General features: G+C 58.7%; 389 protein-coding genes, 11 tRNA genes, 3 rRNA genes, 1 other RNA gene and 7 riboswitches (2 of these 411 running past the window's edge). Of the genes, 172 read left to right on the forward strand and 232 right to left on the reverse strand.

The features are described 5' to 3' along the window. The 3 genes in view from BKA12_RS06785 to BKA12_RS12400 are tightly spaced (each overlapping or abutting the next) and all read right to left on the reverse strand, a layout consistent with a single transcriptional unit that may run on beyond the window. Positions 1–609, reverse strand: the beginning of a protein-coding gene (locus BKA12_RS06785; RefSeq protein ID WP_183641731.1) for a DUF5719 family protein. 1,032 nt of this gene lie to the left of the window's left edge; only the first 609 of its 1,641 coding nucleotides appear in the window; the start codon lies at positions 607–609; the stop codon falls past the left edge of the window. After that, on the reverse strand, positions 599–4,054 hold the full coding sequence (locus tag BKA12_RS06790) for a glycosyltransferase (protein WP_183644712.1): 3,456 nt from the start codon (positions 4,052–4,054) through the stop codon (positions 599–601). Before BKA12_RS06790 ends, BKA12_RS06785 begins: the two co-directional genes overlap by 11 nt. Continuing rightward, positions 4,033–4,647, reverse strand: a complete 615-nt coding sequence (locus tag BKA12_RS12400) for a WhiB family transcriptional regulator (RefSeq protein WP_246361616.1) — start codon at positions 4,645–4,647, stop codon at positions 4,033–4,035. The genes BKA12_RS06790 and BKA12_RS12400 overlap by 22 nt, the downstream gene beginning before the upstream one ends. A gap of 327 nt (positions 4,648–4,974) precedes the next feature. Here BKA12_RS12400 and BKA12_RS06800 point away from each other — a divergent pair, with 327 nt between their 5' ends. Beyond that, a complete protein-coding gene (locus BKA12_RS06800; protein WP_183641733.1) occupies positions 4,975–5,733 on the forward strand; it encodes a TIGR03089 family protein in 759 nt (252 codons plus the stop codon). 29 nt (positions 5,734–5,762) lie between these two features. Here BKA12_RS06800 and BKA12_RS06805 read toward each other — a convergent pair whose 3' ends face one another. Next, positions 5,763–6,356 (reverse strand): GtrA family protein, encoded by a 594-nt coding sequence (locus BKA12_RS06805; protein WP_416375655.1) that lies wholly within the window; start codon positions 6,354–6,356, stop codon positions 5,763–5,765. 127 nt (positions 6,357–6,483) lie between these two features. Here BKA12_RS06805 and BKA12_RS06810 point away from each other — a divergent pair, with 127 nt between their 5' ends. The 4 genes from BKA12_RS06810 to manA all read left to right on the forward strand — a co-directional run bounded on the left by BKA12_RS06810 (position 6,484) and on the right by manA (position 11,335). Next, positions 6,484–7,632 carry a 5-(carboxyamino)imidazole ribonucleotide synthase gene (locus BKA12_RS06810; RefSeq protein ID WP_183641736.1) on the forward strand — a complete coding sequence of 383 codons (1,149 nt, stop codon included), beginning with the start codon at positions 6,484–6,486 and terminating at the stop codon, positions 7,630–7,632. Between the two features lie 81 nt (positions 7,633–7,713). Further along, positions 7,714–8,259, forward strand: coding sequence for a 5-(carboxyamino)imidazole ribonucleotide mutase (gene purE / locus BKA12_RS06815; protein ID WP_183644721.1), 546 nt, complete (start codon positions 7,714–7,716; stop codon positions 8,257–8,259). Beyond that, positions 8,256–9,998 carry an LCP family protein gene (locus BKA12_RS06820; RefSeq protein WP_338087457.1) on the forward strand — a complete coding sequence of 581 codons (1,743 nt, stop codon included), beginning with the start codon at positions 8,256–8,258 and terminating at the stop codon, positions 9,996–9,998. Before purE ends, BKA12_RS06820 begins: the two co-directional genes overlap by 4 nt. 2 nt (positions 9,999–10,000) lie before the next feature. Continuing rightward, complete coding sequence (gene manA, locus BKA12_RS06825; protein WP_183641739.1) at positions 10,001–11,335, forward strand: mannose-6-phosphate isomerase, class I; 1,335 nt, start codon at positions 10,001–10,003, stop codon at positions 11,333–11,335. A 299-nt stretch (positions 11,336–11,634) separates the two neighbouring features. Here manA and glpX read toward each other — a convergent pair whose 3' ends face one another. Beyond that, entirely contained in the window at positions 11,635–12,684 is a 1,050-nt protein-coding gene (glpX, locus tag BKA12_RS06830; protein ID WP_183641742.1) for a class II fructose-bisphosphatase, read from the reverse strand. 191 nt (positions 12,685–12,875) lie between these two features. Between glpX and BKA12_RS06835 the strand changes: the two genes are divergently transcribed. Genes BKA12_RS06835 through BKA12_RS06845 form a run of 3 tightly spaced genes read left to right on the forward strand, consistent with a single transcriptional unit; the run spans position 12,876 to position 15,608 of the window. Next, complete coding sequence (locus BKA12_RS06835) at positions 12,876–13,511, forward strand: DUF4245 domain-containing protein (protein ID WP_183641745.1); 636 nt, start codon at positions 12,876–12,878, stop codon at positions 13,509–13,511. Between the two features lie 2 nt (positions 13,512–13,513). Further along, positions 13,514–14,131 (forward strand): carbonic anhydrase, encoded by a 618-nt coding sequence (locus BKA12_RS06840; protein WP_338087530.1) that lies wholly within the window; start codon positions 13,514–13,516, stop codon positions 14,129–14,131. 58 nt (positions 14,132–14,189) lie between these two features. Continuing rightward, positions 14,190–15,608: a class II fumarate hydratase gene (locus tag BKA12_RS06845; protein WP_183641751.1), complete on the forward strand. Its 1,419-nt coding sequence runs from the start codon at positions 14,190–14,192 to the stop codon at positions 15,606–15,608. A gap of 3 nt (positions 15,609–15,611) precedes the next feature. On the opposite strand, the gene BKA12_RS06850 is transcribed toward BKA12_RS06845, so the two are convergent. The 4 genes from BKA12_RS06850 to BKA12_RS06865 form a co-directional block, all read right to left on the reverse strand. Next, the gene (locus tag BKA12_RS06850) at positions 15,612–16,112 is read right to left on the reverse strand and encodes an NUDIX hydrolase (RefSeq protein WP_183641754.1); all 501 of its coding nucleotides are present in this window, start codon (positions 16,110–16,112) and stop codon (positions 15,612–15,614) included. A gap of 61 nt (positions 16,113–16,173) precedes the next feature. Next, positions 16,174–16,695, reverse strand: coding sequence for a prepilin peptidase (locus BKA12_RS06855; RefSeq protein ID WP_183641757.1), 522 nt, complete (start codon positions 16,693–16,695; stop codon positions 16,174–16,176). 213 nt (positions 16,696–16,908) lie between these two features. Beyond that, positions 16,909–18,201 carry a PhoH family protein gene (locus tag BKA12_RS06860; protein WP_271394988.1) on the reverse strand — a complete coding sequence of 431 codons (1,293 nt, stop codon included), beginning with the start codon at positions 18,199–18,201 and terminating at the stop codon, positions 16,909–16,911. A 449-nt stretch (positions 18,202–18,650) separates the two neighbouring features. Then, entirely contained in the window at positions 18,651–19,412 is a 762-nt protein-coding gene (locus tag BKA12_RS06865; protein WP_183641760.1) for an isoprenyl transferase, read from the reverse strand. 141 nt (positions 19,413–19,553) lie between these two features. On the opposite strand from BKA12_RS06865, the gene trhA reads away from it, so the two are divergent. Next, on the forward strand, positions 19,554–20,231 hold the full coding sequence (gene trhA, locus BKA12_RS06870; protein WP_183641763.1) for a PAQR family membrane homeostasis protein TrhA: 678 nt from the start codon (positions 19,554–19,556) through the stop codon (positions 20,229–20,231). A gap of 6 nt (positions 20,232–20,237) precedes the next feature. Here trhA and BKA12_RS06875 read toward each other — a convergent pair whose 3' ends face one another. From BKA12_RS06875 to mca, 4 genes are all read right to left on the reverse strand, one after another. Beyond that, positions 20,238–20,468, reverse strand: coding sequence for a hypothetical protein (locus tag BKA12_RS06875; protein WP_183641765.1), 231 nt, complete (start codon positions 20,466–20,468; stop codon positions 20,238–20,240). 32 nt (positions 20,469–20,500) lie between these two features. Then, complete coding sequence (locus tag BKA12_RS06880; RefSeq protein WP_183641768.1) at positions 20,501–22,639, reverse strand: thioredoxin domain-containing protein; 2,139 nt, start codon at positions 22,637–22,639, stop codon at positions 20,501–20,503. Positions 22,640–22,951: 312 nt separating this feature from the next. Then, positions 22,952–23,338 (reverse strand): hypothetical protein, encoded by a 387-nt coding sequence (locus BKA12_RS06885; protein ID WP_183641771.1) that lies wholly within the window; start codon positions 23,336–23,338, stop codon positions 22,952–22,954. A gap of 99 nt (positions 23,339–23,437) precedes the next feature. Beyond that, entirely contained in the window at positions 23,438–24,352 is a 915-nt protein-coding gene (mca, locus tag BKA12_RS06890) for a mycothiol conjugate amidase Mca (protein WP_338087458.1), read from the reverse strand. 30 nt (positions 24,353–24,382) lie between these two features. On the opposite strand from mca, the gene BKA12_RS06895 reads away from it, so the two are divergent. Together BKA12_RS06895 and greA are read left to right on the forward strand one after the other, a co-directional pair. Continuing rightward, complete coding sequence (locus BKA12_RS06895) at positions 24,383–24,883, forward strand: DUF4307 domain-containing protein (protein WP_183641777.1); 501 nt, start codon at positions 24,383–24,385, stop codon at positions 24,881–24,883. A gap of 264 nt (positions 24,884–25,147) precedes the next feature. Next, positions 25,148–25,645, forward strand: coding sequence for a transcription elongation factor GreA (gene greA, locus BKA12_RS06900; RefSeq protein ID WP_183644731.1), 498 nt, complete (start codon positions 25,148–25,150; stop codon positions 25,643–25,645). A 112-nt stretch (positions 25,646–25,757) separates the two neighbouring features. On the opposite strand, the gene ilvA is transcribed toward greA, so the two are convergent. From ilvA to BKA12_RS06915, 3 genes are all read right to left on the reverse strand, one after another. Further along, positions 25,758–27,092, reverse strand: coding sequence for a threonine ammonia-lyase (ilvA, locus tag BKA12_RS06905; protein WP_183641781.1), 1,335 nt, complete (start codon positions 27,090–27,092; stop codon positions 25,758–25,760). Positions 27,093–27,151: 59 nt separating this feature from the next. Next, a complete protein-coding gene (locus BKA12_RS06910) occupies positions 27,152–28,072 on the reverse strand; it encodes an aldose 1-epimerase family protein (protein ID WP_183641785.1) in 921 nt (306 codons plus the stop codon). 118 nt (positions 28,073–28,190) lie between these two features. After that, positions 28,191–29,027, reverse strand: a complete 837-nt coding sequence (locus BKA12_RS06915) for a Bax inhibitor-1/YccA family protein (protein WP_246361617.1) — start codon at positions 29,025–29,027, stop codon at positions 28,191–28,193. 138 nt (positions 29,028–29,165) lie between these two features. Between BKA12_RS06915 and BKA12_RS06920 the strand changes: the two genes are divergently transcribed. Continuing rightward, positions 29,166–30,110 (forward strand): cation diffusion facilitator family transporter, encoded by a 945-nt coding sequence (locus BKA12_RS06920; protein ID WP_183641787.1) that lies wholly within the window; start codon positions 29,166–29,168, stop codon positions 30,108–30,110. Positions 30,111–30,136: 26 nt separating this feature from the next. Here BKA12_RS06920 and BKA12_RS06925 read toward each other — a convergent pair whose 3' ends face one another. Continuing rightward, positions 30,137–30,634: a glutathione peroxidase gene (locus BKA12_RS06925; protein ID WP_183641790.1), complete on the reverse strand. Its 498-nt coding sequence runs from the start codon at positions 30,632–30,634 to the stop codon at positions 30,137–30,139. Between the two features lie 151 nt (positions 30,635–30,785). Between BKA12_RS06925 and BKA12_RS06930 the strand changes: the two genes are divergently transcribed. Continuing rightward, complete coding sequence (locus BKA12_RS06930; RefSeq protein WP_183641793.1) at positions 30,786–31,634, forward strand: nucleotidyltransferase family protein; 849 nt, start codon at positions 30,786–30,788, stop codon at positions 31,632–31,634. A gap of 286 nt (positions 31,635–31,920) precedes the next feature. On the opposite strand, the gene BKA12_RS06935 is transcribed toward BKA12_RS06930, so the two are convergent. The 3 genes from BKA12_RS06935 to BKA12_RS06945 are packed head-to-tail and all read right to left on the reverse strand — an operon-like array spanning position 31,921 to position 37,735. Further along, positions 31,921–35,025 carry a type I restriction endonuclease subunit R gene (locus BKA12_RS06935; RefSeq protein WP_183641796.1) on the reverse strand — a complete coding sequence of 1,035 codons (3,105 nt, stop codon included), beginning with the start codon at positions 35,023–35,025 and terminating at the stop codon, positions 31,921–31,923. After that, positions 35,022–36,173 (reverse strand): restriction endonuclease subunit S, encoded by a 1,152-nt coding sequence (locus BKA12_RS06940; RefSeq protein WP_183641799.1) that lies wholly within the window; start codon positions 36,171–36,173, stop codon positions 35,022–35,024. Before BKA12_RS06940 ends, BKA12_RS06935 begins: the two co-directional genes overlap by 4 nt. After that, positions 36,170–37,735: a type I restriction-modification system subunit M gene (locus tag BKA12_RS06945; protein ID WP_183641803.1), complete on the reverse strand. Its 1,566-nt coding sequence runs from the start codon at positions 37,733–37,735 to the stop codon at positions 36,170–36,172. The genes BKA12_RS06940 and BKA12_RS06945 overlap by 4 nt, the downstream gene beginning before the upstream one ends. A 428-nt stretch (positions 37,736–38,163) precedes the next feature. On the opposite strand from BKA12_RS06945, the gene BKA12_RS06950 reads away from it, so the two are divergent. Beyond that, entirely contained in the window at positions 38,164–39,546 is a 1,383-nt protein-coding gene (locus tag BKA12_RS06950; RefSeq protein WP_183644737.1) for an amino acid permease, read from the forward strand. Between the two features lie 245 nt (positions 39,547–39,791). On the opposite strand, the gene BKA12_RS06955 is transcribed toward BKA12_RS06950, so the two are convergent. Beyond that, on the reverse strand, positions 39,792–40,574 hold the full coding sequence (locus tag BKA12_RS06955) for an IclR family transcriptional regulator (RefSeq protein WP_183641805.1): 783 nt from the start codon (positions 40,572–40,574) through the stop codon (positions 39,792–39,794). 151 nt (positions 40,575–40,725) lie between these two features. Here BKA12_RS06955 and BKA12_RS06960 point away from each other — a divergent pair, with 151 nt between their 5' ends. The 3 genes from BKA12_RS06960 to BKA12_RS06970 are packed head-to-tail and all read left to right on the forward strand — an operon-like array spanning position 40,726 to position 43,252. Continuing rightward, complete coding sequence (locus tag BKA12_RS06960) at positions 40,726–41,430, forward strand: CoA transferase subunit A (RefSeq protein ID WP_183641807.1); 705 nt, start codon at positions 40,726–40,728, stop codon at positions 41,428–41,430. Positions 41,431–41,432: 2 nt separating this feature from the next. Next, the gene (locus tag BKA12_RS06965) at positions 41,433–42,086 is read left to right on the forward strand and encodes a CoA transferase subunit B (RefSeq protein ID WP_338087531.1); all 654 of its coding nucleotides are present in this window, start codon (positions 41,433–41,435) and stop codon (positions 42,084–42,086) included. Continuing rightward, positions 42,083–43,252 (forward strand): acetyl-CoA C-acyltransferase, encoded by a 1,170-nt coding sequence (locus BKA12_RS06970; RefSeq protein WP_183641813.1) that lies wholly within the window; start codon positions 42,083–42,085, stop codon positions 43,250–43,252. The genes BKA12_RS06965 and BKA12_RS06970 overlap by 4 nt, the downstream gene beginning before the upstream one ends. Positions 43,253–43,269: 17 nt before the next feature. On the opposite strand, the gene BKA12_RS06975 is transcribed toward BKA12_RS06970, so the two are convergent. Further along, complete coding sequence (locus BKA12_RS06975) at positions 43,270–43,923, reverse strand: zinc-binding dehydrogenase (protein WP_246361618.1); 654 nt, start codon at positions 43,921–43,923, stop codon at positions 43,270–43,272. After that, a complete protein-coding gene (locus BKA12_RS12405; RefSeq protein WP_246361619.1) occupies positions 43,868–44,140 on the reverse strand; it encodes an alcohol dehydrogenase catalytic domain-containing protein in 273 nt (90 codons plus the stop codon). The genes BKA12_RS06975 and BKA12_RS12405 overlap by 56 nt, the downstream gene beginning before the upstream one ends. A gap of 136 nt (positions 44,141–44,276) precedes the next feature. Between BKA12_RS12405 and BKA12_RS06980 the strand changes: the two genes are divergently transcribed. From BKA12_RS06980 to BKA12_RS06995, 4 genes are read left to right on the forward strand one after another with little or no spacing between them, the layout of a single operon-like run. Continuing rightward, complete coding sequence (locus BKA12_RS06980) at positions 44,277–45,089, forward strand: ATP-binding cassette domain-containing protein (RefSeq protein WP_183641816.1); 813 nt, start codon at positions 44,277–44,279, stop codon at positions 45,087–45,089. Further along, on the forward strand, positions 45,086–45,757 hold the full coding sequence (locus BKA12_RS06985) for an ABC transporter permease (RefSeq protein ID WP_183641819.1): 672 nt from the start codon (positions 45,086–45,088) through the stop codon (positions 45,755–45,757). Before BKA12_RS06980 ends, BKA12_RS06985 begins: the two co-directional genes overlap by 4 nt. Beyond that, positions 45,754–46,428, forward strand: a complete 675-nt coding sequence (locus tag BKA12_RS06990) for an ABC transporter permease (protein ID WP_183641821.1) — start codon at positions 45,754–45,756, stop codon at positions 46,426–46,428. The genes BKA12_RS06985 and BKA12_RS06990 overlap by 4 nt, the downstream gene beginning before the upstream one ends. Before the next feature lie 23 nt (positions 46,429–46,451). Then, positions 46,452–47,402 (forward strand): ABC transporter substrate-binding protein, encoded by a 951-nt coding sequence (locus tag BKA12_RS06995; RefSeq protein ID WP_221228063.1) that lies wholly within the window; start codon positions 46,452–46,454, stop codon positions 47,400–47,402. A gap of 187 nt (positions 47,403–47,589) precedes the next feature. Here the strand turns inward: BKA12_RS06995 and BKA12_RS07000 are convergent. The 18 genes from BKA12_RS07000 to BKA12_RS07085 all read right to left on the reverse strand — a co-directional run bounded on the left by BKA12_RS07000 (position 47,590) and on the right by BKA12_RS07085 (position 67,402). Continuing rightward, a tRNA-Leu gene (locus BKA12_RS07000) sits at positions 47,590–47,662 on the reverse strand. A 139-nt stretch (positions 47,663–47,801) separates the two neighbouring features. Next, a complete protein-coding gene (locus BKA12_RS07005) occupies positions 47,802–49,184 on the reverse strand; it encodes an NAD(P)/FAD-dependent oxidoreductase (RefSeq protein WP_183641824.1) in 1,383 nt (460 codons plus the stop codon). Positions 49,185–49,253: 69 nt separating this feature from the next. Then, entirely contained in the window at positions 49,254–50,507 is a 1,254-nt protein-coding gene (locus BKA12_RS07010) for a S8 family serine peptidase (protein WP_183641827.1), read from the reverse strand. A 107-nt stretch (positions 50,508–50,614) separates the two neighbouring features. Continuing rightward, positions 50,615–51,586, reverse strand: coding sequence for a Ppx/GppA phosphatase family protein (locus BKA12_RS07015; protein WP_183641830.1), 972 nt, complete (start codon positions 51,584–51,586; stop codon positions 50,615–50,617). Next, positions 51,586–52,284, reverse strand: a complete 699-nt coding sequence (locus BKA12_RS07020) for a DUF501 domain-containing protein (protein ID WP_183641833.1) — start codon at positions 52,282–52,284, stop codon at positions 51,586–51,588. Before BKA12_RS07020 ends, BKA12_RS07015 begins: the two co-directional genes overlap by 1 nt. An 89-nt stretch (positions 52,285–52,373) precedes the next feature. Then, entirely contained in the window at positions 52,374–53,243 is an 870-nt protein-coding gene (locus tag BKA12_RS07025; protein ID WP_183641836.1) for an FtsB family cell division protein, read from the reverse strand. Positions 53,244–53,365: 122 nt separating this feature from the next. After that, positions 53,366–54,646 (reverse strand): phosphopyruvate hydratase, encoded by a 1,281-nt coding sequence (eno, locus tag BKA12_RS07030; protein WP_183641839.1) that lies wholly within the window; start codon positions 54,644–54,646, stop codon positions 53,366–53,368. A gap of 161 nt (positions 54,647–54,807) precedes the next feature. Continuing rightward, the gene (locus BKA12_RS07035) at positions 54,808–55,464 is read right to left on the reverse strand and encodes a MazG nucleotide pyrophosphohydrolase domain-containing protein (protein WP_338087460.1); all 657 of its coding nucleotides are present in this window, start codon (positions 55,462–55,464) and stop codon (positions 54,808–54,810) included. Positions 55,465–55,479: 15 nt separating this feature from the next. Continuing rightward, complete coding sequence (locus tag BKA12_RS07040) at positions 55,480–56,754, reverse strand: adenosine deaminase (RefSeq protein ID WP_183641844.1); 1,275 nt, start codon at positions 56,752–56,754, stop codon at positions 55,480–55,482. Positions 56,755–56,821: 67 nt separating this feature from the next. After that, positions 56,822–57,526 (reverse strand): DedA family protein, encoded by a 705-nt coding sequence (locus BKA12_RS07045; RefSeq protein ID WP_183641847.1) that lies wholly within the window; start codon positions 57,524–57,526, stop codon positions 56,822–56,824. A 35-nt stretch (positions 57,527–57,561) separates the two neighbouring features. Further along, positions 57,562–58,875 (reverse strand): thymidine phosphorylase, encoded by a 1,314-nt coding sequence (locus BKA12_RS07050; protein WP_183641850.1) that lies wholly within the window; start codon positions 58,873–58,875, stop codon positions 57,562–57,564. Between the two features lie 73 nt (positions 58,876–58,948). After that, a complete protein-coding gene (locus BKA12_RS07055) occupies positions 58,949–59,356 on the reverse strand; it encodes a cytidine deaminase (protein ID WP_183641853.1) in 408 nt (135 codons plus the stop codon). A gap of 10 nt (positions 59,357–59,366) precedes the next feature. After that, positions 59,367–60,650: an ABC transporter permease gene (locus BKA12_RS07060; RefSeq protein ID WP_183641856.1), complete on the reverse strand. Its 1,284-nt coding sequence runs from the start codon at positions 60,648–60,650 to the stop codon at positions 59,367–59,369. Next, complete coding sequence (locus BKA12_RS07065; protein WP_183641859.1) at positions 60,647–61,963, reverse strand: ABC transporter permease; 1,317 nt, start codon at positions 61,961–61,963, stop codon at positions 60,647–60,649. Before BKA12_RS07065 ends, BKA12_RS07060 begins: the two co-directional genes overlap by 4 nt. Then, entirely contained in the window at positions 61,960–63,540 is a 1,581-nt protein-coding gene (locus BKA12_RS07070; protein WP_183641861.1) for an ABC transporter ATP-binding protein, read from the reverse strand. The genes BKA12_RS07065 and BKA12_RS07070 overlap by 4 nt, the downstream gene beginning before the upstream one ends. Before the next feature lie 131 nt (positions 63,541–63,671). Continuing rightward, positions 63,672–64,796 (reverse strand): BMP family lipoprotein, encoded by a 1,125-nt coding sequence (locus BKA12_RS07075; protein WP_183641864.1) that lies wholly within the window; start codon positions 64,794–64,796, stop codon positions 63,672–63,674. Between the two features lie 248 nt (positions 64,797–65,044). Continuing rightward, positions 65,045–66,283: an amidohydrolase gene (locus BKA12_RS07080; protein ID WP_183641867.1), complete on the reverse strand. Its 1,239-nt coding sequence runs from the start codon at positions 66,281–66,283 to the stop codon at positions 65,045–65,047. A gap of 6 nt (positions 66,284–66,289) precedes the next feature. Continuing rightward, entirely contained in the window at positions 66,290–67,402 is a 1,113-nt protein-coding gene (locus tag BKA12_RS07085; RefSeq protein ID WP_183641870.1) for a mannose-1-phosphate guanylyltransferase, read from the reverse strand. Between the two features lie 257 nt (positions 67,403–67,659). Here BKA12_RS07085 and sdhC point away from each other — a divergent pair, with 257 nt between their 5' ends. The 5 genes from sdhC to BKA12_RS07110 all read left to right on the forward strand — a co-directional run bounded on the left by sdhC (position 67,660) and on the right by BKA12_RS07110 (position 72,763). Continuing rightward, positions 67,660–68,052 (forward strand): succinate dehydrogenase, cytochrome b556 subunit, encoded by a 393-nt coding sequence (gene sdhC, locus BKA12_RS07090; protein ID WP_183641873.1) that lies wholly within the window; start codon positions 67,660–67,662, stop codon positions 68,050–68,052. A 6-nt stretch (positions 68,053–68,058) separates the two neighbouring features. Beyond that, positions 68,059–68,508, forward strand: coding sequence for a succinate dehydrogenase hydrophobic membrane anchor subunit (locus tag BKA12_RS07095; RefSeq protein ID WP_183641877.1), 450 nt, complete (start codon positions 68,059–68,061; stop codon positions 68,506–68,508). Positions 68,509–68,611: 103 nt separating this feature from the next. Beyond that, positions 68,612–70,399 (forward strand): succinate dehydrogenase flavoprotein subunit, encoded by a 1,788-nt coding sequence (gene sdhA, locus BKA12_RS07100; RefSeq protein ID WP_183641880.1) that lies wholly within the window; start codon positions 68,612–68,614, stop codon positions 70,397–70,399. Beyond that, a complete protein-coding gene (locus BKA12_RS07105) occupies positions 70,399–71,172 on the forward strand; it encodes a succinate dehydrogenase iron-sulfur subunit (protein WP_183641883.1) in 774 nt (257 codons plus the stop codon). Before sdhA ends, BKA12_RS07105 begins: the two co-directional genes overlap by 1 nt. Positions 71,173–71,353: 181 nt before the next feature. Continuing rightward, positions 71,354–71,444, forward strand: a riboswitch (SAM riboswitch). A gap of 89 nt (positions 71,445–71,533) precedes the next feature. Then, the gene (locus BKA12_RS07110; RefSeq protein ID WP_183641886.1) at positions 71,534–72,763 is read left to right on the forward strand and encodes an acyl-CoA dehydrogenase family protein; all 1,230 of its coding nucleotides are present in this window, start codon (positions 71,534–71,536) and stop codon (positions 72,761–72,763) included. A gap of 127 nt (positions 72,764–72,890) precedes the next feature. Here BKA12_RS07110 and trpS read toward each other — a convergent pair whose 3' ends face one another. From trpS to BKA12_RS07125, 3 genes are all read right to left on the reverse strand, one after another. Further along, on the reverse strand, positions 72,891–73,949 hold the full coding sequence (trpS, locus tag BKA12_RS07115) for a tryptophan--tRNA ligase (RefSeq protein ID WP_183641889.1): 1,059 nt from the start codon (positions 73,947–73,949) through the stop codon (positions 72,891–72,893). A gap of 17 nt (positions 73,950–73,966) precedes the next feature. Continuing rightward, positions 73,967–74,800 carry an exodeoxyribonuclease III gene (locus BKA12_RS07120; RefSeq protein ID WP_221228248.1) on the reverse strand — a complete coding sequence of 278 codons (834 nt, stop codon included), beginning with the start codon at positions 74,798–74,800 and terminating at the stop codon, positions 73,967–73,969. 121 nt (positions 74,801–74,921) lie between these two features. Next, a complete protein-coding gene (locus BKA12_RS07125) occupies positions 74,922–75,467 on the reverse strand; it encodes a hypothetical protein (RefSeq protein WP_183641892.1) in 546 nt (181 codons plus the stop codon). Between the two features lie 112 nt (positions 75,468–75,579). Here BKA12_RS07125 and BKA12_RS07130 point away from each other — a divergent pair, with 112 nt between their 5' ends. After that, positions 75,580–76,797, forward strand: a complete 1,218-nt coding sequence (locus BKA12_RS07130; protein WP_183641895.1) for an MFS transporter — start codon at positions 75,580–75,582, stop codon at positions 76,795–76,797. 42 nt (positions 76,798–76,839) lie between these two features. Here BKA12_RS07130 and BKA12_RS07135 read toward each other — a convergent pair whose 3' ends face one another. The 3 genes from BKA12_RS07135 to BKA12_RS07145 are packed head-to-tail and all read right to left on the reverse strand — an operon-like array spanning position 76,840 to position 79,509. Continuing rightward, a complete protein-coding gene (locus tag BKA12_RS07135; RefSeq protein ID WP_246361620.1) occupies positions 76,840–77,682 on the reverse strand; it encodes an ABC transporter permease in 843 nt (280 codons plus the stop codon). Next, positions 77,679–78,575 (reverse strand): ABC transporter permease, encoded by an 897-nt coding sequence (locus tag BKA12_RS07140; RefSeq protein ID WP_420826510.1) that lies wholly within the window; start codon positions 78,573–78,575, stop codon positions 77,679–77,681. The genes BKA12_RS07135 and BKA12_RS07140 overlap by 4 nt, the downstream gene beginning before the upstream one ends. Next, on the reverse strand, positions 78,568–79,509 hold the full coding sequence (locus BKA12_RS07145) for an ABC transporter ATP-binding protein (RefSeq protein ID WP_338087461.1): 942 nt from the start codon (positions 79,507–79,509) through the stop codon (positions 78,568–78,570). Before BKA12_RS07145 ends, BKA12_RS07140 begins: the two co-directional genes overlap by 8 nt. A 161-nt stretch (positions 79,510–79,670) precedes the next feature. Between BKA12_RS07145 and BKA12_RS07150 the strand changes: the two genes are divergently transcribed. The 3 genes from BKA12_RS07150 to BKA12_RS07160 all read left to right on the forward strand — a co-directional run bounded on the left by BKA12_RS07150 (position 79,671) and on the right by BKA12_RS07160 (position 83,135). After that, positions 79,671–80,951 carry an MFS transporter gene (locus BKA12_RS07150; RefSeq protein ID WP_183641900.1) on the forward strand — a complete coding sequence of 427 codons (1,281 nt, stop codon included), beginning with the start codon at positions 79,671–79,673 and terminating at the stop codon, positions 80,949–80,951. Between the two features lie 128 nt (positions 80,952–81,079). After that, positions 81,080–81,604 carry a Fur family transcriptional regulator gene (locus BKA12_RS07155; protein ID WP_183641903.1) on the forward strand — a complete coding sequence of 175 codons (525 nt, stop codon included), beginning with the start codon at positions 81,080–81,082 and terminating at the stop codon, positions 81,602–81,604. After that, complete coding sequence (locus BKA12_RS07160) at positions 81,594–83,135, forward strand: catalase (RefSeq protein WP_183641906.1); 1,542 nt, start codon at positions 81,594–81,596, stop codon at positions 83,133–83,135. The genes BKA12_RS07155 and BKA12_RS07160 overlap by 11 nt, the downstream gene beginning before the upstream one ends. Positions 83,136–83,258: 123 nt before the next feature. Here BKA12_RS07160 and BKA12_RS07165 read toward each other — a convergent pair whose 3' ends face one another. From BKA12_RS07165 to glyA, 3 genes are all read right to left on the reverse strand, one after another. Then, positions 83,259–85,055, reverse strand: coding sequence for a hypothetical protein (locus BKA12_RS07165; protein ID WP_183641908.1), 1,797 nt, complete (start codon positions 85,053–85,055; stop codon positions 83,259–83,261). Between the two features lie 185 nt (positions 85,056–85,240). Next, positions 85,241–86,131: a bifunctional methylenetetrahydrofolate dehydrogenase/methenyltetrahydrofolate cyclohydrolase gene (locus BKA12_RS07170; RefSeq protein ID WP_183641911.1), complete on the reverse strand. Its 891-nt coding sequence runs from the start codon at positions 86,129–86,131 to the stop codon at positions 85,241–85,243. Continuing rightward, a complete protein-coding gene (glyA, locus tag BKA12_RS07175) occupies positions 86,125–87,411 on the reverse strand; it encodes a serine hydroxymethyltransferase (protein WP_183641912.1) in 1,287 nt (428 codons plus the stop codon). Before glyA ends, BKA12_RS07170 begins: the two co-directional genes overlap by 7 nt. A 171-nt stretch (positions 87,412–87,582) precedes the next feature. Between glyA and BKA12_RS07180 the strand changes: the two genes are divergently transcribed. Together BKA12_RS07180 and BKA12_RS07185 are read left to right on the forward strand one after the other, a co-directional pair. Next, a complete protein-coding gene (locus BKA12_RS07180) occupies positions 87,583–88,104 on the forward strand; it encodes a gamma carbonic anhydrase family protein (RefSeq protein WP_183641915.1) in 522 nt (173 codons plus the stop codon). Between the two features lie 45 nt (positions 88,105–88,149). After that, positions 88,150–89,619 (forward strand): glutamate-cysteine ligase family protein, encoded by a 1,470-nt coding sequence (locus tag BKA12_RS07185; protein ID WP_183641917.1) that lies wholly within the window; start codon positions 88,150–88,152, stop codon positions 89,617–89,619. Between the two features lie 402 nt (positions 89,620–90,021). On the opposite strand, the gene BKA12_RS07190 is transcribed toward BKA12_RS07185, so the two are convergent. The 4 genes from BKA12_RS07190 to BKA12_RS07205 form a co-directional block, all read right to left on the reverse strand. Further along, positions 90,022–92,244: an NADP-dependent isocitrate dehydrogenase gene (locus tag BKA12_RS07190; RefSeq protein WP_183641920.1), complete on the reverse strand. Its 2,223-nt coding sequence runs from the start codon at positions 92,242–92,244 to the stop codon at positions 90,022–90,024. A gap of 134 nt (positions 92,245–92,378) precedes the next feature. Further along, entirely contained in the window at positions 92,379–94,007 is a 1,629-nt protein-coding gene (gene purH / locus BKA12_RS07195; RefSeq protein ID WP_183641922.1) for a bifunctional phosphoribosylaminoimidazolecarboxamide formyltransferase/IMP cyclohydrolase, read from the reverse strand. 78 nt (positions 94,008–94,085) lie between these two features. Then, positions 94,086–94,706 (reverse strand): DUF4303 domain-containing protein, encoded by a 621-nt coding sequence (locus BKA12_RS07200; RefSeq protein WP_183641925.1) that lies wholly within the window; start codon positions 94,704–94,706, stop codon positions 94,086–94,088. 156 nt (positions 94,707–94,862) lie between these two features. Next, a complete protein-coding gene (locus tag BKA12_RS07205) occupies positions 94,863–96,185 on the reverse strand; it encodes an Nramp family divalent metal transporter (RefSeq protein WP_183641927.1) in 1,323 nt (440 codons plus the stop codon). 172 nt (positions 96,186–96,357) lie between these two features. Here BKA12_RS07205 and BKA12_RS07210 point away from each other — a divergent pair, with 172 nt between their 5' ends. Then, complete coding sequence (locus tag BKA12_RS07210; protein WP_183641930.1) at positions 96,358–97,707, forward strand: MFS transporter; 1,350 nt, start codon at positions 96,358–96,360, stop codon at positions 97,705–97,707. Between the two features lie 9 nt (positions 97,708–97,716). Here BKA12_RS07210 and purN read toward each other — a convergent pair whose 3' ends face one another. Further along, positions 97,717–98,298 carry a phosphoribosylglycinamide formyltransferase gene (purN, locus tag BKA12_RS07215; RefSeq protein ID WP_183641933.1) on the reverse strand — a complete coding sequence of 194 codons (582 nt, stop codon included), beginning with the start codon at positions 98,296–98,298 and terminating at the stop codon, positions 97,717–97,719. 61 nt (positions 98,299–98,359) lie between these two features. Here purN and BKA12_RS07220 point away from each other — a divergent pair, with 61 nt between their 5' ends. Continuing rightward, a complete protein-coding gene (locus BKA12_RS07220) occupies positions 98,360–98,779 on the forward strand; it encodes a hypothetical protein (protein WP_183641935.1) in 420 nt (139 codons plus the stop codon). On the opposite strand, the gene BKA12_RS07225 is transcribed toward BKA12_RS07220, so the two are convergent. Next, positions 98,776–100,152 carry a cell division protein PerM gene (locus BKA12_RS07225; RefSeq protein ID WP_246361621.1) on the reverse strand — a complete coding sequence of 459 codons (1,377 nt, stop codon included), beginning with the start codon at positions 100,150–100,152 and terminating at the stop codon, positions 98,776–98,778. The two genes, BKA12_RS07220 and BKA12_RS07225, sit on opposite strands and share 4 nt — an antisense overlap. 14 nt (positions 100,153–100,166) lie before the next feature. Here BKA12_RS07225 and BKA12_RS07230 point away from each other — a divergent pair, with 14 nt between their 5' ends. The 3 genes from BKA12_RS07230 (at position 100,167) to BKA12_RS07240 (ending at position 102,758) form a co-directional block, all read left to right on the forward strand. After that, positions 100,167–101,141 carry an AEC family transporter gene (locus BKA12_RS07230; RefSeq protein ID WP_183641938.1) on the forward strand — a complete coding sequence of 325 codons (975 nt, stop codon included), beginning with the start codon at positions 100,167–100,169 and terminating at the stop codon, positions 101,139–101,141. Between the two features lie 122 nt (positions 101,142–101,263). Continuing rightward, entirely contained in the window at positions 101,264–102,442 is a 1,179-nt protein-coding gene (locus BKA12_RS07235; protein ID WP_183641941.1) for a glycosyltransferase, read from the forward strand. A gap of 121 nt (positions 102,443–102,563) precedes the next feature. Further along, positions 102,564–102,758, forward strand: a complete 195-nt coding sequence (locus tag BKA12_RS07240; RefSeq protein ID WP_183641945.1) for a CsbD family protein — start codon at positions 102,564–102,566, stop codon at positions 102,756–102,758. A 94-nt stretch (positions 102,759–102,852) separates the two neighbouring features. Here BKA12_RS07240 and BKA12_RS07245 read toward each other — a convergent pair whose 3' ends face one another. From BKA12_RS07245 to BKA12_RS07255, 3 genes are all read right to left on the reverse strand, one after another. Next, positions 102,853–103,464 (reverse strand): FMN reductase, encoded by a 612-nt coding sequence (locus tag BKA12_RS07245; RefSeq protein WP_246361622.1) that lies wholly within the window; start codon positions 103,462–103,464, stop codon positions 102,853–102,855. 204 nt (positions 103,465–103,668) lie between these two features. Next, positions 103,669–104,460: a resuscitation-promoting factor Rpf gene (gene rpf, locus BKA12_RS07250; RefSeq protein WP_183641950.1), complete on the reverse strand. Its 792-nt coding sequence runs from the start codon at positions 104,458–104,460 to the stop codon at positions 103,669–103,671. A gap of 571 nt (positions 104,461–105,031) precedes the next feature. Then, positions 105,032–105,817, reverse strand: a complete 786-nt coding sequence (locus tag BKA12_RS07255) for a TetR/AcrR family transcriptional regulator (RefSeq protein WP_338087462.1) — start codon at positions 105,815–105,817, stop codon at positions 105,032–105,034. Positions 105,818–105,961: 144 nt separating this feature from the next. Between BKA12_RS07255 and BKA12_RS07260 the strand changes: the two genes are divergently transcribed. The 3 genes from BKA12_RS07260 (at position 105,962) to aroQ (ending at position 108,685) form a co-directional block, all read left to right on the forward strand. Continuing rightward, a complete protein-coding gene (locus tag BKA12_RS07260; protein ID WP_246361624.1) occupies positions 105,962–106,939 on the forward strand; it encodes an NAD(P)-dependent oxidoreductase in 978 nt (325 codons plus the stop codon). Between the two features lie 61 nt (positions 106,940–107,000). Then, positions 107,001–108,212 carry a YihY/virulence factor BrkB family protein gene (locus BKA12_RS07265; protein ID WP_221228064.1) on the forward strand — a complete coding sequence of 404 codons (1,212 nt, stop codon included), beginning with the start codon at positions 107,001–107,003 and terminating at the stop codon, positions 108,210–108,212. Between the two features lie 29 nt (positions 108,213–108,241). After that, positions 108,242–108,685 carry a type II 3-dehydroquinate dehydratase gene (gene aroQ / locus BKA12_RS07270; RefSeq protein ID WP_183641960.1) on the forward strand — a complete coding sequence of 148 codons (444 nt, stop codon included), beginning with the start codon at positions 108,242–108,244 and terminating at the stop codon, positions 108,683–108,685. A gap of 84 nt (positions 108,686–108,769) precedes the next feature. On the opposite strand, the gene BKA12_RS07275 is transcribed toward aroQ, so the two are convergent. Genes BKA12_RS07275 through BKA12_RS07285 form a run of 3 tightly spaced genes read right to left on the reverse strand, consistent with a single transcriptional unit; the run spans position 108,770 to position 111,227 of the window. Continuing rightward, complete coding sequence (locus BKA12_RS07275) at positions 108,770–109,618, reverse strand: siderophore-interacting protein (protein ID WP_183641962.1); 849 nt, start codon at positions 109,616–109,618, stop codon at positions 108,770–108,772. Then, on the reverse strand, positions 109,615–110,088 hold the full coding sequence (locus tag BKA12_RS07280; protein WP_333907830.1) for an acyl-CoA thioesterase: 474 nt from the start codon (positions 110,086–110,088) through the stop codon (positions 109,615–109,617). The genes BKA12_RS07275 and BKA12_RS07280 overlap by 4 nt, the downstream gene beginning before the upstream one ends. Positions 110,089–110,129: 41 nt before the next feature. Then, the gene (locus BKA12_RS07285; RefSeq protein WP_183641965.1) at positions 110,130–111,227 is read right to left on the reverse strand and encodes an App1 family protein; all 1,098 of its coding nucleotides are present in this window, start codon (positions 111,225–111,227) and stop codon (positions 110,130–110,132) included. A 131-nt stretch (positions 111,228–111,358) separates the two neighbouring features. Between BKA12_RS07285 and BKA12_RS07290 the strand changes: the two genes are divergently transcribed. Next, a complete protein-coding gene (locus BKA12_RS07290) occupies positions 111,359–111,799 on the forward strand; it encodes a pyridoxamine 5'-phosphate oxidase family protein (protein ID WP_183641967.1) in 441 nt (146 codons plus the stop codon). 12 nt (positions 111,800–111,811) lie between these two features. Here the strand turns inward: BKA12_RS07290 and BKA12_RS07295 are convergent, their stop codons facing one another. Continuing rightward, complete coding sequence (locus tag BKA12_RS07295; RefSeq protein ID WP_183641972.1) at positions 111,812–113,563, reverse strand: MFS transporter; 1,752 nt, start codon at positions 113,561–113,563, stop codon at positions 111,812–111,814. On the opposite strand from BKA12_RS07295, the gene BKA12_RS07300 reads away from it, so the two are divergent. Continuing rightward, the gene (locus BKA12_RS07300; RefSeq protein ID WP_183641975.1) at positions 113,452–114,366 is read left to right on the forward strand and encodes an inositol monophosphatase family protein; all 915 of its coding nucleotides are present in this window, start codon (positions 113,452–113,454) and stop codon (positions 114,364–114,366) included. The genes BKA12_RS07295 and BKA12_RS07300 overlap by 112 nt on opposite strands. Here BKA12_RS07300 and BKA12_RS07305 read toward each other — a convergent pair. The 4 genes from BKA12_RS07305 to BKA12_RS07320 form a co-directional block, all read right to left on the reverse strand. Further along, positions 114,332–116,023: an FAD-binding dehydrogenase gene (locus BKA12_RS07305; RefSeq protein ID WP_183641978.1), complete on the reverse strand. Its 1,692-nt coding sequence runs from the start codon at positions 116,021–116,023 to the stop codon at positions 114,332–114,334. The genes BKA12_RS07300 and BKA12_RS07305 overlap by 35 nt on opposite strands. Positions 116,024–116,032: 9 nt before the next feature. Beyond that, positions 116,033–117,832: a thiamine pyrophosphate-binding protein gene (locus tag BKA12_RS07310; RefSeq protein ID WP_183641981.1), complete on the reverse strand. Its 1,800-nt coding sequence runs from the start codon at positions 117,830–117,832 to the stop codon at positions 116,033–116,035. Positions 117,833–117,857: 25 nt separating this feature from the next. Next, positions 117,858–118,859 carry an agmatinase gene (gene speB / locus BKA12_RS07315; protein WP_183641984.1) on the reverse strand — a complete coding sequence of 334 codons (1,002 nt, stop codon included), beginning with the start codon at positions 118,857–118,859 and terminating at the stop codon, positions 117,858–117,860. Positions 118,860–118,989: 130 nt separating this feature from the next. Next, positions 118,990–119,589, reverse strand: a complete 600-nt coding sequence (locus BKA12_RS07320; protein WP_183641987.1) for a helix-turn-helix domain-containing protein — start codon at positions 119,587–119,589, stop codon at positions 118,990–118,992. Positions 119,590–119,745: 156 nt separating this feature from the next. Here BKA12_RS07320 and BKA12_RS07325 point away from each other — a divergent pair, with 156 nt between their 5' ends. After that, positions 119,746–121,263, forward strand: coding sequence for a sodium:solute symporter family protein (locus tag BKA12_RS07325; protein ID WP_183641991.1), 1,518 nt, complete (start codon positions 119,746–119,748; stop codon positions 121,261–121,263). Positions 121,264–121,573: 310 nt separating this feature from the next. Next, positions 121,574–122,701 carry a VIT1/CCC1 transporter family protein gene (locus tag BKA12_RS07330; RefSeq protein WP_183641994.1) on the forward strand — a complete coding sequence of 376 codons (1,128 nt, stop codon included), beginning with the start codon at positions 121,574–121,576 and terminating at the stop codon, positions 122,699–122,701. Positions 122,702–122,716: 15 nt separating this feature from the next. On the opposite strand, the gene BKA12_RS07335 is transcribed toward BKA12_RS07330, so the two are convergent. After that, a complete protein-coding gene (locus BKA12_RS07335; RefSeq protein ID WP_183641997.1) occupies positions 122,717–123,919 on the reverse strand; it encodes an LOG family protein in 1,203 nt (400 codons plus the stop codon). Between the two features lie 104 nt (positions 123,920–124,023). Here BKA12_RS07335 and BKA12_RS07340 point away from each other — a divergent pair, with 104 nt between their 5' ends. Then, positions 124,024–127,311, forward strand: coding sequence for an SNF2-related protein (locus BKA12_RS07340; RefSeq protein ID WP_183642000.1), 3,288 nt, complete (start codon positions 124,024–124,026; stop codon positions 127,309–127,311). A gap of 169 nt (positions 127,312–127,480) precedes the next feature. Here the strand turns inward: BKA12_RS07340 and sucD are convergent, their stop codons facing one another. The 3 genes from sucD to BKA12_RS07355 form a co-directional block, all read right to left on the reverse strand. Next, positions 127,481–128,401: a succinate--CoA ligase subunit alpha gene (gene sucD, locus BKA12_RS07345; RefSeq protein ID WP_183642002.1), complete on the reverse strand. Its 921-nt coding sequence runs from the start codon at positions 128,399–128,401 to the stop codon at positions 127,481–127,483. An 18-nt stretch (positions 128,402–128,419) separates the two neighbouring features. After that, positions 128,420–129,583: an ADP-forming succinate--CoA ligase subunit beta gene (sucC, locus tag BKA12_RS07350; protein WP_183642005.1), complete on the reverse strand. Its 1,164-nt coding sequence runs from the start codon at positions 129,581–129,583 to the stop codon at positions 128,420–128,422. 241 nt (positions 129,584–129,824) lie between these two features. Then, positions 129,825–132,380 (reverse strand): UvrD-helicase domain-containing protein, encoded by a 2,556-nt coding sequence (locus BKA12_RS07355; protein WP_183642008.1) that lies wholly within the window; start codon positions 132,378–132,380, stop codon positions 129,825–129,827. 74 nt (positions 132,381–132,454) lie between these two features. On the opposite strand from BKA12_RS07355, the gene BKA12_RS07360 reads away from it, so the two are divergent. Both BKA12_RS07360 and BKA12_RS07365 read left to right on the forward strand, forming a co-directional pair. Then, entirely contained in the window at positions 132,455–133,108 is a 654-nt protein-coding gene (locus tag BKA12_RS07360) for a hypothetical protein (protein WP_246361626.1), read from the forward strand. A gap of 38 nt (positions 133,109–133,146) precedes the next feature. Next, positions 133,147–133,223, forward strand: a tRNA-Arg gene (locus BKA12_RS07365). 17 nt (positions 133,224–133,240) lie between these two features. Here the strand turns inward: BKA12_RS07365 and BKA12_RS07370 are convergent. From BKA12_RS07370 to idi, 6 genes are read right to left on the reverse strand one after another with little or no spacing between them, the layout of a single operon-like run. Next, a complete protein-coding gene (locus tag BKA12_RS07370) occupies positions 133,241–134,428 on the reverse strand; it encodes a prenyltransferase (protein ID WP_183642011.1) in 1,188 nt (395 codons plus the stop codon). Continuing rightward, positions 134,425–134,757, reverse strand: a complete 333-nt coding sequence (locus tag BKA12_RS07375) for a lycopene cyclase domain-containing protein (RefSeq protein ID WP_183642014.1) — start codon at positions 134,755–134,757, stop codon at positions 134,425–134,427. Before BKA12_RS07375 ends, BKA12_RS07370 begins: the two co-directional genes overlap by 4 nt. Beyond that, entirely contained in the window at positions 134,757–136,424 is a 1,668-nt protein-coding gene (gene crtI, locus BKA12_RS07380) for a phytoene desaturase family protein (RefSeq protein ID WP_183642018.1), read from the reverse strand. The genes BKA12_RS07375 and crtI overlap by 1 nt, the downstream gene beginning before the upstream one ends. Next, positions 136,421–137,353, reverse strand: coding sequence for a phytoene/squalene synthase family protein (locus tag BKA12_RS07385; protein ID WP_183642021.1), 933 nt, complete (start codon positions 137,351–137,353; stop codon positions 136,421–136,423). Before BKA12_RS07385 ends, crtI begins: the two co-directional genes overlap by 4 nt. Beyond that, positions 137,350–138,474 carry a polyprenyl synthetase family protein gene (locus tag BKA12_RS07390; RefSeq protein WP_183642025.1) on the reverse strand — a complete coding sequence of 375 codons (1,125 nt, stop codon included), beginning with the start codon at positions 138,472–138,474 and terminating at the stop codon, positions 137,350–137,352. Before BKA12_RS07390 ends, BKA12_RS07385 begins: the two co-directional genes overlap by 4 nt. Further along, positions 138,467–138,997: an isopentenyl-diphosphate Delta-isomerase gene (idi, locus tag BKA12_RS07395; RefSeq protein ID WP_183642028.1), complete on the reverse strand. Its 531-nt coding sequence runs from the start codon at positions 138,995–138,997 to the stop codon at positions 138,467–138,469. The genes BKA12_RS07390 and idi overlap by 8 nt, the downstream gene beginning before the upstream one ends. Before the next feature lie 106 nt (positions 138,998–139,103). Between idi and BKA12_RS07400 the strand changes: the two genes are divergently transcribed. Together BKA12_RS07400 and BKA12_RS07405 are read left to right on the forward strand one after the other, a co-directional pair. Next, a complete protein-coding gene (locus BKA12_RS07400; RefSeq protein ID WP_183642032.1) occupies positions 139,104–139,712 on the forward strand; it encodes a MarR family winged helix-turn-helix transcriptional regulator in 609 nt (202 codons plus the stop codon). A 42-nt stretch (positions 139,713–139,754) separates the two neighbouring features. Continuing rightward, positions 139,755–141,365: an SDR family oxidoreductase gene (locus BKA12_RS07405; protein ID WP_420826512.1), complete on the forward strand. Its 1,611-nt coding sequence runs from the start codon at positions 139,755–139,757 to the stop codon at positions 141,363–141,365. 423 nt (positions 141,366–141,788) lie between these two features. Here the strand turns inward: BKA12_RS07405 and BKA12_RS07410 are convergent, their stop codons facing one another. The 10 genes from BKA12_RS07410 to BKA12_RS07455 all read right to left on the reverse strand — a co-directional run bounded on the left by BKA12_RS07410 (position 141,789) and on the right by BKA12_RS07455 (position 153,710). Beyond that, the gene (locus BKA12_RS07410; RefSeq protein ID WP_183642035.1) at positions 141,789–143,015 is read right to left on the reverse strand and encodes an ROK family transcriptional regulator; all 1,227 of its coding nucleotides are present in this window, start codon (positions 143,013–143,015) and stop codon (positions 141,789–141,791) included. A 116-nt stretch (positions 143,016–143,131) separates the two neighbouring features. After that, the gene (locus BKA12_RS07415; protein ID WP_183642038.1) at positions 143,132–144,991 is read right to left on the reverse strand and encodes an ABC transporter transmembrane domain-containing protein; all 1,860 of its coding nucleotides are present in this window, start codon (positions 144,989–144,991) and stop codon (positions 143,132–143,134) included. Between the two features lie 144 nt (positions 144,992–145,135). Beyond that, positions 145,136–147,487, reverse strand: a complete 2,352-nt coding sequence (locus BKA12_RS07420; RefSeq protein WP_183642042.1) for an FdhF/YdeP family oxidoreductase — start codon at positions 147,485–147,487, stop codon at positions 145,136–145,138. 11 nt (positions 147,488–147,498) lie between these two features. Further along, positions 147,499–148,362, reverse strand: coding sequence for a formate dehydrogenase accessory sulfurtransferase FdhD (gene fdhD, locus BKA12_RS07425; RefSeq protein ID WP_183642045.1), 864 nt, complete (start codon positions 148,360–148,362; stop codon positions 147,499–147,501). A gap of 40 nt (positions 148,363–148,402) precedes the next feature. Next, positions 148,403–149,617, reverse strand: a complete 1,215-nt coding sequence (locus tag BKA12_RS07430; RefSeq protein WP_183642048.1) for a molybdopterin molybdotransferase MoeA — start codon at positions 149,615–149,617, stop codon at positions 148,403–148,405. Next, positions 149,614–149,916, reverse strand: a complete 303-nt coding sequence (locus BKA12_RS07435) for a DUF6457 domain-containing protein (protein WP_183642051.1) — start codon at positions 149,914–149,916, stop codon at positions 149,614–149,616. The genes BKA12_RS07430 and BKA12_RS07435 overlap by 4 nt, the downstream gene beginning before the upstream one ends. 93 nt (positions 149,917–150,009) lie before the next feature. Then, entirely contained in the window at positions 150,010–150,708 is a 699-nt protein-coding gene (gene mobA / locus BKA12_RS07440; RefSeq protein ID WP_183642054.1) for a molybdenum cofactor guanylyltransferase, read from the reverse strand. Continuing rightward, positions 150,692–151,192 carry an HNH endonuclease gene (locus BKA12_RS07445; RefSeq protein ID WP_183642057.1) on the reverse strand — a complete coding sequence of 167 codons (501 nt, stop codon included), beginning with the start codon at positions 151,190–151,192 and terminating at the stop codon, positions 150,692–150,694. The genes mobA and BKA12_RS07445 overlap by 17 nt, the downstream gene beginning before the upstream one ends. Before the next feature lie 229 nt (positions 151,193–151,421). Then, positions 151,422–152,543: a C40 family peptidase gene (locus tag BKA12_RS07450; RefSeq protein WP_246361627.1), complete on the reverse strand. Its 1,122-nt coding sequence runs from the start codon at positions 152,541–152,543 to the stop codon at positions 151,422–151,424. 4 nt (positions 152,544–152,547) lie between these two features. Then, a riboswitch (cyclic di-AMP (ydaO/yuaA leader) is annotated at positions 152,548–152,717 on the reverse strand. A gap of 294 nt (positions 152,718–153,011) precedes the next feature. Then, the gene (locus BKA12_RS07455) at positions 153,012–153,710 is read right to left on the reverse strand and encodes an iron-dependent transcriptional repressor DtxR (RefSeq protein ID WP_183642060.1); all 699 of its coding nucleotides are present in this window, start codon (positions 153,708–153,710) and stop codon (positions 153,012–153,014) included. 206 nt (positions 153,711–153,916) lie between these two features. Between BKA12_RS07455 and serC the strand changes: the two genes are divergently transcribed. Next, complete coding sequence (gene serC / locus BKA12_RS07460) at positions 153,917–155,035, forward strand: phosphoserine transaminase (protein WP_183642062.1); 1,119 nt, start codon at positions 153,917–153,919, stop codon at positions 155,033–155,035. 114 nt (positions 155,036–155,149) lie between these two features. Here the strand turns inward: serC and BKA12_RS07465 are convergent, their stop codons facing one another. Both BKA12_RS07465 and BKA12_RS07470 read right to left on the reverse strand, forming a co-directional pair. After that, positions 155,150–155,599, reverse strand: a complete 450-nt coding sequence (locus BKA12_RS07465) for a DUF3027 domain-containing protein (RefSeq protein WP_183642064.1) — start codon at positions 155,597–155,599, stop codon at positions 155,150–155,152. Next, entirely contained in the window at positions 155,599–155,982 is a 384-nt protein-coding gene (locus tag BKA12_RS07470; protein WP_183642066.1) for a cold-shock protein, read from the reverse strand. The genes BKA12_RS07465 and BKA12_RS07470 overlap by 1 nt, the downstream gene beginning before the upstream one ends. A 214-nt stretch (positions 155,983–156,196) precedes the next feature. On the opposite strand from BKA12_RS07470, the gene BKA12_RS07475 reads away from it, so the two are divergent. From BKA12_RS07475 to BKA12_RS07495, 5 genes are all read left to right on the forward strand, one after another. Continuing rightward, positions 156,197–156,457, forward strand: coding sequence for a hypothetical protein (locus BKA12_RS07475; RefSeq protein WP_183642068.1), 261 nt, complete (start codon positions 156,197–156,199; stop codon positions 156,455–156,457). Between the two features lie 60 nt (positions 156,458–156,517). Next, entirely contained in the window at positions 156,518–157,228 is a 711-nt protein-coding gene (locus BKA12_RS07480) for a response regulator transcription factor (RefSeq protein ID WP_183642069.1), read from the forward strand. Between the two features lie 61 nt (positions 157,229–157,289). Beyond that, on the forward strand, positions 157,290–158,915 hold the full coding sequence (locus BKA12_RS07485; protein ID WP_183642071.1) for a sensor histidine kinase: 1,626 nt from the start codon (positions 157,290–157,292) through the stop codon (positions 158,913–158,915). Between the two features lie 243 nt (positions 158,916–159,158). Further along, positions 159,159–159,452 (forward strand): WXG100 family type VII secretion target, encoded by a 294-nt coding sequence (locus BKA12_RS07490; protein ID WP_246361628.1) that lies wholly within the window; start codon positions 159,159–159,161, stop codon positions 159,450–159,452. Positions 159,453–159,571: 119 nt separating this feature from the next. Beyond that, complete coding sequence (locus tag BKA12_RS07495) at positions 159,572–160,465, forward strand: DUF4031 domain-containing protein (protein WP_183642074.1); 894 nt, start codon at positions 159,572–159,574, stop codon at positions 160,463–160,465. Between the two features lie 133 nt (positions 160,466–160,598). Here BKA12_RS07495 and groL read toward each other — a convergent pair whose 3' ends face one another. From groL to BKA12_RS07510, 3 genes are all read right to left on the reverse strand, one after another. Continuing rightward, the gene (groL, locus tag BKA12_RS07500) at positions 160,599–162,227 is read right to left on the reverse strand and encodes a chaperonin GroEL (protein WP_183642078.1); all 1,629 of its coding nucleotides are present in this window, start codon (positions 162,225–162,227) and stop codon (positions 160,599–160,601) included. 304 nt (positions 162,228–162,531) lie between these two features. Further along, entirely contained in the window at positions 162,532–163,335 is an 804-nt protein-coding gene (locus BKA12_RS07505) for a hypothetical protein (protein WP_183642081.1), read from the reverse strand. Positions 163,336–163,380: 45 nt separating this feature from the next. Continuing rightward, positions 163,381–163,686, reverse strand: a complete 306-nt coding sequence (locus tag BKA12_RS07510) for a DUF3263 domain-containing protein (protein ID WP_183642083.1) — start codon at positions 163,684–163,686, stop codon at positions 163,381–163,383. A 93-nt stretch (positions 163,687–163,779) separates the two neighbouring features. Here BKA12_RS07510 and BKA12_RS07515 point away from each other — a divergent pair, with 93 nt between their 5' ends. After that, positions 163,780–164,550: a uracil-DNA glycosylase gene (locus BKA12_RS07515; RefSeq protein WP_183642086.1), complete on the forward strand. Its 771-nt coding sequence runs from the start codon at positions 163,780–163,782 to the stop codon at positions 164,548–164,550. On the opposite strand, the gene BKA12_RS07520 is transcribed toward BKA12_RS07515, so the two are convergent. Then, the gene (locus BKA12_RS07520; RefSeq protein WP_183642089.1) at positions 164,547–166,109 is read right to left on the reverse strand and encodes a threonine/serine exporter family protein; all 1,563 of its coding nucleotides are present in this window, start codon (positions 166,107–166,109) and stop codon (positions 164,547–164,549) included. The two genes, BKA12_RS07515 and BKA12_RS07520, sit on opposite strands and share 4 nt — an antisense overlap. Before the next feature lie 143 nt (positions 166,110–166,252). Between BKA12_RS07520 and BKA12_RS07525 the strand changes: the two genes are divergently transcribed. Continuing rightward, the gene (locus tag BKA12_RS07525; RefSeq protein ID WP_183644776.1) at positions 166,253–167,293 is read left to right on the forward strand and encodes an LLM class flavin-dependent oxidoreductase; all 1,041 of its coding nucleotides are present in this window, start codon (positions 166,253–166,255) and stop codon (positions 167,291–167,293) included. A 254-nt stretch (positions 167,294–167,547) separates the two neighbouring features. Here the strand turns inward: BKA12_RS07525 and BKA12_RS07530 are convergent. The 5 genes from BKA12_RS07530 to BKA12_RS07550 all read right to left on the reverse strand — a co-directional run bounded on the left by BKA12_RS07530 (position 167,548) and on the right by BKA12_RS07550 (position 170,716). Further along, a tRNA-Val gene (locus BKA12_RS07530) sits at positions 167,548–167,621 on the reverse strand. A gap of 74 nt (positions 167,622–167,695) precedes the next feature. Next, complete coding sequence (locus tag BKA12_RS07535) at positions 167,696–168,355, reverse strand: NAD(P)-binding domain-containing protein (RefSeq protein WP_183642092.1); 660 nt, start codon at positions 168,353–168,355, stop codon at positions 167,696–167,698. 93 nt (positions 168,356–168,448) lie between these two features. Continuing rightward, entirely contained in the window at positions 168,449–169,318 is an 870-nt protein-coding gene (locus tag BKA12_RS07540; RefSeq protein WP_183642095.1) for a hypothetical protein, read from the reverse strand. A gap of 133 nt (positions 169,319–169,451) precedes the next feature. Continuing rightward, entirely contained in the window at positions 169,452–170,537 is a 1,086-nt protein-coding gene (locus tag BKA12_RS07545; RefSeq protein ID WP_183642098.1) for an NYN domain-containing protein, read from the reverse strand. A 102-nt stretch (positions 170,538–170,639) separates the two neighbouring features. Beyond that, a tRNA-Thr gene (locus BKA12_RS07550) sits at positions 170,640–170,716 on the reverse strand. Between the two features lie 194 nt (positions 170,717–170,910). On the opposite strand from BKA12_RS07550, the gene BKA12_RS07555 reads away from it, so the two are divergent. Beyond that, on the forward strand, positions 170,911–172,527 hold the full coding sequence (locus tag BKA12_RS07555) for an AMP-binding protein (protein ID WP_183642101.1): 1,617 nt from the start codon (positions 170,911–170,913) through the stop codon (positions 172,525–172,527). A 116-nt stretch (positions 172,528–172,643) separates the two neighbouring features. Here the strand turns inward: BKA12_RS07555 and BKA12_RS07560 are convergent, their stop codons facing one another. Continuing rightward, positions 172,644–173,507, reverse strand: coding sequence for a DsbA family protein (locus BKA12_RS07560; protein ID WP_183642104.1), 864 nt, complete (start codon positions 173,505–173,507; stop codon positions 172,644–172,646). A 182-nt stretch (positions 173,508–173,689) separates the two neighbouring features. Between BKA12_RS07560 and BKA12_RS07565 the strand changes: the two genes are divergently transcribed. From BKA12_RS07565 to BKA12_RS07580, 4 genes are read left to right on the forward strand one after another with little or no spacing between them, the layout of a single operon-like run. Continuing rightward, a complete protein-coding gene (locus tag BKA12_RS07565; protein WP_338087463.1) occupies positions 173,690–175,138 on the forward strand; it encodes an alpha,alpha-trehalose-phosphate synthase (UDP-forming) in 1,449 nt (482 codons plus the stop codon). Then, positions 175,135–175,944, forward strand: a complete 810-nt coding sequence (gene otsB, locus BKA12_RS07570; RefSeq protein WP_183642108.1) for a trehalose-phosphatase — start codon at positions 175,135–175,137, stop codon at positions 175,942–175,944. The genes BKA12_RS07565 and otsB overlap by 4 nt, the downstream gene beginning before the upstream one ends. Before the next feature lie 57 nt (positions 175,945–176,001). Further along, positions 176,002–177,159: an ABC transporter ATP-binding protein gene (locus BKA12_RS07575; protein ID WP_183642111.1), complete on the forward strand. Its 1,158-nt coding sequence runs from the start codon at positions 176,002–176,004 to the stop codon at positions 177,157–177,159. A 49-nt stretch (positions 177,160–177,208) separates the two neighbouring features. Further along, positions 177,209–178,444, forward strand: coding sequence for a DUF4032 domain-containing protein (locus tag BKA12_RS07580; RefSeq protein WP_183642114.1), 1,236 nt, complete (start codon positions 177,209–177,211; stop codon positions 178,442–178,444). Positions 178,445–178,458: 14 nt separating this feature from the next. On the opposite strand, the gene BKA12_RS07585 is transcribed toward BKA12_RS07580, so the two are convergent. The 4 genes from BKA12_RS07585 to BKA12_RS07600 all read right to left on the reverse strand — a co-directional run bounded on the left by BKA12_RS07585 (position 178,459) and on the right by BKA12_RS07600 (position 184,472). Continuing rightward, the gene (locus tag BKA12_RS07585; RefSeq protein ID WP_183642117.1) at positions 178,459–180,423 is read right to left on the reverse strand and encodes a glycoside hydrolase family 13 protein; all 1,965 of its coding nucleotides are present in this window, start codon (positions 180,421–180,423) and stop codon (positions 178,459–178,461) included. A 31-nt stretch (positions 180,424–180,454) separates the two neighbouring features. Continuing rightward, a complete protein-coding gene (locus BKA12_RS07590) occupies positions 180,455–181,366 on the reverse strand; it encodes a sugar ABC transporter permease (RefSeq protein WP_183642120.1) in 912 nt (303 codons plus the stop codon). Further along, positions 181,366–182,979 carry an ABC transporter permease subunit gene (locus BKA12_RS07595; protein ID WP_183642123.1) on the reverse strand — a complete coding sequence of 538 codons (1,614 nt, stop codon included), beginning with the start codon at positions 182,977–182,979 and terminating at the stop codon, positions 181,366–181,368. The genes BKA12_RS07590 and BKA12_RS07595 overlap by 1 nt, the downstream gene beginning before the upstream one ends. Before the next feature lie 164 nt (positions 182,980–183,143). Continuing rightward, positions 183,144–184,472: a sugar ABC transporter substrate-binding protein gene (locus tag BKA12_RS07600; protein ID WP_183642127.1), complete on the reverse strand. Its 1,329-nt coding sequence runs from the start codon at positions 184,470–184,472 to the stop codon at positions 183,144–183,146. Positions 184,473–184,758: 286 nt separating this feature from the next. Here BKA12_RS07600 and BKA12_RS07605 point away from each other — a divergent pair, with 286 nt between their 5' ends. Continuing rightward, the gene (locus BKA12_RS07605) at positions 184,759–185,775 is read left to right on the forward strand and encodes a LacI family DNA-binding transcriptional regulator (RefSeq protein ID WP_183642130.1); all 1,017 of its coding nucleotides are present in this window, start codon (positions 184,759–184,761) and stop codon (positions 185,773–185,775) included. A gap of 323 nt (positions 185,776–186,098) precedes the next feature. On the opposite strand, the gene BKA12_RS07610 is transcribed toward BKA12_RS07605, so the two are convergent. Continuing rightward, entirely contained in the window at positions 186,099–187,118 is a 1,020-nt protein-coding gene (locus BKA12_RS07610; protein ID WP_183642133.1) for an FUSC family protein, read from the reverse strand. Positions 187,119–187,245: 127 nt separating this feature from the next. Here BKA12_RS07610 and BKA12_RS07615 point away from each other — a divergent pair, with 127 nt between their 5' ends. Then, positions 187,246–187,842, forward strand: coding sequence for an IclR family transcriptional regulator (locus BKA12_RS07615; RefSeq protein WP_183642136.1), 597 nt, complete (start codon positions 187,246–187,248; stop codon positions 187,840–187,842). 54 nt (positions 187,843–187,896) lie between these two features. Here the strand turns inward: BKA12_RS07615 and BKA12_RS07620 are convergent. The 10 genes from BKA12_RS07620 to BKA12_RS07665 all read right to left on the reverse strand — a co-directional run bounded on the left by BKA12_RS07620 (position 187,897) and on the right by BKA12_RS07665 (position 204,765). Further along, a tRNA-Pro gene (locus BKA12_RS07620) sits at positions 187,897–187,973 on the reverse strand. Positions 187,974–188,107: 134 nt separating this feature from the next. After that, complete coding sequence (locus BKA12_RS07625) at positions 188,108–189,511, reverse strand: FAD-binding oxidoreductase (protein ID WP_183642139.1); 1,404 nt, start codon at positions 189,509–189,511, stop codon at positions 188,108–188,110. A 10-nt stretch (positions 189,512–189,521) separates the two neighbouring features. Continuing rightward, a complete protein-coding gene (locus tag BKA12_RS07630; protein WP_183642142.1) occupies positions 189,522–190,025 on the reverse strand; it encodes an SRPBCC family protein in 504 nt (167 codons plus the stop codon). Between the two features lie 182 nt (positions 190,026–190,207). Continuing rightward, positions 190,208–190,324: ribosomal RNA gene (gene rrf / locus BKA12_RS07635) — 5S ribosomal RNA — on the reverse strand. A 221-nt stretch (positions 190,325–190,545) separates the two neighbouring features. After that, positions 190,546–193,645 (reverse strand): 23S ribosomal RNA (locus tag BKA12_RS07640). A 538-nt stretch (positions 193,646–194,183) separates the two neighbouring features. Next, positions 194,184–195,707 (reverse strand): 16S ribosomal RNA (locus BKA12_RS07645). The 16S, 23S and 5S rRNA genes sit together here, the layout of an rRNA operon. A gap of 605 nt (positions 195,708–196,312) precedes the next feature. After that, positions 196,313–200,116 carry a 1,4-alpha-glucan branching protein GlgB gene (glgB, locus tag BKA12_RS07650; RefSeq protein ID WP_246361630.1) on the reverse strand — a complete coding sequence of 1,268 codons (3,804 nt, stop codon included), beginning with the start codon at positions 200,114–200,116 and terminating at the stop codon, positions 196,313–196,315. 4 nt (positions 200,117–200,120) lie between these two features. Beyond that, the gene (gene treS / locus BKA12_RS07655; RefSeq protein WP_183642146.1) at positions 200,121–201,914 is read right to left on the reverse strand and encodes a maltose alpha-D-glucosyltransferase; all 1,794 of its coding nucleotides are present in this window, start codon (positions 201,912–201,914) and stop codon (positions 200,121–200,123) included. Further along, on the reverse strand, positions 201,907–204,078 hold the full coding sequence (locus tag BKA12_RS07660; RefSeq protein ID WP_338087464.1) for an alpha-1,4-glucan--maltose-1-phosphate maltosyltransferase: 2,172 nt from the start codon (positions 204,076–204,078) through the stop codon (positions 201,907–201,909). The genes treS and BKA12_RS07660 overlap by 8 nt, the downstream gene beginning before the upstream one ends. A 120-nt stretch (positions 204,079–204,198) precedes the next feature. Then, a complete protein-coding gene (locus BKA12_RS07665) occupies positions 204,199–204,765 on the reverse strand; it encodes a DUF6328 family protein (RefSeq protein WP_183642149.1) in 567 nt (188 codons plus the stop codon). Between the two features lie 167 nt (positions 204,766–204,932). Here BKA12_RS07665 and glgP point away from each other — a divergent pair, with 167 nt between their 5' ends. Next, complete coding sequence (gene glgP / locus BKA12_RS07670; protein WP_183642152.1) at positions 204,933–207,542, forward strand: alpha-glucan family phosphorylase; 2,610 nt, start codon at positions 204,933–204,935, stop codon at positions 207,540–207,542. 94 nt (positions 207,543–207,636) lie between these two features. Here the strand turns inward: glgP and BKA12_RS07675 are convergent, their stop codons facing one another. The 7 genes from BKA12_RS07675 to BKA12_RS07705 form a co-directional block, all read right to left on the reverse strand. Then, the gene (locus BKA12_RS07675; protein ID WP_183642155.1) at positions 207,637–208,698 is read right to left on the reverse strand and encodes a 2,3-butanediol dehydrogenase; all 1,062 of its coding nucleotides are present in this window, start codon (positions 208,696–208,698) and stop codon (positions 207,637–207,639) included. An 88-nt stretch (positions 208,699–208,786) separates the two neighbouring features. Continuing rightward, a complete protein-coding gene (glgX, locus tag BKA12_RS07680; RefSeq protein ID WP_183642158.1) occupies positions 208,787–211,024 on the reverse strand; it encodes a glycogen debranching protein GlgX in 2,238 nt (745 codons plus the stop codon). A 2-nt stretch (positions 211,025–211,026) separates the two neighbouring features. Beyond that, positions 211,027–212,004 (reverse strand): 23S rRNA (guanosine(2251)-2'-O)-methyltransferase RlmB, encoded by a 978-nt coding sequence (gene rlmB, locus BKA12_RS07685; RefSeq protein ID WP_183642161.1) that lies wholly within the window; start codon positions 212,002–212,004, stop codon positions 211,027–211,029. A 93-nt stretch (positions 212,005–212,097) separates the two neighbouring features. Continuing rightward, complete coding sequence (gene cysS, locus BKA12_RS07690; protein WP_183642164.1) at positions 212,098–213,555, reverse strand: cysteine--tRNA ligase; 1,458 nt, start codon at positions 213,553–213,555, stop codon at positions 212,098–212,100. A 59-nt stretch (positions 213,556–213,614) separates the two neighbouring features. Then, positions 213,615–214,118 carry a 2-C-methyl-D-erythritol 2,4-cyclodiphosphate synthase gene (ispF, locus tag BKA12_RS07695; RefSeq protein WP_183642168.1) on the reverse strand — a complete coding sequence of 168 codons (504 nt, stop codon included), beginning with the start codon at positions 214,116–214,118 and terminating at the stop codon, positions 213,615–213,617. After that, positions 214,115–214,861 carry a 2-C-methyl-D-erythritol 4-phosphate cytidylyltransferase gene (ispD, locus tag BKA12_RS07700; protein WP_183642171.1) on the reverse strand — a complete coding sequence of 249 codons (747 nt, stop codon included), beginning with the start codon at positions 214,859–214,861 and terminating at the stop codon, positions 214,115–214,117. Before ispD ends, ispF begins: the two co-directional genes overlap by 4 nt. Before the next feature lie 155 nt (positions 214,862–215,016). Further along, positions 215,017–215,517 (reverse strand): CarD family transcriptional regulator, encoded by a 501-nt coding sequence (locus BKA12_RS07705; RefSeq protein WP_183642174.1) that lies wholly within the window; start codon positions 215,515–215,517, stop codon positions 215,017–215,019. Between the two features lie 231 nt (positions 215,518–215,748). Here BKA12_RS07705 and BKA12_RS07710 point away from each other — a divergent pair, with 231 nt between their 5' ends. Then, positions 215,749–216,285, forward strand: a complete 537-nt coding sequence (locus BKA12_RS07710; RefSeq protein ID WP_183642177.1) for a hypothetical protein — start codon at positions 215,749–215,751, stop codon at positions 216,283–216,285. 83 nt (positions 216,286–216,368) lie between these two features. Here the strand turns inward: BKA12_RS07710 and BKA12_RS07715 are convergent, their stop codons facing one another. The 4 genes from BKA12_RS07715 to BKA12_RS07730 form a co-directional block, all read right to left on the reverse strand. Then, positions 216,369–217,622: an IS30 family transposase gene (locus tag BKA12_RS07715; protein WP_338087527.1), complete on the reverse strand. Its 1,254-nt coding sequence runs from the start codon at positions 217,620–217,622 to the stop codon at positions 216,369–216,371. Positions 217,623–218,070: 448 nt separating this feature from the next. Next, complete coding sequence (locus BKA12_RS07720; protein ID WP_183642179.1) at positions 218,071–218,631, reverse strand: cysteine hydrolase family protein; 561 nt, start codon at positions 218,629–218,631, stop codon at positions 218,071–218,073. Between the two features lie 26 nt (positions 218,632–218,657). After that, a complete protein-coding gene (locus BKA12_RS07725; RefSeq protein ID WP_183642182.1) occupies positions 218,658–219,338 on the reverse strand; it encodes a response regulator transcription factor in 681 nt (226 codons plus the stop codon). Beyond that, entirely contained in the window at positions 219,316–220,533 is a 1,218-nt protein-coding gene (locus tag BKA12_RS07730; protein WP_338087465.1) for a sensor histidine kinase, read from the reverse strand. The genes BKA12_RS07725 and BKA12_RS07730 overlap by 23 nt, the downstream gene beginning before the upstream one ends. Positions 220,534–220,709: 176 nt before the next feature. Here BKA12_RS07730 and phoU point away from each other — a divergent pair, with 176 nt between their 5' ends. Next, a complete protein-coding gene (phoU, locus tag BKA12_RS07735) occupies positions 220,710–221,378 on the forward strand; it encodes a phosphate signaling complex protein PhoU (protein ID WP_183642185.1) in 669 nt (222 codons plus the stop codon). Positions 221,379–221,823: 445 nt separating this feature from the next. Here phoU and BKA12_RS07740 read toward each other — a convergent pair whose 3' ends face one another. Continuing rightward, the gene (locus tag BKA12_RS07740) at positions 221,824–222,567 is read right to left on the reverse strand and encodes a phosphoglyceromutase (RefSeq protein WP_183642188.1); all 744 of its coding nucleotides are present in this window, start codon (positions 222,565–222,567) and stop codon (positions 221,824–221,826) included. 14 nt (positions 222,568–222,581) lie between these two features. On the opposite strand from BKA12_RS07740, the gene BKA12_RS07745 reads away from it, so the two are divergent. Further along, a complete protein-coding gene (locus BKA12_RS07745; protein WP_183642191.1) occupies positions 222,582–223,424 on the forward strand; it encodes a class I SAM-dependent methyltransferase in 843 nt (280 codons plus the stop codon). Between the two features lie 36 nt (positions 223,425–223,460). Here the strand turns inward: BKA12_RS07745 and BKA12_RS07750 are convergent, their stop codons facing one another. Then, positions 223,461–223,760 carry a DUF2516 family protein gene (locus tag BKA12_RS07750; protein ID WP_183642194.1) on the reverse strand — a complete coding sequence of 100 codons (300 nt, stop codon included), beginning with the start codon at positions 223,758–223,760 and terminating at the stop codon, positions 223,461–223,463. Positions 223,761–223,788: 28 nt separating this feature from the next. Next, entirely contained in the window at positions 223,789–224,928 is a 1,140-nt protein-coding gene (locus tag BKA12_RS07755; RefSeq protein ID WP_246361632.1) for a trans-sulfuration enzyme family protein, read from the reverse strand. 78 nt (positions 224,929–225,006) lie between these two features. Here BKA12_RS07755 and tmk point away from each other — a divergent pair, with 78 nt between their 5' ends. From tmk to BKA12_RS07770, 3 genes are read left to right on the forward strand one after another with little or no spacing between them, the layout of a single operon-like run. Further along, positions 225,007–225,720, forward strand: coding sequence for a dTMP kinase (gene tmk, locus BKA12_RS07760; RefSeq protein ID WP_338087466.1), 714 nt, complete (start codon positions 225,007–225,009; stop codon positions 225,718–225,720). Beyond that, a complete protein-coding gene (locus BKA12_RS07765; protein ID WP_183642200.1) occupies positions 225,717–226,895 on the forward strand; it encodes a DNA polymerase III subunit delta' in 1,179 nt (392 codons plus the stop codon). Before tmk ends, BKA12_RS07765 begins: the two co-directional genes overlap by 4 nt. Beyond that, positions 226,892–228,445, forward strand: a complete 1,554-nt coding sequence (locus BKA12_RS07770) for an alpha/beta hydrolase (RefSeq protein WP_338087467.1) — start codon at positions 226,892–226,894, stop codon at positions 228,443–228,445. The genes BKA12_RS07765 and BKA12_RS07770 overlap by 4 nt, the downstream gene beginning before the upstream one ends. 28 nt (positions 228,446–228,473) lie before the next feature. Here BKA12_RS07770 and BKA12_RS07775 read toward each other — a convergent pair whose 3' ends face one another. Beyond that, entirely contained in the window at positions 228,474–229,412 is a 939-nt protein-coding gene (locus tag BKA12_RS07775) for an HNH endonuclease (protein WP_338087468.1), read from the reverse strand. 130 nt (positions 229,413–229,542) lie between these two features. On the opposite strand from BKA12_RS07775, the gene BKA12_RS07780 reads away from it, so the two are divergent. Then, a tRNA-Thr gene (locus tag BKA12_RS07780) sits at positions 229,543–229,618 on the forward strand. Positions 229,619–229,686: 68 nt separating this feature from the next. Here the strand turns inward: BKA12_RS07780 and BKA12_RS07785 are convergent. The 3 genes from BKA12_RS07785 to BKA12_RS07795 all read right to left on the reverse strand — a co-directional run bounded on the left by BKA12_RS07785 (position 229,687) and on the right by BKA12_RS07795 (position 231,924). Continuing rightward, positions 229,687–230,442: a PIG-L deacetylase family protein gene (locus tag BKA12_RS07785; RefSeq protein ID WP_183642203.1), complete on the reverse strand. Its 756-nt coding sequence runs from the start codon at positions 230,440–230,442 to the stop codon at positions 229,687–229,689. Positions 230,443–230,573: 131 nt separating this feature from the next. Further along, entirely contained in the window at positions 230,574–231,419 is an 846-nt protein-coding gene (locus BKA12_RS07790) for an aldo/keto reductase (RefSeq protein WP_183642206.1), read from the reverse strand. 4 nt (positions 231,420–231,423) lie between these two features. Continuing rightward, positions 231,424–231,924 carry a hypothetical protein gene (locus BKA12_RS07795; RefSeq protein WP_183642209.1) on the reverse strand — a complete coding sequence of 167 codons (501 nt, stop codon included), beginning with the start codon at positions 231,922–231,924 and terminating at the stop codon, positions 231,424–231,426. A 141-nt stretch (positions 231,925–232,065) separates the two neighbouring features. On the opposite strand from BKA12_RS07795, the gene BKA12_RS07800 reads away from it, so the two are divergent. Continuing rightward, positions 232,066–233,226 (forward strand): IS1249 family transposase, encoded by a 1,161-nt coding sequence (locus tag BKA12_RS07800; protein WP_183639812.1) that lies wholly within the window; start codon positions 232,066–232,068, stop codon positions 233,224–233,226. 152 nt (positions 233,227–233,378) lie between these two features. Here BKA12_RS07800 and BKA12_RS07805 read toward each other — a convergent pair whose 3' ends face one another. The 3 genes from BKA12_RS07805 to BKA12_RS07815 form a co-directional block, all read right to left on the reverse strand. Then, complete coding sequence (locus BKA12_RS07805) at positions 233,379–233,600, reverse strand: YbdD/YjiX family protein (RefSeq protein ID WP_183642212.1); 222 nt, start codon at positions 233,598–233,600, stop codon at positions 233,379–233,381. 26 nt (positions 233,601–233,626) lie between these two features. Continuing rightward, positions 233,627–235,870 (reverse strand): carbon starvation CstA family protein, encoded by a 2,244-nt coding sequence (locus BKA12_RS07810; protein WP_338087469.1) that lies wholly within the window; start codon positions 235,868–235,870, stop codon positions 233,627–233,629. A gap of 148 nt (positions 235,871–236,018) precedes the next feature. Next, on the reverse strand, positions 236,019–236,999 hold the full coding sequence (locus BKA12_RS07815) for an NAD(P)H-quinone oxidoreductase (RefSeq protein ID WP_183644804.1): 981 nt from the start codon (positions 236,997–236,999) through the stop codon (positions 236,019–236,021). A 112-nt stretch (positions 237,000–237,111) separates the two neighbouring features. On the opposite strand from BKA12_RS07815, the gene BKA12_RS07820 reads away from it, so the two are divergent. From BKA12_RS07820 to BKA12_RS07830, 3 genes are all read left to right on the forward strand, one after another. Beyond that, positions 237,112–237,199, forward strand: a tRNA-Ser gene (locus tag BKA12_RS07820). A 154-nt stretch (positions 237,200–237,353) separates the two neighbouring features. Beyond that, complete coding sequence (locus BKA12_RS12625) at positions 237,354–238,157, forward strand: VOC family protein (protein WP_183642215.1); 804 nt, start codon at positions 237,354–237,356, stop codon at positions 238,155–238,157. 206 nt (positions 238,158–238,363) lie between these two features. Then, positions 238,364–240,922, forward strand: coding sequence for an ExeM/NucH family extracellular endonuclease (locus BKA12_RS07830; protein ID WP_246361634.1), 2,559 nt, complete (start codon positions 238,364–238,366; stop codon positions 240,920–240,922). 221 nt (positions 240,923–241,143) lie between these two features. On the opposite strand, the gene BKA12_RS07835 is transcribed toward BKA12_RS07830, so the two are convergent. Next, entirely contained in the window at positions 241,144–243,129 is a 1,986-nt protein-coding gene (locus BKA12_RS07835; protein WP_183642218.1) for an FAD/NAD(P)-binding protein, read from the reverse strand. 26 nt (positions 243,130–243,155) lie between these two features. Between BKA12_RS07835 and BKA12_RS07840 the strand changes: the two genes are divergently transcribed. The 3 genes from BKA12_RS07840 to BKA12_RS07850 all read left to right on the forward strand — a co-directional run bounded on the left by BKA12_RS07840 (position 243,156) and on the right by BKA12_RS07850 (position 246,054). Beyond that, entirely contained in the window at positions 243,156–245,372 is a 2,217-nt protein-coding gene (locus BKA12_RS07840) for a prolyl oligopeptidase family serine peptidase (protein WP_183642221.1), read from the forward strand. 61 nt (positions 245,373–245,433) lie between these two features. After that, a tRNA-Ser gene (locus BKA12_RS07845) sits at positions 245,434–245,525 on the forward strand. A 130-nt stretch (positions 245,526–245,655) separates the two neighbouring features. After that, complete coding sequence (locus BKA12_RS07850; protein ID WP_183642224.1) at positions 245,656–246,054, forward strand: SRPBCC family protein; 399 nt, start codon at positions 245,656–245,658, stop codon at positions 246,052–246,054. Here the strand turns inward: BKA12_RS07850 and BKA12_RS07855 are convergent. Next, positions 246,051–247,790 carry an ABC transporter ATP-binding protein gene (locus BKA12_RS07855; protein ID WP_183642226.1) on the reverse strand — a complete coding sequence of 580 codons (1,740 nt, stop codon included), beginning with the start codon at positions 247,788–247,790 and terminating at the stop codon, positions 246,051–246,053. The genes BKA12_RS07850 and BKA12_RS07855 overlap by 4 nt on opposite strands. A gap of 11 nt (positions 247,791–247,801) precedes the next feature. Further along, entirely contained in the window at positions 247,802–248,950 is a 1,149-nt protein-coding gene (locus BKA12_RS07860; protein WP_183642228.1) for a DUF1611 domain-containing protein, read from the reverse strand. A gap of 154 nt (positions 248,951–249,104) precedes the next feature. Between BKA12_RS07860 and BKA12_RS07865 the strand changes: the two genes are divergently transcribed. Then, positions 249,105–249,407, forward strand: a complete 303-nt coding sequence (locus tag BKA12_RS07865; RefSeq protein ID WP_183642229.1) for a hypothetical protein — start codon at positions 249,105–249,107, stop codon at positions 249,405–249,407. Positions 249,408–249,434: 27 nt separating this feature from the next. Here BKA12_RS07865 and BKA12_RS07870 read toward each other — a convergent pair whose 3' ends face one another. After that, positions 249,435–249,875 (reverse strand): hypothetical protein, encoded by a 441-nt coding sequence (locus BKA12_RS07870; protein ID WP_183642231.1) that lies wholly within the window; start codon positions 249,873–249,875, stop codon positions 249,435–249,437. Between the two features lie 55 nt (positions 249,876–249,930). Between BKA12_RS07870 and BKA12_RS07875 the strand changes: the two genes are divergently transcribed. The 6 genes from BKA12_RS07875 (at position 249,931) to BKA12_RS12515 (ending at position 255,632) form a co-directional block, all read left to right on the forward strand. Then, a complete protein-coding gene (locus BKA12_RS07875; RefSeq protein WP_183642233.1) occupies positions 249,931–251,355 on the forward strand; it encodes a phosphomannomutase/phosphoglucomutase in 1,425 nt (474 codons plus the stop codon). An 18-nt stretch (positions 251,356–251,373) separates the two neighbouring features. Beyond that, positions 251,374–251,913: a hypothetical protein gene (locus BKA12_RS07880; RefSeq protein ID WP_183642235.1), complete on the forward strand. Its 540-nt coding sequence runs from the start codon at positions 251,374–251,376 to the stop codon at positions 251,911–251,913. A gap of 36 nt (positions 251,914–251,949) precedes the next feature. After that, positions 251,950–252,414 (forward strand): Rrf2 family transcriptional regulator, encoded by a 465-nt coding sequence (locus tag BKA12_RS07885; RefSeq protein ID WP_183642237.1) that lies wholly within the window; start codon positions 251,950–251,952, stop codon positions 252,412–252,414. Between the two features lie 110 nt (positions 252,415–252,524). Then, positions 252,525–253,709 carry a globin domain-containing protein gene (locus BKA12_RS07890; protein ID WP_183642240.1) on the forward strand — a complete coding sequence of 395 codons (1,185 nt, stop codon included), beginning with the start codon at positions 252,525–252,527 and terminating at the stop codon, positions 253,707–253,709. 1,335 nt (positions 253,710–255,044) lie between these two features. Beyond that, entirely contained in the window at positions 255,045–255,257 is a 213-nt protein-coding gene (locus tag BKA12_RS12510) for a globin family protein (protein ID WP_183642243.1), read from the forward strand. A 57-nt stretch (positions 255,258–255,314) separates the two neighbouring features. Beyond that, entirely contained in the window at positions 255,315–255,632 is a 318-nt protein-coding gene (locus BKA12_RS12515; RefSeq protein ID WP_183642246.1) for a hypothetical protein, read from the forward strand. On the opposite strand, the gene BKA12_RS07905 is transcribed toward BKA12_RS12515, so the two are convergent. Together BKA12_RS07905 and BKA12_RS07910 are read right to left on the reverse strand one after the other, a co-directional pair. Then, positions 255,613–256,158, reverse strand: a complete 546-nt coding sequence (locus tag BKA12_RS07905) for a helix-turn-helix transcriptional regulator (protein WP_183642249.1) — start codon at positions 256,156–256,158, stop codon at positions 255,613–255,615. The genes BKA12_RS12515 and BKA12_RS07905 overlap by 20 nt on opposite strands. 147 nt (positions 256,159–256,305) lie before the next feature. Next, positions 256,306–258,147 carry a phosphoenolpyruvate carboxykinase (GTP) gene (locus tag BKA12_RS07910; RefSeq protein WP_183642253.1) on the reverse strand — a complete coding sequence of 614 codons (1,842 nt, stop codon included), beginning with the start codon at positions 258,145–258,147 and terminating at the stop codon, positions 256,306–256,308. A 312-nt stretch (positions 258,148–258,459) separates the two neighbouring features. Here BKA12_RS07910 and BKA12_RS07915 point away from each other — a divergent pair. Continuing rightward, positions 258,460–258,533: transfer RNA gene (locus BKA12_RS07915), tRNA-Arg, on the forward strand. A gap of 99 nt (positions 258,534–258,632) precedes the next feature. On the opposite strand, the gene BKA12_RS12700 is transcribed toward BKA12_RS07915, so the two are convergent. Beyond that, on the reverse strand, positions 258,633–258,974 hold the full coding sequence (locus BKA12_RS12700; RefSeq protein WP_420826513.1) for a helix-turn-helix domain-containing protein: 342 nt from the start codon (positions 258,972–258,974) through the stop codon (positions 258,633–258,635). A gap of 66 nt (positions 258,975–259,040) precedes the next feature. Here BKA12_RS12700 and BKA12_RS07925 point away from each other — a divergent pair, with 66 nt between their 5' ends. Further along, positions 259,041–259,586 (forward strand): TetR/AcrR family transcriptional regulator, encoded by a 546-nt coding sequence (locus tag BKA12_RS07925; protein ID WP_183642260.1) that lies wholly within the window; start codon positions 259,041–259,043, stop codon positions 259,584–259,586. 21 nt (positions 259,587–259,607) lie between these two features. Here BKA12_RS07925 and BKA12_RS07930 read toward each other — a convergent pair whose 3' ends face one another. Together BKA12_RS07930 and BKA12_RS07935 are read right to left on the reverse strand one after the other, a co-directional pair. Then, a complete protein-coding gene (locus BKA12_RS07930; RefSeq protein WP_183642263.1) occupies positions 259,608–260,129 on the reverse strand; it encodes a SixA phosphatase family protein in 522 nt (173 codons plus the stop codon). A gap of 49 nt (positions 260,130–260,178) precedes the next feature. Continuing rightward, positions 260,179–260,982, reverse strand: coding sequence for a winged helix-turn-helix domain-containing protein (locus tag BKA12_RS07935; protein ID WP_183642266.1), 804 nt, complete (start codon positions 260,980–260,982; stop codon positions 260,179–260,181). 608 nt (positions 260,983–261,590) lie between these two features. Here BKA12_RS07935 and BKA12_RS07940 point away from each other — a divergent pair. After that, entirely contained in the window at positions 261,591–262,331 is a 741-nt protein-coding gene (locus BKA12_RS07940) for a response regulator transcription factor (RefSeq protein ID WP_183642269.1), read from the forward strand. A 17-nt stretch (positions 262,332–262,348) separates the two neighbouring features. After that, on the forward strand, positions 262,349–263,830 hold the full coding sequence (locus BKA12_RS07945; protein ID WP_183642272.1) for an ATP-binding protein: 1,482 nt from the start codon (positions 262,349–262,351) through the stop codon (positions 263,828–263,830). Between the two features lie 51 nt (positions 263,831–263,881). Here the strand turns inward: BKA12_RS07945 and upp are convergent, their stop codons facing one another. Then, the gene (upp, locus tag BKA12_RS07950) at positions 263,882–264,520 is read right to left on the reverse strand and encodes a uracil phosphoribosyltransferase (RefSeq protein ID WP_183642275.1); all 639 of its coding nucleotides are present in this window, start codon (positions 264,518–264,520) and stop codon (positions 263,882–263,884) included. 34 nt (positions 264,521–264,554) lie between these two features. Between upp and tadA the strand changes: the two genes are divergently transcribed. The 6 genes from tadA to BKA12_RS07980 all read left to right on the forward strand — a co-directional run bounded on the left by tadA (position 264,555) and on the right by BKA12_RS07980 (position 272,289). Beyond that, on the forward strand, positions 264,555–265,052 hold the full coding sequence (tadA, locus tag BKA12_RS07955; RefSeq protein ID WP_338087470.1) for a tRNA adenosine(34) deaminase TadA: 498 nt from the start codon (positions 264,555–264,557) through the stop codon (positions 265,050–265,052). A 19-nt stretch (positions 265,053–265,071) separates the two neighbouring features. Beyond that, positions 265,072–268,656, forward strand: coding sequence for a proline dehydrogenase family protein (locus tag BKA12_RS07960; RefSeq protein WP_183642281.1), 3,585 nt, complete (start codon positions 265,072–265,074; stop codon positions 268,654–268,656). 61 nt (positions 268,657–268,717) lie between these two features. Further along, positions 268,718–268,805: transfer RNA gene (locus tag BKA12_RS07965), tRNA-Ser, on the forward strand. Between the two features lie 198 nt (positions 268,806–269,003). Continuing rightward, entirely contained in the window at positions 269,004–269,486 is a 483-nt protein-coding gene (locus tag BKA12_RS07970) for a DUF3237 domain-containing protein (RefSeq protein WP_183642284.1), read from the forward strand. A gap of 151 nt (positions 269,487–269,637) precedes the next feature. Then, the gene (locus BKA12_RS07975) at positions 269,638–271,155 is read left to right on the forward strand and encodes an HNH endonuclease signature motif containing protein (protein WP_183642287.1); all 1,518 of its coding nucleotides are present in this window, start codon (positions 269,638–269,640) and stop codon (positions 271,153–271,155) included. Positions 271,156–271,377: 222 nt separating this feature from the next. After that, positions 271,378–272,289 carry an NADP-dependent oxidoreductase gene (locus BKA12_RS07980; protein WP_183642290.1) on the forward strand — a complete coding sequence of 304 codons (912 nt, stop codon included), beginning with the start codon at positions 271,378–271,380 and terminating at the stop codon, positions 272,287–272,289. Here the strand turns inward: BKA12_RS07980 and BKA12_RS12630 are convergent. Beyond that, positions 272,250–273,023: a phosphatase PAP2 family protein gene (locus BKA12_RS12630; protein WP_183642293.1), complete on the reverse strand. Its 774-nt coding sequence runs from the start codon at positions 273,021–273,023 to the stop codon at positions 272,250–272,252. The genes BKA12_RS07980 and BKA12_RS12630 overlap by 40 nt on opposite strands. A gap of 89 nt (positions 273,024–273,112) precedes the next feature. Between BKA12_RS12630 and rlmH the strand changes: the two genes are divergently transcribed. The 10 genes from rlmH (at position 273,113) to BKA12_RS08035 (ending at position 287,107) form a co-directional block, all read left to right on the forward strand. Next, complete coding sequence (gene rlmH, locus BKA12_RS07990) at positions 273,113–273,571, forward strand: 23S rRNA (pseudouridine(1915)-N(3))-methyltransferase RlmH (RefSeq protein WP_183642296.1); 459 nt, start codon at positions 273,113–273,115, stop codon at positions 273,569–273,571. Positions 273,572–273,648: 77 nt separating this feature from the next. Continuing rightward, the gene (locus tag BKA12_RS07995) at positions 273,649–278,604 is read left to right on the forward strand and encodes an ATP-dependent helicase (RefSeq protein WP_183642300.1); all 4,956 of its coding nucleotides are present in this window, start codon (positions 273,649–273,651) and stop codon (positions 278,602–278,604) included. A gap of 1 nt (position 278,605) precedes the next feature. After that, complete coding sequence (locus tag BKA12_RS08000; protein ID WP_183642303.1) at positions 278,606–279,445, forward strand: DNA-formamidopyrimidine glycosylase family protein; 840 nt, start codon at positions 278,606–278,608, stop codon at positions 279,443–279,445. A 12-nt stretch (positions 279,446–279,457) separates the two neighbouring features. Further along, positions 279,458–280,660 (forward strand): sugar phosphate nucleotidyltransferase, encoded by a 1,203-nt coding sequence (locus BKA12_RS08005; protein ID WP_183642305.1) that lies wholly within the window; start codon positions 279,458–279,460, stop codon positions 280,658–280,660. 40 nt (positions 280,661–280,700) lie between these two features. Then, positions 280,701–281,777: a GNAT family N-acetyltransferase gene (locus BKA12_RS12635; protein ID WP_183642308.1), complete on the forward strand. Its 1,077-nt coding sequence runs from the start codon at positions 280,701–280,703 to the stop codon at positions 281,775–281,777. A 9-nt stretch (positions 281,778–281,786) separates the two neighbouring features. Further along, positions 281,787–282,746, forward strand: coding sequence for a pseudouridine synthase (locus tag BKA12_RS08015; protein WP_183642311.1), 960 nt, complete (start codon positions 281,787–281,789; stop codon positions 282,744–282,746). A gap of 2 nt (positions 282,747–282,748) precedes the next feature. Next, entirely contained in the window at positions 282,749–283,348 is a 600-nt protein-coding gene (locus BKA12_RS08020; RefSeq protein ID WP_183642314.1) for a DedA family protein, read from the forward strand. Further along, positions 283,345–285,207 (forward strand): hypothetical protein, encoded by a 1,863-nt coding sequence (locus BKA12_RS08025; RefSeq protein WP_183642317.1) that lies wholly within the window; start codon positions 283,345–283,347, stop codon positions 285,205–285,207. Before BKA12_RS08020 ends, BKA12_RS08025 begins: the two co-directional genes overlap by 4 nt. A gap of 12 nt (positions 285,208–285,219) precedes the next feature. Next, on the forward strand, positions 285,220–285,963 hold the full coding sequence (locus tag BKA12_RS08030; protein ID WP_338087471.1) for a glutamine amidotransferase: 744 nt from the start codon (positions 285,220–285,222) through the stop codon (positions 285,961–285,963). 28 nt (positions 285,964–285,991) lie between these two features. Next, a complete protein-coding gene (locus tag BKA12_RS08035) occupies positions 285,992–287,107 on the forward strand; it encodes an oxidoreductase (RefSeq protein ID WP_183642320.1) in 1,116 nt (371 codons plus the stop codon). Between the two features lie 22 nt (positions 287,108–287,129). On the opposite strand, the gene BKA12_RS08040 is transcribed toward BKA12_RS08035, so the two are convergent. Continuing rightward, complete coding sequence (locus BKA12_RS08040; protein WP_183642323.1) at positions 287,130–288,602, reverse strand: MDR family MFS transporter; 1,473 nt, start codon at positions 288,600–288,602, stop codon at positions 287,130–287,132. A 141-nt stretch (positions 288,603–288,743) separates the two neighbouring features. On the opposite strand from BKA12_RS08040, the gene BKA12_RS08045 reads away from it, so the two are divergent. The 3 genes from BKA12_RS08045 (at position 288,744) to BKA12_RS08055 (ending at position 292,132) form a co-directional block, all read left to right on the forward strand. Then, positions 288,744–289,283, forward strand: a complete 540-nt coding sequence (locus BKA12_RS08045) for an NUDIX hydrolase family protein (protein ID WP_183642326.1) — start codon at positions 288,744–288,746, stop codon at positions 289,281–289,283. Between the two features lie 87 nt (positions 289,284–289,370). Then, positions 289,371–290,675, forward strand: a complete 1,305-nt coding sequence (gene tgt, locus BKA12_RS08050; protein ID WP_183644814.1) for a tRNA guanosine(34) transglycosylase Tgt — start codon at positions 289,371–289,373, stop codon at positions 290,673–290,675. A 251-nt stretch (positions 290,676–290,926) separates the two neighbouring features. Beyond that, positions 290,927–292,132, forward strand: coding sequence for a cytochrome P450 (locus BKA12_RS08055; protein ID WP_183642329.1), 1,206 nt, complete (start codon positions 290,927–290,929; stop codon positions 292,130–292,132). A gap of 73 nt (positions 292,133–292,205) precedes the next feature. Here BKA12_RS08055 and BKA12_RS08060 read toward each other — a convergent pair whose 3' ends face one another. Then, the gene (locus tag BKA12_RS08060; RefSeq protein WP_183642332.1) at positions 292,206–294,035 is read right to left on the reverse strand and encodes a dihydroxyacetone kinase family protein; all 1,830 of its coding nucleotides are present in this window, start codon (positions 294,033–294,035) and stop codon (positions 292,206–292,208) included. Between the two features lie 29 nt (positions 294,036–294,064). On the opposite strand from BKA12_RS08060, the gene BKA12_RS08065 reads away from it, so the two are divergent. Beyond that, positions 294,065–294,550: a MarR family winged helix-turn-helix transcriptional regulator gene (locus BKA12_RS08065; protein ID WP_183642335.1), complete on the forward strand. Its 486-nt coding sequence runs from the start codon at positions 294,065–294,067 to the stop codon at positions 294,548–294,550. A 2-nt stretch (positions 294,551–294,552) separates the two neighbouring features. On the opposite strand, the gene BKA12_RS08070 is transcribed toward BKA12_RS08065, so the two are convergent. After that, entirely contained in the window at positions 294,553–295,581 is a 1,029-nt protein-coding gene (locus BKA12_RS08070; protein WP_183642339.1) for an ABC transporter substrate-binding protein, read from the reverse strand. Between the two features lie 163 nt (positions 295,582–295,744). Between BKA12_RS08070 and BKA12_RS08075 the strand changes: the two genes are divergently transcribed. Next, entirely contained in the window at positions 295,745–296,911 is a 1,167-nt protein-coding gene (locus tag BKA12_RS08075; protein WP_183642342.1) for a glycoside hydrolase family 76 protein, read from the forward strand. Positions 296,912–296,939: 28 nt separating this feature from the next. On the opposite strand, the gene BKA12_RS08080 is transcribed toward BKA12_RS08075, so the two are convergent. Continuing rightward, positions 296,940–297,536 (reverse strand): DUF4126 domain-containing protein, encoded by a 597-nt coding sequence (locus BKA12_RS08080; RefSeq protein WP_221228068.1) that lies wholly within the window; start codon positions 297,534–297,536, stop codon positions 296,940–296,942. Between the two features lie 38 nt (positions 297,537–297,574). Next, on the reverse strand, positions 297,575–298,318 hold the full coding sequence (locus tag BKA12_RS08085; RefSeq protein ID WP_183642347.1) for a queuosine precursor transporter: 744 nt from the start codon (positions 298,316–298,318) through the stop codon (positions 297,575–297,577). 175 nt (positions 298,319–298,493) lie between these two features. Between BKA12_RS08085 and thiD the strand changes: the two genes are divergently transcribed. The 4 genes from thiD (at position 298,494) to BKA12_RS08105 (ending at position 303,951) form a co-directional block, all read left to right on the forward strand. Beyond that, entirely contained in the window at positions 298,494–299,345 is an 852-nt protein-coding gene (thiD, locus tag BKA12_RS08090; RefSeq protein WP_183642350.1) for a bifunctional hydroxymethylpyrimidine kinase/phosphomethylpyrimidine kinase, read from the forward strand. A 120-nt stretch (positions 299,346–299,465) separates the two neighbouring features. Next, positions 299,466–300,719: an MFS transporter gene (locus tag BKA12_RS08095; RefSeq protein ID WP_246361636.1), complete on the forward strand. Its 1,254-nt coding sequence runs from the start codon at positions 299,466–299,468 to the stop codon at positions 300,717–300,719. Between the two features lie 182 nt (positions 300,720–300,901). After that, positions 300,902–302,422 (forward strand): biotin carboxylase, encoded by a 1,521-nt coding sequence (locus BKA12_RS08100; protein ID WP_183642353.1) that lies wholly within the window; start codon positions 300,902–300,904, stop codon positions 302,420–302,422. Next, positions 302,419–303,951 carry a serine hydrolase domain-containing protein gene (locus tag BKA12_RS08105; protein ID WP_338087472.1) on the forward strand — a complete coding sequence of 511 codons (1,533 nt, stop codon included), beginning with the start codon at positions 302,419–302,421 and terminating at the stop codon, positions 303,949–303,951. The genes BKA12_RS08100 and BKA12_RS08105 overlap by 4 nt, the downstream gene beginning before the upstream one ends. Positions 303,952–304,040: 89 nt before the next feature. Here the strand turns inward: BKA12_RS08105 and BKA12_RS08110 are convergent, their stop codons facing one another. Together BKA12_RS08110 and BKA12_RS08115 are read right to left on the reverse strand one after the other, a co-directional pair. Beyond that, the gene (locus tag BKA12_RS08110) at positions 304,041–306,116 is read right to left on the reverse strand and encodes a hypothetical protein (protein WP_183642356.1); all 2,076 of its coding nucleotides are present in this window, start codon (positions 306,114–306,116) and stop codon (positions 304,041–304,043) included. Between the two features lie 245 nt (positions 306,117–306,361). After that, the gene (locus tag BKA12_RS08115; protein ID WP_183642359.1) at positions 306,362–308,500 is read right to left on the reverse strand and encodes a 5'-nucleotidase C-terminal domain-containing protein; all 2,139 of its coding nucleotides are present in this window, start codon (positions 308,498–308,500) and stop codon (positions 306,362–306,364) included. Positions 308,501–308,718: 218 nt separating this feature from the next. Between BKA12_RS08115 and BKA12_RS08120 the strand changes: the two genes are divergently transcribed. Further along, the gene (locus BKA12_RS08120) at positions 308,719–308,889 is read left to right on the forward strand and encodes a hypothetical protein (RefSeq protein WP_183642361.1); all 171 of its coding nucleotides are present in this window, start codon (positions 308,719–308,721) and stop codon (positions 308,887–308,889) included. 33 nt (positions 308,890–308,922) lie between these two features. On the opposite strand, the gene BKA12_RS08125 is transcribed toward BKA12_RS08120, so the two are convergent. Then, positions 308,923–309,384 carry a thiol-disulfide oxidoreductase DCC family protein gene (locus BKA12_RS08125; RefSeq protein ID WP_183642364.1) on the reverse strand — a complete coding sequence of 154 codons (462 nt, stop codon included), beginning with the start codon at positions 309,382–309,384 and terminating at the stop codon, positions 308,923–308,925. 152 nt (positions 309,385–309,536) lie between these two features. Between BKA12_RS08125 and BKA12_RS08130 the strand changes: the two genes are divergently transcribed. The 3 genes from BKA12_RS08130 to BKA12_RS08140 all read left to right on the forward strand — a co-directional run bounded on the left by BKA12_RS08130 (position 309,537) and on the right by BKA12_RS08140 (position 313,509). Next, entirely contained in the window at positions 309,537–310,613 is a 1,077-nt protein-coding gene (locus BKA12_RS08130) for an extracellular solute-binding protein (protein ID WP_183642367.1), read from the forward strand. Positions 310,614–310,753: 140 nt separating this feature from the next. After that, positions 310,754–312,385, forward strand: a complete 1,632-nt coding sequence (locus tag BKA12_RS08135; RefSeq protein ID WP_221228069.1) for an ABC transporter permease subunit — start codon at positions 310,754–310,756, stop codon at positions 312,383–312,385. Beyond that, positions 312,382–313,509 (forward strand): ABC transporter ATP-binding protein, encoded by a 1,128-nt coding sequence (locus BKA12_RS08140; RefSeq protein WP_183642369.1) that lies wholly within the window; start codon positions 312,382–312,384, stop codon positions 313,507–313,509. The genes BKA12_RS08135 and BKA12_RS08140 overlap by 4 nt, the downstream gene beginning before the upstream one ends. Here BKA12_RS08140 and BKA12_RS08145 read toward each other — a convergent pair whose 3' ends face one another. Beyond that, positions 313,510–315,048: a helix-turn-helix domain-containing protein gene (locus BKA12_RS08145; RefSeq protein WP_183642373.1), complete on the reverse strand. Its 1,539-nt coding sequence runs from the start codon at positions 315,046–315,048 to the stop codon at positions 313,510–313,512. 164 nt (positions 315,049–315,212) lie between these two features. Between BKA12_RS08145 and aceA the strand changes: the two genes are divergently transcribed. Further along, positions 315,213–316,523 carry an isocitrate lyase gene (aceA, locus tag BKA12_RS08150; RefSeq protein WP_183642376.1) on the forward strand — a complete coding sequence of 437 codons (1,311 nt, stop codon included), beginning with the start codon at positions 315,213–315,215 and terminating at the stop codon, positions 316,521–316,523. A 66-nt stretch (positions 316,524–316,589) separates the two neighbouring features. Then, positions 316,590–318,227, forward strand: coding sequence for a malate synthase A (gene aceB, locus BKA12_RS08155; protein ID WP_183642378.1), 1,638 nt, complete (start codon positions 316,590–316,592; stop codon positions 318,225–318,227). 93 nt (positions 318,228–318,320) lie between these two features. Here aceB and BKA12_RS08160 read toward each other — a convergent pair whose 3' ends face one another. The 7 genes from BKA12_RS08160 to BKA12_RS08190 all read right to left on the reverse strand — a co-directional run bounded on the left by BKA12_RS08160 (position 318,321) and on the right by BKA12_RS08190 (position 323,740). Further along, positions 318,321–318,962 (reverse strand): YIP1 family protein, encoded by a 642-nt coding sequence (locus tag BKA12_RS08160; RefSeq protein ID WP_246361638.1) that lies wholly within the window; start codon positions 318,960–318,962, stop codon positions 318,321–318,323. Then, on the reverse strand, positions 318,959–319,222 hold the full coding sequence (locus BKA12_RS08165; RefSeq protein WP_183642384.1) for a hypothetical protein: 264 nt from the start codon (positions 319,220–319,222) through the stop codon (positions 318,959–318,961). The genes BKA12_RS08160 and BKA12_RS08165 overlap by 4 nt, the downstream gene beginning before the upstream one ends. 14 nt (positions 319,223–319,236) lie before the next feature. Continuing rightward, positions 319,237–319,743 carry a stage II sporulation protein M gene (locus BKA12_RS08170; protein ID WP_183642386.1) on the reverse strand — a complete coding sequence of 169 codons (507 nt, stop codon included), beginning with the start codon at positions 319,741–319,743 and terminating at the stop codon, positions 319,237–319,239. Continuing rightward, positions 319,734–320,465, reverse strand: a complete 732-nt coding sequence (locus BKA12_RS08175) for an ATP-binding cassette domain-containing protein (RefSeq protein ID WP_183642389.1) — start codon at positions 320,463–320,465, stop codon at positions 319,734–319,736. The genes BKA12_RS08170 and BKA12_RS08175 overlap by 10 nt, the downstream gene beginning before the upstream one ends. 2 nt (positions 320,466–320,467) lie before the next feature. Then, a complete protein-coding gene (locus tag BKA12_RS08180; RefSeq protein WP_183642392.1) occupies positions 320,468–322,018 on the reverse strand; it encodes a hypothetical protein in 1,551 nt (516 codons plus the stop codon). Positions 322,019–322,155: 137 nt separating this feature from the next. Beyond that, positions 322,156–322,497, reverse strand: coding sequence for a hypothetical protein (locus BKA12_RS08185; RefSeq protein WP_183642395.1), 342 nt, complete (start codon positions 322,495–322,497; stop codon positions 322,156–322,158). Positions 322,498–322,687: 190 nt separating this feature from the next. After that, positions 322,688–323,740 carry an excalibur calcium-binding domain-containing protein gene (locus tag BKA12_RS08190; protein ID WP_183642398.1) on the reverse strand — a complete coding sequence of 351 codons (1,053 nt, stop codon included), beginning with the start codon at positions 323,738–323,740 and terminating at the stop codon, positions 322,688–322,690. Between the two features lie 160 nt (positions 323,741–323,900). Here BKA12_RS08190 and BKA12_RS08195 point away from each other — a divergent pair, with 160 nt between their 5' ends. Further along, positions 323,901–324,359 (forward strand): SRPBCC family protein, encoded by a 459-nt coding sequence (locus BKA12_RS08195; RefSeq protein ID WP_183642401.1) that lies wholly within the window; start codon positions 323,901–323,903, stop codon positions 324,357–324,359. 83 nt (positions 324,360–324,442) lie between these two features. Then, the gene (locus tag BKA12_RS08200) at positions 324,443–325,222 is read left to right on the forward strand and encodes a DsbA family oxidoreductase (RefSeq protein WP_338087473.1); all 780 of its coding nucleotides are present in this window, start codon (positions 324,443–324,445) and stop codon (positions 325,220–325,222) included. A 4-nt stretch (positions 325,223–325,226) separates the two neighbouring features. Here the strand turns inward: BKA12_RS08200 and BKA12_RS08205 are convergent, their stop codons facing one another. Then, complete coding sequence (locus tag BKA12_RS08205) at positions 325,227–325,934, reverse strand: LytR C-terminal domain-containing protein (protein WP_183642404.1); 708 nt, start codon at positions 325,932–325,934, stop codon at positions 325,227–325,229. 182 nt (positions 325,935–326,116) lie between these two features. Here BKA12_RS08205 and BKA12_RS08210 point away from each other — a divergent pair, with 182 nt between their 5' ends. Next, positions 326,117–327,133 carry an isopenicillin N synthase family dioxygenase gene (locus BKA12_RS08210; RefSeq protein ID WP_183644829.1) on the forward strand — a complete coding sequence of 339 codons (1,017 nt, stop codon included), beginning with the start codon at positions 326,117–326,119 and terminating at the stop codon, positions 327,131–327,133. 94 nt (positions 327,134–327,227) lie between these two features. Here BKA12_RS08210 and mmsB read toward each other — a convergent pair whose 3' ends face one another. From mmsB to BKA12_RS08235, 5 genes are all read right to left on the reverse strand, one after another. Then, entirely contained in the window at positions 327,228–328,148 is a 921-nt protein-coding gene (mmsB, locus tag BKA12_RS08215; RefSeq protein WP_183642406.1) for a 3-hydroxyisobutyrate dehydrogenase, read from the reverse strand. Between the two features lie 115 nt (positions 328,149–328,263). Next, positions 328,264–328,785, reverse strand: coding sequence for an SRPBCC domain-containing protein (locus BKA12_RS08220; protein WP_183642409.1), 522 nt, complete (start codon positions 328,783–328,785; stop codon positions 328,264–328,266). Between the two features lie 21 nt (positions 328,786–328,806). Continuing rightward, a complete protein-coding gene (locus tag BKA12_RS08225; protein ID WP_183642412.1) occupies positions 328,807–329,349 on the reverse strand; it encodes a DUF1697 domain-containing protein in 543 nt (180 codons plus the stop codon). 9 nt (positions 329,350–329,358) lie between these two features. Continuing rightward, complete coding sequence (locus BKA12_RS08230) at positions 329,359–329,721, reverse strand: hypothetical protein (RefSeq protein WP_183642415.1); 363 nt, start codon at positions 329,719–329,721, stop codon at positions 329,359–329,361. 168 nt (positions 329,722–329,889) lie between these two features. Then, positions 329,890–329,977 (reverse strand) — tRNA-Ser (locus BKA12_RS08235). A 120-nt stretch (positions 329,978–330,097) separates the two neighbouring features. Here BKA12_RS08235 and ffs point away from each other — a divergent pair. The 5 genes from ffs (at position 330,098) to recR (ending at position 336,291) form a co-directional block, all read left to right on the forward strand. Beyond that, positions 330,098–330,193, forward strand: an RNA gene (gene ffs / locus BKA12_RS08240) — signal recognition particle sRNA small type. A 28-nt stretch (positions 330,194–330,221) separates the two neighbouring features. Next, the gene (gene gluQRS / locus BKA12_RS08245) at positions 330,222–331,139 is read left to right on the forward strand and encodes a tRNA glutamyl-Q(34) synthetase GluQRS (protein ID WP_338087474.1); all 918 of its coding nucleotides are present in this window, start codon (positions 330,222–330,224) and stop codon (positions 331,137–331,139) included. Positions 331,140–331,253: 114 nt separating this feature from the next. After that, positions 331,254–332,237, forward strand: coding sequence for a 2-hydroxyacid dehydrogenase (locus BKA12_RS08250; protein ID WP_183642421.1), 984 nt, complete (start codon positions 331,254–331,256; stop codon positions 332,235–332,237). A 60-nt stretch (positions 332,238–332,297) separates the two neighbouring features. Beyond that, positions 332,298–335,648 (forward strand): DNA polymerase III subunit gamma and tau, encoded by a 3,351-nt coding sequence (locus BKA12_RS08255; RefSeq protein WP_183642423.1) that lies wholly within the window; start codon positions 332,298–332,300, stop codon positions 335,646–335,648. Between the two features lie 43 nt (positions 335,649–335,691). Then, positions 335,692–336,291: a recombination mediator RecR gene (gene recR, locus BKA12_RS08260; protein ID WP_183642426.1), complete on the forward strand. Its 600-nt coding sequence runs from the start codon at positions 335,692–335,694 to the stop codon at positions 336,289–336,291. Here the strand turns inward: recR and BKA12_RS08265 are convergent. Both BKA12_RS08265 and BKA12_RS08270 read right to left on the reverse strand, forming a co-directional pair. Next, positions 336,288–337,427, reverse strand: a complete 1,140-nt coding sequence (locus tag BKA12_RS08265; RefSeq protein WP_183642428.1) for an ABC transporter permease — start codon at positions 337,425–337,427, stop codon at positions 336,288–336,290. The genes recR and BKA12_RS08265 overlap by 4 nt on opposite strands. Then, complete coding sequence (locus BKA12_RS08270) at positions 337,424–338,386, reverse strand: ABC transporter ATP-binding protein (RefSeq protein ID WP_183642432.1); 963 nt, start codon at positions 338,384–338,386, stop codon at positions 337,424–337,426. The genes BKA12_RS08265 and BKA12_RS08270 overlap by 4 nt, the downstream gene beginning before the upstream one ends. A 216-nt stretch (positions 338,387–338,602) precedes the next feature. Between BKA12_RS08270 and BKA12_RS08275 the strand changes: the two genes are divergently transcribed. Then, complete coding sequence (locus BKA12_RS08275; RefSeq protein WP_183642435.1) at positions 338,603–339,889, forward strand: aspartate kinase; 1,287 nt, start codon at positions 338,603–338,605, stop codon at positions 339,887–339,889. Between the two features lie 63 nt (positions 339,890–339,952). Here the strand turns inward: BKA12_RS08275 and BKA12_RS08280 are convergent, their stop codons facing one another. The 3 genes from BKA12_RS08280 to BKA12_RS08290 form a co-directional block, all read right to left on the reverse strand. After that, entirely contained in the window at positions 339,953–340,468 is a 516-nt protein-coding gene (locus tag BKA12_RS08280; protein WP_183642438.1) for an FBP domain-containing protein, read from the reverse strand. 255 nt (positions 340,469–340,723) lie between these two features. Then, positions 340,724–341,146: a YchJ family protein gene (locus tag BKA12_RS08285; RefSeq protein WP_221228070.1), complete on the reverse strand. Its 423-nt coding sequence runs from the start codon at positions 341,144–341,146 to the stop codon at positions 340,724–340,726. A 125-nt stretch (positions 341,147–341,271) separates the two neighbouring features. Beyond that, positions 341,272–344,343, reverse strand: coding sequence for a S8 family serine peptidase (locus BKA12_RS08290; RefSeq protein WP_183644835.1), 3,072 nt, complete (start codon positions 344,341–344,343; stop codon positions 341,272–341,274). A gap of 331 nt (positions 344,344–344,674) precedes the next feature. Between BKA12_RS08290 and BKA12_RS08295 the strand changes: the two genes are divergently transcribed. Together BKA12_RS08295 and BKA12_RS08300 are read left to right on the forward strand one after the other, a co-directional pair. Next, complete coding sequence (locus BKA12_RS08295; RefSeq protein ID WP_183642440.1) at positions 344,675–345,589, forward strand: 3-methyladenine DNA glycosylase; 915 nt, start codon at positions 344,675–344,677, stop codon at positions 345,587–345,589. Between the two features lie 29 nt (positions 345,590–345,618). Continuing rightward, positions 345,619–346,050, forward strand: coding sequence for an SSI family serine proteinase inhibitor (locus tag BKA12_RS08300; RefSeq protein WP_183642456.1), 432 nt, complete (start codon positions 345,619–345,621; stop codon positions 346,048–346,050). Between the two features lie 25 nt (positions 346,051–346,075). Here the strand turns inward: BKA12_RS08300 and BKA12_RS08305 are convergent, their stop codons facing one another. The 8 genes from BKA12_RS08305 to BKA12_RS08340 all read right to left on the reverse strand — a co-directional run bounded on the left by BKA12_RS08305 (position 346,076) and on the right by BKA12_RS08340 (position 351,382). Beyond that, positions 346,076–346,264, reverse strand: a complete 189-nt coding sequence (locus BKA12_RS08305; protein ID WP_183642459.1) for a hypothetical protein — start codon at positions 346,262–346,264, stop codon at positions 346,076–346,078. After that, a complete protein-coding gene (locus tag BKA12_RS08310) occupies positions 346,257–346,904 on the reverse strand; it encodes an ATP-binding cassette domain-containing protein (RefSeq protein WP_183642473.1) in 648 nt (215 codons plus the stop codon). Before BKA12_RS08310 ends, BKA12_RS08305 begins: the two co-directional genes overlap by 8 nt. Beyond that, positions 346,868–348,517, reverse strand: a complete 1,650-nt coding sequence (locus BKA12_RS08315) for a hypothetical protein (protein ID WP_183642477.1) — start codon at positions 348,515–348,517, stop codon at positions 346,868–346,870. The genes BKA12_RS08310 and BKA12_RS08315 overlap by 37 nt, the downstream gene beginning before the upstream one ends. A gap of 85 nt (positions 348,518–348,602) precedes the next feature. Continuing rightward, a complete protein-coding gene (locus tag BKA12_RS08320; RefSeq protein ID WP_183642479.1) occupies positions 348,603–349,007 on the reverse strand; it encodes a hypothetical protein in 405 nt (134 codons plus the stop codon). A gap of 29 nt (positions 349,008–349,036) precedes the next feature. Continuing rightward, positions 349,037–349,627, reverse strand: a complete 591-nt coding sequence (locus tag BKA12_RS08325; RefSeq protein WP_183642482.1) for a hypothetical protein — start codon at positions 349,625–349,627, stop codon at positions 349,037–349,039. Positions 349,628–349,630: 3 nt separating this feature from the next. Beyond that, positions 349,631–350,257 (reverse strand): stage II sporulation protein M, encoded by a 627-nt coding sequence (locus tag BKA12_RS08330; RefSeq protein ID WP_183642485.1) that lies wholly within the window; start codon positions 350,255–350,257, stop codon positions 349,631–349,633. Positions 350,258–350,289: 32 nt separating this feature from the next. Beyond that, positions 350,290–350,562 (reverse strand): hypothetical protein, encoded by a 273-nt coding sequence (locus BKA12_RS08335; protein ID WP_221228071.1) that lies wholly within the window; start codon positions 350,560–350,562, stop codon positions 350,290–350,292. Between the two features lie 163 nt (positions 350,563–350,725). Further along, positions 350,726–351,382: a response regulator gene (locus tag BKA12_RS08340; protein WP_183642488.1), complete on the reverse strand. Its 657-nt coding sequence runs from the start codon at positions 351,380–351,382 to the stop codon at positions 350,726–350,728. A gap of 294 nt (positions 351,383–351,676) precedes the next feature. On the opposite strand from BKA12_RS08340, the gene BKA12_RS08345 reads away from it, so the two are divergent. From BKA12_RS08345 to BKA12_RS08365, 5 genes are all read left to right on the forward strand, one after another. After that, positions 351,677–352,885 (forward strand): sensor histidine kinase, encoded by a 1,209-nt coding sequence (locus tag BKA12_RS08345; protein WP_183642491.1) that lies wholly within the window; start codon positions 351,677–351,679, stop codon positions 352,883–352,885. Between the two features lie 122 nt (positions 352,886–353,007). Continuing rightward, positions 353,008–353,256, forward strand: a complete 249-nt coding sequence (gene purS / locus BKA12_RS08350) for a phosphoribosylformylglycinamidine synthase subunit PurS (protein ID WP_183642493.1) — start codon at positions 353,008–353,010, stop codon at positions 353,254–353,256. Position 353,257: 1 nt separating this feature from the next. Continuing rightward, entirely contained in the window at positions 353,258–354,019 is a 762-nt protein-coding gene (gene purQ / locus BKA12_RS08355) for a phosphoribosylformylglycinamidine synthase subunit PurQ (RefSeq protein ID WP_183642496.1), read from the forward strand. Continuing rightward, positions 354,016–356,313, forward strand: coding sequence for a phosphoribosylformylglycinamidine synthase subunit PurL (purL, locus tag BKA12_RS08360; RefSeq protein WP_183642498.1), 2,298 nt, complete (start codon positions 354,016–354,018; stop codon positions 356,311–356,313). The genes purQ and purL overlap by 4 nt, the downstream gene beginning before the upstream one ends. A gap of 85 nt (positions 356,314–356,398) precedes the next feature. Beyond that, the gene (locus BKA12_RS08365; protein ID WP_183642499.1) at positions 356,399–357,169 is read left to right on the forward strand and encodes an IclR family transcriptional regulator; all 771 of its coding nucleotides are present in this window, start codon (positions 356,399–356,401) and stop codon (positions 357,167–357,169) included. Positions 357,170–357,254: 85 nt separating this feature from the next. Here BKA12_RS08365 and BKA12_RS08370 read toward each other — a convergent pair whose 3' ends face one another. Then, complete coding sequence (locus tag BKA12_RS08370) at positions 357,255–357,404, reverse strand: hypothetical protein (RefSeq protein ID WP_183642501.1); 150 nt, start codon at positions 357,402–357,404, stop codon at positions 357,255–357,257. 343 nt (positions 357,405–357,747) lie between these two features. On the opposite strand from BKA12_RS08370, the gene BKA12_RS08375 reads away from it, so the two are divergent. Then, on the forward strand, positions 357,748–360,225 hold the full coding sequence (locus tag BKA12_RS08375; RefSeq protein WP_246361640.1) for an HAD-IC family P-type ATPase: 2,478 nt from the start codon (positions 357,748–357,750) through the stop codon (positions 360,223–360,225). A gap of 115 nt (positions 360,226–360,340) precedes the next feature. Here BKA12_RS08375 and BKA12_RS08380 read toward each other — a convergent pair whose 3' ends face one another. The 4 genes from BKA12_RS08380 to BKA12_RS08395 form a co-directional block, all read right to left on the reverse strand. Then, on the reverse strand, positions 360,341–361,276 hold the full coding sequence (locus BKA12_RS08380) for a hypothetical protein (protein ID WP_183642503.1): 936 nt from the start codon (positions 361,274–361,276) through the stop codon (positions 360,341–360,343). Positions 361,277–361,471: 195 nt separating this feature from the next. Next, the gene (locus BKA12_RS08385) at positions 361,472–362,437 is read right to left on the reverse strand and encodes an oxygenase MpaB family protein (RefSeq protein ID WP_183642504.1); all 966 of its coding nucleotides are present in this window, start codon (positions 362,435–362,437) and stop codon (positions 361,472–361,474) included. Continuing rightward, complete coding sequence (locus tag BKA12_RS08390) at positions 362,438–362,758, reverse strand: putative quinol monooxygenase (RefSeq protein ID WP_183642506.1); 321 nt, start codon at positions 362,756–362,758, stop codon at positions 362,438–362,440. It lies immediately after the preceding gene. A gap of 69 nt (positions 362,759–362,827) precedes the next feature. Next, positions 362,828–363,226, reverse strand: coding sequence for an MmcQ/YjbR family DNA-binding protein (locus BKA12_RS08395; RefSeq protein WP_183642509.1), 399 nt, complete (start codon positions 363,224–363,226; stop codon positions 362,828–362,830). Positions 363,227–363,278: 52 nt separating this feature from the next. Between BKA12_RS08395 and BKA12_RS08400 the strand changes: the two genes are divergently transcribed. Next, a complete protein-coding gene (locus BKA12_RS08400) occupies positions 363,279–364,205 on the forward strand; it encodes a DUF1206 domain-containing protein (RefSeq protein WP_183642511.1) in 927 nt (308 codons plus the stop codon). A gap of 92 nt (positions 364,206–364,297) precedes the next feature. Here the strand turns inward: BKA12_RS08400 and BKA12_RS08405 are convergent, their stop codons facing one another. Next, on the reverse strand, positions 364,298–365,275 hold the full coding sequence (locus BKA12_RS08405; RefSeq protein ID WP_183642514.1) for an AEC family transporter: 978 nt from the start codon (positions 365,273–365,275) through the stop codon (positions 364,298–364,300). Between the two features lie 49 nt (positions 365,276–365,324). Then, a complete protein-coding gene (locus BKA12_RS08410; RefSeq protein WP_183642517.1) occupies positions 365,325–365,732 on the reverse strand; it encodes a CoA-binding protein in 408 nt (135 codons plus the stop codon). 132 nt (positions 365,733–365,864) lie between these two features. Between BKA12_RS08410 and BKA12_RS08415 the strand changes: the two genes are divergently transcribed. Beyond that, entirely contained in the window at positions 365,865–366,503 is a 639-nt protein-coding gene (locus BKA12_RS08415) for an NADPH-dependent F420 reductase (RefSeq protein ID WP_183642520.1), read from the forward strand. A 155-nt stretch (positions 366,504–366,658) separates the two neighbouring features. On the opposite strand, the gene BKA12_RS08420 is transcribed toward BKA12_RS08415, so the two are convergent. The 8 genes from BKA12_RS08420 to BKA12_RS08455 all read right to left on the reverse strand — a co-directional run bounded on the left by BKA12_RS08420 (position 366,659) and on the right by BKA12_RS08455 (position 377,277). Next, positions 366,659–367,900, reverse strand: a complete 1,242-nt coding sequence (locus tag BKA12_RS08420) for an acyl-CoA dehydrogenase family protein (RefSeq protein ID WP_183642523.1) — start codon at positions 367,898–367,900, stop codon at positions 366,659–366,661. A 152-nt stretch (positions 367,901–368,052) separates the two neighbouring features. Continuing rightward, positions 368,053–368,143, reverse strand: a riboswitch (SAM riboswitch). 214 nt (positions 368,144–368,357) lie between these two features. Further along, entirely contained in the window at positions 368,358–369,788 is a 1,431-nt protein-coding gene (locus tag BKA12_RS08425; RefSeq protein WP_246361642.1) for an NtaA/DmoA family FMN-dependent monooxygenase, read from the reverse strand. Further along, positions 369,789–371,060, reverse strand: coding sequence for an acyl-CoA dehydrogenase family protein (locus BKA12_RS08430; RefSeq protein ID WP_183642525.1), 1,272 nt, complete (start codon positions 371,058–371,060; stop codon positions 369,789–369,791). 65 nt (positions 371,061–371,125) lie between these two features. Beyond that, the gene (locus tag BKA12_RS08435) at positions 371,126–372,739 is read right to left on the reverse strand and encodes an ABC transporter ATP-binding protein (RefSeq protein WP_183642528.1); all 1,614 of its coding nucleotides are present in this window, start codon (positions 372,737–372,739) and stop codon (positions 371,126–371,128) included. A gap of 20 nt (positions 372,740–372,759) precedes the next feature. Continuing rightward, positions 372,760–373,653, reverse strand: coding sequence for an ABC transporter permease (locus BKA12_RS08440; RefSeq protein WP_338087476.1), 894 nt, complete (start codon positions 373,651–373,653; stop codon positions 372,760–372,762). Between the two features lie 13 nt (positions 373,654–373,666). After that, complete coding sequence (locus BKA12_RS12640) at positions 373,667–374,623, reverse strand: ABC transporter permease subunit (RefSeq protein WP_183642531.1); 957 nt, start codon at positions 374,621–374,623, stop codon at positions 373,667–373,669. Positions 374,624–374,629: 6 nt separating this feature from the next. Further along, a complete protein-coding gene (locus BKA12_RS08450) occupies positions 374,630–376,261 on the reverse strand; it encodes an ABC transporter substrate-binding protein (protein WP_338087477.1) in 1,632 nt (543 codons plus the stop codon). 116 nt (positions 376,262–376,377) lie between these two features. Continuing rightward, positions 376,378–376,467, reverse strand: a riboswitch (SAM riboswitch). Positions 376,468–376,587: 120 nt separating this feature from the next. Beyond that, positions 376,588–377,277, reverse strand: a complete 690-nt coding sequence (locus tag BKA12_RS08455) for a response regulator (protein ID WP_183642535.1) — start codon at positions 377,275–377,277, stop codon at positions 376,588–376,590. 85 nt (positions 377,278–377,362) lie between these two features. On the opposite strand from BKA12_RS08455, the gene BKA12_RS08460 reads away from it, so the two are divergent. Further along, complete coding sequence (locus BKA12_RS08460) at positions 377,363–377,542, forward strand: hypothetical protein (RefSeq protein WP_183642538.1); 180 nt, start codon at positions 377,363–377,365, stop codon at positions 377,540–377,542. Positions 377,543–377,798: 256 nt separating this feature from the next. Next, complete coding sequence (locus BKA12_RS12645; protein ID WP_183642541.1) at positions 377,799–378,956, forward strand: histidine kinase; 1,158 nt, start codon at positions 377,799–377,801, stop codon at positions 378,954–378,956. A 279-nt stretch (positions 378,957–379,235) separates the two neighbouring features. Here the strand turns inward: BKA12_RS12645 and BKA12_RS08470 are convergent, their stop codons facing one another. Then, positions 379,236–380,639: an LLM class flavin-dependent oxidoreductase gene (locus tag BKA12_RS08470; protein ID WP_183642544.1), complete on the reverse strand. Its 1,404-nt coding sequence runs from the start codon at positions 380,637–380,639 to the stop codon at positions 379,236–379,238. Positions 380,640–380,690: 51 nt separating this feature from the next. Then, positions 380,691–380,782: riboswitch (SAM riboswitch) on the reverse strand. Between the two features lie 78 nt (positions 380,783–380,860). Beyond that, entirely contained in the window at positions 380,861–382,114 is a 1,254-nt protein-coding gene (locus BKA12_RS08475; protein WP_183642548.1) for an acyl-CoA dehydrogenase family protein, read from the reverse strand. 186 nt (positions 382,115–382,300) lie between these two features. Beyond that, positions 382,301–382,403: riboswitch (SAM riboswitch) on the forward strand. Between the two features lie 3 nt (positions 382,404–382,406). Here BKA12_RS08475 and BKA12_RS08480 point away from each other — a divergent pair. The 3 genes from BKA12_RS08480 to BKA12_RS08490 all read left to right on the forward strand — a co-directional run bounded on the left by BKA12_RS08480 (position 382,407) and on the right by BKA12_RS08490 (position 385,318). Further along, a complete protein-coding gene (locus BKA12_RS08480) occupies positions 382,407–383,264 on the forward strand; it encodes an ABC transporter ATP-binding protein (protein ID WP_183642551.1) in 858 nt (285 codons plus the stop codon). 147 nt (positions 383,265–383,411) lie between these two features. After that, on the forward strand, positions 383,412–384,482 hold the full coding sequence (locus tag BKA12_RS08485; protein ID WP_183642555.1) for an aliphatic sulfonate ABC transporter substrate-binding protein: 1,071 nt from the start codon (positions 383,412–383,414) through the stop codon (positions 384,480–384,482). Beyond that, positions 384,479–385,318, forward strand: a complete 840-nt coding sequence (locus tag BKA12_RS08490; RefSeq protein ID WP_183642558.1) for an ABC transporter permease — start codon at positions 384,479–384,481, stop codon at positions 385,316–385,318. The genes BKA12_RS08485 and BKA12_RS08490 overlap by 4 nt, the downstream gene beginning before the upstream one ends. Positions 385,319–385,352: 34 nt before the next feature. Here BKA12_RS08490 and BKA12_RS08495 read toward each other — a convergent pair whose 3' ends face one another. Beyond that, on the reverse strand, positions 385,353–386,177 hold the full coding sequence (locus BKA12_RS08495; RefSeq protein ID WP_183642561.1) for an SDR family oxidoreductase: 825 nt from the start codon (positions 386,175–386,177) through the stop codon (positions 385,353–385,355). Between the two features lie 148 nt (positions 386,178–386,325). Further along, positions 386,326–386,413: riboswitch (SAM riboswitch) on the forward strand. Here BKA12_RS08495 and acs point away from each other — a divergent pair. From acs to BKA12_RS08520, 5 genes are all read left to right on the forward strand, one after another. Continuing rightward, entirely contained in the window at positions 386,407–388,365 is a 1,959-nt protein-coding gene (gene acs / locus BKA12_RS08500) for an acetate--CoA ligase (RefSeq protein WP_183642564.1), read from the forward strand. Its footprint overlaps the riboswitch before it by 7 nt. Positions 388,366–389,306: 941 nt before the next feature. Continuing rightward, on the forward strand, positions 389,307–389,750 hold the full coding sequence (locus BKA12_RS08505; protein WP_183642567.1) for a hypothetical protein: 444 nt from the start codon (positions 389,307–389,309) through the stop codon (positions 389,748–389,750). Between the two features lie 199 nt (positions 389,751–389,949). Continuing rightward, positions 389,950–390,624, forward strand: a complete 675-nt coding sequence (locus BKA12_RS08510; protein ID WP_183642569.1) for a histidine phosphatase family protein — start codon at positions 389,950–389,952, stop codon at positions 390,622–390,624. 249 nt (positions 390,625–390,873) lie between these two features. After that, positions 390,874–392,229: an O-acetylhomoserine aminocarboxypropyltransferase/cysteine synthase family protein gene (locus BKA12_RS08515; RefSeq protein WP_246361644.1), complete on the forward strand. Its 1,356-nt coding sequence runs from the start codon at positions 390,874–390,876 to the stop codon at positions 392,227–392,229. Then, positions 392,229–392,747 (forward strand): CoA-binding protein, encoded by a 519-nt coding sequence (locus tag BKA12_RS08520; protein ID WP_183642575.1) that lies wholly within the window; start codon positions 392,229–392,231, stop codon positions 392,745–392,747. Before BKA12_RS08515 ends, BKA12_RS08520 begins: the two co-directional genes overlap by 1 nt. A gap of 22 nt (positions 392,748–392,769) precedes the next feature. Here BKA12_RS08520 and BKA12_RS08525 read toward each other — a convergent pair whose 3' ends face one another. The 3 genes from BKA12_RS08525 to BKA12_RS08535 all read right to left on the reverse strand — a co-directional run bounded on the left by BKA12_RS08525 (position 392,770) and on the right by BKA12_RS08535 (position 395,676). Further along, the gene (locus tag BKA12_RS08525; RefSeq protein ID WP_183642578.1) at positions 392,770–394,089 is read right to left on the reverse strand and encodes a hypothetical protein; all 1,320 of its coding nucleotides are present in this window, start codon (positions 394,087–394,089) and stop codon (positions 392,770–392,772) included. Continuing rightward, positions 394,082–394,639, reverse strand: a complete 558-nt coding sequence (locus BKA12_RS08530; protein ID WP_183642582.1) for an RNA polymerase sigma factor — start codon at positions 394,637–394,639, stop codon at positions 394,082–394,084. The genes BKA12_RS08525 and BKA12_RS08530 overlap by 8 nt, the downstream gene beginning before the upstream one ends. 194 nt (positions 394,640–394,833) lie before the next feature. Beyond that, the gene (locus tag BKA12_RS08535; protein WP_183642585.1) at positions 394,834–395,676 is read right to left on the reverse strand and encodes a carbon-nitrogen hydrolase family protein; all 843 of its coding nucleotides are present in this window, start codon (positions 395,674–395,676) and stop codon (positions 394,834–394,836) included. Positions 395,677–395,755: 79 nt separating this feature from the next. Here BKA12_RS08535 and BKA12_RS08540 point away from each other — a divergent pair, with 79 nt between their 5' ends. Further along, the gene (locus tag BKA12_RS08540; RefSeq protein WP_183642588.1) at positions 395,756–397,342 is read left to right on the forward strand and encodes an FAD-dependent monooxygenase; all 1,587 of its coding nucleotides are present in this window, start codon (positions 395,756–395,758) and stop codon (positions 397,340–397,342) included. A 48-nt stretch (positions 397,343–397,390) separates the two neighbouring features. Here BKA12_RS08540 and BKA12_RS08545 read toward each other — a convergent pair whose 3' ends face one another. After that, positions 397,391–398,680, reverse strand: coding sequence for an adenylosuccinate synthase (locus BKA12_RS08545; protein WP_183642592.1), 1,290 nt, complete (start codon positions 398,678–398,680; stop codon positions 397,391–397,393). A 225-nt stretch (positions 398,681–398,905) separates the two neighbouring features. Between BKA12_RS08545 and BKA12_RS08550 the strand changes: the two genes are divergently transcribed. Next, complete coding sequence (locus BKA12_RS08550) at positions 398,906–399,481, forward strand: TetR/AcrR family transcriptional regulator (protein ID WP_183642595.1); 576 nt, start codon at positions 398,906–398,908, stop codon at positions 399,479–399,481. A gap of 38 nt (positions 399,482–399,519) precedes the next feature. Here the strand turns inward: BKA12_RS08550 and BKA12_RS08555 are convergent, their stop codons facing one another. The 6 genes from BKA12_RS08555 to BKA12_RS08580 form a co-directional block, all read right to left on the reverse strand. Next, positions 399,520–400,485, reverse strand: a complete 966-nt coding sequence (locus BKA12_RS08555; protein ID WP_246361646.1) for an acyl-CoA thioesterase — start codon at positions 400,483–400,485, stop codon at positions 399,520–399,522. Between the two features lie 60 nt (positions 400,486–400,545). Beyond that, on the reverse strand, positions 400,546–401,223 hold the full coding sequence (locus tag BKA12_RS08560; protein ID WP_183642597.1) for a DNA alkylation repair protein: 678 nt from the start codon (positions 401,221–401,223) through the stop codon (positions 400,546–400,548). 82 nt (positions 401,224–401,305) lie between these two features. After that, positions 401,306–402,823: a CYTH and CHAD domain-containing protein gene (locus BKA12_RS08565; RefSeq protein ID WP_183642600.1), complete on the reverse strand. Its 1,518-nt coding sequence runs from the start codon at positions 402,821–402,823 to the stop codon at positions 401,306–401,308. 239 nt (positions 402,824–403,062) lie between these two features. Beyond that, positions 403,063–404,019: a VOC family protein gene (locus BKA12_RS08570; RefSeq protein WP_183642603.1), complete on the reverse strand. Its 957-nt coding sequence runs from the start codon at positions 404,017–404,019 to the stop codon at positions 403,063–403,065. Between the two features lie 3 nt (positions 404,020–404,022). Beyond that, positions 404,023–405,210: a 4-oxalomesaconate tautomerase gene (locus tag BKA12_RS08575; RefSeq protein WP_183642606.1), complete on the reverse strand. Its 1,188-nt coding sequence runs from the start codon at positions 405,208–405,210 to the stop codon at positions 404,023–404,025. A 104-nt stretch (positions 405,211–405,314) separates the two neighbouring features. Continuing rightward, the gene (locus BKA12_RS08580) at positions 405,315–405,770 is read right to left on the reverse strand and encodes an Lrp/AsnC family transcriptional regulator (RefSeq protein WP_183642609.1); all 456 of its coding nucleotides are present in this window, start codon (positions 405,768–405,770) and stop codon (positions 405,315–405,317) included. Positions 405,771–405,852: 82 nt separating this feature from the next. Between BKA12_RS08580 and BKA12_RS08585 the strand changes: the two genes are divergently transcribed. Next, positions 405,853–406,470, forward strand: a complete 618-nt coding sequence (locus tag BKA12_RS08585; protein WP_183642612.1) for a LysE family translocator — start codon at positions 405,853–405,855, stop codon at positions 406,468–406,470. 30 nt (positions 406,471–406,500) lie between these two features. Here BKA12_RS08585 and BKA12_RS08590 read toward each other — a convergent pair whose 3' ends face one another. Continuing rightward, positions 406,501–407,130, reverse strand: coding sequence for a thymidine kinase (locus BKA12_RS08590; RefSeq protein ID WP_183642615.1), 630 nt, complete (start codon positions 407,128–407,130; stop codon positions 406,501–406,503). Positions 407,131–407,181: 51 nt separating this feature from the next. After that, positions 407,182–408,318, reverse strand: coding sequence for an alcohol dehydrogenase catalytic domain-containing protein (locus BKA12_RS08595; RefSeq protein ID WP_183642618.1), 1,137 nt, complete (start codon positions 408,316–408,318; stop codon positions 407,182–407,184). Between the two features lie 318 nt (positions 408,319–408,636). On the opposite strand from BKA12_RS08595, the gene BKA12_RS08600 reads away from it, so the two are divergent. After that, positions 408,637–409,767, forward strand: a complete 1,131-nt coding sequence (locus BKA12_RS08600; protein WP_183642621.1) for a YkvI family membrane protein — start codon at positions 408,637–408,639, stop codon at positions 409,765–409,767. Positions 409,768–409,835: 68 nt separating this feature from the next. Here the strand turns inward: BKA12_RS08600 and BKA12_RS08605 are convergent, their stop codons facing one another. The 3 genes from BKA12_RS08605 to fbaA all read right to left on the reverse strand — a co-directional run bounded on the left by BKA12_RS08605 (position 409,836) and on the right by fbaA (position 412,682). Further along, positions 409,836–411,098, reverse strand: coding sequence for an LPXTG cell wall anchor domain-containing protein (locus BKA12_RS08605; RefSeq protein WP_183642624.1), 1,263 nt, complete (start codon positions 411,096–411,098; stop codon positions 409,836–409,838). A gap of 145 nt (positions 411,099–411,243) precedes the next feature. Then, on the reverse strand, positions 411,244–411,660 hold the full coding sequence (locus BKA12_RS08610) for a DUF3151 domain-containing protein (RefSeq protein WP_420826515.1): 417 nt from the start codon (positions 411,658–411,660) through the stop codon (positions 411,244–411,246). 2 nt (positions 411,661–411,662) lie between these two features. Continuing rightward, positions 411,663–412,682, reverse strand: a complete 1,020-nt coding sequence (fbaA, locus tag BKA12_RS08615) for a class II fructose-bisphosphate aldolase (RefSeq protein WP_183642627.1) — start codon at positions 412,680–412,682, stop codon at positions 411,663–411,665. Between the two features lie 290 nt (positions 412,683–412,972). Between fbaA and BKA12_RS08620 the strand changes: the two genes are divergently transcribed. From BKA12_RS08620 to BKA12_RS08675, 12 genes are all read left to right on the forward strand, one after another. Then, positions 412,973–414,160 (forward strand): TerC family protein, encoded by a 1,188-nt coding sequence (locus tag BKA12_RS08620; protein WP_183642630.1) that lies wholly within the window; start codon positions 412,973–412,975, stop codon positions 414,158–414,160. Positions 414,161–414,397: 237 nt separating this feature from the next. Next, positions 414,398–414,781 carry an ArsR/SmtB family transcription factor gene (locus BKA12_RS08625; protein ID WP_183642633.1) on the forward strand — a complete coding sequence of 128 codons (384 nt, stop codon included), beginning with the start codon at positions 414,398–414,400 and terminating at the stop codon, positions 414,779–414,781. 2 nt (positions 414,782–414,783) lie between these two features. After that, a complete protein-coding gene (locus BKA12_RS08630; protein ID WP_183642636.1) occupies positions 414,784–415,764 on the forward strand; it encodes an SRPBCC family protein in 981 nt (326 codons plus the stop codon). Positions 415,765–415,913: 149 nt separating this feature from the next. Continuing rightward, a complete protein-coding gene (locus BKA12_RS08635) occupies positions 415,914–416,606 on the forward strand; it encodes an arsenate reductase/protein-tyrosine-phosphatase family protein (RefSeq protein ID WP_183642639.1) in 693 nt (230 codons plus the stop codon). After that, positions 416,603–417,265: an arsenate reductase ArsC gene (locus tag BKA12_RS08640; protein ID WP_071894290.1), complete on the forward strand. Its 663-nt coding sequence runs from the start codon at positions 416,603–416,605 to the stop codon at positions 417,263–417,265. Before BKA12_RS08635 ends, BKA12_RS08640 begins: the two co-directional genes overlap by 4 nt. After that, a complete protein-coding gene (locus tag BKA12_RS08645) occupies positions 417,262–417,681 on the forward strand; it encodes an arsenate-mycothiol transferase ArsC (RefSeq protein ID WP_071894291.1) in 420 nt (139 codons plus the stop codon). The genes BKA12_RS08640 and BKA12_RS08645 overlap by 4 nt, the downstream gene beginning before the upstream one ends. Before the next feature lie 159 nt (positions 417,682–417,840). Further along, on the forward strand, positions 417,841–418,167 hold the full coding sequence (locus tag BKA12_RS08650; protein ID WP_071894292.1) for an ArsR/SmtB family transcription factor: 327 nt from the start codon (positions 417,841–417,843) through the stop codon (positions 418,165–418,167). Positions 418,168–418,218: 51 nt separating this feature from the next. Then, the gene (locus BKA12_RS08655) at positions 418,219–419,448 is read left to right on the forward strand and encodes an MFS transporter (protein WP_183642643.1); all 1,230 of its coding nucleotides are present in this window, start codon (positions 418,219–418,221) and stop codon (positions 419,446–419,448) included. 266 nt (positions 419,449–419,714) lie between these two features. Further along, on the forward strand, positions 419,715–420,374 hold the full coding sequence (locus BKA12_RS08660; protein ID WP_183642645.1) for an acyl-CoA synthetase family protein: 660 nt from the start codon (positions 419,715–419,717) through the stop codon (positions 420,372–420,374). A gap of 718 nt (positions 420,375–421,092) precedes the next feature. Next, the gene (locus BKA12_RS08665; protein ID WP_183642648.1) at positions 421,093–421,443 is read left to right on the forward strand and encodes a sugar ABC transporter permease; all 351 of its coding nucleotides are present in this window, start codon (positions 421,093–421,095) and stop codon (positions 421,441–421,443) included. Beyond that, positions 421,436–422,341 carry an SDR family oxidoreductase gene (locus tag BKA12_RS08670; RefSeq protein WP_183642651.1) on the forward strand — a complete coding sequence of 302 codons (906 nt, stop codon included), beginning with the start codon at positions 421,436–421,438 and terminating at the stop codon, positions 422,339–422,341. Before BKA12_RS08665 ends, BKA12_RS08670 begins: the two co-directional genes overlap by 8 nt. 135 nt (positions 422,342–422,476) lie before the next feature. Next, positions 422,477–422,878, forward strand: coding sequence for a hypothetical protein (locus tag BKA12_RS08675; RefSeq protein ID WP_183642654.1), 402 nt, complete (start codon positions 422,477–422,479; stop codon positions 422,876–422,878). Positions 422,879–423,550: 672 nt separating this feature from the next. On the opposite strand, the gene BKA12_RS08680 is transcribed toward BKA12_RS08675, so the two are convergent. Beyond that, a complete protein-coding gene (locus tag BKA12_RS08680) occupies positions 423,551–424,072 on the reverse strand; it encodes a Dps family protein (protein WP_183642656.1) in 522 nt (173 codons plus the stop codon). A 263-nt stretch (positions 424,073–424,335) separates the two neighbouring features. On the opposite strand from BKA12_RS08680, the gene BKA12_RS08685 reads away from it, so the two are divergent. Continuing rightward, complete coding sequence (locus BKA12_RS08685; RefSeq protein ID WP_183642658.1) at positions 424,336–425,007, forward strand: DUF6766 family protein; 672 nt, start codon at positions 424,336–424,338, stop codon at positions 425,005–425,007. Positions 425,008–425,014: 7 nt separating this feature from the next. Here the strand turns inward: BKA12_RS08685 and BKA12_RS12530 are convergent, their stop codons facing one another. The 5 genes from BKA12_RS12530 to soxR form a co-directional block, all read right to left on the reverse strand. After that, the gene (locus BKA12_RS12530) at positions 425,015–425,140 is read right to left on the reverse strand and encodes a hypothetical protein (protein WP_276510684.1); all 126 of its coding nucleotides are present in this window, start codon (positions 425,138–425,140) and stop codon (positions 425,015–425,017) included. Between the two features lie 309 nt (positions 425,141–425,449). Continuing rightward, a complete protein-coding gene (locus BKA12_RS08690) occupies positions 425,450–426,406 on the reverse strand; it encodes a DNA topoisomerase IB (protein WP_183642661.1) in 957 nt (318 codons plus the stop codon). Positions 426,407–426,439: 33 nt separating this feature from the next. Next, positions 426,440–426,757, reverse strand: coding sequence for a CinA family protein (locus BKA12_RS08695; RefSeq protein WP_183642665.1), 318 nt, complete (start codon positions 426,755–426,757; stop codon positions 426,440–426,442). 231 nt (positions 426,758–426,988) lie between these two features. Further along, on the reverse strand, positions 426,989–427,420 hold the full coding sequence (locus tag BKA12_RS08700) for a YkvA family protein (RefSeq protein ID WP_183642668.1): 432 nt from the start codon (positions 427,418–427,420) through the stop codon (positions 426,989–426,991). A gap of 140 nt (positions 427,421–427,560) precedes the next feature. Then, on the reverse strand, positions 427,561–427,968 hold the full coding sequence (gene soxR / locus BKA12_RS08705) for a redox-sensitive transcriptional activator SoxR (protein WP_183644856.1): 408 nt from the start codon (positions 427,966–427,968) through the stop codon (positions 427,561–427,563). Between the two features lie 136 nt (positions 427,969–428,104). Here soxR and BKA12_RS08710 point away from each other — a divergent pair, with 136 nt between their 5' ends. After that, positions 428,105–428,596 (forward strand): flavin reductase family protein, encoded by a 492-nt coding sequence (locus BKA12_RS08710; RefSeq protein ID WP_183642672.1) that lies wholly within the window; start codon positions 428,105–428,107, stop codon positions 428,594–428,596. Between the two features lie 2 nt (positions 428,597–428,598). Here BKA12_RS08710 and BKA12_RS08715 read toward each other — a convergent pair whose 3' ends face one another. From BKA12_RS08715 to BKA12_RS08735, 5 genes are all read right to left on the reverse strand, one after another. Continuing rightward, entirely contained in the window at positions 428,599–429,816 is a 1,218-nt protein-coding gene (locus BKA12_RS08715) for an acyl-CoA dehydrogenase family protein (protein ID WP_183642674.1), read from the reverse strand. 577 nt (positions 429,817–430,393) lie between these two features. Beyond that, positions 430,394–432,628 (reverse strand): 3'-5' exonuclease, encoded by a 2,235-nt coding sequence (locus tag BKA12_RS08720; RefSeq protein ID WP_183642678.1) that lies wholly within the window; start codon positions 432,626–432,628, stop codon positions 430,394–430,396. Between the two features lie 3 nt (positions 432,629–432,631). Beyond that, a complete protein-coding gene (locus BKA12_RS08725; protein ID WP_183642682.1) occupies positions 432,632–439,126 on the reverse strand; it encodes a DEAD/DEAH box helicase in 6,495 nt (2,164 codons plus the stop codon). A gap of 2 nt (positions 439,127–439,128) precedes the next feature. Next, positions 439,129–443,766 carry a DNA methyltransferase gene (locus BKA12_RS08730; RefSeq protein WP_183642685.1) on the reverse strand — a complete coding sequence of 1,546 codons (4,638 nt, stop codon included), beginning with the start codon at positions 443,764–443,766 and terminating at the stop codon, positions 439,129–439,131. Continuing rightward, positions 443,767–446,658, reverse strand: a complete 2,892-nt coding sequence (locus BKA12_RS08735) for a helicase-related protein (RefSeq protein WP_183642688.1) — start codon at positions 446,656–446,658, stop codon at positions 443,767–443,769. A 1,604-nt stretch (positions 446,659–448,262) separates the two neighbouring features. Here BKA12_RS08735 and BKA12_RS08740 point away from each other — a divergent pair. Beyond that, positions 448,263–449,513 (forward strand): AlbA family DNA-binding domain-containing protein, encoded by a 1,251-nt coding sequence (locus BKA12_RS08740; RefSeq protein ID WP_183642691.1) that lies wholly within the window; start codon positions 448,263–448,265, stop codon positions 449,511–449,513. Between the two features lie 110 nt (positions 449,514–449,623). Here BKA12_RS08740 and BKA12_RS08745 read toward each other — a convergent pair whose 3' ends face one another. Then, on the reverse strand, positions 449,624–450,238 hold the full coding sequence (locus tag BKA12_RS08745) for a hypothetical protein (protein ID WP_183642694.1): 615 nt from the start codon (positions 450,236–450,238) through the stop codon (positions 449,624–449,626). A gap of 299 nt (positions 450,239–450,537) precedes the next feature. On the opposite strand from BKA12_RS08745, the gene BKA12_RS08750 reads away from it, so the two are divergent. Beyond that, the gene (locus BKA12_RS08750) at positions 450,538–451,404 is read left to right on the forward strand and encodes an AraC family transcriptional regulator (protein WP_183642697.1); all 867 of its coding nucleotides are present in this window, start codon (positions 450,538–450,540) and stop codon (positions 451,402–451,404) included. Positions 451,405–451,556: 152 nt separating this feature from the next. Here the strand turns inward: BKA12_RS08750 and BKA12_RS08755 are convergent, their stop codons facing one another. After that, positions 451,557–452,654 carry an NAD(P)-dependent alcohol dehydrogenase gene (locus tag BKA12_RS08755; protein ID WP_183642700.1) on the reverse strand — a complete coding sequence of 366 codons (1,098 nt, stop codon included), beginning with the start codon at positions 452,652–452,654 and terminating at the stop codon, positions 451,557–451,559. 468 nt (positions 452,655–453,122) lie between these two features. Between BKA12_RS08755 and BKA12_RS08760 the strand changes: the two genes are divergently transcribed. After that, complete coding sequence (locus tag BKA12_RS08760; protein ID WP_183642703.1) at positions 453,123–453,713, forward strand: DUF6308 family protein; 591 nt, start codon at positions 453,123–453,125, stop codon at positions 453,711–453,713. A 167-nt stretch (positions 453,714–453,880) separates the two neighbouring features. Here the strand turns inward: BKA12_RS08760 and BKA12_RS08765 are convergent, their stop codons facing one another. The 5 genes from BKA12_RS08765 to BKA12_RS08785 all read right to left on the reverse strand — a co-directional run bounded on the left by BKA12_RS08765 (position 453,881) and on the right by BKA12_RS08785 (position 459,796). Beyond that, entirely contained in the window at positions 453,881–455,311 is a 1,431-nt protein-coding gene (locus BKA12_RS08765; protein ID WP_183642706.1) for a dihydrolipoamide acetyltransferase family protein, read from the reverse strand. A 2-nt stretch (positions 455,312–455,313) separates the two neighbouring features. After that, positions 455,314–456,414 carry an alpha-ketoacid dehydrogenase subunit beta gene (locus BKA12_RS08770; RefSeq protein ID WP_183642709.1) on the reverse strand — a complete coding sequence of 367 codons (1,101 nt, stop codon included), beginning with the start codon at positions 456,412–456,414 and terminating at the stop codon, positions 455,314–455,316. Further along, positions 456,411–457,616: a pyruvate dehydrogenase (acetyl-transferring) E1 component subunit alpha gene (gene pdhA, locus BKA12_RS08775; protein WP_183642712.1), complete on the reverse strand. Its 1,206-nt coding sequence runs from the start codon at positions 457,614–457,616 to the stop codon at positions 456,411–456,413. Before pdhA ends, BKA12_RS08770 begins: the two co-directional genes overlap by 4 nt. A 202-nt stretch (positions 457,617–457,818) precedes the next feature. Continuing rightward, positions 457,819–458,283: an Lrp/AsnC family transcriptional regulator gene (locus tag BKA12_RS08780; protein WP_183642715.1), complete on the reverse strand. Its 465-nt coding sequence runs from the start codon at positions 458,281–458,283 to the stop codon at positions 457,819–457,821. Positions 458,284–458,392: 109 nt separating this feature from the next. Further along, positions 458,393–459,796 carry an FAD-dependent oxidoreductase gene (locus BKA12_RS08785; RefSeq protein ID WP_183642718.1) on the reverse strand — a complete coding sequence of 468 codons (1,404 nt, stop codon included), beginning with the start codon at positions 459,794–459,796 and terminating at the stop codon, positions 458,393–458,395. 118 nt (positions 459,797–459,914) lie between these two features. Here BKA12_RS08785 and BKA12_RS08790 point away from each other — a divergent pair, with 118 nt between their 5' ends. Next, on the forward strand, positions 459,915–461,373 hold the 5' portion of the coding sequence (locus BKA12_RS08790) for a molybdopterin-dependent oxidoreductase (protein WP_183642721.1). It continues 113 nt past the right edge of the window; only the first 1,459 of its 1,572 coding nucleotides appear in the window; the start codon lies at positions 459,915–459,917; its stop codon lies beyond the right edge, outside the window.

Raw genomic sequence — 461,373 nt, forward strand, 5'->3', positions numbered from 1 at the left:
TGCCGAGAAACCGGCAAGGTCACCGTCTTCGCTCAGTGTGGTGCGCTGGCCGGAAATGAGCGCCGACTGCTTGCCGAGCGACTGCGCAGCGAGCTTCAAAAACGTCTTTTGGTCGTCGACCAGAACCTTGCCAACGACGGTCGTAGCGCCGTCAGCACCGTTGGAGACCACCTGAGAGGCTTGCTCATCCGGAATGCGCTTGGTGAGTTCCTTGGCCGTAGCTTCCGAGTCATTCGAAGCCTGCTCTGTGAGCGGCGTAGCACTTACGCCCGGGATTCGCGCGCCAACGTCAGAGAGCACACTGGCCGTAATGCCCGTGGTCTGCTTGGTGGTGTCCGGAGTGAACTGTGAATCTGTACTGCCGCCACCATTGGCCAGCTGCGGAGTGGCGACGCACGAGAGCAATGTATCCGCAGCCGCAATTTCGGCCATGGGTGCGTCGAAGCTCGCGGGTTCGCCGGTCTGGTTAGTGGCTTGCTCAAGAACGTTCTTGAGCGCCGGCTCGGCAATAATCACACCGCCAGCAAGGCCCACCAACAGTGCACCGCCAACAACAGGCTTCCACGAGAACGGCTTACGCTCGCGCTCCACGATGTCCTCATTCGACATGGGAAACCTCCTCTGCGGTAGTGGCAGTTTGCTCTTCAGCGTCAGTTCGGCGGACTGGCGTCTCTTTGCGGTAGCGCTGCGCTTCGCTGAGACGTGCGAGTTGGCGCTTCGGCAGCGGGATTGCAAGGAGCAGGATGACCAGCAGGATCAGCGCTCCGCCCACAAACACGGGCACGCGCCATGGAGACTCGTAGCGAATCTCGAGCGTTCCTGCCGTTTCGGGAAGCTGAAATGCTTGAGCCCAGGCTGGCACGCCCGGAACGTTGATGGCCCGTTCGAGCTGTTGACCGTTGAGGTGTGCCATCCAGCCGCTGTCGCGCTGCTGGGCAAGAACCACTACGCGGCCCGCATCGCCTTGTGGAAGTGCGAAGTTCTTGACCTTCGAAAAATTGGATGGGACGAACTGCGCAACGGAACCATCTGCGTTGAGGACGCGGACGTTCGCGGTGGATGCCGCCGGCTGCCCGGTAGCTTCCGTCACTCCGTCCAGCGGACCCACACGCCAGAGCCAACCGGCCGACGTATCGCCGACTTCAGCCAATCCAGGAATGCTGCGGATGCGGGACAAGAGCGGATCCGTGGGGTCCACGATTCCGTCTATCACCACGAACGAAACACCCATTCCGGCAAGCGTCGCTCGCACATCCGTGGAGTTGCCCGTGACGATGGATCCCACGACATTGCGAAGTTCAGAGTCCGCTGCGGATGCGTCCACGCGCTCGGGCGTCCACAACGTGCCGCCGAGAGATGCCACGGAGCGAACTGCGGACACGGAGTCCAAAGTATCTCCAGCCTGATTCATGAGACGTGCCTGAAGGGCTGGCGACGCCTCCGATTTAGAGTCTGACGCACCCGTTTCAATCACCAAGGTGCGCTCTTCGAATTCGCCACGCCCGCGGTCAGCTGCCGTGGCCGGAAGGACAGAATCTCGTCCGGCAATCACGCGCTGACCTGCGCCGATGGCGTCCGCATCAGTCGTCGACGCCACACGCGGAACAATGAACCACGCACTCGAAGCCAGCACCGCGAGCGTCAACACTGCTGCCCCGGTGCGGCGTGCTGCCTGCGGCACGCCTGCGCGCATCGCAGAGATCGCGGCGGTCACCATCGCGAGCGTGAACACGGACACGAGAGGACCCACATACGGTACGACGACGCTGCCCCGGTCGAGGGCGACCGTCACGAGCGTCGCTGCCCCGGAAGCCACGAGCGCAAGCACTCCGAACAGACCTGCGTAGCGCGCAATCGCGCCCGTGACACCTGTGCGCAAGAAACCAATGAGCGCAATGAGCACGAGCGGCGCGCTAACCACGCAAACGGCGACCAGAACCGACAGACCGAAGACGGACGCGTCCGTCGAAAACTCCACAGGGAATCCCAATAATTGCTGCCACAAGGGCGCAGGCGTGTAGGCCTGCGGCTGACCTGGCTCGAGCAAGAACGCCCGAACCGCCTGGGTCCACACGCTGTGCTCAGGGGTTCCATCGTTGGCGGCCGGGGTGGAAAGCCAACGCGACAAGCTCTGCACCAGAAGCGGAGCAAAAACCACAAGGCTTGCAAGCGGAGTCCACCACAAAGCGCGCACGCGCCGCGAGAATCCGGTTCGGCGGCGCGAGCTACGAACAAACGCCACCACCACGGCAGCAACCACTGCGGCAACAAAGATCATGAGGTTTGCGAAGACGCCCGTGATCGGGGAACCCACCGAAATCAGCGCGAGGGCAAGGGACAACCCCGCACGGTGCGCTACCCGCGTGCCGTGCTGCGAATCGATAGGGCCGCCACCCTTGATGCCCAGTGCCGCAAGAAGAAGACCGGCTGCTACGGGCAACACGAGGTGAGCCAGCACGGCTCCAGGACGGCCAGTGGCGAGCGCCGTGAAAAGAGTTGGATGCACGGCCCACAACAGCGCACCAACAAAGCGCCAACCGATGCGGCTCGTGACCGTGCGCAAGAACCAGTACGCGGACCAGGCCGCCAAGGTCATGGCGCCCAGATAGACAGTTACGCCCACCACGTTCGCGTGGTTTCCGCTGACGGCATTCGCGGCAAGAATCAGTGCATCGAAGGGATCGGTCGCTCCGGCAACGCCAAGGAACGTGTTTTGCCACCAACTCGTCGCGTTGTGCCACGTCTCAGCAAGCGACGTAGACAGCGGAACCAGCGAGCCACCCACGAGCGACGGAGCACCCAGGAGCTGGCGGAATCCCACGAGGGAAAGCACCAGCGTGAGCACGCTCAACGCCGTCAGCGCGGGAATGTTGGAAGGCTTTGCGGTTCCTTCGAGAGCTTCGAAATCGTCATGACCACCCGTGGCATGGGCAAGATCCGCGCTGCCGGCAATGCCGCCGCTGTGCGAGACACCGCCCGCTTGAGAAGCGGTGGGAATGGACACAGCCGCCACGCGAGCCGCGTGAAGATCACGATTGCGTCGGCGAATGTGCGCAACCTCGCGAGGATCGGCAAAAGCACGGCGCACCACGGAGCGTGGCACGGAGTTAGTCTTGGCGGCGAGGCGTCGCGCCTTGAAAAGTTTGAAAGGATGCCACAGCGGCGCAAAGGACGCACCTAGTTGGCCAGCGCCATAGGAAATGTCCTTGGCGAACACGCCAGAGAAGAAGCGGCCAATGCCGCCGAAAATCACGGCCAACGCCACGAACGGCAACGCCAACGCAGGGGCATGCTTGAGGCGCAAATACGACGATGCACGGCGCTGAGCTGTGCGGTCCACTCGAGACTTCACGCCGAGCGGTTCATGAATCATGCGTGCTTGTGGAACTACCACCACGCGGTGGCCCGCGGCGCGAGCGCGCCAGGCGAGGTCAATGTCGTCACCTACAAAAGGCAAGGACGGATCAAAGCCCTGCAATCGTCGCCAGACATCCAACCGTACCAAGGTGCCGGCCGAATTCACGGCAAAAACATCGGAGACCCGGTCATGCTGACCTTGGTCCTGCTCGTCGAGTTCGAGCATCGTGAGGCGCTCTCCATGACGCGTCACGGACAAGCCCACATCCAGCAAGGCGCGCTCGCGCCCGGCTTGAACCTGCTTACAACCGGCGATGACTACCGCCGGGGATCGCTCTACCGCGTCCAGCAGAACCGCAAGGGAATCTGGGGCTGGAGCTGCGTCGTCGTGGTGGATCCAGAGCCAATCCTGAATGTCCGCTTCCGGCTCGGGGAGGTGCTCGGAAGCCGCCGCCAGAGCCGTTCCGAAGCCGCCAGCGGGGGCTTCGAGGAACAGGGCCGTGGACGGCAAATGCTCGCGGAACAGCGCAGCCGTCTCATCAGTGGAGGCGGCATCTATAGCAATGAATTGGTCCGGAACACGACTTTGGCCGCGCAGTGCGGCCAAAGTTTCCGGCAGATACGCTGCCCCGTTATGAGAAGCAATGACAGCGGTAATACGAACCCGGCTGTGAATTAGACTGCTCGCTTCCGCAATCGGCGGCGCTCACGCTCGCTCATGCCACCCCAAATACCAAAACGCTCATCATTCTTCAGCGCGTATTCAAGGCACTCTTGGCGAACCGTGCACTGCGCGCATACCTTCTTGGCGTCGCGAGTGGATCCGCCTTTCTCAGGGAAGAACGCCTCAGGATCAGTCTGAGCACACAGCGATTCAGACTGCCATGCGAGTTCGCCCTCGTCAGCTACGCCGAACAACGTCGGCATGCCAATCCAGGACTTCGCGGCAGCGTTCTTCTTTTCCCGACGCGCCTCACGGTCACGGTTCGGTGAAACTTCGAGTGGTGCAACAGGTACCGGCGACTCCCCCGAGCGCTCTGGCAACAAGTTCACTACATCGCCCATTCCGCCCTGAATTGCGGATGGCGCGCCAGACTCATCGAGGTCATATTCCGCCAAAAGCGCGGTTGCTTGATCCTCGAGAGAAAGCTTGCTTTCTTCGTATCGCTTGGCTGCATCCGGATCTGCCGGGTCTACAAACCAATCGGAAGGAACCGCTCGGGTTCCCGTGCGCCATGGTGACGCGGTTGTTTCTTCAGTTTCTACATACAGGCGATCTGCTTGGCCCATTGCTGCACCCTTCCCCTAGCTCGCTTGTGGAATCCGTTCATAATTACATCGGTGTAAGTCATACATCGTCAAGCCCGGCGGAGATTGTACGGAGCTACTTTCCGGTCGAGTTGGCGCAACACGCCGCTAACACCCGCGAAATTCCGGCGCGCCGCTTATAGGCTTTCAGGGTTTTCTCAGGTATGTCTCAACCCTAGGTTGAAGCTTTTTTGGTTGAATGCTTCTCTAAATCTCTTTCAACTGCGCTAAATCCGTAGCGATTTCGCCGACAGCCCAGCTTCGAACCCAGCAATTGCCCCGCGGCCGCTATAGGTCCAAGCTAGGTACATGACCGCAAATCCAGAGACCTTCGCAGAGCACATCTTCGGCCGCCTCCGCCATCAGAACCACCCCGCACTCGTGTGGTACTCCGCCGACGGCGAGCGCATCGAGCTCTCTGGCCGCGTGGTGGATAACTGGGTAGCGAAGTCTGCCAACTTCTTGGTGGAGCAGTTTGACGCAGCCCCGGGCGAGACCGTTGGCGTGCAGGCGCCGCTGCATTGGAAGTCGCTGGCTTTTGCGTTCGCTGTGCTTCAGTCAGGCGCTACGTTGGCAGGTCCAGACCGCACCAACCTAGATGTGTTGTTCACCGACCGTCCCGAACTTGCCGACGAAATCAACCACCACGGCGAAACTCTTGTGGTGACCTTGCCGTCTCTAGCGTTCCAATACCCCGGCGATCTCGCGGTGCACCTCACGGATTACTCCGCTGAAGTGCGCGCATTTGCGGATTACTTTGCACCACAGCCGGTTCCCGCGGACGCTATCGCGATCGACGCGCTGTCCGGCCAGCTGACGTACGCAGCATTTATGGATGCAGTGACGGCGCGGATGACGGCTCTCCAGCACGACGCCGCAGCCTCACCCGAGGTGCCACTCGTTGCGTTGATGAGGGCCGAGACTCTCGGGTCGACGCCCGATTATCGGACGGCCCTGGTGGACGCGGCGGCGGTATGGGTGTTGGGCGGAACCGTGGTGCTCGTGGGAGATGGCAAAGAAGTCACGGACCGCATTCGTTCTGACGAGCGGATTGTGATCGAGCTCTAGAGCACGGCGCTTGTCAGCGCTTCAGACAGTTAGTACCGGTCCGAAGAATCGTTGTACGGAAGGGCGTCGTCGTTTTCCGAGCGCAGGCCATGCGTTGACTTCACGTGGGAGGACGGCACCGTTGGAATGGCGCCGGTGAAGATCACTTCGCGGTCGTGAGCAAATTCTGGCTCGGCATCCAGCTCTTCGGTGAAGACCCAGAAGCGGTAGGCGAAGAAGCGGAAGATGGTGCCCAGGATCAGGCCCACCACGGAGCCGGCAATAAAGAGGCTGGTCTTGTCCGTGAGGCCAATCCAATACTTGGTCACCCACACACAGGCTGCGGCAATGCCGAGGCCAATGGCGTTCATGAGCAAGAACATGAGGGCTTCGCGAACCAAGTTCGCTTGGCGGCGGTGACGGAAAGTCCACCAGCGGTTGGCCATCCACGAGAAAATGGTGGCGACAATACCGGCGACAACTTTGGCCTTGACCTCAGAGTCATGCATCGGTCCAGCGAGTAGCCAGATAAAGATGCCGGAGTCAATGACGAAGGCGATTGCACCGACAACACCGAATTTCATGACTTCGCGCCACATCATGGACACGAGTCCCTTGGCGCGAACAATTAGATCTTTCAGCACGACCTCCCAATGCCGTAGACGAGCCAATCGCTAATTGTAGGGCGCAGGGCTGAATGTTCCCCAAAAATGTGCCGTTCGGCATGTTCGCAAGGTCTCACCTCATAGCCAGTCCTTGTAGTCTGGATGGGTGACTTTTCCCCTGATAGGCGTTGTTGGCGGCGGCCAGCTTGCGCGCATGATGCTGCCCGAGGCCAACCATCTTGGTTACCGTATTTCTGTATTGGCTGAAGGAACCGACGTTTCCACGGCTCTTGCAGCCCCTGAATCGCCTGTGGGTGACTACAAGGATCTGGAGACGCTGCGCGCTTTTGCCGCAGGAAAAGCCGTGGTCACTTTTGATCACGAGCACGTTCCCACCGAGCACCTCCACGCTCTTCTTGCCGAAGGCGTGAACGTTCAGCCGGTGCCGGAAGCGCTCATTTATGCGCAGGACAAGCTCGAGATGCGTAAGAAGATCGAAGAGCTGGGCCTGCCGAATCCGCGCTGGCGCGAAGTGCATTCCGTTGAAGAGCTCTCCGCGTTCGGTCACGAGATCGGTTTCCCGGTCATCCTCAAGACCCCGCGCGGCGGTTATGACGGTAAGGGAGTGGCTTTCGTTAATAATGACGACGACGCCGCAGCCCTGTCCTCATGGTTCACCGGTTCCGCGTTGCTCGCCGAAGAGAAGGTCAACTTCACTCGCGAGCTTTCCGCTCTGGTGGCACGCCGTCCATCAGGTGATGCACGTGCGTGGCCAGTGGTTCACACCATTCAGGTTGATGGCGTGTGCGACGAAGTGATCGCCCCAGCTCAAGAGCTGCCAGAAGAGACTGTAGAGGCAGCTCAAGAAGCAGCACTGTCAATCGCTCACGCCTTAGGCGTCACCGGCGTCATGGCCGCCGAGTTGTTTGAGACTCCTGGCGTGGGTCCGGGCTTCATGATTAACGAGCTCGCGATGCGCCCTCACAACACCGGTCACTGGACACAAAACGGTTCGGTCACGAATCAGTTCGAGCAGCACCTACGTGCCGTCTTGGATTTGCCGCTGGGAACCACGGATGTGATTGCCCCCGTGAGCGTGATGAAGAACATTTTGGGCGGATCTAACCCAAATCTGCATAATGCTCTGCCTGCTGCGCTAGATATCGATTCGGGCGCAAAAGTGCATCTTTATGGGAAGGGTGTTAAACCCGGGCGTAAGATCGGGCATATTAATGTCATAGGCGGACGCGACGAGAACATCGAGCACGTCCGGGCGCGAGCGGCGGCCGTCGCTTCAGCACTGAGGGACGCTTAACCGGCTGACAAGGCCGTGTAGCTTCTAATCCCCACGAATCAACGATTACTGAGGTACTTCACTGTGAACCAGCACGCAGATATGACGAATGCTGACCCGAAGGGGCCAGACACTCCAGAAGAGCGCCCACTGGTTGGCATCGTGATGGGTTCAGACTCTGACTGGCCCACCATGAAACTCGCGGCTGAAGCCCTTGAAGAGTTCGGCATCCCGTTTGAGGCCAAAGTTGTTTCGGCGCACCGCATGCCCGAAGACATGATCGCTTACGGACGAGAAGCTCACGATCGTGGCCTCAAAGTCATCATCGCGGGCGCCGGCGGAGCCGCACACTTGCCGGGCATGCTCGCCTCCGTGACTCCGCTTCCGGTGGTGGGTGTTCCTGTTCCGTTGAAGTACCTCGACGGCATGGATTCCCTGCTTTCGATCGTGCAGATGCCCGCAGGCGTTCCCGTTGCCACCGTTTCTATCGGTGGCGCACGCAATGCTGGCCTGTTGGCCGTCCGCATGCTGTCCATTGGCGACAACGAACTCGCCGCTGATCTTCGCGCTCAGCTCTTGGACTTCGCTCAAGAACTGAGGAAAACCGCCATTCGAAAGGGCCAAGCCCTGCAGGAGGCGCGAGCGTGACCTACAACGGCCCAGACGATTACAACAACGACTCCCAGCTCCCCGGTCACGAGGATCACCACTCCTCGCGCCGTGCACGCCGCGAGGCACGCTTGGCGGAGTCTCACGAGTCGCTGACCGAGGTCAGCCCACTTCGCAACCCGGAAGGCGCATCCGCTCGCACTCGCAGCGGCCGCGCCATCATGCTTTTGTTGCTCACTATTTTTGTTCCAGGTGGCGCCCAGATTGTGGCGGGTAACCGCAAGATCGGTCGCTTCGCTCTGACCGTGACCCTGATCTGCTGGGCCGCCTTGCTGGTCATCCTCGCGTTGTTCTTGATTGACCGCGGCATCCTGTTTGAGTTCTTCGCCAACACCAAGGTGCAGTTCGTGCTGGCTATTGTGTTGGCAGCGCTGGCCGTCGGCTGGCTCTTGCTGTTCGCCAACACGTTGTTCCTGATCAAACCCAAGTTGTTGGCTCCGGGCATGCTGGCGATCGTTTCTGTTATCGCCATCGTCGCGGTTCTCGCGACCTCCGGCCTTTTGGGGTACGGCTCCTACGTGGTCAATACCGGCCGCGACACCATCACGCAGGTCTTTGAAGAAGGTCCTGCCTTTGAGCCAGTGGATGGCCGCTACAACCTCTTAGTCCTCGGTGGCGACGCGGGCGAAAACCGCGTGAGCCTTCGTCCGGACTCCACCTCTATTTGGAGCGTGGACGCCAAGACCGGTCAGATCGCCATCATTTCCATCCCGCGTAACTTCCAGAACACTCCATTCCCGGAGTCTTCACCCATGCACAAGCTGTACCCCAACGGCTTCAACTGTGGTGACGAGTGCATCTTCAACGCCATCTACTCCAAGGTGGAAGAAAAGCACAAGGACCTTTACCCCGGCGTGGAAAACCCCGGCGCACAGGCCACCATGGAAGGTGTTGAAGGCATTACGGGCTTGAAGATTCAGGGCTACGTTGTGGTGGATATGGCCGGCTTCTCCGAGTTCATCAACGCTATGGGCGGCGTGGACATCAACAGCGGCGGCTGGGTACCTTGGCGCGGCCCTGTTCGCACCGATACCGCCGTCCGCACTCGCTGGTTTGAGCCTGGAACGCACCATTTCACGGGCGAGCAGGCTCTTTGGTACGCGCGTTCTCGCTACTTCACCTCTGACTACCACCGCATCCGTCGCCAGCAATGCATGCAGGATGCCATGGTCAAGCAGTTCAACCCACAGACCGTGATCACGCGCTTTGGCCAGATCATGAGCGCCGGAAAGCAGTTGGTCCAGACCAACATTCCGCAGTCTCAGCTTGGTAGCTTCGTGAACCTCGCAGATAAGTCTCGCGATTACGACGTCACTCGTTTGACCCTTGGCGCTCCGGACTTTGGAACTGCGGCGGAACGCTTCTCTACCTATCCTGACTTTGACCAGATCAAGGCCCGCATTCCACAAGTGCTTGCGGAAGCCTCGGGAGGCAAAAAGAAGGAAACGGAAAGCGCGGCACCTACTAGCGCGGCGTCGTCGTCCTCCGCGAGTGGCTCCGCCAGCGCTTCCGCAGGCGCAAGCACAAGTGCAGCCGCCAGCGCTAGCGCCAGCTCTTCTAGCGACGATGAAGTCATTCAGGAAACTGAGACGGTTCCTACTACTCAGCCGGACGGCTCCCCCATCACGGAGGACTACTTGATCCAGCTCGAGGCGCAGGGCAACACGGGGCTGCTCGAACTCATTGCAAGCACCAACTCCAAGTGCTCGGCGGGATAACGATGTATCGACTTCAAAATTCCGTGCGCAACTATGCGTGGGGGTCCGAAACGGCGCTCGCTGAGATCCTTCACACCACGCCTTCTGGCAAGCCAGAGGCGGAACTGTGGATTGGCGCTCATCCTGACGCGCCGTCCGTGGTGTTGAGTGAGGGTGCGCGCGCCGGACAGCCTTTGGATGCGGCCATTGAGGACGACGCCGAACGTATGCTTGGCAGCGCACGTGAGCAGTTCGGGCACTTGCCTTTCCTCATGAAATTGTTGTGCGCCGCGCAGCCGCTCTCCATTCAGGTACACCCCACGCAAGAGCAGGCTCAGGCCGGTTTTGCGCGAGAAGATGCGGCTGGCATCCCCCGCGATGCAGCGAACCGCAACTACAAGGACGCCAACCACAAGCCGGAGATGATCTTCGCGCTCACGCGTTTTGATGCGCTGTGTGGCTTTGCGCCTGTTCGCGAGACCGCCGAGCTGTTTGAAGCGTGGGCGACGTTCCTCGAGACTCAGCAAGCCCTGAGCCTCGACACCACCACCATTCCCATCCTCAACGCGGCTACCTCGCGCGATGAGATCGTCAATGCGGACCGTGCTGTTGACCAGGCGCGCTCGTTGGCCGGGCTGTTGGTGGGTTCTGACTCTGACGAGAACGCCCTTCAGGACACCTTTTCGCTGATCCTCAAGGGCGGCACGGGCGTGCGGGCTTTGGCCTCCACCGCTCCGCTGCTCGCTTCCGCCGGAGCCAAGCTGCCTGCTCGACTCGTGGAGCTTGCTGAAATCGCCAAGATTCACCCTGGTGATCCCGGGCTCGTGGTGTCGCTGTTGCTGAACCGCGTCAGCTTGATGCCCGGCGAGACCATTTACTTGCCTGCCGGAAACGTCCACGCGTATTTGCGCGGCACGGGCGTGGAAGTCATGGCGTCCTCTGACAACGTCCTGCGCGGCGGCCTGACGGCCAAGCACATCGACCTCAATGAGCTCGTCTCTACGGTGAACTTCAGCGTGGTGGACGTTCCGCATGTGGAAGCTCACCTCACGGATCTGGGCCAAGAGCTGTACCAGCCACCGTTTGACGAGTTCCAGCTGCAACGCATTGAGCTCTCCCCCACCGAGATGCCATCTGGCGGCGACGTGGTGCTGGCTCAGTCTGGCCCGGCCGTTGTCCTGGTGACGCGTGGATCGCTGCTCTTGCAGTCCCCTACCTCCACGTTGGAGCTGAAGGTCGGCGAATCGGCGTTCGTGCCGGCTGCCGAGTCTCCAGTGGTGATTCGCTCTGCAGGTCCCGAAGGCGGAACCGCCTTCGCTACAACGGTCTCCGAGGCGTCTCCGACCCCTCCACTCTGAGGCCACATTTCGCTCCAATGCGAGACCACGTTTCGCCCCAATGCGAGACCACGTTTCCCTCCAGTGCGAGGCCACTTTGCGGCTAGAAAACTCGATTTCCTAGCTGCAAACGGTCCTCACATAGCCAGGTTTGTAGCGTTTTGGCCTCACATGGGTTGGGGCGCTGTAGCGTTTTGGCCTCACATTCACGTGGGAGAGCAGCCCTGCCGCCACATTCATCCGGCAAAGCAACGAAAACGCCCGCCAACGTCTGGTCGATGACCTTCAGCTGCCGGGCGCCGTCGTACTGTAGTGAAAACTTAGCGAGTGTAATGTTCCCACTTGTCGGAACGGTGCTCGGCCTCAACCATGCGAACGGTTCCGGACTTGGAGCGCATCACGAGGGACTGCGTCTTGATGCGATCGTTGCCGTAGCGGACGCCGCGCAAGAGGTCACCGTCGGTGATGCCGGTCGCTGCGAAGTAGGCGTTGTCCGTCTTGACGAGGTCGCTCGTGGTGAGGACCTTGGACAAGTCGTGTCCGGCGTCGATGGCCTTCTGCTTTTCAGCGTCATCGGTTGGCCACAGACGGCCCTGAATCACACCGCCGAGTGCCTTGATGGCGCACGCGGCAACGATGCCTTCTGGCGTTCCGCCGATGCCCATGAGCACGTCAACGCCCGTGTTTTCGCGGGTTGCGGCGATGGCACCAGCCACGTCGCCATCCAAGATGTACTTCACGCGAGCGCCGGCTGCACGAATTTCGGCAACAAGGCTTTCGTGACGTGGACGGTCCAAAACGCAGACCGTGACCTGGGAAATCTTCTTGCCCTTCGCCTTCGCGATGAGGTGCAGGTTCTGCTTGACCGGCAAACGCAAGTCAACGAGCTCGGCAGCCTCTGGGCCGGTCACGAGCTTCTCCATGTAGAACACGGCGCTCGGGTCAAACATGGCGCCCTTTTCGGCCACAGCCAACACCGAGAGCGCGTTGTTGTAGCCCATAGCGGTCAAGCGGGTGCCATCGATCGGGTCAACGGCGACATCAACTTCTGGGCCTTCGCCCGTGCCCACGCGCTCGCCATTGAAGAGCATAGGAGCTTCGTCTTTTTCGCCTTCGCCGATGACTACAACGCCGTTGAAGTTCACAGAGGAGAGCATGGCGCGCATCGCGTCGACAGCAGCGCCGTCAGCAGTGTTCTTGTCTCCGAAGCCCACCCACGGGCTCGCAGCGATAGCCGCAGCCTCCGTTACGCGCACCAATTCGAGCGCAAGGTTACGGTCCGGTTCCGCGTCAGAGACGGAAAGTCGTGGGGAAAGGTGGGAAAAATCGTTCGTTTCAGTCACTGTCTTCCTCGACACATCGCTGGGCATCCGGTAGGACGTCTTTACCTTTCGATCATAGTCTGCCCCTCTTCATTCACTAATTACGACGACGCCGCTTACGTCTCTTTGTCACGTTGGTTTTGCTGCTGCTGGCGTTCAGCAACGGAATTTCGTGCCATATTTCAGGGTGAGGCTCACTATTTTTGGGGTGGAGCTCATGGGTGCGAGAGAATATGAGAATGCCCGAAGAAAAGAACGTGGACACCTCTGTGTCTACGGAACCCGCCGTGTCTGTGGAAAACGCCGCACCTGAAGAAGAGCCAAAGTATGTGGTGACGGCTTCTCAAGCCAAGCGTTTGAGCCAGTCGGTCAAGGGCATTTTGATTTCGTTGGCTTTGACGGTGGCCGTGGTAGTTCCTGTATTGCTGCTGAACCCGCCCAGCAATAAGAACGTCTACGAAAACCGCGTGGACGTTGGGCAGACCGCCCAACAAGTGGTTGATGATCTCAACTTCAAGGCCGCTTCCCCCAAGCTTCCGGATGGCTGGTACGCGAACTTCGCGCGCTGGAACGGCGGCGGAACGGACGGTGTTTCCTTCTGGGAAGTCGGGTATGTGACGCCGACCGAAGGTTTCATTTGGATGCGTCAAACCAAGAACGCGAATCCCACATGGATTTCTCAAGTCACCAAGAACGCTCCGGTATCCGGGCAACGCACCGTTGGGTCCACGGTCTGGGAAATGCGAGAGACTGCGGATGAGACCACGTACGTTGCCAAGGACGTCAACGGCTACACATTCATCTTGAGCGGACCTGCTTCGCTTGCAGACTTAGACACGTTTTCAGCCGCTGTGCAAGATAGTCTTGCACCATGACAATTGAGGCTCGGCTCACCCCTGCTCAGGCATGGGAACGCCTTCGTGAAGGTAACCTTAGATTCATTGGTGGCACAAGCGATCACCCTAATCAGGACGCTAACCGTCGCGCGTCCCTCGTCCAAGATCAACACCCGTTTGCGGTGATCTTTGGATGTTCGGACTCCCGGCTCGCGGCTGAAATCATCTTTGACGTTGGCCTTGGCGACGTCTTTGTTGTCCGCACGGCGGGGCACGTTATTGATGATGCCGTCCTGGGAACCCTCGAGTATTCCGTGTCCATTCTCAACATCCCCCTCATCATGGTCCTCGGGCATGACTCGTGTGGCGCCGTCACCGCGAGCGTGAATTCCTTCAACTCCGGCGAGATGCCTAACGGCTTTGTCCGCGACCTCGTGGAGCGCATTCTTCCCTCCGTCATTACGGCCAACCGCGTCGGCACCACGGACGTCAACGGTTGCGTAGTTGAACACGTCAAGCAGACCACCGAACGCATGGTGGACTCTTCCAAAATTGTCGCCGATGCCGTCGAGGAGGGCCGCACTGCCGTTATTGGTGTGACTTATCGCTTGGCTGAAGGCCGCGCAGAGCTTGTTTCCGGATTCGGAAACGTCGAATAACACACTCAGAATGTACAAGTAGTCGCACTGTCGATCACTGATCAAAAGGTAAGGAAAAATGGCAGATTCAACTGAGTACCGCATCGAACATGACACGATGGGCGAGGTCCGCGTGCCGATTGACGCGCTATACCAGGCGCAGACGCAGCGCGCTGTAGAGAACTTCCCGATCTCCGGCAAGACCCTTGAGCGCAAGCACATCGAAGCACTTGCTCAGGTCAAGAAGGCTGCAGCGACGGCAAACGCCGAGCTGGGCGTGCTCGATGGCGAGCTCGCAGAAGCAATCTCCGACGCAGCAGATCAGGTAGCCACGGGCGAATTTGATAAGCACTTCCCGATTGACGTGTTCCAGACCGGCTCCGGAACGTCTTCCAACATGAACACCAACGAGGTTGTTGCTAACCTCGCCAACCGCGCTCTCGAGGCTCGCGGTAGCGAAAAGCGCGTTCACCCGAACGACCACGTGAACGCTTCCCAGTCCTCCAACGACGTGTTCCCAACGTCCGTTCACGTTGCAGTGACCTCTGCGCTCATCAACGACCTCATCCCAGCACTTCAGTACTTGGATGCTTCGTTCACCCGCAAGTCCGAAGAGTTCAAGAACATCGTGAAGTCCGGCCGCACCCACTTGATGGATGCCACCCCAATCACCTTGGGCCAGGAATTTTCCGGCTACGCAGCACAGGTTCGTTACGGCGTAGAGCGCATCGAAGCTTCGTTGCCACGTGTTGCTGAAGTTCCTCTCGGCGGCACCGCTGTTGGAACCGGCATCAACACGCCTGAAGGCTTCCCACAGCGTGTGATCGCTGTTCTCGCTGAGAACACCGGCTTGCCACTGACCGAGGCTCGCAACCACTTCGAGGCTCAGGCCAACCGCGATGGCTTGGTTGAAGCTTCCGGCCAGCTGCGCAATATTGCGTACTCGCTCATGAAGATCAACAACGATCTCCGCTGGATGGGCTCCGGTCCAAACACCGGTCTTGGCGAAATCGCGATCCCTGACTTGCAGCCAGGCTCCTCGATCATGCCGGGCAAGGTCAACCCTGTGATCTGTGAAGCAGCCATCATGGTGTGCGCTCAGGTCATCGGCAACGACACCACGGTTGCACTTTCCTCCACCAACGGTGCTTTCGAGCTCAACGTGGGCATCCCGGTCATGGCTGCCAACTTGCTCGAGTCCATCCGCTTGCTCGCCAACACCTCCCGCGTGATGGCTGACAAGATGGTTGACGGCATCACCGCTAACGAGGAGCGCGCACGCTTCTTGGCTGAGGCTTCCCCATCCATCGTGACGCCTCTGAACAAGTACATCGGCTACGAGAACGCTGCGAAGATCGCCAAGAAGGCTGTTGCTGAAGGCCTCACGGTCCGCGAAGCAACCGTTGCTTTGGGCTTCGTCGGCGAAGGCGAAGGAAAGGTCTCCGAGGCTGACTTGGACAAGGCCCTCGACGTCACGACGATGACCGGCAAATACTAAAAACTAGATCACGAATTTGGGCGCTGGGCTTTTGTCCAGCGCCCATTCTATTGCCCGGCGATGTTTAGGGGGGCAATCTTCTGGCAGCGCATCTACTGCGCACCATTGCACGTTCAGGTTTTCGTCATCTGCCACGTGCGCTTCGCCCGAAACGTATTCAAGCCCAAAGATGATATCCAAGTACTGCGCTCGATCGCCGTTCGGATAAACCATCGGATCCGTGGTGGCGATACCGGCCAGCCGCGTTACGCGCGCCTCGATACCCGTTTCTTCGAGCACCTCCCGCCTGCACCCTACGGCTGGTTCTTCTCCCGGCTCCAAAATTCCAGCCGGCAACGTCCATTTCCCGTTGTCTGCACGCTGCACCAACAGCACTTCTGGCACTTTACTCTCACCCGGATCATGGGCGCTCTCGCGAAGGACCACAGCCTTCACGCCAGGCAGCCACAAGGGATCCGTGCCAATCTTCTTGCGTAACTCCACTATGAACTCCGGAATGGGCATTGCATCTCCTTCAGCTGGTAATTCCTGAACGCCAATCTACTAGGTCACGCCACTAGGCGATTCAGCTACCAATAGCGAGCGCTATTAGAGCACCCAAAAGCATAAATGGACCGAATGCGATGGCGGTGGAACCGCGCATTTTCCCCACCACTATGCCGCCGAGGGCAAAGAGCGATCCCAGCAGAAACGCAAACAGCGTCCCCCATAGCACGTGCCACCAGGACACAAACCCCAAGTACGCCCCCAAGATGGCCGCCAGCTTCACGTCGCCCATCCCCATTCCGGATCGTTGCACGAGGTGAAGGACTAAGTACCCCGCAAAGAGCACGACGCCGCCTGCTACAGCCCCGATGGCCCGCTGCGGTTCGCCGTGGGCCAGTCCGGCGACGACCAACAAGACGAACGTCCAACGCATCCAGGGAAGCACCAACTTGTTTGGCAAGAGGTGTGTCCGAGCATCAATCCACGCCAAGCGAGCGCCGAAAGAAACAAACGCCAAAACTGCGACGAACAGGGCCGCAAGCCCCGTCACGTCCCACCCATTCTGGACCGAGGTGATCCAGTCCCCCATAATTCCCAGCACGATCTTCACGCTACCGTGAACTCATGGGCCAGCTCGAAGAAAAGACTCTGGCTGTGCATAAATTGAGCACAGCGTCCGCAGGGCTATCCGCTGTGGGTGAGGCTGCGGCGTCGTCCTTGAGAAATTGCCATCTCAAACGAAGGGCGTGAACCCTCCCGAGGTAGAAAGGGTTCACGCCATTGGCTCGAATTGATCGTATCCGGGCCGGAGTTTCTAGATCTGCCCGTCCTCGAGAAGATCCGTCACGAGCGCGGCGATCGCTGAGCGCTCGGAGCGTGTCAGCGTGACGTGTCCGAAGAGCGGGTTGCCCTTGAGCGTTTCAACTACGGCGGCAATGCCGTCATGGCGACCCACGCGGAGGTTATCGCGCTGGGCGACATCGTGAGTGAGGACGATCTTCGAGTTCTGGCCGATGCGGCTCATCACCGTCAAGAGTACGTTCTTCTCGAGGCTCTGGGCTTCGTCCACGATCACAAAGGAATCGTGGAGCGAACGGCCTCGAATGTGGGTCAGTGGCAAGACTTCGAGCATGCCACGGTCCATGATTTCGTCCATGACGTTCGTCGACACGAGCGCGCCAAGCGTGTCATAGATGGCCTGGCCCCACGGGTTCATCTTCTCTTGCTCGGAGCCCGGGAGGTAGCCCAGTTCCTGACCGCCTACGGCGAAGAGCGGACGGAAGACCACTACCTTCTTGTGCTCGCGGCGTTCCATGACGGCCTCCAGTCCGGCGCACAGCGCGAGCGCCGATTTACCGGTACCGGCGCGGCCGCCGAGCGAGACGATGCCAACGTTTGGATCAGAGAGCAGGTCAATCGCCAAGCGCTGCTCAGCCGAACGGCCGTGGAGACCAAAGACTTCACGATCGCCGCGCACTAAGCGCGTCTGTCCGTCCTTACCCACGCGTCCAAGCGCAGAGCCGCGAGGCGAAGAGATGACGAGGCCCGTGTTGGTGGGCATGTCCTTGGCGTCGTCGAGCAGTACGGCTTCCCCGTCGTACAGCGCAACAACATCCTCTTCGCTTGCCATCACTTCGGCGACGCCGGTCCAGCCGGAATCGCGGACTAATTCATTACGGTACTCATCCGCCTGAAGGCCCATGGCAGAAGCCTTGACGCGCATCGGCAGATCCTTGGAGACCACCGTGACGTCGCGTCCCTCGTCGGCGAAGTTCTTAGCTACGGCCAAGATGCGCGAATCGTTGTCCGTGCCACGGAACCCGACCGGCAAAACGTCTACCGAGATGTGGTTAAGTTCGATGCGCAGCGAACCACCCTGAGTGCCGATCGGCAGGGGCTTGTCGAGACCTTCATGCTGGACGCGAAGATCATCAAGCAAACGCAGTGCGTTGCGGGCGAAATAGCCAACCTCGGGATCGTGGCGCTTCTTTTCGAGCTCCGAAATCACGACGATCGGGATGATGACTTCATGTTCTGCGAAGCGCAGTAGAGCTCGCGGATCCGCGATGAGCACGGAGGTGTCCAGAACGTAGGACTTCTCCCCCACGCTTTGCCTCTCTTGAGGAGCACCGGCTGCTCGCGGTAATGAACCAGAACTTTCGCGGAACTCTTCCTCCGCATGACCCAACAGTTCAGATTCGCTTACTACTGACACGATTGCTCCCCTCCAGGGCGTTACCCTGTCCTATCGCTGAGGTAGGCGGAACGGCCGCAAAAGAGCCGTGTCCGGCCCCCTTGTCGATGAGAGAAGTCTCAACTGGTGGCCTTTCCGGTCAGACGGCCCGAATGCCGTCCGATGTGTCCTACGCTACGACTCCTGCGGCAAAATCCACGTCTCAGAAACGCCGTGTTTCGAGGTTCGTCATGTGAATTTTTTGTAACACGAGAGTTCATCCAGAGTTCATTGACTGCGGGCGCTGAGTGGGGTTAGATGGCCGCCGTCGTACTGGAAAATTGCACTGAAAGGGCACCGCAAGAATAAAGTAAAACGCCTAGTCAGAAGCCGAAACGGCGCTGTCGATCCGCGTAATCACGCAAGGCCCGCAAGAAGTCCACGCGCCGGAAATCCGGCCACAGCGCCTCGCAAAAATAGAACTCAGAGTACGCGCTTTGCCAAGTCAAGAAGCCGGACAATCGCTGCTCGCCAGAGGTGCGAATGAGCAGGTCAGGATCGGGTTGACCCTTCGTGTAAAGGTGACGGGAAATGGCGTCGGCATCCATAAGTTCAGCCGCTTGCTCGAGAGTTTTGCCAGCTTCGGAAGCTTCCAGCATGTACTCGCGCACGGCGTCCACGATTTCGCGCCGGCCGCCGTAGCCAATGGCCACATTGACGTGCACGCCGTCGCAATCCTTGGTCTCTTGAGCCAGCCGATCGAGCTTCTCGCTCAAGGCAGGAGGCAAGAATTCCTTCGCACCCACGGGCTGAATGCGCACTCGTTTGGATTCGCCCAAACGGTCCACGGTGTTGCCGATGATCCCCATGAGCTGTTCGAGCTCTGCGGAGGAACGGTTCAAGTTGTCCGTGGACAGCATGTAGAGCGTGACCACTTTGATGCCGAGCTCTTCGCACCAGCCAATGAATTCCACGATTTTGTCTGCGCCAGCCTGATGCCCATGCGCCGTGGGCGCCCCGGCGAGTTTGGCCCAGCGACGATTTCCGTCCACCAAAACGCCAACGTGGTGTGGAAGCTTGCCCGTGGTGAGACCGCGCGCGAGCGACTTCTCATAGAAATGATAGAGAACATCAGGAACGCGCATCGTGAGCTTTCACAGGTCCTAAAGGTGAGGCGACATAAGAACTTCGTGTGACTTCGAGATTACCGGAACATCACAGTTTTTCCTTGCTTACCTGCGAGCTTCCCGATAGTTGGTACTGGGAGTATCGAGTAGACTGAGGGCATGAACGCCACCTCCAGCATCGCTCGCGAAATTGATGAGCTCAAGCCAAAACTTCGCGGCTGGATTCACCTCGGCATGGCCCCCATAGCACTGACCGCGGGCATCATCTTGGTGATACTCGCACCTACTCCGATGGGCAAGCTCGTCACGGCCGTCTACGCGGTCACGGGATTGTTGCTGTTTTCCGTCTCGGCGATTTATCACCGCGGCACCTGGTCCCCCAAGGTCCGGATGTTGCTGAAACGTCTCGATCACACCAACATCATGTTGGTGATCGCCGGCTCTTACACGCCGCTGGCATGGGCACTTCTTCCACAACAGAAGGCCACGTGGCTCTTGGCCGCGATCTGGACCGGCGCTATTTTGGGCGTCGCTTTCCGCGTCCTCTGGACCAACGCACCTCGCTGGCTCTATGTCCCGATTTACATCGTTTTGGGCCTCGCGGCACTGCTGTTCATCGGCGATTTCTGGGCGGTCAACATCCCGGCCACCATCCTGCTGTGCATCGGCGGCGCGCTCTACATCATCGGCGCGGTCATCTATGCGCTCAAACGCCCCAACCCATCACCGCGCTGGTTCGGTTTCCACGAGATCTTCCACGTCTTCACGGTGGGCGGTTTCGTGTGCCACTTCATCGCGATCGCCCTCGCGATCCTCGGCACCAACATCCACGGCTAGTGCAACCTACTCCTCATCTGGGCCGCGCACTATCTCGTTGTTGACGAGCCTGCCCTCGGCAATCTGCCGCGCAATCTCTTCGTCAGCCTTGCGTAGATCCTCTTCCGAAAGTACAAACGGCGGAAACACCAACTCGTTCGGATCCCTCTCACAGATTTCCTCATAGGTCAGGCCGTAGAGTCGCCCTTCAGCGTCCACCCATCCCAGACTTTTCAGATGTTCGTAGCTGTTCTTCATTCGGCCCCACGTAGCGCTCGAAGAAAAAGTTGTCATCGTTCCCCCAATTTTTGTAGTTGTGTGGTGAGCTCCTGCACCGTTATCAGAGGTGCCATGCACGAATAGTTTTGGCAGATGTATATTCTCACGTCTCCCGCCGGGCCCGCCGCATACTCGCCACGGGTAGCGTCGGTGGACGGCGTCGGGGTAATAACTGCTCCGGCCAGGAGCGCGACACGACGCGCAGCACGGCGTTCCCCTTCGGAACCGCCCGCAATATGAATTTCCCGCACCGTTCCTCCGCGGGTTTTCCAGCGCGCGGCGAGAGCCATTCCGGCAGATCCCGGCGCGCGAGCCGCCACGAAGTCCGTGTGATTGAGTAGGTGCGCCAATGTCGCTTCGTCTGCGGGGCGCGCCCGCTGTGCGAGGGCAAGGGCCAACAGGGCCGTTCCGGACGGTGTTGCGTCCTCCAGAATGACGACGCCGCTGCTCCCGTTCCGCGCATTGAGAACGGCCTGGTCTGCGGTTGCGTGAGGATCCTGAGTGGAATCCCGCACGAGCGTTGTGCCCTGATTGGTGGACACGAACTTTTCGAGACTTGCGTCCAGGATTTCGTTCGCCTTTTCCGTCCACGAGTGGTCATTCGTGACTGCAGCCACGGCTTGGAGACCGAGCGCGAGTCCCGCGTAATCCTCGAGTAGTCCCTCACGAGCGTTATCCGTGGCGCCGTTGTAGGAGACTCTCAAGACTGTGAGTTCCTGGTTGTTCGTGTCCTTCGCGATGTGGGTTTTCCAGAGGAAGGTGGCCGCGTTGATCGCAAGGGTTCGTGCGAGCTCGGCATGCTCTGTGTTTTCGCCGTCGAGGAGGTCCGAGGTCTCGGCGAGGGATCGAACCATCAGTCCATTCCAGCTCGCCACGACTTTGTCATCCCTAGATGGTTGTGGCCGCTTGGCGCGGTTTTGCTCAAGAACTGGGCGGGCTTGATCCCACGCCGACCAATCTTGATCCTCCGGTACTCGCGAGAAGGCGAGGGTGAGTTCCTCGTTGTCCGGGGTGTCCGCGAACGTCATGCTTCCGCGTTGCGGCGCGTGAACGCTGCCGCCCACGAGGAGCGTCTTGAGTGCGCCGTTGAAGTCCGTCAGGTGCTCCAGTTCGGCGCGCGTCCACACATATGTGGCGCCCTCGTGGTGCTCTCCGTTTTCAAGGACCGTGTCCGCATCTAGAGACGAAGCAAAGGCACCCTCAGGAGTCAGTAGCTCATCGACGAGCCACCTGACCATCAACTGAGCGGTGCGCTTGAAGAGTTCGCGGTCTGCAGGGTCCGATGCGAGATGGCTCGCGTGGGCGTAGTGGCGAAGGAGCTGTGCGTTGTCATAGAGCATCTTCTCGAAGTGCGGAACCAACCACTGCTCGTCCACGCAATAGCGCGCGAAGCCGCCTGCCACATGGTCGTGGAGGCCGGAGAGCGCCATGACGCGCAGGGTTCGGTCGAGTAGCGTGCGATCCCCCTCGACCGTCGAGCCCAGCGCCGTCAAGAATTCCAAGGCTGAGTGCGGTGGGAACTTTGGAGCTTCGCCAAAGCCGCCTGTTCTTGCTTCCTGACGAGTCAGCACATTCAGGGCCAAGTGCATGGTCTTGTCTGCGTCAGTCGAGTCTTCGGTTACGCGGTTGCTCAGTTGGGCCTCGGCGTCATTGACTTGTTCAAGTCGCTGAGCGAGCTGCCCCGCGAACTGTTCCACGCCCTCTCGATTCGTGACCCAGGTGTCGTGAACACCTTGGATGAGCTGGCGGAACGAGGGCAAACCCTGGCGAGGTTCGGGTGGGAAATACGTTCCTGCATGGAACGCGCGGCCATCGGGCATCAAGAACACGCTCATGGGCCAGCCGCCTTGGCCAGTTAACAGTTGGGTGGCGGCCATGTACACGGAGTCCACGTCAGGTCGTTCTTCACGATCCACCTTGATGGACACGAAGTTCTGGTTCAAGAACTCGGCGATCGCAGGATCATCAAAGGTCTCGTGCGCCATGACGTGGCACCAGTGGCACGCCGCATAGCCCACGGACAAGAAGATGGGCACGTCCCGTCGCTCGGCCTCCTCGAAGGCATCATCACCAAAAACCTGCCAATGAACGGGCTGATGCGCATGCTGCCGGAGGTAAGAACTCGCGGCACCGCCAAGCTGATTGGACATCCAATACTCCTCACACCGGCTTTCTGTGCTCCTCACACCGGCTTTCAGCCTACTTCGCCCCACAGAACCCTCCATGTGAGAACACTTCACTACAAGAAAATCGAAAAAAGTTGTAGAGAAATGGCCTCGCATGGGGCGGGTTGTAGAGAAATGGCCTCACATGGGGTGGGTTGTAGAGAAATGGCCTCACATGGGGACGGTTGCAGAGAAGTGTCCTCACCTCTAGGGGGGTTCAGAGTGAAGAGAGACGAAAATGGCCCCGCACCGAGAGGTGCGAGGCCATCATTCAGGGCTTGCAAGCCACCAGAGGCGTTAGCCCCGGAGGTTTTTGTTCGTGCCGTCCGTTGCTTCGGGTCCATCGGCAGAATCGTCCGCGCCATCAGCCACAGGGCCCGCGGAGCCGGGACGCGCCTGACCGGAGCCGGTAGCGGGACGCGAGGCTTCGTCGTCGTACAAGCCAGACTCAGCGCGCTCACGCTCACCGCGCTCGACGAGCTCACGTTGGCGCGTGGTTGCCTCCGCCTCGTACCGCACGCGACGGATGCGGCGGGTCATGTCCTTGAGCAAGAAGATCACGCAAATCACCATGAAAGCGGTAAAGATGAAGCCCAAGAAACCCGGGCCGATCTCGCGAGCCTGGTCCTCAGTAGGAGCGGCCGGATAAGTACTACTTGCGTACACGTTGAGGAGGAAATTCACAGTTCAGCTTTCTGGAGTGGACCCGCGCGGGTCAGAACTTTCAGTCTAACGAAGATCTAGCTCTCTCAGCGATCTTGCAGGGAACTAGATTCGCTGGAACTAGCGCAGTCCGGCGAAGAGATCGGACTCGGGGAAGGACGTCTCCACCGTGGACTCGATGAGCGTGTAATCCTCAAACGGATATACCTCTTTTTCGAGCTCGCGCGGGACGGCGAAGAAGAAGCCTTGCGGATCAATCTGCGTGTGGTGGGACAGCAACGCTTGGTCACGGAGGCCAAAGTATTCGCTCGCATAAATACGGGACGTATTCTTGTGGCGCTGTGCGCGCACCATCCAGCTATCCGGATCCCCTTCGGCTGCCTCGAGACGCCATGTGTACGGCGATTCCAGACCGCGCTCCACCATCGCTTCATGCAGCGAAGTGAATCGCTCCGTATTCATGGAGTTGTCATAGTAGACCTTGGGAATTTGCCATGCTTCGCCGAGTTCGGGGTGGTACTCAGGGTCAGCGGCGGCCTTGAAGGCGAAGACCGAAATCACGTGCGTGTGGATGTGGTCCGGGTGTGGGTAACCGCCGAACTCGTTGTACGTGGTCATGACGTGCGGACGGAATTCGCGAATGACCTTGACCAGCGGGACGGCCGCGATCTCTACGGGGATCGTGGCGAAAGCCCCGAATGGAAGCGGCGGAAGCGGGTCGCCCTCGGGCAAACCGGAATCCACGTAGCCCAGCCAGGTCTGCTTGATGCCGAGCGTCTGGGCTGCATTGGCCATTTCTTGGTGGCGAAGACCTGCCAAGTCGCGGTGTGCGTGAGCCACTTCGTCGGCGTCCTTGTTGAGGATGTCACCACGTTCGCCGCCCGTGCAGCTCACCACGAGAACTTCAGCGCCGGCAGCAATGTACGCCGCGCTCGTTGCAGCACCCTTCGAGGACTCGTCATCCGGGTGTGCGTGAACCGCCATCAACCGGAAGCCGGTGGAGTCAGGTAACGCGGTCACTGCTGATTGGTCCACGAGGTGGTCTCCTTGAGTAGAGTAGTAGGGATGAATCCCCAGACCCACGCTCCAGACGCGCATGGGGCACAAGACTCTAGTTTAACTAATCGTTACGGCACTCCGAAGCAACCGCTCTCGCGACGCCTCAAGACGACACTTGTTGTAGCCGGACTTTTGCTTGCCGTGCTTGCCGCCCTTTGGCTGTCGATTGCCAATACGGATAAGTTCACGTCCAAAGACATCGCGTTCAATATACAGTCGCCCGAGTTGGTGACAGTCACTTTTGACCTGACACGCAATGTCAATGACACGGTGGAATGCTCCGCGCAAGTGCTCAGTGAGCAAAAGGCGATTGTGGGCTGGAAATCCGTCACTTTCGGGCCTGAGGAATCCAGTTCCATTACCACGACGCCGCAGCCCGGCTCCGAATCAATCTCCACTGTTGCGCGTACTGGTGACTCCATCACGCAGCGCGCTATGGTCAACGTGCGGTCAAGTTACCAGGGCGTAAGCGGCGGAGTTTCAACGTGCTGGGTACTGGATAAATAGCGGCAAAATTTCCGCCACGACCTTGACGAATATCACTTCCTAACTAGGTATCTGGCGAGTTCTTCGGTAGAATTACTTGATTACATGAGTTGCGCCCCGTCCATGCGCGGCTTTGAACCAGCAGGAATTTATGTCTGGTACAAGGTCTAGCTGACGGGGTCTTTGCTTGCATCATTGGAATTACGCAATATCGAATATTTGACGCACCGATGGTGCTCACATGCCGAGCACGCCTCCGCTCGGACCAACACCAAGGAGAACCAGTTGTCCACCACGCAGCATGAACCAGTCATCTGGCTGACGCAAGAAGCATTCGACCGGCTTTCGGCCGAGCTCGAGCACCTGCAAGGTCCGGGACGCCAGGAAATCGTTGACCGTATTGAGCAGGCCCGCTCGGAGGGTGACCTCAAGGAAAACGGTGGCTACCACGCCGCTAAGGAAGAACAGGGCAAGGCTGAGGCACGCATTTCTCACCTGAAGCACGTCCTCGAGACCGCCCACGTTGGCGAAGCTCCAGCTGATGACGGAGTAGTTGAGCCAGGCATGTTGGTTGTTGCTAAGATTGCCGGCCGCGAGACCACGTTCCTCTTCGGTAGCCGCGAAATCGCGAGCGAAGGTTCTGACCTCGAAGTCTTCTCTGAGAAGTCCCCTATTGGCGCAGCCGTTCACGGCAAGAAGGCCGGCGACAAGCTGTCCTACACCGCGCCTAACGGCAAGGACATCGCGGTAGAGATCCTTTCCGCGAAGCCTTACCAGGCCTAATCGTTTGAACTAAAGCCACATGAAAGCCCGGGACCACCCTCGCAGATTTGCGGGAAGGACCCGGGCTTTTTGCTGTGTAGTTGTCGCTTGGCTTTTACACTCAGACTCTCGCCTAGTGGCGGACCTGCGGCTGGAATCCTTCAGCACGCAGTGCTTGCAGCACGAACTCTGAGTGTTCGCGGCCCTTGGTTTCCATGTCGATCGTGATGGCAACATCACCCATGGCAAGCGAACCGCCCACACGCGTGTGGTCCACACGGGTCACGTTGGCGTCCGATTCAGAGATGATGCGGGAGATCGTGGCGAGCTCGCCCGGGCGGTCTTCCAGCATGATGTGCACGGTGAGGTAGCGGCCGGCTGCCTGAAGACCGTGCTGGATAACCTTGAGCATGAGCAGGGGGTCCACGTTTCCGCCGGAGAGCACCACGGCAACATTCTTGGGATTCAGTCCCATTTCCGCCAGCAAGCCTTCTTGCACGGCGGCAACTCCCACGGCACCAGCAGGTTCCACCACAAGCTTCGAACGTTCCAGTAAGAACACCAAAGCTCGAGCCAAAGCGTCTTCAGACACCGTCACCACGTCATCCACAAGCTCGCGAATGATCTGGAACGGCAACTGTCCCGGACGTCCCACGGCGATGCCGTCGGCGATGGTCGAAACCTTTTCAAGAGGCACCAAAGCATCGGCGGCCAATGACGGAGGGTAGGCAGCAGCATTCTCTGCCTGCACGCCGATTACGCGGATGTCGCGGCCCAGCTGAGCAGCCTTAGACTTGATCGCCACGGCCACGCCGGCCAGCAGTCCGCCGCCGCCCACGCCCATCAACACGGTGTCCACTTCTGGGTACTGCTCAAGAAGTTCCAGACCGATGGTGCCCTGACCAGCGATGATGTCTTCGTGGTCGAACGGGTGCACAAAGACCGCGCCGGTTGCATCAGCGAAACGCTTCGCTTCAGCCAAGGATTCGTCCACGTTGTTGCCGTGGAGGATGACTTCTGCGCCGTGATCACGCGTTGCGGAAAGCTTCGGCAGTGCCACGCCCATCGGCATGTAGATACGGGCCTTGATGCCCAAGCGGCTAGCGGCCTGCGCCACGCCCTGTGCGTGATTACCGGCCGATGCCGCCACCACGCCACGCTTCTTCTCTTCCTCGGTCAACCGCGCCATACGCACGTACGCACCGCGGACCTTGAAGGATCCAGCACGCTGCAGGTTCTCGCACTTGAATTCGACCTCGGCGCCAATCTGCCGGGACAGCGCACGCGAGTGCTCCATCGGGGTGCGAACGGCAACGTCTTTTAACAACTCGGCCGCCGCCTCAATATCGGCAAGCTTTACGGGCAGCCCGTCCAAAATTTCCTGAAGGCTGCGGGTCGCGGTGCCTTCAGAGGACGACGCCGCCGCTAGAGCAGTTGCCGAAGTTGCGGGGGTGGTGGGTTGAGACATGGAGTTGATCCTTTAGAAACAGAACAGGTTGTGGTTGGTGATGGATGGGTGGACAGATTTTAAAGGCTGGAGCGAATTCCCCAGGTGCCGGTCAGTGATGCGCCGGGTTCGAGCCAGTGGAGGTTCGTTCCCGAATTGAATGCGTCAGCCGGTGCGGTCATGGGTTCAACGGCTACGGCAAGCTCGCGGTCCCGGTAGTTTTCCGTGATAAAAACGTGGGCGATCAGGAACACCGGTTCTTGCCACAGCTCAACGCTGCGGCCATCCGGCGCGCTCAAGATGTGGTGGAAGTTGCCGTCTTCTGCCGCCTCAAGATCGGTCAGCGCAACGTCCACGCGGACATCCTTGAGCAAGGTTCCCGAGCGGAAATCAGTCTCACCGCGCACGGGCACGAGAGCCACGGGGATGAGGCTCTCATCCGCAACAAAGGCCTGGCGAGCGTTGAGGGTCAAGGTGAGCTGCGCCGTCGTCATATCCCCGATGCGGAGGTAAGGGTGGGCACCCAGCGCGGCTGGTGCATTCTCCGATGACAAGTTCGTGAGTTGCTGGGTGACGCTCAAGTGCCCATCCGCAGCCAACGTATAGGTCGTCGTATGCCGCATGCGGAACGGGAAGCCGTGCTGTGGATAGATCTCGGCAGCGAGAGTTACGGAGGCATCTGTGTGTGAAACCGGAGCGTAGCCGGTATTCCGCAACAAGCCATGGGACGCGTGGCCCCGGGAGGGCTCGGTGATGTCCAGCTGCTGTTCCTTGCCGTTGAGCACCCATTTTCCCGCGCGGACACGGTTGCCCCACGGGGCCATGAGGATGCCGGAGCCGGACGGCGGAAGTTCGTTGGCGCTGAAGGGTTCCACGAGGTCAACGCCGTCGCGCTGGTATAGGCGCAGGGCGGCTGCGAGCGCGCAGACGGTCGCTGTGGCGCCGCCGTTATTGATGGTGAACTGTTCGCCCATCACGGGGCTAGCTGTGTTAGTGCTCATCCCAACCCTTCTCTCACTATCAACGGTATGCCTTGTACGGCGCTGGTGTACGCACAGCAAGACGCCCGTCTCACTTACTGAGAAGTGAGACGGGCGTCTTTAGAGCTAAATAAGGTGACTAGTCGTCGCCGCGCAAGATCGCGAGGATGCGCAGGATTTCGACGTACAGCCACACCATGGTGACCGTGAGGCCGAAGGCGCAACGCCATGCGAACTTTTCAGGGGCGCCGTGTGCAACGGCTTCCTGGATTTGGGTGAAGTCCAGCACCAGCGAGTAGGTGGCCAAGAGGACAGCCAAAGCGCCGATAGCCAAACCGATCCAGCCGGAGCGGAGACCGAACATGCCGTCAACTGCACCAGTCAACATGAGCACGAGGTTCAAGAGGCTGAAGACCAAGTAGCCGATCATGGCAATCATGAACATCTTGGTCATGCGTGGGGTGGCGCGGTACTTACCGGAGCGGTAGAGCACCAAGGTCACAGCGAAAACGGAGAACGTTGCGAGGACCGCCTGCATGACGATACCCGGGTACATGGTCTCGAAGACGCCAGAGATGCCACCGAGGAAGATGCCTTCAGCAGCTGCGTAAAGCGCCACGAGCACTGGCGAAACTTCGCGCTTGAAGGAGTTCACCAAACCCAAGACCAAGCCGATGATTACCGCTGGCAACATGAGAGCTGGCAACTGCCAACCAACTGCGGCACCAATAATGACCAAGGCGAAGCAGATGAGCGTCTTGGCAACAACGTCATTGATGGTCATGCGTCCGGTCTGCAGTGGTCCTGCTGCAGGCTGGTTGTACATGTCCTGCAACTGCTGTGCAGACATTTGGTTCTGCTGAACGGTCTGCTGAGCTGCAGCCGTGCCAAAGCCAACGGTTCCGCCGCGCGCGTCGCTTTGGAAAGTTTTGGAATTAAATAGTGGGTTTCCGCCCGCCATGGTGATTCCTTTCATAGATATCCTCCCTAGAGTTTATCTACATTGACGAGCTGTAGACATGATTCTTGAGGATGATTCGCCATCAGAGTATTTCCCTTACTCACGCCGTAAGGCAATCACTGCCGCGGCCGGTTCTTGTGTTAGATTAGATGCATGGGCGTTGGACATTCTCACGGATCAGGCGGGCATAGCCACGGCCCAGCGGCTGGTGCTCCGGCAGGCCACGTGGGTGGCAAGTATCGCCGTCGTCTTGCCGTGAGCTTTGCGCTCATTGCCGTGTTCTTCGTGGTGGAGTTGGTCTTCGGCCTACTCTCCGGTTCTCTCTCGCTACTCTCAGATGCTGGCCACATGGCTGCTGACGTCGTCGCACTCGGCGCCGCGCTCGCCGCAACCAAGATCGCCGCCAAGTCCGATCGCTCCGGCCACCGCACCTTCGGCTCCTACCGCGCTGAGATTTTCGCAAGCGGCCTCGCCGTCCTGCTCATGCTGGGCGTCTCGATTTACATCATGGTGGAAGCGGTGGGGCGCATCGGCGCAGATCCTCAAATCCAGACCGGCCCCATGATCATCGTGGGCGCGCTGGGCCTGGTCATCAATCTGATCGTGATGTTCTTGCTGCGCAGTGGCGCGAGCGAAAGTATCAACGTCAAAGGCGCCTACCTCGAGGTGGTCGCCGATACGGCTGGTTCCGTTGGCGTGATCGCGGCCGGATTGCTCATCACGTGGACGGGCAGTCCGTGGTGGGACACCATCGTGGCTGTAGCCATTGGCCTCTTCGTCATGGTCCGAGCCGTCATGCTGGGGCGCCAGGTGCTCTCCATCCTGAGCCAGCACGCTCCCCCGGGCCTCGACGTGGAGCAGGTCTACGAGGAGCTCCGCAAGGTCCCCGGCGTCGCCGACGTCCACGACCTCCACGTCTGGGTGCTGACCTCCGGCATGAACGTGGCGACCGCGCACATCGTGGCGCGCAACGTCACTGATCACTCTGCCATTCTGAATGCCGCGCAAGCGCTCCTCCGCGACGATTTCGGCATCGAGCACGCGACGCTCCAGGTGGAGCAAGCGGCTTCCCACGAGTGCCATGAGGCCACGTGGTGAGCGTTTACTTCCAAATTACGACGTTGCTAGCTCTCTTTTCGCTCCGCAATCCATTCCTGAATGGTCCCGACAATCGCGGGGTCGTCCGGGACGGTTTGCGGTGAGAAGCGCTTGATTCGACCATCCGGGTTGACCAGGAACTTCTCAAAGTTCCAGGTAATCCGGCCCGAGTTGCCCTTCTGATCCGGCGTCTCTTTCAGCACCTTGTAGATAGGGTGCGCATTCCGGCCGTTGAGCTTGACCTTCTCCGTCATCGGGAACGTGACGCCCCAGGTGGTGGAGCAATACTCGGAGATGGCCTCTTCTTTAGAGAGCTCTTGCAAGAACTGGTTACTCGGGAACCCCAGCACCGTGAAGCCTTGGTCTCCGTACGTTTTCTGCAATTCCTCGAGCGCTGCGTACTGAGGCGTGAGCCCGCATCGCGAGGCAACATTCACCACCAGTGCGATTTTCCCCTCTGACAATTCGCCGAACGTAGTTTCTTCACCTTTGATGGTCGTGATCTCGAGATCTTTGAGTTCCATACCTCTAGTCTTGATCTCGCCGGCGGTTTCGAGAAGCGGTGTCCGCTTAGAGCATTTTGTCCCAATCACTCAGTTGGACCGATTTTACATCGGTTAGCCACTAATATGCGGACCCTAAGAGAAAGATCGGATGGGCAACTATGCTTGCCGTGTGAGTCAAAAGTCATGGTCGAACAAACAGCTCAAGAGGCTTGGTAACGCCATCCGCAACAACGAAGAGCCGTCGGCGGATCTTCCTGACTACGACGAAGTCATGATGTTTTACAACGATGTAGCACTGAAGACTCAAAGTCGGTTGCAAAATCTTGATTGGGAGCCACTGCTTGGAGCTAGACCCATCGAAATAACGTCGAGATCAAAAACCCTCGATACCCTTCGACAAAAACTTCAGCGCAAGGCGACTTTGCAACTGCCGAGCGTCCAAGACATCGCAGGAGTCCGATTTGAAGCAGAAATGACCCTCGACGAGCAAGACATCGTGACGAGAGCTATCGCAGGGATGTTCGATCACGATACCAAGGAATGTTCCAAGGACCTTCGGGAAAAACCCCAGAGTGGCTACCGGGCGTTGCACCTCAGGTTAGACCTTGAATGCCGTGTTGAAGTGCAGGTCAGAACTCACCTTCAGGGAAAGTGCGCAAACATGTACGAAGCCGCGGCCGACCTATACGGACGCGACATTCGGTACGACTCGATTCCCGAGGATAGGTCAGCAGGCGACGAGGTCAGGGATCTACATGGAATTTCGGAACGGATTGCAGTCATTGAAAACGCCCGAAACCGTCAAACCCGTTCGGAAATATCAATGAATGATTTCATCAGCCGACATCCGGAGGCGCAAAACTATGAATCTATCCAATCAGCGCAAAAGATTGCCGCCGAACTTAGCTTGAAAATTGCAGAGATGGAGGAAGAGATCCTTTACGCGTGCGATAGGCTAAAGAATCAGTTCAATCATCGTCAACGCGAGAAGCAGGAGGGACAATGTCAGGATTCCTAATTCAATACGACCGCAAGACGGGCCGTACAATTTTCAGCGAATACAAGGGAGTGGATGGTCCTCGTCTTGCGTTGGCCCAACGTCTGAAGCTGGAAAAGAACCGACGTAATTCAAGTATTGAAATCGTGTCTTTGAATAGCGACTCGCTTGAAACGATCAAGAAGACTCATTCGAGGTACTTCATGGTTGAAGCCCAGGCAGAGTCTGCCTGACTAATTGGCCCACCTGGGCTTCGCGTTTCATTCGGTCTATCTTCCGATTACGGTTCGCGCTAGCATTATTGCGCTCAGTGACCCCGCGCTCCACTCAACCCAAAGAACCGGTCAAAGAAGTCCCCCAGACGGGACACCACGCTCTTCTTTTTCTCGCCGAGTCCGCCTTGCGGCACGAATCGCGAGACAGGTTTCATCACTTGAGTGATGGCCGTGCCGGTGGTTCGCAGTTCACCGTCGCGGAAGGCCCGCTCCACGAAGGATCGGGTCTCTTCCTCCTTGAGATTCTCCTCATCGATGATGAGTTGCAGTTCCTTTTCGCGTTTGTCTTCAACGAATGACTGCCACACGATGTCAATAGGGCCGGCGACGGTGACGGAGTCCACGAAGGCTTCAATGAGGTCCTTCTTGTTTCGTAGTGAAGGGCTGCCGTCGATGGCACGGGAAATCTCCGCTCGCACTTCCTTGTCTTCCCCGTCACTGTGCCCGGCACGGTACTTCTCCACGAGCAGCAGGATGTAGTCAACATTGATTTCTACTTGCTTGATGAGTTCGATCTCGAAGACCACGTCATCGTTGATGGCTTCCTTCTCACCATCCTGCTTGCCACGGAAGTCGCTGTAGAAGTCCAAGTACAGGCTGCGGTAGTCCTGCACTTGGCGATCACTCATGAGTTCTTTGCCGTTGAACTCGTCAAAGGACGTCAGGATGTTGAGTACGCGCAGGATCTCACCGAAGAGTTTGATGAAGTCCTTTTGCGCGGTTTCGCCGATGATCGGCGTTCCCAGCGGGTACAGGGTGAGCAGCTCTTGCGCCTTCGCTTGGTAGCTTTCGTAGTACTCGCTGAAAGGTTTCATGAGTACGACGCCGCCTGCTTGCTCGTTGCCGTACCTTTCGAGAGCTTCGTTGGTGGCGTCCTCCAAATTCCTAAAGCACACGATGTTGCCGTAGGTCTTGACGGAGTTCAGGATGCGATTGGTGCGCGAGAACGCCTGAATGAGGCCATGCATGCGCAAGTTCTTGTCCACAAACAAGGTGTTGAGCGTGGTGGCGTCGAATCCGGTGAGGAACATGTTGACCACAATGACCATGTCCAACTCACGGTTCTTCATGCGCTGGGAGAGGTCTTTGTAGTAGTTCTGGAAGCTGTCAGAGGACGTGTCGTAGCTGGTGCCGAAGATCTGGTTGTAGTCGGCAATAGCGTTGGCGAGGAACGTGCGGTCGTCCCCAGACATGCCATTGGTGTCAAAGGCTTCTTCGTCAAGGGTGCTGGCATCGTCGTCGTCCTCGTTAACCCCGTAAGAGTAGATCAACCCAATCTTGAGGCGCTCGTCCGGGCGCAAATCCTTTTGAGCGCGCTGGAAGTGAGCGTAGTACGCGCGAGCCGCGGGGATGGATGCGGTAGCGAAAATCGCGTTGAAGCCGCGCGAGCGTTTACGCACACGGATGGCTTCAGCTGCATTGCGGATGCGCGTGGACTCGGGGACGTTCGCGATGATCGAGTGTTCGTAGCTGGAGGAACGCTTGGTTTTTTGGTCGAAGTGTTCCAGCGTGTAGTCGACGATCTCGGAGATACGTTGAGGCGCCAGCAGCGCGCTTTCGGTATCAATTGCGGAGACCTGTTTGTCCTCGATGTACCCGGATTTGATGGTGTTGATGTAGTCGATCCGGAACGGCAGAACGTTCTTGTCCACGATCGCGTTGACGATCGTGTACGTGTGCAGCAAGTCGCCGAAGACCTGTTCCGTGGTGGAGAACTTGGGATTCTTGGCTACCACGTTGCTATCTGAGAAAATCGGCGTTCCGGTAAATCCAAACAGGTTGTAGTTCTTAAACGCCTTCGTAATGTCTCGGTGCATGTCACCGAACTGGGAGCGATGGCACTCATCGAAGATGATCACCACGTGCTCGTTGGTGATGGTGTGACCCTTGTTGGTCTTGATGAAGTTGGAGAGCTTCTGGATGGTGGTGATGATGATTTGCGCGCTCGGATCTTCGAGCTGACGCTTCAACACGGCCGTTGACGCATTGGAGTTTGCCGAGCCTTTCTCGAAGCGGTCGTACTCGCGCATGGTCTGGTAGTCCAGATCCTTGCGATCCACCACAAAGAGCACCTTCTTGACGCTCGGAATCTTCTTCGCCAGCTGGGCGGTCTTGAAGCTCGTGAGCGTCTTGCCGGAGCCCGTGGTGTGCCAAATGTAGCCGCCAGCTTTGATAGTGCCGAGCTGCTTGTAGTTGGTCGAGATTTCGATGCGCTTGAGAATGCGTTCTGTGGCGACAATCTGGTACGGACGCATGACCATGAGCGTCCGGTCCACCGTCAGCACGCAGTACTTGGTGAGGATGTTCAGCAGGGTGTGCTTGGCGAAGAACGTCTTGGTGAATGACGTCAGATCCTGAATCGGCTTGTTCTTGGCGTCAGCCCACCAGGACGTGAACTCAAAGGAGTTGGATGACTTCTTAGTCTTAGCCTGGTTCTTTTCCTCTTTGAGGTGTTGATTCCGGGTGGTGTTGGAGTAGTACTTGGTGAGTGTTCCGTTGGAGATCACAAAAAGCTGCACGTACTCAAAGAGTCCGGATCCTGCCCAAAAGCTGTCCCGCTGGTAGCGGTTGATCTGATTGAAGGCCTCGCGAATGTCCACGCCGCGACGCTTGAGCTCAATATGAACCATCGGCAGACCATTGACCAAAATGGTCACGTCATACCGGTTGGCATAACGTGCTCCGCCTTCTCCCTGTTCGAGTTCGTACTGGTTAATGACCTGCAGGAAGTTGTTGTGAATATTGTTCTTGTCGATCAGCGCAATGTTCTTCGTTGAACCATCTTCGCGCTGAAGGTTCAGAACATGATTCTCCTGGATCCGAACAGTCTTTTCCTCGATACCGTCATTCTGGCCGGCGATCTGGTTCCCGAAAAAGCCTTTCCATTCGGAATCCGTGAACTCAACGCGGTTGAGCTTCTCAAGTTGCGTCCGCAGATTGTCGACTAGCTGCGACTCCGAGGTAATCGGCAAGTACTCGTACGCCTGAGACTGCAATAGCTTGATGAGCTCCCGCTCAAGAGCAGACTCCGATTGATACGCAGTCTCCGTACGCTCATCCGGAATGAACTCCGCAACCACCGTGCTCTCATCAGACACCGCAATAGGCGCAATGCCTGAAACGCGAATCTCACTCATGCCGCGAGTTCCTTGAAGGTCAACAGCTTGTCGCGGTAGTACTCGTACTGTTTTCTTCGGGCACCTATTTCAGCGGGGAGACCGTTACTCATGCTCTCCGTTAACGATTCAAAGGAGTCAAGAATCCTGCCTATTCTGGACTGCTCTTCAAAGCTAGGAATGGAAATCTCAAGTTGATTTAGCGTACCTACAGCAAGCCCCGGCTGAGCGGACTTCGACGCATACCGATTCAAATCCATGAAGGTAAGAAGGTGGTAGCTCCAAGAAAGGTCAATACCGGAACCTGGCGTTACTACAACTGCATGTTCCGTGGCGTAGAAGGAGCCAGAAGATCGCTTTACGTTTCCGCAAAGGGCGCCTTGCCTTCCGATAAGCACATGGTCACCCTCGTGATTGCCTTCGGCTACAAATCCTCTGAGGCCTCCCCCACCGAAACACGGGATGGTATGCGTCTCATCCGCATTCGGGAGTATCTCTGAAGCAGAAATGAACTTTCCCGCTTTCAGGTCAAGAACATCTCCAATGCGAGCACGCGTTAGCTCGTCAAAATCTGTGCTCAAGAGTTCTTTGCGATAAGCAGAAAATTGGCGGCGTCGAGCCTCCAGCTCCGCATCCAGCTCCGCCTCCAGCTGAGTAAACTGGTCCAATATTCGCACGATTTCCTGCTGCACTTCGAGAGGCGGGACTGGGACCTTAATCTTTTCCAATTCGGAGCTGGTGATACTACGAACAATGGTTCCGTTTCCCACAATGGACATGGTGGTGAAGAAATAAGTTAGGAAATACGGATCAAGATCTGGCTGAAGCACCAGCCCTCTAATGTCCTGATTAATGGCCACAGGTTTAGCGACAACCCGCATCGCACCGGGTGACATCTTAATCGCTACAACCACACTGCCCGGCTGAATCACGTGGGAAGAACTGTTTTGCAGACCAACCGGAGTAATTGATTGACGAGTGTATGCCAGTTTCAAGTTACTGGACGTTATGTCACCGACCGACGCCCAAGGGATTTCTCCGTTCCAAAACTCAGGAGAGGCTTTCGAAGGTGTACCGCCGCCAGTATTGCTGAGAATGCAGTCGCCCAAGCTTTTGAAAGGAACTCCATTCGGGCAAAGAGATTCAATCAGTTCGTCGATCGGGCTCACTTCGCACCCTCCAGGTCAGCAACGATGGCGTCGATGGATACGCGGAGTTCTTGCTGGCGCGCAACGATGCGTGCGATCTCGGCATTGAGCGCGGTCATGTCGACTTCTTCGCGCTCGTCCTTCTTCTCTACATATGAGGACACAGCAATGTTGTAGTCGTTCGCTTCAATGTCCTCGTTCGAGACAAGCTTCGCAACATGCTCCACATCGGTTCGCGTAGCGAGTGTATTGACGATGTGGTCCTGATTGTCCGGGAGCAGCTTGTTCTTGTTGCCCACACGCTTGAACTCGGCAGAAGCGTCCAAGAAGAGTACCGAGTTGTCCTTCTTCGACTTCTTCAACACAATGATGCAGGTGCCGATAGTTGTTCCGAAGAAGAGATCGGCCGGTAGCTGGATGACGGCATCGACGTAGTTGTTGTCGACCAAGTACTTGCGGATCTTCCGCTCGGCGCCGCCACGGTAGAGCACACCGGGGAACTCGACGATGGCAGCCGTGCCATCAACGGCGAGCCAACTCAGAATGTGCATAGTGAACGCGAGGTCCGCTTTGGACTTCGGCGCTAGGACACCAGCCGGCGAAAAGCGCGGATCGTTGATCAGAACCGGGTTGGCGTCGCCGTCCCACTTGATGGAATACGGCGGATTGGAGACGATCGCCTCAAAGGGTTCGTCATCCCAGTGGAACGGATCCAGCAGAGTGTCGCCGTGGGCGATGCTGAACTTTTCAAATCCAACATCATGCAAAAACATGTTGATGCGAGCCAAGCTGTAAGTAGTCAGGTTGATCTCTTGACCGAAGAAACCACCCACGTTTTCTGGGCCCAGGACCTTGGCGAACTTCAGCAACAGAGAACCAGAACCGGCGGCAGGATCATAGACCTTATTGACGCTGGTCTTGCCATGCACAGTGATGCGCGCGAGAACTTCGGAGACTTCTTGAGGCGTGTAGTACTCGCCTCCCGATTTGCCAGCTTGAGATGCGTACATCTGCATGAGGTACTCATAGGCATCACCGAAGAGGTCAATAGAGTTGTCGCCAAACTTGCCCAGCGGCAGATCCCCGATGGCATCCAAGAGCTTCACGAGCTTTTCGTTGCGCTTGGCCACGGTGTTGCCGAGCTTCGAGCTGTTCACGTCGAGGTCGTCGAACAAGCCCTTGATGTCGGCTTCGCTGTCTGTGCCGATGGCAGAGCCTTCAATGTTCCTGAAGACGCGTTCGAGCGTCTCGTTCAGGTTTTCGTCCTGAGCAGCTACCAGCCTCACATTCTGGAACAGCTCCGACGGAAGAATGTAGAAACCCTTATCCTCCACCACCTGTTCGCGCGCGAATTCCGCATTGTCATCTGACAGAAGGGTGTAATCGAAAGCCGAATCTCCGGCGTCGTGCTCTCCCTTATTGATGTAAGCCGTGAGATTCTCCGAAATAAATCGGTAGAACAAGATCCCCAAAACGTACGTCTTGAAGTCCCAGCCATCCACTGAACCGCGAAGGTCATTGGCTATGCGCCAGATGGTCTTGTGAACTTCAGCGCGCTGCGCTTCAGAGGTATTAGGGGTCACGACGTTGTCTCCAAAAAGTGTGGTGAAGTCTTTCACGTAACTCTATATATAGAGATATGACATCTAGAACGGACGCACCGCCGAAAATTTCACGTAACAAAACTCCCGCATGACAACACGGAACAAGACCAAAACGATCAGAAGTATTGTGTGTGCTATCACGAGCTCTATTGTGTATCCATCATCAGTAATGGTGTTGTGCGTCGAGCCTTTTTCAGATCGCCGCACTCGACTCCCTCTTACATCCCTCTAGGCGCCTTCAGTCTCATCACTCGCGTCAAAGGGACCTTCGAAAGGACGTGCACTTCGTGATCCCTTCAGATTCTTCACGAGAGTCCGCCTACAACCGGCCGGTGTCACCCGAAACCACAGCTGGTGTAGTAGTTCCAGCAGCCGGGCACAAGAAACTTAAGCCCCGACACGTCACCATGATTACCCTCGGTGGCATCATCGGCGCCAGCCTCTTTGTAGGCTCCGGCAACGTCATCCGTGCAGTTGGACCCGCAGCAATCTTGTCCTACCTCATTGGTGGACTTCTTGTTTTCCTCGCCATGCGCATGCTTGGCGAAATGGCTGCAGCTCGCCCCGCCATTGGTTCCTTCATGGAATACGCACGCGTGGGCCTCGGCAACTGGGCCGCATACCTCGTGGGCTGGCTCTACTGGTACTTCTGGGTAGGCGTTCTTGCCTACGAAGCTGTTCTTGGCGGCGAAACCATGCACGCCTGGTTCACCTTCTTGCCAGCATGGGCTTGGTCGCTCATCCTCATCCTCATCTTCATCGGCACCAACGCAGTCTCCGTGCGTACCTTCGGTGAAGTGGAATTCTGGCTCGCCAGCATCAAGGTCATCGCCATTGTGGTGTTCTTGGTTGCAGGTACACTTTTCGCTTTGGGACTGTGGCCCAACTCGACTATTTCAGTCTCCAACCTCTGGAGCCACGGTGGCTTTGCACCGAATGGCTACACCGCGGCGTTCACAGGCGTTGCTTTGGTGATCTTCTCCTACTTCGGTACGGAAATCGCCGTTATGGCAGCCGCTGAGTCTGAGAACCCAGCAAAGGGTATCCGCCAGGCTTCCACCACGATCATCTGGCGTATTCTGCTCTTCTTCGTGGGCGCCATCTTGGTGATCAACATGGTGATCCCTTGGGACGAACTGCCTAAGCCAACGGACGTGACCAATGCTCCGTTCACCTTGGTGTTCTCCTTGCTTGGTTTGCCTGGTGCTGCAGTGATCATGCAGTTGGTCATCTTCACTGCTGTGATCTCCGTATTGAACTCTGGCCTGTACTCGGCTTCGCGTATGTTCGCAGCTCTTGCAGATCAGGGCTTCGCCCCGAAGATCATCTCCAAGCGTTCCAAGAATGGTGTGCCAATCTTCGCGTTGCTTGCGTCCACGATCGGTGCTGTTATTGCAACTATCGTGAACTTCGCAGCTCCAGAGTCTGGCGTCTTCGACTTCATCATGAACTCGGCCGGCCTTGTTGCGCTCTTCGTCTACGTATTCATTGCGTTGACCCAGATGCGCATTCGCCAAAAGATGACCAAGGAAGAGGTCGCAAACCTCAAGCTCAAGGTGTGGTTGCACCCTTGGTTGAATATCGTTCTCTTTGCTGCGATTGCTTTCGTCTTGGTCGTCATGCTGAGCTCCGAGTCCGGCCGCACCCAGGTGTGGACGAGCCTCATCGCTACCGTCGTCTTGGTGCTGTTCTGGCCTTTGGTTCGCAAGAACTTGGCTAAGCGCAAGCCTCACCAGACTCCTGAGATGTTGGCCGGCGAGCGCGCCGGAGAAAACATCGCCGAGCACTAATCAGTATCTGGCTCGATCTTCGTGTTGAGTCCATAGCAACAAGTAGTTAGCCCCGAACCAGTAGGTCTGCTTCGGGGCTAACGCTTTTAACACTGGTAATCAGGTCGCATCCGTCACCTGCGCACTTGAGGTGAGCTGCGGCGTCGTACCACGAATTCTGACGTCAATAGCGACCATCTCAACCCGAATAAGTTGGCCTCATTTGACGTCAATCTTGCTGAATGAGGCTTGTTTCCAACCGCTAGCTAGAACGCCGAACGCTCGCCGCGCAGGCTCTTGGAGAGCTCATGCGCGTGGTGCATCAGCATGCGCCCCAACTCGGGGCGCCGCTCGGGTGAGAACCGTGACTCAACGCCGGTGAGGCTCAACGCCCAAGCAGGCTGGCCCGCGGCGTCGAAGACGGCCGCGCCCATCCCCCAACTGCCTTTGACAATCAGCCCGGGGTTCTCGGACCAACCGCGCTCGCGGGTCTCGGCGATGCGGCGGCGCAATGGTTCGGTGGCGTGGTCTTCGCCATGGTTCGCCGTGAGATCCCTGCTCTCGAGATAGCGCTCGATCGCGCTTTCGGACAGGAAAGACAGGATCGCCAGCCCGGCCGAAGCAACACCCAGAGGGAAACGCTTGCCCTCATAGAGCACGAACGAGCGGATGGGGAAGGCTCCGTCTTGCCGCACCAAGCAGACCGTTTCGTCGCCGCGGCGAACTGACAAGAACGCACTCTCGCCCGTGGCTTCTGCGAGCGCAGCCACGTGAGGTCGGGCGATGTCCGTGATGTCGTAGCGTTCGGCGGCAACGGTCCCCATCAAGTACATTTCAGGGCCCAGCATCCAGAGGCCAGACGTGTTCTCGTGATCGCAGAATCCTTCGGCAGTCAGCGCAGCGAGGAGCCGGTGCACGGTGGGACGCGCAAGCCCGGTAGCCCGTGCAACATCGGCCGTGGAGACGCCTCGCGGCATCGCGGTGCTCACGGCTCGCAACACCGCGGCCATGCGGCCCACCACTTGTGCGCCGGGAAACGAAGAATTCATGTTCACATTATGGACACCTTTGCGCCTCATAGCCACCACTCGAACGGTTAGGGCCGATTCAAGCAAATCTCTTGACCGGAAACGCGCCAAATCTGTAGCGTCTTTGTCAGTACGTGATGAAATCCACATCGTGGACTACTCAAGGAGAATCATGGCAACCAAAGTAGTGGCCGACGCCGAGGAGGCGCTGGCCTCACAAGTGCGTGACGGCATGATCATCGCCGTGGGCGGCTTCGGTCTGAGCGGTATCCCCAACCGCTTGATCGCCGCCCTGCGCGATTCCGGTGCAAAGGACCTCACCATCGTTTCGAACAACATGGGCGTGGACGGCAAGGGCCTCGGCATCCTGCTGGAGAACAACCAGGTATCCAAGGTGCTGGCCTCCTACGTCGGCGAGAACAAGCTCTTCGCCCAGCAGTTCCTCAACAACGAACTCGAAGTGGAGTTCGTTCCTCAGGGCACTCTTGCAGAGCGACTTCGCGCAGGCGGCGCCGGCATCCCCGCTTTCTACACGCCGACGGGCGTGGGCACTCCGGTGGCCGAGGGCAAGCCAATGATGAACTTTGATGGCCGCGATGCCATCTTGGAGCGCGGCATCGTCGCCGACATCTCCTTGGTGCGCGCGTATGAAGCGGACCCCGAGGGCAACCTGCGCTACCGCATGACTTCACGGAACTTCAACCCGCTGGTTGCCACGGCAGGACGCATCACTTTCGCCGAGGCGGAAATCATTCACGATGAATACCTCGATCCATCATGCATCGACACCCCAGGCATCTTCGTCCAGCACGTCGTTGAAACTGACGGCGTCAAAGATATTGAACAGCGGACCGTGCGCGTCCGCGAGGAGGCATAGCCATCATGTGGACACGCGATGAAATGGCGGCCATAGCCGCAAGCGAACTCGAGGACGGTCAGTACGTCAACCTCGGGATCGGCATCCCCACCTTGGTGGCGAACAACCTTCCCGAAGGCGTCAAGGTCACCCTGCAGTCTGAGAATGGCTTGTTGGGCATGGGACCGTTCCCGTACGAAGGCGAAGAGGACGCTGACCTCATCAACGCTGGAAAGCAGACCGTCACGGTCTTGCCCGGTGGCAGCTTCTTTGACTCCGCCACCTCCTTTGGCATGATCCGTGGCGGCCACGTGGCCACGGCAATCCTTGGCGCCTTGCAGGTTGCAGCTAACGGCGACCTCGCCAACTGGACCATCCCCGGAAAGCTCGTCAAGGGCATGGGCGGCGCGATGGACTTGGTCGCTGGCACCCCGCGCGTCATCGTCATCACTGAGCACGTTGCTAAGGATGGCTCGCCTAAGATCGTCGAGAAGTGCAACCTCCCGTTGACCGGTGTGGGCGTGGTGGATCGCATCATCACGGACCGTGCCGTCTTCGACGTCGTAAATTCCGCCCTCGTATTGCGCGCCATGGCACCCGGCGAAACCGTCGAGTCCCTCACCGAGGTCACTGGCGCCCCGTTCACCGTTGAACTTCAGGAAGAAGTAGCAAAATGACCACCCTTATCGCAGGCTACGCCCGCACCCCGTTCGCCCGCTTCAACGGCGTCTTCGCTGACGTCAAGGGAACAGAACTCGGCGCTCACGCCGCCAAGGCAGCACTCGAGCGCGCAGGCGTCCCAGCTGAAGAAGTCCAGCGCGTCTTCGCCGGCCAGGTGCTCCAGGGCGGCGCCGGCCAGAACCCGGCACGCCAGTCCTCGGTGGGCGCAGGCATCAGCTTTAACGTCCCAGCCATGACGCTCAACGCTGTGTGCCTCTCCGGCACCGAGGCCGTGGTGGCAGGCGCCCGCATGATCGACGCTGGCGAGGTAGACGTCGTCGTGGCGATCGGCCAGGAATCCATGTCCCTCGCGCCTCACGTACAGCGCGCCCGCGCTGGCACCAAGTACGGCGCCATCGAAATGCTGGATACCCTCGAATACGACGGCCTCACGGACGCCTTCGAGTCCCGCTCCATGGGTTCCTCCACCGAGGACGGCAACTCGGATCTGGGCATCGAACGAGCTGCCCAGGACGAATTCTCCGCACGCTCACACCAGCTGGCCGCCGCGTCCAAGGATTTCCACGCGGGCGAGATCGCGCCGTTCACCATTAGCTCCCGTCGCGGGGACACTGTGATTTCTGAGGACGACGGCGTCCGCGCGGACACCACCGTCGAGACCTTGGCCAAGTTGCGCCCGGCTTTCGCGAAAGACGGAACCATCACTGCAGGCAACGCTTCCCAGATCACTGACGGAGCAGCCGCCCTGGTCTTGGTAAGCCCGCAGGCCGCTGAACGCTTGGGCCTCACGCCAATCGCCGAGATCGTTTCCCACGCTCTCGTGGCCGGTCCGGACGTTCGCCTGCATGATCAGCCAGCCAACGCCATCCTTGCCGCGTTGGAAGGAACGGGGCTGACGCCAGCAGACCTGAAGGTTGTGGAGATCAACGAAGCCTTCGCTGCCGTGGGCCTGCGTTCCACGGAAAAGCTTGGCATCGACGGAAACATCGTGAACCCTAAGGGCGGCGCCATCGCCCTGGGCCACCCGATCGGCGCATCCGGCGCCCGCATCATCGGAACGCTGGCTCGCCAGCTCGCCGAACAGGGCGCAGGCTCTGTTGGCGCCACCGGCATTTGCGGTGGCGGCGGTCAGGGCAGCTCCGTCATTCTGCGAGCGCTCTAACGAAACACCGCACTGGATTAGCGGGGTTGGCCCACCATTTTTCCTCGGGCCAGCCCCCCTTCCATGCGTCTATGCGCCTCTTGGATGCCCGCAAAGTCATAGACGGAGTCCACGGGAACTTGAGCTTTGCCAGCGGCGACGTCGTCCAAGAAGCCTTGCAGTACGTCAGCGGGCAGATCGCTCGCTTCACCCGAATACGCGGTCAAGCGCACGCCGCGCGGCAAGTAATCAATCGGGTAGAAATCCTTCACCGTCCACTCGTTGGACAGCATCCCGGTAAAGCACGCCACCCCGTGCACTCGCACGGACTTCAAGGTGTCCTGCAACGTCGGCGTGCCCGCGAGCTCTAGCGCGCAATCCACCCCGCTGGGAAAGTGCTCGCGCACACGAGGCGCGACTTCGGCGTCGTCCTCAATCACAAAATCAACCCCAATGTCCCGCAGCGCGTCCGCCTCCGCGGGATTGCGCGTGGTGGACACGACCGTGAGGCCGTGGCGCTTGGCGAGGATCGAGGCGGCCATGCCCACGGAGGACGTGCCGCCGCGGATCAGGATCCACTGGCCCGGCTGCATATCTAGGCCCACTGTGAGGGAACCGTACGCCGTCTGAAGCATCTCAGGAACAGCACCAAGCGTGGCCCAGTTCAAACGTTCCGGATGGATCGAGGTCAACTACGCCCGTGGCCTCGATGCCGAGCACGCGCGGGAACGTGACGGCGTCGCCCGCGAATCCCAGCCGCGTATGCAGCTCGGACCGGTTCAGCCCGAAAGCCTTCACCTGGATACGGACCCAGCCCGGTTGCGGTTCGGGGAGGGGAATTTCTTGGAGTCGTAGATTCGTCACGGGGCCGGGCGTATCCAGTACGACGGCGCGCATCTTTTGATTCACGTTAGCCTCTTCGGTTATAGGATTTTCGAATCGGTGGAATGGGATTCGCCATGCTTCTGTTCAAGAAAGTAGTATCAGGAGGCATACAGCGTACCGGCCGGGCGATACCGTGGCCGAGGACGGGAGGAGTCCGCGAGTGATTCACTTCGAAGACGTGTCAAAGTCTTACCCTGGATCGGCTCCGGCCGTGCAAGGGTTCTCGCTCGAGGTTCCATCCCATCAGACGGTGGTGTTGGTAGGTTCTTCTGGCTCCGGCAAAACCACCCTGTTACGCATGGTGAACCGAATGGTGGATCCCACCGGCGGCCGCGTCCTCATTGATGATCAAGACGTCCGCGATGTTGATCCGGTGCTGCTGCGCCGTTCTATCGGCTACGTGCTGCAAAACGGCGGCTTGCTCCCCCACCGGACGGTCTTAGACAACATCGCCACCGTTCCCATGCTGAACGGCACGCCGCGCTCTCAGGCCCGGACTGATGCTCTCGGTTTGCTGGAACGTGTGGGCCTGTCTTCAACCCTTGCCAAGCGCTATCCCGCCGAGCTCTCCGGCGGTCAGCAACAGCGCGTTGGCGTTGCGCGTGCCCTGGCCGCGGACCCCAACATCTTGCTCATGGATGAGCCTTTTGGCGCCGTTGACCCGATTGTGCGCCGCGAACTCCAAGAGGAACTGCTGCGCTTGCAAGCGGACCTTGGCAAGACCATCCTTTTCGTTACTCACGACATTGACGAAGCCTTCCTCTTGGGCGATCAAGTGGTGGTCCTGCGTGAGCACGGCCGCATTGCCCAGCAAGGCACTCCTGAAGAGATTCTGGCTCAGCCTGCAGATGACTTCGTGAAGAACTTCATCGGCGCCAATCAAGCACAGCGCACTCTGAGCATCAAGCATGTGGCCGGTCAGGACATCGCGGTGGATGGCAACGGCAAGCCCGTGGGAGTTTTCCGCCCATGAACTGGCTGAGCCTGAACTGGGAGCAAGTGGTGGAGCTGTCTCGCGAACACCTCTTGCTCACGATTCCCGCCGTGCTCATTAGCGTTTTGGTGGCCGTCCCAATTGGCCGCTTGGCATACCGCCGGCCTCGGTTGGGCGGTCCGGTGCTGGTCGCCGCGAGCTTGCTCTATGCGATTCCGGCGCTGCCGTTGCTCATCATCATTCCCGCGCTGCTCGGCACTCCCCTGCGTTCCGCGGCCACCATGATCGTCGCGTTAAGTCTCTACGGCGTGGCTCTGTTGGTCCGCACGGTTGCGGATGCTTTCGCGGCTGTGGACCCGAGCGCCAAGGCCGCCGCGCTCGCGATCGGCTACTCGCCCCGCAGGGTCTTCTGGACCGTGGAACTGCCCCTGGCATTCCCCGTAATGCTGTCCGGCATTCGCGTGGTCACGGTGTCCACGATCGGCCTCGTGACCATCGGCGCGCTTATCGGCGTCCAGAGCCTCGGCACGCTGCTGACGGACGGTTTCCAGCGTGGCATCACTGCCGAGGTGGCGACAGGAGTTATTACGACGGCGTTGCTCGCCATACTGCTCGACGCCATCTTGCTAGTAGTTGGCCGGGCGTTCACGCCGTGGACCCGCTCCCGCAAGGCTGGCAAACAAACTGTAGCGGCGGCGTCGTCATGAATCTTTTAGCCGAAACCGTCACCTGGCTCAGCGACCCGGCCCACTGGACCGGATCCAGCGGTGTGCCCACGCGGCTGCTGCAGCATGTGCTGGTCACGTTTGTATCCGTGGCGATTGCCGCCCTCATTGCGTTGCCCGCCGGTGTTCTGATTGGGCACACGCGGCGCGGGGCCGGGTTCGTGGGTGCTCTCACAGGAGCTGCGCGCGCCATCCCGACGCTCGGTCTGCTCACGTTGTTTGGACTGGCTCTGGGCATTGGATTGCAGGCGCCCGTGCTCGCGCTGATCATCCTCGCGATCCCGTCGCTCTTGGCGGGCGCATACGCGGGTGTGCAATCTGTGGACGTCAACACGGTGGCCGCTGCTCGCGCTATTGGCATGAGCCCGGCTCAAGTAATTTTCAAAGTGGAGCTGCCGCTCGCCATGCCCGTCTTGATTGGAGGGCTACGCGCTGCGACGCTTCAAGTGGTGGCGACTGCGACTCTTGCCGCGTACACGTCAGATACCGGTCTGGGACGCTATTTGTTCGCGGGACTGAAGTCGCGCGATTATCCGCAGATGCTCGCCGGATCTGTGCTGGTAGTGGCGCTTGCGATTGTTCTTGAACTCATTCTTTCCGCCGTCCAACGCCGGGCAGCCGCTCACGCTGCCCCTCACCAACTTGCCGCATGAACTCGTCATTGAAAGGACTCATCATGTCTAACTCTATTTCTCGTAGAACGCTTACTGCTGGCCTGGGAGGCGTGGCTCTCGCGGGCATGTTTGGCCTCGCCGCATGCGGAAACTCTGACCCGCTTTCCAACGGTTCCAGCACGTCAGCTTCCGCTGCGAGTGGTAGCGCCGCAGCGGGCAAGAAGATTGTGGTGGGATCTCAGGACTACTACTCCAACGAGATCATTGCTGAGATCTACTCGCAGGCGCTCGAGACCGCGGGATACACCGTGGATCGTCAGCTGCGCATCGGTCAGCGCGAGGCGTACTTGCCGGAAATCGAAGCCGGCAAGATTGACCTGTTCCCCGAATACTCGGGACCGCTTTTGCAGTTCTGGCAGGCTGACACCAAGGCGCGCCTGAGCGAGGACGTCTACGCGGCGCTGTCCAAGGCTGTGCCGTCCGGATTGCGCGTACTCGATCAGTCCGAAGCAACCGATCAGGACTCCTACGTAGTCACCAAGGCGTTTGCAGACAAGTGGAAGATCTCCACCATCGAGGACCTCGCGAAGGTCACCACCAAGCTCACGCTGGGCGGCAACTCCGAAGGTGAAAGCCGTCCGAACGGCCCTAAGGGACTCAAGAGCACGTACGGCATTGACGTAGCATTCACGCCCATTGAAGACGGTGGCGGACCTTTGACGGTCAAGGCGCTCAAGGATGATGACATCCAGCTCGCCATCATCTACACCGCGGATCCATCCATCACGGAAAACGACCTCGTCTCCCTCACGGATACCAAGGGGCTTTTCTTGGCTTCGCATGTGGTGCCGCTGGCCAGCAAGAACGTGGACGAGGCAGCCGCCGCGGTCATCAACAAGATCAGCAAGGCCATGACGCCGGAGGACCTCATTGCTCTGAACACGCGCAGCGTGAAGGAAGAGTTGCCTGCGGCGACCATCGCCAAGGATTGGCTAGCTGAAAAGAAGATCTAGCGCTCTCACGTGCTCTCCCGTGTTCGCCGATGTGTTTCAGCGATATGCTTCAGCCACGTGTGAGAACACTTTGCTACAACTTTTACCGGAAACCTTGTAGCAAAGTGTTCTCACATAGGTGGACAAAGCGGTCAGATTAATCAGCTGGTGCCGAATGATGCTTGGCACTGTTTTTGGGCATAAAAAGTGCCCCCACTGGGACTCGAACCCAGACTGAATCGATTTTAAGTCGATTGCCTCTGCCATTGGGCTATGGGGGCGGTGCGCTGAGCTGAACATAAGTCGAGCGCGGTTACCAGCTTAAAGCACAAAGCGTGGTGTCCCGAATTCCAAGTCAGAATTCATGGACACCACCCTTTGCTCATCCGGTCACAGACTCAGGGTCTGTGCGCCAGATAATTACTTCTTTGGCGAAGCTGCTTCAACGAAAGCGGCACGTGGGTCTTCCATGTTCTCGAGCTGTGCGATGTCACGCTGCAAGAACAATGAACCCAACCAGCCGCCGGCCACGCGGAGCTTGCGCTCGACGGTTGGCATTGCCATACCGTGGTAGCCGCGGTGTGCCAACCATGCGAGGGGGCCCTTGAGTCCGATAGTGCCTACAACAGGGAGACCCTTGATGTTTGCAACACCCTTCCAAGAACCGAAGCCTGCAACAGCACCGAGGGACTCATGCTTGTAGTCCTCAACGGTGCCAACGCCGTAGCGGGTTGCGTAGAGGTTCTTGACGAGGCGTTTGGCCTGGCGAATAGCGTGCTGAGCGTTAGGAACGCACATGCCACCTACACCATTGCCGGTGAGGTCGGGAACAGCGGCGTTGTCGCCAGCGGCCCATGCGCCTTCGATTGGTCCTTCGTCACCCGTAATGCGCAAGTCAGCGCCGGCGCGGATACGGCCACGCTCTTCGATTGGGAAGTCGGAGTTGCGGACCATGGGGTTGGCCTGAACGCCAGCGGTCCACACGAGGGTGTCCGTCTCAAATTCGTCCGCTGGAGTCTTATCCGGCATGTTGATGAGCTTGAGCTTGCCGTCCGTTGCGTCCGCGAGGGAGGTGTTCAAGAGCACCTCGATGCCGCGGGAACGCAAGTGCTCAACAACCCACTGGGCCTGCTCTTCGGTGACCTCAGGCATGATGCGTCCCATGGCTTCGACGAGCACAAAGCGGATCTCGCTCTGCTTGACGCGGGAATTCTGCTTGACGGCTTCGCGAACCATGTCTTCGAGCTCTGCGATGGCTTCGATGCCGGCAAAGCCGCCACCAACAACCACGAAGGTCAAAGCGCGAGCGCGCGCTGCTGGGTCAGTCATGAGGGAGCCAGCTTCAACGCGGTCCAGAACGGAGTCGCGAATCGCCACAGCTTCTTCGATGGTCTTGAGGCCAATACCGGCTTCAGCAAGACCTGGAATTGGGAACGTGCGGGTTACAGCGCCAGCTGCCATCACAACGTCGCGGTAAGGAATCTCGAAAGATTCGCCCGACTCAGGCTGCACCGTAGCAACGCGGCGAGCGTGGTCAACATTAATGACCTTGCCGTTGATGAGTTCGGTGTCCTTGAGGTGACGACGGTGAGAAACCACCGCGTGGCGAGCCTCAATCTGGCCGCCTGCAACCTCAGGAAGGAATGGCTGGTAGGTCATGTAAGGGTTCGGGTCAACGAGGGTCACAATGCCGCCGTGAACCTTGACCTTCTTTTGGAGACCAAGGGCAACATACAGGCCGACGTAACCGCCGCCAACAACGAGAATACGAGGGCGCTCTGAAAGCTCAACAGAAGTAGGCATATTCCCATACTACCCACGAATGCAAACTTTGTGAAAACGTTCACGAAGTCTCAGTTCGGAGCGCTGCGGTTAGGAATTCTTGCGGCGTTGCACAAAAAGTACGACGGCGGCCGCCCCGGTCCCGAGGATGAGCAGTCCCGCTCCCATCACCAAGAGCGCAGGAAGGTTGGTTCCCGTGCTCGGGGCCACCGGTTTAGGTGCTGCGTGCGTCGAGGGGAGATCGGTTTCCGTGGCCGACGGCGCCGCTGCGCTCTGCGTAGGAGCAGCTGCCCGGCGGTGCACGCGAATCCACTCCGCGAGCGTGTCGGCCGGGTCGGGCTCCCAAGCCGGAAGATTCGCGGTGAGCGCCGCATTGGCATCTATGAGGCCGAAACCGTATTGGTTATCGAAGCCCTTGGGACCCAAGTCTTTTGCCGTGGCTTCAATGCGGTGACGCACTTGAGCCGCAGAAAGTTCTGGATATTTGGCACGCACGAGCGCCGCGACACCCGCCACGATCGGTGCGGCACCTGACGTGCCGGACCACTCCGCATAACCACCGCCTGGAATGCCACCCACCAGATCAACCGCAGGAGCAGCAACACCAATGGAAATGCCTTGAGTTGAAGAGTCCCAACTGGCCTTGTTTTTGCGGTCTACACCGGCCACCACGAGCACGCCCGGAATGGTTGCTGGAGCGCCCACCTGGAGCATTCCACCAGAACGGTTACCGGCGGCAGCCACTACCAGCACATCTTTTTGTTCGGCATAAAGGAACGCCTCGTCCCAAGATTCCGGCCAGTCCTGTCGCGTGGAGCCCAAGGAAATGTTGATGACTTTCGCTCCGTGATCAACGCTCCACTTCACCGCGTCAGCGACTTGTGAGTCCACGTCCCGCATTCCAGCGGGCTCTTCGCCCATCATCAAGGACACCGAGAGCAACTTGGCTTCAGGAGCCACGCCAATCAGGCCAGCGTCTCCTGGACCTTCTTCAGGAAGCGGGACATCGGAGGCGTTGCCGTTGTTGTCCTGCTCGGCGCGGATCCTGCCGATTTCTTCGAGGTTATTGCCGCGTCCCGCCAACATGGTGGCCACGAGCGTCCCGTGCTCTGGCAAAGAGCCCAAGGGCTTGGAGCCGTCTTTAGCTCCCACGAGGGAAGAATCATGGCCGCCCACCACTGCGCCTTTGAGGTCCTGATGGGTGGTATCAACGCCGGAGTCAATGACGGCGACCGTCATTCCAGCTCCGCGCGTGACCTTCCACGCTTGCTCGATGCCATTTTCCTTGAGCCAGAATTCGCCCTCACGGATTTCGTCCGCGCTGGCCATTGGCGCAAATACCATGCCACCAACTATGGCGGTAGCCAACCCGGCACCCAGAAAAGCGGTCGCTCGGGAACGCAAGCTGCGTCGTCGTACTGGCGAATGTCCTGCTGAAGAAAAATTTAGAGTCATAAAGTCACACGGGCTGCAAGTGAAAGAGCGATTCCGTCGAGGATATCGTGTTCGCTTGCAGACGCCGTGTCGACGCGGCCGTTGGAGGCCTCGCGCACACGCATCAAAATTTCTTGCCAGATCAGCGCGCCAGCACCAATGACGTCCACACGGCCCGGATGCATAAAGCCCAGCTCAGCGCGGCGATCGCGGGTCATGGTGAGCAGCGACTGGGTAGCCGCGGCGTACTGATCCATGGTCAGCTCGGCGCCGTCGATGCGCGCGGATTCATAGGTCTCAAGGCCCAGACTGTGCGCCGTGATGGTGGTGACGGAGCCCGCCACACCAATGATCTTGGTGACTTCGTGGAACGGGATGACCTCTTCCACGGACTTCAAGATCGCGCGAATTTCGGCGCGAGCAGCGGTGATGTCAGCGACGCGTGGCGGATCCGTGCGCAAGTAGCGCTCGGTGAATCGCACGCAGCCCATGTTCACGGAAATGGCCTTGTCAACGCCGTTTCGCGAACCAATCACGAACTCAGTAGAGCCGCCGCCAAGGTCAATCACGAGCACCTTGTCATTCTCAGCAACGTCCACGGAGCTTAGCGCTCCCGCGAAGCTCAGCGCAGCCTCGTCTTCACCGGAAATGACCTCCGGCGGCACGCCCAAGCGCGAGTGAATTCCTGCGGTCAGCAGGTCCTTGTTGGAGGCATCGCGAGTAGCTGACGTGGCCACAAAGCGAATGCCTTCCGCGCCGTGGCGGCGAATAATGTCCGCGTACTCGTCCGCTGCTTCAAAGGTGCGGCGCAAAGCCTCTTGCGAGAACGCCTTGTTCTCATCCACACCTTCGCCCAAGCGGACAATGCGCATTTCGCGCACTACGTCATTCAAGTAAGTAGTGGATCCCAGCGGAGAGCCCATGGAAATGACATCGGCGATGAGAAGACGGATGGAGTTCGTGCCGCAATCGATTGCTGCAACGCGCATTACTGCTCTCCCCCGTTGCTCTCCTCGGTGCTTTCTTCGGATGCCGTGAGGGACTCTTCCGCCTTCAAACGGCGCAAGCGCTTCTTCTCTTCCGCGTCTGCGAGCTCTTGTGTCTTCACGTGGCGACTCAAATCCTTGTTCGGCAGAGGCGCCTCGTGATCCCACGCGCCTTCGCACGTGCAGACTTCGCGCGTCCACCACTCGGCGATGCCGTCGATGGCTTCGTCACCCAAAGGGTTCACGCCAGGACCGGCGGACAGCGAGTGACCCACCAAAACGTGCAAGCACTTCACACGCTCAGGCATGCCGCCCGCGCTGATCCCGTTGATTTCGGGAACTTCGCCAACGCCGCTGAGTTCACCGATGCGGTTGCGTTCAGCTAGGTAGTGCTCGTGAGCGGCACGGTATTGCTGCGCCAGCTCGGCGTCTGCAGTGAGGCGCTCGTTCATCTCGTTCATGAGGCCACCGGCTTCTAGGCGCGAGACAGCGCTCGTGAGCGTGGGGTGTGTCAGGTAGAACGTGGTGGGGAATGGAATACCGGAGGACAACCGCGGGGCCGTCGTGGCCACCAGCGGGTTGCCGCACACGCAGCGTGCGCCCACCTCCACAATGTCTCGAGCAGGGCGGCCTAATTGGCGCGCAATCGTGTCAAGATCTTGTTGGCTAGGCGTCTTTGAGACGTTGGATTCCGTAACCACGCAACTCCTTCAATACAGGCAAGCGAACACGCTTGCTGGCTTTGCCTGGCGAAGGAATCAGTCAATACGCCGTGAGCGAGGCTGACTACTTAGTCTGTAGCGGCACGCTTAACGGTGTCCCACAAGGCGTCAGCCCACGGCAAATCTGTGCGAACTTCATTGGGTGATTGGTTTTCCGGGACGTTAGCGTCTTCCCCCGTTGCCCCAATGACCATGTACTTCCGTTCGCCGGGCATTACCAAGTTTATCCGGTCTCGCGCTTGTTGCTTGATGTATTCCGGATCACTCCAGCGCGCGACCTCTTGCTTGAGTTGCTCTTGTTCAACAGTTTTTTCAGCAATGGACTCGCGCAACGCCTGAATTTCGGCACGTTGTTTGATGAAGGTGCCAACGGTCGGGAACAAGAATGCAAGCAGCGCTAGACCCACCACGGCCCACACAATGAGCTTGCCGGAAAACGTTCTCGCCGGTACCGGGTGGCCCGAGACTTCCTGCTTCTTGGCGGCCTTTACATCCCGGATTTCCTTGGAATGATCGGAAATTTTGGGGGCCTTCAGCGCGCCAGAAAGCTGAGCACGCGTGTGCGCCCGGCGGTGTTCTTTCGAGACCGGCTTCTTTGCCACATTGGTTTTGCGCTGAGCGCTTGCGGGCCCCTTGGCTTCAGTTTTCTTAGAGGACGACGACGACGCCGCACCTCCCACAGTCCGCGAAGCGTTGCCTGTGTGCTGATTTCCTGCAACGCGAGGAATCTCACTTGTTTCGGCGTCACTTTCTGGAACAGAGCGAGACTTATTCGGTTTGGAAGGAGGTGTTTTCGTTGCTTTAGCCGAAACAACGGGGATCGCGTCTGTGGTCAGCTCAGGCTCTGCGCCGCTTGGGCGCGTGGCCTGATGTTCTTGCTGCCCGGCGTGAGTGGAGCCCAAATGGGTACGCGGCTTATTGGGCTTGCGGCTGGCCATAAAGACTCCTTCCGAGCGAGTGCGGGACTGGGTGTTGGCGGATCATCCGTGGATCACCAAAAGTTGAGGGGAACCACCCGTAGGTAGCTCCCCTCAGAGGTTACTAGCGAAAGGCTATAAACCTAGCCTTTGAAACGCGGGAAAACGCTCTTTCCAGCGTATACAGCGGCGTCTCCCAGCTCTTCTTCAATACGAAGGAGCTGGTTGTACTTAGCCACGCGCTCCGAGCGAGCAGGTGCACCCGTCTTGATCTGGCCGGCGTTGGTAGCCACGCAGATGTCGGCGATGGTGGTGTCCTCGGTTTCACCGGAACGGTGAGAGGTGATGGTGGTGTACATGCTGCGCTGAGCAAGCTGTACAGCATCCAGGGTCTCGGTGAGGGAACCGATCTGGTTGACCTTCACCAGCAAGGAGTTAGCGGTGCCCTTGTCGATGCCCTCCTGAAGACGCTCAGGGTTGGTCACGAAGAGGTCGTCGCCCACGAGCTGAACCTTATCGCCGATAGCGTCTGTAAGGACCTTCCAGCCGTCCCAGTCGTTCTCGTCGAGCGGATCCTCGATGGAGACGAGTGGGAAGTCAGCAACGAGCTGTGCGTAGTAGTCGCTCATGTCCTGAGCGGACTTCTGCTGGCCTTCGAACGTGTAGGAACCGTTCTCGAAGAACTCGGACGAAGCCACGTCAAGAGCCAAAGCAATCTGCTCGCCTGGCTTGTAGCCGGCCTTCTCGATGGCTTCTGTGATGAGCTCGAGAGCTGCACGGTTGCTTGGCAGGTTTGGAGCGAAGCCGCCCTCGTCGCCAAGACCGGTGGAGAGGCCCTTTTCCTTGAGCACTGACTTCAAGGAGTGGTAGACCTCAACGCCCCAGCGCAACGCCTCGGAGAACGTTGCAGCACCCACAGGAGCGATCATGAACTCCTGGATGTCAACGTCAGAGTCAGCGTGGGAGCCACCGTTGAGGATGTTCATGAGTGGCACTGGAAGCAAGTAAGCGTTTGGTCCGCCCAAGTACTTGTAGAGCGGGAGTCCTGCGGACTCAGCAGCTGCGTTAGCAACGGCGAGGGAAACGCCCAAGATGGCGTTGGCGCCGAGCTTTGACTTGTTGGCGGTGCCGTCCAGGTCGATCATGATCTGGTCTATGAGGCGCTGCTCGGTGGCGTCGACGCCTTCGAGTGCTGGGCCGATTTCGTCGATGACAGCGTCAACAGCCTGCTGAACGCCCTTGCCCAAATAGCGGGCGGCGTCGCCGTCGCGCTTTTCTACAGCTTCAAATTCGCCGGTGGATGCGCCGGAAGGAACCGCAGCGCGACCCATGGAGCCGTCAGAGAGGAGAACCTCAACTTCAACGGTGGGGTTTCCGCGGGAATCAAGAATTTCACGAGCATGGATGGCGTCGATGTAAGCCATGAATTAACTCCTTTGTAGCGGCAATCAGGCCAGCGGCCAGTGATGCCTGTTGAGTGCCGTTTATCAGACTAGCGCGGCGAAACTTCCAGCGATAAACCAAGAGACTCTATTTCAGTAATTTTCCTGTCACCTAACTTTCGTCTGGACTTGCCAGAGCAGCGCTAAATACTGTTTTTCCAGTTTTTCACTGCGCGGCGCAGTGCTCGCTCTGAATCGATTCCGGCCTCATGGGCCTTACGGACCAGAGTCAACATGTGTGCGCCGAAAGATTCTTCTGTCCACTCGACGGCTGACTCACGTGGAGACCTTTCAACGGAGGGAGCAGGGAAAGGTACTTTCTCGCCAGTGCCCGCCTCCCAGCGGGCAGCCCGGTCAATCGCCTTTTCGGCATACATGAGGGCTGGTAGAGACTCCGGCAAACCTGCGAAGGGGTGTTTGCGCTCCGGCATTTCAGCGCGTTTGGCGGCGTCCCACTTCTCAATGACTTCTTCGTCGGTCTTCGGGAAGGAATCTTGGAGGGTGCCGTCTGGCCGGTAAATATGAACGTTCCGGCGGATCATTTTGTCCGCGAGGGCGCCGGCAACATCGTCAAACGTGAAAGATCCACGTTCTGCAGCGATGGCCGAATGCAACACGATCTGCCACAGCAAATCTCCGAGTTCGCCCTTCAGCTCGGTGTCGCCTTGTTCTTCCTCAATGGTCTCTACAAGTTCGTAGGACTCTTCAATGAGGTACTCGACGAGTTGCGCGTGCGTGAGGGCTTTCGTCCACACGCAGTGCTCGCGCAACTCGCCGATAATCGTCAGAAGACGATCCACCTTATGACTCAATGACTACTTAGATTCCTTGTCATCTTCGTCGTCGTCTTCGTCATCGAAGTCGTCGTCGAAGTCGTCATCTTCGTCTTCGTCGTCATCCCAGTCTTCATCTTCTTCGTCATCTTCGTCCCATTCCTCGTCATCCTCGAGCTCTTCGTAAGCTTCGTTGATGTACTCGACGAGCGCTTCGCGCTCTTCAAGTGGTAGGAACGCAGCTTCAGCGGCGTTGAGGGTGAGTTCAAGGAGATCGTCGAGGTCGTAGTCGAATGCCTCCACCAAGAGCTCGAACTCGTCAGAGATCGTAGTGCCGCTCATCAGACGGTTGTCCGGGGAGATCGTCACGTTGAAGCCCGTTTGGTACAAGAGATCAATCGGATGCGTCTCGATACCGTCACCGAACTGGGCTACAGCACCAGTCTGAAGGTTGGAGGAAGGGCAGATTTCCAGGGCAATGCCGCGATCGCGGACCCACTCGGAAAGCGTTCCCAGAGTCACCAGGCCGGTGTTCTCGTCAGCCACTTCGCCGTCGTCGTCCGTGCCGCCGAACTCCACCGTGATGTCCTCAGCGATGCGCACGCCGTGGCCCAAGCGCAAAGCGCGGCCCACGAGGAGAGCTTCCTTGATGGATTCCAGTCCTGCAGCCTCACCGGCGTGAACCGTGGTGGGGAAGAAGTTCTCGGCCAACAGGTCAAAAGCTTCTTTGTGACGGGATGGCAAGAAGCCATCTTCGGCGCCAGCAATGTCGAAGCCGCAAACGCCGGCATCGCGGTACTGAAGAGCCAACTTGGCAACCTCAACACCGTTGTCAGCGTGACGCATAGCGGTGATGATCTGACCCACCTGAATACGTGCGCCGGCGTCGAGAACGGAATCTACGCCTTCGTCGATACCCTGCTGAACAGCCTCGATAGCGTCTGCCATCGTCAAGCCGTTCTTGGTGTGCTGCTCTGGAGCCCAACGCACTTCGCCGTAGATCACACCATCTTCAGCGAGGTCTTCAACGAATTCGCGAGCAACGCGGACTAGTCCTTCTTTGGTCTGCATGACAGCAATGGTGTGGTCAAAAGTTTCTAGGTAGCGCTCAAGCGAACCGGAATCTGCAGACTCCAGGAACCACTCTTCGAGTTCTTCTGCAGTGTTTGCCGGGAGCTCGTGTCCAATTTCCTTCGCCAGATCAATGATGGTCTGCGGGCGCAGTCCACCATCCAAGTGATCGTGGAGGGAAACTTTGGGGAGGTCGCGGAAGTCGAAATCGGGGGAATAGGCCGTGAGAATCGTTTCATCAGTCACGGTTTCAGCCTAGTGCGTTCTCGGCCGACTTGATACCAACCAGCGAAGAAGTGTCAGCGTTTTCTGACTACGTTTCCAGCCGAGGTCGAGGACCGGAGGTTCCGTCCCCATCAGCTTCCGCAGGTTTTTCATGCCGGAGCACCTCGACGCCGGACACATCCTTCTCAATATTCCGGCCCAAACGGGTCAAAATGAAGTTCATCACCCGGTCCAGAAGATAGCCCAAAATGATGGCCACCAAGATGGAAATGACGATCCCTAGCAACTTGTTCTGGTGCATCCAATGACCGGCAACTGCCCCCACGGCACTCGAATATGTAGCCCAGGTCAGGCATCCAAAAGCGTCCAAGAGGGAAAAACGCTTCAGCGGAAAGTGCGTTGCTCCCGCCGTAAAGTTCACCGCTACGCGGCCCACCGGAATATAGCGCGCGGTGAAGAGCAATAGCGCCCCACGACGCATGAGCTCATGGTGTGCGAAGTGAAACGCTTTTTGGGCGCGAGGAGTGCGCATCCACTTCCAGCGTTCGGTACCCACCGCGCGGCCCATGCGGTACGCCACTTGGTCGCCGCAAAAAGCTCCGGCAGCTCCCACGAGCACCAACACCACAATGTTCGGCGTTCCCGACGTCACGGCCACCGAGGCCAACGCAACGATCAGGGATTCGCTGGGTACAACGGGAAAGAAGCCGTCAATGAAGCAAAACACAAAAAGTGCAGGCAACACCCACCAAACGGATGATGCCATGATGATGGCTTCATTGACGGCTTCCATAAGCCCCTACAATCCTGAGATGAGCTAGCTCGAAACTAGCGAGAAATTCTGTCCAAGATTAGTGCGGTTGGCTGATAATTTCCTGATGCCTCGATCGCGAAGCTGCCCTCCAGCGCTTCCTGCGCGCGAGCAAACTTCTCTGGGGTGTCCGTCAGCAAGGTGTAGATCGGCTCGCCCTTCTTGACCGTGTCGCCTGGCTTGGCGTGCATGCGAACACCAGCACCGGCCTGAACAATGTCTTCCTTCCGTGCACGACCAGCGCCCAGGCGCCACGCGGCTACACCAACGCTCATGGCGTCCATCTTCGTCACGACGCCATCCTGCTGCGCCACGATCACTTCGGACTCCTTGGCCACTGGCAGCACTGCGCGTGGGTCGCCACCCTGAGCCTCGATCATGCGGTTCCAGACATCCATTGCCCGGCCGTCCTTGAGTGCTGCGGCAGGATTAGCGTCCGTGACACCAGCTGCTGCAAGCATTTCTTCGGCAAGCTTGACCGTCAGCTCAACGACGTCGGCTGGACCGCCACCGGCAAGAACCTCAACGGATTCTTCAACCTCAATGGCGTTGCCTGCCGTGAGACCAAGCGGGGTGTCCATGTCCGTGACAAGGGCGACTGTGTTGACGCCAGCGTCCGTGCCGAGGTCCACCATGGTGCGGGCGAGCTCGCGAGCGTCCTCGAGATTCTTCATGAACGCTCCGGAGCCCACCTTGACGTCGAGCACCAGCGCGCCCGTGCCTTCGGCAATCTTCTTGCTCATGATGGAAGACGCGATGAGCGGGATAGCTTCTACTGTCCCCGTGACGTCGCGCAACGCGTAGAGCTTTTTGTCGGCAGGAGCCAAGCCGGTTCCTGCAGCGCAGACGACCGCTCCCACCTCCTGAAGCTGAGCCAGCATTTCCTCATTGGACAGCGCTGCACGCCATCCCGGGATGGACTCGAGCTTGTCCAGGGTGCCGCCAGTGTGGCCAAGACCGCGACCGGAAAGCTGAGGAACAGCCACGCCGAAGACGGCGACGAGTGGAGCCAACGGAAGCGTGATCTTATCCCCCACGCCGCCGGTGGAGTGCTTGTCTGCGGTCGCCTTCACGCCACCTGCAGGCGTGCGCAGCGACGAGAAGTCCATGCGCTCACCCGAAGCAATCATCGCGGCGGTCCAGCGGCTGATCTCTTCGCGGTTCATGCCATTAAGCAAGATCGCCATATTCAGCGCAGACATCTGCTCGTCGGCAATGATGCCACGCGTGTACGCGTCGATGGTCCAGTCGATCTGCTCGGGAGACAAGATCCCTTTGTCTCGCTTGACGCGAATGATGTCTACGGCGTCAAAGTTTTCAGCGGTGCTCACAAGGTCTCCTCAAAAATTGGGGCCGCAACATCTAGTGCTAGTGCCCCTGCACAAGTCTTCATGCTCAAATTGTTTACTTGCCGAGGTTGCGCGGACCAAAAGCGTCCGGCAACAAGTAATCCATGTCCCGCACTCCATGCGGGGTCATGATTTCAAAGTCGTCTGCAGAGTGCTCAAACAGCAGCTGGCGGCAGCGGCCACACGGCATGATGATGTCCTCGTCGCCATTGACGCAATAGAAAGCGCGAAGCTTTCCACCGCCGCCCATGTGCAACTCCCCCACCATGGTGCATTCAGCACACAACACCACGCCGTACGCGGCGTTCTCGATGTTGCAGCCAGACACCACACGACCATCGCTTGTCAGCGCCGCAGCGCCCACGGAATACCCCGAGTACGGGGCATAAGCTTGGGTCATTGCGGCACTAGCCGCCTCTTTAAGGCGCTGCCAATCAGCGTCCGCAAGCTGCGTCGTCGTCATCAAAAAATCCCTAGCCCTTCACGTAGGCGATACCGGCGGCCGCTGGGCCGCGCGACTTCCCCACGAGACCCGCAACGGCCACGATGGTGACCACGTACGGGAGCATGATGAGGAACTGGCTTGGTACCGGCGTGCCCAGGATGGAGAGCACAAACTGAAGGTTGGTAGCGAAGCCGAACAAGAGGGCAGCGAAGAACGCGCCGATAGGGTTCCAACGGCCGAAGATGAGAGCCGCAAGAGCGATGAAGCCCTGGCCAGCGGTCATTTCCTTCGAGAAGGAACCGGAAGATACAAGCGTGAAGAACGCGCCACCAAGACCGGCAACAGCACCACCGTAGAGGGTGTTGAGGTAGCGGGTGCGGTTCACGTTGATACCCACGGTGTCAGCGGCGGTTGGGTGCTCGCCAACGGCGCGGACGCGAAGGCCCCACTTGGTCTTGAAGAGTGCATACCAGATGCCGATCACGGCGAGGTACATCAAGTAGCCAACGATGGTCTGGTTGAACAGGATAGGTCCGAAGATCGGGATATCAGCCAAGACCGGGATGCGGATGGTCTCGAAGTGCACCGGGCTATTGAGCGTCTCAGCGTTGTCAGCGAGGACCTGCGAGAACAAGAAGCTCGTCAAGCCGGTGACCAGCACGTTGAGCACCACGCCCACGATGATCTGGTTCACCACGTACTTGATCGAGAACACGGCCAAGACCAAACCAACCAAAGTACCGGCGGCCATGGCGCAGATGAGGCCCACCCATGGGCTCTGCGTGAGGGTGGCGCCCACCGCTGCGGCAAAAGCGCCCGCGAGAAGCTGACCCTCGATGGCGATGTTGACGATGCCCGCACGCTCGCAGAGCACGCCGGAGAGGCTACCGAAGATGAGCGGCGTCGCGAGGGTGAACGAACCAGCGATGAGGCCGGACAAGAACACGTTCGGGGTGTTAGCGGATCCGATGACCCAGACGAGGAACGCGGCCACAAAGATCGCAGCGAAGGCCCAGCCCACCCACGAGTAGATGATGCCCTTCTTCGCCGTGGTGTAGAGGGCGTAGGCGGCGAGAGCTACCAGGAGGATCGAGAAGATCCACCCCCACAGAGCAGTGTTGGCCGAGATCGCTGGGATCTGAATGGAATCGCCCGCATTGGAGATACCGAACTGCGCGGTAGTTCCTGGGTTGCGAAGGGCGAAGACCACCAGGCCGATGAGCGCCAAGATCGCCATAGCAATGGGGCCACCCCAGTTGCGAATAACAGTTTTATTGGTGGACACAGGGGGTTCAAGAGTTACTGCGCTCATGCTGCACCTCCGGCGGCTGCTTGAGCGGCCCGCTTCTTCGCGCGCTTGGCACCTGCATTGAGGCCAAACATTGCGCGAACCAGTGGAGGTGCCGCGATGAAGAGAACAATGAAGGACTGGACTACCAGCACGATGTCGATAGGAACACCGGTTTCAGTCTGCATGCCAACGCCACCAGCGCGGAGAGCGCCGAAGAGCAGACCTGCGAACAAGGTGCCGAGCGGCTTGGAGCGGCCCAAGAGGGCCACCGTGATGGCGTCGAAACCAAAGGTTGCGGCGATGCCGACCGTCAGTGCGTGCTCAGTTCCGGAGATCTGCGCGACACCTGCGAGGCCCGCGAGAGCACCGGCGACCACCATAGCCACGATGTAGCCCTTGGAAACATTCATGCCCGACGTGCGTGCGGCGGCTGGGTTTGCGCCTACAGCTCGCATTTCAAAGCCAACCGTGGAGCGGTTGAGCAGCCACCAGCAGAAGACGACGGCGGCCAGAGCGATGATAAAGCCAAGGTGCAAGCGGAAGTTATCACCCAAAATGAGCGGCAACTGCGCGGATTCCGGAACGATCGGCGAAATGGGGTTGTTCGAGCCCGGACGAAGCCAAGACGGCAGGGTTAAGAAGTAGGCAACCAAGTTCAACGCGATGTAGTTGAGCATGATGGTCACGATCACTTCGTGGGCACCCGTGCGAGCCTTGAGGAAACCGGCGATGCCAGCCCACAAACCGCCGCCGAGGATACCGGCCAGGATCACCACCACGAGGTGAAGACCTACAGGAAGGTTCCACGAGAAGCCCACGTATGCGGCTAGCGCGGCACCAATGACGATTTGGCCCTGCGCACCGATGTTGAACATGCCGGCACGGAACGCCATCATCACGCCGAGCCCGGCGAGTATGAGCGGCGTGGCCACCGTCAAGGTTTCCGTGAGCGGGTAGATCATGTCCCCGAAATTGCGGCCCTTGGAGTTGAAGATGGACGACTCAAAGAGCGCTCCGTAGGCACTCGAAACGGCCTTCCACGCTGCGGTGAGAGTGTCCCCCGGTTGCGCAAAGAAGTACGACGACGCTGCTGCCACATCGGGGTCGGTCAAAATGATGAGAATCGCACCGAAAATGAGGGACGCGACAATCGCCAGTACGGAGACCAGACCGCCACCGTTCACGATGCGGGAGAAAACCGACTTGTGAGGTGTCTCTGGGTCAGCGTTTGGATTCGTCGCTGCTGCGGCAGCGGCAATCTGCTCCCCGGCAGCTGGTGCTGGTTGTGCGTTGTCTGGGCCAGTTGCTGGCGCCGGAAGCGGGGTCTCGCTCATCGCGTTTCTCCTGCAGTTGGGGTGTCTTCGTCAGACGTTAAAGTGTTTTGTGTATCAGCTCGAGTGGCGTCAGCGTCTTCCGCGGACATGCCGGCCATCATGAGGCCCAGCGTGTCACGATCGGTATCGCCAGCGACGATACCCATGAGCTTGCCCTTGTAGAGCACCGCGATGCGGTCTGCGAGCTCAATGACTTCGTCGAGTTCGGTGGACACGATGATGACCGGAGTACCGGCGTCGCGCGCCTTGACGATGCGTGAGTGCAAGAACTCGATCGATCCAACGTCCACGCCGCGCGTGGGCTGGGAAGCAATAAACAGCTCGAGCGGACGGGAAAGCTCGCGAGCCATGGCAACCTTCTGCTGGTTACCGCCCGAGAGCGTTCCCACGGCGCTTTGTGGCGACTGCGTGCGCACGTCAAACTCTTGAACGAGCTTGAAAGCGTTTTTGTCCACAGCGCTCGGGCGCATGGCCAAGCCACGAGCGAATGGCTTGCGGTCGTATTGGTTCAACACGAGGTTCTCGGCCACCGTGAATTCACCGATGAGTCCATCCGTGCTGCGGTCTTCCGGAACAAAGCCAACGCCTTCGTTGATGATGTCCTTGACCTTTTGGCCCACGAGTTCGCGGCCGTTGAGCTGAATGGAACCGTGAACATGTGGAAGCAGTCCCATGATGGCTTCGGTCAGTTCTGTCTGACCGTTGCCTTGAACTCCAGCGACGGCCAGAATTTCGCCGTCGAAGACTGAGAAGGACACGTCATCCACCACACGGGTGCCGTTGTGGTCCAAGACCGTGAGGTTCTTGACGACAAAACTTTCTTCGCCGAGCTTCGGCGGATTCTTCTCTTGGTGCAGGTCAACGCTGCGACCCACCATGAGGGATGCAAGTTCCGTAGCCGGAGCGGATGGATCCGCAGTGCCAACGACCTTGCCGCGACGGATGATGGTGACCTTGTCCGAGATCGCCTTAACTTCACGCAGCTTGTGGGAAATGAAGACGATGGACTTACCGCTAGTTTTGAGCTGGTAGATGATCTCAAGTAGCTCGTCAGTTTCTTGAGGCGTGAGCACTGCAGTGGGCTCATCCAGGATCAAGACTTCAGCGTCACGAACCAACGCCTTGATGATTTCTACACGCTGCTGGACTCCCACGGGAAGTTCTTCCACGAGAGCGTCTGGGTCAACGTCAAAACCGTAACGGTCAGAGATCTCGCGGATCTTCGCGCGAGTCTTTTCGAGGTCAAGCTTTCCAGCAACTCCGGTGTATTCGGATCCAAGCGCCACATTCTCGGCCACAGTGAAGACCGGGATTAACATGAAGTGCTGGTGCACCATGCCAATGCCTGCAGCCATCGCTTCACGGGGTCCCGAAAAGTTGACCTTCTTGTCGTCGAGGAGCACTTCGCCGCTAGTGGCCTCATACAAGCCAAACAACACATTCATCAGTGTTGACTTGCCGGCACCGTTTTCACCCAACAGGGAATGTACTTGCCCAGCCTCCACCAAGAGATTGATGTTGTCATTAGCGGTGAAGTCACCAAATTTCTTGGTGATTCCCCTCAGTTCCAGCTTCATGCTTTGCCCTTGCTCTTCCCGTGCTAGGTAGCGAAAACGAACGGCGACACGAGTGCGCCGCCCGCCCTGACCAACGGGTCAAAACGGGCGGCGCACTGTGCAAACGATTAGCCTGTGCAGGCCGCTTTCAATTACTTGTTAGCGGAAGCAGACTCAACCTTGACCTTGCCGGAAATGATATCCGCCTTCAAGGTTTCAAGCTCAGTCTTGAGTTCCGCAGGAACCTTCGAGTCGAATTCGTGGAACGGAGCCAAGGACACGCCTTCGTTCTCCAAGTTTCCAACATAAGCTTCGCTCTTGAAGTTTCCTTCGACGTCAGCCTTGAGAACGTCTTCAACGGACTTGCCCATTTCCTTCACGACGGAAGAAAGGATGAATTCCTTGCCGGAAGACAGGGACTCGTAGCCATCGAGGTCAACCCAAATCACCGAGGTGTCCTTGCCGGACTTCTTCAGTTCCTTGACGGCGTCGATGGTGCCAGCGCCAACTGGGCCAGCAACTGGCATCACGATGTCAGCGCCTTCGTTGACGAAGTTGATGGTGTTGGTCTTGCCCTTTTCCTTGTTGGAGAAGTCGCCGGTGAAGGTACCGGTCTTCTTCGCCTTGTCCCAGCCAAGAGCCTTGACAGACTTGCCCTTTTGCTCGTTGTAGTAAGCAACGCCGTCAACGAAACCGTCCATGAAGATGGTGACGGTTGGGATCTGCATGCCGCCGTAGGTGGCAACCTTGCCGGTCTTCGTCATGCCAGCAGCCAAGTAGCCAGCCAAGAAAGCAGCTTCGTGGGTGTTGTAGACGATTGGCTTGACGTTGTCCGTGAACTCAGGATCGTTGTAGTCAACGATTGCAAAGTGAGCGTCAGGGTTTGCCTTAGCAGCAGCCTTGGTGGCGTCACCGAGGTTAAAGCCAACCGTGACAGTCAAGTTGCAGCCACCGCGAACCATGGAGTTGAGGTTCGGTCCGTAATCAGTTGCTGCCTTGGATTCGGCTTGCTTGGTCTCAATACCGAGATCAGCCTTTGCCTTCTGCAAACCGTCGTAAGACGCCTGGTTGAAGGACTCGTCATCGAAGCCGCCTTCGTCAGAAACGATGCAGCCGGTGAAGTCCTTTGCGTTTGCATTGGTGCTACCGGATGCGGACGCAGAGCTACTGTTCGAAGCAGTTGGTGCAGCTCCACAACCGGAAAGGGTCATTGCTGCAACGCTGAGTGCGGCAGCGGTGAGAGTGATCGAGCGCTTAAGGGGGCTCTTAACGGTCATCTAGATTCCTCCTGGAACCGGACAAGAATGGAGAGACAGGATGTTTCCTGAGAGCCCCATCCGAAACATGTCGCCAAGCTGGCAAGCAGCTGTTAACGGATCGAGCCTGTCAAACAATACCCAATGTCAGCGGTGGAGACTAGCCTCACAACCGGACTCTGAAGCAATTGAAGCAGAATTGTTACCTTACGGTAATCAACAACGGAAGCCGAGCGGCGTCGTCGTACTCCAATCAATGCCAGTAATCCCTAGTCAGTAGGCTCTGCATCCTGCGGAATGACCTGCAAGGTCTGCCGCGGGAAGGCAATCGCGTGAAGCGCCGCAGAGGCCATTACGCGGACGCCGGTCGCGATCGCGCGTTCGTCCGGAATGTAATCGCCGCGGTGCAGGTCATACGTCTCCCCACCGGGGGTACGCGTGCCCAGACGTAACATTGCGCCGGGAATCCGGTGGGTCATCCACGCAAAGTCCTCACCGCCCATGGATTGCGGCGTCAGCACAATCGCGTTGGAGCCGATTTCGTGGCGCGCGGCCTCTTCAATCAGGTCCGTTTCCTCTTCCGTGTTCACCACGGGAGGCACGCCACGAGTATGTTCAAGCTTGACCTCAACACCGTAAGGCTGGGCCACCTGATTGACTACTTCGTCCAACAAGTCAGCGGCGTCTGACCAGGCTTCGCCATCAAGGCAGCGCATAGTGCCGGCCATGTAACCGGTGGCCGGGATGGCGTTCGGTGCGGAGCCCGCGTGAATCTGACCCCACACCACGGACACGGCCGAGCGCACGTCAATGCGGCGGTTCAGGATGGCGGGAACGTTCACGGCAATCTCTGCCAGCGCGAACACCAAATCTTCCGTCAGGTGCGGACGGGACGTATGGCCGCCGCGGCCCAACAGTTCGATCTTGATGGTGTCGCTTGCGGAAGTAATGGCACCAATACGCGTGCCGATAGTTCCCGCGTCAATGCGCGGTTCGCAGTGCAGCGCCAAGATGCGCGGAATTTCGTCCAGCACGCCTTGCTCAATGACAGCGAGAGCGCCACCTGGCATCTTCTCTTCGGCAGGCTGGAAAATGACGCGAATGCGGCCGTTGAGCTGGCCTTCATCGTCAAGCTGTTTGAGGACCTTGGCAACACCAATCATCACGGTGGTGTGGATGTCGTGACCGCACGCATGGGCGATCCCCTCACGCTGCGAAGCGTAAGACAAGCCCGTTTCCTCGTGGAGTGGCAAAGCGTCAATGTCGCAGCGCAGGCCCAAGTGAATCTTGCCGGATCCCACGTCGACGTAGGCTCCCGTGCCCTCGAGCGCTACCGGATCCAGGCCAGCATCCTCAAGGGTTTTCAGAATGCGCTCGGTGGTCCTGTGCTCCTGGAAGGACAACTCGGGGTGCGAGTGCAGGTCGCGCCGGAATGCAATCAGTTCAGACTCAAGTGCCGCTACCCTCTTCGCTAGGTGCGGTATCTCCGTGGTGTTCGCCGTTTTCATTGGGAACTAGAGTACGTCAGTATCGCCCTGCGCTTTGAGTGCCTCGACGGCTTTCTTCACAGATTGCGAATGTTCCTTCGTAGTCACCAAAAGAGCGTCCGGCGTATCAACGATCACGACGTCATCAATACCAATCAGTGCGATCACTCGGTGAGTGTCGCTGACAACCACGCCGCTGGCTTGATCTGCGTACACACGAGCCTTGTCCCCCAGCACCGTCAGCCCGCCTAATTCGGCGGCTGGATTCAGGCGGCCAATCGCAGCGAAGTCTCCCACATCATCCCACGTGAAGTGACCCGGTACGACGGCGACGTCCCCGGCTGCCGCTGCAGGCTCGGCTACCGCGTAGTCAATGGCAATTTTCTTGAGGGTGGGCCAGATACGCGCGGTGGTTTCGTCGCGCTGCGGGGTATCCCAGGCTTCTGCAATTTCGATGAGGCCTGCGTAAAGCTCTGGCTCGTTTTGCTCGAGGTGCTCCAGCATGAGCTTGGTGGGAGCCACGAACATACCGGCGTTCCACAGGTATTCGCCGCTTTCGACGTACTTCTTCGCCACGTCCTCGCTGGGCTTTTCCACGAACTCTGCGACGTTCTTAGCGTGCGGAGCATTCCCGATACCGAGTTCTTCGCCTTGGCGGATGTAACCGAAACCCGTGGATGGGTAAGTTGGCGTGATGCCAATCGTGACGATCTTTCCTGTGGCTGCCGCGTGAACTGCTTCCTTCACGGTGTCTTGGAAGACCTGCACGGGGCCAATGACTTGGTCCGCAGCGAAGGAACCCATGATCGATTCTGGATCGCGGTGGTACAGGATCGCAGCGGCGAGACCGATAGCGGCGCCGGAGTCTTTAGGCTCGCTTTCGAGAACCAAGCAGTTGTCATCCAACTCAGGAAGTTGTTCCAGTACGGCATCGCGGTGCGCGTTGCCCGTCACCACCATGACGCGGTGGTCAGCCAGTTCGGCAAGGCGGTCATACGTGGCACGAATCAGTGTGGATCCGGAGCCCGTGAGGTCGTGAAGAAACTTCGGAGCACTCGCTCGGGACAATGGCCACAAACGGGTACCGGTGCCACCGGCTGGGATCACGCAATAGAAGCGCTGCAAAACCGCATCAGTCATGAGGAAAAGATTAGCCCAACGTTATGGAATTAATCGGGAAGTCGCGATGCTTGTGAATAGAAATAGGACATGTCTCACTTGCGTAATTTTCGAAAAACCGTGAGTTGTTAAGGGTTAAACTCGAGTGGTTGTGAACATCTTCACACGCACCGCCTACCCTGGGGACTCAGCTGGCGCTCAGGGGTTAGGATCAAACGAGCAAGGCTCACGCACCGGCGCCAAAACTCGTTGGACAACCACGAACGCCACTGCGAGGCATGGAGGTTATTTCAGTGTCGAAGGCATCTTCGGGCACCCTCTACCGCGGCCGTGAAGGCATGTGGTCCTGGGTCGGACACCGCATTACTGGTGTCGTTATTTTCTTTTTCCTTTTGGTACACGTATTGGACACGTCACTTGTTCGCGTTTCGCCCGGCGCTTACGACGCAGTCATCGCGACCTACAAAAACCCATTGATGGCGCTTGGAGAGCTCGGCCTCGTTGCCGCGATCATGTTCCACGCATTCAATGGTCTCCGTTTGATCTTGGTGGACTTCTGGAAACAGGGACCGAAGTACCACAAGCAAATGCTGTGGGGGGTCCTCATTATCTGGGCCGTAGCCTTCATCGGATTTGCGATCCGTCACCTCTCCCTCGCATTTGGAGGTTAATAGGTCATGAGCACCACTGAATTTGTAGCTCCCCGCACGGGACGCATTGACGCCAAGTACAACCGCGCTACCACGGGACGTGGCCGCTTCGAGATGATTGCATGGCTCTTCATGCGTCTCTCCGGCGTGGTTCTGGTTGTCCTTATCTTTGGACACCTCTTCACGAACCTTCTTGTTGACGAAGGCGTGCACGGCATTAACTTCGGCTTCGTTGCCGGCAAGTGGGCTGACCCAGTGTGGCAGTTCTGGGATCTCGCTATGTTGTGGCTGGCCATGTTGCACGGCACCAACGGCTTGCGCACCATCATCAACGATTACGCCGAAAAGGATGGCACGCGCTTCTGGCTCAAGCTTGTCCTCTACATCGCAACCGCTGTCATCGTGGTTCTGGGCACGCTAGTGATCTTCACGTTTGATCCATGCATCCCGGGTTCCGCCCTGGAAGTCTGCAAGTAAACCGCTAGCTAGATGATTCCGTTGCTCCGCGTCGCCACTCTTCTTGGCTCGACGCCCAGCAACGCTCGCGGCACAGAATCTGAGACAAGAAAGAGCATCGAGAATGCAGATACATAAGTTTGACGTTGTCATCGTCGGCGCCGGTGGCGCTGGCATGCGCGCAGCTATTGAGTCCGGACAGCGCGCAAAGACCGCCGTTCTGACCAAGCTTTACCCCACCCGCTCCCACACCGGTGCAGCACAGGGCGGCATGTGTGCAGCCCTCGCCAACGTGGAAGAGGACAACTGGGAATGGCACACCTTTGACACCATCAAGGGTGGCGACTACCTCGTAGACCAGGATGCAGCAGAAGTTATGGCTAAAGAAGCCATCGATGCTGTGCTTGACCTCGAGAAGATGGGCTTGCCGTTCAACCGTACGCCGGAAGGCAAGATCGACCAGCGTCGCTTCGGTGGCCACACCCGTGACCACGGCAAGGCACCTGTTCGCCGTGCTTGCTACGCAGCAGACCGTACCGGTCACATGATTCTTCAGACCTTGTACCAAAACTGCGTCAAGCACAACGTTGAGTTCTACAACGAGTACTACGTACTTGACCTCCTCATCGTTGAAGAAGACGCAACTCGCGAAGACGGCACGCCGTACAAGCAGAAGCGCGTTGCAGGCGTTGTCTCCTACGACCTCGCTTCCGGCGAACTTCACGTCTTCCAGGCCAAGTCGGTTGTCTTCGCAACCGGTGGCGCTGGCAAGGTCTTCAAGACCACCTCTAACGCTCACACCTTGACGGGTGACGGTATGGGCATCGCGTTCCGCCGCGGTATCCCACTCGAGGACATGGAATTCGTGCAGTTCCACCCGACTGGCCTCGCCGGCTTGGGCATCTTGCTTTCCGAAGCAGCTCGTGGCGAAGGTGGCATCCTCCGTAACGCTGACGGTGAGCGCTTCATGGAGCGTTACGCTCCAACCATCAAGGACTTGGCTCCTCGTGACATCGTTGCCCGCTCTATGGCTAATGAGGTTCGCGAAGGCCGCGGTGCTGGCCCGAACAAGGACTACGTCCTCTTGGACCTCACCCACCTTGAGCCTGCTCACATCGATGCCAAGCTCCCGGACATCACCGAATTCGCTCGCACGTACTTGGGCGTTGAGCCTTACACCGAGCCAGTTCCAGTGTTCCCAACGGCGCACTACGTCATGGGCGGTATCCCAACCAACATCAAGGGCGAAGTTCTCCAGGACAATGACACCGTCATTCCTGGCCTCTACGCCGCTGGTGAGGTTGCTTGTGTGTCCGTTCACGGTTCCAACCGTTTGGGCACCAACTCTCTCCTCGACATCAACGTGTTTGGCAAGCGCTCCGGCATCTCTGCCGCTGAGTACGCTCGCAACGCCGAGTTCGTTGAGCTACCTGAGAACTCTGAGAACGACACCGTCGCTCTTCTTGAGTCCATCCGCACGGGCAACGGCACCGAGAAGATCGCTGTTCTCCGTAAGGAACTTCAGGACAGCATGGACCTCAACATGCAGGTGTTCCGCACCGGCGAGTCCATTGCTCAGGCCTTGGCTGACATCGAGTCTTTGCGCCAGCGCTACAAGAACATCTCGATTCAGGACAAGGGCAAGCGCTTCAATCTGGACCTCCTCGAGGCCGTTGAGCTGGGCTTCTTGCTCGACTTGGCTGAAGTCATGACGGTGTCTGCATTGCACCGTGAAGAGTCCCGCGGTGGTCACTACCGTGAAGACTTCCCGGACCGCAACGACGAGCGCTTCATGAAGCACACCATGATGTACAAGGACGAGTCTGCAGAGACCGAAGGCGTCAAGGGTATGCGCGTTGAAACGAAGCCTGTGGTCTTCACCCGTTACGAGCCGATGGAGCGTAAGTACTAATGAGCACCGTAGAACCAGCATCCAAGATTGACCTCAAGACTGACGGCGGCAGCGGAGAGATCCCATCGTTCGACATCACCTTGAAGGTGCGTCGCTACGATCCAGAGTTCTCCGAAGAAGCAAAGTGGGACGAATACACGCTCACGATGTACGGCACGGACCGCGTGCTTGATGCTCTTCACAAGGTGAAGTGGGAGATCGACGGCTCGTTGTCCTTCCGCCGCTCTTGCGCTCACGGTGTGTGTGGCTCTGACGCCATGCGCATCAACGGCCGCAACCGCCTTGCGTGCAAGACCCTCCTCAAGGACTTGGACACCTCCAAGCCCATCACCGTTGAGCCCATCAAGGGCCTTCCGGTGGAGAAGGACCTCATCGTGGATATGGAACCTTTCTTCCAGTCCTACCGCGAGATCATGCCGTTCTTGATCACCAAGGGACACGAGCCTTCCAAGGAGCGCTACCAGTCCCCTGAGGATCGCGAGCGCTTCGATGACACCACCAAGTGCATCCTCTGCGCTGCGTGCACGTCTTCGTGCCCAGTGTTCTGGACCGATGGTCAGTACTTCGGCCCGGCAGCGATCGTGAACGCCCACCGCTTCATCTTCGACTCCCGCGACGAAGCCGGCGACATGCGTCTCGAAATCCTCAACGACAAGGAAGGCGTGTGGCGTTGCCGCACCACCTTTAACTGCTCCGAGGCTTGCCCACGTGGCATCCAGGTCACAAAGGCCATCTCGGAAGTCAAACAGGCTATCCTGGCTCGCCAGTTCTAGCCTCAAAATCACATCGCATCATCAGGGCGCGCCATGCCTTCGGGAGTGGCGCGCTTTGCGTTTAAGGGTTCCCTACACAGCCGCCGCTCCCCCACGCAAGCATTGCGACGAAACATCTCCTATTACGTCGTCGGCGTCACAAAAGTAGCAATCCAGATCACATGACTGATTTCATAATGGAACACCATCCAGAGCGGCTGAGAGATCTGGCTCGTTGACGCCGCAGCAAATTGACTGCCCGGTCATAGTGCTAACGCCAGAATCGATGGAAACTCGAGCGCTGGCTATGTTTCATGCTTCGGCTGTCTCTACCCGCCGTTCTCGGGGTTCCTTCTGTTACTCAACAACGAAGGAGAAAATCATGTCAGTCGAAACTCTTCAGACTTCGCCCCGCGTTCCCTACACGGGCAACGCCACCCCAGACGAGCTGTCCTACTGGGAAGCTATCGCACGTAATGTCGCTGATCAGCTCCGCGTTGACGCTATTGAGCGAGATCGCGCTAACCAGCAGCCACGCCGCGAAGTCCAGCTCTTGAAGGATTCTGGTCTCCTCAACCTGCTCGCGCCCACCGAGTTCGGCGGAGGTGGCGGCCACTGGGAAACCGCCTTCCAGGCTATTCGCATCATTTCCAGCGTGGACGGCTCCATCGGCCAGCTTCTCGCCTACCACTACATCAATCAGAGTGGAATCGCGTTCTATGCTTTGCCGCCAAGCCAGCCCGCATGGTGGCAGGCCACGGTCAACGGAAATTGGCTCTGGGGCGATTCGGTCAACCCTGTAGACCCCACGCTCACCCTCACGGCTGATGGCGACGGTTACCGGCTCAATGGCCTCAAGCACTTCTCCACGGGTTCCGGTGTTGGAGATGTCATTGTCTTCAATGCTCTCGTCGTCGATGGCATCAACGAAGGCAAGATCATCGCATTCGTCTTGGAGACCACTCGCGAAGGCGTCGAGCTCCTCGATGACTGGGACAACCTGGGTCAGCGCCTCACCGGTTCCGGCAGCGTCAAGAACACCAACGTGCGCGTGAATCCCGTGGACGTTCTGGGTGAAGTGACGGAAGAGCCGATCTCCACTCTCTTGACCCCGGGCATCCAGTTGGCGTTCTCCAACTTCTACCTCGGATCCGCGGAAGGTGCCCTTGAACGCGGCCGTCAGATCCTCGTGGAGCGCAAGAATTCATGGTTCCTCTCCGGCGTGGACACCTACGCTGAGGACAAGATCTTCCAGCGCGCTATCGGCGAATTGAAGGCGCGCACTGCCGCCGTTGCCGCTCTTGCGGAAAAGATTAACCGCAAATTCGACGACGTCGCAGCTCGCCAAGGTGCCCTCACCTCCGAAGAGCGTTGGGCTTACGCGAACGAAATCGCCGAGCTCAAGGTGGTCTCGACGGAGATCGGCCTCGAGGTATCTCACCGCATCTACGAAGTGACGGGCGCGAGCTCTACCAAGAGCAGCGTTGGCCTGGACTTGTTCTGGCGCAACGTCCGCACCCACACGCTCCACGACCCCGTGGACTACAAGAAGATCGAAGTTGGCGCGTACTACCTCAATCGCGACGTCCCAGCGCTCTCGCTCTACACCTAAGCCAGTAGCCACCACAGGCTGAAATCACTGAAGGCGCCGGCTCGCAACCACACTAAGTGGTCAAGCGAGTCGGCGCCTTCGGCTTTAGACCAGTTCACACGAGAACAAGCTCAGGCTAGATCCAAAATTAGCCCTTGAAAGGCGGCAAGAAGCCCACGCGCTCGTAGACAGCTTCAAGAACCGGCTGGGATACCTCGCGAGCCTTTTCAGCGCCGCGCGCCAGCAAGCGATCCAACTCAGCAGGATCGGCCAAGAGCTGCTCAGTACGCTCACGGATCGGAGTCACGGCAGCCACCACGGATTCGGCAACATCCACCTTGAGGTGTCCGTACATCTTGCCTTCGTAGGACGCCACCAAGGTATCCACAGGCGTGTTCGTGACGGCGGAGAGGATCTCCAACAAGTTGGTGACGCCAGGCTTTTTGGCGCGGTCGTGCGCCACCACGGTGTCATCGTCTGTCACGGCGGACTTGATGCGCTTCGCGATCACCTTCGGGTCATCGAGGATATTGATCAAGCCGTTCGGCGAGGCCGCGGACTTGGACATCTTCGAGGTTGGGTCCTGCAGGTCATAGATGCGCGCGCCACCCTTCTGGATGAACGCTTCCGGAACCACAAAGGTCTCGCCGAAGCGCGAGTTGAAGCGCTGCGCCAAGTCTCGAGCAAGCTCCACGTGCTGACGCTGATCGTCGCCCACGGGAACACCCTTGGGCTGGTACAGCAAGATGTCGGCGGCCATGAGCATCGGGTACGTGAAGAGGCCAACGCCCGCATTGTCGGCACCCTGCTTGGCAGACTTGTCCTTGAACTGCGTCATGCGGCTGGCTTCACCAAAACCGGTCAGGCACATCATGACCCACGCGAGCTGCGCGTGTTCAGGAACATGGGATTGCACAAACAGCGTGGACTTCTCAGGATCAATGCCGCCCGCGATGTACTGGGCCGCTGTCTTGCGGGTGCGTTCGCGCAGCTCCGCCGGATCCTGCGGCACCGTGATGGCGTGCATATCTGGGATGAAGAAGAACGCGTCGTATTCGTCCTGCTCTCGTACCCAGTTCACGAGGGCGCCCAAGTAGTTGCCCAAGTGCAAAGACTCGGCCGAGGGCTGCATGCCAGAAAGCACGCGCATGCGGTCAGAGGCGCTGACGCCGGGCAGGGTGATGTTCTTTGGCGTTACATCTGCCATGAGGTTCAAAATCCTTTTTAGAGTTGGTAATCGATCACGAGCGGAGCGTGATCGGACCATCGGGTGTCCCAACTAGGCGCGCGGTCTACTACAGCGTTCGTTGCCTTTGCCGCCCATGTGGGAGTGGCCATGTGGTAGTCGATGCGCCAGCCAGTATCCGTATCGAATGCCTTGCCGCGCTGGGACCACCAGGTGTATGGGCCGTCGACGTCGCCGGCGAGCATTCGGTGCACATCCGTGTACCCGATTTCGTCGCCGAAGAAACGGTCAAAGTACGCGCGCTCTTCAGGCAGGAATCCAGCCTTCTTCTGGTTGGCCTTCCAGTTCTTGATATCGCGCGGCGTGTGTCCCACGTTGAGGTCGCCCATGATGAGCGCGTGATCCGCACCCTTCGCGAGCGCAGGCAAACGGTCCACCATGACATCGAGGAACCGGTACTTGTCCACTTGCTTGGGGGTATCTACTTCACCGGAGTGCACGTAGGCGCTGACGACGGAAATGGTCTCGCCGTTCGGCAGGCCGAAGTCCGCTTCCACCCAGCGGCCGGAGGTCGTGAAGTAGTCATCGCCGATGTGCTCTCGCGTCGCCTTGGGCGCTACGCGAGAGGCCAGAGCCACGCCCGCGCGGCCCTTAGCTTCAGCTTCGGCGTGCAGGATGTGCCACTCCTCCCCCAGTAGCTCGCGGATGATGGCATCCGGCGCGCGAACTTCCTGAAGCGCCAAAATGTCCACGTCACGCTCAGCAAGCCACTCGGGCATTCCCTTGCGGTACGCAGCGCGGATTCCGTTGACATTCACGGACGCAATGCGCAGAGCCCCGGGCGCCTTCGCCGCGTAGCTCACTTCAGGCAAGGTGGATTCGTTACTAGAGGACGACGCCGCCGCTACAGCAGTTGCGTCGCTTGCGGACTCCTGGGCTGGAGTAGTCACACTCGCGCCTTTCCTTAGCTGATCAGTTCTAGCTAATGATGTTTTAGCTGATGATGTCGCCCGAGAGCGGCTCAGAGCCGCCTTGGGAATTCTTCGAAGACGTTGAGCCCTTCATCATGTCACGCGCGTTGGACGCGGTGATCTCGATTGTTTCAATGGCCCTGTCTACCATTTCACGTGCTTCAGGGGTTCCGCCATCCAAGTACTGCTTAATGACGCCGGACTGCACCTGAACAATCTTGAAGGAGTGATCCAGCTTCAGATCGCGCGTGCGGTCAGCTTCCGAGTAAATCGTGGTCTGGGAAGGGGCCGTTTGGGCGCGAGGCGCCATGTCTGCGGTGGTGCGCTGGATGGTCTCGTTGACCTTCTTCGCGCCGCGGCGCAACCCGAGCACCAAGAACAGCGACAAAAGGAGCCAGCCCAGGGAAATAATGACGACCAACCAACCGATGACATCATTCTGGTTGGCGGCGAAAATGACAGCGATCAAAAACACCGTAACCATGACCGCAAGCGAGATAGTGCTGGGGCCAACTACGATCTTTCGCTGACCCGACGCGTCCGTCGACGAATTTCCCAAGATTTGCATGCTTTCCATTCTTCCAGAACCACGCAAAACGACGTGCCGCTCTGCGCAACGTTCGCCGCAAGCGCAGGTAGCTTTTCATCACTAAATCGAGCACGTGGCTTAGGGTGAAATCGTGACGAATGACTACCTACATAGGGAACCGCTGTGGACGCGCGACTTCATCCTCGCGTGCGCCAGCAACGTGTTCGTCTTCTTTGCCGTGCATCTCTTCTTGTCCACCGTGGCCGCTTACTCCATTCAGCGCTTCATGGTGGGTGACGCCGAGGGCGGCGCCGCCTCTGGCTTGTTCATCATCGGCGCGCTTTTCGCTCGGCTTCTCGCCGGACCGGCGATGCAACGCTTGTCCTTACGCTGGTTGGCCATCGGCATGTTTATTTCTTTCGCGATCTTCCCACTGCTTTATATAGCGACGGGTCAGTACTGGCTGCTCATCGCCGAGCGCATTGTTCACGGCATGACATTCGGCATCGGATCTAGCGTTATCGCCACTCTTGCCATTCAGCACGTTCCTCAGATGCGCATCGCCGAAGGCACCAGTTGGTACGCGAGTTCCACGGTGGTCGGCGTGGCAATGGGCCCGCTCGTGGGCCTGTACCTCTTCCGCACCATCGGATTTGAGGCAGTGTCTTGGGCAGCCGTCATCGCCGCGCTCGTAGGCATGGGCATCATTGCGCTACTGAAAGTCGAGCCTTCCCCTGTTGCCCCAAAGCAGCACGACGACGCTCCCAAGCCTTCGTGGCTCTCCAACTTTCTGGAGCCTGCGTCTCTTCCCATCGCACTGATTGGCGCTGCCTGGACACTGGGCTATGCGAGCATCGTGACGTTGTTGAACGCCCTTGCCGATGAGCGAAACCTGGGCACCAGTGTTTCGTGGTTCTTCTTGGTTTATGCCCTGGTCACCATCGCGTCGCGTCAGTTCACCGGAAAGATCATGGATCGCCGCGGCTTCCACGTGGTCATGATTCCTGCGTTCGTGTCCTTCGCAGCTGGACTCTTCATCCTGTCCATCGCCGAAAACCTCATCACGCTCTTCGTAGCAGCTGCCCTCGTGGGACTAGGCCAAGGCAACCTGCTTTCCGCCGGCCAGACCATCGCGGTAAAGCAGGCCGAACGCCACCGCATCGGCATGGCAGCCAGTACTTTCTTCCTCGGCATTGACGCAGGAATGGGCACCGGCCCCATTATCGCGGGAGCCATCGTAGCCGCCACGTCCCCGTCAGCCACCTACGGAATTATCTCCGTGTTCGTACTGGCCCTGACCTTGGTTTATGCAGCGATTTACGTGCGGCCAAAGAAAGCCAAACCCACTGCAACCAAGCGCGGAAACTAAGCCCGGGCACTTGGCCGAGCGGCGGCGTCGTACTCCAAGTAATTAGCGCAAGAACAACGCACGCAAACGGCGCGTGGTCAGCGTGACACCCACGACGATCATCAGCACGAAGTACCCCACATGCACCAGCATGCCGGGGGTGAAATAGCCGATCGAGAGTTGACGCAAGAGCTCCACACCGTGCCACAACGGCATGGCCTGGATGAACCACTGAATGGCCTGCGGGTACACGGACAGCGGGTAGAACGTCGCTGAAAAGAGGAACATTGGCAGCATCACGAAAGTGATCCAGTCCAGCTGCTGGAACGTCTTCAGGTAGCTCGTGATACCCATGCCGATAGACGCGAAGCCAAAAGCGATGAGCACGGCCGCCGGAACCATGAGCAGACCCGCCGGATGCGTGATGAGTCCCATGAACCACATGATGATGGTGAATCCCGTGGCGTACATGAATCCGCGCAAGAGCGCCAAGAAGATCTCACCAATCGCCACGTCGAGTGGACCCAGCGACGTGTAGAGCATGTTCTGGTACAACTTCGCATAATTCATCTTGAAGAAGACGTTCATGGTGGAGTCGTAAATGGCGCCATTCATGGCGGAGACTGCCAAAAGCGCGGGTGCGATGTACGCCGCGTAGCTCATGGTGTGACCGCCGGGGCCAGTCACGTCGCCCACGATCGAGCCAAGGCCAATGCCCATCGAGAGCAGATACAGCACCGGCTCCACGAAGCCAGAAATCATGATGGACGCGTTGCTGGTCTTGGTGGCGAGCAGACCGCGCTGAATGACGGACTTGGCGTTGCGGCCGTACAGGGCAGCGAAAGGACGATTGCTGCCGCTGAGCATCAGGTCCTTGTGATCCACCGTGGGAATTGACGTGCTCATCCCTCAAGCCTCCGTGCGAAGATGCGGCGGGAGAAATGCCAGCCGATGAAAGTTAGTGCCACCAGATAGAGAACGTGGACAATCGAGAGCCACAGCGGCTCTTGATAGCCGTAGCTGAAGACGCGCGACAGCTCCGTGCCGTGCCAGATGGGCGAAATCCAGCCGATCCACTGCAAGAACCACGGCAGCGTGGTCAGCGGGAAGAAGGTACCGGAGAAGAGGAACAACGGCATCACAATAAAGCGGTTGACCAGTTGGAACTGCCCGCGTTCTTCTTCGAGGCTCGCGGCATAGGCCATGAGCGGGAAGCCAAACGCTGTGCCGGCGAGCGTGGCAATGAGCACGGATACCCAAGCCCACGCACTGCCCGTAGCACCGAACAGCACCACGATCAGCAAGTACACGATGGACTGCGCAAAGATACGTGTAGTCACCGCGAGCTGCAGACCCTGACTAATTTGGTACGGAGTGATGGCCGTGGACAGCGGACCATAGAAGGTCCGGTTCCACTTGAAGCCACTCATGATCACGTAGGTGAACTCCCCTGCAGCCGTCATGACGGCGGCGGAAACCAAGAGCGCCGGCGCAATGAAGGTGACGTAGGAGACGCCGAAAGCGTTCGCGCTATTCGCATCCACGAGGCTCGCTAGGCCAACGCCCATCGCGAACAAGTACATGAGCGGGTTGCCCACGGAGTACGCAATGATGATGTCGATGTAGCGGCGCATCGCGAGGAGATGCCCCTCCGCGATGTACAGGGTGCCAAATTTTCTGGCTCGCTTTGCAGACTCCGCAGGCGCGTGAGCCTTGAGGCTCGAATTGAACAGCCGCACCGCGGCGTCCGTGCCACTGCGGTCAATCCGCTGAGTGGCTGGTGCTTGTGGATCAGTCAATGAGGGACCGTCCTGTCAATCGCAAGAAGACATCTTCCAAGGAAGAACGACGGACCAGCGAAGTGATGGGGTTCAGACCCCGGCTGGTCACTTGTTCTAGAGCCGCTTCGCCGTTGTCCGCATAGATGAGCACACGGTCCGGCAGCGTTTCAACGCGCTCGCCGATGCCCTGAAGTTCGCTCTCCACCGTGGTGTTGCGCTCGGTGCCGAAGCGCAGCTCGAGCACTTCGCGGGTCGAGTAGTCGCGGATGAGCTTGGCAGGCGAGCCTTCGGCCATAATCTGGCCCTTGTCCACCACAATCAGGCGATCGCAGAGCTGCTCCGCTTCGTCCATGTAGTGCGTGGTGAGAATCAGCGTGACGCCTCGTTCTTTGAGTCGGAAGAGTCGGTCCCAAAGAATGTGGCGTGCTTGCGGATCGAGGCCGGTAGTGGGCTCGTCGAGGAGCAGAATCTTGGGATCGTTGACGAGCGATCGAGCAATCGTCAGTCGTCGCTTCATGCCGCCTGAGAGCGCGGAAACGCGGTTATTCGCCTTGTCCGTGAGCTGCGCGAATTCCAGAAGCTCGTCGGACTTGGGCTTCAAGTAGCTGCGCGAGAGACCGAAGTACCGGCCGTACATGATCAGGTTGTCGCGAACCGTGATTTCTTCGTCCAGGTTGTCCTGCTGTGGCACCACGCCCAAGTGTGCGCGCACCTCGGGACCATGCTCCTCGGGGTCCAACCCCATGATGGTCAGCTGTCCGCCGCTGCGCTGCGAGACACCACCGATCATGCGCATGGTGGTGGATTTTCCGGCGCCGTTGGGGCCAAGGAGTCCAAAGGATTCACCGGCGGGAACTTCGAACGAGAGGTCGTTGACGGCGGTGAAGTCACCGTACCGCTTCTGCAGGTGGGAAGCGGAGATAACTGTGGGGCGAGGTGTGATGGTTGGCACAAAGTCGAGACTAGAACAATTAACCGATTGGCACAAATCAATCAATTTCATTCGGAGGCTCCAAGATACTCAACGTGCCTACTGTGACGAGCTGCGGCGTCGTACTGGAAAATGCCGCTAAAGTGGACTCAAATGCCGCCCGCACTTGGTCAGGAGCGCCCGTGTCAGAAGCCCCCGCCACACGGAATACGTCAGGTCGTGGATGGCTCTATTTGCTGATCGCGTCCGCCGTTTTGACGCAGGGCGGCCTCAATCTCATTCGCCCCGTCACCACCTACAAACTCGTGGGCCTCGGGGCAGACTCCTTCCTTGTTGGCGTGGTGACGGCGTTTTACGCGCTCGTCCCGCTCTTTGCAGCGATTTGGCTGGGCCGGATGTCCGACCGCCTCAACAATCTGCGCCCCATGGTGGCCCTGGGCGCGGTGGTGCTGGCGATTGGCGCGGCCGGAATTGCGCTGGGCAATAGCTTCATTCTGATCGCGATCTTCTCCGCCGTCCTTGGCCTGGGTCACTTGCTCTTCACGATCGGCGGACAGGCCGCAATTGCACGGCGATCCTCGCCCGCCGAAATGGACCGCGGATTCGGCTGGTTTACGGCGGCATTTTCCGTGGGCCAGATGATCGGCCCACTACTGGCTGGCATCATTCTCGGCTCAGAGCTCGTTTCGGATGCGGCAGACCGCCTGGATAGCGTCAATATTGCGCTCTGGGTTGGCTGCGGGCTGACGCTCGCCGCCGCGCCGCTCTTCCTGTCGCCGAAAACACTTTCCGGTACGACGCCGCGCCGCACCTCCCCGAAAACCGGCGGCTCGAGCGATACCCGCGAAATGACGACGACGAAGCCAACCATGTGCAACATCCTCAAGCGTCCCGGCGTCATGTCCCACATGTTTGCGTCGTTGGCGCTCTTGGGCATGCTGGACATCCTGACGGCGTTCTTGCCACTGCTTGCTGAGGAGGTAGGCGTGAGCCCGGCAGCCGTGGGCCTCTTGCTGGCATTGCGCGGAGCCGCGTCCATTGTGTCCCGTGTGCTATTGCCGTGGTTGTCCTCCCGCTTGTCTCACACTTCGCTGTTGCTGTGGTCCTTGTATGGTGCGGGCTTAGCTCTGGTGATCCCGCCGCTGCTCATGGCGATGTTCCCGCCAGCCGACGGTGGCGAGCTGACGCTTTTGCTCTGCGGACTCTGCATGCTGTTTGGTGGCATCTTCCTCGGTCTCGGTCAGCCACTGACCATGACCGAAGTGTCCACGTCTGTGCCACCCGCGTGGCGCGGATCGGCACTTGCCGTTCGCCTCATGGGCAACCGGCTTGGCCAGGTTGCTTTGCCGCTTTTGGCCGGTGTGTTTGCAGCACCCTTGGGTCCTGGCGCAGCAATTGTCATGGCCTCAGGATTCTTGTTGATCAGCGGTGCTGAGAAGTCAATTCGCAAGAGGCGAAAGTAAGCCCCACCCACCCGCGCTCTGGTTCCGAACTTCTGAAGCTCGTCATTCAGGTGGACGTTTGACGGGGATCTCCTTCACGTTCTCGGCAGCACTATCCTGAATCATTCAGAATATGGCAGTATGGGGATATGACCTACGTCAACAAATCTGCTCAGGCTTTACCCCCAGTGGGTGAGTCTGCGGAGCACGTGGATTGGGCTCAACCCCTACGCCACGTGGGTCGACGCGTCACAAAGCAGCGGTTATGCGTGCTGGAGGCTGCCCGTCGGCATCCTCACGCCACCGCGGAAGAAATTCACCGCGAAACCCTGACCGAGCTTCCCCAGTTTTCGTTGCAATCCGCTTACGTGGTGCTCAACGATCTCGTGGATTCCGGTCTTTTGCGGCGGATAGATCTTCCCGGGCATCCCGCTCGCTTTGAAACCGAAATAGCCGACAATCACCATCACGCCGTCTGCATTTCGTGTGGACGCGTCGAGGACGTCGCGTGCGCCGTTGGCCACGCTCCATGCCTCACTCCGCCGGACGGTCTCAAGATGAACATCTTGGTGGCCGACGTCTTGTTCCGAGGCATTTGCGCTGAATGTGCGGCTCGGGGCAACAACACCCACTCAGAAAAACCCCAACATGAAGGAGACAGTGATGACTACTGAGAACACTGCCGGACATGCCACGGGCTCAACGACTCAGGCTGGAATCCCAGCCGTCAGCGACCGCAACTCGCTGACCGTCGGAGCTAACGGACCAATCGTCTTGCACGACCACCACTTGGTGGAGACTCTTGCACACTTCAACCGCATGAACGTTCCAGAGCGTCGTCCGCACGCAAAGGGATCCGGTGCATTCGGTGTCTTCGAAACCACCGAAGACGTTTCGAAGTACACCAAGGCTGCTCTTTTCCAGCCAGGCGTATCCACCCGCACGCTACTTCGTTTCTCCACCGTTGCTGGCGAGCTTGGCTCCCCTGACACGTGGCGCGACGTTCGCGGCTTCGCCTTGAAGTTCTACACCACCGAAGGCAACTTCGACCTCGTGGGCAACAACACCCCGGTGTTCTTCGTCCGCGACCCTATGAAGTTCCCACACTTCATCCGCTCCCAGAAGCGTTTGCCAGATTCCGGCTTGCGCGACAACACGATGCAGTGGGACTTCTGGACGCAGAACCCTGAGTCGGCACACCAGGTCACTTACCTCATGGGTAACCGCGGTTTGCCAAAGACCTGGCGTGAAATGAACGGCTACGGCTCGCACACCTACATGTGGGTCAACGAAGCTGGCGAGAAGTTCTGGGTGAAGTACCACTTCATTTCCCAGCAGGGTCAGGCAGACCTCACCAACGAAGAGGCCGAGAAGTTCGCCGGCGCTGACGCCGAGCACCACCGCCGCGACCTCTTCAACGCCATCAAGAACGGTGACTTCCCCAAGTGGGATCTCCACGTTCAGATCATGCCGTACGAGGATGCCAAGACCTACCGCTTCAACCCGTTCGACTTGACCAAGATCTGGTCCAAGAAGGACTACCCACGTATCAAGGTTGGAACGCTCACCCTGAACGAGAACCCGCAGAACTTCTTCGCTCAGATTGAGCAGGCTGCATTCTCACCAGCGAACATGGTTCCAGGCATGGGCAACTCCCCAGACAAGATGCTCTTGGGCCGTAACTTCGCTTACGCCGACGCTCAGCGTTACCGCATTGGCACCAACTTCCAGCAGTTGCCCGTGAACCGCCCAATCAACGAAGTTCACACCTACAACTTCGAAGGCAACATGTGGTACGAGCACACGGGTGACCGCCGGGTCTACGCACCGAACTCCTTCGGTGACTCGTGGAGCGACGAGACCGGCCCAGTAGACAACGGCTGGGAGAACGACGGCGAGCTCGTCCGTTCCTCCTACGAGTTGCACGCTGAGGACGACGACTTCGGCCAGGCAGGCACGTTGGTTCGGGAAGTGTGGACCGACGAGATCCGTGCCGGCGTTGTTGAGACCGTCGGTGGCGCTCTCTCCAGCGTTGAAGAGCCTGTTCAGTCCAAGGCTTTCGAGTACTGGAAGAACATCGACGCCGACCTCGGCGCTCGCATCCAGGCCGAAGCACTTACCAAGGGCGGCGACTCGGTTGTTGGCGGAGATCCAGACAACCCAAAGGCTGAAGGCAACGCAACCGTTGACGGTGCAGGCGCCTAGTCTGAAGGTCTAGTTCTCTAGATCAAAGAGAAGGTCCCGTTCCCACATCTGTGGGAACGGGACCCTTTTCGTTAGGGCTTGGAGGCTTCTTGCCGAAACGTTGCCGAGCCTTTAGTTAGCTGGCTAGCTGGTGCGGCCTTCTTCGTCACGACGAAGCTGCTCGCGAGCATTGTCAGCATCAGGATCAATGCCGTGCTCTTCCAGCACCGTGCGCTCTTCTTCGGCTTCGGCGACGAGCTGTTCGCCCAGCGTGCGTGGCTGGTCAGGGTTTTCGCCAGCGGCATCGTCCCACTCATCATCGATGCCATTGCCGTCAGCGTCATCAAACTTGTAACGTCCGATCACACGGTCTTCTTCAATGTCTGCAGCAATCTCTTGGCGCTCTCCGTCGGAGAGGACTTCGCTGTTTTCTCCGTAGGAGTCCACGCGTTCGCCGTGAAGATCTTCCTGGCTGAAGTTGACGCGAGGATCACCCTGATTGGTCTCCAACGAAGACTCAGAAGCGGAAGCGACGTTCTGCTCATCCTCTTCGCGGAAAGCATCAGCAGCGTAGTTGTTGCGCTCGACGTCGCGTGACCACTCGTCTTCATCATCAACGCCACGCACCTGACCCTGCGACTGTGGCTCGTCACTGAAAGAGGCACGATCAAAATCTTCGTCCCTACGTGAATCAAAGTCCGCGAATGGGTCCTTAGTCGAAGGATCGTTCTGATCGTTCTGATCGTTCTGATCGTTCTGATCGACATTGGTTACAGGAATGGCCGTCGTAGCAGCTACCGGCGCGGTGGTTTCTTGCTCTACCTCAGCGGCATGCTTTCCACTGAAGGTCTCATCCTCAGATGAATAATCAATGTCCTGTTCAACAGTCTGTTCGCTGGTCTGCTGGTAAGCAGCAACTGGAGACTCAGATGGATCGGTGTAGCTCTTGGAGTAGGGATCGGACCCAACATCCGAGTTCAGGTCACCTTCGGAAGTTGCGTCGTAACGGTTGGAGTCGTAATTGGAGTCGTAGGTGGAGTCGTCACGATTCGAGTCATAGTTCGTCGAATCAGCGAGCTCGTTATCGTTATCGGCACGGTCAGATGCTGCGGCAACGCCGGCTACACCAGCTACGCCTGCCGAACCGGCTGCAACTCCCGCTGCAAGACCTGAATCGCGACGTTCTTCGCGCTGCTCGCGGTATTCCTCCACCTCAGGCTCTGAAGGGCGCTGGTACTTCGTGGAGCTCTCAGTGCTCGTGGTGTCCACGCGGTTTACATCATCAACGTGGTTGGTGTCGTACACAGGGTTCACATCGTTCGCGCGGTAGCGATCTGGATCGCTCTGCGCATCGTCGCGGAAGGTTTCGTCACGTGCTGCGTCAACGCGAGCAACGTCGTCGTTATTGATGTCCGCTTCGTCCGCGCGTACGGAATCGTCGCGGTTGGACGCGGCATAAGCGCCTGCGCCGGCGGCGGCACCCAAGCCAGCACCAGCTGCAAGTCCGGCACCTGGACGTGAAGACGTCGTCGTAGGCTCTTCGGCGCGAGCCTGCTCAGCGGCGGCGCGTGCCTCACGAACTTCACGGCGGGAAGCAGGAGTGTCCGTGTCAGGGTCCAGGGCGTCTGCTTTCTGGCGGATGTCTTCAAGGTCGGCGCGGTTGGCCTCAGCATCGTTGTTCAACGCTTCGGCATCCTTGCGGCGCTTCGCGGCGGCTACCTCTGCCTCATCGGCTTCGAGCTGAGCGCGTCGTGCGGCGTTTTCCTTTTCTTTGAGTTCAAGTTCGCGAGCTTGAGCTTCCTCGCGAAGGCGAGCGGCCTCAATGCGATCCTGCTCAGCCTGCGCCCGCTTCTTCCTGCTGACGGCTGATGAAATCAGCCAGATCAAGAGCAGGACTACAACAATTCCAATGACTAGCCACATGATTTGTTCTTGCGTCATGACGCCTCCTAGAGCGGTACTGCCGTGCAAATCAAAACTGCTATAGATAACTGTTTACCATTTATCCCTTGGGAGTTACACAGTAAACATAGGGTTCGAAGTGGACAGGTACAAGTGTTTTGGCAACAAAAATGCCCTTTCCATGAGTCTTGCGATTCGTGGAAAGGGCACTTTTGCACCGATTGTTAGGCCTCGAGGGACCGTTCGGCGGCTTCTACAACGTTTGCTAAGAGCATAGCTCGGGTCATCGGACCAACTCCCCCGGGGTTCGGGGAAATCCAGGATGCGACATCGTAGGCGTCAGGCTCAACGTCGCCGGTCACAACGGCCTTTCCGTTGCCATCGTCAACGCGGCTCACACCCACGTCGAGCACAATGGCGCCCGGCTTGAGTTCTTCAGCCTTGATCATGTGCGGGCTACCAGCGGCCGCAATCACCACGTCAGCGCGGGACAAGTGATCTGCAAGATCCGTGGTTCCTGTGTGAGCAAGGGTGACGGTTGCGTTCACGCTGCGGCGCGTCAGCAAGAGGCCGATGGGGCGGCCAATGGTGACGCCACGTCCCACTACTAACACGTTCTTGCCGTTCAGATCAATGTCATTGCGGGCAAGAAGCTCCACGCAGCCCTTCGGCGTGCATGGAAGCGGGGAGGTCATGGGGTTGTTGACGTTCGCCACCAAGCGTCCCAAGTTCATGGGATGCAGGCCATCGGCGTCCTTGTCAGGATCAATCGCCTCAAGAATGACGTCCTGATCAACGTGCTTTGGCAACGGCAACTGCACAATGTAACCAGTGCAGTTGGGGTCCTCGTTGAGTTCCTTGATCTTGGCAAGAATCTCATCCTGAGTAGTCTCTTCCGGCAGATCTACGCGGATGGACGCAATGCCCACCTCGGCGCAGTCTTTGTGCTTACCGCCGACGTACCATTTAGAACCTGGATCTTCGCCCACCAGGATGGTGCCGAGTCCCGGAGTGACGCCCTTTTCTTTGAGCGCGGCAACGCGTTTGCGAAGCTCTTCCTTGATCTCAGCGGCAGCCTTCTTGCCGTCAAGAATGCGCGCGGTGGTTTCTACCATTCTTCGAGTCCTTCGTAGAGCGGGAATTCCTGAGCAAGCTTCACAACGCGAGCCTTGAGGGCTTCGAGGTCAGCGTTCTGACCGTCGCGCAGCGCCGTTGCAATGATTTCTGCGACTTCGGTGAATTCTGCATCGCCGAAACCGCGGGTCGCGAGAGCCGGGGTACCAATGCGCAAGCCGGAGGTGACCATCGGCGGGCGTGGGTCGAACGGAACAGCGTTGCGGTTGACCGTGATGCCCACCTCGTGGAGCAAGTCTTCGGCCTGCTTGCCGTCCAGTTCAGAGTGGCGCAAGTCCACCAGCACTAAGTGAACGTCGGTGCCGCCGGTGAGGACAGAGACGCCTGCTTCGGTAACATCGCTCCCGGTGAGGCGCTCGGCCAGGATCTTGGCACCGCGCAAGGTGCGCTCTTGGCGTTCCTTGAACTCTGGGGAGCCAGCAATCTTGAATGCAACAGCCTTGCCCGCGATCGCGTGCATGAGCGGTCCACCCTGCTGACCTGGGAAGACGTTGGAGTTGATCTTCTTGGCGATGGCCTCGTCGTTGGACAAGATCACACCGGAACGTGGACCAGCCAAGGTCTTGTGAACCGTGGAGGTAACCACGTCAGAAAACGGAACTGGGTTCGGGTGAAGACCCGCTGCAACCAGACCGGCGAAGTGAGCCATGTCCGTCCACAAGAGTGCGCCGACTTCGTCAGCGATGGAGCGGAAAGCCTCGAAATCGAGCTGACGTGGGTAAGCGGACCAGCCGGCAACGATGACCTGTGGCTTTTCGCGCTTGGCCTGCTCGCGCAGCTTGTCCATGTCAACGGTGAAGGTCTCTGGCTCAACCTCGTACGCGGCAACTTCGTAGAGCTTGCCGGAGAAGTTCAACTTCATGCCGTGGGTCAAGTGACCGCCGTGTGCCAAGGAAAGGCCCAACATCTTGTCGCCTGGCTTGATCATGGCGGACAGTGCGGCAGCATTGGCGGAAGCACCCGAGTGAGGCTGAACGTTGGCGAACTTGGCGCCGAAAACGGACTTCACACGCTCAATGGCAAGATTCTCGGCGACGTCCACGTATTCGCAACCACCGTAGTAGCGCTTTCCCGGGTAACCTTCGGCGTACTTGTTCGTCAGAACGGAGCCCTGAGCTTCCAAAACGGCACGTGGCGCGAAGTTTTCCGAGGCGATCATTTCCAACGTATCGCGTTGGCGGCCGAGCTCATCCTTGAGCACTGCTGCGATTTCCGGATCAACCTCTGCAAGCGACCGGTTCGTCACAGACTGAGTGGACATGAAAACTCCTGTAGTTGAGTTAGGTGTGGCTATGTTCAGCCTACATTCTGAGATGCCTCAGTTCAGTTTCTATGTCACAGCTAGTGATACCTTCGCAATATTTTTTGAGTACGACGACGCCGCTCCCCTCCCATTATTTTCTTTGCGACGGCGGCTACTACAGTGGGAGCTATGGCTCACATCATCACCATTGACGGCGTCACTCCAACCGTCGCTGAATCAGCTTTTATTGCGCCCACTGCCGTCCTGTCCGGAGACGTAGAGATCGGCGAAAATTCGGGAGCGTTTTATGGAGTTTCCATGCGCGGAGATTCCGCTCCTATCCGCGTGGGTGCCGGTAGCAACTTGCAGGACAACGTCGTGCTGCATGCTGACACCGACTTCCCGTGCACTGTGGGTGACAACGTGTCCGTCGGTCACTCGGCCGTCATCCACGGTTGCACCATCGAAGACAATTGTCTCATTGGCATGAGCGCAACAGTCATGAACGGCGCCGTCGTAGGATCTGAATCCCTCGTGGCCGCAGGCGCGCTGGTTCTCGAAGGAACCGTCATCCCGCCGCACTCACTCGTGGCTGGCGTCCCTGCCAAGGTGCGCCGCGAGCTTTCGGATGAGGAAGTCGCCGGACTCAAGCACAACGCCGACGTGTACTTGCAGCTCATCGCGAAGCACCGCATCGCCAACGAGGACTAATTCCGCATTCTTTGCCAATGAGACGTAGACCACTACGCTCTACTCATGGGCGCTGAAGTCAACGCAAAAAGCTTCACTCGTGAGCAACGTACTCGCTATCGCGAGCGGCTCATGGTCAATTTGGAGACCTTCGCACGGTACCTCGGTTCCGGTGCTTTCGATCCCGTACGCCGCATTGGCCTCGAGATTGAATTGAACCTTGCCAACCCGGACTTCACGCCGGCGTTGCGGAACACCGAAGTTCTTGAGGCGATCGCCGATCCCGCGTTTCAAACCGAGATCGGCGCCTTCAATATTGAGTTCAACCATGACGCCGTCCAGATCGAAGGCCGAGGCCTTCTGAATCTGGAGGAGTCACTACGTCACGAGCTCGATCATGCGGTCGCCGCGGCGAAGGACGTTGACGTCAACATCTTGTTGGTCGGAATCCTGCCGACCTTGGATCAGGACTTCATCCACTCCAAGAACTGGATTAGTCCGGGCAAGCGCTACGCAGCGTTGAACACCTCGGTGTTGCAGGCTCGAGGCGAAGATGTCTTGATCGACATCGTGGGGCAAGAGCGCCTCAGCTTCTACGTCGCAAACATCGCTCCGGAGGCCGCCTGCACGTCGGTGCAATTGCACTTGCAGGTGTCCCCCGAAGAGTTCGCGCCCGTCTGGAATTCGGCTCAAGTCATTGCCGGAGCCCAAGTGGCGTTGGCGGCCAACTCCCCCATGTTCATGGAACGCGTGTTGTGGCACGAGAGCCGCATCGAAGTGTTCAAGCAGTCCATTGACACGCGGCCACCCGAGATGCGTAATCAAGGCGTTCGTCCGCGCGTGTGGTTCGGCGAACGATGGATCACCAGCATCTTGGACCTCTTTGAAGAGAACGTCCGGTACTTCCCCGCACTCTTGCCAGAGCTGTCCCGCAAGCGCTCTGAAACCACCGCTTCCGGCGCGCCACAGCTCCACGAGCTGCGCCTCCACAACGGAACGGTCTACCGCTGGAACCGTCCTATCTACGATCCAGGCGGAGATTTCCCCAACCTGCGACTTGAGAACCGTCTCCTTCCCGCTGGCCCCACTGTTGTGGACACCGTGGCGAACGCTGCGTTCTTCTTCGGACTCATGCGCGCGCTCCGCACCGCGGACCGGCCACTATGGTCCCGCATGTCATTCCAGACGGCCACAGACAATTTCTTAGACTGCGCGCGCTATGGCTTGGAAGCCAACGTGTACTGGCCAGGACTCGGCGAGATCCCAGTGACTGAGCTGATCATCCGCCACCTCTTGCCGCTTGCCGCCGAAGGCCTGGAGGATCTCGGCGTGGACAAGGCAGTAGCCGATCGCTACCTGAAGATCTTGTACGAACGCGCCCACACCGAGCAGAACGGTGCCGCTTGGCAGATCGAGACGCTTCGCGTCTTGGAAGAGCGCGGGCTGGATCGCAAGGTCGCCATCGCCGAGATGACGCGCCTCTACAACGAGAACATGCTTAGTTCTCAGCCGGTGCACACATGGAAGATCGGCTAGGTCCACCCGCTGTCGCGGATCCCCGGGACCCCGCGATGCCCACCCCCATGTGAGATCACTTCACGACAAGGATTCGCGATACTTCTGTCGTAAAGCGTTCTCACATGGGGCTGGTCGTCGAGTATTGGCCTCACATGGTGAAAGTAAACGCCGCTACATAAGCCAGGGCTGCAGTTACAAAACACTAGGCTGCAGTTACAAAACACTAGGCTGCAGTTACAAAACACTAGGCTGCAGTTACAAAACACTAGGCTGCAGTTACGAAACACTAGGCTGCAGTTACAAGAAATCCTCAGACACAAGAGAAGGGTGCTTGCCTCACATTCCGTGAGGCAAGCGCCCTTCGAGCTTTAGTTCTCGAACCAGCCGAGCTGGCCCGAGAACTCATTACTCACGCATGAATTACTTGCGAAGTGCGTCGATCGTGGCGTTGAGGGTCGCGGATGGGCGCATGGCCTTCGTGACCTTCTCTTCGTTTGGACGGTAGTAGCCGCCCAAGTCCACTGGCTGACCCTGAACTTCAAGAAGTTCCTGGTTGATCTTGTCTTCGTTTGCGATCAAAGCTTCAGCAACTGGTGCGAAGATCTCGGCGACCTTCGGGTCCGTGGTCTGAGCTGCCAATTCCTTGGCCCAGTACTGTGCCAAGTAGAAGTGGCTGCCGCGGTTGTCGATCTCGCCAACTTTGCGGGATGGGGACTTGTTCTCGAGCAAGAACGTGCCGGTTGCTGCATCAAGAGCGTCGGCCAGAACCTGTGCGCTCTTGTTGTCAGAGGTGTTGGCGAGGTGCTCAAGCGAAGCGGCAAGTGCCATGAATTCGCCGAGGCTGTCCCAACGCAAGTGGTTTTCCTTGACGAGCTGCTGGACGTGCTTTGGAGCAGATCCACCAGCACCAGTCTCGAAGAGTCCGCCACCGTTGAGCAATGGAACGATCGAGAGCATCTTGGCGGAGGTACCAAGCTCGAGGATCGGGAAGAGGTCCGTGAGGTAGTCACGAAGCACGTTGCCCGAAACGGAGATGGTGTCCTCACCCTTGCGGATGCGGTCGATGGTGTACTTGGTAGCTTCCATCGGAGACATGATCTCGATGGTCAAGCCTTCGGTGTCGTGCTCCTTGAGGTACTCGGTCACCTTGGCGATGAGCTGAGCGTCGTGTGCACGGTTCTTGTCCAACCAGAACACTGCTGGAGTCTGGGAAGCGCGAGCGCGCGTCACAGCAAGCTTTACCCAGTCGCGAACTGCGATGTCCTTGGTCTGGCATGCGCGCCAGATGTCACCAGCGAAGACCTGGTGCTCAAGCAACACAGCGCCGGAGCTGTCAACGACCTGAACGTAGCCGTCACCCTCGATTTCGAAGGTCTTGTTGTGAGATCCATACTCTTCAGCTGCCTGAGCCATAAGGCCAACGTTAGGAACGGTTCCCATGGTTACAGGATCGAAAGCACCGTTTTCACGGCAGTCATCGATAACAACCTGGTAGATGCCGGCGTAGGAAGAATCTGGAAGCACAGCAAGCGTGTCATCCTCTTCACCCTTCGGGCCCCACATGTGTCCACCCTGGCGGATCATTGCTGGCATGGAAGCGTCGACAATGACGTCGGAAGGAACGTGGAGGTTGGTGATGCCCTTGTCTGAGTCAACCATTGCCAAGCGTGGGCCTTCTTCAAGACCCTTCTTGACGAGAGCCTGAACGCCTTCGCTGACGTCCTCTGGCAACTCATCGAGTCCACCCAAGATGGCGGCAAGGCCATCGTTGGCAGAAAGACCGGCAGCATCAAGTTGTGGTCCGTAGGTCTCGAAAAGCTCGGAGAAGTAAGCCTTCACGACGTGGCCGAAGATGATCGGGTCAGAAACCTTCATCATGGTGGCCTTGAGGTGCGTGGAGAAGAGGACGTCTTCTTCCTTGGCGCGCTTGACCTGTGCAGCCAAGAACTCGTCCAATTCAGCAACGTGCAGAACGGTGCCGTCAATCACTTCGCCCGGAATGACCTTGAGGTCGTTCTTGAGGACCTTGACGGTTCCGTCAGCGCGCACCTGGCGAATGGTCAAGGTGTCTTCGGCAGGAATGACAACAGACTTCTCATTCGAGCGGAAGTCGTCAGCATCCATGGTTGCCACGTTGGTCTTGGACTCCTTGGTCCAAGCAACCATCTTGTGTGGGTTCTTGCGTGCGTAGTTCTTCACAGACAAAGGCGCGCGGCGGTCAGAGTTACCTTCACGCAGCACTGGGTTTACGGCAGAACCCTTGATCTTGTCGTAGCGAGCGCGAACTTCGGTCTCTTCGTCGCTGGATGGCTCATCCGGGTAATCCGGAACGTCGAAGCCCTGGGACTGCAGCTCTGCAATCGCAGCCTTCAGCTGGGGGATGGAAGCAGAAATGTTTGGAAGCTTGATGATGTTAGCTTCAGGAGCCTTGGCCAGCACGCCAAGTTCGGACAGCGCGTCCGCACCCTGCTGCTCTGGCTTGAGGTAGTCACCGAAGACGGCGATGATACGGCCGGCCAGCGAGATGTCGCGGGTCTCAACTTCCACACCTGCTGCGGATGCGAAGGCTTCAACGATTGGCAAGAAAGAGTAAGTTGCCAGCATTGGGGCTTCGTCGGTGTGGGTGTAAATGATTTTCGCCATGGGTTGGCGCCTCCCTGATGGACGGTATGTCCGTGTTGGACACGTGTTCGGACAGTGGTAGATCCAAGCGGGGCAAGTCTACCGAGCCGCCCCGCTCCAATCAGAATTCGTGAAAAAACTTCTGCGGACAGAATTTAGTGGAAGAAATGACGCGTGCCGGTGAAGTACATGGTGATACCAGCTGCCTTAGCCGCAGCCACCACTTCTTCATCGCGCACGGAACCGCCCGGCTGAACTACAGCCTTGACGCCAGCGTCAAGCAAAATCTGTAAACCGTCTGCAAACGGGAAGAACGCGTCTGAAGCGGCAACGGAACCGCGAGCGCGCTCAGCACCGTCGACACCCAAGGCGTTTGCACGCTCCACGGCCAGCTTGCAGGAGTCAACCCGGTTCACTTGGCCCATGCCAACGCCCACGGCTGCGCCGCCCGATGCCAACAAGATGGCGTTGGACTTAGCAGCACGCACTGCGCGCCAGGCGAACTCGAGGTCGCGCAAGGTGGCTTCGTCAGCAGCTTCGCCAGCGGCCAACGTCCACGTGGAAGCTGAGTCTCCCGGCGCATCAACGGCGTCAGAAACCTGCAACAACATGCCACCGGATACCTGACGGTATTCAACGGAGTCGCGGCGGAAGCCTTCTGGAAGCGTCAGCAAACGGATGTTCTTCTTCGCGGAGAGAATCTCCACGGCTTCAGGCTCAAAGCCCGGAGCCACTAAGACCTCGGTGAAAATGTCCTTGACGTTCTGAGCCATCTCAGCCGTCACGGTGCGGTTGGCGGCAATGACGCCACCGAAAGCGGACACGGGATCCGTCGCGTGCGCCTTGAGGTGAGCGTCCGCGATCGGGTCAGCGGCATCGCTAGCACCCAGCGCCACACCACAAGGGTTGGCGTGCTTGATGATGGCCACTGCTGGCTCAGCGAAGTCATAAGCGGCGCGAACGGCGGCGTCGGCGTCAACAAAGTTGTTGTAGCTCATCGCCTTGCCGTGAAGTTGCTCGGCCTGAGCAATGCCCGGCGTCGCACCATCTTCTATGTACAAAGCGGCTGACTGGTGTGGGTTCTCGCCGTAGCGCAGCACTTCGGAGCGCTCCAAAGAAAGCCCCGCAAACGGAGGGAAGGCTGGGATGGACGCTGCGTCGTCGTTCTCAACGGAATCGCCGAACTGAGCCGCGGTCCACTTCGCAACCGCGGTGTCATACGCTGCGGTGTGCGCGAAAGCGAGGCTCGCGAGGCGCTGGCGGGTCTTCAAATCGAAGCCGCCTTCCTTCGCGGCAGAAACGACCTGGCCGTAAGAGGCTGGGTCAACGATGATCGCGCAGGAAGGGTGGTTCTTCGCGGCGGCGCGCACCATGGATGGGCCGCCAATATCGATCTGCTCCACCACGGCGTCCATGTCAGCGCCGGAGTTCACGGTGTCCACGAATGGGTACAAGTTCACGATGACCAGGTCAAAAGGCTCAATTTCCATGTCGGAAAGCTGCTGAACGTGGTCCTCGCGGCGGCGGTCCGCCAAAATTCCTGCGTGAACGCGCGGGTGCAAGGTCTTAACGCGGCCGTCGAGGCATTCCTGGAAACCGGTAATGTCCGCAACCTCAGTCACAGGGACGCCCGCGCCAGCGATGCGCTGCGCCGTGGAACCGGTGGAAACAATGCTCACGCCCGCTTCATGCAGTCCGACCGCCAGCTCCTCGAGGCCGGTCTTGTCATAAACAGAAATGAGAGCTCGGCGAATGGGCACACGATCTTGAACTACTGAGGACACAAAAGCTCCTTGCGAAAAGCGGGTGGTTTCCCTAGCTTATCGCTTTTGCCGCGTGATCCTTGGGTCGAGTGCGTGCGGTTACGTTCCTTTTGAGGACGACGCCGCTGCCTCTGCAGTCCCAGAAACAAGCTCCGGGAAGTGCCGCTCAAGTTGTTCGTCACTCAAGCACCGCCTGAGCAGGGTTTCCGCGTGATCATCATCTGCCACGAAGCCAATGAGGTGTTCGTTCCTGCCCGTGGCAAGCTCCGGGACCACGTCCTTGATGACGCTCACCATGACGGCGTAGTAGGTGCGGATGGTGGCTTCCCAGCCGTCCTTCTTGATCATTTCGCTCAAGCCACGTTGCCAAATGGCCGCAGCTTCCTCGCCGGCGAGCTCCATGGCGCACCAATGCCACTGGCTACAGTCCCAACGATCCGAGTAATAGCCGCCGTTGTCCTCGATCTCGGTGTCCAGGTCATCGATCTTGGGATCTTCTAAAGCGGCTATGGCTTCTTCTTCGCGATGATCTCGGCCGTAAGCCTCTTCGGAATTCATCGCGAGAACCGGCATCTCAATAGTGTCTGCAGGTTCCGTGGGGACGCCGTGGAGCGCCATCGCGTAGAACGTGTGCTCCGGATGATCTTCGATGATTTCACGAGCGTGCCGGAGCACTGAAGTACGCATTGCGTTTTCGAGAGCTTTCCAATCGAGTCCCATAACGAAACACTACCCCGCTGATGTGGTTCCGACTAGTGATCATTCAGGGTGTCTGCTGTGAAGGTTTTTCCGTCGAAAACGGCTCGGCAAAAACAAGAAGCGCGGCGCTCCCCACGAGTGTGTGGGAGGCGCCGCGCCTCGGTAGCCGATGAAGTATTACTTCAGGACGGACTGGATGGAGTTGATCAACTGGTAGCCGCCCAACCAAATGAAGAGCACTGCCGTGATGACCAACGCGAGGTTGGTGTACCACTTGTTGCGCCATTCGGCAGGAACGCCGTACTTCTTCATGTTCAGCAATGGCAGCAAGGTGATGGCAAGGAACGGCATGAACAATGCGCCGAGTACGCCGTAAGCCAAGACCAATCCGATTGGCTGATCAAGCATCAGCAAGAGCATTGGTGGGAAGGTCAGCCAGATCATGTAGAAGCGGAAGTACTTGCCGTGAGCCTGGGAATCCGGGTGGTCCGAACCCTTGCCGCGGATGTTGCCCCAGAAGTCAGCGAACATGAGGGACACACCGTTCCACACGCCGAGGACGGAGGAGAACGCTGCGGCGAAGAAGCCCACCAAGAACGCCTTACCAATGAAGGTTCCGTACTTCGCTTCGAGCACGGTGTTCAGGTCCAAGAGGCCCTTGTCACCGGCGGAGATCTTCACGCCAGCGGCAGAGACTACTTCAGCGCCCACAATGAGCATCGAGAGCACGAAGATACCGGTCATGACATAAGCCATGGTGTTGTCGATGCGCATGACACGCATGAAGCGAGGCGTTGCCCAGCCCTTTTCACGCAGCCAGTAGCCGTAAGCCGCCAAGGTGATGGTGCCACCGACACCGCCCGCGAGCGCAAGCGTGTAGAGCAAGCCGCCTTCAGGAAGGCGCGGGATGAGACCGGCGAGCATGTCCGGGATATTCGGAGCGGCGATGATCGCGAGGCCCACAATGGTGATGAACATGAGAAGGACCAAGAAGGCCGTGATCTTCTCAAAAATCGCGTAGCGGTTGAACCACACCAAAATGAAGCCGGCGATGCCGGTGCCGATCGCGAAGATCCACAAAGGAACGCCCGGGAAGAGCGAGGCCAACGGGAGCGCGGTGGATGACATGGCGGAGGCACCGTATACGAAGCCCCAGATCATGATGTACGGACCGAAGTACCAAACGGTCCACTTTCCAAGGGAACGCCAGCCTTCAAAGATGGTGCGTCCGGTGGCGAGACTATAGCGTCCGGCGCCTTCGACGAGCACAATCTTCAGGATCACGCCGAGGACCACTGCCCAGAGGAGCATGTAGCCGTAGCGGGAACCGGCGGCAAGGGTTGCCACCATATCTGCGGCGCCCACACCGGTGGCTGCAACCACCAAGCCGGGGCCAATAATCTTCCACTTCTGCGGCGGGAGGTGACCCTCCGCATCTGGTTCTACTGGATCGAATCCGGCGTGATGGTCACCTGCCGGATGCTTAGGGATATCTGTCATGGAGTCCTCATTATTCGTGCGAGTTACGGAAAACCAACTGGTTTGACGAGAGATGGTCTCACTAGCAAATCACATAGATTCCACAACGTATACGCTGTTGATCGTTACTCGAAGTAATCTTGATTAAGCTCTTTTACTGAAATCAGTAACCAATTCAAGGGATTCACAGACCATGAGTGTTACCGCTAATTCCCTGCCCACCGGCGTTCAAGTGGTGCAAAATCTGCCGTGGCGCTGGGGCGTCCAGGGCAAGATTTTCATCATCGGCGGCCTCGGCTTCATGTTCGATGCGTGGGACGTGACACTTAACGGCGCGCTGATCCCGCTCATCATGAAGGAATGGGGTCTTGACCGCTCCACTGCCGCACTGATGGGCACCTCCAACCTCATTGGTATGGCGCTCGGCGCGTTCGTCTGGGGAACGGTGGCGGACCGCATTGGCCGCAAGAAAGCGTTCACGTGGACGCTCTTGATCTTCTCCCTCTTTACGGTGGCCGGCTCCCTGGCCCCGAACTTTGAGCTCTTTGCCCTCTTCCGCTTTATTGCGGGCTTTGGCCTCGGCGGATGTATCCCCGTGGATTACGCGCTGGTGGGTGAGTTCACGCCCACCAAGCAACGCGGCAAAGTCATGACCGCAATGGATGGCTGGTGGCCCGTAGGCGCCGCGCTGTCCTTCTTCGTTTCCGCGATGGTCATGACGGTCTTTGGCAACTGGCGCCTCATCCTCTTGTCCATGGTGCTGCCAGCGATCTTGGTGTTCTTCGTGCGTCTGCACGTCCCGGAGTCCCCGCTCTTCTTGATTCGCAAGGGCCAAGATGAAGAAGCCCGAAAAGTCATCGACGACTTAGTCCTCCGCACGGGCACCCCGAAAGTTGAATACACGTTGCCATCCTCCAACGAGGTTCCTCGCCTGTCCGCAGGTTCCATTGGCGAACAGCTCGCGGGCATCTGGAAGTTCAGCTGGAAGATCACGGCGGTGTCGTGGGCGCTCTTCTTCACAATCCTGTTGGTCTACTACCTAGCACTCACCTGGATGCCGTCCATCCTGCAGCAGGCTGGCATGGCCGCAAACACGTCCCTCTTCATGACGGCAATCATGGCCGCCGTGGGCTTGGTTGGCGTCATCGCGGCTGTGGCTATCGAGCGCGTTGGCCGCAAATGGATCCTCGGCGTGACGGGCCCACTGTCTGGCTTCATCCTGGTGCTCGTCGCGTGGTCCTTGGGCACGCCATCCACGGCCATCGTGTGGCTCTTGGTCTTCGGTTTTGTAGTGCAGATCTGCATTCCGGTGCTCTACGCCTACGTGTCCGAGCTCTACCCCACCGAGCTTCGCGGCTCGGGATTTGGCTGGGCATCGACCATCAGCCGCGTCGGCGCTGGCTTCGGCCCAGTGCTGTTCGCCCTGTACTGGCCGGTGATTGGATTGGCCAACCTGTTCCTGATCGCTACCGGGCTGGTGCTGCTAGCCGTGATTTTCATGGCGATTGCAGCTCCAGAGACGGCGCACCAAGAGCTCGAGTAAGGGCGTTAATTACGACGCCGCAGCGCGGCTTTCGCTCAAATCCTTCAGTACCTTGATGAGCAATTTTCGCTCTTCAATCTTGATGCGCTCGTGGAGGGTTTCCTCGGTGTCGTCGTCGAGGATCGCGACGGCCTGCTGCGCGATGATGGGGCCGGTATCGACGCCTGCATCTGCGTAGTGCACGGTGCAGCCGGTGACTTTGACGCCGTATTTCATGGCATCGCGGACGCCGTGGGCGCCCGGGAATGCTGGCAGCAAAGCTGGGTGGGTGTTGATGTAGCGGCGCTCGAAGGTGTTGATGAACTCTTCGTTGACAATGCGCATGAAACCGGAGGACACCACGAAGTCCGGGTTGTAGCTCAGGCACTTCTGCACGAGTTCATGGTTCCACTCGGCGCGGTCGTCGAAGTCTTTGAAGTTGACCACGAAGGTCTCGTATCCGGCTTCGGCAGCGCGAGCTACTCCCCCGGTGTCGTGCTTGTCGGCTCCGACCGCCGCAACCTCGAGCTGGGGCAATTGCCCCTCAGCTACCGCGTCGAGAACGGCTTGAAGATTTGAACCGGAACCAGAGACCAGAAATACAGCGCGCATTCCACAGATCTTATGCGTTATTGGTGACGAACTCTCAATAACGGCGAACTACTGTAAAGGTATGCCTGCAACACTTCCACCGAATTCCAAACGACCAGCCAGCACCGAAGAATTGCTCGCGAATGCCGCGCGGATGCGCAACACCATCATGTTGGTCTTGGCGGCATCGCTTCTGACGATGCTGCCCTTGCCGTGGAAGTTCTTGACGATTCCAGTGGGCATTGCCGCGATCATCGCGGGCATTGTGGCGCTCAAGAAGAGTCTCCGCATCCCGGGAATGGGATTCGTGAACTTCACGATCATCCTGGCTCTTGTGGGTTGCTTGCTCTTTACCGCATCCGTGACGCTTCAAGGCATTTTCTTCCAGCCCACCATGGACTATCAACGTTGCATCGAGGAGTCCCTGACTAGCCGCTCGCTCGAGCAGTGTTCCCGAGACTTCAACACTTCCCTCGTGGACCAGGTGTTGGGACGGAACTAGTTTTCGAGGACCGGATCTGGCTCGAGGTACGGCGAGACCAAGTAGCCGATGATGACTCCAACGCCCACTTCGAGGGCGATCCACGCTCCGGTCAGCCACATGTGCGGACCGATTTCCACGAGGCGTCCAATGCCAATCGAGCCACCGGAAATGAAGGACACCAGCGCGGTCAACAGCCCGGCGCCCAGTCCAATCACGAGGCCCAAGAACAGCGTGGACAGTGATGCGGAGAGCCAACGCATAGGGATCTTTCGATCCAGCCAGTCGTCAAAGTGGTTCTCGCCTTCACGCATGAACCACCAGCCGGCAGCGACACCGGCCACCACTGGTAACAGCATGAAGAGCCATGCACCGTTGAGAGAACCCGTGGGAAGCGCAGCGAGGAATGGGACAGCGGGAAGCGGGCCCACGGTAGTTTCGAGGGGGGTCAGCTGGGAGCCGATGCCAATCGAGAATCCTGCGCCGCTCAGCCAGGACAACGTCCAGATCACCAGGTTAGGGATCATCGCGAGCTGCGCTAGCGTGAGAACAATGCCTCCTATCAGTCCTGGCCGCAGCTGCTGATAGACATTTGAGCCATCCGCCCAGTGCATGAAAAGCGTGATGGCCAAGACAACGCCAGCCAGCGCAATAGCGCTCAAGAAGGCGACGAGCGATGCCTTCGCCACTGCGGCCACGTAGGAACCAGCCCACCGCGAGGCTTGGCTCGCTTGAGACAGCCACTCGACAGACTCCACGCCGATCAGTCGAGACCAAGAACCTGCTTCGCGGCGCGTTCCGATCACTACGCCCAGACCCAGAACAAGAACCGGCATGAGGATAGAGGCCCATGTTTCCGGGCGTACGTCTGAGGTGCGCACGGCAAAACCGGTGATGAACCCAAACAACCCGTATGCCACCAGCGCGCCTGCGATGCCTTGCCACAACTGATCGGCGTAGGACGCGCGTGCGATGCGTCGGCCAGCACGCCACGCGAGCAAGAATGGAATGACAGGAAACAGCAAAGGAGTCAGCGTCACGAGACCGCTGACTTCGGTCACGCCGTCCGAGGCCAGAGAACTAATTCCTAAGGGCGCGCCGTGGGCTTTGAGCCACAACTGGCCGCTGAGCTGGAGCGAGCTTTCAAGGGAACCATTAGCCAAGCCGCCGCCCAGCCAGATTCCGAAAACGGGGAGCACGAAAAGCAACGCCAGCATGAGTGCGACTTGCAGAGCTTCAAGCGCACCCTGCACTACGAGTGGAAGCGGAATTCCGTCGCGGAAGACTCGAATCAGCTGGCGAGGTTTGTTGAAGACTGCTGCTTTCGAGTTCTTTTTCATCACCGTCCATGGTGCCATTTCTACGCGCGGCTTTCGCTCAACGGCGCGGCTCATGATATGACCGATGGGTGGATATTTCGCTCATACTGCGCGCGCTAGTTCCAACCGCCGCGCTGTTGGGGCTGGGTTGGGCACTGCGCAAACACCTGAATTTTAAAGATGCGTTCTGGGTGGAACTCGAGCGGCTCACGTATTACTTCCTCCTACCTGCTCTGTTCATCAGCAGTCTGGCCACAGCAAATCTGACGAAGTTGCCCGCCTTCAGCATGGTGGGCGTCATCATCGTTTCCTCCGTAGTGGGCGGGCTTTTGCTCTTGCCCTTCCGCAAGCTTGCCGCGGGCAGCAACGGCCCAGCTTTTACGTCCGTGTATCAAGGCGCCGTCCGATTCAACAACTACATCGGCCTCGTCCTCGCCACCACGCTTTTCGGGGCTGACGGCCTCGCTCTCGCCGCCTTGGCCAACGCCGCGCTCGTGCCCACGGTCAACATCACTTCGACCTTGGTCTTTGCGCAATACGGCAGCGCGAAAGTGCAAGGTTGGGCAATCGTGCGGGCGATCTACACCAATCCCTTGGTAGTTGCGTGCTTGATGGGGCTTGCCCTGAACTTGAGCGGCTTGTGGTTCAGCAGTGTCAATTACGACGCCGCCGCGGCCATTTCCGCACTCGCCGCACCATTGGTGGAGATCCTGAAAATTCTGGGCCAAGCCGCGCTGCCGATCGGCCTGTTGTGCGTGGGTGCCGGTCTGCGGGCCACTTCCCTGCGCGGATTCGTCCGCCCGATGCTCTGGGCGAGCTCTTTCCGCTTCGTTATCATTCCAACCCTCGCCCTGATCCTGTGCTTGTGGGCTGGACTGACCGGCCCAGCCGCCGCGGTCATCATCTTGTTCCAATCCATCCCCACGGCATCAAGCGCGTACGTGCTGTCTCGCCGTCTGGGAGGCGATTCCCCGCTCATGGCCGCCATCATCGCAACCCAAACTGCGTCGTCGTTCTTAACGATTCCCGCATGGATTGCGCTCACCGCACTTTTCGTCCGCTAGCCGGTACTCAGGTCAGCTCGCTCAGCGGCTCAGGAAACGATTTCACGAAAGTTCACCAAGGGGCAGTGTGGAGTTCACTTTGAGGCCATAGTGCGGCCACTCCCGGCGCTCATGGTTGAAGAGTGAGAATTGCCGTAGTAGCTGAATCCTTCTTGCCGCACATGAATGGCGTGACCAACTCCGTCATTCGAGTTCTTCGCCATTTGCGAAGCCAAGGACACGACGTACTGGTGATTGCACCGGCACAATCGTGGTCCGGCCCCCTCTGGGACGCAGAATCCACCCCGGAGGAAGTTGAAGGCTTCCCCGTAGTGAAGCTCCCCGCACTCCCCCTCAATGGTTACCCCAACGTGCGCGTCGCCGCCGGCACCGTCTCCCGCGTCCGCCGCATCCTCGCTGGCTTCAGCCCCGACGTGGTGCACGTCGCCAGCCCCTTCGTACTGGGATGGCGCGCGATTCAAGCAGCGCAGCAACTGGGGCTTCCCACCATTTCGATCTATCAGACGGAAATCCCGGCTTATGCGGGGCGCTACGGATTGCCGTGGTTGGAGGACGTGCTCTGGAGCCATGTGAAGCTCATGCACGATTCTTCAACGGTCAATCTGGTGCCGTCTTCCTACTCCATGCGCCAACTGCGTGACCTCGGCATTCGCCGCGTGCACTATTGGCGTCGCGGCGTGGATCAAGAGCAGTTCAACCCTTCCCGCCGCTCTGAAGAGTTCCGCGCGAAAGCTGCTCCGAACGGCGAAAAGCTCATTGGTTTTGTGGGCCGCCTTGCGGCTGAAAAGCAAGTGGCGGACCTCGCGGTACTGGACGATCTTCCGGGCACGCGCTTGGTGATTGTGGGTTCCGGGCCGCTCAAGGATGAATTGCGTGCGAAGCTGCCCAACGCTTACTTCGCCGGGTTCCTCGGCGGAAATGACCTCGGCGAGGTTGTGGCGTCGTTCGATCTCTTCGTGCACCCTGGCGAGTCGGAGACGTTCTGTCAGACCATTCAAGAAGCCATGTCCGCACGCGTTCCGGTTGTTGCTGTGGGCCGCGGTGGTCCGCTGGACCTCGTGGATTCGTCCCGTACGGGTTGGCTCTATCAGCCCGGGGATCTCGAAGACTTGCGGTCGCGCGTGCAGGATTTGATTTACGACGACGTCAAGCGCGAAGCGTTCGCCGTGGCCGCTCACGAAAGCATCGCGGGACGCACCTGGGAAGCCATTTGCGATCAGCTCATTGCTCACTACGAGCGAGCGATCCAAGTGAAGTCACGACACTTGCACACTGAAGCACTGTCCTGGATGAGGCGCTAGAACGCATTTGCCCTCTGACAGTTCTTTGAGGGTCCCTTCAGGGAAAACTCAGATTAGATGCATACGTTGTAAACAACCCGCTTAGCCGGGGAACACTATCCGCTAACAAAAGGAGTGAACCATGGGACTGGGTGACAAGATTTCTAACAAGGTTGAAGAGCTGTCCGGCAAGGCCAAGGAAACATTCGGCGACGCAACTGACAACGAGCGCCTCGAAGCTGAAGGTCAAGCACAGCAGGCCGAAGCAGGCGTGAAACAGGCTGCGGAAAACGTCAAGAATGCCGCCAAGGACGTCAAGGACGGCTTCAGCAACTAATATTCGGTGTAGCACTCCCCTAGTGGAAGTGCCGGACTAACTACGAAGAGACCCGGTGAACCCTGATGTTCACCGGGTCTCTTCGTGCCTTGCCCTACTTTGAGAGGTTTGCCAGGAGCTGCTCGAAAGGAAGCGAGGTCATGGAGTTGTCCACTGGACGAGTCCGGGCCGCACCACTCATGGCAGTTGCCAGTTCCTTGCCGGCGCGAGCGACGCGCCCCATGAGCGGACCTTCAGACTGATCCGCTCCCCAGTCTTCGGGGGCCGCGAAGACGCTCGTAGGCACAATGTTGGCTCGCATGTAGGCGAACATCGGGCGCATAACGTAGTCGATCATGAGGCTATGGCGCGCAGAACCACCCGTGGCGGCGAGGAGCAGCGGAACACTATCAAGGGACTTCGGGTCGAGAGTATCAATGAAGGACTTGAAGAGTCCGCTAACAGATGCCGTGTAGGTGGGGCTCACTAGCACCAAGCCGTCAGCGTTCACCACCAGGTCTTTGACCTCCTGCAGTTCAGGAGAGGGGAAACCGGAGACGAGGTTGTTAGCGATCGCGACGGCGTAGTCGCGCAGCGAGACAACACTGACCTCCGCTTGCTGACCTTGCTCCAGGAGCGCCTGCTGAGCAGCGTTCCCTAGGTGCTCGCCAAGCATCGTTGCCGTTGACGGAACGCCTATGCCACCTGACACCACGACGATCTTCATGTTCATCCTCAAATCTCATGCAACTTGTATGCGTTTGCATAGAATAACGAACTTCCGGCAGGAATCATTCCCGCGTCACGTGATACTCATGCCACAGACCGCCCATTCGTTCGCAGAACTGACAAAAGCGCCCCCGTATGAAACGGGGGCGCTTTTGCGACGTTAGCCTAATTGCCTTGCCTCAAGGAGGCAGTAGTAGTCAGATTAGGCAGGAACGTTCAAGGTCTGACCTGGGAAGATCAAGTTCGGGTTGGAAACCGTACCCTTATTCAAAAGGTACAGGTCCTGCCAGGACTTGAGTCCAAGCTTGTTAGCGATCTTGGACAAGCTATCACCGGAACGAACGGTGTAGTTCTCGCCGGAATCAGCAACGTGCTTTGCAGTGTAGGCCTTAGCCGGAACGGACTTCTTGGCAACTGGAGCAGACTTCTGCGAAAGAACGGCAGACTTCTTAGCAGCTGGAGTCTTAGCAACTGCCTTCTTAGCGGTCTCGGAAGCCTTAGGTGCAACCACCGTCTTCTTAGCAACCGTTGCCTTTGGTGCAGCCACGGTCTTCTTGGCAACAGGTGCCTTGACCGTCTTTGGAGCCACAGAGGTGGAGGTCTTGCTGGTGGTTGCCTTGGTGGAGCCCGCGATGGAGCCAGACTTACCGTAGAGACCCAACTTGGCAGAGCATGCTGGCCATGCGCCCCAACCCTGGGTTGCAAGAACCTTTTCAGCGATGCGAATCTGCTCAGCCTTGGAAGCCTGGTGAGGCATTCCCGAGCCGCCGAAGCCGCGCCACGTGGAAAGGCTGAACTGAACGCCACCGTAGTAACCGTTGCCAGTGTTGATGGACCAGTTACCGGTAGACTCGCACTGTGCAAGTGCGTCCCACGTCGCCGTGGAGGCAGCATTGGCTGGAACTGCACCTGCGGCAGCAGCACCACCAACGAGAGCCAAGGATGCAAGGCCGAGTCCGACCTTAGATGCGGCGTATTGACGCTTCTGAGACATTATTCTCCTAAGGCCATCCACGCACACTACAACCCCGGCGGGGTGAAATGGCGTCGCTGCCCGGCCGTCACTTAAGGGGTTTCGGTGACTTAAGGAGTTCCGTGGGCAACGTGGATCCGGAACTCGGCGCACGTCTGGATGGAGGTGTGCTCGTTATCCAAACGTAATAATTCGAGTCTACGGGACAACACGCTGGGTTTGTCAAAGCGCAGGCCGATACTCACAGGTAAAACACAAGCTTATTTCAGGTGTTTTATGCCTAGAATGCGCACTCGGATTTCTCGCGCGATGCACGCGCCTCCAGATCATCCCAAGTCAACGGCACTTCGTGTGTTAAAAAGCTAGGCGACAGACCCCCTCGCCTCCGAAGATCCGCCGCCCAACTAGTAACAGTGTAACTCAATTAGCTTACAACGTATATTCTCAACAGGACGTCGATCTTGTGAGCTGCACCACATGAATTAGGTCTCGTTTTGGACTCGTTGTGGTCGGCTTGAGGCATGGAAGTAACCCCGAAAGAGATCATTCCGTGATCAAATTCCACTACTCCCACCGCCGCCGGATGGCGTGCCTATGCATCTTGAAGACGCGCCATCCACGAGATGGTCTCTTCTAAGCCACGTTCAAATTCTTGCCTCGAGTGGTTTTCCTTCAGGAGTGATTCGAGTTCGGAAACGGACGGGAATTCGCTAAGATCTGCCTTTTCGCGAAGAGTGGCATGATCCGTGGCGCGTTCCGTCTTTCCAGCGTCCGGAACAATGTCTGAAATGTCGACGTCGTCTCCAGCGAGTTCAAGTAGCAAGTGGCCCAAGAGGAAACTCGAGTACGCACGGTAAGCGCGAACTGTGGCCTCGGCAGAGAATCCACTCTCCCGCAAGGCGCCCAAGAATCGGTCGATCCACGTCAAGGAACGCATTGGTGGCCGAATCCATGGCGCTTGAGCTGGCCTAGTGGCGACGACGGGAAACACTTGCGGATGATCGTGGGCCACTTTGCGGAACCCATAAGAGAGTCTGCGAACAAACTCTTCCCAGCCATCAACCGGCTCTTTATGAACGTCGGGATTAGCGTCAAGATCCTGCAGGACCAGATCAACGATGCCGTCGATCAAGACATCACGAGACGGCACGTAGCGGTACAAAGACATCGCTTGTACGCCGAGTCGACTTGCAAGATTGCGCATCGACAAATGATGTATCGATTCATCCTCAATGAGGTCTGCGCCGGCCTTCAAAATAAGGCTCAGGTCTAGCCGACCCCGGCCTGATCTACGACCATTCCCAGGAGTGGTGGTTTCATTGCGCTGCCCTTCCGTTGCGGTTGATGGTGCTACGGACGGGGGCTCATTCATCCCCATATACCCCTCTCTTTCCTCCCCACAATGAAGGTTACCAAGCGAACACCGTCAAAGATTGAACTAGGCTCGCTTTAAGACAAGTGAACATTTCCTCAAACTTCCCACGTCAAGTTCTGAATGCCCTGTGCAGAAGAGGTTCGCGCCATGACCAACATGACACTCCAGCCCGCTATCACTATGCTTCCATCCCCGGAACATAGCGATTGGACGACGCAGGCTCTGGCTCGAGCGATCGAAGACGCCGGCGCAAGCCACGTCGCCCCTGATGCTCAGCCGCACGGAATGATTGTTGGTTGGGGCGCTGACACCGAGGAACTACTTCGCGTTCTCAATGAGACCCCGAGCATACAGTGGGTGCAGCTCCCCTTTGCTGGAATTGAGAGTTACAAAGCATCCCTCACCGCTCACCCCGACCTCACATGGACCAGCGCTAAAGGCATCTACGGCCCGCCGGTCGGCGAACACGCCCTCGCTTTGACGCTGGCTCTCTTGCGAGATCTTCCCGAGCGTGTCCGCGCCACCTCGTGGGGCGCCTCAAGTGGCATCACCCTCAATGGAGCGCGCGCCGTTGTCGTAGGTGCTGGAGGTGTGGCTCAAGAGAGCATCCGCCTGCTCAAGGCTTTCGATACCCATGTCACCGCAGTTCGCCGCTCGACGCAACCCGTCCCCGGCGCGGATCTCACCGTCACCACGCCGCAATTGCGGGAGGCACTTCCGGAAGCAGACGTCGTCGTACTGGCTGCAGCCCTGACCGAAGAAACGCGCAACCTTATTGGCGAAGCCGAGCTGGCACTCATGAAAGAGACCGCGGTTTTGGTCAACGTGGGCCGCGGTGGTTTGGTGAATACGGACGCGCTGACGACGGCGCTGGCGAGCGGAGCCATCAAGGGTGCCGGTCTCGATGTGACCGAGCCAGAGCCGTTGCCAGATTCGCATCCGCTCTGGTCAGAGCGACGTTGCATTATCACCCCGCACACCGCGGACACCTTAGAAATCTGCGTGCCGTTGTACGTCGCGCGTATCAGAAAGAATATCGCCGCGCTCACGGAACGGCTCAACGGTGCGGGTTCCGAAGAGGGCGCGGAGCTTGAAGGCCTTGTCGACGCGCGTGCCGGATACTAGCCACCGACATAGACTTACACCTGAAACCTGCAGTGAAAGTTTCTTTCTGAGGGAGGCAATCATGACCGTGACGCCCAACAGCGGCACCCGATCTGCTCTTGACACCATCGAATCAAGCGAACCTGATTACGTTGAGGTCATCGAGAACCCGCCGCGACTCCACGGTAACGTCTTGAAGTATTCGATGGGCCGGGCGCTACGTGAATTCACGCGGGATGGCTGCATGGATATGGCCGCCGGCCTCACGTACCGCGCCGTGTTTGCCATCTTCCCCGGACTGCTGGCCCTCGTCTCCCTTTTGGGCGTCGTGGGTCAGGCTGAAAAGACCACCCAGTTCATGATGGACCTGATCCGGCAAATGGGTTCGGCCGATATGGCGCAGACGCTCGAACAGCCCATCATGCAGCTAGCCTCTTCAAGCGGTGCCGGCCTCGGTTTGATCGTCGGTATCCTCGGCGGCATCTGGACGGCATCGAACTACGTGGTGGCGTTCAGCAAATCCCTCAACACCATCTTTGAAGTGGACGAAGGCCGTCCGATTTTCTCCTTGCGCGCCGTGACCTACACAGTGACGCTGGTGATTGTGTTGCTCGCTACGCTCGCGATCGCGATTCTGATCATGTCCGGACCAGTTGCCACCGGCATTGGCGCCGTCATTGGACTGGGCCCTGAGGCCCTCATGGTTTGGAACATCGCCAAGTGGCCGCTGTTGGTCATCATCGCGGTCATCATGATTTCGATCCTCTATTACTGGACTCCCAACGCTCGCCAGTCCAAGTTCCGTTTCTTGTCCGTTGGCGCGCTCGTCGCGTTGCTGGTTATTGCCATCGCCACGGTTGGCTTCTCCATCTACGTCGCCAACTTCGGTAGCTACAACGCCACGTATGGCTCTATTGGTGGCGTGATCGTGTTCCTGTTGTGGCTCTGGATCATGAACGCCGTGCTGTTGTTTGGTGCCGAAGTGGATGCTGAGTTGGAGCGCGGCCGCCAGTTGCAGTCCGGAATCGTTGCTGAAGACACCCTGCGCCTTCCAGTTCGCGGCTACAAGGCCACACTCAAGAAGGAAGAAAAGTACATCAAGGATGTGCAGCAGGCTAAGGAGCTTCGCCAGCAGTACAACCCGGACCAGCACATCGACGAGGAGGCGTTGCAGGAGAAGCGCTTCTGGACGGCCCTCGGCGGCGGTCTGGCAGTCTTGCTCGGCGTAGGTCTGGTGCGCAAGATCCGTGGCGAAGGCCCGATCTTTAAGGATCTAGACGGCGAAGACGCCTAACAAAGTCAGATTTTGATACGGTTCACCCCATGAGCTGCATCATGATCATCAATGGCCCTAACCTGAATCTTCTCGGCAAGCGGGAACCGGAAATATACGGAACCACCACGCTCGCCGAGATTCAGGACTCTTGCCAGAAACTAGCTGACGAACGCGGAGTGGAGCTGGAGTTCCTCCAGTCCAACCACGAAGGTGCCATCATCGACTGGATCCATGAGGCCCGCGAGCGCTGCGACGCCATCCTGATCAACCCAGGTGCCTTCACGCACACGTCGGTTGCCATCCGCGATGCACTCTCCGCGTTCAACGGCCCCAAGGTGGAATGCCACCTCTCCAACGTGCACACGCGCGAGGAGTTCCGCCACCACTCTTACATCTCCCCCGTGGTCAACTCGATCATCATTGGAGCGGGATGGCGCGGGTACCCGATGGGTTTGAATTACTTGATCGATTCTCTGGCCGATAAGAAGTAATTCGCTCTTTCGCTAGATCTCAACGCAAAAAGTGGCACCTCGAGTGTGAAACTCGGGTGCCGCTTTTCTACGTAACTGGAATGTCTAGGCGTCCGGGAAGATCTTGCCGATCGGTTCCTTCTTCTCCGCTTGGAAAGTGTCCTCCGCGCGGCCGTAGGCCCAGTACGCGGACAAGGACATCATGCGCCGATCAATCCCGCGATCATCCGCGAGGTAACGGCGCAAGGACTTAATGACTTCACGCTCGCCATGGGCAAACACCTGCACCAGGCCAGATCGCCACGGGTACTTCATGACCTCGGCGGCGAGCTTGGTGGAGGTAGGTGTGAACTCCGAACCACGGTGAATCCAACGAAGCTCCACGCCCTGTGGCTTCACGAGATCGATTTCATCCGCCGCGTCCTGGACTTCAATGAACGCGACGCCTTCGGCGTTGGAAGACATCGCTTCGAGGGCGGTGGCGATGGCGGGCAGTGCAGCTTCGTCGCCGGCCAGCAGGTGCCAGTCAATGCTCTCTTCGGGCTTGTAGTTACCGCCGGGGCCGTTGAAGCATACGACGTCGCCGCGTTGCGCCGTGTTGGCCCATGGACCAGCGATACCGTCCTCACCATGGACGACGAAATCAACGTCGATGGTGCGCGCCTCATGGTTCACTTTGCGCACGGTGTAGGTGCGGCGTACTGGAATCGCTTCCGGACCCAAGTCTCGACGAATCGCGTCCAGATCGTAGGGCGGGGTCAGTCCCATAGACGGATCTGCGAAGAGAAACTTGATGTACTTGTCCGTGACCGGGCGGTCAGCGAAGTTTTCAAAGCCTTCGCCGCCTAAGGTCAGACGCACCATGTGTGGGTTGATCTGTTGGCGATCAACAACTTCCATGATGATTTGAGGACGTGGTGCGCGCGGGGCGCTCTCGGCTGTGGGTTCGGTCATGAGGACTTCCTTTCACCGAAGATCGGAGGGCCGGAGAATCTCTCCAGCCTCCGCTTCTCATCAGGTGTAATCCGCAACAGACGTTGGGTGTCCGTTGCGAAGAACGCGAGAGTGGAATTGGCCTTAATGCATAAGGTGTTCTCCACTGGGTCAAAAAATTCGTAGCAAACGTCAAAGCTCGCGCCCTTGATATTGGCGAGCCACACTTCGACGCGCACCGGGACGTTGCGGTATTCCAACGGTGCCAAATACTTCACACGATGATCAACCACCAGCACTTGCGTGCCTGCAGGGACATCATTCAAGAATGATGCTTGCGCCGGGACGCCATCGCGCCCCGTACCGCCTGGCACACCAAAAGCGTGAACGCGAGCTTCTTCCATGAGGCGCACGCTATTGACGTTATTGATATGCCCGTACGCATCCATGTCACCCCAACGCATGGGGACGTCCACAATAATTCGATTCACTAATCCTCCTCCATCACCCACAGATCGGGTGAGCTGACTGCTTAGAGCGAGCTAGCGTCGTCGTTCGCGCCCATTTGCGCATCCGCACGAGCAGCGGGAAGCAAGCCCAGCTTCTCCAATTTCGTCGCGATTTTGGCGCCGTCTGGCTCATAAATCCACGGCGTCCCCGGAGTGGAGCCCATCATTTCTTCAGAACGACCACCGGCGAGCACCGCTTCAGACGGGGTGAGCTGGCGAATGACAATGGCCTCAACATGATCCGGATAGCGACGCGCAAACTCCGCATAAATCTCCGGGTCATGCTGACCGTCATCACCAATGAGTAGCCATTTGATGTTCGGGAACTCGTCCGCCAAACGCCGCAACTGGTTCACCTTGTGCTGCATGCCGGAACGGAACCAGCGGCCCTCAGTAGGTCCCCAATCCGTGAGCAACAGCGGACCCTTCGGGTACAGATTGCGTCTGAGGAAGCGCTGCAGCGTCTGCGCGACGTTCCAAGCGCCCGTAGAGAGGTAAATGACCGGCGCATGCACGTGATGCTGGGCGAGTCGCTCCATCATCACAGCCATGCCGGGAGTGGGGTTACGCGCGTGCTCATCCAGCACAAACGAGTTCCATGCTGCGAGCAACGGACGCGGAAGAGCCGTCACCACCACGGTGTCATCAATATCAGAAATGATGCCCATGGTCTGATCTTGATCAATGACGTACACGTGGGCGTGGGAATGCTCGCCGCCATTCGCGGTCAGTTCAATGGTGTGCCAGCCGACAGGCAACTCTGCCCGAATGCGGGTGTCCACCACGCCACCACGGTCCGCGTCCACCGTAAATTCTTTGTCGCCAATCTTGATGGTGACCTCTGCGTAAGGGACCGGAGGCGAAGTGAAGTTGCGCCAGCCGCGCACGCCATCCGTCACCACATTCGGCAACGGCAGACCGTGCTCAAAGGCTTCCTCACGAGCCATCACCACGCGTGCCATGACACGGATCCACGCATTCGAAAGACCGTAGCCTCTGAAGGCGAAGACAGTCTGCACCCAATCGCGTTCTTCAGCGCGACGCAATCGGAAAGCATTCCAGCCGTCCTCGAGCTTGACTGCGGGGTCATCCCAGAAATCTGAGTTCCTCAAAAGAGCCATAATCACAGTGTTTCACGGCGGACATTACTTTTCTGATTTTCGCACCCTCGGGGCGTTGAGGATGAAGTTACTAAAGCCCGTTTGTGGCGCGAGGACTTTACCTCTTCTACAGGAAGTACAACAATGAAGTCATGATGTTCGAACACGCAGATGACGCCCCCGTCCTTCACCTCACCGAAGACCAGTCATGGCAGTTGCTGGATAACACGAAGCACGGCCGCATCGCGGTCTACGCGGGTGTTGAGGTAGACATTTTCCCGGTCAACTACTCCACGACGGACCGCGTGGTTTATGTACGCACGGCCCCTGGATCAAAGCTCACCGAACTCACCATCAACCCCAAGGTTGCTTTTGAAGCTGACGGCATCCTGAGCGATGAAGCTTGGTCCGTCATCGTGCACGGCGAAGCTAAGGTGCTCGAGACCGAGGCCGAGATTGAAATCGCTCGAAACTCCGGCGTGACCCCGTGGGTTCCCACCAGCAAGGAGTTCTGGGTCAGCATCACCCCGACCTCCGTCACGGGACGTCACTTCGTCTTCGGCAAGCAGCCGGAAATGGATGACGAGATCTAACTCGGCAACACTTTAGAGGTGCTTGCGCAGCGGCACTTCCTTGATGGCCAACACGCAGATCAGTGCCATGAGGGCTGCCGCTGCGGCGATAACAAACACCACGCTGGTGGCGTCGCCGAAGGCTTGCTCCACAATCACCTTGACCGGTTCGGGCAGCCCACGCAGGTCCAAGCTGGCGCCGGAAACGGGTGAGCCGCCGCCGTCCGGTGAGATGATGCCGGCGCTGCGAAGTCCGTCGTAAATATAGGTTTGCACTTGGCTCGAGAGGGCGGAGCCCAAGACGGCAACACCGGCCGCGCCGCCGACCGTGCGGAAGAACGCTACGGACGAGCTCGCGGTGCCAATTTCGGTGACTTTGACGCCGTTCTGCACGGCCAATACCAAGTTCTGCAACATCATGCCCATGCCGATACCGTTTACGAACATGCCGACGGCCAGGATCCAATACGGAGTATTCGCGTTCATGGTGCCTAGCAATGAGAGTGCCAGGACGTTCATGATGGAGCCAGCCACAAGGTACGGCTTCCAGCGTCCGTATCGTGAAATCAATTGGCCTGAGACCACGGAACCTAAGAGGTTTCCCGCAATCATGGGCAAGGTCAGAATGCCCGCCATCGTCGGCGTCGCCTGCTGTGCCACCTGAAAATACTGGCCCAAGAAGGCTCCGGAGCCGAACATTCCAATACCGATGCCTATCGACGCCAAAATTGCGAGAGCCGGAGTGCGCTGCGTGATGATGCGCAATGGAATGACAGGATCCGCGGCGCGCTTTTCCACCCGGATCAACACGAAGATCAAGATGATGGATCCACCCACCATCCATAACGTCTCAACCGAGACCCAGTTGAAGTACCCAGCTTTGCCCACATAAGAAGCCCAGATCAGTAGCAGGCTCACAATGACCGTGACGAGCGAGGCCCCAATCCAGTCGATGGTCACCGGGCGCCGTACATGTTTCAAATGCAGGGTCCGCTGGATCAAGAACATGGCGATGAGGCAGACCGGTACGCCGGCCCAGAAGGACGCGCGCCACCCCAACGGGGAATCCACCAGCAAGCCGCCTAAGAGCGGTCCGCCCGCGTTGGACACTGCCATAACTCCGCCAAAGTAACCGGAATATTTTCCGCGGTCTCGGGGCGGAATCATGGTACCGATCACGGCCATGCCCAGCGCCATCAGACCGCCGATGCCCAGTCCTTGGATCACACGAGCGCCGAGCAGCAAAGGAATAGAAGAGGCCAGACCCGCCAGGACGGAGCCCACCACGAAGATCACAATGCTGACCTGCAGCAGCATTTTCTTGTTGAAGAGGTCAGCGAGCTTTCCCCAAATAGGTGTGGACGCGGCGTTCGCGAGGAGGGTCGCAGTGATCATCCAGGCGAACGCGGTCTGGTCTCCGCCGAGCTCCTCCATGATGCGCGGGAGCGCGATGGAAATGATGGTGATGGACACCATGGCTGCGAAGAAGGAGGCCAGCACGCCAGTGAGTGCTTTAAGAATTTGCCTCTGGCTCATAGGCTCCTCGGCTTCATGCGCCGAATTCACCGGTGGATCCTGGCTCACTACTGTCCTTTCGAGAATGCTTATTGCACTATATGCCCGATAAGTAACTTCCTCGTGAACCTCGAAAGCGTGAGGACTACGCTGGGAGTATGACTCAGGATTCCAGCTCCGCCGTCTCCCCCAACGCTCTCGACTCTGCCTCGCTCCGGGCGGTCGCCATCGCTGCGGCTCAGGCCACCGGGCCCGGCTTGCGCGCGGCATTTCGCGGCGGCGTGACGTCCCGCGAAAAGACCAATGCTCATGACCTCGTGACGGACTTCGATGAGGACACAGAACGGATCCTGGCGGACTATTTGCTCAACGCTTATCCCGAGTCAACGTTCTGGGGCGAAGAGGACACGCAGTCTGATTCAGCAGGCGGAGCCGAGCTCGAATGGATTGTGGACCCCATTGACGGCACCTCAAACTTCGTTCACGGCATTGCACTGTTTTCCGTTTCCATTGCCGCCACTATCAATCAAGAACTCGTGGCGGCGGTGGTCTATGACCCGATCGCGGAGATCGTGTTCTCTGCGGATGAGTTCGGGGCCTACATCAATGACACCAAGATTTCGCGCGAAGACGACGCTAGCCAGCCACTGCGCAGCGACGAACGTTCGCTGAGTTTGCTCACGGATTACCCGTCCGCCGAGGCGATTGCCGAGGATGGGCCGCTCGCCCTCGAGGCGTTCGGCGATCTGGTCACGACGTTCGCAACCGTCCGCCGACCCGTGAGTTCGGCCCAATCGCTGGCGCACGTTGCCGCCGGTTGGTCCGATGTCTGGTTCGGCTTCGGGTTGAAGGCGTGGGACATTGCCGCAGGCGCCTTCATTGTCCAGCAGGCGGGCGGCCATTTCGAGGCGATCGGTGACGCCACCGCGGACACCCTGGCACAGCGAATCTCGGAGGACGACGACGTTCACCCACTCACAGCCCCGGCCTACTTCGCGCTGGGCCCCGGTGTGGAATCAGAGACGACTTACGGGTGGATTACGCGGATTCTGGAGCATCGTCAGCGCGGGTAGCCGAACGTCCAGCCTTCCTCCCACTAAACAGGCAGCCGCCCAAGAACGTCCCCTCGAGAGAGCGATATCCGTGGACGCCGCCTCCGCCGAAGCCAGAAGCCTCGCCGGCCGCGAAGAGTCCTGGGACCGGGTCTCCTCCGTCGCGCAGCACGCGGCCGTTCAGATCCGTCTCCAGTCCGCCGAGCGTCTTGCGCGTCAGCACGTGAAGGCGCACGGCAATCAGTGGTCCGGAGGCAGGATCAACGAGCTTGTTGGGGGCGACCGTTCGGATGAGCCGGTCCCCCGAGTAAGCACGCGCTTCTCGCACGGCGTCCGCTTGGGCATCAACACCCGCTGACGAAGCTCCGGCATCACGCTCAGCGACGATCGCCTCCAGCTGTTCGACGTCAATGAGTCCCTCGCCAGTGAGCTGGTTCATTTCATCGGCCAGGTCTCGCACCGAATCAGCCATAACGAAGTCGGCGCCCTGATACACAAACGCACGCACCGGATCAGGCATATCCGTTCGTGCCCGCCGCAGGACGTCCCGCACCGACTTGTCCGTCAGGTCAGGATTCTGTTCGGACCCGGAGAGCGCGAACTCCTTGCCGATGATGTCCCGGTTGAGGATAAACCACGAATAGTCGTGGCCCGTGTGCCGCAAATGCGTGAGCGTGCCCAAGGTATCGAAGCCTGGCCACAAGCGGTCCGGGAGACGGTTACCTTCGGCATCGAGCCATAAGGAGCTGGGCCCGGGGAGAATTCGGATTCCGTGGTTGGGCCATACGGGACCCCAGTTCTCCACGCCCTCGGTGTAGTGCCACATGCGGTCGCGGTTGATGACGCGTCCGCCGGAACGCTCCACGGCTTCAATTCCGGAGCCGTCAACGTAGGCCGGCACTCCCGTGAGGAAGTGCTCCGGCGCCGAGCCCAATCGCTCCGGCCATGCTTCCCGCACCTTGTCCGGGTTTCCGCCGATGCCACCCGTCGCGATGATGACGCGAGGGCACGAAAGATTGAATGAACCCACCACCTCGCGGGACGTCGCCTCGCCGCGCTCGGCATTGTCCGGAGCCAAGATCTCGCCCGAAACGCCAGTCACAGCACCGGTCTCTGAGTCGAGGTGCAGTTGGTGAAAACGGTGCCGCCACCCGAACCGCACTTGGCCCGTGGACGCAGCCCGCAGAATCCGCTCGATAAACGGTTTGAGCAGTCCCGGACCGGTGCCCCACGTGATGTGAAAGCGCGGCACCGTGTTGCCGATTCCGCCGCGCTCGCCGCGTTCCGCCCATCCCACCACGGGGAAGAAGGAGACGCCGCGTTCGCGCAGCCACGCGCGTTTTTCGCCAGCGGCCCACTCCACGTACTTTTGCGCCCAGAGCCGTGGCCAGTAGTCCTCCGGCCGGTCGAAACCGGCGGTCAGCTCCCAGTCTCGGCGGGCTAACTCGAGCGAATCTTTGACGCCCAAGCGGCGCTGTTCTGGCGAGTCCACGAGGAACAATCCGCCGAAGCTCCACCAAGCTTGACCGCCCAGATTATTGGGGCCTTCTTGGTCCAGAATCAGGACCGTCTGGCCGGCATCAACTACCTCACATGCGGCAACGAGACCCGCAAGTCCTGCGCCAATGACAATGACGTCGGCGCTGGTATGCGGGTCTCGCTGTGTGCTAGCTCTCATGCCTCCAGACTATGCGGAGTCGGCTTGCGTGTCCTCTACTTCGTCCAGATGAGTTGGCGCGAACATTTTCAGTAGCGTTTCCACTACGACGACGTTGGGGCCTTCCCCTGCGAACGCTTCCGTGAGCGCTTGGCCCACGTTCTCGACGGCCACGCGCTGAGCGGGCACGCCGAAGGATTCTGCGAGCGCTACGAAGTCTGGGCGGGTGAGTTCGGTGGCGGTTGCCTTACCGAACGTGCCCTCCATGTATTCGCGGAGGATGCCATAGCCGCCATCATCCACAATGAGCCAGGTGACCGGCACGTTGTGTTGCTTGGCGGTGGCAAGTTCGGCGATGGAGTACATCGAGGAACCGTCACCAGCTACCGCGAGAACTCGTGATGGGGTTTCGTCCCCCTCAGCATCCCGGTTACCGTGGACAGCCAAGCCCATGGCTCCACCGATAGCGCTCGGGAAACCAAAGCCCAATCCGCCGGCGCCTTGAGCCGAGTGGAACTCGCCAGAACGTGCGTCCCAGCAGCTCCAGCCCCAGTACGCAGCAATCGTCATATCCCAGAACGTGTGCATGCCATCTGGCACCGCGGCACGGATGTCCGCCATGAACTTGCGTTCCTTGATCAGGTCCTGAGAGTCTAGGCGCTCTTGCACCTGCTGAAGGACTCGCGAAACGGCCTCAGCTGGCGACACGGACGTTGCTGAAGCCGAAGAGTCCGCGGAGTCATTCGTCTCGAAAAGCGGAGCCCAGTTGCGGGTGATGGTTCCCGTGCCTGCCGTTGCATCCTGACCGGCGTTGGTCAGCGCATCAGACAAGTACTCGAGAGCCACTTTAGCGTCGGCACGAATACCGAGGGCCGGCACGTTGGACTCGAGCACGCGAGGCTCGGCGTCAATCTGAATCAGGCGACCGCGCGGGGTCAGCGTGAAGTAGTTGGAGGAGACTTCGCCGAGCGAAGAGCCCACCACCAACAAGACGTCTGCTTCTTCGAGTAGTTCCGTGGTGTAGCGGTCCTCAATCCAGGACTGCAAGGACAGTGGGTGCGTCCAAGGGAACGCGCCGTTGCCGCCAGGCGTGCAGATCACGGGAGCGTCCATCTTCTCCGCCACGGCCAGCAACGCGTCCATACCACCAGAGCGGCGCACGCCGCCGCCGGCCACAATGGCTGGGCGTTCGGCTTCTGAGAGCCAGCGAACGGCTTCATCCACGAGCTCAAGGCGAGGAGGATGCTCGTACGCTTCGGCCAAAGCATCATCCACGGGAGGAACAAAGACCTCAGCGAGAAGTACGTCCTGCGGAACCTCAATCCACACGGGACCTTGCGGCACCGTGATGGCGTCAGCCCAAGCGTCTTGAATCGCGGAAGGAATGCCGGATGCGTGGTGCACCGTGCGCTGCGATTTCGTGACGTTGGCAGCCGAGGCCTTCTGGTCATCGAGCTGATGCAACATGCCCTTACGGCGAGCGCCCAAGCCAGACAGTGGAATCTGGGATGCCACTACCACCATGGGAACGGACGTGGCATATGCTTCCTGCAAACCAGCCAAGGAGGTCAGTGCGCCAGGGCCGGTAGACAGGAACAGCACGCCCACTTCGCCCGTGGCGCGCGAGTAGCCATCGGCAGCGAAGGCGGCGTTGTTTTCCACGCGGGAGGACACGAACTGCAGGTTGGAGCGCGAAAGTGCATCGAACAAGCCGAGCGCGTGCTGGCCTGGAATACCGAAGACCGTCTTGGCGCCAAGTGCCTCGAGGGTCTCAACTACAAGGTCTCCACCGTTGCGCTGAGCAACCACAGTGTCATTAGCGTTTGTCATTTTAAAGTGAGCTCCGTCGTCGTTCTCAAGCGCCGGAACCGGCAGCGGTTTCATTCGCAAGCCGCGCCTGATCCGCAAAAAGTGAGATCAAGTCATACGCTACGTGCGATCCTGCCACACCGGTGATTTCGGCGTGGTCATAGGCGGGAGCGACCTCCACGATGTCAGCGCCCACGAGGTTCATGCCGCGTAGGCCGCGCAAAATCTCGAGGAGCTCGCGCGAAGTGATGCCGCCGGCTTCAGGCGTACCGGTGCCCGGCGCGTGCGCTGGATCCAGGACGTCGATGTCAATAGAAACGTAGAGCGGACGGTTGCCGATGCGCTGGCGCAGCTTGTCCACAACCTCGGTCACGCCCTGGTAGTACACGTCAGAGCTCGTGACGATGCCGAAGCCGAAGCGACGGTCATCCTCGAGGTCCTTCTTGCCGTAGAGCGGGCCGCGCGTACCGACGTGCGAGATCGCCTCGGTGTCCAAGATGCCCTCTTCAACAGCGCGACGGAACGGGGTGCCGTGCGTGTATTCGGCGCCGAAGTAGGTGTCCCACGTGTCGAGGTGAGCGTCGAAGTGCAGTAATGCCACAGGCTCGCCTGCTCGCTCGCTAGCTGCGCGCAAGAGTGGCAGCGCAATGGTGTGGTCGCCACCTAAGGTCAGCAGCTTGGAGCCGTCGGCGGTGAGGTCCAAGGCGTTCTGCTGAACGGTTTCAATAGCTTCGTTGATATTGAATGGGTTGACGGCCATGTCTCCCGCGTCCGCCACCTGAATGTGCTCGAACGGGCTCAAGTCCACGGCTGGGTTGTACGGGCGGATGAGTCGCGAGGATTCGCGGATGTGGTTGGCGCCGAAACGCGCGCCGGGACGGTAGGAGACGCCGGAGTCGAAAGGGACGCCGACGATTTTCAGGTCTGCTTGCTGCACTTGATCAAGACGTGGCAGGCGCGCATAGGTTGCCGCTCCCGCGTAGCGCGGGATCTCCGCCGCGTTGATGGGTCCCAATTTGCCGTTCGCTTCGATGCGAATTTCCTTCATCGCTTCTCTCCTGGGTTGCAGAAAAAGTTGTCTGCAATGAAACAACAGTTTCTGATAATGCTATTTTCTCGATGTGACGTAGGTCAAGTCTGATGTTGCTTGCGGGGTGCCGATCGCACTTTCTGAGCCCTTAGTACGACGCCGCAGCTCGCCCTGAGTGCGCAGCCGCTGGCACGAGAGTCCACAGGACAACGGATTTCGATTCGGTGGGGTTGAGCCACGAGTGCGGTTCGCGCCCGGGGTAAGTCACGGTGTCACCCGCGTAGAGATGGATGGTGTCCTTCGAGAAACGCACCACAAATTCGCCTTCCACCACGTGAAGCACTTCAAGCTCACAGTCCACACTGTAGAGCTCGGATTCACCTTGGCCAAGGGGTTCAATATCTGCGCGAATGACTTGGACGCGGCGCTCGCCGTGACCAGTGAGCAATCGCTCGTCGATGCCATGGCCGCCAAGGTTTATTTTGCGGGCTTCATTGCGCCGCACCACCTTGAGCGGCGGCTCTTCGAAAAGTGATCCAACATCGATGGATAGCGCTTGGCACAAGCTCACGAGAGTGGCCACCGAAGGGGATGTGAGGTCTCGTTCAACCCTGGACAAGAATCCTTTGGTCAGTCCGGTCGATGCGGCGAGTTGATCCATAGTGAGGCGCTTTTGTTGGCGCGCGGCACGCAATCGCGCGCCAATCGCTAGTGCTTCCGCGCCTGATTCCAAAGGAATGGCCTTCATTTACGCTCCCCACAATTTCTTTAAAACCCACGTCATATGAGCTATTCCTGCCGTTCACTACGTCTCAGCGTGCGAACTCACATTGCTCTATGATTATCATCACGTTAGCCTATGAGGCAATAGTTGTTTACTGCTAGTCAATTTTTCGAGGTTTCCATGGAATGGATCAACATTGCGATCGTCGTGATCTATCTGGTCGCGATGCTCGCCTTTGGTTTCTGGGGTAAGAGCCGGACCAAAAACAGCTCTGATTATCTCGTCGCCGGTCGACGTCTTGGCCCATTCCTTTACACAGGAACCATGGCAGCCGTGGTGCTCGGTGGCGCGTCCACCGTGGGCGGCGTAGGACTTGGTTACAAGTGGGGCCTCTCCGGCGCATGGCTGGTGATCGCCATCGGCGTCGGCGTCCTCCTCTTGAGCCTCGCCTTTGCCCCTGCACTGCAGCGCTTGAAGATCTTCACGGTCTCGCAAATGCTCACCTTGCGTTACGGCTCCCGCAACGCAACCCACATGAGTGCCATCGTGATGTTGGCCTACACAATCATGCTCTGCGCAACGTCTACCTCTGCATACGCCACCATTTTCGTGGTGCTCTTCGGTTGGGACCGCTGGCTGGCCATCCTCGTTGGCGGAATCATTGTGGTCATCTACTCCACGATCGGTGGCATGTGGTCCATCACCTTGGCAGATCAGGTGCAGTTCGTCATCAAAACCGTTGGCGTTTTCTTCTTGATGTTGCCTTTCGTGCTGAACGCAGCTGGCGGCTGGAGCGGCATGCAGGCTCGCCTCGAGAAGGACTTCTTCACGTGGGACTTCATTGGCCTCCCATCGATCATCACGTACTTCGTGGTCTACACCTTGGGCCTCTTGATTGGTCAGGACATCTGGCAGCGCGTCTTCACAGCCAAGACCCCTGAAGTTGCCCGCTGGGGCGGCGCTACCGCCGGCATCTACTGCGTGCTCTACGGCATCGCCGGTGCCATGATTGGCATGGCCGCTCGCGTGGCTCTGCCAAACATCGACGTCAAGAACCTCGGCAAGGACGTTGTCTACGCGGAAGTTGCTATCAACGTCTTGCCAGTAGTGATCGGTGGCATCGTTTTGGCCGCCGCCGTCGCAGCCATGATGTCTACCGCTTCCGGTGCGCTCATCGCCGCCGCTACCGTTGCCCGCACGGACGTCACCCCGTTCGTTGCGAGCTGGTTTGGCAAGAAGGTTGAGGTCAACACCAACGAGAACCCAGAGCACGATGTTGCTGCCAACCGCTGGTGGGTCTTGGGTCTAGGCCTCGTGGCCATTGTCTTGGCCATCTCGGTCAGCGATGTGGTTGCAGCCCTGACCATCGCATACGACATCTTGGTAGGCGGCCTGTTGGTTGCCATCTTAGGTGGCCTCTTGTGGAAGCGCGGCAACGGCTTGGGCGCTGCCCTCTCCATGGTGGTGGGTACCGTGGTGACCTTGGCCACCATGACCATCCTGGAAATCAAGGCCGAAGTGCAGTTCGACGGCATCTACGCGAACGAGCCGATCTACTACGGTTTGATCGCTTCTGCCCTCGTTTACATCGTGGCTTCGCTGGCTACCAAGCCCACGCCGCCAGCCGTTCGTGAGGTCTGGGAAGACCGCTTGGCCGGCAAAGCGGCAGAGGAAGGCGTCAGCCAGCCTGTTCGCTAAGTGGGCTATACTCTTCGACTGAAGGGGAGTAGTTCCAACCCGAGTGGCCCTGAAATAGGGGCCACTTAGGTAGCGGAAATGTCGACATACTGGACGGTTCACCCGTAAGAAAACTCTTACAAGAATCTGCCCGGCATTCCACCTTTCGTGCACCACCGGCTTCGGAAACGATCACCGGTTCGCACGGACGGCGAGCGAGACCTTCGGCCCGCGCTTATGTAGCGTTGGTGCCGAAGTTTCGCGTGTCTACACTCGAATTTCTTTGGCACCTCGCTCGTGAGCATCAATCGAGCACGAGGACCACTCACTGATGTCAGCAACATCGCCTCCCGAACAGCATTCGCTGGACAGGGACCCCACCAAGGCGGATATCCGCCGATGGCAGCAATATCTCGCTGATGAACGCGCTGAAGGCGCCATCTATCGCGAACTCGCAAACCGCCGCGACGGCGAAGAACGCACCATACTTCTAGGCCTCGCAGAAGCTGAAAAGCGTCACGAGGAACACTGGACCCAACTCCTCGGCGAACACGCGAACGTCCGCCGCCGCCCTAGCGTCCGACGCATCTTGTTGCGTCTCTTGGCACGCCACTTCGGTTCGGTCTTCGTCCTTGCACTCGCGCAGCGCTCCGAAGGCAACTCCCCGTATGCGGTGGACCAGGACGCCACCCGCTCCATGGCAGCGGACGAGCTCATCCACGAAGAAGTTGTTCGTGGTCTCGCCATTCGTGGCCGCAACCGGATGTCCGGAAACTTCCGCGCCGCCGTTTTCGGCGCCAACGATGGTCTCGTTTCCAACCTTGCACTTGTTTTAGGCATCGGCGCAACCGGCGTCTCTGCCTCGGTGGTCCTCTTTACGGGTATCGCCGGCCTACTCGCCGGCGCACTCTCGATGGGTGCCGGTGAATTCGTCTCCGTGCGTTCCCAGCGCGAGCTCTTGGAAGCTTCAAAGCCCACCCAGATCACGCTCTCGGCTGCCCCTGAGCTGGACATCAACGCGAACGAACTCGTGTTGGTTTACAAGGCCCGCGGCATGAGCCAGGAAGACGCGGAACACCGTGCCGCCGAGCGCCTCGGCTACTTCTCCTGCGACTGCAACCCCACCTTCTCGCTCCACCCGGAGCGCGAAGAGGTTGAGGAAATCGACGAGTTTGAAGCCACGGGATCCGCTTGGGGTGCAGCAGGTTCTAGCTTCTGCTTCTTCGCTTCCGGCGCCGTGATCCCGATCCTGCCGTACCTCTTTGGCATGAGCGGCATGCCCGCGATCATCGTGGCAACCATCCTTGTAGGGATTGCGTTGCTCGTCACCGGCGGCATCGTCGGCCTGCTCTCCGGAGCATCCCCCGCCAAGCGTGGCCTGCGTCAGCTCGCCATTGGTTTGGGCGCAGCCGCCGTCACTTACGTGCTCGGCCTGCTGTTTGGAGCCAACGTCGCCTAACGAGTAGCCGGCAGATTAGCTGGCAGTCTCGTCGACGTCGTGAGCGCGGTTGTTCAAATGAATGACCGCGCTCACTGCTTCCTCCACGGAATCCACCAACGCAATCAAGGGTTCCATCTCCCGTTCTTTCGCGAGGCACTCCAAAAGCGGCCACGCTGGCAGTTGCTGCGTCCAATACTTCGCACCCACTAGCACCATCGGTGCTACGGAAGAAGCTGAACCGTAGTAGTTCTCGCACGCATCTTGGAAGATCTCCTGAACCGTTCCGGCTGCACCGGGCATGAAGACCACTCCCCCGCGCGAACGGTCCAAGAGCACCGCTTCACGCACCGAGTTCGCGAAGTACTTCGCGATATCCGTGGCAAAAAGATTCGGTGGCTCGTGACCGTAGAACCACGTGGGTATCCCCACCGAACGCACGCCGGTGGGGAACTCTTCTAACACACTCCACGCAGCACGTGCCCAAGCCGAAACAGAGGGCCTAAAGGAGGGCGCGCTCGCTAAGGTTTCGAGCGAGCGCTGAGCGGCGTCGTCGTCCTCCGAGGAAAGGTACGCCCCAAAATTGGAGGCCTCCATCGCGCCCGGGCCGCCGCCGGTAGCCACCACGAATCCGGCCTGCGCCAGCTTGCGCCCCATGAGGGCGGTCTGCGCGAACGCGTCCGTGCCGCGTTCGATGCCGTGCCCACCCATGATGCCCACGGTCTTGCGGCGCTTGAACGTGCGCAACGCCTGATCCAGCGCCGTCCCGATCGAATAATCGTGCAGGGCAGCCGCCAAAGTTGCGTCCAGGCTGGCCGTACTCGGCGCCAGCGCCGTATGCGCCCACGCGTAAATGAGCGCGTCAGGTACGCCCTCATACGGGCGCTCAGCGATGCCTGCGAACAGTTCCTGCGGCGAATAGAGCGCGCCGCGATACGCATCGAAGGGAACGCCGGGCAGGATCGGGAAGATCAGCGCGCCGCGCGCCCGCAACCACTGCTCCATCCCGGCCGGCAAAATGCAGCCCAAGAACACGGCACCCGACGGCTTCAACGCCTTCAGCTCCGGCCCGCGCTCCGTCAGATCCACGGACTGCACATGCCAGCCGGTCATGCTTCCGCCGGCCGGCCGACCTTCCTCGGCGGCACGCATGGTCTGCGCCACCCGCCGGTCAAAATCCTGCAGCGAATCGATGTCCACTGTCCGCGGAAGCGGATGCGCGATAGTGAGCTGATTCATTTTTTCAGCATACGGCGCACGCCAGAGCAAATCCGTGAATCCCCAGTCCTACATCCCGAGTTTGTAGAACTGCATAAAGGTGAAACGATTAAAGGATGAGTGCTGTGTCTTATCCCCTCGTGGATGCCCGAAAAATCCTTAAAGTAGTGGGCGGACCGGCTTTTGCGCGCGGCAAGCAGTACTCCATGGAGCACCGTATTCAGGAGCTCAACTTCACGGACAACTACCTGCAGGCCACGGTTCAGGGTTCCGAGCCGTCTCCGTACCGCTCCACCGTTAAGCTCTCCGGTGCACCCGAGGACCTCGATATCTCCGCGACGTCCTGCTCCTGCGCTGTAGGACTGGACTGCAAGCACGTCGCCGCGGTGCTCATTGAATCCAATTCACGCCACTTGAGAGATCGCGATCAGTTCCAATTGGTGCAGTCCCGCGAGGCTCCGTCCTGGCAAGAGGGCTTCGAACGCATGCTGGGCATCACGAGCCAAGGTGCCGCGGCGCGCGTCGTTGATAAGGACGAAGTCCAGCCGCTCGCTTTGCAGTTTGAGCTCGTGGATTCGCAGGCCGTGAACTATTCTGGCTGGATGCCGCGTAGCGCTGGCCAGCCATCGCGCAGCCGCTATCGCCTCGCTGTGCGCCCCATGGTCAAGAACTCCGCGGGCAAATGGGTGCGGTCCAATCTGCGCTGGAACACCATTTCCTTCAAGACCTACGGCCTCACGTTGGACGAAGAGCAGCACCGCTGGTTCTGCCAGTTCGTTCCGCTCTACCGCGCGAACGGGCAGTTGTACTTCGGCAATGACAACGACTGGATCTTCCTCGACGAATTCTCGTCCCCGCTCTTCTGGCCGCTCTTGCGGGAAGCCGAGGACCTCGGCATTGAACTCATCACCTCCACGAAAGACATTGACGTTGAGGTTGGACCGACCGCCCGCGTTGAGGTGGGCATTTCCAAGGACAACGACGGCGCTGGCTTGCGTCTCGCGCCGACCCTCCATTTCGAGGGCGTGGATGAGCCGCTCGTGCTCTCCGATGAGCGCGCCGTGGGCGGCATCGGCAACTTTGGCATCTACTTTGAGGACCCGGCCAACCACCGCATCGTTCTCTCGCCCGTGACGGGTCGCCTCAATGCGAGCGAACTCTCGATCGTGCGCCAGCCCGAATCCCTGCGCATTCCGGAAGAGGCGGCCCAAGAGTTTTTGAGCGCCGGCTACCCGCGCATGCGCCGCCGCATTCGGGTGCAGAAGTTGGATGAGTCCATTGAGCTCCCCGAAATTGTTCCGCCGGTCTTCGTGACGGGCGTGACCTTCTTCGGGAACGACGACGTAGCACTGGATTGGTGGTTCGAGTACAACGGCGTTGCCGCCACCAAGATGCCGGACGACTTGCGTGATCCTGATGTCGAGGCTTCGCTCAAAGAACGCGTGCGGGCACTCTTGCAGAACTCTCCCGCGGTGCTCGCGAGCTTTGAGTCCTTGGTCCCGAAGAACCTCGAGGGTTTGGACACCGTGGACTTTGTGCGCCGCGTGCTCCCGCAGCTTGAGCACTTTGAGGGCGTTCGTGTTGATGTGAAGGGTGTGCGGCCGAAGTACCGCGAACTCACGGAGTCTCCTGAGCTCGCCGTGAACGTCGTGGAGACCGAGCGCAGGGACTGGTTCGATCTTGGCCTCATGATCATGCTGGGCGAGCGCGAGATTCCTTTGGCGGACATCCTGCGCGCCTTGAGCCGCGGGCAGACTCGCTTGTTGATGTCTGACAAGACGTACTTCAGCTTGGAGCACCCGCTCTTCGACAAGCTCAAGGAACTCGTCAGCGAAGCGCAGAGCCTGCAAGACAAGCCTCACGAACTCAAGATCACGCGCTACCAGGCGTCCTTGTGGGATGAGTTCGACGAGCTCGCAACCAAGTCCGAATCCCCCGATTCATGGAACGCCCACGTGTCCGGCCTCCTCAGCCTTGCCGAGAAGTCTGAGATCTCTGTTCCTTCGAACCTTCAGGCCGAGCTCCGGCCGTACCAGCGCGAAGGCTTTAACTGGCTGGCAAGCCTGTGGGACGGCGGCCTCGGCGGCATCTTGGCTGATGACATGGGTCTGGGTAAGACCATTCAGGCGCTCGCGCTGATCTTGCACGCGAAGGCCTCCATGACGGACAAGAAGTTGCCGTTCTTGGTAGTCGCACCGACTTCCGTGGTGCCGAACTGGGAAGCCGAAGCGCTGCGCTTCGCGCCGGACCTCAAAGTTGCCACCATTAGCGATACGCGCGCGAAATCTAAAGAATCCATCGCGGAAATCGCGGCAGCGAACGACGTCGTCGTCACTTCCTACACGCTCTTCCGGCTGGACGCGCCCTCGTATCAGGCGGTCGAGTGGGGAATCCTCATGTTGGACGAGGCCCAGTTCGTCAAGAATAAGGCCACGAAGGCGCACCATGCGGCACGCGACCTCGATGCGCGCATGAAGCTCGCAATCACCGGTACGCCGATGGAAAACAACCTCATGGAGCTTTGGGCGCTTCTGGCGCTAACCTCACCGGGGCTGTTCCCGTCCGCCGTGAAATTCAACGAGCAATACTCGCGACCCATCTCTAACTCCGGCGATCAGCGCACCCTGAACCGCCTGCGCAAGCGCGTGCGACCGTTCATGCTGCGCCGCACTAAAGAGGCCGTGGTCAGCGATCTTCCGCCGAAGCAAGAGCAGGTCCTACACGTGGAGCTCGCGCCGAAGCACCGCAAGCTCTACGACACGCACTTGCAGCGTGAACGCCAGAAGATCCTGCGCCTGGTCGAGGACATGGACCGCAACCGCTTCACCATTTTCCAGTCCCTCACGGTGCTGCGCATGATGGCTCTGGATGCCGCCCTCGTGGACGACACCTATGAAGGTGTCCCCTCCGCGAAGCTGGATCTCCTGCTGGATCAGCTCGAGGAGATTGTGCAGGACGGTCACCGTGCGCTCATCTTCAGCCAGTTCACGAGCTTCTTGCGCCGTGCTGAAGATCGTCTCGAGGCCGCGGGCGTGGAGTACGCATATCTGGACGGCAGCACCAAGAACCGTGCTCAGGTCATCAACTCGTTCAAGGAAGGCGGCGCACCTGTCTTCCTCATCAGCCTCAAGGCCGGTGGCTTCGGCTTGAACCTGACAGAAGCTGACTACGTCTTCTTGCTCGATCCGTGGTGGAACCCTGCCGCTGAAGAGCAGGCCGTTGACCGTACCCACCGCATTGGGCAGAAGCGCTCCGTTATGGTCTACCGCATGGTCGCCCAGGACACCATCGAAGAGAAGGTGGTGGCGCTCCAGGACGCCAAGCGCGAGCTCATCTCCTCCGTCATGGACGGTGGCGACGGCTTCGCCTCACGGCTCACCGCCGACGACATCCGCCGCCTGCTCGCCGAGTAGACGGCAGACGCTGCCGCAGCGGGCAACTGCTGCGCCGCTTTGACGTCGATTCGCGCGACATTCCCCAACTTTGACAAAACTCAGGCAAAACGAAGAGGAGACCCACCGCAATGGTGGATCTCCTCTTCGTTTTTTAGTTCAGTTGCTAAGGATACTCAGCGAGTAGTGCTTAGAGGTTCGAAGCCTCAGCGCCACCTGCGTACACCTGGCGAAGCAAGTGAGCGGTCTCGGAAGGCGTCTTGCCAACCTTCACGCCTGCTGCTTCAAGAGCTTCCTTCTTGGCCTGAGCGGTTCCAGCGGAGCCGGAAACGATAGCGCCGGCGTGACCCATGGTCTTGCCTTCGGGAGCGGTAAAGCCTGCAACGTAGCCAACCACTGGCTTCGTGACGTTGTTCTTGATGAACTCTGCAGCGCGCTCTTCAGCGTCGCCACCGATTTCACCAATCATCACGATTGCCTTGGTCTCTGGGTCAGCTTCGAAAGCTGCCAAAGCGTCGATGTGGGTGGTGCCGATGACTGGGTCGCCACCAATGCCGATGGCGGTGGAGAAGCCGAGGTCACGGAGTTCGTACATCATCTGGTAGGTCAAGGTACCGGACTTGGAAACAAGTCCAACGCCACCCTTGCCGGTGATGTTTGCCGGAGTGATGCCCACGAGGGACTCGCCTGGCGTGATGATGCCTGGGCAGTTCGGGCCGATGATGCGGGTCTTCGGCGTGCCGTCTTCCTTGACGTTCTTCTGGGAAAGAGCGAAGAACTCAGCGGAATCCTGCACAGGAACGCCTTCGGTGATGATGACCAAGAGGCCGATTTCAGCCTCGATGGCCTCAACGGCTGCGTCCTTGGTGAACTGTGGCGGCACGAAAGCGATCGACACGTCAGCGCCGGTCTCTTCCATTGCTTCCTTGACGGTGCCGAAAACCTTGATTTCCTTGTCACCATGGGTAACGGTGGTGCCAGCCTTGCGAGCGTTCACGCCGCCCACAATGTTGGTGCCAGCGGCAAGCATGCGGGCGGTGTGCTTTGCACCTTCGCCGCCGGTGATGCCCTGAACGATGACCTTGGAGTCTTTGTTAATGAAAATAGCCATGATCTGTCTCTCTCAGTCTTAAGCGTTCGCCAGCTCGGCGGCCTTGTCGGCGCCTTCGTCCATGCTGAAAGCCTGGGTTACGAGGGCGTGGTTGGCCTCAGAGAGGATACGGCGGCCTTCTTCAACGTTGTTGCCGTCAAGACGGACAACGAGAGGCTTGGTGGCCTTGTCGCCGAGGATCTCGAGAGCCTTGACGATACCGTTTGCTACGGCGTCACATGCGGTGATGCCACCGAAGACATTCACGAAAACGCTCTTGACCTGTGCATCGTTCAAAATGATGTCAAGACCGTTGGCCATAACCTCTGCAGAGGCGCCGCCTCCGATGTCGAGGAAGTTAGCTGGCTTCACGTTGCCGTGGTTTTCGCCAGCGTAAGCAACGACGTCGAGGGTGGACATCACGAGGCCAGCACCGTTACCGATGATGCCAACTTCGCCGTCAAGCTTGACGTAGTTGAGGTCCAATTCCTTGGCGCGCAATTCGATTGGATCGGCTGCTGCCTTGTCCTCGAGTGCTGCGTGGTCTTCGTGACGGAATTCAGCATTGTCATCCAAGGAGACCTTGCCGTCAAGGGCAACGATCTCTCCGGCGCCGGTCTTCACCAATGGGTTGACCTCAACGAGGGTTGCATCTTCAGACTTGAAGGTTTCCCACAGCTTGATGATGACGTCGGCAACCTTGCCGCGAAGCTCTTCTGGGAAGTTAGCTTCTGCAACGATCTCGGCAGCCTTGGCAGCGTCGATTCCAACGGTTGGGTCAACGGCAACTTTGGCGAGTGCCTCCGGGCGCTCTACTGCGAGCTGCTCGATATCCATGCCGCCTTCAACGGAGCACATTGCAAGGTAGTTGCGGTTGGCTCGGTCGAGGAGAACGGAGAAGTAGTATTCCTCAGCGATATCTGCACCCTGAGCGATCATCACCTTGTTGACCGTGTGGCCCTTGATGTCCATGCCCAAGATGTCGGATGCGTACTGGAAAGCTTCATCGGCGGTCTTGGCAACCTTCACGCCGCCGGCCTTACCGCGGCCACCGACCTTCACTTGCGCCTTGACTACTACAACGCCACCGATCTTCTCGGCAGCTGCCTTGGCTTCTTCCGGAGTGTAAGCGACGATCCCAGCAAGCACGGGTACCCCGTGTGCTTCGAAAAGATCGCGCGCCTGGTATTCATACAGGTCCACGGTTGTGTCCTTCTACGTCGAAGTCTGCTGACTCGGTTTTTAGTTCGGCACACGCGCAAAACGCGGGCACCCTCTTCAGCACTTTAGTCCCGTCAGCGCTCTTGCGTCACCAGACTATCCGGCAACGTGAGAAACCACACAGTTCTACAATTCGTAGAGTTTGCGCGCTGTGCGGTAGTCGGTTGCTTTCCAGTACGACGACGCAGCTCAATTACCGTAGTCACGTGCGGTTTTGCGGCTATTAGGACTGCGGAGTGTTCTTGACGAGGGGCGCGTAACGCAACAGCAGACGCTTTTCGCCGCTTTCGAACTTCACCTTGGCAACAGTCTTCGCGCCGGTGCCTTCAACAGACAGCACAGTTCCGTTGCCGAAGCTCGTGTGGTTGACCGAATCTCCCACCGAGAGCTCCATGATGGCCTTCTCTTCGCGCGCCGTAGACGGGCTACTGGAAGCTGCCGTCTTCAGCTCGTGGACTTCTGGATCCCCCGCTTTACGTCCAGGGCGGTTCGGGCTAGTGCCCGCACCCCAGTACGAACCCTTTTCATAGCGACTCGTGGAGAAGTCGCGACGATCACCGGAGCCTTCGCCGTACCCGCCGTCGCTGTAGCCGCGTCCACCAGATCCGCTTCCAAATCCACCGAAACCGCCGCCGAAGTCGCCTCCGCCGAAACCACCGCCACCGAAACCGCCGCCGAAGCCGCCTCCGCCGAAGCCGCCGCTGCCAAATCGCGGCGTGCTGGCCTCACGCTTCCAGTCGATGAGGTTCTCTGGTATTTCTTCCAAGAACTGGCTCGGAGGGTTCGCTTGCGTTTGCCCCCAGAGGCTGCGCGTCTCCGAACGGGTCAAGTACAAGCGTTCCCGGGCACGAGTGAGTCCCACGTAGGCAAGGCGGCGTTCTTCCGCCAGCTCGCCCACGTCAGAGAAGGCACGCTGATGCGGGAAAACGCCGTGCTCCATGCCCGTCAGGAACACCACGGGGAACTCGAGGCCCTTCGCGGTGTGCAGGGTCATGAGCGTGATTTGGCCTTCTTGGACCGCCATGGCGGCGCCTTCGTCATCATCCGGCGCATCAGGAATCTGGTCAGCGTCGGCAACGAGTGAGACCTGCTCCAAGAAGTCGCCGAGTCCCAGTTCGGGGTTCTCTTTTTCGAAGTCGCGAATCACCGAGATGAGTTCGGAGAGGTTCTCCGCGCGCGAATCGTTCTGTGGGTCGCCGGTGCCACGAACCGTGGCCCAGTATCCAGTGCGTTCGAGCGTCTGATCGAGCGCGATCGCGGGTCCCTGCTGCGCGAGGATCTCTTTGAGCTCATCGATGAGTGCCACGAACTCAGTAATCGACTTAAGGGATCTCGTGGCCAGTCCTGGCGCCTCACTCGCCCGGCGAGCCGCTTCCATGAACGAAATCCGATCGCGCCCAGCAAGAGCCGCGATGGCACCTTCTGCGCGCTCACCGATGCCGCGCTTAGGTTCGTTAATGATGCGACGCAAGCTCACGTCGTCGGACTCGTTAACGAAGATCCGCAGGTACGCGAGGGCGTCTTTGACTTCTTTGCGGTCGTAGAAGCGGGTTCCGCCGACCACCTTGTACTTGAGGTCAACCCGAACCAGTTGCTCTTCGAGGGCACGCGATTGCGCGTTGGTGCGGTAGAAGATCGCTACGTCGCCAGGACGCACGGCGCCTTCATCGTTGAGGCGCAGGATCTCGTCGGCGATCCAGCGTGCCTCGTCAGATTCGGATTCGCCGACGTAGCCCGTGATGAGTTCGCCATCGCCGGCGGCCGTCCAGAGTCGCTTCTCGGGACGGTTCGGATTGCGCTGAATGACCGCGTTTGCTGCCGAGAGGATGTTTTGGGTGGAGCGGTAGTTTTGTTCGAGCTTGACCGTCCGGGCTTCCGGGTAGTCCTTCTCAAATTCCACGATATTGCGGATGTTCGCGCCGCGGAAAGCATAAATGGACTGATCAGAGTCGCCCACCACCGTGAGTTCGCCGGGAGGAGTCTGGCCCTCGGGACCGGTCAGCTCGCGAACGAACGCGTACTGGGCGTGGTTTGTGTCCTGGTATTCGTCCACCAGGATGTGGCGGAAGCGGCGCCGGTAGTTGTCCGTAATGGCCGGGAACGCGCGGAACAGGTAAACGGTCTGGCTCAACAGATCGTCGAAGTCCATCGCGTTGGCCTGGCGCAAGCGGGACATGTATTGCGGGTAAACCTCGGCCACGGCTTGGCCAATGAGGTCCTTCGGTCCATCCGGCGTGAATTCGTCTGGAGAGACGAGCTCATTCTTCAAGCCAGAAATGCGGTGCTGAATGGCCTTCGGAGGAAGCTTCTTGGAGTCGATTTCCAGCTCGCGAGAAATGATGGTGATCAATCGTAGCGAGTCAGCGGAGTCATAGATCGTGAAGTTGGACGTCAGGCCAACGGACGCAGCTTCTTGGCGCAAAATACGGACGCACGATGAGTGGAACGTGGAGATCCACATCTTGCGAGCGTCTTCGCCCACCAAGTTTTCGATGCGCTCGCGCATTTCCGCAGCGGCTTTATTAGTGAAGGTAATGGCCATGACTTGGTGCGGACGCGCGCGGCCAGTGGCGAGCGCGTAGGCGATGCGGTGCGAGAGCACGCGCGTCTTACCTGATCCAGCACCAGCGATGATGAGCAGCGGCGAACCCTCATGCTGGACTGCTTCAGCTTGGTTTTCGTTCAGTCCATCAAGCAGTGCAGACGGTGACTGAAAGGCGGTAGGCGCGTTGGACGCGCGAAAATCCGCGTCAGCAAAAGGGTTAAACTCAAAATCCATGGCCCTCCCAGTCTACGCAGGCGCCACAGTCATCGCAGCCGACCTTTGCCCATCTGTGGACAATAATGGAGGGCATGGCCAAAAAGAAGAAGCAGCGTCCACAGGCGACCACTCCCCCTCCACCGCAGTCCATCGCGGCCCGCATGTCTCAGACTCAGGCAGAAGGCGAAGCCAACCGCACGGCAAACAACAGCCCCGGGCTGATCGTAGTGGCCGCCTTGGCCGCCTCCGTGTTCCTCTTTTGGTACTACCACGGCATGGTCTTGAACCAGATGGCAGACCTCTCTAACGGCATCACGATGCCGGATCAGCTCATGCTGGGCTACGGTACGGACCACGTGGAAGCGCTACGGGCCGCCATGAATAGCGACGCCGTGGGTCAGCTCACCTATGTCCACAAAACTGCGGGACTGATGTTTCCCTTGTTCTTTGCGCTTGCATCGCTCTTGGCTATTGGACTCTCCGTCCCCCGCGGACTCTTGCGTTGGGGCTTGTGGATTGTGCCGATGGCATTCACAGTCCTCGACTTGTGGGAAAACAATGCGATCGATGCCCTTTTCACCGGCGCGCTCGATCCAGGTGCAGTGGCGCTGGCATCCACCCTGACCATCATTCGGTGGGTTCTGTTGTTCTTGAGTTTCGGAGCGGTGTGTGGCGCCTTGATTTACTCATTCGTCAAGACGTTCCGCCAAAAATGGGACGACGCCGGACTCCGTCCGCTTCGTTAGCCCCTCTCATCTCCCGGTAGGATAGTCCGGGAGGTTTGGCCCCTGTAGCTCAGTAGGATAGAGCGACCCTCTCCTAAAGGGTAGGCCATCGGTTCGATTCCGGTCAGGGGCACCACAGCTTGAGGCGTAGGTTCAACCACGCACGGTCATCCACCACAAGATCATGGTGAGTGTTACAAGAAATCCAGAAAAATAATTCAGCCAGATGAAGCGCCGCCACGCCTTATTGGTGGTGCCGGCGTCCTGGTCGGTGACGTGAAGATATGGGACCGCGTTAACGATGTACGGCACAGCAACAATGGCCACCAACGGCCCTGGCCACGAAGTCATGAGCATGAGAATTCCCGCAGTACCCCACATCACAATTGTAAATATCACGGTAGAACGAGCGCCGATCACAGTGGCAACTGAACCAATTCCTGCCTCCCGGTCTGGTTGGATGTCTTGCACCGCGCCAAAAGCGTGCGCTGCAATTCCCCAACAAAAAAACGCGCCCAACATCAATAACAAGGCCGAGTCAAAGGAGGCACCCGCCAAGGTCAGTCCTACTACCGCCGGACTCACGAAGTGAGTGCTAGAGGTGAGGGAGTCGACGAAAGGACGCTCCTTGAATCGGAGGCCAGCCGCGGAATAGGCGATTACCGCGAAGGTGCTGACTGCGAGCGCTATGGCGGATTCAGGAGAACCCGCCGCGAAGAGCACTGCAAGGAACGGCACATTGGTGACCAGACACAACCACAGCATGGGCCGGTGATAGGCGGGCGGCAGAAGGGCACCTTCCAGCCCGCCCTTTCGCGGATTATTGATGTCCGAGGCGTAGTCGAATACATCATTGATGCCGTACATAGCTAAGTTGTATGGGATGAGATAGTAGATCGCGCCAACTACCAGCAACCAGTCAATGTCCCGCGTTGCGAGGAAGTACGCCGCACCGAAAGGAAAAGCGGTGTTGATCCAGCTCACGGGTCTCGAAACTATCAGAGCATGCTTCAAGAGGGCACTCATTTTGAGGTGTGGGTGGTGCGTCATGAACTGCCACAGGGCCGGCAACAGGATGACGGTGGCCAACGGATAAGCGAAGTCTTCGACAGGTGCCAATCCCACTCGAATCCCTGAAATAAGAGCATCACTGTAAGTAAAAAGGTTCAAGGCAATCATCAATGTGTCGAACACTGCCGTCAGCACCATCAAGGCGGTACCTGCCACCAGAACGGCTGGCATGTTCACCTTGACCCGCAAACTTGATCCTGCCCGCGTGAGGATCAGCGCTACCGTCACAGCAATGGCTAGAAACGCGACGGACAACAACGCGTACCTCACGTGTTTCTCTCCTTACCGAAGCGCTCTAATATGCGTACGGAACCCGTATAGAGCACCATGGTGCAAAGTACTAGGAACACCAAGAAAAAGGGCTCTTCCAGAGGCATTTCGGGGGCGAGCTCGATCCCCAGCATGGCTTCCGAGGATCCGCGCAGGAAGATGCCAGCCGCGATGCCCGCGGCATCCCATAGCAACAGAAAAACGATCCCTGCCGCGGTGACAAGGGCAGCGCTCGCGGAATCTCTCCAGAAAAACAGTCGAAACCGGAAATCCAAAAGCAGCATGCACACGATCCCTCCCATCAAAGTCGATAGGTAGGCGAAGGCCATCACTGGCTTACCTGCGCGGATCGCTGTTGGGAGGAATCTCCCTCTTCTGCGAGCGCAATCGGTCGAGTCCGAGGCTCGTCACGTGGACCTGCGGTTTTGTCTCCCCTCAGGTGCTTTAGAACTAGCTCTGCACTAATGAGGCACATGGGCACGCCTACGCCAGGTGCGGTGGTGGCCCCGGCATAGAATAGATTTTGCACTCTCTTCGAGGCGTTTTGTGCCCGAAACATTGCACTCTGACGCAGGATGTGTGAGGGGCCTAGCATGCCACCCCGCCAAGAGTTGTAATCTCGCTCAAAGTCCGCGGGCCCTATGGTCTGACGAACTACGATTCTCTCCTTCAGGTTCGGGATATTTGCCCAACTCGAAATCTGTTCAATCGCGGCATCGGCGGCGCGTTCCACTGGATCATCGCCCGCGCCGTCTTGACCTCCAAACCCAAGGCTGGGATCGGCGGGGATAGGCACCAAGACAAAGAGGTTTTCGTGGTCCTCAGGGGCCACCGTGGGGTCACTTGCGCTGGGTTTGCAAACATATATTGATGCAGGCGCCGGTATGACAGGGTTCGCGCCGAAGATGGCATCAAAATTCTTGGCCCAATCCTTGGTGAAGAACAGGCTGTGATGCTCAAGCTGCGGGATTTTTCCAGCAACCCCTAGGAGGACCAGTACCGCACCCGGACCGCTTTGCTTTCGATGCCACCAGCGCTCCGGGTAGCTCCGGGCTGCTGCTGAAAGAAGCTGAGTTTCCGTATGGTGGAGATCCGCTGCGGATACGACGACGTCCGCAGCGGCAAAGTGGGACGCTCCGTCTGCGGCGGTCCAGTGAACGCCGCGCGCTTGATGCCGCATACGGCACACCTTCGCGACAGGCCCTGTCTTCGTGGCAGGCTCGGTGGCGATACTTGTTACATGAGCGTCCGTCACGATTTCAACGCCAGCGTCACGAGCCAGTTTCTCAAGCCGCTCCACGAGGTGCCAGAATCCCCCCTGCGGATACTGGACACCTTCGTCCATATCCAGGGAACTCATCAAGTGGTACATCGCCGGCGCTTGCCGGGGTTCGGTACCCAAGAACACTGCTGGATAACCCAGGATCTGACGCAACACGGGATCGCGAAATTGCCGCGCAATGAAACTATCTAGCGAAGTACCCAACAATTGGATTAAGCGTGGGATCGCTTTCAGAATTTCGGGGCTGGCAAGTGAGCGCCATGAACGGAAGGTGTTGTACAGGAAGTATCGTTCTGCCATGATCGCGGTGGTCTTCGCCGAAGACACGTAGCGTTGGAGAATTCGCCCACTGCCTTGCTCACGATGTTCAAAGATGGCTGAGGCTTTGGAAAGCCCCCAAGGAATTGTGATGTGATCAGCGGGTCCGTCACCAGAAGGCTCGGAATAGACTTTGTACCCCGGATCGAGAGTAACGAGATCTAGCTGTTCACGAGTGGACGTTCCCAGCATCGCGAAATAGTGGTCGAAAACGCGGGGCATTAGATACCAGGACGGGCCGGTATCGAATCGAAACCCATCCTTCTCAGCAGTTCCCGCACGTCCACCCACGCGTTCATTCCGCTCCAGCAGCTGGACGCTATATCCATCGTGCGCTAGCAATGCCGCTGTTGCAAGCCCTGCAATGCCGCCACCAACTATGACTACCCGTTTCAAGCGGTCTTCCCCCATCGAGTGTCTACAGTGGATTGAACTACCATCCACACCTTTTGCGCTGTGGATACCCGGACTCGTCTCTGCATAAGTTCTTCCGCTGGAGTGGCCGCCAACCTGTCTGCCAAAGTGGAGAACAGGCGCAAGGCGCACGCCACCGCAGTCCTGGCGTCTTGCGGCAATAGGGTCAATGTTTCTCGGGCGTCATCCAATTGCCCGGCAATGGTTCTCAACCATTCGTCTTTTTGCGATTCCGTCAGTACTGCGCCCGTACCCAAGTAGCTACGACCCAACCGTGCGGCGTCGTCCTTAATGTCCCGCAAGAAGTTCACATTCTGAAAGGCTGCTCCCAACTGCCTCGCGCCGTTTATGAGCTTTTCGTGGTCACCCGGACTGAGATGCTCGTCGCGAACAAAAATTTTGAGGCACATTAGGCCCACCACTTCGGCAGATCCGTAGACGTAGCGCGCATGGTCAACGGCCTCGAAGATCTGCAGATTTTGCGGCGATGCGGAGGATTCAGAATTCTCGAGCGTCGCGGATCTGAGGTCCGTTCGCATCGATTCGAAGAACGGTTCCGTCAGTTCCGTAGTGATCCCTGCTTCGTGCGCCGACTTCGCGAAAGCATGAACCACGGGGTTACTGGAATAGCCGCAGTCCAATGCATGAACGGTTTCTTTTTCGAGGTAGTCGAGGGCTGCGTGTTGTTTTTCCACGGAGAAGTCGGCTTCTGCGGTTACCCCATCTACAAGCTCATCAGCAATTCTTACGAGCGCATATACATTCCGCACATGCTGGCGGTGGCGCACGCCTAAGAGCCGCGTGGCGAGCCCAAAAGACGTGGAATAGCTTGCGATGATCTGCGAGGCCGCGCGCTCTGACGCCGCAGTGTAATGTTCAAGGGCGTCAAGCTTATGGAACGGTCGCATCATGATGCTCTGCCTTCCAATGACCCGGCAAGGTCCATCACACAGCGAGCCAGATGGGGGTGTGTCTTCACTATATGTGTACTGACGATAGTGGTGACATGACCAAACAACTCACCAATCATGCCTCTCACGAACTCTTCAGCCCCGCACTCCCGAAGTAGAGCGCTCGTTCGTGTTCCGTCTTGGAAGTTGAAATCGGCTGCACCGAAACGAGTTCCGATATCCGGCCACTGTGGCGTGTCACGAGCGAACGCAATGAGCGGGGTCTGCTTACCTTCCCGGAAATCGGAGTACGCGTCTTTTCCATGGACCGTATGATCCCCAAATGCGGACAGGAGATCGTCTTGGAGCTGGAAGGCAACTCCCAAATCGCGGCCAACCCTGGACAACGACCTCTCAACGTACGGCGGAGCATCGGCGAGGATGGCCGCGGCACGCAAAGGAAACTCAAATGTGTAGGTAGCCGTCTTGAGCCGGGTTGTTTCGAGTGCTTCCGCTAGACCGCTAGCCAGAATGCCATCGCTCAGCCCTACGTCTTTCATTTCCCCCACGCAGGACTCGGTAACAGTGTGATCTAAGAGATCCAGTAGGCGCAGTCTGGAGTCCTGCGGCAGATCGGCACGTGCAAACACTTGATGCGCGGCTGAAAGCATCTGATCGCCCACCAACAGACCTACACTCCGCACGAAGTGAAGTTGTTGCTCACGATCATCGCTAGTTGTTTGTGGAGCGCCGCTGATCTCATTCAGCAGGCTGCCCATGAGGTTTGGCTTTCCGCGGCGGGACAGGTCGTCGTCAATGAGGTCATCGTGAACGAGAAAGGAAAAATGCAAAAGCTCGACGCCCGCAGCGATGCTTATCGCGGCTCGTCGTCGCTCCTCGGCGAGTTGGTTGAAAGTTTCGCGTTTGTCATCAGCGAGTGCGTCAAAGACGTCCATCAGAAGTCGTGGCCGAAGCATCTTTCCGCCTCCAAGACATGAAACGGTCAGGTCCCACACATGAGTCATCTGAGAACCATACGTGGTCAAGCGGTTCCGACCACGATGCAGCATGTCCCGCAATACCTCATCAATTTCACTCGTGAGGCGAGAGTGATGCTCGCGTTTCGCTGAAACCTCAGCCACGATCTCGGCTTCCTAGAAGGTCGAGCTGCATCTTCATCCATGGGCTAAAGGCAAATGGTGCGGCCTCTACTGAACGTGCTAGATCATCGACGGCAGTCCATGCCCACTCTATGACCTCGTCTGGGTGAGGTTTCAGGTCGCCGCAGATTGTTGCGCTGAAAACAGGGCAAATTTCGTTCTCCACAATTCCAGAGGCGTCCACGGCCCTATAAGTAAAGTCTGAAAGTTGGAGGGCGATCGACTCCACCGAGACGCCCAGTTCGTACTTCGCCCTTCGGCGAATAGCATCCTCCATCTCTTCGCCAGGAGCGGGATGGCCACAAAAGCTATTCGTCCAGACTCCAGCCCACGTAATTTTTGAGAGAGCTCGGCGAGTGACTAGGACCTCGCCCTTCTCGTTGAAGAGGTAGCAAGAGAATGCCAAATGCAATGGGGTGTCAGTCGAATGAACTTTGGACTTCACCGCAGTTCCTATGGGCTTTCCCCTGCGGTCTACTAAGACCACGTCTTCCGTTCCGTCCACTGGCACCCCAACCTAGAGAAGTATCTGAGAGCAAAAAGTAACTAATCAAAAGATAGTACACTAATGGATAACTTATTGACTTAGGGTCAAATCTTAGGGATGTCATATGAAACAACTTGGATCGGGCACCAATAATGACCGCATTGCGGAGAACCTCTATGTGGTGGGAAAAGGTGCGGGAACGAGTGACGTGCTTGAGATATCCGATGTCACACCACAAGATCAAAAGGAAATCAGTCTTCTGATGAACGCTCTTGCCAATCTCCGCGAAGCGGAGCTTAGGCTCTCTGAAGCTTCTCGTCGTTTCATGAAGTTGAACGATCAAGACATGCGAGCCCTGCACTACTTGATTGTGGCCAAGCGACAAGGAGAAATCGTGACACCAGGAATGATTGCGAATCATCTGCGCATTTCAGCTGCGTCAACTACAAAGCTACTCAACCGGCTTGAACGCGATCACCATATTTTCCGCTTAGTGCACCCCACAGACCGCCGCGCTTTTCGGATTGAGGTGACGGAGGACACCCAAAGGGCAGCAAAGCAAACCGTAGGAAAACTCCAGGCCAGACGCTTTCATGCCGCTGCCCGACTCACAAGCGCCGAACGCGCGACGGTGACTCGATTTATCCAAGACATGACAGAAGAAATTTCGCTTAAAAATGCTCCTTGGGCAAACGTGTCAGCCCGAGGGGAAGGCAGGACCCGCACGGGCTGACATTCGCCATGAGACAACCGCGAAGGCAGATAGAAAGGAAGCATGATGTGGTCAAAACAGCGTCCTCAGCATCCACTTAATGGTGTTGTTGACCCTTCCCAAGACATTAGTGAGGGTCGGCGTCTCGCCCGCCCTCGCGGAAACGAACCGCAGCTGAGAGCGCAACCACGAGCCTCTGGCGAGGCTCCGCTGGCCCTTGTTCTAGGAGCCACCGGTTACGTGGGCGGCCGCCTAGTTCCTCGCTTGCTCACCGGTGGATACAGGGTCCGAGTTGTGGCACGGTCCGTTGAACGGATCAAAGCGCTCCCTTGGAGCGACAACGTGGATATAATTCACGGAGACGCTCAAGACCGCGAGACCATGAGACGTGCCACCCAGGGCGTGGATGTGATCTATTTCTTGATCCATTCCATGAGCAGCAACACCGGTTTCAGTAGCATTGATCACTCCATTGCTGAGAATGTAGCGTCTAACGCCCACGATGCGGGCGTTAGACGCATCGTGTATCTCGGCGGCCTTCACCCTGAAAACGTCAAACTTTCCCCCCATCTCGCTTCCCGCACTGAGGTCGGCGAAATATTGCTGGGTTCAGGGGTCCCAACTGTTGTCCTTCAGGCCGGTGTGATTATCGGATCCGGTTCCGCTTCCTTCGAGATGATTCGCCACCTGACCGAGGTCCTGCCTTACATGCCAGCCCCAAAGTGGGTCAAGAACCGCATTCAACCCATCGCGGTGCGCGACGTGCTGTTCTATCTCTTGGCGGCGGCTCGCCTAGATCCGTCTATCAACCGAGCCTTCGACATCGGTGGTCCTGACGTGTTTCGCTACAGCGAGATGATGAATGGGTACGCCGCTGAGGCTGGGCTTCCCCCGCGCGTTATAGCAGCACTTCCCGTCCTCACACCCCGGCTCGCCTCCCACTGGGTGGGACTCGTTACACCGGTACCCCGAAAGATCGCCCGACCCCTCGTTGAGTCGCTGCAGCACGAGTGCGTGGTCAAAAATAGGGATATCGACTCCGCCGTCCCACTGCCCGAAGACGGGCTCACCACTTACCGGGATGCCGTAAGACTCGCACTCGGTCGCATTGCCGTGGATGACGTGGAGACCAGCTGGGTGGATGCGCGTATCGCTAACGCACCTAGCGATCCTCTTCCCAGCGACCCTGACTGGGCTGGCCGGAAAGTTTTCGTGGCGCAAAATGAAAAGGCGTCAACCGCTAGCACGGCGGATGTTTGGGAAGTTATCACTCAAATTGGTGGCAAGACCGGGTGGTATTCGGCTTCTTTCTTGTGGGGCGTGCGCGGTTTCATCGATCGAGTAGCCGGCGGCGTTGGCCTGCGGCGCGGACGCAGATCCATGAAAGCGCTCAGCGCAGGAGATGCGCTTGATGTGTGGCGAGTGGAACATCTGGAGCCAGGCAAGCTCTTGCGTTTACGCGCCGAAATGCTCCTTCCAGGGGACGCGTGGTTAGAGCTCGGTGTAGAACCGCATGCTGACGGTTCTCGATACTGGCAACGTGCAATCTTCTTCCCGCGAGGACTCACAGGAAGACTATATTGGGCGTCTATGTTGCCTTTTCACGCCCTAATTTTCGAGCGTATGGCCCGTCGAATTACCATTCTGGCTGAGGAAAAATCCACAAATTCCTGAGTAAGCCTGCTAATTTGCTTGGGCAACGAGAGCGGAGGATGAAATACCGCCAGAATGACCGCAGGGTACGACTCCATCTCGCGCCTCCAACAGCCATTCTGGCGGTTCATATTGACAATGTCCCCCGGTTCACAGCCCGCCGTTCCTCCATCTTGGGGAGTGGGCCCAAAGCATCCTTCTCATCCAGATGGACAAGCTGAAACCGCAATGTCAACACCTATATCTAAAGACAATTGAGAGACCGAAGTCAACCATTGTTGCCAAAATGAGACATTTCTTCCCCGCCAAAACATGGGTAGAACTACTTACCCCCAATCGATAATTGAAATCCTCGGATTAAATCGAGTGAGTACACATGAAAAATGGCCTACCCTGCTAGGCGATTTCTAGCACGGTAGGCCTTGAGGCAGCACTCTGCACTATTTAGCGCAAAAGCAACGAGCTCGCGCGCGGAGAAATGTGTGAATCCAAAATCACGCACGCCCCACCCATAGCTCCTACCGAGGTGCCGAGTGCCGTGTTACGTACCGTCACGCTGTGCGATCCGGCCCCCAAGTGGTTGCGGTTAATGACATCCGACACCAAGTCGAGCGCTAGTTCAGATACGTCATTCCACGTATGGCCGCCCACGAAAACTGTATCTAGGTCCAGAATTGATACCAGGGTTCCAATGGCGGCACCAAGTCGCTGAGCTACCATCAAAACCACTTGAGAGGCACCCTTGTCGCCATCACGAGCCTTCGTAGCCATCAGACCTAAGGCTGCGCTCGGGTCAGCCTCGATTTCGGCTTCCGTCATACCAAAGTCCACACCAGCTTCGTGAGCCTGCTGTAGCAAATACTTCGGGTTCAAAGTGCTTGCTACGCAGTCCTCGCGGCCACAGACCTTGCATTCAATGCCGGTCTCGCCCACTACAAAGTGGCCGAATTCTCCGGCGTTGCCGCTGACTCCGTGAACAACCTGGCCGTCAATCACCATGCCGACGCCCACGCCGGAACCGACGTATGCGAAGACAAAGTTGTTATGGCCCTGGCCACCGCCGATCCACTGCTCCGCAATGGTCATAGCCACCGTATCCTTAGACAACGTGACCGGCATGCGCAGGGACTTTGACAGCGGGGTGACGAGTTCAATGTTTTTCCACTCGTCCAGCAGCGGCGGGTTAATCAGACGGCCGTTGGCGACATCAATCGGGCCTGGCGCAGCAATACCGACACCCACGTAGTTAGCGCGTTTGTGGCGATTAGACCGAATCAAAACGTTGACGGCATCCGTGATCTCGCGAATGATCTCATTCTGCGAGCCGCTAGGGAGCGGACGGGAAAGCTCGGCAACTTTTTCACCTGCAAGATTTACGACGACGAGCGTCATGACGCCGGGATCAAGATGAATACCGACACCCAGCAGCCGGTTGTTTTCGAGCTGCAAAACTGTTCGTGGTTTGCCCGGACCGTTGATGATGGTGCGGTCCTCTCGAACCATTCCATCGTCAAGCAATCGACGAACAACATTTGAAACAGTCTGCGGAGAAAGCTTGGTTTCCTCCGCCAATTCGACTCGGCTAATTCCCTCGGGGGCGAGTCGAATACCTTCCAAAATTACGGCTTGGTTGTAGTCTCCGAGACGTTCAAGATTACTACCGCGTTGCATTAAGTCCTCCTATTGAGTACGTCATCTGACGCGCAGCGCGTGACTGAACACAGCCCCCAAAACTTGCGGTGTCACACTGTCTCCAGTCTAGAGCGAAAATATTAACAAATCGCTCATCACGACTGAGAGAATTGCGTTTCATAAAGCTCCGAGTACCGTCCCTTGTGGGAGAGCAACTCAAAGTGATTTCCCTGCTCGACTATTTCTCCGTCTTCGATCACAAGAATTTCATCTGCATTTCGAATAGTCGAGAGTCGGTGGGCAATTATTACAGCGGTTCGACCTTCCAATGCCTCGGCAAGTGCGGCTTGCACCGCCGCTTCGTTGGTTGAATCGAGAGCCGCAGTGGCCTCGTCAAGGATCACGAGTCGAGGCGCTTGCAACAAGAGTCGGGCGATGGTCATGCGCTGTCTTTCGCCACCAGAGAGGCGATATCCCCGCTCACCCACCACGGTTTCGAGCCCGTCCGGCATGGCACGGACGAGGGGTTCAAGGCGCGCTCGTCGTAAGGCATCCCATACCTCTTCTTCAGTAGCCGATGGCGCAGCGAGGAGGAGGTTATTACGAATTGTGTCGTGGAACATATGGCCGTCTTGCGTGACCATGCCGATCGAAGAGCGCAACGAGGCGAAAGTCGCGTCCCGAATATTCATGCCGCCTAATTCAATTCCGCCCTCGTCGACGTCATACAACCTCGATACCAACTGGGCAATGGTGGACTTTCCGGCACCGCTAGACCCAACCAGCGCCGTCGTACTTCCGGCTGGAACCGTAAAAGATACGCCCTTCAGCACGGTAGCGGAGGCGCGGGAATCGAGAACCGCAACGTCCTCGAGGGAAGCGAGCGAGACCTGGTCCGCGCTGGGGTAAGCGAAGCGCGCGTTTTTGACCGAGAGGGACAGCGGGCCGTCCGGCAACGCGGTGGCCGTTGGTTTTTCCACGATCATCGGCTTGAGATCCAGAATTTCGAAGACGCGGTCGAAGCTCACGAGCGCGCTCATGATTTCCACGCGAGCGTTCGCAAGGCCCGTCAGCGGCGCGTAGAGGCGCGTCAGCAGCATCGCGAGCGTCACCACGTCGCCCGCGGCCAGTTCACCGCGCAGCGCATAGACGCCGCCCAAGCCGTACACCAGCGCCAGTGCCAGCGCCGCAACAAGGGTCAGCGCGGTAACGAAGACGAACTGTCGCATTGCGGTCTTGATCCCGATATCGCGAACGGCAGCGGCTCGTGTGGCGAACTCATGGGACTCGTGAGCGGGGCGGCCAAAAAGCTTGACGAGCGTGGCGCCGGGCGCCGAGAAGCGCTCGGTCATCTGGGCGCCCATCGTCGCGTTGTATTCAGCGGCTTCACGGCGAAGTCGGGCCAGCGAACGCCCCATGCGACGGGCCGGAATCAAGAAAATTGGCAAGAGAAAGACAGCCAACAGCGTGACTTGCCATGAGGTGGAGACCATCACGATCAGCGTCAGAACGAGCGCCACAATATTGCTCACGACGCCTGACAGCGTGCCCGCGAACGCGGATTGCGCGCCGATCACGTCATTGTTCAGCCGCGAAACCAGAGCGCCGGTGCGCGTGCGGTTGAAGAAAGCAATCGGCATTTTCTGGACGTGATCAAACACTTGCGTGCGCAGATCATAAATCACGCCTTCGCCGAGATTCGCGGAAAGCCAGCGGTTCACGAGCCCAATCGCGGCATCAGCGAGCGCTATCACGGCAATAATGACGGCAAGGATGACGACGACGCTGCTCGGCTCCCCTGCCACAATTGCATCGATCACGCGGCCAGCAAGCACAGGCGTAGCGACTGCGAGCGCGGCACCGATGACGGAGACGATCACGAAGGCGGTGAGCTTGCCTTTATAGCGGCCTGCGAACTCGAGGACACGCTTGGGCGTCCCTGGTCTATACGAAGACTTCTCCGTGGCCATGGATAATCGCCAGAGCGAACCGTGGGCGGCACCTTCCATACTCACAATGAGTACCGAGCCTTTCTAGAAACACTCAAAGAGGGCGCCCACATAACGTGCGGACGCCCTCGTCAACTTTGATTGAGCTCAGTCTTTCAGCAAGTTCCCCGGCTGTAGCGTGGTTTTGCTGTCCGGGGAATTCTGCTTGTTTTAGGCGCTGTGCGCGCCAGAGCGCGTTTCATCATAGCGCTTGTCTGCACTCTGCTCATGCGGAACGAAGCGCACCATCATGGCCTTGAAACCTGGCGTGTTCGATTCGCGTGCCACAAGTTCGCGGTGCACCAAAGCGTTGGCCTCTGGGTAGTACGCGGCGGCGCAACCTTTAGCCGTCGGGTACGCGACCAAGCGGAACTTGTTCGCGCGGCGCTCGGTGCCCTTGAACGTTGAAATGACGTCCACCAGGTCCCGATCCTTGAAGCCCATGGCTTCAAGATCTTCTGGGTGTACCAGGATCACTCGGCGGCCGTTCGAGATACCGCGGTAACGGTCATCGAGGCCGTAGAACGTGGTGTTGTACTGATCGTGGCTGCGCATGGTCTGCAGGATCAAGTGACCTTCAGGCGCCGCCAAGTACTCAAACGGGCTCACCGAGAAGCGTGCCTTGCCGATGTCCGTGGCAAACGTGCGGGAATCGCGCGGCGGGTTGGGCAGCACGAAGCCGTTCTTGCCACGAACGCGTAGGTTGAAGTCTTCGAACCCTGGGATGGTGTTGGCGATGTGATCCCGGATCACGTCATAGTCCTCGGCCATAGCCTTCCAGTCCACCGGGTGGTCCTCGCCGAGGGTCGCGATGGCCATGCGAGCCACAATCACCGGTTCTGCCAACAAATGTTCAGAGACCGGCTTGAGGCGTCCCTGGGTGGATTTGATGACAGACATCGAGTCTTCGACAGTCAAGAACTGTGGACCGTTAGGGTGCTTGTCATCGCGGTCCGTGCGGCCCAGCGTCGGCAAAATGATAGACGTGCGGCCGTGGACCACGTGCGAGCGGTTGGGCTTCGTGGAGATGTGGACCGTCAATCCCGCGCGACGCATGCCGGCTTCGAGCGCCTCGGTGTCGGAATTAGCCAACGCGAAATTGCCGCCCATGGAAACAAAGACATCCACTTCGTCATTCTCAAAGCGCTCGAGTGCCTCGGTGGAATCCACACCGAACTCGCGCGGCGAGGTGATGTTGAATTCCTTATCGAACGCCTCAAGCATCGCTTCGGTGGGCTTTTCCCAAATACCCATGGTGCGGTCGCCCTGCACATTGGAGTGACCTCGCACTGGGCAAGCGCCAGCGCCGGGCTTACCGAAGTTGCCCTGCATGAGCAACAAATTGATGATCTCCCGCAGGGTTGGCACTGAGTGAGGCTGCTGTGTTAGTCCTAGCGCCCAGCAGATGATGGTGGCTTTGGACTTGGCCAACAAGTTCGCAACCGTGGAGATTTCTAAGCGAGAAAGTCCGGTCGCTTCTTCCGTCGCATTCCAATCGATGGTGGCCCGAGCTTCGCGGTACCCATCGAAGCCCACGGTCTGAGCGTCAATGAATTCCTGGTCAACGATGGAACCAGGATTGCGTGCTTCTTCCTGCAACAACAAGTAACCGAAAGCTTGGAAGAGCGCCAAGTCACCGCCAACTTTGATCTGCAAGAAGTGATCGGCGATGGTAGATCCTTCACCCACCACGCCACCGATGGTCTGCGGGTCCTTGAAGCCCAACAAGCCGGCTTCAGGAAGCGGGTTCACAGCGACGACCTTGGCACCGTTCTTGCGAGCATCTGCCAGAGCTGAAAGCATGCGCGGGTGGTTGGTTCCGGGGTTCTGTCCCACTACAAAGATGAGTTCGGAGTGCTCAAAGTCTTCGAGCGAGACGGTGCCCTTGCCAATGCCCACAGTCGGGCGCATGGCCGAGCCCGAAGACTCGTGGCACATGTTGGAGCAGTCAGGCAGGTTGTTGGTTCCCACGGAGCGCGCGAAGAGCTGGTACATAAACGCAGTCTCGTTGGCCGTACGCCCCGAGGTATAGAACACGCAACGGTCCGGTGTGGACTTGTTGATGTGATCACCGATAGTGGAGAACGCCTCGGCCCATGAGATCGGCGTGTAGTGCGTATCGCCCTCACGAATGATCATGGGGTGCGTGATGCGACCCTGACTACCCAGCCAGTATTCCGTCTTGTCTTCTAATGTGGCGATGGGATGCTGAGCCCACCATTCCGGGGTGACTTCGCGAGTGGTGTTCTCTTCGGCGACAGCTTTGGCGCCATTTTCACAGAACTCCGCCGGCGATCGCCGTTCCGTAATGGATTCAGGCCATGCACATCCCGGGCAGTCAAACCCATTGTGCTGGTTGATGCGCAACAAAGAGCGCACCGTTCGGGTCACTCCCGCGGCGCTCAGTCCACGATCCAACGCCACGGTGACGGCTTTGACACCGGCGGCACTGGTTTTCGGAGATCCAACTTTGAGCTGGTCTTCGTTAATATCCTCTATCGGAGCAGGCTTGCTCAGCGACATTTCTTACCTCTTTATGTGAGCGCATCGATCGGTGTGGGCACGACAATGCGATGGGCACCCGTGTACACATTCACCGTACTCGTTCTGCTGAAGCCCGCAAGTGTTATTTGCGCACGTTCCGCCAAATCCACGGCAAGTGACGAAGGGGCGCTGACGGCGGACAACACAGGAATTCCTGCCATCCACGCCTTCTGAACCAGTTCAAAAGAGGCTCGTCCGGAGACTTGAAGGATGGTTCCGGACAACGGCAGCTTGCCTTCTCGAAGAGCCCAACCCACCACTTTGTCCACCGCATTATGACGCCCCACATCTTCGCGCAAGCACAACAGCTCACCCGTCGCCGTGAACAGTCCGGCTGCGTGGACACCACCGGTCTTCGTGAACAAGTCTTGAGACTTCCTCAACGTATCCGGGAGCTTGAGCAACGTCGCGAGGTCCACGGTCATGGAGTCCTGGCTCAAGTCATAGCCACCGGACTTTTCCACGGCCTCGATGGACGCGGTGCCGCAAATACCGCAGCTCGAACTCGTGTAGACGTGGCGCTCCATGGTGAGGTCCGGAGGAACAGCTCCAGCACCGAGTCCGGCTTCCACCACGTTGAACGTTTGTTGGCCGTTCTCGTCTTCGCCAGCGCAGAACCGCATGCTCGTCAGCTGGTCGGCCTGGCGAATCACGCCTTCAGAGACCAAGAAGCCAGCCACCAAATCGAAATCATCGCCGGGAGTACGCATGGTGACGCTAAAAGACTTGTGCCCCAACCGAATTTCCAAGGGCTCTTCCACGGCCATGGTCTCTTCTTTGGACCGCGAAATCACTTGTCCGTCCGGACCAAAACCTAGGCGTGTGATCCTCTTACGGGACGTTAATCTGCCCATGTTGCACCTCTCAATAAGCGGACTCCGCCGCGACGTAGACTCACCACGGCAGATCCAGCAGACGGACGGGGTCGCCCGGCTGTGTGCCTTCAGGCGGCACCACCATGACACCGTCGGCGTCTCCCAGCCCGCGCAACATCGCCGGGCCCGTATGTTCTTTGGATATTACTCGGACTTCCGGAGCACCCAGCTCAGAATCATCCGCTAGCGATAGCCCCGAAGGCACCAGCCGCACACGTCCTGGCAAAGGCGCATAGGACTCCACTGTCTTCACGGCTCGAGGCTCATCGAGCGGCTGGCCCAAGGCTCCCGCAAGGAGCGGTTGAACCACGGTCAAAGCAGCCATGAAGGCGGCCAGCGGATTCCCTGGCAACCCCACCATGACTCGTTGATCTGGAAGTACGGCAAGGAACGTCGGGTGTCCCGGCCGCATCGCGATCGCCTCAACAATGAATTCCGCGCCAAGACGTTCAACAGCCAGCCGCAAGAAGTCATGGTCAGAATGCCCCGTTCCCCCGGTGGAAACCACCACGGAAGCATCGGTGGCAGAAAGTGCCGAGAGAGTCTCCTCTAAAGAGTCACCAATGCGCTGGCAGAACGGTGACGCTTGAAAAGCGCCCCACGCACTGAGCACGGGCGGCAAGAAATCTGCAAAGCTATCGCGCACGTAACCAGGTAGCGGCAGACCTGACGTCACCACTTCCCGGCCACTCAAGATGAATCCCACGCGCGGCGCGCTGAGCACCTCAACATCGTCGCGGCCGCTTGATGCGGCGATGGCAAGACGTGGCGGGGTGAGGACCGTCCCCGCGGCAAGCAAGGTATCCCCCGCGCGGGCTTCGCGCTCTGCCGGGCGAATATCCGCCCGCAACCGAGGCTCCGGAGCCGAGAGTTCGCCGTCGTACTCTGTGGCGTCTTCACTGCGCACTACAGCGGTGCAGCCAAGCGGCAACGCGCCGCCTGTCAGAATGGGGCGCGCCTCGTGCTCGCCCAGAGTGTCGCTCGCGGCGTGCGGCTCGTCTTCAGGCGAGCGCGGCTTGATGCGCCACGGCCCGGTTCCGGACACCGCCCAGCCATCCATGGCGGAGGAAGCATAATGCGGGATGCCCTGCAGTGCGGTGACGTCCTGCGCCAGCGTCCGGCCGAGGGCATGCATTAACGGAATCTTTTCAACCGAGGCGATCGAATCGCGCAGTCGCACGCCCAGCGCGTAGGCAGCAAAGCGCGCGTCATCCCAAGTAATGTCTTGACTCATGCAGATTCGTTGCGGCTCTTGATGATCGCGCGCGCATGATTGACGGCAGAGTTCACCGCATTGTCCACGGAGGTCTGGCCGGAACCGGCCGCGATTCCCGCTGCGAGGCCCACGATGAACGTGGTCAACGGCGCTGCCGGACGCACTACCTGATGCGCCGCGACCCCTGCCAGCCCCAGCATGGCATCAATATCAATCGAGACGTCTTGAAGTTCAAACCGATCCAACAACTCTCGGGACCATTCCCGGAGCACCTGATCTTTCTGTTCTTGCGTCAACTCTGGCGCAGAGTTCTCCATGTGTCCTCCTCACGGATTCGGTGCACGCTCGAACGCGAACCAATCCCCTAGTCTAGGGACTTTTGGCTCTGCCCTGCTGAGCATGTCGTCGTGCTAATCGTGGGTGGAATTCTGAGTCGAGGGCAAACGAATCTCGTAGCGCTGCGCATCCGCCGGTGAATCCACGTCTCGAGTGCCGTTCTGGGCGTGCGCGGTCATCTTCACAAACGTGGCTGAGGGGGCGTCCAGCAGCCAACGCAAGCTCTGACCAGCGCTTTGTTCGGCTCCCTCCGCAACGCGCTCGGCGAGGTACGGCCACGACACCGCACTCAGGAGCCATTGCGGATGGCCGTCTTCATCGCGCGGGACCAGCAGTTCCGCCGTGGAATGCTCCGTAAGCGCTTGCTTGAGAAATTCCAAGCCGGCTCGCGGAGCAACGAAGTCCGCAGCAAGGAGTACGACGACGTCTGGTGGCGTTTGCTTCGTTGCGTTGCGTGCCGCTAGGGCTTGCGTCCCGGCGACGACCGCTGCGGCCGGGCCGGAGAGCGGTGGGTTTTCCTGGACCCGGAGGACGATGGGCCACGACGCGACCTCTTGGTTCAGGCTTGTTGGTCCCACTACTGCAATGTCCGCGAGCTGGTCCGCGAATACGGTTTGGAGATCTCGCAGCGCATGATTGAGGAGAGTCACGCCATCAGGAGTGGTGAGCAGTGGCTTATTGACGCCACCAAGTCGAGACCCTGCTCCCCCGGCCACCACAATGGCGGCGACCGTCAGCGGTGATGCTGGCGTGGACTCAGGCGGCGTATACATCCAAGAAAGCATTCCAGCTTGGCGCTGGCTTCTCCAACTCGGTGATGAACCACTGGGGTCCTACGGGACGCACGGGCGTAAAGGGAAGCTTCCAACCCATTTGGCGCAGAGTCTTGTTGCCCTTCTTGTTGTTGCAAGTCAGGCAGCATGCCACGAGGTTCTCCCAGGTGTCCTGGCCACCGAGCGAGCGCGGATGGACGTGATCCACCGTGGTGGCAGTTCGCCCGCAATACGCGCAACGGTGAGAATCGCGGCGAAGAATGCCGCGGCGGGTCACGTGAGCGGCTTCGCGGTAGGGCACGCGCACATAGCGGTTCAAGAGAATCACCGTAGGACGCGAGAGAATTTCGCGCGGCCCGACGACAGGGTCATCGTTGTCCTCCGCGAGGATGCTTGCTTTGCCAGTGAGCACAAGCAAAAGAGCTCGGCGGAAGGTCACTACCGCGAGCGGTTCATATCCAGCATTCAGTACAAGAGTTCGCATGAGCGGTCCTCTGGGGTCCTGAGCGTTGCGGCCAGAATCCGTGACTCAAGCCGCAACTTCGAGCGTGGGATCAGTTCTTAGACTAACCCGTGGGGCAAATCGGGCCGTATTTTTGTGTCGCAAACACACATCGTGTCGAGGACCTCGCGTGTTGCCCAACTTTCGTGGAACAACAAAAGAACCCCCGGAAAACCGAGGGTTCTTTCGAAAGTCATTTTTCTACCAGCTATTAGCCTACGTAGGTGTAGTAGCCGTAGAGCGGGTTGCGAGAAACCGAGTGGATCATGGTGTCCACGGTTGGGTTCTGCGCACCGATCATCATGCCGTTTCCGAGGTAGATGCCAACGTGGCCGCCACCGTTCTGGAACACCAAGTCGCCTGGTTTCGGGTTGCCCGTGCGAACGAACTGTCCCGAACTGCGGAGCGCAGAGGTTCCGCGGACCAAGTTGATGCCGTGCTGCTTGTAGACCCACTGAACGAAGCCGGAGCAGTCCCAACCCCTCGGCGAAGCGCCGCCCCAGACGTAAGGAACACCGGAGTAACGGGAAGCCGTTGCTGCAATGCCGCTCAAGCTAGCGGTGTTGACCGAAGACGAAGCTGGAGCAACAGACTTGATAGAGGTGGAAGCTGCTGCACCCGTGCGGTTAGAACGAGTGACAGGTGCGAAAGCGTTGGTCGATGCAGATGCACGACGTTCAGCAGCTTCGCGCTGCTTCTTGGCAGCAGCTGCACGCTTTTCAGCGGCACGCTTTTCAGCGGCACGCTTTTCAGCGGCACGCTTCTGAGCAGCTTCGCGCTTTTCAGCGGCACGAGTCTCTGCAGCAGAAACAGTGTTCTGAGCAGCGGAAACAGTGTTCTGAGCAGCAGAAACAGTGTTCTGAGCAGCGGAAACAGTGTTCTGAGCAGCAGAAACAGTGTTCTGAGCAGCTGGGGCTTCAGTCGTGGCGGCTTCGTTTGCGTTCTCTACTGCCTTGACCGATGCGGTCACGGTCTTTGGCTCTGCCTTAGCCTTGGCTGGAGCAGGAGCAGTCTTAAGAGTTGCGCGAACCTGAGCGGTTTCGGCCTTCTTAGAGTCAGCGGTTGGTGCAACAACAGTTGCAACTACGGAGGACTGAAGAGCAACGCGCTCGATATTCAGTGCATCCATTGGTGCGGCAGCAGCTTCACGTGCTGCAGGGTTAGCCTGAGCTGGAACACCCAGGGTCAAGACCATACCCGAAGCAGCCGCTACAACAGCCGCAGATCGACCAAACGATCCTGCGTTGGCAGCCACGGCCTTCGAGATACCCGCGATGGAGTTCGAGCGGGTTTCACCTGAACGGTGACCACCTAAAGCGATACGCTTCGACAATTTGATTACCTCTCCCAGCGCCTGCGAGGTGAGCTGTCGGGTTCGAAAGCAGACTGCTTTCGGCACACGTCTATCGCTAAGAGAGTTTGTGTACTTAACCCCAAGGGCCCAAAGTGTGTGAGGCCCAAAATGGGTCCCCCGCCATCGCCAATAGCTTTCTTGCGAACGGACCTCGAGCAGCGGCGATGTTCGGCTTCCCGCTCAAGGGTGCCCTTCCATTTCGTCGGGACACGCTCTCAAGATTACTTGATAAAAGTTTCAATGTCACATTCTGATCACGAAATGGAGACGGAATGATCACGAAGAATTAGACGAATGGCTAAAAATCCCTGATTTTCAACGATTTTTCCCGTCACGCACACGTTTAAAGAAATCCACAGGCGTTAATCGAGCCTTGATCGTTATCTCTCCGTTACATTCGGTTACGAGTGAAGTGTCTCACCAAATGCGTGGTTTCGGGCTGAAAAGCTACTTTTCTTCAGCCTTAACAAAGATGTGCTGAGAGACTTCCGCCGGCAGCTCCAAAGCTCCCTCGACACCTTCGACTCGCACCACGATGTATCCCGGGGAACGTTCCAAGGTGATCGTCGCGCCTGGCTTGATCCCACCTTCATTGAGCTGGCCCAAAAGTTCTGGATCAACCTGAATAGTTTCAGCGAGCCGGAGCACCGTAATAGGTCCGGTCATTCCGGAGTCCAAAGCAGTATCAAGATTCGTGACCGGCACCGCGATATCTGCCCAACCGCGTCCACCCAGACTCTCCAGTCCAGGGATCGGGTTTCCATAGGGAGACATTTCCGGCTTGCCCAGTAGTTCAAACAGGCGGCGCTCCACCCGTTCGCTCATCACGTGTTCCCAGCGGCACGCTTCGTCATGAACGTATTCCCACTCGAGGCCAATCACGTCTGCAAGCAATCGCTCCGCGAGACGGTGCTTACGCATGACTTCGGTGGCCAGCGTGCGTCCACTGGCGGACAGCTGCAACTGGCGGTCGTCGGAAACATGTACCAAGCCATCGCGTTCCATGCGCGCAACGGTCTGTGAAACAGTGGGGCCTGAGTGGCCAAGTCGCTCAGCAATTCGGGCGCGCAAAGGAGTAATGCTCTCTTCTTCGAGCTCCAAGATGGTTCTTAAATACATCTCGGTGGTATCGATTAAGTCAGTCACTGCAACTCCCCAGAAGTTTGTACGAGAGTAATTTCCCCGTCGAATATACGGCTTCTCTCTCCTTTGTACCTTAGCCCAGTGTGTTTTTGCTTGTTCACATTTTGGGCGCCGATCTGACATCTACCCGGCCGGTGGACGAAAATAGAGAGACGCACCGTGGCTCGTAGCTTGGTTGCACCACCCCACACCTCTGAAAGGTTCCTGCTTTGACGAATATCGCGATCCCCCATGAACTCCTACCGGGCGACGGACGATTCGGCGCCGGGCCTTCAAAGGTCCGCGACGAACAAGTACAGGCCATCGTTGACGCACAGCGCACCATCCTTGGCACGTCCCACCGCCAGGCACCAGTCAAGAACTTGGTGAAGAGCGTTCAGGAAGGCCTCAAGACCTTCTTTAATGCCCCTGAGGGATACGAAGTCATTCTTGGCGTCGGCGGATCCACCGCATTCTGGGATGCCGCAAGCTTTGGACTGGTCCGCCAGAAGGCACAGCACTTGTCCTTCGGTGAGTTTGGCTCGAAGTTCGCCTCGGCCACCAACAAGGCGCCCTTCCTCGATGCTTCCACCATCTTGAAGTCAGAGCCGGGCACGCGTCCTGCTCCAGTCGCCGAAGAAGGCGTTGACGTTTACGCATGGCCTCACAACGAAACCTCCACCGGTGTCTTCGCTCCAGTGAAGCGCTTGGAAGGTGCCGCCGATGACGCACTCGTTGTTGTCGACGCAACCTCAGCTGCCGGCGGTCTCGACGTTTCTCTTGGAGAGACTGACGTCTACTACTTCGCTCCGCAGAAGAATTTCGCTTCTGACGGCGGCCTCTGGATCGCTATGTTCTCCCCTGCTGCACTTGAGCGCGTCGCTGAAATCAAGAGCACGGATCGCTGGATCCCAGACTTCTTGGATCTGAGCACGGCCGTTGATAACTCGCTCAAAAACCAGACGTACAACACGCCAAGCCTCACCACGCTGGTTTCCCTGGACAACCAGGTTCAGTGGCTCAACAATAACGGTGGCTTGAAGTGGGCTGCAGGCCGCACTGCTGACTCGGCTGGTCGCGTCTACTCGTGGGCAGAAGCTCACGAAAAGGCCACCCCATTCGTGGTCAACGCCGATGAACGCTCCAACGTCATCGCCACCATCGACTTCGATGACAGCGTGGATGCAGCTGCCGTCGCCAAGGTCCTTCGCGCCAACGGCGTCGTCGACACCGAGCCTTACCGCAAGCTTGGCCGCAACCAGTTGCGTATCGCCACCTTCGTCGCGATCGAACCGGATGACGTCACGAAGCTCACCCAGTGCATCGACTACGTGCTCGAAAACCTCTAAGCCCTAGGGCTCCACAGCACGGCCAACGCAAAGGCCGGTCGCTTGCCAGAGGGAATCTCAACGATTTCCCCGGAAGGCGACCGGCCTTCGTACTTCTTATATTCAGTATCGGACTTATTCAGCCTTGGAGGACTCGGAAGTCTCCGCAGAGTCATCTTCGGTGACTTCCACTTCGCTCGAGGCATCCACCGTGTCCGCAGGCTCTTCGCCTTCGGAAGCTGCGTCGTCGTGCTCCGATTCTTCCGACTCAATTTCCTCCGCCGTCACGCGCGCTGCCCACGGCACCCATTCGGGAGCCAGCAGCGCACCTTCGCCAGGAATCAAGCCCAACTCGCAGACTGTGGCTTCCTTGGAACGCGGGACGCGCGCCAGGCTGATGAACCAGACCCAGCCGTCGTAGCCTGCGACCTCGGCCGCAAAGCGGTGCGTGACGAGTCGTTCGCCATCCGCAGTTGCAGACAAATGCTCGCCAAGCTGGTCCGCTTCGACCACCTCGAGGAGACGGTCACGGGCAACATCCACGGCTTGCGCGAGGAAATCATCAAGCTTGGCTTTACGCGTCATTAGGCATCCAAATCGTCGGCGACGGCACGCAGTACAGCTGCAATCTTCGCACCCTGCGTCTTCTCAGGGTAACGACCCCGACGCAGACCGTTGGAAATGCCGTCCAACAACTTAATAAGGTCTTCCACCAAGATGGCCTGTTCGTCCGCTGGCTTGCGACGCGCGCGAGCCACGGAAGGAGCCTCCTCGATGAGGCGCGCAGACAACGCTTGCGCACCCTTGCGCCCCTCAGCAATACCAAATTCCATGCGCGCGCCATTGCGAACGGTCGTCAAACCGTCTTCCAACGCAGACGCATGCAAATACACTTCTTGGCCGTCATCCGTCACCAAGAACCCGAAACCCTTTGAGGGTTCAAACCATTTCACTTTGCCGGTAGGCACTTCTTCAAACCTCTTCTGGTCAAACAACAGCCCCGGCACGGTCCGGGGCTTTCCGCTGCGGCTCGTGCCGCGATATTCGTCTACTGGGCGTGCTTCTCGCTGTGCGCAAAAACGAACTGCACCGGAAAGTCAGTCTTTAAAGTTTACGCTATCGGAGCGTCTTAGTCAGGTTGCAGCAAGGGGTGAAGGCGGGGTTTCACTGTAGGCTGTGTGCGTGAAAGTTCAAGAAAGCCCCGCCTCGTCGTCATCGGTCTCTCGTTCGGTACTGATCCTGGCGGTTGCCGCTGCGGTTCTTTCGCTCGTTGCCCTCTTTATTACGTTGGTGCTGTACGCGATGAGCGTCACGCCGTGGCCCGGCTTGATTGCCATTGGGCTCTACGGGCTACCGATTGCGCTGATTTTCCTGCTTATTTATGTGGTTTTGTCTTTGCGAGAACGACGACGCCGCGCGGCTTCCGCACACACCGAGCGATAGCAAAGACTACATATAGGGCGCTCACAGTCGATTCCCAGCTTATTCCTCCACCATGGTCATATGAATACCAGAAATGCAGAGGCGAAGCTGCTGGTTGTCGACGACGAACCAAACATTCGCGAACTCCTCTCCACGTCATTGCGATTCGCTGGTTTTGATGTTGTCGCCGCGGCCGATGGTCGTGAAGCCCTCGCCGCTGTAGAGCGCGAACAGCCTGATCTTGCCGTGCTCGACGTGATGCTTCCGGACATGGACGGCTTTACGGTGACTCGCAAGCTGCGCGCCGCCGGCCGCCACTTCCCGGTCCTGTTCTTGACAGCCCGTGATGACACTGAAGACAAGGTCACCGGCCTGACGGTTGGCGGCGACGATTACGTCACCAAGCCTTTCAGCCTCGACGAGGTTGTTGCGCGCATTCGTGCCGTCTTGCGCCGCACTCATTCGGTGGACGACGACGCCGCGATCTTGCGTGTTGATGACCTCGAGTTGGACGACGACGCTCACGAGGTACGCCGTTCCGGCGAGATCATCGATCTCTCCCCCACCGAATTCAAGCTCTTGCGTTACCTCATGATGAACCCCAACCGCGTGCTCTCTAAGGCACAGATCCTGGATCACGTGTGGGAATACGACTTCAACGGCGACGCCTCGATCGTGGAGTCCTACATCTCCTACTTGCGACGCAAAATCGACTCCCGCCCAGAATGGCCATCGCTCATTCAGACCAAGCGCGGAGTGGGTTACCTGATGCGCACGGCTGATCGTCGCTAACGGCTACGCTTAATGTCACCCGGTCTTTGCACCGGGTGACACTTTTTTGCCACAGGAAATAATGGATCATTTGAAAAAGTTCTTTCGCCAGATATCGTTGCGCTCCAAGCTGGTAGCGCTCATGTCTGGGCTCATGATCTTGGGCATTGTGGCCACTGCGTGGGGCACGTCCTACACGTTGCAGTCCACGCTGATGCAGCAAATTGATTCTGACTTGGCGGCCAACTCCGGACCGCTCATGAACTCGATGTTGCAGTTGAATCAGCAGAACTCCTCGAGCACGCAGCCGTCGAATACGGATACGGTTCGCTTATTGCGGTTCAACGGTTCCATTCGCACGCCGGACGGATCGGTCTACTACGCGTTGCCAACCGCCAGCCAGGCTGACACTCCGCAGATACCGGCTCTCACCTTGGCTCAAGTCCAGGAGCTCGAGAACCGCTCTCTGGACATTCCGGGCACCGCCTCCGGGTCCGATGGTTGGCGCATGAAGGCCTTCGCCCTCGCCGACAATTCTGGGTATATGACCATCGCGCTGCCGCTGAATCAGGCGAAGGACACGATCGAGCAGGCGACCGCCTCCATCATGTTCACCGGAATGCTGTCCACGCTCATCATGTCCATGATCGCCTACGGCGCCACCTCGAGAGCCTTCCGACCGCTCATCCGCGTTGAACGCACCGCAGCTGCCATTGCAGCTGGGGACTTGTCTCGACGCGTGGAGGACTTCCCGCCAGAAACCGAAGTGGGACGTCTTTCCCACTCGCTCAACGCGATGCTTGCGCATATTGAACAAGCTTTCCGTGGCCGCGCGATGTCAGAGCGCAAGATGCGTCAGTTCATTCAAGACGCGTCCCACGAGCTCCGCACTCCTCTGGTCACGATTCGCGGATACTCCGAGTTGTACCGCCAAGGCGGCATCAAGGAACCTGAACACATCGCTCAAGCGATGGGGCGCATTGAGAATGAAGCCAAGCGCATGGGCCAGCTGGTCGAGGACCTCTTGACCCTTGCTCGGCTGGATGAGCAACGTCCACTCGATGTGACACCTGTTGATCTTTTGCTTTTGGCCTCTGACGCGGTTGAAGATGCCAAGGTCAGCGCGCCTGATCGCGTGGTGCGTTTGATTGGCATTGACGAAGGCCCTCCGCGTTCCGCCCCAACCCGTGGCGATGAGGCACGCTTGCGCCAAGTGGTGGCCAACCTGATGACGAATGCCATGCGCTACACGCCAGCAGGTTCTCCTATCGAAGTTGCCGTGGGCGTCTTGCCGGTCATAGATGGCCGCTCAGATTCCGTCCTCGCAATCCGAGACCACGGTCCAGGCATCTCCGAGGCTGACGCCAAGCGAGTCTTCGAGCGCTTCTATCGCGCCGATACCTCGCGGCAGCGAGAAACCGGTGGCACCGGGTTGGGACTCGCGATCGTTGCTGCGATCGCCGCACAGCACGACGGCTCCGTACGCCTGACCAATACCGATGGCGGCGGCGCGACGATGTCCATCCACTTGCCGCACGTTCCTTTTGAACCGCTCGACGGTCCGGAAAGTGACATGGATGACGACGACGGTTCGCCGCTCGAAACCAGGAACGTCAAGGGCACGGACGCAGAGAAGTCATCCACCCCGGAAAACGACGGTGCTCGCGGCATCATTTCGTGGACCAAGGACAAGGGCTCCAAGAAGTAAGTTTCTTGGCCAGCTCTGGCGCCCGGTGGCACAGCGCTTTGTGTCCTGTGCCCTGTTGCTTTGTGCCCTGTTGCCCTGTGCCCTTGCGGTAGCGAGCTCTCTGTCCACAAGCCGTCTTTTTTAGTGGTTGGTACCCGAGTTATCCACATTTTTGGGGTGACTCGCTTCGGCTGTATTTTCCCTCCGTAGCGTGGGTTGCGACGGGTCATTTTCCGGCCCGCGCACACCAGCGTGAAGGGAATCATGATGAGCAATTTCGCCACCAACACCGAAGAAATGCGAACGAAGAGCGCCAACATTCAGGCGACGGCCGAGCGCATTCGCGCCGACATCAACACCATGCAAGCTAGCCTCCACGAGCTTGAAGGCACGTGGCAGGGCATGGCGAGCAGCAATTTCCAGAGCGTCGTCCAGCAGTGGCGCGCTACCCAGACTCAGGTCGAAGAGTCGCTGAACTCGATTTCGCGGGCACTGACCGTGAGCGCTCAGCATTACGACGACGCCGAGCAGGCGAACGCGAGCATGTTTGCGTTCTAGTTCTCCTCAGAGCGTTCGGTGGGCGTTGGCTCTTGGGCAGGCCAACGTCCACCCGCTGAGCTTCCTGTTGCGAGCCCCGATCCACATGCATGGTGGCTGAGGTTCACTAGGCTGTCACCATGGCAATTCTCATTGACCCACCCATGTGGCCAGCACACGGAACAGTCTTTTCTCATCTCGTGTCAGATTCGTCCCTCGACGAGCTCCACGAGTTTGCCCAAGATGCTGGGTTGCCTCATCGCGCCTTTGACCGCGACCACTACGACGTCCCTTTGGCTCGCTACGACGATCTTGTCGCTCGTGGGGCCGAGACAGTCTCGGCGACTGACCTTGTACGCCGACTCGTCCGCAGCGGGCTGCGGGTTCCGGCTCGTCAGCGTCCAGAACGTCTGGATTCAGTCTTGTTGCGCCGGTGGAATCAGTTAGCGCCAGGTCATGAAGCCACCGGCGAGGCCCTCGTAGCCCGCTGGTCTCAAATGGACCGCCATTACCACTCGGGCACTCACTTGCTCGCAGTCTTGAATTCGCTCGAGCTGCTCAGAGTTGAAGGCGAAGAGCAAGGGCCATATCCGCAGGCCCTCGACTTCGCTGCCTGGTACCACGACGCCATCTACACCGGGACTCCGGGCCGCGATGAGGATGAGTCTGCGCAGCTTGCCGTCACCGATCTGACAAGCATGGGAGTAGATCAAGCAATCATTGATGAGACTGCTCGAATCATTTTGCTGACCACGACGCATGCGCCAGAGTCGACTGACGCGGCTGGCAAGATTTTCATGGACGCTGATCTCGAAGTGTTGGCTCGGCCAGAAGAAGACTACCGTCGCTATACCGCCGGTGTCCGCGAAGAATACCGGCATGTACCGGAAGATCTCTTCCGCGAAGGTCGCGCCAAAATCCTCCAGCAACTCTTGGACAAGCCCACGCTCTTCGAAACGGCCACGGGCAAGCGGCTTTGGGAAGACAAAGCTCGAGAGAATCTGCGCCGAGAACTAACTGAACTTCGAGCTTAGTGGTGATACTCCCGCCAAAGTCCCGCTTATTTCAGAGGCATCACATAGAAAAAGACCTAGCCGTAATGATGACGACTAGGTCTTTTTCGTATTAGCTACATGCGATGCCGCGTTGCGGAAACATCAGTTGGGACTAGAAGCCGCCCATGCCGCCCATTTCGTCTCCACCTGGCATAGCTGGTGCAGACTTCTCAGGCTTGTCAGCAACAACAGCCTCGGTGGTCAAGAAGAGACCAGCGATGGATGCTGCGTTCTGGAGTGCCGAGCGGGTTACCTTCACTGGGTCGTTGACGCCAGCTGCAAGAAGGTCAACGTACTCACCGGTTGCAGCGTTCAAGCCGTGGCCAGCAGGAAGACCCTTGACCTTGTCGGCAACAACGCCTGGCTCGAGGCCAGCGTTGAATGCGATCTGCTTGAGCGGAGCTTCGATTGCAACCTTGACGATGTTTGCGCCGGTTGCCTCGTCACCTTCGAGGTTGAGCTTTGCGAAAGCCTTTTCGCCAGCCTGAATGAGGGCTACGCCGCCACCGGCAACGATGCCTTCTTCAACAGCAGCCTTTGCGTTGCGGACAGCATCCTCAATGCGGTGCTTGCGTTCCTTGAGCTCAACTTCGGTGGCTGCGCCAGCCTTGATGACAGCTACGCCGCCAGCAAGCTTGGCGAGACGCTCCTGAAGCTTCTCACGGTCGTAATCGGAATCGGAGTTCTCGATCTCGGCACGGATCTGGTTGACACGGCCTGCAATCTCCTCAGCGGAGCCTGCGCCTTCAACGATCGTGGTCTCGTCCTTGGTGACAACAACCTTGCGAGCGGTACCGAGGAGATCCAAGGTAGCGTTCTCGAGCTTGAGGCCAACCTCTTCAGAGATGACCTGGCCGCCCGTGAGGATTGCGATGTCAGCAAGCATGGCCTTGCGGCGGTCGCCGAAGCCTGGAGCCTTGACGGCCACAGACTTGAAGAGGCCACGGATCTTGTTGACCACGAGGGTTGCAAGAGCTTCGCCTTCGATGTCTTCAGCGATGATCAGCAATGGCTTGCCGGACTGCATGACCTTCTCGAGAACTGCAACGAGATCCTTCACGTTGGAGATCTTCGAGTTCACGATCAAGATGTACGGATCTTCAAGAACCGTTTCCTGGCGCTCTGCGTCGGTGACGAAGTAAGCGGAGATGTAGCCCTTGTCGAAGCGCATACCCTCGGTGAGTTCGAGGTCAAGGCCGAAGGTGTTGGACTCTTCAACCGTGATGACGCCTTCCTTGCCCACCTTGTCGAGGGCCTCAGCGATGAGCTCGCCGATCTGGGAGTCGCCAGCGGAGATCGATGCCGTAGCAGCGATTTCTTCCTTAGTTTCAATTTCCTTAGCGGAATCAAGCAGTTCAGCCGTAACAGCTTCAACGGCCTTTTCGATGCCGCGCTTTAGGGACAGTGGGTCGGCGCCGGCAGCAACGTTGCGCAGGCCTTCCTTCACGAGTGCCTGAGCAAGAACGGTAGCGGTGGTGGTGCCGTCGCCAGCGACGTCGTCCGTCTTCTTGGCAACTTCCTTGACCAGCTCTGCACCGATCTTCTCGTATGGATCGTCGAGTTCGATTTCCTTAGCGATGGAAACGCCGTCATTCGTGATGGTGGGAGCGCCCCACTTCTTCTCAAGAACAACATTGCGGCCGCGTGGGCCAAGCGTTACCTTGACAGCGTCTGCGAGCTGGTTCAAACCACGCTCGAGGCCGCGACGTGCTTCCTCGTCAAATGCAATGATCTTTGCCATAACGGCTGGGGTCCTTTCGGGACAGTCATGCGGGGGTGGACAACCAGATGCCCGCGACGGACGGTTGAGCTACTTCGGCATAAGGTACCGAAGGAACCACAACCTCATCTAGAAGTCCGGTATTCATATACGAACGACCACCATGATGTGTCGAACCGACACTTACTTAGCAGTCGCACCCTATGAGTGCTAACTCCATGTTGGCACTCTCAGCCATCGAGTGCAAACTCTGTGGAGGCAGAAGAACCCAAATAAATCCGTGAGCGAACAACACCATCAAAAATTGTCGGGCACTCAGCCGGAACTAGCTCTTTTTGCTGGGCTCTGCCGGCTTCTTGTCACCGCTTCCTACGCTATCGCTAGCAGGCGGCTCAGTGGACGGCTGGGACGTTGGAGCCGTCGTAGGGGCAGGCTTCGTTGTCGGACCAGGTTTCGTGGTTGGAGCCGGCTTCGGGGTTGGAGCCGGCTTCGTCGTTGGCGCCGGTTTGGTGGTTGGTGCTGGCTTGGTCGTAGCCGGCGCAGAAGTAGTTGGTGCCTTCGACGTAGTCGGAGCTGCAGACGTAGTCGGGGCCTTGGTAGTGCGTGGCTTTTGCGAGGTGCGTGGAGCCTGCGTAGTACGCGGACGCACTGAGGTGCGAGGTGCGTAGCTAGTCCGCGGAGCAACATAAGTGCTCGACGCAGAGCTAGAAGATGAGGAACTGGAAGATGCAGAGGAAGACGTGGCAGTCCAGGTGGAGGTGTACGGATCCGAAGACGCGGACATCGAGCCCAAGACAGATGGGGAGGCTACCGGCGCAGGATCCGCAGAGTTGTTCTTGAAGAATTGCGGAACTACGAAGAACGCCAAGACACCGATGACTAGGGCAGCCGTTCCAGCAAGCAAGATCGGCAAAAGTCCCTTGCGGCTTGGTGCGTCCTCAACGTAGAAGTACTCGTAGGAGTCTGAGTACTGAGGATCATCCACAGACAAATCTGCTGAATAAGCTGAGGCGCCTGAAGCACCAGCGGCTGCGCCACCTGCAGCAATAGGCGCGCCAAAGCCCCGGTGCGCGCCAGCGCTACCGGTTCCTTCTGGAATCTTGTCGAACTCGTCCTGAGGGTAATTCACGTCCGCTTCTCCAATATCTTGTGTTGCAGCGGGCGCGGGCGGAACCTAAGCGCCAGAAAGATGTCGCTGCTGCAAACGCGTTGAATGACGCGAGCTCCGCAAACGGCGAAGTCGCTTCACCAACATTGGATCGAACGCAAGCGCCGCATCCGTGTCAATTAACGCGTTTAGACTCTGATAATAGTGTGTTGCGGAAAGATCGAACAGCTGACGAATGGCTTCTTCCTTCGCTCCCGCGAACTTCCACCACTGGCGTTCGAATGTGAGGATGCGCTGGTCACGTTCAGAAAGTGACGACGATTCGTCGAATTCAAAGTCTGGCTGTGATGCCGCTGACGTTACTGAACTCACGCTTTTTCCTTCCCTTTTCGGCCTAATCACTCATTCTAAGCCTGAATTACATCCTTGTCATTCGTCGCGGTTTTTCGGCGCTAGATTGGAGACATGAGCGCTTCCCTCAGCACCCTCGGCGGCTTCGACATTTCGCGCGTCCACTCTGATTGGCTTCCGCTACTGTCCAGCCTGGAACCGCAGCTTGCGGATATTCACTCCAGGATTTCTCGCCAGTACGACGACGCAGCTCACCTTCCGCAAGCCGCAGCCAGTGAGGTGACGGCCCCTTATTTACCTGCTGCGGATCGGGTCTTTGCCGCACTGGCCACGTCCCCCTCGGATGTTCGCGCGATCATTTTGGGACAAGATCCCTACCCCACTCCTGGACATGCGATTGGGTTGGCGTTCGCCACCGATCGGCACGTGAAGCCGCTTCCGCGAAGCCTCAACAACATCTATCAAGAACTGCGTGACGATCTGGGGATCGAGCCGGCAGAGCACGGCGACCTGTCCGCGTGGGCGGATCAGGGTGTGCTGTTGCTCAACCGCGTCCTCACCGTGGCCCCGGGTGCGGCCGCGTCACACCACGGCATGGGTTGGGAGCAAGTGTCGAGTGCGATCGTGACAGAAATCGTGGCTCTCAAGAATCCACTGGTCGGTATCTTGTGGGGCAAGCCTGCTCAGACGCTCGCTCCCCTCTTCGGCGATGTGCCACTCATTGAAAGTGCACACCCTTCGCCGTTATCTGCTCGACGTGGGTTCTTTGGGTCGAAGCCGTTCAGCCGCACCAACGAGATGCTCATAGCCCAAGGCGCATCGCCAATCGACTGGCAGTTGCCAGATCTGGCCGAGAATGACAGGGCCGAAGGAATGCTCTTCTAACGGCGGCGAATACGGCGACGTTCGTTGCGGGACCAACCGCGCGTGAACGGACGAGCAAGGGTGTCGCCGAGCACCACACCAGCGGCCACAGCCATGATGATCATCATGGCGTTGAACATGCCAGCCAGACCTGTAACGAGCTCCGACGTGTTCATGGCGATGACATACATCGAGCGGAAAATCATCAGACCGGGAAGCAAGAACACGATCGCCGGAACAGCGATGACCAGCTGTGGAGCGCTCGATCGCATGGCAAACAAACGGGCAGCAAAGCCAATCACCACAGCGGCAACGGCGGGGGTGAGTCGCTCCCCCGCCCCAATCCACTGGCTACCCGAGTAAGCCAAGAAGCCCAGCATCGCGATGCCTGCAGTTGGCAAAAGCAGTCGAATAGCGGACTGCTCAACCGCCGTGATGGCAGCCGTTGCCATGCCCACCGTAAGCAACATGGCCCACCACGGGTAGCTAATGCTGGACACTTGGGCAACGTCCAAGCTCGGAACGCCCGCGAGTGAACCCAGGACGAGCGCCGCCACAATGCCCGCGACAATAGCCGCATACGTGATCATGGCCGAGAAAGCACGGCCTGCGGCGGTCACCGGGAAGCCGTTGATGGCGTCTTGGACAGACGAGACAATGCGCGCGCTCGGCAAGAGCAACATGATTCCACCGGCCACAACGATCGCCGGCGAGATGAGCACATCAAGTGCCCACAACACCATGGCAATTGCGGTCGCGGCGAATGCGCTGGCCGCCGTGGCGAAGAACTCTGGGATACGCCACTTGGCGCCCAGCTTGCCGATCTCCATCACGATGATCGAGGAGACGAAAGCTACAAGCGATCCGGTTGGCGATCCGCCGATGTAAAGAACGAAGAGCCCTGCAAAGATGGCGCCGGCCGCACTCACAATCCATTTCGGAAATTGCTTGGGCCGGCGAGTGATGTCACGAAGACGCTCAACCGCTTCAGCCTGGCTCACGCCATCTTGCACGATGTCAGTCACGAGCTGATGCACCAAGGCAAGGCCTGCATAGTTGTTGGTCCACGAACGCACCACGCGCAGCAAACTCAAGGATGCGGCGTTCGGCGGCGCGTAGTTCACGTGGATGGACTGGTAGGTGATGTCAACGTCCACGTTGCGCAGACCAAAGGATGCCATAACGGCGATCATGCTGGTCTCGACTTCCAAAGCGCCAGCGCCGTAGCGGAACATCTGTTCGCCCAAGTCCAACACGAATTCGATGGTGTTAACGGCAAGGATGTCCTGCGGAACGGTACGGACCCGCGGGTTGGCGTAGGGGCTGCCGACGAGTCGGTCAACAATCGAGAACGCCTCGGTGGGCGCCTGCTCGGTGACCCACATACGCTTCCACGCACCGCGCGCGTTGGCGCTTGCACGAGCGGCACTTTCTTTAGGGTCCCGCCTGTCTGAAGCGGCGGCGTCGTACTCTCTACGAGAAGAAGTGCCCAATTTTCGGCGCGCTTCCGCGCGAGCCAAAGCGGCCTCTTGGATGGCGCGCAGTTCCTCATCGCTCGACAGCTCTGATTCGCTGGTCAATCCGACTCCTACGTTTTTATAGCACACCGCAACAAGCGGCCCAGTCATCTACTTTACCGGCGGGAATAGATCCCGAGCTAACGAAGTTATTCTATTCAAACGCATACAAGCACCGAAAGTGAAGGAAGACCGTGGCTCACGCACTGAACGGACAACTGGAGATCGGCGCCGAGACTTTCGGCGACGTCACGATCGACGAAAATGGCAACCTCGAATCGCACGCACAGGTGCTGCGCAACGTCATCGACGAAGGCGTCTTGGCTGATCAAGTGGGCCTTGACTTCTTCGGAGTCGGTGAACACCACCGCGATGACATGGCCGTTTCAGCACCGGAAATCGTGCTGGCAGGTATCGCCACGCGCACCGAAAACATCCGCCTGGGAACGGCTGTGACTGTTTTGAGCTCGGATGATCCCGTGCGCCTCTACGAGCGCTTCGCGACCCTCGACGCCATTTCCAACGGCCGCGCTGAGATCATCGCTGGCCGCGGATCCTTCATCGAGTCATTCCCGCTCTTCGGCTACAACCTCCAGGACTATGAAGTGCTGTTCGAGGAGAAGCTGGATCTGCTCGCGAAGCTCGTCAAGGGTGAGCCCGTCACGTGGGCCGGCGAAACGCGCTCGGCACTGAAGAACCAAGTGGTCTACCCGACCGTTGAAAACGCGCCGATCAAGACTTGGGTGGGCGTGGGCGGAAGCCCGCAGTCCGTGGTGCGCGCGGCTCGTCACCAGCTGCCGTTGACGCTCGCAATCATCGGCGGCAACCCGCTGGCCTTCGAGGGGCTCGCGAATCTGTACCGCCGTTCGTTGCAGGAATTCGGCCACGAACAGTTGCCTATCTCCGCGCACTTGCACGGTCTGGTCACTGATTCCGACGACGAAGCCTTCGACATCATCTGGCCGCACTACCGCCTCTACCGCTCACGCATTGGTGCAGAGCGTGGCTGGCCGGAAGCGTCCCAGATGGAGCTGCGCGCCGCTCTCGCGGATAACGGCCACATGCTCGCCGGTTCGCCGGAGACCGTGGCCCGGAAGATGACTCGCGTCGCGAAGGGACTTGGACTGTCCCGCATCGACGTGAAGTACAGCCAGGGCACGCTCCCCCACGCAACACTCATGAAGAGCATTGAACTGCTGGGAACCAAGGTGAAGCCGCTGGTCCTCGACATGATGTCGGAGGGCTAAGCGCTCTTCGCATGACCCTGCGATAGTCGCAATTGCACGTCCCATTAGCCGCGCGCTGAGTGAAACACACCGAACACACTCCGTGGTTTCGCTCGGCCGCGGCTGTTTGAGAGGTCTGAACGGCGGGCTGATTCATGCGGTATGGCTTCCTCGCGATCCGCTGATGAAGGTCGAGTCTGCACCTAAATTGTTCGTAGCTCGGAAACGCAAAATGGCGCCCAGATGGACGCCATCATGTTGAGAATGAAGTTGTGTGGTTCTTACTGGACTCGAACCAGCGACCTCTCACGTGTGAAGCGAGCGCTCTAACCAACTGAGCTAAAGAACCTCAGTGCTATTTAGGTTTCCCGATTTCAGCACCTGAATAGATTACGCATATTGCATGCTGGCTCCAAATTGAGGTCAGCGTGCCATTGCGCATTCTTCCGCCGTGATTGCGGTGATGGACTCGACCGTTTGACGGCCACTAAAAATCCGCGAACCGGGCTCCAACAAGACGCCAGCTGACAGCGGTCCGATGTCGGCGGCGTCGTACCCCATCGCCTCGATCAGCTGCACAACCGCAGCCTTTGCGGCCTCGTCATCGCCAGCGACTGCGAGCGCGCGGCGGTCCGGATCGCCAGCAGGGCGAGCATCTCCCACGAATTCGCCGTAGCCAATGTGGTTCAGCGACTTAACCACGGCGGACTCGCTGAAGTAGCTCTGCACTACCTCGGAGCTCGAGCGCGTGTCATTTTCGAAGTGGTCCACGATTCCGTCTGTGGGCGCCCAGTAGTTCATGGCGTCGACAATGATCTTGCCCGCGAGAGTCTTGGGATCAACGTCCTGGAATTTGTGAAGCGGGACGGCCAGAATCACCACGTCCTGCGCGCTCGCCTCAGCCGCCGTGACGGCCTGAGCGCCCGGAGCCATGAACTCAAGGATCAACGAAATATCGCGCGGATCCTTCGCCGTGGCCACTTTGACGTCGACGCCAGCTGCAGCAGCCTGTTTCGCGAGCGCAGTGCCAACACGGCCTGCCCCGAGAATTCCTAACGTAGCGATTGGCCGCTGGTCCTGCACCTTAGTCCTCCGAGAGTCCGTTGTTAGCTGTCTACTGCGTGTAACAACGTATGCATCTGAATGATTCCCGGAGGGCTAAGTCGACTAATCCTTCTATTCATCCAGGGCGTCGAACCAAGCCGTGAAGAGCCGCAAAGCATCGGAAGCAAGCGTTTCGACCTGCGCAATTGGCTTCGAATGCGCACGCACTCCAAGCGACCAATCGACATACCCCTGCGCGAGCCACGGGCTCTCTGACAAATACTTTGTGGTTAGCTCCTTGCGGCGGTCACCTAGTGGTTTACGAGAACTACCGGGCGCTCTCGTCTTGAGATCAAAAGTAGACGGATCTCCGTCCAGGACCTTTGAGTAGAGGATCCGGGCGTTCGTCACCCAGCGAGGAACCGTGTTTGAACTTGGAAGCGGGTAATTCTCGTCAGTCTCTTCCACACGGGTGCCGGCATAGTACTCCAGCTGAACGTCGTTGAGATGAGCAGGCATGGACCGCCCCCTGACTTGAATTTGGCCACACAGCTGTCCGCCGATGGGATGTACTGGGCTGAGAATCGTAATTCCCGGCATAGCAGCGCCACCTCGGACGATGTCCAGCGTCCATCCCTTCGGCATGTCCAGATTCTTCAACGTGCGTCGCAGGATTCGCTCCACCTGTACCTTTTGAGCAGGTATTGACTCGATGTCCGAAAGTCGAAGCCGCGGTTCTAGAAAAATCGCTAGCAATTCGGCCCAGGTAATAACTGCGGCTACTTGATCTCGGTACGCCGCGGCATCATCGTGCGCCAGAACCAGCAGAACTAGGAAGTCAGAAACCCCCGATTCGCGCTCGATCTGATCGTCGCTCAGCACATGGTCGACTTTGGCCTCAATCGCAACGCGAACCGGGCCATTTGAGCCCGTAAATGTGAGCAGAACATCGACCCGCGCGGCCTTCTCACAAGCCACATCCGAAAGTTGTCCCAGACTCATGCCCAGAAGCTGTTTGAAGTATTTTTCAACCGTGTCCGGCGCATGGCGAATTTCGGCTGCGAGCGCGCGGGTTATTTGAGGCTCAGTGGTAAAGAGTGTGCTGAAACCTTTCGTGCGATGAGTGCTCACCGATTTAAGACCGCTTTCCAGCCACCAGCTCGTCGATTTCGTCCCAGAAGGATCGACGCAGCTCTTGACGGATCGACTTGTAGTCCGTCTTGAGCTCGCCAATGCGCTGGGCGCAGTCCTTGAGAAGAACGCGGTCTACGTCTGCGGGCAGCACCGGCCGATCCGCCAGCAAGTCACTAAGTTCCTGCTGCGTCACCGTTCCGTACCAGTGCGTTGCAACGTGAACGCCAACTTCCGCGGCTTCCAAAAGCGGCACGTCTTCCTCCACCGATATTGCGGAGCCGGAACCGTGAGGCCCCGAACTGTAGACCAAATGCGATTCGTGGCTGGAGAAGTTTGGCGGAGTGTATTCGAGCGGTTTCTTTGGAGGGGCCGGTTTTATGGCTACTCTTGCCGGCTCCGGCCGTGGCTGCTCAGTTTCCTGAGAGGACGACGACGCAGCTTGATTCCCTGCCTCAACTTCGTTTGGCGGTACTTCGGCAGAGGTCGCCGGCGGCGCCACCGGTTGGAGCGGATAAGCAGTGCCTGGCTTTTCCAGCACTTCACGAATGAAGCTCGTCTCGATCAGTTCATTTGGAATGTGAATGATGCTGTCCACGAGGAGCGCAAGGTTCTCGGCGACGGATCGGACACCGAGCTTGCTGTTGGCGTCTTCGAGACACACGAGAACTACCTTCATGCCGAGGTCCTGAGCTGCCTCGACCGCTTCGGTGAGGTCGTCGTCGCCCGAGAGAAGATAACCCACGGACGCGGCGCGGTTTCGTGCGATCCCTACGAGGTCGAGCCCCAACTTTAGGTCAACGCCCTTTTGATTTCCTTCGTAGGACATCCGGCCCAGCCGGACTTTGACTCCGGGGAGCAGACCGATCTTCTTGTGCTCCGGCTGGAAGACGGCGTCCTTGGCGGCGTCGTACCAATAGAGCCGAAGCAGGTCTAAACCACTGTGGTCCTCGGTGCACTTGAGGATTCCGTTGATCAGGCGTTCATGATTGACGCGCGTGGCTTTGCGATAGCTGGTCCCAGCAACATGCATGCCTCCCGCGGCGTGCAAAAATCCGGCATCAATAAAGATTGCCCGTTGTGAAAACACTGCAACTCCCCACTATCTCCTGCGCTTTTACCGAAGTCTCGGAAACCATACTGCTGATGCTAGCGAGTGGGGAGGACATGTAGAACAGTGGAGTGAAATAAGTGGAGCCCCCTACCGGATTCGAACCGGTGACCCCCTGTTTACAAGACAGGTGCTCTGGCCAACTGAGCTAAGGAGGCACGCTGAGGATTCAAGGATTGATCCTGAATTATCAACCCGTTAAGGTTAGCGGAACTTACGCATGGCGCCGAATCGCCCCGGTCTCAGCGCTCAGAAAAATACGGTTCGTCAATTCGCGGGTTGCATGAAACGTCCACGGATTTTCCCTGCTCAAAGTCGTAGACTCACCAGAGACTTGCGTGAAAGGACGCCCATGAACAGATTGCCTACCGTCGACGAGTATTTGGCGGACGTGACCGCCGAAAAGGTGACGGCAGCAGAACTTCTCAACGATCGTCACGATCCCGCCAAAGTCGCTTTTACCTGCATTGACGCAGACCTCAACGCGGTTGATCTGACGTACGGCGAGCTCCGCGAGCGCTCCGAAAAGGTGGCCAGCGCGTTGTCGAAGTTGGGCGTGAGGCCCGGCGATCACGTGGCAACGCTCATGAGCAAGTCCCCGGATATGCTCGCCACGCTGCTTGGCATTTGGCGTCTGGGCGCCGTGGACGTTCCGCTCTTCACGGCGTTTGCGTGGACCGCAATCGAGCTTCGTCTCACCGCGAGCGGCGCGAAGGTTGTAGTGGTGGACGCGGATCAGCGCCCCAAGATTCAGGAAACATCGGCCGCCGTCGTGGTGGTGGGCGCTACCACGGAGGACGACGCCGCAGCTCAATTCCCCGAGGACCTCTCATTTGAGGCGCTGCTTGCGGCGGAGAAGCCTGGCTTCCCAGCATTCGTGGGAAACAAGGACACCCCGCTGGTGCTCATCTTTACCTCCGGAACCACGGGACACCCGAAGGGAGTACCGGTACCGATCTTCGCGTTGGCAGCATTCCGCCAGTACATCGAGGCGAGCTTGGATGTGCGCGAAGAAGACGTCTTCTGGAATGCCGCTGATCCAGGCTGGGCACTAGGCCTCTACTACGGCGTGCTTGGCGTCATGGTGGCTGGAAAGCGCAACCTCTTCCTCCGTAGCGGTTTTGATGCGAAGACATGCTTCGCGGTGATGGAGAAGTTCAATGTCAACAACTTCTTGTCCGCCCCCACGATGTATCGCAGCTTGCGCGCCGCGGGCGTACCGGCGGGCTCGAACATCAAGCTGCGCCGCGCGAGCTCTGCCGGCGAGCCGCTCACCCCAGAGGTCTCCGTGTGGACCAAGGAACACTTGGGCAGCGAAGTGATGGACCAGTACGGGCAAACGGAGCTGGGCATGTTCATTGTGAACGCCTGGGCTGACGAGTTGGCCAAGGAACCTCGGCCACTGTCGATGGGTCACGCTTTGCCTGGCTTCACGTGTGCAGTGCTGGAGAACGCGAGCGACAACATTGCAGGACCAAACACGGCCGGCCGCGTGGCCGTCAACGTGAAGGAGTCTCCACTCGCGTGGTTCTCCGGCTACAAGGACGCTCCAGAACGTACCGCGCAGCGTTTCAGCGCCGACGGCACGTGGTATTACACCGGTGATGCCGGCCGTCGCGACGAAGACGGTTACTTCTATTTCCAGTCCCGCGATGACGACATCATCTTGATGGCCGGCTACCGGATTGGCCCGTTCGACGTCGAGTCCGTACTTGCAACGCACCCCGCGGTTCAGGAGTCTGCAGTTGTGGGTGAGCCTGATGAGATTCGTGGCGAAGTGGTAGTGGCCTACGTGGTCCTGGCAGAAGGCAACGATGGCAGCGATGACCTTGCTGCCGAGCTCAAGACTCACGTGAAAACGAACTACTCCGCACATGCCTACCCTCGCAAGGTCAACTTCGTGCCGTCCTTGCCGAAGACGCCGTCTGGAAAGATCCAGCGCTTTATTCTTCGCGAGCAAGCAAAGTAAACAAGCAAAGTAGACAAGCAAAAGAGGAGAGGCGCAGTCCGCGTGATACGGGATCTGCGCCTCTCCTCTTTGCGTTTCCGGGCTTCTGTTGGAAAGAAGCCCGGAAACCATACGGCTTACTTCTTGTTGGCGTCGATGATCTTCTGGGCCCAAGCCTTGAAGTCTGGATCGGTGGAACCGTTCCATTCCTGTCCATTCAAGAACACGGAAGGAGTGCCGCCGATGGAATCAGCAAGTGCGGCCTGGGTCGTGAACTTCACGAAGGGACGGTAAGTGCCATCTTCGATGCAGCTCGTGACGTCCGCGCCGTTGTCCTTAGCCATCTGCGCGAGTTCAGCGTTGGTCATTTCACCCTCAGAGTGGTGAGCAAACACAGCGTTGGTGAAGTTCAAGTAGGAAGCTGGAGCTTCGTTGGCAACACAAGCGAACGCGTTGGCGCCACGCGAGGAGTAGTTCGTGGGTGAACCACGGTCCAAGAAGGCCACGTTGCGGTACTCAAGGGTGATGTCCTTGGCGTCCAACCACGTCTTCAAGTCGTTGGCATACTGGCCTTCGAAATCTGCGCAGTGAACGCAGTTGGCGTCCACGTACATGATGAGCGGCACAGCTTCGCCCTTTTCAGCCTTCGTCATGTTGCGAGGAGCTGGGGTGCCAGCCGTGCTTGGAGTTTCGCCAGCGTCGCTGAGCTTCACCGTCTGGCCCGAGGCCGTGGAAGCAAACTCGGTGGAAGATACCAATGTGATGCCGCCGCTGGTGTTGCCACCATTTGGAACCGGTCCGGAATCAGCCACCTGACCACGGTTCTGCTGCATCACAATGGCTGCAACAATCGCGATGATTGCTACAACAGCAACCAAGACACCGATCTTGACCCAAAGTCCCTTACGTTTTTGCGAAGCCGCTTGCTGAGCGCTGTACTGACGCGCTTTCTCGCGTGCTACGGCACTATCTCCACGTGGAGATGACGAGTTGGTTGCCATGTGTGGATGCTTCCTTTTCGTTCGAGTTTCCCGCCTTAAGTCTAAAGGACTGGGATTTTCGCATTTCTCAGGGTTTCTTGAGGATTCAAGTTTCCCCCTAATTTATGGGGAGAACGCGATAGATTGAATAAGTAGATCGCCTTAACAATGACTTTCTGCACGCATGCTTGAGGAGCTTTCCGGTGACCCAAACCAAATCCACGCACTCCCCACATTCCTACGATTTCATTGTGGTCGCCAACCGCCTTCCCGTGGATCGCTCAGTTGACGCTGAGGGAAATCCCACGTGGAAGCGCTCCCCCGGCGGGCTCGTCACAGCGCTCGCTCCGGTGATGGAGAACAACGACGGCGCTTGGGTGGGTTGGCACGGCGCGCCCAATGAGAAGATCAAGCCCTTTGACGAGGGCAATATGCACCTTGTCCCCGTCCCGCTTTCGGACGAAGACGTGGAGATGTACTACGAGGGCTTCTCCAATGCGACGCTCTGGCCGCTCTATCACGACGTGATCGTCTCACCCGAGTACCACCGCACATGGTGGGATCGGTATAGCCTCGTCAATCAGCGTTTCGCCGACGCGGCCACGAAAATCGCGGCTCCGAACGCCACGGTCTGGGTGCAGGACTACCAACTTCAGCTAGTTCCAGCGCTTCTTCGCGTGGCCCGCCCTGACCTGCACATCGGCTTCTTCAACCACATCCCTTTCCCGCCCGCTGAAATCTTCGCGCAGTTGCCACGCCGCGCGCAGATCTTGGATGGCTTGCTCGGCGCAGACCTGATCGGCTTCCAGCGTCAGAGCGACGCCAATAACTTCCTGCGGTGCGTGCGCCGGTTGCGCGGCCATTCCGTTCGCGGTTCGGCCGTTCACGTGTACGACGACGCTGGCTTGCCGACACATATTTCCCGCGCTGAGGCACACCCCATTTCGATCGATACACAACGCATTATCGACTTGGCGAAGTCTCCCAAGGTTCAAGCCCGCGCCGAAGAAATCCGCAGAGAACTGGGTAACCCGGAGACGGTGCTCTTGGGTGTTGACCGACTGGACTACACGAAAGGTATTGCCCACCGCATCAAAGCGTTCGGCGAACTCTTGGATGAGGGACGCCTTTCGGTGGGTCAAGCGTGTTTGGTCCAGGTGGCCAGCCCTAGCCGCGAACGCGTGGGAAGCTACTTGAATCTCCGCGAAGAAGTTGAAGGACTCGTGGGTCGTATTAACGGCGAACACGACACCCTGAGCCACACCGCCATCCGGTATCTGCACCACTCCTATCCGGTCGAAGAGATGGTGGCCCTCTACATGGTGGCCGACGTCATCCTGGTGACGGCTCTTCGCGATGGCATGAACTTGGTGGCCAAAGAGTACGTCGCCTCTCAGGAGGATCAGATCGGCGTGCTGGTTCTCTCCGAGTTCGCGGGAGCGGCGGATCAGCTGCGCCATGCGATCCTCATCAACCCGCACGACATCGATGACCTCAAAGACGCGATCGTTCGCGCTGTCGAAATGCCGGAAGCGGAAGCCACTCGCCGCATGCGCATCATGCGCCGCCACATCCTCAGCCAGGATGTCACTCGCTGGTCCGAGACATTTCTTCGCTCGCTCAAGAAGGATCCTACGAGAAACGAGGCATGAAATTGAGCGGCGACGTCGTACTGGAAAAGGAAGTAAGCCAGCGCCTCAAGGACGCCCGGCGCGTACTTGTGGCCCTTGATTTTGACGGCACCATTGCGCCGCTCGTGGCGCGGCCGGAGGATGCGCGTGCGTTGCCCGCGACGGCCGCCTTGTTGACGCAGCTGGATGACCTCGCGCGAGATTCCGCCGGAACCGAACGCCCAACGTTTGTGGCGCTCGTATCCGGTCGCGATATTGCCAGCCTGCATCGCGTCGCGGAACCGGGCGAGAACTCCTTTTTGGTGGGAAGTCACGGTGCGGAACTGCAAGTTCCGGCAAAGGTGACGACGCCCGACACGGCTGTCCTGACCGAGGCGCAACGCGAGTTGCTGAGCACGGTAACCGCGCAACTCGAGGCGATTCACGCCCTGCATCCCGGGTCTCATCTTGAATACAAGACGCTTTCCACTGTGTTGCACACGCGCGGGATGGAAGCAGCAGGGGCAGAGGCTGCGGCGACAGCGGCTGAAGAAGCACTTTCGGCGCTGGACGGCGTCAGCGTCAAGCACGGCAAGGAAATTGTGGAAGCCGCCGTGGCGCACTCGAGCAAGGGTGAAGGCCTGTTGTGGTTGCGCGAGCAGACGGACGCGGACTGCGTGCTTTTTGCCGGCGACGATGTCACCGATGAGCACGGTTTCGCGGCTCTCGAAACCGGCCGGGACGTCTCGGTGAAAGTGGGTTCCGGCGAGACGATTGCCGAATTTCGAATTTCCAGCCCCGACTCTTTGCCAGAACTCTTGCAATTAGTGCTCGATGTGAGAAGCTGAGACTCCTATCACTACGGATCGTCGGGCACGTACCTGCCCGTGAAGGGTTGAATACTCATGGCTTCAGTCACTTACGACAACGCAACGCGCGTTTATCCCAACGGCGTCAAACCCGCTGTTGATTCACTCAATCTCAGCATCGCCGACGGCGAATTCCTAGTCCTCGTGGGACCTTCCGGCTGCGGAAAGTCCACGGCTTTGCGCATGCTCGCAGGCCTCGAAGACATTAATTCGGGACGGGTGCTCATTGGCGACCGCGACGTCACCGATGTTCCACCGAAGGATCGCGACATCGCGATGGTCTTCCAGAACTACGCCCTGTACCCCCACATGACCGTGGGGGACAACATGGGATTCGCTTTGAAGATCGCCGGAATCGACCGCGCCGAACGCGACGCCCGCGTGCTGGAAGCAGCGAAGCTTCTGGACCTCGAGCCGTACTTGAAGCGCAAGCCTAAGGAACTTTCCGGTGGTCAGCGCCAGCGCGTGGCCATGGGCCGTGCCATTGTGCGTAGCCCGCAAGTGTTCCTCATGGATGAGCCGCTCTCTAACTTGGATGCCAAGTTGCGTGTGCAGACCCGCACCCAGATCGCCTCGTTGACGCGTCGACTCAAGGTCACCACCGTCTACGTGACGCACGATCAGGTTGAGGCCATGACCATGGGAGACCGCGTGGCAGTCCTCAAGGACGGACAGCTCCAGCAAGTCGATACCCCTCGCAATTTGTACGATCACCCAGCCAACGTCTTCGTAGCTGGCTTCATCGGCTCCCCTGCTATGAACCTCTTGCAGCTTCCCGTGGTGGACGGTGGCGTGAAGTTCGGCGAGACCATTCACCCGGTCTCGTCTGACACGTTGAATGCCGCGAGTGGCCAAACGGTCACGTTGGGTGTTCGCCCAGAAGACCTGGATGTTGTTCCTGCCGGAGCGGGTCTTCAGGTCATGGTGGACGTTGTGGAAGAGCTCGGCGCGGATGCCTACGTCTACGGCCGTTCGTCCGTGGGCGGTTCCGAGCAGAACATGGTGATTCGTGTGGACGGCCGTAAGCCTCCTCGCGGCGGAGACACGATTGACGTGGCTCCCCGCGAAGGCCACGTGCACTTGTTCGATGCCCAGAGCGGACTGCGTTTGGGTGCCGAAACTCCTGCTGATACCCCGGTGGCCGATTTGACCGAGGTTCAGGCTTTGCGCGGCGAAACGGAAGACGCTCACTAATTAGCGGGAACGATGCTCTGCGTAATTGCGGTAGCGAGGAGGTAGCAGGATGAGCGATCTTCGGATTATCTCCGCCAACGTCACCTCAGCCCTCGTGGATTTCCCGTGGGACACTCCTTTGGAAGAGTGGCCCACGGGAAACCTCGCCGCCATGCCACGCGGTCTATCTCGGCACGTGGTGCGCTTTGCGTACATGGGCAACGAAGTCGTGGCGGTCAAAGAAACCGTAGAACGGCCCGCTCGCCACGAATACAACATGCTGCGGCGACTCAACGGCCTACATGTGCCAAGCGTTGAGCCCGTCGCGATCGTTTTGAACCGCACCTCCCCCACCGGCGAGGATCTGGGCGCTGCTCTCGTGACGAAGCATTTGTCCTATTCGCTCCCCTACCGTGCGTTGTTCTCGCGCAAACTGCGACGTGACACACTGCACCGGCTCATTGACGCACTCGCAGTCTTGATGGTGAAGCTGCATTTGGTGGGCTTTTATTGGGGCGATGTCTCCCTTTCTAACGTCTTGTTCCGACGTGACGCCGAAGGCTTTGCTGCGTTCTTGGTGGACGCCGAGACTGGAGAACTCCATCCCCAACTGACGCGCGGCCAGCGCCAATACGACCTTCAGATCGCGATGGAGAACATCGCCGGCGAGGTCATGGATCTCACCGCGGGAGGCCTCGTGGAAGAGGAATTCGACGCGGTGGGAACCGGCCAACTTCTCGTGGATCGGTATCGTGCCTTGTGGGCCGAGATTACCCACCCAGACTCTTTCGATATTTCCGAACGTTGGCGCGTGGATGAACGCGTTCGTTCTCTCAATAAGTTGGGATTTGATGTCGGCGAAATTTCACTCGAGACCACGGGCGATGGGCACCGACTGACGCTTGTCCCCCGTGTGGTTGAGCCAGGTCATCACACCCGCCGCCTCATGCGGCTCACCGGCTTGGATGTGGGCGAACTTCAAGCCCGCCGCATTTTAAATGACATTGACGCCTACACCGCCCGCCGCCATCCCGGAATGTCCGAGGAGCTCGGCGCATCTTGGTGGATGCAGGACGTCTTCGAAAAGATCATGAACGGGATCCCAGAGGAAATGTGCGCCCGATTGGAACCGGCACAGATTGTCCATGAAGTTCTCGAACACCGCTGGTATATCTCAGAGCATCGTGGCGCGAACGTGCCGCTTGCTGAGACAGTCCAGTCCTACGTGGATAACGTGCTCGCCCATCGACGCGACGAGCGCGCGATTGTAGTTGAGTCCCAAGACATCACTGAGAACGCTGATTAGTTCCCCTTAAGTGCCTATTTCGCTGCGACCACACCGGGCAGGCTGAAGAGCGAGACTCCCGGCCCTGAAGATTTCCAACGTACGACGCCGCTCTGCTCGCTGACAATGGTCGCCGCACCTTCACCGATGGTGAGGAGAGGCTCGCGAGGGATCTCGCCGTGCGTGAGTGCCGCGCAGGGCAGTTCGAGACCTTCATCCACTGCTGCACGCGTCGCGACCACCAGAACAGATTCGTCCCGTGATTCGCGCACGAAGATCAGCGCGTCTCCCTCGGCGTGCAGCCAGCGGATGCCTCCATCGGCCAAGACAGGGTGACGCCGTCGTGTTTCCGCGAGCGCCCGGTAGACGCCACGCAGGTCACGCAGAATGCGGGATGGATCTTCCCACGGCATGGGAGTGCGCGAGGCTTCGCCGTTGAATCCTTCGAGGCCGAACTCGTCGCCGGCAAAAATCAGCGGGATGCCCGGCAAGCAGAACTGCAGGGCTGCTGCGACTTCTTGACCGCCAGGAATGACGGCAAGGGCGGCTCGAGCGGTGTCGTGGGTATCGATCGCGTTCATATTGCACACGCGAACGGACCACGGGAAAGCAGCGATGAAGCTCAAGTGCGTTTCTAAGAACTGCTCGGCTTCAATACGATCCGGACCCTTTTGAGGAACACCGTAGTAGTCAGGCCAGGTCTGTACGGCTGGCACGGGAATGCCAGAGACAGACAAGAGAGAAGACGTATTCACGCCCGCGGCGTCCTCGATCTGCTCTTGAGTCGGCTCTGGCCACTCTCCACGCGAAAGCCACTGCCACGCCGGCCGAGTGAAGTTCGTGTAGGTCATGGCACCGTGCCACGTATCGCCCTGGAAGTCTGGACCAGCGTCTGACGTGGACTCGGACAAGAGCACAGCGTCAGGGTTCAGCTCCGTCACGCGGTCGCGAATGAGCTTGGCGATCTCATGGTTGAGGTCGTCGTAACCGTGACGGCCCGTCATGTTGCCTACGTCGATGCGCCAACCGTCGAGGTTGAACGGCGGCTTAAGCCAGCGGGCCACCATGGAGTCATCGTCCAAGACAAAACGACGACGCAAGTGCTCCGAGTGCCAATTGAACTTCGGCAAGGAAGGCACACCCAGCCACGCCACGTAGTCCTCGTTGCCTTCGCCGAAGTAGTACATCTCCGACTCTGGGGCTTCTGGATTCTTGTAGGACGCTCGGAACCACTCATGCATGTCGCCCGAGTGATTCGTGGTCAGGTCGCCAATGACTTTGAGTCCGCGCTCGTGGATTGCTTCTGCAAGGCGTACGAGGGCGTCGTCGCCACCGAGTAGCGGATCCACTTCGGCGAATGCCGCAGCGTCATAGCGGTGGTTGGAGCGAGCGGCGAACATCGGCGTGAGATAGACGAGCGTAGCGCCCACGGACACCAAATGGTCCAGCTTCTCGCGAATGCCATCGAGGTCTCCACCGTAGAACTGGTATGGCGTCTCCGGCCCGCGACCAATCACAGGGGTTTCATCCCACGAGCAGGCAATAGCCCATTCGGGAGTTGGGTGAGTGTCAGCCTGGGCAGACCGTGCAAAACGATCCACGAAGATTTGATACATGACCGCGCTCGGCGCCCACTCGGGAGCGCCGGAGCCAGCAACTAAACGGAAGTCAGCAGCATCGGGAACGTCGTGCGTGAACACGCCTTGCGCGTTGACCCAGTACGTCCGGCCGTTTGCTTGCACAAACCACCGATACTTCTGGACCGGGTTCACGATCGTTAGATGAGCTTCGTACCAAGAGTCGGCAGCGTCAGCGGCACTCTCTAAGCGGTCAGCGGCGTCGTAATGGGGCTCCGCGTCACGCACAGAACGCAACCAGACCTTCTCAACGGAACCGAATTCCACCGGAATGCGCAACCGCACCGGGACGGTCTCCTCGAGGTGAGGGTGCAAGTTATCCACGTAGAGCGCGGAGCCATCATGGTGCGGCTGGAAAAGCATGTATTAAACCTATCGAAGCGTCCGACGGGGCTTAGCCCTTGACGCCACCTGCGGTGAGTCCGGACGTAATGTAACGCTGCAAGAACAAGAACAGCGCCATCACTGGCAACGCGGCAAGCACGGCGCCTGCGGCGAAGACGCCCCAGTTCTCCGAGCGCTGTTCGGAGACGTAAGAGTACAAGCCGACAGCCAACGTCTGCGAATCAGGATCCGTCAACACCACAGAGGCAATCACGAATTCAGACGAGATGCCGATGAAGCTCAAAAGACCCACCACCGCGAGAATCGGGGTCACAAGCGGAAGGATGATGCGGAAGAACACCTGGACGTGGCTAGCACCGTCAATGCGAGCCGACTCGTCGAGCGACTGTGGGACCGTGTTGAAGAAGCCGTACATGAGGTAGGTGTTCACGCCGAGCGCGCCGCCGAGGTACACCATGATCAAGCCGAGGCCTGAGCCCAAGCCGATGGCCGGGATGATGTCACCCAGGAAGTTGAGCAGCAAGAAGATTGCCACCACGGTGAGAATCTGCGGGAACATTTGCAGCAACAGCAAGGACAGCAGACCTATACGGCGGCCCTTGAAGCGCATGCGCGAGAACGCATACGCGGCCAGCGCGCCTAGGAAGACCGTCAAGGCGCTCGTGATCAGGCCGATCACCAGAGTGTTGACGAACCACTTACCGAATGGACGCTCTTGATTCTCAAAGAGCTCGGTGAAGTTTCCAAAGCTGAGGTTGGAGAACAACGCGTTGGAGCCCACCATGGTGCCGGAAGGATCCAGCGCCGCCGATAGCACGTAGAGCAACGGGAAGATGGAGAAGACGATCGCTGCGACGGCCACCAGATGGCGCCAGCCCTTTTCACGGAACCAGCGACCGAAAGGCATTTTTACTTCGCCGCGGGAATTGGTGCGACGCTGAGGAAGTACTTCGCTACTCATTAGTTGATCTCCTCAAGGGCCTTGGTCTTGTTGAAGCTGATGGTGGAGATGACAGCGACGATGATGAAGATGATGATCGCCAGCGCGCTCGCCAAGCCGTAGTCGCGGCCGGTGCCACCGAACGCCACCTTGTAAACCATGGTGATCAAGATGTCCGTGGCGCCAATGTCATACGTGGTGCCGTCGAAGCGCGGACCACCACCGGTGAGCATGTAGATCACGTTGAAGTTGTTGAAGTTGAACGCGAAGCTCGAAATCAGCAGCGGTGCTACCGAGACCAACAGCAGTGGAAGCTTGATGGAACGGAAGATGCGCCAAGCGCTCGCTCCGTCCATGCGGGCGGCTTCGTCAACTTCTTCAGGAAGCGACTGCAGCGCACCCGTGCAGACCAAGAACATGTACGGGTAACCCAGCCAGAGGTTCACCAAAAGAACCGAGAACTTGGCGAGCCATGGATCGGTGAGCCACGGGATGTCCGCGCCACCGAGCAGCGCGTTGTTGATGAATCCGAACTCTGGGTTCAACAGACCAGACCAGACGAGGCCGGACAAGAACGCTGGGAACGCGTACGGAAGGATCATCAGCACGCGGTAGATGCGTTTGCCGCGCAGGTCAGCGCGGTTGAAGGCGATCGCCAGGAACAGACCCAAAGCGAACGTGGTGAGCACTGACAAGAACGCAAAAGCGAACGTCCACAGCGTCACTTGCCACAGAGGACCGGAAAGATTTGGGTCCGTGAACGCACGCTGGAAGTTGGCGAATCCAACATCGATCTTCCAACCAGTGCTTAGCTGTTGACCGTCAGCGGAAGCGAAAGCGCCCTTACCGTTATCCGAGTACACGGCTCCGGTAGTGGTGTCCGTAAACGTATCCGCGGCGGCGTCGTATTTGAGCTTCGGCGCGAAAACGTAAGCCGTAGAGCCATCGCTGGTGGCCAAAGAACCGTCAGCCGGGTTATCCGAAATCGGCGCCTTGACGGCCGTGACTGCCTGCTGGTTCTGCAGCAAATCAGTGAACTCGAGCGTGCGGTAACCGTCCACGCCCGTGGCCTGACCGGTTGACGACTTGGTGGACGGAGTGACCTCCTGGAGCACTTCGCCCGTGGTACCCAGCTTCGCCTTGCCGTCCGGCTCTGTTACGAGCAGGTAGAGCGTTCCGCTCTTTTCAAGGACGGTCGCCGCGTATTGCGGCGAGTTCGGCACACGTTCTTGGGCGGCAAGCTGGATGGCCGTGATGGCGTCTTCTTTGGAAGAGTTGTGGCCATCGCCGTAGTTCGTGAACGCTATGTACGTCGAGTACAACATCACGAAAACTTGGAAAATCAGGAGGAAGAAGACGCCAGGAGCAAGGTACTTGGCCGGCAGACCCCCGCGCCGCAAGTAGATCCAGTTGATCAGAAGCGTCACGGCCAGAGAGATGCCAAAAATCAGCCACTCATGCTTGGACGCGAGCTGGATCAACACGTAGACGGCAATGGCGTCCACAATTCCCAGCAAAACAATTTTCATCAACGTGCCGAGCACGGAATCTGGTGCTTGCCGTTTCTTTGGCTTCTTTGCCGGAGACTGCGACGATGCAGTCCCTAAAGTCCCTGTGGCCGATACTCCGGACATGCGCTATATCTTCCTCACGAGCGTGCGATGCATGATGCTCCGCATCCTCAAAGGACATCCGGAGCACTGCGAAAGTTTGGTTTGAAGAGGGCGAGAGTGAAATGGAAAACGAAGAGCCGGGATACCGTTCGCAACGGCGAATCAGTATCCCGGCACTACGCTAATTAGCCCTTGATCTTGGCCTGAACGTTGGAAACCATCTTCTTCCACTCAGCTGCCGGGTCAGCTACGCCGCCCTTGATGAGCTTGAGTTCGGTTGCTCCCCAGTCAGCCCAAACAGCGTCCATTTGTGGGATAGCTGGCATTGGAAGACCGTTGGTTCCGATATCACCGAAGGCCTTGATGATTGGGTCTGCAGAAGCCTTCTCGAAGGACTCGAGAAGTGCTGGCGGACGGCCACCCTGCTTGAAGAGGGAGTCCTGTGCCTCTGCAAGGCTCAAGTAGTTGACCACGAACTCGTTCGCGGCGAGAGCGTTGGTGGACTTCGCCGAGATCATGAAGCCGTTGACACCCACGAATGGCTGCGCTGGCTTGTCGCCTGCGGTTGGAAGTGGATCCACAACGAGGTCCACGCCACCCTTGACGGCATCCGGAACGTTCCATGGGCCGGACAAGAAGTAGCCGGATTCGCCCTTGTTGAACTTTTCCTTGGCAATGTTGGCCGTGATGTTCGAGTTGAACACCTTCGAACCCTTGTCGCCCCATTCCTGGAGCTTCTTGGCGAATTCGGCGCCGCCTGGGGTATCGAGGCCCAACTTGCTGGCGTCGTAGCCGCCGTCGGCACCGGTCTCAAACACCACAGAACCCAAAGAGGTCTGGAGTGGGTAAAGGTGGTACGGGTCGCCCTGCTTTGGATCCAGTCCCACCAAGAATGGGTACTTGGCGCTGCCTGCGGAGACGGCCTTCTTGCCGGCTGCAACCACTTCTTCGAAGGTCTTTGCAGCTTCCGGGATGATCTTCTTGTTGCGCAACAGGCCGATGTTTTCCACGGCGTAAGGCAGACCGTAGACCTGTCCTTCGTAGGTGAAGGCCTTGACTGCTACTGGGTTGAAGAGGGATGCCTTGTCGCCAAGCTGAACCGGTGCAACCACACCGTTCTGGACAAGCTTTCCGAGCCAGTCGTGTGGGCCAACGATGATGTCCGGGCCCTTGCCGGTCGGAGCCTGCGTGATGAAGTCGTCGCGTACAGAGGCGAAGTCCTTGACAACGAGCTTCACTTCGATGCCCTTGTCTGCCTTGAACTTGGCAGCGATGTCCTTCAACGCTGGGGAGCGCTCGGCGTCGGTCCACAATGTCAACGTTGCGGCGGCACCGGTTGGAGCTGCGGATGAGGAAGCGGCAGAAGAGGCAGCTGAGGATGCCGACGACGATGACGTTGAGCTGGACCCACCGCCACATGCTGCCAGGGCTGCGGCGGCTGCCGTACCCAAAGAACCGATCGCGAATGCGCGACGGGTGACGCTCTTGTTAGAAGCTTCGGAACGCACCTTCATGGGGTGAACCTTTCGTACAGGGCACAAACCTTGCGAGGACTTATCGTCATTGACACAGGCCTGTAACACGGTATTTACATTCGCAAGTGTAAGCGTTTTCACACTCCGCGTCTACCGCGGATTGTGAACCAGTTCATACGTTGTTTACCTTCTATTCCCTATGGGTTAAGGGAAATCCGCGGATTTCCGGCACTTTCCTACTAATTGGTAAGTACGACGGCGCCAGCTTGCGTGAGTGCCGTATGGAAACGGTTACGCTTTTGCGCATTTGGCCTATTATTGGCTAATGTCCAGTATTCGCGATGTCGCATCTCGAGCCGGAGTCTCTGTTGCCACCGTTTCGAGGGCCCTTACTGGGCGTGGCAAAGTATCGGCTGCCACGAAGGCAACAGTTCAAGCAGCCGCTCGCGAATTGGGCTACGTCGCCTCGGTGACTGCATCATCTTTGGCATCTGGCCGAACCCGGAACATCGGCATTGTGATGCCGACCGTCGGGCGTTGGTACTACTCCTCCGTCTTGCAGGCCGTGGCTAGCGAACTCAACGGTGCCGGCTACGACCTCACCCTGTACATCACCGAAAACGACGAGCAGTTTCGGCACAAGATTTTTGCCGACTTCTTGCTGCGTAAGCGCCTCGACGCCGTTATTTCCGTGACGTTGCGCCCCACCGATCACGAGTTGCGTCAGCTCAAGAAAGTTGGGCGCCCACTGTTGGCCGTCGGCGGAATCATTCCCGGCGTGGCGACTGTTCGCGTCGACGAAGTGTCTATCGCCGAGCTTGCCACCGAGCATCTCCTGAGCCTGGGTCACCGGGACATTGCGTTCATCGGTTCACCGGAAGTGGTTGACGCAGACTTCCAACTCACGAGCTCTCGCGAGCGCGGCTACTTGCGTGCCATGGAGGCTGCTGGCATCACTCCCCCAGCCGAATGGCGCATCTCTGCTGACTTCACCACCGCAGTCGCGTACCAGCGTGCCCGGAACATTTTGGTGAATCCACGCTTCAAGCCCACCGCATTCTTCTGCGCCTCAGACGAGATGGCCTTCGGTGCCATCATGGCCGCGCGCGATCTGGGACTTTCCGTACCGCAAGACATTTCCGTCATTGGCATCGACGGGCACGAAATCGGTGAGCTCTTTGGCCTGACCACCATCGCGCAGTTCCCTGCTGCTCAAGGTTCAGCCGCGGCTCTTAAGACCCTTGCCCTGCTGGGAGAAATTGAGCTCGAGTCGGATCCGACCGAGAGCTTCCTCTCGACTGAATTTGTAGCGCGCTTTTCCACTGCGCCGCCACCGGCCTAAAAGTAGCCTTCGGCTTTAAATCAAGGCGTCCGCGAGGGATCCGCAGTCCGCCATAACCAGCGCGCCAGTGCGCTCTTAAACTGCGGCGATGGCCTCTTTGAGCGTCTTTCCATCTGGGCGCTCGCCTCGGGTCCCGTCCAACCCAACGATGTGGGCGCCTGCGGAAGCAACGCTTTTACGTACTACGCTGCGTGACCGATGTTCCCGCGGAAATCCTCAACGATCAGCGCATCGGCCGCATCACCCCCGGGCGCTTTCGCGGACGCCGTAGTGCTGACCGACGAGCTAGAACTTAGCGTAGTCATGCAACGCGGCGACTGGCTTTAGTCAGTACTGAGGCGCTTGCGAATCTGGTTGCCGATCAGCATCATGCCGATACCCACCACAGCGCCAATGACCGTTTCCATGAAGCGGTCGTAGACTAGTCCGCTGGTGGATCCGGAGGCGAGCCCCGTGCCCACAACAGCCAGTGGGGTCACGAAAATCTGGGCGAAGAAGTAGTTTCGGGCGATGAACATCTCGGCCATGAACTGCATGAGGCCAATGATCAGAATTGCGACGACGGGGCTTGGGTTGAGTGCCACGACGATCGCCATGAGTCCAAGACCCACGAACGTGCCCAAGATACGGTGGACGCCGCGCGCGATGCGATGCCGCATGGTTTTACCGACGAGCGGCACCACGGCCGCGACCATCGCCCAGTAGTTGTGGCTCATGTTGAGCAGCGGACTCAAGAGCGTGGCTGCGGAGCCTGCGAGCGCGGCTGCCGCGAAGTACAGGCTCGATTCGATGATGAAGGCTTTGTGCAGCTTCGTGGTGAACGGCTTTACCGGGCTGACTTGCCATTCCGTGCGTCGGCTCGGGAACAAGCGTCCAGCCAAGCCCACGAAAATCGCGAACATAATGGTGCCGGTGGTGGTGAACATGCTCTCCGCGAGGCTCGGCAGACTCGGGACGCTGGCGATCGCCGCGAACGCGAAGATATGGAACAACGAACCGCCTGGCCGCACGCGCAGAATCGAGGTAATCCACGAACACACGCCCGCCACCACGGAGGTCAGTGCCACCACAGTCCAGAGGCCGCGTTGGGTTCCGTGCTCAATCCAGTACGACGACGCAAACCACGCCACCAGAATGAGGATCCAAAAGAGTGCGCCTGTTTTGAGCTGCGCCAAGAGGCGCTCCAGGTGACGCGGCACGCGACCGTAAACGTTCACGAACGCCCCGAACACCGCGAAGATCGCTAGGTCCAGCCGGTCAAGAATGAGCAAGAAGAACAGTGGCAAGAAGACGCCTGCAGCGCAGCGAAGCCCAATGAAGTGGTCCTCGTTGGAGGGTCCCATCGTGAAAATATTCTTGAGATTCAGCGGATCGTGTTCTTATGTCATCGGCATGTAGATTACGCGCTAACGCCTTGCCGTAGTAAGAAAAGTGACGCACAAAACCACAGCCTGCGCCCACTGCAACCTGATGCGTGACGAGGAATCTGGAAAATACGGCCTTGGCTTGGGCGTGCTGAGTCTTGCTGCGCCACTCTTGGCGAATCTTGATCCGCGCATCGCGGCGCGTTCCTTGATGGAAAAGCTCAACGAGGACACCGAAGAAACGGCAGCCTTGGCACTGTGGAACGGCGAAAGCGCCATTGTGGTGGACCAGATCGCGAGCCCTCACCAGGTCAAGCACACCGCCAGCATTGGTACTCAATACCGTTTGTGGGAGTCCTCGTCGGTTCGCGTGATCTTGGCGCATCTTTCATCCGCAGAGGTCAAAGAGCTCATCAAGACCGGGAAGATTATTGTTCCCGAAAGAAGCGATGTGGACGATCTCCTGGTTGACCTCCGTGCCATCTTGAAAGAAGGTTTTGCGGTCAACGACGGCGGAACCACCCCCGAAGAGTTTGGCGTATCAGCACCAATCTTCGATACACAGGGAAAGATCATCGGTTGCATTGTGGTCTCCGCACCACGCACCCGAGTAGAACACCGCAACCTCCGTGCACTGCTGATCAAGAGCGTTCAGGATGCAGCCACCGGGGTCACCAAGCGTCTCGGCAAAAGCTCCGATTAATAAGATTTCGGGCAACAAAAAATCGCGGAAACCGAAAGGTCTCCGCGATTTTTTTGGTCGGGGTGACAGGATTTGAACCTGCGGCCTCGTCGTCCCGAACGACGCGCGCTACCAAGCTGCGCCACACCCCGAAAGCGTTTCTAGCGCTTAATTACCTTACTCTTGGTGCCAAAAAATTCCGAATTCAGTGGCCCCCATCACCAAGCGAAAAAGACTGATAACAACGCACCCACTAGTTCGTAAATTGTCCGAGGAGCTTCAGTTTCTAGATCGCCTTGTGCGGATTGAGAATCCCCTGCGGATCAAAAACTTCCTTGATGCGGTATTGAAGTTCGCGAACTTGTTCGCTTTGCTCCCATCCCAGCCAGCGGAGTTTGTACTGACCCACGCCGTGCTCACCTGTGATGGTTCCACCAATGGCTAGCGCTGCTCGAATGGACTCGTCAAGGGAAGCGTCCAAGCGTTCTACGCCTGCCTCGCCTTCTGACGGATCGATCCAGAACGTGGGGTGTAGATTTCCGTCGCCGGCATGAGCCACGGTGCGGACCCACACGTTATTGCGCTCCGCAATACGATGGAGCTCCCGAATGTAGTCAACGAGCTTGCTGCGCGGCACCGCGACATCTTCACCCACGCGGTACTGGTCATCTTGCTCGTCGCCGCGGCTGACTCGACGCATCGCAAGCAGAGCCATCGACTGCGGATCATCCTTCTCGAAGAGCGTTGCCCCGAGCCCAGCCAGCACTTCACGGATCACGTCTTCTTCCAGGTACGCCCCGAAGCCGTCAGTCAGCGCGAGCAAGAGAGCACCACCCGTGCCTTTGAGCTTGGTGCCGTGGATTGAATCGATGACAGCCATGACGCCTTCGTCCAGCATCTCCAAAATGGCTGGCTGAACCCGCGCACGGCCAATGGCTAGAACGCCTTCAGCAGCCGTTTCGATGTCCGGGAAAATGGCGGCAATGGCACGCTGATTCTCGCCCGAGTAGCGCAAACGAACAGTCGCTTTTACAACTATTCCCAAAGTCCCCTCAGAGCCGATGACTAGGGACGTTAGGTCATATCCGGCAACACCCTTGAAAGTCTGCTTGCCGATCTCAATGATGGAACCGTCAGCGAGAACCACAGTGAGACCCAAGACAGAGTCACGAGTGACGCCGTATTTGGCGCACCGCAGACCGCCCGCGTTGGTGGCAACGTTGCCGCCAATAGTGGACTGTTGGTAGCTCGCTGGATCTGGCGCGTACATCAATCCGTACTCAGCAACTGCAGCATTCAGGTCGGCGTTGACCACGCCTGGTTGAACAACAGCCACTTCGTCGTCTGGACGAATCTCAAGAATCTGGTTCATGCGCTCCAAGGACAACACCACGCAATCCTTGATGGCATGAGCCGCACCGGACACCCCAGTGCCGGCGCCACGAGGGACGATGCTGATCTTGTGCTTGCTCGCCCAACGCAGAGTTGCTTGAACATCCTCCGTCGACCCAGCGAGAACTACTGCCATGGGTAGATGCGGATCAGAGAGAGCACCCATATCCCGATGGAAATTCTGGACGTCTACGTCGTCGACCAATAATGAGCCGCTCCCCTGCGTTCCCAGTGCCTTGGACAATTCATCCAAGGCACTCAGGTGTGGGGCGGAGATCCGGGAGGTAGTGGAGGTCATGAGATTCTTTCTACTCTGCTGCGTGCTGTTCGGGTGAAGCGCCCATGAACCGGGCATAGAAGCCCAGGATGGTGTCCCACTCGATAATGAATTCGGAGCCGTCCTCCCGGTTGACCAGTGCTGGACGGCCTGTGACTTTCAAGGTGACTTCTGCTCCGGAAGGGGAAACGTCTACAAACGTAAATTCCAAGGAACTCCGCGAGGGATACAACCAGTCAATATTGATCTGATGAGCAGCGAGAGATTCCGAAACGGTCCCCCATTCCAGCCATTTACTCTCTGGACCACCTTCTTCACCGATGGCTTCCATATCGACGGAAACGAAGGTGCCGGCACCGAATGAGGTGAATTGAGACGGCCACCAGAGATGGATGTACTCCATGAAGCCTTCAAGGGCCTGGTCAGATTCAACTGGAACTCGCACAACGTGGATAGAGGGAGACGACTTGTCTGACGAAGCAGCTGGAACTGCCGGCTCTTCCGGCTCCGGCGCATGCGAAAAGAGAGAATCCATCTTCTGATTCTAGTTGGCCGCTGCGCAGGTGATGGCCTGATGGCTACGGAGTATGCCTATGAAGGGCAACCGGCTTAAACAAAAACACCCGCCTATCAACCAGATAAGCGGGTGCTCTTGTTTTTCTTGTTAAGTGTTGGAAGACCCGCACGTCGTTGTGTGGGTCTTCCTTTTTAAGGGTTGTCCGGCGGTGTCCTACTCTCCCACACCCTCCCGGGTGCAGTACCATTGGCGCTGTGGGTCTTAGCTTCCGGGTTCGGGATGGGTCCGGGCGTTTCCCCCACGCTATGGCCGCCGTAACTTTGGCGAACCAGCAACGTCCACTTGTTTGTGGTGTTGGGTTCAAGTATTTATTTATGGTTGGTGTCTGCCCCTCTACAACCGTCGGGTTATTTCGTTGGTTGTGGGGGGTGTTTTGTTGTTTCGGTGCTGTATGGTGGACGCGGCAGTTTCTGCTGTTTTGTTCTTCCCCACTCATAATCAACCAGTCCTGTTTTACTAGGGTGGTGTGTGGTGGGTGTGTTGTAAGTTGTTGGCCTATTAGTACAGGTCAGCTTCACGAGTCTTTAGTTCTCGCTTCCACATCCTGCCTATCAACCCAGTGGTCTAGCTGGGGGCCTTCAACACTTATGTGTATGGAAATCTTATCTTGAAGGGGGCTTCCCGCTTAGATGCTTTCAGCGGTTATCCTGTCCGAACGTAGCTAATCAGCGGTGCACTTGGCAGTACAACTGACACACCAGAGGTTCGTCCGTCCCGGTCCTCTCGTACTAAGGACAGCTCTTCTCAAATTTCCTGCGCGCGCAGCGGATAGGGACCGAACTGTCTCACGACGTTCTAAACCCAGCTCGCGTACCGCTTTAATGGGCGAACAGCCCAACCCTTGGGACCTACTCCAGCCCCAGGATGCGACGAGCCGACATCGAGGTGCCAAACCATGCCGTCGATATGGACTCTTGGGCAAGATCAGCCTGTTATCCCCGAGGTACCTTTTATCCGTTGAGCGACGGCCGTTCCACAACGTGCCGCCGGATCACTAGTCCCGACTTTCGTCCCTGCTCGAGATGTCTCTCTCACAGTCAAGCTCCCTTGTGCACTTACACTCGACACCTGATTGCCAACCAGGCTGAGGGAACCTTTGGGCGCCTCCGTTACTCTTTAGGAGGCAACCGCCCCAGTTAAACTACCCATCAGGCACTGTCCCTGACCCAGATTATGGGCCGAAGTTAGGAATCCGGTACGGTCAGAGTGGTATTTCAACGATGACTCCACGAGCACTAGCGTGCCCGCTTCACAGTCTCCCACCTATCCTACACAAACCGCACCGAACACCAATACCAAACTATAGTGAAGGTCTCGGGGTCTTTCCGTCCTGCTGCGCGTAACGAGCATCTTTACTCGTACTGCAATTTCGCCGAGTTCATGGTTGAGACAGCGGGGAAGTCGTTACTCCATTCGTGCAGGTCGGAACTTACCCGACAAGGAATTTCGCTACCTTAGGATGGTTATAGTTACCACCGCCGTTTACTGGGGCTTAAATTCTCCGCTTCGCTTGCGCTAACAGGTCCTCTTAACCTTCCAGCACCGGGCAGGAGTCAGTCCGTATACATCGTCTTGCGACTTCGCACGGACCTGTGTTTTTAGTAAACAGTCGCTTCCCCCTGGTCTCTGCGGCCCCGATCCGCCTCCACCCAGCAAGTGGGTTTCACGGTTGGGGCCCCCCTTCTCCCGAAGTTACGGGGGCATTTTGCCGAGTTCCTTAACCATGATTCTCTCGATCGCCTTGGTATTCTCTACCAGATCACCTGTGTCGGTTTGGGGTACGGGCGGCTAAAACCTCGCGTCGATGCTTTTCTTGGCAGCAGAGGATCACCGGATCACCCACGATTGTGGGCGCCTATCAGGTCTCAGCCTTATGTGAGTCACGGATTTGCCTATGACTCGGCCTACACCCTTGGACCAGGTCATTTCCATTGCCTGGCCCGGCTACCTTCCTGCGTCACACCTGTTAATACGCTGACCTCACATTCCCGGGTCCCACGCCGCGAATACAACCATCTCCCGAAGGAGAAGAAAGTATCTTTGGGGTGGTTAGCAGAAAACGATATTGGTATGGGACGGTTTTTCGCCGGTACGGGAATATCAACCCGTTGTCCATCGACTACGCCTGTCGGCCTCGCCTTAGGTCCCGACTAACCCAGGGCAGATTAGCTTGACCCTGGAACCCTTGATCATTCGGCGGACGGGTTTCTCACCCGTCATTCGCTACTCATGCCTGCATTCTCACTCGTGTACAGTCCACCACATCGGTTACCCGGCAGCTTCACCCCATACACGACGCTCCCCTACCCATCCAACAAAAGTTGAATGATGCGACTTCGGCGGTGTGCTTGAGCCCCGCTACATTGTCGGCGCGGAATCACTTGACCAGTGAGCTATTACGCACTCTTTCAAGGGTGGCTGCTTCTAAGCCAACCTCCTGGTTGTCTAAGCAACTCCACATCCTTTCCCACTTAGCACACGCTTAGGGGCCTTAGTCGGCATTCTGGGCTGTTTCCCTCTCGACTATGAAGCTTATCCCCCACAGTCTCACTGCTACGCTCTCACTTACCGGCATTCGGAGTTTGGCTGACGTCAGTAACCCGGTGGGGCCCATTAGCCATCCAGTAGCTCTACCTCCAGTAAGAAACACGTAACGCTGCACCTAAATGCATTTCGGGGAGAACCAGCTATCACGGAGTTTGATTGGCCTTTCACCCCTACCCACAGCTCATCCCCTCCATTTTCAACTGAAGTGGGTTCGGTCCTCCACGCGCTCTTACACGCGCTTCAACCTGGCCATGGGTAGATCACTCCGCTTCGGGTCTAGACCGTGCCACTCAAACGCCCTATTCAGACTCGCTTTCGCTACGGCTTCCCCTCACGGGTTAACCTCGCGACACAGCACTAACTCGCAGGCTCATTCTTCAAAAGGCACGCCATCACACCTACAAGGATGCTCTGACGGTTTGTAAGCACATGGTTTCAGGTACTATTTCACTCCCCTCCCGGGGTACTTTTCACCATTCCCTCACGGTACTAATCCGCTATCGGTCATTGGGTAGTATTTAGGCTTACCAGGTGGTCCTGGCAGATTCACACGGGATTCCTCGAGCCCCGTGATACTCGGGTATCACCACAAAAACCTGTACACACAGACCAGTTACCGGACTCTCACCGTCTACGGTCGGGCTTCCCAACCCATTCACCTCAGTGCATACACATTTCACGACCCAAAACGGTGATCGTACGTGGTAACCCCACAACCCCCATGATGCAACCCCCGTCAGGTATCACACACCACAGGTTTAGCCTCTTCCGCGTTCGCTCGCCACTACTAACGGAATCACTTTTGTTTTCTCTTCCTACGGGTACTGAGATGTTTCACTTCCCCGCGTTTCCCCCAATACCCTATGAATTCAGATATTGGTTACACGTCATAACACGTGCAGGGTTTCCCCATTCGGAGATCCTGGCATCAACGCTCGGTTATCAACTCCACCAGGCTTATCGCAGATTCCCACGTCCTTCATCGGCTCCCAATGCCAAGGCATCCACCATGCGCCCTTAAAAACTTACAAACACAAAAAGCTCATAAGCAAGAACAAACACTAAACAAACACAAGAACAATCAAAATTATTACTCGGATATATTTGCAGAAAACAACAACCACAATAAATTGCGATTGTTAGATGCTCGCGTCCACTATACAGTTCCCAAACAACAACCCACACACCCCACACCAGAAGAAACACTATGGTTTCAACCGTGTTAGCAGCATGCAGACACCTTCAAAACAACAACCCTCCACACACACAAAAACCCCAACGGATTCTCTTGTTTGTGGATGGCCTGTTGTTTCAGGCCCCAATAATGTGTCATAACCACCCATCCATTCACCAGACTCGTCTTGTCTTCCTCACCCTGACCTCCCACCGAAATGGTTGGTCCTGGTTGTACTAACAAAACGTGCCGGCACGAGAATGCGCAGCAAATTTGTTGATATTCCACCCATGAGCACCACGCCCTCGCAACACAAGTACGAGATAGCGGGTAACTTCTACCACCACACACAAACATCATGTGATGCTGTGCGACAGGTGTTAGATGCTCCTTAGAAAGGAGGTGATCCAGCCGCACCTTCCGGTACGGCTACCTTGTTACGACTTAGTCCCAATCGCCAGTCCCACCTTCGACAGCTCCCTCCCACAAGGGGTTAGGCCACCGGCTTCGGGTGTTACCAACTTTCGTGACTTGACGGGCGGTGTGTACAAGGCCCGGGAACGTATTCACCGCAGCGTTGCTGATCTGCGATTACTAGCGACTCCGACTTCATGGGGTCGAGTTGCAGACCCCAATCCGAACTGAGACCGGCTTTTTGGGATTAGCTCCACCTCACAGTATCGCAACCCTTTGTACCGGCCATTGTAGCATGCGTGAAGCCCAAGACATAAGGGGCATGATGATTTGACGTCGTCCCCACCTTCCTCCGAGTTGACCCCGGCAGTCTCCTATGAGTCCCCACCATAACGTGCTGGCAACATAGAACGAGGGTTGCGCTCGTTGCGGGACTTAACCCAACATCTCACGACACGAGCTGACGACAACCATGCACCACCTGTGAACCAGCCCCGAAGGGAAACCGCATCTCTGCGGCGATCTAGTCCATGTCAAGCCTTGGTAAGGTTCTTCGCGTTGCATCGAATTAATCCGCATGCTCCGCCGCTTGTGCGGGCCCCCGTCAATTCCTTTGAGTTTTAGCCTTGCGGCCGTACTCCCCAGGCGGGGCACTTAATGCGTTAGCTACGGCGCGGAAAACGTGGAATGTCCCCCACACCTAGTGCCCAACGTTTACGGCATGGACTACCAGGGTATCTAATCCTGTTCGCTACCCATGCTTTCGCTCCTCAGCGTCAGTTACAGCCCAGAGACCTGCCTTCGCCATCGGTGTTCCTCCTGATATCTGCGCATTTCACCGCTACACCAGGAATTCCAGTCTCCCCTACTGCACTCTAGCCTGCCCGTACCCACCGCAGATCCGGAGTTAAGCCCCGGACTTTCACGGCAGACGCGACAAACCGCCTACGAGCTCTTTACGCCCAATAATTCCGGATAACGCTCGCGCCCTACGTATTACCGCGGCTGCTGGCACGTAGTTAGCCGGCGCTTCTTCTGCAAGTACCGTCACTTTCGCTTCTTCCTTACTGAAAGAGGTTTACAACCCGAAGGCCGTCATCCCTCACGCGGCGTCGCTGCATCAGGCTTTCGCCCATTGTGCAATATTCCCCACTGCTGCCTCCCGTAGGAGTCTGGGCCGTGTCTCAGTCCCAGTGTGGCCGGTCACCCTCTCAGGCCGGCTACCCGTCGTCGCCTTGGTGAGCCACTACCTCACCAACAAGCTGATAGGCCGCGAGTCCATCCCCAACCAAAAAATCTTTCCAACACCCACCATGCGGCAAATGTTCATATCCAGTATTAGACCCAATTTCTCAGGCTTATCCCAGAGTCAGGGGCAGGTTACTCACGTGTTACTCACCCGTTCGCCACTAATCCACCTAGCAAGCTAGGCATCATCGTTCGACTTGCATGTGTTAAGCACGCCGCCAGCGTTCATCCTGAGCCAGGATCAAACTCTCCGTAAAAAAAATACAGACACCACCAACACAACACGGGAAAACGCGTTACACGATGGCACCAAATTCAAACCCAGCAATAAAAAACCCAACAACAAACAACCACAAAAGCAGCCATTCACCATCAGGCAGTTATTACCGATATAAAACAATCGGTATCAACAAACATGACACACTATTGAGATCTCAAACAACAGACACCTACCAAACTTCCATCGAGAACCATTTCTCAATCTCCGTCGTGGCGGCTTATTCACTTTACTCTGTTCGTGAACTTCAGTCAAACTGAAGGTGAACATCGTATTCGTGATTTGCGCTTTTCACCAGGAATTTCGTCTTTCAGACTTTCTTTCCGGCGAGCGGCGCGAGATAAAACTTTACCCGGACTGGAACCCCTTTGCAAATCGGGACCCTCCTCGCGCTGCGCGAGTCAGAAAAACCCCGGAATTACGCTGATCTTTGCGGGACCCAACGAAGGTAAACAGGCGGTTAACGAGCAAAGGCGACGAAACTCTTTTTCGAGAGCTGCGTCACCTTTGCGGCGTCATTTTCAGATATTTAGGTCTTCACTTCAGATCGCCAGGCTCAAGAAGCCCGGAAACTCAGCGAACTTACTAGTTCTTGACCCGGTAGATGACCGCTCCCAACGGCGGAAGAGTCACGGTTGCGCTAGCCGGCATCGCGAACTTGGCATCGTTGCTTGCGGAAATTGCTCCCTGCGCAACGACTCCCGATCCGCCCCAAGCGGCGTCGTCGGAATTGAAGATCTCTTCCCACTCCCCCGCAGCCGGCAGACCCAAGTTGTATCCCTCGCGCGGTGCGCCGGAGAAGTTGAGAGCAACAACTACCTGTTCGCCCGCACGGTTGCGGCGCACGAAGGCCAAAGTGTTGCCCGCGCTGTCATTGGAATCAATCCACTGGAAGCCAGAAGGATCGTTGTCCAACTCCCAAAGCGCCGAGTTCTCCGTGTACACGCGATTCAATTCCTTGACCATGTGCTGGACACCCTTGTGCTCAGGCTTCTCGGTGAGCCACCAGTCAAGACCAGCGGCCTCGCTCCACTCGGCATCCTGCGCGTATTCGGTACCCATGAAGATGAGCTGCTTACCCGGGTGAGTCCACTGGAACGCCAAGTACGCGCGCACATTCGCGAGCTGCTTCCATCGATCGCCCGGCATCTTGCGCAAGAGCGAACCCTTGCCGTGCACCACTTCGTCATGCGAAATCGGCAGGATGAAGTTCTCGGTCCAGGCGTACACCAGACCGAACGTCATCTTGTCGTGATGCCACGCGCGGTTGATCGGGTCTTCTTGGATGTACTCGAGGGTGTCGTGCATCCAGCCCATGTTCCACTTGATGCCGAAGCCCAAGCCGCCATGGTTGGTAGGACGGGTGACGCCATCGAACGCAGTGGATTCTTCCGCGATCATGACGGTTCCCGGTGCCACACGGTAGGAAGTCGCGTTGACTTCCTGCAAGAAGGTGATGGCCTCGAGGTTTTCGCGGCCGCCGAAAGCGTTCGGCTCCCACTGTCCGTGTTCGCGCGAGTAATCGAGGTAGAGCATCGACGCCACAGCGTCCACGCGCAATCCATCAATGTGGAACTCGGTGAACCAGTACAGTGCGTTCGCCACCAAGAAGTTGCGAACTTCGTTGCGGCCGAAGTCGAAGATGAGCGTGCCCCAGTCCGGGTGCTCACCGCGACGTGGATCCGGGTGCTCGTAGAGAGGCTGGCCATCAAACTTCGCCAGCGCCCATTCGTCCTTCGGGAAGTGCGCAGGAACCCAGTCCACAATCACGCCGATTCCGGCCTGGTGCAGGGTGTCCACGAGGTAGCGGAAGTCATCCGGCGAACCGAAACGCGACGTTGGTGCGTAGTAACCGGTGACCTGGTAACCCCACGATCCGCCGAACGGATGCTCGGCAACAGGCAAGAATTCCACGTGAGTGAAGCCCTGCCAGCCCACGTACTCAGCCAACTGGTGTGCCATTTCGCGGTAGCTCAGTCCCGGACGCCATGAGCCCAAGTGCACTTCGTACACACTCATCGGTCCGTTGTGCGGATTCACCGACGTGCGGCGCTCCATCCATTCGTCGTCACCGAAGGCATAGTTGCTTTCCTCCACCACGGAACCCGTGAGCGGCGGAATTTCGGTAGCGCGCGCGAGCGGATCAGCCTTGTCTCGCCACTGGCCGTCCTGGCCACGAATTTCAAACTTGTACACGTCGCCGGCCGCGGCACCTGGGACGAAAATTTCCCAGATTCCCGTGTGGCCCAGCGAGCGCATCGCGTGCACGGAGCCATCCCAGTTATTGAACGTGCCTTTGACGCGTACGCTTTGCGCATTCGGAGCCCACACGGCAAAGCTAACGCCCACGGTTTCGCCCAAAATGGAGGAATACCGCTGTACGTGCGCACCGAGGACTTCCCACAACTGCTCGTGGCGACCTTCACCGATGAGGTGCATGTCCATTTCGCCGAGGGTTGGCAAGTGGCGGTAAGGATCGTCCTCCACCACGTTGTCGTCGCCATTCCAGCTTGTGGAAATGCGGTAGTCCGGCACGCGGCCTGGCACTTCAGCCTTCAACACCGCGGTCCATACGCCGGCATGCTCGTGATGCATCGGTAGCGAACCGTTCTTGGTGATAACCTCAACGCCCTCCGCAAAAGGACGGCGCACACGAATGGTCACGAACTCGTTGTCATGCAGATGCGCGCCCAGCACCGAGTGCGGCGCGAAGTGCTCGCCGTTGCCCACAGCCTGCAGGACCTCCTGCGAGACAGCGAGCGGCTTGATATCGCGGGCCATGCGGACCGGTGCCGGCTGCTCTTCAGTTGCGGTTGCGTCACTATTTGAGGACGACGCCGCTGCTACGGTTCCAGCCGAGGCCGCGGCTACCACTGGGGTTGCGGCTGCCGCAGTGTTTTCAGTAGCCGGGTGGCTTTCCGAAACATCGTCTACGGTGTTCACGGAGTGGCTTTCCAAGACTTCACGCACGGCTCGAGCTGGAACCGGAATCCACGAAGGACGGTTTTGCTGCTCGTACGCGACTTCGTAGAGCGCCTTATCCAGCCACAATCCCTTGAAGAGCGCCGAGTTGGTGTCTACAGTTTCGCCGGATTCTTCCGCGTACCCCACAAGGAAAGCTTCGCGAGCGGAGCGTGCCCATGCGGAGTGGTCAGTCGGCTCATCGCTCTCATTGTGGTGATCGGCCACGCCCGCGGCGTAGTCGAAAGAGCGAAGCATGCCCACGATGTCGCGCAAAGCAACATCGTTCTGCGAGCGCTCGTCCGCGGCACGGAGAGGTTCGCCTTCAAAGTCCAACACGGTCCAGCCGCGCGCCCTGGAGCGGAGCACTTGGCCCAAGTGATAGTCACCGTGAATGCGCTGCAACACGGGGAGCTCGCGGATGTTTCCCATCTCGCTGAGCACGCCGTCGATCTGCTCGTCGTAGTCGCCCACCGCGGAACCCACGGCTCGCCATCCGCGCTCAACGCGTCCGCGAAGGGACTGCGTGAAGCGAGCTGCGTCGTCGTCCTCAAGGGAACGGGTCCCCGCGACCGAACGCAACGATGCGTGCACGCGTGCCGTGGTGCGGCCAATTTCGCGAGCTTCGCGCGTGAAATCGCGGCCCTGGATGGCGGCAATCGACGCGATACGCCATGCGTCCTTGCTGCCCGGAATGAATTCGCGAATCACGGAAAGGGAACCGGATTCGGGCTTCGCTTCGTCAGCGCTAGTGCCCGTATCCCACGTGCCCACGACTTCGCCGAGGGTTTGCGGGACGTCCTCGGAACCGCCCTGCGTGAGGAGCGAGCCCAGCTCAACGTCAGGATTGACGCCGGAGACCGGAACACGGAAGAACTTGATGATGACGTCGCCTTCGGCGGAGCCAACCACTACGGAGGTGTTGGACTGCTCGCCGCCCAGCACGCCTGCGGACAGTGAGCCCACGAACTCGGCACGCTCCGCGAACTCAGCCAAAGGACGTCCTTCGGCCCCGCCCGTGCGGTTGCCCCGGCGCACCATTTCCAGCCATGCGGTCACGAAGGCTGGGTCATGCGTGCCGTCGTAGACGAAGGTCGGCTCACCCGAACCACCATAAAGGAGCCCAATGAGCGCGGCATCAGCCTCGTCTTGCTCGTCATCAGACGCGGCCAAGAGCGGACGCGGACGCACCGCCAACGGCACGTGAACCACAGCCGTCTCGGCATTCGGCGAATCTACCGCCACCAGTAATGACTGCAGCTCTGCCACCCTGCGGGGATCATCCAATTCCACCGAACCCGCAACGCGCAACGTGAAGTCACGCCCGCGAGCCGGGAACCAGCGCTGCTGCTCGAGCCATTCCGACAACAGCGACAACAACTCCCCGCCCTCGTTGTTAGGGGTCATGGTGCTCTCGACATTGCTCATGGTCTTAGCTCGCCTCCTGGCGTCCTTGAAAAGGGGTGATGACCGGCAGTGACGTAGTCGCTGTCGACGTGATATCTGACTTCGGGGAACGCAAGCGCAACCAGTAGAAGCCCTGGGATCCCAGCGAAATCGTGGTCTTTCCGTCTTCGCCAATTGGCGGGAAGACGTGTCCACCAAAGACATCGCGCAAACCGCGTCCCGCGTAATCCGGCAAGTCCAGCTCAGCGCTGACCGGGTGCTGAGACAGGTTGTAAACGCACAAAATCTGCTCCGCAGCACCGGATTCCATCTGCCACTCTTCGGCATCCGGAACGACCGTCGCTTCGCGCAGGAAAGCCAGCACTTGAGAAGTGGACGACTCCACGCTGCGGTACGAACCCATGCCGAAGACCGGGTGCTGACGGCGCACGCCCAGCATCTGCCGCAACCAGTGCAGCATCGAGGACGAATGAGCCAACTGCTGCTCCACGTTCACGGTGGTGTAGTTGTACACGAGCGACTGGATGACCGGCAGGTACAGCTTGCCTGGGTCCGCGCTCGAGAATCCAGCATTGCGGTCCGGGTTCCACTGCATTGGCGTGCGGGAAGCATCGCGGTCTTCCAGCCAAATGTTGTCGCCCATACCGATTTCGTCGCCGTAGTACAAGAACGGGCTGCCCGGCAGGGAAAGCAACAGGGCGTGGATGAGCTCAAGCTCGGAGCGGGAGTTATCCAGCAGCGGCGCCAAGCGACGGCGAATACCCACGTTGGCGCGCATGCGCGAATCCGGTGCGTACCAGCCCAACATCGCTTCGCGCTCTGCCGGCGTCACCATTTCGAGTGTCAGCTCGTCATGGTTACGCAAGAACGTGCCCCACTGCGTCCCGTTCGGGATCGCCGGGGTGTGCTCCATAGCCTCGATAATGGGCTCAGCCTGTTGATTACGCAGTGCGTAGAAGATCTTCGGCATGATCGGGAAGTGGAAGCACATGTGGCATTCCGGGTTTTCCTCGCTGCCGAAGTACTCCACCACTTCTGCCGGCGGCTGGTTGGCCTCGGCGATGATGATGCGTCCCGGGTATTCCTTGTCCACAAGCGCACGGAGATCCCGCAAGAAGTCATGCGTTCCCGGCAAGTTCTCGCAGTTGGTGCCGTCTTCCTCGTAGAGGTACGGGATGGCGTCCGCGCGGAAGCCGTCCACGCCCACGTCCAGCCAGAAGCGCACCACGTTGAACATGGCTTCGTGCACGGCCGGGTTCTCAAAGTTCAGGTCCGGCTGGTGGCTGAAGAAGCGGTGCCAGTAGAACTGGCGGCGTACCGGGTCAAAGGACCAGTTCGATTCCTCAGTGTCAATGAAGATGATGCGGGCGTCTTGGTACTTCTCGTCCGTATCGCTCCACACGTAGAAATCGCCGTAGGGTCCGTCTGGATCGCGGCGGGATTCCTGAAACCAGTGGTGCTGGTCGCTCGTGTGGTTCATGGGCAGGTCGATGATGACGCGTAGCCCGCGAGCGTGCGCTTCAGAGACGAGTCGGCGGAAGTCACCGAGCGTACCGAATTCGTCCAGCACGTCCTCGTAATCCGAGATGTCATAGCCGCCGTCTTTGAGGGGCGACTTGAAGAACGGTGGCACCCAGAGGCAATCGATGCCGAGCCACTGCAAGTAGTCCAGTTTGTCGATCAAACCTGAGAGGTCACCCACGCCGTCGCCGTTGGAGTCGGCAAATGCGCGAACCAAGACCTCGTAAAACACCGCTTTGCGGTGCCAATCGGGGTCGTGCGAAATTCCGGGTGCGTGCAATTGGTACGGATTAGCCACGAATACCTCGGCGGATTGACAGAATATGGGCAGGGCGGTGGTGTGGATCGAGGCGGTAGTAGTTCTCCGCTCCCCATTCCCACGTTTCGCCGGAAAGAAGGTCGTCCACCAGGAACGTGCCGTGGTCGGTGAGATCCTCGGGCCGCAAATCGAGGGCGGCGAGATCCAGCTGAACTTGTCCTTCACGGGCGTAGTGCGAATCCGTGTTGACCAGCACAATGACGGTATCGATGTCGCCCGTATTTCCTTCCGGTACGACGCCGCCGCTTGCGTCCGTGAGCACACCTTGCGGTTGTGCGTGACGCGTCTTGGAGAAGGCCACTGTGGCGTCATCCGAGGTGGGGTGCAAGCGCAGAGTGCGCAAATCACCCAGTGCTGGATGCGTCTTGCGGATCTCGTTGAGGCGACGAATCAACGGCACAATCGAGCGTCCTTCGGCTGCGGCGGCAGCGAAGTCGCGGTTCTTGTACTCGTACTTTTCGTTGTCGATGTTCTCTTCGGCGCCCGGGCGTGCCACGTGCTCGCACAGCTCAAAGCCCGCGTACATGCCCCACAGCGGAGTGGCCGTTGCGGCAAGGATCGCGCGGATCTTGAACGCTGGCTGGCCACCGTACTGCAAGTACTCCGTCAGGATGTCTGGGGTGTTGACCCAGAAGTTCGGGCGGAAGTACGCAGGGGAATCCTGCGAAACGTGGCCCAAGTACTCGTAGAGCTCATCCTTGGTGTTGCGCCATGTGAAGTACGTGTAGGACTGCTGGAAGCCAGCCTTGCCAAGTGCTCCCATCATGGCCGGACGCGTGAAAGCCTCGGCCAAGAAAATCACGTCTGGGTGTTCCTTGTTCACCTTGTGGATGAGCCATTCCCAGAACTGCAGCGGCTTGGTGTGCGGGTTATCCACGCGGAAGATCTTGACGCCACGATCAATCCACAAATTGACGACGCGCAGGACCTCTCTGTAGATGCCCTTTGGATCGTTGTCGAAGTTGATCGGGTAGATGTCCTGATACTTCTTCGGCGGGTTCTCGGCGTAAGCGATCGTTCCGTCGACCCGAGTGGTGAACCATTCTGGGTGTTCTTGCACCCACGGATGGTCCGGGCTGGCTTGGAGCGCGAGGTCGAGAGCAACCTCGAGTCCGCGCTGCTTGGCAGCGTGAACGAAGGCTTCGAAGTCCTCGACCGTGCCCAAGTCTGGGTGGATCGCGTCGTGTCCACCGTCAGGCGAACCGATAGCCCAAGGTGAACCTGGATCGTGCTCGCCGGCATGCAGGGTGTTGTTAGGACCCTTGCGGTGCGCGCGGCCAATCGGGTGGATCGGCGGCATGTAAATGACGTCGAAGCCCATATCTGCCACGCGATCTAGCGAAGCAATGGCCGTGCGGAAGTTTCCGGACGTGAACGTTCCGGTTTCTTCGTTGAACACGGCGCCTTCGGAGCGCGGGAAGAATTCGTACCAAGCGGCGTTACCGGCGGCAACGCGTTCCACGTTGAGCGGGAACTTGCCGCTGTAGGTGACGAGTCGACGCAATGGACGCTCGGCGAGCAGCTTCGTGACCTCGGGAGTCACGCCAGCCGCAAAGCGATCAAGCGGCTCGCGGGTGGTGTCAGAAAGACCTTCCACAGCACCGCGAAGAATTGCCTCGTGCTCGGGCAACAGCGCTGCGGATTCAGGAATCTTGTGCTTGTTGCCCACGAACTTGCTGAGCGCCTCAAGGGCTGCGCTACCGCGCGAGCTCGCTGACTCCTGGGTGTTGGCGGCAGCGGCGTCGGCGGCCATGGAGAAGAGCTTGATGCCCTCTTGAATCATGAGCTCGGTGTCCACACCGGCGGCGATCTTCACGCCGGCATCGTGAACCCACGTGTCATAGGGACTATCCCAGGCTTCGATCTCGAATTCCCAGAGTCCTTCGGAGTCTGGGCGCAGGCTACCGTGCCACTGGTCGAGACCTGGCGCGCCAGGCTTCAACCGGACGCGTTGACGTTCGCGCCCATGCGGGTCATAGAGCACTGCGGAGACACCGAGTTGGTCATGGCCTTCTCGGAACGCCACGGCGGAAACGGTGACTTCCTCTCCCGCGAAAGCTTTCGCAGGAACCTTTCCGCCCTCGATAGTCGGTTGAACTTCGGTCACGGGGATTCGGCCGTAATCGGCTTTTCCATAGCTCACAGTTAAGAAACTAGCGACAATTCAGTCGCATATCCAAGCCCTGCGCCCAAGACGCGGCTAATTGTGCGGTTTTATGCCGAAGATTTTGCGGCCGTAGCCCGCTCAGATGCCGAGCAAGGGCTAATAAACGTCAGACAACTTCTCATGCTCTTTGGCGCGCTTCAGCCGCCACACCGGGTACACCAAGAGTGCGATCACTAGGCCCAGCACGGTAGCGAGAGCAACTACCAGCCCGGCGATTGGCCCAGCGACCACGTAGAACACCAGCGTGATGGCGCTCGCCATCAGGATTCCCACGAGCCACACCACGGTGCGCAGAATGAGATGCCCGGAATCAACCAACTGGTATTTCAAATGACGGCCAAAGAATTCGCGGTGAAGTGCAACGGGGATCAGCATGAACACAATCGTGACGCCGGCCAGCAGCATGGTCCCCAAGTAGAGGTCCACTCCGAAAGGATCCAACCGGTCAAAGCGCGCTTGGAACGGGAGGGTCAGCAGGAAGCCAGCAATGAGCTGCACGCCCGTTTGCATGACGCGAAGTTCCTGGAGAATGTCCGTCCATTGCCGGTCGCTCTTCTCCGAAGGCGTCTCATGACGGCCCGAATCAGCGTCGAGCTGCCAGTCCCCATAAGCACGTCGCTTGCGGTCGCTCGAGTCTCGATCGTTGTCTTCTGCGGTTCCCATGGATCCTTCGCTCAGTGATTTTCTCGCGGCCTCAAAGGCCTCTCCGGACGATGGCAATTCTCCCTAGTGTAAGCGCTTCCACCCCAATGATGGCGCTAAATTCAACTTGCTGAATGTGATCAGGGTAACAATGCGATTTTCCAGTGTTGTGTACTAGCGTTGGACGGGTGAAGGCTATCCGACGATTTACCGTACGCACCGTCCTCCCTGCCTCGATTAGCGGATTGGGCCATTTGGCTTCCAATCTGCGCTGGTCCTGGCACGAACCCACCGCGAATCTTTTCCGCGACCTTGATCCGGACGCCTATGCGGCTGTCGGCGGCGATCCAGTGGCCTTGCTGGGGCAGTTTGACCGCGCCAAGCTTGACGCTCTCGCAGCCGACCATTCGATCGTGGACCGCGTCAATGATTTGACCGCTGACTTGGATCGCTATTTGACCGAACCACGTTGGTGCCAGAACTTGGGCGAGAATGCCCCGAAATCCATTGCGTATTTCTCCCCCGAATACGGCATCACGTCCGTGCTCCCCCAGTACTCCGGTGGCCTCGGCATCCTCGCTGGCGACCATTTGAAGTCCGCTAGCGACTTGGGCGTCCCACTCATCGGCGTGGGCTTGCTCTATCAGGCGGGTTACTTCAAGCAAGCGCTCTCGCGCGATGCGTGGCAGCAAGAGTCTTACCCCGTGTTGGATCCGGACGGACTTCCGCTCACTTTGTTGCGTGAAGCTGACGGCTCCCCCGCGATCGTGACGCTTCCCCTCCCTGATAATCGCCAGCTTCACGCGTACATTTGGCGCGCTGACGTGGGCCGCGTCCCGCTCCTTCTGTTGGATTCCAACATTCCAAATAACGACGACGCCGCTCGGCAAATCACTGACCGCCTGTATGGCGGTGGTGGCGATCATCGTCTCCAGCAGGAACTGCTCTTGGGCATGGGCGGCGTCAAGGCGCTGCGTACCTACGCACGCTTGACCGGCACCCCAGCTCCCGAGGTGTTCCACACCAACGAAGGCCATGCCGGCTTCTTGGGCATCGAACGCATTCGCGAGCTCATGGACTACGGACTCACGTGGGACGAAGCGTTGACCGCAGTTCGCGCGTCGACGGTCTTCACCACGCACACTCCGGTTCCTGCAGGTATTGACCGCTTCCAGGCTCTGCAGGTTGGCCACTTCTTCCGCGCCGGTCTGGCGCCGAACGTGCCACTCGATGGCATCTTGTCTCTTGGCGCCGAGAACTACGAGGGTGGCGACCCAGCAACCTTCAACATGGCCGTCATGGGTCTGCGACTCGGTCAGCGCGCCAATGGTGTGGCCAAGCTGCATGGCAAGGTCTCACGCGGCATGTTCTCCGGACTGTGGAGCGGCTTCGACGTTGACGAAGTGCCCATCACCTCGGTCACCAACGGCGTCCACGTTCCGACGTGGGTTGACCCCAAGATCGCGAACTTCGCCGCCGAGCGATTCGGCCGCAACACTGTGGCAGAGGGCGACTGGTCCCGTGCGGCAGACGTGGATGACGCCGAGCTCTGGGCACTGCGTCGCGAACTTCGTGTGCAACTGATTGACGACGTTCGTGAGCGCGTACGCGCTTCATGGATCAAGCGCGGCGCTTCTGAAGCTGAGCTTGAGTGGACCAAGAACGTTTTGGATCCAGATGTCTTGACGATCGGTTTCGCACGACGCGTTCCTACGTACAAGCGCTTGACGCTCATGCTGCGCGATCCCGCTCGTTTGAAGAAGATCCTGCTGCACCCACAGCACCCTGTGCAGATCGTGGTGGCTGGTAAGTCTCACCCGGCCGATGAAGCCGGTAAGAAGATGATCCAGGATTTGGTCCGCTTCACGGATGATCCAGAAGTGCGTCACCGCATTGTCTTTTTGCCGAACTACGACATGAAGATGGCTCGCACGCTCTTCCCTGGTTGCGATGTGTGGCTCAACAACCCACTTCGCCCGCTCGAAGCCTGCGGCACCTCCGGCATGAAGGCAGCTATAAACGGCGCCCTCAACCTCTCGGTGCTTGATGGCTGGTGGGACGAGTTGTACGACGGCGAAAACGGCTGGGCCATCCCTACCGCTCCGGCAGGAACCTCCGCTGAAGCTCGCGATGACTTCGAGTCCGCCGCGCTCTACACGCTCATTGAGAACACGGTGGCTCCTCGCTTCTACGGCACGGAAGCTGCCGAGAGCGCTGGAGCAGCGGGGCCGTCCGAGCACGGGGCAGCAGGTTCGGAATTGCCACACACCTGGATCCACATGATCAAGCACACGCTGTCTGATCTGGGTCCCAAGGTCTCGGCAACTCGCATGGTTCAGGACTACGTCCAGCAGCTCTACATCCCGGCAGCTGAAGCAGGCCGCGAGATCGCAGCGAACGAGTTTGCGAACGCTCGCGAACTCGCGAACTACGTATCCCGCATGCGTCACGGCTTCGGCAACGTTCACGTGGAGCACGTTGAGTCCGTGGGCATCGACGAAGAACCAAGCTTGGGCGATTACTTCCGTGTGAACGCGTATGTGCGTTTGGGCGACATCGCTCCACACGAGGTTCAGGTCCAGGTCATTTCCGGTACTGTCACGGCGAATGACGACCTCGCGGATACCGTCACGAGCAACCTCGAACTGGCACAGGACCTCGGCGAAGGCCGCTACCTGTACACCATGGAAATGGTGCTCAACCACTCCGGTTCGTTCGGCTACGGCGTGCGCGTGGTGCCATCGCATCCGCTTTTGGCCTCATCTGCCGAACTGGGCTTGGTAGCTAACGCTCACTAAGCTCCATAACTGCCCTAAAACACGAAATGCCGCTTCCCGTGGGAAGCGGCATTTCGTATGGACCGCGTGAGATGCTCGATCGCGAAAAAAGCAGTTATGCCTTTGGGTTCACGATGATCTTCACGTGATGCTCGTTGTTGTTAATGAGCTGCTCGAAGCCACCGGAAACGAGTTCGTCCAAACCGATGCGGCCCGTGATGAACGGAGCAAGGTCAAGCTTTCCGCTCTGAACCAGGGCAATGGTGTCTGGATGATCCCCTGCATAACCAATAGTGCCGCGAAGGTCGATTTCCTTCAGGACAATCTTCGGCATGTCAACGGCTGGCTTGTGACCCCAGATAGACACGTTGACCACCACACCGCCCGGCTTCACAGCGTCCAGCAACATATCCAAGACAACGGGAACGGATGAGCATTCGAAGCCCACATCAGCGCCCTTGCCGCCGGTGAGTTCGCGAACCTTTTCCGCCACGTTGACTTCGCGTGGATCGAAGACGTCGTCCGCGACGCCGGTTTCACGGGCCTTGGCCTTTCGTGCCTCAGACAATTCGGAGATGTACACCGTGAGTCCCTCGGCCTTGAGCACAGCAGCCGTGAGCAAGCCGATGGGGCCGGCACCGCCCACAATGGCGACCTGTCCAGCTTTAGCCTCGGAACGAACGAAGGCGTGGTGGCCCACGGACAACGGCTCAATCAGAGCCGCCTGATCAAGTGGGATGTCGCCAATAGGGTGGACCCAGCGGCGCTTCACCACAATCTTCTCGGAGAGTCCGCCACCACGGCCGCCAAGGCCAATAAAGTTCATGTCCTTGGACAAGTGGTACGACTGTCCCTTGGAAGTGTCTACGTCGTCGTTAATGATGTAGGGCTCCACCACAACGTTCTCGCCGACCTTCAGGTCCGTGACGCCTTCACCCAGAGCGGTCACCGTGCCGGAGAATTCGTGCCCCAACGTCACGGGAGCGGATTCGCCAGAAATAGGATGCGGATGTCCTGCTGGCGGAACGAAGATTGGTCCTTCAAGGTATTCGTGCAAGTCAGTGCCGCAAATGCCGCACCAAGCAACTTCGATTTCAACCGTTCCCGGCAACAATTCCATTTCTGGAATGTCCTCGATGCGGATGTCTTTCTGATCGTAATAACGTGCTGCCCTCATGAATTCTCCTTAGAACTGCGTCTATAAGAATCGTCCGCGGCACGGCCGCGGACGGCCAACAAACCAATCGTTGTTTGACTCTTTAACCCTATCCTCGGAAGATCAGGATGCTATTTCCTTCAATACGAATCTTGTCGCCCGTCATGTACTTCTCGCCCTTGCGAGGCACAAACACCGCGTCGTCGCCCTGCGTCGCACGCAGTATCTCGCGTTCCACTTCGCGGTGCATGCGCGAACCGTGAACGCCGTCTGGATCTTCGGGATAGTTGATCTTGGACGTGGCAAAGCGCAACTCATACGTGGTGATTTCGCGGCGCGAAGGACGGAAGTCAGCAAGCTCTTCCAATCGCGGCAACGTCACCGTGGTGGCATCCAAGCGGCCATTCATGATGACCAGGCCGTCGAGTTTGCCGTCCGTGGAGCCCATCAAGAGCTGCACCAAGCGGGTCTGGTTGTCAGACCACTCGTGCTCAGGCATGGGCTGCCCGTGCTGGTTGAACCACAAAATGTAGTTCTGTTCTTCCTGCACGGGGTAGGTCAACGGCTGGCTTCCCATGAAGTCGTTGCGCAACCGGATCATGCGACGCGTAGTGTCGAACATGGCGCGCTGATCGTCGTCCCAGGACCAGTCGAGCCAATTGAGCTCGTTGTCCTGGCAATAGGCGTTGTTGTTGCCGAACTGCGTCTTGCCCATTTCGTCGCCCGCGGTGATCATCGGGACGCCGAGGCTCATCAAAAGTGTGGCCATGACGTTGGACTGCGTCTGCAAGCGCTCCGCACGGATCGCGGTGTCGCCGGTATGGCCTTCCACTCCGTGGTTGTAGCTGCGGTTGTGGTTGTGACCGTCGCGGTTCTGCTCGCCGTTGGCTTCGTTGTGCTTGCGGTCAAAGGAGACCAAGTCGCGCAGCGTGAAGCCGTCGTGTGCCGTGACAAAGTTGATGCTCGCGAGCGTTCCGCGCCCGGAGCCTGCAAACAAGTCACGTGAGCCAGCCAAGCATCCAGCCAGGCGAGCCACGGATTCACCGTGTCCACCAGCCTTCAGATGCCCGCGGTCAGCCACCCAGAAGTCACGCACTGTGTCCCGGTAGCGGTCATTCCAGTCTGCGAATCCGCGTGGGAAGTGACCGGTCTGCCATCCGCCCATGGACACGTCCCACGGCTCAGCGATGAGCTTGGTGTTCGCCAAAACGCTGTCCGCCAACGCCGCCACCAAGAACGGGTGGCGTGGAGAGAAGTGATGGTTTTCGTCGCGCGCGAGAGACACCGCCAAGTCAAAGCGGAAGCCGTCTACGTGGTACTCCTCCACCCAGTACCGTAAGGAGTCCAGCGCCATGCGAATGACAGCGGGGTCCGTGAAGTTCAGGGTGTTTCCGCAGCCCGTGGTATCGAGGTAGCGGCCATCGTGACCGTGACGGTAGTACTGCTTATCGCCCAAACCACGCCAGCAAAGCGCCGGCTGATCCTGGCCGCCTTCAGCGGTGTGGTTGAACACCACGTCCAGCACTACTTCGATGCCAGCTGCGTGCAAGAGCTTGATCATGCCCTTGAGCTCCGCCTGCACGGCCTGCTGACCGGTAGCCTGAGCGTCCGCGGAAGCGTACTCAGTGTGCGGAGCGAAGAACCCGAGCGTGTTGTAGCCCCAGTAGTTGGGCATGCCGAGTTCCTGCAAGTGCGGTTCATCCGTATGGAAGTGAATCGGCAAGAGCTGCACGGTGGTCACGCCGAGCTTCTTCAAGTGCGCGATCATCGCTTCCGAAGCCAGTCCAGCGTACGTACCGCGAAGGTGCTCGGGCACATCTGGGTGCAGTTGCGTGAGGCCCTTGACATGGGCCTCGTAAATCACGGTGTTGCGCCACGGAACGCGAGGAGCGAAGTCGCCTGACCAATCAAAAGCCGGCGAAACGTACTCGTTAACGTAAGCGGCGTCGTCGTCCTCTCCTCCCAAAGAATGGTCCCGCACAATCGCGCGGCCGTACGGATCGAGGAGCAGCTGGCCGTTAGCCGGAAGCTCCGCGGAACCCTCCCAGAAGGCGTACCGCGCGCCAAATAGCAACTCCGGCACAATGCCGTGGAAGACGCCATCGGTGTTCTCGATCAGCGGGAAGCGGCGCCATTGGCCTGCCGGGTCCGTGTACACGACGTCCACGGCGTTGAGGCCGGGCGCGTAGACACTGACATTCACGGCATCAGTGACGCCGTGGTCATGAAATTTTGGTACGACGCCGTAGCTTGCGTTGACGGGGCTAATACCCAGTGGGTAGGGGTGGGAGAACTGCCCCTGCGCCTCGTCAATGCTGAGCGCGGCTTCTTGACGAAACCTGATCATGCCTAACCTTTGAAACCGCGCTTTCGGGCTACTTCGTAGAGGGAAATTCCAACCGCCATGGACGCGTTGAGCGATTCCGTTGACGCGCTAATGGGGATGGAAACAATCTGGTCGCAGTTTTCGGTGACAAGGCGGGACAGACCCTTACCTTCAGCACCCACGACGATGCAGAGGGGCTCGTTGGCGAGCGTGATGTCTGGAAGGGAGACCGTGCCGTCACCGTCAAGACCGATCACGAAGATGCCAAGTTCCTTGGCGTCCTTGATGAGGGTGTTGAGGTTGGTTGCACGAGCAACAGGAACGCGAGCGGCTGCACCAGCAGCCGTCTTCCAGGCGCTGGCCGTCATACCGGCCGAGCGACGCTCAGGCGTGAGCACAGCCGTGCCGCCGAATGCTGCGACGGAACGGATGATGGCACCCAAGTTACGTGGATCCGTGATGCCGTCGAGTGCCACGAAAAGTGGCGCCTTGCTGATGTAACCCTTGTGCCACTTGAGCATGGTGTCAGAGATCAGCTCGAGAGCATCCGGGTAGTTGTACGGAGGAACCTGCAGAGCAAGGCCCTGGTGCACGGCGTCATCCGTCATGCGATCCAGCTCTGGCTTGCCGGTTTCCATCACGGGAATGCCGCGCTCAGCTGCGATCTTCAACGCTTCACGAACACGCTCATCCATCTGGACGCGCGTGGCCAGGTAAAGCACCTTCGCAGGGATGTCAGCGCGCAGTGCTTCGACTACGGAGTTGCGGCCCGTAACGAGCTCTTCAGAAGTGCGCAGACGGTTAGAACGGTTGGTGCTGCCGTGCTTCTGAGCCGCGCGATCACGCAGCATCTTCTCGCGGTGGGCCTTGTGGTACTCACGGTCTTCGGCCTTAGGCGTGGGACCGCGACCTTCGAGAGCCTTTCTACCGTGCCCACCCGTGCCAATGGTTGGGCCCTTTTTGTTCTTCCGAACGGCTCCGGGACGCCGGGGTGCGGACATGAGGTATTCCTTGCTTTCGAGGACTTCTTGAGTGTCACGTTACAGAAAAGAGGCTGCCGACATGACAGACAGCGGCCTCAATTCTACAGTGGCTTAGCCGCTGATGCTCCAGCGAGCTCCATTGGCCGAATCTTCAATGATGATTCCGGCCGCTGCAAGCTGATCGCGGATCTCATCAGCGCGTGCCCAATTCTTATCAGCACGAGCCTTTGCGCGCTCTTCGAGCTGCACCGAAATGAGCTTGTCCAAGGCATCCGCTTCTGGGCTTCCGGCTGTGGAATCCAGTGCGTCATCCAGGCCCAGCGTCTGGGTCATGGCCATGGTCTGCTGCAGCGCGATGTCTGCCGTTTCTAGATCCCCGCTGGCCAGCGCCGAATTGCCCTTGCGCACGGTCTCGTGAAGAGCCGCGAGTGCTTGCGGGACGTTGAGGTCATCATCCATCGCATTGGCGTAGGATTCGGGAACCTCAAAGTGGTGCAGGTCCAGATCGAAGTCCGCTCCGGGCTTCACGCCGTGAACTGCGAAAAGCGCATTGTTCACGAACGTATCGATGCGCTCGATGGCCGCGGCAGCCTCGTCCAACGACGAAGGGCGGTAATCCAGCATGGAGCGGTACTGCGCCTGACCCAAGAAATAGCGAGCCACGCGTGGGTTGGACTTTTCGATCATCTCTTCCGGGGAGATGGTGTTGCCAATGGACTTGGACATCTTCTCGCCTTCGAAGGTGACCATGCCGTTGTGCAACCAGAAGTTCGCAAATCCATGACCGGCTGCTGTGGCCTGGGCCAGCTCGTTTTCGTGGTGAGGGAAACGCAAGTCAAGGCCGCCACCGTGAATATCAAACTGAGCGCCGAGGTACTTCGTTGCCATGGCGGAGCACTCGATGTGCCAGCCTGGACGGCCGCGTCCCCATGGGGACTCCCAGCTCGCCGTGATGGGGTCAGCTTCTTTGTGGCCCTTCCAGAGTGCGAAGTCGCGAGGGTCCTTCTTGCCGCGAGGATCCGCGTCAGGAGCGGCCTGCATGTCATCGATCTTTTGGCGCGTGAGGTTGCCATAGTCGGGCCAGCTGCGGACGTCGAAATACACGTCGTTGCTGCCATCCGTGGCAGCGTAGGCGTGGCCCTTGTCGATAAGGTCCTGGATCATGCGGTGCATTTCACCGATGTGTCCGGTAGCGCGTGGCTCATACGTTGGACGGCGCACGCCGAGGACGTCATAGGCCTTCTGGAACTCTTGCTCAAAGCGGTATGCGAGCGCGAACCATTCTTCGTCTTCGACGTATGGATAGTCGACGGGACCTTCGAAGCTCAGCGCGGATTTCTCGAGGATCTTGTCATCGATGTCCGTCACGTTGCGGACTACCGTAACCTTGTTGCCGCGGTATTCGAGCCAGCGCACCAGGATGTCAAAGACAATCGCGGAGCGGACGTGTCCCACGTGCGGCATTCCCTGCACCGTGGCACCGCAGTAGTACATCTTGACCTCGCCATCGGTGATGGGCTCGAAGTCACGAATCTGGGCGGTCTGGGTGTCATAGAATCTCAACGTCACCGCACCAGTTTATGGGTTTTAGTCTGGACCGTTGGTGTTTGGTGAACGCCGCCCGTGCTCTAGCGACTCTTGTCCTCAGCACCCACCGGGTAGACCAGCGCGGTTGCGTACGCGGTGATTCCTTGCTGGGCGCCTTCGTAGCCCAGCCCATCAGACGTGGTCGCGGTGACGGTGACCTTGGCGCCAGCAGCTTCACTCAAAACGCGATTCGCTTCTTCGCGGCGTGGGCCGAACTTCGGCCGGTTGCCCACGAACTGGACGGCCACATTCCCGATCTCAAAGCCCGCGTCACGCACAATGCGGGCAGCTTCCTTGAGCAGCGTGACTCCCGATGCACCCTTGAATTCCGGACGGCTCGTGCCGAAATGCGTTCCGAGGTCTCCCACTCCAGAGGCGGAGAAGAGAGCATCGCATGCAGCATGGGCTACGGCGTCGCCGTCGGAATGTCCGCTGAGAGCACGCTCCCCCGGCCATTCCAACCCCGCGAGCCACAGGGCGCGGTCATTGCCGTCTTCTTCAAAAGCGTGCACGTCAACGCCGATGCCCACGAGTGGAATGATCACTGTTCCTCCGATGCCAAAAACCGAACTACCTGCAAATCATGCGCCGTGGTGACCTTGAGGGCACGCTGTTCGCCCTCAATGACCTGAACCGGGCGGCCCTGCATTTCAAAGAGCATGGCCTCGTCCGTCGCAGCCTCGCGTTCGGCATCTGTCCACGACTGCGTGGCCACGTACGCCTCTTGAAGAGCCACCCTCTGGAAGCCCTGCGGCGTCTGGATGGCGCGAAGCTCATCGCGATTGACGGTCTCGGCAACTTCCGCCGTCGTACTAATGCGCTTGATGGTGTCCGCAACTTTGATGCCCGGAATGGTGGCCTCGCTACCGGCTTCGAGCGACGTAAGCACCCGCTCAAATAAAACGGCGGACGCGAGGGGGCGGGCGGCGTCGTGCACCAAGACGAATTCCGCGTCCGGCGCAAGAACCAAGCCGTTCAGGACGGACTCGGTGCGTGTGGCTCCCCCGTGCGTGACGGCAAGATGATGACCGTGCTCGCGCGCAAAATTCTCAATGAGCTGCTGGAACTCCCCCCGCTCCGGCGGCAAGACGGCCACAAGCTGCACGTCATCGCGGCGCAAAAAGCTGTCCGCGGACAATAGCGCCGTCTCCAGCATGGAGTGTTCAGCGATGGGGGCCTCGGCCTTGGGGATGCCGTAGCCCAGTCGGGTGCCCTGGCCGGCTGCCACCATGATCACGGCGACGCGGGCGGACGCTTCTTTGCGGGGCACTGCGGGAGTTTCAGTCACGATTCCATCCTAGGAGTCCTCACTTTGATCCCCAACGCGCCGCTCCCACAGTGACCCTTCACGCCAGCGAGAGCAGGCCATTCAGGGCACACAAAAAGCGGCGGCCCTCCCGAATCTCTTCGGAGAGGGCCGCCGCTTGCGGATAGAAATCTTATTTAGACGTTAGCTACGCGATCCGAGGCAAGAACCTCATCAAGCATTGCTTCTGCCTGCTCTTCTTCAACCTTCTTGGCCAATGCCAATTCAGAGATCAGAATCTGACGCGCCTTAGAAAGCATGCGCTTCTCGCCTGCAGAAAGTCCGCGATCAATATCGCGGCGCCACAAGTCACGAACAACCTCGGCTACCTTGATGACATCGCCGGAAGCAAGCTTCTCAACGTTTGCCTTGTAGCGGCGCGACCAATTGGCCGGCTCTTCAGTGTGTTCGGCACGGAGTACGTCGAAAACGTGCTCAAGGCCCTTCTGGCTCACAACATCGCGAACGCCAACCAAGTCAACATTCTCGGCGGGGACCTCAATGGTCAAATCACCCTGAGCCACCTTGAGCTTGAGGTACATCTTCTCCTCACCTCGAATAGTGCGCATCTTGATCTCCTCGATCATTGCAGCGCCGTGGTGCGGATAAACTACCGTCTCGCCAACCTCAAATACCATGTGGTTTTTCCCCTTTCCCGGAGTCAATCTTACCACATTTGTGACTTAACCCTCGGCGCGTTGACTCGCCAAAAGGGCTTGACAGGACCATAATTCCGCTCTATCGCGCAGGGCATAGATGTGATGCCGGTCGCCAAGTTCGTCAAAATCGCGCTTCAATATCTGTTTTCGGGCGGCGAACCATTAGGCTAATGCGAGGACCGCACCTGTAATCAATGAGGAGACTTCGACGTGAAGATCGGATCGAATAAGTTTGGCCGCCGCGCCGGTGCTTTGGGCGTCGCTGCGCTGATCGCTGTTGGAACTGCAGGTTGCGGTGCAATCAACCAGCAGGCCACGCAAATGACCTACGCCGCTTCTGATGGCGTTGCCGCAAATGTTGGCGACCTCAAGGTGCGCAACCTGATGCTGGTTACCAACGATGCAGACTCGGAAGCTCGCTTCTTGGGCACCATCGTCAATGACTCTGACAAGGCACAGTCCGTCACGTTGACCTTGGAATCTGGCAACACGACGATCGAGGTTGAGCCAAAGTCGGCTCTCAAGCTCGAGGACTCCGCTAACGAAAAGACCATCTCCAAGGCCGGCAAGGTTCCTGGCGAGCAGGTCGACGCCACGGTTGAAGCCGAAGGCCAGAGCGCCAACGTTGCCATTCCTGTGGTTGACGGCGCCCTTCCTGAGTACCGCGAATACATCCCAGGTGGATTCGACGAAAAGACCGTTGAGCACCTCAAGGAAAAGGCTACTGAGTCTGAGGAATCACACTAAAAGCCTCTCCTAAATTTCTGATTACGACGCCGCAGCTCGGCACTTTCTGGGCGGTTTCTATCGGTCGTTGCAACACTAGCGGTCTAGGGTTCTGATAGTAATTCATGTAATCGCTCGGCTGGAGTTTTCCAGTCGAGCGATTTTCTTGGGCGCCCGTTGAGTAGTATCGCCACTTGTTCGAGATCTTCCGGACCGTACTGACTTAGGTCTGTACTCTTTGGAAAATACTGGCGTAGTAGCCCGTTGGTGTTTTCGTTCGAACCACGTTGCCAAGGGCTGTGGGGATCACAGAAATACACGTCCATGTCTGTAGCGGCGCTGAATGACTTGTGTAACGCCATTTCGATTCCTTGATCCCATGTCAGTGAACCGCGTAGGGCTTCAGGTAGCTTCAGCATCGTGTTGATCAGACCGTCGCGCACCGTCTGGGCGGTGTGATCTCTGGGTAAATGCACGAGCATCACGAACCGGGTGGTGCGCTCGACTAGGGTTCCGATCGCGGACAGATTCCCGGCGCCCATGATCAAGTCGCCTTCCCAATGGCCAGGCACCGCACGGTCCTCGACAGTGGCGGGTCGTTCGCTGATGTTAATCATTCCATCGCGGAAACGCGGCTGACGTTCATCAATCTTTTTCTGTGGTTTACGTCGTGCTCTGCCAGAACGTAGCGCTTGCGTGACTTCCCGTTTTAGACCGCCACGAGCCTGCAGATAGATCGATTGATACACCGTTTCCTGACACACCTGCATCTCCAAATCATCAGGGTGATCAGCCACCATCCGACGGCAGACTTGTTCCGGAGACCACCCTAGGCGCAAACCATAAGCAACGTAATCACGCAGCCGTCCTGGGCGCGCAAGTTTTGCTTCCTTCGGTCGTGACCTGCGAGCGACCGCTTGCCGGTGCGCAGTATGAGGATAGTAAGCACCGCCTATAGAGCAGTTCCTGCGGACCTCTCTGCTGATGGTGGACGGTGAACGCTGTAGCTTCACGGCGATTTGACGATATGAATGTCCTGCAACGGTCATCGCGTAGATTTCCTCCCGTTCAGTCATGGACAGGAACCGCGCATCAATCTGTTGCTCCAACGCACGCAAGCTCGGACTGGCACTCGTTTGATGCTGGCCGGCGATATGGGTATAGGTGGTCACCCCACTTTTGTAGTTCACTACACGACCATCGGGATAGACCCTCCCGTTTCCATTCTTGCGAACACCGTTATCCCAGTCCTTGGCCGTGCTGGGATGAATGCCTACCAGTTCGGTAGCCTCACGACGGCTCATGCCTTGGGCTCGTAAACGCACGAACTCTTCGCGTTGACGCGCACCGCGTCTGATAGTTTTCAACCCGGCTTCCGCGGCCCACAGGTAACAAGTAGGGTAAGGAATATTCACTTCGCCAGCCGCTTTACTGACGTTCTGGTGTTTTTCAAAAGCAGCGAAAAACGCAGCTTTTTGTTCCGGCGTGTACTTCGAACGCGACCGACCAATGGAACCCGGACCCGAAGATCCCCACCCATATTTCCTAGCCAACTGGTACGCCGTGGGCAACGATATCCCGATAACTTGGGCAGCGTCCTTAACACGCCCAGTTTGACCAAGGACAACAGCGAAGCGCTGCTTCTCTTCAACAGTGATCCTGGCCCCACGCGATCTTAACGACCTCGTTAAACGGTTCTCGGAAAAAACAGACACGGTCGTTGCAACTCCTGAAAATTCAAGGTGTTGCAACGACCGTTAGAATCCGCCCTGTAGCTGCGGCGTCGTAATTATTTAAGACCCAGAATTAGTGTTCCGTACGGCTAATAAGCTTGTCCGTTGCGATAACTTCCGCCGTACGGCCGGGTGCTTCTTGGAAGCTCCAGTACAAATTCGTGTGGCTAATGACCTGATCCGGCTCGGGAGCGCCCCACTCAGAGAGATCTTCCGTGGTGTGCGCATCGCTGACGAGGCTCACGTCGTAGCCACGCGTGAAAGCCCCGTGAATAGTGGAGCGAATGCAGGCGTCGCTCTGAGCGCCGGCGACATAGAGGTGCGAGATTCCCGCTTCCGCGAGCACCTCTTCCAAATTGGTGGCCTCGAAAGAATCACCATAAAGCTTGTGAACAATCGGGTCTTCGGCGGCAGGTTTTAGCTCGTCAACAATCTCCCAAACGGTGGAACCCAATTCGAGTTCTTCGCTGGAATGCTGGACCCAGATCACTTGCTGATCTTTGGCCCGAGCCCAGTCCACGAGCTGCTGGATGCGCGAAATCACGTCCTCGGAATGCACCGAGTTACCCATGACGCCCTTCTGGACATCAACCACCAAAAGTGCGGCGTGCGTGCGGTTCTCTAACGTGGACATGAAGCCCCTCTCGATGAGCCGATCAACTACACGTCAAACTTATAGCCCAGTCCACGCACTGTCACGAGGTGCTTAGGGTTAGAGGGATCTGGCTCAATCTTGGAGCGCAGGCGCTTGATGTGAACGTCGAGGGTCTTGGTGTCCCCCACGTAGTCAGAGCCCCATACGCGGTCAATGAGCTGCCCACGGGTGAGCACGCGGCCAGTGTTGCGCAAAAGCATTTCCAGAAGCTCAAACTCCTTGAGCGGCAGAGAAATGGTCTCTCCGTAGACGCTGACCGTGTGGCGCTCCACATCCATGCGGACGGGGCCGCCCTGGACGGTGTTGGTGATGAGCTCTTCAGGCTCTCCCTGACGGCGTAGAACGGCGCGCACACGCGCTACAAGCTCGCGGGCGCTGTAGGGCTTGGTGACGTAGTCATCCGCGCCCAGTTCGAGACCCACGACCTTGTCGATCTCAGAATCCTTTGCGGTCAACATAATGACCGGAACGTTAGAGCGCTGGCGCAACTGGCGGCACACTTCCGTGCCTGGCTGGCCGGGGAGCATGAGGTCAAGCAGAACCAAGTCCGCGCCGACGCGGTCAAACTCCACGATGGCGTCATTGCCGTTGTCCACGACCTGAACTTCGAAGCCCTCTTTTTCGAGCAAGTAGGACAGCGGATCGCTCAGCGACTCCTCATCTTCAACTACCAAGATTCGCGTCAAGCTGGCCTCCCTCTCCTGGAGCACTCATCGTGCCCTTGATTTCCGCTTCATTGCCGTGGGGCATCGCAGCGTCTTCAAATTCTGGTAGACGTACCGTGAACGTCGACCCGCTATTTGGTCGGGACCACACCGTCACTTCGCCGCCGTGGTTCGACACCACGTGCTTGACGATAGAGAGCCCCAACCCTGTGCCACCCGTTTGTCGGGAACGAGCTTCATCCACTCTATAGAAGCGCTCGAAGATCCGCTCTTGTTCCTCAACGGGGATGCCAGGGCCGCGGTCTGTCACTGATACCTGGACCAGGGAATCCTTGACGCGGACTCCCACACCTACCGCCGTATCATCAGGCGAGTAGCGAATGGCGTTATCGATCAGGTTCTTGAAGGCAGTGGTCAAGAGCTCTTTATCGCCGAAGACCATTGCCGAATCCCGTGCCAGACCCACCGTGAGCGTGATGTTCTTGTTGTCTGCCGAGAGCTTGTTGCGGTCAATGGCCTCGGTGACGATCTGGTTGATGTCTACCGGCGTTCCTTGGATGACCACATTGGTGCCCTGCAGGCGAGAAAGTTCAATGATGTCTTGGACGAGGGCCTTGAGTCGGGCCGATTCCTTTTGTAAGCGTCCCGCGAAACGCCGAACGGCTACTTCATCTCCGGCTGCGTCATCCATTGCTTCGCTCAGCAGCGTAATAGCGCCGACGGGCGTTTTGAGTTCATGGGAAACGTTGGCGACGAAGTCTGTGCGGATTGCTTCAGTACGCGTGATTTCGGTGCGGTCATCCGCGAGCAACAGAATGAACTCGTCGCCCAAGGCGGCCACACGAACATGCACCACAATGGTTCCTTGACCAAGGGGGCCACGAGAAAGTTCAAACTGCTTTTCTTCAATGACGCCATCAGCGCGGACGCGGCGAGCGAGTTCAATAAGTTCTGGATGAACCAGAGTATGGCCTCTGACTAGGCCGTATGCGTATGCGGAAGGATTTGCGCGGACCACTCCGTCGATCTCATCCACCACCACGAAAGCGCGGCCCACAATGGAGAGCACCTCAACGGACCCCGGAGGCAGCTCTGCCTCGAGGTTCTCCGCGAGCAGGGAGCGCCGGTTCTGAGAGACCCGATACGCACTCAATCCGGCAACACCAATGGCAAGCCCAATAATGCCCGCGATAAGCATTAATATGATGTCGTCCACCCGAGTAGCGTACCGGTTCCACAGAAGGTTACCGGTAAGAATTAATCCGGAAGACGGCTCGTTAACTACCCGTTCACCAAGACTTCCCTCGGGGTTCATCTAGTAATGTCAATGTTGCGAAGTAGCGAGGCGGCAATCTGTGTTCATTGCTGCCTCTTCCGATGAAAGGACGCAACGTGCGCGAAGTATTTCAGGCTGAGCTGAAGTCCATTGGTGACGAACTTATCCAGATGTCCAAGCTGGTAGCCGAAGCAATGGAGCGTGCCTACGCTTCCTTTGAAGCAGCTGACACCGACATTGCTCAGGAAGTCATCGCCGCTGATCAGAAGATCGATTACCTCCAGACCTCCCTCGACGAGCGAGCCATCGACATCTTGGCTCTCCAGGGTCCCGTAGCTTCGGACCTCCGTATGATCGTTGGGTCCCTGCGTATGTCCGCTTCGTTGGAGCGCATGGGTGACCTTGCTCGTCACATCGCGCAGCTGACTCGCTTGCGCTTCCCTAACAACGTTGCTCCGCAGCGCTTGGCGGAGACGTTCAAGGAAATGGCTTCCCTCGACGTTCAGATCGCACAGAAGGTTACCGAGCTCCTCGAGTCCCGCGACCTCAACATTGCTAGCGAAATCATTGGCCTCAACAACCGCGTCGACGAGCTCCACGCTTCCGTCTTTAAGGTTGTCGCTGATCCAGACTGGAACGAATCCGCTCCTGCAACTGCTGACTCCACGCTGACCAGCCGTTACCTCGAGCGCTACGCTGACCACGGTGTTTCCGTGGCCCGCAAGGTTACCTACCTCGTCACCGGCGAGTGGGATCCAGAAATCGGCGTTCGCGGCCAGCTCTAGGCCCCTCAATACTTACAGAGGAGGTCCGTCACTCACGTGGGTGACGGACCTCCTCTGTGCTTGGAGAGCTAGGTAAGGTTTAGGGACCTATGCGCGACCAAAACTCTACAGAAATTCCGAAAAAAGTTGTTGCATTTTGGCCTCACCTAGCTGGCGGAGACGGTAACCGCCAAAGGGCATAGAAAACGGACGTCCGCGTGATCCCCCAACAAACAGCCAGACTTGAGTCGGCAGACTCGTGGACTTATCTCGCGAACGCCCGTGATTCTAGTATGAACCCGTTTTTCCGGTACCCACGAGTTCCGGTACTCAGGATTTCCGATACCCACGAGTTCCGGTACTCAGGATTTCCGGTACCCACGAGTTCCGGTACTCAGGATTTCCGATACCCACGAGTTCCGTTAAGCACGCGTTCCGGAACCAGCGGGCGCTTAGATGAAGGCGCTTAGTGCTTGCCCTGGTTCGCCACTGCGGTGATGGCCTCGGCAGCCGCGTCTGGGTCCAAGTACTTGCCCGGTCCGGTGGGACGGAACTCGTCGTCCAACTCGTACACGAGCGGGATACCGGTAGGAATGTTCAAGCTCGCAATGTCCTCGTCGGAGATTCCATCGAGGTGCTTGACGAGAGCGCGCAGCGAGTTGCCGTGTGCGGTCACCAAGACGGTCTTGCCGGCGGCTAGGTCTGGAATGATGCTCTCTTCCCAGTAAGGAAGCATGCGATCCAGCACGTCCTTCAAGCACTCGGTGCGGGGGGCTGCGTCGCCGAGGTCGGCGTAACGAGGATCGTGGGCCTGGGAGAACTCGGAGTCGTCAGACAGTGCTGGCGGCGGGGTGTCGTATGAGCGGCGCCACACCATGAACTGCTCTTCGCCGAACTCGTCGCGGACCTGAGTCTTGTCCTTGCCCTGCAAAGCGCCGTAGTGGCGCTCGTTGAGGCGCCAGGAGCGCTTCACAGGGATCCACAAGCGGTCGGCTTCCTCGAGGGCCAAGTTCGCGGTGATGATGGCGCGCTTGAGCACGGAGGTGTGCAAGACGTCTGGGTTGAGCCCGGCTTCGCGCAACAATGCGCCGCCGCGGGTCGCTTCAGCGCGGCCCTGTTCGGTCAACGTGACGTCGTACCAACCGGTAAAAAGGTTCTTTTCATTCCATTCGGACTGGCCGTGACGGAGCAAGATCAACGTATGAGTCATGTCCTCATCCTAAAATGGTCGCCGTGGTGCGCAAAGCAGAGAGACTCAGCAAAGACACACATGTCGGCGCGCCCATCGGCAATATCACGCGCGGCACCACGCATCCGCACCGTATGCGCCGCGTAGATCGCTGGCTCACCGGTACACAAACAGCTCTATTGCGCGGCACAGACGCCCCTCTCGCCGTGGACCTTGGTTTCGGCGCTTCCCCGGTCACCACGCTGGAAATGTTTGAAGCATTACGAAAAATCAATCCGCGCACGCAGGTCTTGGGACTCGAGATTGAGAAGGATCGCGTGCAGTTGGCCCAAAGCGCCGCTCGCGAGGGCCTCGCTTTCGCGCTGGGCGGCTTTGAGTTGCAGACTCCGCAGCGGCCACTCGTCGTGCGCGCGTTCAACGTCCTGCGGCAGTATCAAGAGGACGACGTCGCCGCCATCTGGACACGTATGGCCTCGCGTTTAGCGCCGGGCGGCTTGGTCATTGAAGGAACGTGTAGCGAGATCGGTCGCGTGGCGACGTGGGTAGCGTTGCGCGAAGACGGCCCGGAATCTTTGACGCTCGCGATGCGCTTCGGTGCGTTCGAACTACCGTCCGACGCCGCCGAACGGCTCCCGAAGGCCCTGATACACCGCAATACCCCGGGAGAGCGCATTCACGATTTCCTCCAGGCGTGCGACGCGGCGTGGGCTCATGCGGCGACCGTCCGTTCTTTCGGCGCGCGACAGCGCTGGATCCAGATGTGTCAGTCACTCAAAGCCGAGGGGTGGGCCATTCTCGGCGGCGTTTCTCGCTGGAGACTGGGAGAGCTGACGATCGCGTGGGACGCGGTACGTCCCGGACAATCGTCAGCTCTCTAAAAGTGGAGTTTGGCTCTCGAGGTGAGAGCAGCAGCTCTAGTAGTTGTAATACCCACCGCGGCCGCTGACGGCCGGGCGAACATCAGCCAAGTACACGCACGCGATGCAAGCGCCGATGAGCTGGAGGATGCCACCAGACTGGAACACGCTCAGCACGGTGGCGAGCGTTGCTCCTGCTGTCAGAGCGAGCCAAAAGCCCTTCGTGCGCTTACCTTCTTGCGCAAAGCGCGGCGCTGGGCGCATGAAGCAGTCCACGAGCGACCACACGGCCAAGCCGAGTGCCACCAGCGCGAGCGCGAGCATCAAATAGTATTCAAACTGAAACGCGAGGGCCATAGAGACAGTCTAAAGGCGCTAGGTGTTTCTAGAGCGCTGAAGCGCGCAAAGCTTGATCCAAGTCGCGCCACAAGTCGTCCACGTTCTCAATGCCGACGCTCAAACGCACCATGTTTTCCGCAACGGACTTGGGTTCGGAGGCGTGGCGGCGTCGTCGTTCTGCAAGAGACTCCACCCCACCGAGACTGGTAGCCGGGGTCCAGAGCTGTAGCGCATCGAGGAAGCGTTCCGCCGCTTCCGCACCGCCCGCAACGTAAATGCCCAAAACCGCACCGAAGCCGTTCATGGTGGCTTTCGCGCGTTCATAGCCGGGATCCGTGGGCAAGCCGGGGTATCGCACGCCCTCCAGATTCGGGTGATTTTCGAGGCGCTCAGCAAGCTCTTGAGCGTTCGCCATGGACTTTTCCACGCGCACGGACAAGGTGCGCAAACCGCGCAACGCGAGCCACGCTTCAAACGGCCCAGGGATGGCGCCCTGCAACGTGCGCTCGCCGTGCATGCGCTGGCGCAGCTCAGGATCCGCACACACTACGGCGCCGAGGATGACGTCCGAGTGCCCGGAAAGCGACTTAGTTACAGAGTGCACGACGACGTCTGCCCCCATCGTGAGCGGCTGCTGTACCAGCGGGGTGGCGAAAGTGTTGTCCACGATCGTCAGGATGCCGCGCTCTTTCGCTGCTGCTGCAAGCGCCGCGATGTCGGCTACCTCGAGCATGGGGTTGGTGGGGCTCTCGATCCACAAGACATCTGCGCCGTCGAGCAGTGCGATGGTGGCGTCAGTGTCACTCACCGGTGCGATGCGAACCTTGAAGTGCCCGGCGGCTTCCTTTTGCTGGCCAAGCGCCAACGTGCCGTTGTACGCGGTTTCGGGAAGCACGATGGTGCCGCCTAGCGGGACCAAGTTGAAAGCGGCAGCGATGGACGCCATGCCGGACGCGTACAAGAGAGCTGGCGACGAAGCCTTCTCCAGCGTGCCGAGGGCTTCCTCAAACGGATCCCACGTGGGGTTGGAGAATCGCGCGTAAACGCGCTCAGAGCCAGTCGGGGTAGCGGCTCCCACGTACGTCGACGTCATGGTAATGGAGGGGTTCACGGGCGCATCAAGAGTGTGCGGCGGGCGTCCCAACGCGACGACGAGGGATTCCGGGGACAAATCAGGGTTGTGCATTCGGCCAGAATACGACAGTTCTGTTTCCAGCATGTTGACAAGTCGAATGGCGGCTTAATACACCGATAGTCTGTAACGGTGCACCATGGCGAATCAGTTTCCACCCCCACTCCTATTCATGCCCGGAGCGGTCTGTTCATCGTGTTCGAAGGCGGCGACGGCGCCGGCAAGTCCACTCAAGCCGCACTTCTTGCCTCTCGGCTAGAGCGCGCGGACCGCCACGTTCTGCGCACGCGCGAACCTGGCGGAACCGTAGTGGGCGAAAAGCTCCGCGGGCTCATTCTTGATCACGGCAATGGAACCGTGGACGCCCGCACCGAAGCTCTCATGTTCGCGGCTTCCCGTGCTGCACACGTAGAACAAGTCCTGCTACCAGCTCTTAACGAGGGCACGGACGTCATTTGCGATCGCTACATTGATTCATCCGTTGCCTACCAAGGCGTGGGCCGCGGATTGGGCACGGACAAGGTTCTTGCCCTCAACACGTGGGCGACGTCCGGACTGGTTCCAGATCTCACGGTGCTCTTGGACATTGATCCAGTGGCCGGCCGCGCTCGCCGCTTGCGAGATAACGCCACGGAAGACCGCCTCGAATCCGAGCCTGACGAGTTCCATGCCAGCATTCGTGCCGCCTTCCGCGCCTTGGCGGACGCTTCGCCAGAGCGCTATTTGGTCCTCAACGCTCTCGATGATTCCGTAGCGCTCGAAAAGCAGATCTACGCGCGCGTAAAGAAGCTGCTGGAAACGCATCCCGGCCACGCGGCTAACCAACACCCGAACGGTTCCGCATGAGCGTTTGGGACGATCTTCCAGGACAAGAACACGCAGTAGAGCAATTGCGCCGGGCAGCCGAGAGCGGCTCGCCTACTCATGCGTGGCTCATGACGGGCCCTCCGGGGTCTGGCCGCTCTAATGCAGCGCGCGCTTTTGCCGCCGCACTGCTGTGTGAAAACACGAGTGGCAACCTCGGCTGCGGAGAATGCTCCGCGTGCCGCACGGTTCTGGCTGACTCGAATCCTGACGTCTCCACGGTGGTGACGGAAAACGTCACCTACATGATCGAGGACGTACGCGAGCTCATCACGAAGGCTCAAGACCGCCCGGCTTCTGGCAAGTGGCGCGTGATCATCATGGAGGATGCGGACCGCATGACGGAACGCACCACCAACGTGCTCCTCAAGGCCATCGAAGAGCCACCGCCACATTCCTTGTGGATCCTGTGCGCGCCGAGTCCCGCCGACGTGCTGGTGACCATCCGTTCGCGTTGCCGCAATGTGAATCTTCGTGTGCCATCTCGTGAATCCGTGACGGAGCTGCTCATTCGCCGCGATGGCCTCTCCCCCGAACAAGCGGACTTCGCCGCTCGGGTGAGCCAGGGTCACATTGGCATTGCTCGTCGTCTGGCGCGCTCGGAAGAAACCCGGAAGCGCCGCGAGACCACGGTCCGCATTCCTTTTGCACTCAAGACAGCCTCGGATGCCGTCCGTGCTGCCGGAACACTCGTTGACCTTGCCACGGCCGAAGCCACCTCGTCCGCGGATGATCGCGCTGCTGAAGAAGAGCGTGGCCTACGTACGGCGTTTGGCATCGGTGCGGACGCCACCATCCCGCCGCAGCTTCGCTCCCAGTTCAAGCAGATCGAAGAGACGCGCAAGCGCCGCGCACGTCGAGGCATCCACGACTCGTTGGACCGCTCACTACTGGACGTCGCGACGGTGTATCGCGACGTGCTGACGCTGCAGCTGGAGACCAACGAAGAGCTCATCAACGAGCACATGCGCGAACCTCTCCAAGACTTTGCAGACAAAGCGCAGCCCACCGAGACTCTCGCTCGCATCGACGCGATCGGTCTGGCTCGCCACCACATTGCAGCTAACGTGAATCCACTCATGGCCGTCGAAGCCATGATGGTCGCCCTGATTTCTCACCACTCGAATTACCCGGCATCCAGAGGAGCCCGTTCGTGACAAAGACCCGACTCAAGCTGGCCGCCTTGCTCGCAAGCGTGGCCCTTGCCTTGACCGCGTGCGTACCCGGAACCTCGTCCCCCACGCAGGGTGGAGCGTCCGGAACGGCTACTACGACGGCGCAAGCTGCGGCGTCGTCCTTGCCGGCGGCTCCCGCAGGGCTTGAGGCGTACTACGGACAGAAGCCCGAGTGGGCGAAGTGCGGAAATCTTGAATGCGCCACGGTGGAAGTACCGATGGATTACGCGAATCCGGGCGGCAAGCGCATCAAGATCGCCGTCAATCGGCTCAAGGCAACCGGCGACGCTCAAGGTTCCGTTCTCGTGAATCCCGGCGGACCCGGCGCTTCCGGCGTGGATTTGGTAGCCACCGGCAGTGCGATGTTCAGCACCACGTTGAAGAAGAACTTCAATATTGTGGGCTTTGATCCGCGTGGTGTTTCGCAGTCCGAGCCGGTGAAATGTCTGACTGACAAGGAACGCGACGAAGCGGCCCAAGACAACGTAGGTCCAGAGAAGACCACCGAGTACATGGATCACGTGGAGAAGTCCGTCAAGGAATACACCGCGAAGTGCAAAGAGAACTCCGGCGAAATTCTCTCCTTCATGGACACGCAATCCTCCGCGCGCGACCTCGACATTCTGCGTGACGCCATGGGCGACGCCAAGCTGAACTACCTCGGCTATTCCTACGGAACCAAGCTCGGCTCCACGTACGCAGGACTGTTCCAGCAGAACACGGGACGTCTAGTGCTCGACGGCGCCATGGATCCTTCCTTGGACGAAAGCGCGCTGACGATCGGCCAAGCCAAAGGCTTCGAAAAGGCGATTACCGCGTACTTGCAAGACTGCCTCAAGCAACCAAACAACTGCCCTTTTGATGGCACCGTGGATGACGCGCGTGAACAGTTGATGGTGCTCATGGACTCCGTAGTTGAGGCTCCGGTCCCCACCAACTCAGGACGCGAAGTTTCCATCACGCAGTTTGTCAACGGATTTATCACGCCGTTCTACGAGGATTCGCTGTGGCCCATGCTGACCATGGCGCTCAACGACATACTGAATGACGACAACGGTGACACCCTGTTGGCTCTCGCGGATGCCTCGGCCGGCCGCGAAGACAACGGGAAGTACAAAGGCAACCAAGAGGATGCTTTCAACGCCGTGAACTGCTTGGATTACACGCGCGGCACGACTCGCGAAGAAATGCTCAAAGAATACGACGAGCTTGAAAAGGCATCGCCGATCCTCGGCAAGTACCTCGCCTTCGGCGGGTTCATGTGCGACTCCTGGCCGGTAGCCGAAAAGGGCACGCCAGCTCCGGCCTCTGCAGACAACGCGGCTTCGATCGTCATCATCGGCACCACCGGTGACCCAGCAACGCCATACGAATGGGCGCAGGCGCTGCGCAAGCAGCTCAAGACCTCAACCTTGGTGACCTACGAGGGCCAGGGCCACACGGCCTACGGCCGCTCGAACAGCTGCATCTCCGAAGCCGTGGACAAGTACTTCGTGGAAGGCACCGTCCCGCAGGACGGGCTGAAGTGCTAACGCTGCAAAGAACTGACCAAGCCTCGAATCAGGCCACGCCTGCAGAAGTAAACCTCTCGTAGGCCAGCTCCAGAAGATCCCGTCGCGGTTGTTCCTTCTTATTCTCCGGGAGCTTCATGAGCTTGCTGTCATGAAGCTCCTTGAGTCCGTGCTGCAACATAGGTCCGTCGATTTCTTCCAGCAGATCTGGTCGAATCTTGACGACGAAGTCCGGAGTCACGCCCAGAATATTTGAGTCGAAAGCCGCATGGTGGATCTTGCACAGCGCCATTCCATTCACGACCGAAGCGATGCCAAGGTCATGCCGATCCGGCATGATGTGCGCTGCGTCAAGCAGCTGATAGTGCCCCAGATTGCAGACCGCGCATCTCGTTTCATATGCCCGCAGTACAGCTGCACGGAAGACCGGCTGGTGAAGTCGGACCGTCGTCTCCGTGCGAAGGTAGCGACGGATCGTTTCCTGGATCGGGCTTTCTTGACCGACGACATCTGGGATGATCGCAGCCGAGTCCATGGGAGCAACGACGAAGCGCTGGAGATGCGGCTCCTCGTCCACCAGAAAGACGGGTGCGACCACTTGATACCGAGCTGGCGATCGGCCAATTCCAACGAACCAGATCATCGGCAACTGCCGTTTCATGGACTCGCGGAGGGCAACGTTCGTGAAGAGGAATGGATCGTCGCCTTCCCACATGTAGCGTGGCAATCCGTCGGCACCGATTTCGTCTTCGTACGGTCGCTCTTTGCCCGGCTCACGGAAAGTCGTCACGATGGTCAGCGCACCAACAAATCCTTTGGGTCGCCAGATTCCTCGGGACTGGTCGATGAGGCGGAATCTCTCGCCTTCAAACCTGAATTCAGCGATTTCTTCACGGGTCAGAGGGAGCCGTCCGTTATCGGTCACCATGGACAGCCATTCAATAGCTTCGAGGCGAAGCTTGTTTTCTCTGTCCGCCGAGGTCGCCACAGCCCGCCTTTTCAAAAACTTTGATGCGGAAAATCTCTGCACCCAAACGTCATGTTCCCGGCAGCCTATCCCGTTTTGACCGAACTGCACAGGATCAAGTAAAGTTATTTCTCGCGGCCACGGCCGCTCAGCCTCAATAGCTCAGTCGGTAGAGCGTTTCACTCGTAATGAAAAGGTCGCCAGTTCGATTCTGGCTTGAGGCTCCATAGAAGCCCCGGGATAGCGAACGGATCCCGGGGTTTCGACCTTTAACAAGCCATTTCTAAAAGTCCCGTTATTCGGACTCTGGCTCTTCTTCTCGGCGCAATCCCCCCATGTCATAGACACGGAACATCAGCGCATTCTCCACGCCGGTTGCTTTGCCTTGCTCCGCGAGCATCGGCGGAATGAAATCCTCCGGCTTCGGATGACCCTTCACGTGGGCCAGATACGCCTTGTGACAGTTCAAAGACGCCACGGCCGCATCCACATCTGCCGAGGTCAGCTCTACGAAGTGCGTCGGCCGATCACTGCCCGTGACCAAGATGGCGTTGACGTGCCACTTAGGCAGGTTCTCCTCCTCGTAGAGCTCCCGGAAGCACCAGTCGTTGTCGGCATCGCGAACAGCATCCAACGTCGCCAAGGAAGCGGCGCGATGGTCTGCTTGGTTGAGCGATCCGTACGCTTCGACGTCGTACGGCCCAATCACCACCACATTCGGCTTGAACTGGCGAACGTAACGAGCAATGTCCTTGCGCAACGAAAGCGAGTACTCCACCGCACCATCCGGATAATCCAGGACTTCAAGGTGGGAAACACCCACTTCGCGGCACGCATCCTGCTGCTCTCTCAACCGCAGCGGACCCACAACGTCCGGCGCATCCGCCATACCCGCTTCACCGGCCGTGAGCTGCAAATAGTGCACTTCCGCACCCGCAGCCACCCACTGGTGAACGGCGGCGCTGGTGCCGTACTCGTTGTCGTCAGGATGCGCGGCCACACACAGCACACGCTCGATATTTTCAGTTGGCAACCGCTGAAATTCACTCATACCGCGAGCCTACGTGGCGCGGCCGTTAAGCGTAAGTGTGAAGACAACTAGGGCTGACCTCGGACATCACAAAAATACCCCTCGGCGCCAGCCCCGAAAGGCGGCCCCGAGGGGTATCAGAAGCGTCAGGCTTACTCGAAGTTAGCGGTCAGCGGGTCAGCGCCAACGCGGCCTTCGGTGTCCTTGTCCAAAGCGTCGATCAGCGCGATGTCCTCTGCGGACAGCTTCACGTTGACGGCCTCGAAGTTCTCGCGGATGCGGGAAGAGGTCACGGACTTCGGGATCACTACGAAGCCCTTGGCGAGGTGCCATGCGATGACAACCTGCGCTGGCGTTGCGCCGACGCGTGCGCCGATTTCCGCGAACACTGGCTCGTCCAGAAGGCCCTTGCCGGAACCCAGAGGCGAGTAGGACTCGTGGAGGATGTTGTGCTTGGCTTCGTAGGCTGCGAGTTCACGCTGCTGGAAGTGCGGGTGCGTTTCCACCTGGTGGATAACGGGAGAAACGCCGGTTTCAGCGACGATCTCGTCCAGCGCCTGGGTGGAGAAGTTGGAGACACCAATGGACTTCACGCGGCCCTGCTTCTGCAGTTCCACGAGGGCCTTCCAGGTGTCTACGTACTGGTTCTTGGCCGGCACCATCCAGTGGATGAGCAAGAGGTCAAGAGTGTCCAGGCCCAAACGCTCCATCGAGGCGTCGAAAGCGCGCAATGCGTTGTCGTAGCCGTGATCTGCGTTCCAGATCTTGGTGGTGATGAAGAGTTCGTCGCGGGCGATTCCGGAGGACGCGATAGCGCGGCCTACGCCTGCTTCGTTGCCGTAGATGCGGGCGGTATCGATGTGGCGGTAGCCAACTTCGAAAGCCTCGCCGACAACGCGCTCGGCGACGTCGTCTTCTACGCGCCATACGCCGTAGCCCAGCTGCGGGATGGAACGTCCGTCAGAGAAGGTGAGATTTGGGGATGTCAGTTCACTCATAGGTTCATGATGCCAGTTCTTTGAGCTTGGCTTCTGCACGCTCCACGCCGCCCGCCACGGCCGCTACCCGGCGGCGGACGTTCTGAGCCGGCACACTTTCCGCGGAATCTAGGGGATTAAGTACGACGCCGCCGCTTGAGTTATCGAGCGAAGCCATCGCTAGTGCCTGGGCGGCTTGGGCGAGGTCGTTCGCAGTGTGCGAAAGTTCGCGGTGAATCTGCACGCCTTCGCCGGGGATATTGTTCTCGTCGCTAGGCCACTTCGCTTGAGCGTTCACGCAGATGGAACGCACCCGCGGCAAGAGGTCCGCACACTCGTTAGCGAGGGCGACCATGGAGTTGTGGAATGCGTGGTCATCCGTGCTGGATGAGTCCTGCTCCAAGATCTGATGGAATCGGTCCAACGCGCGCACATAGCGGTCATGGGCGCGACGCCACACGCCGTTCCCGAGTTCTTTGTTGTCTTTCCGATGCGCCCGCCAAGCGCTGAAAACTCCATCTCCCATGCAAACAAGCATTTCATGTCCGCAGAGAGCGCAGGAAACTAGGGGTTATAGGACATTAAAGTGTGTCTGATGGGGCTTGGTTGCCTTTATCGGCGCGGCTAAACGGGTGTTGGCATACTTTTCGTTGTTTATTCGGGAAGCGTGGTTGACAACGAGCGTTTATGCGTCCTGTGTGGTGGCGGGCTGAAAAGGAACGGTTCCACGAGTGCTGGAGCTACCAGGTATCGCTGTAAATCGTGTGGCGCGAGTAGTTCTGAACGGATACAACGCGTCGACGTGCGTCGACGCCACGAGCTCTCCCGATTCCTGGAATGGCTGCTGGGAAACAAGACTCAATCCCAAGTCGCTCAGGGCGTGGATCCACGCTCGTTTCGTCGCTCCACACACTGGTGCTGGAACATTACTCCCGCGATCGAGGTCACCGGAGAGATCTATCCGGAAGTCCAGCTCGACGGCATCTATCTCGGTTCCTGGTGTTGCTTGATCGCGATCGCTGGCGAACACGTCATCGGTTATCAATGGTGTGACACGGAAAAACGCGTGGCGTGGGAACAGCTCCTAACTCGTTTCCCCGCACCAGATTTGGTCGTGATTGATGGTGGTTCCGGGCTGGCATCCGCGCTGAAACATTGCTGGCCCGAGACCCCTGTTCAACGCTGCCTGGTGCATATTCAACGCAACGTGCGCGTGCTGATCACGATGCGCCCCCGCACGACCGCGGGCCGCGAACTACGGGCTATTTCCCTTGCCCTGACACGGATCACGAGCCAGGATCAAGCGCGTGCATGGCTACTTGCACTCAACCAGTGGCACGGAAAACATCACCAGATGCTGAACGAGAAAACCTACCGTTCGCACCACCGTGGTTCGCTGCCGCAAAGCGTGAGGCCGCACCAGCGCTGGTGGTTCACACACGACCGGCTACGCAAGGCCTACCAACTCCTCGAGCGCGCCAGCCAACAAGAAGTCCTGTTCACCTATCTCAAAGACGAGCACCGCTCACGGAACGCCTCATCAACAACGAACAGGATCGAAGGAGGCATCAACGCGCAGCTACGCAATCTTCTACGCAACCATCGCGGACTGACCCCTGAGCACGCTAAACGAGCCGTGGAATGGTTCCTCTACAAGCACTCCCAGAACCCAGCACCAGCCCACCAACTCATCAAAAAAGAACACTACGAGCCCGTCGCCTACACGCAAGAAATCGAGGAACACATCGGACCCGCAGAACTCGGAACAGGACTCAACGCAAACGAAGGACTCTGGCACCGAAAAGGATGGGCCGGCCGCGCCTCCTAAAAAGACACGCCCGACCCAGACACACATTTATGTCCTATAACCCGAAACTAGTTAACGCAAAACGGGCCCCACTTCAACAAATTGCGAAGTGGAGCCCGTTCTCATGCGAGTGATATTTGATTATTGCTGATACTCAGCAATTTATGTGGGATTTAGCAGCAACGTCCTTGCGGGTTGTCGTCTTGCCATTTGTTGTAATCCCGCCACCACTGCTTTTCGGTCATCGGCTCTTCGCCCGGATGACTCTTTGCGTGGTGTTCCAAATACCCTTTGTACTTGTCCCCCGTGAGGACACCCTCGAAGTACCCCGAGAGCGCTTTGGCACCGGCCTTGAGGGACGTGGTGCTTCCGCGGAATATCTCTCCGACAGACATGAGTGGTCTCCTTGACGAGTGGTGGATTAGTGCTTCGAGATCTTTGGCTGCAGTTCAGCCGGAAGGCTGGACCACTGCTTCTCGAGTTCCTTCTCCGAAGGGCTCGAGATGAGTCCAGCCGGAGCGTACATGCGGGACTCGACCACCGGATCTTCACTGTCAACACCGCGGCCGTTCGGGAAGCTACGGATAGTGGCAATGATGGCGGTGATGATCACGATCAGCGTCAGAACCAAGAAGACAATCGACAGCGTGCCCTGGACCGTGGTGTTTCGAACCACGGCTTCCATAGCGGCAACGGTCTTTGCCGTGCCGAAGCTTTCCTTGCCTTCAGCGAGAGCCTTGCTGAACGCGGCATTCTGCGCCCAGTAACCAATAGCTGGTACTGGCGAGAAGATCTTGTACAGCGAAGCCACCGTGGTGACGACCGTGGCGAATGCGAGAGGCAAAATCACAACCCAGAGGTGCTTGAAGTTGCCGCGGCGAGCCACGATTGCCATGACCACTGCGAGCGCGAGTGCTGCCAGCAGCTGGTTAGCGATACCGAAGAGAGGGAAGAAGGTGTTGATGCCGCCCAGTGGGTCAGTCACACCCAGGATGAGGATGTAACCCCAACCTGCCACCATGATCGCGGTACAAATCCACGCACCCAAACGCCATGAGGTGTCCTTGAACTTCGGGATGAAGTTGCCCAAGGTGTCCTGGAGCATGAAGCGAGCAACACGGGTACCGGCGTCCACTGCGGTCAGGATGAAGAGAGCCTCGAACATGATGGCGAAGTGGTACCAGAAGCCCATGAGCGCGGTTCCGCCGAACCACTGGTTCATGATGTGTGCAATACCCACAGCAAGGGTTGGAGCGCCACCGGTACGGGACACGATGGATTCTTCACCCACGTTGTGGGCCAGATCCGTGAGCATGGTCGGAGACAAATTCACTCCGGTCAGGCCCAAGGAGTTCACGAATGCCACAGCACCTTCAACGGTGCCGCCGGTGGCTGCAGCCGAGGAGTTCATGGCGAAGTAGATGCCGCGGTCAATGGAGATAGCAGCAACCAAAGCCATGATGGCCACGAAGGACTCCATGAGCATGCCGCCGTAACCCAAAAAGCGGGTCTGGCGTTCCTTCTCCACGAGCTTCGGGGTAGTTCCGGAAGAGATCAACGCGTGGAAGCCGGACAAGGCGCCACAAGCGATGGTCACGAACAAGAACGGGAAGAGCGGACCGGCAACAACCGGGCCATCCGTGCGCGTTGCGTATTCAGAGAAGGCTGGCACGGAGATTTCCGGGCGAACCACAATGATTGCGAGCGCGAGCAGAACGATCACGCCGATCTTCATGAACGTGGACAAGTAGTCGCGAGGTGCCAGCAAGAGCCACACCGGCAATACTGCAGCAATGAAGCCGTAGATGATGATGCCCCAGGCAATGACCGGGCGGTCCAAGTGGAAGAGGGCTGCGCCCCATTCGGACTCAGCAACCCAGCGTCCGGAGATGATCGCGAACATCAGCAGCGCGAAGCCGATGATGGAAACTTCCATGATCTTGCCCGGGCGGATGTAACGCAGGTAGATGCCCATGAACAGAGCGATCGGGATGGTCAAAGCCACCGAGTAGACGCCCCAAGCAGATTCTCCCAAAGCGTTGACCACCACGAGGGCGAGGATCGCCACGATGATGATCATGATGGTCAGCGTTGCCAAGAGAGCAGCGGTTCCGCCGATGAGTCCAAGCTCTTCACGAGCCATCTGGCCGAGTGAACGGCCGCCACGGCGCATCGAGAAGAACATGACCAGGTAGTCCTGAACGGCTCCGGCCAGGATCACACCGATGATGATCCACAACGTGCCCGGAAGGTAACCAAGCTGCGCAGCCAAGACGGGGCCCACCAATGGACCTGCGCCTGCGATGGCAGCGAAGTGGTGACCAAACAGCACGCGGCGGTCGGTCGGCATGAAGTCTTTGCCGTTGGACTTGTACTCGGCGGGCGTCGCACGGAAGTCGTCCGGCTTGGCGACCTTGCGCTCGATGTACTTCGAGTAGAAACGGTAAGCAATCAGATAAGTAGCAACTGCGGCGAAAACGAACCAAATAGCGTTGATCGTTTCACCGCGTGAAATGGCAAGGACGCCCCAGGAAATGCCGCCAACGAGGGCAATAGCCACCCAGATAGCGATTTTCGCGGGAGTCCACTTTTTTTCCTCAGCCTCGAGGACTTCAGGATCAACGCCAGCTGGTGGCAATTGAACCTGCGATGTTGGTGTGCTCACGACACTCCTCAGATCAGGTGATGTGATGAATTTGTGTGTGCGTTGCCGTGTCTGATCCCCTAGACACGGTGGCAACTACATCTCTGAGAGTACGCCAGTGATTACCGACTGGTCGATAAATAAGAGACGGAAGTAGTTATTTTCCGAGTTATGTGATCGTCAACAGAACCTTTCCACGGAATTCCCCTGACTCGAAGTATTCGTGCGCAGCAACGGCATCCTCGAGGGCAAAGGTCTTATCGACGGGAACGGACACCTCACCGGATTCGATGAGCGGCCACACATGACGAAGAGTTTCAGCAACGATCTCCGCTTTCGCCTCGAGCGACCGCGAGCGCAGCGTGGTTCCTTGGATGGAGAGTCGGCGGCTGAGCACTTGCCCCATGTCCAGTTCGGCGGTGCGGCCACCGAGGAGTCCAATAACCACCATGCGCCCCTCGAGCGCCAGAGATGCGACGTTCTGCGCTAGGTACTTGGCACCCACCACATCCAGAATCACGTCCGCGCCGTGGCCGTCGGTGATTTCCTGAATGCGCTGCGAAAAATCCTCTTCGCGGTAGTTGATACCCGCGACCGCTCCCAGCTGCAGCGCGTATTCGAGCTTCTCGGCAGAACTACCCGTCACGATCGGCTTCGCGCCCAGCGCTTTGCACACCTGAACCGCCATGGTCCCGATGCCTCCCGATGCCCCGTGAATGAGCACCCACTCCCCCGAACTGACTTTCGCGGTCATGCCGAGGTTGGACCACACGGTCGCCGCAACTTCGGGCAGAGCCGCCGCTTCCACCAAACTAACCTTGGCCGGCACCGGAAATAGCTGGCCCACGGGAACCACCGCATATTCCGCATAGCCGCCGCCGGTCAGCAGCGCGCAGACTTGAGCGGCGTCGTCGTACTCAGTAACGCCGGGGCCGCGCGAAACGATAGTCCCGGAAATTTCGAGGCCCGGAATGTCCGAGGCTCCCGGTGGTGGAGGATAGAAGCCCTTGCGCTGTTGCGAATCCGCGCGATTCAGGCCCGCAGCGGCAACCTTCACCAGCACCTCGCCGGGGCCGGGTTGCGGAACGGGCCGCTCCACCACGCGGATCACGTCCGGTCCCCCACTCGCGGAAAATTCAACGGCTTTCATGGAGACGGGGATCATGCGGGGCCCTTCCGTTCAGTTCAGAGATTACGACGACGCCAGCTGACGTACGCTTCAAATCGACATCGTCAGCGATATTCACTACAGTAATTGGGCTGGATGGTTGTCCGAGCGGCCGAAGGAGCTAGTCTTGAAAACTAGTGTGCGGTAACCCCGTACCAAGGGTTCAAATCCCTTACCATCCGCGTTTGAATGCTCTGAAATTTCGTTGATTCGAGGTTTCAGAGCATTCGTTTTTAACAGCCTAACTAGTCTCTCTTATTCATTGCTTTGCGCACTTGGAGCGTGAAGAATGTGCTGGTCAGCTCTTCCTTACCTTTCTCGAAAGACGGTTTCATTGTGGAAGTTAGCAACATCAAACCAGGCCATCCCATTTGGGCAGATCTTGTCAGCACAAACCTTGAGGCAAGCAAGAGGTTTTATGGTGAACTTTTTGGTTGGACCTACGGGGGTTCCGAAGACGAATACGGCAATTACACCACGGCATTCTTGAACGGAAAGCGCGTGGCTGCGCTCTACCCACATGTCCCCGATATGGGCGGTGTGCCCAACGTGTGGACCGTCTACCTCGCTACTACCGATATCCACGAGACTGCCGCCAAGGTAGAAGCGGCCGGCGGCACGTCCTTGTACCCACCGATGCACGTTGAGCCTTACGGCTGGATGGGCGGATTCCAGTCGCCTGGCGGCGAAATGGTAGGCGCTTGGCAGCCAGAGTCCCATCCGGGGTTTGAAGTGCTCGCCGAACCAGGCGCCATCATGTGGCTCGAAGCAATCACCAAGGACTTCGGGGCCGCTAAAACCTTTTACGAGGCAGCCTTCGGGTGGACCACGGACATCATGAGTGACACGGAGGAATTCCGGTACGCCACGTTGGAGCGCGGCGACGAAGCTACCGCGGGCTTGATGGACGGATCCATGTTCTTGGAAGATGCGGTGCCAGGTTTCTGGCAGATCTACATCAACGTAGAAAGCGTGGACGAGACGGTAGCGAAGCTGGAGTCCTTGGGCGGATCCGTCGTGGAAGCTGCCGCTGATACCAACTTTGGACGCATCGCTTTCGTCACCGATTCCACCGGTGCACGATTCCGTTTGCATCAGCACGTTGAGGGTGCAACCTACGAACCGGATACTGCTGAGTAGTCTCTAAAATTCGTGGCCCGCTGGCTAGACATTTCGCGTTTTGGCTAGTCAGCGGCCCCAAATATATAGCGCGTAGGGCCCGGTGTTAGTAAATCACCAGACACTACACTGTAAGTTACTCAGTAGTTCGCGTGTCCTTTACCTCGCGTTCATTCCGCTGTGGTGAGATCAAATACACACTCCCATCGCGAACGAAGGACATCACTTTGCGTTCATCTCTTTTGAGGGCTGGCACTGCTCTGACTGCTGCAGCAGTCTTGGCCGCCGGCTTCACGGCCCCTGCTGGTGCGCTTGCACCGGCCGTCGTGATTCCAGCCAATGTTTCTAGCACCGATCTCATCATCAACGAGGCCTACCTCGTCGGCGGTTCCGCCGGTCAGCCTTACAAGAACAAGTTCATCGAGCTGTACAACCCCACGGCCAATGACATCGTTCTGGACGGCAAGTACAGCATCGCCTACCGCTCGGCATCAGCAAGCACTAACCCTCAGAACTTCGCTCTGAAGGGAACTGTCAAGGCGAAGAGCTACTTCGTGATTCAGGGCGGTTCCAACGCCACGAATGGCGCCGCGCTTCCACAGGTGGACGCCGTCGCAGGCATCAACCCCTCCGGAAGCACGGGCACCATCGTGTTGACGCGCTCTGCGTCCGCGATCAGCTTGCCAACGGGCTCTGTGGTCAACAACGCCCAAGTGGTAGACCTCTTGGGCTACGGCGCTTCCAACACCTACGAAACGGCTTTGGCACCGACCCCTCAGGGCACCAAGGCTGTCGAATCCCTCAACCGCACCAATTTCGTTGACACGGATGACAATTCCAAGGACATCACCGTCAACGCAAGCGTCACCCCAGGTGCTGCAAATGGTGGCACCACCGGCGGAGAGCCAGGCGGCGAAAACCCAGGCGAAGAAACCGGTCCAGAGCTCAAGACCATCGCTGAAATTCAGGGCACCGGCGGTGCAACGGAGCTGCCGAAGGACACCGCTGTTCGCACGCGCGGCATCGTGACCGCAACCTACCCAACGGGCGGCTTCAACGGTTACTACATCCAGACCCCGGGCACCGGTGGAGATGCTCTCCCCGAGGCTTCGCAGGGCATCTTTGTTTACTCCGCTGCCACGGTCAACGAGGTCAAGATCGGTGACTACGTTGAGGTGACCGGCAAGCCAGCCGAGTACTACGGACTGTCCCAGCTCACGGTTGCCAAGGGCGGCGTGAAGCAGCTGACTGAGCCTGCAGAGGCTATCAAGCCGTTGACCATCGCTTGGCCAAAGACGGATGCCGAGCGCGAGCGCGTTGAAGGCATGGTGTTCAACCCATCGGGCAAGTACACCGTTGCTGACAATTACTCTTTGAACCAGTACGCAGAAATCGGTCTGGCATTTGGTGAGTCTTCTTTGGTGCCAGGCGCCGATGAACTCATTCAGCCAACCGATGTAGCCGAGGCCGGAACCGCCGAGGCTCAGGCAGTAGCCACCGAGAACTACCAGCGCGGCGTCAAGCTTGACGACGGTGCAACCACCAACTTCATGGGCAGCACGGCGAACAAGGCGATCCCCCTCCCTTACCTCACCCCAGAAGCACCGATCCGCGTTGGCGCTCCAGTGAACTTCCAGTCTGACGTCATCTTGGACTACCGAAATGAAGCATGGAAGTTCCAACCGCTGACCCAGCTCACCGCTGGCAACGCAGCATCGGTACAGCCTGCAACCTTCGTCAACACCCGCACCGCGGCTCCTGACGAGGTGGGCGGCAACGTGAAGCTCGCATCCTTCAACGTGCTCAACTACTTCACCACCACCGGCGACCAGCTCGAAGGCTGCACCTACTACACGGACCGCGCGGGCAACCCGCTGACCGTTCGTGGTGGCTGCTTGGCCCGCGGTGCAGCGAACGCTGAGAACCTCAAGCGCCAGCAGGACAAGATTGTTGCTGCCATCAACGGCCTCGACGCTGACGTGGTCTCCCTCGAAGAAATCGAGAACTCTGCTGCTTTCGGCAAGGACCGCGATGAAGCTCTTTCCACCTTGGTAGACGCTCTCAACGCTGACCGCCCAGGCACGTGGGACTACGTTCGTAGTCCAGAAGCGCTTCCAGCTTCCGAGGATGTCATCCGCACGGCATTCATCTTCAAGCCTTCCGTGGTGAAGCCCATCGACGAGTCGATCATTCTTGACGACGCCGCCTTCAGCAACGCTCGCCAGCCACTTGCTCAGGCCTTCCAGAAGGTTGGCGGCAACGCCAAGTCCCGCTTCGTGGCGATCGTGAACCACTTCAAGTCCAAGGGTTCCGCTCCTGCCACCGGAGAGAACGCTGACACCGGCCAGGGCGGTTGGAATGCAGCTCGTGTAGGACAGGCTGAAGCTCTCGTGAAGTTCGCTGATTCCCTCAAGACTCAGCGCAACACGGACAAGATCTTTTTGACCGGTGACTTCAACTCCTACAGCCAAGAAGATCCAATGCAGGTCCTCTACAACGCTGGCTACATCAGCCAGAACGCGAAGACCGGCGATTACACCTATCTATTCGACGGCGTGGTGGGATCTTTGGACCACATCTTGGCCTCCCCTGCAGCGAACTCGCTCGTGACCGGTGCCGATATCTGGAACATCAACGCTGACGAGCCAATCGCTTTGGAATACAGCCGCTACAACTACAACGCGACTGACTTCTACGCTCCAACCCCGTACCGCGCTTCCGATCACGATCCAGTGATCGTGGGCTTCTACGTGGACAAGAATTCTCCGAAGGCTGTCAAGAAGTAGGCTTCGCAGATTTCGTAGAAATCACGACGGCGGCCGCTGGTTCCACAGAACGTGGAGCGGGCGGCCGCCTTTCGGGTGATCCGGTCCCATGCGAGAACACTTTTCGACAGAAAAGCGCCTCGGAGTGGTAGAAAACTGGCCTCACATAAGGTGTGCAAGGACGCGGACGCGACGCTGACGCAGCACCAATGGCCACGCGTCACAGTGGCGGACACTCTCCACTAGCGGACTCGCGCCAGAACAGCCTGGACCGCGGCTTCAGCATCGCCCAAAGTCCGCGCGCTGCCGTCCGGATCTCCACCGGCTTCGGCTGCGATTGCTGTTCCCCATTGGACCGAGGACAACTGCAGGCCCAATACATATAGGCCTTCCTGGACGTCGCCGTCTCGGGAGATGAGTCGGTGTGGTCGCGGTGTCACGTGGAATCCGGCGCCCGGCGCGAATTCGCCGTCTTCGGTGAGCATCGGACGTGGTTGAGCGAGGCCGTCGTCTTGGAGTTGGCGCAAGAGTGCCGAGTCCGTCTTTGCCACACGGTTTGCTGGCATCATCGCCTCGAGCATGACGCGAGACTCTACTGGCTTGGTATCCACCCACGGGGACTCCGCGCTGAAAATGCCACGCTCGTCATCCAACGTAAAGGTTGGCTCCGGGCCAATGAAGGACACCACGCCAGCGCGGGCGAGCGCCGCCAATTCACGGATGCGCTGTACCGGCGGACCGGACGCGAGACCTTCCACCAACGGCTCGAAGGTACGCAGAATGTCGTTCTGATAGGTCACGTCATCAAAGACGCCCTCGGCCACCATCTTCTTCACGAGCATGCGCGCGGCATGCATCGCGCCGATGGCCATCTTGAGCGGATCGGATTCGCCGCGCTCCGCAGACTCCGCATCCTCATCCAAGTACGCGATGACCGCCGACTGATACTCAGCGTCAGATTCAAAGCCCCACTGGTCAAACGGGTGTCCCAAGCGCGGAACGTCGAGCCAGCCCGCACCGGGCGCACTCTGCTCCACATGGCGTCGCACCGACGTCAGCCACACCTTCTGGCCGTGTACGCGCTGCGCTCCCAAAAGCTCTTCTAGACGTGCCGCGAAGGATCCCGCAGCCTCAGTACCGCCAAAAAGTTCAGGTCGCTGCTCCGCCAGTACGCAATAGTAGGTCCGCAACACATCGCGGTGAATGAGTGGCCACACGTGCGCCGCAAAAGACACCTTGCCCGCGGATTCACCCGGAACACCGCTACTCGCAAGAGCTCGGATGGACTCTTCGGTCACGAATTTGAGCGAAACACTCGTGGGCACAAAAGCATCGACTGCGGCCTTCGCCCGGTACGGAGTGCCGCGGCGCGAAGCCGCCCACATGCGTGGTTCCTGGCCGCTCGGTACGTAGCGCAAGGGTCCGCGCGCGGGGCGAGCTGCGGCATCGTCCTCCCCCGTCTCAGAACTGGAGAGCAGCGATTCGAAACGGCCACCGCGGCCCGTAGTCAGCTCCGTGACGGCATCGAAAAAGTTCAAACCAAGCCCGCGAATCAAGACGTTCTCTCCGGCGGGAATGGCGCCCCAGTCCACGTCAGGCGGCACATTCGGCGGTAGGTACATGAGGCCCAACTGCGCAGCCTGCTCACCGGCAACCTGCTGGCGCGGGTTCAGTTTCGCGGGGACGTGGCCCACTGCCAGTACGACGGCGTCAGCGAGCGTCGCGCCGGAAGCTGGCGTGCCGTCCGGGGCGGTATCGCGGTATTCGAGCACGTAAACGTCGCCCGAAGCGCGCAGCGACGTGACCTCAGCGTGAAGATGCGTCACGGACTGCACGCGCGGGTGGGTGTTCAGGACTGCGAGCGCGCGCTCGGCGATATCGCGCAAGTATTCGCCGTACAGCGCGCGGGGAGGGTACGAACCGGCCCCCAAAGCGGCGACGTCGGCACGATGCGGCGCGTTCTCGAGGCGCCACTGATCGAAGCTGTAGTCCGGGGAGGCCGTGGGGAACATCGCGGGCGTGTTCATGAGGAAGTTGCGGGACTGGTCCGTGCGCCACACGTGGCCTGGGCCGATCTCGAACGGCTCAAGAATCACGATTTCGAGGGGCGATCCCGCTTTTTCGCCAGCCTTTGGCGTGTTCTCCGCGAGCGCGTGAGCTAACCGGTCCAGAAAGCTCGTGCCGCGCGGGCCCGCGCCGACAACCGCGATCCGAAATGGTTTGCGCATAGTTGCTCATCCTTAGACTGTTCTTTATGACCGATTCCGCGTTCCAGCCTACTCAACCCGCAGCAACCGCCGTCGCCGACGAGCCCCATGACGATTACTTGTGGCTCGAGGATATTCATGCGGAGGAAGCGCTGGACTGGGTCAAAGCGCAAAACGCCCTCACCGAGGACGCGTTTCAGGATGCAGATTTTGAGCAGACCTCAGCGAAGATTCTCGCCATTTTGGACTCCGAGGACAAGATCCCGGGCGTCGTGAAGCGCGGTGCCTTCTATTACAACTTCTGGCGCGATGCCCAGCACCCGCGCGGTCTCTGGCGCCGCACCACGTGGGAGTCCTACACGAGCGACGCCACGGAGTGGGAAGTCCTGCTGGACGTGGACGCGTTGGCCGCCGCGGAAGGAACGCCGTGGGTCTTCTCCGGGGCGACCCTCTTGAAGCCTGCGGACCCCGCAGAGCTGTACGAGCGCGCACTGGTCAAGCTCTCCCCGGATGGCGGCGACGCCGTGACGGTGCGTGAATTCCGCCTATCCACGCTGTCATTCCTTGCCGCGCCCGAAGGATTCGAGCTGCCGCTCGCGAAGACCAGCGTGGCTTGGGATGGCCCGGATGCGCTGTACGTCGCGAGCAACTTTGGTCCGGAATCCTTGACAAAGTCCGGCTACGCGCGCACGGTGCGCCGTCTAGAGCGCGGACAGTTCCTCGAGGAAGCGCCGGAAGTCTTCTCCGTCCCCGAAGATCACGTGCTGGCCGCCGTCAGCAAGGACAACACCCGCGGATTCAAGCGCGTCTTCGCGACCGACGCCGTGGACTTCTTCACGTCCCGCACCTATGTTTTGGCCGCCGACGGATCGTGGGAACTCATCGATGTTCCCGAGGACGCTTCTGTGGATTTGCACCACGATTGGTTGCTGGTTTCGCCACGCCTCGAATGGCAGCTCCCCGGCCAGACCGTGCCGGCGGGGTCGCTGGTAGTGGCGGATTGGGAGGCCTGGCGCGCCGGTTCCCGCGAGGTCACTTTCATTTTTGAGCACGACGACGCCGCCTCACTTGAGGGATGGAGCTTTACGAAAGATTTCCTCCTCCTCAATACGCTGCGCGATGTCTCCTCGAAGATCTTGGTGGCGGATCCGCAGAATGGCTGGAGGACCCGAGTCCTTGAGTTGGGCGAACCTTTGAGTTCTTCTTCCACAGGCGCTGTGGACGACGAAGATCCCGAGACCGCGAACGACATCTGGCTCACCACCACCGGGCATCTCACCCCAACGACGCTCTTGAGAGCCACGCTTTGCGGCGATGATTCTGTAGACATTCTGTATCGCGACGAAAATCCGGCTCCCGAGGCAGCCTCGCCGGTGGTCGTGAAGTCGGCTCCGTCCTTCTTCGATTCTTCCCAATTTGAGGCCACCCAGCACTTCGCGATCTCAGCCGATGGCACCCGTGTTCCGTACTTCCAGGTCTCGCCGAAGGACATGCCACTCGATGGCGACAACCCGGTACTCATGAACGGCTATGGCGGCTTCTTGATTTCGCTCTCGCCAAGCTACTTGGGTTCTATCGGCGCCACATGGCTCTCCCGCGAAACTCCGGCTGGCCGCAAGGCGAGCTACGTCGTGGCCAACATCCGAGGCGGTGGCGAGTACGGACCGCGCTGGCACTCGGCTGCGCTCAAGGAAAATCGGCACCGCGCATATGAGGACTTCGCAGCGGTGGCAAAGGATTTGATCGCGCGCGGCGTGACGAAGCCTGAGCGACTTGCGGCCTCCGGAGGCAGTAATGGCGGCCTGCTCATGGGCAACATGATCACGAGCTACCCGGAGCTGTTCGGTGCGATCTCCTGCGGCGTTCCCCTGCTTGACATGCGCCGATATACCAAGCTGTCCGCGGGTCACTCGTGGGTGGCAGAGTACGGCGACCCCGATGTTCCCGAAGAGTGGGAGTTCATCAAAACCTTCTCGCCGTACCACCTCCTGGATGCCACCGGCGGCTCAGAGAACCACAACGGCACGGAAGGTGAGCACGAGAGGCGAGCTCCGGCGTCGTACTTCTGGACCGCTACCAGCGACGACCGCGTAGGTCCCGTGCAGGCGCGCAAGATGGCAGCGAAAATGCGGGAACTCGGCTATCGCGATGTGTGGTTCCACGAAGACCTCGACGGCGGCCATTCCGGTGCCAGCGATAACCGTCAGGCTGCCCGCAATTCCGCGCGCAGCCAGCGTTTCTTGTGGCACTGCATTGGCCAGTAAGCCCTTCATTTTGAGTCTTGGGGTAGCTATCCGGTAGTCTTGACTGGCGCGTAAGCGTGCTGGAGACGTGCCAGAGCGGCCGAATGGACTTCACTGCTAATGAAGGGTCCGGGGAAACTTGGACCGGGGGTTCAAATCCCCCCGTCTCCGCCAAATTTTGACGAGTTCGTCAAACCCCGTGTGGACCTAGGGCTTCGGTCTTGGGTCCACACGTGTTTTCCCACCATTTTTCTCACACACCGAGGCCTTCTCAAACGGCGCCCACACGTGCTGGACTGGCACCATGCAATATCCCGCGCTTCATCTTTCGATCAGCATCGATGCCGCTCCGTCCGATGTCGCCGCCTTTACCGGCAATCCAGCGAATCTTCCACAATGGGCCGCGGGGTTGAGCGCGGGCATTCGCCAAGAAGCAGGCAAGTGGATCACGGACTCCCCAATAGGCGTTGTTGAAGTTCGCTTCACGGGTTCTGTGGAACTCGGCATTCTGGACCATGACGTGACGTTGCCAGATGGCACCACGGTCCAGAATCCACTGCGCGTCCTGGCGAACGGCACCGGCAGCGAGGTCGTTTTCACGCTCTATCGATTGCCGGACACCTCCGATGCCGACTACGAGCAGGACGCCGCCATGATTCGGGACGACCTGGTACGGCTCAAGGCGCTACTCGAAGCGGCTTAAGCGTTCACCGTGACGGGCAACATCGCGGGCGCATCCACGTTCCACGCGCGCCATGAATCCATCAGTTCCTCCGGACGAGCGCTCGCAAAGATCACGACGCCCGGATAGTCCGCGAGAAGCTCCCGCAAGACGTCACGGCCTTCTTCTGTCAGGTCCGCTTCAATGTTTTTGAGCAACAGCAACGCTGGCGATCCAAGGGTCGCGCGGGCCACTTGCAACAGTGCGACTTCACTGCGATCCAGCGGAGCACCGCCACCGCGCAGTTGTGTGTGTTCGCGTTCGGGCAGCTTTTGGACGCGCTCGAGCAGTCTCACGCTCGCGAGCGCATCTACGCCGCGGCTCACCGAAAGTTCGGGCCGCCGGTATCGCACCGAGCGCGCGACTGTGCCGCGCTCGAGGGGGACGCCGCTTGCAGCATATCCCGTACGACGACGCCGCTCCTTTCCGCTAGCGCCATACAGTTCCTTGCCGTCGACAGCGAGCGACCACGTGTAGTCAGGCCCGCCATTCGTAGTAGACACCGGCGCCGAGAGTGCGCTGAAAAGTTCGTCAATGCGGCCCTGCGTGCTGGCTCGAACCAGAATTCGTTCGCCTTCCTCGGCGTAGAGCGGAGGGACTCGTGTGCCGTTGACGCGCAGGCCGCGAATCACCACGCGGCCGCCTTCAGAATCGTCGACATCCCAGGCGGCCAGCGCCATGGATGAATCACCGCTCACCGAGTTGCCGGTCTCAGGCACGCTTTCGAGCTCAGTGACCTTGGCCGGCCCATTCTTGGCTGCGGCCGCACTTGCAAGCGCTGGCGCAATGGCCGGGCCGATAATGCGACGAGCCGCGTTGAAGTTCTGCCGGTATTCCACCACTCGACCAAGCTCGCTTACGGGTGCACTGACAAAGCCCAACAACATGAGTGCCGTAGAAATGGTGGCCACGTCGATGGCGCCCGTGGCACCCAGGCCGGCGATCACCGCAGAGCCGAGCAGCGGCGTCGTCATGGAGAAACCGCGCAAAGAACCGGCAACCCGAGCCCGATCAATCGCTGCACCCATCACGCGCGAACCGCTGCGATCTAGGTTGCGGATCTCGCGATCCGTTCCTCCCGCGGCGCGAATGCCTTCGGAAGCGCGGACGGTGTCGCTGACGCGGGCGGCCAGGTTGCCTCGCAAGCGCCGGAGCTCCCGAGCGCGTTCCAACGCCGGCGTGGCAAGGTACGCAAGAATCACGCACAAGCCCAGCATGAGCGCTAGGACGGTCACACCGAGTGGCCACGAAAGCGCCCACAACAGCGCTACCGTCGCTGCCACCAACGGCACTGCCGCGATGACCGGAACGAGTCCTTGAGAGACCCAGTTGCGGATGCTGCTGAGGTCATTCGTGGAGCGGGCAATCGTGATGCCGAGCGATGGCGTGCGGCCACCGTCCAGCGCCGCACGGAGCAGCAGCACACGGATTTCGTGAACGTAAGACTGCCCCAAGCGTTCGGCGAGCACGCGCTCCAAATACTTGGTGATGCCTACGCTAAGGACGCTGCCCGCGAGAATCGAGATGGAACCCGCGAGTGCTCCGATGTTGCCCGCTTGTTGGCTAGCTGATCCCGCGTAATCCGAGACCAGCCGGCCCACCGTGAGCGCCGCGATGATGGCGCAAGCGGCACCCGCTAGGGCGACTCCTAGCAGGGCCGCGAAAATCTGCCGCCGCTCCCCTGCTAGGAGTCGGGGCAACTGATGGTTCTCACTCATGGGGCGCCTCGTTAGGAGCGTTCCGCGAGCGAATCGAGGATGCCCATCGCCACGTCGGCATCGCACAAATCGTAGGTGCCAACGAGCGGAACAGGCAGTACGCCTTGCGCTTCGGCGCTTGCGAGTGGCGACGCGGTGACGAGACCCGAGACGGCGGCGACGTTGACGTTGCTGCGCTGCAGCACGTCGAGACCCGCGACGGCGCCGAGCGCGTCCGCAGCAGAGAAGAGCGTGGTGTCGACGAGCGAAGCGTAAACCGGGTCCGCGAGCAGTCGCGAGGTTTCACCCTGGTAGACGCCATCTGCAATTTCAATCACGACGACGTCCGGTGCGGTTCCATCAACGGCTGCGGAGAGCTCTTGAATCATGGAAGAGAGCAGGCCACGAACGGTTTCGTAGTCCAGAAGGAACGTAGTGGGGTAACCGAAGTCGGTGAAGTCCACTACACGGGTTGCGCCGGCGTCGTGGAAAAGGTTCGGATCATTTCCGGCGCCGGTGCCCGTGGACTTTCCGGCGGCCACGTTCAGGCCCGCATTGGTGAGTCCGTTGACGAGGCAGCCCAGAGTAGTGGACTTTCCGGAGTTCATTGAGGTGCCCATCACGGCGATGACGCGAGGCCGGGCGGAGCCCACGGCGTTGGCGGCCGCAACAGATGGCGCGTCAACGGACAGCGGCGCGAAGCGCGAGAGGTTCACGATGCCGTGCTCATCTTCCAGAAGGCCGATCGGTTCGATCGACGTCGCCGCGTCAATGCTCGCGTGCATTTCCTTCACTTCGCCGGCAATGCCGCCTGCCGCGATCAAGTGGCACGGCTCAAGAGATTCAGGAACGAAGGCCAAAAACTGATCCGGTGCGTAGCGATTGCCGTACGCCACCATGATTTCTTGGCCTGGGAACAAGAGCTGACGGCGGGAAACGGGGCTTTCGAGGCGAGTGTGCTTGCCGATTTCTAGTACGCGGGCGATAACGACGTCGCCAGCTTGCGGCTTGATCTGTGGGCCGGAAACGAGGTGGTAGCCCGAGGCGTCTTGCTCAATGCTCTTGGCCACAAAGCGGGTGGTGTAGGCCTTCGGGATTCGAGCCAAGCGTGCCGGAGCAATGGGCTCGCGGTATTCGCCGTCGAAGGTGTTGGAGCTGAGGTCCATAAGCGTTGAAGTCATCGTGTCTCCCAAGTGCTTGGCTACCCCATTTCGGAGCGGCTGTCCTGTTGTTTTGCTGACAAATCAACACTAAAAAGCCCAGATGAGGCGAAGATGAGAGGAAGATGATGCGAAAATGAGAAGACTGAATTTAGCCCTGAAACGTAAGGAAATTATGGCCTCGCTTCCAGCCGCCGCTCTGACCACCGTAGGACTCGTGGGTGGCTTCGCCACGGCTCGAACCACCAAGAACCGCCCACTGGGTGGCGCCGTTTTGGCCGCCGCTGGCGCAGGTGCATTTGCCTTGTGGAAGAAGGACGCAGGTTTGCCGGCAGCTATTGGACTGACGGTGCTGTACTTAGGCGCTTTCGGCGGTTCTCACCCGCTCGCGAAGAAGATCGGCGCCTGGCCAGCAGTGTGGGCAGTCACCGGCGCGACCGCTGCGGCATCACTTGCAGTGCCGTCTAAGAAGGCCTAAACCTTCCGCTCTTGGATTCGAGGCTAACTAAGCCTTCGAGCCGTCCTCCGGGGCGGAGTCGCCGTCGTGGCGGCGCCGCTCTGGATCAAGTGGATTGCTAGGAAGTCCCTCGAGTCCGGACAGGTCAGAGGGGACTTCGTAGGACTCTTCAAAGTCTCCCAGCTGATCCTCAAGACGGAATTCTTGTGGGTACTTGGAAAGTGCCTGCACGGCAATGATGGAGTCTTTGTAACTAGCCTTGGTGGCATTGTGATACGCCTGAGCGGCGGGAATTAGCTGGCCCATGGCAATCTGTTTGTAGACCTCTTGATGCTGCTTCGCGGTCAACGCGGCCGATGCTTCGCGGGCACGCTCGGGCGTGATGGCGGCCGCCATCTGAGTAGCGTTCTTCTTCCTCACAGACTGCAGCCAGAAGAACAACAGGGTCAGAATGAGCAAGGGCACCAAGACCCACAAGAGAGTTTCCACTCTTAAAGTGTAGAAAACCCATTTAAATCGAGAAAATCTGGGGCTCACCGATAGGATGGAAAACGTGACTGCCATCGATCTTTCCCCGTCTTTCAAGGCCTACGACGTCCGCGGAATCGTGGGTGAATCCATCACCGCCGAAACCGTTCGCGCCGTGGGCGCCGCTTTCGTCGACGTATTAAAGCTCGCCGGACAGACCGTTCTGGTGGGCGGCGACATGCGCCCATCCTCCCCTGAATTCGCAGACGCTTTCGCTGCCGGTGCTGTTGCCCGCGGCGCGAACGTCCGGATGCTGGGTTTGATCTCCACTGATGAGCTCTACTTCGCGTGCGGCACGCTCAATGCTGCCGGCGTGGTGTTCACGGCTAGCCACAATCCTGCCCAGTACAACGGCATGAAGATGGCCAAGGCCGGTGCCGTTCCTGTCTCCTCTGACACGGGCCTCTACGAGATTCGGGATGCCGCTCAGGCTTACTTGAACGCTGGCGACGTCCCGACCGCCTCTGAAGGACCTCACGGCACCATCGAGAAACTCGACGTCCTCGCTGATTACTCCGCCTACTTGCGCGATCTCGTGGATCTTTCCGCGATTCGCCCGCTCAAGGTGGTTGTTGACGCCGCGAATGGCATGGGCGGCATGACCACTCCCGCCGTCTTGGGTGACACGATCCTTCCTGCGCTTCCGCTCGAGATCGTCCCCATGTACTTCGAGCTCGATGGAACGTTCCCGAACCACCCGGCCAACCCACTCGAGCCAGAAAACCTCCGCGATCTGCAGGCTGCGGTCAAGGAACATGGCGCTGACATTGGCTTGGCCTTCGACGGCGACGCCGACCGTTGCTTCGTCATCGACGAGAACGGCGACCCCGTCTCCCCGTCCGCTATCACCGCCCTCGTGGCACGCCGCGAGATCGCTCGCGCAAAGGCTTTGGGCGAAGAGACCCCGGTCATCATCCACAACCTGATCACTTCCCGCGCCGTTCCGGAGCTCGTGGAGAAGGACGGCGGCCGCGCAGTGGTCACTCGTGTGGGCCACTCCTTCATCAAGGCCGTGATGGCAGCCGAGGGCGCAGTCTTCGGCGGTGAGCACTCGGCTCACTACTACTTCCGCGACTTCTTCAACGCTGACACGGGCATGCTCGCAGCAATGCACGTCCTCGCGGCCCTGGGCACGCAGGACCTGCCGCTCTCGCAGCTCGCTGACGAGTACGAACCGTACGTAGCCTCCGGCGAAATCAACTCCGAAATCCACGACAAGGACGCCGCTGTTGCGCGCGTGCTGGACGCTTGCTTGGGCCAGGACGTGGAGATCGAGACCATGGACGGCACCACGGTGTCCGCCGTGGATGGTTCGTTCTGGTTCAACTTGCGCCCATCCAATACCGAACCGTTCTTGCGGTTCAATGGCGAGGCCAAGGACCGCCAGACCATGGAACGCGTGCGCGATCAGGTCCTCGCCGTCGTCCGCAACGAAGGCTAAAACCTCTAAGGAGCCCGCATGACCGAGAATCTTCCCGAAAACCGCATCGCCGAGCTCAGTCCGTCCGCTATCGAGGACTTGGATCGCGTGGTGGGCACCGCTATTGGCGTGGCCCGCGAGCAGCTTGAGTCTGTCGGCGCGTTCTTGCCGTTTGGCATCGCTTTGCAGAAGCCTGCGGATCCTGCCGCTTCCGCTTCTGAGGACGACGACGCAGCCCCGGCCGGGGAGCTTCGCTTGCTGGCCGTCCAGCCCACCGAGGCAGAGGACGACGAAGCCGACATCGACGCGGACGAAATGCTGGCCGATCTCGTGGCCCTGATTCGCCAGCAAGAGGAAGCTTTTCTTGCCGTCGCTTTGGTCTCCGACGTCACGCTCCTGAACGAAGATCGGGACGCCATCCACGTCAATGCTGAGCACCGCGAAGGCGGCGCCGCAGGTGTGGTTTCTGCGTACACGCCACCTGCCGATGACTCGGCTGCAGAAGAGTCCGCTGCCGGTTCCTGGACCTTTGACGCCCCTCAGACGGAGACCGGCGTTCGCTTGGTCTGGGTTGACTAAGTCCGTTCCTGACAATTTTCGCGAGAGAATGGAAGCGTGAAACTCAACGCTTTCGGTGACGTGTGCCTGCGCACGCTCATGCTGTTGGGTGCCGATCCGGATGTCCAGCTCACCAGCAAGGAGATTGCCGACGCCATCGGCATCCCCTACCACCACGTGAGCAAAGCCGTCCTTGAACTGCGCAATCGCGGCGCTCTTGACGTCTCTCGTGGCCGCCTTGGCGGCGCGCGCATCACGGAAACTGGCCGCAGGATGACGGTCGGGGAACTCTTGCGCAGCATCGATGTCCAGCCGGATATTGTGGAATGCGTTTCCGGAGATCACGCATGCCCGCTCATCGCTGGTTGTACATTGCGAACTGCTTTGAACCGCGCTCGTGAAGCTTTCTATAGTGAGCTTGATCACCTTTCAGTCGAGCAACTCTCATCCAAAAACACCTTGAATCTCCTGCCCTTCCCTGCCATTAGGCCGCGCGAAGACGAGCATTCTAGCTCGCTTTAAGACACACAACGCAATACCGCTTCGCCCCCAATTTGCACTCAACTTCTACGCGGAGTAGAAAATACTAAGAATCTTGCATTCCCAATGCAAGATAAAAACAAGGAGTCAGCATGCTTTCCGATAAGTCCCGCCCCATCATCGAGGCCACTCTGCCAGTCGTTGGCGAAAACCTCCCTGAAATCACCAAGCGTTTCTATGCGCGAATGTTCTCCGCTCGACCAGAGTTGCTCGACGGCGTCTTCTCACGCGCAAACCAGAAGAACGGCACCCAGCAGCAGGCACTTGCCGGCTCCATCGCCGCTTTCGCCACGACGCTCGTGAAGAATCCGGGCACCCTCCCCGAAGAGGTACTGTCCCGCATCGCTCACAAGCACACCTCGCTAGGTGTCGTCGAAGAGCAGTACCCCATCGTGTACGAGCACCTCTTCGCAGGCATCGTAGAAGTTCTTGGCGACGCTGTCACCCCTGAGGTCGCCGAGGCGTGGAGCGAGGTCTATTGGCTCATGGCCGATGCCCTCATCAAGATTGAAAAGGGCCTCTACTCAGAGCAGGCCAACAACAAAATGTGGGCAAACTGGAAGGTCACCGCGAAGGAAGAAACCGGCGAAGGCGCCTACATCTTCCGCCTCGAGCCTGCCGACGACACCCCAGTAACCATCGCCAAGCCAGGACAGTTCGTCTCTGTGCGCGTCCGTCTCGAAGACGGCCTCCGCCAGCCTCGCCAGTACTCACTCTCGGAAAGCATCTACTCCCCCACCGAGCGTGTATTCACCGTTAAACTCGACGAGGGCGGTGAGGTCAGCCCCTTCTTACACCGCAACGTCAACGTTGGCGACATCGTGGAACTCTCCAACCCCTACGGCGACATTATCCTCGAGGAAGAGGAAACCCGCCCATTGATTATCGCCACCGCCGGTATCGGCTGCACGCCAAGCGCCTCCATCCTCTCTGCACTTGCAGAGCGCAACTCGGATCGCGAAGTCTTAGTACTTCACGCAGACCGCCACGAAGGCAGCTGGGCACTCAAGGACCAAATGCTCGAGTCCATCGACAAGCTCCCGAATGCATCAATCAAGGTTTGGCTCGAGGACAAGAACGGTTCCGCTGAATCCTTGGAAGCGTTTGAAGGTTTCATGAATCTTGCCGACGTGCAACTCCCCGAGAACGCCAACATGGTTCTATGCGGCCCGCTCCCATTCATGCGAGCTGTCCGCTCCGCCGCCATCGACGCCGGCGTTTCCGCCCAGCGCATTCAATATGAGGTCTTCGGTCCAGACCTCTGGCTGGCCGCCTAGTAGCTAGTTTTTGGGGGACGACGACGCCACTCGGCTTCGTCGCCCCCCTTTGCGTTAAAAGAGCCTCCACTAAGCGGAAAACCGCTACGCTTGCATCAATCCGAAGTGGCCCATACAAGTTTCCCAGGATTGTTTACAGTCGGATCTTCGCCAAACAAACGATGGAATATTTCCATCGGTTCTAGACCTTTTCTCCCCAAATGATGATCTGTGGTCGATAGAAAAACTTCAAAAGACCCACTTTTGCATTGTGCGCGCGCCCACTCATATACCTCCCAGAAGTCTCGAGCTTGCGAAACTCGCCAGGTCTCCTGGCTTGGCATCGTCGAAATTCCAGAGTTCGTCCAAATTCGAACCCAATATGTTTCCTCTTCGAGGAAAACACCGGATCCGAAACCGGATCCGAGTGAGTCAAAAGATTCTATCTTCACAGGAACCACACCTTTCGTTCCACACCGTCGGGAAAACAAAATTACGAAACTATTGAAATTAGAAGAACTTCAGGACACTATCCGATGAAACGTATCAGGACAGGTCACATCTTTATCAGAGGGGGACGCATGTTGGGCAAGTAGGCGATAGGTTGGGCTTTACCCGCATTTCTACTAATTTACGGCGCTACTTTCGAGCAACCTGCGCATGCTGCAGTTATCAGTGTCTGTTCTGTCAAATCAAATTATCCGCATCCGTCAACGCACGTAAACGGAACTATAAACGCGGTAGGTACTATTTCCTGCGACCGAAACATGGTAGAGATCTATCTGCGAACGACTCTTGTGAAAACCACCACTGGAGCGTCCTGGGCCGGGTCAGTATTCAATCAATTCGGCGCTAGATCAGGAAATAGTAATGCAGCGACTAGCTGCACCCAGGGTCCGGCCAGCTTCCAAACGAAAACGTACTACTCAATTACCTTCCCTTCCCCATCAACTCCTAGTCACCAATCTGGCTGGGTAAATAGCTCCATCGTCAGCGTCGATTGCGGAGCAAATCGAATTGCAGGGCTGACTTCTGACGATTACCAGTCGCCGTATACCGGAGACAAGCAAGAAATCAATGAGACATCTAAAGAAGTAGTCATAACGGCGTCCGAATCTGTGACACCGTCTACTGCAACAAACCGTACTGCAAATGGACTAAGAGAATTCAATTAGCAAAGGCGTCGAAATGGATTCCGTCTTCTTGTGATCGTAGTGAGGTCTGAAAATAAGCCACTGCGTGAGTCTCTTCCAGAAACCGCTCTAAAGGTTCTGACTACCAATTGGTGCAAGAACTACGAAATGAGCCACGAGGGCGTGAAGTTGCCACAATCAACAACAATAATTCAGTGGAGCTTTGACGGTTAGCAACGCATCAGAGCAATCAAGTGCGTTCGCCACGACGCTCGTGAAGAATCCGGGCACCCTCCCCGAAGAGCTAATGTCCCGCATCGCTCACAAGCACACCTCGCTAGGTGTCATTGAAGAGCAGTACCCCATCGTGTACGAACACCTCTTCGCAGGCATCGTTAAAGTTTTCGGCGACGCCGTCACGCCGGAAATTGCCTAAGTCTGGAGCGAGGTCTACTGGCTGATGGCAAACGCCTGGAGCGAGGTCGACTGGCTGATGGCAGACGCAGTGATCAAGATCGAAATGGATCTCTGCGCGCAGCAGGGTAATGACAAAATATGGGCTGACTGGAAGGTCCCCGTGAAGGAAGAAACCGGCAAAGGCGCTTACATCTTCCGCTTCGCACCTGCCGATGACACCCCGGTCACCATCGCCCAGCCCGGCCCGTTCGTCTCCGTGCCCGTTCGCCTCGAAGCAGGCAGGCTACATGGTCCTCGAAGAAGAGAAAACCCGCCCACGGATCATAGCCACCGCCGGCTTCGTCGTCCCCCGCACTTTAAGAGGACCACACAATTTAGGCAGGCAGAGATTTGAGCTGCTTGAGCGTGGACTTGACCCATTTCAGCTCAGCCTCGAGCTTCACGATGGTGGCCTCTAGGGTAGCGGCCATCAAGAACGACCGGCGGTTTCCTGCACGCTGCGCGGCATCCCCTAGGGCGTCGCGCTCAGCATTGAATTCTGCAATCTCACGTTCGAGCACCTCCTGGCGCACAGCAAAGAGGGTTTCCAACTCGACGGCTTCGAGGTTGCCGGCATTGAAGACGCGAATCAAGAACGGCTCGCGTACCGTCTGCTTTTCATTGGGGCCCAAGAGCCACTCGCGAAGAACCTCACGGCCCTTGTCCGTGATGTGGTGCTCTTGGCGGTCCGGGAAGTTCACGCCGCGGACCACGTGCACGGTGGCGAGGCCTTCATCGACCATCGTGGCCAGAGTGCGATACACCTGAGCCTTGTCCGCGCTCCAAAGATGCGAAATGGACGAATCCAGATGCTTCTTGAGGTCGTAACCGGTCATCGGTGAAAGTTGCAGAAGTCCCAGCAGGACATGATTGAGCGCCACGGAACCATTCTGTCCCACATCTAGGTGCAAATACACCCAAGACACACCCGCGCATTCATCACCGCACCCTGCCCAAGTGACCACAACGCAACGATGCCCGGCCCCGAAGAGCCGAGCATCGTCGTCGTACTAAATTCTTTGGCGGAATTACTTCGCGCCCAAGCGTTCCTTCAAGCCTTCGAGTTCAGCCTGAAGCGAGGCGGGGAGGGAGTCGCCGAACTTCGCGAACCATTCCTCGATGCTCTTGAGCTCGTTAGCCCACTCGGAAGCATCGAAACGAGTGGCTTCTTGTAGCTCGTCTTCACTCAAGTCAAGACCCTCGAGGTCAAGCGCACCCGGAGCTGGGGTGAAGCCGATCGGAGTCTCCAGGGCCTCAGCCTTGCCCTCGATACGCTCGATAGCCCACTTGAGGACGCGGGAGTTCTCGCCGAAGCCAGGCCACGCGAAGCCTCCCTCAGCGTTGCGACGGAACCAGTTGACCAAGAAGATCTTCGGCAAACGCTCCGGATTAGCCTTCTGGGAGATGCGTTCCCAGTGCGCCAAGTAATCGCCGGCGTCGTAACCGATGAACGGAAGCATAGCCATCGGGTCGCGGCGAACCACACCCACCTGACCGGCGGCAGCTGCCGTGGTCTCGGAAGAAAGCGTGGCGCCCATGAAGACACCGTTGGTCCAGTCGCGAGACTGGGTGACCAATGGGATGGTGGTCTTGCGGCGACCACCAAAGAGGATCGCGTTGAGTTCCACTCCATTTGGCTCGTAGTACTCCTTGGCGAGCATGTCGATCTGATCGATCGGCGTGCAGAAGCGGGAGTTCGGGTGAGCAGCCGGCTCCTTGGATTCTGGAGTCCAGTCGTTGCCGCGCCAGTCGGTGAGGTGAGCCGGAACATCGTCCGTCATACCTTCCCACCACACGCCACCATCATCGGTGAGTGCAACGTTCGTGAAGATCGAGTTGCCCTTGGCAATACCGCGCATTGCATTCGGGTTGGTTGACCAGCCCGTGCCCGGAGCAACACCGAAGAGGCCAGCTTCTGGGTTCACGACGCGCATTTCGCCCTCGCGGCCCAGACGGATCCAGGTGATGTCGTCGCCGAGGGTCTCGGCCTTCCATCCCTTGATGGTTGGCTGAATCAAGGCGAGGTTGGTTTTGCCCGTTGCGGAAGGGAAGGAACCTGCGATGTGGTACGCCTTTCCTTCAGGCGAGGTCAGGCGCAGGATGAGCATGTGCTCTGCGAGCCATCCCTCATCTCGAGCCATCACGGAAGCAATACGAAGCGCATAGCACTTCTTACCCAAGAGAGCGTTGCCGCCGTAGCCGGAGCCGTAGGACCAAATGGAACGCTCTTCAGGGAAGTGAACAATCCACTTCTCTTTGTTGCATGGCCAGGAAACGTCCTGCTGGCCCTCTTCAAGCGGTGCGCCAACGGAGTGGAGTGCTGGAACGAAGAATGCGTCCAGCTCCTCCATTTTGCGAAGAACGTCCGTGCCGATGCGAGCCATGATGCGCATGGAAGCCACAACGTAGGCGGAGTCGGTGATTTCGACGCCGAACTTTGGATCATCAGCGTCGACGTGGCCCATGACGAAAGGAATCACGTACATGGTGCGGCCGCGCATCGAGCCATCGAAGAGGCTCGTGAGCTTGGCCTTCATCTTGGAAGGCTCCATCCAGTTATTGGTGAAGCCGGAATCGCGCTCATTCTCAGAGCAGATGAAAGTCTGTTCTTCGACGCGGGCCACGTCTGCAGGATCAGAGAAAGCTGCAAACGAGTTAGGGAACAACTCAGGGTTCAGTCGCGTCAGCGTTCCAGCGTCAACGAGTTCCTGCGTGAGCCGATCCCACTCTTCTTGACTGCCATCGACCCAATAGACCGAGTCAGGCTTGGTAAGTTGGGCAACCTCGTCGACCCATGCAGCCAATTTGGCATGGGTTGTGTGTGCCGCCCCTTGAGCGTCAAGGACTTGGTGATCGGAGCTCTCGCTCATATCCGTTCCCTTCATTGGGTGAATACGTGTGCTATCGATGCTATTGCTGCCATCACAGCTATAACCACACGTATTGCCGTGAACTCAGACGAAATTGCACGCTTCGCACGGCTTAAACCGCGCAACTACGCAGGAAACAAGCCTAACGCATGTGAGTAAGGTCACGTAGACCGGTCTAATAATGTTTCGCCATGCTGTAACTTCCGCAGAATCTCAACGAAATTTGTTAAGAACGGGGCATAGAGCCCGATTTGTGGAGGTGCGAAAACCTGTGTATAGTTATTCGAGTTCGCCGGTCAGACCGGAGAAAATGCGCCCATAGCTCAGCTGGATAGAGCGTCTGTCTACGGAACAGAAGGTCAGGGGTTCGAATCCCTTTGGGCGCACAGCAAAAACCCCGTGATTTCAAGGCTAGACAGCCAAGAAGTCACGGGGTTTTCGAATTTCTGGAACCGAACAAAACCCCCGGAAACACCTCAAGTTAATCAAGTTGCCTCAAGGTAAACCCCCCCTGCAAACTCCCTGAGCGGGACTGCGCACACCCTACGGCCCATCGATTCTTCTGGAACGGAAACAATCTTCGAGAGGATCGCGCGGACGTGAGATTCAACGGTCGGTGACGACAAGTTCAAACTCCCGGCGATCGTTTCATTCGCGAGTCCGTCGGCCATAAAGTTCAAAACCGATTTCTCGCTCGGTGACAATCGATCAAACAGTCGTTCGTCTTCACCACGGCAGCTCAAGCCTTCGACTCGATCGTCAGTCGCCACGTTGAATAGCGCCTTTGCCACTAGGTAGCTTTCACATTTCACAAGGTACACCCGCACGAAATGTTCACTATTTTATTAGTAGATTCCCAGTTCATACACCTTAATTGCTGGTAAGTTAGCTGCATGACCGCGCGAGAACGTGCCCTGAAAGCAGCTGTTTCCGTAGTCGCAGACCTCGGCTTTCAAGCATTAACCCACGCCAAGGTCGATGCCACAGCGAAGCTGCCGCCGGGCTCCACTTCTAACTACTTCCGCACGAAAGACGCTCTGGTCAGCGGTCTCATCCGCCACATCGCGGATCAGGAAATGAGCAACGGCGGCGGCTCACTCGCCGCCAAGACGCCAGAGGAACTAGTGGAGAAAATCGGCGGCCTCATCTTGGCGCTCACCACAGTCCGCCGCGAACTCACAGCCGCTCGCATGGCCATCTTCCTCTCAGGAAAGCACGCCGGGGAGATTCGGGATAGCTTCGCAGAAGGTGCAGCGTTCTTCCACCGCGAGCTGGTGGCCACTTTCACGGAACTTGGTGCAGCAGACCCTCACTCGGCCGCTTCGGCCTTGATGTCCTGCGCTGAGGGAATCATCTTGCATCGCCTCACGTGGGATGCAGATCCCGACCCCCTCCCTCAACTGGCCTTAGTCGTCAAAGGTGCGCTGGCGTCGTCGTAATCAAGAAATAGCGAGAAACCGCTAGCGAGGCACCACGAAGGAAACGAGCTTCGCATCGCGGCCATCCAACTCAGCCCACGGCTTGTTGACCTCGAAAGCGGTCAAACCGAGCGTTGGGTAGCGCGTGGCCATGTCCATGACAGACTCCTCGTCAGACTCGATCGAGGCGAGGCGCATTGATAGATCCTGGACCGTAGGCATGTGGCCGATGACCATGAGCGTGCGGACGGTCTCGGGAGTCTCATTGATGATGGACAACAGCTGCGTAGAGCCGGCCTCATAGATTCGATCATCAATGTACGGAGTGGGAGCCTCGTCACCTAGTTCACTCGTCACCCAGGCACACGTGGCGCGCGTGCGCTGCGCCGATGACACCAAGATGTAATCCGGCACCCAGCCATGTTCCTTGAGCCAACGGCCGGCTGCAGGCGCTTCCCGATTACCGCGACCTGCAAGGGGACGGTCGTGATCGGAGACGCCGAACGGGTAATCGGACTTGGCATGACGAAGGACCACCAAGCGGCGCTCAAAAGAAGAACTCATGAGAACAGCCTAGTGATCCTTCGTGAAGACCAGCTAAGAAGCGGAAACGCTAGATGGCATATTCCGGAGCAGCCCAAACAACAACCTCAGGGTGCTCGTAGAAGCGGTAGCCCTGGCCGCGCACGGTGCGAACCGTGTTGGCAAGGCGGCCCAACTTCGAGCGCAAGCGGCGGATGTGAACGTCGATGGTGCGCTCATTCGGCACTTCTTCGGCGTTCTTCCACAAGTTCTCGAGCAACTCTTCGCGGCCAACGGTGCGCTGACCGTTTTCCACGAGGTAGTTCAAGAGCTCAAATTCCTTGAACGTGAGGTTCAGGGTGTCGCCATCGAGGTGCACTTCGCGGCGAGACAGATCAATCAAGACACCCGTGGAGTGCTTGAAGTTGTTCTGGTTGCGGACCAAGTTCTCGACAATGCGAGGGCGGCGATTGATAGTTGGATCGCCGAGCGCCTGGCGGACCACGTCAAGGTGTGCGCCCTGGGCATTCGAAGGAGCCAAAGCCACAGCAGCGTGGGTCTGGGCGTTCGGAGCGATCGACATCAGGTAAGAACGAACCTGGGTAGCAATCTCGGCGAGCGTGGTGCCGTTCTCGGCAGCGCCTGCTTCGTTGAGACCTACGTAGAGCACGAATCCGCGAGCAGCCGTTTCGCCAACTGCCTGTGGGCCTGGCTGACCATTGCCAGCAATGACTGCCGACGGCATGGGCTCTTCGACCGAGCGCGGGAAGTTGCGCACGTTTCGGTATCCAGGCTCAGAATAGCCAGCCGCCTGCGAGGCGTGGCGCTGTGCCGCAAGTGCGCGGTCCTGCGCATTGCGAACGGAAATGTGTACGTAGCCGGATGAAACGGACATATCTTTACCTCTTGCTCAGTGCGTGATTTCTCATCACAGTTCGTGCGTGGGCGTGAGTTCTACTTAGAACGTTCTTTCAAGAACTCCCTCGACGAATTTCGCTCCGTCCCCCGAAGCAAGATTCATTGCGACTTGTGTCGCGCCGAAGTTCACATAAATGAGTTTTCACGTAATAAAGCGAACGCGCAAGTAATAATGCCGTCACCTTCTCACATTGTGAGACGACTTGCATGAAATGTGATGCGAAACACATGTAAAGCGTTTTGCATCACATTTCATGCCAGATTGTTGAACGATCCGTGATATGACGGGTAAGAATGGGGAAATTGGCCGTTCTAAAGTGTGAAAACGCTTCCACTCTTACCTGAATATTCATGCAGCGGTCTGTATGTAATGAATTTTTCAATTGACAGTACTGGAAATTCGGTGGAGCGGTCTTGTATGGCGTGAAACTTCTGTGAAGCCCGGAAATGCGGCGCTTTCCACTGTTCGCTCCCCATACGAATGAGGCCCGGATGCCCCACGGCTCGAAACCGACGCGGTAGGCTCACAGGAATAACACAGGTTCGGCAAAGTAGTTTCTGAATCCCCATTGAAAGGGTGATGACATGACCACTTCCCGCTTTTCTCCGGCTGACCTCCCTCGGCTTCAGCACCCTGACGGCTCGCCTATTAAGGCGCTGGTAGTGGATGACGAACCCACGCTCGCAGAGCTGGTCACGATGGGCCTGCGCATGCTGCACTGGGAAGTTTTGACGGCGCATGACGGCCCGAAGGCCGTTCAAATAGCGCGCGCCGAAATGCCTGACGTCCTGATCCTGGACTGGATGCTTCCCGGCTACGACGGCCCCGAGGTCCTCGAAAAGATCCGCCTCTTCTTGCCGGACGTTCCGGTCATGTTCTTGACGGCGAAGGACACTGTGGATGACCGCATCGAGGGTCTCGCGAAGGGCGGCGACGACTACGTCACGAAGCCGTTCAGCCTCGAGGAAGTCCTGATTCGTTTGCACCGTTTGGTGTCGCGCAGTGGCGCGGCGACCGCGGATTCCGCCGAAATGGTGGTGGGCGACCTGGTCATGAACACGGATTCGCGCGAAGTCCGCCGCAACGGCGAGGAAATTACCTTGACGGCAACGGAGTTCGATTTGTTGCGCTATCTCATGGAGAACCCGCGGCGCGTACTGTCCAAGACGCAGATTCTCAATGCTGTGTGGAACTACGATTTCGGCGGCCAGGCCAACATCGTGGAGCTTTATATTTCCTACCTGCGCAAGAAGATCGATGCCGGGCATGAGGCCATGATTCACACCGTGCGCGGCGCCGGTTACGTCCTCAAGCCGGCCTCCTAGGCGCCGGGGCTCGATCTGTGAAACGCGCCGCTCTGCGGACCCGCTTGGTTGCGGCTCTGCTCATTATGCTGACGTTGATTTGTTTGGTGATTGGCTTCTTTACACACACTATTTTGCGTACGACGACGCTGGGTCAGTTAGATGCCGAGCTTCAAGATGCCACCAATCGCGCAGTCAATTTCCGCGACGGTTCCGACCGAATTCGTACGGACGATGACGATCCGCTTTACGCGCCTGGTCAGGCCTCCGGAACGCTGACGGTTCGCGTGTCTAGTGGTCTTGTTGCTTCTTCGGGTGTCTTGGATTCAACGACCGGCGAACGAGTGAGCCTCACCGCGGACGATCTCGAAGAACTCACGAAGGAAGCCGACACTGCTAGCCCTCAAGACGCCGAATTGTCTGTTGGAGAATACCGAGTGCTGGCCAAAGAGGACCACCACGGCGGGTTCATCATTGTGGGTCTTCCCACCGCTTCGGCCAAGCAGACACTGCGAACGTTCGATAGGTCGATCATCATTGTGGCGACGTCCGGCATTCTGGTGACTGGCGTGATTGGTTGGCTCATCATTCGCCGCTCGTTGCGGCCTCTTGAACGCGTCTCGAGCGTTGCCACGAGTGTGGCCGATTCCGTTTCTGACCTGTCTTCCGAGAAGGAGCATGCGCCCATCACGCAGCGCGTAGATGCCCGCGACGCCCAGCCTGGTACCGAGGTTGGCAATGTGGGCTCAGCTCTCAACAACCTCTTGGACAACGTTGATCAGGCACTGACCGTGCGTCAACGTTCTGAACAGCAAATGCGAAACTTCGCCGCGGACGCCTCCCACGAATTGCGCACTCCACTCGCCGCAGTGCGCGGCTACTCCGAGCTCATTCGGGCCACCGAGCACTTGAGTGAAGACGGCGAGAAATCGATCCAGCGCGTGTTGGATCAGTCGGACCGGATGAGCGCCTTGGTGGAGAACTTGCTGCTCTTGGCGCGTCTCGATCAAGGCCAGAAGCCCAAGGAAGAGCCGGTTGACTTGAGCATTCTCGTAGCTGAGAGCGTGCAAGATCAACGCATTGCATCCGCGGATCACCAATGGAAAATGCAGTTGCCGGAATCCAGCGTCACGGTGCGCGGCGACCGGCAGCAGCTGGCTCAGGTGCTTTCTAACCTCTTGTCCAACGCACGAAAGCACACGCCCGAAGGTTCAGAAGTCATTGCCTCTCTGCGCATAGCCACGGACCGTGCGCATGCCGAACTCAGCGTTCAGGACAACGGTCCCGGCATCACACCAGAGTTCTTGCCGTACATCTTCAAGCGCTTCGCGCGCGCCGACAAGGCTCGTTCGGGCACCGATGGCACCACTGGACTGGGCTTGCCGATCGTCAAGGCAATCGTCGAAGCACACGGTGGAACTATCGTTGCGGCTAGCCGCCCAGGGCATACGGAATTTGTGGTCCGGCTTCCCTTGGCGGTGCCTCCGCAACCGGACCGAGCGCCGTCGTACTCCGCATAGCTAGCGATCCTCGAAAGGGGCACTAGCTCTTCGCGGAATCGTTGCCGCTATTTAGTGGGCGAGGCCGTAGAGGCGGTCGCCAGCGTCACCCAAGCCGGGGACGATGTAGGACTTTTCGTTGAGGCGTTCGTCGCGAGCGGCGAGGACCAAGTGGACGCGATCGTCGTCGCCGTGCTCCTTTTCGAGGCGGGCGATGCCCTCGGGCGCCGCGATGAGGCAGATGCAGGTCACCGAGTCGGCGCCGCGTGCGAAGAGGAACTTGATGGCCTCGGACAGCGTGCCGCCGGTGGCGAGCATTGGATCCAAGACGAAGACTTGACGGCCGGACAAGTCGCCCGGGAGGCGCTCGGCGTAGGTGATGATGTCGAGGGTTTCTTCGTTGCGGGCCATGCCCAAGAAGCCCACCTCGGCGGTTGGCACCAAGCGAGTCATGCCTTCGAGCATGCCCAGGCCGGCGCGGAGAATCGGGACCACCAACGGGGTTGGCTTCGCGAAATACGTTCCGATGGTGGTGGCCACGGGAGTTTCAAGCTCAGCCTCGACGGTGCGAACTTCACGAGTGGCCTCATAGGCCAGCAACGTGACGAGCTCTTCCGTGAGCTGACGGAACACCGGTGAAGGCGTGTTCTTGTCTCGCAAAACGGAGACTTTGTGGGAGACAAGGGGATGGTCAACAACCTGTACGCGCATGCGTCCAAATTACCACCGCGACTACAGTGATTTCGTGACTTCTTTTCCCGTCTCACGCCGCGCCCACTACGAAGAGTGGATGGGGCTTGCTCTGGAACAGGCTTCTGCGGCGCTTGAACACAAGGATGTGCCCATCGGCGCCGTGGTGTTGGACGAGTTTGGGGCAGTCATTGGAGTGGGCCGAAATGAGCGCGAACTCACGGGAGATCCCACCGCTCACGCCGAAGTTTTGGCTATCCGGGCTGCTGCTTCTACGTTGAAATCCTTGGGCGCTGACGACGGGTGGCGGTTGGAACACTGCACCTTGGTGGTCACTTTGGAGCCGTGCGCGATGTGCGCGGGGGCAATTGTTCTTTCTCGCATTCCGCGCGTGGTGTTTGGGGCATGGGACGAAAAAGCTGGTGCGGCTGGTTCGGTGCTGGATGTTTTGCGCGAGCCACGGCTCAATCACTGGGTAGAAGTGGTGGGCGGCGTTCGCGAATCCGAATGCGCTGAGATGCTGAAAGAATTCTTCGCAAGCAGAAGAGTGTGATCCGGGCCATACTGGAGGGGTGACTGAAACGTTTACTTCACAAGAGTCTTCTGATCATCAAGGTCTCGACGCCTCCTCACCCCTTGAGGCTTTCGCTGAACCTGCCATCCATACTGTGCGCCGCTGGCTGCGCGAAGCCGCGGACTATCCGGTGGATTCGGCTGCCGCGCAGCTCGCGTCTGTGCTTCGGGATCCGTCTGGGCTCGAGTTCACGGTGGGCTTCGTGGATGGTGTGATCCGTCCAGAGGATCCGTCCGTGGCGGCCGCGAAGCTGCGATCTCTTGCTGCGAGCGCTCCGTCGTTCTTGCCGTGGTACCTCTCCGGGGCTTTGAAAGCCGGATCTCTGGCCTCTCATGTGGCTCCTTCCGTGGTGGTTCCGGCCGCTCGCCGGGCTTTGCGCGAGATGGTGGGTCACCTCATCATCGACGCGTCCGATGACAAGTTGGGCCGTGCCATTGCGCGCTTGCGCCAGGACGATGTTCGACTCAACGTCAATCTTCTGGGCGAGGCGATTCTTGGCGAGCAAGAGGCTGAGCGCCGACTTGCCGGAACCTCGCGGCTTCTCTCCCGTCCTGACGTTGACTATGTATCCATCAAGGTCTCGGCAACCGTCGCCCCACACAATCACTGGGCTTTCGACGAAGCCGTTGAGCACATCACGTCTAAGCTCCTTCCGTTGTTTGTTCAGGCCTCCTTGGCCTCGCCTGCTCCGAAGTTCATCAATCTGGACATGGAGGAATACAAAGACCTCGAACTGACCATCGCGGTCTTCACTTCCCTACTGGACCGCCCCGAGCTCAAGAACCTGTCCGCGGGCATCGTGTTGCAGGCGTATCTGCCGGATGCATTATCTGCGATGCACCGTCTGCAGTCCTGGGCTGCCTCTCGCGTGGCGTCTGGCGGCGCGCCGATCAAGGTTCGCGTGGTCAAGGGCGCCAACTTGCCGATGGAGCGCGTGGACGCCGACCTGCACGGCTGGCCGTTGGCGACGTGGAGCTCAAAGGCCGAGTCCGATGCCTCCTACAAGGCCGTTCTCGATTTCGCGTTGCACCCTGAACGAATCGCCAATGTTCGCATTGGCGTGGCTGGCCACAACTTGTTCGATGTGGCGCTCGCATGGCACGTGGCGACAGCTCGTGGTGTCATGGACGGCATTGATTTCGAGATGTTGTTGGGCATGGCGACTGGTCAGGCTCAAGCGGTGAAGAAGGACGTAGGGCACTTGTTGCTTTACACACCAGTGGTTCACCCGGCCGAGTTCGACGTAGCGATTGCCTACTTGGTGCGACGCTTGGAAGAAGGTGCGAGCCATGAGAACTTCATGTCCGCCGTCTTCGAGCTCGATTCCAACGAAGCGCTTTTTGAGCGCGAGAAGGACCGTTTCCTCACTTCCCTGGGCATGGTTTCCGAGCTGGGGATTCCTTCTGCTCGGCGCACGCAGAATCGTTCGACAGAGAATTTCTTGGATGGTTCGGATATTTCGGACAGTTCAGAGAGTTCGGACATTTCAGACTCTTCAGACGTACTAACACCTGCTTTCCACAACACTCCGGACACGGATCCGGACTTGCCGGCCAACTGCGCGTGGGGCCGAGAGATTCTGTTACGGGCTAGGACCTCGAAGCTCGGCGAAGAGACAGTGCGCTCCCACCTGGTTGACACCCCATCCGCTCTGGACATTGTCATGGATGCCGCCACGTCCGCGAATGACGCCTGGCGGGAGCTCTCTGGCGCCGAGCGCGCTGCGGTACTGCGCCGGGTGGGCCGCGAGCTGGCCCAACGTCGCGGAGAACTCCTTGAAGTGATGGCTTCTGAGGCCGGAAAGACCTTGGAACAAGGCGACCCAGAAGTCTCTGAAGCGATCGACTTCGCGAACTACTACGCGCAGCTCGCCGAAGAACTCGACGACGTTACCGGCGCTCGCTTTGTCCCGTCCCGGATCACCGTGGTCACTCCCCCATGGAACTTCCCTGTGGCGATTCCGGGCGGCTCGACTCTCGCTGCGCTCGCTGCCGGTTCCTCGGTCATCCTCAAGCCCGCCGGACCAGCGCTCCGTTGTGGTGCGATCCTCGCCGAGGCCATCTGGGCAGCGTTCGATGCGCACGGAATCTCGCGGGACGTCCTGCAGTTCGTGAAGTTGTCCGAGCACGCGTTGGGCACCCAGCTCATTTCCCATCCGCTCACGGATCGCGTGATCTTGACCGGCGGCTACGAGACGGCCGAACTCTTCCGCTCCTTCCGCACTGATCTGCCGTTGCTCGCTGAGACGTCGGGCAAGAATGCGATTATCGTGACCCCGTCCGCCGACCTGGATCTGGCCGTCAAGGACGTGGTGAACTCGGCGTTTGGCCATGCGGGACAGAAGTGTTCGGCGGCGTCGCTGGTGATTTTGGTGGGTTCCGTTGCGACGTCGAAGCGCTTCCACCGGCAGTTGGTCGACGCCGTACATTCGCTCAAGGTCGGCTATTCCACGAGCCCTGAGACGCAAATGGGACCCGTGATTGAAGTGCCGGGGCAGAAGTTGCGCCGCGGACTGACCGAGCTTGGACCGGGTGAAAACTGGGTGCTCCAGCCACGCCAGCTGGATGACTCTGAGAAGTTGTGGTCGCCAGGTGTTCGTGCCGGCGTGAAGCGCGGCAGCGAGTACCACCTGACGGAGTACTTTGGCCCCGTTCTGGGCGTCATGACAGCCAGCACGCTGGAAGAAGCCGTGGAGATGGTGAATGAGATTGACTATGGCCTGACCTCCGGTCTTCATTCGCTACATCCTGACGAAATTGAGCACTGGCTGGAACACATCGAAGCCGGAAACCTCTACGTCAACCGCGGAATCACCGGCGCTATCGTCCAGCGCCAGCCATTCGGCGGGTGGAAGAAGTCTGCAATCGGCGCGGGCACCAAGGCGGGCGGCCCCAATTACCTCCTGGGCTTGGGCGATTGGGAAGACGCTCCCCTTGATTTCTCGCACGAAATTCCGTTGGGCGGGGTGGGGCAAAAGGTGTACGACGCCGCCGCTCACTTCGGGCTCGACGCCTCCGATCTCGAGTGGTTGCGTCAGGCAATGGCGTCTGACCACGAATGGTTCACCAACGAGTTCTCGCAGGCCAAAGACCGGTCGGGACTCGAGTTCGAGCGAAATGTCTTGCGGTATCGGATTCATCCGGTCCTCGTTCGTTACGGTGCGGACGCTGAATTGGTGCAGCTCCTACGAGTTGCGGCAGCTGGCGCCCAAGCCGGGGCCATCGCGAATCAAGGTACCCGCGTGACGGTAGCTGCGGCGTCGTACTTGCCAGAAAATGTGGAGAACCTGCTGAAGGATCTGGGCATCACGGTGCTTGTGCGTGACGACGCCGCTTGGCAGCGGCAACTCAGCGAGTTGGCCGCACAAACCGGGCCGCATTCTGGCGCGCGCATCCGGCTCATTGGCGAGGATGCACTGCCGGTGTTCGAGGCCGTGGGCGGCAAACCGGACATCGCCGTCTATGCGAATCCGGTGACAGGTGCGGGTCGTGTGGAAATGTTGCCGTTTGTGCGCGAGCAAGCGGTGGCGGTCACGGCGCATCGATTTGGCACGCCAAACCACCTGACCGTCGGGATTTTGTAGGGCTGTTACTCCCCTGCCGATTTGGGATGATTTCCGCGCTCCGGTACAGTGTTCGGGTACTGGTGACGTGTCCGAGCGGCCGAAGGTGCAACACTCGAAATGTTGTGTACGGTAACCCCGTACCGAGGGTTCAAATCCCTCCGTCACCGCGCTAATACAAGGAAGTCCCTGATTACTTAGTAGTCAGGGACTTCCTTTTTGTTTGCTTTCCCTGACTCAGAACCGGTTGCTTGCTAAGCGTTGTCAACGGTGAGGACATTCGGGGAATCCGCACCGACTATGGTTGCCAATAAAACGATCCACTTTGATCCCGACTTCCCCAGCCGATTGACAGTAGGTGTCTTGAGTTGAGCTCTTACCCAGCAACTGCCCCGACTCCCCCAGGCCTCGCATTCGTGGCTCAGATCCTTGTGGACGTTGGCAGCCCCATTGACTTCGGCCAGACAAGCGAGGGCCACCGGCGAGTAGTGCCGATCATCGGAGGAACTGTCTCAGGGCCTAGATTACAGGGAACTGTTCTGCCGATGGGCGCTGACTTTCAGCTCCTTCGCAGCACTGAGACTACTGAGCTGGACGCGCGTTATGGCTTGGAGCTCGACGATGGATCACTGATCTATGTCCACAATTTGGCGCTGAGGTACGGTCTGGCTGCTGATATCGCGAAGCTCAATAAGGGTGAGCCTGTGGACCCTTCACTGATCTATTTCCGCTGCATGCCACGTCTGATGACCTCTGCCAGCAAGTGGGAGTGGATGAATCACACGCTGTTTGCCGGAACCGGGGAGCGGCTACCGAGCCAGGTTCGCATCAATATTTTCAAGGTTGAGTAGCTGGTGTTCGAGTTTTTTAGCTCAAGGAATGGCGAGTACCTAGAGGTGAATTTCACCCACAGGCACCCGCCTTCTTCGGCTTCTTGGAGAGTTCTGCACAAACGAATTGGTGTTGTTCTAAGTGTCGTAGGCCACACCTAATGTGGATGCCATGGACGAGCACAAGTCATCCAAAAACACCGATCCGCCGCCGCCTATTGACACGCTCAATATTCAAACTTTGCGCGCTCTTTTGAAGAGGCAGCGCGAGCTCGATGCAGTCCTCATTGAGGCTATTTCGAGGGTTCCTGCGTCTCCTTCTGAGTTAGACGGTCTCGGAGTGGATCTCGAGTCCTATTCCCACCAAACAGGCCGCGCCCAGGTTGCCTTTGCAGCGCGGATGGAGCGAGAGCTGGCTGAGATTGAGGCTGACAAGAAACTCTCCACGCGACGTTCTCCGTATAAGTCGGTCAAGGATCGGCTTTCTCAAGTGCTGCACATCAATCCGGGCGAGGTGCAGAAGCGACTCGACGTCGCACACGCAATTGCACCGGGTTCTCCTGTTGCCGCGATGGACAACGGTCGCGAACTAGAAGCAGCTCATCCGATCACCCGCGCGGCTTTCGATAATTCGGACCTTTCCGTTCCGATGTCGGCCCGCATCGTGAGTGCCGTTGACCGACTACGCACGCCCATCGAGCAGGTCACGAAATCCTTGGCAGAGGCCGAAGCGCTACTCGCAGAGCTGGAAACGGATCTGGTTTCCACCGCGCAGAGTGCAACGCCTAAAGCGGTGGAGCGGAGCATCAAGAACTGGGAGCACCGGATCAACGCTCTCGGCGTTCAGCCCAGCCAGCGAATGAAGCAGGACTACCAAGGTGCTTTCTACAAAGGGAAGAGGTTTGGTTTCCACGAGTGGATGCTCCGTCTTGACGATTTGCAGCACGAAACACTGCTAACGGCCGCCGCGCCAGAGGTGAATCCGCGTAGCGCCAACCACGACTCGTCCGACCTTGGCGAGCTCTCGCTCGCGGCAGATGAGAATGGGAAACCGATCGAGCCACCAAAGGACCAACGCTCGATCAACCAGAAGCGACTTGATGGCGCAATCCACGCGATGACAGTTGGACTCCGCACGGGGAAGCTCTCGATCAATGGTGGGTATCAGCCTCAAATCGTGGTGAATATTGACCACAAGACGCTCGAATCGGAGTTCAATACCAGCGCGCTCTTTCGTTCTGATGCTGTGCACTCGGGTCCTTTCAACCCCATCGCTATCCGCCAGCTGGCCTGCAATGCGGAGCTGATCCCGGTAGTGCTCGGATCGAAATCTCAGGTTGTCGACGCCGGAAATCGCAACAGACTCTTCAGCGCCGAACAACGCAAGATTCTCTACGCCCGGGATAGAGGATGCACCTTCCCTGGATGCACTTCAGGAGTTGACCGCTGCGAAGCGCACCACGTGCAGGAATACTCCAGAGGCGGCGTGACCACGTTGGAAAACGCGGCCATGGTGTGCCGACATCACCACCATCTGGTCCACGAAACAGGCTGGATGATCTTGATGCGAGACGGCGTCCCGTTCTGGAGCCCGCCTTTCGAAGAGGATCCCTCGCAACCGCTCACGCGAAACACCTATTTCCACCCGGAAAAGTCCTTCATCCTGCCCCGTCAAAAGATGCTGGCCTGAGAGACCTTGCACCCGGCAACAGGTCATCGCCCAGCGCGCTAAACCGGTACGGCACCGCTAACGCCGATACGAATGCAGATTGAAATCTGAATAGTGAGAAGTGACAAGAAGAAACAAAGAAGAATGCCGAGTCCCGTCAATCCGGGCGTGGGCTCGGCACGCGATCTCCATATGCTTCGCGAGTACTTCAAGCGAGCCCAGAAATAGGGCAAAGTGGACGGCATGCGCATTTACGGTTTCGCTTCCTACGGTGGTCCTGAAGTCCAGCAGTTCATGGACGTCGAAGATGAGACACTTCGACCGGGAACGGTTCTCATTCAGACTTTCGCCGCAGGTGTAAACCCCGCAGACATCAAGGTTCGATCAGGAAAGCGCTCATCATCTGTGCCCGTCGAGTTTCCGATGGCTATTGGCCGGGAAGCCAGCGGAGTAGTTCTCGAAGCTGAACCAGGATCTGGCTTCGAAGTCGGTGACAAAGTGTTTGGTTCCACGGCGACCGGTAAAGGTGCACTCGCTGACCAAGTACTGGTCACGGCTTCACAAACGGCAAAGATTCCAGACGGCGTCTCGTTTGAGCAAGCGGCATGCATCCCAGTAGCCATCGCGACCGCTTGGGATGCCATCCAAGAACTCAAGCTCGAAGAAGGCCAGACGCTCCTAGTGCTCGGGGCAGGTGGCGGTGTGGGATCTCATGCGCTTCAGTTCGCACGGAATCTTGGTGTGCGAACGATTGGCGTCGCTAGTCACCGCAAGAAGAAACTCGTTGAGTCCTATGGCGCGCAGCATCTCGATTCGCAAACCTTTCAAGACGTTGGCGTGAACGCCGAGACCGAAGTGGATGCAGTCTTTGATTGCGTTGGCGGCGAGACGCTCCAACTTGGCGCGTCGCTGGTGGCCGACAAGTCCAAGATTCGCAGCATCGCGGCGACCGATCTCGCCAAGGAATTGGGCGGCGACGCTGTGACTCGACGACGAAGCTCCGTGGCCTATTTAGAAGTAGCCAACTTCATTGCAACGGGAGCTGTGGCACCGAACATCAACAGCGTCGTCGTCATTGAAGATGCCGCGGAGGCGATCGCCGAAGTAGAAGGCGGTCACTCGCTCGGCAAGACCGTGGTGGTATTCCGCGACTGAGCCCTGACCTCGCGAATTCCGTGGAACACTCGGTGCGCCAGGATGACGACGCCTGCCCACGCGAGACCCAACGCGAAAGCTGCGAGCACGTCGGTGAGCCAGTGATGACCCAAGAACACGCGACTTAGACCCATCGCGAGCACGAACACTGTGCAAGCAATGATGGTCATGACGCGCGTGATGTTTCCCTTCGCTTCGAGGAAGATCAGGTACGCCACGATGGCCATGATCGCCGTGGCGTTCAGCGTGTGTCCGGAGGGAAACGAGGGCGAGGTCTCATACGGCGGAACTGCGAGTTCCATAGCGGGCCGCGCTCGGCCAAAGGTTTGTTTGCCAACGATCGTCATCGCGACAGAACCTGCAGCCACAGAACCCAACAAAATGAGCGGACGCCATGAGCGGCTCCGCCACGTGATGACCGCAAGCACTATGAGCGCCAGGATCGGCATGCCCACCTGACCGCCAACGTGGGTGAACCAGGTGACTCCTTGGTCCAAGGCTTCCGTGCGGTGAGCAATCATCCATTGCAACACGGGCTGGTCGAAGGCGGCTGCGCCGTCGTGCTCGCCAATGCTCTCGTAAATTTCCGCGGCTACCGCGGTCAAACCCACCACCGCTAAGAGGCCAAAAATGATGGTGATCCACATTGCCGTGTAGGGGCCGAGGAAGCTCGGCGCGCTTTCGCCCAAGCGACGCGTGATGGTCTGCTGCGGTTTCGTTTGATGGAGTTGCACCTAAGAACTGTAGGGAGGAAGTCTGCGCATTTCCAGCTAGCCGGAAGTGCTGTTTCCTGCGACAACTGCGACGGTGGGAGAATATCAGCATGTCATTGCGCGTTTTGGCCATCGGGAAGAAGCACGAGTCGTGGGTTACCGAGGGAATTGACCGGTACGAAAAGCGCATGAAGAAGCCTTTCGACCTCTCATGGCAGCTGTTGCCGCATTCGAGCCGCGAAGGCGATGCCGCACGCGCTGAAGAATCCGAACGAATTCTGGCGAAGGTCAACGATCAAGACTTCGCAGTGCTACTCGACGAGCGAGGCAAGAATATTGACTCGCCCACGCTTGCAGCCACGCTGACTCAGGCGTTTGATTCGGCCAAGCCCGTGACGCTCATTATTGGTGGAGCATACGGAGTTGATGCGAGTGTTCACTCACGCGCGAACTTCGTGTGGAGTCTTTCCAAGCTAGTTTTCCCGCATCAGCTAGTGCGTCTGATCCTTGCGGAGCAGTTGTACCGTGCCCAGGAAATCGCTGGCGGCCGGCCGTATCACCACGTCTAACGCCAAGTTGAGCACGTTGTCCTGCTCTTCAGGCGAACTGCGTTCTAACTGTCGGTGACAGAACGTAGGCTAATGAAATGAACACGCGGACAAATAGCTCCCCGGAAACGCAAGAGGTCCTTGGGAAGTTTTCGCGTGCCACGAAAGACTGGTTTGAAGGCGCTTTCGCCGGACCGACTCCTGCGCAGCTCGGCGCGTGGGATGCGATCTCGCGCAAGGAAAATGCGCTGGTCATCGCGCCGACGGGTTCCGGCAAGACCCTCGCGGCTTTTTTGTGGACGTTGGATTCGTTTATTCGAGATGCTTCGGCCAACGTTGTTCCTGAATTACCGCTGGATCTCGCGGAACCGGGGACACTGAAGAGAGCTCAAGCGAAGCAGAAGTCCGCCACGAAGGTTCTCTACATTTCACCGTTGAAGGCGCTCGGCGTGGACGTCGAGCGAAACCTTCGAGCGCCCCTCATAGGCATCACGCAGACCGCGAGACGACTCCAGATTCCAGTTCCGGATATTACGGTTGGCGTTCGTTCGGGTGACACTCCGGCCAACGAGCGCCGCAAACTCCAGACCAATCCTCCAAACATCCTCATCACCACGCCTGAGTCTTTGTATCTCATGCTGACGAGTCGCGCTCGTGAGACGCTTTCGAACGTCCACACTGTAATCGTGGATGAGATTCATGCAGTCGCTGGAACTAAGCGAGGCGCTCATCTCGCCGTGACGCTAGAGCGACTTGATGCTTTGCTGAAAGAGCCAGCTCAGCGAATCGGACTCTCGGCGACGGTTGAGCCGCAAAGTGAAGTGGCGCGATTCCTCGGCGGAAATCGTCCGGTCACGATTGTCTCTCCGCCGAGCCAGAAAACTTGGAATCTCAAAGTCACGGTGCCCGTTGAAGACATGACGGACCTGCCTGCGGCAGTAGCCGCTCATGATTTGGGACCAGCGTCCGGGCTTCAGCCGCAAGCGAGCATCTGGCCACATGTTGAAGAACAGATCGTTGATCTCATCGAAGAGAATCGGTCCACGATTGTCTTCGCCAACTCGCGACGCCTAGCTGAGCGACTGACTGGCCGTCTCAACGAGATTCACGAGTCCCGGCTAACCGGCGGCGAAGTGTGGAATCCTTTCGCCCCCAACGGCATCGGATCCACGGCCGCCGAGATGATGGGGCCGTCAGGAGCGACTGGCGCAATCGCCAGCCAAGTGCCTGATAGTCCCATTGAACAATTGGCCCGCGCTCACCACGGGTCCGTCTCGAAAGAGCAGCGTGCGCAGATTGAAGACGATCTGAAGTCTGGGCGGCTTCGGTGCGTGGTGGCAACAAGCAGCCTTGAACTGGGCATTGACATGGGCCTTGTTGACTTGGTCATTCAGGTCGAGGCCCCGACTTCGGTGGCTTCTGGTTTGCAGCGCGTGGGCCGTGCTGGTCACCATGTGGGCGAAGTGTCCAAAGGCGTGTTCTTCCCAAAGCACCGCGGCGATCTGGTCAACACCACCGTCACGGTCGAGCGAATGCTCAAGGGCAACATCGAAGCGCTCAAGATCCCGGCGAACCCGCTGGACATTCTGGCGCAGCAGACGGTTGCTGCTAGCGCGCTCGGAACGGTGGACGTTGAAGAGTGGTTCGACATTGTCCGCGGCTCCGCGCCATTCGCTAATCTTCCACGCAGCGCATTCGACGCCACCCTGGATCTGCTCTCCGGCAAGTACCCGAGCGATGAGTTCGCGGAGCTTCGCCCACGCATCATTTGGGACCGCGACGGGGGCACGTTCGAGGGTCGTCCCGGCGCCCAACGTCTCGCCGTCACGAGCGGTGGAACCATCCCTGACCGCGGCCTCTTCGGCGTCTTCCTTGCAGGTAGCGAGGACGCGGGAACCGGCGGGCGACGCGTCGGCGAACTCGACGAGGAAATGGTCTACGAGTCGCGAGTCGGCGACGTCTTCGCGCTCGGCGCCACAAGCTGGAAGATCGAGGACATCACTTTCGACCGCGTCCTAGTCAGCCCCGCGTTTGGCCAGCCCGGCAAGCTTCCGTTCTGGAAAGGCGATTCGCTGGGTCGGCCGTATGAGCTTGGCGTTGCTTTGGGCCAATTCCAGCGTGAGCTGGTGCAGTTATCAGAGGACGACGCCGCAGCTCGGCTTTCAGAGGTCGGTCTAGATGAGTGGGCCACCGGAAATCTGACGCGGTACTTGGCAGATCAGTTGGAAGCCACCACCGCGATCCCGAGCGACAAGACACTCATTGTGGAGCGCTTCCAAGACGAACTTGGTGACTGGCGACTGGTCCTCCACTCCCCCTTTGGCATGTCCGTCCATGCTCCGTGGGCACTCGCCGTGGGAGCTCGACTCCACCAGCGTTACGGACTCGACGGCTCCGCGATGGCCGCCGATGACGGCATTGTCCTTCGCGTTCCCATGATGGACGACGAACCACCGGGTGCTGAACTTTTCTACTTTGATTCGGACGAGCTGGACCAGATCGTGACCGCCGAAGTGGGCGGGTCTGCCCTGTTCGCCTCACGTTTCCGCGAATGCGCAGCGCGTGCCTTGTTGTTGCCCCGCCAGAATCCGGCCAAGCGCCAACCGTTGTGGCAGCAACGTCAACGGTCTGCCCAACTGCTCGATGTTGCCAAGAAGTTCCCGAGCTTTCCGATCATTCTCGAGACCGTCCGCGAATGCTTGCAAGATGTATACGACCTCCCAGCTCTTCGCCACGTGGTCGCGAATATTGAGAACCGTAAGATTCGCGTGATCGAGACCCAGACGCAGCAACCGTCTCCGTTCGCACAGTCCTTGCTGTTCGGTTACGTCGCGCAGTTCCTCTATGAGGGCGACTCTCCGCTCGCTGAACGTCGGGCGGCTGCGCTCTCATTAGATCCCGGACTGCTTAACGACCTGTTGGGCAGAGCCGAGCTTCGAGAACTCCTCGATGCCGGCGTCATCCTGCAAACTGAGCGCGAGCTCCAACGGCTCACGCCTGACCGGAAGCTCAAGGGCATCGAAGGCATCGCGGACCTACTGCGGCTCTTGGGTCCTTTGTCTGCCGATGAAATCGCTGATCGCATCGACTGGGGAAATACCGAAGCGGAAACAAACGCGGATGCAGATTCAGATGCAGAAGCGCATGCACATGTCGGCGCAGGCGCAGTAGAACGCAGCCAGGAACTTGGCATGGAACTGGTTCGAGCGAATCGCGCGATGGCTGTCCGAATCGGTGGTCGGGAAGTATTTGCGGCTATTGAAGATGCCAGTCGTCTTCGTGATGCTCTCGGTGTTCCGCTGCCTATCGGTGTCCCTTTGGCGTTCGTTGAACCCGTCAATGATCCGCTCGGCGACATGGTGGGCCGCTATGCCAGAACCCACGGACCGTTCACGGCGGCAGAGGCTTCTCATCACTTGGGGCTGGGCGTCGCTGTCGTCAACCAGACACTGCGCAAATTGCTCGCCGAAGGCCGTCTCGCCGAAGGTGAGTTCCGTCCACATGGAACGAGCACGGGCACTAGCGCTGGCACGGGCACTGACACCGAAGACTCCTCGACACTTCCAGCTGCAACCGCCACAGATACCGAGTGGTGCGATGCGGAGGTTTTGCGAAGGATTAGGCGCCGTTCCCTTGCCGCGCTGCGCGCAGAAGTGGAGCCCGTAGACGCGGCAACCTACGGCCGCTTCTTGCCCGCGTGGCAGTACGTCGGTGAGAATCTGCGCGGCGTGGATGGTGTGGCCGCCGTGCTCGACCAACTCTCGGGCGTGCGAGTTCCTGCGAGCGCATGGGAAACTTTCGTCCTCCCGGCGCGCATCAAAGACTACCAGCCGGCCATGTTGGATGAACTGCTCTCAAGCGGTGAAGTGTTGTGGCAAGGAAACGGATCGCTCGCGGGCAACGACGGATGGCTGAGCTTCCATCTAAGAGACCACGCACCGCTGACGTTGCAGCGCGATCCGGAGTTTGAACCGAGCCCGTTTCACACGGCCATCATGGACGCACTCTCGCTCTCCGGCGCTGCGTTCTTCAAACAGCTCCACTACCAACTTGGACCGCTCAACACGTCGACGCCTCCCACGGAACAGCAGCTTCTCGTAGCTCTGTGGGAACTCGTGTGGGCTGGCCGAGTCTCGAATGACACGTTTGCTCCGGTCCGAGGACTCCTTGGCGGCGGACGGACGGCACATCGTCAAAAAGCGAATCCTCGTGCACGGTCGGCCCAGTTGGGCCGAGTCCGCGGCATGAGAGTGCGCGGCTTAGGCGCCGGTTGGCAAGCAAGCAGCGGACTCCGAGCAACGTCAGACACCTCTGACGGCGCCAGCGGAAGCATGAGTGGGGCAGCGCCTGGCATCACCGCGCAATCACCGTCCGCGGCCGGCCGATGGAGTCTGGTGTCCCAGCCTGAACAGGACACCACGCTGGCACTCGCGGCAACGGCTGAATATCTGCTTGACCGCTACGGCGTGCTCACGCGCGGATCGGTCATGTCCGAAGAAGTCACCGGCGGATTCGGCATGCTCTATAAGTTGCTGGCTCGCATGGAAGAATCCGGCATTACGCGCCGCGGCTACTTCATTGAAAAGCTCGGCGCCGCCCAGTTCTCCACGCCTGCCACCGTCGACCGGCTACGCACCCACGTCAAAGACATGGACGTTGCTCACGACATTCCGGTCACGGCCCTGGCGGCAACGGACCCCGCGAATCCCTACGGCGCGGCACTGCCCTGGCCCACGCTCCCAACGGCGTCGAACGACGTCACCCCCACGGGCCATCGCCCGGGACGGAAGGCGGGCGGCGTCGTCGTACTCTCAAATGGTGAACTGGCACTGTATGTGGAGCGCGGCGGCAAGACGGTGTTGGCGTTCATCGATGATGCGGAGCGGCTGCAAGCTGCGGCGCATGAATTGGTGCGCGTGCTGCGGGTAGCGCGAGTGGACAAGATGGCGATGGAGAAGGTCAACGGCCGGCCGATTCTTGATTCGACGATTGCAAAGGCTCTAGTCAATGCCGGTTTCTACACCTCGCCCTCCGGTCTAAGGTTCAGGAGCTAGCGTGCCCGAGGGAGATACCGTTTTCCGGACCGCCGCGAAACTCCGCGCCGCGCTGGAACACCAGACGCTCACCGGATCCGACTTTCGCGTCCCGAAATTCGCCACCGTGGACCTATCAGGTCGCGAATGCACCAGTGTGGAATCCCGTGGGAAGCACCTGTTCATTGTGTGTGAGGACCTCGCGATCCATTCGCACCTCATGATGGAAGGGCATTGGGACGTCTACCGGCCCGGCGAGCGCTGGCGCTCCCCCGCGTTCAAAGCGCGCTGCATTCTGTCCGTCGCAACTGCTCAAGCAGTGGGTTTCGAGTTGGGCTTCGTCCGGCTTGTTCCTACGGCTTCCATGTACGACGACGTAGCTCACCTCGGTCCCGATCCTTTGGGTCCCAGTTGGGACCGGGATGAGGTGTTGCGGCGGATGAGGTTGTGGCCGGAGACCAAGATCGGTCTCGTGGTGCTGGATCAATCCGTGCTGGCTGGGGTTGGCAATATTTATCGTTGCGAATCTTTGTTCATGGCGCGCGTCAATCCGCATTCGCTCGTGAGTGAATTGTCTGATGAGGTTCTGTTGGGTCTCATCGACATGATGCATCGGCTGCTGAATCTGAACCGCGAACGAGGCCGGCGCATCACCACCGGCGCGGTGGGTCGTGAGCCGTACTGGGTGTACGGGCGTCGCGGAAAGCCGTGCCAACGTTGTGGCGCGCCCGTGGTTTATGAGCGTTTGGGCGATCCGCAGCTCCTGCGCGGCAGGGTCGGTGGGAGCAAGGATGGAGACTCGGTGAGCACGGAGTCCGTCGAGCGCGACTTATTCTATTGTCAGTATTGTCAACGAGCTTAAAGGGGAACGCTTGTGAGATATTCGCCCGTCCGATCCAACCCGCGCGTCCTGGCGCTCCTCTTGGCCGGTGGCCAGGGAAGCCGGTTAGCCCCGTTGACGGAAGCGCGCTCCAAGCCTGCGATGCCCTTTGCCGGAACGTATCGGCTCATCGACTTCGCGCTCTCCAACCTGGCGAATTCGGGCATCCGCAATGTGTGGGTGGTGGAGCAATACAAGCCGTTCGAACTCAATCAGCATCTTGCTAATGGCCGCCCGTGGGACCTCGACGGCACCTATGAAGGCCTACGAATCCTGCCGCCTTTTGAAGGAAGCGAGCGCGACGGGTTCGCCGAAGGCAACGCTCACGCGATCTATCAGCAGATTCCAAAGCTCAAGGAATCTGGCGCGGAACACGTCATCGTCATGAGCTGCGATCACGTGTACCAGTTGGACCTTCGCCCCGTGCTGGCTCAGCACGAAGAAACGGATGCGGACGTCACCATCGTGACCACCACTGTGGATGACAACCCAACCCGCTACAGCGTCGTGACGGTGGACAAGAACTCCCGTATCACCGATTTTCAGTACAAACCAGACAACCCAAACGGGAACACCGTGGCCACGGAAGTGTTCGTCTACAAGACTTCCGTGCTGATTGAGACGCTGGAGCGCTTGGCGCAAGAATCGGCGAAAGCATCCAAAGACGCAGACGACGCTTCAGACGAGGGTTCGTCCATTGGTGAGCAGCTCGGCGACTACGGCGAGCGCCTTCTGCCCGCTCTCGTAGACGGTGGCCGCGCCTTCGCCTACCCGCTCCACGGGTACTGGAAAGATCTGGGTACCGTCGACGCGTATTTCGGTGCCCACATGCAATTGCTCGACGGCAACGGCGTCCAACTCGGGGACCCCGACTGGCCCATCATGACTAACACCATCGGTTTGCCACCCGCTTTTATCGACCACACCGCCACTATCGGGCACTCGCTGGTTTCCGCGGGCGCACGCGTGTCCGGCACTGTGGAGCACAGCGTCATTGGCCCAGGTGTCACCATCGAAAACGGAGCGACCGTGTCTCGATGCATCTTGCTTGGCGACAACCACGTCAAGAAGGGCGCCGTCTTGGAGTCGGTGATCGCGGACATCGGCGCGGACTTCGAAGACGGCCGGGTGGGCGAAACAAAGCCGGGTCCGGGCAACATCACCATCGTTCAACCGGCCTCCCCTGGCATAGGCTGAAGAGGCATTACCTCGTGACATCTTGACTGGAAGGAAGCTTGTGACCGGTTCTGAGCCGCGCATCCTCAGCATCCACTTCAAGGACAATCGCATTGACGCTATCGACGGCGGAATCGTTGACGAAGGCAGCAAATGGATTCTGTTGGCTGCTGTCCGTGGTGGCGCCCGCCGCAACGGACACGTCTTGATCCGCCGCAAGCATGTTCGCAAGATGGTGCCAGTAGGAAAGTTCACGAACCTCGCCGCAACCGTGGTGGGCAGCTGGCCGCCCGCCCCGCTCGTCGACGCTGACGGGAACTCCGTGGACCTCGACCTTGATCACGGCCATCTGGATCTCGCAGAGCTTTCCCGCACCGCACCCGTGCTGGGATTCCACTACGAACGCCGTAAGGGCGAAGGCTTAGTGGACGGCGTTCCGGTTGATTTTGAGAACGACGACGACGCAGCCTTGTGTTTCCGAATCGTCACCGATGATGGTCGCGTACATTCATCCGTCACCGAGTTGAAACGGTCGGCCTTGATCGCGCTGGAGATCGGCTCATCCCGTCTTGTGAAGCTTGCCGCAAAAATGAACGAGGCCAACAGCGAACCTGCTGCGAGCACGGTTGAAATCATCAGCGCCAGCAAAGCTGTGCCTGTGAAGTCCACACCGTTCTTGATTCGTCTCGCGAATTTCAAGGATGTCCCCGGAATTCAGGCCCTGCACCAACGCGGAGGGTTCGCGCCACCATCGCCGCGGTTCCTCGAACGAGTCATGGTTGATGAAAACTCCATGGTGATCGTCGCAGTGGACCTAGAAGACCACGTGGTGGCGTGGGCAAAAACCAACTACATCCCAGCATCCGTCGCTGAACCAGCCGGCTACTACCTCACCGGTGTGCGCGTCGATGACCAACACCGACGGATCGGGCTCGCTCGAGAAATGGCAGCTGCCCGCTTAGCCTGGCTGCGTCGTCGTACTGATACCGTCTATGCGAGCGTTCCGGCGCCCAACCAACCCGCGAGGCGCTATCTCAGCGCTGTGGGATTCACCGAAATCCCCCGCGCCACCCCGCGCACCAGTCCAACTGATTCCGTCTTGCTGGAACTCGACTTTACCGATGAGGCGGCACTCTAACTCGTGGCAATGAAATCTCCCCTCCCCGTGCGCAACGGGGTCAATGCCACTCGCCTGCGCTTGCCGCGCGCGGGTGAAGGCCCGTGGCTGACGGTCATGGACTATGTGCTGTTCCGGTTTGGGCACGTAGATCCAGATGGCATTGTGCAGCGCTTTGAAGTCGGCGAAGTGGTGGCGCTCGACGGCAGCGCGTTCACTCCGCACACGCCGCTGGGCCTGCACGAGTTCCTTTGGTACTACCGCGACTTGCCCACCGAGCCGCATTTGCCGGTGGAAGAGCACATCATTTTTGAGGACGAACACCTCGTCGCCGTGGACAAGCCGCACTTCTTGCCGACGACGCCGGGCGGACGCTACGTGCAGGAGTCTGCGCTGGTCAGGTTGAGGAATCGGCTGGGAATTCCGGATCTTATTCCGATGCACCGCTTGGACAGGGCGACCGCTGGCGTGGTGCTGTTTTCCAAGAATCCGGAGTCGCGGGGCGCGTATCAAGTGCTCTTTGAAAAGCGGAAGATCACCAAGCGATATCAAGCGGTCAGTGTGGTGGAGGCGGAACGGATCGATTGGTTGCAGGGTTGCTTCCCGCTGGTCTACAAGAACCGGATGAGTAAGGAAAAGGGCTACTTGCTCTCGCGCATGAGCGAAGGTCCGGCGAATGCTCGCACGCGGATTTCCATTCGCGAGGTGGGACCCAGCCAGGGCGAGCGCTACGGAACCGCGATCTTGTGGGATCTGGACCCGCACACGGGCAAGACGCATCAACTGCGCGTGCATTTGGCCGCATTGGGGTGCGGGATTCTGCATGACCCGTTCTATCCCGTGTTGCTGGACGAAGCACCGGATGATTTCACGCGGCCGCTCCAGTTGTTGGCGTCCAGCATCTCGTTTGCTGATCCGTTCACTGGTGAGACGCGGCGTTTTGACTCAAAGCTCCGGCTCTCAGCAGCCCCGCTCGAAACGGGGCGCTAACAATGGACGCACCAACCAACGAATACGGCGCTTGGTACTACCCGCTCATGCTGTTTTTGGTGGCGATCGACGCTTCGATCCCACCGACTCCGAGCGAGCTCTTTGTTCTCGGCGCGGGTCCGCTGGTGGCGTCCGGTTCGTTGCTGTTGGTGCCCGCCTATCTGGCCGCATTTTTGGGGTGTTGGCTAGGCGATATAGCGCTGTTTTATGCCTTCAGACTACGACTCACGCACTTTTTGGATCGCTTCACGTGGGGGCGCTGGGTTCACCGAAATGCCTTGCGGCTCACGCGAAAGCTGGGCGCCGACGCAACCCATGCGGGCTTGATCGGCGTGCGGTTCCTCTCGGGTGGCCGAACGGCAGCCGTGGTAGCTTCAGCATTGGGTGGCGTCACCGTTAGACCCTTCATCTTCTACACAGGTGTTGGGTCAGCAATTTGGGCCGCGTACATGATGACTATTGGATACTTTGTAGGGAACACTACCGGCCTCCCCGCTTGGGCCTCCGCCGGGATTGGCATGGTTGTGGGTACTCTAATAGGTGTAGTTTTTGCGATGCTGCTTGCATTTTTTCGTAAGCTGAGGGGAGTTGGACCGCGATGACTAAACAAAGAGAAGACGACGACGCAGTCTCACCTGCCCTTGCACGCTTGCGTGAGGCGGTGCCTACAGAAACGCCTCAAAACGACGAAAAAGTCGGGCAGTCCGAAAGGGTCGAGAAGGCCACCGTCCGTGATGACGTGAAGTCGAGCGGCACCAAGTCAAGCGACGCCGAGTCGAACAAAGATTCAGACAACCAAGAATCCAAGCGGATCGCAGATCTATCTGGCGACGGATTGTCTTCGTGGCTCGACAACATCGAAGTTCCTACTCCCGTTGAGATTAGCTCTCGCGTGGGACGCTGGCGCGCGCGCCGAGCCGCCGAGAAGGCTCTGGAACGCAAAAACATCGAGGCCGTCCGCGCCAAAGCTGCCGCGCGCGAAGAAGCTGCAGCGGCTGCTCGTGCCCGCGCCGAAGAAGAGCGTTTGGCGCGCTTGGCGACGCTGACGGGACCCATCGAAAAGGTTCCAGCTCCTGCCTCTGATGCGCCGAAGTCCACGGCTCCCGCATCGAAACCTACATCTGCGTCGGCAACCGCACCGGCAGCCGCACCTGCACCCGCGCCTGCGCCTGCGCCAGCGCTCGCACCAGTCCAGCGCACCGCGCCACCTCGCACTTCAACCCCAAACCGCATTGCCAACGATGCACAGCACTTGGACCGTTCCGGCGCTCGTCGTCGTACGGAGCCAGTAGATAAGCGACGCCAAGAGGACGACCTCGCGCATTTGGTCGAGGAAGCTCGCGAAGCTGTGCTTCAGCGCAACCAGACGATCCCCGGCGTCAAGAAGTCCGAGGACCAAGTATCTGCCGAGGCCAACGCCGCGAAGGCTGCTGAGAAACCCAAGCCGCGTCGTCGTAATCCCCTGATGGACCAGCGAATTGCGGAGCAGCTCGCTCAAGAGGAGCAGGCGCAAGCTCAACGCCCTGTCAGCCGCGCCGTGCTGCAGCCAACCGCGCGCCCGCACCAGCCGGTGTGGGAAATCGAGACGGTGCCGGCAACGGTTTATGTGGCCCCGTACAACTTGCCGTCCAAGGCGCCGAACCCTAAGCCGGAACTCAAGGACTTTATTCGCCGCCTAGTGGTCACCCTCGTGATCCTTGCGAGCGCAGCTGTTGCGTTCATCCGCTTGGGTATTTTCGGCGGACCAGGCGTGCATGATCGCGAATTTTCGCCGTATGACCCGAACGTGAGCCTGCTGTCCATGGGTACGGTCGCGTACTTGCTGTGGGGGCTCATTTACCTGTGGCTGGTGGTGTACGCCGGCTACCAGTGGACGCGCGACGAAGCGTCCTCGCTACGCCAGCGCCGACTAGGATACCCCGTGGCGGCCGCGGCCATGCTTGGCGCGCTGTGGCTCGTTTTCGCAGGTCAAGGCTCTGACGGCTACGGAATGCTCGCGAGCCTCGCGATGGTCGGCGTATTGGTCTACTGCTTGAACGTTTTGAACCAGCACACGGCCCGTACCCGGGACGAACGCGTGGCGGTGGACGGTCCCGTGGGATTGTTCCTGGGCTTTGGCCTGACCGTTGCTGCGATGAACGTGGCTATCTTCTTGACGACTCACAACATCAAGTTCTTGCTGCCCGGCGAGTGGTGGGCAGCGCTAGTCGTGGTGGGGATGACGTGGCTCGCAGCGACGCTGACGATGACCGAACGTGGGCGAATTGTCATGGCTCTGGGCTACGGATTCGGCCTGTTCTGGATCATGACCAGCCGATTGTTCGGATCTAATTCTTCTGCGCTCGTAGCCATCTTGGCTGGTATGTGTGGCTTCATTGTGGTGCTGGCGACGGAGAACCGTCGGTACCAGATCTCGCATGCTGAGCGCCGCGCGCTCCGCGGCAAGCCCACCGAATTCTAGGACCGGAGCGCAGTGACGCGACCCTTCTTGGTGATTTCGACCCGAGAATCAGATGCAGCGACTCAAGACGAGCTGCGTAGCACCCTCCATCTTTCTGGGCTGACCGCGGATCAAGTAGTTCATTGGCGCCTTGAGCGCGATCCCCTGCCGCCACTGTCCGAATTGCAGCCGGAGAATTTTTCCGGCTTCATCATTGGTGGCAGCCCGTTCAATGCATCTGACACGGAGAAGTCCGCAGTACAGCTGCGCGTTGAAGCGGATCTGGCCCGTCTGTTGGACTGGATCGTGGAACACGACGCCCCTTTCTTAGGCGAGTGCTACGGAGTGGGAACGCTCGGCGTACATCAGGGCGCCACGATCGATCGTTCGTACCCTGAACCGGTCGGCAGCACCTGGGTCACGCTCACCGAGGCTGGCTTGGCGGATCCAATTTTGGCTGGCGTCCCGCAAGAGTTCGGTGCTTTCGTGGGGCACAAGGAATCCGTGAGCGCGCTGCCGGACCACGCCGTTCTGCTGGCCACCTCAGGTCCGGCGCCAGTGCAGATGTTCAAGATTCAGAACCATCAGTACGCCACCCAGTTCCATCCCGAACTGGATCAAGAGGGCCTCATCACGCGCATCGGAATCTACGCGCATGCGGGGTATTTTCCGCCCGAAGATGCCGAGCAGCTCGTTGAGCGCACGCGCCAACAAGACCATCCGTGGCCGCGCGTGATCCTCCAGAATTTCGTGCGCCTCTACGGATCTGGGGAATAGCACTCACTCGAAGTCAGTTGGCCCCACTGTGAGCAAACTATTTTCCCCTGTGACTATCCGTACCCTCGAAGGCGACGGCCTGACTCTGCGCAACCGCAGCGTGCTGGCTCCAATGTGCACTTACTCCGTCACCGCGAAGGACGGCGTTCCTTCCGATTGGCACCTCGTGCATCTTGGCGCACGCGCCAACGGCGGCTTTGGCCTGATCATCGCCGAAGCAACCGGCGTGAGCCCAGAAGCTCGCATCTCGGACCAGGACTTGGGTCTGTGGAACGACGAGCAGCGCGATGCCTTCAAGCGCATCACCAACTACTTACACTCCTACGGAGCGGCAGCCGGCATTCAGTTGGCCCACGCGGGCGGCAAAGCTTCGACCTACCCGCACCTCCTCGAATACGTGGACTCGGACCGCAAGGGTTCCATCCCCGAAGAGCAGGGCGGCTGGGAAACCGTTGGCCCGTCCGAGACGGACATCCACCGCCTGCGCAGCCCTCGCGAAATGACCGCTGAGGACATCCAGAAGGTCATCAAGGACTTCACCGATGCTGCCCGCCGCGCTGACGAGGCCGGATTCGACTTCATCCAGATCCACGCCGCGCACGGCTACCTCATCCACCAGTTCCTCTCCCCGCTGACCAACAAGCGTGAGGACGAATGGGGCGGCTCCTTCGAGAACCGCACCCGTTTGGCACTTGAGGTCGTCAAGGCTGTCCGCGAAGTCTGGCCACAGAACAAGGCTCTGGGTATCCGCTTCTCCGGCACGGACTGGGTGGAGGAAGGCTGGACGATCGAAGAGACCATTCAGCTCTCGCATCTCGTGGCCGATCTGGGCGTGACGGCGATTGACCTTTCGAGCGCTGGCATCGGCCAGTACTTCGGCCCGATGGGTCCGGGCTACCAGACCCAGCTCGCCGCTCAGGTGAAGAAGTCCTTCGAAGGCCAGGACATGTTTGTCACCGCGGTGGGATTCATTACGACGGCGGAGCAGGCCGAAACGCTCTTGATGACGGATCAGGCTGATGGCATCAGCATCGCCCGAGCCGCCCTCAACGATCCACACTGGGCAGCCAACGCCGCCAAGACGCTGGGTGTCACGGCAAAAGAAGATCCGCGCGCAGCACAATACTGGCGCGGATCTTGGTAAAGCGTTTCTAGCTAGTTAGCCCTTAAGGCGCCGGGAGTTCTTCCGGCGCCTTTTTGCCGGGCATGAAGAAGCACAGCACCACCATGAGCACGGATACGATGGCCGCAGCCGTGTAGCCGTGCTGCAATCCGGAGACCTCAGCCGTGATGGGATCAGCACCCTGAGCAACCGCTGCGGCCGTTCCGGACACCATCAATCCAATGAGCAGAGCCGTTCCGGCTGCGCCACCCAATTGCTGCAAAGCACTCAACAAGGCGGAGCCGTGCGAATGCAAAGAGTGCGGCAATGGGTTCAATGCCGTGGTGAACAGTGGCGTGAAGAGCAGCGCGAAGGACATGTTCATGGTGAACATGAGCGCCAGAATCAGCCAGATCGGTGTGGACGCATCGAAGCGCGTGAACTGCCACAGCACCAAGGACAAGAGGATCGAGCCCGGGACCACCAAGGAGCGGGCACCGATCTTGTCATACCAGCGGCCCACAAACGGTGCCAGCACGCCCATGAGAATGCCACCCGGAAGCAACATCAGACCGGTCTGCAAAGTGGACAGCCCGCGCACTTGCTGCAGGTAGAGCGGCGCCAAGATGATGACGCCGAACAGAGCCACCATCGCCAACACCATGGTGATGAGCGACAGCGTGTACTCGCGGTAGGTGAACGGACGCATGTCCAACAAGGCCTTGTTGCTGCGCTGCAATCGCAACTGCAGCAGCACGAACGCGGTCAAGCAGACTACGGAAATCGCGATCGCAACCCACGCAATGGTGGATTGTGAGGCACCCGCGGTAGCTGCGGCGTCGTGCCCTCCGCCAAGATTGCTCAGGCCGTAAACTAAGCCGCCAAAGCCGGGGACGGACAGCAGGATGGACGGAATCGAGAGGTGCGAGACTTCGCCGCCGCCGTTGTTCGGGACGCGGGAGAAGCCGATGATGAGGGCGATCAGCGCGATCGGCAGCACCACCACGAACATGAATCGCCAGGACAACCACTGCAAGATCAGGCCGGACAGCGTAGGACCGATGGCCGGTGCCACCGAGATCACGATGGACACGTTGCCCATGATCTGACCACGGCGGGACACTGGCACCAAGTCCAAGATCGTGGTCATGAGCAGCGGCATCATGACGGCCGTGCCGGACGCCTGAATCACGCGGGACGCCAAGAGCATCTCAAAGAACTGGGATGACGCGGCCAGCGCAGTGCCCAAAATGAAGAGGGACATCGCGGCCGTGTAGACCTGGCGGATCGAGAAGCGGCGAAGTAAGTAGCCGGTGGTCGGGATGATCACGGCCAGGGTCAGCATAAACGACGTGGACAGCCACTGAGCGCGGTCAGCGCTGACGGAGAATTGCTCCATCAGAGTTGGCAGCGCGACGTTCATGATGGTCTCGTTCAAGATCATCACGAAGGCGCTCACAATGAGCACGGAAATAGTCATCACCGAAGACGGCGAAAGTCGCTCAATATCGGGAGCAGAGTTGCGCGAGTTTTTCATGCAGGTCTTTCGTTGAAGTGGTGGCTCACGAAGGCGCATTTGGCCGGGGTTCAGCCAAATGGCGCATGTTGAGTAGGAAAGTTTGTTCGCGTTGAGGCGTAATCGACCCCATGTGGGAAGAAATACGCTAACAATAGAGATATGAACGTTCGAACTCCGGATCCTAATCCCGGCTGGCTATCCAACGAGGACTTGTACGAAGCACGACGTCGCCTCCCAATGGTTTACGTGGAGGCGATCCCGGTGCGGTTAGACCCGCTGGGATACGTCAGTGAAGTCGGTCTATTGTATACGGCCGACGAAACCGGGAACTTCCGTCGCACGTTCGTTTCCGGGCGCGTGATGTACCGCGAAACCATCCGTGCAGCGCTTGTGCGGCACATGGAAAAGGACCTCGGTCCGTTCGCGATGCCACAGCTGCCTGCCTCCCCTGTTCCGTTCACGGTGGCGGAATACTTCCCGTCTCCGTCAGAAACCGGACTCACGGATGATCGCCAACACGCCGTAGCGCTCGCCTATGTGATTCCGGTGCGCGGCGAATGCTCGCCACGTCAGGATGCGTTGGAACTCACGTGGCTGACCCCTCAAGAAGCCCTGAGCGCCGAGGTTCAAGGCGACCTCAGCGGCGGCCGCGGAAACCTCATCAAACAGGCTCTCGCGCACATGGGTTGGTGTGAATAGTCACCCCTAGCAGGTTGATGCGCCGAAGCTTGCCGTAATCTACGGCAAAATGATGGGGTGTCAAGAACTCGTAACGCCCTGAAACGTCTGAACCCTGAACCCGAAGCTTTCCCACCTCCCGTGGATTACCCCGAGAGCCATGAGAAGCAATCCGAGTTCGGGTTCACGCTCGGCACTCGGCTCAGGGGTGCCAATGGCGAGCGCTTCGAAGGCCGTACGGGTGTCATCAAGACGCCTCACGGCGAGATCAAGACACCCGCATTCATTGCGGTGGGCACCAAGGCATCCGTCAAGGCGCTCACGCCGGATCAGGTCCGTGAGCTCGGCGCGCAGGCTGTGCTGTCCAACGCGTACCACTTGTACTTGGCGCCCGGCGCTGACGTGCTGGATGAGGCCGGCGGCCTCTCCGCGTTCATGAACTGGAACGGCCCGACCTTCACGGACTCCGGCGGATTCCAGGTCATGAGCTTGGGCTCGGGCTTCAAGAAGATCATCGACATGACCGGCGACGGCCCGGGTGGCGATGACGCGGTGGCGCCCGGCAAGGAGCGCCTCGCCAACGTGGACAACGACGGCGTCTGGTTCAAGTCCCATTTGGACGGCAAGATGCACCGCTTCACGCCAGAAGTGTCCATGCAAGTGCAGCACCAGATCGGCGCGGACATCATGTTCGCGTTCGACGAGCTCACCACGCTCCACAACTCCCGCGGCTACCAAGAAGAAGCCCTCGAGCGCACGCGCTTGTGGGCCCGCCGCTGCGTCAAGGAGCACTTCCGCCTCACGGACGAGCGCGAAGGCAAGGACTACCAAGCACTCTTCGGCGTCATTCAGGGCGCCCAGTACGAGGACCTGCGCCGCAAGGCCTGCCAGGACTTGGGCGACATGCCTTTCGACGGCTTCGGCATCGGTGGCGCGCTCGAGAAGGAAAACCTCGGCACGATTGTCCGCTGGTGCGCTGAAGAGCTCCCCGAGGACAAGCCCCGCCACTTGCTGGGCATCTCAGAGCCGGATGACGTCTTCACCGCGATCGAAAACGGCGCCGACACCTTCGACTGCGTTTCCCCCACCCGCGTGGCCCGCAACTCGGCGTTCTACAGCCCCCACGGCCGCTTCAACCTCACGGGTGCCCGCTACAAGCGCGACTTCACGCCGCTCGTTGAGGGCTGCGGCTGCTACACGTGCCAGAACTTCACGCGCGCCTACATCCACCACCTGCACAAGGCGAATGAGCTCTTGAGCCACACGCTCATCTCCATCCACAATGAGTACTTCACCGTGGGCCTCGTGGACTCCGCTCGCGAAGCCATCGAGAACGGCACGTTCTTCGAGTTGAAGGAGCGCGTCCTCTCCGCGTACTACGCGGGCGGCCCGGATCCGCAGGGACTTTCGTAGGGTTTACATGGCACTTTTCCAGTACGACGACGCCGCTCAGGTGTCGCCGTACTTGTTTCTGTCACGTTAGTAGTTGCTTGTTTATCTATCGACCCGACGCGAACGGCATTGCTCCCACTAATGATCGGCCGTCTATGGGCCCTCGATATGGGACAGAAGAGAAGACAAAGGGTTCAACTGAATCGACATTTCTCTTGAACGTCACGGAGGAACATGTTTCACTAGTTGCAATTGCAACTCGAAAGGCTTCGATGTCCATCTCCGCTGAAATCAGCACGCCACGACTTGATCTTGATCCATTTAGCGATGAATCCCTACTCGATCCGTATCCGATCGAAGACGAGGTGCGGGAAGCAGGGGAAGTCGTCTGGCTGGAAAAGTACGGGGTCTGGGCTTCCGGTCGCCATCAACGAGTGACAGAAGTTTTCGGCGATCACGAGAAGTTCATTTCCTCTCATGGGACTGGATTCACAAATACCTTCCTGACTGAAAACTGGCGTAAGCCAAGCGCGATTCTCGAGGCAGATCCGCCGGAACACTCGCGTGTAAGAACTGTGATGGTTCAAGCCCTCTCCCAGAAAGTCGTCAAGGGTCTGAAGGAGAGCTTCCAGCGAATCGCAGATGAAGTCGTACTTACGGCACTGGAGCACTCAGAGCTTGATGCGATGCAGGATTTGGCAGTGGCTTTTCCGCTACGAGCGCTTCCAGATGCCATCGGGCTCGCACCCGAGGGACGCAAACATCTGCTTACATACGCCAACCTCAACTTCCAGGCCATGGGACCGCGCAATGGTCGATACGAAGAGGCCCTAGCAGGAGCAACCGACGCCGCCGAATACGTGGAGTGGCAAATGCGTAGAGAGAATCTAGGCACTGAGGGTATTGCCGCCGCTATTTTTGCTCGAGTGGACTCCGGCGAGATCACCGAGTCCGAAGGTTCCTTGTTAGTGAGAGCATTCTTGTCCGCCGGATTAGATACCACCATGCTTGGAATCGGTAACGCTCTCGTTGCACTGAGCGAAAACCCCGCTCAGTGGAAACTCTTCAAAGAGGACCCCGAGAAGTTGGCTCGCAAGGTGTTTGAGGAGACACTTCGTCTTTTCGCGCCGAGTCCATTTATTGGCCGCACGGTAGGTGTAGATATGGAATTTGCCGGCATCCAGCTCCAAAAAGAAGATAAGTTCATCAATTTCGTTAGTGCAGCAAACCGTGATCCTCGAAAGTGGGCGAATCCGGAGCACTTTGACATCGCGAGAGACACTCGAGGACATGTTGCTTTTGGCTATGGGATTCATGCTTGCGTAGGGCAGATGATGGCACGCATGGAAGCAGAGACTCTGCTTAGCGCCGTTGGCCGCCACGTAGCTCACCTAGAAGTGGCCGCCGCACCAACTCGAAAGTTGAATAACTGGCTCCGCGGCTACGAGCACATACCGATGGCCTTCAAGGCTGAGTAACTCCTGATTCTAGAAGGTACTCAGCCTTGTTCGCCTGAGTTCCCATCTCAGGTCGCGCTCAGCAGCAGTCCTGTCACTCGCGTGAGGCTTCCGCCAATGCAGTGAGCCAGAGATAAACTGCCCACGCTCCTGGATCCACTTCACCAACGGCCCTGTCGCCGACGTAGCTCGCACGACCTTTTCTCGCCCGCAACTCTCGGGTCGATTCAGCACCGCGTTGCGCCGCAAGACTCGCTTGACTCAATGCCTCACCGACGCTCGCCCCACTTGCGGAAACTTCCAGCAGCGTGTTTGCCGCCGGGCGTAGTGCATCAATCATTGTGCAGTCGCCGACAATCGCACCGCCGAGCTCTTCGATCGCGCGCACACCTGCATCAAATGCCACAGCCCACAGTTTTGCTTCTGGTCGCAGATCCTCTGCCGACGGGCTTTCCTCTGGATCGATTTGCAGCCCCGTTGAAGACAAATCACCTAGCTGATGTGCCGCCCGAAGCAACCCAATCGCATAGAGCGGCCCCGAGGTTCCCCCGACCGCCTTTCTCACCGCACTAGCTATGTCGGTCAATGCCTGCGAAGGATCTCGTGGCAGATCGTCGAGGAGGGCATCAACTGTATTCGACGCATGCGTAAGGCTTAGTCCCAAGTCACCGTCACCAACGATGCGATCCATCCGCGTCAGCTCCGACTCAGAATTCTTCAAGGTTCGTGTGACCGCACGTAACAGAGCTAATTCGTCTTCGCCCATATTCTCGCATTTGCCTGTTACTGACTCAGCCGGAGAAGTCGATAGTTTTGGAGACTCCTCAATCGAGATATCAGCAGGATCCTGCACATGCTCGTCCGGCAGTCTGCCTACCCACGGCGCAGGCCAAGCAAGCGTCGTCACCGGGGCATCTAAGAGATCGAGCAGTTCTTGTGCCGAAGCTTCGCCAGCAGCGCCAAGATGCAAACAAGTGACGGAGACACCGGGCATCTCAAGAGCTGTCATGAATGCTCCGCTCCAGAAGCGTTGGATCTTAACGTCGCGGTTCCGGATCTCATTCAGAACTTCTCGCGCCATCACCCCCATTTCAATGTTTGACGTGCCTCCCAGATTATTGAGCATCAGCACAACCTGGGGTTGTTCGGAAGTCGTCAGCGCGGAAGCCTCGGATAACACCCCTTCAAGCGTCCGCGACACTAGACGTTCAGCTGCTTTCTGAGCCGTCACATGTTTGGACCGTTCTACCCCGGATTCACCATGAATTCCGAGCCCCCATTCAACCTCATCCGCGGACAAATCAGAGGATGCTTCTTCCTCACCCGGAACGACGCATCCACCCAGTCCAACACTCATCGTGGAAAGTCCATCAATGACGCGTTCGGCAACCTTCATTACAGCTTCCAACGAGTCACCGCGATCGGCAGCTCCCCCAGCAATCTTGTGCACAAGAATGGTTCCGGCAAGCCCCCGACGTCCAGCATGCTGATGGTTCAGGCTCAAGGCGACGTCATCCCCAACCACCACCATGTCAACGATGAGGCCCTCCCCTCTTGCAATCTCAGCAGCAAGCCCAAAGTTGAGCCGATCGCCCGTGTAGTTCTTGACGATCAGCAAGACCCCAGCTTGAGTCGCGCAAAGTCGGATCGCGGCCAAAATTTGATCCACGGATGGCGAAGCGAAAACCGATCCGGAAACGGCCGCTGTGAGCATTCCCGGGCCGACAAATCCAGCATGCGCCGGCTCATGCCCGGCACCTCCACCAGAAATCAATGCGACTTTTCCTTCGTTCCGAAACGTGGCTAAGTCGGCGCGAAACACGACGCGTTGTCCGGGAAGTAGCTTCACTAGGCCACTGCTGCCAACGATCCCCTCAAGCGCGTGATCCACAACCTCGCGTGAGTCATTTATCAGTTTCTTCATGTGTAACCTTCACTAAATAGAAAGAGTGATTGGATGGTGAAATGACGTCGGAAGATTTGGTTCGCGAGCGCTTACCAGAAACCATTGATCGCGAGACTTTTATCCCTGCATATCTGGGGCTCGTCGCAAGTGCCCATACATGGGGCGGATCTCGCATCTATTCTGAGAAATTTGGAATAACCGCACCGGACTTTGCGATCATTTCAACGCTGTCGAACTATCCAGGTGTTCAGGCCTCTGAGATCACCGACATCGTGGGTCTCGACAAGTCTGTCGTGAGCCGACGTTTGCAACGCCTTGCGGCGAAAGAACTCGTCAAGGCGGACAACTCAGCAGGAAAACGGCTCCTCTTCTTGACGAGAAAAGGAGCCGAAATCCATAACAAAGTACTTCCCGTTGCTCTCGACAGATCTGAACGAATGCTGACTGGCTTCACAGAGCAAGAAAAGCACGACGTCCGTAACTACCTCAGGCGGATGTTTGAGAACATTCCGCGCATGAATTACATGGATTGAACCTACTGAATATCTCGAGCAACCAAACCGTTCAGGGAAGCATCTACGTCATTGATAATGCCTGCGTTCTTGCTTGCCTCGGCTGCTGCTTTCATAGCGTCTTCAGGGAATCCCCATCCGAAGTTGGTGAGCGTCATTTTCTTGGCAACTTCGGGATCTATCGAAGTGAAGTTGCCCAATTCAGCGCGGAATTCGTCCGCATGCTCCAGTGCATACTCTTGGGACTTCTTAAGTGCCTCGTTGAAATTCCGATAGGTCTGCTGATCCGCGGAGAGCTTTTGCTCGGAGGTCATATAAACCGCTGTGACGAACTCTGGGCTGACATCCACGAATGGGCTTGCGATGAGTCGGTTACCGTCTTCAAGCGCCAAAGTAAGGAACGGCTCTGACGTTGAAATAGCGTCGACATTCCCGCTTTTCATCGTTGCCGCCATATCAGTCAAAGGAAGCTCCAAGAATTTCACTTTGCTTGGGTCGCCACCCGCGTTGAGAACGGATGCGCGGTCTGCTGCTTCATGCAAACCCTTCACAGCATTCACGGCGAGTGAGTGGCCTTCAAGGTCTTTTGCAGTCTTGATAGGGCTGTCCTTCGGAACCACGATTCCACCGTGATCCTTACCTTGGACGCCAGTCGTTCTACCGCCTTCGGCGACGGCAACGATAGGCAGACCCTTCTCTCGAGCCTGTAGCGCATTCACGCTTCCGCTATAAACCACATCGAATTGATCCTGCATCATTGCAGGTATCGCCACCGAGCTGCCAGCCGTGAATTTGATGTCCAGCTTGAGGCCCTTCTCATTGAAGAAGCCTTGCTTTTCACCGATATACAAAGCCGCAACATCGACGACGGGTACGGCAGCTACGCGCAGAGTCTTGAGCGAGCTCTCCTGGGAATTCGATGAACTAGCGGACGAGGCGGACGTCGATGTACCGCCTGATCCGGAGGCAGCAGAGGGACTGCCTGCGCCACAACCAACGAGCGAGAGACTCGAAATTGCCAGCGCCGCAAGTGCGAGGTGGAGTCGTTTCATTATGCTCCTGCTTTCTCTTGCCGAGTCTGTGTCAAATACACAGAAGCTTCTCGTTGCAATTGCAACCAGTGTCGCAGGTCACCTTTCCGCTGACAAGGGTCAAGCATTTTCATACCGAAACACAGTCAGGCAGACTAATGGTGCTCCAAAGAGAAAGGGCCAGATGACTTCGCTATTCCAGTACGACGACGCCGCTCGGCAAGCGCTCTCACAATCGTTGAGCTGGCGGGCGGCTTCCGCGCGGGCCACGTTGGCGGCACGCTCCGTCACGACGGTCTTCGGCCACCGTTTGTTCGGGTGGGTGCCCGGAACGCATTTGGGCATGCCCTACGTGCCTCCCAACACGGCGCCTGTGGATCAGACTGGATTGTGGCACTACTGGTGGCAAGCCCACTACGTCGACTGCCTGGTGGACGCCGGCTGGCGCGAGTACATCACGCGACAGCACGTCACGGGTGCTTCGTTGCCGAGTGCTGGAAAGCTCGGTGCGCGCACCATCATGACCGTGGGCATGCGCAACGGCTTCAAGTTCACGAATGAGTATTTTGACGACATGGCGTGGATGGCACTCGCCTCGCAGCGCTCGGCAGAACTCGCGGCTCAAGCCAAGAAGAACGAGAAGCGAGAACGCCGCGTAGCGCGGTACCTGCGTCCAGTCCTGCATTCCGCGCAGACTGACGACCTCGGCGGCGGACTGTTTTGGCATAAAGTTCGAGACTTCAAAAACACCGCCGCTACTGGCCCGGCGGCCCTGTACTTCGCGCGCACGGGAGAACCTGAGCGCGCCGCGCCGCTGTTGGATTGGCTCATGGCGCATCTGAAGAGCCCAGAAACGGGCTTGCTCATGGACGGCCTGCGGATCGTCAACGGGAAGAGGGAGCTAGTCCCCCACATCTTTTCCTACAACCAGGGCCCGGTTCTCGGCATCATGTTGCAGCTGGGACGGGCCCAGGATCTGGAGAACGCGGCGGAGCTGGTTCATAACATCGCACGCCACCTCACGCTCGAGGACGGCGTCACGCTCAAGGCGCATGGGCACGGTGATGGCGGCCTGTTCACGGGCATCCTGTGCCGGTACTTGGGTCTCGTGGCGCGCGATCAGCGCATCGACGAATCAGCACGCGTTACGGCCGAAGCGCTCATTCGCGCGACCGCCCGCAACCTGTGGGAACTTCGCCACGAGACGATGTGGAAGAAGCACCACGTCATGATCTTCCCGGGCGAGACCTCGCTGGATGTCACCCCCGTGGGTGAGCATCCGTGGGAGCTCGCCCAGCAGCTTCAAGCGTGGATGATTTTCGAGGCGCAGGCTCGTCTCGAACTCGCCTAGCTAACCGCCAGAGGCGACCACTGAAGAACTAAAGAATGCCCGTCTCGGGTTCGCTGCGGCGTCGTATTTTAGTGAAGAGCCAATAGAAACCGAAAGCCAGCGCGGCCAACAGGACCAGCACCAGAATTGGCAAGAAAATGGCGGCAGCGGCAAGGCCTACGGCCGCGCCATCCTCGACGGCACTGACCACAGGAGCTGCAGTGCCGACGGTAGCTGTGTTCAGGACGGGCCTAGTGCCCATTTTGAACAGGTGCACCGCGAGGGCAATGACGACGCCGATGACCACCGGGATCCATTGATCCGAGGCGAAGAACGTACCCGGGTCAGAGACGGTCACGGTCTCAGAACCAACGCCGGACGCGAAGACCACGCCACCAGCGGCCGGACGGACCACGGTTTGGAGGACGTCGTTGATGGAGTCCACCACGGGAATCTTGTCCGCGACAACTTCCACCACCAGCAGCACGCCAAGGATCCACAGCATCCAGTCGTTGGATAGCCAAGACCACGCGGGTGGCAGGTTGACGAAGTTGGTGAAGCGGTCCAGCAGGCCCAACGCGAGCATAGGAATGTACGCGTTGAGGCCTGCTGCGGAGCTCAGGCCAGTGGCAGTCAGAAATTCCATCACGGAATTATCATGACACTATTTATCCGATTGCGGACCTAACGAGCCTCAGAAACCTCAGAAACCGCGGTCTGGTAGCTCGGTTCGCGGCGCTTGAACCAGCCAATCACTGCGGTGGTGACGGGTACGAAGATGAACTCGATGGCCGTCTTGTAGACGAAGCCCACCACCACGTAGTTGATGAAAGTGGGGACGTCAGCGATGCCCAGCACCGGTGCGGCGATCGAGCAGAAGATCACCGTGTCAGCGAATTCACCCACGCCAGTGGAGCTCATGAGTCGGGCCACGAGGCCCTTTTCGCCGAAGCGTTCCTTCATGCGCACCAAGACGAATGAGTTCAGGGTCTGACCGACCACGAAGCCTGCGAGGGACGCGGCAACGATCTGCCAGACCGGTCCCAGGGTGCGCTCGAGGGCTGCTTGGCCGTCGTACCACTCGGCCGGCGGCAAGATGATCATGATGAAGAAGCACAAGATCGCGAACGCGGCGAGCGCGAACGTGGTGATGATGGCGCGGCGGGCCACCTTGAAGCCGTAGACCTCAGAAATGACGTCGCCCAGAATGTAGGCGAGCGGGAACAGGAAGAAGCCACCGTCGGTCACGATGGGGCCGAACGTCACGCCCTTCGAACCGCCGATGTTAGAAAGAATGACCACTACGGCCATGAGGGCCAAGATGGTGGAGAAGTATGGGCTGCCAGCGGAGGCAAAAGCTGCGCGGCGGATGGTGCGGGAGGTGCTCTCAGAAGATGCGGAGGGCACGGAAGAGGTACCGGTATTCATGATGTTCCTATCGAAAGTGGTTCGCCAGGCAGCGCTTTCTCGCACAAAACGTTCCACGGTTTCAAAGGGAGAAAGTGTCAATAACTGCCCGCTGTATTAGCACTTGACCGTCAATTTTCTCACGTAGTCACGGGTTCGCCGAACCACTCCTCTGAACCGGAATAGAATAGGGACCATGACTTTTGCCGCATCCCCTTCTGCATCTGTGCCCGCAACCACCCTGTCACCAGCAGTGACGTTGACGATCGCTGGATCAGAAGCGACGGGCGGCGCTGGCGCGCAGGCTGACCTCAAGACCTTCCAGGAACTCGGCACCTACGGCATCGTTGCCCTGACATGCATCGTCTCCTTCAACCCGAAGGACAACTGGAACCACCGCTTCGTGCCAGTCGAGGCTCAGGTCATCGCTGATCAGCTCGAAGCCATCCAGTCTTGCTACGCGGGCGATCTCAAGACCGTCAAGCTTGGCATGATGGGCTCCCCTGTCACGATCGAGACCGTGGCCGCCGCGCTCGAGGCGCAGGAATGGGACAACATCGTGTTGGATCCCGTGTTGATCTGCAAGGGCCAGGAGCCAGGCCACGCTTTGGACACTGACCAGGCGCTCAAGACGAAGCTCCTCCCGAAGGCCACTTTCGTCACGCCGAACCACTTCGAGGCCGAACAGCTTTCCGGCATCACCATCAACAACGTTGAAGACTTGAAGGCCGCAGCAAAGGCCATCCACGAGGTCAGCGGCGCAGCCGTCTTGGCCAAGGGTGGCGTGCGCCTTGAAGGCGACGACGCCGTGGACGTGTTCTACGACGGCGAAACCCTCGAGGTCCTGAGCGCTCCTAAGGTCGGCGAGCACGCTGTTTCCGGCGCCGGCTGCACCTTGGCTGCCGCTGTGACCGCTGAACTCGCCAAGGGCGCCACTCCGCTCGAGGCCGCGCGCACCGCGAAGCAGATGGTCACCGAGGGCATCAAGAACCGCAAGGAGTCCCACGCGCCGTTCGACGCGCTGTGGCAGGGCGGCGCTCGCGCTTAAGCCTTTCTGGGGCGCAGCACGTCATAGTTATTCCCTTTAGCTACGTCGATAGTTAGTCTTCAAGTATCCGTGTAATTTCCGGTACTTCCTGAGTACGACGACGTAGCTAAAGCAGGATTCTTGACTTCCGTTCCGCTCCCCTCCACTCCGGCGAACGCCGACTCCCACCCACGTTCACGTGCAGCCTGGGTGGTTGTGGTGTTCACGGGTGTGGTGGCGGCGATGCACATTTGGAAGCTGCCTGCCGCGCTCCCCATCATTCAGCAGCAGTTGGGCATCTCGTTGGTGGATGCCGGCCTCCTCTTGGGGACGGTCCAGATGTCCGGCATGCTCGGCGGCCTCCTAGTCTCCTTGTTTGCCGAGATGATCGGGCTACGCTGCAGCGTACTCATCGGCTTGTTGCTGCTCATAGTTGGCAGCATGCTCAGCATTTTTGCCCCCAACTACGTGTGGCTCCTCGTGGCGCGCTTCGTTGAAGGCGCCGGCTTCTTGGCGGCTACCATCGTGGCACCCGCTTTGATTCGTCGCGTCTCGCCGCTCGGGGCTATCAACACAGCTATTGGCTTCTGGGCCAGTTTTCAGGGTCAAGCCACGTTCTTGGCACTTGTCGGAAGCACCATCGCCCTCCAGTTCATGCCATGGCAAGGCTGGTACTGGATCATGCTCGCCATCACGCTGGTCCCGATCGTCTTGGTACTCAAGGTTGTCCCGCGGGACCCGAGCGCTGAGCGGGAAGCGAGCGGCGTCGTCGTACCGGCGGTGAAAAAAATTGGGGTTACCGCGCGCTCGTGGAAACCGTGGATCGCGGGTCTGGTGTTCATGTGTTACACCGTGCAATGGATTGCCATTATTGGTTTTTTGCCCACCATTTATCAGCAAGTCGGCATCTCGGGATGGCTTTCCGGTGTCCTGACGGCGGTGGCTGGTGGCGCGAATGCGGTGGGAGCCGTCATCTCCGGCGGGCTCTTTCAGCGCGGCTTTTCCGTCCTGCAACTCGTGATTCCCACGTTTGTGGTCATGGGGCTCATGGCCTTTCTGACGTTCGCCGTTTCCTGGACCAGCGTTCCCGGCGGCTTCTTCTGGCAGTTCTTGTGCGTGGTGCTTTTCTCAGCGATGGGTTCGCTCATCCCGGCGTCCCTGACGCGCTTGTCCGTGGAACTGACGCCACCGGACGGATCGCCTCCGGCCGTCATGGGACTCATGCAGCAGATCTATACCGTGGGATCCGTGTTTGGGCCTGCGATCGCAGCCTGGCTGGTGGTGACGACGGGCGGCTGGAACTCCACGTGGTGGATGAACGCCTTCTTTAGCGCGCTGGGAATCATACTGGCGCTGTTCCTGAGCGCCAAGCGCCTACAGCTGGATCTTCGCTAACGGTTCACATACATGTTTCCGCTTGTTAACAGGACAGGGAATTCTCGTCACATTCTCCACATAGTGTGAATTATTGATGCGCCCGCATACCCCTTTCTGATTGGAACAATTAGTCTCTACAAAAGAGTGCTTTACCCGCCAGAAAATCTTCGGATTTTGTCCTTCAATCTAGGAGCACCTCGATGGAACCGAGCTTAGGAACTGACGCTGCTTACTCGACGGCCGCACCGGAAGTCGAGAAACGTCCGCTACGCAATATGTCGGAAGTGCGGCACTTTTTCCGCACGAACTCCACGCCGATCTTCTTCGTAGGTGCTACGCCGTTCAACCTGCTGGGCCTTGACCGCTGGGTGCGTAACTTCTCCTACATTTGCTACTACGACGCTTGGGATGGCGCTCACCCGCGCATGTTCATGCCCAAGCGCAAGCCGTTTGAAGAGTTCGAGTCCGGCGAGGCCATCAACAACTGGCTCCTCAAGTCCCCCGAAGTACGTCAGTACATTCGCCGCAACACGCCTCGTGGCGAGCGTCCAAAGATTGCTTTGGTGTTCTTCAACGAGCAGACCGAGCAGATCTGTAGGGACCTCGGCTACGACCTGATCCTGCCTGCCGCTTCGCTGCGCGAGCACTTGGACTCCAAGATCGTCACCACGAAGCTTGGCAACCAGGCCGGTGCACCGTCGGTTCCAAACATCCTCACGAAGCTCGCGAGCTACAAGACGCTCATGAGCCGTGCTGAGAAGGCCGGACTGGGCAAGGAACTTGTGGTCCAGACGCCATATGGCGACTCCGGCAAGACCACGTTCTTCATCTCGTCCGAAGAGGACTGGAAGAAGCACGAGAAGGAAATCGTCGGCCAGGACATCAAGGTCATGAAGCGCATCAACAACCGTCCGGTTGCTGTGGAAGCTGTCTTGACCTCTTCCGGCACTGTGGTGGGTCCGTTCATGACGGAACTTGCCGGTTACCCAGAGCTCACGCCGTACCGCGGCGGCTGGTGTGGCAACGAGATGTTCCCCACTGTTCTTGAGGGTGAGCAGCGTCGCAAGGCCTCCGAGCTGGTTCGCCGCTTGGGCGACCGTCTCGGCAAGGAAGGCTACCGCGGCTTCTTCGAGGTGGACTTGCTCATCGATACGGACTCGGACGAGGTCTACCTCGGCGAGCTAAACCCGCGTATTTCCGGCGCTTCCGCCATTACCAACGTGACCGCCGGCGCTTACGCCGACGTCCCGTTGTTCTTGTTCCACCTCTTGGAATTCCTCGATGTTGAGATCGATTTGGACGTCGACGAGATCAACGAGCGCTGGGAACATTTGGCTTCTGCAGACCTCTGGAGCCAGATGATCATCAAGGAAACTGACCCGATTGTTGAACAGCTTCTCGCCGCGCCGCGTACTGGCCAGTACTATTTCGACGATAATGGAGTCCTGGTGTTCCGACGCGCTGCGTTGGACTGGCACCAGCTACAAAACGAAAACGAAGCGTTCTTCCTCCGCGTGTACGGTCCAGGTGACTACCGCTGGAAGGGCGCGGACTTGGGAATCCTCGTGACCAAGGGCCGTCTGCAAGTGACGGGCAAGAACGGGAAAACGGCACTGACCATTCGTGCTCAGGACTTCATCTCTGCGATGCGGTCTGAGTTCGCCGGCGTGCCATTGGGGATTCCTGAGAACCCAAAAGAAATGACCTCGGAGATAGTGTGAATCAACTGCCAGTAGTGCCTAGTGCGTCGTCGTCAAAGTTCGGCATGGTCCCGAACTTGCAGCACAACGGCATCCCTCAAGGTATGGACCTTGAGAACTGGCAGCAAGATCCATACCTGCACTGGACGTTCAGCCACGTCGCGGACTTCTTGCCTACGGCCAAGATTTCCCGCGGCGATGGCCCCGTCGCAGAGCTCCCCGAGAACTTCACTGACTTCACGTCCGTCGTCGTAGACTCCCCCGAGTACGGTGCGCCGACGAGCGTTGGCCAGATCATGGATGACACGTTCACCGATGGTTGGGCCGTCATGGTCGATGGCGAATTGCTCACGGAAAACTACTTCGGGAAAGCGGACGCCAACATGTCCCACATCCTGATGTCCGTGTCCAAGTCGCTCGTCGGCGTGGTGGTGGGCGCTCTCGTCAACCAGGGCAAGCTTGATCTGTCCAAGACCATTGAGCATTACATTCCTGAGCTCAAGGGTTGCGGTTACGAGGGTGCGACCATTCGCCACATCCTCGACATGCGCTCTGGCATCCAGTTCTCAGAAGAGTACTTGGATCCTCAGGCCGAGGTACGTCTCCTCGAGCAGGTCATTGGCTGGGCACCTCGCCGCGACCACTCCCTGCCGAAGACGATGTACGGCTTCCTCGCGAGCCTCAAGAAGGACGGCGAGCACGGTGGTCCGTTCCGGTACCGCTCGTGTGAAACCGACGCCTTGGGCTGGCTCTGTGAGGTGGTCTCCGGCAAGAAGATGCCACAGCTGATGTCTGAGCTTCTTTGGAGCCGCATTGGCGCCGAGAACGATGCCACTATTGGCATCGACAAAGAAGGCACCGGCATGTTCGATGGCGGCATCAACGCTTCTTTGCGTGACATGATCCGATTCGGCTCGCTGTTCCTTGAGCACGGTAAGTCGTTGACGGGCGAGCAGGTTGTGTCCGCGGGCTGGGTGGCTGACACCTTCGCCGGCGGCTCCACCTCCCGCAAGTCTTTCAAGCAGAGCCCGGATGACAACCGCATGCCGGGCGGCATGTACCGCAATCAGTGCTGGTTCCCTTACGAGGGCAACGAAGTCATGTTGTGCTTGGGCATCCACGGCCAGATGATCTACATCAACCGTCGCGCGAACATGGTGGCAGCTAAGCTTTCGAGCTGGCCGCTCCCCCAGAACGCGCGCATGTTGTTCCCGACCATCCAGGCCTTCGATGCCATCGCAGAAGCTGTGGGCGACTCCGATTCCATTCCGGAGCTTCCACTGGACTTCGCACCGCTGGACCAGTACACCACCAGCATGCCGGTCATCGTTCCTGATGCCCAGGTCCCAGCAACACCAGTCACGCCGGTCGCTCCTGTCGTTCCCGTAACGCCAGCTGCTCCCGTAACTCCAGCAGTCCCCGCGGCTCCTCAGATCCCCGCCGAGACGATCGCCTCTCAGGGCACCGTCGTAGCGGTGGACCCGGATTCCGGGGCAACCACGGTTGATTGGGGCGAAGGTCCGACGACGTACGGTGGCGCTACACAGTAACGGCACCGCACGGTGGGGTTACCTCAGCGACGCTGGGTAACCCCACCGACGGGCAACATCACGTACGTAGCAGCATCAACGCAGCAACATCACCAACGCTGCGGTCGAGGAAGCACCGAGTGGCTGACATGTTCGGCGGCCGCTTGGAGCATCTCGATCGCGGCGTTGATGCGTTCTTCAGGGGTTTCGACACCAAACTCTGAGGCAACGCGCTGCAAATGCGGCGAAATAACGCTGGCCGGCGTTCCGGTCTTTAGACCCATCACGGGTCCGAGCGCCTGACGGCACAACCGTTCCACCTCGGTCTTTCGCAGCTGGTTCGCGAGCCCCAGTTCCTGGACGCGCTCGGCCAATTGGGATTCAACGTCCCATGCAGAGTCTGGAATATGCGAAACGGCGCTGCGATCGAGCGCTTCGGCGACGAGGCGATCGGTGGTGGTCTCCGCTGCGACCTCGACGTCGTCGGCCACAAATTCCTCAGACATGTCCACGGTGATGGGCTGGAAGCGCGCTTCGTCGTCTCCGCTGAGGACGTGGTCCACGGCTGCGAGCGCGGCCGCGCTCTGGATGCGCTGGCGCACCGTAGAGGTCACCTTGGCACGAGCTTCACCACGAACGCGCGTTGCTTCGTCGTTGAACGCTGGGTAGGTGCGGTGTCCCACGGAGAGCACGGCGTCGCCAGCAAGGTAGGCGAACAAGGCTTCTTTCATGGCCCGAACTTCGTTGTTGTCCTCTGCCGTCACCGCTGGCGCTTGGCTCTGGCCTACACGCAAGGACAGCAGGGCTGGCGCTACGTGAGACAAGTTGAATCCGCCGGCGCCTGCAGCGCCGAACGGGCGGATAGCTGCTTCAACGAGCGGGACAGCCGCGGACCACTGGCCGCGATCAAACCACTGAAGCTGTGCTGCGCGGCGCTCGGTCAGCCACTCGAGGAATCCGACCGGCACCCACTGCGGAGCCTTGGTGGAGCGGGCATTGAGCCCAAAAAAGCGCTGGAAGTCTGCGGACTCAACGCCCGAAGGAGTTCCCGCGTGCCAACCGAAGACCACCACGCGAGAAGGGGCCAGCGCCACCAGACCGGTGGTTCCGTAGCCATCTGGCGTGCGAGCCGTCAGTCCAAAGCGCGTGAACGTGAAGCGACGCTCATCAAACGGCACTTCCTGCTCAGCCTCAGTGATAGCCGCCTGAGCCCACGCGATGATGACCTGACGAACCATGTTCAGCACGCCTTCATCGGAAGAACTCACGAACGGCTGCAAACGCTTGACGTCCCATACCCGCACCAGTGCCGGACCTTCCGAAGGCTGCAAGAGGCGAGCTACGGCGTCGTAATTAAGAACCGAAGCGTCCCCTGCGGTCCCCAGGGGCGCGGCGCTCGTCAAGTGAGCGTAGACGCGGCGAATGTTCGCGATGCCCGCCTGGACGGCGGCCGCGGACGGGTCTTTCGCCGTGACGTAGGTGGCGAGGGTGCGGAAGTGGGATTCGAGGTTGGCATCGCTCGCGATGACATTCGGCGCAAGGAAAGCGTTCATGCTGGACTTCGCGACGGCGAGCGGGTCGCCTTCAGGCTGCTCTTCCGGGTGCGCTTGGTCGATGAGCGACTGGATGAACTCGACAGTCTGCTGATCGCTCGCGAACGGCACGGCGGCGGAGAGGAACTTGTCCTTCCACGGCTCGTGCGTGTCTACGGGGCTCAACGCAACGCCCGTGCGCGACTGGGCCAGAGGCGCACGCTCGGCCTCCATACGGCGACCAGAGGTCTGCCATGTGGAACCGTTGAACCAGGTCACGGTGCTGGGATCAGCGACGCGGTTGTCTGCAGCCTCGTTGGAGAGACGCAGCCATTCCGGTGCCTCAGGCCCGTTGTGGCCGCCTTCGCGGTGCCACGAGAGGTTGTAAGCGGTATCCGCACGCTCGTCCCACAGCGCGCCTGCAAGCGCGTAGCGTGGCTGGCCTTTGGAGGTGTAACCGAAATCGTCGAGGTTGGCATCGCCTGACTCGCCGGAACGCGCTTGAGCGTACAGGCCCGTTGACGTGAGGTCCGCGGCGGGTGGCAGGAAGTCTCCCCCGGCAACGTCAGCGAAAAACCGAGCGTGCGTGGCGGCAATTCCCCACCGCAATACGAAAGCGCTCAGCGAGTGGTCAAGCGAATGTGCATTCTTCAACGAGTACCTCCGAGATACCAATTCTTACCCCTTCGACAGTATCCGTTCTGGCGCTCAGAATCGGTGATCCCCGCGGGGCTGTGTCTTACGCGAGGCATCAAGATGGTGAGCGTGGTGCCAGTCTAGGCCGCAACTATGTGTGGCCACCGTCAAACCAAACCCAAACAAAAAGGCTGGCCGCCTCGAGATCGAAGCGACCAGCCATTGAGTCATGTCACGGTGTGACGATGAAATGCGTGGAGCGTTTAGGCTTCCGCGTTTGCGCGCTGGCGAACCCAGAGCAGAACCGTGCCAGCTGCGACCAACAAGAGGCCGCCACCCACGAAGATGCCGGTGGTGGCACCCGTGTTGGCAAGATCGTCGTCGCCGCTCGAGTTGCCCACGCCGCCGCCGGAAGTGGTGGAAGCTTCCTGCGAGGTTGGGACAGCCGAGCCCGATGGAGCCGTAGTCTCGGTTGGAACCGTGGTTTCGGTTGGAGCTGACGTCTCAGTTGGAGCTGCCGTCTCAGACGGGTCAGCGGTTCCGGATGGATCTGCAGAAGCGGACGGGTCAGCGGAACCAGATGGTGCGGCAGTTTCCGTTGGAGCGGCAGTTTCCGTTGGAGCGGCGGTTTCCGTTGGAGCGGCCGTCTCAGTTGGAGCAGCCGTCTCGGTTGGATCCGTGGTTGCCTCAACTGGAATCGCGCGGCCCAAAGGAGCCGGGGTCACAACTGGGTGTGCTTCGAAGTAGTCAACCGTTGCCTTGAGGTCCACAACGCCCGTGTCAGAGCGGTTGGTGCCTGCAGCGAACGGGGTGAATCCGTCGCCACCGCCAGCAACGAAGGAGTTCGTGACGATGCGGAAGACGTCAGAGTCCTTGATCTCAACGCCCTTGTAGAACATCTTCTCGATGTGGTTGAGGCGCTCTGCGTCCTCAACGTACTCGTAGGTGAAGCCCTCAGAAATGCCCAAGTGGAGCTTCGGACGGGAAGAACCTTCTGGCTGCCACTGCAGTTCCAAGATCTCGCGGATCTGAGCGCCGGTGAGGTCCATGGTGTAGAGCGAGTTAGCGAACGGCTGGACGTCGGCAACAGCCTTGTAGGTGACCGTTCCATCCGTGCCGTAGAGCACGTCAGCACGCAAGCCGCCTGGGTTCATGAAGGAAATCTGGGCTGGCTCACCGCCGAACGTCGACTGCTGGGTGGCCCACAAGTACCAGTCGGCTACCGAGTTTCCGGCGGTCGATTCAACACCGCGGTCGTTGCCCGCAGGGGTTCCGCCGCGCAAGATGTCAGCGGAAACCTTGCCGACTACCTCGGCGCCGAGTACGTTAGCTTCCTGCTCGGCAGCGGCAACGATGGATGCCACTGCAGCGTTGGATGCTGCGCGGTTGGTGTCAAGGATCGTGGAGGTCGCGGAGACAACCTTCTTCGTGGTGGTGTCCACCTCGATCAACGTTTGACCCAACTTCTGGGAGTACTCACCCTGCTGGATGACCGGACGGGTTCCACCGCCTGGAGCCGCGATTTCACAGCTGTAGGTCTTGTGCGTGTGGCCCGAAACGATGAGGTCAACGTTCGCGGAAGCGTTACGGATCAAGTCTCCGTATGCGCCAGCCTGCTTCTCAATGAAGGAGCAGTCGGCGGACTCAGAGCCGTCATGAGCAAGGAGGACAACAACGTCGGCTTCGCCGTTTGCGGCGTCGCCATCAGAAAGCTGCGCGGAGACGCGGTTTGCCGCGGTCAACATGCTGCCGAATTCAATGCCGGAGATGCCGGTGGGGGAAACCATGGTGGCGGTGGTCGGGGTGACCACACCGATGATGCCTACCTTGACGCCATCAACCTCGCGGATCGTGTACTCGCGAAGAGCTGGAGTGGAGGTGCCCTTCTTGTAGACGTTGGCGCCGAGAGCAAAGTCAGCGCCCGACTTGCCGGAAGCGGCCGCGTACTCGGTGACTACGCGATCCGTGAGGTCAGCGAAGCCGCGGTCAAACTCGTGGTTACCCACTGCAGAAGCATCCAGTCCGCCCACACCCAAAGCTTCGATAGTGGGGGAATCTTCCTGAATGTTGGACGTAAAGGTGGAGCCGCTGATGCTGTCGCCAGCAGAAAGCAGCAACGTGTTGGGGTTCTCGGCCCGCAAAGCGTCAGCAGTGCCGATCATGGCAGAAGCGCCAGCTTCCGAAGACGTCTGAGAGATGCGTCCGTGGAAGTCATTGAAGGAGAGGATCTGAAGAGTGGTGGTTGCGGACGATGCCGATGCCGATGCCGAAACAGATTCAGAGGCTGGTGCGGTAGCTGCGAAGGCTGGTGCGCTAGCTACCGTGCCGCCCAGCAAAGTCGCCGTGGCTGCAACAGCTGCTGCGCGGCCCCACGACTTCCGCGAGGAAGAGTGATGAGACATGGAAGTGCTCCCTTAAGGTGGAGAGGTGACCTCTACTGGATATCCGGTGAAAGTGTCTGAAAGGTGAACTTCACAATACCGATTGTTTACCTTCAAGTAACCTTCGCCACAGTTTTTTACGTCGCACCAACCCCTTGCCCTCTTCACGGAAAGGGCGTTTGATGAAGGAAGCACGGCATTATTTGACGCCGCGATCAACAGATAGAAGGTTTGTCGCCATGAGCACAGAACCCACCCCAACTCCCGAGGATCCCACCACCGCGCCGGCACTCGATGAAGCGGCCGCCGCAGCGCGAATCGCCCAGGACAAGCACGATCATGACGATGCTCGCGTAGACGAAATGGAAGACGAGTCCTTCCCAGCTTCTGACCCGCCGTCGATCCTGTAATCAGGGATTACATACCGAGTACGACGACGCCGCTCATTTCACCGGCGCCGCTTCCGTTGCGCTCTGCTCACTTGCTGCGCCCTGCTCACTAGCTGCGCTCTGATTGACCGCTACGCCGTGATCGATGACGCAGGCGTCGCGACCTATCGCGCGAGACAAGCGATGGCGATTTCTGGCGACGACTTGGTAGACGCCTTCGGCAACGATTGATAACGGGAAGATTCCGAGGAGCTGACCAATAAGCCGCGCCGTGAGTAGTGGCGACGTTTGAAGCGCGTGGGAGATGGCTCGCGCACCCCAAGAGACGGCGCCATTAGTTCCCACAAATGCCACGGTCTGGCTGAGTAGCGCCTCAGTGACTCCTTCGGGGAGCAGCGCCAGCGACTGCCATTTCTCGACGACGAGTCGATTCTTCGTGAGCTTGATAAGCAGCTCCCCCGAGGCTTGACAAAAGCCACAATCACCGTCAATCAGCATGCGTGGCGCTTCATTCATAACTCGATGCTACTCAAGCGTCACGACACATTCCGTCAATTAGCGAAGTAAAATATTGCGTAATTGTTGTTTAACTGGCAACCATGCCGCATGATGTAACGCAGTTAGGTATGCCTCACTAACCAAGGCGCACGTTACGCAAAGGATTACTCGTGAAAATCGCACGCTCCGTCGCTCTATCCGCGGCAGTTCTTGTTCTTGGCCTCACCACGGCCTGCTCCGGCGGCACGGCCACTCCGGCAGGAAGCACCGCTGCTTCCTCAGCCGCAGGCTCTTCATCCGCCGCTGCTGGCGACAACAAGATTGTTTTGTACTCCGGCCGTAACGAAAAGCTCGTTCAGCCGCTGATTGACCAGTTCGAATCCAAGACGGGCATCGACGTTGAGGTCCGCTATGGCAACACGTCCCAGATGGCTGCGCAGATTCTTGAAGAAGGCGATAAGTCCCCTGCCGACCTCTTCTTGGCACAGGACGCAGGCGCTTTGGGCGCTGTTTCCAGCAAGGGTCTTTTCAAGGACCTCGACAGCAAGACCCTCGACTTGGTACCAGAAAAGTACCGCGACGCTGAGAACCAGTGGGTTGGCGTCACGGGCCGTACTCGTGTGTTGGCCTACAACCCAGACATGATCAAGGAAGCCGATCTTCCCAAGACGGTCGAAGAGCTCAACGATCCGAAGTACAAGGGCAAGGTGGGCGTCGCTCCAACCAACGCATCCTTCCAGTCCTTCATCACGGCCATGCGCGTGCTCCAGGGTGACGCCGCCGCCGAGAAGTACTTGAGCGACCTCGCAGCCAACTCGCCGGAGATCCGTGAAGGCAACGGCGAAATCGTCAAGGACATCGACGCCGGCAAGATCCCGTTCGGATTGGTGAACCACTATTACGTGTATGAGATCGCCGGCGAAAAGGGCGTCGAGTACACGGACATGAAGGTGAAGAACTACATCTTCCCTGAAGGAAACATCGGCGCACTCGTCAACGTTTCCGGCGCTGGCATCATGAAAACCACCAAGGATGACGAGGCGCAGCAGCTCCTCGACTACTTCTTGAGCATGGACGGCCAGAAGTATTTCGCGGAAAAGACTTTTGAATATCCGCTAATCGACGGCGCTCCAACGCCTGCTGGCATGCCAAAGCTGGAGGACATTAAGACTCCAGACGTGGATTTGAATAAACTTGAAGATCTAGAGACCACCATCAGCATGATCACTTCAGCAGGACTGGCGTAACTATCACAGCACCAAGTAACGAGGACGAGCGGCGGGACCTTGATGTTCCCGCCGCTCGTTCGCGTACTCAGACCGGTCAGCCCGCCATCGATGCGGGCGCGGTAAAACAGTTCCGGAGTAAGCATCCGGACGCTCCGTGGGTGAGGCGCCATCCGGTTCTTGCCACCTTGGCGTACGTCGCGGTGATCGTGGCTCTCATCCCGCTGGGCTACTTGCTGGTGCGCACCGCCGAGTACCCTCTCGCAGATCTTTTTGACGAGCTGTTGACGCCTCGCGTCGGCAAGCTGATTTCCACGTCTCTCATGCTGACGGGCATCGTCACCGTTGCGTGTTTGGCGCTCGGCGTCTTCCTCGCAGTGCTCGTGATGCGTTCTCGCGTGTGGGGGCGCAAAGCACTCGGTGTTGCGGCGGCCCTTCCGCTCGCGATCCCCAGCTACGTTGCAGCGTTTGGCTGGAAATCCCTTACTGACCTCGTGACCACAGGCCAGACTTTTCAAGGTTTTTGGGCGGCCGTCCTGGTCATGACCCTCGTGACCTACCCTTACGTTTATCTTCCGGTCTGCGCGGCGCTTCGAGACATCGATCCCAGCACGGAAGAAGCCGGACGCTCCCTTGGAGATTCACGGTGGCGCGTCTTCCGCCGCATCACGCTCCCTCAGGCCGCACCAGCTATTGCCTCGGGTGGATTGCTCGCAGCACTCTATACGTTGAGCGATTTCGGCGCCGTCTCCATCTTGCGCGTCGACACCTTCACGCGTGCCATCTTCACGAGCTTCAACGTGGGCTTTGACCGCCTCGGCGCCATCTCGCTCTCCACCACGCTTCTGTTGCTGACTGCGCTCATCTTCATTGTGGAAGGCCGCTTCCGCAAGACCTCCACGCGCTACGCGCGACTGGGCCCCGGCGCTCGCCGCCGGCACGGCATCATGCGCTTGAAGAAGTGGACGCCGTTCTTCAGCATCCTCGGTTGGCTTATCCCACTCGTCGCGGTGGGCGGTATCTTGATTGCCCTTGTGGCCTGGAGCCTGCAGGGCGTTTCACGTCCCGGCGGCATGGAAGAGCTCGGTTCTGCGTTCCTTGGCTCGGCCCTTGCAGCCGCGCTCGCATCCCTTGCCACCACCGTCCTCGCAGTGCCACTCGGCCTGTACATCGCGGGAAGCCGCTCCAAGGTAGCCCGCGCGCTTGAGCGCTTGGTGTACTTGGCTCACTCGCTTCCAGGCGTCGTGATCGGCCTATCCGTGGTCTATCTGGGCATCACCGTCATCACCGGCCTCTATCAAACGATGTGGCTTTTGGTCCTCGCCTACGCGGCGCTCTTCTTACCACTCGCACTCGGTCCCATCGTGAGCAGCGCCGGCATGATTTCGGAGAGCGTCAACGAGTCCGCGCATTCGCTCGGCTCCGCTCCCCTGCAGGTTTTCCGCCGCGTCACGCTGCCTCTCGCCCTTCCCGGCATTGCCTCGGGAGCCCTCACTGTTTTGCTCACGGCCGTGAAAGAACTGCCAGCCACGTTGATGCTGCGGCCCACCGGTTTCGAAACTCTAGCGACGCGCTTGTGGACCCACACCGGCGTCAACGCCTACGCGGCCGCAGCTCCTTTCGCGGCCCTCTTGGTGATCCTCGCAATCGTCCCAACCTGGCTGCTTGTCACCCGAGTCTTGCGTGAAGACGGAGGCGAGCGGCGGCGTCGTACTGAAAAAATCGCAGCCCCCGACGATTCCGCAAGCCTTGGACTCAATCCATCCGACCTCACTGAAGCGAAGAAGCAATGACCACAGAACCGTTGATGACCATTTCGGGGGTCCATAAGTCCTTTGGCTCGACCCGGATTCTGCACGGAATTGATCTGGAGCTTCCGCGCGGTTCACGCACATCGATTGTGGGTCCGTCTGGCTCCGGCAAGACCACGCTCTTGCGCATTATTGCGGGCTTCGCGGCGGCCACGGACGGACGGATTGTCATGAATGGTCGCACCCTCGTGGAAGGCCGCACGTCGGTGCCGCCACACTTGCGCAACATTGGTTTTGTGGCGCAGGATGGCGCGCTATTTCCGCATTTGAGCGTGGGCGAGAACATTGGCTACGCGTTCGACAAGCGCACCATGAACCGCAGCGCTCGCGAGCGTCGCATCGCGGAACTGCTCGAGAAGGTTCACCTCGACCCGCAGCTGGCCAAGCGCGCTCCAGCCGAACTGTCCGGCGGCCAGCAGCAGCGCGTGGCGCTTGCCCGTGCGCTCAGCCGCAACCCTGATCTCATGCTCTTAGACGAGCCGTTTTCCGCGCTCGATGCTGGCCTGCGCAAGGACACCCGCAAGGCTGTGGGTGACACGCTCGCCGAGGCCGGAATCACCACGCTCTTGGTCACGCACGATCAAGCCGAAGCGCTGTCTTTCTCCGATCAGCTGGCCGTCATGCGCGCCGGAAAACTCGCGCAAGTTGGCGAGCCGATGCACGTGTATTCTCGGCCCGCAGACCTTGAAACTGCGCGCTTCCTTGGCGACGCCGTGATCCTTGATGCCTCGGTCCAGGGCTCGCTCGCAACGTGCGTACTCGGCCAGATTCCCGTCCGCTTGCCGGGCCGGTTGGATCCCAGCCACGTCGTGCGCCGCGGCGCCACGAGCGCAGATTCCAGTACGACGACGGCAGCTCGCGTCATGCCGATCATGTTGCGTCCCGAACAGCTCCGGTTGGCCGAAGACGGGCCGATCACCGGCACCGTGGTCGAAACCGACTTCTTTGGCGCCGAAGTGGATGTGACCATTCGCTTGGATCCCACGCCCGAATATCCGTCACCCGTCACGCTCAAGATTCGCCACTGGAACGTGCAGACAGCACTCCCGGAAAGCCGCGTGCGCTTGCGCGTCGTGGGAACCGCCGTGGCCTACCCCGAAGGTTAACTAGCCGCGCTGTTTTTGAGCCCTCAAGAACTCATAGACTTCGGTCTGATCCACGCCCGGGAATGCTCCCGTCGGCATGGCAGCAAGAAGGTGGGCATTCGCGCGCGTTGCCGGCCAAGCTTGACCCGCCCAGTCGCGCGCTAGGTCGCGCGGTGGCTGACGGCAGCACGAGGGGTCCGGGCAGCGGGACTGCGAGCGCTCTTTCGTGTCACGCCCGCGGAACCACTTCACGTGTTCAAACGGCACGCCCACGCTCAGGGAATACAGGCCCGACGAGTGGCCTTCGACGCGAGCCGTGCACCAGTACGTTCCAACCTTGGTATCTGTGAACTGGTTGTAGGAACGGAAGCGGTCCGCCACGTCAAAGACCACGCGGGACGTCCAGTAACGGCACACGGTTTGGCCTTCGATGGCGCCCGTATGGTCCGCCGGGAAGTTCACGCCGTCATTCTCATAGACCTTGTGGATGATGCCGGATTCGTGGACCTTCTGGAAGTGGGTGGTGATCCCGAAGTGCTCCGTTGCGAGGTTCGTGAACCGGTGGGCAGCGGATTCGTAGGACACCGCGAAGGCGTCCCGGAGGTCATCGATGGAGATTTCCTTCTCTGACTTCGCCTCCTTAATGAGGCCCACTGCAGCCGTCTCCGGCATCAAGAGTGCTGCCGCGAAGTAGTTCGTGTAGACGCGCTGGCGTAAAAAGTCGGAGTAGTCCTTGGGAGTTTGATGTCCCAGGACGTAGTGGCCCAGAGCCTGAAGCACCACGGAGCGGTGGTCGTGTTCAGCATTGCGGGACTGGGTGAGGAAGATGGTCTGGTTCTTCAGGTCTGTGACTGACCGCGTGGAATGCGGCAGGTTCGGAACGAACTTGAGTGCAAAGCCGAAGTGCCCGGCAATGTCGGCCACGTGGTTGGTGGAAAGTGGGCCTGTGCCAGCGCCCACGGCATCTAGGACTTTGCGCGCTTCCGCTTCAATGGCCGGGTAGTAGTTGTTGCACGAGCGCATCTCTTTGCGCAGTTCAACATTCGCGCGGCGGGCTTCTTCGGGCGTGGCTGCCTGCTCTTCAAGACGGCGTTCGAGTTCTCGCTGCAGTCCCACCAAAGCTTCCAAGACATCCATCGAGGTACGCGGTGAGATCTTGACGCTCGGCAATCCCAGCGACGAATAGAGCGGCCCGCGCTGGTACTTCTCAAGTTCAATTTCGAGCTCCGCGCGACGGTTCGCCGGCGCCGTGGACAGCAAGTCATCCATGGTGGTTCCGAGCGCGCTCGCGATTTTGGAAAGTACCGAAATTTTCGGTTCACGGCGCCCATTCTCGATGAGCGAGAGCTGCGAAGGCACCGTTCCCACGCGCTCACTCAGCTCTTCGAGCGTCAACGAAGCGGCCTTTCGGAGGTGGCGAATACGGCGTCCCAGAGCGAACGCATCAAGCGATTCGTCAACGTTGGCGCCGGAATTTCGTCCCCCGCCGGTGGACAGATCCCAGCTGCCGGGAGGCTGTGAACCGGGGGCTGCGCCGTCGTACGAAATTTCTGAAGCCATGCCCCAAAGATACGAATAATCACAAAGTGACGCAAGATGCATTTCTTGCCAAAGTGCGAAATTCTGCATTTCTTTTCTCGAAAAAGTCTCACGGAGGAGCGAAAAGGCGGTCAATGATTGATTCACGGAAGAAAAACCGAGACACACCCCGAACCGGAGGAATCATGACCGAGCAGTCCATCAACCAGTCCCCTGAAGCTCGCGCTGAAGCACTTGAGCTCGAATGGAACGCCAACCCACGCTGGGAAGGCATCACTCGCGACTACTCTGCTGCTGACGTCATCAAGCTCCAGGGTCGAGTCCAGGAAGAGTACACGCTCGCAAAGCGCGGCTCCGAGAAGCTGTGGAAGCAGCTCACCACGGAAGCACCGCAGGGCGGTTACACCAACGCATTGGGCGCCCTCACCGGCAACCAGGCTGTGCAGCAGGTCAAGGCCGGCTTGCGCGCTATCTACCTTTCCGGCTGGCAGGTTGCCGCAGACGCCAACCTCTCCGGACACACCTACCCGGACCAGTCGCTCTACCCAGCGAACTCTGTTCCACAGGTTGTTCGCCGCATCAACAACGCGCTCATGCGTGCTGACCAGATCGAATTCTCCGAAGGAATCCAGACGGTCGAAGACTGGATGGTTCCCATCGTCGCTGACGCCGAGGCCGGCTTCGGTGGCCCGCTCAACGCTTACGAGCTCATGAAGTCCATGATCGCAGCCGGCGCATCAGGCGTTCACTGGGAAGACCAGCTCGCTTCGGAAAAGAAGTGCGGCCACTTGGGCGGCAAGGTGCTCATCCCTACCCAGCAGCACATCCGCACCTTGAACGCAGCCCGCTTGGCAGCCGACGTTTCCAACGTTCCGTCCGTGGTCATCGCCCGTACGGATGCCGAAGCCGCAACGCTCATCACGTCCGACGTTGACGAGCGCGACCGCGAATTCATCACCGGTGAGCGCACGGCAGAAGGCTTCTACAAGGTCCGCAACGGCATCGAGCCATGTATCGCTCGCGCCAAGGCCTACGCTCCGTACTCCGACCTCATCTGGATGGAAACCGGAACGCCGGACCTTGAGCTCGCCCGCAAGTTCGCGGAGGCCGTCAAGTCTGAATTCCCAGACCAGATGCTCTCCTACAACTGCTCCCCTTCCTTCAACTGGAAGAAGCACTTGGATGATGCAACCATCGCGAAGTTCCAGCGTGAACTCGGCGCCATGGGCTTCACCTTCCAGTTCATTACGCTCGCCGGCTTCCACGCTTTGAACTACTCGATGTTCGACCTCGCCCACGGCTACGCACGTGAAGGCATGAGCGCTTACGTCGACCTTCAGGAGCGCGAGTTCGGTGCAGAGGAACGCGGCTACACCGCTACCAAGCACCAGCGCGAAGTCGGCACCGGCTACTTTGACACCATCGCCACGGCGTTGAACCCGAATGCGTCCACCTTGGCGCTCGTTGGTTCCACCGAAGAAGGCCAATTCCACTAAACCCTCGATCTGGGGGTGGTGGATTTCCACCACCCCCACTTTCAATTTTTCGCCAAGGAGCACCCCATGCACGGCAACATCACCATCAACGGCATCACCATCACCCCACCTCCTATCCGCCACCAAGAGCGCGTTCTGACCGCTGAAGCCTTGGCGTTTATCGGGAAGCTGCACCAGCAGTTTGAGGCCCGCCGCCAGGAACTTATGAAGCGCCGTCACACCGTCCGCGCCAAGATTGCTAACGGCCAGAACCCTCGTTTCCTCGAGGAGACCCGCAGCATTCGCGAGGACAATTCCTGGAAGGTTGCTCCGCTGGCTCCCGGTCTCGAGGACCGCCGCGTGGAAATCACGGGCCCCACGGACCGCAAGATGACCATCAACGCGCTGAACTCCGGCGCCAAGGTATGGCTCGCGGACATGGAGGACTCCTCCACGCCAAACTGGAAGAACGTCATCAACGGCCAGCTCAACCTCCGCGCTGTACTGGACCGCGAGATCGACTTCACCTCCCCTGAGGGCAAGGAATACAAGCTCACGGGCGAGACCCTCACGGACTTGCCCACCATTGTGGTTCGCCCTCGCGGTTGGCACCTTCCGGAGAAGCACCTGCTGATCGACGGCACCCCGATGTCCGGCGCCATTGTGGACTTCGGTTTGTACTTCTACCACAACGCTAAGCGCTTGATTGAGCTGGGCCGCGGACCGTACTTCTACTTGCCGAAGACGGAGAACCACCTCGAGGCACGTTTGTGGAATGACATGTTCGTGTTTGCTCAGGACGAGCTCGGCATCCCCCAGGGCACCATCCGCGCCACGGTTCTCATCGAAACCATCACGGCTGCGTTTGAGATGGAAGAGATCCTCTACGAGCTCCGCGATCACTCCGCGGGTTTGAATGCCGGCCGCTGGGATTACATCTTCTCCATCATCAAGAACTTCCGCTCCCGCGGTTCCCAGTTCTTGCTTCCAGACCGCAGCTCGGTGACCATGACGGCTCCGTTCATGCGCGCTTACACAGAGCAGTTGGTGCGTGCGTGCCACCGCCGTGGAGCATCCGCGATTGGCGGCATGGCTGCTTTCATCCCGAACCGTCGCGATGAGGACGTCAACAACACGGCTCTCGAGAAGGTGCGCGGCGACAAGACCCGCGAGGCCAACGACGGCTTCGACGGTTCCTGGGTGGCCCACCCGGATCTGGTTCCTGTGGCCATGGAGGTCTTCAACGCGACCCTCGGAGAGAAGCCAAACCAGATCGATCGCTTGCGCGAAGACGTGCAGCCGGACGATGCAGCACTCATTGATTTGAGCGGCACGGAGGGCTCCATCACGGAAGCCGGCCTGCGCCTCAACATCGAGGTGGCCATCCGCTACATCGAGTCTTGGTTGCGCGGCAACGGTGCAGTCGCCATCCACAACTTGATGGAAGACGCTGCCACGGCCGAGATTTCCCGCTCGCAGGTCTGGCAGTGGATCCACCAGGCCGCCAAGACCGAGGACGGCACCCCGATCACCCGCACTCGAGTGGAGAACCTGCTGACCGAAGAATTCAGTAAGCTTCCCCGCTTCGACGGCGACCGTTTCGAGGACGCCCGGGACATCTTCGAGGCCTCCGCCTTGCGTGAGGACTTCCCGACGTTCCTCACGATCCCGGCCTACAACCGGTTCTTGTGTGATCAGGAGCAGACCGAATTGATTTCGGCCTAGCCCCACACAGTAATTGGCGCGAAACCACCCACACGGTGCGTTTCGCGCCAATTATTTTTAAGTACGACGGCGCGTGCTTACGTGCCGTCGTACTTAAAGACTCCGAATGATGTGTTCCAACAGAGGCGAAACGGCACCGATAAAGCTGCAGAAAAGCGCCAAAACAACGGCTCGAACTTTTCCTAGATGGAGGGTGCTCCTTGCCGCTATATAGAAACACACAGCAGCCCACACCAAGAACGGGTCAAACACCTGAAGTAGCCAAGACCGTCCTGCGAGCCATTCAGATCCCATAATCACACTGACAACCATCAAGAACACCTGACGCAAGATCAACGGAATGATTGCGTAGCACCAGGCTTTAATCACCAGCGAACTGGGTGCCGAGCTTCCGAATATCTTGGACAGCACCATCCACCCCAAGAGATGAGCAGCCAACCCAACTCCTTGCGCGCACAACATTGCGATCGAGAATGCAAAGGCGACTACCGGAGCATGTTGTGCGATCGAGGCTGTCTCGCTTGAGCTGAGGAACCCTTCTCGGAGTGCATCTGTCGAGACGATCGCCATCAGGACCGGGAGGACCGGCACAGCAATCATCAAGACATACAGGAACGGACGCAGACTAGTATCCGGTCTAAGTTCTCTGAATACTTCTCGAGGCGCTGCAATCAATTGCGCGAGAGAAACGCGTTGCACACCCGGTAGTTCATAGACAGGGGCCAGAGATCTCATTGCGCACGCGCCAGCAAAGCAATTCCCACTGCAACTGCAATGTACCCAATCATCAACGCTGCAATTCCGATCTTGACCCAGCGCTCTTCTGCCACGCGCATCGCCGGGATGATTCCAAGCCCCATGAGCAATACCCCCAGTACTAGTCCCGCGTTGCCCGGAATGAGGAGGATGGCCAGGAGGCCGACAACTGGTGCCACGCTGGCTGCGCCGAGCGAGCGAATGGCTCCTTTGTCACGTTGAACATCGGTCTGATTCATTCGAGTGGTTCCTTTCATATGAGCACAGTTGCTTCCAAGAGACCTGCAGCGCACACCAGTAGTACGGCGCCAAACAGGGCTGCATTGACGGTCAATACGTAAGAGTTGGTGATGCGCAGTGGCGTTTTCTGAAGCGCAAAAGAGGTTCCGATTGCTGCGCTTTGCATGCCCACGAAGGCGAACAGGATAAAGGACAGCATCTCGGGAAACATGTGAGGAAGAAGGGCAAAAGTCTGTTGCCAACCGAGGCCATGAACGTATGCGCCGACGGCATATCCCGTTGAAATTGAACCCACCGCACCAATGCCAATTGGGGCAATGCCAAAGGTTAACCATCCGGAGACCACCATGACTAGGCCCAAGGTCAGGTTGTGCCTGAAAACGTCAAACCCACCCAGGTGCGTTCCCACGCCTTTGACCGTTTCCGTGAGCGCACCAATGGGCATGGCCGCAAGAAACGGAACCACGATGACTAGCAGTGCTCCCAGAGCAATCCAACGCTGAACGTTTTTTAAGACCACTGCTGCCCGCTTCGTGAAAAGCTGGCTGTCAGATTCCTAAGGTCGTCATCGCTAGTGACACTTGTAGTGGATACCAACTTGCCGCGGTCCATCACGCAAACCCTGTTTATGAGGGACTCCAATCCCTCATAAACGTGGCTAACCAATACAACACTTCGTCCTGCACTCTTCCACTGGCTGAGTAGGTCCACTATGAGTCTGGAGTTCGGTCCGTCAATCCCGTTGAATGGCTCGTCCAACAGGACAATGTCTGGTTCTCCAATGTTGAGCAAAGCAAGCGCCAAACGCTGCCGTTCACCTAGGGACAGGTCCTTGCCAAAACGATGACTCAACGCGTCGAGCGCGAGCTCGCTGAGGAGACTATCTACAGGGACGTTTGTCTCCCAGAATTGAGCAAAGAACTCCAGTTGTTCACGAACGGTGAGAACGTCATAGATTGGAAAATTGTCAGGCATGTAAGCCACCCGAACGCCTTCACCTACGCGAAGCTCGTCTTTGAGCGCAGGCACCTCTCCGTTGATAAAACGCAACAACGAGGATTTTCCCGAGCCGTTTGGCCCAGCTAGCAGCACGGCCTCACCTCGGTAAAGGTCTAGGGACACTGCGGTCAACGGCCCAGCAGGCTCATGTGAAGACGACTGGAGGCGGACTTCAACAATCTTTTTCCGCGGGTCGCTGGTCTCTTGAGTTGAAAATTCTTCTATGTGATGAGGGGTCTTCACTTCTACACTCCTGTGAGTTTCGTGGTGACGATGGAAGCCTGGCGGTAGACCGGTTTGACCTCTCGCGAAGAAAACCTGACGAGCATCTTTGCTGACCACATCGACAAAGGCAGCACGCCTGCCAGAGCAACAAAAAACTGCCATTGCCCGGAGAGAGGTACTAAAGACATCCCCAACACCAATGGCGAAAAGAAAGCTACCGAGATCGCTGTTCCCATTCCGCCTGCCAGTCTCACGGATGGTTCGACTTCGGATGTTCCGAACTCACGTTGGTGAATTGCCGGCTGCTTCGCGGTTCCCACCACCACGATGACTGCTTCAACGGCTGCTGCGATGCTGGCCATGACAGCTGCCGTGAGGAATGAAAGTCCTGGCCATGGCGCAAGGACCTGGATAGAACAAACAGCCAAGAACCCTAGTCCTGCCAGTACCGCGGCCGATGTTGCGGCTTTCGCCGAAAGATATCTCCGCATGGCCCCCTGTTCGCTGCGGAACAAGCGCACTAGCGCGCCGTCCGAGTCGGAAGAAACGAGGGGGACTAGCGCCTCTGAACACATCGCGATCGTGACCACCACAATTCCCGCGTTAACCAAGGTCGTCAGAAGTGGAAGGATTTCGTTATCAACACCTCCTGCGACATACCCCGCAGAAACGATGAGTACAAGGGTTGGAGCGAGCGCCACGATGTCCTCAATCATTTGCCAAAAAGGCAATCCGCGGCGGAACATCAACCTCAAATCCTTGTCCAGCGACGCACGCAGCATGGTCCGCGCAAATGGGCGTCCCACTCGCCATCGGTGGCCAGTTCCTATTCCTCGAGCTACAACTGATGTGGAAAATGAGGCGGTGCTTCGGCTCATCACAACGCAGCCAACGACAAGCGCAAAGCTAACGAGCAACACCAGAATTACCTTCGAAGGATCCCCCAAAGCGCCTATGACAGCCTCGACAGCAGCATGATCCTTCACACTGCCAAGGAAGCCACTGATATCGCTTGATGCACCTGCAAGCTCACGAAGCGTTGGAGAGACCGCCGTCAGCGCACCCACCAAAATCAGCGGAGACACGATCCCTGTGAGTGTCAGCGCAGGGGCCACGCACACAGGAGGTAGCCTCATGATGAATCGGAATAGCGCTACGGAAACGAAATAGGAAGCTTGGCCAGCACCAAGCACCAAGAGCGATGCAGCAAAAATCCTGAGATCGAATGGCGCAAGATTCACCATTAGTCGTGCAATGCATAAGCTCAGATGAAAGCCGACCAGAATAACTAGCCATGTAAACATTTGCGTGAACCAAGCCCTGCCCAAAAGCAGATCACGCGCCGTCAATCCGGCCTTTACTAGTAGTTTTGTGTCCTTTTGATCAAAAGCTGAAACCAGACTCGAAGGCGAAATACCGCCCAACATACCGGCGATACCGAGCATAACGAGGGCCGAGGTAATCCACTCATCCACTTCTTCAGCGGATTGGTTGGCAAGCGCCATCGAATAGAGCATGACGAGTAGCACGGTTGCAATTGCTGTGATGGCCAACGAAATGCCGACCATCACAGCAACAACATGCCTCCGTGTCGGCAGGAGTTCTGGAAGCCTAAGCATCCATGCTCGGTGAGCGCGAAGACGGTCAAGCCTCCAAAGCCTAAGAAAATGAGGCATTGCCCCTCCTTCCGAAACGGCGAGCTGTCAGTCTAGAAGCGGAGCGCTGCCTTTCGAGCGGCGTCCTTTCCGAGAGTCTTGACTAGACCCGTGAACGTCGCGCGAATCACCAGAGCCCACGAGCCGAATCCCAAAGGGACCAAGGCCAGAGAGAGTGCCATCGCCCACGGACTCATGAATGCGTTCCAAATGGCGACTGCGGCTCCACCGGTTACACCCAGGTGAACAGCAAGGTTTGGTGCGATTGAACCGAGGTCCATGCCAGAATTTGCTGCCGCCGGAACCAGTGCGAGCATGACAATGGTTGCTCCCAGCATTGCCAAAATAATGGCTGTTGCCCGACCGTAGTGACCTAACAAAGATGATTGCTGCATTTCTCAAACTCCTTACAAAATAGATTTGAAGAGATGCGCATCTCGCCCCCAACGAGGCAATTTCATCCTAAATGTCGATTTGCTGGATCTATTGATACTAATGGCTAGACTTTTTAGGTTGCTGCTGTAGTCGCGGAAAGTGCCCGGTAAGACAGGTGGCGCGTGCTTGCGCACGAATGCAACCTCCGGACTACTCGCAGGCCACGCCATCCCCATCGCGATCCAACTTGCCTGAGTATCCTGGCTGGCCTCTGTAGATGGGTGCTTTTCCAGCTGCTCGGACAGCACTGCAGTTCAGGTAATAAGCAGATCCGCCACCGCTTGTTCCGGAGCTACTAGTGCCGCCTCCCACGAAGGAGCTGATCTTGGTAGGCGTAGCTGCCTTCGCTCGCGCGCTGATGGCAGCTTTATGAGCGGCTTCGGCCCTGCGAGCTGCTTCGGCTTTCTGAGAAGCCTCTGCTTTTCGAGCAGCTTCTGCTTTACGCGCAGCTTCTGCTTTACGCGCAGCTTCTGCTTTACGCGCAGCTTCAGCCTTTGCAGATGCCTCTGCCTGACGGTTGGCCTCGGCAGCAGCGGCCGCCTTCAAGGATGCTTCCGCTGTAGCAGACTTGCTTGCTGCTGCCTTCTCTTGTTGTTCTTTGAGCGCAGCGGCGGCAAGAGCCGCCCGTTGTGCACTAGCTTTGCCCTCGTCGTCCTCGCCTACGGCTGCAAAGGCAGCGATGTTTTGCTGGCACTCACTGGCGGAGGTTTCAGCTGCCGGAGTTGAGCTCGTTGGCAACGCACTTGAAGGTGATGTGCTCGCAGCACTCTCCGTTGATGCTGCAGCCCAGCTAGCAGTCTCCGTCGGCGTGGCACTTTCGGTTGGAGTGGCACTTCCTGTTGGGATGGCGCTTTCAGTGACTACCGGGCACTCGACCGGCTGGCACCCGCCGAGATAACTGCTCGACGGGGTCGCCTCCGCACTTTCGGACGACTCAACCCCTGCAAAACTTTCGCTTGAAGTTTCAGAAGCGGACGGCGTCGTAATAGCCGAACTTGGCGATGGGCAAGCCTCTGGCGTGGCCGATGGCGTTGCCGAAGAAGGAGTTGAAAAGGCGGTCTCAGCGGCCGCCGGCTGAGCGACATACCCATCGCTTTTCGTGGTGCTAAAACCGCAGCCAGCCAAAGCTAAACTCACCAGAGCCACGCTGGTACCGGCAAAGAGTTGCGCCGCGACTTTGCGACGCCCAAAAAATTGAAACATGTCCCCACACCATCGAATCAAGAAAGAAGTGCCTAAGTTCGGCCCTCTCAAGGTAAGCCAGACCCGTTCGAAAGCAAGATTCCCCTGGGCATCTTTACTTAACAATCGTTTGGGTAACCCACGCATCGATACACCAGTTCTTGCCGCGTATCCTTGGCTCATGGCTAAGTTCTCAATCTCCCGCTCGCTCGACATTCCGGCGGCACCTGAAGTGGTTTTCGGACTGGTGAATAACTTCCGCGAGTGGGAACGTTGGTCGCCATGGGACGGACCGCACATGGATCACACGAAGAGCTTCAGCGGTCCAGAAACCGGCGTTGGCGCGAAGTACGCGTGGGACGGCAAAAAATCTGGGACTGGCTCGATGGAGATCACTTCCGTGGCACCCAACCGAGAAATCGATGTTGATTTGCGCTTCACGCGTCCATGGAAGGCCATCAACCCCACGACGTTCACCTTTGAACCGACCGCTCAGGGCACCCGCGTCACGTGGACTATGCGCGGCGAGAACAAGGGCATAAGCGCACTGTTCGCCAAGTTCTTCAACATGGACAAGATGCTGGGCAAGGACTTTGAGCTGGGGCTGAACCAGCTCTCCAACGCGGCTCGAAACAGCTAGATTCCGCGGCAGTTTCGCTGCCAGCTTCGTCACCTACAGCGGGTTCGAGGAATAGTCCGCGACAGCCTGGGGTTAGAGGAGATATGACCTCCTCGACCTCCCCTGCATCCCCTGTGACAACTCGCGAAGATTCCAATGAGCAGCGCATGTCCGTTGACATTTGGTCCGATATCGCCTGCCCTTGGTGCTTCATCGGCAAGCGCCGATTTGAAGAAGGCTTGAAAGAGTCTGGCCTCGCGGATTCTATCGACGTCACGTACCACTCGTACCAGTTGGACCCGACGCTTCCAGAGCACTACCACGGCACAGAGAAGGACTACTTGGCGTCGGTCAAGGGCCTCGACGTCAGCCGCGTGGAGCAAATGCTGGAGCATGTCACCCAGCAAGCAGCCACGGTCGGCTTGAAGTACGACTTCGGCAACCTCAAGGTCGCCAACTCCTTCAACGCGCACCGCTTGTTGCACTTCGCGAAGTCGCAGCAGCTTGGCGCGCAGCTCAAGGAAACGCTGCTTTCCGCGCACTTCGAACGCGGACTCAACACGAATGACGCTTCAGTTTTGGCTGATCTGGCCGAAGAAGCGGGTCTTGACCGCGCGGCAGCCGAGGCTGTTATTGCTGACGAGGATGCCTACCGCCAGGATGTTCTCCAGGATTTCGCGCAGGCTCAGGCCTACGGAATTCAGGGCGTGCCGTTCTTCGTCATCGACAACAAGTACGGCGTTTCCGGAGCACAACCATCGGAAGCTTTCCAGCAAGCGCTGACCCAGGCATTCGGCGAGAAGCACCCTGCCCCGCTGACCATGGTCTCGCCCGCTTCCAAGACGGAAGACGGCGCCGTTTGCGGCCCTGAGGGCTGTAACTAACCGGCTATTTCTTGCTCGAGCTCGGTGATGTTGGCATAGGGGTTGGCGACGTAGTCGTCGTGTGTGTCGGCGTTGCCGAGCTCGCCGGTTCTGGTAAACAATTCAGCGTTCCATTGCGCTTACGCACTTTGCTCAAGTCCGTCAGTGATTTGAAGCGAGTGCCCAGTACAACATCCACCGTCTGATCAGTGCGTCGCGTATCCGTGACGTAGAGCAATCCAGCTGCATTGCGCTGGACAGAGAGCGCCTCGGAACGGCCAAAACCGCCCGAAATCACTACGCCATACTCCGCGTTATATCCGAGTCGACGATTCCCCACTGCTCCGATCTTGAAGCCACGGTCTCGCAATTGGGAAGCAACCGTCGAGGCCAGTCCAGCTTTCGTGGTGGCGTTGTAAACATTGACCGTTACCGTGTTGTTCTCGGCATACGAGAACTTTCCTTGCGGACATGATGCGTCCACGACGGGCCGAGGTTCAGGGTCAAGTCCCGGGATGACCCATTGCCGCGAGAGGACCATCCATCCAGAGAACGCGGCGACCGCGAGCAGCACCGTGACCAGTACCAGCACCACTCCGTGGCGGAGATGACGACGACGCCGCCCGCGCTCTTGCGCTCGCGTTGATGGCTCGTGGACGTACTTCTCCACAAGCTCGTCTTCCGTGACGATATGGTGCCCATGCCACTTGTCTGGCCGCTCTTGCCTACGCAAATCTGGGATCCCCGATTGACCTCATATGGCTACATTACGTAAGTCTTGTGGCGGACTGAATCAACGCCGCAAGACTGTTATGAAATTGTGTTTGTCAAGTTTTGTTACGGCTACGCCACGCGGCGGAATACTACTCAACATTTCATTGCTTTAACCCTCAAAGGAGTTGAACCATGGAACCTATGACAACAGTCCGCACTTCTGTACCCGTTCTCGATATGTCGACCGCGCGCTCGGCAGACGGCTCTTTCAACCCAGAGTTCATTGAGGCTTTGCGGGACGCTACGCACAACGTGGGCTTCTTCCAGATCGTCGGTTACGGCGGCAGTGAGAACCAGGCCGAAGTTCTGCTAGATACGTTGCGTGAATTCTTCGCTCGCCCCGTGGGTGAGCGACTTTTGCTCGATAACCGCAACTCTCCGCAGTTCCGCGGCTACACGCGTTTGGGCAAGGAAGTCACGAAGGGCCGCGCTGATGCGCGCGAACAGATTGACTACGGACCAGAGCGCACGGAGCTCGAGTCCGTTCCAGAGGACCAGCCACACCTCAAGCTCCAGGGCCCTAACCAGTGGCCAAACGCCTACCCGCAGCTTGAAGAGAAGGCCATGGAGTGGTCCGCACTCATGTCCTCGATCGGCGCAGAGCTCTTGTCCGCTATCGCCGTATCGCTGGAACTTCCGGCCGACTACTTTGACGAGCCATTCGCTGGCACGCCAGCGTGGATGGGCAAGCTGGTTCACTACGTCGGAACTGGCGCAGTTCCAGAGGCCGGCACGCAGGGCGTTGGCGCTCACGCTGACTACGGCTTTGTGACCTTGTTGTTGCAGGACGAAGTCGGCGGCCTCGAGGTCAAGCCTTACGGCCAGGACGAGTGGATCGACGTCGAACCCATCCCGGGCGCTCTTGTAGTGAACCTCGGTGAAATGCTGGAAGTCGCCACGGACGGTTACCTCATGGCCACCATCCACCGTGTGACGGCTCCTCCGGCTGGAGTAGATCGCTACTCCGTACCGTTCTTCTGGTCGCCACGACTCGACGCAACCATCGGTCGCGTGCCGCTTCCGGACCACCTCGCCGCTCAGGCTCGCGGAGTTTCCGATGATCCCCACAACCCGATGCTGTCCAACTACGGATCCAACATGCTCAAGGGATTCTTGCGGGCGCACCCTGAGGTCGCCAAGAAGTGGTACAACAAGTAAACACAGACGCATAAAAACTGAGGGCTGGTTCTACATCACGTAGGACCAGCCCTCAGCTGTTAAGAGAATTCGCTCTAGTCTGAGGCTCGCAGATCTAGTCGGCGCTCGGATCGTAGCCGCGCACGGTTCCGTCCGGCGAGGACAGCTTCGCAATGAGCGAGCAGTCCTTCTTACCCAATCCTTCATCGATGAGCTTCTGGAACTGCTGAGCAGCCAACTGCGCCGCGTCTAGGTTCACGCCTGTTTCTGCGCCAGCTTCGAGAGCGAGGCTGACGTCCTTCAGCGCGAGCTCCGCGGTGAAAGTGGCGTCGAAGTTGTTGTTGGCTGCGGCTGAGTCCACGATGCCCGGCAACGGGTACCACGTGCGCTGCGCCCAAGACTCGGCGGATGACGTATTGGCGATGTTCCAGAAGGTCTGCGCGTCCAAGCCCAAGCTTTCGGCGAGCTGCGATCCTTCGGCCACACCCACGAGGTTGATGAACAGCATCATGTTGTTCACGATCTTCGCTGCGATGCCAGAGGTTGCTCCACCAGCCACAATCACGTTGCCTGCCATCGGAGACACAAACTCCTGGCCGCGACTCACGGCTTCCGGCTCGCCGCCCAGCATGAACGTCAATGTTCCGGCCGCGGCGCCGCTGATTCCGCCCGAAACCGGAGCATCGATGAACGTGTATCCACGCTTGGCGGACTCTTCGTGGCAGAACCGGGAGGTCGCCATGTCAACCGTTGAGGCATCTGCAAGAAGAGCTGTCTTCGGGGCATGAGCCCAAATTCCGTCCGGTCCATCGAAGACGGAGCGGACATGGTCGCCCTTCGGCAAGCTGGTGAAGACAACATCGGCTTCGGACACCGCATCCTTGATGGATCCCACCACCTCGACGCCGCCTTCGCGAGCCAGCTGCTGTGCACGCTGGCTCAAATCGAAACCACGGACCGTGTGCCCTGCATTGACAATGTTGGACGTCATGGGGCCACCCATGTTTCCAAGTCCAATCCAACCGTAGACTGCCACTGTTCCCCTTTTCAGAAGCTAATTCGCTTCTCTTCTGGTTCTGCCGTCGGCTATGACGAGCACTTGCAAACGCGTTACCTGCGTCACATCAACCTATGCCCGTCCAGAAAAATGCTCAACCTTCGGCGCGGCGTGCCATGGTTTCGTACGGCGCTTTGAGGGATGGGTAGTAGTCGTCCCACTTGATTTGGTTCGCGTCTTCTCCAGCGACAGCCGCCACCAGTCGGTCAAGGTAGAACTCCCAACCGGGCCCGATGTCCGGAAGCATCGCGAGCGCGAACTCGCGGTCCATCGGTTGCGTGAAGGTCAGCTCGGTGGTGCTGCCGTTTTCCGCCAATCGGGCTTCAAGAATCCACGGCTGTTCTGCTGGCCCCTGTTGCACACGAACCAACATCGGCGGATCGCATTTGAGAATTTTGACCGCCTGCGGCTCGTCGCCCTCTTCGGCAACCATAGTCATCTGAACTTCGCCGCTCGCGGGATCTCCGGTCCAGGTTCCCATCCAGCGGCCACACTCTTTCGAATCAGTCAGCACCGTCCAGACGGTTTCTGGGGATACCTCAAAGTGACGGTGCAGGATCAACTGAAACTGATCGTCGTCGAGCTGGTCGAATTTACCTGTTGCAGAAGGACTCATGGGCGCCATTCTTCCACCCGACTAGGACAGCTTGGCAAGCACCTTGTCGAATGTATTGAGATTCCGCGTAGTCACCAGTGGCTTGAACTTGGCCTTAGCCAGATACTTGGCCACGGGCGTTCCCAGCGACTCACCCTTGGGGCATTCCCACCACAGGACATCGCCAAAACCCGCGATTCGCTCCCCTGCCGCCAACATTTCCTCCTGCGTCACCGCACCAAGGACTTCATCAATCGCCTCGGCCGACGTAGCGAGCACTCCGTACGCGTGATGCATGGTGCTCGAACGATCAAAGGGGTACCCATCCACCAGCGCACGCACCTGTTCTGGTGATTTCACAATGACCCACGCTTCGTACCCAAAAGCGGCACGCAAGACGCGCTCCACATCAGTTTTCACCTCGTCAGGCGTCCGCGAACCGGGGTTCAGCAGGACGTTTCCTGTGGCAAGGACGGTAGCTATGTTGTCGTAATTCGCCGCTGTTAAAGCTTCCTGAACGGAGCTCATACTCATGCGAATGCCGCCAACGTTGATACCGCGCAAAAAGACCGCAAGATTGGGCATAAGCTCATGCTAGTCGGCGCTTGGAAAGAGGACGGTCATGCGCGTTACGGCTATTGGTGGAACGGGAACGATTGCTCGGCGAAATGTCGCCGACCTGACGAGTCGCGGGGTGGAGGTGCGCGCGCTGTCACGCGTTCGGGCGCAAATGCGCTGACGGGTGAAGGCCTCGTCGCGGCTCTTGAGGGCATCGACATAGTCGTGGATGGGCTGAATATTAAGACGCTGCTTGCGGGGCCGGCTCGGCGATTTTTTAGTACGACGGCGAACCACGTGGCCTACGCGGCACGCGTCAACGGGGTGCAGCGCGTGGTGTGCGAGTCCATCGTGAATGCTGCGAATGGTTTCCGGCGCGCTGTTGCCAGCTGCGGGCACTCGTGCGGATGCAGAGACCTTTGACGAGTGGATCGCAAAGCGTTGACGTCTGCCTAGGTCGAGGAGGCCGACCTCTGAGAACGGTTATCGCAGGTCTCCACGGCACGGACAATCCACTGTTCGAAAACAAGAAATCGGCCCCTGACTAGGTCAAGAGCCGATTTCTATTGGCGGAGGATGGGGGATTTGAACCCCCGAGGGCGTTAACCCAACACGCGTTCCAGGCGTGCGCCATAGGCCGCTAGGCGAATCCTCCAAGCGCTCTAAGAGCAGGTTCAAGCATAACGGACTCCACGCGGACCGCGAAATCGAGAGGTCTACCTCACATCTTTGCGCCGCGAATCGTCACCTCACGTTCACCTCAGGTACACTTTTAGGCGGCCCCTCATGTGGTGTCATCCTGTGAACTCCCCCAGGACCGGAAGGTAGCAAGGGTAAGCGGGCTCTGGCAGGTGCATGAGGGGTTTTAACATTCCCTCTGGCTTTTGATGGAGGTTCGAGTGTCCGCTGGTCGATACGCCCCCAGCCCATCCGGTGAATTGCACATCGGAAATCTACGCACCGCCATCCTTGCGTGGCTTTTTGCCCGCAGCACGCACCGTAGCTTCCTCCTTCGCGTCGAGGATCTTGACCGTGCTCGCGCCGGCTCCGAAGAGCAACAGATTGCCGACCTCGCCCGCATTGGCCTGACGTGGGACGAAGAACCGCTGCGCCAAACGGACCGCGGAGACGTCTATCGCGACGCCATCACCACCCTGACCGCTCGCGGCTTGCTGTATGAGTGCTTCTGCACGCGCCGCGACATTGCCGAAGCCTCTTCCGCCCCACACGCTGCACCCGGCGCCTACCCGGGAACGTGCCGGAATCTGTCCGAGAGCGAGCGTGTGATCAAGCGCCGAGAGCGCCCTGCGGCATTGCGTCTGCACTCGAGCGTCACCGAACTCTCCGTGACCGATCAGATCCACGGCACCTACGTGGGCATCGTTGACGACTTCGTAGTCCTGCGCAACGACGGCGTCCCCGCCTACAACTTCGCTACAGTCCTCGACGACCTCCTCCAGGGCATCGATCAGGTGGTGCGCGGCGACGACCTCCTCTCCTCCGCACCGCGCCAATCCTATTTGCACTCACTTCTTGCACCGGATTACGACGCCGCAGCTCCAGCACTCACGTACGCTCACGTGCCGTTGGTGCTCAATTCGCGCGAACAGCGCTTGGCTAAGCGGGATGGTGCGGTCACGCTGGCGGATTTGGAATTGTTGGGGTTCGGTACGTCCGAAGTCGTCGCACGCCTTTTGCAGTCCGTAAACCTTCCCGGAGATCCGGGCCGCGAGCCGTCCGCTCAGCTGCAGGCTGCCCTGCGCGTTTTCGATCCGGACGTCTTGCCGCGCGAGCCGTGGGTGTTCACCGAGTTCTAACCTCTGTTCTTTTTTCGGGCTCCGCGACCCGGAGTATGCGTCATGCGCCCCAAGCATGGAGCAATGCGAAGTTCGTGTTGGACGATCGAAGTTTGGGATCGCTAGTCTCCTTCTATGACTGCCTCTACCGACGCCGCATCCACAAACCCCATCACCGGAACCAACATCTTGCAGGTGGTCAACGCCCACCCCAACGTTTCGGCGGCACTGCGCGACGAGTTTGGGGCACAAGTTTTGCCTCCGGCCGGGGATGAACGTGTCGCGTTCTTGGCTGCTCACGGCGGCGACATTCGGGTAGCTGTGTGTTCGGGCCGCGGAGGCGTTGACACCGAGTTGATGAGCGCTCTGCCCAACCTCGAAGCCGTCATCAACTTCGGCGCAGGCTATGACGCCACGGATGTTGCGCAGGCTGCTGAGCGCGGAATCGTCGTTAGCAATACGCCCGATGTTCTCAACGACTGCGTCGCAGACACCACGCTTGCCCTGTACTTGGATATGTTGCGCCGCATTTCCTCCTCCGAGCGCTACGTTCGAGCCGGCAAGTGGGAGTCTCAGGGCAACTATCCCCTCACGGCGCGGGCGACCGGACGAACCGTAGGAAATGTGGGATTAGGTCGCATCGGACGCGCGATCGCCGAGCGACTCGAAGGTTTCAAATGCACCATCGAGTATCACAATCGCCGCCAGCTCACCGATGTCGACTACACCTACCGCGCTTCTTTGAAGGAGCTCGCGGAATCCGTTGAGGTGTTGATTGTTGCCGCGACCGGCGGTCCAGAAACCAACGGACTGGTGAGTGCCGAAATCTTGGACGCCCTCGGCGAGAGCGGCTACCTCATCAACATCTCTCGAGGAACCGTGGTGGACGAGCAAGCGCTCGTCGCAGCTCTTCGCGACGGCACTATTGCTGGCGCTGGCTTGGACGTCTTTGAAGATGAACCGCACGTGCCAGAGGAATTGTTGGCTTTGGACAATGTGGTGCTCTTGCCGCATGTCGGATCTGCCACGGTCGAGACGCGAGCAGACATGGCGTCCTTGGTTCTGGAGAATCTACGTTCATACCTCACAACGGGGACTTTGGTCACTCCTATCTCCTAGTTTCCACAGTCGGGCACTCGTGGGTTCACCCTCGGGCGACAATCCGGATATTGTCTAGGGGTGAGCACCGCCCTTTACCGCAGATACCGTCCCGACGACTTCGCGGACGTCATTGGGCAAGAGCATGTCACTGATCCTTTGATGGCTGCTCTTGAGAAGAACCGCGTCAATCACGCGTACCTTTTCTCAGGTCCGCGCGGTTGCGGCAAGACCACCAGCGCGCGTATTTTGGCGCGCTGCCTCAACTGTGTTCATGGCCCCACCGCTCATCCATGTGGTGAGTGCGATTCGTGCCGCGATCTGCAGCGTGGCGGCCCAGGCTCGCTCGATGTCATTGAGATTGACGCCGCTTCTCACGGTGGCGTTGATGATGCTCGTGATCTGCGTGAGCGTGCCACCTTTGCGCCGGTCCGCGACCGCTACAAAATTTTCATCATCGACGAAGCCCACATGGTGACGTCGGCTGGCTTCAACGCGCTTCTGAAGATCGTTGAAGAGCCACCAGAACACATCAAGTTCATCTTCGCCACCACTGAGCCGGACAAGGTGATCGGAACGATTCGTTCCCGTACCCACCACTACCCGTTCCGTCTCGTTCCGCCAGAGCCGCTCATGGCTTACTTGCAAGAGTTGTGCGATGCCGAGAACGTCGAGGTTGCTCCCGGCGTTCTGTCGCTCGTTGCTCGCGCCGGCGGCGGATCTGTTCGTGACTCCCTTTCCGTGCTGGACCAGTTGATGGCCGGTGCTGGCGAGGAGGGCCTCGATTACGAGCTCGCAGTGAACCTGCTTGGTTACACGCACTCGGCTCTTCTCGACGATGTCGTCGATGCTTTGGCCGCTCATGATTCCGCCACCGTCTTTAACGTGGTGGACCGCGTTATCCAAACTGGTCACGATCCACGTCGCTTCGTGGAAGATCTCCTCGAACGTTTCCGTGACCTCATCATCGTGAAGGCGATGCCAGACGAGGCTTCGCACATCATTCGTGGTCTTCCTGAAGATCAGTTGGCACGGATGCGTCAGCAGGCCAACGTTCTTGGCGCCAGTGAGTTGAGCCGCAACGCGGACACCACCAACAAGGCGCTTACGGATATGACAGGTGCAACGAGTCCCCGACTGCACCTCGAACTTCTCAGTGCTCGACTTCTCCTGCCGGCTAGCGACCACTCAGAACGCGGCATGGCTGCACGAGTGGACCGCATTGAACGCCACCTCAACTTCGCTTCCGCCGAAGAAACGCCCGTCCGCGGTTCGCAGGCTGGTGCTCGCAGCGGCATCGAACAGCAAGCAAGCGCGGCTGTACGCGGAAGCTCGCGTCCTGCTGAGCGTCCTCGCGCAGCAGAGCAGCCACAACGTTCCGAGAGTGCTGCGCCTCAGCCCGAGCCAACTCGCACCACGGCTGCACCGATGCCTCGCGTCGCCGCGGCGCCAGCGCCTGCTGCGTCCATGCCACAGGCCGCGTCGTCGACTCCAGAAGAGGCTTCGAATCCTGCAGCGTCGATGCCGCCAGTGCAGACGTCGCCAGCGCAGTCTTCCGTTCCAGAAACTCCGCAAGCCCCCCGCAACACGCCAGCTGCTTCCCCCGACTGGGGCAACACGTGGGGTGCTCTCGAGGAGGAACCGGCGGCTCCTGTGCGTCAGCCAGAGCTCCCGCAACAGCAACAGCGCCCTCGGACTGAGCATCATGTCCAGCAGCAGCAAGATCCTCGTCGTGGCCAGCAGACGGCTCCAGAACAAGCTCGTCCGGTGCAGCAGACGAGGCCAGCACAGCCTCAAGCTGAACAGCCGCGCCAGCCTCAGACCCCACCTGTACAAGGACCACCGGCTCAGACGAGGCCAACGCAGCAACGGCCTGAGCAGGCACAGCCAGTGCAGTCGCGTCCAGATCAGTCCCAGCCGCAGCAAGAGCCACCCGCTCAGCGCGGACGGCCACAGAGCAATCCGGCCCAGTCCGGCGGAACTGGTTCTGTCGAGATGTTCCGCCGTGCTTGGCCAGAAATCATGAACCGCTTGAGCGAAGTTCGCCGAGCGGTCTGGATGGCCGTTGAGCCTAACGCCACCGTGGCTGGGTTCGATGGTCAAACGCTCACCATCGCGTTCTCCAACGAGGGTGCGTTCAACAACTTCCGTGGTCGCGAGGCCAACGCCGAATTGCTTCAGCGTTGTATTCAAGACGTGCTTGGAGTTGGTGTTTCAATCGTCGCGGTGAGCGGAGGGGCTGCGCCTGCAGGTGGTTTGGGCCCAAAAGATAGGGGCCGCGAGGCCCCTGCTCAGCGTCCACAAGAACACGTTGCACGGCCTACCAATACGCCAACTTCCGCCCCGGCGGCACCACGACCCGGAACTGCACCGGTAACACCAGGAGCACCTGCGGATTCACGTCCGCGGACCGCCCAGGAAGCACCAGCCGTTGCTCCGGATCAGCGCGCTCCTCAGCGCTCTGTTACCCCGACGCAACGAGCCGCGCAACGTCCCGCGCCCGAACGACCTGCACCAGAACGTCGAGCACCTGAACGTTCAGCGTCGGCTGAGCGACCGGCACAGGCTGAGCGACAAGCACCAGCCCAACGACCAGCTCGAGCTGAACGGCCTGCTCCAGTCGAACGGCCGGCTCCAGTTGTCACTGAACCGACTCCCCCAGCCGGCGATGCTCCAAGCCAGTTCATCGAAGATGCATGGCAAGCGGCTCCGGACATCGAACCGTGGGATCCCGAGGGAGACCCGTGGGCAGGTGTTGACGGTGGTGACTGGGAAGAAACGCCTTCCAACCGGTCAGGTGAGAGCTCGGAGGCTTCCGCCGTCGTACCGGAAATTGAGAAGTCAGCGCCGCAAGTTTCTGCACCCGCTGCTGCACCAACGGCGACTGCACCTGTTGCCGCCAAGCCAGCATCTGCGGCACCAGCAGTTACCCCGACGCCTACCCGCACTCCGGCTTCCCCATCGACCCAGAATCCAGTGGCACCTTCGCCAGGCGGATCTGCCGCGCCCACGGCTCCGGTGGCACCAGCACCCGGCGCGTCCACAGACCGTCCGGTAGCTCCGCTTCCAGTGCCTCAGGACACGAATAACTGGGGCTGGGAGTCTCAACGTGAGGCAGTGGCCCAGGAGCCTCCGGTTGCCGATGAGCCGAAGAATGAGGCGCATGAAGTGCCCATGTCCCAACGGATTGCGGCGAAGCTTGCGCAGGATCCGGCAGCGGCGAACCCCACAGTTCCAGATCTGCCCCGGCAGGCCATGCCTCCGGCGCGCGCCAAGGATAACGGCGTAGAATCAGCCTTCGTTGATGATGTTCCAAGCGATGAGGACATCATGATTGAAGATTCCTTGTTGGTGGGTCGCGCGGCCGTTGAACGAGTACTTGACGGCAAGCTCATCGAGGCTCGAAACCTTGACGGAACGCCCATCATCTGAATCTCGCAACGTGAGAACCGCTTGCGCGGGAAGGTGAGGATTTGTGTACCAGGGTGCTGTTCAAGAGCTAATCGACGAGCTCGGCCGTCTGCCCGGAATCGGTCCAAAGTCCGCGCAGCGCATCGCCTTCCACATCCTTGATGCTGATCCCGATGACATGAAGCGCCTTGCCGACGCCATCCGCGTGGTCAAGGAAAAGGTCAAGTTCTGCAAGGTGTGCTTCAACGTCACTGAGCAGGAGACCTGCAACATTTGCTTGGATCCGCGCCGCGACGAAACCGTCATCTGCGTGGTGGAAGAGTCCAAGGACATCCTCACCATCGAGCGAACTCGTTCCTTCCGCGGCCGCTATCACGTGCTCGGCGGAGCCATTAACCCCATTGGCGGTGTTGGCCCGGAGCAGCTGCATATCCGCGAACTCGTAACCCGTTTGGGCGACGAGAAGATTCAAGAAATTATCGTTGCCACGGACCCGAATCTTGAGGGCGAAGCGACGGCGACTTATTTGGCCCGCATGCTCAAGAGCATCGGCATCAAGGTCACGCGCTTGGCTTCAGGATTGCCCGTCGGCGGCGACCTAGAGTACGCCGATGATGTGACTCTAGGTCGCGCCTTCGAGGGTCGCCGCAGCCTGGTTGGCTAGGCGATACGCATTCCCCGAGAAAGGGTCTTGACTGGTGTCCTGACCCGGCTGTGAGCCCACCAGAGCAATGCCCCAAGGAAGACCACCTGGATACCCACACCTAGTGGCCAGATAGGCACTACTTGTGGATCGGGAAGTTCGGAACGCTTCATTCCGGTGTAGCAGTCATATTGGTAAGCCGGGCCTGCCTGCGCAGTGCGAACCCCGTTGCTGATACTCGTGAAGAGTTCTCCATCGTTCTGATCACCCGCTCGATAAGGCTCGCGCGCAAAGTCGGCCACCATCACGAAGGGGTTCGCGGCGAGGAGCCACGTAACCCGCTCCGTGTGAACAACCTTCATTTCAGTGGTTCCGGTACTGCACTTAGATTGTTCATTGAACCAATCATTCAACGCGTTCGGGTCCGTGGACTCGATGATTTCCTGTGGCGGCTCATAACTGACGCCTTCCAAGTAGGGAGCTTGCTCTGGCTGCGCACTCAATTGCGCGCCCAGCCCAAAACTGATCAACGTTCCCACGGCAAACAAGGCCACCAACAGGTACGTCCCGAGGACGGAGAAGAGTGGGCGAATAGAAACCGCGGAGACCGCTACGCCAATTCCGGTCATGACAAGAAGCTCGAAAGACAGCATCAGCACGAACAAGATCACTCGGCTGAAGTCCACGCCACCAAGCGCAAAGGACAGCAGAATAAACGGCAAGGAAACAACCAGGAAGGCGAGCGCCGAAACCCAGGCAGCCAGCCACTTGCCACCAATAATCTGCGCCGGCGACAACAAAGTGTTCTGAATGATGGCGAGTGTTCCGTTTTGCCTGTCACCCGAAATGGTGTTGGCCGCAAAGGCCGGCGCGATAAGCAGCGCAAACAACAGGACAAAGAACAGGACCGCTTCAAAGACCAACTGGCCTGATTGGAGAGCACCGTTGGACTGTGCCTCATAAGACCGGAAGGAAGAGACCACGGCCCACGTCACGAGGCCAATGACCACAAACCAGATGCCCATCATCCAGTACCAGCTGCGCGAGCGCATGCGTTGCATGAACTCCATGCGGAACACCGTGCGCAGGCCCGTCCAGAACCCTAGGGTTCCGTCCACTCCTGTGGGGTTTCGTTCGGTATCGAGTGCTTGGCTCATGATCGTTCCTCCACGTTCTTCGCCATCGCGTTGACGTAGCTTTCTTCGAGGGCACCCGTAGCGGGCGCAAATTGGGTGATGGGAATACCAGCGGAAACCAGCCTGCTCAAGAGAGCTGCGGCGTCGTGCTCAGAAGCGCACCGCACCACAAATTCAAGCCGCTGTTGCCGCCGGACTTCACCAAATTCGGTGCCGCTTTCTTCCAATGCCGTGCGCAAGCGCGCGTCGTCCAAAGCAGTGAGTGCGTAGCGGCGAGACTGCGCGCCGGCATCCATAATGCTCTGGACATCCACAGTGCGGCCGTCGGCGATAAAGACGGCGCGGTCCGCCATTTCGTCCAGCTCGGAGAGCACGTGGGATGAGATGACGACGGCGCGGCCCGTGTCCGCGAGCCGCCTAATGAGGTTGCGCAGATCGATGCGCGCCCCCGGATCAAGTCCGGAAGCTGGCTCATCCAGCAACAAAATTTGGGGGTCATGAACCAATGCCCGCGCAAGGGACAGGCGCTGTTGTTGGCCTCGCGAAAGCACGCCGGACGGGCGCTTCGCGAGTTCGGTCAGCTGGACCAATTCCAGCAAATCGGCGGCACGAGACTCGGCGGCGCCGCGCGTCATGCCATAGAGCTGGCCCACCATCACGAGGACTTCGGTGACGGTGAGCTGCTCCCACACGCCCAGCGTGTCCGGCATCCACCCGATCTGCGCGCGCACGGCACGCAGGTTCTTAGCTGGGTCCTTGCCGTTCACCGTGATGGTGCCTGCATCTGGCTGCAAGAGCGAAGCAAGCATGAGGAGCAAGGTGGTCTTACCGGAGCCGTTGGGCCCCACGAGGGCCGTGACTTGACCCATGGGCGCATCAAAATCAATGTTCTTTACCGCGTGCACGTCCCCAAAGGCGCGGGCGAGTCCCGCGGCCCGAATCCCTTCGTGCTGCGCAACCGGAGCGTCAGTTGTTGTCATGATTTCAAGGTACGTCTCCCACCGTTTTCACGGGGGCTACCTAGGTATGATCCTTTGACATTCCGGATCGTCCCGCGGCCTAGCTAGCGGTCATTGAGAGCTACCAGTGAATTGATGCGGTGCGTCATGAAAGGGAACCTCCTTCTCCCCTGCCTTTACAATTGGAACCGCGTGCGCCCGCGCGCCCATGAATCCCCCGAAGGAAAGTGCAGTTACATGAGCCTGATCGTCCAGAAGTTTGGCGGCTCGTCCGTCTCCGACGCGGACGGGATCAAGCGAGTTGCACAACGAATTATGGACACCCGCGCCCAGGGGCACTCGGTGGTCGTTGTGGTTTCGGCCATGGGCGACACCACGGATGACCTCTTGGACCTCGCGGGACAGCTGACAAGCGATGCCCCGGCCCGCGAAATGGACATGCTCCTTTCCTCCGGCGAACGCATCTCGATGGCGCTTCTTGCAATGGCCATCGATGCCATCGGCGGCAAGGCAGTGTCCTTCACCGGTAGCCAGGCTGGCATGGTCACGGACGCAGTCCACGGCAAGGCCCGTATCATCGAGGTCTCCCCCGAGCGCGTTCGCAAGGCGCTGGACCGGGACCACGTGGCGATCGTCGCTGGTTTCCAGGGCATGAGCAAGGAAGGCCGCAACGTCACCACCATGGGTCGCGGCGGTTCGGACACCACGGCCGTGGCACTTGCCGCAGCCCTGAACGCTGATGTCTGCGAGATCTACACGGACGTTGACGGCGTCTACACCGCGGATCCACGCATTGTTCCTTCTGCAAAGAAGATTGACGAGATTTCCAGCGAAGAGATGCTCGAGATGGCCGCTTCTGGCGCCAAGATCCTGCACCTTCGCTGCGTAGAGTACGCACGTCGCTTTGGAGTTCCACTCCACGTGCGCTCTTCCTTCAGCACCAATGAGGGCACGTGGGTACTCCCCAGCCCTGACGACAAAATCAAGATTCAAGAGGGAGAACCCTTGGAACAGCCCATCATCTCCGGCGTTGCTCACGACCGTTCCGAAGCAAAAGTCACCATTGTTGGCGTGCCTGACATTCCAGGTAAGGCAGCGGACATCTTCGGTGTCATCGCTGGCGCTAACTCCAATATCGACATGATCGTTCAGAACGTGTCCACGGCTGGCAGCGGCAAGACGGACATCTCCTTCACCCTCCCCATCGTTGAGGGCAAGGACGCTTTGGCCGCATTGCGCGAGAACCAAGAGCGCATCGGTTTCGAGGGCGTGGAGTACAACGAGCAGATCGGCAAGCTTTCCCTCATCGGCGCTGGCATGCGCTCCAACCCGGGAGTTTCCTACCGCTTCTTCGAGGCGCTTTCCGCGGCTGGCGTGAACGTTGACATGATTTCCACTTCGGAAATCCGCATCTCGATTGTCACGGACGCTGACAAGTTGGATGCCGCGGTCAAGGCTGTGCACACGGCATTTGATTTGGATTCCGACGCCGCAGCTACCGTTTACGGTGGCACCGGCCGCTAAGAGCGACTCGCTATAGAGACGAAACGAAAATCCCCCAAGCGCAATTGCACTTGGGGGATTTTTTTACTTCTTCAGAAGTTCCTCAACGCGGGTGAAGATGTCCTGAACATTGCCGAGCATGCGTTCGATCTTTTCTTCCGGGGTGAGGGTCTCTTCCATCTGACGGATTCCGTCTGGCTTCTTCTTACCCAGCGTGTAGGCCACGCATTCGAGGTCCGAGCAGATGTACGTGCCGATGCTTCCGTACTTGTCCTGAGAAGACTTCGACGTAGGAATTGATACCAAGGACACTCCGCTGGATGAGTGCAGCGTCAGGCAGATCTGACACATGCGAGCGCCGCCGCCCTTCACTTGCGCGGCGTTCCGCTCCATGACTAGTCCCTGCAGCCCGCTAGTGGTTTCAGCAACTAGGAAGGCGCGCTGGGGAGACTTGGGATCGGACCAGCTCAAGAAGATCTGCTTCTCCCAGACTGCTGGGTCTGCGTTGAGGATCTCTTTGGGGAAGTTGATGCGCTGAGCGGCACCTTTGGAGCAATTGATAAAGCTCTTACGAAGAGCTGACTCTGAATGAGAGCGCATGGGAAAAACCTTTCGTGGGCTCACCAAATGTGGCCCGAAAATCTGAGGAAAACAATAGATCAGTGGGTACGAAGCAGCATCGGGTTCCTGCCGGCCACCGAGGACCGTGGAACTCCAAGAGATGGAACTTTTCGCCGCTGAGTGAAGAGACTCAGCTCTTATCTATTGCTGGCGCGCATGTAGCCGCCGACCTCCTACCGCCCGCTAGGGCTAGAAAAATTGAAAGGTGATTCAGAAGAACCTAGCTATTCTACGTTATTCGGAAACTTCGCCATCCACGTAGAACCAACGCTTGTTCTCCCGGCGGAAGTCACTGACTTCGTGCATCTGGAAGCGCTTGCCGTGGTCGTTATGATACTGAGCCACGAATTCAACGGTGCCTTCGCTATCAAAGGGACCACCCGCCGTCGTACTCAAAATAGTGAGCCGATCCCAATCCAAGCCAGGTGTACGCAGGTCTTCCAGATCAGGGCGCGTTTCCGGCGCCCACGTGTCATACACGTACTGGGCGAACTTGTCCGCGTCCGTGCTGCTCAGCGCGTAGGCCGAGTAGCGGGAGCGCATGAGCGCCTCTGCGGTGGGGGCTGCTTCGCCAGCATGGAAACGGCCGCAGCACGCCTGATAGGTGTCGCCACTGCCGCACGGGCAACGAGTTTCGTCAGTGATCTTGGTAGTCAAGGCACCAGCTTATCCGGTGGTCTCGCGCGAACGCAGAGCAAAAAAGTGAGGACCCCCAAGCCGAAGCTCAAGGGCCCTCACTCTGGAGAGATGCAACGCTAACGTTGCGGGTTGTTAGCTAGCCGTTAGCTCTTCTTCAAAGAAGACTTAGGAAGCTTGTCAATGTCCGACTGGTTGTAGACCTTGACGTTGGAAGTGGAAACAGCAGCACCGTTGGTGCCAACTGCGACCTTGACGCCTACGGCAGATCCGGTGTCACCCAAGATCACGGAGCCGTACCAGTTACCTTCAGTGAGGCCGTCCCATGCGAGGTTCACAGTGGAGGTCTTACCGTTGGCGAGTGCCAGTGGATCTGGGGAAGCAGTCATGTTGCCTGCGTCGCCCGTGAGGCCCACGTACTCGATGGTGGCGTTTGCTGCACCATTGTCATTCGTGGCATACAGGTTGCCGATCACGTAGTACGTGCCCGGTGCTGGGTTGTTGATCACGGTGGATTCCGAAGCGGACTCCGTTGCAATCTGCAATACCTGGTTGCCTGGCGTGACGATGAACATGTCCCAGTCATCATTCGCGTCATCAGCGTTCACGGAGAAGGTAGCCGTCTTGGTTCCCTTAGCAACGTTGACAACCTTCGTTGCCGTGGAGCTGTTAGAACCGATGACAGCGCCTTCGCCCGGCTTCTTAGCACCGGTTGGGGTCACATCGCCCTTGGCCAAGCCAAGAACCGAAAGGTCAGCGTTGGTGGTAACGCCGCCCAGAACATCGAAGGAGCCCTTTCCGGAAGCACCGGAGAACTCAACGAGGTTAGGAGCCGCGACAGCCAACGGACGAACCGAGACTGGGCTGTTGACGGAGAACTGAGCCTTGCCCTTGCCAGCGCTGTTGCCAATGCCGGGGCCCTGATAGTTCCAAGACAACGAACCGTGAGCGAACTTGTTGGTGGCAGCTGACACGTTCTTGAAGGTGACGGTGAAGGACTTCTTCTCGCCAGCCTTGGCAAACTTCAACGTGGATGGCGAGACCTTGACGTCAACACCAGGAACGTTCGCTGAAGCCGTGTAGGTGCCCTTGGTCAGTGCTGTCACTTCTCGGGTCACGGTGACTTCGCCAACCAAGCTACCTACTGCGTAGGATGCGAGGTTCACGTTCTTTGCGTCAAGCTCACCGTTGATGAGTGCATCCCAGTCATTCACGTCATTTTCGTAAACGAGGCCTGGGTTCGTCATCTTGTTTGGATCAGCTTCACCAGCGCCGGTCGCGAAGTTGTCGAGGTTCTTGGAACCATCGTTGTTGAGAACGTCGTAAGACGTAGTCATCATCGCGGACTTCACAGCCGAAGGAGACCACGTTGGGTACTTCGAGAACATGAGTGCTGCGTAGCCGGCTACGTGAGGAGCAGCCATCGACGTACCGGACATGAAGCCCGTGGAGTCGCCGTTGTATGCCTCAGGAACCACACCTGCAAGAACGTTCACGCCAGGGGCTGCAAGGTCAGGCTTGAGCAAGTCAGAGCCTTCTGCAAGAGTCTGGCCGCGGGAAGAGAATCCAGCGATCTGTGGGAGTGGGGTCTGTGGGAGACCGGTGGTGTCATGGTCAATCAAAGAACCCGTCAAGGATGGGTTAGCCGCAACGCGGGTCTTGATCTCTGGGTTGGAGATGTGGACCGTTGGAACAGCATGAACATCAGAGTCCTCAGAACCCGTGGAAACGTTCACGAGAACCATGCCAACGCCGCCGGCGTCAGCAACAACCACGGACTTTTCAGCGCGAGCGTTGACGCCACGGTCACAGATGACAATCTTGCCGGTGACCTTGGCTGGATCAAGCGAGTTAGGCAAGCAGAGTGCTGCGTCAGCAGCCTCTTGACCCGCTGCTACGGCATCAGCCGAAAGCACCAGTGGCTTGTCCTGAACTTCGCTAGACATCACGGAAACACCGCGGTACTTGGTGCCATCAGACAACTCGACCGTGCCCATGAGCTCATTCGAGAACGTGGAAGCAGCAACCGTGGTCAACCATGGAGACGCGTGGTTCACCGTGGTTGGCGTTGGGCCGGAGTTACCAGCAGAGGCGGAAACGAAGATGCCTGCAGCGGCTGCGTTCTTGAATGCGATAGCAACAGGGTCAACGATGCTGTTGTTGTTTCCGGAGATGGAGTAGTTCAGTACGTCGACGCCGTCCAAGATGGACTGTTCAATAGCGGCAACAGAAGCGGAGGTGTAGCAGCCGCCAGTATCAGGATCGGTGTCTTCCCAGCAGATCTTGTAGACGGAAAGCTTGGCTGCCGGAGCAATGCCGGAGCCCTTGCCGAAGTCGCGACCAGCGGACTCAAGGTCCACACCGTAGTTACCTGCGGCGGTGGAGGCCGTGTGCGTGCCGTGGCTTCCCACGTCAACTGGAGAGATGACTTCTTCAGGAGCGCGCTCGTCTTCAGGGATGGATCCCACGAAAGCGTCAGCGAAGTAGCGAGCGGACAAGACCTTGTCGTTGCAAGCGCTGCCGTCGAAGTCCTCACCAACCTGGCATTCACCCTTGAAGGTGGTGCCATCAGCCTTGAGCATGGCGATCTTGCCATCCTTGTCCAGGTATGGCTGGCCAACCGTTGCCTTGCCGGGGAGAGGCTTAACAGGGTTGCCCTTGAGGAAGGCGTTGTCTGGGCGGTAGCCGGAGTCAATAACACCGACCACGGTTCCCTTGCCAGCGTTAGCAGTTCCGCCGTATTGAGTGGCCCAGCCGCCGTCCTTACCGCTCAAGCCGAGGAAGTCGGTGGAGCTGTAATCAGGAGCAAACTGCTTGTCCTCAGCAACGGTCAACACGTTCTTCTGCTTGGACAGTTCAGTTGCCTGAGCAGCGGTCAGCTTCGCAGCAAAACCATTAATGGCGACCGTGTAATCCTTCTGGATCTTCACGCCCTGCGACGATGCAACAGCACGCTGCTGCTTGCGCAAGTGAGCCTCGTAGGCCTTGACGTTCTTATCACCCTTGTTGATCTTCTTGCCTGGCGCGGGCTTGGTGGCGGCAATGCCGGAAACCCCACCCTCGTAGGAAGCTACGGGAGCATCCTTGAGGACCACAATGTAATTGCCATCCTTGAAGTTCTGCTGGATCTGGCCAGCCACCTGAGAGGTGCTGTTTTCGGGAGCAGCAAATGCGCTGCTCGCCCCGATTCCCGACGTAATGAGCAATGGCAGGCCCATCGCTACGGCGGTTGCGCGGCGCCACGATTGGCGGCGGCGCGCAGGCTGATCTTGTTTCACGGTGTTGGATCGCCTTCCTGTGTTTGTGCGAAGTAGCAGCCATAAATGACCGCAGATTCCCCCAGCACCGACATACAATATGTGATGTACCCCACGAAGCTGGGAGATGTGAAAGAAATCTATCTGAATTTCGTCAGCACCGGAAGAGCAAACGCGAAACTCATGTTGAATAAATTTCCATCGAATGTTGCAGCCAAGTTACGAGCCGGTAACCAGCCTCTGGGGAGCCTCGATTTTCTCTGCCCGACCCTCGCCGCGAGATAATGGTGGGATGCGCGCCGACACCTCTCTTTCCTTTCACGAATGGAAAGCCCTCGAGCGCGCGCATCAAGACCGCGTAAATACTTACGTTCAGCCGTATCTTGAGCGCCGCTCGCACGGCAAGAAACATCCGGTCGAGGATTTTCTTTTCACGTATTACGGACACAAGCCAGGGCAGCTTTTGCGGTGGCAGCCAGGGGCGGGAGTGGTCCTCGAAGATGCCGTCAGGACCGAGCGCGCTTCATGGAAATTTAACAAAAGAATTTCCGAGAATTCGTCAGATTTAGTCATCGACGTTGATGGATTTCTTGCCGAGCGCGGCGCCACGGTAGATTTCGTCCGCCATTTGGTCTCAACCACTCGGCAGCGCCCCGCCAACTTCGCGTGCTTCGGTTTGCACGAGTGGGCGATGGCTTACAAGTCAGACGTCAACGGTGTTCGCCACGAATATTTGCCGCTTCGGCTCGGCGCTTCCGGCACAGACACCGTGGTGGAAAACCACAAGATCCGCTGCTCCCACTTCGACGCCTTCCGCTTCTTCACTCCGCAGGCCGGCCCGCTGAACGAGCTGCAGCCCACGCGCGAAACCCAGCGTGACATGGAGCAACCTGGCTGCTTACATGCCGCCATGGATCTTTATAAGTGGTGCTACAAGCTCGTGCCGCTCATTTCGAGCGACCTCATCATGGATTGCTTCGAGCTCGCATGGGACGTCCGTACGGTCGACATGCAGGCCTCCCCCTACGATCTCGCGGACTGGGGCTGCGAGCCCATCAGCATCGAAACCCCGGAGGGCAAAGCACGCTACGTCGAGTTGCAGCGCGGCTTTGCGGAGCGCTCGGATCAATTACGACGACGCTTGCTCGCGTCTCTAGATCTAGTTGCGGAAATCGCGGCTAGAGACAGCATTCGCGCTCAGTCATAGACTGAATGGAATCAACAGCAGGTGGTGGCATGAAATTCTTTCGAATCCTCACAGCCTGCCTCGTCGTGAGCAGTTGCCTCACTCTTACCGCTTGTGGCAATTCGCCAGCAAAGGACTCCATGGACGCCGACCTCACGATTGAAATCCGTCCCGACGGCACCACGATCGGCCAAACCTATCGCCTCGTCTGCCTCGAGGGGCAACCGGCCGAAGGTACAGACCACCCCCGAGCTGCGGCGTCGTGCGAGGTATTGCTCAACCACGGTGAACAGCTGCGGGCACTGCCGCGCAAGGATCAAATCTGCACGGAAATTTATGGCGGCCCGCAGGAGGCGACCATCACAGGGACGTTCAACGGTGAGTCCGTCATTAAGCAACTGAGCCGTACCAACGGCTGCGAAATCCGCGAGTGGAACCTTTTTGAACCGCTTGTTGGGCCTGGCGGAGCCGAAGGAATTTAACTCCTATTTAGCCCTCGAGGATGGGCTACTTTGTGGTGCCCGTGTGGCAGTCGGACTGTGCCGCGAGCTTGTCGCGCTTGTCCTGCTTGATCTTTTCGAGAACCATCTTGCCGAGTCCGGCCACGATTGTGCTTCCTAGCAATGCAAGCAAGAAGGATTTGCCGGCCGCGCCGGTACCTTGAGTCTGGTTGTTCGGCTCAGATGAGTTACGCATGCTCCAAGGATACGCGGGGGTTCCATTCCAGGCGCTCGTCAATGGCAAGTTCAGCTGGCGGCAAATGCGCTGTCAGTAAGACGCAGCGAGTGTTCGCCCACACCTCAAGTTCCGCGCACAACAGCGCTACGGAGCGATCATCTAAGCCATTAAAGGGTTCATCGAGGATCACCGTGCGGAACTGGCCAACCGTGCACTGCACGAGCCACAATCGGCGCCTATTTCCGGTGGACAGCGCCTCAGCGGGAGTGTCCAGCCAGGGGCCCAAACCATAGGCGACGGCTCGCTCGAGGGCATGCTCAACCGGTGCGCCATTCCAACGCGAAGCGAACACCAAGTGATCTCGAACGCCCATCATGGGATAGAGCGCTGGCTCGGTGCGGCAGACCCGGCGCAGCTCGTGAGCTTCCGGGCTCGTGGCCGTCAGCCCATTGACGCGTGCTTCTCCCTCGCGAGGATGCAGGTAGCCGCTGAGCACTTCTATCAACGTGGATTTACCCTGGCCGTTGGGACCGTGCAAGCGATACAAGCCGGGTCGATCAATGCGGAACGAGGCATCTCGAAAGACGTCGGGACCTTTGCCATAGCCCGCGGTCACGTGATCTAGTTCGATAAATGCGTCAGGTTGCGCCGAATGCACCACCAAGCACCTCCTACAAGTGTCAGAACGGTCAAGAACGTCAAAGCTGTTGCCAGCAAGGTTGCGGAAAAGACAAAGTGCCAGAGCGCTGGAACGGCTGCGAGCAAGAGCGAGACAATCGCCGTTGCCAGTCCCTCGTTGCTCGTTCCATCCACTGCTCGAGGCGGCGGGAAGAGTCGCTCTGCAATCACGGATGCTGCGAAACCTGCTAGGACACCGAGCCCTGCTAGGAGTGGAATCACCGCGGTGACCACTGGTGTTTCTGCGAGCGCTCCTCGAAACAGAACGGCCACGAGGGCACCCGCGCTAAGTGCGAGTGCCCCGAAGACGAACGCCGGTGCTCCCAGCACGAGCGCATGCAGGTGAGCGAGCCTCGTCGCCGGCACACCCAACTCCACAGCTGCTCGGAGCTGGCCCCTCAGCACCACCGGTCCGATATCGCCAAGCGTCGATTCAGCAATTCCAACACCCAACAGCGCGCCAGCCAGCACCGCAATGGCACAGATGTGTCCTTGCCCCATCGAGATAGACGTAATGATGGGCTCGCTTGCAAACGTTGCCGTCAGAACCGCTAGGAGACCTAGTGCGAAAGCGAAGCCCCACAAAATACGCACCTCGACTTTGAGCCGCCACGATCCACCGCGCTGCCGCCAGACACTGCGGACCCATGATGCTTCCCTGCAACGCTGTTCTCCGGCCGAGCGCGTCGCATGAACTACGTGATCGCGTCCCAAGTCATGCGCGGACGCTGCGCCTGAGTTGAGTGCAAAAGATCGGGCATGAAGAAGCTGGTATCCGCGTGCCACCCAAACTGTAGCCGCGACGAGCAGCGCGAGAAGCAGGCCACTGAAGACCCACCACGCGGCCGCAGGAAGTGTGTCTAGCCGCTCGCTAATACTGGTGTTTGCCGGCAAGAGTGCGTGTCCGCCGACTGTGACCACGAATCGGGATATCACGATCGTTGCGACAACTCCGGCGCCAAGTCCAGCGGCGCCGAAAAGCAAAGCGCCTCCCACCACCGGAGTTTTTCCGGCGTTCTGACGCCGAGCAACTCGCACGCTCGCGCCGAGAATAGCAACCGCCATCACGAGCACAAGCGCCATCGCCGCCGACAGCGCTGCAACTAATGGAGTGGTCGAAGCAGTTCCGGCTGTGCCAAGGGCCGCCGCCACACCAGTTCCCATGAGTGACCAAAAGAGCAACGGCGAGAAGATGCGCGGTGCCGCGGTGATACCGTGGAGCATCGCGGCAGAGACGCCGAGTGAGCGATAAAACGCCCTATTCGGATTGTGAGAAATGCTCTCGCGGTACTTCCCGAGTAGCTCCGCGAATCCGGCTGCGAGCATCCCCCACAGCGCAAACAGCACTACGACGAAGACGGACAACTCACCAGCTTCTTGGGGCGTGCTCAGCGCGGCCAAGAACTTCGTCATTGCAAATCCCACGAGCGGAAGAACAACAACACAACTCGCCAAGAAGACCATGACTATGCGACGCAGCAAACGAATTGACCACGGAATATTGAGCGAGTTGGCGATCTGAGCAATTCGCAGATTGGCCAGCAAGTTCAGCCGAGTCCAGGCACTGACTCGCGTTGATCGCGTCTCAAGCATGGTTACCCCGCCGGCAAGCGCGGTACTCCCCCGCCTCATGTTCCATTCCTCTCCCTCGTGATTCGGGACGTGACTCAACGGGCCGTTAATCGAATCGGCGTGCCGCCTTTTCTTCGCGAAGGCTCTTGGAGTCGAGCGCGTTGAAAAGCACCACGACCGCGCCGGCCATGCACAGCACGCTGTTGATGATGCACAAGATGCGCGCAGGGAAAACATCGAATCGATCGTCAATGAAGATGGCGCTGGCAAACAGACCTAAAGCGAAAATGATGGCGGGGGTGATCTTGGCAGGGTTGGCGAACTTCGTGACCAAGGTCAGAACCGGTAGCACCACGGTTCCAACCAACAAAGCCACGAGCAACGTGGGCCATACGCTGGTGGGAATACCGAGGGCGTCTGCCCCTTTGGCTAAGAACGTTGCAAACATACCGAGTCCACACAGCGCCACCAAGGCGAGGGCCATACGGACGTGTGATGAAGCGAGCTTCATGGCGAGTTCTCCAATGTTAATAAAGTGGATTAGAAGACGGCGATCGCGCAGCCGAAGACCATCGCGAGCACTATCACCAGTCCACGTTTGGGCTGCTTCTGGCTTCGCGTCGCGAAGAGAAAAGCAGCCGTCGTCAGCACGGTGACCCCTAAGACAGGCAAGAAACGCAGTGCGGGTTCCGGCATTGCGCCAGCAATGAGTGCCCACAACTGCACAAAGAGAACAGTGACTCCCACGATACCGGTGAAGAGTCCGATTCGCGGTGTCGACGTTGCGAGGAGTGAAACTTTGAAAAGGTGACGTTCGAGGTAGCTGGCCACTGAAAGATAGATGCCCAACACCATCATGAACGCCACGACCCCCAGCAAAAGGGCCACCGAAACAGACAGCTCGACGAGCTCCGGCTCCATGTCCGCGGGTGCTTCGAGTGGGACCTGCTGATCCAGATACGCCTTAGTTTGCGGAATTCTCACCAGAATGAGCGCCATGACGATGGCAAAAATAGACCACGACACCCAGGAGGTGGTGATTCGTGGAAATTCCATTTTTCGACGTTCTCTGGCAGTGCCTTGGTAGTCGACGGTGACGTCCTTGCGGGCGGCGCTTGGAAGAGTTGTCATGGTTCAGCCTTTGAGTTGGAGAAGCAACAGCGCTTCGATGCCAGCGCCTGCGATGATGAGAAGAACTGCGGCACCGAGAATCGCGAGGGAGCCGGTAACGCCGCGGAGAAATTGTTGCAGGATGGAGATTTGAGGACGACGACGCAGCATCAGTAGCGCTGTCGGGTACATTCCCGCGACACCCGCTAAGACGCAGCCAGCGAATTCCAGCGGGACATAAAGCCATACGGCGGATGCGAGTTGCTCGAGTCCGATGGCCAAAACTCCGATCTTTGCGGTTGCGCCGACGTAGAGTCCCAGCACCGGGAGCATGATCGCGGACGCTATACCGCCGGTTGCGACGCCGGCGTATAACAACAGAGCGGCTGACAAGTTCCGACCCAAGATAGACCAAAAGTTCCATAGCTCGGTCGCAGGTGCGGAGTCTTGCCCCGCGAGAAAAGCACCCAAACTTTGGAAACCTATGAGTAGCCCAGCCGCAAAGAGCGTCAGTGCTACCAGCGATGAAACCAGCAGTGTCCTCATGTCCACGAACCGCCGACGAGTCGAGCGATTCTTCGTGATCTTGGAGGGTGCGAGGGATGTGCTTCGCGGGAGTTCAGACGATGGCGTTGCGGCAGGGCTACTCATATCAAGCTCCGATGATGAAGTGAGAAATTGGCTTAGGCGACTGCGATGGCACTGCCCTTGCGAAGGATGTACCAGCGGATGGTGGCGACAAGCGCACTACCGACGCCAAAACCGAACGCTGCACCGACGAGCGTGAGAGCCAAGCCGCCCACCTGAACTGCGTTGACAATTTGCGACGCAGCTGCGTACGAGATTCCGAGGGAGCCTGCAATCCAGGCGATGGCGACGCCACCGATGACCAAGCCCACCGTTGCGATTGAGATTGCCGCTGCAGCGGCACCCTTTTCCTTGAGAGAGAATTTCATGTTCTTTCCGTTCCTATGTTGTAGTTACCGGTTTGCCCCGGTACTACAACGCTATTTTTTGAAACGGTCTGCTCACATCGTCTATTAGTCGCTAATCTGCGCAGAACTCATTGGACCTCTGTCTATATACTGAGGAGCACTCACGGCGAGCGCTGCTCAAACGTCACAAATCGATGAGTCCAGCCCGAGTCGCTGCGACAACCAGTTGGACACGGTTTTGAACACCGAATTTCATCATCATGCGCCCGATGTGTGCCTTAACAGTCGCTTCGGTCACGAACAGCTGAGCACCGATGTCCTTGTTACTGAGTCCGGTCCCGACGGCTGTAAGTACTTCTTGCTCGCGGCTGGTGAGCGGTTCTAGCAAATCGTCGGTTCGCAGCTTCTTAGCAGGAGCCTCCAACGCTGATTGGACAAGAACTTTCGCAACGGCCGGGCTCACGGTCATCATGCCCTGATGGGCTTGTCGCACTGCTTCAGCCACCTCGTGAGGTTTGGAATCCTTGACAATGAACCCCTGGACTCCCGCACCAAAAGCTGGCACGACGTACTCGTCCGTTGCAAAAGTGGTAATGGCCACGACGGCCGGTCGATGATCGCTTGCGAGGATTCTCTGGGTTGCTTCGACGCCGTCCATGCGGGGCATCTGCATGTCCATTAAGACGACGTCCGGTTGCAGCTCTGCAGTCCGAGCTATCGCTTCGACGCCATCTTTGGCAGATCCCACGCTCTCGAGATCGTCGGTGGAATTTATGAAGTGCTGGAGCGCTTGACTCATGAGTTCGTGGTCGTCAACGACCAGCACTTTGATCTTTGTCATCACGGTTCCCTCCGAAAAGTCCTAAGAAGAGAATAGACTATCGATCGTACAAAAGTAGACTTTGGTCTCTACTCAATGACGCTCTAACACCGGAACAATTATTCAAGTGATCGGGAATAACTACTAGGGAGTCACATCAATGAACATCATTCACTCGTCGCTGACTTTGCTTGCTATCGCCGTATTCGAAGAAGTGGCCCGCCCAGACGGCTTCTACTCGGAAATCATCAAGATCAAGTGCTATTTGTTCGGTTGCTAGCTCGCACCGGTGCATCGCTCGATAGTCTTTAAGGTATGAAGGGCAGCCGCGTCGAGAATTACTTCACAACAAGTCCGCTACCTATTTGGTGGCGGACGATTGTGTTGTTAGTTGCGTCGTGGTCCCTTATTACCGATGTGCCGTGGCTGCTGTCCCAGCATGGCGTCGTGGGAACCGGACAAACCGCGTTCGCAGTGGCGGCGCTCGTATTGCTGAGCATTGGCCCCTTCATCGCCACCTTCAAGGCCTGGCTCGGAGCCGCACTGACGATTGTTGCCGCGCTCTCCGAAATCAACGGCGACGTCTCGCCAGCCCTGCTGTTCTTGTTCGCACTTGTCATCGTCTGCGCCTTCACGGCCACTGAACAACTGAGCCTGATCGTCGCCATCACCACGGTGGTATGGATGATCATCAATGCCATCCTTACTCCGGCCGAGCTCGTCGGCGTCCCGCTCTTCGCGGTTGCTCTGACGTGTTCTGTGTACGCGGTCATCATTTGGGGCAAACGCCAAAAGTCCAGGGCGGAAGACATCGCTCGAGACCGAGCCAAAGGTGAGCAAATGCATCAGAGTGCGCTCATGAGCGAGCGAAAACTGATCGCTCGAGACCTCCACGATGTCATCGCCCACGACATCACTATTGTCGCATTGCAGGCCGACATGGCCATGACATCGAAGGATCATGAACAAAGCGCGGCGAGCCTGAACATCATTTCCCAAGCAGCACACCGCGCACTCGACGACCTTCGCTCCATGATGCGCGTGCTGACCCCGACACTCGGCGACGTCTCCGAACAGGCCCCAGACGCGACCTTGAAAACCTTCATGTCAGAGGCCGAACTGACCCTCGCAAACCTGCGCTTCAACGTTTCCCTTGAAGCCCCAGAGAATTACCCAGCAACCACCAGCGATCGAGGGCTCTCGCCCTTCGTGCGCGAAGCCACGAGCAATATCCTCTCGCACGCGCGCCCTGGTGCCACCGTGGAACTGTCCTACGGCGCAACGGAGGATAGCGTGTGGTGTCGCTTCGCCAACGAATACTCGGCGGGTTCCACAGAACCGGACCACGACGCTCAACAATCGGACTCGAGCGCCAGCCGACCACGGATCCCGTCGAGCGGATTTGGTCGGGGATTTATGAGGGAACGTATTGAACGACTCGGCGGCACCGTCTCCATGGGCCCCGACGCTTCCAGGCAACGCTGGGTGGTCCACGCCGAAGTGCCGCGCATATCACCGCCATAAAAGGTACAACCACTATTCAACCCCGTTAGAATGAGGGGGCAAGCTCGCGGAGCGCCTATTGGCGTGAGACGGCAATCTCCCGCGTGCACACCCTCATCTCAAGAGCTCACAGGAGAATACGGATGCCTCGCATCATTGTGGACGTCATGCCCAAGCCCGAAATTCTTGACCCTCAGGGCAAGGCGATTGTTGGCGCCCTCCCCCGGCTCGGATTCGACGCCTTCAGCTCAGTTCGTCAGGGCAAGCGCTTTGAACTGACCGTAGACGGAGAAGTCACCGAAGCCATCTTGGCGCAGGCAAAGGAAGCAGCAGCGACGCTCCTGTCCAACCCTGTCATTGAAGACGTCGTCAACGTTGAGGTGCAGGACTAACGTGGCCGAGCTCCCTCTCATTGGTAATTACAGCGATCCGGAGCAAACGCTGAGCGACGCCCGCATTGGCGTTGTCACGTTCCCCGGCACCCTCGATGACCGCGACGCCGCTCGCGCAGTCAAGCTTGCTGGTGCAACTCCGGTTTCCCTCTGGCACGGCGACGCCGACCTTCAGAACGTTGACGCCGTGATCATCCCCGGCGGCTTCTCTTACGGCGACTACTTGCGCGCAGGCGCGATTGCTCGCTTCGCACCGATGATGTCCAAGATCATCGACGCCGCGAATTCGGACGCCAAGCTTCCCGTTTTGGGCATTTGCAACGGCTTCCAGATCCTCACCGAATCTCACTTGCTGCCAGGCTCCATGATCAAGAACGATCACTTGAAGTTCATTTGCCGCGAGCAGGTCTTGACCGTTGAGAACAACACCACGGCGTGGACCAACGAGTATGCGCAAGGCGAGCAGATCGCCGTCGTGCTCAAAAATCAGGACGGCCAGTACGTAGCCGACGAAGCCACGCTCGATGCCCTCGAAGCTGAAGGCCGCGTCGTCGTGCGCTACGAAGGATGGAACCCCAACGGTTCCCGCCGTAACATCGCCGGAATCACCAACGAATTCGGCAACGTTGTGGGCCTCATGCCGCACCCTGAACACGCTGTGGAAGCCGGATTCGGTCCAGACCACACGGGCACGGACGGCCTGCGCTTCTTCACGTCCGTTCTGACCAACCTCGTTAGCAAGACCGCCGGAGCCGCCAAGTGACCTCCTTCAATATCGATACCGTCGAGAACGCTGCCGCGACCCCAGACGTTGACTTGCCATGGGCCGAACTAGGCCTCAAGCAGAACGAATACGACGAGATCGTGAAGCTCCTCGGGCGCCGTCCAACGGCCGCCGAGCTCGCGATGTACTCCGTCATGTGGTCCGAGCACTGCTCCTACAAGTCCTCCAAGGTGCACTTGCGCCAGTTCGGTGACAAGGTCACCGACGAAATGAAGAAGGACATGCTCGTGGGCATCGGCGAAAACGCCGGCGTGACCAACTTGGGCGATGGCTGGGCCGTGACGTTCAAGGTGGAATCCCACAACCACCCTTCCTTCGTGGAGCCTTACCAGGGCGCTGCCACGGGCATCGGCGGCATTGTCCGCGACATCATCTCGATGGGTGCACGTCCGGTTGCTGTCATGGATCCACTGCGTTTCGGCGCGATTGATCACCCAGATACCGCTCGTTTGGTACACGGCATTGTGTCCGGCATCGGCGGCTACGGTAACTCGCTGGGTCTGCCGAACATCGGCGGCGAAGTGGTCTTCGATTCCGTGTACCAGGCAAACCCCCTCGTGAATGCTCTTGCCGTTGGCGTCATGCGCCACGAGGACATCCGCTTGGCCAACGCTTCCGGCGTGGGCAACAAGGTAGTGCTCTTCGGCGCACGCACGGGCGGCGACGGCATCGGCGGCGCATCCGTGCTGGCTTCCGAGTCCTTCGACGATTCCAAGCCATCCAAGCGCCCAGCCGTTCAGGTAGGCGACCCCTTCGCAGAGAAGGTGCTCATCGAGTGCTGCCTCGAGCTCTTCAAGAACTCCCTTGTTGAAGGTATTCAGGACCTCGGCGCTGCCGGTATTTCTTGCGCTACCTCGGAGCTGGCCTCCAACGGTGACGGCGGCATGGACATCGAGCTAACCTCGGTGCTTTTGCGCGATCCAACCCTGACGCCAGGCGAAATCCTGATGTCAGAGTCCCAAGAGCGCATGATGGCCGTGGTCTCCCCTGAGAACATCGAAGCCTTCGAAGCCGTCATGGACAAGTGGGCTGTTGAGTACTCCTGGTTGGGCGAAGTCACGGACACTGGCCGCTTGATCATCACGTGGGACGGCCAGAAAATTGTGGACGTTGACCCACGCACCGTGGCTCACGACGGCCCTGTCTACGAGCGCCCGTACCACCGCCCCGAGTGGCTGGACAAGGTGCAGGCTGACACGTTCCGCTCCTCCGAGGCCGGCGCCAACTTGCCGTCCACGGGCGACGAGCTGCGTGCCGCAACGCTTGAACTCATGGCCTCCCCCAACATGTGCTCCAAGGCTTGGGTCACCAACCAGTACGACCGCTTCGTGGGTGGCAACACCGCTCTCGCGACGCCGGACGATGCCGGCGTGATCCGCGTGGACGAAGAAACCGGCATGGGCGTTGCACTCTCCACCGACTGCAACGGTCGCTACGCCTACCTCGATCCATACACGGGCGCACAGTTGGCACTCGCCGAGTCCTACCGCAACGTGGCCACCACGGGTGCCATCCCGATGGCTGTCACGGACTGCTTGAACTTCGGCTCCCCGGAGGATCCCGAGGTCATGTGGCAGTTCGCGGAGTCCGTGCGCGGCCTCTCCGACGCTTGCTTGGAACTCTCCGTTCCTGTCACCGGCGGCAACGTTTCGCTCTACAACCAGACCGGCACCACGCCGATCCACCCAACTCCAGTGGTGGGCGTGCTGGGCCGCTTCGATGACGTGGCTCGCCGCACTCCTTCCGGATGGCGCGAGAACGCTGACGGCCAGGCCATCTACTTGCTCGGCGTCACGCTCGACGAGTTGGACGGCTCCGAGTTCGCGAATCTTCGCGGCCACTTGGGCGGTCTTCCACCGAAGGTCGATTTGGCAGCTGAGAAGCTCTTGGGCGAACTGTTGGTCAACGCTTCGCGCGACGGCATGATCGACTCCGCTCACGACGTGTCCGAGGGTGGCCTCGTTGCGGCGCTTTCTGACATGGTCTTGCGCTACGGAGTGGGCGCCCGCGTGGCGATCGAAGACTTGTGCTTGCGCGATGGCGTGGACGCGTTCACCGCGCTCTTCTCCGAGTCGCAGGCTCGCGCGATCGTCGCCGTGCCACGTTCCGAAGAGGTCCGCTTCAACGACATGACCAGCGCGCGCCGCTTCCCAGTGGTTCGCTTGGGCATCGTTGACGCTGAGTCCGGCGCACTCGATATCCAGGGCCAGTTCACGCTGCCAATCGAGGAATTGCGCGAAGCTCACGAAGGCACCATGCCGAAGTACTTCTAACCCGGATTACGACGACGCCGCCGCGGCTTGCGAATTAACGCAAGCGGGCGGCGTCGTACTTTAAAAGCTGTGCAAGTATTTCCCTATGTCCATCCCGTCATCCCCGATTGAATCCGTAGACCGGGCACTGCTGTTGATCCTTCTCATGAAGGAAAGCGGTCCGATCTCGGTCAAGAGTGCCTCCGAGCATTTGGGGGTGGCGCCGTCGACCGCGCACCGATTGCTCAACGCCTTGATGCACCGCGGTTTTGCGGCACAGGATCATGAGCGGCGGTATCGGTTGGGGCCGGCTCTCGTGGAGCGGCACAGCGAGCGGTACACCCTCCAAGCGCTGCGACAGTCTGCCCGGTCCGCGCTGATGGTGCTGTCTCAGGAAGTCGGCGAGACCGTTCAGCTCATGGTGCTCACCGAGTGCAATATCCAGTTCATTGACGGCATCGAGTCCACCAAAACACTGCGCGTGGGCATGCGTGTGGGTGACAAGATGCCGGCGTTTGTTTCTGCGGGTGGCAAAGCGATTCTGGCGCTCTTCTCCAATGCTGAGCTGGAGGATCTGTACCGGCAGGGCATCCCCGCGTGGCCGACGAGCAGCATCGATAGCCTCAAAACGCTCAAGCGCGAGATGACCAAGGTTCGTCTTGCTGAGTTTGGGTCCAATTTCGAGGAAATGGAGGAGGGTGTTGTTGGTCTTGGTGTCGCTGTGACTGACCCGGATGGCCGTCCAGTCGCCGCCATCACCACGGCCACACCGAGTATTCGATTTGATCGGAACAACATTCCGTCTCATGTTGTTGCTTTGCAAACAGCGGCCGCCGCCATCTCTGAAGAACTCCAAGAACTTCAACAAGCGCAGTAGGTCTCACTTCGGTATGTAGGCCTTCGCTGGCGACATAGAAAAACCCCGGCGCCGAGTGAACGGACGCCGGGGTTTAGGCTAATTTTTACTGGTGCCGTTGACGAGCAGCCTTGCTGGTCTCAATCAATGGCGTGCTAGCGATATTGCTAGCCTTCGCGCGCTTCTCTGCACGCTTCTGCTTGATGGTCTTGCCAACTTTCTTAGCTTGGTGTTTACCAGGATCCTTGATGGGCATAACAACGCCTCCTTGACTGAACGGGGGTCCCATCGGAAGAGGGTTACTACCCCGTCGCCGAAGTCTACGCCCAATGTGACCCAGATAATAGAGGTTGAGTCATATTTGCTGGTTAGGCCACGAGTTTGCTCAAATATTCACACGTCTCAGGGCCTTCCCTGACTAGCTCGCACAATCATCCCTGAGATTCCCCCGAATCATACTTGCGCATGACCTCAAGCGGCCATGGCGTACTTTACTGTTGATGCAGGCGGTCGGAAGCGAACGGGCCGACCGCCCATTAATTTTGATGTTCGTCTTGAGTTGCTTCGCCCGCAGCCTTCAGCAATTTAGAGGAAAACTATTGGCACGGACCACCATTTCAGCGCAGCCCGCTCCCAGTTTTGAGCGCCCCGAGGACGCCCATCTCATCGAGTACGGTCTGGACTCCGCTGCCGTCGCCGAGCGCACTGCCGCGGGTCTGACTAATCGCCAGCCGGACACGACGTCGCGCACTATTTGGCAGATCGCCCGCGCGCATCTCTTTACGGTGTTCAACTTGGTATTGGGTTCGTGCGCGGCTGTGGTGATTGCGCTGGGTCGCTGGCTGGATCTGCTTTTTGTGCTGGCTGCCGTCGCGAACGTCGTCATTGGTTTCGTACAGGAATACGCGGCGAAGAAAGAGCTGGACAAGATTTCCCTCTTGCGCCGCGATCCTTCAGTGGTGCTGCGGAATGGCGAGCGGGTTGAGATTCCGCTGGAACAGATCGTGGTGGACGACGTCGTAGTCTTGCGTCGCGGAGACCAGGTGACGGCTGACGGGGTGGTGCTGCACGCGGACGGGCTGGACGCCGACGAATCCCTCATGACCGGCGAAAATGACGCCGTGGTGAAGAACCCTGGGGACCGCATGTTGTCCGGTTCGTCAATCCTCTCCGGCAATGGACTGTACCGAGTTACTGAGGCAGGATCCGACTCCCACGCATCGCGCATTACCAACGAAGCGCGACTCTTTTCCCAGATCAACTCCGAGCTACGCGCTGGCCTGAACAAGGTCGTCAAATGGATCAGCATCGGCATCGCTCCGATCATGGCGATCGTACTGAACGGTCAAATGGTGGCGCGCGGTGGCTGGGATGCAGCGTTGTCTTCCGGAGCCTGGCGTGACGCCCTGATTTCCTCGGTCGCTTCTATCGCCGCGATGATCCCGCAGGGACTCGCTTTAATGACCACGATTTCCTTTGCGCTCGCGGCCTTGAAGCTCGCTCGCGAAGGCGTTTTGATGCAGGAGATGGCGGCCGTAGAAGTACTCGCCCGCGTTGACGTGGTGTGCTTCGACAAGACCGGCACCTTGACCGAAGGCGGCGTCCACTTCGGGTCTGCCGAATACACGCCTTCGGCTCAACTTGTGGACTCCGCTGCGGATGATCAAACCCTGCCTGGAACGCAGCTGGCCCTGGGCTGGTTCGGTCACGATCCTGACGCGAACCCGACTGCTGCCGCTCTTCGCACTGCTTACCCACATGAACCCGGGCATTTGCCACAAGGCGTTGTTCCTTTTTCCTCCGCCCGTCGTTGGAGCGCGGTGGAGTTTGGAAGCGGACGAGCCGCAGGAGCTTGGTTCCTTGGCGCTCCGGAAGCTCTCTTGCCGTCCGTTCCTGACGCAGCCGAGCTAAACCCCCGCTGCGCCGAATTGGCTGCTGCCGGCAACCGCACCTTGGTGCTGTGCCGGGCGGATGCTCTGGTTCGCGATGAAGAAACGGGTCACCCAGTTGCGGAACTTCCGTCCTCCATTTCCTCCGTTGGAATCTTGTTGTTCAACGAGAAGGTTCGCGAAGATGCTCGCGACACATTGGCCTATTTCCGCGAGCAGGACGTAGATCTCAAGATCATTTCCGGCGACAACCCGCATACCGTTGCGGCAGCGGCGTTGAAGGCCGGCCTCGAGTTTGATGGCACCGCCATTGATGCGAGCAAGCTTCCTCTCGACGGCCCTGAGCTGGAAGAAGCCGTCAACACTCACTCCGTGTTTGGCCGCGTTGGACCAGAGCAAAAGCAGTCCATGGTCAAGGCCCTGCAGGCTCGCGGCCACGTGGTGGCTATGACTGGCGACGGCATCAACGACGCATTGGCCCTCAAGTCCGCTGACTTGGGCATCGCCATGGGTAACGCTGCTCCCGCGACGAAGGCTGTCTCCCGTTTGGTGCTTCTTGACGGCGAGTTCTCGCGCTTGCCATCTGTGGTGGCCGAAGGCCGCAAGGTCATCGCGAACATCGAACGCCTTGGCTACATGTTCCTGACCAAGACCAGCTACGCCATCATGTTCGGCATCGCATTTGGTCTCTTGTTCTGGTCCTTCCCCTTCATCCCACGCCAGTCCTCAACTGTGGACTTCATCGTGTTGGGTGGTCCTGCGTTCGTGCTGGCGTTGCTCCCGAATAAGCGCCGCTACATCCCAGGCTTCCTTCGACGCTCCCTCATTGCCGCCATCCCGAACGCGCTGGTGATCACGCTGGGCATCTTGGCCATCAGTTATGTCACGCGCTTCGTCCTGCACAGCACTCCGTCCGAGATTCAGACGTCGTCGTTCATTGTGCTGGGACTCATGGGACTCTGGGTTCTGAACTGCGCGTCACGTCCGCTGAACGTGATTCGGTTCTGGCTGTTGGTGGCCATGTACGCGCTTATTGTCGCCGTCCTCGCCATCCCCATCTCGCAGCTGTACCACCAGTTCACGTGGCCATCTCAAGAGCTGATGACCGCCAGCCTCGTGATTGGCGTGGTGGGCTGCGTGATCTTGGAGATCCTCTACCGCTTGCTCCCGAAGCCGCTCCTCGACTAGCCCTCATGAATCGACTGTCCAAGTTAACGCCGTTGGGAAGCTCAACACCGCGTTAACTTGGACAGTCGAGGCCGTTATTCACCGGGAAATGCGTCCTCAGACTGACTCGTTTCCACTAGTTCAGCCTCAGACGCTGACGCTGCTCGTGAATCATCCGCTCCAGCCGGGCGCACGTTTCTCGAAAGCCATCGGCAAGGTCCTTGGAGTTGCAGTGGAGATTTCGCCAGCCTTCGCCTGAGAACGCATTGTCTCTCCAGTTGTCTCGTTGTTGTTGCTCTCGAGAACGATGAGTGCCGCCATCGTAGTGAACGGCAATCAAGAGTTGTTTGTACCCAAGATCCGCGGACGGATTCCCCCAGCGACGGATCGGTAGCTCGATTTGAAGATCTGGCTCCGGAAGTCCAGCCCGCATGATCGCCAAACGCAGTATTGTCTCCGGTGGTGAATCAGATCCAACTCGCGCAAGCCCTGTTGCCTCACGCAGTTTCCTGACGCCACGTCCGTGAAAAGACTCCACCATTACTTTCCACTTGGGCAGAGGGACGAACGGGTCAAACCGTCTTTCTAGGTTGAGACGCGGTTCGCGCACCAACTGATCCACGAGCACCACCAGCTCATCAAGTGACGCGAACGGAGCAAGCTCCATGACGGTTCGCCCCGGGCTGCTCACCCACAAGTGCATTCTGGAACGTTCCACTCCCTCAGCGTTCGTGGACTGATAGGACTTGATCCCACCTCGGCGGATTCGTGGATCACCGAGCAAAGTCGACAGGTGAACGGCAGCTTCGCTGTGGTGATTCGGCGCATAGAGACCGTGCATGCGAGCGGCGCTGAAGTGGCTCACCCAGGCTCGGGGATAAAGCCTTTCAAGAGCAGTGAGCAGGGAGCCTTCGGTGACTTCAAAGCTGGAGAGTGCGTAAAGTCCGCGCACCGAGGTGTGGAAGACGTCCTTGGCATCAACTCGCGTGCCATGAAAACCACGCTTTTCGAGTTCTTCCCGCGTAAAGAGGGCACGCTGAAGCTCGCGAGGGAGCTCTCGGCGTCTGGTCATACCTCCATAATTGACGGAAATTTTCCCCAGAAGCCGTTATCCACAGGGCCTCGGACGCTAGCTACCGAATCCAGTTGCCGAGTTAACGCCGTTGAGGAGCCAAACACCGCGTTAACTTGGCAACTCGGCGGGGAAATGGGGCGTCGCGAGTCAGAAGTCACGGTTAACGTGGCAACTCGGTGCTGAAATGAGGAGTCAGGCGCTGGAATCAGAAGAAGGCAGCACCCCAAGACGCCGAAGGCGCCGGTGGGCCGCCAGTTCGGACGGCCCCACCTTGAGGAGCCCCAGTTGGACCACGGCCAACGCGAAGCGCGCCAGCGCGTTAGACACCGGCCGCAAAAAGCGCGGCCACTGGCGCAACTCGAGGAGCTCAGCCTGTCGTGGCGTCAGGGAATTGACCACGGCGAGGAACAGCAAGCGATAGCCCGGCAAAAGCATAGGATCCAGAGGAGGGTTCCTCAAGAAGTGGACTACCTCGCGAACGCGTGGTCCACCGGAGAGGTGGGCATCGTCGTCGTACTGAAGCAAAGCCGCAGAAAGCTCCGCGCGAGACCGCGGCGGCGACTCAACGCCCATCAAGGTACCGGCCACGGACCATTCGCGAACGTACGCATCCGCGCCGGACTCGCCCGGGAGAGCGTCTGGTGGAAGCGGAATGGGGCCGCGGAAGTCTTCGTACGCGGTGAGGAAGGCCTCGGCGAACGCGCAGTGAACCCAGCGGGACAGCGAGGCGTCATTCGCGGAATATGCGAGGGTTTCGCCGGTTGCCGCCATGTAGGTTCCCACGACGGGCTCATGACGACGGCGAACGTAATCGCACGCGCCATGGGCAGCGGCCGTGTCCCCGTAGGTGACCGTGAAGATCCAGCGGATGGTGCCGGCCAGCCGGGCCAGCGGATCCGCGCGGTAATCGGAGTGCTCCGCGACGCCCGCCAACGCGCCCGGATGCAAAGCCTGCAAGAGCAAAGCTTTGATCCCGGCGGCGATCGGCGTCATGCCACCGTGAACGTGCCAGGTGGCGGAAGTGTGCGGGAAATATCCCGCGTCGTCGCCGTTCTCGAGCGCATCTTCCCACTCGGGAACACCCTCAGATTGACCCGCGAACGTAGTGCGTAAGCGGACCTTGAAGGACTCTAAGAAACGGTCAACGAAGGCAGGCATTTAGTCGATCTGAAGCTCGCCCATGCGGTCCCAACCGGAACCGTCAATCGTGTGGGAAATGATCTGCGGCGTCTCGACGAGGGCCGGCTTCATGTCGATCATGGCCTGCTTGAAGTGGTCGCTGTTGACATGCGCGCCCGCGGCATCATCCTCGAAGGCCTCCACGAGAACGTAGGTGTCAGTCTCTTCCAACGAGCGGGACCATTCGAACCACTTGTTTCCTGGCTCAGCGCGCGTGGCGGCGGTGAAATCCGCGACGACATCCATGAATTTTTCCGTGTACTCGGGGCGGGTTTTGAATTTCACAACAATAAAGATCATGGTTCCAGCTTATGTCGTTCGGCTTCACGGCGCAGGCAAAAAAGCCCTGACTAAGCAGTGAGAGAAAAATCAGCTCTCCGCCGCGCTCAGGCCTTTCCACTTCAGTTTCTCCTGAATCCGCCGCGGCAAGCCATTGACCACTAAGTCATAGGAGTCCTCCACGAGCTCGCGCGCGAACTCATCATCGAGCGCCGCAAAGTCCACCGTGATCCAATGCTTTTTGCTCATGTGATAGCCCGGTGTGATGGCGGAGTGTTCGGCGCGCAGGCCGGGACCCACGGAGGGATCGCACTTGAGATTGATGCGGGTATTACTGAAGAGGAGCATCGCGAACATCTTTCCGCCGGCGCCCGCTCCGTTAGTTGATCCGGCCGCAACCTTGAAAACCGTGGTGTCCTCACCGAATGGATGATCCGCATATGCCCCGGGGAAACTAAGGCAGAATTGTTGTATCTGTTGCGCATCCATTCCCTGAGTCTAAAAGAGACTCGTGAGTCCATGAAAAGATAGGCAAGTCACCGTGAGCAATCTTGACCGGGCTAAACAGCACACCGAGCGGGCCGTGAACGCGGCGGAGCGCACTTCGAACCACCCGTGGTTTGAGCGTCTCGCGCGGGTGGGTTTCGTGGCGAACGGTATTTTGCACTTGCTCATTGGGGCGCTCGCGTGGAGCCTCGCGTTTGGCGGAGATGAGAACGCCGACCAGTCCGGTGCCATTTCCCTTCTCAAACAGCAGGCCTACGGTCCGGTGCTGCTGTGGACGTGCCTCATTGGCTGCGCATTCATGGCCCTCTGGCACATCTCCTCGGCGTTCTTCGGCCGCGGCGGCGTGGACGGCCTGCGTGATGTGTCCACGGATGATCTCAAGGAAGCCGCGCGCGAAACCAAAGCTGACCTCACAGGCGCCAAGGACCAATCCACCGTCAAGACTTTGGGCCGCATCCTCAAGAACGTCGGCACTGGCCTGGTGTTTGGCGGCATTGCGGTGGTGTTCGCGCAGTTCATTTTCGGCAAGGGTTCCAACAGCCAGGAGTCCGCGCAGAACACCACGGCCACCATCAATTCGCTGCCCGGCGGTCCGATCCTTCTCATCATCGGCGGCATCATCTTCGTGATTGTGGGCGGATATTTCGTCTTCAAGGGCGTCTCGCGACGTTTCGAGAAGGACCTACACTTGCCGCAAAGTGGCGCGCTCCGAACCGCCACGAAAGCGCTCGGCACTGTGGGCTACGTTGCGAAGGGCCTCACGCTCGCGGCAGTTGGCCTGCTCATCATCGTCGCCGCCGCGCAAGACGATCCGCACGAGTCCACCGGCTTCGACGGCGCCCTCAAAGCCATCCGCGACCAGTCATTCGGCGTCCCCGCGCTCGCATTCATTGGCGCCGGCCTCATCGCATACGGAATTTATCTCTTCTTCCGCGCGCGTCTCGCGGACATGGATTCTTAGTCCCTTCAGTACGACGCCGCAGCTAACCCCACGCGCAAGTCTTTACGGACAGCGGTGGTTACTGAGAGAGGTGGCTACCGAGAGAGCGCTAGTTACTGAGAGAGCGCGAGCGTCGCGAGCAACGGCAAGGTCACTGCCGCAAAGATGTTCGTGCCCAGAATGGTAGCCGCCACGAGGTTGGCGTCGCCCTTGGCCGCTGTAGCGAGAACAAAAGCGGTGCCCGCTGTGGGCATGCCTGCCATGATGAGGATCGCGAAGATCCAGTCTTTGCCGCCGTCCATCGTGAACAAGGACTGCCCTACCGTGAGCAGCGCGAGGAACGTGATGGCCGGGAGAATCACAAGCTTGGCAACCGTCGCGAAGCCCACCGGCAGGATCTTGAGCTGACCACCGCGGATGGCCTGAAACGATGGGCGAAGGCCCAGACCCACCGCGAAGAGAGCAGCCGGAGACGCCGCCGCGGACATCAAGTCAGCGAACTCCATGATGGGTCCATCTTGGGGCCACCCCACGAAATTCACCACGAAGCCCAAAATAACGGCCCACATGATGGGATTCTTCAAGAGGGAGTCACGCAAAGCCCGGCCGAACTGCCGCACCTTGCTGCCCGATCCTTGAGGCGACATGACTCCGTGGATCAGCGGATAGCCCACCATGAAGATGACGTTGTGGACCAACTGGATGATGATTGCGGGAAGGTAACCAGCCGGTCCCAGCACACCCATGACTACGGGGATGCCGAGGTAGGCGACGTTTCCGAAAGCGCCGCCCATCGAGGACGACAGCGCGATGTTCAGATTACGGCCGTTCGTGAGCCAAAAGACCAAACCAATCAACGCCCAGTACACGAGCGTTCCCACCAAGATGGATGCCAAAACGGCACCTGGAATGCCGTGGGAAAGATCGGCTTTGGCCGTCAAGAAGAACAGCAAGCACGGAAGCGCAATGAAGAACACGAACGCCGAGATCGCGGGCTCCGCGTTTCTGAATCGGTTCCAGTAGCTACAGATGAAGCCCACCAAGATCCCCAAGAATAGAGGAAGGATCTTCAGCAGGATTTCAAGAAACATGACTCACTCGGATTGTGCTCGCAGTAGTGCTCAGAAGGGCGTTTTAACCCTACAACCCAAACTTCGGCGCTTCGATCAGAGGACACGTGTTCATGACGACGTCCAGCCCGGCAGCCCGAGCACGCTCAGCCGCCGCCTCATCAATCACGCCCAGCTGCATCCACACCGCATCCGCGCCGACCTCGATGGCTTGATCTACCACGGCACCGACCTTCTGCGAGTTCACGAAGCAGTCCACCACGTTGATGCGCCCCGGAATATCGGCAAGTTTCCGGTACCCCTTCTCGCCGTGAACGTCCTGACCGCCCAGATTCACGGGCACAATCTCCATGCCAAACCGGTCCCTGAGCTGAAGCGATACACCCAGCGCCGCGCGCAAAGGATTATTCGAGAGCCCCACCACAGCCCATCTGGCGGGCGTGGTCAAGAGACGTCGTATGACTTCGGGATCATTCATGCCCTCACCCTACTTGCATGTTCACCGCTCGGGAATACTTGAAGATTCAAGTTAGTTACACATAGCGTGACCAACATATTCAAGAATTTCTTCGCGTGGCTCGCCTCGCTCTTTACGAATCGGAGTTCCAACATGGCTGACGTAACCATCATCGGTGCAGGAAACATGGCTCGCGGCATCGGCTCGCGCGTCGTTGCTGCAGATCGTTCCCTCGAGATCCTCACTCGCGACGCCTCAAAGGCTGAAGCACTCGCAGCCGAGCTTGGCGGAGCCGTTTCCGGCGCCGCACTTGACCAGAAGGTTTCCGGCAAGATCGTTGTCCTGGCATTGCCTTTCGATGCCGCTCAGGAAGTCGTCAAGAGCCTCGGCTCCGCGTTGGACGGCAAGATCGTGATCGACATCAGCAACCCCGTTAACTTCGAGACCTTCAATTCCCTCACGGTTCCTGCCGGCACGTCCGCTGCCGAGGAACTCGCAAGATTGGCACCTAACGCCACCTTCGTGAAGGCATTCAACACCGTCTTCGCAGGCAACCTTGCATCCGGCAAGATCAACGGCCAGCCACTTGACGTGTTCATCGCCGCAGATTCCGCCGAAGCACGCAGCGCCGTCGTATCCCTCGTAAACGATGCCGATATGCGCGCCATCGAAGTAGGCGGCTTGCACCACGCTCGCGAGCTCGAGGGCTTCCAGCTCCTCCACATGGCCCTCCAGGTCAACCCGGCTTACGAGAACTTCCAGTGGGGTTCCGCAATCCAGATTGCTGGCTAGTTAGTTCCAAAGACCGCAGGGCGCCCACTCACGTTCGGAGTGTGCGCCCTGCTTATTTTAAATTACGACGACGCAGCCTGCGTCCCGCGGTTTCCCTGAGGACGCTAATGCCCACCATCCGCTACGTCGCCGCAAATCTATGGCTGCCTCAAACTTCAGGCTGTCTGCGGCTTCGCGTCACCGATGGCGTTGAGGCCTTCGGGAATCGTGCCGTTGATGTAGAAGTCGCCGAGGCTTCGGGTTCGGAACGCAATCGGGTTGTGCGTCGCCACCGTCTGAGCGTTCCGCCAAAAGCGGTCTAGCCCCTTACTGGTGCTCGTTGCCGATGCGCCAACAGTCAAGAACAGGGCCTGAGCGGCATCAAGTGAGAGCTCCGGGACAATGATCTGCGCAGCTTCAACGGCCACTTCGCCCCGGTACGCACCACTGACATCGCCCGTTTCCAGAGCTTCGTTAAGAGCTGTATCGAGCTCTCGACCAGTAGCCAGCACCGTCGATTCCGCAGCGAACGCCTTGGCAGCAATGCGTCCAATTTCAGACTGAATCAATGGATCCTCACGGAACGGCAAGCCACTGCCTGTGTTGAACGTGCGCTGGCGCTTTAACACCAGCTCCGCCGCAGCGTCTCGAGCACCTCTCGCAATGCCGGCCAGCACAGCCAGCAAGACGTACTGGAAGAATGCGGCTTCGGTAATGGCCGGAAGCGTTCCAATAGTGCGTTCAAAGATCAGGTTTTCTGGGATCACGACGTCCTCGAAAACCGTAGTTCCAGTACCAGTGAGCTTTTGGCCAAAGCCGTCCCAGTCATCAAAAACAGAGACGCCTAGCGCATTGATCGGCACCAAGACGAACGAACGTCCTTCGCGACCGTCGACAGCTACGGATACTCGCGTGTAGTCGGAGAACACGGTGCCCGTGGAGTAAAACTTTTCGCCATTGAGGCGCCAGGTTCCGTCAAGCGCCCGAGTGAGCTTGGTGTTGAGCGTTCCGATGACGTTTCCGCCCTTTTCCGTGGACGCGTTTCCTACCGTTTCGCCCTGAAGGATGCGGCCGTACCATTCCGAACGGCGGGCCGGATCGAAGAATCGAACCGACTCCACGAAGCCCAAGTGCGAACGGTACAAGTGCGCCACGTTGGAATCCGCAGCCGCCAAGTCGATCAGCAAGCGTCCAAGCGTTTCAAGTGAAACACCAGCGCCCCCGAATTCTGCCGGAACGCGAAGTGCTCCGAAGCCAGCGTCATCGAGCCACTTGACCTGTTCAAACGGCAGGACCCGCTCAAGGTCTCGGGCCAGTGCACCGTCAGCGATGCGAGCAAAGATCGGAGCGAATCGGCGCTGAAGCTGCTGGTATTCGGTGCCGACTGCCAAGCTCCAAGAAAACTGTTGCTGACTCATCGGGAGACCTCGCTGCACACAGTCAGTGGGGAGGTAAGTGAAGTTCTCATGGCTTTCCTTTCATCGCCCCGATGAAACGCGCGCAGCCAGATCCCGATCACAAGCCGAACCCCACAACAGCTCGGCTTACGGACAGAAGAAATTGCTCATGCATTCCATCGGTCCTGGCAGTAGCACCGGCCTCGATTGAGGTGGTTGCTGCGACGTCACGGAGCCAGGTCTCTCAGTCGCTCTTGATGGTAAGTGGTAACTAAAATCTAATCGAAGATTCTTTGAATTTGCAAGCCTGAGACAGCTTGACGTAAATATTTCGACACAGATGTAACTTTATGTCGAACATTTTCCCCTGCATGCGTATTTCATCGAATGACAGCGCATCTGCCGCTGGGCGCAGGACAAAGGTGCGTCAGGACTGATTTCATCAACCGCTGACGCACCCCTGATATCCGGTTTGGGCCTAGCCCTCGCTCCCCCGAGCCAATTCCAGGGACCGCTCAGCTGCTTCTGCCGAGAGGTCGTCAAAAGCACCCCGATACTGTGCAGCTGGATGGTTTGCAGGCAAGTAATCTCCGCGCCCGAAAAGCTTTTGCCGCAAAGACCCCTGAGCGTACTCGCGTTGGGCAATGCCCCGGTCCTGAAGTTCAGGAAGGAGGCCATCGATGAAGTTGTCATAGGAACCAGGAAGGATGTGATTGATGACGTTTACCCCATCAATTCCTGCGTCCTGCCACTCCAACAACGTGTCCGCAATGCGATCGGGTGTTCCAACAATTTGCTGTTGCTTTGCCCGGTAATACGCCAAGTCCCTCAGCGTCGGATTTCGTCCTGGAGTCGAGGCTAGAGCTGCTTCAAGAACTCCCTGAGCTCCCTCGGTCTTCACCTCACCGATCGGCGTATCAAGGTCCAAGCCGCCGAAGTCCACGCCCAGGCCACCGCCGATGTGAGCAATGATGGCGTGAAGATCTAGATATTCGTCGTATTCAGCTTCAAGCCGCTTTGCTTCTTCCTCTGTCGAACCGACCACGAAGGACAATCCGGCAAAGACCTTGATGTCACTACGCTTCCGACCCGCAGCTGCTAGCTGCTCAGTGAGCTGAGCGTCCTTCTTTCGGACATACTCAGGATGAGGAGAAAACAGGAAAGTAGCTTCCGCATGAGTGGCCGCAAACTGTACGCCTCGTGGGGATGAACCGGCTTGGAACAAGAATGGTGTGCGCTGGGCACTCGGCAACGCCAGATGTGGTCCATCAATGGAGTAGTAGTCCCCGCGATGGTTAATCTTGTGCACCTTGGCAGGGTCGGCATAGATTCCGCTGTCCTTGTCCGCAAGCAGAGCGTCGTCGTCCCAGGACCCCTCCCACAGCTTGTAGGACGCAGCGACGTACTCCTCAGCCCATCCGTACCGGTCATCGTGTGCCGGCAACGTTGAAGCTCCGAAGTTGATGTGGGCATTGGCCAGCACACTCGTGACGATGTTCCACCCCACACGACCATTGGAAATGTGATCCAGCGTCGACATTTGCCGGGCGAATTGGAAAGGATGCGCCTGAATCACGGAGCTGGTTGCCGCGAGTCCGATGTCCTTCGTATGCGTAGCAATCGCTGCGAGCAACGTCAGTGGATCGTGCGTTGGAATCTGCAAACCTTTGCGCACGTGAGATGCCCAGCCGCCCTCGTGGTCGCCGTAAAGGCCCACCACGTCGGCAAAGAACAAGGAATCGAACTTCGCCGCTTCGAGCTTCTTCGCCAAATCAATCCAGATTTGCGAATCATAGAAACGGTGCTGTTGCGCATCCGGGTGACGCCACAATCCACCAAGGATGTGGCTGGACGTGTTCATCAAGAACGCAGAAAGCGCCAACCGTGGTCGCTCATCGAAAGTGCCCAATTAGTTTGATCCCGCCTTCAGCTCTGAGGACGTTGAAGATGCCGGCGCTTCTCCAATGGCATTAAGTCCCTGCGGAATCGTGCCGTTGATGAAGTAGTCCCCCACCGAACGAGCTTTGAACGCCACTGGGTTATGGGTTGCAACCGTGCGGGCATTTCGCCAGTATCGGTCCAGCGCCTTGGAAGTCGAAACAGCCGACGCGCCAGTTACATCGAACAGTTCGCTCGTTGCATCAAGGATCAACTTGGGAACCGCGACGTGCGCTTGCTGCACTGCAAGTTCCGCTCGCAGGTAGCCTTCCTCTGGGCTCAGTCCAAGTGACTCATCAGTGGCAGCGTCCAAGCTTCGGGCAGCCGTCTCAACAATGGCCTGTGCGGCAAAGACGTTAGAGGCAAGGTTGCCGACCAACTGCTGAATAAGGTGCTCGTCCTTAAACGCGACGCCCGAACCTGTATTGAACGTGCGAGTTCGAGTCGCAACAATCTTCGCGGCCTCATCACGAGCAGCCCGTCCAATGCCTACGAGGACTGCGAGAAGACAGGTCTGGAAGAACGCAGGTTCAAGTGTGGAACTCGGACGACGCTGAATGATGTTCTCTTCGTCGACAGGAACGTCATCAAAAATCGCCGTTCCTGTACCGGTGAGAGGCTGGCCGAACCCGTCCCAGTCATCCAGAATCTGCACACCTTTCGCATGCCGCGGAACGATCGCATACTGACGTCCCTCAACGCCGTCAGTTGTCGCCATAACCACAATCCAGTCGGCAAAGATGGAACCCGTCGTGTAGAACTTCTCGCCACGCAAAACCCAACCTGAGTCCAGCTTTACGAGCTTCGTGTTCGTCGTTCCCAGGACATTTCCACCGCGTTCCGTTGCGGCATTTCCAAAAATCTCACCGTTAAGCACTCGTGCGTACCAGCGTTCTTGGAATTCTTTCGGTTCACGAGAAATGGTCTCTACGAACGAGAAATGAGACCGCAGTAGGTGGGAAACGTTTGAATCCGCCGCCGACAGGTCAATGAGCAACCGGAAGAGATGCTCATGGCTAACGGGACTACCACCGAACTCCTGCGGAACTCGCACTTTGGTAAACCCGGCATCCTTGAGCCACTGGACTGGCTCAAATGGCAGTTCGTGGTCCAGTTCTCGATGCTTTGCTCCTTCAGCAATTCGCGCAAAAACATCAGCGAACTGGTTCGAAAGACGCTGATACTTCGCTTCCTCGCTCAGGGTATCGATGTCGAATTCAGGCTTTGCAGAAGTTGTTGTCAATGTGGTTCCTACCTTGTGGTTTTAGCAAAAGCTTTTTCGTCGAACGGGCTGTCAGGCACGACTGTCTAGACGCCGACAAGTTCTTTCAAGACCTGACCTGGTGCGGAGTCAAGCAATGTGCGGGTGTAATCGTTCTGGGGGTTTGCAAAAATATCTGAGGCCGGCCCAACTTCAACCAGCTCGCCATTCTTTAGCACTCCCACGTTGTCACTGATGCGTTCAACGACTTTCAAGTCATGCGAGATGAAGAGGTAGGTAAGTCCGGCCTCTTTTTGAAGGCGATTCAGTAGCGAAAGGATCTGCTCCTGTGTGAGCACGTCCAGAGCACTGAGTGCCTCGTCCAAAACTAGGATCTGAGCTCCCGCTGCGAGTGCTCGAGCAATAGCCACGCGCTGTCGCTGGCCACCCGACAGCTCGGCCGGGCGCTTGGTTCTGACCCGATCCGGAAGATTAACGCTAACGAGGAGTTCCGTAACTCGGCGCTCTCGCTCAGAACGTGACCCGAGCTTATAGTTCAAAAGAGGCTCAGCAATGATGCGTTCCACGGAATGGCGCGGGTCAAGGGCCGAGTCAGGATTCTGGAACACAAACTGCACCTCACGCCACAGGCCGCGACGCTGATTGCCCTTGGCGTTCGTGACGTCTAGGCCATTAACAATCACCTGACCGGAATCCGGCGAGATCAACGACAGCATGATCTTTGCCGTGGTCGACTTACCGGATCCCGACTCCCCCACCAGCGAGAAAGTGGTGCCTTTCGGGACGGAGAAGGAGACGTTGTTGACGGCTACGTGAGCACTCTTCCCGTCACCAAAGGTCTTCACGAGGTTCTTTACTTCCAGTGCCGTCTCAGACAAACCGCTGGAATCCTTCTGATCTGGTTCAATCGTGGAGTGTGCAATAAGTGCCTTCGTGTACGGATTTACGCTTTGGGTTACTAGTTCGCGAACCGCACGATCTTCCAAGATGGAGCCGCTATTCATGACAAGAACTCTGTCGGCTATATCGGTTGCCACAGCAATGTCATGGGTAACGAAGAGGACCGTGGTGCCACGTTCACGCGCCAGCTTCACGAACACTTCCAGCACCTTGCGTTGAACGGTAACGTCGAGTGCGCTGGTGGGCTCGTCCGCAATGAGCAACTTGGGATTTAGGGGAAAGGCAATTGCGATGAGAACTCGCTGCTTGAGTCCACCAGAGAGCTCATGCGGATATTGGGAGAGCCGATACTCAGCCCGGTCAATGCCCACACTTTCCAGTAGATCAATGGCATTTTGCTTCCACGACGACCGTGCACCGGCGCGAGCTGGGTGAAGCTTAAACACCTCAATGATTTGAGAACCGATAGTTCTTACTGGATCCAGTGATGCTCCTGGGTCTTGCGGAACCAGGCCAACGCCAACACCGCGCAGCGTCCGCCACTGGCTCGGCGTGTACTCGAGTACGTTCTCGGACCTGATCTCGATTCGCCCCTCAACCGTTGCGTCCCGCGGCAGCAGTCCAATCAAGGACTTAGCGAGAGTCGACTTGCCCGATCCAGACTCACCGACAATGGCAACGATCTGCCCGTCTGGAATCTCTAGCGTGACGTCCTTAAGCGCCTTGTACCCCTGCGCGTACTGGACGGAAAGTTCGCGAATCTTCAGAGCGCCCGCAATATTTATATCTTGAGTAGACATCTTCAATATTCCTCGGGTTCTTAGAAACGGAAAGTCTTGTTGATGCTGCGACCAAGGGCAGCCAGAAGGATTACCGTCGCCACGATGACCAATCCAGGAAGAGTCGTGAGCCACCAGGCCACGGCGATGTACTGCCGGCCCTCTGCTATCAAGAGTCCCCACTCAGGCGTTGGAGGCGGTGATCCGAAACCAAGGAACCCCAAACCTGAGATTGCCAAGATCGCAGCACCCAGATCGACTGGCAGAAGCGCCAACACCGGTCCAATAACGTGAGGCAGGATGTGCGTGCGCAACACAGAGAAGTAGGATCCGCCGCTCATGAGCGCTGCATTGACGAAGTCATGCGAACGCACTCTAAGAACTTCGGTCCTCACCAATCGCGCGAAGACGGCGATCGACGCGATTCCCACACCGATGCCGAGAGACACCGGCCCGGGTTCCGTGGCAGTCACGATGATCAAAGAAACGAGAAATCCGGGAACAGACAAGATCACGTCGATGATTCGCATGGCCGCTGAGTCGGCGAATCGACCAAGCGTCGATGCAGCCAGACCCAGCACAACCCCCACCACACAGCCAACGACGGCAGCTATTCCAGCCGTCAGTAACGTCTGCGACGTTCCGTAGACCACGCGCGTGAACACATCTCGACCCAGATGATCTGTTCCGAAAAGGTGCTCAGAACTTGGGGCCTGGAATTTGTCCAGAGGCACCCCATCAATGGGATCCTGCGATGTCAGCAATCCCGGAGCAATCGCCCAGAGAACCAAGACTCCAAGTGGCAACAAGATCCACCATTGCGCGAGGAACGACCAGCCCGACTTTCGCCGTTGTTGCTGCTCTGGCTCCTTTGCTGCAGGGATGAGATCTGACCGCTGTTCGTCGACAGCAAGAGTTTCGACTAAAACACTCACCAGTTCCTCCTTGTTATGCAGCGAGCGCGCGAGCGGAGTGCGAGTCAGCACTAATGATGCGCGGGTCGAGTTTTGGATGGATGAGATCAACCAGGAGGTTGACACCTGTAAAGGCGATTGCTGTGAGGATCACTAGGCCCTGAATCAACGGAATGTCCTGAACAGTCACCGCGTTGAGAATCAGTTGGCCTAGGCCGGCGCGTGCAAAGACCGTTTCGGTGATGACCGATCCAGCCAGCAGTGTTCCGATAGTGATGCCGGCGATTGATAGTGCAGATGGTGCTGCATTCTTGAGCAAATGACGGAAGTAGATCCACGCGTCGCTTGCGCCCTTTGCTCGAAGTACATCCACAAATGGCTGCTGCTCGATGGTCTGAATGCTCTTGAACAGAACTTGTGCGATGGGAGCGCTGAGGTGCACTGCCAAGACGAAAATGGGGACAGCCAGAGACAAGAATGATCCATCTGGGAAGAGGGACATCACATCCAACTGAACGGCGAGTACTTGCAGCAGCACGAGCCCCAACCAGAAGACCGGGATGGACACCATCAACGGCGGCAAGTTCACGAAAAGCTTCTTGATCCAGAAGGCTTTAGAGAGCGTGCCCACCGTGACAATAACCAAGGCAAGGGCAACTGCGAAGACAAATGCGCTTGAGGCAAGTGTCAGCGTGGATCCAATGACCTCGGCGATTCGGCTCGCGACCGGAGCACCTGAAGACAGGGAGTACCCTAGGTCGCCAGCAAGAATGCCTCCGAGCTGACTGAAGTACTGCACAAGAATTGGCTGGTCGTAGCCGTAGTGCGACTTCATCTGCGCGATCGTCGCTGGATCCGCGGATGCATCCGTTGACAAGAAGATAGTGACTGGATCGTTTGGCAACGCCTGCACCGCCAAGAAGACGGCGGTGTAGGCGAGCAAAACGACAAGTACTGCTTGGGCAACTCGCTTAGCGATATAGAGAGACACGACGACTTAGTCCTTAGACTTCCATGCACTTTGGAAAATCGGAGCGGTTCCCGAAGTGAACTCAACATGGGCCTTCTCATTAGCTCCGTATACCTGGACTTCGTCCCAGAGTGGAAGCGTCAGAGCCTTCTCCGAAACCAGGGCTCGCTGCTCATCGCCTACGAGCTTGAGATGCTCTTCTTCGGTTGTTGCAGCCTGCTCCTTGACGAACAAGGAGTTCAGTTCCTCATCAGCGTTGAGCGTTTGCGTGTTGTTGGCTGGTCCGAAAACGGGTCCAAGTCCGCCGTATGCGAATTGACGAGTTCCAAAGAACTCAATCTTCGAATCCACGAGTGCGTTGGTCAGGAAGGTGTTGTCGCCGGCGCGATTCACCAATTTCACTCCGATTGCACGCCACTGCTGCTCGATCAGTTCGAAAGCAGGCTTGATCACTACAGAGTTATTCGACGAAGAAACGGTGACTTCCAGCTTCTCCCCGTCCTTTTCCCGAATCCCGTCTGCGCCGACCTTCCATCCAGCTTCGTCAAGAAGCTTCTTGGACTTTTCTGGGTCATATGCGAGATCTGCCGAGAGGTCTACGTAACCTTCCGCCTTGTGATTCACGATCGAGCCGGCGATTTCGTAGGAATCCGAGAGCACGGTGTCCTTGATAGCTTGACGATCAATTCCCGATTGAAGAGCGTGACGTACCTTTTCGTCTGCAAGCTTTCCTGAACCGATACGGGCAGCAGCCATATTGGCAGTCAAGTCAACACCGGAGGCGGCATAAACCGTCCCGCCGCCAGCTTTGAGGGTCTGCTCATCAATTGGCTGAAGACCACGAACCAAATCGACTTGGCCGGACTGTGCCGCACCAGCGCGGTGCGCGACTTCAGGCAAGTACTTGATGACCAATTCATCGATGTAGGCAGCGCCTTGATTCTTCGCAGTGGCAGGAGCCCACTTGTAGTCGGCCCGCTTGGCGAAGACTACTTCCTCATCAGCCTTTTCCGACTTGAAGACGAATGGTCCTGAGCCCACGATCTTAGAAATGGCTGATTGACCAGCGTTATCGAGCTTCAACGTCTCAGGAGAAACCAGGCCAGCGGCCACGGATGTGGTTGCCCGGAGGAAGTTCGCGTCAGATCGCTTGAGGGTCACGCGAACCTGATTCTTGCCAACAACTTCAGACGACTTGTATGCCGAGAAGTCCACGTTGGGCTGGATCTGTGCAGACTCGATGCCCAAACCAAGCGCATCCAAGTTCGCTTTGACAGCAGCGGCGTCTAGCGGTGTTCCATTCGAAAAGGTCACGCCATCACGAATAGTGAAGGTGTACTCAGTCTTTGCATCGTTGCTCTCAAACTTCGAGGCAATCCAGCCAACGATCTCGCCCTTCTCCGTGTCGTAATACGTCAGTCGGTCGAGAACGCTGTTGAGAACGTTCGCCTTTTCATAGAATCGCGCAGCCTGCGTCTGCCAGTTCTTGATGGGAGTGACTTCCGCGTAGGTGAAAGTTCCTCCAGAAACCGGGGTACTGCTATCGCTGGTCCCACCGACCGCCTTGGTGGCGCTGCTATTGCTGCTGCAAGCAGTCAAGGACAGTCCCAATACGGCGAGCGCCGCGGAAGTCTTGAATGCAAAAGTCTTAAGTCGCACTGCTGATCCTCTCGGTGTAGCCGAGGAATACGCACCGATTTCGGCCGCGCTGAAACACGACATAGCCCTACGCTCGGGAGAATCTCCCGAAGTTGGACCGAGGCGAAATGGTGAAGTCTCCATCGGTCCTGGCGGTAGCACCGGCCTCAAAGAGGTGGTTGCTGCGACGTCACTGAGCCAGGTCTCTCGGTCGCTCTTGATGGTGTGTTGTTGTGGATCTATCTAATCGCAGATTGTTCGATTGCGCAAAACAGAGACGCCCTACGTTGAAATATTTCGCAACTAACGCAAGTTCTTATCGCAGAACTGAATTGGCGTCGTCCTAATTAATTGCGGTCAAGATTCGGCGTAACCAAACCCCATTGCATGGCGACAATGAGTGTCTGGACGCGGTCGCGGACGTTGAGCTTGGCCATCGCGCGGCTGAGGTAGAGCTTGACGGAAGCCTCGGAATAGCCCAATCGCGCCGCGATTTCCGCGTTATTGAGGCCATTTGCCAGGTACTGGACCACTTCGAGTTCGCGCTCGCCGAGCTCAGGGCGCGGAGTGCTCACGCCGCCGTGCGCCGGCTGCGACATGACCTTATCCACGAGCTTGCGGCTTACAGCTGGAGACAAAACAGACTCGCCTGCGTAGACAGAGCGAATGGCGGAGAGCATCGATTCGGGCGTGGTGTCCTTGACCAGGTAGCCGGCAGCGCCCGCTCGCAACGCGGGAATCAAATATTCTTCGGAAGAGAATGCGGTGACGGCGAGAATCTTCACGTCGGGGTATTTCTCCACGATTCGACCCGTGGCCTCGACGCCGTCCATCTCTGGCATCTGCAAATCCATGAGGACCACGTCAGGATTCAGCATCTCAACGTGGTGGAGCGCTTGCGCGCCATTGCGCACCTCGCCCACGCATTCAAAACCGTCAGCGGTGTCAATAATGGTGCGAAAAGCTTGCCGCATCAGTGACTCGTCATCAGCAATAAGGACTCGAATAGGGGCGTCTGCAGAGTGAGAGTCAGGCATGGCGTCATTGTAGCCATGAACATCGGCCAGAAGTTTAGACGAATGGCTAACCGCAGGCTCGGGAACACTTGGGACAATGGAAGGTATGAAAACCATTTCCCGCTTCACCGCCGTTGCCATCATCGCTCTTTCCGCCTTCGCAATGCCTGTTTCAGCAAGCGCCGCGACTGCGCCTACTTCCTCTGATGTAGTTACTACAACCGGATTCTCGTCCGATTTGGGCGCTTGGTTCTGCCGCACCTACGGCGCATGGTGCCCACGCTAAACCTCAAGACTTCTCATTCACTTGCTGACCTCGGCTGCAATCCGGTGACGCACACACCTTCGCCAGAATGCCATTCGAGGCTGGAATTACGACTCTGCGTAAGTCCACGCATTTGATCCCGCGTCAGATGGCGGATTTACGTAGAGTCGTACCTGTGAACAGCGCCAGCAGCACTCCTCAGAAACCCGGGATCTTTTCGATATGGATTTCGGGCCTTTTCGGCGCGCGAAAAGCTGATAAGTTCACGCTCGCAATTGTGTCGATCATTGTTATGGCCTACGCGGCGACTGACGTGCTCTCTCTTTTCATCGAGCAAAACGCCGATGTTCGAAACCGAGCAGCAAACGTAGCCAACGTTGCTTTGATTTACTTGGCGGCGACGGGCTTCCTGTGGATTCGATCGACCATCGCTGGCGTCATTTCTATCGCCGGCCTGGCCTTGTCACTACCAGTTCACGAATACGGCTACGCGATCATCGTGACCCCATTGATCTTTGCCGTCGTGGTGGCAACGGCAAACCGGGTCTTCATTGCGGCCTTCGTCGCAGCGTGGATTCTCTGGTCCGTTTCACTGTGGTTCATGTGGCCCAACGACCGACCGATTCTGTACTTCAGCATTCCGCTTTTGGGCGTTGGCGCACTGATCGGCACCCTTATTCGCCGTAGTTGGCGAGCTCAAGCGCGGCATATTGCCGAGATCGAAGAGATGCGCACTCTGCAGCTAGAAGCAAGCGCAGCCGAGCGTCTTTCAATCGCGAGAGACCTCCATGACATCGTGGCCCACGACATCACGATCATCGCCATGCAAGCTCAAGCGGCATCCTTTGCGAAGAACCCCAAGCTCGCATCCGAGTCTCTGGAAGTCATTGGCCAGTCGGCCCGCAACACCCTCCAGGACCTGCGCCTGCTGCTGAACGTTCTAAAGTCCTCCGAAGAAGCACACCTCTCAGACAAGAGCCTGTCCGCCGAAGAGGGTGGAGCTGCCGCCGGCGCATCGACGCTGACCCTTCGTCGAAGCATCGATCAAGCGTCACGGCAGTTGGAGTCCATCGGCTTCAGCGTCACGGAGAACATCAATGGCGACATTGACGAGCTCCCCCGTCGCATTCAGGTGGCGATGCACCGCATCCTCAAAGAAGCCACCACGAACATCCTGAAACACGCCACCCCGTCGAGCGACTGCTCCATTTGCGTGGACACCGTTGAGGGCAACGTGATCCTCCGGATCCAGAACCAGAAGGCCCCAGCAACCAATGGCAACGGATCGTCGAACGCCAAGAACGCAAATGCTGGCCTAGGTTTGGGAAGCATCAGCGACCGCACCTCGAGCCTAGGCGGAAAGTTGGACGTCATCCAGACGGCGACAACCTGGCGCCTCGAGGTCACCGTTCCCATCCGTGGCGTGGAAATCTAAGCCCCAAAGCCCCAAATCGTTGAAGTCTAGACGAATGGCTATCGCCGAGCAGGAAAACGCCTCGTAACGTTAATAGTGCCCTTGGTGACGGGCAAGAAATGGGAACTGGATGGCCGGAGTGTGTGCCGGCCATCCGCCATTTAACGAGCAAATTTGAACGAGCAAGTCGGGGGCACATACCGCAAGCCGGGCACTCACTCGAGCACCGCCGTCGTCCTCAAAAAAATTCCGGCCCTCCCACGCAAAAAGGAGGACCGGAACTAAGAAGCCACTAACGAACTATGCGTCAGCAGGAACCTTCAAACGGAACTGATCCGCCTTGTGGTTCGCATGCAGACGATCGCCCTTGCCGAAGAGCTTGTTGCGCAGCGAGCCAGGCAAGTATTCCTCTTGGTACGCGCCGAGCTTCTGCAATTCGGGAACCACGAACTCCACAACATCCTCGAAGGTGCCAGGCGTGATGGCGTAGGCGAGGTTGAAGCCGTCCACGTCCGTCTCGTCGACCCATTCCACGAGCTTCTTCGCGACGTCAGCGCCGGAGCCCACGGTAATCGGGCCGAAGCCGCCCACGCCCACCCACTCGGCCAGCTGGCGCACGGTCCATGGGTTTCCGTCATCGCCGGAGGCCTTCTGGAAGGTCTCCACGGAGGACTGGATGGCATTGGACTTCACGTTCGCGCCGATGCTGTCGTCGAGGTCGTACTGGGAGAGGTCAACGCCCATCCAGCCGGAGATGAGAGCCAACGCGCCCTGCGGATCCACGTACTGCTTGAAGTCCTCAAACTTCGCCTGCGCGGAAGCCGTGTCAGGACCCGTGATGATGGTCTGCATCGCGTAGATGCGGATGTCGTAGCGGTCGCGGCCAGCGGCCTCGGCGGCGTCGCGGATCTTCTTGACGGTGTTCGTCAGGAGTTCCTTGGTCGGCGAGGTCACGAAGACCGCCTCAGCGTTTTCGGCCGCGAACTTCATGCCGCGCGAGGATGCGCCTGCCTGGAAGATGACCGGGGTGCGCTGGATAGATGGCTCCGTGATGGCGATGCCGGGAACCTTGAAGTACTTGCCCTCGTGGTTGATCGGGTGCACCTTGGACGGATCCGTGTAGACGCCGGTCTCGCGGTTGCGCTGGACGGCATCCTCTTCCCACGAACCTTCGAGCAGCTTGTAGACCACTTCGAGGTATTCGTCGGCGTGGTTGTAGCGCTCGTCGTGCTCCATTTGGTCTTCTTGACCCATGTTGCGTGCGGCGGACGGCAAGTAACCAGTCACCACGTTCCAACCCACACGGCCGTTGGTCAGGTGATCGAGCGTGGCCAAGCGGCGAGCAAACGGGTACGGGTGCTCGTAGGCGGTGCCGGCGGTGACGCCGAAGCCGAGGTTCTGCGTGACAGCTGCCATCGCGGAAACCAGGAGGAACGGATCGTTGACGGGAACCTGCGCTCCGGAGGACAACGGCGCCTCATTGGTGCCATTGAAAACGTCATACGTGCCGAGGACGTCAGCGATGAACAGGCCATCAAACTTGCCCTTTTCCAAGAGCTTCGCGAGTTCGGTCCAGTAGGTGATGTCTTTGTAACGCCAGGCCTGATCCTGCGGGTGGCGCCACAATCCTGGGGACTGGTGGACCACGCAGTTCATGTCGAAAGCGTTGAACCGTACGTGTCGGCGGGGAGCGATTTCAGTCATTTTTTGGTTCCTTCCCGACGAGAAGAACCCACGCAGGGCGCGGTTCGAGCTTCTCCATCGTTGCTGGCAGTAGCACCTTCCTCTTGATGAGGTGGTTGCTGCGGCGTCGTTGAGCCAGATCTCTCAGCCGCTCTGGATGGGTACTTCTCCATTGCACACCCAGAATGCGACCCCGCGAAATACGGGGGCCGCATTCTGTAATGATCACTGCAAATTTTTGATTACGACGCCGCCGCTTGGCCGTGGCGCTTATCGTCAATTCCCGCTTCACCAATGGTCCAAACGGTGGGCGGTTCCATTCCGTTGACGGCCCAGTCACCGGCGATGCGCGCCTTGTAGATGAAAGGGTTGTGGGTGGCGACGGTGCGAGCGTTGCGCCAGAAGCGGTCCAGCGACTTAGCGGTGCTCGTCGAGGATGCGCCGAGCGTGTTGAAGATCTGGCCGGTGGCTTCCGTAACGAGTGGGCTCAAGACAACCTGAGCCAAGCCGGACTCGAGTTCCACAGAGACGTTGGCGGCCTTCTCGACAGCATCGCCTTCGAGGCGTGAGTTGAACGCGCGATCCAAAGCGCGGCCCACGCGCAAGGTGGCAGCTGCGGCGACGTACGCCTTCGCGCTGACTTCGCCGACCACCTGAAGGATCTGCGGATCCTGGCTCACCGTGTCTGCATTGCCGTGGCCGAAGACTCGCTTGCGCTCGCGGACCTGCTTCGCCACTTCGTTGGCCGCTCCCTGAGCCGCGCCGGACAGTGCGATCAACAAAATGTGCTGGTACAGCGCAGTCTGGTACGGGAAGCGCACCTCGAAGTCGAAGACGTTTTCCGCGTCAACGGGTGCGTTCGTGAAGATCGTGGTGCCGCTGCCGGTGCCCTTTTGTCCGAAGCCGTCCCAGTCATCGAGAGTCTCGATGCCCTGAGTCTTGGTGCTGACGTAGGCGGATACATCGGAGCCATCCGGGCGCTTGGCCAGCACGTCGATCCACTCGGCGAAGATGGTGCCGGTGGTGTAGAACTTGGTGCCGTTGAGGACCAGCTGGCCGTCACGCTCGTCGAGGACCGTGCCCACGCCGCCCTGACCTGGTTCCGTCCACGCGTTGCCAGCAATCTCGCCGGCAACAAAGCGCTTGAACCATTCAGTGCGGTCGCCCGTCTTACCGTTGCGCGTCAGGCCGTGGTGGTAGAGATTTTCCTCGACAAACGCCCAGTGAGACCGAAGAGCCTGCGGGATGTTGCTGTCAGCCGCGGCCAGTTCAATGAGAAGTTCAGTGAACTCTTCCCAGTTCAGGCCGTCGCCGCCGAATTCTTGTGGAACGCGCGCGGCTGTGAAGCCGGCGTCCTTCAGCCACTGAATCTGCTCATGAGGAAGAGTGCCGTTGAGTTCGCGGTCTACCGCGCCTTCGGCGATGCGCTCGAAGATGGGGCGATACTTTTGCGCGACCGCTTCGAAGGTCGTCGCGTTGAGAGTTGAAGTGCTCAAGGGATTGTCGCTTTCCGAGAGTGGGACACAAAGAACCTCAGAAGAGGGCGTCCTGATGAATAAATTGCTCGGTGGGTGATCCAAGGGTTCACTATCGATCGAATCAGACGCAACGATTGTGACATGTTGTGAAATTTTCGAGTCATAATTTGGAGAAGGCTTCCAGCAAGGCTTTCAATTATTCGGTACCCATCATGAGTGGCTGAGAGATCTGGCTCGACGACGCCGCAGCAACCCCCAGCGAATCCTTTCGATTCGCGGACGGTGCTAACGCCAGAACCGATGGAGAGAAATGACTACAGACGTACGCGCTTTCACGACACCTGATGTCGTGGCCGAGGCTTCAGCACCAAGCCAGAACGCACCAAGCGGTGAGTCGGCAAGTGGAGTGCGCTTTGAGGGCGTGGGCCGCTCTTTCCCAGCCGTCTCGGGGAATACCAAGGTGGTCCTGCGGAACATCGACCTAAACATCCAGCCTCACGAGATCGTGGCAATCCTGGGTCCTTCCGGCTCCGGAAAGTCCACGTTGTTGCGCGCAGCGTCCGGACTGGATCAGCCCAGCTCGGGACGAATTCTCATTGACGGCGAACCCGTCAAAGGCATCGACCCACGTTGTGCAGTGGCCTTCCAAGAACCCCGACTCTTGCCGTGGCAAAACCTGGCTAAGAACGTGGAACTCGGTTTGCCATCGGGAACCCCGAAGGCTGAAGGTGCTGAGCGCGTGAAGCGTCTCTTGCAGCTCGTGGGACTTGGCGAAAGCTCGCACTTGCGTCCTCGCGAAGTTTCCGGCGGCATGGCACAGCGCACCTCCTTGGCTCGTGCACTTGCTCGCCGTCCCGGCGTGCTCTTGCTCGACGAACCTTTCGGCGCACTCGACGCACTCACCCGCTTGAACATGCAAGACCTCTTGCTCTCCGTTCACCAAGCTCACCCGGCAACGGTTCTTCTGGTTACCCACGACGTCGACGAAGCCCTCCAGCTCGCCGACCGGATTGTGGTTCTGGGAGTGGAGGATGGCAAACCAGGAGCCACGATTTCACGGATCCTGACGGTCCCCGGCGAACGCCCACGCGATCGCGCGTCGGCAGAACTGGCACGAATGCGCGCCGAACTGCTCTCGAGCCTCGGCGTCGACGCACACCGTCACTAAGCCCGGCTCTCAAACGGTCAAACGGTCACACGTTCAGGCGATCAAAACGGCACGTCGTTCTATAACGACGCCGCCTCGCCACCACACAGCTTCAACAACCTTGTCTTCAATAACTACTTTCAACCACATTTCTTGAGGAGCACCATCATGTCTTTCACCGCTAAATCCTTCTCCGCAGTCACCACTCGCCGCTCCGTCCTGGGACTGAGCGCACTCGCTGCCGCAACCTTCCTTTCTGCTTGCGCAGGCGAAGGCGGAAGTGGCCAGTCCGCTGGTTCGCAAGCTGCGTCGTCGTCCGCTAATGCCGCCGGCAAAGTCCTGAACATCGACTTCGCAACATACAACCCGCTCTCCCTCGTGTTGAAGGAGAAGGGCTGGCTCGAGGCGACGCTCAAGGATCAGGGTTACACCGTGAATTGGGTGCAGTCCGCGGGATCGAACAAGGCCAACGAAGCCTTGCGCGCCGGCGCCATCGACGTAGGATCCACCGCCGGATCCGCCGCACTCTTGGCCCGCTCGAACGGCTCGCCCATCAAGAACATCCTCTTGTACTCGCAGCCAGAATGGGCCGCGCTGGTAGTCGCGAAGGATTCCACGATCGCTTCTGTCGCTGATCTCAAGGGCAAGAACGTGGCCGCCACGAAGGGTACGGACCCATACTTCTTCTTGCTCCAGGCTCTCGAGGCGAACGGCCTCAAGGCATCGGACGTCACGGTGCAGAACCTGCAGCACGCTGACGGCCGCGCCGCTCTCGAAAACGGATCCGTGGACGCATGGAGCGGCCTCGATCCCATCATGGCCGGAGCCGAGCAGGCCGGCGCGAAGCTCATCTTCCGCAACGTGGACTTCAACACCTACGGCTTCTTGAACGCCACCGAGTCCTTCTTGAAGGAGAAGCCGGAAATCGCGCAGGCAGTAGTGAACGCTTACGAATACGCACGTGCCTGGGCACTCAAGAACGTCGAAGAGACGGAAGAGATTCTCGCGAAGGTCGCCGGTCTCGATGCGGCCGTGGCCAAGAAGGTCATCTCCGAGCGCAGCAACCTCGATGTGGATTCCACCCCGGGCGAGAAGCAGCGCGCTGTTCTCGAGAAGGTTGGACCGATCTTCGTCCAGTCCGGCGACGTGAAGGATCAGGGCACTGTGGACACCGCCCTTGCGTCCCTCTTTGATGATTCCTTCGCCAAGAAGGCTGACACTTCCAAGGTCAACGCATGAGCGTCAATCTCGGCCCCGACAGCTCGGTAGCAACGGCTGCGAGCGCAGACAACTCGACGGCCACGGCGCTGCGGTCCGGTAGCGGACTCGTAGGCAAGCGTATTGCTCTCGGTGCCATTGTGCCGCTGGCCATCCTGGTGCTGTGGCACTTTACGACGGCGCTAGGCGTCTTTTCGCCCGTCCAGCTGCCGTCGCCATGGTCCGTCTTGGAAGCCGGAATTGATCTGGCCCGCCGCGGCGAGCTGTGGGGTCACATCGCGATTTCTACGCAGCGCGTGTTCTTGGGCTTCGCCATTGGCGGGTTCTTGGGTCTGCTGTTCGGCTCCCTGCTGGGCCTGTCCAACATCGCGGACGCCCTACTTTCGGCGACCATCGGCGCTTTCCGCGCCGTGCCATCGCTCGCATGGGTTCCGCTGCTCATCCTCTGGCTCAAGATCGGTGAGAACTCCAAGGTCACCCTGATTGCCATCGGTGCTTTCTTCCCCGTGTTCACCACGGTGTACTCGGCGTTGAAGCACGTGGACAAGAACCTCGTGGAGGCCGGCCGCGCGTTTGGCCTCAAGGGCGTCAAGTTGTTGACCACCATCCAGCTCCCGGCCGTGGTGCCGTCCGTTTTCTCCGGACTGCGCTTGGCACTGGCTCAAGCCTGGTTGTTCTTGGTCGCGGCCGAGCTCATTGCATCATCCATGGGTCTGGGCTTCTTGCTCACGGATTCCCAAAACAACGGCCGCACGGACCGGCTCTTGCTGGCCATCGTTTTGCTCGCGGTGATAGGAAAGATCACGGACGCGCTGTTGGGACTCGTGGAGCGCAAAGCCGTCCAGCGGTGGGCCTAACTATCTAAGTGCCCACCGCTGCATAGCGGAACACTCAACCGAGCTTCGAGAAGTACTCCAACACGCGCTCGTCCGCCCAGCTCCACGCGTCTTCGCCGCGCAGCACTACGTCCGCGCCGCCATCGCAATAGATGGTCTGGCCGGCACAGTGCGTGTTTTCCACGGAGGTCAGCCAGATCAGCAGGTTGGCAATCGACTCTGGCGGCTGGTGGTAATTCAGCGGCATCGGCACCACGGAATCAACCATTTTGACGCCCTGCTCGTTGCTCAACAGATCGGCGGTCATCGGCGTAGTCACGATTCCCGGCCCCACAGCGTTGAGCGGAATTCCCACACCGGCCCATTCCGGTGTGACGGATTGCGCGCGAACCCACCGGGAAATAGCTCGCTTGGATGATGAGTAAATCATGCTGCCACCGCGCGGATCCTCCGCGAGCTGTGCGGCAATTTCGAGGGCTTTGGCTTCGTCATTGCTCAGCAACGCTTCGGTGAGCGGGGTGAACTGAGGCTGCAGCGAAGACATCGAAGAGACCAGTGCCGCACGCGGAGCATCAGATTCAGCCAACACCGGACGCAGTCCCTCGAGAAATTCGGTCATGCCGAAGTAATTGATGGCGGCCGTCGCGGGAATCGGATGAGAAATTCCCGCGCAGGCAATCACGGCATCAACTTTTCCGCCGGCCGCGGCGAGCGAATCTTGAACTGCTTTCTGGCGACCTTCCGGTGTGCCGAGGTCGCCTTCAACGTCGGTTCCGCGAAGGTCTACGCCGACCACCGTCTCGCCGCGTTCGCGCAGAATCTCCGCGGTCTTCTTTCCAATGCCAGATCCTGCGCCAGTAATGATGTAGGTACGTGCCATATCCGGTACTCCCAAGCTTCAGTGAGGTCATCAATTGATGGGCACTGCCAGACTATCCGCCCAACATTGCCTGAGATAGAGGCAAAATCCCGCCACACCACGTAACCCATTTTGCTTCTGCCCCGCCTCGTGGCGTTGAGTAGAACGGTACCCATCAAGAGCGGCTGAGAGACCTGGCTCCGCGACGCCGCAGCAACCCTCGCAAGAGTTGGTGCTACCGCCAGGGCCGATGGAAGGATTAATTTTGTCTTTTTCACCTTCAATTACGACGGCGCAGCTCACCGAGGATTTCCCCTCTGAGGAAGCGCGGCTTGAGTTTTGGGCGGACGCTGCTCGCGAGCTCGAGTGGGCCGTTCCGTTCACGAAGATTCACTCGGCTACCCCGGTAGATCCCACGAACGAGCGTGGGCCGGACATTCGCTGGTACGAGGACGGCAAGCTCAACGCTGCCGTGAACTGCGCCGACCGCCACGTTGCTGCGGGTAAGGGCGACAAGGTCGCTTTGTACTTCGAGGGAGAACCCGGCGACCGCCGCGCGGTGACCTACAAGGATCTCGCGGAGGAAGTCGCTCAGGCAGCCAACGCGCTGGAAGAACTCGGCATCAAGCACGGTGACCGCGTGGTCATTTACCTGCCGGTGCTCGTGGAAACTGTCGTCATCACGCTGGCCTGCGCACGCATCGGCGCGATCCATTCGCTGGTCTTCGGCGGCTTCTCCGCCGAGGCGCTGCGCTTCCGTGTGGAAGATACGGGAGCCAAGCTCCTTGTGACCACAGACGGACAGTTCCGCCGCGGCAAGACGGTGGCCGTGAAGTCGAACGCTGACGAAGCCGTCTCGGGCGAGAACAACATTGAGCACGTCCTCGTTATTAAGCGCACGGGAGACGAGATCCCCTGGACTGAAGGCCGGGATGTTTGGTGGGACGACGTCGTCGTACGGCAGTCAACAACCCACGAGGCACCCGCTTTCGACGCCGAAAATCCCCTCTTCATCATGTACACCTCCGGCACCACCGGGCAGCCGAAGGGCCTGGTCCACACCACCGGCGGCTACCTCACTCAAGCCAGCTGGTCCCACCGCTTCCTCTTCGGAGCCAGCGAGGAGGACGTGCATTGGTGCACCGCAGACCTCGCGTGGGTTACGGCGCACACCTACGAAATTTACGGTCCGCTTTCCAACGGCGTGACCCAAGTGATCTACGAAGGCGTGCCGAATGCGCCGCACCCCGGCCGTCACTTCGAGGTCATTGAGCGCTACGGCGTCACTACCTATTACACGGCGCCCACGCTGGTGCGCTCGCTCATGGGCTGGTTCCCAGACGGCATCCCCTCCGAGTATGACCTCTCCACGATCCGCCTCTGCGGCACCGTCGGCGAGGCCGTAAATCCCGAGGCATGGACCTGGCTGCGCAAGAATGTTGGCCGCGATACCCCAGCCGGCGTGCCAATGGTGGACACGTGGTGGCAATCGGAAACCGGTTCTACCGTTTTGTCGCCGCGCCCTACGGACACGAAATTCAAGCCCGGCTGTGGTTCGCGCGCACTCCCCGGATTGGCCGTGGACATCGTGGACGACGACGCAGCTACCGTCCCAGCGAACGTGCAAGGCCACATTGTGGTCACCAAGACGGGTCCCGCGATGGCGCGCACGGTGTGGGGAAATCCGCGCCGCTACTACACGTCTTATTGGGAGAAGTACGCCGAGCAGGGCTGGTTCTTGGCTGGCGACGGCGCACGCTTTGACGACGACGGCGATATCTGGATTCTTGGCCGCTTGGATGACGTCATCAACATCTCCGGACACCGCCTCTCCACCATCGAGATCGAATCCGCGCTCGTCTCCCACCCTGCCGTGGTGGAAGCTGGCGTGTGCCCGACCTTCGATGCGAAGACCGGGCATGCCGCGACCGCGTTCGTGGTGCCACACGACAAGTCGTTGATTGGAACGGCATCACCCGAGGTGGTGGCCTCCTTGCTGGCTCACGTGTCCCACGAGATTGGGCCCATCGCGAAGCCGCGCGACATCGTGTTTGTGCCGGACGTGCCGAAGACCCGTTCCGGCAAAATCATGCGCCGCCTGTTGACCCAGCTGTTTGAAGGGTCTCCACTCGGCGACACCACCTCGCTGCAGAACGAGCCGTGCATCCCGGAGATCAACGAGATCTGCCGCGAGCGCGTGGGGGCCTAACGCTTCGCCATCGTCGCGCTTGCCTCCCGTCCTGCGGCCGTCCGGTCTCGGGCGTCCGGTCATGGTCCCAGTCCCGCATCGTCGCCATCCTTGCGGATTCGTTGGTCCACAAGCGACGAATCCGCAAGTCCACGAACGTATGCTCACGCGTCACCCTCACACACACCCATGTGATTTGCTCTTGAATCGCTCGCGAGCTCACAGTTTGCCCTTGAAAGGGTCCTGCTCACTTCAGGTGGCGCGAGCATCAAAGCATGAGATTCAGTGAATTCCGGTACATCACCGCACGAAAAGACCGATCCATCGACGGGGAATACTCCCGCCTATCTCGAAACTTTCGGGCCGGCGACATCGTCCGGCTCAATCCTTCCATCTATATGCCGACCGAGCAGTGGTTGTCCCTGAAGGCCCAAGACCGGCTTCAAGCATGCGTTGGCGCTGTGGCGCTGGCGGCTCGTCCTCACACCTTTGTTGGCGCCACAACGCTCGGCCTCTATGAAATCCCCTTGGTTAAACCCGGCGTCCTCGAGTCTCCGCAAATATTTGTCGGAGTGAAGACTCTCGGTAGCGTCCGAGTTCGAACGCCAATTGGGTGTTACGGCAACCTTCCTGACGCGAGAGTGCGCTATGCAGCGCAGAACTCTGGCCGCCAAGAGGTTGCCGTGCTGCCACAGCCTCCAAGAATTCGTGGCCAGCTCTTGTCAGGTTCAAGGAGCACTGAGCTTTCCTTAGAGGATTGGTCATACAGGGTTGCCACTGAAACTCTTAGTCAAGCCCTCATTCGTTGCATCCATAGTTTCCCTTTCGAATCACGTGTAGTCATCATTGAGCATCTCCTTCGTTCCGGAACGACTTTGCGGAGCGAAATATACGAAGCCTGCGGACGCCAAATAAGCGCACGAGCTGACGGGACTGTGCGCTGGACTAAAGAATTCTTAATCATGCTTGCCCAGGGTCAACCGATCCCCTGCAGGCGGAGAGCTTTCGAAGAGGCAATCGCCTTTGCGACTCTCGCCAACGAGTCCGTCGGCGAATCGCTGAGCCATGCTCTCATCCACAAGCTGGGTTTTGAAGCACCCCAACTTCAAGTACCGATGCAACTTCCTAGCGGTCGCTTTGTCAGGCCTGACTATTTTTGGCCGAACGTGCGAGTTGTCGGCGAATTCGATGGAGCTCACAAATACACCAAGTCCATGCAGGTGTCAGGCAAGGAGCCGAGCCGAGTGGTCTACGAAGAAAAGCTGCGCGAAGATGGAATCCGTTCATTGGGCCATAGAGTCTGCCGTTGGACGTGGGCAGACCTCATGAACCCAGAGCGACTGGCCCGAATTCTTTCCAATGCAGGCGTACCCCGGAGCTCAGGCGTCCGCCGATTCGGCGACTAACCGTCAGACACCTCGCTGATTCAGGAGATTCGGTTGTAGTTGCCACTCGAGTCACCAAACGCAATCGTTGCCAAACTTGCATATTCGTTGCCTGTTGACCGACGATTCTGCAAGTCTGGCAACGCATGCGAATCGAGAAGTCTTTATACCTCAACGTCGAATCATCATGATCACTTCACTTCAGGACTAAGCTCTTCACATGGATCAGGCACACGTGGATCAATACGAGGCGGCTCAAGACCAAGCAGTTCAGAACGAGGACGTTCAGGAAGCGTCGGGGCTAGCATTCGTGCGTCACGGCCAGACTGACTGGAACGCCGAAGGCCTCCTGCAAGGCGGCACGGATGTTCCGCTCAATGACCACGGGCGACTTCAAGCGCATGACACCGCGCAGCTCCTGAAGAAGGCCGGCCCTTGGGATGTCATCGTCTCCTCACCCATGAAGCGCGCTCTCGAGACGGCAAAGATTCTGGCCGAAGAACTCGGCTGCGATCACCACATCAAGACCTATGCCGAGCTCAAAGAACGCTCCTACGGCGATCTTGAAGGACAGTGCCGCGTCACGCAGAGCCCTGAAGTTCAAGATGCCATGCACCCGCCGGCACACATCGCTTTCGAAGACCTCGATGACTACGAGAAAAAGGCTTACGAAAAAGGCCTCCTGCCAAACGTGGAACCTTCCCAGAGCGTGGGCGAGCGCGGCGCCGCAGCCGTCCGTCAGATCTGCGAAGACTTCCCGGGTCAGCGCGTAGTAATCGTCAGCCATGGAACACTCATTCGCTTGACCATGGACGCGCTCACGGGCGAACGCCACCCGAGCGTTGAAAACGCGGAGATCGTTTACATTCCGGGTCCGGTAAGCGTCGACGCCTAAAACTCAAGAGACAAAGGGCCGCCCTCAAAAGGGCAACGCGCAAACCTCAAGGCCAGCGCAACAAATCGACTCCCCGATTCGGCCCAGACCACTCGCACCGCTTAAGATCAGGAAAGCAACCATCCCGAGCGGCTGAGAGACCTGGATCGCTGACGCCGCAGCAACCCTCCGTCCACATGAACGTCTAGACGACTTCATGCTGGCCAAGGAACGGTGCTACCGCCAGGACCGATGGAAGGAGTTCCCTCTTTGTCTCAAAATTCTGAGCACACCTTCGGTTTCCGCACGCGTGCCCTGCACGCGGGTGGCACTCCGGACGCCGAGCACGGTTCGCGTGCCGTCCCCATTCACCAGACCACGTCCTTTGTTTTCAAGGATTCGGCTGACGCCGCCAACCTCTTTGCCTTGCAGAAGTACGGCAACATTTACTCGCGCATCGGCAACCCCACGGTCGCAGCATTCGAAGAGCGCATCGCTTCCCTTGAGGGTGGCATCGGCGCTGTCGCAACAAGTTCCGGCATGGCCGCAGAGTTCATTACGTTCGCTGCACTCTGCGGCGCCGGTGATCACATCGTCGCTTCGTCCAAGCTCTACGGCGGCACCATCACTCAGTTGGACGTGACCCTGCGCCGTTTCGGCGTGGACACCACGTTCATCGAGTCCGGCGATCCGGCGGACTTCAAGGCCGCCATCACGGAGAACACGAAGGCCCTCTACACGGAGATCGTCGCGAACCCTTCCGGTGACATCGCGGATCTCAAGGGCCTCGCAGCGGTTGCCAATGAAGCGGGCATCCCGCTCATCGTGGACTCCACGCTGACCCCTCCCTACCTCATTCGCCCGTTCGAACACGGCGCGGACATCATCATCCATTCGGCCACCAAGTTCCTGGGCGGTCACGGCACCACGCTTGGCGGCGTCGTCGTGGAATCCGGCCGTTTCAACTGGGGTAACGGCAAATTCCCGTCCATGACGGAACCGGTTCCTAGCTACGGAAATGTTTCGTGGTGGGGCAACTTCGGCGAGTACGGCTTCTTGACGAAGCTGCGCTCCGAGCAGTTGCGTGACATCGGACCGAGCCTTCCTGCGCAGTCCGCTTTCCAGTTGCTCATTGGCGTGGAGACGCTGCCGCAGCGCATGGACGCGCACTTGGCGAACGCCAAGCAGGTCGCTGAGTGGCTCAAGAACGATGACCGCATCGAGTACGTGAACTACGCGGGTCTGCCGGATCACCCACACTTCGAGCGCGCAAAGGAACTCCTTCCGCTCGGCGTGGGTTCCGTGTTCAGCTTCGGCGTGAAGGGTGGCCGTGCCGCTGGCGCGAAGTTCATCGAGAACCTGCAGCTCGCTTCCCACTTGGCCAACATCGGCGACGCAAAGACCCTCGTCTTGCACCCTGCATCCACCACGCACCAGCAGCTCACTGCCGAGCAGATGCTCGCTGGCGGCATCCCCGAGGACCTCATCCGCATTTCTGTGGGCATCGAGGACGTCGAGGACATTCTTTGGGACTTGGATCAGGCGCTCACGGCTTCGCAAGAGGCCTCGGCTGATGACGCGGTCGCTGAGATTGCCGCGCCGTCTTGCGAAATTGGAGTGAAGTAATGACACAGACTACGACGACGCAGCCCGCTTCCCCAGAGCGCACCTGGGAGGGCCCTTCGGCTCCCGAGCGACTCAACATTTTGCGCTCCACGAAGTCCATCGCCATTGTTGGTGCGAGCGACAAGCCAAGCCGTGCGTCCTACTTCGTGGCCACGTACTTGCTGTCTTCCACGCGCTTCAAGGTGTACTTCATCAACCCCATGGTGAAGGAAATCTTGGGCCAGCCGGTCTACGCATCACTCGCGGATTTGCCGGAAGTTCCAGATCTCGTTGAAGTCTTCCGCAAGCACGACGATCTTCCGGAAGTCCTTGAAGAGGCAAAGGCTGTAGGCGCTAAAACGCTCTGGTTGCAGCTGGGATCATGGCATGAAGAAGTGGCCCGCGAGGCCGAAGCCGCCGGCATGAACGTGGTTATGGACCGTTGCGTGAAGATTGAGCACGCGCGTTTCCACGGCGGACTTCATTTGGCTGGCTTCAACACGGGCGTCATTAGCTCGAAGCGCCAAGTGCTCGCTTAGTTCCTCGTTCGCAGGAAACTAGCTACTTTTTGGCAGGTGCACCGGTTGAAGACGATTCGACCGGTGCATTTGCTGTTTCTGAGGTAGCTGCAGAACTTGAAGCTGCATCTGCGCTCGACGTTGCATCCGTTGTTGCTGAAGACTTCTTCTTTGGCGCCGGTGTCTCAGGCTTCGGTGCCTTGGGAACCGTCACCGCTTCTGGAGCTGTGGGTGCCTTTGATCCACTCGAGCTCTTGGCGGTTTCAGCCCCTTTCGCGGTTTCCGAACCCTTAGCGGTTTCAGAAGCCTTGGCCGTTTCAGCACTCTTCGCAGGTTGCGAGCCCCTGGCGGTTTGCGAACCCGTCAGCGTCTCTGCACCCTTAGCCGTTTCCGAGCCCTTTGTTGACTGGACACCCTTCGCAGCGTGGTTCGCGTCCGATGGACCCGGCTTGGCTACAGCGGTTTCCGGATCTGTTTGCTTAGCTGCTTCCTTAGTAGGATCCTTCGCGGGATCCTTGGCAGCGTCCTTAGCGGTTCCGTTTCCGACGCCATCATTCTTGAGGGCACCCTTGCCACCAGGCTGGGTCTCTTCTTGAGGAGCGGCTTTTTGACCACCCTGCTCTGATTCGGCACTTGGCTTCTCGCTAGCCTTGTCACGATTGTTGTTCGTGACAGCGTCGCTCTTCGGTGACGATTTTTCCCGGTTGTCAGCGCCAATTGCAGGCCAAGCCCCACGCTGGGACGCGTTCGTATTCGTACTCGTGTCCGCATCATCGAGGCCGAGGATCAAGTTCGTGAAGCCCTCAAATACCGCAGACGAATTCTTCTGAACAGTCTGGGAAACACCGCTCTCATCGATGAGATCGGTCACCCATACCTGCGCATGACGATGAGTTGAATGATCGTGACCAGTAAGGGCTGGCGCCACAAAGTCGAGTGCAGATCCAAGAACCGAGGTAGGGTTCTGCGGTTCGCCAAGCGCGATGACGATCGGCGAGTGGGCCACATCAGTCACGATGTTCGTGGCGACGTGCACGGTGGAATCCTGGAGGAAATCGCGGAACTCTGAAGACGCCGCAGCCACACCGGTCAAACCCACGCTGGCAATCAAAATGCCCGCAAGGCCACCAGAAATATGAGGCCCGCCCTTTTTCTTGAAGGCGGCGACGAAGTTGACCGGAGTCCGGCCGGAAAGAATATCGGCGAGCTCGCTCGTAGGATCGGGCGCTTTTTCGGAAGCCAACAGCTCCATCTCGGCGAGAGCGGCACGCAAGCGGGCGTCGTCGTAATCAAGAATTTCAGCGTCCACCGCAGACGTATCCACGGGACGTTCAGCGGTCACTTTCTCGTCATCGTCACTCATCTCGGGACACCTCCTCCGGGGACTTCAACGCTGCCTTCATGCTTTCCAATGCCCGCCGCTGCAGTTGCTTGACGGAACCTTCACTCTTTCCCAACGCACTCGCGGTCTCTTGAATGCTGAGACCTACGACCGTTCGAAGAATGAGGCACTCCCGCTGCACATCCGGCAGACTGGCCAGCGCTCGCGCCACCGTTGGCGACAAGTGCTGGGACAAAACTAGGTCCTGCGCTGACGGCTCCATGGGAGCATCGCTGTCAAGAAGTTCTAGGTGTCGGGGCGCCGCTGCCCGTTGGCGGTGAAAATCAACCTGCCGCGCGTGTGCGATGGAATAGGTCAACGCGCGGAGTCCGCTGACGCCACCTTGCAGGGTTTGCAATCGCGAGAACAGCGCCAAGAATACTTCTTGGCACGCCGACTCCGGATCGTCAACGCCCCGGACTTTGAGATAACCCAAAACCCGGCCCGCAAGTTCTTCATAAATCACACGAAGGGCCTCTGGTTCGCCTTTTTGCGCGCGCGGAATGACCTCGTCATTGATCGCATTTGCCACAATTCACCTCGGCGAGCAGAAACCCCTGTTCGTTGAAGTATAGAGGCCGCCCTTCCATTACGTAAGCCCAGAATGGAACTGGGGATTACTCAAGGGTTAGAGATGCGAAGTGATTGAGAGCTACGACAAGGCGTCGTTGGGGGGAACCCTCGTCGTAGCTCTCATATAGAAGATCGAATCTCGATCCGTAAAAGTTACGCTTCTCCGGAAATTATTTTTAGAGAGGCAGTTTTGGCTGCTTCGATCTCTGATTTCACGCCAATTCGGCGGTTCACGAGGACCGGCAAGAACTCGCGAACTTCGTCGATGCGCTTGCGCGAGACGTCCGCCGTGGCCAGGCCTTCGCGTTCGTCCTCGAGGAAGTCGACGGCCACAGCCACCGGGTCAAGAATGGCTGAGTAGCCCACGGTCTGATCCGTCGAGGAACCAGCAGCCGCCACCCACACGGTGTTCTCCACCGCACGCGCCTTGAGCAAGGTGCGCCAGTGCTCCACCTTGTGATCGCCCTTGAACCATGCCGCAGGAACCAGAATTACTTCGGCACCGCGCACCGCGAGGCGTCGCGCGACTTCCGGGAAGCGGATGTCGTAGCAGGTCATGACACCAAATTTGAGGCCGCCCACCGTGAAGATCGGGACCGCCTCTGGGTCACCGGCAGAGATGGTGCGGGATTCTTGGTAGGAGAAGGCGTCATAGAGGTGGATCTTGCGGTAGGTGCTCAGCTCGTTGCCGGCCGCATCAAAGGCAGCCACCGTGTTGTACGGGCGGTCGCCGTTGTTGGGCTCGTAACCGCCGGCCACCACGGCCAGTCCGTTCTTTTCCGCAATAGCGGCCAGGCCAGCTACGAAAATAGGCCAGTCGCGGGCTACTGCCTCGCGGAAGTCACCATCGACTTCTTTGACCGTGAACATGGACTCTTCAGGAAACAGTACCAATTCGGTGCCTTCTTGCGCGGCGTGCGCAGCAAGACGACCCATCACCTCGAGGTTGTGTGCCACGTCCCCGGTAGGCGAAATCTGTCCGACGCTAATCTTCATTGACATACCCTCCTGTTGATTCACCACATTACCCGGCAACCCTCTGTTTCGGGACGAAAATCGGCGTACCGTGAACAATATGAGTGCATCACCAGCTCAGGTGGAGTCAACGGACGTCCTCGTCATCGGGGCAGGGCCTTCCGGACTCATGGCGGCGAACGTTCTCCTCAAACTCGGCGTCCGCGTCATCATCATTGATGCCAAGTCAGGACCCACTCGCGAGTCGCGAGCAGTCGGCGTGCATTCGCGCTCGCGCGAGATCTATCGACAGCTCGGTTTGGCGGAAGAAGTGGAGCGCCGCGGCCGCCTCGCGGACAGCATCCAATTCGGCTTCGGCCGCCACGGCTTCCCCACCATTCCCGTCGCCGCATTAGGCCGCGGACAAACGCCTTTTCCCGGCATCTGGATCCTTGAACAAAGTGAAAACGAGGCCATCCTCGCCGAGCGCCTCGACTCCCTCGGGTGCCCCGTGCGCTGGAATACAGCTTTCGTTTCCCTCGATTCTGAGTACGACGGCGCCAGCGTACGCACCGTCGTTCGGTCCCGTACCGCTGCGGTTGGGTCAGCTCCAGACGCACTTTCCGAGTCCGTGCCGGAGTCTGACTTCGTGATCGAGTCGCGGTACGTGATTGCAGCCGACGGCGGCTCCTCGCCAGTGCGAAAGTTCTTGCAGGTCCCGTTTGAGGGAGCCACGAACGAGCACGTTTATTACGTCTTCGAGGCCAATGATCTTGCAGGAATCGATGATTCACGAGTCCAGGTGCGTCTCGAGAAAGATGACTTCTTGTTGGCGTTTCCGCTGGGATCGTTGGCTCGACCTTCGGCGCGAAATCGTATCGCGGGTATTGCTCGCGATTGGCAGCCAGCGGCCAAGACCGATGCGAATATGCAGGTCACTGACATCACCGAGGATGACGCTCGCGAGGCGTTGGACCGAGTCTTTGGGGTCACTTATTCGACGTCCGAGTGGTTCTCCACCTACCGCGTGCATCATCGGGTGGCCAAGGAGTTCCGCAAGGGCAACGTGTTCTTCATCGGCGACGCTGCTCATGTTCATTCACCCGTGGGCGCACAGGGCATGAATTCGGGACTGCAGGACGGCCACAATCTGGCGTGCAAGATTCACGATGTCCTCACCGGTGCCATGCCGGAAAGCTACCTCGATGATTACGAGCGCGAACGCCGTCCGGTAGCGCAGCGACTCGTGGGCGTCACGGACCGCGTGTTCGAGGCCATCACCTCGCCGGATCGGCTTCCCGTATTGCTGCGCACCAAGCTTCTGCCCGTCGTGTGGCCCGGAGTACTAGCCACGGTCCCGCTCACACCTATCGGCAAGCGGCTGGTGGGTTACGTGTCCCAGATTCGCATCAAGTATCCGATGCCCACCAAGACCTCGCACCCGGTGCTGGGACGAAGGCTCCGCTGGACGGGTGCTCATGGGTTCGATAACCACGAGCCCCTGAACGCGATGACCTGGCAAGTGCATTCCTACGGTGATTCAGCCCGAGAAGAAGCCACTCGGATTGCGCAAGAACGGAACATGGAGCATCACCACTTCCCCGCCTGCCCGCAGGTGAACCTGCCGGAAGGAACCGTGTTGGTGGTGCGTCCGGACATGTTTGTGGCCGCGTACATGAATGTACGCGGCCACAAAACGAGCGATTGAGCTAACGGTTGAGCTCGTCCTCAAACGAGCGGTCGAGCTCGCCGAGAACTAGCCGTTGATGAGGTCGTTTCGCACGATCGTCTGATCGCGGTCCGGTCCCACGCCAATGGCTGAGAATGGAGCGCCGGACATCTTCTCGAGCGCCAACACGTAGTCGCGCGCGTTCTGTGGCAAGTCCTCGAGGGTCTTAGCGCCGGAGATGTCTTCGGTCCAACCTGGGAAGTACTCGAAGATCGGCTTCGCGTGGTGGAACTCGGTCTGCGTCATTGGCATTTCGTCGTGGCGAACGCCGTCGACGTCGTACGCGACGCAGACAGGGATTTCCTTGATGCCGGTGAGCACGTCGAGCTTCGTCAAGAAGAAGTCAGTGAAGCCGTTGACGCGGGATGCGTGGCGAGCCAACACGGCGTCGTACCAACCGCAACGACGCGGCCGGCCGGTGTTCACACCGAACTCGCCACCGGTCTTCTGCAAGTGGATGCCCATCTCATCAAACAGTTCCGTTGGGAACGGACCTGCACCCACACGGGTGGTGTAGGCCTTGATGATGCCGATGGCGCGGGAGATGCGAGTAGGTCCGATGCCGGATCCCACCGAGGCGCCGCCAGCCGTCGGGTTAGAAGAGGTCACGAATGGGTAGGTGCCGTGGTCAACGTCGAGGAACGTGGCCTGGCCGCCTTCCATGAGGACAACCTTGTTGTCATCGAGTGCCTCGTTGAGCACGTACGTTGAGTCGATGACCAGCGGACGCAAGCGCTCCGCGTAGGACAAGAAGTACTCCACGATTTCTTCAACGCCAACAGAGCGACGGTTGTAAATCTTGACCAGTAGCTCGTTCTTCTGGCGAAGAGCACCCTCAACCTTCTGGCGCAGGATGGACTCGTCGAAGACGTCCTGCACGCGGATGCCGAGGCGTCCCACCTTGTCCATGTAGGCCGGGCCGATACCGCGACCGGTGGTGCCGATAGCGCGCTTACCCAAGAAGCGTTCAGTGACCTTGTCCATGGTCTGGTGATACGGAGCTACCAAGTGTGCGTTGGCGGAGATGCGCAAGCGCGAGGTGTCAGCGCCGCGAGCTTCAAGTCCGTCGATCTCTTCAAAGAGGGCTTCGAGGTTCACCACGCAGCCGTTGCCAATAATTGGCGTGGCGTTCGGGGACAGAATTCCGGCAGGAAGGAGCTTGAGCTCGTACTTCTCACCGTTGACCACTACCGTGTGGCCCGCGTTGTTTCCGCCGTTTGGCTTGACCACATAGTCAACGCGGCCTCCGAGCAAGTCCGTAGCCTTGCCCTTACCTTCGTCTCCCCATTGGGCTCCAACAATCACAATGGCCGGCATTATTGCCCTCCCCTTGCTGAAATTTCAGCACTCATCGACGTTTCCGCCGGGATCCATGGATATGGACATAACAAACGCCCCGGTCAAAACACTTCGGGGCTCTTACTAATGTAGTTTAGCAACCCCACGGATTACGCGTATAGAACACGTATTATTCCGCCAGCTTCGCCCTCAGCACCTCTTTGCGTTTCATGCGCCCATTGTGTGTCCCCTAGTCTGGATTCCATGGCTTTGACGCGCGACACCGTGGTAGATACTGCCGTACGCGTGTTGACGCAGTACGGTCTGGCTGATTTGTCCATGCGCCGCCTTGCCCGCGAGCTCGACGTCCAGGTGGGCGCGCTTTACTGGCACGTCGCCAGCAAACAAGAGCTCCTGGTGGATGTTGCGGCCCGCTTGTTGGCTCAGATCCCGGATACTCCCCAGCATCTAGAGAACGACGACGCAGCTTCCGTTCGCGCTCACCTGCTCACTTTGTGCCGGGCGATTTTCGAAGCCCTCCTCCCGATTCCCGACTCCGCTGACGTGGTGCAGTGGGCGGCCGCCACGCGACCTGAAGCTCTCCGAGCCGTTGCCTCCCTTCAAGATCTACTCACGAGCTTTGAAGTAGAGCCTGCCAGAATCGGCGCAGCCACCAGCCTGCTCTTGCACCTCATTGTGGGCAACGTGGCCGAGCTTCAGAATGCCGTCATTGCTGTGGGTGAAGAGCAGCTAGAAATTCGGCGCGTGACTGAGCGAATCCGCGACAACTTCGGGTGGGGACTCGAGCGCATCTTGGACTCGATTGCACGGACGCCTTAGCTCGGAGTAGCTAACTCGGGCTCCTCGGCGCGGACGCCTTAGTAAGTCCGTTCCTTCAAAAACTTCAGCGCTGGCAGTGCTGAGCGGCGCCGCACCAAATCAAGAGCGTGCTCGTCGAGACGGCGATCTTCATCCGTCTTCAGTTCAAGCTGCGGCACGGGAGCGGCTTTTCCGGTGCTGTCCCGGTGGACGAAGATCGTCATGCAGCGCGTGGTCGGCCGCCATTCGGCTTCCTCGCCACCTCGCGGATCCTTCGCGCGCACGTGCACCACAATGTGCATGCTGTGCGGTCCCGTGTGAATCATGCGGGCTTCGGCTTCAACAATGTCGCCAATGTGCACTGCGTTCAGGAAGTGAATACCGCCCGTGTATACGGCAACGGACTCTCCCTTGGCCCACGATTCCGCGCAAGTACGGCCCACTTCATCGATCCAACGCATGACTACACCGCCGTGCGCGTTGCCTCCCCAGTTCACATCGGTAGGTGCCGCGAGGAAGCGGAAGGTGAGCCGCGGCGTCGTACCGGCATCCGTGTAGGCCTGCTCATCCATAGCCCGCCGAATTTCATTGCGAGCTTCGACGCGGGCCTCGATGCCCTGTTCTAGGCTGCGGGCTTCGTCATGCGTGGGCTCATAGGGTGCGACGGCGATGGGCTTGCGATTCTCATCCATTGCCACGAAGACCAAGATGCAGTCCATCGCGGGACGGAAGATGTTGTCGCGCACGTTCGCAGCGTCCACCGTGACCACAATGTGCATGCTCGAGCGGCCCGTATGAACCAACTGTGCGGTCACTTCAATGAGATCGCCGTTGACGATGGGCCGCGTGAAGTGGACGTTGCCCACGTACGCGGTGACGCAATAGCCGCCCGAATAGCCCACGGCGCACGCGTAGCCAGCCTTATCAATCCACTCCAGCACGCGGCCGGCCTGGACGGTGACGCCGTCTTCGGAAACATCAGTGGGAGACGCGAGGAACCTCAATGTCACGCGATCGTTCATCATTCCACCCTCAATCGGGAGACTTAGCGGTCAGTGCTGCTGCAGGAGTTTGAGTTGCTTCGGCTACTTCGCCGAGGCCTCGTTGCGGCTCACGATTTCGTTGATCCAGATGGGTGCGAACGGCGAGGTGCAGTTCGGCGGCGTGGGGTAATCCTTGAGCACTTCGAGGCGCTCGCCGATCTCGAGGGCGCGGGCACGATGCTCCGGAAAATCGATGCCGATGTACGCGAGGACCATGTTCATGCCCCACTGCAGCCGCTCGGGCGCGGACTTCATGCGCTTCTCGATCTCGCTCAGCAGCGCGTCAAGATCCAGGCCTTCAGGACTCTTGTTTACGCGCTCCGCGGTCAGCGCCCAGCCAGCACTTTCCACCACGGGGTCCTTGTCAGCGTGCCACGCCAAGCGAAGTTCCTCGACGTGAGGGCTCTTCTTCACCACGTAATTGACCAGCCAGTCGTGGACTTTGGGAGCGCGCGATTCGCGGAGCATCCGGTCCAAGTCCTCGGCGCTGAACAGCTTTGGCTTGCAGATCAACAGTGCCACGAGTCGGGCGGCGGTGTTGTCCGCGGCCCAGAGTTCTACCGCGAGATCCTGATTGGTTTTGAGCTTCTTCGCGACGGCCCGCAGTTTTGTGAGGTTGATGCCATGGTCATCACCGCGTTTCTCATTGGCGGCTCGCATCTTGGGGTCTTCGAGAGCTTCCAGCTCATCTAGAACTTCTGCTGCAACGCTGCCTGCCACGCGGTCTCCTCCATTGGTCCGTGAGTTTCGTTAACTGTAGACGTCAGTGTCTACAAGATGCGAGGGTTACGCCCTCGCCCATCTACAGCTTCTTCAGCCCATCCCGTACACGTTCGAGCGCGAAGTCCTGGATTTCCTGTTCGGCCGCATAGAGCACGCCGTAGCTAAACGTTTCCTCGCCCGCGGCCGCGGCTTCTCGCGCCACACTGCGCACGAATGTCTGGAATGCGAGGCTGTCCCTGTGCTCCCCGAGTCCGTTTTGCAGTCCCTCGGCTCGCACTCGTAGAGCCTTGCGGCGTCCCCCTAGATCGGATCCTGGGACGTCTTCAAGATGCCGAATCATGTAGCGCAGCGACTTGGCTTCCTTGCGCGCTTCATGCAGCAAATGAATCCACTCATCGCCTTCGGAAATCGCGGCAGCGGACTCCACATGGTTCTTGATGCGCGCGACCTGCCGGTCCACCGCTAACCGCAGGGGCCCGCGGGCTTTAGCTGCGGCGTCGTACTTGGAATTGAGCGGAATCTCCGCGAGGAACGCATCCACTGCGTCCAAAGTCGCGAAGTATTCCGGCGAACGCAAGTGCTCGAGGGCGGCTGCGAGTGCGGTTTCTTGCTCGGTTTCGAGGCGCGTGCGCAGGCGAGCAATGGCCTGTTCACTCACAGTGTCTCGGTTCCAGCGGTCCACGCGCTCTTCGAGAATCTCCAGGTGAACCTCAGCATCGCGGGCTGTGCCGAGCGCCTGACCGGTCACGCGGAGCTGCGCCGACAGCGCGCGGGCACGCTCTTCGTCCACGATCTTCCGGGTGACCTTGAGGAGGCCGCGGAACGTGCGGACGGAAACGCGCAATTGGTGCAGCGCGTCCGGCTCGCCGCGACGAACGCGCGGATCCCACAGGGCCAGCCCGCTCGCGGCGCTGTGGAAAGCCAGGGTTAGCACGGCGCGGAGGGAGCCCTTCTTGCCGATGTTTCGCTCTTCGATTTCCGGCAAAGGACCCAGCGCGAAGGACAACTTCGATGCGCGCAAAGAACGGTGCGCACCCGCTGCGATGAGCTTTTCCTCGACCTCATCCAGGAGCGCATCGCGCTGTTTCTCATCTAGCGACGAGCCGTTCTCCAGCTCCATTTCCCACTCGCGCCAGCGCTTGACTTGGGCGGATGCGGAAACGGAGGTGACAATGTCGTCGCACACTTGGGCCACGATTTCTTCGCCGGCATGCAAGTAATGGAACGTGCGTGAGGTTTTGAGCGTCGCGGTGCGTTGCAGGGTGTTCTCGCGCACGAACACTGCGACGACGTCCCGAATTTCCTGCGGCATTTCAATATACGCGCCGGTGTCTAGCGGCGCGTGCAGCTCGATTCGGCTTTCCCCGCTGGGAAATTTCACGTGCCAGCCGGAGTCCGGGCCTCCCGTACGACGCCGCAGCGTGATTCGGTTGCGCCGCAAGACATGATCTGGGGTATCGAAATAGATGGCCTCAAGGTCAACGGGTTTTTGAGAGTCCACGAGCGCGATGCCCGCGACCGAGTTCAGATCCGGGAGTTGAATTTCCGCGGAGACGTCATACTTACGCTCAACTTCGCGCTGCGCTTCGAGTGCCATGACTCTATTCTCGCTGGTCGGCGGGCGCACTTCCCCTAAATCAGCCCAAACTCACCCTTGTGAGGACATTTCTCGACAACACTTCGCTCCACACCACCCATGCGTGGTCAATTCGCGACAACACCTCGCCCCACACCACCCATGCGTGGCCAATTCTCGACAAGAAAACGCGATGTTCTAGCCGAATTTCGTACTCACATGGGGGTGGGTGGCTCCAAGTTGAGTCGAGGACGGCTGAGTTAGTTCTCCTTGACCACCGGAGTGCCATGCGTGTGGAAGGACTCGATGGTCTTCATGCCCCATGCCTGGCCCTTCTTGCGCTCCTCCATGGTCCACTCGACCACTGGGGAATCTGGGTCCAAGAGCAAGCGAGCGCCAGCGTTTGCGAACTCGATGCGGTTGCCGCCTGGCTCCCACACGTACAAGAAGAACGTCTGGTTGATCGCGTGCTTGTGAGGGCCGGACTCGATGTGGATGCCGTTCTCCAAGAAGATGTCGGCGGCCTTCAAGATGTCTTCGCGAGTATCTGGCGCGAAGGCGATGTGGTGGAGTCGGTTGCCGTGCTTGAGCCAGTCGTCCGAGTAGACGATGTCGTACGACTTGTTGTTGAAGTGGAACCACCATGCGGCGTAGCCGCCCTCGTCCAGCTTGATGCGCTCGCTCTCGCGGCCACCCAAAGCAGCCTTCACGAACTCGCCGTTAGCCACCACGTCCTTGGCCAAGTAGTTGATGTGGTCCAAGCGCCGCGCGTTTACGCCGCGTCCCGGGAACGCTGAGGCCTGATTCTTCAACGCCGGCTTGTCATCCGTGGCCACGTAGCGGGTGGTGTCGTAGTAAATGCCCATGTCATGGCCGTCTGGATCGGTGAACAAGAACGTGCGTCCCGTGCCCACTTCGCCCTCGGTCCAGCCCTTGCCGAGACCTAACTTCTCGATCGCGGCCACGCGACGGTCCAACGCCTCCTGGCTGGTGGTGCGGAACGTCGTGCGACCCACACCCGCGTCATCGGAGGCAGTGAGCTTGATGGTGTACTGCTGGTACTCGTCCCACGTGCGCAAATAGGCGGAATCGCCCTCTTCGGCCACCACGCGCATGGCCAGCAAATCGCGGAAGAACCACAAGCTCTCATCAAACTTGGCGGTCAACAATTCCACGTTGCCAAGATGGGCAACATCAAAAGACGTAAAGTCCGTCATGGTTCAATCCTTCTGATTCTCTGAGTTGTTTTGAGTCTGGGTAGGTTGAGCGGCCCGCGGGAAAACGCGGCCGTCGAAGAGCTTTCGAGCAGTGCTGACGATCGCGGACCGCCCGACGGAAGCTGCGGCGTCGTCGTCCGAAATTTCCACCTCAACCCGCAGCGTGCCGGATGGGTGCTCCACGGTGACGCCCGCGGAATCTGTGGGCAGCGCGGCTGCGAGTTCGCCGCCGACGCAACCGGGCGTGCGCATCGCGGTGATGGCGCTGATGGCCGCGAAAATGCCGATCGATTCGTGCGGCTGCACGGGGATGAAGGCTTGCATGCGGACGTCTCCACCGTCGCGCGCGGCGGACAGCGCCACGGTTTTCGGAACCGAATTCTGGCTGACATCGCCAAGCCCCATGCGCTCCCCGGCCACCTTGCGCAGTGCGTCCACACGTTCCAAAAGCGCCGAATTCTCGCGTAATTGCGCGGGAGTTTCGGTTCCGTCGAGGCCAAGATTGCTTGCCAGTACGACGACGACCGGCATTCCGTTATCGACGCACGTTGCCGTTACGCCATTGATTTCGTCCGTCAGATTTCCCGTGGGGAACAGCGCGCCGGTTGCGGAGCCGGCGGTGTCCGCGAAGTCGAGAGTGATGGGGGCGCCGGTGCCCGGAACGCCCGAGAAGTGGGTGTCGCCGGAGTAGATGGGGCGGCCGTTGTTCAGGCCGAATTGTGCGGTGGCGAAGCTGTCCGAATTGACCATGCGAATGCGGACAGTGGCTTGATCGTTGGAGGCTTTGTCCGAAGCTGAGACCAAGCCCTTTTCCACCGCGAACGGGCCCACGGCCGCCAGGATGTTGCCACAGTTTTGGGTGTCACTGACGGTGGGCTGATCGACGCCGACTTGGAGGAAGAGGTAATCGACGTCTGCGTTGGGGTGCTGAGAACGCGAGATGACAGCGACTTTGCTAGTCAGTGAGGTGGCGCCGCCGATGCCATCGATTTGGCGTTTGTCTGGGGTGCCCATGATGCGCATGAGGAGGTCATCGCGCTCTTGCGGATCTGCCGGGAGGTCTTCGGCGAGGAACATGGCGCCCTTCGAGGTGCCGCCGCGCATCCAGAGACACGGGATACCGTCCAGCTCAAAGCGCGAGTGATCATGCGCGTGCTGGTTCGCGTGCTCTTGCGAATGCTCCACAGCCATTTCTCGCATCTCCCGCTGGTCCCGTCATTGGTCACGGTGCTTTCCATCAAACTATGGCCATAGGTAAGCGATTGTCAACGATTTTGTTTGAGATGAATGACTGACTATTCGAGCGGGAACTCGCGCCCCTCAACAACGCGCTTCATGACCAAGGTGGAGCTGAGTCGCTGCACGCCGGGAAGCTTCGCGAGTCTCTGGTCGTAGATGTTTTGGAACGCGGTCAGATCTGCGGCAACCACGCGCAGCAGATAGTCGGGGACACCGAAGAGGCGCTGCGCCATGACCACGTGCGGAATGCTGGTGACCGCAGCCTCGAACTCTTCGAGGGTCTCGCTGCGCGCGTCGTGCATGGTGACGAAAACCAGCGAATCGAAACCCAGGCCCAGCACCGTGGGATCGAGCTGAGCGTGATACCCGGCGATAGCTCCGGACGCCTCGAGTGCCTTGACTCGGCGGTGGCATGGCGAGAGGCTCAGCCCCACGCGCTCGGCGAGTTCGGTGACAGATAATCTCCCGTCAGCTTGTAGCTGCGCAAGAATTTCTTTATCAAGTGCGTCCATGCGAAATATTCTCCCTCAAAAGAGCTGTGTTGAGCCAGAAAAAGGGAGCACATTTCGGCCCAAAATCACTACGGTTAGTGGCATGCCGCTTTCCACACTCTCCGCCTTCTGGGTTGTCTCCACGCTCATGGTGCTGACACCCGGTGCCGACTGGGCGTACACCATCTCCTCCGGCCTGAAAAACAAGTCCGTGGTGCCAGCCATCAGCGGCATGTTGACCGGCTACATGGCGGTCACGGTGATTGTGGCATCCGGCGTTGGTGTGCTCGTTGCGGCGAACCCGCAAGCGCTCACCGCTTTGACCGTCATTGGCTGCGCCTACCTGGTGTGGCTTGGCGTGGGCATTCTCCGACACCCGGCCACCCCGGAAATCGGAGATGCATCGGACTCCCCCAGCATCTTCAAGCAGTATGTGAAGGGCTTCGGCGTCTCCGGACTGAACCCCAAAGTGATGCTGTTGTACCTAGCGCTCATCCCGCAATTCACGATTCCTACGGCCAACATCCCGGTGCCGTGGCAGATCGTGATCCTAGGACTCATTCACATCATGAGTACCGCGATTGTCTACCTCTCCGTGGGCTTCAGCGCTAAGCGCGTCCTCGGCGCACGACCCTCGCTCGCGCTGTTCATTTCGCGCTTGAGCGGTGTCCTCATGGTCGCCATCGCGGCGCTCATGATTTTCCAGCGGTTCGTGGTATGAACACGCTGAACGAAGCAGCGCGCCAAACAGCTAGGACCCCAACCGCCCGCCGGAGGCTTCGAGGTAGCAGTTTCCGCACAGGGACTCGTAGGTGATTTCCTGACTTCCGTCGATCGCCACTTGATCGCCGGAGAACACGAACTCGCCGCCCACACGCCGCGTGTTGAAGATTGCCTTGCGTCCGCAGCGGCAAATGGTCTTGAGCTCTTCGAGCGAGTGCGCGAGGTCCAGCAATCGCGCCGATCCAGGGAACGCGCGCGTCAAAAAGTCCGTGCGGATGCCGTAGGCAATCACGGGCACGCCATCAAACACGGCAATGCGGAACAGGTCTTCCACCTGGGAAGGCTCAAGGAACTGCGCTTCGTCCACGAGCAAGCAGGCCACAGGAGCCACGTCGACGTGCTCCAAAATCGCGTCCGGATCATCGCCAGCAGCCACGCCTCGGTAGAGATCGCGCACGTTGGTGCCGTGAGGAATCAAGAAGTCCACATCGCGCTCGTGCCCCAAGCGTGAAACCACTTTGGATTCGCCCTTGGTGTCCACTTGCGGCTTCGCCAACAACACGCGCTGACCGCGCTCTTCATAGTTGAAAGCCACTTGCAAAAGAGCCGTGGACTTTCCCGAATTCATGGCGCCGTAGCGGAAATACAGTTTGGACACCCCAGCAGTTTACTGGCGTGCGAGCCCCAACCTGGTCCCTCGTGAGGCAGCTTACGAAAAGCGGATCACCTGGCGAAGCACGGTTCCGGAGGCGAGCGCATCCATGGCTTCGTTGATGTTCTCGAGCTCAATTTCTTGAGTCACGAGCTTTTCGAGCGGCAATTTTCCGTCCCGCCACAACTGCTCGAATTTAGGGACATCGCGCGCGGGCACGGCGGTTCCCAAGTAGCTTCCGATGATTCGCTGAGCCTTCGCGGTCAGTTGCAGCGGTTCAATTTCGGCGGTGGCACCCGGCGCCGGCAGTCCAACCGTCACGAGCGTGCCACCGAGGCCCAAAATTTTGAAGGCCGTTTCGAAAGCGCGGGGATGGCCTACGGCCTCCAGTACGACGTCGCAGCTCACCCCCTGCTCCACCGCTTCAGTTGGGGTGTACGCGGCATGGGCGCCCCATGACTTCGCGAGCTCAAGTTTGGATGGTTGGGCATCGATCGCAATGACTTCTTTGCAGTCGAGCGCGAGCGCGGTCAACAAACCGGCCATGCCCACGCCGCCCAGGCCGACGATCGCTACTCGAGAATCCTTCGTCACCTCGGCCGCATTCAACAGTGCCCCGCCTCCCGTGAGCACGGCGCAGCCCAAGACTGCGGCAATATCCGGGGGAACGTCGTCGTGCACGGGAACTGCTGACTTGGCATCAATGACGGCGTAGGTAGCGAAGCCGGAGACGCCCAAGTGGTGCGCGACCGGCTCAGGTGCGCCGCCGCCGATGCGGTTGAGGTGGCGCGAGCCGTCCAGCAAGACGCCTTCGTTGTTGGTCGCGGAGCCCTTCGAGCAGGGAAGTTTGCCGTTCGTGGCGCAGGCTTCGCACTCGCCGCAGCGGGGCAAGAAGGTCAGCACGACGCGCTGACCCACGGCGATGTTCTCAACACCTTCGCCGATTTCCTCCACGATTCCGGCGGCTTCGTGACCCAGCAGCATCGGGACAGGACGCGGACGCGAACCATTGACAACGGACAAATCCGAGTGGCACAGGCCGGCCGCCTCGATGCGAATCAACGCTTGGCCAGCCAGCGGAGCACTCAAGGTCAGCTCGTCGATGCTGATGGGCTGGGACTGCGCGTACGGCGGCTGAGCTCCGATTTCGTTGAGAACTGCTCCCCGAATAACGCGCGTAATGTCACTGCTCATGGGCACGATTGGTCCTTCCCAGGCCTTGACCTTTGGCAAACTTTTCACTCCTTCACCCATTGTGACATTCAGCATAGGATCGGACGACTCTCTACGCGGTTCTGAACGGCAGCGCCGAGCCTAGAATCCGCTGAGGTTCTCACGAGCTCATCTCAAAGCGTCTTTCATCGAAACACCAATCCGAATACACCTATCTCCTCGCGGCGCTGGCGAACTCGCGTGGGGACTTATTATCCACGTCACATTATTGCCCGCGTCACACTCTGTTCTCTAGGCTAGCCACACAGACTGATATATCAATTGTTGACAGGGAAAACGATGACTCAACAGCACACGACGCGGGCTTCCTTGGCCACCGTCGAGAAAACAAGCAAACTTCGAGTACTTACTTACGCGGGCGCCATCATCGCTTTCTTGATCGGTTCAGGCTTTGCCACTGGCCAAGAAATCTTGCAGTACTTCACGTCCTACGGTTTCTGGGGAGTTTTCGGCACGGGGCTGCTAGTCCTTGCCCTCATGACCTATGTAGCCGTCGAATTCTTCCTCGTTGGGCGGGCAAAGAATTTTGACCGCCCGTCCCGGATCTTCCATTACTACTGCGGAAAGTACCTGGGTACTTTCTTCGACTACTTCTCGATCCTCTTCGTGTTCCTTTCCTTCACCGTGATGGTGGCCGGCGCCGGCGCCGTCTTCGAGGAGCACTACGGATTGTCTAAGTACGCCGGAGGCATTGGCCTTGCCATCGTCGTTGGAATCAGCGTCTGGTTTGGACTCAAGAGCCTCGTCGACGTCATCGGCAAGATCGGGCCAGTCATCGTAGTGGTTGCGATCGCACTTGGACTCGTCGGAATTTTCATGAACCCCGGCGGAATCGTTGAGGGCAATGAACTCGTGGGTCAGCTCAACGTCAAGCAAGCTTCAAATAACTGGTTCATGGCGGGCTTGTCCTACGTGGGCTTCTGCATGTTGTGGCTTGCCGCTTTCTTGACCGCGTTGGGAAAGACCACGAAGAGCCGCCGCGAAGCAACAGCCGGCGGAACCTTGGGCGCCGTTGCATTTTCCATTGCGTGCATCATCGTGGCCTTGGGTCTGCTCGCTAACATCAAAACGGTTGCGGGCACCGAGATCCCGATGCTGGTCCTTGCCAACAACCTTTCACCGGTAATTGCGGCTGGCATTTCAGTCATGATTCTTGCGGGTATCTACACGACGGCGGTGCCACTTTTGTGGACTGTGTCGTCCCGATTCTTCGCCGACAGCACTCCCGGCTTCAAGTACTTGACCATCACTTTGGCCATCGTCGGAACCGTGATCGGTCTTCTTCTCCCGTTCTCTGACATGGTCAACATCGTTTACGTCATCAATGGCTACGTGGGCATCTTGTTGCTCGTATTGATGATCGTCAAGACTGTCACCCGCTTCGTCCGTAAAACGCCCCTCGAAGGCTAAGTAAGTTCACAACAAACAAGGCCCTCATACTCAGTCAACAACTCGAGTATGAGGGCCTTGTTCCTTGTTCAGCTAAATTGGCGGCGGATGCGCGTCAACATCAAACCTGCCGCAACCAGCAGCATGCCGCCAGCGCTCAGCACAACGGTTCCTGAAACACCCGTCGACGCCAACTCATCGTCAGAAGCGGCAGGGGTTTCCAACGTTCCAGCCGGAATGACAACCACTGGCGCGCTCGTCGATCCGTCAGAATCATCCGAGTCAGGAGCTGGCTTCACCACGGGAACCTGACCAGGCTCTTGCGGCTGCTCGGTGGGCCTGGGCTCGCCGTCAGATCCGCCAGGCTCGCCAGGCACACTAGGCACCGTCGGTACGCGCGGGAAATCTTCGCCATCGGCCCACTCGAGGTAGCCGGCGTCAATTAGCATGGTCACCACTACATAGAACATGCCGTCCGCGAGCCCCGGGTGCTTCGGGAAGTGAGCGGCGAGGAAGTCGTACATTTCGTAGATGTACTGCTCATCCGAGGATTCCGTGAAGTAGAAAGTCAGGTCGTCGACGTACGCGGCCTCGTCGCTGTTCATGAACGCGCCGAAGAAGGCGTCACGGAAATCTGCGGATTCAGGCGACTCGAAGTAGTCGGACCACTGATCGGAGTCCCACGCGTCGCTGCCCTTCGGCGCCACAATCTCTGGGTGCACTACGAAGAAGTCGGGAACCTCAATAGGTCCGCTCGGCAATTCCTCGCCATGCTGCGGTTCTTCCGGTACGACGACGCCGCTTCCGTCCCCGAGCTCACCCGCGGGAAGGTCGCTGGTATGGGTGGATTCGGCTGGTTCCGATTCTGGCGTTTCCGCGGCAGGCTCATCAGCTACAGGCGAGTCAGCAGAAGGTACTTCCGAAACGGGAGAGTCAGAAACAGGGACCTCGGAGACTGGCGCTTCTGAGGCAGGCTCTTCGGTTACTGGTTCTTCCGTCCCAGCGACGTCTGCGTCCGAAGACCCAGAAGCAGGTGTCTCAGAGATTGGCTCCTCGGAACCGGGCACCTCGGTGGAAGGCACTTCGGCCGATGGGACCTCATCAGCAGGAGTTTCAGCAACAGACCCCTCGACAGCTGAAGCATCCGACGCTGGAGCTTCACTGACAGGGGCTTCCGAAGACGGCACTTCAGCAACGGGTGCTGCCGAGTTCGAAGCATCAGAGACAGCAGAAGAATCTGAGACCGAAATAGTAGGAGAAGTAGGGTCTTCGGCGAGTGCTGGAGTCGCGCCGAAAAGAAGTCCAGAGACAACTACCGCAGACAGGGCGGTAGTACGGAATGCAGGTGCCAAAGAGGTTGCCCGTTCAGAAAAAAGGGGTTGTTGATACCCCCTAAATCTAGGCGATCAACAACCCCAAAAACATGGCTAAACGTCGAAACCGCGTTGCAATCTCATAACGATTGCAACGCGGTTTCGTAACGACTGTATTTTTCCGCTATTTGGCCTCGATAGCCGCTACAGCAGAAGGATCTGAGTCGTTCAAGAACTTCTCAATACGGTCCACTTCTTCAGTCTCACCAATAGCTGCGGCAGCGCGCTTCAACGAGTACAAAGAACGCAAGAATCCGCGATTCGGCTCGTGGCTCCAGGGCACTGGTCCCTGACCGCGCCAACCGGCACGGCGCAACGCGTCGAGCCCTCGGTGGTAACCCACGCGTGCGTAGGCATAGCTCTCAACGTAAGCTGCGTCGTCGTACGCCTCTTGCGCCAGAAGCGCCCACGGAAGTGAGGAAGCGGGGTAACGGGCTGCGAGATCAACCGGCTCATCGCCTACGTCGATGCGGGCGTTCAGCTCTGGCTCTTCCGGAAGCAACGTCTCCGGGATGCCGAGCAAGTTCTTTCCAAGATCCACGATTAGAGCTTCTTTCCGGCAGAACCAAGCTGGCGAGCAGCTTCAGCAATGCGAGCAGCCATGGACTTCTCGGCGGCAGCACCCCAAACGCGTGGGTCGTAGAGCTTCTTGTTGCCCACTTCGCCGTCCACCTTGAGGACGCCGTCGTAGTTCTGGAGCATGTGGCCGGCAACCGGGCGGGTGAACGCGTACTGGGTGTCCGTGTCGATGTTCATCTTGATAACACCGTAGGAAACAGCGTCCGCGATTTCCTGCTCTGAAGAGCCGGAGCCACCGTGGAAGACCAAGTCAAATGGGTTCTCCTTGCCAACCTTGGCGCCCACCTGAGCCTGAATGTCCTTCAAGATTTCTGGGCGGAGCTTCACGTTGCCCGGCTTGTACACGCCGTGCACGTTACCGAAGGTCAAAGCGGTGATGTAGCGGCCGTTTTCGCCAGCGCCGAGTGCCTCGATGGTCGCAAGGGCATCCTCAACCGTGGTGTAGAGCTTCTCGTTGATAGCGTTTTCCACGCCGTCCTCTTCGCCACCCACGGTGCCGATCTCAACTTCGAGAATCTGCTTGGCAGCAGCGGTACGTGGAAGAAGTTCAGCGGCGATGCGGAGGTTTTCCTCGAGGGTCTCAGCGGAGCCGTCCCACATGTGGGAGTTGAAGAATGGATCGCGCCCAGCTTTGACCTCTGCCTCAGAAGCAGCCAGCAACGGGAGAACAAAGCCATCCAGCTTGTCCTTCGGGCAGTGGTCCGTGTGTAGCGCAACCTTTACGCCGTAGCCCTTAGCCACTTCGCGCGCGTAGGCAGCGAAAGCGAGGGAACCAATCACCATGTCCTTCAGTCCTGCTCCAGACCAGTAGGCTGCGCCGCCCGTGGAAACCTGGATGATGCCGTCAGATTCGGCGTCGGCAAAGCCTTGAAGAGCTGCATTGAGCGTCTGAGAAGACGTCACGTTAACGGCAGGGAAAGCGTAACCGCCGGCCTTTGCCGAGTCGATCATTGCGTTGTACTCGTCGGGAGTTGCGATGGGCACAAGAGCCTCCTTGATAGGCCATGATCTGGCACTGTGTGGTTACCTCTATCCTAACGACGCAATCTGCCCAATCTAACGTTTATGAAACTTTTGGGGATAGCAGATTTGAGTGGGTCGGTATACTGAGTAGGTCAGGGAGTATCCATGAACGCTTCACCCGTCATCACGTTTGCGCCACCGCAAACCGGGGAGGCTGGCACTGGTTTCTGGCCCCATCCGTAGCAGGGGCGCATCTAGAAACCGTAGGCCGGAGAGACTGGCAGCCTTCGCACTACTCGAAAGGATGCCCATTGACCGTTGAACCTTGGGTCTGGACCGCCACCATTATTTTCATCGTTGCCCTCTTGGCATACGACTTCATTTTTCACGTGCGCAAAGCACACATCCCCACGCTCAAAGAGGCGTCCCTTTGGTCCGCGCTATATGTGGGCATCGCCGTTCTGTTCGGCGTTGGCGTCTGGTACTTCGGCGGCCACCAGATGGGCGGCGAGTACTTCGCCGGTTACATCACCGAAAAAGCGCTGTCCGTAGATAACCTCTTTGTGTTCCTGGTGATCATGGCCAGCTTTAAGGTGCCTCGCGAGGATCAGCAAAAGGTTTTGCTCTTCGGCATCATCTTTGCGCTCATTGCGCGCACGGGCTTCATCTTCCTGGGTGCCGCGATATTGGAAAGCTTCGCGTGGGCCTTCTACCTCTTCGGATTGATCTTGATTCTGACCGCAGGTCACATGCTCAAGAAGGACGATCACTCCGATGACGCGGACAACCTCATCATCCGCCTGGCGAAGCGCTTCTTGCCCACTACCGATCATTACGACGGCGACAAGCTCTTCACCATGGAGAACGGCAAGCGCGTCCTGACTCCTATGTTGCTGGTCATGGTGGCTATTGGCGGCACGGACATCTTGTTCGCTTTCGACTCCATACCGGCGATCTTCGGCCTGACGCAGAACGTGTTCATTGTCTTCACGGCCACCGCATTCTCGCTCTTGGGCCTGCGCCAGCTGTACTTCTTGCTGGATGGCTTGCTGGACCGCCTCATTTACTTGTCCTATGGTTTGGCCGCGATCCTCGCGTTCATTGGCGTGAAGCTTGTCCTCCACGCGCTTCACGAGAACACCGTGCCGTTTATCAATGATGGTCACCACGTTCCGGTTGTCGAGATCTCCACCGGAACCTCTTTGTCGGTGATTGTGGGAATCCTGATTGTCACCATCCTGGCCTCGCTGTTCTCTAAGGCTGGCAAGGCGCAGACCGCCGTCAACAACGCTCGCCGCCACGCGGTGAACTACCTTGACGCGACATACACCTCAGATCAGGCTGAACGCGAGCGTCTTTACTCGCTGCTGATCGCCGAGGAGCGCGAGATCCTGACGATGCCCACGAAGTACCGGAACAAGGTCAAGGACATTGACGCGATCCGCGCGAAGGTTGATGAAGCGCACGCTGTCCACCGGGAAATGTCCGGCACCGCGTAGTTCCGCTTCGCTTGCTTTCTTTTGAGAGGACGACCCCGCAACTTACATTGCGGGGTCGTCCTTCCCAGATGCCTCCCGCAGAATCGTCGCCAGACTTGCATTTTTGATGTCAGAGTGGGCACGAATACGCAAGTCCAGCGACGATTCGAAGAACCGCCCTTCCAAAAGAGTATTGATACCTTTCAACAGTCCGGAGTAATATACAACCAAATGGTTATATATTCAGCTCCCAACGCCATGGGGAGAAACGAAGAACGCGTCGATCTCACCGACGACGAGGTGAACCGGATCTTCCAGGCTCTCTCCGGCGCAACGCGCCGGGACATTGTGCGCCGCACGCTCATGCATGATGCCACAGTGTCCGAGCTCGCGGCGGACTACAACATGTCCTTCGCAGCCGTTCAAAAACACGTGACCATCCTGGAATCGGCTGGCCTCGTGACCAAGCGTTCTCACGGCCGCGAGCGCTTGGTGCGCGGCAACCCCGAAACCATCAAGAGGGCGCAATCGCTGTTGGATGAGTTCGAAAAAATCTGGCGCGCTCGCATTTCACGACTCGATGCACTCCTCGCCGAAGACACCCCAAACACCTCAAAGATTCCGCCCACCACAAAGGACTGATCATGCCTGTTACCTCTGTTGAGAAGGATCTCGACGCCCTCACCATGACCATCGTCGCCGACTTCGCCGTTCCGTTGCAGCGACTCTGGGAGGCGTACGCCGACCCTCGCCAGATCTCGAAGTTCTGGGGACCAGAGACGTGGCCAGCCACGTTCGTCCGCCACGACATGGCAACCGGCGGCCGCAGCCACTACTACATGACCGGCCCTAACGGCGAGCGCTCGGATGGATTCTGGGAGTTCACGAGCGTCAACCCGCCTCACTCTTTTGAAGTGGTTGACGGCTTCGCCAACGCGGACGGCACCCAGAACCCCGAGATGCCCACCATGAAGATGCGGTTCCAGTTTGAGGAAACGCCAACCGGCTCCCGCATGACCAACATCGCCACCTTCAACTCCCTCGAGCAGCTCGAGCAGCTCATTGAGATGGGCATGGAAGAAGGCACGCGTTCCGCCATGAGCCAGATCGATGCCGTCCTCGCGGACCTCGCATCTTTCGCAGCTGGCCGCGGCACCGAAACGCAGATCCTCAGCGACACCCAGGTCCGCATCACGCGCGTCATTCGCGGCACTGCCCAGCAGGTGTGGGACGCCCACAACGAGCCTGAGCTCATGAAGCGCTGGCTCTTGGGACCCGACGGCTGGACCATGCCGGTCTGCAAAGTCGCGCAGGAACCAGGCGAGCAATACCGCCAGGAATGGGAGAACACGGAGACGAAGGAGCGCTTCGGTTTCGAGGGCGAGCTCCTCGAGTCCGCCGCTCCTTACCGTTCCGTGACCACGGAAAAGATGATCGGCATGGAAGGCCCGTCCACGCAGAACGAGCTGACGCTGACCCCGCTCGAGGCAGGGACACTCCTCACGCTCGTCATCACCTACCCGGACGTCGCCACGCGGGACATGGTCCTCGCCACCGGCATGACGGACGGCATGGAAACCAGCTACCTGCGTCTTGAAAATGAGGTGCTGGCTTCGGCTGAGTAATTTCTGCCACTTCCATTTGTAGCCTCGTAGCGCTCCCGGGAGTACGACGCCGCCCGCTGATTTTTACGGAAATCGGGGCGGCGTCGTCGTACTTAAGAAAACAAACGAAAGGCTTGACGCACGAATATAGTTCAGTTATTATTGAATCAATGGAAACTGAACTATCGAGCGAGTTTGAGGCGCGGGTCGCGAAACACGCAGCCCTCGCCGACCCCCTGCGGTTGCGCATCGTGGATCTTCTGACGTTTGGCGACTACTCCCCCATGGAGCTTCGCCAGACGCTGGGGCTTCCCGGGAATCTGCTGTCTCACCACCTGCAAGCGCTTGAAAGTGCGGGCCTGGTGAATCGACGTAGGTCGGAAGCGGATAGGCGTCGGATGTACGTGCATCTGGTTCCGGGTTCGCTCGAAAACCTCATGCCCCAACAACTCAAGAACGCCCAACGAATCCTGTTTGTGTGCACACACAACAGTGCTCGTTCACAACTCGCCGCAGCGCTCTGGGATATGAAGAGTGATCTTCCATGCGCGTCGGCGGGCACGCACCCGTCACCTCACGTGGCGGAAGGAGCCGTGGCCGCAGCGCAGCGCCACGGGCTGACGCTCGAAAACAACACTCCGAAGCACCTCGACGAGGTCCTCACGGAGCACGACTTCGTGGTCAGCGTCTGCGATAACGCGCACGAAGAACTCGCAGACCTGCCTCAAATTCACTGGTCCATCCCGGACCCACTCACGCTCAACACCCCGCAAGCGTTTGAAGATGCTTTTCGAGACATCGCCGAACGCATCGGATCACTTGCCCCGCGCATCGAAGCGCCACACCCAAGGAAAACATCATGACTACCACCCACCAGTCGGCCCATTTGGGCCTCGATGACACCACCGAAGTCCTCAATCGCATCAGCAACCGCCTGGCAGATCGCTATGCAGGAACGTTCACGGCCGAAACCGTCGAGCGCTACGTGTTCGAGTCCTACACGGCCCTCGCGCGCACCGCCAAGATCAGCGCCTACTTGCCTTCCACCACGGAGCACTTCGCCAACGATCGCCTCCACGCGCTCGCCACGTCCAAAGGCGCGATCACCTCCACCACGCCTGAAGTGCTGTTCGTGTGCGTGCAAAATGCGGGCCGTTCGCAGATGGCGGCCGCGTTGCTAACCCTCGAGTCCAAGGGCACCGTCCGCGTGCGCTCGGCGGGATCACTGCCTTCCTCGGAGCTCAATCAGAACGTAGTGGCCGTAATGGATGAGATGGGTATCGACCTTTCTCGCGAGTACCCCAAGCCCCTCACGGATGATGTGGTGCGCGCCTCTGACGTGGTGATTACCATGGGTTGTGGTGACTCCTGCGCCATCTACCCTGGCAAGCGCTACGAAGATTGGGACGTCACCGATCCCGCCGAAAAGTCCCTTGAAGACGTCCGCCTCATCCGCGATGACATCCACGACCGCATCAAGAATCTCGTCTCCACGCTGACAGAAAAGAGCGTCTCCGCATGACCACTCAGAAACCTTCAGTCCTGTTTGTTTGCAGCAAGAACGGCGGCAAGTCGCAGATGGCCGCGGCCCTCATGCGCGATCTCGCCGGCGATTCCGTCAGTGTGCATTCGGCGGGAACCAAACCCGGAACGAACTTGAACGCGCAGTCCGTGGAGTCTTTGAGCGAGCTCGGCATCGCCGTGGAGGGCGAGTTCCCGAAGCCTGTGACGCCCGAGGTCCTAGAGGAAGTGGACGCCGTGATCATCTTAGGCACCGAGGCCAAGCTCCAGGTTCCGAGCGGCAAGCGCCTCGAGATCTGGGAAACGGACGAGCCATCCACGCGCGGCATCGAGGGCATGGAGCGTATGCGCTTGGTGCGCGATGACATCCGCGCGCGCGTCGAGGCGCTCTACGCTGAGCTTGTTCCGCAAGGCTAGCTTCTTGTTCAAGTGCTGCTTTAGCACGGCTTTCCAGCACTTCTCGAGTACGACGACGCCGCTCGGCTTCCGGTTCGTTCCTTCAGTTGCGCTTGCGTCGTCACTGCACCCACGAACGCGTATTATCTTAGCGTGCACGCAGATAAGAAGATATGCGGATTGGATCCGCAGTCAGAGTTCGTCGAACTCGCCGCCGAGGTCTTCGGCATCCTGTCCGACCCCACGCGCATCCGCATCATTTTGTGCTTGCGGCGCTCGGGCGAAATGAGCGTGAACGCGCTCGCTGAAGAGGTGGGCAAGAGCGCTTCCGGTGTTTCTCAGCACCTCGCGCGTCTTCGCATGACGCGCATTGTATCCACGCGTCAGGACGGCACGCGGGTGCTATATCAGCTGACGGATGAGCATGCGTCGCGCCTGGTCAACGAGGCGATCCTGCAAGCTGAGCACTCCGTGGCCAACGGCATTCTGCCGCCGCATCACCACTGACCACGCCCCCAGTTTTCTTCCACTTCGAACTTCTCTCCCAAAGGTCAATTCATGCTCACCGTCCTGAAAAATCCTTCCTACGCCAGGCTGTTTAGCGCGCAAATTGTCGCGTTGCTCGGCACGGGGCTGCTGACCATTGCTCTAGGGCTGTTGGCCTTCGAGATCGCCGGCGGGGATGCAGGGCTGGTCATGGGTGTGGCGATGACCGTGAAGATGGTGGCGTACGTGGCGGTGGCGCCCGTGGTCAGCGCGTGGCTGTCGAGCGTGCCGCGCAAACGAGTGCTCATCGGCGCGGACATTGTGCGTGCGTTGATTGCCCTGGGGCTGCCCTTTGTCACTGAGGCGTGGCAGATTTACGTGCTGATTTTTGTGCTGCAATCCGCATCCGCGACGTTTACCCCTGCGTTCCAGGCAGTCATTCCATCTGTGCTGCCCGATGAAGCCGAGTACACGCGGGCGCTTACACTGTCCCGGTTGGCATACGATCTCGAGTCGCTAGTGAGCCCGATGCTGGCGGCAATTTTGCTCACCGTGATCAGCTATCACAACTTGTTTATGGGAACGGTGTTTGGTTTTATTGGCTCCGCGATTTTGGTGCTGCTGACGCGCTTCCCTGCCATTGCGGCGCCTGCGGCCTCGCGCTTCCTTGAGCGTCTCACCTCTGGCGTAAGGGCGTTCTGGCAAGCGCCGGAGCTGCGAGCGCTCATGGGGTTAAATCTGGTGGCGGCGACGACTACCGCCATGGTGATCGTCAATACCGTGGTGCTAGTGAAGGGCGATCTCGCACGGACGCAGTCCGATGTAGCGCTGCTCCTGGGTGCGTACGGTGCAGGCTCCATGCTGATTGCCCTGCTGATTCCGCGCTTGCTGGACCGCGTTTCGGACAAGCCGGCGATGCTGGCCGGCGCCGTGGCACTACCCGTCTTGCTGCTGATCGCCGCTGGGGTCATGGGCGCCGACGCGTTGTCCCAGGACGCTCAGTGGTGGGTGCTGTTGGTGCTCTGGCTCCTGACCGGCGCGGCAACGTCTTTGATCCTGACGCCGTCTTCTCGACTGTTGCGCCGCAACTCCACCGAGGAAAACCGGCCCGCAGTTTTCGCCGCCCAGTTCTCCCTGTCCCACGCGTGCTACCTCATCACCTACCCGCTGGCGGGCGTAGTCGGAGTTGCCTTGGGGCTCGCTAATGTGGCCCTGATACTTGCGCTGATTGGCGTAGTGGGCGTGCTGGTTGCGTTCGTGGCGTGGAACGACCCTCAAATGATGTCGAGGACCAATTCATAAGCATTCTTGATTGAGCTCCGTTCCCCGCGCAAAGGTCTTTCGATCCGCCTAGAGCTCTTCCGTTGTTCCACCACAGGAAGGCACTAGCAGCAAAAAGACGTTGTTAGAGCCCTCTCCAATACCTGCCCAGTGCTTTTGGATAGCGGGAAGACCCGCGTGCTTGATGGAAAAACGCGGCACTGCAAGGCACGGAGGCGTGAGTCTCGAGCAGCTTCAGTAGACGGAGCAGACGAACGAATGGTCATCATGCCCCCGACTCTGTACGAGTGGGCCGTCGTAAGTACGAGTTGGCCGTCGTAAACATGGCCGCCTCGTTCGCCCGCGTCACTGCGGTGCCCATTTATGAAACCTCGGTCCTCGAGCAGGTCGAATCGATTCTGATCGAGGCTGGGAGCGTGAGCTTCGCGATCGCTGGAACTGCGCCTGTTGAAACTGCGCCTGCTGGGCACACTCAATACGGCGACGACTATCGTTTGACCTCGGCAACTACCACCGCGCCCAAAGATACGCTCATATCGTTCGGAAAATTTGCGAGCCCTGAACTCGACGGGACTCAATCCCTAGCCGATGTGGTCAAGGAGTCCGAAAATACTGTTAACTTCATGCCGTTGGCTCATGTCGTAGCACGCCGAGTTCAGCTCAACTGTTTGGTAAACGGTTTGCGCATGGCGCAGACGTCCGACACTCACGAAGCGGTGGTTTCTCGGGGGGAGCTGCAGAAAATTCAATCGGCAGTAGCTGATGGTGCCGCCAAGAAATGCCTTGGACCGGTCTGGTACTCGGCACAATCGATCGCAACGTGGTGTGCGCCTGGCCGAGAGTGCAAGAGCAGCACCCGTAGACACGGAACTGCCGCTATTTTTCTGCGGCATCGGCGTCTTTGCCGGATACACGAAAGCGGGAGACACCGCGGCCGCCTTTGTTGACGGATGTCTCCGAACGGGAGATCTGAGTTCACTTGACGGTCAAGGCAGGCTGATCCTTCAGAGAAAAATTACAGACGTCTTCATCAGAGCGGTCGGAAAATCGGTCCCACCCACCATCTGGGAAAGCTACGTGGAAGGAGATCTTCTCGTGGCTTGGACTAAGGCACCCGCTTTGAATGCCAACCTTCTCTCGTGCGTATGACAGGCGAAGCGCCACGCCCCTACCCGTAATAGGTCAGTAGAAATTTTCTGAGGGGTGGAAATTTAGAGTGATGGAAGGTTGAAATGATTTTATCCACTCCCGCAAAGATCAGCTGAGCACTACCAATTTACATTGCAAGAGTCTAGGCTCTAAATCAACATCGCCTCATATCTTGATACTTCAACGCCTGAGGGGCGAAGTGTGTGCATCAAAGTGTGTGATCCGATTAAGCGCTCAAAGTTCACGAAAGACCAAGGGCCACGGAGCTACGCCAAGAACGTGGCATCGAAATACACCAGCCGGGAAGCGATTGCCAGGCAACTCCCTAGTTCGCCTTGGATTATAGGGTTTTTAGTCTGTACCGGGGGTGCCATGGCTTTCAGCCGGGTCGCCTCTAATGGCCACTATGAGCCGACATCAAACTCAATGAGGTCGATAGAGACCGCCCACGAGGATCGACTAGTCGAAGGTCCAAAGACGGGACTGTCACCGGCTAATACTCTATCCTGCGCCATTATGGCTATTTCCCTCGAAAGGATTTTGGCGTTATATTTTGCTTTTCTTTTGAATAAGACAGACCACGGCTCTGGTATCTGTATAACCGTGTTCCACTTACCGAATAAAGCATCATACTTAGCTACATCATTCATTTGCATCGTACAGCTAAATAGTTACATCGGTGCAATCAATCAGTTTGCCGGTTTCGAATTAATTCAAATGGGGTTTTCCCTCCGTGATGCTGCGGATCATACTGATCATTTGGGGCAGCGCTACTTCGTTCAAAAAAATCGTCACGAAGGGGCGCGAACAATTGATCCTGTCCGCTTTTTCGTCACGATTCACCCACAAGGAGAAAGAAATGACTAACGATTCAAACGACCAGCTGAAGCTCCAAAATCCCGTGACACGATATCCCTCCATCGCACCCCCAGAGCAGGATCAGCCGGAACCCGGCTTGGATAAGAATCTCATTCCACAAAGCGATCGCGGAGAACACTCATATCAAGGAACGGGTCGCTTAGTGGGTCGGCGAGCTTTGATTACCGGCGCTGATTCCGGAATCGGAGCGGCTGTGGCCATCGCTTTTGCCCGCGAAGGCGCGGATATTGCCCTGTCCTATTTGCCAGCCGAAGAACAGGACGCTCAAGAGATCAAATCCATAGTGGAGGAGTCGGGCCAGCGTGCCTTCCTATATCCCGGAGATTTGACGGACGCGGGGTACTGCGAGCGCCTCGTTGACGAAGCCGCTGAGCAACTGGGTGGATTGGATGCGTTAGTCAACAATGCTGGTCGTCAGATTTCTGTCGAAGACATTGCAGATCTGCCTGACGAGCAGTGGGTGGACACATTCAATACCAATATTCACGCGATATTCCGTGTTACTAAGGCTGCACTCAAACACATGCCGGCGGGCTCCACAATCGTCAACACCACGTCAATCCAGGCGTACAAGCCCTCGGCACATTTGCTCGACTATGCGTCCACCAAGGCAGCTATCAACAACTTCACGAAGGGCCTCGCTCAAATGCTTGCACCGCGGGGAATCCGGGTCAACGCGGTAGCTCCAGGGCCAATTTGGACGCCTCTTCAAGTATCCGACGGCCAGCCGAAGGACGCGCTTCCTCATTTCGGAAAAGACACTCCGTTGGGACGGGCCGGTCAACCCACGGAATGCGCTCCAGCATTCGTCTTCCTGACGTCGCCGGAGTCAAGCTATGTCATTGGCGAGACGCTCAACGTCAATGGCGGAATGCCTTCCCCTTAAGGAAGCGCGAAGAGACCACTCACAGATTCCACCCCGGTCGAAAGGAGCAGAACGCCTGTTAAGTGTCCCTTAGCATTCAACAACCACAATCCACAGAATTTCAGCACGACTAGACTCGCGAAAGGAGTCATGACAGTGAGCAATCAACAAGATCAACACCAGAACGAGAATTTCGAAAGCGCTAGTCCTGAAGAGCAGGAATTCGCCCAAAACCACCAGGAACAACGCGACTTCGACAGCTCGATCGCCGATCCTGAGGGTGGCGATAATCCATTGCGGACATCGCCAGAAGGAACCCAGTACGAGGAGGATCCGCTCGCGAATCCGCGCGAACAGGCCACTAACGAACAGGCCACTAGCGAACAGGGCTACTCGGAGCAGGGCTATTCAAAGCAAGAACACACTGCGCGCGGATACTCGGAGCAGGAAAACGCACAAGGTGAAACCACCAATGTGGACCCTGACCTCGTCAATGACGAGTCCGGTTCGGATCCATACTCTGAGTCCCAGCAGGAAACTGAGCAGCGCGAGGAGTAAAAAGTCAGGATCCGTCTCATGGAGCCATCAGCTCCGATAAGGAAAGCCGCCGTCGTACTGGAAATTTAGACGTCCTGCGATGGCGGCTTTTCAGCGCGGCGCGTGAGCGGGTGCGCGCGGAGTACCCCAAGCGGCGGGCATAAACAGCCACGGATCGGGTGCGGAAGTAGTTCCGCTCCACAGCGTTTCGGAAGCGCAAGAAGGTCTCGTTATCCACCACGGCCATGCTGCCCCCGGAAGGCTCGGGTAGGTCCATTGCAAAAATATGACGGCCAACATGTGTTCAAGGACGCGCGCTCCCACGGCGATTGTCCGCAGCCCACGCCTCTTCACGGTGGGCGGCGCCAGCTCTTTTCGCACGCCTGACGGCGACGCCCTCGATTTTCTCCAGGGTGTAGAGGACGTCGAGTGGGTCAACCTAAGCCCGGCTGCCGACATCTCTCCGGGGGTACCGTACGGGCACTTACCGCGTAGCCGAGGAAGACTTGGTCATGAACGGGTCCGGCGAAAGCTTCATCACGGTGAAGATGATGCGGTTATTGTGATCGACGAGATTGAAAATAAAAGGTTCTCAAAGAAGCGTTTCCCGTTGGTAGCAAACAGGTAGACATCCCATCGAGCAAGGGCGCAACGGGGACATCGTCCACGTTGCGCCCTTGCTGTGCCAGAAAGTTACTTGCTAGCGCGCGGCGTCCGCTTCTCGGCACTAATGAACCATGCTTGCTGCTCTAGGTCCGCAATGTATTGGTGCAAGATATCCGCCGTGGTTGGGTCCGCTTCATCCACGGCATCATGCTTCTCACGCATGACCCCCACTGTGGCTTCGAGCGCCTTGACAACTACGTCTACAGCGTCCGTCGTCAGAATCTCGCCACTTGTTGGCTGCTCAATGCGGGTGTCCTTGACGATTGTCGCAGCCATTCCATCAGGGGTTGCATGCAGAGCGCGCATGCGTTCTGCAACTTCATCCGAACCGCGGCGTGCAATCGCTACGATCTCATCAAGGTTCTTGTGCAAGTCCCGGAAATTCGGGCCCACAACGTTCCAGTGAATTTGTTTGCCCACGAGCTGGAGGTCCAGCAAACTCACCAAGATGAGCTGTAGCGAATCACGTAGCTCCTTGGGTGCCTCAAAACCCTGCTCCGCATTTTCCTTGGCGGTCTTACCAGCAGTTGTTTCCTTCTTCGTCACCATTGCTTATCTCCCATCAGATTTTAAGTACTGATTTTGGACGGGCGTATCCAACTGACTTAACCGAACTTACGTGAAATCGGCGGTGAAAGATAGCTCTTCCATGAGAATGGCTACAGATTTTTAGAGTACGACGACGCCACTAGGCTTACATCGTTAACTAGGGCTACGCTCGGAGCATGAAAACAATATTTGCGCTGTGGATGGCACTTGTTGTGATCGGCCTCGGTGCCATGTTCACTATTGCGCTGATGGGCAGGTAATCTGTGCGAATCAAAGAGCATGCACTGTCGCTCGTGTTCGCGGCGGCCTTCGCATTGACACTGGTTGGTCAATCCATCGCAGGACTCTTCTCTTATAACGAGGAGCAGTCGGCCCACGGAGCCACCACGTCCAACTGGATCGAGTACGTCACCTCCTCCGACTTCGTGGTGGACGTGGCTGAGAACTGGCAATCAGAGTTCTTCCAGTTCTTCCTCTTCATTTTGGCGACCGTCTGGTTTGTGCAGCGCGGTTCGCCTGAATCCAAGAAGGTAGGCGACGAAGGACCAGGTTCGGATAAAGATCAGCTCATTGGCGAGTACGCCCAACCAGACTCGCCCGCGTGGGCCAAGGTTCGCCGTTGGCGGCTCTGGGTGTATAGCAATTCGCTTCTCATTACCATGGGAGCCATCTTCATACTGTCGTGGCTAGCGCAAGCCATCGCCGGCACCACTGTCTACAACTCGGAACAGGCTCTGCACGGCGAGTCCGCAATAACGCTCGGCCAGTACATGCTCTCGGCCGATTTCTGGAACAGGACACTGCAAAATTGGCAATCGGAACTTCTTGCCGTGGGGTGCATGGTGGCATTCTCCATCTACTTGCGTCAGCGCGGATCCGCTGAGTCAAAACCAGTGGGTGTCCCCCATGATCAGACGTCAATCGAATCAGACTGACGTACGTTTACTGATCCGCGAAGTGCGGAATGGCACGGATGGGAATCACCACGACGTCCTGAAGTTTCAGGTCTAAGTGGTTCACCGGCTGACTTGATTGTTGGAGTTGCTCAAGCGTCACCGAGTTGCTCAAGCGTCACCGAGTTGCTCAAGGGCGTGACGAAGACTTCGGCGTAAAACACCTGACCTTCGTCAGGCAATCGGATGCTCTGTACTCAATAACCCAGGGTGTCGACTTGAGAAGCGAAAAGATCTCTTCCCGTAGTGGATGTGGATTCTTGTTGTCATACGTGGTGGCGCGGCGGCTCCAGACAATAAGTGTCCAAAAAAATTGCCACTCGACCGCACTTCGCAAAGCTGCTTGTTGCTGGGGCGTTAGTTGTTCGCGCTCGGCTGGTGAATAACCGCCCCGATGCTGGACCATTTTGCTTTCCGTTCTTCGTTAAGACCGCTCCAGTAAAGCAATCGTGCGCTGTTCGCCGTGAGTTCTGTACGGAGCCGAACGCAACTTTGCATTCCTGACCACTTTGAGCCGTCGCGGATGCGCGGCGGCTTCCAGTACGCGCGGGTCAATGTACGAACTCTTGGCAACGGACTCAGTGTTTCCCAATTGTTGCGCTACCTCTTTAACAATGGTGCGCACGGCCGCCGCTCGCTGACTCTTCGTCCCTAAATCGGCAGGATCCAAGTCCAGAAGGGTTTGCACGGCGAATACCGTCGCTCCCCACGTCCGAAAGTCCTTAGCGCTGAAAGATTTCCCAAGATGCTTTCGGATGTACGCGTTGACGTCGGCACTACTGAGCGGGTGAGGCGCGGCGTCGTCGTCCTCCAAAAATTGGAAAACCGCAGGCCCCGGCAATTCCATCAGTTGCTCCAAAATCCGGGTGGCGCGGGTATCACGAACCGTTTTCCGGTGCGAAGTGCCGCTCTTGCCCACGAACGCAAAACGCACCGTATTTTTGCGCAGGCGCAAGTGCTTCTTGCGTAGCGTAGTAATCCCGAAGCTCCCATTGGCGTCTGCATATTGCTGATTTCCCACGCGGAATAATTGCTCATCCATCAAGTGCACTACGCACGCCGCAACCCGCTTTCGGTTCAGTTTTCGACGCCTCAAATCCCGGTCCACTTGTGCTCGAAGCTTCGGTAGCGCTTTTCCGAAGCGTTGGGCGCGCGCAAACTTTTCGCGATCCTGGCGTCGCCGAAAGCTAGGGTGGTAAATAATCTGCACGCGCCCAGCGGCGTCCCTGCCGCGAGCCTGCACTTTCGCGCTGCTGGAGCTGGAGATCTCCACGTCCGTCCACGCCGGGGGGATCGCTAGAGCCTCAATCCTGGCGATGTCAGCGCGCTTGGTCAGGAGTTCTCCGCGTCGCCGGTATTCGAACCCTTGGGCTTGAGGCATTCGCGTGATGGACAGCCTTGGAGACATATGGCATTACAGCTTTGCTGATGAGATGTGTTCGGCGAGCGATCGAAATGCGGCGCAGATGGTTTGCTCAACGATCTCGATCGGTTCACCCGCAAACTCAAAGCCCATGACCTCCGCGTTCTCGCCGTGCTTGACGTTCGGCTGATAAGCGACAACACCGCCTTTGTACCAGTTGCTGGCATTGGGCGCAGTAGAAATAGCTACCGCAAGTTGTCCGCTAGTCAACGACTCCGCCGTGGCGATAGAGCACGGGGATGACGTGACCGCATCCACTAGTGCCCTGATGCTGCGGTCCACTTCACTGCTAAAAGCAGATTGAACCATCTCTCTCCATTCTCCTACGTTAGGAGCAGTGTACGACGTAAGTGGGCCGCGGGATAGCCTACGCCCGGGCATTCTTTGTTACTTCATGCCCAACCGCGACGCACCGCCGAGGCGCACCACTTCCCCAGTCACCATGGCATGGGACGCGAGGGCTACCACGAGCAAGGCAGGTGTCTCCGGTTTGCCTCGGCGGTTTGGGAACGGGACGGACACACCCCTAAGAACGGGACTCTAAGTACGGGGCGACTTTTTCCCGTACCCCACGAGCGCCAAGAGGCTCGCCAGGCCGGCCTCGGTACCGGGCCACAAGCGAGTCACCGTTCCTAGGCCAGCGTGTTTGGTCGCAAAGCGAAGCACTAAAATTACGGCGACGGCGTCGTCCGCATAGCCCAGAACCGGGATGAAATCCGGCACTAGATCAATGGGCAACAGCAAATACCCCAGCAACCCGTACAGCATCCAGCGGGCGCCACGGGGGACGGACGGATCCGTGGCCAAGCGCTTGACGAGCCGAATAACGTCCGGTACCAGACGCATGATCTCGCGCCAATTCACGTCCTTGCCCATGCGATTTTGCTGCCACCACAGCACAGTAATCAGAAGCGCCCAGATCACAAGCAGCGCGGCAACAATCATCAAAACGGTGCTCAGCCAGTCGGGCATGAAATCACTCCACGAGAACTCGGATCGGATAAATACAGCTTAATTCCGCAGGAAATTGGGGCAGAGTCCGGACGGATACTTGGCGCCGAGGGTGGCGAACTGATTAATATTCAAACCGCGCCGGCAATGAACCAGCGAACTTACCCCTCAATCCGTCGCGCCCCGGCTCCACCGGCGCCGAGCTGGTCGCCTGGATTGAGAAGGGCGCAGGCTTTCATCGAGAGGCAGCCGCAGCCAATGCAGCCGGTGAGTTCTTGCTCGAGTTTTTCGATACCGCGGCGGCGATGTTCCAGTGTCGTTTTCCAGCGGCGGGAGGCTTTGTCCCAGTCCGCTTGCGAGGGCGATTCCGTGAGGGGAACCTCAGAGAATGCATCCTTGACGTCCTCGAGTGGGATGCCCAGGCGTTTCGCCACGGAGATGAGAGCCACGCGACGGATCATGTAGCGGCGATAGCGGCGCTGGTTACCGGCCGTGCGTTCGGAGGCGATGAGCCCCAAACGCTCGTAGTAGTGGAGCGCGGAGACGGCGGCGCCAGTGCGCTGGCTCATCTCCCCCACGCTAAACCATTCGTGGGCGTCAGATGACTCCGATCTGGTCACGGCGAGTCCTCCCTTTTGACCTCAACCTCACTTGAGGTTTTAGTCTAAGCCCACAAGCCAACAAAGGAAGAGTTAACCTGTGACTATGACCGCCACTGACCTTTCCACCCTGTTCAAGGACGCTTTTCGCGATCATCCTGCGGGAGTCGCCATTATTACCGCGCAGGGTTCGCGCGGACCAGTGGGGCTAACGGCATCAAGCGTGGCATCGGTATCAGCGGAGCCGCCAGCGTTGGTGTTCTCGGTGACGCGATCAACGGGAAGCGCGGGGGCAATTATGGCGGCAGAGTCCGTCTTGGTGCATCTGCTGGATTCGCGGCACGCGCAGATTGCCCGAGATTTCGCGGCCTCGGACGGCGAGCGCTTTACAGCCGAGCAGGGCTGGGAGTTTTTGCCCACAGGTGAGCCGCACTTGGTGGGCGTTCGGGCAGCTTTGAGATGCCAGATCATGGAGACGGTGCGCGTGGGCACGTCAACGCTCGTGGTGGCGGAGGTCTTGGACGTCATCACCGGCGAGAGTGCGCATCCAATGATCTACCGCGACCGTGCGTTCCGCGGCACTGGGGATGAGCTTTAGGGCTACCCCCTGTATTCGGTTGCGGCGAATGCGGCGATGCCGGTCAGCGCGCGGCCAATCGTCAGTTGGTGCACCTCGTCCGTGCCCTCGTAGGTGCGGACGGATTCGAGGTTGTTCGCGTGGCGCAGCGGCGAGTAATCGAGCGTGATGCCGTTGCCACCGAGCATTTCGCGCGCGTCGCGCGCTACCTCTATGGCAACCCGGCAATTATCGAGTTTGCCTACGGAAATCATTGGCGGCGTCGTACCGGAAGAATCCTTCTGCCGCCCAATCTGGTGAGCCAGCAGGTAACCCTTGTTGATAGCCACAGCCATATCCGCGAGCTTGGTCTGCGTGATTTGGTAGGCGGCCAGCGGGTTGCCGAACTGCATGCGCTCCCCCGCGTACCGAAGCACCTCGTTGAAGGAATCGCGCGCGGCGCCCATGACGCCCCAAATGATGCCGTAGCGGGCCTCGTTCAAGCATTGGAACGGACCCTTCAAACCGATAGCGCTGTCTGCGGGAAGGATCGCGGAGGCTGGCAAGCGGACATCGGTCAGCGTGATCTCGCACTGCACGGACGCGCGCATAGACATCTTCTGCGTAATAGCGACGGCCTCAAAACCTGGCGTATTCGTAGGGACCACGAAGCCGCGCACGCCGCGGCCGTCGCCGATCTCACCGGTCTGCGCCCAGATAATTGCCACGTTCGCGAGAGTGGCCAGACCAATCCAACGTTTCTTGCCGTTGAGGATCCAGTCGCCGCTGGCATCCTGGCGCGCCACCGTGGTCATGGACGCCGGGTCAGAGCCGGCGGTTGGCTCGGTCAGACCGAAGCAACCCACCACGCGACCAGCCGCCATATCTGGCAGCCACTGCTGCTTCTGCTCTTCGGAGCCATGCTTGAAGATCGCGGACATCGCGAGCGATCCCTGCACGCTCACAAAGGTCCGCAGACCGGAGTCGCCGGCCTCAAGTTCTTGCGCTGCCAGGCCGTATTCCACGGCAGAGCGACCGGCGCAACCGTAGCCCTTGAGGTGCATTCCCAACAGGCCCAACCGGCCCATTTCTGGAATGATCTCCGTTGGGAACACCGCGTTGTCGTACCACTCGGCGATATTCGGACGGATGGCTTCATCTACGAACGAGCGGACACGTAGCGCGAGCGCCTTCTCTTCGTCGCTGAAGAGCGCGTCAAGGTTGATCTGGTCTACCGGGCCCAAGAATGATTCATTCGCCATAGAGCTATTTTGCTCCACCTCGGGAAGTTCTTGTGCTTCAACGTACATGAACGACATGGATTGGAGTCACCGTGGGAATACTTAGGCGAGCAGATCGATTTCCTCATCACTCAGCGAGGGACTTGCGACGACGGATTGTCTCAACCACTCGGGCAATGGAGGCCGCTTTTTCGGCTCAGGCTGAGCCTCGCCATCTTTGTAAAGTCGGTCCATTGCTTGAAGAACTTCCAACAATGGCTTTGCTTGGGGATGATTCGACTCTTTGAGCCTTTCAACAGGAGATACAAATCAGAAATGGCATCCTCAGTGAGACGCACTGTGCATCTAAGTTCAGTCACGGTCACCGGATGAGATCAGAGGGAATGAAGGCCCGCGTCGATCTCCTTTTCGAGTTCAGCACGGCTGATCCCAGAGAGCTCCATAGCGTCATCAAGGTCAGTCCTTTTGCCAGAATCCGTTGCAAATCGTGCCATGACCAATGCCGAACTCGGCTGAATTCACTAGCCCGCTCCAGATGGCGGAAACCCACAATAGGGCCAAACGTGTGCCCGCCAAGAGAAGATTGTTTGACCGGGATTTACCGCCGCACCAACTCACTCGGCTCCCCCGAGGCGGTGATCACCAATTCATCGCGGGCACGGGTCGCGGCTACATAAAGCAATGACCGCTCGCGCAGCAAAGCATCGGACTGTTCCGCTTCCGGAAGCCCCTCAAAGGTCCACTTTGCAGGGAGATCACCAGCACCAGCCCCCATGACCACCACACACTGGAATTCCAATCCCTTGGAGGAGTGCATGGTCATCACAGTGACTTTGCCCTTGCCAGCCACGCTTCCGCCGGTGGCAACGCTGGACGGAATGCCAACACGAGTCAGCCCATCAACCGCGCGCGTGGCGTTCTTTTCCGAGCGCACCAACACGGCGATCGCCTCGGGCGCCACCCCAGCAGACATCCACTCCCGAATCCGGGACACCACCACATCCACCTCAGCGGCCGAGTCGGAAACGGTCAATACGCTTGGCGTCGGGCCGGACCGCACGGAGCGATACCCGGATTCCGCCACTTTCTCATCATCAAGGTCCGAATACTCAGCGCCGGACAGCAAGGACATCGCGTACGCGAGGTTTTCCGCCGTCGTACGGTAATTGAGCCGCAACCGCCGCGAGCGCCCACGGATATTGATCCCGAAGCGGGACATTGGCACTTTTTGCCCGTAAATCCGCTGGTGCGAGTCCTCAGCGATGAATAGATCGTCCGCGCCTTCCGCTACCAAAGCGCGCAACAGCAACCAGTGCGGCGCGCTGAAGTCCTGCGCTTCATCCACCAAAACGTGGTCGAACGGCAAAGACCCGCCAGCACGCAACACTGCAGCCGCGATGGCCGCGATCTCTGGGAACGTCGCGGCGTCCTTCATGCGGTGGCTGAGCCGGAATTGCGCAAAAACCTTCCACAACTCTTGCCGCGCACCACGGTTCAGCGCGGTGCCACGGCCCGAACGGGACGCGCGCACATAATCCTTCTCCTCCACCACACCGTTGGCGAGCACCACGGATTGGTATTCCTGATCCAGGAATCGCGGTTGCAGCAGCGGCTCGGGCAACTCCGGCGACGCCATATCTACAGCCTCCTCGAAATCTTCATCCACGCGCCCCAGCTTCACGGACAACGTGTTCCGCCCCGGCCCTAGCACGGACGCAGTCGCCGCCTCCAGGGCAGATGCCGGCGCATCCCGCAACACCTGCGCAGCAATCTGGTCCATGCCCGCAATCGTGATGCCAGGCTTCCCCATCTCCACTTGTGGCAACGAGGAATCCAGACGAGTCAGCTGCAGCGACAGCGATTTCGCGAGCGCCCGCGTATACGTGGTGAGCAAGATGCGCGCGTTCGGATTCGCACGGTACAGCGAGCGTGCGCGATGCAAGAGCACCACGGTCTTGCCGGTTCCCGCGCCACCGGTCAGTCGGTACGGCCCGCTGGTTGCGGTCTCCACGTACTTGCGCTGTTCGGGGTGCAAGAAGACGCGCCACTTGTCGAAATCCAAGGACTCGAACGCCTCGCGCAACTCGTCCGGGTTGTCCCCCACGAACACAAACTGACCCTTGGACTCGCGGATCGCCTTATCCAGAAGTGCGTCGTCCTGCGGATCTTGGACAGAACCGGCAGGCTGAGCCCCCAGCTCGTCGAGGACATCGGCCAGCTCATCCCCGTTCGCGAGCCCCAAAATCGCCAAGCCCTGCATCTCGGGCAGCGCATCGATGACCTCACTGAGCTCTGCTTGCGTTGTCGCGGCGAGCGCCCGGCGCGCCCCATCGGCGCTAATTCCGGCTTCCGATTCCAGCCGCTCTTGGGTCCAATTTTCGCGGAGGTGATTAGTCCATTCCAGTACGACGCCGCCGCTCGGCTGCCGCTCTTCACTCACCTCAGGCTGTGGTGGCGTGGGTGGAACGTAGGTTGGCTGCGGTTCAACGGGCGCTTCGTCAATCAGGCCACGGTCCTCGACTTCGGGAGCACCGAGGGCGAGGTTGAATTTGAGGACGCGAGAGCGAGCGATGTCGATCGCCTCATCATGCGGCCACGTTCCCACGTAGACGTAGTGCGGTTCCCCGTCGGATTCGAGCTTGAAGAGCACGGCCCGGTACATGTCGTTCACACGGCCCGTGCGTGCGCGCGGATCGCGTGGCTGCTTCATGGGCTCGATGTGCAGGCCGGGAGCCGTGTCATCCACTTGAAGTTTCTGGAGGAAGCTCATGGCGAGCTTCTGCACAGATCCGTCCAACTTGTTCTTGGCCGAAGCCATGGATACGAATGGCATCTTCTACTCCTTTGCTCCGTCTGCGGGTACTTCACTCGAGGCTCCAATGGCTTCCCGGAGGAGCTCATCTTGAGACATCGTCACTACAGTCCAACCGTTCTTGGTGAGCGGCTCACCCTCATCAGCTTCGTAGACAACGGCGATCTTCTGGTCGATCCACACGATGATCGTTGCGACGCCATCGACTTCTTGACCGACCTCATCGGGTGCGGGCAAGTGAGCGGCGCCAAGCTTTTCGAGGAAGCTGCGCTCTTCGGCGTCGAACGCTTCGTCGATGACCGGCTGCCACGCAGGATCGATCAGCAAAACATCCTCAGCATTAGCAGGTGCCATCACGATGTCCTGTGCACCCAGCTTGTAGCCGGCAGTTTCCAGAATTTCGTCTCGTGACGTTCGCGTTCCCACCAGCGTGGTCTTGGGTGAGCTTTGGAAGGCAAACAGGTTGCTCCAGAACAGCCAGCGTCGCCATTCTTCGGCAAAGCCCTCAGAAGCGACTGCCTCCGGACTGTCATCGAGACTCAAGAGCGCACGCAAGGAACCGTTCGCAACTTGCAGAGGATGACCTGCGGCAATGAGGTGCAAGTACTTCCCTTGACGGGTCCACCAGGGCGTCCCCTCGAGGTGCGGAAGCTCGGGTAATCCGCTACCAAACTGGAAGTCAGGAACCTTGGCAGTCGAGACATCCGTGCGGTTCATGTCCACCATGGCGAACGCAACCGCAATGTCGGCGAAGAGCTTCCACGAGGCAGAATCTGGATTGTTCATCCACCGCCACAGCAACTCCATGGAGCCGCCGCGCAACCCACCCTTAATCGACGGTGACAACGAGTACTTCTTGCTCAGTCCCTCTTCGAGGCGCCAGTTAAACCACGCATCGGGGCCAGCGTCTTCCACTCCTGCAGTATCGAATCGTTCAAGATCCTGATGCGTGATCGCCCAGGGAATGATTCCCTGAAGCTTGAGGCCGAATCGCTTTTTGGCGTCATCCCCAACGCGGTTCATGTTCTCAGCCGTCGAGGCGTGAAATGCCTGTCCGTCCATAAAGATGGCCAGCTCCGGAACATTCGGATCTTCGTACCGCAGTACAAAGTCCGGCCGCACCTTCCCAAGCGTTTCCTGAGGCTCCAACGTCCACGAGTACGGCTGCGAAGGCAATTTGATACGCAGTCGCTCGCCCCACGGACCCGGCTTCGGCGCGATGTCCGCATTCACAGTTTTCAGTCGAGCTTTCAGCGAGCGCCTGAAAGAGACCTCCAGCGGTGATTCGCCTGAGGAATCCTCCATGGGCTCGTCCCGCACTACCCACGCAGCAAAGTCCGGGGCCTCGTCAGCCTCAATGCCCAACAGGTCCTCGAGCAAACGTTTTGCCTCCACGCGGGACACAAAGTCCACCATCGAATATTCGGCGAACGGCAGCAAGCACTTGTGGCATGCGCGCCGGCCTTCAAGAGCACAGTCGCACGTAGACACCACACGCAGTGCGGCGGCCAGAACATTGAAGACAACCTGCGGACTCTTGAAGCTCGCCAAGTAGCCGGTGCCACCGGGAACGGTGTCGTGAATCAGCAGAGCCTGACCGTACTGACTTCCGGACGTATCAGGAACGCTCATGATCCCGAAGTGTCCTGGCGTTCCGCCCAGATGTTCGCGAAGACCCAGCAGCAAAGCTGCTTTCAACGTCGGCAACGCGAACGCGTCCACATCATTCGCAGACGGCGGCAGATGCAACTTCACGCCCTGAGTTCGTAGCTCGCGAGCAAGCAACAGCGAGCGGGTGCGCTCCTCATTCCTCTTGCGCAGCTTGCACCAGAAGCGGTGCTCGTCCTTGCTGTTGGACTTAGAGCTGCTGTCACGCTTTCCGCAGTATTCACACAGCGCGAAGCGTGGCGCGTGATAATCGCGGCCGGCGATCATCACGGAAGTTCCGCCGCGGTTGCTCTGACCCAAGTTCAGCCACGAGATGTCAACACTGCTCAGATACTCAGCGCCAAACTGGCTCTTCTCCACGAACCAGCGGGTCTCACAATTCGCTGGATCGATATCCGCGATCGAAGCCAGATGGAAGCGTGCGCGCTTACGGTCGTCGCGAGAGTCGCCGATGGCGGCTTCGTCGCGGCGCAGTTCCGCGGATACTTTTCGAAGGACCACGACGGCGTGCGTATTTCCCACATCATCGATTCCGTTCGCGCCACAACGTACACAGACGCTGACTACATCGGCGTATTGAACGGGCACTTCTGAAATACGACGAACCGACTTCTTCCAACCGCACGCAGGACAAATCTGCCAGTACTGAACTTCGCGAAGTTCCGGGCCCAAGTCCACAGCATCGATTTCGATTTCCATTCCTTGGGCATAGAACGTCGACCCCGGAGCTAACTCGTGAATGGCAATGCCAGCACCACGCGCGAAGGTCTCGGTGGACGCCTCAAACTGCTGGGTCTCCTCATTGCGCCAGGAAACGCCGACCTCGAGTTCTACGGGGTCGCCAATGAGCGTGTAGTTCGGGAACAATCCGTACATCTCGATCTTGGAGATCCAGTACTCGTTGCGAGATTCTTCCGCTTCGCGATACAGCCGTCGCAGCTGCGCTTCGGCAGACTTGTGCTCTCGAGCTGCATCGCGAACCTTCGGATGCTCGTCGTCTTTTCCGTAGTCATTGCGAGCGCGCTGAAGTTCAACGGCCAAATCCTGAACAGCCGCTTCAACGTCCCTGATGCGTCGTTGCAGACTTTCGTGATCGAGTTGCCACGTCTGAGACGCTTTGCGGATCTGCCCTTGCAAATCTTCGAGGCACCACCGGTGCATGCGCGTACGCACTTCATCAGAGACATGCTCAGCGGAGAACTGTCCCAAGAATTCATCAAGAATCTCGGCTCCGCGTGAGTCGACCAGCTGCAGCATCGCACCCAAATAGGAACTTGGCTCGATGGACTTCAACGCCGACCGAGCAGACGTCGGGTGCGGAGCGTTTTCATCACGAGCCAGCAAGTCACCCAAGTAGGCGGTGAACTGGCGGCGCAAAATTTCTTCTGCTTGCAAGTAGGTGCTTGGCGGCCGCACGTCGCCGTTGATGACGGAGAGCGGATCGTTCAGCTTCGGCAAGTTCTCACCGCGGCCACGCACAAAAGCAAGCGCCAACGAGTTACCCGTCAAACGTCCAGCACGGCCAACTCGCTGCACATAGCTGGCCACGGATCCCGGCATCGAAGCCAGCATCACGCAGGACAAGTCGCCAATGTCGATACCCATTTCGAGTGTTGGCGTCGCCACCAACACGTTTGGAGCGTCAGGCTTCGGGTCAGAAGACTTGAAGTCGTTCTCGTACTCCAGCCGCAGCTCGTCTTCTAGCAAAGCCGTGTGCTCGCGAGCCACCACGCGCTTGCCCTCAGGCTCTGCATACATGGACCGATAGAAACTCTGCGGGTCCATGGCAACGCGTTGATTACGGCCAGAACACTTGATTTGCAAACACGGCGCACCGTCGAGCTGATCAACCAGAGAGGTCGTGCCCACCGTGCGCGTCTGACACACTTCACACACCAGCGCATGCTTCTTGTCACGCAGCGCTTGGTCTTCCGGCGCCGTCAGAATGATGCGCTCCGGCGGCAAAGAATAAGCGCGAGCACCCTGCTCAGTGGCGTGTTCCTTGAGCACGCCCACGCGAGCAAGTTCTTCAAAAAGCTCACGCGCCAAGAAGCCGCCGTCTTCAGGAATCGCGCCCAGGGTCCGGTTGGTCCAGATGGAGTACCAGCTGTTCCGAGGAGTGACCGGGTCCAAACCATGCTCAGCTTTAGTCGGACCAATCACGGGGAATGCAGGCGCTGGTCGGCCTGTAGGGAACGCAGGCATTCCCTGATGACGAGCTCGTCCGCCCCACACGTGGTAACGATGCCCATCGTGATAGATGTACTTATCCAGCCACTCATGGTGAATACCACCTTGCAGGCGCACGCGCGTGAGCACACCGCTTACCCACGCCCGCAGCTGCTCATCCGTGGGGGCACCAGCGCCCGGAACCACGTGAAGCTTGGCTTCCCACACTCGCCGACCCAAAGCAGCAAGTGAATCTGGAGTGCCGGCGTATACCTCGGCCACTACTGAACCAGTGAGCTCCAACGTTCTGCCCAGCCGGGACTGCAATCCCAATTCCAACGCAGCGTCAAAACGCAAACGCCGCTTTACCTTTTCGCCAGCCTGCGCACGAAGTCCAGGAGCAGCACTCTCGTCCCAGTACTCGCGGAAACCTTCGCGCTCCGTCAGCTCTGGCGGCACCAAGCGGAACCGGTGCGTCGCTGCGTCGCGCCCCGGCAACGTGACCATGGCTTGGTCAACCAGCTGGCCCAAGGTCAGCACGTCGCCCGGCCCACCGTGAAATGCCGACCGCAAGGCGGTACGCAGATTGAAGGTGTGAGATCGCGCTTGAATGAACCCCGCTCGGTGCGCGGCATCCTGCACGGAGTCCGTAAAGATCAGCGCCTTCTTCTCCGAGGACGGCACCTCGCTCGCGCCAAAGAGCGTGGATACGGCTACGGACGTCAATGTCGCGATGGCACTACCCACGAATCGAATCGCGTCCGGCGACATACAGGACGGGCATGTGTCGTTGCGAGAAAGCTCCGGAGCCTCTTTACCTGTATGCATCAACACGGGAATGATGCCGCCACGCTGATAATCAGCATCATCAAGATCCGGAGCTTCCGTCAGCAACACCTTGCGGGCAGTATGAAGGTACCGCAGGCCATCTTCCTTAGCCAACAGCGCAGGCTTCTCCCCCGTAAACACGGCATCCGCTTCACCCACGGCGTGGATAAGCGCACGGAACGAAGAATCCTTAGTCAGCGATGCCATGCGGATTTCGGGCGCTTCGAATTCCACCTCGGTGTCGGTCGGCGCCATCTTGGCACCCCACCCGTACTTGCCGCAGTGCCTGCAGTAGATCGCTGGCAAGTAAACGCGCTGGGCTTCGATTTCACCTTCGTCGACGCCGTCGTCACCCCACCGGTACCCGTAGGAAATGTCTACGACGGAATCGATGCGGCTAAGTTCGCGCACCCAAAGGTGCGTTTCCACGGTGAGTGCTTCTCGTCCGGCAACGGCACGCACGTGCGAGTACAGCGCCAGCACGTGACTGAGGAATTCTTCGGCTTCGTCCGTATCCACGTTGGGGAACAGCTTGGTGGCGAGATCTCGAAGTACGACGGCGCCGCTCGTCTCCCGCACTAATGCTTCCGTGAGTGGGTGGTGACGCAAAGCAAAGAGTAGAGACTTCGGCTCGTCTCCTGGGTGCTCGGTGAAGAGCGCATCGATGGCGGCAGAAAATAGCGATTCGTGGGATTGGTCTAGGCGAACGCGCTGGTTAGTTTCATGGACGCGGGTCGCGATCTCAGACAGGCTGTTGACGGCTACCGATCCAGCGGAGCCCTCAAGATCTCGCCAGACGGAAAACGGCATGCGGGACTCAGTGACTAGCGCCTCTTCGCCGAGCGTCTCCCCGAAGATCGTCTCGGCGAAGCGCAACATGGCCGACGAGCCGCTGGAGGATTCAGCGTCCGAGCTTGGCGAGCCAGCCTGTTGCGAGCTTGCACCACCCAAAGTTGCCGAAGTAGCTACCGGAGTGATCTTGCCAAGGGGTCGGGCTCGATCTGCTTCCGTCAATCCAGCAATCGCAGGAGCGGCGTCCAAGTCCTCCGGCCAATAGGACTTCAAGGTGAGTCCCAAGCGACGCAAAAGCATCGCGACATCCGTGCCCTGGGCGCCGTCGTAGCTGTGGAATTCGTCCAGCACCACGTACTGCAAGCTGGTGGCGGAGTCTTTCCAAAGCTTCGCGTCCTCGTTGCGAAGCAAGAGCATGTCCAGCATCTTGTAGTTGGTCAGCAAGATGTCTGGCGGGTTACCGCGCAGCTCGTAACGGTCGTTGATGAGGCCGTCGGGAGTGACATTCTTACGCGTCGGCCCAGTCTGGCCCGTGTATAGACCGGCCCGAATGCCGCGGAGCTCCACCGTCGAAGTAATCAGCTTGGAAAGACGCCCAGCCTGGTCATTCGCGAGCGCATTCATTGGGTACAGGATGAGCGCTTTGACGCCCATGATCCCAGCCTTCTGGGCACGCAAGACGTGATCGAGGATCGGATACAGGAAGGACTCTGTCTTACCCGAGCCCGTACCTGTGGTCACCAGAGTGGGCTCTGGTCGACGCATTCCGCGACCATCCGGCGATTTCGAAGACAACCGAGCGAATGCTTTGGCCTGATGACCATACGGGTTGAAGCCGTGCGGCGTGAAGTCTAAGGACTGACGCCAACCATCGCTCGCAGGTTCAAAGGGCAACCGAAGACGAACGTACGGGCCTTTGAACATGCCGTTTTCCGGATGGGTGAGGAACTCCCCGAGAGCACGCTGCGCTTTGACGTCAGAAAGCGCAAACGTGGTGGTCAGGTAGTCACGCAGACCCTCCACCAAGTTCCGAGCCTGCTGTGTGGGAAGTAATTCAGCCATTCTTAGACCGTATCCTCAATGATCTCGCCGTGCTCTTCAAGCATCTTGGAGAACTTCGCGTATGCCGCACGCATGTCTTCTTCACGATCAAAGCCCCGGAACGGGAACTCGAAGGTGTACTCGACGCCGCTTTGTGGATGCGTCCACTTTCGATCTTCGAGCGGCATGCCAGAATCGCCGACTTTTCTGTATAGCTTGTTCATCTCGCCCGGTAGCTTGCGACCGTTCGCATCGTAAAGATCAGACTGCTCATATCCTCGGAGAACAGGGAACTGGGTTCGATAGATGGTGCAGAGCTCGTCTGGGGTCAGTCCTAAAGAGATTGCAGAAAGCGCATCGATTTCCACGATTAATGATCTTCTGCTGAGCGCGTCTCTTCTTAAATTGTGGCGCTCAATATGCGGAAAAGCACCGATTGCGAACTCCTCAAAAACCGCACCCATTGACGAGAGCTTGGCACTTCTCAAAGCAAGCGCGCGTCCAATGCTTCCTTCGAAGAACATCGGTAGGTTGTCTACAAAGGACGGTGTGAGGTCGGCGGCGTTTGATGCTTTGACAAAAAAATCCAACGGAATTGAGCTAAACATTGCTAAAAATGCCAGTAATTCTTGTTCGCTTGCATCGTGCCAGGTTCCGCTAATTATGGTGTAAAGATGCATGCAACCTGGAGGAATCAGACTCGCATGCAGCGTTCGTTCTCCCGTCGTAGAAGCCATCCGCCTCCAACCAACACGAAAAAAATCTCGGGCAGAGATAGCAGTTGACCCAAATCTTAGTCTTGAGTAATTCTCGTCAAGCTGACGACGCATGTCGTGAACCGGCTGATAACTAGTGCGTGGAACAAAATCCGGCGAGATCGCCTCAAGGTCGATCTCGGTCCAGTCCTGGTTATTCTTCATCGTTGGGTTCGGTTGCTTATTGAACTGATTTGCAACGGAGATATGTGGTCCTTGAAGAATCACGTCTGACCAGACTGTATTTGTCGCTGAACCAACCTCGAAGTAACCCTTCTTTCTATCTATTGACTCATCCCACCCACGCGAATATTGAAACCCTAGATCTCGCACACGTGGCATTTTGCTCAACTTCTCAAGTACTTTCATACTGGCCAAGTTAACGGGATAGACCATGCGGGCGTGGAGTGGTGTAGTTCCGGGTTCATCGAGAATTTCTGCCCATACGCGCAGCGTTTCTTCATCCACACGCACAATTCGCTGCGGGTGTGGTCTTGTGTCCCATCTGCCTTCAGCCGTTTTCAAACCTGGTACTTCTGAACCCCCTTCGTGCTGCAAAGAGCGAGTGACAGTATCCGGATGATAAAGCGATGCGGCCATGACAAAGTTGACCTCACTTCTGGGCCCGCCATATACGTGGACCCCATAGAAGACGCCATCATGGACTTCGAAGAGAAGCATTGCGTTTCGGAATTGCCAGTGTCTCCGCAGACGACGGTATGTCGCGGCGCGAAGATTCTCAGCCTTTTTTTCCGTGAAGTGCGACTCTGGATGAATCAAACTTATGACACCATTGGGCGACGCATTTGACCATGCCCTCACCATAAAGGAACGGTACAGATCGGGTTGTAGACCTACCAACATTGGGTATTGCGTCGTGTCACCAAGGAATTCTGATAGCACCACATTCGGCAATGTGTCGTCAATAAACCGCCTCCGGGATGAGCCGTCGACGAGCGTCTCTTCCCGTTTTCTCTTGAGAAGAGCTTGTGATGGCTTCTCCGCAAGCTGCCACCATGCATCATGCTCCGCCAAGAGTGCTGCCGCGTCGGAGCGAGGGCGTACCCACGGGGGATTTCCGACCTGTAGGTCAAAGCCGCCGCGGCCGAAGACGGAAGCGAACTCCAATTCCCAATGGAAGAAGACCTGTTCTTGAGCAATGCGGTCGCACGTCAATAGCCACGGGTGAGTTTCAGCGAGTCGCTCCGGTGGCGCCGCCATAGCGAAGTCGAGCTCAAGCTCCTCGTAATCGTTGAGTTCGTACCAGTTACTGTCTCCGACGAGGGACTTCTGTTCCGAATTCTTGTTGGCTTTACCTCGAAGTCCCAGCAAGCCTTCAAGACCGGAGATCCATTCCGCGATAGTTGGCGGCTCAACATTGTCCTCGGTCAGCGGCCAGAACCAGAGCGCGTTCCATGCGTTCATAGCTCGCTTCAAGCGCTGGAATGCACCCCGCGGATCCTTTAGGACGGCTTCTATCTCGGCTCGCGAGACCGAAGTGACTTCGGGTTCGCGTTCGTGGGGCCAGTAATCGATGAAGCGCTTTGCCTGCTCTTCGGCGATCTGTTGGCGGCGTAGCGAAATCTTCCAGAGTGTTTCCACACGCTCGGACAAGGCTTGGAGTCGCTTGAGATGGTCCGTGCTCAGCGCGAGCTTGGTGCTTTTCGCCCAGTTCTTAAGCTTCTTTTGCTCTTCTCCGGCAAGGTCTTTGACTTCCTTTGCGTCGGCGGCAGCGCCCCAACCCTCGCCAGGCAAGAGGAAGTGGTGGATGCGGTTGGAAACGTCTGGGTCTGGGGCATCGCTCTTAATGGCCTCGACCAAGCCGGTCAACGAGTGTTCTTGCGGCGCTTCGGAGAGGTACTTCTTTGCTTTGACCGCAGCCGATGAATACGTGGCGCGACGAGCACCGATGAGCGAGTTTCCGCGTTTGAGGCGCAGGCCGAACCATGGTGCACGCAGCCCGGGTTGCATGGTGTCCAGCCAAAGAGAGACTTCGGCCAGCTCCACAGCGGTGGAGTTTAGGTCCACTCCGTGAACTTGATGCAAGGCGATCTGCGCTTTGACGCGCTGGAGTTCTTGCGGGTACTCGTCCGCCGGGATTTCGCGATCGAGTTCCTTTTGCTTGCGCTTGAGGTACTCGTCGGCGAGCTGTCGCACGGCTTCGATAGCGAACGCGCCGGAACCCAGCGCGGGCTCGCAAATGCTGAGCTTGAGGATGCCATCCGCCGGGGTCTCGTCCGTCAGGAGCTCTTCGAGAGCCTGAGACACCACGAACTTCGTGAGTACTTCAGGTGTGTAATAAGAGGCCGACTGCTGACGCTCGCGGCCAGCCAGACGGAACACGAAGCTGCCCTTGGGATGGTGAACCGGCTCTTGAAGACCGGTTTCCTCATTGCGCTTGGTCACGTAGTGCTTGGCATCAATGCCGTCGATTTTCTCGAGCGGCACCACCCACGATCCCTTGGACGCATCGCCGTTCTTGGCTACTTCGCGCAAATCTTCCTGCGCAATGAAGCCCGTGTAGGACATCAGTCCCTCATACACGGCGCCAAGCTGGTTGATGCCCAAGTTGGCGTAAGAGATGAAGCCACGCTCGGACTTGGACTCGGCCTTGCTCAAGAGCAAGCGTTCGAGGACCTTCTGCAGCTCGGAGTTACTGAGCTTGACCTCGGTGATCAGCTGCGTGGCGCTGTGCGCAAAGAGGTCGGCTTCCAGAGGCTCGAACACCAAGCCTTCGTCGCGTGCAGAATCACCCTCGGCGTCGTCATTGCTCACGGTAGACGTACCGGTAGCCCGCGCCCGCTGGACGTCGTGATCACCGTTGACAAGGCGGAACAAGAGATTCAGGGATTCAAAAAAGTGCGTGCCGCGCTGCGAGTGGAAGGTGGGTAGCTCCACTTGAACCAGCTCGCGCAAACGTTCCAACCCATAGCCGGCATCGTACTCCCCCTGATTTTTCGGAAGCACGCCCAACTCAGGCGAGGCCTCCGCATAGAGGAGGAACAAAATCCGGTACAAGAACCGCAATGACTCGCGCGCCAACTGCTGGCCGTCCAGACCTTCGTTGCTGAGGCCCTGTGCGGTCCTGCGGACCAGGACGTCGTTGGCAATGATTTCAATCGACTCACGGATACCATCCCGCAAATCCTGAGAAACGCCCACGGCGTGCTTGCGGGATTCTTCGAGGCGCTCGTCCCACCACAGCGTGCCATCGGCCGCCGGAACAAGGGACTGCCTGCCAAAAATCGCCAAGAACCGGTCAACTTCTTGACCTTTCCTGGTGTCATTGCGGTCCGCAATCAGCTGCACATCAGCGGACAAATACCGTCCCTCTGGCCAGCGCTCGCGCTCCGTCAAGAAAAGCGAACCACCCACGGCCACCACAATGTACTTCGGGGAAGGATCGGACAAGTATAGCTCGGAGATGAGCTTGGCGAGTGGCTGGTCCGCGCGCTCCTTGTTGTCTAGCTGGTCGGTTCCCAGCAGCGTAGATTCGCTCAGCGCATCGTCGCCTTGGGCGGGAGTTCCCTCCAGCCACAGCACATCCTTGGTGTCCCCCAGCCACAGCCCGTGCACCACCGCATTGGACGAACCGCGCTCGAACGCCAGATCCGTGAGCTCCCCGCTAATCCCCAAGACGTCGCGCAGATTCTTATACGTGGCCTCCGCTGCGACGGCCGCTTCTTCGCCTTCGAGCTCGCCAAGTGCGGCCATGTCAGTTTGAAGCTTGAGACGGGCCGCGGTGAAACGCTTCAGAACGGTTTCGTGCCCGTCCTTCGCGTCAGCGTCCCACTGCTTGCGCAGCTCCCCCACTTGCTTTTGGAAGGTTTCACCCTTGCCATCAGAGGTGAAATAGTGATCGCTAATCCAGTCCTCAACTACAACAATGGACTCGAACGCGGGCATTTACGCTTCCTTCTTTTCATTTGGCCGCGGCATTGCAGAGTACGACGGCGCTGGTGCAGTTCGCGGCGCAATCACCAGTAGGGGGCGCACCAGCATTTGTTCGGGACGCATATCTTGGGCGAGTTCTTGCTCGGCGCGCACGCGATCCTGACGCTCTTTCACTTCGGCGCGCTGAGCCACTTCTTTCGACTCTGCTGACCACTTCTCGGCACGCTCAAGCCACTCGGCGAGGCGCCGCTCGGAGTCGTTGATGAGCATTCCGCGCTGTTGTTGCAAGTAAAGCTCGGCCTGATTGACGGCGTTCTCAAAGTCCTCTTGGACCGCGGTAACATCCACCGGACCGGCGTTGGAAGGCTTACCGATCAGCCCGACTTCTTTCAAGAATGCGGATAGATCAGGTAGCCCACCCGAAAATCCGTACTGGACCTTGACGAACGTACGGTTCAGCAGCTGGCCACGACGGTTAGAAATGGTTCCGAGCATCAAATACACGGGCTCATCCACATCGCCGCGGATGGCGAGCACTTCGTTGCGTGAGATGGAAGCCAGCGCACGGTCACTTGCCCAGTCGAGCACTGGGTGCAGTGGGCCCAAGTAGTGAGTGGACGGCCAGTTGGTGTCTTCCGACTTCCGTGCTGCATCGAGCGACTGCTGCCCCGAAGAGACCGTGGTGGAGAGCTTGAGCTGCTCCATCACTCCGCGTTCCTTCAAGTAATCCTGCGGCAAGAACCGCAAGCGCTTCTTCAGATCCGGTGTGGGATTCAGTGAGGCCACACCGTACTTGTCATCGTACTTCCAGCCAACCTTCTGGAACGGATCGCCGAACGCTTCCTCGAGCGCTTCCTGCAAGAAATCCAACTCAGTGGGGTACAAGTCGATCCGCTGATCAACTTGAACCTTCGCTGGGACGGGAGCTGCGGCGTCGTTCTTGGAACCCGCAAGCCCCTTCAAAAGCTGCTCCAGCTCATCCAACTCAAAATCCACAATCTCTGGGATGACGTCCTCAGCGTCCGTGCCGGCTGCGAGCGCGTCGCGGATAGCCTTCTCCTCCGCCTCCACCGAGTTCTTGCCCATGAGGGTAGCGACATCGCTGAAGACCTTGTGGGCTTCGTGTTCCTTCTCGATCAAGCGAGTCAGCACACGGATGTCGCCGGAGAAGTTCGAATCCTCCGGATCAAGAATGAGGGTGGCGATCTGCGGCGGGTGGTGCTGACCGTAGCGATCAATACGACCATTGCGCTGCTCAATGCGGATGAGGCTCCACGGGATATCGAAATGCACCAAGAGGTGGCATTCAGCGTGCAAGTTTACGCCTTCCGATGCGACATCACCCGTAACCAGCACTCGAAGCGGGGAGGAACCGCGCTTGAACTGCTCCACCATCTCTTGCTGCTCAACGTCCGTCAGGCCGCCGTGGAGAAGCCCGATGTTTTCAGCTTTCAGGCCGAGGCTGTCTGGAAGGTGCTTTTGCAGATATTTGAGGGTTGCGACGCGCTCAGCGAAGACGACAGCACGTGTGCTCTGCCCCTTGCCGACGCCAGCTTGTTTCAAGTGCTCCACGAGGGCGTTGAACTTGGCACTGGTGGTCGCGTTTGACTTCTTGGCAAGGTCGAGGAGCGTTTCTAGCGCGTCAGCTTCCTTGGCGCCCAGCGGATTGGTGTCTTCCGTGGCGCCCTTCTTGCCGTCGACGCGACCCTTCTTGCTGAGGCGGTTCTCGATGGTTTCGATCAGCGCCGCAGGACTGGACAGGAACGCCTTCGCAAGCGTCCATCCGAAGAGCGGGTTCGTCGCGGGACTACCGCCATGCGGGTGAATCCAGGTGCGCGAAAGCTCGGTGGCCACGGCGTTCTCCGCCGGGCCCGCCGGGACCAACTTGTTCTTCGGCTCCGGGCGCTCGGCCCAGTCGCTGCCTACCTCCGCGGCAACCTCCGGGCTGTAGCGGTGGCGGCGTACGATCAACTGTTGCACCGCGTCCTGATCGATGCTGCCGTCTGGGCGCACCGCCGTCGGATCCAAGAGCCGAACCAACTCAGCGAAGGATTCCTTCTTACCGTTGTGCGGGGTGGCGCTCGCGAGAATGAGCGCGTCCGTGCGCGGCGCGAGGATGCGGGCGAGCTCGTTGTTGAGCGTGCCGGCGTTAGTGAGGTTGTGGGATTCGTCGATCACGACGGCGTCCCAACGGCGCTTCTTCAAGTGTTCGCGGTAGCGCGGAGTCTTGAGAGTATCGATGCTGATGATCGCGCGTTTGAAGTACGTGAACGGATTGCGGGAGGCCGGGATGGTTTGGCGGACCCGCTGGATTCCTACCGAGTCAAGCCTGACGAACGGGAGCGCGAACCGGCTCCACATTTCGTGCTGCATCTGCTCGAGGACGTGGCGCGGGGTGACGATCAGGATGTTTTCGCCGCGACCTCTGGCAACTAGCTCCGAGAGGATCATGCCGATCTCGAGGGTTTTACCGAGGCCCACCGCGTCAGCGATGAGGATTCTGGGGCGAATGTTTTTGGGATCCAGGGCTTTCGCGACTGCGATGCGCTGGTATTCGAGCTGCTTCGAGAGCATGCGGGTGCTAACAGTGAGCGAGTTCTGCGCGGCCGGGACCGGGGTTTTCCTCAGCGTGGTTTCAAGGAAGAGGCGTGACTTGCGGTAGTTCGGGGAGTCATCGGCGACGATCTTGGCGTTTCGAGGATCAACGACGTGAATCTCATCCAGATCCGAGTAGAAGGCGGCCTCGGTGTCCCTTACGAGCTCGCTCAGGCCCTGCACCTTGATCAGCGTGCCGCTGCCGGTGGCGCTCGTGGAGGTCACGAGCCAGTCCTCGTCACGCACCCGCACCACGGAACCGGGGCCCACATTCAACTGCGCGGCGGAACGTTCAGTCACCGTTGTCATTCGCTCCCCAACTACTCCTTCTTATGCACTACCCAATGTCAGACCGACATACGTCGAGTTTAGTGCTGAGAAGGATAAATAGAAGTGGGGTGGGTCTGGAGGTTACTCAGGAGTCACCCCTGATGCGGGTCCGGGCTGCGATTAATAGGCCTAGCCGCGTAACAAAATGACCAATGAGCTCAAACACTATCCGGAGGGGTTATCCCGGAATATGGTGTGACTATTCGACGTCCTGTTTCCTCTCGTCGAGCATCCAGAGCCTGTACCGACAAGATACCGTCGCTCTTTTCGGACGAAATCGCGAATGATAATACTGCGGATAATCAAGCTTGATGCTAATCAACGATGTTGTGGCGCAGTTGATTTAGATCTGGGGCGGCAACCAAGCCAACAGAAAGTTTAAGAATATCGACAAATAAATCATCGCAGTACTCCTTTCAATGACCGCTACGAATTTCCGAACGCACTTCTTGAAGGTGCTCTTTTTGAAGAAATGCAGACAAGCCACAGGGAAAAGAATAGGTACGCCAAACTCTGTTCCGGATTCGAACCAGTACCCCGACCCAAATCTAAATCAACTGAACACCAATTGTATCCAATGAATCAAACAGTCGCTACAGACCAATCAAAACTATTCGCGGTCAAAGCACTGTTCGACATACACAAAAGCCGACGGACTCTTTAGGCGCATGCGCGATCATTCATACAAGACCCGACACCGTTGAGGTAATCCCCTAATCGAGGATCGTAGGGGTTGTAGGCAGACAAATCTCGGTATGGCGTTTTGAGCGCCAGTTTAGACAACAGCTCAACGTGCTACCACCGAGATTCGGACGGCAGCACGGTGATTGCTAACAACGGACCTAGAACGAATGTTGGCCTTCCGGATCGAACGCGACGCTGCATTGGAAGCCCTCGCCGCCTGACTCACTCCGGCACAATTGAAGCATGCCGGCAAAGCGCACATCGTCTCGAGGCTCAAAAAGCATGTTGCCACCGAACACACCGCTTGGGCACAAGCTCTCCTGAACGCACCGAGCGAGCAGAGCGACGTCGTCACCGGAACTGACTCGGCAGGATTGGTCGTCCCGCACTTGGCACGACAGTTTTTTTCTTTGCGCGCACAATAAATCGAGGTGGCCAAACACTTCGGATTCATGGTGGAGAAACGCCCCATTTGCCCGGCCCTGATCTCCATGCCTGTGGATCGCGATGAGGACCGCAGCGCTCATCATTAACTAAATCTCCGGCAAAAACTTCACCACTGCCGCACTAAAGTCCTCTTCGTCATGATCCGATACGGTAACCTCCGTGACGCTCCGGAACAAGAATCCCTTGACTGATGACGCAGGGCACCCTTGAGGACACACGACACTCACAAGCTCCAGAATTCCACCAGCCTTTGCAGAGCTGGATCACTTAACCATTAAGCCCCACGGCAACTCATGCGCGAGTTCCGAATACTTCTACTCGTGATAATTGCAAATAGGCTTTACAGACAACAAGTAAATTATGGTGCACGTTGTGAAATGTAAGCGGCTCGAAGGAAAGGCTTGCGCTTACTTCACGTACACGAGCCTCGAGACGCAAAGAAGGCCTGCATATTGTTTACCCCGATTCACAGGATTCTAGGAATTGAACCGAACCACCTGGACGCTGACATCCTCCAGAAAGCGATAAACGCGGAAATTAGTGAAACTTCTGATCTCGACTGGAAAAGGAACTTCTACCCTAAGGACAAGCCGAATTGGCAGGATGAAGCGGCCAAAGACATAGCCGCAATGGCAAACAGCGGAGGCGGATGGATCTTTTTCGGAGTTGGCGAAAACGACAGCACCAGCTCCGCTGCCGAAATTACACCCATTGAGTGGAACGCAGGAGAAGAACAAAGACTTCGACAAGTCGCGTACGCAAAGATCGGCCCTCCCATCATTGGCATCGAATTTTTCCCCATCCCATTTGCGCAGAAATTCGTTATTGCGGCGCGAATACCAGATTCACCGGACCGACCGCATCTGGCGAAAAAGGGGGAGAACGCTTTTATTGCCCCGCTGCGAAACGGCCCTCACACAGTGTTTATGACGGAGCGAGAAGTCGAAACGGCATATCGCCACCGTTTTTACGCTGCGTCGGAGAACGAACAAGAGCTCAAAAGCCTATTAGAGACATCATCAGGAGGATTAGACCCTCTTCAGGGAGTAATCCTGGTTTCAGCCGCTTTGCCTTTGGAAAAGAAGTCCGCAAATCCCAAGATTGACGACGCAACTTTCCGAACCTTCACTTACAACAATCAAAGTGAAGACTTGTACGCGCAGCCGTTCTTGGCGAAGGACTTATGGTCTGAAGGAGAAATCAGGAAGGGAATGAGAAGTTGGATCCTTCGGAACCCCAGCGGGGATAATCATCACTTTCGGAAAACGTTCCATGACAACGGTACGATTCAAGCTTCTTACCGGCTTGGGAATCTGACCCGACGGCATGAAGCTATCAACTATTACCCGGTGGATGAGCCCAACCATTGCTTGTCCGAAGATATTGAGGAGGCCATCATAAATATTGTCGCCTCAGTTCGTTCATGGGCAAAACTCCTAGGTGTCCAAGGCGGTTACAGACTCCGATTAGCCCTCGTCGGCAATAATTCTGAGCCCATTTGGATTCGAAGCACAGAGAATACGTCTGGCTCCCTTCGTCCCAAGGAACACAGCGACCCCATACACCATTTCATCCCCGTTGATACTGAATTCGATCCGTTAAGTGCTACTGAATTCTGGCTACCGCAAGTAGTGGGTTTGACAACGGATGTCATCAACCAAGGGGGAGTTCGGTATTTGATGGTCATGGCAGACTCGGACTAATTATTGGCTCTTCCACACTGAATCTGACTTGATATCGAATTGCCCGTATTCGGGACTCACGGCTCAATTCCTACACCAGTGCCAACTGAGTTCGTAATGACTGCAGCTTTTCAAAAACTACGGTTGTGAAAGGAGGGTCCATCCACACATCCTTCAACGTTAGCTTTCTTCATTGCTTTCAACGCCTTCTTTCGCTCCTTTAAATCCTTTTTCTCGGCAGACTTCCTTTTCCGAGAATCATTGTTGACCGATACAGAAATCAATTCCTGCCGTTGAAGGTCGTACCTGTTCAAATATTCTTGGGCTTCACTCCAGAGTTCTGAGGAATCTCCGTTCATTCTGAGCTTTAGAAGGTGGGAGGTCTGATTGAGATCGAAAGCGATCCCAGCGACTGATTCGTAGATGTTTTGGGGAGCAGTTAGACGTATGAGGTTATCTTGTCTGCGCAGTTCCTCGTGCAATTTATCCCAGTCAACTACACCAGTAACGCCGTCGTCTGGATTTAACTGCACGCTACTAAAGCGCTGGTTCAGCTGATCTGCAATATCAATAAATCCCGCTACGTCCTTCTGCGATTGGTGCAGCACTTGTGCCTCATGCTGGCGCTGCCCTGCCTTGAACGCGACCACGGACGCAACAAAAACACCAAGCACACCAACCAATACTTGAACTAGATCGACCCATGGAAGTACCTCTTGCGTGCAAACAACTACTGCGTTCGCCACATTTGAGGGGTATGAACAATCCAATGCTCTCCTTTTCTGCCTGTCTCATACAACCGATCTGTTGATGGTTCAATAGGTAGCGTAGTGGGTGGACCGCCCTGGATTTGATGGACAGTTTGTATACAGGTTCTACGGTCCTGGAATCTGGATCTGCGCAGCCAACGTAAGCTGCGGCGTCGTCAATAATCAGAAATCCGCCGAACGAGGATAGGCCCTAATTGTGCTGCGATCGAATCGGACCGCGATAGTAGGGTGCGGGGTGGACCGGACGCGCAGAATTGAAGGCGAAAGGGGCAACCATGATCGCAGCGCTCAACCAGCTCGTCGATTTCCTCGACCGGCACCTCACTGACGAGATCGCCATCGATGACCTATCAGCCCGACATGGCATGACGGAGTATCACTTGCGCCGAATGTTCTCATCGCTGGCCGGCATGCCGCTGTCCGAGTACGTCCGCAGACGCCGAATGACTGTTGCCGCTACGGACATTCTCGATCAGGGCGAGCTGTTGGAAATCGCGGTGCGCTATGGATATGGGTCGGCCGAGGCTTTCAGCCGGGCGTTCCGATCAGTGCATGGCGTGGGCCCGGGCGACGTGCGCCGAGACGGTGGCCCCCTTCGCACACAACCGAAACTCAGGTTCCTACTGACCCTAGAAGGGAACACCACCATGGACACTCGCATCACAGAACGGCCAGTATTCCGGCTCATCGGCCATTCGGCCCGCGTACCGCTGATTCACTACGGCCCAAACCCGCACATCCAAGCGCACATCGCCTCGCTACCAGCAACAGAGCACGCGCGGCTCAAAGAACTCAGCAACACCGAGCCCTCGGGTCTGCTCCAAGTGAGCGCGGACGTGGACCCGGACTACACCGAGGGCAGCGAACTGACGTACCTCCATGGCGTCGCAGTCGCTGAAACCACACCAGTTCCCGATGACCTCAACGCGATCGAAGTCCCCGCAGGCACTTGGGCAGTGTTCAACGCCGAAGGTGAATACCCGGCGGTTCTGCAATCCATCTGGGCCGCGACGGCCACCGGCTGGTTCCCATCCAACCCTTGGCGGCTACGCCCGGGCCCTTCAATGGTGGCAATCCTGAATCGATCCGCGGATTTCAGCACGGCGCACTGCGAACTGTGGTTGCCCATAGAACGTGCGTGACCGGTTGGCTTGGGAATCTTAGCCTGCCCGCTTTACGCGAGCTGTGTCGTCGTCGTCAAACGAAATTGAAGCCAGCGCGACAAGGAAAGCAGGGCCAGGCGCCACACATCAGTGGCAGCCCAGCCTCGCTCTCGCGATAAAGCGCTAGTCGCTTAGAAAACGACGATCGGCTTCAACGTGGATCCGTCGGCAGAATCGGCGAAGGCCTGATTGATGTCCTCGAAGGAGTACTTCTTCACGAGCTTGTCGAACGGGAAGAGGCCCTGCTGGTGCAGGCTGATCAGGCGTGGGATGAATTCCTTCGGCACGGCGTCGCCCTCGATGACCATGCTGACCTTGATGCCCGAGAGCAGCAGGGTTCCGATGTCGAATGGCGCCTCGGTGCCGAGCTTCGCAGCTCCCACGAGTGCGCCGTGACCGCGCGTGGCCAACGAGTTGATCATCTGCGCGAACACCGGAGGAACGCCAGTGGTGTCCAACGCGTAGTTCACGCCGCCGCCAGTGATTTCCTTGATGGCCGCTACTGGATCGACTTCCTTGGAGTTCACGGTGTGCGTGGCACCAAGAGTCTTCGCAAATTCGAGGCGCTCGGGAACAATGTCCACCATGATGATGGTGGTTGCACCCGATGCCTTCGCAGCCAACATGCCAGCCATACCCACGGCACCCGTGCCGAAGACGGCGACGGAGGAACCGGGCTTTGGCTGAAGCACGTTGAGCACAGCGCCGGAGCCGGTCATGATGCCGCAGCCTAGAGGGCCCAGCAGGTCCAGGGGCACATCGTTGCCAACCTTCACGACACCATGAGCCACCACATTGGTGTGCTCGGCGAAGGATGACTGGCCAAAGAAGTGCGATCCGATTGGACCGGATGCGTCAGAGAACGCCTTCGAGCCGTCGGGACGCTGCACGCCAAAGTTGCGATCATAGAAATTGACGCAATACATGGGGTGACCGGCGAGGCACTGCTCGCACGATCCACAGAATGCTGGGCCGATGACAACCTGATCGCCGACTTCGTAGCCGACGACCTCAGCGCCGACCTTTTCCACAATTCCAGCGCCTTCGTGGCCCAAAACTACTGGAAGCGGCACTGGGTACCACTGGTCGCGGATGATGGCGTCGGTATGGCAAATACCGGACGCAACGATCTTTACTTGGAGTTCGTCGGCACGGGGTTCGTCAAGCTCAAGCTCGCGGATTTCCAGATCAGTTCCTGGTGCGGTGGCTACTGCTGCTCTTGTCTTCATATTTATCCATTCCCTACCTACGTGATGCCTACTTGACTGCATATACGTGAGGATCTCTCGGCGGGACAGGCTGGAAACGGTAACAGTCAAGTCGCTTGAAGCCCATCGAATTTCGAGGGAGGACCACGTTGGCATCCTTACAACTAGACCCTACTCCTCGCCGTTGAAATGTTCGGCCCGTCAGCGGTGTGAGAACAAATTCCCTGTATGGAAACACAAATCACAAGCACCGCTCCCCACTCGTACCTTGGCCGAGGGTCGCGTTGACGTGAAACAGCCGAGATTTCTCTTGCCGACTAAAACCCTAAACGCATGGTCGCGATTCGAATCCCAAGTTGGTGCACAGTTGGGTCATCAGGGTTACCCATTCAAGGCGCCATCCGTAGACTCTTAATCCGTAGACTCTTAAGAAGCGCAATCGTCGCAACAAATAATTAGGTCCGGGGGACAGCAACAATGGCAAATAGTTTGAAATCTCTGAAAGATGTGGCCGCGCGGAAGCTGGATGACTATACGTCGCCCTCTAAGGGATACGCCTTCAATACATACGACGTTGCCGGAGAACCGGACGCTCCGCTCACACCAGCAGACGTTCTCATGGCCAACCTGCTGAGCCTCAAACTCAGCGCACGCGAAGTCATCCCGCTTTTCAATGAAGGCGACGGACCCGCGCAAGAACTTCGCAAGGCACTTGATCATGCTCTGGTTGAGCTTCGCGACGCCAAGCCGTTCGAAACATTCGAGGACCTCACTGCGCTCGAGGAAGCCGTCACGAGCTTCGCCAAAGCGAACTTTAATTCGATATCCGTTCCTGAATGGACAGCAGTAACCGTCTCCAAGGTTCTACACCGACGCCGCCCGCAGATCGTCCCGCTCTATGACTCCCGGGGCCAAGACTTCTATGGCGTACGTAAGCCCGAGAAATTCAGGGCAGCACTCTGGGAAGACATTCAGGACAACCTCGACTGGCTTTCGGAGATGGCAAGCACCAAGAAGACACCCGATGGCCGCGAGCTCTCTGTCCTGCGCTTGGCCGACATTTTGATTTGGACTCCGTAAACCGAGTCAGAATCTCAGGCACCCAACCCGAGCTGCGTCGTCGTCATCAAAATCCGAAACGGCGGCGCCAAAGTAAGAGACACCAGAAGCCACAAAACAGAGATGCTCCCCAAAAGTTGGACTGAAAAATCAGATCCACTTCCGGGGAGCATTTCGGCTAAAACAGGCTACAAATCAGCCAACGCCGAGGCCGGGTTTTCGATGGCGTCGGCCACGTGGCGGAGGAAGCCGCCAGCAGTTCCGCCGTCGCAGACGCGGTGATCGAAGACGAGCGTCAGCTCGACGACCTTGCGCACGGCAAGTTCGCCGTCCACCACCCACGGCCTATCGATGATGCGTCCAACACCAAGGATGGCAACCTCTGGATAGTTGATGATCGCGGCTGATCCGTCGACTCCAAACACGCCATAGTTGTTCAAGGTGAATGTGCCGCCGCCCAATTCGGCCGGGGCGGCTTTTCCGTCACGAGCGAGCTTGCTGAGGCGTCGGATTTCGGCGTCCAGCTCGCGGGCGCTCAGCTTCTCAGCGTTGCGGATGGACGGCACCACGAGCCCGCGGTCCGTCTGCGCAGCGAAGCCTAGGTTGATGCCGTCGAAACCAACGATCTCCTTCGTTTCGCCGTCCGCAGCATCCTGGAAACGCGTGTTGAGCTCCGGGAACCGCTTGAGGCCAGAGGTGACAAACCGGGCAATGAACGCCAGCAATCCTGGAGTGTGGTCCGGATTCCGCTTCTTCAAGTCCGCTCGCGTCTCCACGAGCGCGGTGGCGTCCACATCAACCCAGACCGTGGCCTCAGGAATTTCAGAACGGCTGCGCGACATATTGGCCGCAACAACCTTCCGCACGCCCTTGACTGGCGTTCTCGTTGCAATAGCAAGTCCGGTTCGGGAATCAATATCTGCGTACGACGCCGCTGGCTCACCCAAGGTTGCAGCGCCCGGCTGGGTTGCCAGTGGAGCAGGCGCGGTCGCGGAGCGTTGTCCCGCAAGGGCCGCTTCCACGTCGCGACGCATAATCAGGCCAGCTGCGCCGGTCCCCTTGAGAGAACTGAGGTCGACGCCGCCCTCCCGCGCAATTCTGCGAACCAGCGGTGAGCTGACGGCTGGGCGAAGTTCAGCCGCAGCGGGCTGGGTTAGCGAGGCAGGCTTGGCAGGAGCGATGCCATCACGACGAGCGCGAGTGCGGCGCGTCGGACCGTGTCCGCCCGAGGTGCCGTAGCCAATCAGGACGTTCCCAGAACCGGCTTTCTCCTCTTCGCGATAGGTATTTGCAGCGGCTTCGGAGCTAGGAGCGACGGCTTCTTTTGCGGTCTCAGCCGAAGTTTCTGCTACAGCAGGAGCATCAGTAACAGCACCCGCGGGCAGCACCGAGATGAGCGGCTTGCCCACATCGAGCGTCTGACCTGGTTCGCCGTGGAGGATGGCCACCGTGCCGGCGTAGGGCGACGGCACCTCAACGAGAGACTTTGCGGTTTCAACTTCGGCAATGGGCTGATCCACGCGGATTTCGTCGCCGACGGCCACTAGCCAATTGACGAGTTCCGCTTCGGTGAGGCCTTCGCCGAGGTCTGGGAGGAGGAATACGTTTGGTTCGCTCATGATTAGTCTTCCCACTGGAGATCATCTACGGCGTCGAGGATGCGGTCCACGCCAGGGAGGTAATAGTGCTCGAGCTTCGGCGCTGGGTAAGGCACGTCGAAGCCGGTGACGCGGCGGATCGGCGCGGCGAGGTAGTGGAAGCAGTTTTCCTGGACTCGTGCCACGATCTCCGAAGCAACGGAGGCAAAGCCATGAGCCTCAGCGATCACCACGGCACGGCCAGTTTTCCGGACTGACGCGTTGACTGTTTCGTCGTCGAACGGAACGATCGAGCGGATGTCAATGACTTCCAGCGAGCGTCCTTCCTCAGCAGCCGCAGCTGCGGCAGCCAAAGCAGTCGGCACAGACGGGCCGTAGGCGATCAGGGTTGTGTCCGTTCCAGAACGGGCCACAGAAGCGCGGCCTTCGCTCGAGATGCCGGAAGCAACCTGGGCAGCATGCTCACTCTTCAACGCCTCGAGGTCAACAAGATCCTTGGACCAATACAGCTTCTTAGGCTCCAAGAAGATCACCGGGTCATCGGAATCGATGGCCTCACGGAGCAAGCGGTAGCCATCGGCCACGGTAGCCGGCGCGTACACCTTGAGCCCTGCCGTGTGGGCGTAATACGCCTCGGAGGAATCACAGTGGTGCTCCACGCCGCCAATGCCGCCGGCGTAAGGAATGCGAATCACCATAGGCATCTTGACGGCGCCCTTGGTGCGGTTATGCATTTTTGCGACGTGGCTAGCGATCTGCTCGAACGCCGGGTAGGCGAAGGCGTCGAACTGCATCTCGATCACGGGGCGCATGCCGTTCATGGCCATGCCCACGGCCATGCCCACAATGCCGGATTCAGCAAGGGGCGTATCAAAGCAGCGCTGATCGCCGAAGGTCTTGGTGAGGCCGTCCGTGATGCGGAAGACGCCGCCAAGCATTCCCACGTCTTCGCCGAAGACGACGACCGACTTATCCGCGTTCATGGCGTCAACCATGGCGGTGTTGATTGCCTTGGCGAGAGTCACCGGCTGTGGTCCGTTTGCAGCCGAGCTAGCCGCGGCCTGGGCCGTTGCTGCGCTGACGTTGCCGTTGGCTTGTGAAGAAATCGCGACGGTGGGGCTCATTTGGATACCTCATCCCGGGAGAGTTCGTCGGCGAGCAAGGCCGATTGTTTTTCGAGTTGCGGAGTGGGCGAAGAGAAGACGTTCTTGAAGAGGTCCTGTGGGTCCACGGCGACGTCTTCGCTGAGCCCGGTCCGAAGCTGCGCGGCGACTTCTTCCGCCTTTTCTGCGATCCGCGATTCGACCTCGCTATCGATCAGACCCTTGTCCGTGAGGAAGGTCTTCATGCGGGTCAGCGGGTCTTTCGCTTGCCATTCGGCGACTTCGCTGTCCTCGCGGTAGCGGCTGGCGTCGTCGGCATTGGTGTGCGCCTGCATGCGGTAGGTGTGCGCCTCAACCAAGAGCGGGCCGGATCCTTCACGGGCCAGTTTCACGGCGCGGCCCAGCACGGCAAGAAGCGCTACGAGGTCGTTGCCGTCCACACGTTCGCCGGCCATGCCGTAGCCCACTGCCTTGTGCGCCAGCGACGGCGCCGCAGATTGGTGGGCCAGCGGGACGGAGATGGCGTACTTATTGTTCTGCACAAAGAAGATCACCGGGAGCTTGAACACTGCAGCGAAGTTCAGTGCTTCGTGGAAGTCTCCTTCACTCGTGGCGCCGTCGCCGCACATGGCGAGGACCACGGTGTCCTCGCCACGCAACTTTGCGGCATGTGCCACACCAACACCGTGCAACAGCTGAGTAGTCAGCGGGGTGCACTGGATTCCAACTTTGTGTTCGTTCGGGTTGTATCCCCCGTGCCAGTCGCCACGGAAGAGCGTCATGGCTTCTACGGGATCCACGCCGCGGGCCATCACGGCCACAGAGTCGCGGTACGTCGGGAACATCCAGTCGCCGTCGGCGAGGCACATAGCTGCTGCCACCTGGCAGGCTTCCTGACCGTGGCTAGACGGGTAAACGGCCATGCGTCCTTGACGGACAAGAGCCGAGTTCTGGTCATTGACGCGGCGGCCGATGACCAGTTGCTCAAAAGCAGCCAAAAGAGCGGCATCATCCGGAATCGGGTATTCGTGGCCAGGCTGAGCACCTTGCTCATCCAGCGGGATGAGGGCGCCGTTTTGATCCACTATCTGAATCTGGTGGCGAGCCGGAAGCAAGTAATCTTCCAGCGAAATGCCGAAGTTGCGCAGGGCTTCCGGCACTGCAACTTCGCTTGGAACGTGCGGAGCTTTTTCCGGCGATTGGTGGTTCGCGGGGATCGTCATTGTTCCATCCTTGGTTGATCACTATTCCTAGCAATTATGCGGATGGAGAGCATTGTTATCTAGCAATCCACAAAATCGTGGACGCTTTGCAATCAGGAATGAATCGGTGAAGACAAAACGCTCAGAGTGTTGCCTAAATCACCCTTCTCGGGAGACAGATCGCATCACCCGTTCCGGCACCCCGGGCCGGCGCTCAATCGAGCTAGCGAGTATCCAGATCCTCAAAGACCAAGAACGTCTGAGTGCCGATTACTCCCGGCATGGACTGCAACTGGTCGAAGACAATGCGGCGCAGATCTGAATTGTCGATTCCACGCACCAGCAAAATGACGTCAAAGTCGCCACCAACAAGCGCAATGTGTTCAATCTCCGGGACTTTACGAAGCTCTTCGCGCAGTTCGCGCCACGAGTGCTGCTTGCACTTGAGCGTCACGTAGGCCGACGACTTCCGCCCACTCTTGACGGGGTCCACCACCGCGGTGAACTTCGTCAGCACGCCTTCTTGCGTGAGCCGATTGATCCGGGCATACGCGTGAGCGCGCGAAATATGGACGTTCTCCGCGACCTGAGTAACGGACATTCTGCCGTCACGAGTCAGCTCGGCCAGGATCTCCCGATCCACACGGTCCAAAAGCACTGACTCGTGATTTTCGTCTTCGTTAGCCATAGCGGTAGTCCTTGGTGACAAGTAGAGATTTAAACAAATGCGGTTCTGTGGTCACACTTTATCTAGCGCATCACTGCGAACTAAACCGCGCCGGGCTTGGCGAACAAACTCAGTCGTTGAGCGTCCTTGGGCGCAGCCCAATAGTGACCGGCTCCGGCGAACTACAACAGGACGACGACGCAGCCCCGGTTTCGCTGTCAGGCTCAGTTGGCGCCGGCGCATCACAGGATCCGCCCAGATCAGTCGAGCAAACACCGGTCTGCGGCAGCTCGAGTTTCACCGCATCCGCAGCGGCGCGGTCGCCAGAAAGCGCGGCCACGATAGACCGAACCTGCTCATAGCCGGTAGCCATCAAGAACGTCGGCGCACGGCCGTAGCTCTTCATGCCCACAATGTAGAAGTCATTCTCAGGATGCGAAAGCGCGCGCTCACCGTGCGCCTTCACGGTGCCGCAACTATGGAACTCGGGGTCGATCAGCGGGCCAAGCTCGCGCGGAGCCTCCACCGTGAGATCCATGTCCAAGCGCAGCTCGGACAGCATCTGCAGGTTCGGCCGGAAGCCCGTCGCCGGAACCACGAGATCCACCTCAAGCACACGGCCATCGGCAAGCTTCACGCTCAACCGCTCCCCCGCTTCCAGCGCGGTCACGGACACGTTTTCCAGAATGGTGATGTCACCGAGCTCCACGAACCTGCGCAACGACGTACCCAGCTGTCCACGCGCAGGAAGCTCGTCAGCGATACCGCCGCCGTACAAACGCACCGGATTCGCGACTCCACGCAAGCCCCACAGCACCGTGGTCTCGGGGTGCTTCTGACGGAGATGGCCCAAGCTGATGAGCGAGTTCGCGGCCGAATGGCCAGCTCCAAGAACCAGGACAGTTTTCCCGGCAAAACGTTCAAGGTCGGCACCCAACGGATCCGGCAGCGGCGTCGTAACGAATCCGGCCTCATAAGCCGCAGCCTCACCGATCGCCTCAATTCCGGACCGCCCCACGGGATTCGGCGAATGCCACGTGCCAGACGCGTCAATCACCGCGCGAGCCACAATGTCCTCCACCCCAGAAGGCGTCTGCGTGCGCACCAAAAAGAGCGATTCCGCACGGCCCGCCGTGCGCGTCTTATCCACTCCGCCGCCGTCTTCGCGCACGCGGGTCACGTGCGTGACGCGGTGGTTGTAGCTGATGTGCGGGGCCAGCGCGGGGTGCGCAGCCAGCGGCTCCAAGTAGTCGGCCACCATGTCAGCGCCGGTGGGGAGCCGGGTTTCGCGGGGCGCTTGCCAGTCCCCCGCATACGTTTCGGTGGCCGTTTCGAGGAGCCGGCGGGAGGCATCGTCGATGTTGTATTTCCACGTGGAGAACAGCTTGATGTGGCCCCAATCCTGCATGGCGGCGCCAGCGCTGGCTCCGGCCTCGAGGACGCGCACGGCTTGGTTCCGCTCAATCAAGTGCGCAGCCGCGGCCAGTCCAATAGGGCCCGCTCCAATGACGACGACGGGGCTGCTCTGCTTCATGGCTGTTTCTCCAAAAATCAACGGCGTTTGTTGCTAGATCCATGGTTTCACATATTCATGGTTGTGCATGTCTTGATGTCTCACACGGTGCGCGGAAGTGACGGTGGGACCATCGAGCATGGACTCAGCAGCACCTCAGACTTCCCGTTTCCCCTGGCGATATGCGCTGGCCGGAGTGTGCGCGGCGCTGATTCTCTTTTGCTCCGCTCAAGCGTTGTCCGTGTTTTTTGCGAACACGTCATCGCCACTGGTGGCGCTCGGTTCCACGATCATCGACTTCACGCCGGCCTGGCTCAAGGACTGGGCGATCAAGCTGTTTGGCACTAATGACAAGCTGTTTCTCTTTGTGGTCTTGACTGTTGTTGCTGCCGTTCTGGCCGGCCTGGTGGGCCTTCTTGCGCGGCGGAACATGCGGGCGGCCGTGACTCTCGTGGGAGTCTTGGCGTTCATTTTGGGCGTGAGCGTGCTGAGCTGGTCCAACGCCTCGCTGGTTGATGTGGTGCCAACGCTCATGGGAGCAGTGCTGGGCCTGGGCGTGCTGGTCTGGCTGACGGATGTTGCGAGGCGGGCTGCGGCGTCGTCGTCCTTAAATACGGAACCGAACCCCACCGAAACTGGTGCTGCGCGCCGGAAGTTTTTGCTGGGCGCGACCGGGTCCGCGGCGCTGAGCCTGCCTGCCGTGGGCGTCGCGCAGACGTTCCGCGGCGCACAGAATGTGGTGGAATCGGCGCGTTCGGCGCTCGGGTTGCCGCCCGCCAAAGTGAAGGTGCCCGCGCTGCCGAGCGGGGCGGATCTGAAGGTGACCGGGGTGTCGCCGTTCATGACGCCGAATGAGGATTTTTACCGGATTGATACGGCATTGTCTATGCCGCGGATTGGTCCGCAGAGCTGGTCGCTCAGGGTTCACGGGATGGTGGAGCACGAGTTCACACTGACCTATGACGAGCTCGTGGCGAAAGACCTCGTGGAGCACTACCTGACGCTCATTTGTGTCTCGAATGAGGTGAGCGGGGATCTGGTGGGCAACGCGAAGTGGCTGGGGTATCCGCTGCGGGAGATCCTGAAGCAGGCGTCACCACTTCCTGGCGCTGACATGGTGTTATCCACGTCGAAGGACGGTTTTAGCGCGTCCACGCCGCTGGAAGTTTTGACGGACACTCGCGAGGCTTTGCTGGCCGTGGGAATGAACGGTGAGCCGCTGCCGCTCGATCACGGATTCCCGGTGCGCGTGGTGGTTCCGGGGCTGTACGGGTACGTCTCGGCGACCAAGTGGGTGGTGGACCTGGAGGTCACGCGATTCCAGGACAAGGCGGCATATTGGACGTCGCGCGGCTGGTCCGAGCGTGGCCTGGTGAAGATGTCCTCGCGCATTGAAGCGCCGCGATCCTTTGCTCAAGTTCCGACCGGATCTGTGGTGTTTGGCGGCACCGCGTGGGCGCAAACCATTGGCATTTCCAAGGTAGAAGTTCAGATCGACGACGGCCCGTGGCAGGAAGCGGAGCTGTCCACGCTGGTCTTCGCGGACACGTGGCGGCAGTGGCGTTATGAGTGGAAAGACGCGACGTCCGGAAGTCACA

The sequence above is a fragment of the Neomicrococcus lactis genome (assembly GCF_014200305.1).
GTDB classification, from domain to species: Bacteria; Actinomycetota; Actinomycetes; order Actinomycetales; family Micrococcaceae; genus Neomicrococcus; species Neomicrococcus lactis.

What these genes read in the sequence shown, in the direction of transcription:
- BKA12_RS08265 (WP_183642428.1), bottom strand. Translation starts at nt 337,427, where the DNA reads ATGAGCCAAGCACTCGATACCGAACGAAACCCCACAGGAGTGGACGGA.
- BKA12_RS08295 (WP_183642440.1), top strand. Translation starts at nt 344,675, where the DNA reads ATGCGCGCCGACACCTCTCTTTCCTTTCACGAATGGAAAGCCCTCGAG.
- BKA12_RS06990 (WP_183641821.1), top strand. Translation starts at nt 45,754, where the DNA reads ATGAATCTTTTAGCCGAAACCGTCACCTGGCTCAGCGACCCGGCCCAC.
- BKA12_RS08025 (WP_183642317.1), top strand. Translation starts at nt 283,345, where the DNA reads ATGACTAAACAAAGAGAAGACGACGACGCAGTCTCACCTGCCCTTGCA.
- BKA12_RS07255 (WP_338087462.1), bottom strand. Translation starts at nt 105,817, where the DNA reads ATGGGGATGAATGAGCCCCCGTCCGTAGCACCATCAACCGCAACGGAA.
- BKA12_RS07600 (WP_183642127.1), bottom strand. Translation starts at nt 184,472, where the DNA reads ATGAAGGTGCGTTCCGAAGCTTCTAACAAGAGCGTCACCCGTCGCGCA.
- BKA12_RS06985 (WP_183641819.1), top strand. Translation starts at nt 45,086, where the DNA reads ATGAACTGGCTGAGCCTGAACTGGGAGCAAGTGGTGGAGCTGTCTCGC.
- BKA12_RS07855 (WP_183642226.1), bottom strand. Translation starts at nt 247,790, where the DNA reads ATGAGTGAGAACCATCAGTTGCCCCGACTCCTAGCAGGGGAGCGGCGG.
- BKA12_RS07155 (WP_183641903.1), top strand. Translation starts at nt 81,080, where the DNA reads ATGACCTACGTCAACAAATCTGCTCAGGCTTTACCCCCAGTGGGTGAG.
- BKA12_RS07335 (WP_183641997.1), bottom strand. Translation starts at nt 123,919, where the DNA reads ATGAATCAGCTCACTATCGCGCATCCGCTTCCGCGGACAGTGGACATC.
- BKA12_RS07610 (WP_183642133.1), bottom strand. Translation starts at nt 187,118, where the DNA reads ATGGGACCCTCCAACGAGGACCACTTCATTGGGCTTCGCTGCGCTGCA.
- BKA12_RS07755 (WP_246361632.1), bottom strand. Translation starts at nt 224,928, where the DNA reads ATGCACAACCCTGATTTGTCCCCGGAATCCCTCGTCGTCGCGTTGGGA.
- BKA12_RS07585 (WP_183642117.1), bottom strand. Translation starts at nt 180,423, where the DNA reads ATGCTTTTCCAGCCGCACCATGATGGCTCCGCGCTCTACGTGGATAAC.
- thiD (WP_183642350.1), top strand. Translation starts at nt 298,494, where the DNA reads ATGACTTTTGCCGCATCCCCTTCTGCATCTGTGCCCGCAACCACCCTG.
- BKA12_RS08575 (WP_183642606.1), bottom strand. Translation starts at nt 405,210, where the DNA reads ATGGCTGTGGAGCATTCGCAAGAGCACGCGAACCAGCACGCGCATGAT.
- BKA12_RS06845 (WP_183641751.1), top strand. Translation starts at nt 14,190, where the DNA reads ATGGCAGATTCAACTGAGTACCGCATCGAACATGACACGATGGGCGAG.
- manA (WP_183641739.1), top strand. Translation starts at nt 10,001, where the DNA reads ATGTATCGACTTCAAAATTCCGTGCGCAACTATGCGTGGGGGTCCGAA.
- BKA12_RS06950 (WP_183644737.1), top strand. Translation starts at nt 38,164, where the DNA reads ATGATTACCCTCGGTGGCATCATCGGCGCCAGCCTCTTTGTAGGCTCC.
- BKA12_RS07925 (WP_183642260.1), top strand. Translation starts at nt 259,041, where the DNA reads ATGACCGCGCGAGAACGTGCCCTGAAAGCAGCTGTTTCCGTAGTCGCA.
- BKA12_RS08460 (WP_183642538.1), top strand. Translation starts at nt 377,363, where the DNA reads ATGAAAACCATTTCCCGCTTCACCGCCGTTGCCATCATCGCTCTTTCC.
- BKA12_RS07815 (WP_183644804.1), bottom strand. Translation starts at nt 236,999, where the DNA reads ATGAAAGCCGTTGAATTTTCCGCGAGTGGGGGACCGGACGTGATCCGC.
- BKA12_RS12400 (WP_246361616.1), bottom strand. Translation starts at nt 4,647, where the DNA reads ATGGGCCAAGCAGATCGCCTGTATGTAGAAACTGAAGAAACAACCGCG.
- BKA12_RS07615 (WP_183642136.1), top strand. Translation starts at nt 187,246, where the DNA reads ATGCGTGACGAGGAATCTGGAAAATACGGCCTTGGCTTGGGCGTGCTG.
- BKA12_RS07385 (WP_183642021.1), bottom strand. Translation starts at nt 137,353, where the DNA reads ATGATGCGACCGTTCCATAAGCTTGACGCCCTTGAACATTACACTGCG.
- BKA12_RS08645 (WP_071894291.1), top strand. Translation starts at nt 417,262, where the DNA reads ATGACCACTCAGAAACCTTCAGTCCTGTTTGTTTGCAGCAAGAACGGC.
- BKA12_RS08080 (WP_221228068.1), bottom strand. Translation starts at nt 297,536, where the DNA reads ATGGAATTTCTGACTGCCACTGGCCTGAGCTCCGCAGCAGGCCTCAAC.
- BKA12_RS08680 (WP_183642656.1), bottom strand. Translation starts at nt 424,072, where the DNA reads ATGGTGACGAAGAAGGAAACAACTGCTGGTAAGACCGCCAAGGAAAAT.
- BKA12_RS08525 (WP_183642578.1), bottom strand. Translation starts at nt 394,089, where the DNA reads ATGAGTGACGATGACGAGAAAGTGACCGCTGAACGTCCCGTGGATACG.
- BKA12_RS07375 (WP_183642014.1), bottom strand. Translation starts at nt 134,757, where the DNA reads ATGGCCTTCGCCTACCTATCGACTTTGATGGGAGGGATCGTGTGCATG.
- soxR (WP_183644856.1), bottom strand. Translation starts at nt 427,968, where the DNA reads ATGAGCCAGCGCACTGGCGCCGCCGTCTCCGCGCTCCACTACTACGAG.
- BKA12_RS08585 (WP_183642612.1), top strand. Translation starts at nt 405,853, where the DNA reads ATGCCGCTTTCCACACTCTCCGCCTTCTGGGTTGTCTCCACGCTCATG.
- BKA12_RS08335 (WP_221228071.1), bottom strand. Translation starts at nt 350,562, where the DNA reads ATGAAATTCTCTCTCAAGGAAAAGGGTGCCGCTGCAGCGGCAATCTCA.
- BKA12_RS08715 (WP_183642674.1), bottom strand. Translation starts at nt 429,816, where the DNA reads ATGGCGAATGAATCATTCTTGGGCCCGGTAGACCAGATCAACCTTGAC.
- BKA12_RS08670 (WP_183642651.1), top strand. Translation starts at nt 421,436, where the DNA reads ATGACTAACGATTCAAACGACCAGCTGAAGCTCCAAAATCCCGTGACA.
- BKA12_RS08060 (WP_183642332.1), bottom strand. Translation starts at nt 294,035, where the DNA reads ATGAAGAAACTGATAAATGACTCACGCGAGGTTGTGGATCACGCGCTT.
- BKA12_RS08070 (WP_183642339.1), bottom strand. Translation starts at nt 295,581, where the DNA reads ATGAAACGACTCCACCTCGCACTTGCGGCGCTGGCAATTTCGAGTCTC.
- BKA12_RS08250 (WP_183642421.1), top strand. Translation starts at nt 331,254, where the DNA reads ATGACTGCCTCTACCGACGCCGCATCCACAAACCCCATCACCGGAACC.
- BKA12_RS08480 (WP_183642551.1), top strand. Translation starts at nt 382,407, where the DNA reads ATGACTACAGACGTACGCGCTTTCACGACACCTGATGTCGTGGCCGAG.
- BKA12_RS07355 (WP_183642008.1), bottom strand. Translation starts at nt 132,380, where the DNA reads ATGGATTTTGAGTTTAACCCTTTTGCTGACGCGGATTTTCGCGCGTCC.
- BKA12_RS07225 (WP_246361621.1), bottom strand. Translation starts at nt 100,152, where the DNA reads ATGAGCCGCGCCGTTGAGCGAAAGCCGCGCGTAGAAATGGCACCATGG.
- BKA12_RS08730 (WP_183642685.1), bottom strand. Translation starts at nt 443,766, where the DNA reads ATGCCCGCGTTCGAGTCCATTGTTGTAGTTGAGGACTGGATTAGCGAT.
- BKA12_RS07540 (WP_183642095.1), bottom strand. Translation starts at nt 169,318, where the DNA reads ATGAGTCTGGGACAACTTTCGGATGTGGCTTGTGAGAAGGCCGCGCGG.
- BKA12_RS08785 (WP_183642718.1), bottom strand. Translation starts at nt 459,796, where the DNA reads ATGAAGCAGAGCAGCCCCGTCGTCGTCATTGGAGCGGGCCCTATTGGA.
- BKA12_RS07765 (WP_183642200.1), top strand. Translation starts at nt 225,717, where the DNA reads ATGAGCGTTTGGGACGATCTTCCAGGACAAGAACACGCAGTAGAGCAA.
- BKA12_RS06865 (WP_183641760.1), bottom strand. Translation starts at nt 19,412, where the DNA reads ATGCGCGTTCCTGATGTTCTCTATCATTTCTATGAGAAGTCGCTCGCG.
- otsB (WP_183642108.1), top strand. Translation starts at nt 175,135, where the DNA reads ATGAAATTGAGCGGCGACGTCGTACTGGAAAAGGAAGTAAGCCAGCGC.
- BKA12_RS08120 (WP_183642361.1), top strand. Translation starts at nt 308,719, where the DNA reads ATGAGCACAGAACCCACCCCAACTCCCGAGGATCCCACCACCGCGCCG.
- BKA12_RS07480 (WP_183642069.1), top strand. Translation starts at nt 156,518, where the DNA reads ATGAATACCAGAAATGCAGAGGCGAAGCTGCTGGTTGTCGACGACGAA.
- BKA12_RS07720 (WP_183642179.1), bottom strand. Translation starts at nt 218,631, where the DNA reads ATGTCCACGTTAGAGAACCGCACGCACGCCGCACTTTTGGTGGTTGAT.
- BKA12_RS08435 (WP_183642528.1), bottom strand. Translation starts at nt 372,739, where the DNA reads ATGTCTACTCAAGATATAAATATTGCGGGCGCTCTGAAGATTCGCGAA.
- BKA12_RS07435 (WP_183642051.1), bottom strand. Translation starts at nt 149,916, where the DNA reads ATGGAGAACTCTGCGCCAGAGTTGACGCAAGAACAGAAAGATCAGGTG.
- BKA12_RS06875 (WP_183641765.1), bottom strand. Translation starts at nt 20,468, where the DNA reads ATGAAGAACAGCTACGAACATCTGAAAAGTCTGGGATGGGTGGACGCT.
- BKA12_RS06935 (WP_183641796.1), bottom strand. Translation starts at nt 35,025, where the DNA reads ATGAGTGAGATTCGCGTTTCAGGCATTGCGCCTATTGCGGTGTCTGAT.
- BKA12_RS08275 (WP_183642435.1), top strand. Translation starts at nt 338,603, where the DNA reads ATGAGCCTGATCGTCCAGAAGTTTGGCGGCTCGTCCGTCTCCGACGCG.
- BKA12_RS08415 (WP_183642520.1), top strand. Translation starts at nt 365,865, where the DNA reads ATGGCTGACGTAACCATCATCGGTGCAGGAAACATGGCTCGCGGCATC.
- BKA12_RS07360 (WP_246361626.1), top strand. Translation starts at nt 132,455, where the DNA reads ATGGCCAAAAAGAAGAAGCAGCGTCCACAGGCGACCACTCCCCCTCCA.
- BKA12_RS08280 (WP_183642438.1), bottom strand. Translation starts at nt 340,468, where the DNA reads ATGCGCTCTCATTCAGAGTCAGCTCTTCGTAAGAGCTTTATCAATTGC.
- BKA12_RS07875 (WP_183642233.1), top strand. Translation starts at nt 249,931, where the DNA reads ATGGAAAACGTGACTGCCATCGATCTTTCCCCGTCTTTCAAGGCCTAC.
- BKA12_RS07070 (WP_183641861.1), bottom strand. Translation starts at nt 63,540, where the DNA reads ATGAAGCTGGAACTGAGGGGAATCACCAAGAAATTTGGTGACTTCACC.
- BKA12_RS07245 (WP_246361622.1), bottom strand. Translation starts at nt 103,464, where the DNA reads ATGAAGATCGTCGTGGTGTCAGGTGGCATAGGCGTTCCGTCAACGGCA.
- BKA12_RS07165 (WP_183641908.1), bottom strand. Translation starts at nt 85,055, where the DNA reads ATGACGCAAGAACAAATCATGTGGCTAGTCATTGGAATTGTTGTAGTC.
- BKA12_RS07125 (WP_183641892.1), bottom strand. Translation starts at nt 75,467, where the DNA reads ATGCAAATCTTGGGAAATTCGTCGACGGACGCGTCGGGTCAGCGAAAG.
- BKA12_RS07805 (WP_183642212.1), bottom strand. Translation starts at nt 233,600, where the DNA reads ATGTCTGTCGGAGAGATATTCCGCGGAAGCACCACGTCCCTCAAGGCC.
- BKA12_RS08160 (WP_246361638.1), bottom strand. Translation starts at nt 318,962, where the DNA reads ATGAGATCTCTGGCCCCTGTCTATGAACTACCGGGTGTGCAACGCGTT.
- BKA12_RS07590 (WP_183642120.1), bottom strand. Translation starts at nt 181,366, where the DNA reads ATGAGTAGCGAAGTACTTCCTCAGCGTCGCACCAATTCCCGCGGCGAA.
- glyA (WP_183641912.1), bottom strand. Translation starts at nt 87,411, where the DNA reads ATGTCCACTCAGTCTGTGACGAACCGGTCGCTTGCAGAGGTTGATCCG.
- ilvA (WP_183641781.1), bottom strand. Translation starts at nt 27,092, where the DNA reads ATGTCTCAACCCACCACCCCCGCAACTTCGGCAACTGCTCTAGCGGCG.
- BKA12_RS08340 (WP_183642488.1), bottom strand. Translation starts at nt 351,382, where the DNA reads ATGACAAAGATCAAAGTGCTGGTCGTTGACGACCACGAACTCATGAGT.
- BKA12_RS07095 (WP_183641877.1), top strand. Translation starts at nt 68,059, where the DNA reads ATGAGCACCACTGAATTTGTAGCTCCCCGCACGGGACGCATTGACGCC.
- BKA12_RS08325 (WP_183642482.1), bottom strand. Translation starts at nt 349,627, where the DNA reads ATGACAACTCTTCCAAGCGCCGCCCGCAAGGACGTCACCGTCGACTAC.
- BKA12_RS07160 (WP_183641906.1), top strand. Translation starts at nt 81,594, where the DNA reads ATGACTACTGAGAACACTGCCGGACATGCCACGGGCTCAACGACTCAG.
- BKA12_RS08635 (WP_183642639.1), top strand. Translation starts at nt 415,914, where the DNA reads ATGGAAACTGAACTATCGAGCGAGTTTGAGGCGCGGGTCGCGAAACAC.
- BKA12_RS08370 (WP_183642501.1), bottom strand. Translation starts at nt 357,404, where the DNA reads ATGCCCATCAAGGATCCTGGTAAACACCAAGCTAAGAAAGTTGGCAAG.
- BKA12_RS06970 (WP_183641813.1), top strand. Translation starts at nt 42,083, where the DNA reads ATGACCACCCTTATCGCAGGCTACGCCCGCACCCCGTTCGCCCGCTTC.
- BKA12_RS08145 (WP_183642373.1), bottom strand. Translation starts at nt 315,048, where the DNA reads ATGGCTTCAGAAATTTCGTACGACGGCGCAGCCCCCGGTTCACAGCCT.
- BKA12_RS07515 (WP_183642086.1), top strand. Translation starts at nt 163,780, where the DNA reads ATGAGCGCTTCCCTCAGCACCCTCGGCGGCTTCGACATTTCGCGCGTC.
- BKA12_RS07285 (WP_183641965.1), bottom strand. Translation starts at nt 111,227, where the DNA reads ATGGCTCTTTTGAGGAACTCAGATTTCTGGGATGACCCCGCAGTCAAG.
- BKA12_RS08020 (WP_183642314.1), top strand. Translation starts at nt 282,749, where the DNA reads ATGGACGCACCAACCAACGAATACGGCGCTTGGTACTACCCGCTCATG.
- pdhA (WP_183642712.1), bottom strand. Translation starts at nt 457,616, where the DNA reads ATGACGATCCCCGCGAACCACCAATCGCCGGAAAAAGCTCCGCACGTT.
- BKA12_RS06895 (WP_183641777.1), top strand. Translation starts at nt 24,383, where the DNA reads ATGAATCCCCAGACCCACGCTCCAGACGCGCATGGGGCACAAGACTCT.
- BKA12_RS07005 (WP_183641824.1), bottom strand. Translation starts at nt 49,184, where the DNA reads ATGCCTACTTCTGTTGAGCTTTCAGAGCGCCCTCGTATTCTCGTTGTT.
- BKA12_RS07200 (WP_183641925.1), bottom strand. Translation starts at nt 94,706, where the DNA reads ATGGGACTCGATTGGAAAGCTCTCGAAAACGCAATGCGTACTTCAGTG.
- BKA12_RS08755 (WP_183642700.1), bottom strand. Translation starts at nt 452,654, where the DNA reads ATGAAGACAAGAGCAGCAGTAGCCACCGCACCAGGAACTGATCTGGAA.
- BKA12_RS07835 (WP_183642218.1), bottom strand. Translation starts at nt 243,129, where the DNA reads ATGCGCAAACCATTTCGGATCGCGGTTGTCGGCGCGGGCCCGCGCGGC.
- BKA12_RS08595 (WP_183642618.1), bottom strand. Translation starts at nt 408,318, where the DNA reads ATGAGCAGTGACATTACGCGCGTTATTCGGGGAGCAGTTCTCAACGAA.
- BKA12_RS08300 (WP_183642456.1), top strand. Translation starts at nt 345,619, where the DNA reads ATGAAATTCTTTCGAATCCTCACAGCCTGCCTCGTCGTGAGCAGTTGC.
- BKA12_RS08655 (WP_183642643.1), top strand. Translation starts at nt 418,219, where the DNA reads ATGCTCACCGTCCTGAAAAATCCTTCCTACGCCAGGCTGTTTAGCGCG.
- BKA12_RS08710 (WP_183642672.1), top strand. Translation starts at nt 428,105, where the DNA reads ATGACCGCCACTGACCTTTCCACCCTGTTCAAGGACGCTTTTCGCGAT.
- BKA12_RS08700 (WP_183642668.1), bottom strand. Translation starts at nt 427,420, where the DNA reads ATGCCCGACTGGCTGAGCACCGTTTTGATGATTGTTGCCGCGCTGCTT.
- BKA12_RS08195 (WP_183642401.1), top strand. Translation starts at nt 323,901, where the DNA reads ATGGCTAAGTTCTCAATCTCCCGCTCGCTCGACATTCCGGCGGCACCT.
- BKA12_RS07490 (WP_246361628.1), top strand. Translation starts at nt 159,159, where the DNA reads ATGATGAGCAATTTCGCCACCAACACCGAAGAAATGCGAACGAAGAGC.
- BKA12_RS07705 (WP_183642174.1), bottom strand. Translation starts at nt 215,517, where the DNA reads ATGGTATTTGAGGTTGGCGAGACGGTAGTTTATCCGCACCACGGCGCT.
- sdhA (WP_183641880.1), top strand. Translation starts at nt 68,612, where the DNA reads ATGCAGATACATAAGTTTGACGTTGTCATCGTCGGCGCCGGTGGCGCT.
- BKA12_RS08485 (WP_183642555.1), top strand. Translation starts at nt 383,412, where the DNA reads ATGTCTTTCACCGCTAAATCCTTCTCCGCAGTCACCACTCGCCGCTCC.
- BKA12_RS07220 (WP_183641935.1), top strand. Translation starts at nt 98,360, where the DNA reads ATGCCTGCAACACTTCCACCGAATTCCAAACGACCAGCCAGCACCGAA.
- glgB (WP_246361630.1), bottom strand. Translation starts at nt 200,116, where the DNA reads ATGAGCAATGTCGAGAGCACCATGACCCCTAACAACGAGGGCGGGGAG.
- fdhD (WP_183642045.1), bottom strand. Translation starts at nt 148,362, where the DNA reads ATGGGCAGATTAACGTCCCGTAAGAGGATCACACGCCTAGGTTTTGGT.
- BKA12_RS07305 (WP_183641978.1), bottom strand. Translation starts at nt 116,023, where the DNA reads ATGAGAGCTAGCACACAGCGAGACCCGCATACCAGCGCCGACGTCATT.
- BKA12_RS08320 (WP_183642479.1), bottom strand. Translation starts at nt 349,007, where the DNA reads ATGAAGCTCGCTTCATCACACGTCCGTATGGCCCTCGCCTTGGTGGCG.
- BKA12_RS08190 (WP_183642398.1), bottom strand. Translation starts at nt 323,740, where the DNA reads ATGTTTCAATTTTTTGGGCGTCGCAAAGTCGCGGCGCAACTCTTTGCC.
- BKA12_RS07170 (WP_183641911.1), bottom strand. Translation starts at nt 86,131, where the DNA reads ATGGTAGAAACCACCGCGCGCATTCTTGACGGCAAGAAGGCTGCCGCT.
- BKA12_RS08505 (WP_183642567.1), top strand. Translation starts at nt 389,307, where the DNA reads ATGCTTGCCCAGGGTCAACCGATCCCCTGCAGGCGGAGAGCTTTCGAA.
- BKA12_RS06800 (WP_183641733.1), top strand. Translation starts at nt 4,975, where the DNA reads ATGACCGCAAATCCAGAGACCTTCGCAGAGCACATCTTCGGCCGCCTC.
- mobA (WP_183642054.1), bottom strand. Translation starts at nt 150,708, where the DNA reads ATGTATACGCCGCCTGAGTCCACGCCAGCATCACCGCTGACGGTCGCC.
- BKA12_RS08420 (WP_183642523.1), bottom strand. Translation starts at nt 367,900, where the DNA reads ATGAGTCAGCAACAGTTTTCTTGGAGCTTGGCAGTCGGCACCGAATAC.
- BKA12_RS08410 (WP_183642517.1), bottom strand. Translation starts at nt 365,732, where the DNA reads ATGAATGATCCCGAAGTCATACGACGTCTCTTGACCACGCCCGCCAGA.
- BKA12_RS07105 (WP_183641883.1), top strand. Translation starts at nt 70,399, where the DNA reads ATGAGCACCGTAGAACCAGCATCCAAGATTGACCTCAAGACTGACGGC.
- BKA12_RS07060 (WP_183641856.1), bottom strand. Translation starts at nt 60,650, where the DNA reads ATGAGCGCAGTAACTCTTGAACCCCCTGTGTCCACCAATAAAACTGTT.
- BKA12_RS08200 (WP_338087473.1), top strand. Translation starts at nt 324,443, where the DNA reads ATGACCTCCTCGACCTCCCCTGCATCCCCTGTGACAACTCGCGAAGAT.
- BKA12_RS07890 (WP_183642240.1), top strand. Translation starts at nt 252,525, where the DNA reads ATGCTTTCCGATAAGTCCCGCCCCATCATCGAGGCCACTCTGCCAGTC.
- BKA12_RS08770 (WP_183642709.1), bottom strand. Translation starts at nt 456,414, where the DNA reads ATGAGCCCCACCGTCGCGATTTCTTCACAAGCCAACGGCAACGTCAGC.
- trhA (WP_183641763.1), top strand. Translation starts at nt 19,554, where the DNA reads ATGAACGCCACCTCCAGCATCGCTCGCGAAATTGATGAGCTCAAGCCA.
- BKA12_RS08290 (WP_183644835.1), bottom strand. Translation starts at nt 344,343, where the DNA reads ATGGGCCTGCCATTGCTCATTACGTCGGGAATCGGGGCGAGCAGCGCA.
- BKA12_RS07840 (WP_183642221.1), top strand. Translation starts at nt 243,156, where the DNA reads ATGACCGATTCCGCGTTCCAGCCTACTCAACCCGCAGCAACCGCCGTC.
- BKA12_RS08270 (WP_183642432.1), bottom strand. Translation starts at nt 338,386, where the DNA reads ATGACAACAACTGACGCTCCGGTTGCGCAGCACGAAGGGATTCGGGCC.
- rpf (WP_183641950.1), bottom strand. Translation starts at nt 104,460, where the DNA reads ATGTCTCAGAAGCGTCAATACGCCGCATCTAAGGTCGGACTCGGCCTT.
- BKA12_RS08385 (WP_183642504.1), bottom strand. Translation starts at nt 362,437, where the DNA reads ATGCCTGCCTTCGTTGACCGTTTCTTAGAGTCCTTCAAGGTCCGCTTA.
- purE (WP_183644721.1), top strand. Translation starts at nt 7,714, where the DNA reads ATGACGAATGCTGACCCGAAGGGGCCAGACACTCCAGAAGAGCGCCCA.
- BKA12_RS08125 (WP_183642364.1), bottom strand. Translation starts at nt 309,384, where the DNA reads ATGAATGAAGCGCCACGCATGCTGATTGACGGTGATTGTGGCTTTTGT.
- BKA12_RS07300 (WP_183641975.1), top strand. Translation starts at nt 113,452, where the DNA reads ATGACTCAGGATTCCAGCTCCGCCGTCTCCCCCAACGCTCTCGACTCT.
- BKA12_RS08365 (WP_183642499.1), top strand. Translation starts at nt 356,399, where the DNA reads ATGTCCATCCCGTCATCCCCGATTGAATCCGTAGACCGGGCACTGCTG.
- BKA12_RS08630 (WP_183642636.1), top strand. Translation starts at nt 414,784, where the DNA reads ATGCCTGTTACCTCTGTTGAGAAGGATCTCGACGCCCTCACCATGACC.
- BKA12_RS08305 (WP_183642459.1), bottom strand. Translation starts at nt 346,264, where the DNA reads ATGCGTAACTCATCTGAGCCGAACAACCAGACTCAAGGTACCGGCGCG.
- BKA12_RS08405 (WP_183642514.1), bottom strand. Translation starts at nt 365,275, where the DNA reads ATGTTTCTTGAAATCCTGCTGAAGATCCTTCCTCTATTCTTGGGGATC.
- BKA12_RS08555 (WP_246361646.1), bottom strand. Translation starts at nt 400,485, where the DNA reads ATGATGAACGATCGCGTGACATTGAGGTTCCTCGCGTCTCCCACTGAT.
- aceB (WP_183642378.1), top strand. Translation starts at nt 316,590, where the DNA reads ATGCACGGCAACATCACCATCAACGGCATCACCATCACCCCACCTCCT.
- BKA12_RS07055 (WP_183641853.1), bottom strand. Translation starts at nt 59,356, where the DNA reads ATGACGACGACGCAGCTTGCGGACGCTGATTGGCAGCGCCTTAAAGAG.
- BKA12_RS08055 (WP_183642329.1), top strand. Translation starts at nt 290,927, where the DNA reads ATGTCCATCTCCGCTGAAATCAGCACGCCACGACTTGATCTTGATCCA.
- BKA12_RS06925 (WP_183641790.1), bottom strand. Translation starts at nt 30,634, where the DNA reads ATGGAACTCAAAGATCTCGAGATCACGACCATCAAAGGTGAAGAAACT.
- BKA12_RS07745 (WP_183642191.1), top strand. Translation starts at nt 222,582, where the DNA reads ATGGTCGCCGTGGTGCGCAAAGCAGAGAGACTCAGCAAAGACACACAT.
- eno (WP_183641839.1), bottom strand. Translation starts at nt 54,646, where the DNA reads ATGGCTTACATCGACGCCATCCATGCTCGTGAAATTCTTGATTCCCGC.
- BKA12_RS07860 (WP_183642228.1), bottom strand. Translation starts at nt 248,950, where the DNA reads ATGACTTCAACGCTTATGGACCTCAGCTCCAACACCTTCGACGGCGAA.
- BKA12_RS08330 (WP_183642485.1), bottom strand. Translation starts at nt 350,257, where the DNA reads ATGAGTAGCCCTGCCGCAACGCCATCGTCTGAACTCCCGCGAAGCACA.
- BKA12_RS07595 (WP_183642123.1), bottom strand. Translation starts at nt 182,979, where the DNA reads ATGTCCGGAGTATCGGCCACAGGGACTTTAGGGACTGCATCGTCGCAG.
- BKA12_RS07940 (WP_183642269.1), top strand. Translation starts at nt 261,591, where the DNA reads ATGACCACTTCCCGCTTTTCTCCGGCTGACCTCCCTCGGCTTCAGCAC.
- sdhC (WP_183641873.1), top strand. Translation starts at nt 67,660, where the DNA reads ATGGAGGTTATTTCAGTGTCGAAGGCATCTTCGGGCACCCTCTACCGC.
- BKA12_RS07630 (WP_183642142.1), bottom strand. Translation starts at nt 190,025, where the DNA reads ATGGATTCTCTCTTTTCGCATGCGCCGGAGCCGGAAGAGCCGGCAGTT.
- BKA12_RS08140 (WP_183642369.1), top strand. Translation starts at nt 312,382, where the DNA reads ATGACCACAGAACCGTTGATGACCATTTCGGGGGTCCATAAGTCCTTT.
- BKA12_RS08750 (WP_183642697.1), top strand. Translation starts at nt 450,538, where the DNA reads ATGATCGCAGCGCTCAACCAGCTCGTCGATTTCCTCGACCGGCACCTC.
- BKA12_RS07410 (WP_183642035.1), bottom strand. Translation starts at nt 143,015, where the DNA reads ATGCAACGCGGTAGTAATCTTGAACGTCTCGGAGACTACAACCAAGCC.
- groL (WP_183642078.1), bottom strand. Translation starts at nt 162,227, where the DNA reads ATGGCAAAGATCATTGCATTTGACGAGGAAGCACGTCGCGGCCTCGAG.
- BKA12_RS07665 (WP_183642149.1), bottom strand. Translation starts at nt 204,765, where the DNA reads ATGGGAACCGCAGAAGACAACGATCGAGACTCGAGCGACCGCAAGCGA.
- BKA12_RS08380 (WP_183642503.1), bottom strand. Translation starts at nt 361,276, where the DNA reads ATGACCAGACGCCGAGAGCTCCCTCGCGAGCTTCAGCGTGCCCTCTTT.
- BKA12_RS08395 (WP_183642509.1), bottom strand. Translation starts at nt 363,226, where the DNA reads ATGGATGCGCAACAGATACAACAATTCTGCCTTAGTTTCCCCGGGGCA.
- BKA12_RS07290 (WP_183641967.1), top strand. Translation starts at nt 111,359, where the DNA reads ATGATGTTCGAACACGCAGATGACGCCCCCGTCCTTCACCTCACCGAA.
- BKA12_RS06915 (WP_246361617.1), bottom strand. Translation starts at nt 29,027, where the DNA reads ATGAAAGGAATCACCATGGCGGGCGGAAACCCACTATTTAATTCCAAA.
- BKA12_RS07995 (WP_183642300.1), top strand. Translation starts at nt 273,649, where the DNA reads ATGAACACGCGGACAAATAGCTCCCCGGAAACGCAAGAGGTCCTTGGG.
- BKA12_RS07110 (WP_183641886.1), top strand. Translation starts at nt 71,534, where the DNA reads ATGTCAGTCGAAACTCTTCAGACTTCGCCCCGCGTTCCCTACACGGGC.
- BKA12_RS08015 (WP_183642311.1), top strand. Translation starts at nt 281,787, where the DNA reads ATGAAATCTCCCCTCCCCGTGCGCAACGGGGTCAATGCCACTCGCCTG.
- BKA12_RS08315 (WP_183642477.1), bottom strand. Translation starts at nt 348,517, where the DNA reads ATGCTTGAGACGCGATCAACGCGAGTCAGTGCCTGGACTCGGCTGAAC.
- BKA12_RS07025 (WP_183641836.1), bottom strand. Translation starts at nt 53,243, where the DNA reads ATGGCCAGCCGCAAGCCCAATAAGCCGCGTACCCATTTGGGCTCCACT.
- upp (WP_183642275.1), bottom strand. Translation starts at nt 264,520, where the DNA reads ATGCGCGTACAGGTTGTTGACCATCCCCTTGTCTCCCACAAAGTCTCC.
- BKA12_RS07930 (WP_183642263.1), bottom strand. Translation starts at nt 260,129, where the DNA reads ATGAGTTCTTCTTTTGAGCGCCGCTTGGTGGTCCTTCGTCATGCCAAG.
- rlmH (WP_183642296.1), top strand. Translation starts at nt 273,113, where the DNA reads ATGTCATTGCGCGTTTTGGCCATCGGGAAGAAGCACGAGTCGTGGGTT.
- BKA12_RS07740 (WP_183642188.1), bottom strand. Translation starts at nt 222,567, where the DNA reads ATGACTCATACGTTGATCTTGCTCCGTCACGGCCAGTCCGAATGGAAT.
- BKA12_RS07465 (WP_183642064.1), bottom strand. Translation starts at nt 155,599, where the DNA reads ATGACGCGTAAAGCCAAGCTTGATGATTTCCTCGCGCAAGCCGTGGAT.
- BKA12_RS08185 (WP_183642395.1), bottom strand. Translation starts at nt 322,497, where the DNA reads ATGCAGCAATCATCTTTGTTAGGTCACTACGGTCGGGCAACAGCCATT.
- BKA12_RS08580 (WP_183642609.1), bottom strand. Translation starts at nt 405,770, where the DNA reads ATGGACGCACTTGATAAAGAAATTCTTGCGCAGCTACAAGCTGACGGG.
- BKA12_RS08075 (WP_183642342.1), top strand. Translation starts at nt 295,745, where the DNA reads ATGACTTCGCTATTCCAGTACGACGACGCCGCTCGGCAAGCGCTCTCA.
- BKA12_RS08510 (WP_183642569.1), top strand. Translation starts at nt 389,950, where the DNA reads ATGGATCAGGCACACGTGGATCAATACGAGGCGGCTCAAGACCAAGCA.
- trpS (WP_183641889.1), bottom strand. Translation starts at nt 73,949, where the DNA reads ATGGCAGATGTAACGCCAAAGAACATCACCCTGCCCGGCGTCAGCGCC.
- BKA12_RS08455 (WP_183642535.1), bottom strand. Translation starts at nt 377,277, where the DNA reads ATGCCTGACTCTCACTCTGCAGACGCCCCTATTCGAGTCCTTATTGCT.
- BKA12_RS07135 (WP_246361620.1), bottom strand. Translation starts at nt 77,682, where the DNA reads ATGAGCACGTCAATTCCCACGGTGGATCACAAGGACCTGATGCTCAGC.
- BKA12_RS08780 (WP_183642715.1), bottom strand. Translation starts at nt 458,283, where the DNA reads ATGGCTAACGAAGACGAAAATCACGAGTCAGTGCTTTTGGACCGTGTG.
- BKA12_RS07790 (WP_183642206.1), bottom strand. Translation starts at nt 231,419, where the DNA reads ATGAGTGAACTGACATCCCCAAATCTCACCTTCTCTGACGGACGTTCC.
- BKA12_RS08220 (WP_183642409.1), bottom strand. Translation starts at nt 328,785, where the DNA reads ATGAGTCCTTCTGCAACAGGTAAATTCGACCAGCTCGACGACGATCAG.
- BKA12_RS08225 (WP_183642412.1), bottom strand. Translation starts at nt 329,349, where the DNA reads ATGCCCAATCTTGCGGTCTTTTTGCGCGGTATCAACGTTGGCGGCATT.
- BKA12_RS08665 (WP_183642648.1), top strand. Translation starts at nt 421,093, where the DNA reads ATGGCTATTTCCCTCGAAAGGATTTTGGCGTTATATTTTGCTTTTCTT.
- BKA12_RS07310 (WP_183641981.1), bottom strand. Translation starts at nt 117,832, where the DNA reads ATGACAAACGCTAATGACACTGTGGTTGCTCAGCGCAACGGTGGAGAC.
- BKA12_RS08600 (WP_183642621.1), top strand. Translation starts at nt 408,637, where the DNA reads ATGACTCAACAGCACACGACGCGGGCTTCCTTGGCCACCGTCGAGAAA.
- BKA12_RS07210 (WP_183641930.1), top strand. Translation starts at nt 96,358, where the DNA reads ATGAGTGTTACCGCTAATTCCCTGCCCACCGGCGTTCAAGTGGTGCAA.
- BKA12_RS07325 (WP_183641991.1), top strand. Translation starts at nt 119,746, where the DNA reads ATGGAATGGATCAACATTGCGATCGTCGTGATCTATCTGGTCGCGATG.
- BKA12_RS08550 (WP_183642595.1), top strand. Translation starts at nt 398,906, where the DNA reads ATGGCTTTGACGCGCGACACCGTGGTAGATACTGCCGTACGCGTGTTG.
- BKA12_RS08690 (WP_183642661.1), bottom strand. Translation starts at nt 426,406, where the DNA reads ATGCCTCAAGCCCAAGGGTTCGAATACCGGCGACGCGGAGAACTCCTG.
- aceA (WP_183642376.1), top strand. Translation starts at nt 315,213, where the DNA reads ATGACCGAGCAGTCCATCAACCAGTCCCCTGAAGCTCGCGCTGAAGCA.
- BKA12_RS06920 (WP_183641787.1), top strand. Translation starts at nt 29,166, where the DNA reads ATGGGCGTTGGACATTCTCACGGATCAGGCGGGCATAGCCACGGCCCA.
- BKA12_RS07400 (WP_183642032.1), top strand. Translation starts at nt 139,104, where the DNA reads ATGAAACAACTTGGATCGGGCACCAATAATGACCGCATTGCGGAGAAC.
- BKA12_RS06880 (WP_183641768.1), bottom strand. Translation starts at nt 22,639, where the DNA reads ATGTCCAATCAGCTTGGCGGTGCCGCGAGTTCTTACCTCCGGCAGCAT.
- BKA12_RS08565 (WP_183642600.1), bottom strand. Translation starts at nt 402,823, where the DNA reads ATGGCACTCGAAGCGCAGCGCGAAGTTGAGCGTAAGTATGACGTCTCC.
- BKA12_RS07260 (WP_246361624.1), top strand. Translation starts at nt 105,962, where the DNA reads ATGACCAACATGACACTCCAGCCCGCTATCACTATGCTTCCATCCCCG.
- BKA12_RS07750 (WP_183642194.1), bottom strand. Translation starts at nt 223,760, where the DNA reads ATGGCCCTCGCGTTTCAGTTTGAATACTATTTGATGCTCGCGCTCGCG.
- purS (WP_183642493.1), top strand. Translation starts at nt 353,008, where the DNA reads ATGCCTCGCATCATTGTGGACGTCATGCCCAAGCCCGAAATTCTTGAC.
- BKA12_RS07850 (WP_183642224.1), top strand. Translation starts at nt 245,656, where the DNA reads ATGCAATATCCCGCGCTTCATCTTTCGATCAGCATCGATGCCGCTCCG.
- BKA12_RS07560 (WP_183642104.1), bottom strand. Translation starts at nt 173,507, where the DNA reads ATGGCAACCAACTCGTCATCTCCACGTGGAGATAGTGCCGTAGCACGC.
- BKA12_RS08040 (WP_183642323.1), bottom strand. Translation starts at nt 288,602, where the DNA reads ATGAAAAACTCGCGCAACTCTGCTCCCGATATTGAGCGACTTTCGCCG.
- BKA12_RS07180 (WP_183641915.1), top strand. Translation starts at nt 87,583, where the DNA reads ATGGCTCACATCATCACCATTGACGGCGTCACTCCAACCGTCGCTGAA.
- rlmB (WP_183642161.1), bottom strand. Translation starts at nt 212,004, where the DNA reads ATGTCCGCACCCCGGCGTCCCGGAGCCGTTCGGAAGAACAAAAAGGGC.
- BKA12_RS06995 (WP_221228063.1), top strand. Translation starts at nt 46,452, where the DNA reads ATGTCTAACTCTATTTCTCGTAGAACGCTTACTGCTGGCCTGGGAGGC.
- BKA12_RS06850 (WP_183641754.1), bottom strand. Translation starts at nt 16,112, where the DNA reads ATGCCCATTCCGGAGTTCATAGTGGAGTTACGCAAGAAGATTGGCACG.
- BKA12_RS06955 (WP_183641805.1), bottom strand. Translation starts at nt 40,574, where the DNA reads ATGAATTCTTCGTTTCCCGGCGCACAAGTGGTGGGCCGCATGGCCGCG.
- BKA12_RS07075 (WP_183641864.1), bottom strand. Translation starts at nt 64,796, where the DNA reads ATGACCGTTAAGAGCCCCCTTAAGCGCTCGATCACTCTCACCGCTGCC.
- BKA12_RS07240 (WP_183641945.1), top strand. Translation starts at nt 102,564, where the DNA reads ATGGGACTGGGTGACAAGATTTCTAACAAGGTTGAAGAGCTGTCCGGC.
- BKA12_RS06910 (WP_183641785.1), bottom strand. Translation starts at nt 28,072, where the DNA reads ATGAGCACTAACACAGCTAGCCCCGTGATGGGCGAACAGTTCACCATC.
- BKA12_RS08520 (WP_183642575.1), top strand. Translation starts at nt 392,229, where the DNA reads ATGACACAGACTACGACGACGCAGCCCGCTTCCCCAGAGCGCACCTGG.
- BKA12_RS06960 (WP_183641807.1), top strand. Translation starts at nt 40,726, where the DNA reads ATGGCAACCAAAGTAGTGGCCGACGCCGAGGAGGCGCTGGCCTCACAA.
- BKA12_RS07865 (WP_183642229.1), top strand. Translation starts at nt 249,105, where the DNA reads ATGGCCTCGCTTCCAGCCGCCGCTCTGACCACCGTAGGACTCGTGGGT.
- sucD (WP_183642002.1), bottom strand. Translation starts at nt 128,401, where the DNA reads ATGGCTATTTTCATTAACAAAGACTCCAAGGTCATCGTTCAGGGCATC.
- BKA12_RS08725 (WP_183642682.1), bottom strand. Translation starts at nt 439,126, where the DNA reads ATGGCTGAATTACTTCCCACACAGCAGGCTCGGAACTTGGTGGAGGGT.
- BKA12_RS07275 (WP_183641962.1), bottom strand. Translation starts at nt 109,618, where the DNA reads ATGACCGAACCCACAGCCGAGAGCGCCCCGCGCGCACCACGTCCTCAA.
- BKA12_RS07495 (WP_183642074.1), top strand. Translation starts at nt 159,572, where the DNA reads ATGGCAATTCTCATTGACCCACCCATGTGGCCAGCACACGGAACAGTC.
- BKA12_RS08540 (WP_183642588.1), top strand. Translation starts at nt 395,756, where the DNA reads ATGAGTGCATCACCAGCTCAGGTGGAGTCAACGGACGTCCTCGTCATC.
- BKA12_RS07910 (WP_183642253.1), bottom strand. Translation starts at nt 258,147, where the DNA reads ATGAGCGAGAGCTCCGATCACCAAGTCCTTGACGCTCAAGGGGCGGCA.
- BKA12_RS08085 (WP_183642347.1), bottom strand. Translation starts at nt 298,318, where the DNA reads ATGAATACCGGTACCTCTTCCGTGCCCTCCGCATCTTCTGAGAGCACC.
- BKA12_RS08210 (WP_183644829.1), top strand. Translation starts at nt 326,117, where the DNA reads ATGACAACAGTCCGCACTTCTGTACCCGTTCTCGATATGTCGACCGCG.
- aroQ (WP_183641960.1), top strand. Translation starts at nt 108,242, where the DNA reads ATGAGCTGCATCATGATCATCAATGGCCCTAACCTGAATCTTCTCGGC.
- BKA12_RS08490 (WP_183642558.1), top strand. Translation starts at nt 384,479, where the DNA reads ATGAGCGTCAATCTCGGCCCCGACAGCTCGGTAGCAACGGCTGCGAGC.
- BKA12_RS07625 (WP_183642139.1), bottom strand. Translation starts at nt 189,511, where the DNA reads ATGACCTCCACTACCTCCCGGATCTCCGCCCCACACCTGAGTGCCTTG.
- BKA12_RS08735 (WP_183642688.1), bottom strand. Translation starts at nt 446,658, where the DNA reads ATGACAACGGTGACTGAACGTTCCGCCGCGCAGTTGAATGTGGGCCCC.
- BKA12_RS07330 (WP_183641994.1), top strand. Translation starts at nt 121,574, where the DNA reads ATGTCAGCAACATCGCCTCCCGAACAGCATTCGCTGGACAGGGACCCC.
- BKA12_RS08470 (WP_183642544.1), bottom strand. Translation starts at nt 380,639, where the DNA reads ATGACTGAAATCGCTCCCCGCCGACACGTACGGTTCAACGCTTTCGAC.
- BKA12_RS07795 (WP_183642209.1), bottom strand. Translation starts at nt 231,924, where the DNA reads ATGGGAGATGGAGTTTTCAGCGCTTGGCGGGCGCATCGGAAAGACAAC.
- BKA12_RS07980 (WP_183642290.1), top strand. Translation starts at nt 271,378, where the DNA reads ATGCGCATTTACGGTTTCGCTTCCTACGGTGGTCCTGAAGTCCAGCAG.
- BKA12_RS07605 (WP_183642130.1), top strand. Translation starts at nt 184,759, where the DNA reads ATGTCCAGTATTCGCGATGTCGCATCTCGAGCCGGAGTCTCTGTTGCC.
- BKA12_RS07065 (WP_183641859.1), bottom strand. Translation starts at nt 61,963, where the DNA reads ATGAGCGAGACCCCGCTTCCGGCGCCAGCAACTGGCCCAGACAACGCA.
- BKA12_RS08640 (WP_071894290.1), top strand. Translation starts at nt 416,603, where the DNA reads ATGACTACCACCCACCAGTCGGCCCATTTGGGCCTCGATGACACCACC.
- BKA12_RS08115 (WP_183642359.1), bottom strand. Translation starts at nt 308,500, where the DNA reads ATGTCTCATCACTCTTCCTCGCGGAAGTCGTGGGGCCGCGCAGCAGCT.
- BKA12_RS07580 (WP_183642114.1), top strand. Translation starts at nt 177,209, where the DNA reads ATGAGCGATCTTCGGATTATCTCCGCCAACGTCACCTCAGCCCTCGTG.
- BKA12_RS08495 (WP_183642561.1), bottom strand. Translation starts at nt 386,177, where the DNA reads ATGGCACGTACCTACATCATTACTGGCGCAGGATCTGGCATTGGAAAG.
- BKA12_RS07575 (WP_183642111.1), top strand. Translation starts at nt 176,002, where the DNA reads ATGGCTTCAGTCACTTACGACAACGCAACGCGCGTTTATCCCAACGGC.
- speB (WP_183641984.1), bottom strand. Translation starts at nt 118,859, where the DNA reads ATGAAGGAAATTCGCATCGAAGCGAACGGCAAATTGGGACCCATCAAC.
- BKA12_RS08570 (WP_183642603.1), bottom strand. Translation starts at nt 404,019, where the DNA reads ATGACGGACTTTACGTCTTTTGATGTTGCCCATCTTGGCAACGTGGAA.
- BKA12_RS07185 (WP_183641917.1), top strand. Translation starts at nt 88,150, where the DNA reads ATGGGCGCTGAAGTCAACGCAAAAAGCTTCACTCGTGAGCAACGTACT.
- BKA12_RS08625 (WP_183642633.1), top strand. Translation starts at nt 414,398, where the DNA reads ATGGGGAGAAACGAAGAACGCGTCGATCTCACCGACGACGAGGTGAAC.
- BKA12_RS07430 (WP_183642048.1), bottom strand. Translation starts at nt 149,617, where the DNA reads ATGAGTCAAGACATTACTTGGGATGACGCGCGCTTTGCTGCCTACGCG.
- BKA12_RS07880 (WP_183642235.1), top strand. Translation starts at nt 251,374, where the DNA reads ATGACCGAGAATCTTCCCGAAAACCGCATCGCCGAGCTCAGTCCGTCC.
- glgX (WP_183642158.1), bottom strand. Translation starts at nt 211,024, where the DNA reads ATGATCAGGTTTCGTCAAGAAGCCGCGCTCAGCATTGACGAGGCGCAG.
- BKA12_RS07015 (WP_183641830.1), bottom strand. Translation starts at nt 51,586, where the DNA reads ATGCGCGTTGCAGCAATCGATTGCGGCACGAACTCCATCCGTCTTCTC.
- BKA12_RS07205 (WP_183641927.1), bottom strand. Translation starts at nt 96,185, where the DNA reads ATGACAGATATCCCTAAGCATCCGGCAGGTGACCATCACGCCGGATTC.
- BKA12_RS08545 (WP_183642592.1), bottom strand. Translation starts at nt 398,680, where the DNA reads ATGCCGGCCATTGTGATTGTTGGAGCCCAATGGGGAGACGAAGGTAAG.
- acs (WP_183642564.1), top strand. Translation starts at nt 386,407, where the DNA reads ATGGAAGGATTAATTTTGTCTTTTTCACCTTCAATTACGACGGCGCAG.
- BKA12_RS07975 (WP_183642287.1), top strand. Translation starts at nt 269,638, where the DNA reads ATGGACGAGCACAAGTCATCCAAAAACACCGATCCGCCGCCGCCTATT.
- BKA12_RS07935 (WP_183642266.1), bottom strand. Translation starts at nt 260,982, where the DNA reads ATGTCCGTTTCATCCGGCTACGTACACATTTCCGTTCGCAATGCGCAG.
- BKA12_RS06835 (WP_183641745.1), top strand. Translation starts at nt 12,876, where the DNA reads ATGCCCGAAGAAAAGAACGTGGACACCTCTGTGTCTACGGAACCCGCC.
- BKA12_RS07010 (WP_183641827.1), bottom strand. Translation starts at nt 50,507, where the DNA reads ATGGTATTTGCGCCAATGGCCAGCGCGGACGAAATCCGTGAGGGCGAA.
- BKA12_RS08345 (WP_183642491.1), top strand. Translation starts at nt 351,677, where the DNA reads ATGAAGGGCAGCCGCGTCGAGAATTACTTCACAACAAGTCCGCTACCT.
- purN (WP_183641933.1), bottom strand. Translation starts at nt 98,298, where the DNA reads ATGCGCGCTGTATTTCTGGTCTCTGGTTCCGGTTCAAATCTTCAAGCC.
- BKA12_RS07265 (WP_221228064.1), top strand. Translation starts at nt 107,001, where the DNA reads ATGACCGTGACGCCCAACAGCGGCACCCGATCTGCTCTTGACACCATC.
- BKA12_RS08100 (WP_183642353.1), top strand. Translation starts at nt 300,902, where the DNA reads ATGGAACCGAGCTTAGGAACTGACGCTGCTTACTCGACGGCCGCACCG.
- BKA12_RS07080 (WP_183641867.1), bottom strand. Translation starts at nt 66,283, where the DNA reads ATGAAAACGGCGAACACCACGGAGATACCGCACCTAGCGAAGAGGGTA.
- BKA12_RS07295 (WP_183641972.1), bottom strand. Translation starts at nt 113,563, where the DNA reads ATGCCGCGCGCAAGCCGGGCCCGGTGGCCTGAGCCGCAGCGATGGCGA.
- BKA12_RS07320 (WP_183641987.1), bottom strand. Translation starts at nt 119,589, where the DNA reads ATGAAGGCCATTCCTTTGGAATCAGGCGCGGAAGCACTAGCGATTGGC.
- BKA12_RS08390 (WP_183642506.1), bottom strand. Translation starts at nt 362,758, where the DNA reads ATGATCTTTATTGTTGTGAAATTCAAAACCCGCCCCGAGTACACGGAA.
- BKA12_RS07405 (WP_420826512.1), top strand. Translation starts at nt 139,755, where the DNA reads ATGATGTGGTCAAAACAGCGTCCTCAGCATCCACTTAATGGTGTTGTT.
- BKA12_RS07045 (WP_183641847.1), bottom strand. Translation starts at nt 57,526, where the DNA reads ATGGAAGCCGTCAATGAAGCCATCATCATGGCATCATCCGTTTGGTGG.
- BKA12_RS07555 (WP_183642101.1), top strand. Translation starts at nt 170,911, where the DNA reads ATGAACAGATTGCCTACCGTCGACGAGTATTTGGCGGACGTGACCGCC.
- BKA12_RS07445 (WP_183642057.1), bottom strand. Translation starts at nt 151,192, where the DNA reads ATGCGAACTCTTGTACTGAATGCTGGATATGAACCGCTCGCGGTAGTG.
- glpX (WP_183641742.1), bottom strand. Translation starts at nt 12,684, where the DNA reads ATGCCCAGCGATGTGTCGAGGAAGACAGTGACTGAAACGAACGATTTT.
- BKA12_RS08695 (WP_183642665.1), bottom strand. Translation starts at nt 426,757, where the DNA reads ATGGTTCAATCTGCTTTTAGCAGTGAAGTGGACCGCAGCATCAGGGCA.
- BKA12_RS07085 (WP_183641870.1), bottom strand. Translation starts at nt 67,402, where the DNA reads ATGACTGATGCGGTTTTGCAGCGCTTCTATTGCGTGATCCCAGCCGGT.
- BKA12_RS08720 (WP_183642678.1), bottom strand. Translation starts at nt 432,628, where the DNA reads ATGCCATTCGTATCCATGGCTTCGGCCAAGAACAAGTTGGACGGATCT.
- BKA12_RS07675 (WP_183642155.1), bottom strand. Translation starts at nt 208,698, where the DNA reads ATGAGGGCAGCACGTTATTACGATCAGAAAGACATCCGCATCGAGGAC.
- BKA12_RS08165 (WP_183642384.1), bottom strand. Translation starts at nt 319,222, where the DNA reads ATGAATCAGACCGATGTTCAACGTGACAAAGGAGCCATTCGCTCGCTC.
- BKA12_RS07485 (WP_183642071.1), top strand. Translation starts at nt 157,290, where the DNA reads ATGGATCATTTGAAAAAGTTCTTTCGCCAGATATCGTTGCGCTCCAAG.
- BKA12_RS12515 (WP_183642246.1), top strand. Translation starts at nt 255,315, where the DNA reads ATGGCAGACGCAGTGATCAAGATCGAAATGGATCTCTGCGCGCAGCAG.
- BKA12_RS07785 (WP_183642203.1), bottom strand. Translation starts at nt 230,442, where the DNA reads ATGAGTGAATTTCAGCGGTTGCCAACTGAAAATATCGAGCGTGTGCTG.
- BKA12_RS08045 (WP_183642326.1), top strand. Translation starts at nt 288,744, where the DNA reads ATGAACGTTCGAACTCCGGATCCTAATCCCGGCTGGCTATCCAACGAG.
- BKA12_RS07420 (WP_183642042.1), bottom strand. Translation starts at nt 147,487, where the DNA reads ATGTCGCTGAGCAAGCCTGCTCCGATAGAGGATATTAACGAAGACCAG.
- BKA12_RS08765 (WP_183642706.1), bottom strand. Translation starts at nt 455,311, where the DNA reads ATGAGCGAACCAAACGTATTCCTCCTCCCAGACCTCGGCGAAGGCCTC.
- BKA12_RS07190 (WP_183641920.1), bottom strand. Translation starts at nt 92,244, where the DNA reads ATGGCGAAAATCATTTACACCCACACCGACGAAGCCCCAATGCTGGCA.
- BKA12_RS08535 (WP_183642585.1), bottom strand. Translation starts at nt 395,676, where the DNA reads ATGAAGATTAGCGTCGGACAGATTTCGCCTACCGGGGACGTGGCACAC.